This is a genomic window from Archangium minus, from assembly GCF_044360475.1.
In the GTDB taxonomy this organism is placed as follows: Bacteria; Myxococcota; Myxococcia; order Myxococcales; family Myxococcaceae; genus Archangium; species Archangium minus.
Genome location: NZ_CP043494.1, coordinates 5,051,732 through 5,513,104, shown reverse-complemented (window position 1 = coordinate 5,513,104; position 461,373 = coordinate 5,051,732). Strand labels below are relative to the sequence as shown.

Genomic DNA, 461,373 nt, shown 5'->3' with positions numbered 1-461,373 from the left:
CGCGATGAGTTGGAGGAGTCCGTCGCGAAGCTGTGGGAGTCCATGCTGGGCATCACCCAGGTTGGCATCCACGACAACTTCTTCGAGCTGGGTGGCAACTCGCTCGTCGGCATCAAGCTGATCGCCCGGGTACGCGAGCAGTTCGGCGTTCCGGTCCCCGCCGTCACCCTGTACGAGGGCCCGACGGTGGAGGCGCTGGCGAAGCTGCTCAAGGCCGCCACGGCTGGAGCCGAAGAGACGCAGTCCGAGGACTCCGAGTCCGAGAGCCGCAGCCGAGGCGAACGCCGCCGAGCCCGCAGGCAGCGCCGCGGCGACAGCGCCACCGAAGACTAGAACCGAGACCCCTCGTTCAGAGGACACAAGCCCATGTCGACCGAGACCATCATCGACGAGCAGGACATCGCCATCATTGGCATGACCGGACGCTTCCCCGGCGCGCGGGATCTCGACGCGTTCTGGAAGAACCTGTGCAACGGCACGGAGTCCATCCGCCCGCTGAGTGACGCAGACCTGGAGAAGCTCGGCGTGGATCCGGCCCTGCGCAAGGATCCGCACTATGTGAAGGCGAGCGCCGCGCTGGAGGGCATGGAGTTGTTTGACGCCGGGTTCTTCGGCTTCACGCCTCGCGAGGCCGAGCTGATGGACCCGCAGCACCGCGTCTTCCTTGAGTGCGCCTGGGAGTCCCTCGAGCACGCGGGCTACGCGCCGGACCGGTACGAGGGAGCCATCGGAGTGTTCGCGGGCGCGTCCACGAACACGTACCTCATCTACAACCTGGTCCCCAACGCCGATCAGCTCGGTGCGCTGGATCAGGTGCAGATCGACGTGGGCAACGGCGGGGACTTCCTCAGCACCCGCGTCGCCTACAAGCTCGACCTGCGCGGCCCCAGCTACTCCATCCTCAGCGCCTGCTCGACGTCGCTGGTCGCCACTCACGTGGCCTGCCAGAGCCTCCTGAACCAGGAGTGCGACATGGCGCTGGCCGGCGGCGTCTCCATCCACGTCAAGCACCCCGAGGGCTACCCCTACGTGCCGGGCGGCATCGTGTCCCCCGATGGCCACTGCCGCGCCTTCGACGCCAAGGCGGAAGGCACCGTATTCGGCAGCGGCGTGGGCGTGGTGGTGCTCAAGCGCCTCAAGGACGCCCTCGCGGATGGTGACTTCATCCACGCCATCATCAAGGGCTCGGCCATCAACAACGACGGCGCCCACAAGGTCGGCTACACCGCGCCCAGCGTCGAGGGCCAGGCCGCCGTCATCGACGAGGCGCTCGGCGCCGCGGGCGTGGAGCCGGAGACGATCAGCTACATCGAGGCCCATGGCACCGGCACCCAGATGGGTGACCCGATCGAGCTGCGCGCCCTCACCAAGGCGTTCCGCTACAAGCCCGGCACCGCGCGCGCGGCGAAGATGCGGGTCGCGGTGGGCTCGCTCAAGAGCAACATCGGTCACCTGGCCAACGCCGCGGGCGTCTCCAGCCTCATCAAGGCCGTGCTCGCGCTCGAGCACCGGAAGCTGCCGCCCAGCCTGCACTTCGAGAAGCCGAGCCCGGAGATCGACTTCGCCAACAGTCCCTTCTACGTGAACACCACGTTGGCCGACTGGAAGGTGCCCGCGGATGCGCCTCGCCGCGCGGGGGTGAGCTCGTTTGGTGTCGGCGGGACGAACGCCCATGTCGTCCTCCAGGAGGCACCTGCCCCGGCGCCCACCACCGCGTCTCGGCCCGTGCAGCTGCTCGTGCTCTCCGCCAAGACCGAGACGGCGCTCGAGGCGGCCACGGACAACCTCGCTCGGCACCTGCATGCGAACCCTGGGATCAACCTGGCCGATGTGGCCCACACGCTCCAGGTGGGACGGCAGGACATGGCCTTCCGCCGAGTGGTCGTGTGCCGCGATCGCGAGGAGGCCGTGCGCGCCCTCGAGACGCGTGACCCCCAGCGCGTCTGGACCGGTTCTCCCACCGCTCAGGACCGGCCGGTGGCGTTCCTGTTCCCCGGCCAGGGCTCGCAGTACGTGGACATGGCGCGCGAGCTGTACGCCTCCGAGCCCGTGTTCCGTGCGCACCTGGACTCCTGCGCCACGCTGCTCAAGCCGCACCTCGGGGTGGACCTGCGCCAGCTGCTCTACCCGGAGCCGTCCTACGCCGAGAAGGCCGCCCTCGCGCTCACTCGGACCAGCGTCGCCCAGCCCGCGATCTTCTCCATCGAGTACGCCCTGGCGCAGCTGTGGATCTCCTGGGGTGTGAAGCCCAAGGCGATGCTCGGACACAGCATCGGTGAGTACGTGGCCGCATGCATCGCCGATGTCTTCGAGCTGCGTGATGCGCTGGTGCTGGTCGCCACCCGCGGACAGATGATGCAGGAGCTGCCCACCGGCTCCATGCTGAGCGTGATGCTCCCCGAGGAGGAGCTGCGTCCACACCTGAGCACGGAGCTCTCCGTGGCCGCCGTCAACGCGCCGAACTTCACCGTCGTCGCCGGGCCCACGCCCGCCATCGAGGCGCTCCAGGAGAAGCTCAAGGAGCGCGGCGTGAACGTGCAGCCGCTGCACACGTCCCATGCGTTCCACTCGGCGATGATGGACCCGCTCGTGGCGCCATTCACCGAGCGCGTGCGCCTGGTGAAGCTGAACCCGCCGAAGATTCCCTTCATCTCCAACGTCACCGGTACGTGGATCGAGCCCTCCCAGGCCACCAATCCCGCCTACTGGGCCTCGCACCTGCGCCAGGCCGTGCGCTTCGCCGATGGGATGAAGACGCTCGCGCAGAAGCCGCAACAGGTGCTGCTCGAGGTCGGTCCCGGCAACACGCTCGCCACTCTCACCCGGCAGCAGCCCGGCCAGGCCGAGCGCATCGTCCTGTCCTCCACCCGCCACCCGCGGGAGCAGGCCTCGGACGAGATCGTCCTGCTCGGCACGTTGGGCCGGCTGTGGCTGAACGGTGTCTCTCCCGACTGGTCCGGGTTCTATGCCCGCGAGCGGCGGCGCCGGATTCCGCTGCCCACCTACCCGTTCGAGCGCCAGCGCTACTGGGTCGACGCCCGTCCTGGTGGCGCGGCTCAGCGTTCGGCGGCCTCCGCCGAGAAGAAGCGCGATGTGGCCGACTGGTTCTACGTGCCCTCGTGGAAGCGCACGTCGGCGCCACGCGCGGCGCAGGGGTCGAAGGCTTCCGGCCGGGGCTGGCTGCTCTTCGCGGACTCGAGCGGAGTGGCGGACGCGCTCACGCCGAAGCTGGCCCAGGCGGGTCAGCCCGTCATCCGCGTCGTCCCCGGTGACGCGTTCGGCCGCGATGCCAACGGCACCTATACGCTCAATCCCCAGAAGCGTGAGGACTATGCCGCCCTGCTCCAGGCGCTCCAGAAACAGGGCCAGTCCTTCGATGGCGTGGTGCACCTGTGGGGCGTGACGCCCGGGCCCGTGTCGCTCGAGCAGGCGCTGGAGACCGGCTTCTACAGCCAGCTCTTCCTCGCGCAAGCTCTGGGCGCGCAGGGGCGCTCGGAGCCGCTCGCGTGGTGGGTCGCATCGAACGGCACCTGCAAGGTGGAGAGCGCGGACGAGCCCTCGCCCGAGAAGGCAACGCTCCTCGGTCCGTGCCGGGTCGTTCCCCAGGAGTACCCGCACATCACCTGCCACTTCGTGGACGTGGCGCTCGGTGGGAATGGCGGCGCGGACACCGTGGCGGGTCAGCTCCTCGCGGAGCTCCAGGCCGGTTCGTCCGAGGCCGTCATCGCGTGGCGTGGTCGCCAGCGCTGGGTGCAGACCTTCGAGCCCGTGCGTCTGGAGGGCGATGCCGCTCCCGTGCGGACGCTGAAGGAGCGCGGCGTGTACCTCCTCACGGAGGGACTGACGGGCATCGGCCAGGCCATTGCCGGTGAGCTGGCCCGCTCCTCGCGTGCCCGGCTGGCGCTGGTGGAGGGCAAGGAGTTCCCGTCCAGGGACCAGTGGGAGCAGTGGCTGTCGTCCCGAGGCGCGCAAGATGTCATCAGCCGGAAGATCCAGGCCGCGAAGGCGCTGGAGTCGGCCGGAGCCTCGGTGCTGGTGCTCGGTGCGGACCTGACCGACGAGGCGCAGATGCGCCAGGCGATCTCCCAGGCTGTGGAGCAGTTCGGCCAGCTCGATGGCGTCATCCACGCCGCGGGCGGTCTGCGTCAGGGCTCCACGCTGGGCATCATCCAGGAGACGAGCCCCAGCGAGTGCGCCGCGCACTTCGCTCCGCAGGTGCACGGCCTGCGCGTCCTGGAGAAGGTGCTCCCCACCGAGGGCCCCGGGTTCTGCCTCCTGGTGTCCTCGCTGGCGTCCATCCTCGGAGGCCTCGGGCAGGTGGTCCACTCAGCGGCCAGCCAGTTCATGGACACCTTCGCGGAGCGCCGGAGCGAAGCAGGCGCGTTCCCGTGGATCAGCGTGGACTGGGATGCCGTGCGGTTCGATGAGGATGCCTCCCTGTCGAAGCTGAGCCCGGCGCTGGCGCAGTTCGCCATCCAGCCGCAGGAGGGGCTCGACGTCATCCGCCGCATCTTGACCCAGGCTTCCGGGGGACAGCTCGTCGTGTCCACGGGCGACCTGGAGGCCCGCAGGCGGCAGGGGCCTCGCGCCGCTCCGGCTACGGGCAAGAAGGCGAAGACGGGAAGCCACGCACGACCCTCGCTGGCCACCCCCTACGTGGCGCCCCGCTCGGACTTGGAACGCACCGTGGCCTCGGTGTGGCAGCAGGTCCTGGGCATCGAGCAGATCGGCGTCAACGACAACTTCTTCGAGCTAGGCGGGCACTCGCTCCTCGCCACGCAGCTGCGCAACCAGCTCCACGCCGAGCTCAAGGTGGACCTGCCGCTGCGAGGCCTGTTCGAGACGCCCACGGTGGCGGCCACCGCCGCGAAGATCGAGGAGGAGCTGCGCAAGAACGCCGCGGCCTCGGAGAAGCCCATTGGCGAGCGCCTGCGCTCCGCCTTCCCCACGGAGCGCCAGGGCCTCCTGGAGGACTACCTGCGGAAGAAGATCGCCCACGGGCTTCGCATCCCGGTGGAGCAGCTCCCAGCCGATGGCAACCTGAAGAGCTACGACCTGCGGCTGCTGGGCGCCGAGGTGGAATACAACCTGCGGCAGGACTTCAAGTTCCAGCTCTACCCGCACGAAATCCAGGAGCACGCATCCATCCCTGAGCTGGCCCGCTACCTGCTGGCGGAGATGGAGCGCCTCGCGAACCCGGCGAAGTTCGTCTCCGACAAGCCGCTGTCGGCCTACGCGCTCAAGCCGTATCGCAAGCACTCGGCGGACAGCACGTCTCTGACGCAAGGCAGGCGCAAGAACCCGCCCATGGTCTTCGTGCACTCCAGCCCGCGCGCAGGCTCCACCCTGTTCCGCGTCATGCTCGCCGGACACCCGAAGCTCTTCTGCCCGCCCGAGGTCAACCTCCTGTTCTTCGAGAACATGCGGGAGTGGCGCGAGAACATCGGCTTCGGCCACGAGATGGAGTGGACGACCGGTGGCCTCCAGTGGGCCTTCATGGAGCTGATGGGCATCGACTCCGCCGCGGGTCAGGCGCTCGTCGACAAGTTCGTGGCGGAGAACACCCCGGCCCAGGACATCTTCGCCAAGCTCCAGGAGCTGTCCGCTCCCCGGCTGCTGGTGGACAAGACGCCCTCGTACGCGCTGGACCCCGAGACGCTCTGGCGCTCGGAGGTGATGTTCGATCAGCCGAAGTACATCTTCCTCTACCGCCATCCGTACCCGGTGATGGAGTCGCTGCTGCGCGTGCGCTTCGACCGGCTCTTCGGCCCCAGCCTCTTCGGTGACGCCGAGGTGGATCCGCACGTGGTCGCGGAGACGGTCTGGGCGCTCTGCAACCGCAACCTGCTCGACTTCTTCTCCCGCGTGGACAAGGAGCGCGTCCTCTGGGTCCAGTACGAGCAGCTCGTGCGCGAGCCCGCCCCCGTGATGACCCGCGTGTGCGAGTTCCTCGGGATTCCTTTCGATGAGCGCGTGCTCCAGCCGTACGACGGCAAGCGCGAGCGCATGATGGGCGGCCTGGGAGACCCCAACATCCTCCAGCACAAGGGCATCGAGAAGGGGCTCGGCGAGAGCTGGAAGAAGATCAAGTGGCCGCGTCCGCTGGATCCGACCACGCTCGAGCTCGTCGCCCGGCTCGGCTACGAGGTGGAGCAGACCGCCGCGCCGCCAAAGCCCGCCGCGCCCAAGAAGGCCCCCACGAAGGAAGAGGCGGAGAAGCTGCTCGCGAACCTGGATCAGCTCTCGGATGAGCAGGTCGCGGAGCTGCTCGCGATCCTCGCCGCCGAGAAGGAGAAGGCCTGAGCCATGGCATCCACGCCCGATGACAAGCGCGCCCTGCTGGCGCAGCTCCTGCGCGAGAAGACCCAGAAGGCGAAGCAGGCCCCCCTGTCCTTCGCGCAGGAGCGCATGTGGTTCCTCTACCAGTGGAACCCCGCCAGCGCGGCCTTCAACATGCCGGGAGCGGTTCGCCTCTCAGGTGACGTCGACACGGAGGCGCTGCGGCGGAGTCTTCAGGAGCTCGCGCGCCGCCATGAGACGCTGCGCACCACCTTCGCGGACCAGGACGGGCGCCTGCTCCAGTCCGTCGCGCCGTCGCTGGAGATTCCCCTGTCCCTGGTGGACCTGCGAGACATTCCGGAGGCGCAGCGCGAGCACCAGGCCCGCGAGCGCATCACCGCCGAGGCCCGGCAGCCCTTCGACCTGACCCGTGGGCCCCTGCTGCGCGCCGTGCTGCTGCGACTCGCCGAGCGCGAGCACGTGCTGCTGTTGTGCATGCACCACATCGTCTCGGATGGCTGGTCGCTGGGAGTGCTCGTCCGTGAGCTGGCGGCGCTCTATGCGGCGTTCGTCCAGGGACAGCCCTCCCCGCTCCAGGCGCTGCCGCTCCAGTACGCGGAGTTCGCCTCCTGGCAGCGCGAGTGGCTCCAGGGTGAGGTGCTCGAGACGCAGCTCTCCTGGTGGCGCGAGCGGTTGGATCCCAACGCCATCCTGGAGCTGCCCACCGACCGGCCCCGTCCCACGGCACTCAGTCCCCACGGCGCTCGCCAGACGGTGATGTTGCCTCCGGCGCTCACCCAGGCCCTCAAGGCGCTCGGCCAGCGCGAGGGCAAGACGCTCTTCGTCACCCTCCTCGCCGCCTTCGACGTCCTGCTCCACCGCTATACCGGGCAGGAGGACCTCGTGGTGGGCACGCCGATCGCGGGCCGCAACCGGTCCGAGCTCGAGGGGATGATCGGCCTGTTCATCAACACCCTGGCCCTGCGCACCTCGCTGTCGGGCCAGCCCACGTTCCGCGAGCTGATGGGCCGGGTCCACCAAACGACGGTGGACGCCTTCGCCCATCAGGATCTGCCGTTCGAGCGGTTGGTGGACGCGCTCAAGCCCGAGCGCCGGCTGAGCCACAGCCCCCTGTTCCAGGTGATGTTCATCCTGCAGAACGCCCCCATGCCTCCGCTCCAGGCGCCGGGGCTGGTGATGGAGTTCCAGCAGCCTGAGACTGGGACGACCAAGTTCGACCTGACGCTGATCGCCACGGAGCTGCCCGAGGGCCTGCGGATCGTCGCCGAGTACAGCACGGACCTCTTCGAGGCCGGGACGCTCACCCGCCTGCTGGCGCACTACCAGACGCTGCTCACGGGCATCGCGGCCCACCCGGATCAGCCGATCAGCACACTGCCGATCCTCCCCGAGCCGGAGCGGCGGACCGTGTTGGCCGATTGGAACGGGCCCGCTACCCGCTACTCGCGGGACGTCTGCCTCCACCAGCTCATCGAGGCCCAGGTGGAGCGCACGCCCGACGCCGTGGCCCTCACCTTCGAGGGCCAGTCCCTCACCTATCGGGAGCTCGACTCCCGCGCCAATCAGCTCGCCTGGCACCTGCGCTCGCTCGGCGTCGGCCCCGAGTCCCGCGTCGGTCTGTGCCTGGAACGTTCGCTGGAGATGGTTGTCGCGCTGCTGGCCACCCTCAAGGCGGGCGGTGCCTACGTGCCCCTGGACCCCGCCTACCCCCAGGAGCGCCTGGGCTGGATGCTCGAGGACGCTCGTCCCACCGTGCTCCTGGCCCAGAACCATCTGCTGCCGCGACTTCCTGCGCAGAGCACCCACGTCGTGTGCCTGGACTCGGGCTGGGCCGACATCTCCCTCCAGCCGCGCAACGCACCCGCTCCTCGGGCCACGGCGCAGAACCTCGCCTACATCATCTTCACCTCCGGCAGCACCGGCCGCCCCAAGGGCGCCATGAACGAGCACCACGCCGTGGTGAATCGCCTGCTGTGGATGCAGGACGAGTACAAGCTCGGGGCCCAGGACGTCGTCCTGCAGAAGACGCCCTTCAGCTTCGACGTCTCCGTCTGGGAGTTCTTCTGGCCTCTCATGCAGGGCGCCCGCCTGGTCCTGGCCAGGCCCGGTGGTCACCAGGACCCCGACTACCTGGCGAGCCTCATCGCACAGGAGCGCGTCACCACCCTGCACTTCGTCCCCTCCATGTTGAAGGTGTTCCTGGAGGAGCCCAACCTGGAGACGCGTTGTGCCTCACTGCGACGCGTGGTGTGCAGCGGCGAGGCCCTCCCTGTGGAGATTCAGGAGCAGTGCCTCCAGCGGCTGCCCCAGGCCGGACTGCACAACCTCTACGGCCCCACCGAGGCCGCCGTCGACGTCACGTATTACGCCTGCAAGTCGGGAGAGGCCCTGCGCTCCGTGTCCATCGGCCGCCCGGTGGCCAACACGCAGATCCGCATCCTGGATGCCCGCCTTCAGCCCGTACCGGTGGGAATCTCCGGTGAGCTGTACATCGGTGGCGTGCAGGTGGGCCGTGGCTATCGCGCCCGTCCGAACCTCACCGCCGAGCGCTTCATCCCCGATCCGTTCAGCGCCGAGCCGGGCGCGCGGATGTACCGCACTGGCGATGTGGCCCGGTGGCTGCCGGACGGCAACATCGAGTACCTGGGCCGCGCCGACTTCCAGGTGAAGGTGCGAGGCTTCCGCATCGAGCTTGGGGAGATCGAGACGCTGCTGGCCCAGCACCCGGCGGTGCGCCAGGCCGTCGTCATCGCCCGCGAGGATCGCCCCGGCGACAAGCGCCTGGTGGCCTACGTGGTGGCCTCGTCCGAGCAGGCCTCCACGGCTGAGCTGCGCTCCTTCCTCCAGACGCGCCTGCCCGAGCACATGGTGCCCTCCGCTTTCGTGGCGCTCGAGAAGCTCCCGCTCAGCCCCAATGGCAAGCTCGATCGCCGCGCGCTCCCCGCGCCGGAGCTCGGCAAGTCCAGCGCGGACCAGCCCTTCGAGGCGCCTCGTACCGAGCTGGAGCAGCTCATCGCTGGCATCTGGAAGGAAGTCCTCCAGGTGGAGCAGGTGGGTGTGGACGATGCCTTCTTCGCGCTGGGTGGCAACTCGCTGCTCGCGCTCCAGGTGCACCGCCGCCTCAAGACGGCCCTGGGCACCGAGCTGGCGCTGACCCAGCTCTTCCAATACCCCACTGTTCGCGCCCTGGCGGCCCGGCTCTCGAAGCAGGACAGCACGCAGGACTCGGCCCAGACGGGACGGGCTCGCGCCGAGGCCCGCCGGGCCTTCACCCGCCGCATGGGCGGCGCGCGCGCACGCACGGATTCGCAAGACGGAGATGACTCGGATGTCTGAGCAGCACGAAGAGGTGGAGCGCATCGCCATCGTCGGCCTGTCGGGGCGTTTCCCGGGAGCGCGAGACCTCGACACCTTCTGGGACAACCTCCGGCGCGGCGCCGACGCCCGACGCACGCTGACCGACGCGGAGCTGGAGGAGGCCGGAGTCCCCCGCGCCCTGCGTGAGCGCCCGGACTGGGTGCGCGCGGCCTACGTGCTCGACGAGGCGACGCACTTCGATGCCGGCCTGTTCGGCTTCAGCCCTCGCGAGGCGGAGCTGATGGATCCGCAGCAGCGCCTCTTCCTCGAGTGCGCGCAGGAGGCCCTGGAGCACGCCGGCTATGATCCGGAGCGATTCAAGGGTGCAGTCTCCGTCTTCGGCAGCGTGAGCCTCAGCTCGTACCTGATCCGCGCGCTGATGCGGCAGCCGGACATGCTGGACACCGTGGGCTCGTACGGGCTGATGGTGGCCAACGACAAGGACTACGTGGCCACACGCGTGTCGCACCGGCTCAACCTGCGCGGCCCGAGCTTCACCGTCCAGACGGCCTGCTCCAGCTCGCTGGTGGCCATCCACCTGGCCTGCCAGAGCCTGCTGTCGGGCGAGAGCGATCTGGCGCTCGCTGGTGCAGCCTCGGTGTCCTTCCCCCAGACGAGCGGCTACCTGTACCAGCAGGGGATGATCCTCTCGCCGGACGGCTACTGCCGCGCCTTCGACGAGCAGGCCCAGGGAACGGTACGTGGTGCTGGCGCGGGCATCGTGGTGCTCAAGCGCCTGTCGGACGCACTGCGCGACCGAGACACGGTGCACGCCGTCATCCTCGGCTCGGCGGTGAACAACGATGGCTCCTCCAAGGTGGGTTACACCGCGCCCAGTGTGGAGGGCCAGACGGCCGTCATCTCCGAGGCCATGGCCATCGCCGGCGTGGAGCCGGAGGACATCCAGTACGTCGAGGCCCACGGGACGGGCACCTCCATTGGAGACCCCATCGAGGTGGCCGCGCTCAACCAGGCCTTCGGCGGTAAGCGCGTGGGGGCGAAGCGCTGCGCGCTCGGCTCGCTCAAGGCGAACATCGGCCACCTGGACGCGGCGGCGGGCGTGGCCGGCGTGGTGAAGACGGTGCTCGCCCTGAAGCACCGCCTCATTCCTCCGATGGCGCACTTCAAGCGGCCCAACCCGCGCATCGACTTCGACGGTGGGCCCTTCTACGTCTCCGCGGAGGCGCGTCCCTGGGACGGCGGTGGCCAGACGCGGCGCGCGGGCATCAGCTCCTTCGGCATCGGCGGGACCAACGCGCACCTGGTGCTGGAGGAGGCCCCCGCTCCGCAGCAGGCCACGGCATCCAAGAAGCCCTGGCACGTGTTGACCCTATCGGCACGCAGCGCGGCCGCCCTGGACGAGGCCACCGCGCGGCTGGCCTCGCACCTGGAGCACCACCCCGAGGCCGCTCTCGCCGACGTGGCGTACACGCTGCAGGCGGGCCGCCGCACGTACGAGCACCGGCGCGCCGTGCTCTGCCGCGATGTCGCCGAGGCCCGGGCCGCACTGGGAGATGCTCGCCGCGCGCTCGCTGGCTCGGGGACGAACCTCCAGCGGCCTGTGGTGTTCCTCTTCTCGGGACAGGGCACCCAACACGTCGGAATGGGGCGGGCCCTGTACGAGTCCGAGCCCGTCTTCCGCAAGCACCTCGACGCGTGCGCGGACGCGCTGAAGCCGCACCTCGGGAAGGACCTGCGTGAGGTGCTCTACCCCGCCCAGGGCGGCGAGGAGACCGAGGCGCTGCTGCGTCGGACCGAGCTCGCGCAACCCGCGCTGTTCGCGGTGGAGTACGCGCTCGCGAAGCTCTGGATGTACCTGGGCATCGAGCCCGAGGCGATGATCGGCCACAGCCTGGGCGAGTACGTGGCCGCGTGCCTCGCCGGAGTCTTCTCACTGGAGGACGCGCTGAAGCTGGTGGCGGTGCGCGGGCGGTTGATGCAGTCGCTCCCGTCAGGCGCGATGCTGTCCGTCCACCTGCCGGAGGCAGAGCTCACGCCGCTGCTGCCACCCGGGGCCTCGCTCGGCGCGATGAACGGCCCGGCCCTCCAGGTGGTGTCCGGAACGGAGGAGGCGGTATCCGCGCTGGAGAAGGCACTCGCCGGACGCGGCGTGGAGGCCCGCCGGCTGCACACGTCGCATGCCTTCCACTCGGCCATGATGGACCCGGTGCTGGAGGCGTTCACCCGAGAGGTGTCGAGCCTGCGCCTCTCGCCGCCGAAGCTGCCCTACGTGTCCAACCTGACCGGCACGTGGATCACCGCCGAGCAGGCCACGGACCCGAACACCTGGGCGAAGCACCTGCGCCAGCCCGTGCGCTTCGGCGAAGGGGCCGCGCTGCTGCTCGGCAACCCGGAGCGCGTCTTCCTGGAGGTCGGCCCGGGTCACGCCCTGGGGACGCTGGTGCGCCGGAGCGCGCCGGCCGGCACGCACCCCACGGTGCTCACGTCGCTGCCTCAGCCGCGAGATGCACAAGACGCCGCGCAGCACGCGACGGAGACAGCCGCGCGGCTGTGGCTGGCGGGGGCGAAGATTGAGCTGGCGAAGCTGTACGGCAAGGAACCGCGCCGCCGCGTGCAGCTCCCGGCCTACCCCTTCCAGCGCGAGCGCTATGACCTGCTGAAGGGAGGCGTGGCGCCCATCTCCCTTTCGAAGCCCCCGGTGGCCGAGGACGGCTCGCGGGTGGAGCTCTCCGTTCCCGCCTGGAAGCGCACGGCGGCTGCTCCGGTGGCCCCCTCGCTCCAGGGACAGCGCTGGTTGGTGCTGGAGGGAGCGGGAGCCCTCTGCTCGCGCCTCACCGAGCGGCTGCGCGCCGGCGGTGCGGATGTCGTCTCGGTGGAGGCCTCGCGGCAGGAGTCCCTCCGCGAGCAGGTAGAGCGGCTGCGCACCGAGAGCTGGACGCCCGATCGGATCGCCAACCTGTGGCCCCTGTCGCCCGAGGCGGGAGAGGAGCTCGTCCTCCACGGACTGCTCGACCTCGCGCGAGCGATCGGCCCGGATGTCGTCAATCACTCCATGGCGCTCTCGGTCGTCACCTGCGGAGCGCAGGATGTGACGGGTGAAGAGCCGCTCACTCCCGTGCGAGCCACCGCGCAGGGCGCGTGCCGCGTGCTGCCGCTGGAGTATCCGGGCCTGCGCTGCCGCTCCATCGACGTCACCCTGCCCCAGGAGGGCGCGGGAACGGACCTCTGGGTGGAGCGACTCGTGGCGGAGCTGGCCTCCGACGGCGAGCCCGTGGTCGCGCTCCGCGGCCCGTACCGCTACACCGAGTCCTTCGAGACCGTCCCCGCTCCGGCGACGGCGGCCTCGCTGAAGGAAGGCGGCGTCTACCTCATCGCGGGTGGACTGGGACGCGTTGGCCTGTCGCTGGCGGAGCAGCTCGCCTCCGCGGTGCGTCCGAAGCTGGTGCTGCTCTCGCGCCGGGCCCTCCCGGCCCCCGAGGAGCGGGACGCCTGGCTCGCCGGCCATGGCGCGGAGGACCTGGTGTCGCGCGCCATCGAGCGCGTGCATGCGCTGGAGCGCGCCGGAGCCCAGGTGCTGGTGCTGCGGGCGGAGCTCGGTGACGCCGGCCAGGTCGAGCGCGCCCTACAGGCGGCGGAGTCTCGCTTCGGCCCGGTGGACGGCGTGTTCTTCGCCTCGGGCGATGGCGGGAAGGCCGCGATGACGCCGGTCTCCGAGGCCACGCGCGAGGTGAGCGCCCCGGTGCTCCGGGGACGCCTGACGGGGTTGATGAACCTCGCCGAGGCCCTGAAGGGGCGCCGCCCGGCCTTCGTGGCGGTGCACTCGTCCCTCACGGCGGTGCTCGGTGGCTTTGGCTGCGCCGTGCTCGCGGCGGCCCATGCCGGCATGGACGCCTTCGTCGCGCACCAGGCCCGCGTCTCCGGCACCCGCTGGTACAGCGTGGACTGGGACGTCTGGGGCGTGGGCACGGGGTTCCGCCCCGAGGCGGTGATCGCTCCGGACGAGGGCTTCCGGCTCCTGTTGGGCCTGCTCGCGTCGCCCACGGGCGGACGCTGGCTCGCCGTGAGGGGCGCGCTGGAGGCCCGGCGGCGGACTCCGGAGGCGGGCAGCACCTCGGCCGACGGCGCCCCCGCGAAGACCGGCCAACGGCATCCGCGCCCGCCGCTCGCGAACGCCTACGTGGCGCCTCGCGAGGAGACCGAGCAGAAGCTGGCCGACATCTGGCAGGAGCTGCTCGGCATCGAGCAGGTCGGCATCACGGACAACTTCTTTGAGCTGGGTGGACACTCCCTCCTGGGCGTGCAGGTCCTCGCTCGCGTGCGCGAGGCGTTCCGGGTGGAGCTGCCCCTGCGCGCCCTCTTCGACTCCCCCACCGTGGAGGTCATGGCGCTGGCCATCGTGCAGACACGAGCCAGCGAGACCGATGCCTCCACACTGGAAGCGCTGCTGGCCGAGCTGGAACAGCAAGGCTGAAACAACCGCGGCGCCCGACATCTTCGACGGAGCATTGCCAGTCTTATGAACGATCTGTCCAAGCGCATTGCCAACCTTCCGCCCGAGAAGCGAGCGGAGCTGCTGCGCCGATTGGAGCAGGCGGGTAACAAGGTCTCACGTCCTACCGCGCGGGTCCGCGATCAGGCCCGCCCGCTCCCGCTGTCGTTCTCGCAGCAACGCCTGTGGCTCCTGTACCAGTTCGAGCCGAGCAGCGTGGCGTACAACCTGCCCAACATGCTGCGCATCCAGGGCCGGCTCGACACGGACCTGCTGGAGCGCGCGCTGCGCACGGTGATCGAGCGACACGAGAGCCTGCGCACCACGTTCCGGTCCGGCGACCAGGGTCCGGAGCAGGTGGTGGCTCCGTCCGCCCACTTCACGCTGGAGCGCTCCGATCTGACGTCCCTGCCCGCGGAGCGTCGCGAGGAGGCGGTCCAGGAGCATGCGCGCGCCGAGGCCCAGCGCCCCTTCGAGCTGACCACCGGGCCGCTCCTGCGCGCGGGAGTGATCCGGCTGGGCGAGCAGGATCACGTCCTGCTGGTGGTGCTCCACCACATCGTCACGGATGGATGGTCCTTCGGCGTGCTCGCGCGCGAGTTGCTCGCCTGCTACGACGCCTTCTCGTCGGGCAAGCCACTCGCGCTCCCGCCGCTGCCGGTGCAGTACCCCGACTTCGCGCTCTGGCAGCGCGAGCGGCTCCAGGGGGCGTTCCTCCAGGATCAGGTCGCGTACTGGCGCAAGCAGTTCGAGGGCGCTCCCACGGCCCTGGAACTCCCCACGGATCACCCGCGTCCCGCGCTGCCCACCGGCCGGGGCCAGGAGCATGTCTTCGCCCTGCCTCGCGAGCTCTCGGAGGCGGTGCGCGCGTTCGCCACCCGCGAGGGCGCGAGCAGCTTCATGGTGTTGATGGCGGCGTTCAACGTTCTGATGTCGCGCTACAGCGGGCAGGAGGACGTCTGCGTCGGGACTCCCGTGGCGGGACGCAGCCACGCGGAGCTCGAGGGGCTCATCGGCTTCTTCATCAACACGGTCGTCATCCGCTCACGCCCGGTGGGCGGGCTGTCGTTCCGGCAGTTCCTGAAGGAGGTGCGCGAGAGCTCGCTGGGCGCCTTCTCCCACCAGGAGGTGCCGGTCGAGAAGCTCATCGAGGAGCTGCGTCCGGCACGAGAGCAGGGCCGTAATCCCCTCTTCCAGGTGGTGTTCGCACTGCTGCCGCAGCAGGGCGCCTCCATGAACGTCGCGGGCCTGGACGTGCGCATGGCCCCGCTCACCTCGGGGGCCGCCACCTTCGAGCTCACCGTGCTGATGTCGGATCGCCCAGAGGGCTTCACCGGGCGCATCGAGTACAGCACGGACCTCTTCGAGCCGGAGACCATCGCCCGGATGGCCGAGCACCTGAGGGTGCTGATCTCGGCCGCCATCACCACTCCGGAGCGGAAGCTCTCCGAGCTGCCCCTGCTCTCCGAGGACGAGCAGCGCAAGGTGCTCGTGGAATGGAACGACACGCGCGTGGACTACCCGCGTGAGTCCTCCATTCATGCGCTCTTCGAGGCCCAGGCCGCTCGCACTCCCGACGCCATCGCCGTCGAGTTCCAGGGCTCGCACCTCACCTACCGCCAGCTCGACTCGCGCTCCAACCAGCTCGCCCACCACTTGCTCGCGCTGGGCCTGCGGCCCGGTCAGTCCGTGGCGATGTGCGTCGAGCGCTCTCTGGAGATGGTCATCTCCACCCTCGCCATCCTCAAGGCGGGCGCAGCCTACGTTCCTCTCGACCCCTCCTACCCTCGCGAGCGCCTGGAGTTCATGCTCCAGGACGTCCGCGCGCCCCTGCTGCTCGTCCAGCGCCACCTCGCCGAGCACCTGCCCTCGGGCCACGCCCGCCTGGTGGTGCTCGACTCCGACGCCCACCTCATCTCCCAGCAGAGCGAGGCGTCCCCGGGCATCGCCGTGGCTCCCGAGGCGCTCGCCTACGTCATGTACACCTCGGGCTCCACCGGTTTGCCCAAGGGCGTGTGCATTCCTCACCGGGGCGTTGTCCGCCTCGTCATGGGCGCGCGTTACACCGACTTCGGCCCGCGCGAAGTCATGTTGCAGCTGGCGCCCATCTCCTTCGATGCCGCCACCTTCGAGCTGTGGGGCAGCCTGCTTCACGGCGGCAAGCTCGTCGTCCTCCCTCCGCACGTCCCCTCCATCGAGGAGCTGAGCCAGGCCCTGAAGAAGCATGGCATCACCCTCCTGTTCATTACCTCCGCGCTCTTCGACCAGGTGGTGGCCACGCAGCCCGAGGCGCTCGCGCACGTGCGTCAGGTGTTCACCGGCGGTGACGTGCTCGTCCCGGAGCGGGCGAAGACCCGACTGGCGCACTGTGGCCAGCTCGTCAACGCCTACGGTCCCACCGAGAGCACAACCTTCGCCACCTGCCACCTGCTCACGCGCCAGGAGCAGGTGGGCCACAACGTGCCCATCGGCAGCCCCATCTCCAACACCCAGGTGTACGTGTTGGACGCGCGGCTGCAACCCGTTCCCGCCGGCGTGCACGGCGAGCTGTACATCGGTGGCGACGGTCTGGCCTGGGGCTACCTCAACCGCCCGGAGCTCTCCGCCGAAAAGTTCGTCCCCCACCCCTTCGCCCTCACTCCGGGTGAGCGCCTCTACCGCACCGGTGACAAGGTGCGCTGGCTCGCGGATGGCACCCTCGAGTTCGCGGGCCGCCTCGACTCGCAGGTGAAGCTGCGCGGCTTCCGCATCGAGTTGGGGGAGATCGAGTCCGTCCTCGACAAGCACCCCTCCGTGCGCCAGTGCACCGTCATCGCCCGCGAGGACAGGTCCGGTGACAAGCGCCTGGTGGCCTATGTCGTGTCCTCGGGCCAGCAGGCGCCCTCCGCCTCCGAGCTGCGCGCCTACCTCAAGGAGCACCTGCCCGAGTACATGGTGCCCTCCGCCTTCGTGGCACTCGAGCAGCTGCCCGTCACGCCCAGCGGCAAGGTGGACCGCAAGGCCCTGCCCATGCCGGAGGCCTCGGTCTCCGACGCCGAGTACATCGCTCCGCGCACGCCCACCGAGCAGCAGCTCGCCACCATCTGGGCCGAGGTGCTCGGGGTGCCCCGCGTTGGCGCCGAGGACCACTTCCTCGAGCTGGGCGGCCACTCGCTGCTGGCCACCCAGGTGATGGCGCGTCTGCGCCCCACCTTCGAGGTGGAGTTGCCCATTCGCGCCCTGTTCGAGGCGCCCACCCTCTCCGGACTCGCCCGGAAGATCGACGAAGCGCGCGCCCGGCGGCACCCCGGTGAGACGCTGGTTCCCGCCCTGAAACCCCTGGGTCCCACGGACGAGCGCCCCCTGTCGTTCGCCCAGCAGCGGCTGTGGTTCCTCGATCAGCTCGAGCCCAACAGCCCCTTCTACAACATCCCCTCGGCCACCCGGCTCTCGGGCCCGCTGGACATCGAGGCGCTGCGCCGCGCCTTCGAGGAGCTCGTGCGCCGTCACGAGTCCCTGCGTACCACCTTCTTCATCTCCGAAGGCGGTCTGCCCGCACAGGCCATCGCCGCGTCCCTCACCGTCCCGCTCGACGTGCTGGACCTTCAGGATGTGCCCGCCTCCGAGCGCGAACCCCGCGCCCGCGAGCTGGCTCGTCAGGAGGCGCTGCGCCCCTTCAATCTGGCCCAGGGCCCGCTCGTGCGCACGAGCCTGCTGCGCCTGGCTCCAGATGACCATGTGCTGCTCGTCACCCAGCACCACATCGTCTCCGATGGTTGGTCCATGGGCGTGCTCGTGCGCGAGGTGGCCGCGCTCTATGCCGCCTTTGCCTCCGGCCGGCAGCCGGTCCTACCGCCCCTGCCCATGCAGTACGCCGACTTCGCCCTCTGGCAGCGCTCCTGGTTGCAAGGCGAGGTCCTCGACACCCAGCTGCGCTACTGGAAGCAGCAGCTCTCCGGCGCTCCGGCCCACCTGGAGCTGCCCACCGACAAGCCTCGGCCGTCCAACCAGACCTACCGGGGCGCCCAGCACTCCTTCCTGCTGCCGCCCTCGCTCTCTCAGGCACTCGCCACCACCAGCGCCCGGTACGGCGTCAGTCCCTTCATGACGCTGCTGGCGGCCTTCCAGGTGCTGCTGCATCGCTACACCGGACAGGACGACCTCTCCGTCGGCTCGCCCATCGCCGGCCGCCGCAACACCGAGCTCGAGGGCCTCATCGGCTTCTTCGTCAACACGCTCGTCCTGCGCTCGCGCATTTCCGCTGAGGCGTCTTTCCGCGAGCTGCTGCTCCAGGTGCGCGACACCACCCTGGCCGCCTACGAGCACCAGGACCTGCCCTTCGAGAAGCTCGTCGAGCAGCTCCATGTCCAGCGCGATCCCAGCCGTCCGCCCGTCTTCCAGGTGATGTTCGCCCTGCAGAACATGCCGGTTCCCGAGCTGACCCTCGGCGGGCTCAAGCTCTCACCCCTGGAGCTGGACAGCGGCGTCTCCAAGTTCGACCTGTCCCTGTTCATGCAGGAGACCCCTCGAGGGCTCCGCGGATTCTTCGAGTACAACACCGACCTCTTTGAGCCGGCGACCATCACCCAGATGGCCGAGCACCTGAGGGTGCTGCTGTCGGCAGTGGTGGCCCACCCGGAGACGCGACTCTCCGAGCTGCCCCTGCTCTCCGCGGACGAGCAGCGCAAGGTGCTCGTGGAATGGAACGACACGCGCGTGGACTACCCGCGTGAGTCCTCCATTCATGCGCTCTTCGAGGCTCAAGCCGCTCGCACTCCCGACGCTATCGCTATCGAGTTCCAGGGCTCGCACCTCACCTACAGCCAGCTCGACTCGCGCGCCAACCAGCTCGCCCACCACTTGCTCGCGCTGGGTCTGCGGCCCGGCCAGTCCGTGGCCCTGTGCGTCGAGCGCTCCCTGGAGATGGTCGTCTCCACCCTCGCCATCCTCAAGGCGGGTGGTGCCTACGTTCCTCTCGACCCCTCCTACCCTCGCGAGCGCCTGGAGTTCATGCTCCAGGACGTCCGCGCGCCCCTGTTGCTCGCCCAGCGCCACCTCGCCGAGCGCCTGCCCTTGGGCCACGCCCGCCTGGTGGTGCTCGACTCCGACGCCCACCTCATCTCCCAGCGGAGCGAGGCCTCTCTGGGCGTCGCCATGGGCCCCGAGGCGCTCGCCTACGTCATGTACACCTCGGGCTCCACGGGCCTGCCCAAGGGCGTGTGCATTCCTCACCGAGGCGTGGTGCGCCTCGTCATGGGCTCGCGCTTCGCTGACTTCGGCCCAAGCGAAGTCATGCTGCAGCTGGCGCCTATCTCCTTCGATGCCGCCACGCTCGAGCTGTGGGGCAGCCTGCTCCACGGCGGCAAGCTCGTCGTCCTTCCTCCTCACGCGCCCTCCATCGAGGAGCTGAGCCGAGCCCTGAAGAAGCACGGCATCACCACCCTGTGGCTCACCGCTGCGCTCTTCGACCAGGTGATGGCCACGCAGCCCGAGGCGCTCGCGCACGTGCGCCAGGTGCTCACCGGTGGTGATGTGCTCATCCCGGAGCGGGCGAGGACCCGGCTGGCGCGGGGTGGACAGCTCGTCAACGCCTACGGCCCCACCGAGAGCACCACCTTCGCCACCTGCCACCTGCTCACGCGCCAGGAGCAGGTGGGCCACAACGTGCCCATCGGCAGCCCCATCTCCAACACCCAGGTGTACGTGTTGGACGCGCGGCTGCAACCCGTTCCCGCCGGCGTGCACGGCGAGCTGTACATCGGTGGCGACGGTCTGGCCTGGGGCTACCTCAACCGCCCGGAGCTCTCCGCCGAAAAGTTCGTCCCCCACCCCTTCGCCCTCACTCCGGGCGAGCGCCTCTACCGCACCGGTGACAGGGTGCGCTGGCTGGCCGATGGCACCCTCGAGTTCTCAGGCCGCCTCGACTCGCAGGTAAAGCTGCGCGGCTTCCGCATTGAGCTGGGGGAAATCGAGTCCGTCCTCGACAAGCACCCCTCCGTGCGCCAGTGCGTCGTCATCGCCCGCGAGGACAGGCCCGGTGATAAGCGCCTGGTGGCCTACGTCACCTCGTCCACCCAGGCGCCCTCTGCGGCCGTGCTGCGCGCGTATCTCAAGGAGCACCTGCCCGAGTACATGGTGCCCTCCGCCTTCGTGGCACTCGAGCAGCTGCCTCTCACGCCCAGCGGCAAGGTGGACAGGAAGGCCCTGCCCGTCCCGGAGGCCACGGTCTCCAACGCCGAGTACATCGCCCCGCGCACGCCTACCGAGGAACAGCTCGCCACCATCTGGGCCGAGGTCCTGTCGGTCCCCCGCGTCGGCGCCGAGGACAACTTCTTCGAGCTGGGTGGCCACTCGCTGATGGCCACCCAGGTCATCTCGCGCCTGCGCTCTGCCTTCGCGGTGGAGCTGCCCGTCCGAGCCCTCTTCGAGGCCTCCACCCTCTCCGCGCTCGCCCGGAAGATCGACGAGGCGAGTGCCAAGCGGGCTGGCCGTGTGACGCGAGCTCCTGCCCTGAAGCCCATGCCGCGCACGGATGACAGCCCTCTGTCGTTCGCGCAGCAGCGGCTGTGGTTCCTCGACCAGTTCGAGCCGGGCAGCCCCTTCTACAACATCCCCGCGGCGCTCCGACTCTCAGGCCCGCTGGACATCGAGGCGCTGCGCCGCTCCTTTGAGGAGCTCGTGCGTCGTCACGAGTCCCTGCGCACGACCTTCATCTCCCGCGATGGTCAGCCCGCCCAGGTCATCGCGCCGACCCTCTCCGTTCCGATGGAGGTGCTGGACCTCCAGGACGTGCCCACCTCGGAGCGCGAGCCCCGCGCCCGTGAGCTGATCCGCCAGGAGGCCCTGCGCCCCTTCGAGCTGGCCAACGGTCCGCTCGTGCGCACGAGCCTGCTGCGCCTGGCCTCGGATGAGCACGTGCTGCTCGTTACCCAGCACCACATCATCTCCGATGGCTGGTCCATGGGCGTGCTCGTGCGCGAGGTCGCCTCGCTCTACGCCGCCTTCGCCTCCGGCCAGCGGCCGGCGCTGCCGCCGCTGCCCATCCAGTACGCCGACTACGCCCTCTGGCAGCGCTCGTGGCTCCAGGGCGAGGTCCTCGACGCGCAGTTGGGCTTCTGGAAGCAGCAGCTCTCCGGCGCTCCGGCACACTTGGAGCTGGCTACCGACAAGCCGCGTCCGCCCATCCAGACCTACCGGGGCGCTCAGCACTCCTTCCTGCTGCCGCCCTCGCTTTCTCAGGCGCTCGCCACCACCAGCACCCAGCACGGCGTCAGCCTCTTCATGACGCTGCTCGCCGGCTTCCAGGTGCTGCTGCATCGCTACACCGGACAGGACGACCTCTCCGTCGGCTCGCCCATCGCCGGCCGCCGCAGCACCGAGCTCGAGGGCCTCATCGGCTTCTTCATCAACACGCTCGTCCTGCGCTCGAAGATCTCGCCCGACCTGTCCTTCCGCGAGTTGCTCCAGCAGGTGCGTGACACCACCCTGGCCGCCTACGAGCACCAGGACGTCCCCTTCGAGAAGCTCGTCGAGGAGCTCCAGCCTCAACGCGACCCCAGCCGCCCGCCCCTGTTCCAGGTGATGTTCGCCCTGCAGAACATGCCGATTCCCGAGCTGGCGTTGGGCGGCCTCACGCTCTCGCCCCTGGAGTTCGAGGGCGGCATCTCCAAGTTCGACCTGTCCCTGTTCATGCAGGAGACCTCGCAGGGGCTGCGCGGAGTCCTCGAGTACAACACCGACCTCTTCGAGCCGACGACCATCACCCGGATGGCCGAGCACCTGCAGGTGCTGCTGTCGGCAGTAGTGGCCTCGCCCGGCATGCCCGTGTCCCGGCTGCCCCTGCTTCCCGAGGCCGAGAAGCACAAGCTCCTCGTGCAGTGGAATGACCTTCCGCTCGACTACCCGCGCGAGGCCACCCTCCACGAGCTCTTCGAGGCCCAGGTAGAGCGCACGCCTGATGCCGAAGCCCTCGTCGACGGTACCCGCTCGCTCACCTATGCCGAGCTCAATGCTCGCGCCAACCAGCTTGCGCACTCGCTGCGCTCCCTGGGCGTGGGTCCCGAGACTCCTGTTGGTATTTGCGCCAGGCGCTCGGCTGAGCTCGTCGTGGGCCTGCTCGGCATCCTCAAGGCCGGCGGCCTCTACGTCCCGCTCGACCCGGCCTACCCTCGCGAGCGTCTGGGCTTCATCGTGGAAGACGCCCAGCTGCGCTTCCTCGTCGCCCAGTCCGACGTCACCGACAGCCTGCCTCCCCACTCCGCTCACGTGCTGCTGCTCGACAAGGACGCGGAGACGTTGTCGCGCGCTCCCGTCAGCAACCCCTCGCGTGCGGCCTTCAGCAGCAACCTCGCCTACCTCATCTACACCTCGGGCTCCACGGGCCGTCCCAAGGGCGTCTCCATTGAGCACCGCAATGCTGTCTCCTTCCTCTTCTGGGCTCGCTCTGTCTTCCAGCCGGAGCTCCTCTCCGGCTTGCTGGCTTCCACCTCCATCGCCTTCGACCTGTCCGTCTTCGAGCTCTTCCTCCCCCTGAGCCTCGGCGGCACTGTCATCCTCGCAGGCAATGCCCTGGAGCTGCCCAACCTCCCTGCCTCTCAGCGCGTCTCGCTCGTCAACACCGTCCCTTCCGCCATCTCCGAGCTGCTTCGCTCCGGCGGCCTCCCCTCCTCCGTCCGCGTCGTCAACCTCGCTGGCGAGCCTCTTGCCACCTCTCTCGTCCAGCAGCTCTACCAGCAGCCCGGCCTCTCCCTCGTCTACGACCTCTACGGCCCCTCCGAAACCACCACCTACTCCACCTTCACCCTCCGCCACTCCGACAAGCCCGCCACCATCGGCCGGCCCATCTCCGGCACTCAGGTCTACTTGCTCGACGCGCACCTGCAGCCGGTGCCCACGGGCGTACCCGGTGAAGTCTTCATCGCCGGTGCCGGTGTCTCCCGTGGCTACCTCGGCCGCCCCGAGCTCACCGCTGACCGCTTCGTCCCTGACCCGTTCAGCGCCACGCCGGGCGCGCGCATGTACCGCACGGGCGACCTCGCTCGGTACCGCGCCGATGGCAACCTTGAGTACCTCGGCCGCACCGACTTCCAGGTGAAGGTGCGCGGCTTCCGCATTGAGCTGGGTGAAATCGAGACCGTTCTCGACAAGCACCCCGGTGTGCGCCAGGTGGTGGTGGTCGCTCGCGAGGACAGGCCCGGTGACAAGCGCCTGGTGGCTTACCTCACGCCCTCGGGCCAGCAGGCGCCCACCACCGCGGAGCTGCGTGCCCACCTCAAGCAGCACCTGCCCGAGTACATGGTGCCCTCTGCCTTCGTGGTGCTTGAGCAACTGCCGCTCACGCCCAACGGCAAGGTGAACCGCAAGGCCCTGCCCGCTCCGGAGGCTTCCACCGACTCCGCGACCGAGTACATCGCCCCGCGTACCCCCACCGAGGAGCAACTCGCCGCCATCTGGGCCGAAGTGCTCTCGGTGCCCCGCATCGGTGCCGAGGACAACTTCTTCGAGCTGGGCGGCCACTCGCTGTTGGCCACTCGTGTCCTCTCTCGCGTGCGATCCGCCTTCCAGGTGGAGCTGCCCGTCCGCGCTCTCTTCGAAGCACCCACCCTCTCCGCACTCGCGCTCAAGCTCGACGAGGCCCAGCGCACCCAGTCCTCTGTCCAGGCACTGCCCCGGATATCCGCCGCTCGCATCGGTGACATCCCGCTGGCCTTCTCCCAGCAGCGGCTGTGGTTCCTCGACCAGCTCGAACCCGGCAGCCCTGTCTACAACCTGCCCTCGGCCCTCCGGCTCTCTGGCGCACTGAACACCGAGGCGCTGCGCCACGCTTTCGAGGAGCTCGTGCGCCGTCACGAGTCCCTGCGCACCACCTTCTCCGCCCGCGACGGTCAGCCCATTCAGGTCATCGTGCCCTCCCTCTCTCTCCCGCTCGAGATGGTGGATCTACGGAACATGCCCGCCTCCTCGCGCGAGGACTGGGCCCGCGAGCTGATCCATCGAGAGGCCCTGCGGCCCTTCAACCTGGCGACGGGTCCGCTCCTGCGAGCCACCCTGCTGAGCCTGGACATCGACGAGCACGTGCTGGTGTTCGTGATGCACCACATCGTTTCCGACGGTTGGTCCATGGGCGTGCTCGTGCGCGAGGTCGCCTCGCTCTACGCCGCCTTCGCCGCGGGCCAGCAGCCCGCCCTGGCCCCCCTGTCCACCCAGTACCCGGACTTCGCTCTCTGGCAGCGCTCGTGGCTCCAGGGCGAGGTGCTCGATTCACAGCTGCGTTACTGGAAGCAGCAGCTCTCCGGCGTGCCCGCGCACCTGGAGTTGCCCGCCGACAAGCCGCGTCCTCCCGTGCAGACCTTCCGGGGTGACAACCTGCCCGTGGCCCTGCCAAAGGGGCTCTCCGAGTCCATCAAGGCGCTCTCCATGCGCCTGGGCGTCACCCCCTTCATGACGCTGCTGGCTGGCTTCCAGGTGCTGCTGCACCGCTACTCGCGCCAGGACGACATCTCCGTTGGCTCGCCCATCGCAGGCCGCCGCCGCACCGAGCTCGAGGGCCTCATCGGCTTCTTCGTCAACACGCTCGTCTTCCGCTCGCGCATCGCCTCGGAGGCCACTTTCCGCGAGCTGTTGCTCCAGGTGCGCGACACCACCCTGGCCGCCTACGAGCACCAGGATCTGCCCTTCGAGAAGCTCGTTGAGGAGCTTCAGCCCCAGCGCGATCTCAGCCGCTCGCCGTTCTTCCAGGTGATGTTCGTCCTGCAGAACACGCCGGCCGAGACCCTGACGCTGCCGGGCCTCACCCTGCGTCCGGTGGAGCAGCCGAGCGGCACGTCCAAGTTCGACTGGACACTCTCGCTCATCGACACGCCCAGCGGCTTTTCGGGAGGCCTCGAGTACAACACCGATCTCTTCGAGCGAGACACCGTGGCCCGGGCCATGGAGCACCTGCGCACCCTGCTCGAGGCCGCGGTGGCGCACCCGGAGGCCCGGCTCTCTGAGCTGCCCCTGCTCTCCGACGCCGAGCAGCACAAGCTCCTCGTCGAGTTCAACGGTCCCTCCGCCGACTACCCGCGAGAGGCCACCCTCCACCAGCTCATCGAGGCCCAGGTGGAGCGCACGCCCGACGCCGTGGCCCTCACCTTCGAGGGCCAGTCCCTCACCTACCGGGAGCTCGATGCGCGCGCCAACCAGCTTGCCTGGTACCTGCGCTCGCTCGGCGTCGGCCCCGAGTCTCGCGTGGGCCTGTGCCTGGAGCGCTCGCTGGAGATGGTCATCGCCCTGCTGGCCACCCACAAGGCCGGTGGTGCCTACGTGCCCCTGGATCCCGCCTATCCCCAGGAGCGCTTGGGCTGGATGCTCGAGGACGCCCGTCCCACGGTGCTCCTGGTGCAGGAGCGGCTGCTGCCGGTGCTGCCCGCCCAGAGCGCTCGCGTCGTGTGCCTGGACTCGGGTTGGGCTGAGATCTCCGCGCAGCCGCGTCACGCGCCCGCGCCCCTCGCCACGGCCAACAACCTGGCCTACATCATCTTCACCTCTGGCAGCACCGGCCGCCCCAAGGGCGCCATGAACGAGCACCACGCCGTGGTGAATCGCCTGCTGTGGATGCAGGACGAGTACAAGCTTGGGGCCCAGGACGTCGTCTTGCAGAAGACGCCCTTCAGCTTCGACGTCTCCGTCTGGGAGTTCTTCTGGCCTCTCATGCAGGGCGCCCGCCTGGTCCTGGCCAGGCCCGGTGGTCACCAGGACCCCGACTACCTGGCGAGCCTCATCGCACAGGAGCGCGTCACCACCCTGCACTTCGTCCCCTCCATGTTGAAGGTGTTCCTGGAGGAGCCCAACCTGGAAGCGCGCTGCGTCTCACTGCGGCGCGTGGTGTGCAGTGGCGAAGCCCTGCCCGTGGAGTTCCAGGACCAGTGCCTCCAGCGGCTGCCCCAGGCCGAGCTGCACAACCTCTACGGCCCCACCGAGGCTGCCGTCGACGTCACCTATTACGCGTGCAAGCCGAGCAAGGCCCTGCGCTCCGTGCCCATCGGCCGCCCGGTGGCCAACACGCAGCTCCGCATCCTGGACGCGAGCCTGCGAGCTGTGCCGGTCGGAGTCTCCGGTGAGCTGTACATCGGTGGCGTGCAGGTGGGCCGCGGCTACCAGTCTCGCCCGGACCTCACCGCCGAGCGCTTCATCCCGGATCCGTTCAACGGGCGCCCCGGTGCTCGCATGTACCGCACCGGAGACGTGGCTCGCTGGCTGCCGGATGGCAACATCGAGTACCTGGGCCGTGCCGACTTCCAGGTGAAGATCCGCGGCCTGCGCATCGAGCTGGGTGAAATCGAGGCGCACCTGGCCCAGCACCCGGCGGTGCGCCAGGCCGTCGTCATCGCCCGCGAGGATCGGCCCGGCGACAAGCGCCTGGTGGCCTACGTGGTGGCCTCGCCCGAGCAGGCCTCCGCGGCCGAGCTGCGTGCCTTCCTCCAGCCGCGTCTACCCGAGCACATGGTGCCCTCGGCCTTCGTGTGCCTGGAGCAGTTCCCGCTCAGCCCCAACGGCAAGCTCGAGCGCCGTGCGCTGCCCGCTCCAGAGACCACGGCCTCCAAGGCCGAGTACATCGCCCCGCGCACGCCCACCGAGGAACAACTCGCCTCCATTTGGGCCGAGGTCCTGTCGGTGCCTCGCGTCGGCGCTGAGGACCACTTCTTCGAGCTGGGCGGCCACTCGCTGATGGCCACCCAGGTCATCTCCCGCGTGCGCTCCGCCTTCACTGTGGAGCTGCCTGTCCGAGCGCTCTTCGAGGCCCCCACCCTCTCCGCGCTCGCGCGCAAGCTCGACGAAGAGCGCGGCAAGCAGGGCCAGGACGTGCGGAGAGCGCCCGCCGCGGTGCGCTCCGCCCTGCCTGGCGCCGAGCAGCCCCTGTCGTTCGCCCAGCAGCGGCTGTGGTTCCTCGACCAGTTCGAGCCCGGAAGCGCCTTCTACAACCTCCCCGCGGCCCTCCGGCTCTCCGGCAAGGTGGATACCGAGGCCCTGCGCCGCGCCTTCGCGGAGCTCGTGCGCCGTCACGAGTCCCTGCGCACCACCTTCAACACGCGTGACGGCCAGCCCGTCCAGGTGATTGCTCCGACCCTCTCCCTCCCACTCGAGGTGGTGGACCTCCAGGACGTGCCCGCTTCCGAGCGTGAGACCCGGGCCCAGCAGTGGGTCCTGCAGGAGACCCAGCGTCCCTTTGACCTGGCCAACGGTCCGCTCCTGCGTACGAGCCTGCTGCGTCTGAACTCCGAGGACCACGTGCTGGTGCTGGTGATGCACCACATCGTCTCCGACGGTTGGTCCATGGGCGTGCTCGTGCGCGAGGTGGCCGCGCTCTACGCCGCCTTCGCCGCGGGCCGGCAGCCCTCCCTGCCAGCCCTGCCCGTCCAGTACGCCGACTTTGCCCTCTGGCAGCGCTCCTGGTTGCAGGGCGAGGCCCTCGACACGCAGCTGCGCTACTGGAGGCAGCAGCTCTCCGGCGCTCCGGCCCTCCTCGAGCTGCCCACCGACAAGCCTCGTCCCGCTGTCCGCGGCCACCGCGGCGCGCTGCACACCTTCCGGCTACCGCCCTCTCTCGCCGCGGCCCTCAACGCCACCAGCACTCAGCACGGCGTCAGCCTCTTCATGACGCTGCTGGCCGGCTTCCAGGCCCTCCTGCATCGTTACTCCGGGCAGGACGACCTCTCCGTCGGCTCGCCCATCGCCGGCCGCCGCAGCACCGAGCTCGAAGGCCTCATCGGCTTCTTCGTCAACACCCTCGTCCTGCGCTCCCGCTTCTCCCCCCATACGACTTTCCGCGAGTTGCTGCGCCAGGTGCGAGACACCACGCTCAGCGCCTACGAGCACCAGGATGTCCCCTTCGAGAAGCTCGTCGAGGAGCTCTCCCCTCAGCGCTCCCTGGGCCACTCTCCGCTCTTCCAGGTGATGTTCTCCCTGCAGAACACTCCCTCCGAGGAGTTGCGTCTGCCGGGCCTCACCCTGCGCCCGGTCGACTTCGACGTCTCCACTGCCAAGTTCGACCTCTCGCTCGCGCTCTCCGAGGGTCCTCAGGGGCTCACCGGCTTCCTCACCTACAACACTGACCTCTTCGAGGCCGACACCGTGGCGCGCATGATGCGCCACTACCTGGTGCTCCTGGAGGCGCTCACTTCCCGTCCTGACACCGCTCTGCGCGACCTGCCGCTGCTCTCCTCCGAGGAGCGTCAGCAGGTGCTCGTCGCCTGGAATGACACGCGTGCGGACTTCCCCCGCGAGGCCACGCTCCATTCCCTCGTCCAGGCGCAGGCTTCTCGTACGCCCGACTCCGTCGCCATCGAGTTCGAGGACGCTCACCTCACCTACCGCCAGCTCGACTCTCGCGCGAATCAACTCGCCCACCACTTGCGTACCCTGGGCGTTGGCCCCGGCACCCGCGTTGCCCTCTGCTTCGAGCGCTCCCCCGAGCTCCTCGTCTCCCTCCTGGCCACCCTTCACGCTGGCGCCGCTTGGGTCCCTCTCGACCCTGAATACCCCCGCGAGCGTCTGGAGTTCATGCTCCAGGACTGCGGCGCGACGCTGCTGCTCACTCGCTCCTCTCTGCTCGAAACGCTGCCCTCCACCCATGTCCACGTCCTGCGGGTGGACTCTCTAGAAGCGTTGGATGCATTGCCCCAGGGCACCACTCCGCTGCCCACGCCTGTTGCCGACAGCCCGGCCTACGTCATCTACACCTCGGGCAGCACTGGCCGGCCCAAGGGTGTCCAGGTGGCCCACCGCGCCGCCGTCAACCACCTGCACTGGCGTCAGCAGCACTTCCCCATGGGGCCCCAGGACGCCTTCCTCCAGAAGGCCTCCTTCAGCTTCGACATCTCCGTTTGGGAGATGTTCGCCCCGTTGGTGGCTGGTGCCCGCCTCGTGCTCGCTCGCCCCGGTGGCCAGCGTGACTCCGAGTACCTGGTGCAGGCCGTGGTGCGTCACTCCATCACCCACCTGCACTTCGGGCCCTCTCCTCTCTCCGCCTTCCTCCAGACTCCGGGCGTTGAGCTCTGCCGCTCCCTGCGCTTCGTCTTCTGCGGCGGTGAGCCCCTCACCTCCGAGCTCCACTCGCGCTTCATCTCCACCCTGAGCGCTCGGCTCGTCCACCAGTACGGGCCCACCGAAACCTGCATCGACAGCACCGCCTGGGTGAGCCCCTCTCACCCGGTGTCCTCTCTCCCCATCGGCCGCCCCATCTCCAACACCCAGGTGTACGTGTTGGACGAGCGGCTTCAGCCCGTCCCCACCGGCGTGCCCGGTGAGCTTCTCATTGGCGGCACGGGCCTCGCCTGGGGCTACCTCAACCGTCCGGAGCTCACTGCCGAGCGCTTCATCCCCAACCCCTTTGCCCCTGTGCCGGGTGAGCGGCTCTACCGCACCGGCGACAAGGTGCGCTGGCTGGCCGACGGCACCCTCGAGTTCCTCGGCCGCCTCGACTTCCAGGTGAAGGTGCGCGGCTTCCGCATCGAGCTGGGTGAAATCGAGTCCGTCCTGGCCCGCCACCCCTCCGTGCGCCAGTCCCTCGTCATCGCTCGCGAGGACAGGCCCGGCGACAAGCGTCTCGTGGCCTACGTCGTGCCCTCGCAGCCGCAACAGGCCTCCGCCGTCACCGAGCTGCGCGCCTACCTCAAGGAGCACCTGCCCGAGTACATGGTCCCCTCCGCCTTTGTGGCGCTCGAGCAGCTCCCGCTCACGCCCAACGGCAAGGTGAACCGCAAGGCACTCCCTGCCCCGGAGGCATCTGTCTCCGACGCCGAGTACATCGCTCCGCGCACGCCCACCGAGGAGTTGCTCGCGGACATCTGGGCGAAGGTGCTTGGGGTGCCCCGCGTCGGCGCCGAGGACCACTTCTTCGAGCTGGGCGGCCACTCGCTGCTGGCGACCCAGGTCATCTCCCGGTTGCGCTCTGTCTTTCGCGTGGAGCTGCCCGTTCGCGCGCTCTTCGAGGCGCCCACCCTCTCCTCGCTCGCGCGCAGGATCGACGAGGCTCGCAGCCAGCAGAGCCGGAACGTGATGCGGGCGCCCCCACTACGGGCCACGCCTCGCACCGGTGACATTCCACTGGCCTTCACGCAACAGCGACTGTGGTTCCTGGATCAGCTCGAGCCCGGCAGTCCCGTCTACAACATCCCCGCGGCCCTCCGGCTCTCTGGCAAGGTGGACACCGAGGCCCTGCATCGCGCCTTCGAGGAGCTCGTGCGCCGTCACGAGTCCCTGCGCACCCTCTTCGTCACGCGCGACGGTCAGCCTGTTCAACTCATCGCCCCCTTCATTTCGGTCCCACTCGAGGTGGTGGACCTCGAGGACGTACCCGCTTCGGAGCGTGAAGCCCGGGCCCAGAAGCTGGCCCATCAGGAGGCCCTGCGTCCCTTTGACCTGGCTCGTGGCCCGCTCCTGCGCACGAGCCTGCTGCGCCTGGGGACGAACGATCACGTGCTGCTCGTCACCCTGCACCACATCATCTCCGATGGGTGGTCCACGGGCGTGCTCGTGCGTGAGGTCGCCTCGCTCTACGCCGCCTTCGCCGCTGGCCAACAGCCGCTCCTGCCGCCCCTGCCCGTCCAGTACGCCGACTTCGCCCTCTGGCAGCGGTCCTGGTTGCAGGGCGAGGCCCTCGACGCGCAGCTGCGCTACTGGAGGCAGCAGCTCTCCGGCGCTCCGGCCCTCCTGGAGCTGCCCACTGACAAGCCTCGTCCCGCCATCCGCAGCCACCGCGGCGCGCTGCACACCTTCCGGCTACCGCCTTCGCTTTCCCAGGCGCTCGCTACCACCAGCTCTCAGCACGGCGTCAGCCTCTTCATGACGCTGCTGGCTGGCTTCCAGGTGCTGCTGCATCGCTACTCCGGACAGGACGACCTCTCCGTCGGCTCGCCCATTGCTGGCCGTCGTAGCACCGAGCTCGAAGGCCTCATCGGCTTCTTCGTCAACACCCTCGTCCTGCGCGCTCGCTTCTCTTCTGGCATGTCCTTCCGCGACCTGCTCCGGCAGGTGCGTGACACCACGCTCAGCGCCTACGAGCACCAGGACGTCCCCTTCGAGAAGCTCGTCGAGGAGCTCTCCCCTCAGCGCTCCCTGGGCCACTCTCCGCTCTTCCAGGTGTCGTTCTCCCTGCAGAACACTCCCTCTGAGGAGCTGCGCCTGCCGGGACTCACCCTGCGCCCGGTCGACTTCAACGTCTCCACTGCCAAGTTCGACCTCTCGCTCGCGCTCTCCGAGGGTCCTCAGGGGCTCACCGGCTTCCTCACCTACAACACCGATCTCTTCGAGGCCGACACCGTGGCGCGCATGATGCGCCACTACCTGGTGCTCCTGGAGGCGCTCACTTCCCGCCCTGACACCGCTCTGCGCGACCTGCCACTGCTCTCTTCCGAGGAGCGTCAGCAGGTGCTCGGCGCCTGGAATGACACGCGTGCGGACTTCCCCCGCGAGGCCACACTCCATTCTCTTGTTCAGGCGCAGGCTTCTCGCACGCCCGACGCCGTCGCCGTTGAGTTCGAGGACGCTCACCTCACCTATCGTCAGCTCAGCGAGGCCTCTACCCGTCTCGCCCACCACTTGCGTACCCTGGGTGTTGGCCCCGGCACCCGCGTTGCCCTCTGCTTCGAGCGCTCTCCCGAGCTCCTCGTCTCCCTCCTGGCCACCCTTCACGCTGGCGCCGCTTGGGTTCCTCTCGACCCCGAATACCCCCGCGAGCGTCTGGAGTTCATGCTCCAGGACTGCGGCGCGACGCTGCTGCTCACTCGCTCCTCTCTGCTCGAGGCGCTGCCCTCCACCCATGTCCACGTCCTGCGGGTGGACTCTCTAGAAGCGTTGGATGCGCTGCCCCAGGGCACCACTCCGCTGCCCACGCCTGTTGCCGACAGCCCGGCCTACGTCATCTACACCTCGGGCAGCACTGGCCGGCCCAAAGGTGTCCAGGTGGCCCACCGCGCTGCCGTCAACCACTTGCACTGGCGTCAGCAGCACTTCCCCATGGGGCCCCAGGACGCCTTCCTCCAGAAGGCCTCCTTCAGCTTCGACATCTCCGTCTGGGAGATGTTCGCCCCATTGGTGGCCGGTGCCCGCCTCGTGCTCGCTCGCCCCGGTGGCCAGCGTGACTCCGAGTACCTGGTGCAGGCCGTGGTGCGTCACTCCATCACCCACCTGCACTTCGGGCCCTCTCCTCTCTCTGCCTTCCTCCAGACTCCGGGCGTTGAGCTCTGCCGCTCCCTGCGCTTCGTCTTCTGCGGCGGTGAGCCCCTCACCTCTGAGCTCCACTCGCGCTTCATCTCCACCCTGAGCGCTCAGCTCGTCCACCAGTACGGGCCCACCGAAACCTGCATCGACAGCACCGCTTGGGTGAGCCCCTCTCACCCGGTATCCTCTCTCCCCATCGGCCGCCCCATCTCCAACACCCAGGTGTACGTGTTGGACGAGCGGCTTCAGCCCGTCCCCACCGGCATACCCGGTGAGCTTCTCATCGGCGGCACTGGCCTCGCCTGGGGCTACCTCAACCGTCCGGAGCTCACTGCCGAGAAGTTCATCCCCCATCCGATCAGCGACGCCCCCGGTGCACGCCTCTACCGCACAGGCGACAAGGTGCGCTGGTTGGCCGATGGCACCCTCGAGTTCCTCGGCCGCCTCGACTTCCAGGTGAAGGTGCGCGGCTTCCGCATCGAGCTGGGTGAAATCGAGTCCGTCCTGGCCCGCCACCCCTCCGTGCGCCAGTCCCTCGTCATCGCTCGCGAGGACAGGCCCGGCGACAAGCGTCTCGTGGCCTACGTCGTGCCCTCGCAGCCGCAGCAGACCTCCGCCGTCACCGAGCTGCGCGCCTACCTCAAGGAGCACCTGCCCGAATACATGGTGCCCTCCGCCTTCGTGGCGCTCGAGCAGCTCCCGCTCACGCCCAACGGCAAGGTGAACCGCAAGGCACTCCCTGCCCCGGAGGCCACTGTCTCCGACGCCGCGTACATCGCCCCGCGTACCCCCACCGAGCAGCAGCTCGCCACCATCTGGGCCGAGGTGCTCGGAGTGCCCCGCGTCGGTGCCGAGGACCACTTCTTCGAGCTGGGCGGCCACTCCCTGCTGGCCACCCGCGTCTTCTCGCGCCTGCGCTCCATCTTCGAAGTGGAGCTACCCGTTCGCGCGCTCTTCGAGGCACCCACCCTCTCCTCGCTCGCGCGCAGGATCGACGAAGCACGCGCCCAGCAGAGCCGGAGCGTGATGCAGGCGCCTCCGCTGCGGCCTGCGCCGCGCACGGGAGACATCCCGCTGGCGTTCGCGCAGCAGCGGCTGTGGTTCCTCGATCAGCTCGAGCCCGGCAGTCCCGTCTACAACATCCCCGCGGCCCTCCGGCTCTCTGGCAAGGTGGACACCAAGGCCCTGCATCGCGCCTTCGAGGAGCTCGTGCGCCGTCACGAGTCCCTGCGCACCACCTTCGCCTCCCGCGATGGCGAGCCCATCCAGCTCATCGCGCCCGCCCTCTCCATTGCGCTCGACATCCAGGATCTGCGAGACCTGCCCGCCGCCGAGCGAGAGAGCCGAGCCCAGCAACTGGCCCATCAGGAGGCCCAGCGCCCCTTCGACCTGGCCAACGGCCCGCTCCTGCGTACGAGCCTGCTGCGCCTGGGCACGAACGATCACGTGCTGCTCGTCACCCTGCACCACATCATCTCCGATGGGTGGTCCACGGGCGTGCTCGTGCGTGAGGTCGCCTCGCTCTACGCCGCCTTCGCCGCAGGCCAACAGCCGCTCCTGCCGCCTCTGCCCATCCAGTACGCCGACTTCGCCCTCTGGCAGCGCGCCTGGCTCCAGGGCGAGGTGCTCGAGACCCAGCTGCGTTACTGGAAGCAGCAATTGGGGGATGCGCCGTCCCACCTGGAGCTGGCCACCGACAAGCCCCGTCCCCCCGTGCAGACCTTCCGGGGTGACAACCTGCCCGTGACGCTCCCCCGGGCCCTCTCCGACGCCATCAAGGCGCTCTCCTCGCGGCTAGGCGTCACGCCCTTCATGACGTTGCTGGCCGGCTTCCAGGTGCTGCTGCACCGCTACTCTGGACAGGGGGACATCTCCGTCGGCTCGCCCATCGCCGGCCGCCGCAGCACCGAGGTCGAGGGCCTCATCGGCTTCTTCGTCAACACGCTCGTCCTGCGCTCGCGCTTCTCCGCCGACACGTCCTTCCGCGAGCTGCTGCTCCAGGTGCGTGACACCACCCTGGCCGCGTACGAGCACCAGGACGTCCCCTTCGAAAAGCTCGTCGAGCAGCTCCAGCCTCAGCGAGACCTCAGCCGCACACCCCTGTTCCAGGTGATGTTCGTCCTGCAGAACGCGCCGGCCGAGGCCCTGACGCTGCCGGAGCTCACCCTGCGTCCAGTGGAGCAATCGAGCGGCACGTCCAAGTTCGACTGGCTGCTCACGCTCGTCGATTCGCCCAGCGGCTTCTCGGGAGGCCTCCAGTACAACACCGACCTCTTCGAGCGTGACACCGTGGCTCGAGCCGTGGAGCACTTGCGAGTGCTGCTGACGGCCGCTGTTGCCCAGCCGGAGACGCGACTCTCCGAGCTGCCCCTGCTCTCCGAGGACGAGCAGCGCAAGGTGCTCGTCGAGTGGAACGCCACGCGCGTGGACTACCCGCGTGAGTCCTCCATTCATGCGCTCTTCGAGGCCCAGGCCGCTCGTACGCCCGACGCCATCGCCGTCGAGTTCCAGGGCGCACACCTCACCTACCGCCAGCTCGACTCGCGCTCCAACCAACTCGCCCACCACTTGCTCGCGCTGGGCCTGCGGCCCGGCCAGTCCGTGGCCCTGTGCGTCGAGCGCTCCCTGGAGATGGTCGTCTCCACCCTCGCCATCCTCAAGGCGGGCGGTGCCTACGTTCCTCTCGACCCCTCCTACCCCCGCGAGCGCCTGGAGTTCATGCTCCAGGACGTCCGCGCGCCCTTGCTGCTCGCCCAGCGCCACCTCGCCGAGCGCCTGCCCTCGGGCCATGCCCGCCTGGTGGTGCTCGACTCCGACGCCCACCTCATCTCCCAGCAGAGCGAGGCGTCCCCGGGCATCGCCATGGGCCCCGAGGCGCTCGCCTACGTCATGTACACCTCGGGCTCCACGGGCCTGCCCAAGGGCGTGTGCATTCCTCACCGAGGCGTGGTGCGCCTCGTCATGGGCTCGCGCTTCGCTGACTTCGGCCCAAGCGAAGTCATGCTGCAGCTGGCGCCTATCTCCTTCGATGCCGCCACGCTCGAGCTGTGGGGCAGCCTGCTTCACGGCGGCAAGCTCGTCGTCCTCCCCCCGCACGCGCCCTCCATCGAGGAGCTGGGCCGAGCCCTGAAGAAGCACGGCATCACCACCCTGTGGCTCACCGCTGCGCTCTTCGATCAGGTGGTGGCCACGCAACCCGAGGCGCTCTCCCACGTGCGCCAGGTGCTCGCTGGCGGTGACGTGCTCGCCCCGGAACGCGTGAAGACGCGGCTGGCGCAGGGTGGACAGCTCGTCAACGGCTACGGCCCTACCGAGAGCACCACCTTCACCACCTGCAACGTCCTCACGCGTCAGGAGCAGGTGGGCCACACCGTGTCCATCGGCCGCCCCATCTCTAACACCCAGGTGTACGTGCTGGACGCGCGGCTGCGGCCCGTGCCCCCGGGTGTTCATGGCGAGCTGTACATCGGTGGCGACGGCCTGGCCTGGGGCTACCTCAACCGCCCGGAGCTCTCCGCCGAGAAGTTCGTCCCCCACCCCTTCGCCCTCACTCCGGGCGCGCGCCTCTACCGCACCGGTGACAGGGTGCGCTGGCTGGCCGATGGCACCCTCGAGTTCTCAGGCCGCCTCGACTCGCAGGTGAAGCTGCGCGGCTTCCGCATCGAGCTGGGTGAAATCGAGTCCATCCTCGACAAGCACCCCTCCGTGCGCCAGTGCGTCGTCATCGCCCGCGAGGACAGGCCCGGTGACAAGCGCCTGGTGGCCTACGTCGTGACTGCGGGCCAGCAGGCTCCCGCTGCCTCCGAGCTGCGCGCCTACCTCAAGGAGCACCTGCCCGAGTACATGGTGCCCTCCGCCTTCGTGGTGCTTGAGCAACTGCCGCTCACGCCCAACGGCAAGGTGAACCGCAAGGCCCTGCCCGCTCCAGAGGTCACGGCCTCCGACGCCGAGTACATCGCTCCGCGCACGCCCACCGAGGAGCAGCTCGCCGCCATCTGGGCCGAAGTGCTCGGGGTGCCTCGAGTTGGTGCCGAGGACGACTTCTTCCAGCTCGGCGGTCACTCCCTGCTGGCGACCCGTGTCCTCTCGCGCCTGCGCTCCGCCTTCGCGGTGGAGCTGCCCGTCCGGGCCCTCTTCGAGGCCTCGACTCTCTCCGCACTCGCGGGAAGGATCGACGACGCGAGCGCCCGACAGGCTCGCGGTGCGCAGCAAGCGCCTCCGCTGAAGTCCGTTCCGCGCACCGGTGACATCCCGCTGGCCTTCTCCCAGCAGCGGCTGTGGTTCCTCGACCAGCTCGAGCCCGGCAGCCCCGTCTACAACATCCCCTACGCGCTCAGGCTCTCGGGCAAGGTGGACATCGAGGCCCTGCGTCGCGCCTTCGAGGAGCTCGTGTGCCGTCACGAGTCCCTGCGCACCACCTTCTCCTCTCACGACGGTCAGCCCATCCAGCTCATTGCTCCGGCACTCTCCGTCCCCCTCGACATTCTGGATCTGCGAGACGTGCCCGTCGCCGAGCGTGAGGCCCGGGCCCAGGTGCTAGCGCGCCAGGAGGCCCAATACTCCTTCGACCTGGCCAGCGGCCCGCTCCTGCGTACGAGCCTGCTGCGCCTGGATTCCGAGGACCACGTGCTGGTGCTGGTGATGCACCACATCATCTCTGATGGCTGGTCCATGAGCGTGCTCGTGCGCGAAGTCGCCACGCTCTACGCCGCCTTCGCCGCGGGCCGGCAGCCCACCCTGCCGCCCCTGCCCATCCAGTACCCGGATTTCGCTCTCTGGCAGCGCTCCTGGTTGCAGGGAGAAGTCCTCGACGCGCAGCTGCGCTTCTGGAAGCAGCAGCTCTCCGGTGCTCCCGCGCACCTGGAGCTGGCCACCGACAAGCCGCGTCCTCCGGTTCAGACCTTCCGGGGTGACAGCGTGCGCGTGGCTCTGCCCAAGGCGCTCTCCGAGTCCATCAAGGCGCTCTCCATGCGCCTGGGCGTCACCCCCTTCATGACGCTGCTGGCCGGCTTCCAGGTGCTGCTGCACCGCTACTCGCGCCAGGATGACATCTCCGTCGGCTCTCCCATCGCCGGCCGCCGCAGCACTGAGCTCGAAGGCCTCATCGGCTTCTTCATCAACACGCTCGTCCTGCGCTCCCGCTTCTCCTCTGGCATGTCCTTCCGCGAGCTGCTGCTCCAGGTGCGCGACACCACCCTGGCCGCCTACGAGCACCAGGACCTGCCTTTCGAGAAGCTCGTTGAGGAGCTCCAGCCCCAGCGCGATCTCAGCCGCTCGCCGCTCTTCCAGGTGATGTTCATCCTGCAGAATGCGCCGGCGGAAGCCCTCCAACTGCCGGGCCTCACTCTGCGCCAGCTGCCGCAGTCGAGCGGCACGTCCAAGTTCGACTGGACGCTCGCGTTCACTGACACGCCCAACGGTTTCGCCGGTGGCCTCGAGTACAACGTCGACCTCTTCGAGCGTGACACTATCGTGCGTGCCACCGAGCACCTGCGCATCCTGCTTGAGGCCGCGGTGGCGCACCCGGAGACTCGGCTCTCCGAGCTGCCCCTGCTCTCCAGCGCCGAGAAGCACAAGCTCCTCGTTCAGTGGAATGACCTCCCGCTCGACTACCCACGCGAGGCCACGATTCACGAGCTCTTCGAGGCGCAGGTGGAGCGCACGCCTGATGCAGAGGCCCTCGTCGACGGCACGCGCTCGCTCACCTATGCCGAGCTCAATGCTCGCGCCAACCAGCTCGCCCACAGCCTGCGTGCGCTCGGCGTTACGCCCGAGACGCCCGTCGGCATCTGCGCCAGGCGCTCGGCTGAGCTCGTCGTGGGCCTGCTCGGCATCCTCAAGGCCGGCGGCCTCTACGTCCCGCTCGACCCGGCCTACCCTCGCGAGCGTCTGGGCTTCATCGTGGAAGACGCCCAGCTGCGCTTCCTCGTCGCCCAGTCCGACGTCACCGACAGCCTGCCTCCCCACTCCGCTCACATGCTGCTGCTCGACAAGGACGCGGAGACGTTGTCGCGCGCTCCCGTCAGCAACCCCTCGCGTGCGGCCTTCAGCAGCAACCTCGCCTACCTCATCTACACCTCGGGCTCCACGGGCCGCCCCAAGGGCGTCTCCATTGAGCACCGCAACGCCGTCTCCTTCCTCTTCTGGGCTCGCTCTGTCTTCTCTCCCGAGCTTCTCTCCGGCTTGCTGGCTTCCACCTCCATCGCCTTCGACCTGTCCGTCTTCGAGCTCTTCCTCCCCCTGAGCCTCGGCGGCACTGTCATCCTCGCAGGCAATGCCCTGGAGCTGCCCAACCTCCCTGCCTCTCAGCGCGTCTCGCTCGTCAACACCGTCCCCTCCGCCATCTCCGAGCTGCTTCGCTCCGGCGGCCTCCCCTCCTCCGTCCGCGTCGTCAACCTCGCTGGCGAGCCTCTTGCCACCTCTCTCGTCCAGCAGCTCTACCAGCAGCCCGGCCTCTCCCTCGTCTACGACCTCTACGGCCCCTCCGAGACCACCACCTACTCCACCTTCACCCTCCGCCACTCCGACAAGCCCGCCACCATCGGCAGGCCCATCTCCGGCACTCAGGTCTACTTGCTCGACGAGCGCCTGCGGCCGGTGCCCACGGGCGTACCCGGTGAAGTCTTCATCTCCGGTGCCGGTGTCTCCCGCGGCTACCTCGGCCGCCCCGAGCTCACCGCCGAGAAGTTCATGCCCGACCCGTTTGGCTCTACGCCGGGCGCGCGCATGTACCGCACGGGCGACCTCGCTCGGTACCGCGCCGATGGCAACCTTGAGTACCTCGGCCGCACTGACTTCCAGGTGAAGGTGCGCGGCTTCCGCATTGAGCTGGGTGAAATCGAGACCGTTCTCGACAAGCACCCCGGTGTGCGCCAGGTGGTGGTGGTCGCTCGCGAGGACAGGCCCGGTGACAAGCGCCTGGTGGCTTACCTCACGCCCTCAGGCCAGCAGGCGCCCACCACCGCAGAGCTGCGTGCCCACCTCAAGCAGCACCTGCCCGAGTACATGGTGCCCTCTGCCTTCGTGGTGCTTGAGCAACTGCCGCTCACGCCCAACGGCAAGGTGAACCGCAAGGCCCTGCCCACTCCGGAGGCTCCTACCGACTCCGCGACTGAATACATCGCCCCGCGCACCCCCACCGAGGAGCAGCTCGCCGCCATCTGGGCCGAGGTGCTCGGGGTGCCCCGCGTTGGTGCCGAGGACAACTTCTTCGAGTTGGGCGGCCACTCGCTGCTGGCGACCCGTGTCCTCTCTCGCCTGCGCACCACCTTCCAGGTGGAGCTGCCTGTCCGCGCCCTCTTCGAGGCCTCGACCCTCTCCGCGCTCGCGGGAAGGATCGACGACGCGAACACCCGACAGGCTCGCGGTGCGCAGCAGGCGCCTCCGCTGAAGTCCGTTCCACGCACCGGTGACATCCCGCTGGCCTTCTCCCAGCAGCGGCTGTGGTTCCTCGATCAGCTCGAGCCCGGTAGCCCCGTCTACAACATCCCCTACGCGCTCAGGCTCTCAGGCTGGTTGGACATCGAGGCCCTGCGTCGCGCCTTCGAGGAGCTCGTGCGCCGTCACGAGTCCCTGCGCACCACCTTCTCCTCTCACGACGGTCAGCCCGTCCAGCTCATTGCTCCGGCACTCTCCGTCCCCCTCGACCTCCTGGATCTACGAGACGTGCCCGTCGCCGAGCGTGAGGCGCGAGCTCAGGTGCTAGCGCGTCAGGAGGCCCAGCACTCCTTCGACCTGGCCAACGGCCCGCTCCTGCGTACGAGCCTGCTGCGCCTGGATTCCGAGGACCATGTGCTGGTGCTGGTCATGCACCACATCATCTCTGATGGCTGGTCCATGAGCGTGCTCGTGCGCGAGGTCGCCTCGCTCTACGCCGCCTTCGCCGCGGGCCGGCAGCCCACCCTGCCGCCCCTGCCCATCCAGTACCCGGATTTCGCTCTCTGGCAGCGCTCCTGGCTGCAGGGGGAAGTCCTCGACGCGCAGCTGCGCTTCTGGAAGCAGCAGCTCTCCGGTGCTCCCGCGCACCTGGAGCTGGCCACCGACAAGCCGCGTCCTCCGGTTCAGACCTTCCGGGGTGACAGCGTGCGCGTGGCTCTGCCCAAGGCGCTCTCCGAGTCCATCAAGGCGCTCTCCATGCGCCTGGGCGTCACCCCCTTCATGACGCTGCTGGCTGGCTTCCAGGCGCTGCTGCACCGCTACTCGCGCCAGGACGACATCTCCGTCGGCTCTCCCATCGCCGGCCGCCGCAGCACCGAGCTCGAAGGCCTCATCGGCTTCTTCATCAACACGCTCGTCCTGCGCTCCCGCTTCTCCTCTGGCATGTCCTTCCGCGAGCTGCTGCTCCAGGTGCGCGACACCACCCTGGCCGCCTACGAGCACCAGGACCTGCCTTTCGAGAAGCTCGTTGAGGAGCTCCAGCCCCAGCGCGATCTCAGCCGCTCGCCGCTCTTCCAGGTGATGTTCATCCTGCAGAATGCGCCGGCGGAAGCTATCCAGTTGCCGGGCCTGGCCCTGCGTCAGCTGCCCCAGTCCAGTGGCACATCCAAGTTCGACTGGACGCTCGCGTTCACCGACACGCCCAACGGCTTCACCGGCGGCCTCGAGTACAACGTCGACCTCTTCGAGCGCGACACCATCGTGCGTGCCACCGAGCACCTGCGCATCCTGCTCGAGGCCGCGGTGGCGCGCCCGGAGACCCGGCTCTCCGAGCTGCCCCTGCTCTCCAGCGCCGAGAAGCACAAGCTCCTCGTTCAGTGGAATGACCTCCCGCTCGACTACCCGCGCGAGGCCACCCTCCACGAGCTCTTCGAGGCTCAGGTAGAGCGCACGCCTGATGCCGAAGCCCTCGTCGACGGTACCCGCTCGCTCACCTATGCCGAGCTCAATGCTCGCGCCAACCAGCTTGCGCACTCGCTACGCTCCCTGGGCGTGGGTCCCGAGACTCCTGTTGGTATTTGCGCCAGGCGCTCGGCTGACCTCGTCGTGGGCCTGCTTGGCATCCTCAAGGCCGGTGGCCTCTACGTCCCACTCGACCCGGCCTACCCTCGTGAGCGTCTGGGCTTCATCGTGGAAGACGCCCAGCTGCGCTTCCTCGTTGCTCAGTCCGACGTCACCAACAACCTGCCTCCCCACTCCGCTCACGTGCTGCTGCTCGACAAGGACTCCGAGTCCCTCTCTCGCGCCAGCACCCGCAACCCTGCACATGCTGCCTTCAGCAGCAACCTCGCCTACCTCATCTACACCTCGGGCTCCACGGGCCGCCCCAAGGGCGTCTCTATTGAGCACCGCAATGCTGTCTCTTTCCTCTTCTGGGCTCGCTCTGTCTTCTCTCCGCAGCTCCTCTCCGGTCTGCTCGCCTCCACCTCCATCGCCTTCGACCTGTCCGTCTTCGAGCTCTTCCTCCCTCTGAGCCTCGGCGGCACTGTCATTCTCGCGGGCAACGCCCTGGAGCTGCCCAACCTCCCTGCCTCTCAGCGCGTCTCGCTCGTCAACACCGTCCCTTCCGCCATCTCCGAGCTGCTTCGCTCCGGCGGCCTCCCCTCCTCCGTCCGCGTCGTCAACCTCGCTGGCGAGCCTCTTGCCACCTCTCTCGTCCAGCAGCTCTACCAGCAGCCCGGCCTCTCCCTCGTCTACGACCTCTACGGCCCCTCCGAGACCACCACCTACTCCACCTTCACCCTCCGCCACTCCGACAAGCCCGCCACCATCGGCAGGCCCATCTCCGGCACTCAGGTCTACTTGCTCGACGAGCGCCTGCGGCCGGTGCCCACGGGCGTACCCGGTGAAGTCTTCATCTCCGGTGCCGGTGTCTCCCGCGGCTACCTCGGCCGCCCCGAGCTCACCGCCGAGAAGTTCATGCCCGATCCGTTCGGCTCTACGCCGGGCGCGCGCATGTACCGCACGGGCGACCTCGCTCGGTACCGCGCCGATGGCAACCTTGAGTACCTCGGCCGCACCGACTTCCAGGTGAAGGTGCGTGGCTTCCGCATTGAGCTGGGTGAAATCGAAACTGTCCTCGACCGTCACCCGGGCGTGCGCCAGGTGGTGGTGGTCGCTCGCGAGGACAGGCCCGGTGACAAGCGCCTGGTGGCCTACCTCACGCCCTCGGGCCAGCAGGCGCCCACTACCGCGGAGCTGCGCGCCCACCTCAAGCAGCACCTGCCTGAGTACATGGTGCCCTCTGCTTTCGTGGTGCTTGAGCAACTGCCGCTCACGCCCAATGGCAAGGTGAACCGCAAGGCCCTGCCCGCCCCGGAGGCCCCCTCCGACTCTGGTACCGAGTACATCGCTCCGCGTACCCCCACCGAGGAGCAGCTCGCCGCCATCTGGGCCGAGGTGCTCGGGGTGCCTCGCGTCGGCGCCGAAGACCACTTCTTCGAGCTCGGCGGCCACTCGCTGTTGGCCACTCGTGTCCTCTCTCGCGTGCGATCCGCCTTCCAGGTAGAGCTGCCCGTCCGCGCCCTCTTCGAAGCGCCCACGCTCTCTGCACTCGCGCTCAAGCTCGACGAAGCCCAGCGCTCACGCCGAGCGCCGCGAACCTCGCGCCTGCGCTCCATCGTTCGCGAAGGCGACATCCCGCTGGCCTTCGCGCAGCAGCGGCTGTGGTTCCTCGATCAGCTCGAACCCGGCAGCCCTGCCTACAACCTCCCCATCGCCAACAGGCTCTCGGGCCCCTTGAACACCGAGGCACTGCAACGCGCCTTCGAGGAGCTCGTGCGCCGTCACGAGTCCCTGCGCACCACCTTCTCCGCCCGCGACGGTCAGCCCATTCAGGTCATCGCGCCCTCCCTCTCCGTCCCGCTCGAGGTGGTGGATCTCCAGGAGGTGCCTGCCGCCGAGCGTGAGACTCGGGCTCGCGACCTGGCCCGACAGGAGGCCCTGCGCCCCTTCGACCTGGTCAACGGTCCGCTCCTGCGTGCCACCCTGCTGCGCCTGGGTGCCGACGACCACCTGCTGGTGTTCGTGATGCACCACATCGTCTCCGACGGCTGGTCCATGGGCGTGCTCGTGCGTGAGGTGGCCACCCTCTATGTGGCCTATGCTTCCGGCCAGCAGCCGTCCCTACCGGCTCTGCCCGTCCAGTACGCCGACTTCGCCCTCTGGCAGCGCTCCTGGTTGCAGGGAGAAGTCCTCGACGCGCAGCTGCACTTCTGGAAGCAGCAGCTCTCCGGCGCGCCCTCGCACCTGGAGCTGCCCACTGACAAGCCGCGTCCCCCGGTTCAGACCTTCCGGGGTGACAGCGTGCGCGTGGCTCTGCCCAAGGCGCTCTCCGAGTCCATCAAGGCGCTCTCCATGCGCCTGGGTGCCACCCCGTTCATGACGCTGCTGGCTGGCTTCCAGGTGCTGCTGCACCGCTACTCACGCCAGGACGACATCTCCGTCGGCTCGCCCATCGCCGGCCGCCGCGACGCTGAGCTCGAGGGCCTCATCGGCTTCTTCGTCAACACGCTCGTCCTGCGCTCCCGCGTCTCCCCCCAGGCCACCTTCCGTGAGCTGTTGCTCCAGGTGCGTGACACCACCCTGGCCGCCTACGAGCACCAGGATCTGCCCTTCGAGAAGCTCGTCGAGCAGCTCCAGCCCCAGCGCGATCTCAGCCGCTCGCCGTTCTTCCAGGTGATGTTCGTCCTGCAGAACGCGCCGACGGAGGCGTTGAGGCTGCGGCAGGACCTCACGCTAAAGCCGGTGGCACTGGCGGGCGGCACGTCCAAGTTCGACTGGACGCTCGCGCTCACCGACACGCCGGAGGGCTTCGCGGGAGGCCTCGAGTACAACATTGACCTCTTCGAGCGAGACACCGTGGTGCGAGCCATGGAGCACCTGCGCATCCTGCTCGAGGCCGCCGTGGCGCACCCGGAGGCCCGGCTCTCCGAGCTGTCTCTCCTCTCGGAGGCCGAGCAGCGCAAGCTGCTGGTCGAGTGGAACGACACCCACCACGCTGACGCCCCGCGCGACGCCACGATCCACGAGCTCTTCGAGGCCCAGGCCGCGAGGACGCCTGACGCGCTCGCCGTGCTCTTCGGGCAGCAGTCGCTCACCTTCCGGGAGCTCGACACGCGCGCCAACCAGCTCGCTCACGCACTGAGGGGCCTCGGCGTCGGGCCCGACATCCCCGTCGCCCTCTGCGTCGAGCCCTCGCTGGAGATGGTCATCGGCCTGATGGGCATCCTCAAGGCGGGTGGAACCTACGTGCCACTCGATCCGGCGCACCCGGCCGACCGGCTGTCCTTCATGATGGAGGACTGCCGCGCGCCGCTCCTCCTCACCCAGGCGCACCTGGTGGGCACCCTGCCCGCGTTCTCCGGACAGGTGCTCCGGCTGGACACCGACTGGCAGTCCCTGTCCGTCCACGGGGATGCGCCGCTGCGGCACCAGACCACGCCGGACAACCTCGCGTACATCATCTACACCTCGGGTAGCACCGGCCGGCCCAAGGGCGTCATGGTGCCGCACCGCGGGGTGCCCAACCTCGTCCAGGCCCAGGCGCGAGCGTTCGGCATCCGCCCAGGCAGCCGCGTGCTCCAGTTCGCCTCGTTCAGCTTCGACGCCTCGGTCTCCGAGGTCGCCGTCACGCTGCTGTCGGGCGCCACGCTCTGCCTGGCTCGCCGGGACGCGCTGATGCCGGGGCCCGGGTTGGTGGCCCTGCTGCGCGAGCAGGCCATCAACGTGGTCACCTTCCCCCCGTCCCTGCTGGCGCTGCTCCCCAGCGAGGGGCTGGACTCTCTGCACACCGTCGTCTCCGCGGGAGAGGCCTGCTCGCCCGAGCTCGTCTCGCGCTGGGCCTCGCCTGGGCGCCGCTTCCTCAACGGCTACGGCCCCACGGAGACCACGGTCTGCGCCACGATGGCCACCTGCGTCCCCAATGGTCAGCGTCCGCCCATCGGCAGGCCGCTGCCCAACGTTCAGCTCTACGTCCTCGATGAGCACCAGCGGCCCGTGCCCATCGGCGTGCCGGGCGAGCTCTACATCGGTGGCCTGGGAGTCTCGCGCGGCTACCTCAACCGCCCCGAGCTCACCGCCGAGAAGTTCATCCCGGATCCGTTCAGTGGAGAGGCCGGCGCTCGCCTGTACCGCACGGGCGATCTGGTGCGTTACCGCGCGGATGGCAACCTCGAGTACCTCGGCCGCACGGACTTCCAGGTGAAGGTGCGTGGCTTCCGCATCGAGCTGGGAGAGATCGAGTCCGTGCTCGACAAGCACCCCGGCATACGCCAGAGCATCGTCATCGCTCGCGAGGACAGGCCCGGTGACAAGCGGCTGGTGGCGTACCTCGCGCCCTCGAGCCAGCAAGCGCCCACCACGGCGGAGCTGCGTGCCCACCTCAAGCAGCACCTGCCCGAGTACATGGTGCCCTCCGCCTTCGTGGTGCTCGAGCAGTTGCCGCTCTCGCCCAACGGCAAGGTGGACAGGAGGGCGCTGCCAACTCCGGAGGCCACGGTCTCCGGCTCCGAGTACATCGCCCCGCGCACGCCCATCGAGGAGCTGCTCGCGGGCATCTGGGCCGAGGTGCTCTCGGTGCCTCGCGTCGGCATTCGGGACAACTTCTTCGAGCTGGGCGGCCACTCGTTGCTCGCCACGCGTGTGACGTCCCGCGTGTTCCAGGTCCTGGAGCGGCGCGTGAGCGTGCTCACCCTCTTCCAGAACCCGACGATCGAGCTCCTCGCCGAGGCGCTGCGTCAGCAGCAAGACGCCTCGGACGCTCCACGCGCGCTGGTGAAGCTACAGGCCGGAGAGCCCCACCTGCGGCCGCTGTTCCTCGTCCACGCGGCCGGCGGTGGCGTCATGAGCTACACGGATCTGGTCGGCCATCTCGGGGCGGATCGCCCGGTCTACGGGCTGCACGATCCCGCGCTGGACGGCGCCGAGCCAATGCCGGCCTCGGTGGAGGCAATGGCGCGCCACTACGTCGCACAGGTTCGCGAGGTCCAGCCCCACGGCCCTTACTACCTGGGCGGCTGGTCGTTCGGCGGTGTGTTGGCCTTCGAGATGGCGCAGCAGCTCCAGGCCGCCGGCGAGAAGGTGGACCTGCTCACCCTGTTCGACACGCACGCGCCCGGGAAGAAGGGCGAGGTGGACGAGGTCAACCTGCTGAGCGCCTTCTGCCACAACCTCGGGCTGTCCTGGCGGGACCTCCCGCTGGACTCCGAGCGCCTGCTGCAACTCAATGGCCGGGAGCGGCTGGCGTACGTGCTGGAGCAGGCCAGGGGTGTCGTGGGAGGCGGGGCCGTGGTCGACCTCGACCAGGCGTGGCGCCTCTACGAGACCTTCATGCGCCACATCCGAGCGCAGCAGAGCTACGAGCCCCGCCCCTACGCGGGTTCCGCCGTGCTATTCAAGGCCAGTACGCAACCAGAGGGAGTCGCGCCGGACGGCCGACTGGGTTGGAGTGCGTGGATCACCGGCGCGCTCGAGGTCCAGGAAGTGCCCGGAGCGCATCACACGATGCTGAATGAACCCCACGCCGCCCCCCTGGCGGAACGGCTCACCCATCACTTGAAGACGTTGGATCAGCGGGAGGCGGCATGAGTACCCCCACCCCCATCGCCCCTCAGGGCTCGATGCGGACCTTTGGCATTACCTGGGCGGGGCAGTTGCTCTCCCTGATCGGCTCGGGGCTGACCAGCTTCGCGCTCGGCATCGAGGTGTACAAGCGCACCGGCTCCATCACCAAGCTGTCGCTGGTTACCTTCTTTGCCACCGTGCCGTACGTCCTGCTGTCGCCCATTGCCGGTGCGCTGGTGGATCGGTGGAACCGCCGCACGGCGCTGTTGCTCAGTGATTTAGGCGCGGGCATCTGCTCGCTCTTCATCTGGGGGCTGATCGCCGCGGGCGAGGCTGGCTACTGGAAGCTCGAGACCTGGCACTTCTACCTGCCGTTCGCGCTGAGCTCGCTCTTCGCGGCGATCCGCGGTCCGGCGCTCGCCGCGGCCACGTCGCAGCTGGTGCCCAAGCAGCACCTGGGCCGAGCCAACGGCATGCTCGAGCTGGCCAACGGAGCCAGCCAGATCATCGCGCCGGTGCTCGCGGGTGCGTTGGTGGTCCGCATCGGGTTGCAGGGCGTGGTGCTGATCGACCTGGCGAGCTACGTCATCGCCGTGGGGAGCCTGCTGCTCGTCCGCTTCCCGTCCTTGCCTCCCTCGACCCAGCAGACCGCGGACAAGCCCTCGCTCTTGAAGGAGGTGGCCTACGGCTGGAACTTCATCCGGACGCGGCCCGGGCTGCTCGGGCTGCTGATGGCCTCCATCCTTCCCAACCTGCTCTACGGGCTGGTGACGGTGCTCATCACGCCGCTGGTGCTGAGCTTCTCGAACGCGGAGACGCTGGGGCTGATCCTCTCGCTGGCGGGCCTGGGCATGCTGGCGGGAGCCATCACCATGAGCATCTGGGGAGGCCCCAAGCGGCTGGTCCGGGGCGTGCTCGGCTTCCAGTTGATGTCTGGCCTCGTGCTGCTCGGAGGCGGTCTGCCCGCGAGCACGCTCGTCGTCACGCTGTGCGCGGGGCTGTTCCTCTTCACGATGCCGCTGATGATGGGGACCAGCCAGAGCATCTGGCAGCGCAAGGTGGCCCAGGGCGTACAGGGACGCGTCTTCGCCGTGCGCCGGATGATCGCCATGGCGGTGTCGCCCGTGGCCACGCTGCTGTCAGGCCCCTTGGCGGACCGGGTCTTCGAGCCCTTGCTGGCTCCAGGTGGCGCGCTCGCGGGGAGTGTCGGGCGCGTGGTGGGCACGGGCCCCGGACGCGGCATCGGCTTCCTGTTCGTCGTCATGGGCGTGTTGATGGCGGTGAACGTGCTCGTCGTCTGGATGTCCCCGCGCGTGCGCAACCTGGAGAGCGAGCTGCCGGATGCCGTCCCGGACAAGACCGTCACCCACCTGCCTGAAAACCCCGGTGCCGAGGGCGAGCCCGCTCTCTCCGCCGCCTCTGGAGGCTCGAAGTCATGAAGAAGCTGTGGCAGATGCTCAAGATGCTCCCGCCGGTGGTGGCGGCGGCGACGCCCGGCGTGGGTCCCTTCCTGGCCCGTGGCCGCTGGCCGCGCACGCAGGGGGCGCTGACGGCTCCGGGACTCAACGGGCCCGTGGAGATCATCCGGGACAAATGGGGCGTGCCGCACATCTTCGCGAAGGACGAGCATGACTTGTTCTTCGCCCAGGGCTACGTGCAGGCGCAGGATCGGCTCTGGCAGATGGAGATGGGCCGCCGGATCTCCGATGGCACGCTGGCCGGGATGATGGGTCCGGGCGCGCTGCCCGTGGATCGCATCATGCGAACCATGGGCCTGCGGCGGGCCGCCGAGCGTGCCTGGGCCCATGTCCAGGGTGAGGCGCGCACCATCGCGGAGGCCTTCGCCGAGGGCGTGAACGCGCGCCTGAAGGCCGAGCCGCTGCCGCTCGAGTGCTCCATCTTCGGCGTCACCCCGGCGCCCTGGACGCCGGTGGACATCCTGACGCGAGGCAACATGCTGGCGCTCGCGCTGGGTGGCAACCACCGGCTGGAACTGTTCCGGGCGCGCCTGCTGGCGGAGGTGGGCGAGGAGCTCACCGCGATGATCCTCCCCTCGCACGCGCCGGAGACGCCGCTCATCGTGCCGCCCGAGGCCATGAACCTCCGAGGCCTGGCCGGCGTGACGAAGCTGGAGGGACTGGACAAGGTGGACGCGCTGCTGGGAGACCCGAACATCGTCTCGGGCAGCAACAACTGGGTGGTGCACGGCAACCGCACGGCGAGCGGCAAGCCCCTGCTGGCCAATGACGTGCACATCGGCCTGGGGCTCCCCTCCACCTGGTACGAGAGCGGCCTGCACGGTGGGCGCTTCAACGTGGTGGGCTTCACGCTGCCGGGCGTCCCCATGGTGGTGGTCGGCCACAACGGGCGCATCGCCTGGGGCATGTCCAACCTGGGCCCCGACACCCAGGACTTCTACATCGAGAAGCTGGACGACCCGAAGGCCCCCAAGCGCTACGAGTTCAAGGGCGAGTGGCACGACCTGGAGGTCCTCCGCGAGCAGATTCCGGTGAAGGGGGGCGCACCGGTGCCGCTGGAGATCCGCCTCACCCGGCACGGCCCCCTCATGAACAGCGTGCTCGGCCCCCAGGTGAAGCCGGACTCCGAGCCCCTGGCGCTGCGCTGGGCGTTGCACGACAGCGGGCCGCTGCTCCAGGCGCTCCTGCAGATGAACACCGCGGGGAGTTGGAAGGACTTCCGCGCGGCGCTCGAGCTCTGGGAGAGCCCGGGCCAGAACTTCGTGTACGCGGACGTCGAGGGCAACATCGGCTACCAGGCCACGGGGAAGATCCCCATCCGCGCCGCGGGGCACCAGGGGCTCGTGCCGGTGCCGGGCTGGACGGGCGAGTACGAGTGGCAGGGGTGGATTCCCTTCCAGGATCTCCCAGCCTCGCTCAACCCGCCCGCGGGCTTCGCGGCTACGGCGAACAACAAGATCACCTCGGACGACTACCCCTACCTGATCGCCCACAACTGGTTCCCAGGGTACCGCGCCAAGCGCATCACGGATCTGCTGGCGGCGAGCACGAAGCACACCGTCGAGGACATGCGCCGCATCCAGGCGGAGACGTACTCGCTGCCAGCCGAGGCGCTACGGCCCTACCTGCTGGCAGCGGCGCAGCCGGCGGACGCCCTGCAGACGAAGGCGCTCGAAGAGGTGAAGTCGTGGGATCTGCGCTTCGAGACGGACCGCATCGGCGCGACGGTGTTCCAGAGCTGGTACATCACCCTGCTGCGCAACCTGCTGAGCAACAAGCTCGGCAAGGAGCTGGTGAATCGCTACCTGGCGAGCGAGTACGAGCGCCACGGCAGCATGCACATGCCCTGGGTCATCGGGCTGATGGAGAAGCCCGACAGCGAGTGGTTCCAGGACTCGAAGACGCCCGGGAAGAAGAAGGAGACGCGGGACGAGCTGGTGCGCCGCAGCTTCGCCGAGGCCGTGCAGTGGATGAGCCAGAAGTACGGGCCGGACATGGCCGGCTGGCAATGGGGCCGAGTGCACACGGTCACGTTCATCAACGCGCCGCTGGGGCGAATCGGCCCGGCGTTCGTGCGGCGCGCGTTCAACAGCAAGACGCTGCCCGCGCGGGGTGACAACTACTCGGTGGACGGCTCGTCCTTCCTGTGGAGCAGGCCGTATGAGGTCGTCCACGGCACGGCGCTCCGGATGATCATCGACCTGAATGACTTCTCGAAGTCGGTGGGCATCCACACCCCGGGACAGAGCGAACACCTGTACCACCCGCACCGCGACGACATGATGGAGATGAGCCAGAACGTGGAGTTCCACCCGCTGCTCTTCACGCGGCAGCAGGTGGAGACCCACGCGGAGGGCACGCTGACGCTCCAGCCCGCCACCGCGCTCGCGAAGCAGGGGTGACGGAGACCGTCAGGACCGCCGAGCCCTACACTTTCATGTCGTCTCCCCTGTGGTCGGGCCTTGTCAGGACTGACCCATAAACCACTTCCACGCCTGGGGGTAACCGGCGATCCTGCTCGGGAAAGGACCGTTCATCTCATGACGAGGATTGACGAAACGCTGGTGTCGGCCGTGCGCAAGATGTCCCAGGAGGCCGGACGTGCCACGCTCGGTTTCTACGGTGGCGCCGTCGCCGTCGAGCGCAAGAGTGACGACTCCCCGCTGACGGCGGCGGACAAGGCCTCGCACACCCTCATCCTCGAGGCCCTGCGGCGGTTGACGCCCGGCGTCCCGGTGCTCTCCGAGGAGTCCAGCGAGACGGAGATCTCCGAGCGGCGCAAGTGGGACACCTTCTGGCTGGTGGATCCGCTCGACGGCACCAAGGAGTTCATCAAGGGCACCGGCGAGTTCACCGTCAACATCGCTCTCATCTCCGGCACCGAGCCCGTGCTGGGCGTGGTGCACGTCCCCGTCTCGGGCGTCACGTACTGGGGCAGCAAGGGAGGCGGTGCCTTCATGACCCAGGCGGACCAGGCTCCGGTGGCCATCCACACCCGGCCCGCGGATATGAACCGGCTCGTCATCGTGGCGAGCAAGGACCACGCAGGCCCGCGCGTGGAGGCCATGCTGAAGCGGCTCACCACGGCGAGCACGGCCAACATGGGCAGCTCGCTCAAGTTCTGTCTGATCGCCGAGGGCCGGGCGGACTTCTACCCGCGGCTCCAGCCCACCTGCGAGTGGGACACCGGCGCGGCCCAGTGCGTCCTGGAGGCCGCCGGAGGCGCGGTGACGGACCTGGAGGGTCGGCGGTTCGTCTACAACAAGGAACAGCTCACCAACCCGTCCTTCCTCGCCTTCGGAGATGCACGCCAGGACTGGCGCGCACTGCTGGAGGGGTAGGCGCTTCCGTGGCCAGCCGCCGCACCTACTGCTCCTGCACCAATTGCTCGCAGAGGGTGGCCACCTCCTCGAGCGTGCTGAACAGCTCGCCCATCATGGGGCGGACTCCCAAATCCTCCTCGATACGGTTGGCGAGCAGGGTGGCGAGCAGGGAGTTGCCACCGAGCGAGATGAAATGATCTTCCCGCCCAATCTCCGGGAGGCCCAGCAATTCACTCCAGTAACCGGCGAGCTTCTGCTCCATCTCCGTGCTGGGGGGATTTTTGATGCTCATGGAGTCTGTCCTTTGGCTCAGGGTTTCTCGGCGTAGACAACGAGGTATTCGTCACAATTGAACCAGGCGGGCTGTTGGAGCTGCTCGGGCTCCACCTCGCGAACCTTAGACACGGGCTCGCTCCAGGCACGCCCTGAGCCTCGCTGCCAGGCCTTCCACGTGCGGCGAGAACATCATGCTCGTGTGGCTTCCAGAGACGACCTCGACCCGCACCGCCGAGCAGCGGTCGAGCCAGGGCAGCTCCAGGTGGTCCGGCATTCGCGGCTGAAGCTCGGCGGCACGGAAGAACTGCAGCTCGCCCGTCTCCCAACGCGGGGCTGTGTACCGGTACAAGGCCTCGACATGGGTCTTCCACATTCGGAGCAGCTGGCGCTCCTGCTCAGGAGACCCGGGCTGCATGACCGCCCGCGCGAACTCGAGCAGCTCCGCATCGTCCCTAGGAGGCGAAGGGAGACGCCCCGGACCGGGCGAGTCGAGCAACGCGCACAACGGCACCGCATGCCCCTCCGCGGACAGGCGGCGGCCCAGCTCGTACGCGAGTACTCCTCCGAACGACGCGCCCACCAACAGATACGGGCCCGTGGGCTGCACCGCACGCACAGCTTCGAGGTAGTGCGTCGCCATCTCCTCGATGGTGGTGGGTGCCAGTCCCCCCTCCTCCAACCCCGGCGACTCGACTCCGTAGGCGGGCCGCGAGGGCGAGATGAGCCGCACCAGCTGCCGGTAGAAGAACGTCTGTCCCGTCATCGCGTGGAGGCAGAAGAGCGCCGGCCCGTTCAACCCCTCCTGGAGCCGCACAAGGCAGCTCGCACGGGCTGGCGCAACCGTTTCGCGGGTGGCGCCAAGCGTCTCCGCCAGCGCGGCGATCGTCGGCGCCTCCACCAGCGTCTTCAGCGGCAGCCGGACACCGAGACGCTGGCCAATCAGCCCCGTCAGGCGCAGCCCCATGAGCGAGTCGCCCCCGAGCGCGAAGAAGTCGTCGTGGATGCCAATTCCCTCGATGCGGAACAGCTCCGAGAAGCACTCGACCAGCGCCTGCTCGGTGGCGTTGCGCGCCAGTGCCGGAGCGCCTCCCTTGCGCACGTTCCTCTGGGTCACGGATACGGATCGCGAGACACTGGCCACCGAAGTGGAAACCTCCGGCTCGAGCCAGTACCGCTCGCGCTCGAAGCTGTAGGTGGGCAGGGGCACTCGACGGCGGCGCTCCCCCGCTCGGAAGCGCTCCCAGTCGACGGAGACCCCCGCGAGCCACGCCTCTCCGAGCGGCGCCAGCGGGCTGCTCTGCGCAGTGGCTCCACTGGGGAGCGTGGCAAGCACTGGCTGTGACGTACGCGCCGGGTGCTGCCGCGCCAGCGAGCCCAACGTCGAGCCCGGCCCCACCTCTATCAGTGCCCTCTCCCCGGAGGTGAGCAGCGTCTCCAGCGCCTCGGAGAACCTTACCGTGTCTCTCAGGTGGCGCACCCAATACGCCGGGTCCGTCGCCTCCCGCTCGCTCAACCACCGTCCCGTGGCGCTCGACACCACCGGTAGCTTCGGTGGCCGCAGCTTCACCCGCTCCACCACCTTCGCGAAGCCCGCCAGGTACGGCTCGAGCATCGCCGAGTGCGCTGCCCTCCCGTAGCGCACCCTCTTGAATTGCACCCCTCTCTCTTCGAGCGCCCTCTCGAAGTACTCCACCGCCTCCGTCGGCCCCGAGAGGACACACGTCGCGGGCCCGTTGAGCGCGGCGACGGACAAGGCCGTGCCCAACAACGGCTGCACCTCCTCCAGCGGCGCGAGCACCGACACCATCGCCCCCGGAGGCATCTGCTCCGCCATCCGGGCTCGCACCACCATCAACGAGCAGGCCTCTTCCAGCGTGAAGACTCCCGCCAGGCACGCCGCCGCGTACTCTCCCAGCGAGTGGCCAAGCACCACCTCCGGCTGCACTCCCCAGGACAGCCACAGCTGCGCCATCGCCCAGTTGCACGCGAAGAGCGTGCTCTGCACCCACAGCGGCCTTTCCAGCTCCCGACTCGCGGCGTCGAAGCGCTCGGGCCCTGCGAACATCACCTCCCGAATGTCTCCCCCGAGCGGTCCGCGCATCAGCTCGGCACACCGGCCGAGGGCCTCTCGGAAGGCCGGCTCGCGAAGGAAGCCCGTGCCCATATTCACGCGCTGCGAGCCTCCTCCGGGAAAGAGGAAGGCCACTCCCCGTTGAGCCACCTCGTCGAGCGCGGTGCGCACCCGCTCCGGCTCGCGCTCTCCGAGCAGGGCCGCCGCCTCCTCGGGGCGTCCCGCAACGACAAAGCGTCTCCAGGGGAAACGGGCACGCCCTGTTTGCAGCGTGTGGGCTACATCTGCCAGCCGCGCTCCACCCTGGCCCAGGTGCTCGGCCAACTCAGCGCTCATCCGCTCCAGCGCGGCCTCCGACTTCGCCGACAGGAGCAGCAATTCCTCGTCGCGCCGGGGTGGGTCGCTCGGTACGGCCGGGGCCTCCTGCAGCACGGCATGGGCGTTGGTTCCCCCAATGCCGAACGAGCTCACCCCCGCGCATCTCGGCACTGGCCCTGTCCATGGCGTCGGCTTGGCCACCACATAAAACGGGCTGCCCTCCAGCCCGAGCCGGGGGTTCGGCGCGGTGAAGTGCAGGGTCGGAGGCAACAGCCGGTTCTCGAGCGCCAGCACCGCCTTGATGAGCCCGGTGACTCCGGCCGCGGCATCCAGGTGCCCGAGGTTGCTCTTCACGGAACCGAGTCCACATGAGCCCGGTGTGCCCCCGCTGAACACCTGCTTGAGCGCGGCGACCTCGAGCGGATCTCCGAGCGGCGTGCCAGTGCCATGCGCCTCGATGTACGAGATGGAGTGCGGCTCGATCCCCGCCACCGACTGCGCCTCGGAGATGACAGCGGCCTGACCCACCACCGAGGGAGCAGAGAACCCGGTCTTGGAGCTTCCATCGTTGTTGATGGCGGTGCCGAGAATCACCGCGCGGATGGGATCGCGATCGGCGATCGCATCGGAGAGCCGCTTGAGAACAACCACCCCGACGCCGTTGCCCCCTACGGTGCCAGCAGCCCGGACATCGAAGGGGCGGCAGTGCCCGTCGGGCGAGAGGATGCCGCCCTCCTGGTAGGGGTATGCACGCACCTGGGGAACCCGGACCGACACGCCCCCCGCGAGCGCGAGATCGCACTCCCGGGAGAGGAGCGCCTGGCACGCGAGGTGGACCGCGACCAGCGAGGTCGAGCAGGCGGTCTGCACGGTCAGGCTGGGACCCGTGAGATCCAGCTCGTAGGCGACCCGCGTCGCGAGGAAGTTCCCGCTGCACCCGAAGAGGCTATCGGCCAGGCTCCTCCCGCTCCGTTGCGCGTCCGGCAGCACGCTCGAGAGTAGGTAGGTGCTGAAGGAGGCTCCCGCGTAGACGCCCGCACGCATCGGCTTGCCCCGAGGCGCATACCCAGCCGACTCGAGCGCGGACCACGAGCACTCGAGGAAGAGCCGGTGCTGGGGATCCATCTGCTCGGCCTCGCTCGGCGCGTAGCCGAAGAAGGCGGCATCAAAGCACTCGGCGTCGTCAAGCACGCCCGCCGCGGCCACCTGCCCTTCGGACGCGGGCAGGAAGGTGATCGACTCCACGCCCGTGGCGAGGTTGCTCCAGAACTGCCGGGCATCTCGCGCGCCGGGAACACGCACGGAGAGGCCCACGATGGCGAGTGCCATCTCCATGGACGGGTCTTGCGACGAGGGGTCGTGCTGGTCAGCCATGCTCGTTGCTCCTCAGTTCGAGCCCGGACGTCCGCGCCGATGCTGTGCGAGCCGGCGCATTCCCTCGCGCCGGTTGCCTCCCGCGGCAGAGGAGTCCTCGACGCTCACCGACCCGGAGGCCCCCGACAGGTACGCGGCCAGCGCACGAACGGTGGAGAATTGGAACAGCTCAACCATGGGAACCTCGCGGCCCACCAGTGCCTCGACCTTCACGTGCACCGCTTGCAGCAGCAGCGAGTTGCCTCCCAGGTCGAAGAAGTTGTCTCCCGCGCCCACGCGATCCAGCCGGAGCACCTCGGCCCAGATGGCCGCGAGCGACTGCTCGAGGCCGGACTCCGGAGAGACGTAGTCCCGCCCCGTCCGCAGCATGTCCGGTGCGGGCAGGGCCTTGCGGTCCACCTTGCCGTTGGGCGTGAGCGGCAGAGCCTTCAGCGTCACGAAGGCCGAGGGCACCAGGTGCTCAGGCAACGAATCCTTGAGGAAGGAGCGCAGCGCCGCTGTCTCCACCTCCTGTCCCTCTCGTGGCACCACGTAGGCCACCAGCCACCCGCCGCTGGGTCCGTCGTCTCTTACCGCGACCACCGCCTCACGCACGCTCGGGTGCTTTGCCAGCGCAACCTCGATTTCACCCAGCTCGATGCGGAAGCCGCGCACCTTCACCTGGGTGTCCCGCCGTCCCAGGAACTCGAGGTTCCCGTCCGGCAGGTACTTCACCAGGTCTCCCGTCCGGTACAGCCGAGCCGCGGGCTCCGTGCTGAACGGGTGGGCGACGAACTTCTCCGCCGTGAGCTCCGGCCGGTTCAGGTACCCGAGCGCCAGGCCGTCTCCCCCCACGTACAGCTCCCCGGTCAGGCCCACGGGCACCAGTTGCATCCGCTCGTCCAGCACGTACACCTCCGTGTTGGACACCGGCCTGCCGATGGGCACCGACGTCGCCCCCTCGGGCACCTCATTCACCTCGTACCAGGTCGTGTTCGTCGTGTTCTCGGTGGGCCCGTACAGGTTCAACAGCCTCACGCCATGGCTCCGCCGCAGCACCTCCCTCAGCCACCTCGGGTCCGCCGCCTCGCCTCCGAACATCACGGAAGGAACTGTCTGGAAGGCGTCCGGGCACTCCGCCGCCACCTGGTTGAAGAGCGCCGTCGTGAGGACCACCACGCTCACCTGCTTCTCGCGCAGGAAGCTGGCCAGGGCCTTCGGTGACAGGGCCACCTCCTTCGGTACGACCACCACGGTCGCGCCGTTCAGCAACGCGCCCCACAGCTCGAGGTTCGACGCGTCGAACGAGGTGTTGGACATCTGCGTGAAGCGGTCCTCCGCCGTCACCTGGAGGACGCAGGTGTCGCGCACCAGCCGGACGACGCCCCGGTGGGGGATGCACACGCCCTTGGGCTTGCCCGTCGAGCCTGACGTGTACATCACGTACGCCAGGGACTCCGCTCCTACCGGCTCCTCGAGGTTCTCTCCCCGCTCGTGCGCGAAGGCCTCCTCCGACAGCTCCACCACCTTCGCCTTTGTCGGAGGCAGCTTCGACGCCAGCTCCGGCCGCACCAGCACCACCGGCACCGCTGTGTCCTCCAACATGAAGGCCAGCCGCTCCTGGGGATACGACGGATCCAACGGCACGTAGGCCCCGCCCGCCTTCAGGATGCCGAGCATCGCCACCACCAGCTCCAGCGAGCGTCCCGAGCACAGGCCCACCAGCGTCCCCTTCCCCACGCCCAGCCGACGCAGGGACCTGGCCACCTGGTTGGCGCGTCGGTTCAGCTCGGCATACGTGAGCCGCCGGGCCTCGTACTCCGCGGCCACCGCCTCGGGTCGGAGCGCCACCTGCTCCTCGAAGAGGGAGTGGATGCTGGCCCGCGGGTACTCCGTCCAGGTCTGGTTCCACTCCACCAGCACCTGCCGTCGCTCCTCCTCCGTCAGCAGGGGCAGCACCGCCACGGGCTGCTCCGGACGAGCGACGGCGCCCTCCAGCAGCCGCGTGTAGTGCGCCATCATCCGGGCCACCGTCTCCGCGTCGAAGAGGTCGGTGTTGTACTCGATACCGCCCTCGAGCCCCGCGTCGGTCTCCTGCAGCGACAGCGTCAGCTCGTACCTGGCCGTCTGGCCCTCCACGCTCAGCGGCTGGAGCATCAACCCCGGCAGCGTGAGCTCCTCCAGCGGGGCGTTCTGCAGGACGAACAGCACCTGGAACAGCGGCGTGCGGCGGGTGTCTCGCTCGGGCTTCAGCTCCTCCACCAGCTTCTCGAAGGGCACCTCCTGGTGCGCGTAAGCGCCCAGCGCCGTCTCCTTCACCTGGCGCAGCAGCTCCCGGAAGGGTGCCTCTCCCTTCACCCGCGCCCGCAGCACCAGCATGTTGACGAAGAAGCCGATCAGCCCCTCCACCTCTGCGTGATCACGGCCTGCGATGGGCGAGCCCACGCAGATGTCGTCCTGTCCCGAGTAGCGGTGCAACAGCGCCTGGAAGCCCGCCAACAACGTCATGAAGAGCGTGACGCCCTCCTGGTGGCTCAACTTCCTCAACCCCTCCGTCAGCGCCAGGGGCAGGTGCACGCGCTGCACGGCGCCCCGGTAAGTCTTCACCGCGGGCCTGGGTCTGTCCGTCGGCAGCTCCAGTGCGGTCGGTGCGCCCTCCAACTGTGCGCGCCACCAGGCGAGCTGCGTGCTCAACACCTCTCCGTCGAGCCACTCCCGCTGCCACGTCGCGTAGTCCGCGTACTGGATGGGCAGCGCCTCCAGCGGGGACTGCTTGCCTGCCAGGAAGGCCTCGTAGAGCGCCTTCAGCTCCCGGACGAGCACGCCCATGGACCAGCCATCCGAGACGATGTGGTGCAGCACCAGCACCAGCACGTGCTCTGCCTCGCCCAGGCGCAGCAGCGTCACTCGCAGCAGGGGCCCCAGGGTCAAGTTGAAGGGGCGAAGGGACTCCTCGGTCGTCAACCTCCGGAGCTCTTCCTCGCGCGTCCCTTCGGGCACCGCGCGCAGGTCCACGGTCGTCAGTGACAACGGCGTTGGAGGAGCGATGACCTGGACCGCCCCGCCCTGTCCCTGCTGAAACGTCGTCCTCAGGGGCTCGTGCCGGCGCACCAGCTCGGTGAAGCAGCGCTCCAACACTGTCACGTCGAGTGCGCCGTCCAGCCGGAGCGCCATGTAGATGTTGTAGAGCGGGCTGTCCGGGGACAACCGGTCCATGAACCACAGCCGCTGCTGCGCGAAAGACAGCGGGAGTGGCCCCTCTCTCGGTACGGGAACCAGCGGCGGAGTCTGGAACACCGGCCGCTCTCCCAGCAGGGCCTCGAGCCGGACCGCCAGCTCGGCGACGGTCGGCGCCTCGAAGAGGACACGCACCGGCAGGTCCACCCGCAGCATCTCCCGCAGGCGCAACACGGCCTGCATCGCCAGCAGCGAGTGACCTCCGAGCTCGAAGAAGTGCTCCCGAGCCCCCACACGTGGCTGCTTCAGCAGGGACGCCCAGAGGCCCGCGACCACCTGTTCCAGCTCCGTCCGGGGCGCGACGTACGCCTCCCGTGCTTCACCGATCGCCTCCGGTGCCGGCAGTGCCTCGCGATCCACCTTCCCGTTGGGCGTAAGCGGCAGCGACTCCAGCAACACGAAGGCCGAGGGCACCATCTGCTCGGGCAACGACTGCTTGAGGAAGGCCCTCAGCGCTCCCGCCACCACCTCCTGGCGTGGCACCACGTAGGCCACCAACCGCTTACCGCCGAGCTCCTCGTCCCGGACCGTGACCACCACCTCGCCCACGCCTGGGTGCTTTGCCAGCGCCGCCTCGATCTCACCCAGCTCGATGCGGAAGCCACGCACCTTCACCTGCGCATCCCGCCGACCCAGGTACTCGAGGTTCCCGTCCGGCAGGTACTTCGCCACGTCTCCCGTCTTGTAGAGCTTCGCCCCCGGCTTCTGGCTGAACGGGTGCGCCACGAACTTCTCCGCCGTGAGCTCGGGTCGGTTCAGGTACTCGAGCGCCAGACCATCCCCCCCGACGTACAACTCTCCGGCCACGCCCACCGGCACCGGCTGCATCCACGCATCCAGCACGTACGCTTCCGAGTTCGAGATGGGCCTACCGATGGGCACCGACGTCGCGCCCTCGGGCACCGCCTTCACCTCGTAGGTCGTCGAGAACGTCGTGTTCTCCGTCGGCCCATAGCCGTTCACCAGGTGCTCTGGCGCCCCCTTCTCCAACACCTCCCGCACCCACCTCGGGTCCGCCGCCTCGCCGCCGAACACCACGTACTTCATCGTCTGGAAGGCATCCGGGCACTCGGCGGCCACCCGGTTGAAGAGCGCCGTCGTCACGAACATGTGGCTCGCCTGCTGCTCGCGCAGGAACGCGGCCAGGGTCCTCGGCGACAGCACCACCTCCCTCGGCACTCGGACGAGCGTCGCTCCGTTCAACAACGCGCCCCACAGCTCCAACGTCGCCGCGTCAAACGACGTGTTCGACATCAACGTGAAGCGATCCTCCGCCGTCACCTGGAGGAACTGGGTGTCTCGCACCAACCTCACGATTGCCCGGTGAGGGATGCACACGCCCTTGGGCCTGCCCGTCGAGCCCGACGTGTACATTACGTACGCCAGGGACTCCGCTCCCACTGGCTCCGCGAGGTTCTCTCCCCGCTCGTGCGCGAAGACCTCCTCCGACAGCTCCACCACCTTTGCCTTCGTCGGAGGCAGCTTCGACGCCAGCTCCGGCTGTACCAGCACCACGGGCACCGCCGTGTCCTCCAGCATGAACGCCAGGCGCTCCACGGGGTAGGACGCATCCAGCGGTACATACGCACCGCCCGCCTTCAGGATGCCGAGCGTCGCCACCACCATCTCCAGCGAACGCCCCGCGCACAGCCCTACCGGCGTCCCCACCGCGACACCCAGCCGTCGCAGGGACCAGGCCACCTGATTGGCTCGCCGGTTCAGCTCGGCGTACGTGAGCCGAGCTCCCTCGGACTCCATGGCCACCGCTCCGGGCCGGCGCTCTACCTGCTCCTCGAACAGCGCGTGGACACTGGCGTCGCGCGGGTACTCCGTTCGCGTCTGGTTCCACTCCACCAGCACCCGCCGCCGCTCCTCCTCACTCAACAGCGGCAGCTCACCGATGCGGCATCCGGGATTCGCCACCACGCCTTCCAGCAACATCCGCAGGTGCCCGAACATCCGGTCAATGGTGGAGGCCTCGAACAGGTCCGTGTTGTACTCGACCACGCCCTCCAGTCCTGCCGCGGTCTCCCTCAGCGACAACGTCAAGTCGAACCTTGACGTCTGGCCGGCAAGGCTCAGCGACCGAGACACAATTCCCGGCAGCGCCAGCTCTGGCGACGGAGTGTTCTGCAGGGCGAACGCAACCTGGAACAGCGGCGTGCGGCGGGTGTCACGAGCAGGCTTCAGCTCTTCCACCAGCTTTTCAAAGGGCAACTCCTGGTGCGCGTACGCCCCCAGCGCGGTCTCCTTTACCTGGCGCAGCAGCTCCCGGAAGGGCGCATCTCCCCTCACCCTCGCCCGCATCACCAACATGTTGACGAAGAAGCCGATCAGCCCCTCCACCTCTGCGTGATTGCGGCCTGCGATGGGCGAGCCCACGCAGATGTCGTCCTGTCCCGAGTAGCGGTGCAGCAGCGCCTGGAAGCCCGCCAGCAGCGTCATGAACAGCGTGACGCCCTCCTGGTGGCTCAGCTTCCGCAGTCCCTCCGCCAGCGCCAGGGGCAGGGTCAGGTAATGGAGCGCTCCTCGGTAGCGCAGCACCGGAGGTCTCGGCCTGTCCGTCGGCAGCTCCAGGACTGGCGTCGCTCCCTCGAGCTGCTGACGCCACCAGGAGAGCCGGGAGCGCAACACCTCTCCATCGAGCCACTCCCGCTGCCACGTCGCGTAGTCCGCGTACTGGATGGGCAGCGCCTCCAGCGGGGACTCCTTGCCCGCCAGGAAGGCCTCGTAGAGCGCCTTCAACTCCCGAGCGAGGACCCCCATCGACCAACCATCCGAGACGATGTGGTGCATCGCCAGCACCAGCACGTGCTCCGCCTCACCCAGGCGCAGCAACGTCACCCGCAGGAGCGGTCCCACCTTCAAGTCGAACGGCCGTAGGACCTCCTCGTTGAACAACCGCCGCGCCTCTTCCTCGCGATTCGCCTCGGGCAGCTCGCGCAGGTCCACCACCGTCAAAGGCAGCTCCACCGTGGGGGAGATGACCTGGAACACGCCCTGCTCACCCTGCTGGAACGTTGTCCGCAGGGCCTCGTGCCGCTGCACCAGCACACGGAAGCTTCGCTCCAGCGCGCACACGTCGAGTACGCCCTCCAGGTGCAGCACCAGGGCGAGGTTGTAGAGCGAGCTCCGCGAATCGAACCGATCCAGGAACCACAGGCGCTGCTGCGCGAAGGACAGTGGCAGCGCACCGTCCCTCGGCATCGGAACCAGCGGAGGAGGCCGGAGCTCCTGCTTCCCACCTGGCATCGATTCGAGCCGTTGCGCGAGCTCCGCCACTGTCGGGGACTCGAAGAGCACACGCACCGGCAGCTCCACTCGGAGCTCCTCACGCAGGCGCGACGTCACCTGCATTGCCAGCAACGAGTGCCCGCCCAGCTCGAAGAAGTTGTCGTGTGCCCCCACTCGCCCCTGGCCCAGCAGCGACGCCCAGAGGTCCGCCACCCGCTGCTCCAGCTCCGTCCGGGGGGCTACGAACTCTTCCCGCGCTATTTCCACGTCCGGAGTGGGCAGGGACTTCCTGTCCACCTTCCCACTGGGCGTCAGGGGGAAGGACTCCAGGCTCACGAAGAACTGCGGCACCATGTACTCGGGCAGCCGCTCCTTCAGGAAACGCTTCAGCTCTCCGGCTGCTGGCGCCTGTCCGTCCTGACCCACCACGTACGCCACGAGCCGCTTTCCGTCGGCGCTCACCTCTCTGGCAACGACAGCCACGTCCTTCACTGTGGGGTGCCTGGCCAGCGCGGCCTCCACCTCCGCCAGCTCAATGCGGAAGCCACGCACCTTCACCTGCGCATCCCTGCGCCCCAGGAACTCGAGGTTCCCGTCCGCCTGGTACCTTGCGTAGTCCCCCGTCCGGTACAGCCTGCGCCCTGGCGCCACTCCCAACACATCCGGGACGAACTTCTCCTGCGTCAACTCCGGCCGGTGCAGGTAGCCCCTCGCTACTGCTGCCCCTCCTATGTGCAGCTCTCCCGGCACCCCCACCGGCACCGGCTCTCCATTCCCGTCCAGCAGGTGCACGCTCGTGTTGGCTATCGGCTTGCCGATGCTTGGCAGCTCCGGCCAGTTCTCCGGGCTTCCCTCCAGCCGGTACGCCGTCGCCACGTGCGTCTCTGTCGGCCCGTACTGGTTCTCCAGGACACCGCCCAGCTTCTTCATCAGGCGCCGAAGCGCTGGCGTCACTCGAAGTTGCTCGCCCGCCGTGATGATTTCCTTGAGCCTGCTCGGCGCCAGCCCCTCTCTGTCCGCCACCTCCGCCAGGTTTTGCAGCGCCACGAAGGGCAGAAACAGTCTCTCCACCCCGCTGCTCTCCATCCTCTCCAGCAGCGCCCTCGCCTCCAGCCTCAGCTCCTCGGGGATAAGCACCAGCTCTCCACCCGCCCCCCACGTGGAGAACAACTCCTGGAAGCTCACGTCGAAGCTCAGCGCCGAGAACTGCAGCGTCTTCTTCGCCTTCGAGCGCTCCACCTGCCACCGCATGAGATTGAGCAGCGGCCGGTGGTGCATCGCCACTCCCTTTGGTACTCCCGTCGAACCCGATGTGTAGATGACGTACGCCAGCACTTCTGGCCCTGACACGCTCTCCGGATTCGCCTCGCTGCTCCCGGCCCACGCTCCCTCGTCCGCATCCAGGTACAGCCGCCTGGCCTCACTGGCCGGTAGCGTGTCCTTCAGCGCCTGCTGGGTGAGCAGCACCGGCGCTCGCGACGCGTTGAGCATCAGCGCCAGCCGCTCCGCTGGGTACGCCGGGTCCAGCGGCACGTATGCGCCCCCGGCCTTCAGGACTCCCAGCACGCCCACTGCCAGCTCCAGCGAGCGCTTCACGCACAAGCCTACCGGCACGTCTGGCCCCACTCCCAATGTCCTCAGGTGGTGCGCCAGCCGGTTCGCCTTCCGGTTCAGCTCTCCGTAGGTGAGCCGCTCCTCCCCAAAGCTCACCGCCACCGCTTCAGGCGTCCTGTCCGCCCACGCTTCGAACAGCTCGTGCACACCACGGGCTGGCGCATGCAGCACCGCCGTGTCGTTGAACTCCACCACCACCCTGCGCCGCTCCTCCTCTCCCATCAGCGGCAGCGCGGAGACACGCTGCTCTGGGTTCGACACAGCCCCTTCCAGCAGTCGCACGTAGTGCGCCGCCATCCGCTCCACCGTCGCCTCGTCGTACAGGTCGGTGTTGTACTCCCAGAGGCTCACCAGCCCGTTCGGCGTCTCTCTCACGAACAGCGTCAGGTCGAACTTCGCCATCCCGGGCTGGAAGGCGAACTCGTCCACGGACACGCCCGGGAGCGCCATAGCCGTTAGCGCGGTCTGGTAGACGAACATGACCTGGAAGAGCGGAGACCGGCTCAGGTCGCGAACCGGCTGGAGCGCATCCACCAGCTGCTCGAACGGCAGATCCTGATGGGCATAGGCCCCCAAGCACGACTCACGCACGCGACGCAGCAACACCCGGAAGCTCACGTCGTCCGACACATCCACGCGCAGCGCCAGCGTGTTGAGGAAGAAGCCGATGAGCCCCTCTACCTCGCGTCGGTTGCGCCCGGAGATGGGCGAGCCCACCACGATGTCCGCCTGTCCGCTGTAGCGCGCCAACAACGCCTGGTACGCCGCCAGGAACGCCATGAACTGCGTGACGCCCTCCTCGTGGCTCAGCTTCTTCACTGCCGCGGACAACGCCGGAGGCAGGGGCATCGCCAGATACGTCCCACGGAAGGTCTGCACAGCGGGCCTCGGCCGGTCCGTCGGCAGCTCCAACACGGGAGGTGCTCCGGCGAGCTGCTGCTTCCACCAGGAAAGTTGCTCCTCCAGCACTTCGCCCTTCAGCCACTCGCGCTGCCATGTCGCGTAGTCCGCGTATTGCACCGGCAAAGGCAGCAATGCGGGCTCCGTTCCCGAGGAGAACGCCCGGTACAACGTCTCCAGCTCGCGCAACAGCAGGTCCAAGGACCAGACGTCGCAGGCGATGTGGTGCATCACGAGCACCAGCACATGCTCGTCCGCCGCTGCGCGCAGCAGCACCGCTCTCACCAACGGACCTGTTTCCAGCTCGAAGGGACGGCGTGCCTCCTGCTCTACTCGGAGCCGAACCGCATCGGAGGACTGCCCCTCCAGGCGCTCTACACGCAGCGTCAGTCTCTGCTCGGAGGCAATCCGCTGCACCGGCCGGCCATCCACTTGCACGAACGTCGTCCGCAGGGACTCGTGTCGACGGACGATCTCTCGCAGGCTCCGATCCAGCGCGGATACGTCGAGCTGGCCCTTCAGCCGCACGGCATAGGGAACGTTGTACGTGAACCCACCGGGCTCGAGCTGCTCGATGAACCACAGCCTCTGCTGCGCGAAGGACAGGGGCAACCCGCCCTCTCGCGGAACCGGGACCAGGGGCGCAAGCTGCCGCCCTTGTTGTCCTCCCGGCATCGACTCGAGTCGGGCGGCCAGCTCCGCCACCGTCGGGGCCTCGAAGAGCACCCGTACGGGCAACTCCCGCTGGAGCGCCTCACGCAAACGCGTGGCCACTTGCGTCGCCAGCAGCGAGTGCCCACCCAGCTCGAAGAAGTTGTCGTGTGCCCCCACTCGCTGCTGCTTCAGCAGGGGCGCCCAGATGTCAGCTATCCGCTGCTCCAGCTCCGTCCGTGGCGCCACGTATCCCTCGCGCGTCGGCGCCTCCGCCTCCGGGGCCGGTAGGGCCTTGCGGTCCACCTTCCCGTTGGGCGTGAGCGGCAGGGCCTCCAGCCACACGAAGGCCGAGGGCACCATGTGCTCGGGCAGTGTCTGCTTGAGCAGGGCTCTCAGTGCTCCCGCGTCCACCTCCTGGCCTTCGCGCGGCACCACGTAGGCCACCAGCCTCTTGCCACCGGGTCCCTCGTCCCGGGCCGTCACCACCACCTCGCCCACGCCGGGGTGCTTCGACAGCGCCGCCTCGACTTCCCCCAGCTCGATGCGGAAGCCGCGCACCTTCACCTGCTCATCCCTCCGCCCCATGTACTCGAGGTTCCCATCCGGCCGGTACCGCACCAGGTCTCCCGTCCGGTACAGCCGGGCCTCCGGCTCCGTGCTGAACGGGTGCGCCACGAACTTCTCCGCCGTGAGCTCTGGCCGGTTCAGGTACCCGAGCGCCAGCCCATCTCCGCCTGCGTACAGCTCGCCCACCACCCCCACGGGCACGGGCTGCATCCGCTCGTCCAGCACGTACACTTCCGTGTTGGACACAGGCCTTCCAATCGGCACCGAGTGCCCCACCTGCCCGGGCTCTTGCATCCCGTAGCAGCAGGTGAAGGTGGTTACCTCCGTCGGCCCGTAGCCATTCACCAGGTGCTCCGGTGCTCCCTTCTCCAACACCTCCTTCACCCACCTCGGGTCCGCTGCCTCTCCGCCGAACAGCACGTACTTCGCCGTCCGGAACGCGTCTGGGCACTCCGCCGCCACCTGGTTGAAGAGCGCTGTCGTCACGAACATCACGCTCACCTGCTGCTCGCGCACGAACGCGGCCAGGGCCCTTGGTGACAGCGCCACTTCCTTCGGCACGCCCAGCAGGGTCGCCCCGTTCAACAACGCGCCCCACAGCTCGAAGGTCGACGCATCAAACGCCGTGTTGGACATCTGGGCGACGCGGTCCTGCTCCGTGAACCGAACGTGGTTCGTGTTCCGAACCGTCCTCACGATGCCGCGATGAGGGATGCACACGCCCTTGGGCTTGCCCGTCGAGCCCGACGTGTACATCACGTACGCCATCGCCTCGGGAGCAACCCTCTGCGAGAGGTTTTCGCCGCTCTCGCTCGCGCAGGACGCCTCCGTCAGCTCCACCACCTGCGCACTCACCGGCGGCAGCTTCGACATCAGCTCCGGCTGCACCAGCACCACCGGCACCGCCGTGTCCTCCACCATGAACGCCAGGCGCTCCGCTGGGTACGTCGGGTCCAGCGGCACGTATGCCCCTCCCGCTTTCAGGATGCCCAGCGTCGCCACCACCAGCTCCACTGAGCGGCCGGCGCACAGCCCCACCCGTGTCCCCACCGTGACGCCCAGCCGCTTCAGGTGTCTGGCCACCTGGTTGGCCCGCCAATTCAGCTCCGCGTACGTGAGCCTCCGCCCCTCGTACTCCACCGCCACTGCTCCGGGCCGGCATGCCACCTGCTCCTCGAACAACTCATGGACACTGGCCTCACGCGGGTACTCCGTTCGCGTCTGGTTCCACTCCACCAGCACCCGCCGCCGCTCCTCCTCGCTCAGCAGCGGCAGCTCCGACAGGCGCTGCTCTGGCCGCGCGAGCGCTCCCTCCAGCAGCCGCACGTAGTGCGCCGCCATCCGCTCCACCGTCGCCCCATCGAACAGATCGGTGTTGTACTCCCACTGGCTCACCCACCCTTCCGCTCCCTCCCTCACGAACAGGGTCAGCTCGAACTTCGCCAGCCCGGGCTCGAAGGCGACCTCTTCAGAGGAAACACCGGACAGAGACAACGCGGGAGACGACTCCTGGAGAGCGAACATCACCTGGAACAGCGCCGGGCGGCTCAAGTCGCGCACCGGGTGCAGGGCATTCACCAACTGCTCGAAAGGCATGTCCTGGTGCGCATATGCGCCCAAGCAGGCTTCACGAGTCCGGACCAGCAGCTCGCGGAAGCTCGTGTTCGCGGGAGCATCCACGCGCAACGCGAGCGTGTTGACGAAGAAGCCGATGAGCCCTTCCAGCTCGCGCTGGGTGCGCCCCGCGATGGGCGAGCCCACCACGATGTCCGTCTGTCCGCTGTAGCGCGCCAGCAGAGCCTGGTACGCCGCCAGGAACGTCATGAAAGGCGTGACGCCCTCCCGGCGATTCAGCTCCCGAATGGCGCCAGAGAGCGCCGCGGGCAGACGCACCGCCAGCGTGGCCCCACGGAACGTCTGCACGGGAGGCCTCGGCCTGTCCGTGGGAAGCTCCAACGCGGGTGGCGCTCCGGCCAGCCGCTGCTTCCACCAGGACAGCTGCGTCTCCAACACTTCGCCCTTCAGCCACTCCCGCTGCCACCGGGCATAGTCGCCGTACTGCACTGGCAATGCGGCCAGCGCGGGCTCGACGCCTGTGGAGAACGCCTCGTACAACGCGGACAGCTCCCGCACGAGCACGCCCAGGGACCAGCCATCCCCAACAATGTGGTGCATTACCAGCACCAGCACGTGCTCTTCCGCGGTGACTCGCAACAGCAGCACCCGGACCAGCGGGCCCTTCTCCAGGTTGAACCCGCGCCGGAACTCCTCCTCCACGCGCCGCTGGACCGCACCGGAGCGCGCCTCTTGCGGCAACTCCTCCAGACGCTCCACGGGCAGCGTGAGTGTTAGCTCCGCAGCCACCCGCTGTACTGGCTGCCCATCCACCTGGGTGAACGTCGTGCGCAGGGCCTCGTGCCGACGCATCAGCTCCGCCAGGCTCCGCTCCAGCGCCGCCACGTCGAGCTGGCCTTTCAGCCGCGTTACAAACGGAAGGTTGTAGGCAAAACCTCCCGGCGCGAACTGCTCGATGAACCACAGCCTCTGCTGCGCGAAGGACAGTGGCAGCTCACCGTCTTTCGGCATTGGCACCAGCGGTGGAGGCTGAACCCCTTGAGATCCACCCGCCGCGGACTCCAACCGTTGCGCCAGCTCCGCCACCGTCGGGGCCTCGAAGAGCACCCGTACGGGCAACTCCCGCTGGAGCGCCTCACGCAAACGCGTGGCCACCTGCGTCGCCAGCAGCGAGTGCCCACCCAGCTCGAAGAAGTTGTCGTGTGCCCCCACTCGCTGCTGCTTCAGCAGGGTCGCCCAGATGTCAGCTATCCGCTGCTCCAGCTCCGTCCGTGGCGCCACGTATCCCTCGCGCGTCGGCGCCTCCGCCTCCGGGGCCGGTAGGGCCTTGCGGTCCACCTTCCCGTTGGGCGTGAGCGGCAGGGCCTCCAGCCACACGAAGGCCGAGGGCACCATGTGCTCGGGCAGTGTCTGCTTGAGCAGGGCTCTCAGTGCTCCCGCGTCCACCTCCTGGCCTTCGCGCGGCACCACGTAGGCCACCAGCCTCTTGCCACCGGGTCCCTCGTCCCGGGCCGTCACCACCACCTCGCCCACGCCGGGGTGCTTCGACAGCGCCGCCTCGACTTCCCCCAGCTCGATGCGGAAGCCGCGCACCTTCACCTGCTCATCCCTCCGCCCCATGTACTCGAGGTTCCCATCCGGCCGGTACCGCACCAGGTCTCCCGTCCGATACAGCCGGGCCTCCGGCTCCGTGCTGAACGGGTGCGCCACGAACTTCTCCGCCGTGAGCTCTGGCCGGTTCAGGTACCCGAGCGCCAGCCCATCTCCTCCCACGTACAGCTCGCCCACCACCCCCACGGGCACGGGCTGCATCCGCTCGTCCAGCACGTACACTTCCGTGTTGGACACAGGCCTTCCAATCGGCACCGAGTGCCCCACCTGCCCGGGCTCTTGCATCCCGTAGCAGCAGGTGAAGGTGGTTACCTCCGTCGGCCCGTAGCCATTCACCAGGTGCTCCGGTGCTCCCTTCTCCAACACCTCCTTCACCCACCTCGGGTCCGCTGCCTCTCCGCCGAACAGCACGTACTTCGCCGTCCGGAACGCGTCTGGGCACTCCGCCGCCACCTGGTTGAAGAGCGCTGTCGTCACGAACATCACGCTCACCTGCTGCTCGCGCACGAACGCGGCCAGGGCCCTTGGTGACAGCGCCACTTCCTTCGGCACGCCCACCAACCGCCCGCCGTTCAGCAGCGCGCCCCACAGCTCGAAGGTCGACGCATCAAATGCGGTGTTGGACATCTGGGCGACGCGGTCCTCCGCGGTCACCTGGATGTACTCAGTGTTTCGAACCAGGCGGACGATGCCGCGGTGAGGGATGCACACGCCCTTGGGCTTGCCCGTCGAGCCCGACGTGTACATCACGTACGCCATCGCCTCGGGAGCAACCCTCTGCGAGAGGTTTTCGCCGCTCTCGCTCGCGAAGGACGCCTCCGTCAGCTCCACCACCTGCGCACTCACCGGCGGCAGCTTCGACACCAGCTCCGGCTGCACCAGCACCACCGGCACCGCCGTGTCCTCCACCATGAACGCCAGGCGCTCCGCTGGGTACGTCGGGTCCAGCGGCACGTATGCCCCTCCCGCTTTCAGGATGCCCAGCGTCGCCACCACCAGTTCCACTGAGCGGCCGGCGCACAGCCCCACCCGTGTCCCCACCGTGACACCCAGCTTCTTCAGGTGTCTGGCCACCTGGTTGGCTCGCCAGTTCAGCTCCGCGTACGTGAGCCTCCGCCCCTCGTACTCCACCGCCACCGCTCCGGGCCGGCATGCCACCTGCTCCTCGAACAACTCATGGACACTGGCCTCACGCGGGTACTCCGTTCGCGTCTGGTTCCACTCCACCAGCACCCGCCACCGCTCCTCCTCGCTCAGCAGCGGCAGCGCGGAGACACGCTGCTCTGGCCGCGCGATGGCACCTTCCAGCAGTCGCACATAGTGCGCCGCCATCCGCTCCACCGTCGCCTCGTCGTACAGGTCGGTGCTGTACTCCCAGATACACAGCCACCCCTCTGGGGTCTCTCTCACGAACAGCGTCAGGTCGAACCTCGACACCCCGGACTCGACGACGAGCTCGCTCGCGGAGACCCCCGGCAACTCCAGCGCCGCGCATGGCACCGAGCCCTGTTGAACGAAGAAGACCTGGAAGAGCGGAGACCGGCTCAGGTCGCGCACGGGCTGGAGCGCATCCACCAACTGCTCGAACGGCAGATCCTGGTGCGCATAGGCTCCCAGGCAGGTCTTGCGCACTCGTCCCAGCAGCTCGCGGAAGCACACATCCCCGGAGCCATCCACGCGCAGCGCCAGCGTATTGGCAAAGAAGCCGATGAGCCCCTCCACCTCGCGTCGGTTGCGCCCGGAGATGGGCGAGCCCACCACGATGTCCGTCTGCCCGCTGTAGCGCGCCAGCAGTGCATGAAAGCCCGCCAGTAGCGTCATGAACGGCGTGACCGCCTCTTTGCGGCTCAGCTCCTTCACGGCTCCGGAGAGCACCGGGGAGAGCATCACCCTCCGAGCCGCACCGCGAGCGGACTGCACGAGAGGCCTGGGCCGATCCGTCGGCAGCTCCAGCACGGGAGGTGCTCCGGCGAGCTGCTGCTTCCACCAGGCCAGCTGTGTCTCCAGCACCTCGCCCTTCAGCCACTCCCGTTGCCACGTCGCGTAGTCCGCGTACTGCACCGAGAGCGCGGGCAGAGAGGGCTCCTCGCCCCTGACGTACGACTGGTACAGCGCGGAGAGCTCCCGCTCCAGCTGCGACAGGGACCACATATCGCTGACGATGTGGTGCTTGGAGAGCAGGAGCACGTGATCGTCCTCCGCCACGCGCAGCAGCCGAGCGCGGAGCATCGGCCCCTTCTCCAGATCGAACGGGCGCCGCGCCTCCTCCTCCGCGAGCCGTCGGAGCACCTCCTCACGCTCGCCCTCCGCGACTCCTTCCAGGCGCTCCACGGGCAGCACGAACTCGTGTTCCGGAGCAATCCGCTGCACTGGCTGCCCGTTCACCAACGTGAACGTCGTCCTGAGCGACTCGTGCCGCCGGACGAGCTCCGCCAGGCTCCGCTCCAGCACGGACACGTCGAGAGGCCCCTTCAACCGAGCGAAGAATGGGACGTTGTACGTGTGGCTCCCGGGTGCGAGCTGATCGATGAACCACAGCCGCTGCTGTGCGAAGGACAGCGGCAGGGCCTGGCTCCTAGGCACGGAGGCCAGGGGAGGAGGCTTGCGTCCTGGCTTTCCGGCCGGCTTCGGCTCGGTTGTCTCGGAGGGGGGCAGTGGAGTGCCTTCGGACGGAAGTTGCACGTCGCGCACGTTCATATCGACTCGCGTGTCCTGAACCGGGTGAAAGCCCTCCGTGGCGCGGAGAGCCCTCGGTGTGGGAGTGGGGGAATCCGCGCCTGGGGGCAAAGGCGCGCACGGCGAGACTGCGCCCGCTGCCCGGAGACAGCGGGAAGACCACGGAAGCAGCAGGGGAAGACAAACTCAGGGGGTACTGCCGGACGTCTCCTTCAAACGCTCGCGCAGGAGGAACTTGCGGATCTTCCCTGAGGGGGTCTTCGGCATTTCAGAGATGATCTCCAGGCGGTCCGGCCAGTAGGAGACGGACATGCCGGCCTTGCGAAGGTGCTCTCTCAACTCCTTGAGGGAGGGAGCCTCCTCGCGAGGCACCACGACAGCACACACCCGCTCGCCGCCGATGCGGTCATCCGCATGGGCCACGACGGCGACCTCCCGCACCTTGGGATGCGCATACAGCGCTGACTCGACCTCCACGACGGGAATCTTCAGGCCGTGCCGGAAGATGATGTCCTTGAGTCGGCCGGCGATGCGGATGCCGCCGCGTCCGTCGTCTCGAGCCAGGTCACCCGTGTCGAACCACCCTTCCGCGTCCAAACACGCGTTGTAGGTGTCCTCGCACTTGAAGTACCCGAGGCATTGGCTCGCGCCGCGGACCAGGAGTCGTCCCGCGCCATCCGGAAAAGGACTTCCATCCTCGGCGGTGGCGGGGGCGATCTTCACCTCCATCCAGGGCACAGGAGCGCCGTCGCTGTTGGCCGGCCAGTCGGGGGGATCCTCGTGCCGGGTGATGGTGACGGCGCCGTTCTCTGTCATTCCCCAGAGCGTGTGCAGCCGGACGCCAAAGCCATCACGCACCTCGGCGATGAGATGAGGCGGCACGGGCGTAGACCCGGTGGCCAGACACTTCAGCGTCGTCATTTTCCGAGGCCGGCGCTTCTGCGCCGCGAGCATGTTCAGGTAGTACGTGGGAATCCCATACATGAACGAGATTCCATGCTCCTCGATGAGCGCTAGATGGAACTCGGGATCCGCCACGTCCAGATAGACAGCCGTCGCCCCGAGGAGCACGGGCATCTGGAAGAGATAGGTAAAACCGCTCGAGGCGGTGAGGAGGCTCGGCAGCGAGATGACGTCATCCGCGCCCAACTCCATGGTCTCGTTGAGGGCCCGGGTGATGGCGTAGTTCGTGTTGTACGAGTGGACCACGCCCTTGGGCTCGCCGGTGGTGCCCGACGTGTAGAGCACATTGAACACGTCATCCGCACGTGCCGTCAGCTCGTCCAGCGCATGGGCCGGATACCGCTCCTCCCACCGGTTGGAGACCAGCCAGGCATCAAAATCCAGCTCCCCTTCTGCCAGACCGCCCCCTGCACCCAGGAAGATGCGATGGCGCAGCGAGGGAAGCGCCGGAGCCATCTCCCGGAGCATGGCGCGGTGCGAGAACCCGGTCCAGCTCGCGGGGCCGATGTAGACCGGGGCCTCGGTCCTGCTGAGAATGAACTCCACCTCGCGCCGCCGGTAGTCGGGAGGAATGGGCGCGAGGACCGCGCCAATGCGCGCGCAGGCCAGGGCGATCGCAGTGAACTGCCACCAGTTGGGGAGTTGCACGGCGACGATCTGCTCGCGCCCGACGCCCAGCTCGCGAAGGGCCCCAGCGAACCGGTCCATGTACATCCCCAGTTCCGCGTAGCTGATTCGCGTCACATCGCGAGCGAAGTACCGGGCCGCGACGATCGCCGCTTTGTCCGGGTGGTTTTTGATCGCGCGAAAGAGGTCATCGACAACAGTCTCGTCTCGCCACCACCCCTTCTGGCGATAGGCCGAGCCATTCACTCGCGCGGCAGCGTTGCCGAACTTCTCCGCCATCTCGCTCACCTCACGTGTTGGGGCGTTTTCATGTGATTCGGAGATGCAAGCCCTAACACTTTCTCGATCGCTGGCCAATGTAGGGATTTTTTTTTACATCGGGACCCAACTTCACACATTGACGAGCCATCTCCCGATTTCTTATAGCGTGTACCCGCTAAGCATCGAAGTCACGAATTGCCTCCCCCACAAGTCATGACTCGCTCGATGATTGCCGCAACGACAGACGCAGGCCTCGAGAGCCCTTCCGATGACGGGATTGGCGCGCTCGAAGATCACGCGAAACGAATCCGGCGGCTCATCGTCCGGCTGGCTGCAACCCCCACGGGGTGTCATCTCGGTGGCTCCCTCTCCCTGGTCGAGCTCCTCGTGGCGCTCCTCGGCCGCGTCATGAAGACCCGGCCAGACGCCCCTCACTGGGAAGAACGAGATCACCTCATCCTCTCGAAGGGACACGCCGCGGCAGGGCTGTATGCCGCCCTGTCTGAGTTTGGCTTTTTCGATCCCGAGGCGCTGGTCCGGCGTTACAACGCGGAAGGAAGCATCTTCACGGGCCATGTGAATGCAAAGGTGCCCGGCGTGGACTTCTCGACCGGGAGCCTGGGCCACGGGTTGGGCCTGGGGACCGGACTCGCGCTCGGCTACCGGCTGAAGGGCTTGGGCAACCGTGTCTATGTCATCTGTGGTGATGGCGAGATGGGTGAAGGCTCGAACTGGGAAGCCATTCAGATCGCCTCACATCAACGTTTGTCCAATCTGACAATAATTATCGACCGTAATTGTGGTCAGAACGATGGACCGACGGAGTCCATCCTGTCGCAGGCGGCACTCACGGACCGACTGAGGATGTTTGGGTTCGAGGCGCTCGAGGTGGACGGCCACGATCTCCGTGCGCTCTGCCAGGCGATGGAGGCCCCCGCGAAGGGAGCAGCCCCGCGCGCCATTATCGCGAAGACGCAGAAGGGCGCAGGCGTCCCCATGTTCAAGGGCAAGGGCCCGCACTACGCGGTCTTCACCCCTGAGCAGCTCCGGCGCGCGCTCGTGTCCATGGGAGAGGTCCCATGAGCGAGCTTCAGACGGTAGGCGCGGATCTCGCGAGTGACCCAGAGACGTGGCTGAGAGAGAACCCCAAGCTCCCCAACCGGCAGATCTTCCGGCATGCGCTGGCGCGCTTCGCGGAGCAGGATCCCCGCCTTGTGCTGCTCGAGGCAGACCTCGGCGGCGCGGGAGATCCCTTCGAGGCCCGCCACAAGAGCCGCTACTTCAACCTGGGCATCTGCGAAGCCACCATGCTCGACGTGGCGTGCGGCATGGCGCACGTGGGGCACGTCGTCTTCGCGCACACCTTCGCGCCCTTTGGGGCGATGCGGGCCTGCGAGCAGGTGCGGCTCGGGATGGCCTACCCCCAGGCGAACGTGAAGCTCGTCTGTGACTACGGGGGCGTTTCGGGTGCCTTCTTCGGGCCCACCCATCACGCCATCGAGGATCTCGCCATCCTCCGGGCCATGCCGGGGATGACGGTGTTCTCCCCGGCGGACGGGCTGGAGACGATCCTCGCCACGCGCGCGATGATCGAGCACAACGGCCCGGTGTACATGCGGCTCGGCCGCAACCGAGTAAGCCGGCTGGAGGCGCAACGGGAGGGCTTCACACTCGGCCGAGCGCACTGCTTCCGTGAGGGCTCGGACGTAGGGCTGATCGCTCACGGCGAAATCGGGGTCTCCGTCGCGCTGGAGGCCGCCTCGCGGCTCGAGGCCCAGGGGGTCTCCGCGCGCGTGGTGAACATGCACACGCTCAAGCCACTCGACGAGGCAGCCATCCTCGAGACGGCGGAGCGGACGCAACTCCTCGTCACGGTGGAGGAGCACAACATCCTCGGCGGGCTCGGAGGCGCGGTGTGCGAGACCGTGTGCGCGCACGGGCTCGGCCGGCGGGTGCTCCGGATGGGTATTCAGGATCGCTACGATCCGCTCGCGGGCACCCACGAGTCGCTGCTCCTCGGGCACGGGCTCGACGGCGCGAGCGTGGCCGAGCGCATCCTCGCCTCTTTGTCGCGCCTCCACACGGTGGCGCCGGAACCTGTCGCAGCGAGGAGGAACTGATGCAGGTGCAAAAACAGCTGGAGAAGCAGGTGGATGCCGCGGGAATCAACGGTTGCCCCACGTGTGCCTTCGAGATCTTCGGAGACAGCTTCATGGAGGGCGAGGTTGTCACGTGCGAGGGCTGCTCCGTGGAGCTTGAGGTGGTCGGACTGAAGCCCCTCCGCTTCGCCGAGGCGCCCGAGGTCGAGGAAGACTGGGGCGAATAGCCACTGGACGGAGCCGCTCGTACTCCCATGAAGAGGATCGATCTGATCTACACACGGCTGCGCACGGAAGAGCGGATGATCCTCGACGCGCTCCGGAAGCGGGAGTGCGAGGTCCAGCTCCACCAGGACTCCGACCTCGTGCTCTCGCTGGACGCGGAGCGCTGGTCCGGAGGCAACGTCGTCCTGATGCGGAGCATGTCGCTCACCCGCTCGCGGTATCTGGCGGCGATCCTCGAGGTCAAGGGAGCACGCGTGGTGAACAGCTCCCAGGCCATCACCACGTGTGGGGACAAGATCCTCACGAACCTGGCGCTCGCGGCCCACGGTGTTCCGATGCCGTGGTCGTTCGCGGGCTTTGAGGAGGAGGCCTGCGTCGCGGAGATCGAGCGCCGGGGCTACCCCGTGGTGACGAAGCCGGCAGTGGGCTCATGGGGGCGCATGGTCGCGCGCATCGAGGGACGCAGCGCGGCCGAGGGCCTCATGCAGATGCGCTTCGAGACAGGAGGCGCGCAGGACCACGTCGGGCTCGTGCAGCAGTACATCGACAAGCCGGGCTATGACCTGCGCGTCTATGTGATGGGCAGAGCGGTGGGAGGCATCCGGAGGCGTTCGGAGCACTGGGTGACGAACACGGCGCGCGGCGCGGTGCCCGAGCGGTACGAAGTGCCGGAGTCGCACGCCAAGCTCGCGGAGCGCGCGGCAGCAGCCGTCGGGGCAGACATCGCGGCCGTGGACCTGCTCGAGACCCGAGAGGGGGAGATCCTCGTGAACGAGGTCAACCACTGTGTCGAGTTCGCCCGGAGCATCGAATTCGCCCGAATCCCGCTGCCGGAGCTGATCGCGGAGTACACCGCCGGGGTGCATCCATGACGCGCGTGGCCGTGCTGGGAGCCTCGGGCTACACGGGTGGAGAGGTACTGCGGCTGCTCCTCGCGCACCCCGCCGTGGAGGTCGTCCAGGCCACCTCGGGTCAGTTCGCGGGCAAGCGCCTGGACTACCCGCATCCGAGTCTCCGGGGCATGAGCGCGCTGCGGTTCGTCCCCCATGAGGCGCTGGAGCCGTGCGATGTCCTCATGAGCTGTCTGCCCCAGGGTGGACTCATCGAGCGCTGGGCCCGAGTGCGCGAGCTCGCGAGTCGAGTGATCGACCTCAGCGCGGACTTCCGGTTGGATCCCACGGATCACGAGCGTTGGTACAAGAAGCACCCACGGCCCACGGATGTGCCGGAGTTCACCTATGCGCTCCCGGAGTGGACGGCCAGCCAGCTCCCCGGGGCCCGCTACGTGGCAGTGCCCGGCTGCATGGCACACGCCTCGCTCTTGGGAATCCTCCCGCTGGTGTGCGCGGGCCTGGTGAAGCCGGAGCTCGTCGTCGATGCGAAGACAGGCTCCTCTGGGGGTGGTGCCACACCGGCTCTCTCGTCCCATCACCCCGAGCGCGCCTCCGCCCTCCGTTGCTACCGGCCCGTGGGGCATCGGCACACGGGGGAGCTTGAGAACATCGTCGAGCGCCTCACAGGGACGCGTCCGAGCGTGCACTTCAGCGCCACGGCCGTACCGAGCGTGCGCGGCATCCTGTCGACAGTGCACTGCTTCGCGGCGAGACCGATCGTCGATGAAAACGAGCCCCTCCGTGCGATCGCGACCGCCTACCGGGAGAAGCCCTTTGTGCGGCTCATCCGGCCGAACACGAGCGCCTCACCCTTTCCCGAGCCAGGTCCGCTCCAGGGGACGAACTACTGTGACCTCGCCGTGGACGTGGATCCCGACAGGAACCGGATCGTCGTCAACGTAGCGATCGACAACCTGGTGAAGGGCGCGGCGGGAACAGCCGTCCATGCCCTGAACCTGATGCTCGGGCGCCCTGAGACGGAAGGGCTCGGGTTCCGCGGCCTGCATCCCATCTGAAGCATCCGCAGTCTGGAATTTCCAAACAGGGAGTAGACATGAGCACGAATGCTACCGCGGGGACGGATATGTCCCCCGGGCGGGCTTTTGCCGCCGCCGTTGTCTCCCAGGGCACGAAGGCATCCGTGGAGTTCTCCACGACGATCACGGACTCCTTCCCGGGCTTCAAGCGCCGCCCCCGCATCGCGGTCCGCGGCCTCTTCAAGGTCGTGAAGACAGAGCAGCAGCAGGTCAACTACTGGTACGAGACCCGTCCCCAGACCGAAATCACCGAGCACGTCATCGACGCGCAGCTGCGGCAGGAGGCCACGTTCGAGTTCCACTCGGACAAGACGCAGCTGAAGCCGACCACGGCATGGGTGCAGATCAACCCTGCCCTGCTGGATGAGCCGGAGGCGCTCGCGACGTTCATTGACTACCGGCTCCTCGTGCGGCTGTGCACGGCGGAGAACCAGGCGCTCGCGCGGGGCCCCGGTGGCGAGCGCGTGCGCGGCCTGCTGGAGACCCCGGGCATCACCCGCCTGGCGGCGCAAGAGACGCCGGTGGCCTCGCTCCTGGCGGCGTGCGATCGCGTGGAGCAGGTGGGCGGCTCGGCCGACGGCATCCTGATGAATCCGGCGGACTACTACCGCTACTTCGTCGGGCAGGGCAGCCTGCTCAAGGACCTCGCGGACATGGGCGTGCGCATCGCCCGCGCGCGCATGGTCAACCCGGGCACCATCATCGTCGGTGACTACACCGCCGCCGCGACCATCTTCGACAGCGGACGCTCCGTCATCCACTTCGCCGAGCCGCCCAAGGGCATCTTCCCCCGCGAGGGTCTCGCCGTGTGCGGGGAGATCTACGAGGCGCTCGTGGTCCACCTGCCCACGCACTTCTACGTGGCTGCACTCACCTGACAGCAAATCCGAGCGGGGCGCGCGTGTCTCAATCCAACCTGAAGGTCCTCTACATCACCGGGTGGTGCCGCAACGGCAGCACGATCATCGGAAACGTGCTCAACGAGGTGAAGGGATTCTTTCACACCGGCGAGCTCAGCTTCCTCTGGAAGAATGCCTACGGCAACGGCTCCAACACCTTCTGTGGCTGCGGTGAGGCACTGACCCGCTGCGGCATCTGGTCGAAGGTGCTCGAGGAGGAGACCCCTCCCGGCCAGACTCCCGCGTCCCATGCTCGGCAGGTCGTGAAGCGCCAGACGCGGGCCGTTCGGACCCGGCACACCTGGAGCATCCTCCGGGATGGGACTCGCGCGGAGGATGTTCGCGAGTACGCCGCCACGCTGACCCGGACCTATCACGCGATCGCGAAGGCGACCGGCAGCCACACCCTCGTGGATAGCGGAAAGCTTCCATCCGAGGCAGCGCTCCTGCCGCACGTGGATGGGATTACGCCCTACTTCCTCTACCTCGTGAGGGACCCGCGCGCCGCCGCGCACTCCTGGACGAAGACGAAGCAGTACGTCGTCCCGATGTCCGCGTTCCGCAGCACCGCCTACTGGGTTGGATTCAACCTGGCCTCCGAGGCCATCATCCGGCGCTACCCCGACCGCTCGTTCTTCCTCCGGTACGAGGACTTCATCGCCACTCCAGCCAACGTGGTGCAGGCCCTGCTCGAGCTCGTCGGAGCGGGAGACTCGACCAATCCGGTGAAGGGACGGACCGTCAACCTGGGGAAGAATCACACTGTCACTGGCAATCCGGATCGCTTCCGCAGTGGGCCGACGCTCCTACGCCCGGAGGATGACGGGTGGAAGAAGGAGCTCTCCACACGCGCGAGGAACATCACCCAAGCCCTGTCGTGGCCGCTGATGGCCCGCTACGGCTACTTCCAGCCTCCGAGCACCCAGACGCATCAGGGCACGGGCTCCAAGACTTCGACGAACGACACCCGGGAGGACGTCCGTGGAACTGGGACTGGCAGGTAAGGTCGCGCTCGTCGCGGGAGGCTCGAGCGGGCTGGGATTGGCCGTCGCCGAGGAGCTGGCGAAGGAAGGTGCCCATGTCGCCATTGGCTCGCGCGATCCGGAGAAGCTCTCCCGAGCTGAGCGTCGGCTGAAGGAGCTCGCCCGCGGCCAGGTGCATGCAACCGCCGTGGACTTGAAGAACCCCGATGCCGTCCACCGCTGGGTGGAAGACATTGCCGGCCGCATGGGGGCCCTCCATATTGCTGTGACAAACAGCGGCGGGCCGCCTCCGGGCCCGGCGACGAAGTTTGGCATTGCCGCCTACAGGGACGCCGTCGACTCGGTGCTCCTGCCGCCCATCAGTCTGGCCCTGGCCGCCCTCCCCTACATGAAATCAGCCCGGTGGGGGCGTCTGCTCTTCATCACGTCCGAGACGGTCGTCCGGCCCGTGGCCCGGTTCGCGCTTTCGGGCTTCTCCCGGCTCGGCATCGTCGGGTTCTCATCCGCGCTCGTTCAGGAACTCGGGGACTGCGGTGTCACCGTCAACGTGCTCGCCCCCGGCTACACCCGCACTCCCCCGGTCGAGCGCACCGCCGGAGCAGAGGGAGACGTAGACGCCGGGCTGCGCGCCATGGCGGCCCACATCCCGCTGCGCCGAGTGGGATTGCCGGAAGAGTTCGCCGCCGCCGCCGCCTTCCTCGCCAGTGAGCGGGCCTCGTTCATCACGGGGACGGTGCAGCTCGTTGATGGCGGAGCGAGTGTCATCGGATGAGCGCGTCCTCCATCGTGGTCAAGATTGGCGGCGCCGCGGGGGTCGATCTCGAGAACGTCTGCAATGACGTCGCGGAACTCGTCCGTCAAGGCGAGCGCGTCGTCGTGGTGAATGGCGGCTCGGACGCCGGAAAGCGCCTGCTGAAGCTCCATTCCATCGAGCGCCCCGAAGTGACGACCCCCTCGGGCAACGTGGTGCGACTCACGAACACGGTCACCCTGCGCATCCTGATGATGGCGTGGGTGGGCGAGGTGAACAAACGCATCGTCCTGGCGCTCGGAGAGCGAGGCCTCTCCGCGGTGGGGCTCTGCGGCGCGGACGGGCGGGTGCTCGTCGCGAAGCGGCGGCCTCCGCTGAAGCTCAATGACGGAGGGCGCATCCGGATCGACCGGGAGCACCTCGCCGGTGAAATCCAATCAGTGAACACGCGGCTCCTGGGGACGCTCTTGGACCAGGGCCACGTACCCGTCCTCTGCCCTCCCGCGGTCACGGAGGACAGCGTCCTGGTGAACGTCGACGCGGACCAGGTCGCCGCATCCATCGCCACCTCGCTCGGTGCCCGCTCGTTCGTGATGCTGTCGAATGTGCCGGGGCTGCTCGAGAACCCGAATGATCCGTTGACGCTCGTGCGGCACAGCGACGACGTGGAGGGATGCATGCAGCTCGCCGCCGGACGCATGCGGTACAAACTGGATGCCGCGCGCAAGGCGCTCCAGGGCGGAGTCCCCGCCGTCTACGTGAGCTCCTCCCGAGTGCCCCGACCGGTGTTCGTCGCCCTCACCGAGGAGTCCGGCACGAAGTTCACCCTCCCCCCGAAGCAGAAGGACACGACGCATGCGGGCACGTGAGAAGACGATCGACTTCCTCAAGTGGATGGTGGAGCAGTACAGCCCCAGCCACCACGAGCACGCGTTCTCCCGCTCGCTGGCCGAGCACCTGGAGCGCCGCGGCTGGCGCGCGCACACCGACGAGGTGGGCAACACGGTCGCGAGCATGGGCGAGGGCGACACGTGCATCGCGCTGCTCGGCCACATCGACACCGTGCCTGGCGAGGTGCCGGTGCGCATCGAGGACGGCCGTCTCTTCGGCCGCGGAACCGTGGACGCCAAGGGGGCGATCGGTGCCTTCATCGAGGCCGTCGAGCTGCTCGAGGAGCGCGAGCGAACCGGGAAGAAGTTCCTGCTGCTCGGGTGCGTGGAGGAGGAGGTCGCCATCACTCGCGGCGCGTTCCACGTGCGCGAGCGCTACCGTCCAGACTTCGTCATCAACGGAGAGCCGAGCGGGGCCCATGCCATCACCATCGGCTACAAGGGACTGGTCCGGGCCGAGCTCGAGTACCGCGCGAGCCAACGCCACACAGCGAGCCGCGACTACCGCGCCGCCGCCGAGCACGTCGTTGAAGCCTGGAACGCGCTCCGAGGCCACTGTGACGCGTGGAACCGCGAGCGTCCGCTCTTCGAGCAGGACCTCCCCTCGCTGACCTCATTCCAGACGGGCTCGACGGATACCGAGGAGTGGGCCCGGGCCAGCGTGAACGTTCGCACCGGGCCGCACAGTGATGGAGACCAACTGCTGGCGCTCCTGGGCAGCGTTCCCGGTGTGAGCGTGAAGGCCATTTCGAACAAGAAGGCGGTCAGCACGGATGGGAACGACGAACTCTCGCGCACGTTCAAGAAGGCCATCCGAGAGCGAGGCGCTCGGCCGACACTGCGGCTGAAGACGGGGACGTCCGATTGGAACACCGTGGCGGCGGCGTGGCAGGTGCCCACCCTCGCCTACGGCCCGGGCGATTCCTCCCTGGACCACACGCCCCACGAGCACATCGACCTTACCGAGTACGAGGAGGGTGTCTCAATACTCGCGCGGGTGCTCGCCCTGCTGCCCTCGAAATCTGGATAGGAACCCCCTCGAGAAGTGAAGGGGCCGTCCGAGAGGTGCGCGTCGAGCTCGGTCATCACGTGCGTCCAATCCATGGTGACTTTGTCCTGCACGTCGCCTCATCAATTCATCTGGAAGACCTGAATGCGATCGCTCGGGCGAGAGCTTCGATTCTCATGGATTCATGATTCATCAAGGGCTTCGTCCCATCCAATGAACCCCTCGGTCCAATGGTCCTTGTTGAGCTCGTACCAAGAGATGTGAAACCCCTCCGGGTGATCTCGGAAGCCTGGCTGTTGGCTCAGACGGGAAACAGCCGCCTGTGCATCTGCCTCGGTTACGTACACGCCAATGAGCTTGACATCCTCCTCTCCGTTTGGAGCTGCATGCACATGCTGAAGGACATACACGTGTGTCATGGGACGCCCTCATGGGTTCTCGAATGCGCGGTCTCCCCATTTCTGTACCTGGCCCGTCATGGCCACCGCCGTGGGAGCCAGGGTAATGGTGATGGCGCCCCCAGCGGAAACTGCCACTGCACTCACCTGTCCTATCTCCGAAAGTGTGAGGTGCAGTTATGAGGCCCCCAGTGCCGCCGCCTCCGAGACGCTGGGCAGCATCGCCAGCCTTGAGGCCAGCCATGCCGAGCCCCCGATCATTCCGTGGCTCACCACCACCGTCACCGCGAGGACGAAAACGCGGGCCACCTCCGGCCCAACCCGGTTCGCGAAGCGCCTGCTGGCGCGCTCCAACTCCTCCCAGGTCGTGGCCCGGTCGGTGGCCCACTTTAACTCCCGGCTTGCGTCCCCCAACTCCAGGAACGTCTCTACTCCCAGGTAGATGTCCGGGTCGTTGCTGGGGTAGGAGGCGCGCACCAACCAGCCTTGCTGGGGTGGACGAAGAGTGAGGGGAACCTCCAGCACCAGTTGCGTCAGCGCTTCCTCATCCACATTCACGGGCTTGTTCGAGGGAGGCCGGTGCTCCAGAGACTCCCCCTGGCCCGTGTCGAGGCGCACTACACGCTGGGAGGCACACGCATTGAGCAGCACCAACAGCACGACCGCAGCGGTCAGACGAGATGCCATGAGACGCCCTCCAGAGCGAGGAGGGTATCGCTGAGCTTGTTGATTGAGATACCGCTTCAACAGCGCAGGTAGGCACGCGTCAACTCCACCTCCGCCGCCAGTGGGGCCCCCCTCCAGATGTTCGTCCAGTCCGAGCGGAGTGACGCGGCGGATGCGTGTCTCGTAGGTGTACGAGTCACTCCGTGCCTCCACCTCGAACAGCCGCCGGGCGGCTTCCTGGGGCCGAGTGGAGGGCCCGAGAAGCGGTAGCACACCCGGCGAGGACCACCAGCAGCGCCGCGGTCCAGCCCCGCATCATGGGAATTCCCCCTGTGGAGAACGTTCTCTCGGTGCTGTTCGAAAAGCCTGGCTTATGGGCACCCGGCGGAATGTCCTGGGAAGCGAAGCGGCGTGGGTCGGTGTTCCAACCCCAGGGGTGTGGGAGGCCAGCCTTAGATCCGGCTCTAGGACGCGGCTGCCCGCCCGCCAGGTGTCCGAGTTCACATCGGCTCACCTATCTTCTTGCAGTGGGGCGAAGGTCCCGCTATGAGAGGGCCCACTTTTTGGCCAGGTAGCTCACCTGGTTAGAGCGGCGGTCTCATAATCCGCAGGTAGTCGGTTCAAGTCCGACCCTGGCCAAGGCCCCGGAGTCACTTTCACGAGTGATTCCGGGGTTTTCTTTTGCCCTGAGCCTTCGGGCGGGTTCAGGGCAGTTCCCGGGCTACCCCAGAGGCAACCGCTCCAGGCTTGAACCGGCGCCGGGTTACACCACTGGACGCCGCCGGGCACGGGACAGGTGCTCCTCGCCGCTTTCCGCGAAGCGCCGCGCCAGCTCGTCCTGTCCCTCCGCACCATGCTCCAGCAGGTACGCCAGCTCCGAGGGCAGCAGCGCCTCGACGGTGACGAGCCTCACTTCCCCATACGGTGTGGAGAAGTGACTCGGCAGCGTGCGTGACTCCACGCCCAACAGAACGGCCACCCTGCCCTCTGCGGTGACAAGAGACTTGGGCAGGCCAACACCCTGTCTCCGGGTTCACTCGGTGACGGGGCTTCTTCCCGCCCTCTGTCGGGCGTGTGACTTCCCTGGACGATTTCTCCCCCGACAGGTCTGGAACCGGTGGACTCTGGCTCGGGGTGTGGGGTCACCCCGCCTATGGCATCCATTGCCGACCTCATCGAGCAACACCGCGCGTTCCTGCTCCAGCGCTACCTCGAAGAGGCCAGCAGGCTCCCGTCCGCTCGCGACGTCCGGCCTCAGGACGTCCTCGACAACCTCCCCGAGTATCTCGACACGTTGATCGCCCTCTCCCGGGGGCAGCACAAGGACCCCGACCCTATCCGGCGGCGAATGGAGGAGACCCATCTCGGCCTACGCCTCCGGCTGGGCTACACCCGGGAAGACGTGACGGCCGAGTTCATCCTCCTCGGCCAGCTCCTCTCGCAGCTCTGGGAGTCTCTCCCTCCCGACCAGCAGCCGACCCCCGAGGACACCCAGCGCCTCTTCGACGAGCTCCAGGCCGCCATGGAGCACACCGCCTACCTCTTCGGCGTCAAATCCAAACCCCGCCACCCCACCCTCCCCAGCCTCGAGGTCCGGCACCTCAATGAGGAGCGCCTGCGCCTCGCCGTCGAGGCCACCCACCTGGGGACGTGGGAGCTGGATCCCCTCACGGGCGAACTGCACTGGGACGAGCGCTGCAAGGCCCTCTTCGATCTGCCCCCGGATGCCCCCATCGATTACGACACCTTCCTCACCCGGGTGCACCCCGAGGACCGTGAGCGCGTGCAGCGCCTGGTGCAGCAGTCCCTGGAGCCGGCCAGCGGCGGCACCTTCCGGGACGATTTCCGCGCCGTGAACCCGCAAGACGGGAGCGAGCGCTGGTTGGCCTCCACCGGCCGCGTCTTCTTCGATGCGAACGGCCGGGCGGTGCGCTTCCTCGGCACGGTGCTCGACATCACCGACCGGGTGCGTGAGCGCGAGGCCATCAGGCGCGAGAAGAACCGGGCCGCCACCATCCTGGAGAGCATCTCCGAGGCCTTCGAGGCTTTCGACCGGGAGTGGCGCTTCATCTACGTCAACAGCGAGGCCGAGCGCATCCTGGGACAGCCACGCGAGGCGCTGCTGGGCCGCAATCATTGGGAGCTCTACCCCGCCAGTCTAGGCACGCCCGTCGAGCACAACTTCCGTCGTGTGGCCGCCGAGCGCGTCCCCCTCTCCTTCGAGAACCACTACATCCCGTGGGATCGCTGGTTCGAGCTCCACGTCTACCCCACCGAGGAAGGGATCGCCGTCTACTTCCACGACATCACCGAGCGCAAACGCCACGATGAGGAGCGCGATCGGCTCCTGCGCGAGCAGACCCACCTGCGCGAGCTGACCCAGAAGGTGCTACGCGAGCAACAGCGCACCCTCGAGGCCCTGGAGCACGGCGAGGCGTTCTTCATGCTCGACAAGGACTTCCGCTTCATCCTGGTGAACGAGAACCAGGAGCGCCTCTCCCAGACGCGCCGCGAGGACACGCTCGGCCGCGTCTTCTGGGACGTCTTCCCTACGACCGCCACGCCCACGTCCCGGTATTGGACCGAGTATCACCGCGTGGTGGAGCAGAAGGTGCCGGTGCAGTTCGAGGAGTACTACGCCCCGCTGGATCTCTGGACGAGCGTGAGCGCCTTCCCCACCACCGAAGGTGGGTTGGCCGTCTTCTTCCGGGACAGCACCGAGCACAGGCGCGCCGAGCAGTTCCGCGATCGACTGGTGGGGATCGTCAGCCATGATCTGCGCAACCCGCTCCACAGCATCTCCCTGGCCGCCGAGCTGCTCCTGCGCCGGGAGGACGTCCCTGAGCCCGTGCTCGCTGGCGTGCGGCGCATCGCCCGAAGCGCGGATCGCATGTCGCGGATGATCACCGACCTGCTCGACTTCACCCGCGCACGCATGGGCAGTGGCCTCCCCCTGCAACGCCGACCCGGCGAGCTGGTGGAGTTGGTGCGTGCCACGCTTGAAGAGTTCGAGGTGACGCATCCCGGTCGTATTGTCCTCTCCCCAGGGCGAGGCCCGTACACCGGGGAGTGGGATCCGGACCGGCTCGCCCAGGTTGTCTCCAACCTGGTGGGCAATGCGCTCCAGCACGGGGCAGAGAACCTCCCGGTGGAGATCTCCCTGCGCGAAGAGAACGAGACGTTCGTGCTCTCAGTGAGGAACCAGGGTCCTCCCATCCCCGAGGAGTTGCTGCCCCATATCTTCGACCCTTTCCGCCGCGCCGCGAGCAGCTCGCGCCAGGGGCTGGGACTGGGGCTCTACATCGTCCAGCAGATCGTCCTGGCCCACGGCGGCTCCATCACCGTGGACTCCAACGCGGCCTCGGGAACCACCTTCACCGTGCGACTGCCCCGCGGTCCCACCTCGCGGTGAACCGGAGACACTCCCTCGGCGGCAACGGTGGTTTTTTTGACGGCTCGCTCGCCTGCCCCCCTAATGCCCCCACAGGCCAGTAGTGGCCTGTAGCAGCCCCGAGGAGGATGTTCCGATGCAGGATGCCAGCGCCAGCCCGATGAGCTCCGAGGCCACTCCGGCCTCAGCCGACTCGAACGGTTCCGACGCCTCCGAGTCCGTGGTCTCCACCCACGTTCTCGTACCGATCGAGCAAGTCCACAAGCTGCGCGAGCTCGCCCGCCGCACCCGCATCCACCAGAGCGAGTACCTCCGCGAAGCCGTGGAAGATCTGCTCGCCAAGTACGGCCGTCCGACCACCGGAGGTACTCCGTGAGAACCGCCATGCCCGTGCAGGGACGCAATCAGGCGCTGTCCCGCGAGAAGGCTCCACCTCCCGCGGATCCCCGTGGGTTCGGCACCCGCGGCACCACCGAGCGTCCCGCGTCCATCCGCGACGCCATCATCCGCTGGCTCAACGAGGAGCTGTGAGGGGCCTGGGCCCGCGCTCAAGCGCGAAGCCCGTCACCCCTCCACCGCGTCCCTCTCCCGCTTGCGAGGGGGACCTCAGGCCGATGGCAGCGAGGCCTGCTGCTCCTTGTCCAGCTTGCCGGCGATGTCCTTGAAGGACAGGTGCCCCAGCGACATCAGCACCACGCCGAAGCCGATCTGCTGCACCGTCTGGCACAGCCACAACACGTTCGCGTACGCCAGACCGCTCCCGTTCACCACCGAGGCCGGGACGAACAGCGACAGGCCCACCTTCACCGCCGCCTGGAACGTGCCCACCATGCCGGGAGCCGCGGGAATCATCACGCCCACCACCAGCACGGACATCACCACGTAGGCCTGGAAGAGCGACAGGTTCAGGTTGAACGCCCGCGACAGCAGCGCCATCCCCGCGCCATTCAGCCCCCAGTACACGGCCGTGTAGACGAAGAAGCCCACCATCTGGCGCCGATCCGGCAGCTGCCGCATCGCTCCCACGAAGGTGTCCACGACGTCCGCCATCTTCTCCGCGATGCCCGGCGCCACCCGGCCCACCGTGGAGCGAACCAAATGCACCGCGCGCGCCTGGTGCCACAGTGCAAACAGCAGGAAGATGAGCCCGCCGCCGAACACCGCGAACATCAGGTTCGCGCCCAGCTTCACGTAGCGGACCTCGGGAACCTCCGCCGGCACGAAGAAGAGCAGCAGCCGCATCAGCACCGCGATCGACATGCCGTCCGTGATGCGCTCGAGTACCACCGACGTCATCGCCGCGCTCCGGCGGATGGAGCTGCGCTGGGCAATCAGCAGAGGCCGCGCGAACTCGCCCAACCGGAACGGCAGCACCAGCAGCATCATGAAGCCGATGCCCGAGGCCTCGTTCAGCTTGCGGAAGGGCACCCGCTCCATTCCTGACAGCAGGCAGCCCCACCGCAGCGTCCTCGCGATGTGGATGAGCGTCAGGATGACGAAGTACGGCACCACCCAGAGGTAGTTGGCGGACTTCAAGCTCGACACCTGGGACTGCCAGTCCGTGTCCCGGAAGGCCCACCAGGTAAAGACGAGGGTGACGAGCAGGCTGGCGATCAGCTTGACGGCGCGGTTCACCGCGCCCGTATATCGTCACCTTCCCCCGGACTCCAAGGGTTCTCCCGCCAGCAAACGGGCCGGCGACGTGGCCATCAGGCGGGTGAAGGCCTGCTCGCCCACCCTGCTCCGCAGCTCCGTCAGCGCCTTCCCCACCCACTCCCGTGCCCCCACCGGCCCGTGCAGGTCCGTGGCCCCGAGGGCGTACAACCCGTCCTCCAGGAAGGCCCTCGCCAGCTTCTTCGCCGTCCCCCCATACCGCCCCGTCAGCGCGCCCACATCCAACTGCAGCAGCGCCCCGGCGCGCACCGCCTCCGCCGCTCGGCCCGGACGCTCGAACTCCATGCAGCGCTCCGGGTGCGCCAGCACCGGCGTCACCCCCTTGAGGCGGATGCGGAAGAGGATGTCCGTCAGCGCGGGCATCGGAGATTTGTAGGGCAGCTCCACCAGTACGTACTTCCCCGCGCCCAGCAGCCGCGCCTCCGGCGTGCCCAGGCCTCGGAGGAAGGCCTCGTCCAGGAAGTTCTCCGCGTTCGTCCCCAGCGCCAGCTTCACCCCCGCGCGGGCCAGCGCCTCGCGGAGCTCCGCCAGCTTCGCCTCCACCGTCTCCCGCGAGTACGAGGGGTACTCGGGCCGCGCATGCGGACTGGGCGCCACCGTGGTGAAGCCCACATCCACCAGCGCCCGCGCCATCTCCAGCGCGTCCTCCAACGTGCGCGCCCCGTCATCCACCCCGGGCACCAGGTGGCAGTGCAGATCGCACAGCCCGCTCATGCGTCTCCGCCGCGCTCGGGGTGTTGATCGGCGGGGAGCTCGTCCTCCTGCTCATCCGCCTGCCGATCCGGCACCCGGTACTCCTCTCCCAGCCAACGCCCCAGGTCCACCATGCGGCAGCGCTTGGAGCAGAACGGAAACGCCGGGTTCTCGGCACGCGGGGCGACCGGCTTCCGGCAGATGGAACACTCTCGGACAGTCGTGGACACGCCGTACTCATAAGCCTTGATCCCCGCTCGGGCCAGCGCGTTTACAGTCCCCGCGTGCTCGGCACCCCTGGTGCTTGCCATCTCTGACAACATCACCCTCTTCAGCTACTTCTCCCTCGTCACGCACCTCGTCGTCCGAGGTCCCTTGTGACGCAACCCCAGAGGTGCCCTTCATGCAGGTCCTCCGCATCACCCGCCCCGGCGGTCCCGAGGTGCTCGACTTCGAGGAGCGTCCCGCTCCCACTCCCGGTCCCTCGGAGCTCCTCGTGCGCGTCCGCGCCACCGCCCTCAACCGCGCCGATCTCCTTCAAATCCGCGGTGCCTACCCCGCGCCTCCGGGCGTCCCCGCTGATGTCCCCGGCCTCGAGTATGCCGGTGAGGTGATCGCCACGGGCTCGCTCGTGCGCCGGTTCAAGGTGGGCGACCGGGTGATGGGACTGGTGGGCGGCGGAGCCTTCTCCGAGCAGCTCATCACCCACGAGCGCGAGGCCCTCCCCGCCCCGGAGAACCTGGACCCCACCCAGGCCGCGGCGCTCCCCGAGGCGTACCTCACCGCCTTCGACGCGCTCGTGCTCCAGGGCGGGCTGCGCATGGGCGAGTCCGTGCTCATCCACGCCGTCGCCAGTGGCGTGGGCTCCGCGGGCGCGCAGCTGTGCCGTGCCATGGGGGCCCGGGTCATCGGGACAGGGCGGAACGCGGAGAAGCTCTCCCGTGCCCCCGCCTGGGGCGTGGAGAAGACAGTGCTGTGTGACAGCTCGCCCCCGCGCTTCGCGGACGCCGTGCGCGAGGCTACCGGAGGACGCGGAGTGGATCTCGCGTTGGATCTCGTGGGCGGGGACTACCTGCCGGAGACGCTCCTGGCCATGGCGCCCCAGGGACGGGTGTTGCTCGTGGGCCTCGTGGCCGGCCGGCAGGCCACCTCGGACCTGAACGTCATCCTCACCCGCCGGCTACGCATCACCGGCACCGTGCTGCGCAGCCGGCCTCCCGAGGAGAAGATGGCCCTCACCCAGGCCGCGGAGAAGAGTCTCCTCCCCCTCTTCCAGGCCGGGACACTCACGCCCGTCGTCGATGCCGTGTACCCCATGCGCGAGGCCCGCGAAGCGCTCGAGCGAATGGCTCGGAACGAGACCGTGGGCAAGCTCGTCCTGCGCTGGGAGTGAGGGCCGGAGGTACTGGGGGACCCCCCTGGAGCCCCGCCGAGACGCCGGTGGTATCGTCCCGGCTACTTCATGGCTTCTCCTCCTCCCGCGGCCGTGGCCTTCGCCGGCCGGATGCTGCGCATCCTCCTGGTCATCGGTTTCATCCTCGAAGTCGGAGCGGCGCTGGAGACCTACGCCCAGGCCAACACCGTCGAGCGGTTCAGCAATGAGATGCAAGCCCAGGGCGTGATCATGGGCTCCGCGAATGGCATCCACCACCTGCCAGCCGGTACGCGGGTCTTCATCTGGACGTGCATCGCCGTTGCCCTCCTCGTCTGGCGAATGCTGCGAGGAGGACTGTCGGAGCTCCCCGGGGCTCAGCAGGAGGAGGAAGTCTGGCTCCGGTTGCTCCACCGCACCTGGTTTGGGACGACGCTGATCGTCATCCCCACCGAGGCGCTCTTCATCGGCTTCAACCTGTTGGTCCAGCCCGGATTGACGGTGCTCGGCTTGAAGCTGGAGTTCTGGTTGTGCGTGGGACTGGCGGCGACCTTCTTCCTCTCCGTCGTCCTGTTGGAGCAGGAGAAGCCCGCTCCCGCCCCCGCTGCGCTGCCGGAGCCGTCACCCCAGCGAGAACCCGCGGCCGCTCCGCTCCAGGCCCAGGCACCTGCTCCCGAGGCCGTCCCCTCCGCGTCGCCCGGCTCCAACGCCTATCGCGGCACCTGCGCGGTGTGCACCCAGTCTGTACAAGGCCCGCGCTGCTCCTCCTGCGGAGCGGCCGTCATCGCCGGTGGCTTCCGTGTGGTCGGCCTCCTGGCCCAGAGCGCCCATGCGCGCACCTATCTGGCGCACGCGCCGAATGGAACGAAGGCGGTCCTCAAGGAGATGAGCTTCGCCCTCGCACCGGATGAATCCTCGGTGCAGGCCTTCGAGCGGGAAGGCGCGCTCCTCCAGCAGCTCCAACACTCACGGCTGCCTCGCTTCATCGCCAGCTTCACCGAGGGCAGCGGCGCCGGTGCTCGCTTCTACCTGGCCTATGTCTACGTGGAGGGGCTGTCCCTCGCGCAGGAGCTTCAGCGGCACCGCTACTCGGAGGCCGAGGCCATCGAGCTGACGCGCTCGGTGCTCCGTATCCTCGTCTACCTGCACGCGCTGTCTCCGCCGATCATCCACCGCGACATCAAACCGGCCAACCTGCTGCGGCAGTCCAACGGCGCCATCGTGCTGGTGGACTTCGGTGCGGCGAGGGATCTCTCCCGCACCACGCAGCAGGCGACGATGGTGGGAACGTTCGGCTACATGCCGCGCGAGCAGCTCGGGGGACAGGTGGACGCGACGAGCGATCTGTACGCGCTCGGGACCACGGTGCTCCACCTGCTCACCCGCAAGGCGCCCTGGGAGATGCTGGACGAGACGGGACAGCTCGTCTTCCCCCGCCAGCTCAACGTCTCACCGGACTTCCGCCGCCTCCTCCAGCGGCTCACCGCCGCGCGTCGCAAGGATCGATTCCCCTCGGCACGCGAGGCCCTGCGGGCCCTGGATGCACCGCCACGTGGCACCCAGCTTCGTCGTTGGGCCGTGGCCGCGGCCGGAGTGCTCTTGCTCTCCGCCGGAGGGGCCGTGGTGTATGTGCGCTCCCGTGGAGAGTCCCTCCCGGCCAGGGCCAGCGAGCCTCGCGCGGCAACCGCCTCTCCCCCCCCACGCGCACCGCCCGCTCCGAGAGCTCCGACCCCGAAGCCTCCGCCCCCCACGTCAGCGGCGGTCTCCATCGTGCTCGCCCGCTTCGACGGAGGAGAGGTCACCGAGGAGGAGTTGCGCGAGCGCACGGCCCGCCTGCCTCCCCGTCTGCGCGGGCGCGACAGCTCCACGCTTCGTCAATGGCGCGTCCGCACGCTCGTCACGGAGAAGCTCCTGGAGCAGGAGGCGGCACGCGTCGTGACGGACCCGTCCGCGTGGAGCCTGCTTCCAGACGCCGTCCAGCGCCGCCTGCGCGTCCGGGCGCTGTTGGATGCCCAGGTGCCTGCGGACACGGAGCCGGACCTCCTCCCCCAGGTGCGGATGAGCGCGATCTCCGAGCTCGGAAACAAGCTGTACCGCTCGGCCCACGTGGAGCTCGACCTGGAGCGGCTCAAGGAGGTGGAGCTCTCCTCCGTGGCGATCCATTGGCAAGCCTGGGAGCTGCAAGCGGCCCGAGAGGCGCTGCGCGAGCCCGAAAGACGGCTGCGCTTCCAACACGGCGATCCCACCGCCGAGCCCTGTTCCGGACGCGTCACTCCCTCCGCCGCCGCGTACGACGCCCGCTGCGGCTGCGAGGCCCTCCCCGATCAGCTCCTCGAGGAGGACGTGCTCTACTTCGACCTGTACCTGAGTGAGGAAGGCCCCAACGTGCTCTTCACCCACAACTTCACGGGGACGGCCTGTCGGGAACTCTTCCTGACCAATGGCTCACCCGCGAATGTGGAGCAGAAGCTGGCGCAGCAGACGGGGTTCCGCGTGGAGCTGAACCCGCGTGTGCTCCACGCACCAACGGGGTCTCGTCCGGAGGACCTCCAGCGCATCCTCAGAGCCATGAGCCCGCGGCTCGGAGAGTGCGTCCACGCACGCTCGGTCGAGTCCCACTTCGAGGGGAACCTCGGCCTGGAATGGGTCCTGGAGGATGGACTGGTCCGTGACCTCAAGCTCACAGACGAGGGCTCCGGTCACGAAGGAAGCCTGAAGGGCACCCCGGTGGAAGACTGCCTGCGCCAGCTTCTGGACTCGTGGCGCATGGTTGGATTCGCGGATGAAGGGGTCTCCGTCGACTTCGAGGTGACAGCCACGCGCGAAGCCGTGGACGTGCAAATCGCAGAGTGAGGAAAGGGAGACGGCGGCTACGCGCGGCGCTGCGAGAGCCCCTCCAGCGCTTCCTGTGCAACCGCAGAGGGCTGCGCGGGTAAGCCGTCGGCAGCAAGAGCCCCCACCGCCGGCTCGTCCAGGACGCGCTCTGGAACCTGCGCGAGCGCATCTCGGAGCACCTCCATCCCCGCTCCGGGTCGGCAAGCCCGCTCGCTCAGCACCCGCCGCCAACCGCGAGCGCCCGGCTGTCCAGCGAAGAGCCCCAGGATGTGCCGGGTGAGCCGCGACAGGTGCACGCCGCGCGACAGCAGGTCCTCGGCGTACGGCAGCAGGGCCTCCACCACCTGGCGCCGCGTGGGCGCGGGGTGCTCCTCGCCGAACACCTGGGCGTCCGCCAGGGCGAGCATGTACGGGTTCTGGTACGCCTCGCGGCCAATCATGACGCCGTCCGCCCACTCCAGGTGCGCGCGCGTCTCCGCCAGCGACTTCACGCCGCCGTTCAGCACGATCGTCAGGTGCGGGAAGTCCGTCTTCAGCTGCCGTACGACCTCGTAGCGCAGCGGAGGAATCTCGCGGTTCTCCTTGGGGCTGAGCCCCTGCAGCCACGCCTTGCGCGCATGCACGATGAAGGTGTCACAGCCCGCACCGTGGATCGTCCGCACGAAGTTCGTCAGCAACTCATACGAGTCGAGATCGTCGATGCCGAGCCGGTGCTTGACCGTGACGGGCAGGCGTGTGGCACCGCGCATCGCCTCGACACAGCGGGCCACGAGATCCGGCTTCGCCATCAGGCACGCGCCGAACATACCGTTCTGCACGCGGTCCGACGGGCAACCCACGTTCAGGTTCACCTCGTCGTAGCCCCACTGCTCCGCGATGCGAGCGCACTCGGCGAGCTGCTCCGGCTCACTCCCCCCGAGCTGCAACGCGACGGGGTGCTCCTCCTTGGAGAAGTCCAGGTGCCGAGCCTTGTCCCCGTGCAAGATGGCGCCAATGGTGACCATCTCCGTATAGAGCCGCGTGCGCTTGGAGATGAGGCGCAGGAAGTAGCGGTCGTGCCGGTCCGTCCAGTCCATCATGGGCGCGACGGACAGACGGTGGCTCGGCACGGTGGACGCGGTGGCGGTAGGCAGGCGGGCAATCATCTGAGGCATCCATGCCGGGGATTGGTCATCCGTGCAAGCAGGCGTGAGCCGTTCCAGGCACCACTCCCAGGGCATCCGTTCAGGAACGCGGCTTCCCACCCACCCCCATCCTGCCGTCCTCGACCGCTCGCTGGGTCGTCAGGCCCATGAGCGTCCGAGTCCCCTGTCTCCGCTCTATTCTCTCAGGCGGGAACGAGCTCCACAGGCAGCACCGCGGGCCCGTGGATGGTGTACCCGGGGAGCCACTGAACCTCTGGCGAGCGGAGCCGGATGCTGCTGACGCGCGAGACGAGCGCCTCCAGGGCCATCCGCGCCTCCATCCGCGCCAGCTGCGCGCCCAGGCAGAAGTGGATGCCATACCCGAAGGTCAGGTGCTGGTTCCCCTTCTCTCGGCCCGGAAGGAAGCGGTCCGGCTGCTCGAACACCCGCTCATCCCGATTCGCGGACCCCACGAGGCCCAGCACGAAGCTCCCCGCCGGGATCTTCGTCCCCGATAGCTCCACGTCCTGCGTGGCGATGCGGAAGTTGAGCTGGATGGGTGACTCGTACCGCAGCACCTCTTCGATGAAGCGGGGAATGTGTGCCTTGTCCTCCCTCGCCTGCGCCAGGTGCTCGGGGTACCGGGCCAGGTAGATGATCGCGTTGCCGATCAATTGCGACGTCGTCTCCATCCCCGCGGGCAGCAACAGGAAGAGGAAGGACAGAATCTCCTCATCCGTCAGGTTCCGCCCGTCCACCTCCGCCCGAAGCAGATCACTCACCATGTCCTCTCCTGGCTGGCGTCGGCGTGCCTCGATGACCGCTGTCAGGTAAGCCTTCATCTCCTTCACCACGAACCGGATCTCCTCGTGCTGCTCGGGCGTCGTGGCGGAGGTGATCAGGCCCATGGCCAGCGACCACCGCTTGAAGTTCGAGAAGGTGCTCGGATCCAACCCGAGCAGGTACCCGATAACGTTGCGCGGCAGGATGAACGTGAAGGCATCCACCAGCTCCACTTCACGCCTCCGTACAGCCGCCTCGGCGAGTTCCTCGCTCACCTTCCGGACCTGCGCCTCCAGCCGGGCCATCCCCGTGGGGCCAAAGGCTCGGTTGACCAGCGCTCGCAGCCGGGCGTGGTTCGGTGGATCCTTCGAGATCAACGCCTGGGCCACCGGGTTCGGTCCGAGCCAGGACGGCTCCGCGGTGATCGCGAGTGCCTCGGATGAGAAGCGCTGGGGATCCTTCAGGATGGCAGCGGCATCCTCATAGCGGGCCGCAGCGTAGGCCCCAAAGGGTTCCACCCGGCAGAGCCCGGGCTCGCTCCTCATCTTCGCGAACACGGTATGGGGGTCCGCCAGCACCGCCGGGTCGAACAGGTTGTACGTCCTCAAGGTTTCCTCCATTGTTGGAGGCTCGACGGTAGAGCACCGCTCCGACAGGACCCAAACCGTGGAGGTTAGCGGGCGTCCGAGCAGAGGCTCGGCTCCTTTTGTGACATGGGTGGGAGTAGGGGGGCGCTTACCCTCACCCCGTCCCTCTCCCAGAGGGAGAGGGGGTGGGTGGATTGTCCGGACGAAGAGGATCGTTGCTTAGCGCGCACGTCCCCTTATCCTCCGCCGCCACCATGTCTGCCGCCTTCGACCCCAGCGCCGCCGCGGCCCCCGGCTCCGGCATCTTCGGCCTCCCCCACTCCCCCGACGAGGCCCACGTCGTCCTCATCCCCGTCCCCTTCGAGGCCACCACCAGCTACGGCGGTGGCACCTCCGAAGGCCCCTCCGCCGTCCTCGAGGCCAGCCGCCAGGTCGACCTCTTCGACGTCGAGACCGGTCGCCCCTATGAGCGCGGCATCGCCATGCTCCCCGAGCCCGAGCAGTGGCGCGCCTGGAACACCCGCGCCAAGGAGCGCGCGACTCCCATCATCGAGGCCGGCGGGATTGATCCCTCCAACCCCGAGCTCCGCGCCGCCTCCGCCGAGGTCAACCAGCTCTGCGAGCAGCTCCACGACGCCGTCTACCGCACCGCCAAGGAGTGGCTCGACAAGGGCAAGCGCGTCGGAGCCATCGGCGGTGACCACTCCATCTCCTTCGGCATCATCCGCGCCCATGCCGAGAAGTATCCCGGCCTCGGCGTCCTTCACCTCGATGCCCACGCGGACCTGCGCAACGCCTACGAGGGCTTCACCTGGTCCCACGCCTCCATCATGTACAACGTCGCCGAGCGCATCCCGGGCGTGAAGTCGCTCGTCCAGGTCGCCATCCGCGACATGAGCGAGGACGAGCACCGCTACATCGAGTCCTCCAACGGCCGCGTCCGCGCCTTCTTCGACTCGGACATCAATCACAAGCGCTTCGACGGCATCCCCTGGAACCGGCAGGTGGATGAGATCGTCAAGGGCCTGCCCCAGCACGTCTATCTGTCCTTTGACATCGATGGGTTGGATCCCGTGCTCTGCCCTCACACCGGCACGCCTGTGCCCGGTGGGTTGTCCTTCCCCGAGGCCATCGCGCTTATCTCCGGCGTCGTTCGCTCCGGCCGCACCATCGTCGGGTTTGATCTCACCGAGGTCGCCCCGGATCCGGATGGCGGCGAGTGGGATGGGAACGTGGGCGCTCGGATGCTCTACAAGATGATCGGCTGGATGCTGAAGTCCGAGCAGCGCAAGTAGCAACCCGGGGCTGGGAGACCCTCACCCCAGCCCTCTCCCAGAGGGAGAGGGGGTTCAGCTTCGAGGGAGGACGACGCTGAACGTCGTGCCCTGCCCCCTCTTCGACTCCACCGAGAGCCCGCCGCCATGCAGCCGCGCCAGCTCCGATGCGATGTAGAGCCCCAGCCCTCCTCCTGCCCCTCCCGCTCGGAAGGGCTCGAAGATGTGCTGCAGCTCCTCGTCCGAGATGCCCGGTCCCTCATCCTTGACCCTCAACGTCACCATCGAGGGTGTGGACTTCAGCTCCACCCGGACCTCGCCTCCGTGCCGCCCCGCCTGGCTCAACAGCGCGTCCACCACCCGGTGCATCCGCTCCGGATCGAACCGCAGCTCCAACGGCCCCGTCGGCAGCTCCTCCTTCCACCCCACCTCGGGCAGCCGCTGCTTCCACGCGTCCAGCGACTGGCGCAGGTGCGCCCCCAGGTCCGCCACCACGGGCCGCAGCGTCATCGTCCGCGCCGTCAGGTGGGCCGCTTCTTGGAGCTCCCTCGTCAGGCTCTCCAGCGTCTTCAGCTGGGCCCCGAGCGTCTCCAGCGCTCCTCTGTCCACCTTCCCCTCCGTGCGCAGCCGCTCCACCTCGCCGCGCGCCGTCGACAGGGGCCCTTCGAAGCCCTTCGCCACCCAGTCCCCCAGCGCCTCCACCGCCGACGCCCCCTCCAGCGACTTCGGCCGCGGCGCCGCTGCCAGCGCATCGCGGATCAACGCCTCGAAGTCTGTGATTTCGAAGGGCTTGTGCAGGAAGGCGTGGGCTTCTGGCGCACCATGTGGGAGCACCGCGCTCAACAGGATGATGGGTATGCCGCCGAGGAGCTCGTCCTTGCGCAGCTTGCGGCACAGCTCCAGCCCGCTCAGGCGCGGCATCATGTGGTCCGTGACCACCAGGTTCGGCCGGCGCGCCCGCGCGAGATTCCACGCTTCTTCGCCGTCTCGCGCTTGGATGACATCGTGGCCCAGGTCCTCGACGACCTGGCTCAACACTTCGAGCACCGCGGGCTCATCGTCCGCGACGAGGACGAGACTCATGGGCCTATTCCATTCAACCAGGGCGTGTACGTCCAGTGTAGTTGTTGGGAATGCCTTGCAGGCTGCGGGGTTCCCGACACTCAGTGCGTCACGCATCCGACATTGCACTCATGCAGAGGGAGGATTTGACGTGAAGACTCAGGCAACCCGGTGGGGACTGCTGCTCGCAGTCGTACTGGCGTTCACCGGAAGCACCAGCGCCCGAGCCGACCTGGCCCGGCGACGCAACGAAATCGTGGAAGTGGTGCAGAAGGTCTCCCCCGCCGTCGTCTTCATCGGCACCGAGCAGGAGGAGGAGTCACCCTTCCGTGGCCGCCGCTCCATCATGGAGGAGTTCTTCGGCGCGCCCCCGCAGGTGCAGCGCAAGCAAGGTCTGGGCAGCGGCGTCATCGTCGACCCCAACGGCATCATCATCACCAATGACCACGTCATCCGTGGCGCCTCCGCCATCCACATCATCCTGGCCGACGGACGAGAGCTGGAGGCCGAGGTCATCGGTAGCGACGCCAACAACGATCTGGCAGTGCTCAAGGTGAACTCCAAGCAGCCGCTGCCCGCGGCGAAGCTGGGCACCACCTCGGACCTGATGATCGGCGAGACGGTGATCGCCATCGGCAGCCCGCTGGGGCTGAGCAAGACGGTGACGGCGGGCGTCGTGAGCGCCACCGGCCGCACCCTCAAGACGGATGGGAAGACCTACAACGACTTCATCCAGACGGACGCGGCCATCAACCCGGGCAACTCGGGCGGACCGCTGCTCAACGTGGACGGCGACGTCATCGGCATCAACACCGCCATCATCGCCAGCGCCCAGGGCATCGGCTTCGCCATCCCCGCGGACAAGGTGCGCCGCATCATGGATGAGCTCACCCGCTTCGGAAAGGTGCGCCCGGTCTGGGTGGGCCTCGAGGTGCAGGAGCTGTCTCCGCGGCTCGCCCGACAGTTGGGGTGGGATCGCACCTACGGTGTCGTCGTCAGCGACGTGGAGCCGGGCAGCCCCGCCGAGCAGGCAGGTGTGCGCCGGGGCGACGTGCTGGCCGAGATGGGCGGCTCGCGCATCTCCGACGCCGAGGACTACCTCACCCGTGCTGGCGGCTATCCCGCCCGCGCCGCCTTCCCGCTCGTCATCTTCCGCGACGGCGGACAGCGCACCATCCAGGTGACGCCCGTCGAGTTCCCGCCCCAGCTCGTGGAGGCGCTCGTGTGGAACCGGTTGGGACTGAGGGTGAAGCCAGCGCGCGGCGCCATGGCCGTCCAGTCGGTGCGCCCTGGCTCGGCGGCGGACGAGGTGGGACTGCAGCCCGGAGACCTGGTCGTCCGAGTCAACAACCGGCCCGTGGCCGAGCCGGCGTCCTTCCAGGAGGTGGTGCTCTCCGCTCGCGGCTCCCGGAGCGTCCTGCTGCTCGTGCGGCGTGGGCGCTACGGGTACCACGTCACCCTGCCTTTCTGAGTCGGGGGGGCCCCTAGCGGTCCTCGGGCCGGGGCCTCTAGCATGGGGCTCCAATGAGTCAGGTTCGTTACCATCCGCTCGGGCCTCTCCTGGCAGGCGAGGGCTCTCGGGCCTTCCTCGGGCTGGCGCTCGAGGCCAGTGCCCCGCCTCGTCCCGTCGTCCTGGTGTGGGCGCTTCCCGAGGTCGCACGGGACACGGAGCTGTGCGCTCAGCTCGAGCGCGAGACGCGGCGAGCCTCCGCGCTCGAGCACCCCAACATCCTCCGCGTCCACGGCATGGTGAACCTGGAGGCTGGCCTGGCCCGCGTCACCGAGTTCGCCGATGGCGAGTCGCTGCGCCGGGTGCTGGAGGTGCGCCCGCGCATTCCCTCCGCCTTCGCCGCGCTGATCGTCTCGGACGTGGCCATGGGCGTGCACTACGCGCACCTGGCTGGCAATGACGACGGCACCCCGCTCGTCCACGGAGACCTGCGCCCCGAGACGGTGATGGTCTCCTTCAGCGGCGTCTGCAAGGTGACGGGTTACGGGGCCCTGAACGTCGCCCCGCGCGAGCGCCACGGCCGCCGCGTGCGCAACCGCCGCAACTACACCGCCCCGGAGCAGCTCATGGGCGGGCGCGAGGCCATCACCTCTCGCACCGACGTGTTCCTCTTGGGCCTCCTGCTGCATGAGTGCCTCTCGGGGCGCATGCCCTTCCAGGACTCGCCGGACGCCGATCAGGCCGTCATCCACCGGCAGCTCCCGCCCCTGCCCGCCGACACCCCGCGCCCCCTCGCTGAGGTGGTGCGCCGCGCCACCTCCAAACTCGCCAACGAGCGCTACGCCACCGCCCTCGAGTTCCGTGAGGCCGTGGTGGCCGCCGTCGAGGGGCTCCCCTCCGCCGAGACCTTCTCCGAGTTCCTCTCCCAGCTCTTCCCTGCGGATCGCGATGCGCGCGCCACCCGGCGCCAGATGTTGGAGATCGGCCTGGTGGACGTGGCTCGCCGCGCCTCGCTCACGGGAATGCCAGCTGTGCAGCCCCCCCCCGTGGCCACGCCCCCGCCGCCCCCCACGTCCCAGCGGCCCTCCGGCAGCAGCCGCCCCCTCACTCCGCTCGCGGCCATCGACACCGTCGAGCTAGATGAGGCCTTCCATGATGTGCCCTTCGAGGAGGATGACGCGGACGCCGTCGACTCCGTCTTGGAGATCACCGGCCGCCATGCCCGTCCCGGTGTGGCCCGTCCCCTGCCGCCTCGTGAGGAGCCCCGCGCGCAGCCGCTGAGCGAAGAGCCTCGAACGCCCCCTCTGGCCCAGGAGCAACTCCCGTCGTCCACTCGCGGGCCTGCCCCCAAGGAGCGCGAGGAGGAGGATGACACGCCTCGGAAACCGAAGCGGCGCTCGCGTGTCCCGCTCCTCGTCGGAGCGCTGGCCACCGCAGCTGCCGCCGGTGGCTTCTTCCTGTGGTCCGAGCGCCAGCAAGCCCAGGAAAAGCCTGCGGCCCCGAAGGTGGCCTCCGTCAGGCCCGCCTCGCCCAAGACGCCTTCTGCAGAAGTCCCCAGCCCGGCGAAGGCAGAAGAGCTCGCTCCCGCCGCGCCTGAAGTGGCTGGAGACGCTGGCACTCCCGCCGTGGTCGTCGCGGGTGGACCGTCTCCCTCTACGCCGGAAGGCACTGCGGTGCCCGCCTCGGGTACGGCCCCCGCCACCCCTGCCGATTCCTCGAGTCCGGAGACGCCTGAAGCGCCCAGCGCGCCTCAAGCCCCGGTGACCACCCGGCTCCAGCTCTTCGTGCTGCCACCCGTGGAGGTATCGCTCGATGGCAAGCGGCTCGGCCGTACGCCGCTGGCGGTGCCGCTCGCGCCCGGCCCGTACACGTTGGAGCTGACAAACCCGACCAAGGGTGTGCGAACCACTCGGGCCATCACCGTCCTCGACAAGGGCACCACGAAGCAGCGCATCCTCCTGCGCAAGGGCACCGTGCAGGTGCGCGCTCCGGCGGGCTCCCGCATCTTCCTCAACGGACGCAAGGCGGGGCCGAAGCTCTCGCTCTACGAGGGAGAGCACCAGCTCGTCGTCACCTCCGGGAAGGAGCGCTGGGAGAAGTCCTTCACGCTGGAGCCTCGTCAGCGGGTCACGTTCGACGTGGCGTACGAGGAGCCGTGAAGAAGCTGTGCAACAGAGGGGGGAAGAGGATGCGAACAAGAATCACCATGCTGTTCCTGGGGGTGCTGCTGGCGACGACGTCTGCACGGGCCCAGGAGGCCCAGGCGCTCGCGACGGAGCCCCAGATGGAGCCCGCCGCGCCCCGGATGAACCGTCTCCAGGACGTGGGCGACATCGACGCGCGCGTCATGCTCAACGCGGACATCGTGCTGGCCTTCGTCGACCTGGGCGTGGGCCTCGACGTGGGCGTGCTGCGGCTGGGCCCCGGCGTGCTCGCGCTCGGCGGTGAGTTCGAGGCCGGTGCCTGTGTCTCCCCCTGCATCGCGCTCAACCTGGCCACCGGCTGGAGCTTCAGCCACCTGTTCTACTCGCCCCATGCCCGCGCCACCTACCACCTCCTCCCGAGCCAATCGTCCGGCATGGAGAAGGTGGACCTGTACGGGCTGGTGCTCGCGGGCCTCACTATCACCACCACCCGCGTGACCGGCGCCGGCTCCGGCTCCAGCACGGACTTCGATTACGCGGGCAGCGACGTGGGCCCCTCGCTGGGCCTGGGTGTCGGCGGCAAGTACTTCTTCCAGGACAACTTCTTCCTCGGCGCCGAGGGCCGCCTGCGCTATTCGGCCGGCGAGTACACCTACACCCTCCGGTCAGGTGACGTGACCCTCTCCGACTCCCAGTCCACCTGGAGCCTGAGCGGCTTCAACGTGCAGTTCTTCGTCGGCCTGCGTCTCTAAGGGCCACCGCGAAGGGCCGCCGCGGACTCCCGCCGGCTCATACGCTCTTGCGGCGCCGGATCATCGCCTCGTACGAGCGGCCCACGCTCTGCGAGAGGATGAGCAGCTCGCCCACGTCGGGCGGAGTGAGCTGGCCGGGGCCGTTGTCCACGTACAGCAGGTGCACCAGCTTCCCGCGCACCAGCAGCGGGAGGATGACGGCCGTCGTCGGATAATCCCCGCCCAGCAGCTTGTAGAAGAAGCCCGACGCCGCGTCCTTGCGCACAGGCCCCACGTAGTGTGAGCGCGTGTCTCGCACCAACCGGAAGGTGCTCGGCGCCGCCAGGCCGATGCCGATGCGCTTCACCGCGGCCTCGCGCACCCCCTGCCCCATGCCGCGCCAGCCCGTCACGATGTTTCCCTGCACGCTCAACAGCAGGCTGCGCTTCCACTTGCCCAGCGCGTAGCGCAGCACCGTGGTGGCCACCTGCTCGCGATCCGAGCTGCGCGACAGCTCGGCCTGGGCCTCGGAGAACGTGAGCGGAGTGGGCCGCGGCTCCGCTGCCACCGGCACTTGAGGGCGCGGCTGCGGACGGGCCTGAGGGCGGGGTCGCGCAGGCGCCACGGGCACCACGGGGGGTGGAGCAACGGGCGCGATACGCGGAGCCACCACCGGAGGCACAACGGGCTCCGGCGGAGGAGCGACGACCGGCTCTTCCTCCTCTTCCACGAGCTGAGCCTCGGGCAGGTTCTGCTCCTCGGCGACCTCAGGGGGCGGAGCCACCGGCTCCATCGGCTCCACTGGAACTTCGGGCGTATATCCCTCGACGATGGGAGCGGGCAGCTCCTCCTCCGCCACCATCTCCACGAGATCCAGCACGGGCTCTTCACCCAGGGCCGTGCCCCCGCCCTTGAGCGCCTGCGCGTAGAGCGACTGGAACTCCTCCTCGCTGATCAGATCCTCCGTCTGCGAGGCCGCCTTCAACCGCTCCTGCTCGGCGCGCGTGGGCCGCACGGCGTTCATGTCGATGGCGCGCATCGCCCGGAACGCCTTGCAGTAACGCCGCTGGAGCTGGTTCATCCGGAACTCGGGGATGACCACCGGCACGACGCGCTTGCCCGTCTTGAAGGCCAACGCGTCCAACGTCTCAATGTCGCGGGGATTGATGACCGCCACGCTGATGCGCGTGGCGTCCACGCGCATGGGCATGTAGTCCTTCTCGTCCGCATGGCCGAGGTCCACCAGCTCCAGCGCGCGCGGGTCCGGCGTCATCTCGCCGGAGGCGGACGCCACGTTGTGCTGCTTGCCCAGCACCCGCGCCAGGTCCTGCTCGGAGATCAGCCCCAGCTCGACGAGGTTCGTCCCGAGCCGGCCGCCATGGACGACCTGCGATTCGAGCGCCTCCTCTAGCGCCTCGGGAGTAATGAGCTTTTCCTGAAGGAGCAGTTCGCCCAGGCGCATGACGGCTTCGGCTTGTAGCCGCCCCGCGCCGCCTTTCGCAAGGCGCGCCTGCGGCCTCGGGTTACTCAGTCCTCTGGGTGGTGGCTAAGCGCTACCCGGTTCCCCTCTGGGTCACGGACATACACCGTCCACTTCGTCTCGTGCTCCAGCGCAACCCCCGCCCGCGCGAAGGCCTCGACCACCCGAGCTCGCTCGGCCTTGGCAATGCGGAAGGCCAGCAGGAAGAGGCCTGGCCGCTCGTTCCGAAAGGGACCTGGCTCGGGCTCGCCTGCTACCTCTTCGAGCGCGAGGAAGCCCCCGCCCGGAACCTCTACCCATACGCTGCGGAGCGAGCCGTCCGCCCGATAGTGTCTTTTGAGCTCGGATAAGCCCAGCACCTCTCTGTAGAAAGCGGTGACCTTCTCTACGTCCCGAACCTGGATGGCTAAATGGTGGAAGCCCTGAACGTCCATGAGCGGAATGGTATGGTGCCCGGCCCCCATGGCGCGACTGCTCATCGTCGAGGACCACCCTGAACTGGCCTCCCTCATGGTCGCCGCAGCCGAAAGCCGCGGCCATGAGGCGACGGCCGTCCACACCGGCGAAGCCGCGCTGGCACTCCTGCGTCCAGCGGCCTTTCACGCCGCGGTAGTGGACCTGTTGCTGCCCGACATGCGGGGCAGTGCCGTGCTCTCCGCGCTCCGGGACCATGCCATCCCCGCAGTGGCCGTCAGTGGTGTCTTCAAAGGAGACCGCTTCGCCCGCGAGGCCACCGAGGTCCACGGTGCACGCGCCTTCTTCGAGAAGCCTTTCGAGCTGCTCCAGCTCCTGGAGTCCGTCGAGCAGCTGTGTGGCCTGACCCGCCCGCTGGCCTCGGATGTCGACGAAGAGGAGGTGGTGGTCTTCGAGGACGCCTCGCTCCTGGACATGGAAGACGAGCCCGTCTTCACCTCCACCGAGGACGAGCCCGGCTTCACCGCCCAAGGGGATGAGCCCGTCTTTGTCTCCCAGGAGGACGAGCCAGGCTTCACCTCGCACAACGACGAGCCCGTCTTCCGTCAGCCTCCAGAGGAGCCTGCCCCCGTGGTGCAGGGGCTCGTGGTCGTCGAGGAGGTCCAGGATCCCCTGAGCGAAGAGGCTCCAGCGGCGGCCACGGACGCGGAGGCATACGCCGAGGCCGTTGGCACGGATGAACCTGCGCCCTACTTGCCGGACGTCGTTCCGTCCGAGCAGGACTTCTCCGACCTCAGCAAGACGCCCATCACCCTCCGGCCAGAGGAGCTCGAAGAGCTCGAAGTGGCCGAGGAGCAGCTGGCACCAGCAGCCTCCTACGAGGAGCACGCGGTAGAGGAGTCACTCGGCTCTGTCGAGGAGCTGCCGGCACCGGTGGCCTACTCCGAGGAGCACGCGGCACTGGAGTCACTCGGCTCTGTCGAGGAGCTGCCAGCACCAGCGGCCTCCTACGAGGAGCATGCGGCACTGGAGTCGCTCGGCCCCGCCGAGGAGCAGCCGGCTCCAGCGACCTACTCCGAAGAGCATGCGGTGCTGGCGGCTCTCGGCCCCGCCGAGGAGCAGCCGGCCCCAGCGACCTCTTACGAGGAGCAGGCGGCGCTGGCGGCACTCGGCCCCGCTGAGGAGCAGCCGGCTCCAGCGACCTCCTACGAGGAACACGCGTACGAGGAACACGCGTACGAGGAACATGCGGCACTGGCGGCACTCGGTCCCGCCGAGGAAACATCAGCGCCGAGCACCTCCGCCGCGGACACGTCCGACTCGCAGGAACCCGAGCCCGGGCTCGCCCTGCCCTTCGGCGAGCGCGAGAAGGTGTGGAACAAGACGGACCCCTCCGCCCCTGGCCGCCGTCCTCCGCCCGAGTGGTCACTCTCCGGAGACCTGAAGAACACCAGCATCCCTCGGCTGCTCAACGCCTACTACGAGGCGCGCCACAGCGGGGAGCTCAAGCTCCGGCAGGGCTCCGTCCTGAAGGTCGTCTACTTCGAGGCGGGCCGCCCGGTGTATGCCGTCTCCAACCTCGCCCACGAGCGCTTCGCTCGCTTCTGCGTGCGTCGCGGCGTGCTGCCGGAAGCGAAGCTGCAAGAGGTGGCCACCCTCGCCCGCGAGCAGAACATCCGCACCAGCGAGGCGATGATGCGCCTGGGCCTGCTGGATGCGCGGCGCCACCCCCAGCTCATCGAGGAGCAGGTGAAGGAGATCCTCTGGTCCACCTTCTCGTGGACCGAGGGCGCCTATGGCTTCAGCCCCACGCGGCCACCCCGCGCGGGACTGGTGAAGCTGTCGGTGTTTCCCGGGGATCTCATCCTCGAGGGCATCCTCCGCTCCGAGCCCCTGGAGTCGCTGCGCCAGCGAATGCCGCGCTCGCGTCGGCTCTTCCCCACCGCGGCCCCACCCTATGCCCTGCACGAGCTGAAGCTGAAGGGGCCGCAGGCCCTGCTGCTGGCCTACACGGACGGCAGCAAGACGGTGGAGGATCTGCTCACCCTCACGGAACTCCCCGAGCGTGGCGTACTCGCCACGCTGCGGGGCCTGGAGCTGATTGGCGTGTTGGAGGAGCGGCGCGACGAGCCGAGCAGTCGCAACCGCATCAGCTTCGGCCTGTAGGGCGCGGACGCCCCACCCTCACCGGCGTCGGCGGCGCACGGCCGCCACCAGCGCCCCGAGCGCGAACAGCACCGGGCCTGGACCCGAGCTCGTGCAGCCACAACCCGAGTCCGGCACCTGAGGCCCGGGAACCGAGGAGATCGAAATGGGCACGCCGCGCAGCCGGGCCTCGCCCTCCATGCGCCGCTCGCCCACCAGGTGGGGACGCGCCACGTAGGTCAACGTTCCAGGGCCGTCGCTCCCCAGGGACAGCCCCGTCACGGTGAGTGCCTCCTCATCCCAAGTGGCCGTCACGGGCTGGCCGTTGAACTTCGCGCTGCCCTCCACATACGTCAGGCCCTCCATGCGCTCCACGTAGCTCACGTCCGTCACACCACACGCGGTGGTGTTGAGCAGCTCCACGGAGACGCCGACGAGCCCCGTCTCCGAGGCGGCTGGCACCTCGGTGCGACGGCGCAGCTTCACGAAAGGTTCCACGGTGATGGGCAACGTGTGCGTGATCGAGGTCCAGTTCTCCGTACCCGCGTCCGCCGTCACATTCATCACCACGGGTCTGCCCACCAGTTCATCCAGCCCGGTGTCCCGCGTGGCCAACGACACCGTGCGACCAGACAGGGAGACCTGCTCGAGCTCCGGGCCATCCACCTGCGTCCAGGTGACGGTCGGCGTCTGACAGGCTTCCGGGGGGAAGGCCTGGGTCAGCTCGGCGCGCGCGCCCTCGTTGCAGCGAGCCACCAGCACTGTCTCTACTGACAGCGGCTCCAGCCCCGCATCAAACCGGGGTACAGCCACGTCCTTCGTCATCACGAGGGAACGCAGACCCGTCGCCTCCGTCATCGAGGCCTTCAACTGGAAGTTCCCGCCCTGGCAGCCCAAGCCCAGTGGGAACCGCCACTCGCCCGGGACATCCACCTGCGCCACCTGCGTCGGCCCCCCTCCGCCCAAGGGCTCGAGTTGGAGGTCGGCACGCAGGCCACGCTCCTTCTCACAGTTGAGGTTCGACGTCACGCTCACGTGCAGCTCGTCCGAGGGCATCGAGTCCTCTTTGACGACGAGCACGCCCGCGTCGAACGGAGCCTTGTCAGTCTGGATCATCACCTGACGCGCCGAGGACGGGCCGGCGAGGCCATCGACGGAGCCCACGTGGTGCTCGCTGGTGACCAGCAGTTGAGTCGTATCGAGGCAGTGCGGCGCCTCCACCACGAGCGTCGAGGCTGGCGCCGGGAAGCTCTGGATCGGCAGCCCGCCGACACCCTCGCGGAACGTGACGCCGCCGGGCACGCCCCCGTCGGACAACGTCACACGCCACAGGGACACCACTCCTGGGAAGGAGGGGCTGCCCACACAGTCATGGAGGCGCGGGTTGTCGGGCGTGAGCGCCAGAGCCTCCCCAGCGGTCAGCTGCACCACGCCTGAGTCCGCGCTGAACACCGCGTTCGGAGGGCCCCAGGGCGTCACGTGCACCTTGAAATCCTTGAAGTTGGAGAGCCCTCCCTCGTCCTCCACATGGAGCCGGAAGTCGAAGTCCCCGCCCTCCGCCTGACAGAAAACCCGCGGAGGCGTGATGACGGCGGTTCCCCCATCCTGCTCCAGCGACGGCACCCCCGTGCCCGAGAACCGAGGCTCCCAGGTCTTCTGGATTCTGCAACCCGCGGATGACGTGTCCCCGAGCGCTCGCAGCGTCAAGGGCGCTCCGCCCGCGGCCAGCTCGCTCACGACCGGACCGCTCGGGACCTCGCCGCCATGAGAGAACACCACCGTGGGAACCTCCGGTGCCCGCGTGTGCTTCACGAACACCCGGAAGTTCTTGTGGGCGTCATGCTTCGCCAGGCCATCCGAGGCATGAATCTGGAAAGAGCCCACCTGCTGCTCTCGCTGGCAGGTGACACCGGGGGTGACCTGCACCACGACAGGATCTCCCGGCGCACCGCTGACCGGCGTCACCGTCCACGAACTCGAGCCCACGCTCTGGTGCGAGGCCGTCACCAGCACAGGGTCTCCATCTGGATCACTCGCCGCGAAGGTGAGCTGGCCAGGCAGGCCCTCGTTCAACGTCACCGAGGCGTCCATCGCGTCATTCACCACGCTCGCAGCCAGGGCGCTCGCGGAGATGCTCGGGCCTGCGTCGTTGGTGTAGACGAAGACGTTGCTCCCGCCGGACTGGTCCGCGGTGAAGACGCAGTAGCTCGCACCCGTGCAGGCAACCTGCCTCAACGGAGCCGAGGCGACAGTCTCCGGAAGCGACCGGAAGCGCCAGATGCTCCCCGCCTCCGTCTTCGCGAGCATGGGCACAGGGCTCATCACCCCCGCGTCGCCGTCAGGCCGCTTCACGACGGCCATGCCGAACCCCGTCCCGGCATCCCCCCCGGCCTCCACGTTCATGGACACGCTGTTCACGCTCCAGCCGTCGAGCACCTGGACCGGTCGGAGCTGGGTCCCCGCATCCCGGAGCGTCCCTTGAAGAAAGCCCTGCTGAGTGCCCACCACAGCATAGGGGACCTCTGGGCTGCCGGCGGGGAACAGCTCAATCGCCGTCACGGCGCCCATGGGCGACTCGCTCTGGGCCCGCCGCTCCTTCAAACCGCTGCTGGTGACCCAGTAGACGCGAGAGTCGGGGAGCGATGTCCCCACGAGCGCATAGACCCCGCCGTCCGCCCGAACCACCCCAATCGTTTCGTTGAAAGCATCCGTCGTGCCGTAGGCCGGACTAAAGGGCAGGGAGTCGTAGATGCTGGTCTCCGACAGATAGATATCGTAGGCGCCCGCCCATTTGAGCACCAACGCGGCGGTGCCGCCTTGGGCCGCGTTCTTCACCCGAAGGACATTCACCTCGGGAATGGAGATGGGCCTGTTGTCCAGGTTGGATTTTCCACACGCTCCCCCATCTGCGCCCTTGAAGTTGCGCGTTCCGGCCCCATCTTTCCTGACCGACACGAGGCAGTCATCGAGCGGGTGGTAGTAGGTGCCGGCCGACTCGGCCGTGCCCGCATCGATCGCCCGTGAGATGCCCCCATCCAGAAGCAGATAAGCCCCGGACCTGCCCGACCCCACGAACCCCAACGAGGCCTTTTCAGGGGCCCACACATCCAGGACGTTGTTGGGCCGCTCTGGCACGGACGGGCCCGTGCGCCAGTCGGCATGCGCGCTGGCGGCGGCCAACATCGCCAGGGCCCCCACCGCACACAGGGCGAAGAGCCGCACACGCGTGCTCCACCTAGTACGCCAGCTCTGCTCGTAGATAGAGCCTGTCGGACCCATTCTGTGCCTCCTCCGGCAAGCCCGTTCCCGTGAACCCCAGCAGAGTGTAGCCCATCGCCACACGCAGCTTCTCGTCCATGCGGTACGCCACCTCGCCACGTAGCGAACCCAACGATTCCTGTTCGGGCACCACCGACCGCGCCGCGCCCTCCACCGCCACCTCCAGCCCCCCCACCACCCGGACCGAGGGCCGCAACGAGCCGGTGAAGACCCATATGGCCACATCATCCCGGTTGCTCCGGCTCGCGTGCAGCCCCGCCGCCAGCGCAAACCGGTCCCCCAGGCGCACCGCCGGCAGCAGGGAGAAGACCTGCTGGGCTCGCTCACCGAAGACGGAGCGCGCACCAGGCTGAAGCTCGCGGGTGATGCCGTAGCGTGCCACCAGAAGGAAGGGCCCTGGTCTCCACGCGAGTGCCGTATACCCCTCGAGCAGCCGGGCCTCTGCCTCCCTGCTCTCTCGCTGGTAGGTGCGCCCGTAGTTCATCCGCCCCGAGATCGACAGATCGTGGCGCAGCATCGCCTCCGCCGCGAGCACCAGGATCGCCTGGATGCGATCCACCGGCTCCGACACACCTCGCTCCGGCGTGCCGCGATCGAAGCGCATCTCCAGGCGGCCATCGGCTCGGAAGCGCTCCAGGATGAGCTCTCCGGAGACGCTCGCCACGTCGCGCCGCAGTGAGCCCGGCACGTCGAGCACGCTCCTCACACCCCGCTCGTAGCGCACGCCCACGTCGAGCGCGCCGAAGAGGGTCTGCTGGAAGCCCACCGCCCTCGCCAAGCGCACGGCGTTTGTGTCGTGAGAGGCCACGTCCTCCACGAAGAGGCTCGTCCCGTCCGCCAACTCCGTGCTCGCCCCGCTCACCGCGCGGCCGGCACCGAAGTCCGGCCCGTCCACATCCACCGAGTAGCTGCCGTAGTAGACGTCCTGACCCCGGTGCCACGTGCCCCGCACCCACGCCAGCGGCCCCAGCTGAGGACCCCAGCCGCCCCGCACACCCACGACGGCCTCGTTGACCGTCACGTCCACGCCCACCGAGGAGAAGGTGTCGTCCACTCGGCCTGGGCCCTCGCCACGCAGCACCAGCGCCTGCCGGTGGCTGGCGGACACACGAAGCCAGTCGTTCACCACGAAGTGGCCCTGGAGCCCCGCGGAGGTACGTCCACCCTCGAGCAGCGGTCCCTCCCCGGGCACTTCGCTGGCGCGCAGACTGGCGTCGCGCAGCTCCGCGCTCACGCCCCACCGCTCCCACGTGTAGCCGAGCCCCAGTCCCAGCGTGCGAGCCCCCAACAACCCCTCTGCGAAGGGCCGCCGAGGATCCGCCGAGAGCCGATCATCTCCGAGCAGCGTGAGGCGCCAGGGCCCCAGCGGCTGCACGGCACGCAAGGACCACTGGCGGAAGGAGGAGGTGTCCGCGTGCGTCCCATCGGAGAAGCCCACCGTGCGCCGACGGAAGGCCGCGTCCACCGAGCCCTTGCCGAAGAGGCCTGGCCCGCGCACACGCAACCCCAGGGCATCTCCGCCCCTCGCATCCTGCTCCTCGTCCGGCCGGAGGAAGGAGAGGCCCCCATCGTCAGAGACGCCGAACAGCTCCGCCAGCACCGCCGAGCCCCGGCTCCGAGCCACCTCCGCCATGAGCGTGTAGCCGCCCAAGGTGGTGCGCGCGTGCCCGGAGAGGAGCTGGTAAGGAGGAGCCCCGGCTCGCTGCTCGTGCACGGCGGACACAGATACCCGTCCCCCCTTCCACTCCGTCCAGGCCTCGGCTCCGGCGGAGTCGATGGGAGACGCCGACTGCAGCACGGCGTACTGCACGGTGAGGACGGGCTCGGGCGAGGCCGTCAGTGGCTCCGTGCGCAGCAGCGACTCGCCGGCGATGAAGGACAGGGGGCGCGCGAGGAAGACACGACCCGCCGTGTAGTCGATCTCGTAGTCCCGACCTCGGACGAGGTGGCGCTCGGCGAGCGGCAGCCCGGTGACTCCGTCGCGCAGCTCCACACGCAGCAGCTCCGAGCCCTCCGCCACCGGCACGGAGCCCAGGTAGTAGAGACTCCCGCCCGTGCCGCGCAGCTCCTCGTACGCCGGCATGGCAGAGAGCGAGCGCGTGGGATCCGCCAGCCCTCCAGCGAAGACATTCACGCCCGCGCGCAGCCGACCCACCTCCGCCGCCAGCTCCGCGAAGGGGCCGAACAGCGGCCGGTGGTAGCGACCCACCTCCCCTTCCACCTGCAACGCTCGATACGTCCCCAGGCCCACCCGACCGAAATCATCGTGGCGCACCTCGAGACGCAGACGACCCTCGGCGGGGTTGGGCGTGAGGCCCACGGACGCATCGCCCCACTCGGGGATGGCGAGGTCTGGATCCGGCGCCCGACCCAACCGCGGAATGCGGGGGCGCAGCCAGTCCGCCACCGAATCCCCGCGCAGGTTGTCCACGTCGATGTCTCGGAGATCCAGCTCACCAGTCAGCAAGAAGGAGCCCAGGCGCGCCTCACCATGGGCCGCTCCCCGTCCCCTCAACCGGAAGTCCTTCGTGGAGGGAGAGAACGTGGCCTCCACGTCCAACAACCCCACCGCGAAGGACTGGGGCACCGCCTCCAGTTGCACCGTCACCGTCCGGGCCGGCATGCCCGGTGGCTCGACCTCCAACGCCACCAGGTTGCGGCCCGCGGAGAGCACCAACGGCACCAGCACGGACCCCTCGGAGCCCACCGTCACCTCGCCCCGAGGCGAGCGCACGCGCGTGCCCGCGGGGAACTCAGCGAGCAGCGAGGAGGGGCCACTGGCCGACGGCGCGCCCTCACGGCCCGGCAGCCGCAACACGCCCTCGGGCTCGGGCTCACGCGGGATGACGAGCAGGCTCCCCTCACGCGACACCACGTCGATGCGCTGGCGGAAGAGGCGCAGCGTGCCCTCGGAGCTGAGGGCGGTGATGGGCAGCACGTTCTCCCCGGGCTCGAGCCGGACACGCGCGCGCCAACCGCCGCGCTCGTCCACCTCCGCAGGAAGGACCCCCACCGTCACCTCATCGCCCGGTGAGGTCTGCCCGGCGACGAGGAACTCCACCCCGCCCGGCACCACCGCCGCCGTGGGCGGTGACGTGTCGTACGAGAGCGACAAGGGAGACAGGGCCTCAGCGCGGGTGCGCACTGCGAAGTCCTGAAGCACCAGGGCGGCCCAAGGCACTTCCACCGTGACGGCCTCGGGGCTGGCCTCGCTGTCGGGCGGCAACGTCCGTGGATCCAACCGCAGCCGTTGCCGGCCAGGCCGCAGGTGCACCCCGCCTGTTACGTCCGGGCTGCGCGCGTCCACCTCGGCGAAGTGGTAGCGACCCAAGGCGTCCGTGCGCACCTCGCGGCCCGTGGCCAGCACCAGGCGGACCTCGGCCAGGCCCGGCTCCTCGGGAGCACACCGTCCGTCTCCGTTCAGATCTCTGCACACGCGCCCAGCGATGGCCGCCGCGAGCTCCGGGGGCTCCACCCGCGCGAGCTGCGCCCAGGCGGCACCCGGCAGCAGGGCGAAGCACAATGCCCAGCTCGCACACCTCAAGGCCGCACCTCGGCGAGCGCGGTGACGCCGGTGGCCACATCCCCCACCGACACGCTCACAGGCCCCTCATGCTGCACGAGGAAGCTGCTGCGTCCGTCTTTCACCTCCACGGGGCTCTGCTGACCCGCGGACAGCCACACGTGGGCCGCGCGGCCCTCCAGCACCCGGCCCGAAGCGTCCTCCATCCAGAACGTGACGCGCGGGCCCTCCACCCTCAACCGCACATTCACTGGCACGGCGGGCGCCAGCTTCACGCGCTGCTCCGCGGTGGCCGGAGCGAGTGGCTGCATCAGCGGGAACACGGGCCCTCCCTCGGCCACCACCTCCACCGTCTGACGGAGCCCAGGCCACTGACTGTGCACCACCTCCAGCCGGCCCGGTCGCACGGGGCCCAACACCACCGTGCCCTCCTCCCCCGTCACCCGCTCCTCACTCCCGGCACGCAGGGGTTGCCCCGGAACCGGCAGTCCAGCCAGGTCCGTCACGCCCGCATACAGCACGCCTCCCTCCACCCAGACGTGCAGGCGCGCCGGCTCCGTACCGGCCGGGCCATACGCGAGCACCTTCACCACCGCCTCGCCCACCTGGCCCCGCGGTGGCAACGTCCAGTCACGGGTGATCACCCCCCGGGCCTCCTCGCGTGGCGGGCTGAAGGAGCCCACGTCCGCCTGCGCTACCACCAGCGCTCCCGGCCTCGGCCGCCCGAAGGCATCCCACGCAGTGGCGGTGACGGGCACCGTCGAGCCGAGGTGCACCATTGGCTCGGTCAGGGACAGGGCGACGCGCGCCACCGGCCCCTGCACGAGTTGCAGCGACAACTCCTCGCGTGAGCTGCTCCCCCGCTCCGGCCAGGTGGCGACCAGACGCTCCGGCTCTGCGGGCAGCGTGCGAGGGGCGGTGTAGATCCACTCGAGCAGCCCTCCCTCGGCGCGCGTGGGGCCGCGCAGGGAGCCATGACGTGCCGAGGCCTTCACCCGAGCGTCCAGCACCGGCCGGCCCAGAGGATCACTGGAGGCGCACAACAGGCGCGCCTGGGACACCCCATCCGCCGGGAGCCGCTGGGGGTTGAGGACGCACGCCAGCCCGTCAGTGGGAGGCAAGGCCAGGTTTATCCGCGAGCGCCGCACGTTGCCCGACGCGTCCACCGCACGTCCCAGCCCGACGTTGTGGCCCGGCGGAACGATGACAGGCAGCCGGAAGCGCCCGTCAGGCGCCGCCTGAGTGGGCCCGAAGGTCACCCCGGCGATGGTGACGGCAATCTCCACGTTCGGCTCGGTGCGGCCCGGCAGCTCCACCGACGTGGCGAGCGGCACCAGCACTTTGCCATAGGCCCCGTGAATGGACTGCGGGTGAGGCCACGCCGAGAGGGCCACCAGGATGGCCACCTCTGGGTAGCGCGTGTCCGGCAGCACGTAGCGGGCCTGCCAGGTGCCCGGCCCGGTGCGCGTGAGCTCCTCCAATCGGCCCACATTGGCCCGCAGCACGGGGGGCGCCCCGGTGTCATCCGGTGTTCCATCCGGCTGGAGCATGCGCACCGTGAGTCGCGCCTCCTTGTCCCGGCCCTTCACGGGCGCGGGCGGATCCAACGTGAGTGAGACCTGTGTGGCCGGCGGGCCCAACACGTACCGGGCCTCGGCTCGCAACCCAAAGCCCTCGGCAGCCACCTTCACCTCCCGCGCGCCCGGCTCCGGGATGACGAGAAACGTCCTCAACGGGGGCTGCTCGGGCCCCGGAGACAACCGCGCCCCGCTCGCCGACACGGAGAGCGCCGCTGCCGATACGGGCACACCCGTGGCGTCCCGCCGCACCAGGGCGATGGAGAAGCCCTCGGGTGGGACAGCCGCGGACGGCCCTAGGATGTCAAGAGTGTCCGCCGAGGCCGCCGAAGCGACGAGCAGCAGGACTGGCAGGAGGCGGTTCAGAGCGTTGGTAATTTATCAGCGTCCATACTGCGTCCGAAATCCTATATCCCCGATTCGACACGGCTTCGCGCCCGAGCGGTCCTGCCACGGAGCAGCACCGCGGCGAGCATCCACACCCCCAAGAAAGACGCCGAGCCGCCTCCCGCGCTGCAGCCCGGAAGGTGCTGCTGTGACACCTCCTCGTCCTCGGCCAGACCAGGGCCCGAGGCGAGCTTCCCCTCGTACCCGCTCGGCACGAAGTAGTGCTGGAAGCTCCCCTTGTCGGAACCCGTGCCCAGGGACTCGGCGGGCACGAACTCGCCGTAGTGGATTTCCGCACCCTCGAACGAATCATCCCGCGGGCTGTCAGCGCACGACAGCGGCCCATAGAGGCGCACCCGGAAGGCGCTGCCGGGCGCGTCATCCAACCGAGCAGACAGCTGCCGCCGGCCCTGGAGCGGCACCGCGCGTGCCATGCTCGCCACGTCCTGTCCGAGCTCGGCGGGCGCCACCTGCAGGCCCTTGCCGAGCCACACCCACCCCTGACTGGCACGCATCCCCTCGAAGCCGTTGTCCACGCACAGCACGCCCGTGCCCGTCGCCTCGACTTCGGTGGAGACCACCGCCGACTCGCCGCTGGCGTTGTTCACCAGCAGGGTTCCCAGCAGCGGCCGCACACCGGGCGAGGCGCACACGGCGGCGGGATCCTTCGAGGAGGGCGACACGTCGCAACCGCTCGGCAGGCGGAACATGTAGGCGTACACGTTGAGATGGCCATCCTGCCGCTCCGTCCACACCACCCGCGCCATGCCGTCCGAATCCACGCTGATGTCGCTGAGCGACTCGCTGCCCGGCGTCTCGGTAAGCCGGTAGTACGTCTGCGTGCGCAGGTCGTACAGCATGAGATCGAAGTTGGGTGTCCCTTCGGACACCGCCCACCGCTCGAAGGCGATGAGGGGGCCACTGATATTGGGGTTGGTGTCCGTGCCTGGGAGCGAGAGCCGATGGACCTCGCCGCCCGCCACCGGCTGCCAGGCGATGTCCGTCTCCAACGCACCATTGACGGTGCTGCGCGTCACGTACACCACGACCTCACCGTTGGTATCCGGCAGGGACTCCTCGCCCTCTGCCCCGGTGAGCTGGGAGACCTGGTAGCCCCCGTCCACCGCGTGGGCCGCCCAGATGTCGCACCCATCAATGGTGGTGGCGCACTTCATCCACACCACCGCCTGACCATCCGCGCTGACAGCGGGAGCCAGATCCTCGCTCGTGTCCTCGGACAGCCGGGTGAGCGCGTGCGTGTCCATGCGGTAGGCGAAGATCTCCGGCGGCTCGGCCTCGGCGGTGTAGCCCAGCTCCTGCCACACCACCGTCTGGCCGCCCACTGCGGCGGCACGCCGATCCGCGCCGGTGCGAGGAGCGAGCTCCTCCGCAACGCCGCCCTTGCTCACATTGAACCGGAAGACACGGCTGGAGGTCGTGGCGCGGGTGAAGACCACCACGTCGCCGCTGATGTCGGAGATGGCGTCATATCCCCCTTGGGTGGGGATGGCCTGATCCACGCCCGAGGCCAGGTTGTGGTAGCGAATTTCGCTGCTGCTGAGGTTCAGCTGGTTGGTGTAGGCCACCAGCGCCCCGCTCACGTGGGGATCCGTCTGGTCTCCCGGCCCTTCGTTGACAACCAGGGACGAGCCCCGCAGGGGCGCCCCCGCGCTCTGGCCCAAGGCCAGCGCCGGCACCAGACATGCGAGGGTGGTGAGCGTCCGCAGCATCGTGGCTGACCTCCGGTTGCACTTCGGGCGACGGACCTAAACCCCTGTGACCAAGGGCAATCCCGGGCTCAGCCCCCCAAGCGCCAACCCGCGCCAGTTCCCACGGCAGCCACGGCCGGCCGTCCTTCAGGCCCCACGGCTTTGCGCACCCGGGCTTTCGCTCGGGATTGCCCTTGAACAAGGGTGATTCTCAGGTCAAAAGCGGCGTGCAAGTACCAGGCCCCGCAAACAAGCGTCAAGGCGCTCGTCTGTCAGCCTGCCTTCACGGGCTCTTCGGAGGTGGGTCATCCCATATCCCTGGGTCAACCGTGACCTGCTTGGGCGGCGTGGTGTCCACGGTCAGGTCGCGCTTCTCCTCCTGACGGAGCCCCCCGACGGACGAGGCCTGGACCTGGACGGCATTCGTGCCTTCTTTGAGAGAAACGACTTGGGAGAAGTGACCTTTTTCGTCAGTGGGGACGATTCGACCATCCACCACCACCCGGGCACCGGGGTCGCTCTGTCCGGAGACGACGACCTGACGCCGGGGACGTGCGGGCCAGTTCACCTTCAGGAGGAGGCTGGTGGGGATGGGGGTGGGATCCGAGGGCCCGCGACCCGGGCGGACAATGGACTGCTGACCGGCTCGGACGATGACGACCTTGCGCGCGCCGCTGAAGGAGGCCTCGCCCGCGAGGGTGGCCAGGGCGACGGTGCCCGCGCCGTTGTTGCTCAAGGTGAAGGTACCGCCCTCGGTGCGGGCCACGGCGTCGCTGCCCGCGGCCATCACCTCGATGGCCTGTCCGGCCTCGGGGTTGACGCGGACCGTCGTCATACCGTTGCCGAGCAAGAGGCGGGAGAGCGAGTCGGTGAGGTCCTCCACGGACACCTCGGTGCCGGCGTCCATGCGCACCTCCACGGCCTCGCCCCCAATGAGCACTGCGTAGGCGCCATCCAGGGTGCGCACCGCGTCTGAAGGGCGCAGCGCCTCGCCGACGCTGGCGTCACGCCACTCCCCGCCGCGGCGCACCTGCACCGTGCCGCTGATCTTCTCGAGCGTCAGGCCCACCGGACGTTTGACCGGAGGAAGCGTGGGGGCCGGGGCCTCCACCACCTGGGGCTGCTGCGGAGGCGGAGGGGCGGGAGGCTGATGCAGGAAGAGGAAATAGCCCAACGGCAACGCCGCCAGGATGGCGACGAGGCCGATCAGGAAGGGCGCACTGCGCCGACGGGAGCGAGGAGCGTCCATGGCGCCCTGAAGCTACCTCAAGCCGGGCCTTCGCCCTTACGCCTTTGGTAACCACACGGTGAAACAGGTGCCCTGCCCCACTTCCGTGCGCAGCTCGATGCTGCCGCCCGCCTCACTGACCACCCGCCAGGCGACCGACAGGCCCAGGCCCACGTTGGACCAGACATCCTTGGTGGTGAAAAAAGGCTCGAAGATGCGCGAGCGGTGTTCGGGAGCGATGCCCTTGCCCGTGTCCTCCACCTCGAGGAAGCCGCGCCCGTCCCGCTCGCCGGTGCGCAGGGTGAGTCGCTTCGTCGGCGTCTTCAGCATCGCGGTGCGTGCGTTGGACAGCAGGGCCAGCACCACCTGGGACAGGTGCCCCGGGTCCGCCTTCACCCGCACGGGCGGGCACACCAGCTCGGTGGAGAGGACGATCCCCTCCCCCGTCATCTGATTCTCCGTGAGCGTGAGCGCGTCTCGGATGACGGCGTTGAGGTCCACCGAGCGCAGCTCGGGTTTCGCGCGCTGCTGGGAGAAGCGCAGCAGGTTCTGGGTGATCTCCTTGCAGCGCTTGGCGCTCAGCTCGATCTTCCGCAACGTGTCGAAGTCGGGATCCTTCTCGTCACGATCGAGCATCAGGAGCTGGGTGTTGCCCAGGATGCCGGCCAGGGGGTTGTTGATCTCATGGGCCACGCCGGCGCCGAGCTGACCCACGGCCGCGAGCTTATGAGCCTCGAGCAGCTGGGCCTGGGCGGCCTTGAGCTCGGCGGTGGCCTCGTCCACCCGGGCCTTGAGCTCGTCGTTCCAGCGCAGCATCCGGGCACGGGCGGACTCCAGCTCGGAGCCCATGCGGTTGAAGGTGGCGGCCAGGTCGCTGAGCTCGTCATCGCCCTGCACCGTGACACGCCGCTCCAGCTCGCCACGGCTGAAGGCCTCGGCCCCCGCCACCACCTCGGACAGGCGGCGGTTGAGCCGGCGGGTATAGAGCGCCCCCAGACCGAGCAGCACGGCGAAGGCGCCCCCAATGGACACCAGCACCGTGCGGCGCATGGCGCGTACCGGGGCCAGCGCGACGCCCTCGTCCACGGCCACCACCACCTCGAAGCCGGGCACCTTGGGCACTCGCGCGGCGCTCACCCGCATGGCGGGAGCGTCCAACCGGAAGCTGCGCACCTGCGCGTCGTCCGAGACGAGCCGGGCGGCCAATGGAGCCTCTAACGACTGCAAGCGGCGCTCGGGCAGGGAGCTGGCCAGGATGCGCCCAGCCGAGGAGTCCACCAGCTCGAGCTGTCCCGGCTTGCCCCCAGCGCGCCGTGCCAACAGTGCCTCCAGGTCAGAGAAGACGACCTCGGCGAGCGCAAAGGGCGAGTCCTCGCCATCTGCCAGCTTGACCGCCACCGCCACCGCCGCACGTCCACTGGGGGCATGCGCGTAGACACGACCGAGGGCGGCCTGCCCCTTGTTCCCTCGGCGCAGCGACTGCACCGGCACGGCCTGGGCGAGCGCCAGCGTGGCGGAGGGATCAAACCCTGGGTGCTCGCCCTCACCGAACTGCTGGAAGACGGGCGTGCCGCGCGGGTTGCCCTGCGCGTCGAGGTGCAGCACCGCGCTGACGGCGGGAGACTGACCGTAGAGCAGCTGCAGACCACCCTGGAACTCCTCGGGGGTGATGCTCTCCCAGTTGAAGAGCTCCGCCGAGCGCGCGAGCGCGTCCACTGTCTTCATGAGCTCCACGGACACGCTCTCGGCGGTGGCCTCCGCGAGGACCCGCTGCTCGGAGACGATGCGCTCGGTCAGCTCCGCCTCGGCGCGTGACAGCAGCATGAAGCCCACCGCCGCCAGGGGCAGGACTGTCGCGGCGAGCATGAAGAGGATGAGCTGCTGGTAGAGCCTCATCCAGTGGCCGTCCGAATAACCGCGAGCTCCTTGTCACTGCGCAGGTAGACGGAGCCCTGAATGGCCTTGGCGCGCTTCTTCATGTCCGCGGCCCGCCGAGCCAGCTCGGCATGGTCGTTGGACACCCCATCGCTCAGCACGGCCACCACGGACACGCTCATGATGGGGAACTTGCGCTTCTCCCCGTAGCGATCGTCCGTCTCGATGTGGCCGCGCTCCCGGTCCTGCTTGTCGTAGTAGAGCGGGATGATGCGATCGAAGGCCTCGATGGCGCGCTGACAGATGCGATCCACGCTCTCGGGGGCGGTGACGAAGACGAAGTCATCTCCCGCCACGTGTCCGAGGAAGTCCCCGGGCAGGCCCTCCTGGCCGAACACCTCGCGCAGCAGATCTCCCGTCTGGCGGATGACGCCATCGGCCTTCGCGAAGCCGTAGTAGTCGTTGTAGGCCTTGAGGTTGTCCAGGTCGAGGTAGCAGAAGGCGAAGGGCTTGCGATCGGCGAGCCGGCGATGCACCTCGCGCTCGATGGCGCCCGAGCCGGGCAGTTGCGTGGTGGGCGAGGCGCCCAGCTCCTGCTCCTTGCGGCGCAGCACCGTCTCCACGCGAGCCCCCATCTCCAAGGCGTCGAAGGGCTTGGTGAGGTAGTCGTCGGCGCCGAGCTTGAGGGCGCGCACCTTGGCGCTCGTCTCCGCGAGGGCGGAGATGAAGATGACGGAGATGTAGCCGCTGGCGCGCTCGGCCTTGAGCTCCTCGAGGAAGTGGTAGCCATCCCCATCGGGCAGCTGCACGTCCAGCAGCAGCACATCCGGGCGGCGCTCGCGCAGGGCCCGGTGCGCCTCCTCCAGGGAGGAGGCCACCTCGACCTCGTAGCCGAGGCTCACCAGCACCTCGCGGCAGATAGCGGCCACCTTCTCGTCGTCGTCCACCACCAGCACGCGCCCATGGTGCTGACCGGCGTGCCCGCGCACCAGTGAGTCCACGGTGGCGAGCAACCTGTCGGACTGCAGCGGCATGGACAGGAAGGCATCCGCCCCAGCCCGGAAGGCACGCTGGCGCTCGTCAAAGGCGGAGAAGACCAGCAGCGGTAGCTGACGCGTCTCCGGATCATGCCGGAGGATCTCCGCCAGGCGCAGGCCGTCGATCACAGGCAGCCGGGCGTCCACCAGCAGCGCGTTCGGGTTGTGGGCGCGCGCCTGGGTGAGACCCTCCTCGGCGCTGGTGGCCAGACGCACCTCGTAGCCGCGCGCACGCAGCAGGGCCTTGGTGATGTAGCCGATGTCCGGCTCGGCCTCGACGAGCACCAGCGAGCCGCGTCGCTCGGGGCTGCGCTTCTGCGTGAAGTCGAGACCGTCCGGCTTCAGGTACTCGGCGGGAGGCTCCACGGGGAGCACCACCACGAAGCGCACGCCATCGTGACAGGGCTCGCACCAGATGTGGCCGGCGTGGGCCTCCACGATGTTGCGGCAGATGGCCAGCCCCAGCCCGGTGCCGCGCACGGTGCGATTGGCCTTGGTACGGGCCTGCTCGAAGCGGTCGAAGATGCGCTCCAGGTTCTCCTCGGCGATGGGCTCGCCGCTGTTCCAGCACGTGAGCGCCACGAAACCGGGCACCGCCGAGGTGGCCTTGAGCTCCAGCCGGACCTCGCCGCCCTCGGGAGTGAACTTGGCGGCATTGGTGAGCAGGTTGTTGAGCACCTGGGTGAGGCGGTTGGGGTCCGCCAGCGCCCGCAGGCCGTGCTGGGGCAGCCCGGCGGACACCTTGACGCGCCGATCCATGAAGGCGGGGCCGTACTTCTCCACCGCGCGGCGCACCTGCTCGTCCACGTAAGCCCACTCGAAGTTCATCCGCAGCCGGCCCTTGGCGAACTTGGCCAGGTCCAGCAGGTCATCCACGATGGCGTTGAGCTTCTCCGTCGAGTCGCGCGCCAGCATCAGGTACCGGCGCTGCTTCTCGTTCATGTCGCTGGAGAGGAAGTTGAGCACCAGGTCCAGCGAGCCGGAGATGGAGGTGAGCGGCGTGCGCAGCTCGTGGCTCACCATGTGGACGAACTCGTCCTTGCGCTCCTCGAGCTGCTTCTGCTCGGTGACGTCGCGCAGCACCACGCACACGCCGCGCAGCACCCCGCGCGCGTCATTCACCGGAGTGACGGTGGTGTGGATGGTGCGCTCGTCGAGCTTGAGCTCCTCGCGCAGCACCTGGGCGCCGCCGTACTCCCAGCCACGCACCAGCTCGAAGGGATCAAACCCGAGCTTCTCCCGCAGCCGCTTGCTGGCATCCGGGGAGGTGGGGCCGTCGCCCAACATCAGCATGCGGCGCGCGGCGGGGTTGAGCACGACGATCTCATTCTTCTCGTCGGTGAGGATGACCCCATCGGCCATGGACTCGACCATGCGGTCGATGCGCTGGCGCGAGGCCTCCTCGGAAGCGCGCAGGGACTGGATGGCGTCCGCCGTCTGGTTGGCGAGCGTGTCGAGCAGCGCGCCATCCTCCTCGGAGTAGACGTTGGGACGCTGCGAGAAGAGCGACAGCAGCCCCACCGGACGGCCTCCGGCGGTGAGGGCCACGGTGAGCTGGCTGGCCCAGGTGGCCGGAGCGGCATCGTCCTGGGAGGTCGTGCCAGCAACGTGGGTGATGACGCGATCCTCGGGCAGCACCAGCCCCGAGCGCAGTCCCCAGGCGGCCAGCATGGACTCCTTCACACCCAGCAACGACTGCTCCCCGACAACAGTTCCCTGGCAGCGCAGGCGCAGGGTGGCGGTGCGGTCCCAGCCGAGCGCGATCAGGGCCGCGCCGCAGTCATAGGGCAACACGCGCGACACCGCGGTCAGCACTCGGTCGATGATGGCGTCGTAGCCGAGCGGCTCACCCGCGCTGGCGCGGCTCACCTCATAGAGGACACCGAGCGCCTCCACCCGCTGGTGGAGTTTGCGCAGCAGTTGCTCCTTGTCCCGCCGCAGCTGGGTGTACTCCACCGCGTTCTTCACGGTGATGAGGAGGTCGTTCAAGTCCCAGGGCTTGGTGATGTAGCGGTACACCTGGCCCCGGTTGATGGCCGCGATGATGTCCTCGGGATCCGTGTAGCCGGTGAGGAGCAGCGCGGTGACGTCGATGCCCTCGGCACGCGCGGCCGCCACCAACTCGATGCCCGTCATCTCCGGCATGCGCTGGTCGGTGATCAGCACGTCCACTCGGTGCTGCCTCAGAAGCCCCAGTGCCTCTCGGCCGGAGTTGGCCGACAGCACGTGGTAGCGCTTCTGGAACATGCGTACGAGCAGATCGATGACGTCGGGCTCGTCATCGACCAATAGGAGGGTGTTTCGAAGCTCGGACAAGGTGTTTGGAATTCTACGCCTAGACGAGGGGGGGACCCCAGACCCTGTTGGGCACCAGAGAACACACACGGATTGTACGTGCTCAGCCTTGAACGAATTGACTCTATACGTATGTTCAGGGAGCATGACGGTACTGAAAGCCTGTTGCGCCGGTGGCCTACCCACCGAGCGAGGGAGCGAGGCATGGAAGAGCTGACCGAACGCCAGCGTGAGATCCTGGCCTTCATCGTCAAGGAGACGGAGTCGCGAGGCTTCCCGCCGACCATCCGGGAGATTGGCGAGGAGATGGATATCCGCTCGACCAACGGGGTGAACGATCACCTCAAGGCACTCGAGCGCAAGGGGTACCTCAACCGGGGCGAGCAGCAGAGCCGCTCGCTGGTACCCACCAAGCGGGCTCGGCTGCTGCTGGGTCTGGGGGTGAAGAAGGAATCCGGGATGGTAGAGGTTCCCCTGCTGGGCAAGGTGGCAGCAGGCGCTCCCCTGCTCGCTCAGGAGAACGTGGAGGACTCCGTCCGGATCGACAGCTTCCTGCTGGGCGGCCAGGGGCGCGAGGTCTTCGCACTTCGGGTGAAGGGCAACTCGATGATCGAGGACGGCATCTTCGACGGGGACTACCTCTTCGTGCGCAAGACGCCGCAGGCGCAGGCCGGGGACATCGTGGTGGCGCTCATCGAGGACGAGGCCACGGTGAAGCGCTACTACCCCGAGGGGGAGCGCATCCGCTTCCAGCCTGCGAACGCTACCATGCAGCCCATCTACGTGAGCAAGGCGGAGTTCCGCTCGACGATGATTCTGGGCCAGGTGGTGGGCGTGTACCGCAAGCTGCCGGGCGGAAAGATCTAAGCCCCTTCAGGGAAAATACTCCCTCTCCCTCTGGGCTGAGGATTGCACACGCTAGGCAGGCGGGGGGCGGCGGAAAGGAACTGGGCAAGGGAGAAGCCCGCGACGTAGTCGCGCAGCCGTTCGTAGCCGCGCCAGAGGACGAGCCAGCCCGGAGGGCGCTTCTGCGGGTTGGCCATGTAACCGCCCAGGGCGGCGATGAGCAGCAGGGCCTGACGAAGCGTCAGCGCCCCTTGCAAGGGCATGCGTGGAGAGAGTTGGGGTGCCATGGCTTGGAGCACTTGCACCTCGGCCGGAGCCAGCACTGCGTCGGCGGGCTCATCCGGGAGGGTACGGCTCAGGGTGCGCAGGCGCAGCAACTTGACGGAGGTCAGCAGGGTGAGGGCGAGCAGGTTCTCCAGGTGCTCGCGTGCCTCGTGCTGACGCCCCTCCAGTCGGCAGCCCGTCTTCAGGGCCTTGTGCAATTCCTCAATGCCCACCTCTTCTGGTAGGCCGTCACTGCGCCCCAGGCCGCCTCCTCACTTTCAATGGGCGCGTTGCTCAGCAGCAGCCACTCCACGGCTTTCTGTCCCTGTGGCGGCGCCTCTTCGCGCACCAGTACGCCCCACACCCGCACCGGCTGCCCACCCTGGCGCCCGGGGGCAGCAGCGTGAGGGGGCATAGCGCAGCGACAGCGTGGCGTCGCGTGCCGTGCGCGCCACCCTGTCGGCCCGGGCTGGCTGGGCCGACACGTGCAACGGCCGGCTGCCCACCACGGGTAACCCTTCCAGGGTGGCCCACAGCTTCCCCCCTTCCCCCTCCACTCGCCTGTCCTGGCCGGCGCGCACCAGCAGCTGAAAGCCCTCGCCGGTCGCGCGGGAGAGCAACTCGAAAATGTCTCCTTCGGCGTCGATGATGTGCAGCAGCCGCCCTGGCTCTCCCACGCGCTCTTCGGCCTCCACCAGGGCCCGCCACCACAAGACGCTCTCCTTCTGCTCGAAGGGCCGCTGCTTTCTGCTCTTGGCCTTGCCCCTTTGCGCGGCCGGGCGCTCCCAGGTGCACGCTCCCAGCACTCCAAAGGCGGCGCCGTCCGTCTGCACCACCAACGCCGTCTGCACGAAGAAGCCCTGACAGACGGGGTTGCCCACCTGTCCTACCCCGCTCATGGACAGGTGACTGAGTTCCACCTCGGTCCGGTCGTGCACGCACAGCGCCACTTCTCCCGCCAGCCCTTGTGCCACCGCCTTGCCCACTGTCTGGGCCGCCGGCTCCAGCAGCCTCTGGAAGCTGACGTCTTCATTCTCCACCATCCGGTAGGCCCCCATTCGCTCCGCCCGGCTGGTGCCCAATCGATTGAGGGTGACCCCAGGCTGCCCCTCCATCAGGTGAAGGGTGTGCAGCAGCCTGTCCCTCAGCCACACCTCGTCCTGGGGACCGAAACTCCCGGCCGGATAGAGAACCTCGTACGTCAGATACAATGCGGCAGCGTCCATGGGCTGCCTCCCTATCGGACCCTACCGCTCAAGTCATGCGCCTTCCTGCTTGCCCACCCCTTGCTCCCTCTCTCCCTCTGCGTGTGCATTCTTCAGCCCTCTGGGAGAGGGTGGGGGTGAGGGTATTCGAACCCGCTCTTCAACCCGTGGCCCTCGGTGTGGACAGGGGGTTCAACCCGGGTTTACCCGATACCCTCACCCTGTCCCTCTCCCAAAGGGAGAGGGGATATGGCTCAAGGGCACTTCTTGAGCTTCACCCCGCTGCTGGCAATCCGGTTGCACACGGTGGTCACGGTGGCCTCGTCCTTGAGTTCCCGGGCGAGGGTCGCGGTGCGCAGCTGCAGGTCCAGGTCCTTCGCGTGGTCCGGCTCGGCGCTGAGGTTGGTGAGGATGCGCAAGGCGTCCGGCTTGCGCCCGAGCGTGGAGAGCAGCTCGGCCAGCGCGGTGAGCTCGTGCACGTCAGAGCCGGAGACGGTCTCGAGCGCCAGCCCCAGTTGCTCCTCGGCGGCCTGACGCTCGTTGCGCGCCAGGTGGAGGCGCGCCATGGCCACGTGGACAACGGCCCGGTCCTTCACGCGGAGGGACTCACGGTACGCCGCGAGGGCATCCGCGGGTTTGTCCAGCTTCGTATAAATCTCCCCGACGAGCTCCCACAGCGTGGGATCCTTGGGGGAGTTGCTGGCGGCTTCACGGTAGGACGCGGCGGCTTGAAGGAGCTGGCCGTCACGCACCTGCTCGTCGCCGAGCGCGGTGAGCAGCTCAGGGGTCCGCACGCCCTTCCCCACCCAATCACTGAGGAGCAGGAGGGCCTCGGCGCGGCGCCCCTCTCCCGTGAGCACCTCGACGGCGCGCAGCACGAGGGGGCTCTTGCTGGCATCGGGACTGGCCTCGGCGGCGAGGACGAAGTGCTTCACCGCGGCGTCCAGCTCGCCGCGCTTCACGTGAATCTCCGCGAGCTGCTCGAGGGCGTTGAAGTCCTTGGGGTGGATGGAGAGCGCCTTGCTGAGAGAGCTTCGGGCCTCCTCGAGCTTGCCGAGCTGGGCCTGGATGAAGCCGAGCCGGCTCCAGTTGGTGGAGCGCTTGGAATCGCGCTTGAGGGCGAGCTCGAACTGAGCAGCGGCCTCATTGAGGCGACCCATGGACAGGTAGACCTCTCCGATGGCCGCGGGCAGGCGGGGGTCATCCGGAGAGAGCTCCTTCATGGTGTTGAAGGAGCTCAGAGCCTCCTCGAACTTGCCCTGGAGGTAATCGGAGGTGCCCTTGATGTAGTAGCCCTCGGCCTGCTCCTTGGGGCTGGGCGGAGAGGGGCGCTCCTCGCAACCAGCGGCGAGGAGGGCAAGCAGGGGCAGGACACGCCAGCGCGAGTGCATGTGCGGGAAGCTCCGGGCTCAGAAGTGCCAGGCGATGCCGGCGTTGAGGTCGAGGTTGAGACCACTGCCGAGGCCCCCATCGGTGAGACCGAGCATGGCCTGGGCGATGTTGGTGGAGGCCTCGAGCTGAAGTCCGAGGTGGCCGATGATGAGGTACTCGAAGCCGACGAAGCCGATGACGGTGGGAAGCGGGCCTGTCTGGCGGAAGATGCCGAACTCACCGAAGGACAGCTGCACCCCGAGCCCCAGCCCCCAGTACGGGCGGAAGGGACGCTCGACGTTGTGGTAGTGGCGCAGGCCGAACACGCTGGGCAGGACGCTGAGACCGCCCTTGCGGCCCTCCTCCGTGGAGGTGACGTAGGAGAAACCCACCTGTCCGAAGACGACCCACTCGGGATGGAACTGGAAGCCCAGCTCCACGTCGCCGCCGGGGTTGAACGTGGAAAGGCTGGTGATGGCGCTGTTGCTGAACCGCAGACCGACGAGGAACGAGCCCGAGCTGGGAGCCTTCGTCGCGGTGGCCGGGGCTTCCTCCGTCACACGCCCCTCGGCATCCGGAACGAGCGCAGCAAGGAGCTGATCCGCGACCGACACGGCGGCACGAGGCAGAGCCTCCTTGGCGGACACCTCGATGCGAGGCCGACGCAGGGCACGTCCGCTCTCCGCGTCCACGACGCTGGTCGTGAGCACGTAGCGTGAGCCGAAGCCATCGAGCCGACCGGTGATGACGTAGCGCGCCCTTGCGGCGCCTGGGGTGCCCGGAGTGGCTTCATCACAGGGGTCCTCCGTGCAGTCTCCGGCAACGCGCACGGCCGTCTGATCCGACGTGGTGGACACGGCGAGTCGAGGAGACTCAGCGAGCCGGCTCACGATGAGCGCCGTCACGCCCGGCGCCTGATCCCGGGCATCCGCGTTGGACTCCAGGGGAAGCAAGGCGACGACGAGCACCTCAGAGGGAGCCACCTCCGAGGAAGCCGCGGTCTCCGGTCTCGCAGCGGACGACTGCGCCCGGGCAGCCGGGGCTAGCAGAAGGGCGAGGAGTAGCGGCGAGAGGCGGCTCACGGGGCCCACACTCTAGTACCAGACAGCCAACCGTGGAGCGGGGAGCGAGGCCACAAACAGCACACCTGCTCGCTCGGCCTGCCACCGGGCCCCAAGGCTCGCCAGGGGCTCACGAGGAGGGCAGCGGACCCAGATAGTCGAGGGGATCCACCGGCTTACCGTCGACACGCACCTCGAAGTGGAGCTGCGGGCCACTCGTCTTGCCGGACTCGCCCACAGTGGCGACGACCTGCCCGCGCCGCACCTTCTGGCCGGTGCGCACACGCAAGTCGCGGTTGTGCGCGTAGAGCGTGATGAGCCGATCCGAGTGCCGGACGATGACGATGAGGCCGTAGCCGCGCTGCTCGCCCGCGTACAGCACCTCCCCTTCCTGGGCGGTCTTCACCGGAGTGCCCACCGGCACGGCGAGGTCGATGCCGTCGTGAGGCTCGCGCCCCTTCTTTCCGAACCGGGCGTACAGCACCCCCCGCAGAGGCCAATCCAACATCCCCTTCGTCTCCGGCTCGGGCCGTGAAGGCGCTCGCTGGGAAGCGGGCCGGGGCGTCTGGCGCGAAGGTGCCGAGACGATGACCGGAGCCCTGGCCGGGGCCGAAGTCCTGGACGGGGGAGATTTCACGTCCGGCGTCGGTCGCGGCTTCTCTGCCACCGGCGTGGGAGAAGATTCGGTGGCCACCGGCACCCGCCTCTCGAAGCCGGGGATGATCAGCTCCTGGCCGACAACCAGGGTGCGCGGGTCATCAATGCCGTTGGCCTCGGACAGCTCCTGCACGGTGATGCCGTAGTTCCGGGAGATGCGGTACACCGTCTCGCCGGGCGCCACCGTGTGCCGGACAGAGACGAGCTCAAACTCTGGGTGGGGCTCGCGCAACTCCCCGAGGATGACGGGGGGCGGCGGCTCGGAGACGACGGAAGCCGAAGAGGGACGGGTAGCCGCGGACGTCGGCCCCACCGCGCAGCCGGTGGCACCGAGAAGCGCGAGCAGCATGAACAACGCTGGCCGCGCCTGGATGGCTCCCGCCACCGCCAACCTCAGTCGCCTCCCCTGCCCACGTCGACGCGTGGGAAGCCCTCGAGCTTCCAATCCTTCAGCGCCGTCATGGCCTGGGTATCGGTGAGCTCGAAGTTGAGCGGCGTCACGGAGATGCGACGCTCCAGGTGCACGACGTTGCAGTCGCTGCCGGGGATGTCCTCGTGCTCGTATTCGTTGCCGCCGATCCAGTAGTACTTGCGACCGCGCGGATCCTCCTTCTCCACCACGTTGTAGCCGTACGAGTGCCGGCCCAGCCGGGTGATGGCATAGCCCGTGGGCTCACCACGCGGGACGTTGACGCTGAGCAACATCCGCGAAGGGAGCTTGGGCTGGGCGAGCGCCGCCGCCACCAGCGAACGGGCGAAGCGCGCCGCGTACTGGAAGTCGAACGGTGCACGGGACACCAGGCTGAAGGCGATCGACGGAATGCCCAGCAACGCCGACTCGCGGGCGGCGGCCACCGTGCCCGAGTAGTTGACGTCATCGGCCAGATTGGCCCCGTGATTGATGCCGGACACCATGAGCTGCGGGCGATCATCCTTCAAGAGATGGTTGAGCGCCAGATAAGCGCTGTCCGCGGGTGTTCCGTCCACGGCGAACCAGCGCTCACGCACCTCGGTGATGCGCAGGGGGCGGTGCAGGGAAATGGCGTGTGAGGCCGCGCTCTGCTCGCGGTCCGGCGCCACCACCCACACCTCCCCCAGCGGGCTCACCGCGTCCACCAGGGCGCGCAGGCCCTCGGAGAAATAGCCGTCGTCGTTGGAGACCAGGATGCGGGGTTTCTTGTCGGCCACGGCTCTTTCTCCCTCTCTTTCGTTGTCCTACTTCGCCTTCAGACCCTTGAGGGCCTTCATACCGCCGTAGCGAGCGCCAGCGCCCAGCTCCTGCTCGATGCGCAGCAGCTGGTTGTACTTGGCGATGCGGTCCGAGCGCGACGCCGAGCCCGTCTTGATCTGCCCACAGTCGAGCGCCACGGCCAGGTCCGCGATGGTGGTGTCCTCGGTCTCGCCCGAGCGGTGGCTCATCACCGAGGTGTAGCCGGCCTTGTGGGCCATGCGCACCGCCTCGAAGGTCTCCGTGAGGCTGCCGATCTGGTTCACCTTCACCAGGATGGAGTTGGCCACGCCGCCCTGGATGCCGCGGCCCAGGCGCTCCACGTTGGTGACGAAGAGGTCGTCACCCACGAGCTGGATCTTGTTCCCGAGCGCGTCGGTGAGGCCCTTCCAGCCCTCCCAGTCATCCTCCGCCATGCCGTCCTCGATGGAGACGATGGGGTAGCGCGACACGAGCTGCTGGTAGTAGTCCAGCATGCCGGCCCCGTCGAACTCCTTGCCCTCGCCCTTGAGGCGGTACTTCTTCGAGCCCTTGTCGAAGAACTCGCTGGCGGCCACGTCCAGCGCGAGGAAGATCTGCTCGCCCGCCTTGAAGCCCGCCGCGGAGATGGCCTCCATGATGAGCTTGAGGGCCTCCTCGTTGGCCGGCAGGTCCGGGGCATAGCCGCCCTCGTCGCCCACGCCGGTGGCCAGCTTGCGGCCCTTGAGGATCTTCTTCAGCGCGTGGAAGATCTCCGCGCCCCAGCGCAGCCCCTCGGAGAACGAGGACGCGCCCGCGGGCACCACCATGAACTCCTGCACGTCCACGCGGGTGTCCGCGTGGGCGCCACCGTTGAGGATGTTCATCAGCGGCACCGGCAGGGTGCGCGCCTGAGCACCGCCCACGTAGCGGTAGAAGGGAATGCCGAAGGCATCCGCCGCCGCGCGCGCCGTGGCCATGGACACCGCGAGGATGGAGTTGGCGCCCAGCTTGCTCTTGGTGGGCGTGCCGTCCATCTCGATCATCTGCATGTCCACGGCGTACTGATCCGCCGCGTCCATCCCCACGAGCTCGGGGGCGATCGTCTCCATGATGTTGGTGACGGCCTTGCGCACGCCCTTGCCCAGGTACCGGCTCTTGTCATTGTCACGAAGCTCGAGCGCCTCGTGCTCGCCGGTGGAGGCTCCGGACGGAACCGCCGCACGGCCCTTGGCCCCACCCGCCAGGAAAACCTCGGCCTCCACAGTGGGGTTACCGCGAGAGTCGAGCACTTCACGCGCCACGATTTGAGCGATCTCAGTCATGGCGCGCGGTTCTAGAGGACGCTCCTGTCACTCGCAAGCTTGCTTATGGGGGGGACTGCTACACTGTCGACCCACCGAAGCCACAACCGCTCACCTTATGCCGCCACGTCGCCCTTCCCCACCCGAGCCTGACCTGTCCCCCCACCTGCGTGGCCGGGGCGCACTCCTAGGGCTCGCTGTAGGAAATGCGCTCGGTGTCCCCTTGAAGACAAGGTCCCTTGTCGCGCCTGCCTTCCCCCAGCTCATCGAGGGGCCCCATCGCAAGCTCAAGGGTGGAGGTCCCTTCGAGCTTCGGCCAGGCCAGGTGGGCGAAAGCGGGCAGATGGCGAGCTGCCTGGGCACGGGCCTGCGCGAGTTGGGGAGCTACGACGCAGCCCACATGATGGGCCGCTACCTCGCCTGGCAGGGCCATGCCGTGGGCAAGAGCGAGCACACCCAGGAGGTGATGACCGAGGCGCTCGAGTCCGGCCTGCCCAAAGCGACGGCCGGGCGGCGCGTGTGGCTGCGAGGTTTCAGGCGCGTGGCAAGCAACGGCAGCCTCGCACGCACCGCGCCTATTGGCGTCTTCTTCTGCGAGGACACCCAGGCCCGGGTGCAGGCCTCGCTGGCAGACTCCGCGCTCACCCACTTTGACCCGCGCTGCCAGTTGGCGTGCGCCGCCCTCAATGGCTCTATCGCACACGCCCTCACCGCGGGCGAACAGCTCCGCAAGGAGGACCTCATCACGGCCGCGCTGAGCGGACTCATGGTGGCCAGTGCGACCCTGGGCCGCTCGGCGGGTGACTTCGTCCAGGAAGTCTCGACCGCCACCACCTTCCTCAAGGAGGACCTGGCCGCGGCGCAACGGGAGGATCCGATGCTCTACTGGCCGGACCTCCACATGCTCCGGAAACAGGACCATGTGCGAGTGGCCTTCCGGCTGGCGTATTGGGAGTTGCTCCACGCGCCCAGCTTCGAGGCCGGGCTCGTGGACGTCGTCAACCGGGGCGGGGACGCGGACGTGAACGGGGCCGTCGCCGGAGCGCTCCTGGGCGCATTCCATGGCGAGGACGCCATCCCGTCGGACTGGCGGCACGGGGTGCTGGAGTCTCCGGGCCCGAGCGCAGGGGCCCTCTGGAGCCTCTACCACCCTCGACACCTGCTGCTGCTGGCTCCCGAGTGACGGGCTTATACCTGTCTCAGAAAGCACAAAGCCCGCGTGGAGCCGTCCCCAGGAGGGGACGTCCACTGCGGGCCTCGCGAGAGGGAGCGGAGTGGCCGCTCAGCCGAGCATGTCGATAACGATGACGCCGCGCTGGGGCTTCTCGTCGTCGTCAGCCTCCGATCGGCGCCGCGGGCGCTCCTCGGGCATCGGAAGCGGAATCTCGAGCGCGGGACGCTCCCGCTCCTCCCGGTTCCTCTCCCGGCGCTTGATTTCCTCGATGATGAAGGCGTCGAGCATGGGTTCGGTTTCTCCCTCAGCCTACGTACCCTGATGTACGCCCGCCATCCCGCTCCTGGATTCCTGCCACCTATCGGCTTCTGAGTTCTTCAGATGCAAAGTAAGGGCCCTGGTTCCTTTCTGAGTACGTGCTTGCAACCTCGTATGCTTGCCCGTCTACCACCCTACGACCAGACCTGGCGGAAATGTCTAGAAGTCGAAGTGGCCTTGAACCACTGGATGCCGAGAACGTTGACTGGATTGTAATCGAGTCAGCGATCCCCGCAAGCGGTCCAACTCGTAGGAGTCCTGAGCACATCCGATGTCACGGGACTGTCAGGGCTTGGCACGGCCTCCCGCCTGCCCCCCGGTCGTACCGGGGGGTACTTGTCAGCCGGAGGATTAGGTGCCCTCGACCCGGCGCTTGAAGGCTTCCAGCATCTTCGGCAGCGACTGCTCCACCAGCCCGTTGATGATGGCCTTGGGCACCAGCGGCCCCAGGGCCATGTCCACCGTGTAGGTGGCCTTGGTGCGGCCCTCGCCCTCGGGCTCGAGCACCCAGCTGCCCTGGTTGTCCTTCATCACCTCGCCCTCGACGAAGGTCCAGGACATCCGCTTGGGCCGCTCCTCCCTGGCGAGGAGGGTGTAGTGGATCGTCTTCACGATATCGACTTCGTAGTGAATCTTGACCTCGTTGCCCTTGCGGTCCGAGGTCCGGATCTTCTTCACCTCGGGGATGAACTCCGCGTAGCGGTCGTAGTCGACAATGACGTCGAAGACCTTCTCCGGGGGAGCGTTGATGACGATGGAGCGAGTGGCGCCAGCCATGGTTCGTACCTCCGTACTCGGGTTTGCCTAGAGGTTGTAACCCGGTTTCTGGTCGAACCGGTGCCGGGATTGAACGAAGCGCACCGTGCCCGTCTTGCTACGCATCACCACTGAGTGGGTCTCACAACCACTGCCGAAGAAGCGCACACCGCGCAAGAAGTCGCCCGTGGTGACGCCGGTGGCGGCGAACATCACCTCGCCGCCGGCCAACTCCTCGGCCGAGTAGATCTTCGAGATGTCGGAGATGCCCATGCGCTTGGCGCGAGCGATCTCATCGTTGTTGCGGGGCACCAGCCGGCCCTGCATGTCACCGCCCACCGAGCGGATGGCCGCGGCGGTGATGACGCCCTCAGGGGCGCCGCCAATGCCCATCAGCACGTCCACACCCGTGTCCTCGAAGCAGGTGGAGATGCCGCCGGCCACGTCCCCGTCCTCGATGAGGCGGATGCGCGCGCCCGCGGCCCGCACCTCCTTGATGAGGTCCGCGTGCCGCTCACGGTCGAGGATGACCACCGTGAGGTCCGACACGTAGACCCGCATCTTCTCCGCGATGGCGTGGAGGTTCTCGGTGGGGGTGCGGCGCAGGTCGATGGCGCCCTTGGCGCGCGGGCCCACGGCGATCTTCTCCATATAGGTGTCCGGCGCGTTGAGCAGATTGCCCTTGCTGGCCATGGCCACCACGGAGATGCCACCCGGTCGGCCGTAGGCGCACAGGTTGGTGCCCTCGAGCGGATCCAACGCGATGTCCACTTCCGGATCCTCCGGATTGCGCCGACCCACCTTCTCGCCGATGTAGAGCATGGGGGCCTCGTCGCGCTCACCCTCTCCGATGACCACCGTGCCGTTGATCTGCAGGGCATCGAACGCCTTGCGCATGGCGTCCACAGCGACCTGATCCGACTCGTTCTTGTTGCCGCGGCCCATCAAACGGGCGGAGGCGATGGCCGCCATCTCGGTGACGCGCACGGCCTCCATTGCCAGGTTGCGATCCATTGTGGGTGTCTCCTTGAAACGCTGGAAAGAAGTGGGAACTCAGGGCGCTTCCTGCAACATGCGCACGATCGCCTCTGGCAGACGGGTGGGCTTGCCTTCACGGCTCACACAGGCATGGACGGTGCGCCCCGTGACCAACGGGATGTCCGAGCCCCCTTCACGGAAGATCTCGTAGGTGAAGGTCAGTGACACCCTCTTCACCTCACTGACAAGGGTGCGCACGAGCAGCACGTCCTCGTAGCGAGCGGGCGACCTGTAGGAAGCGGTGGCCTCTACCACGGGCAGCATCAGCCCGTCGCGCTCCAACTCGCGGTAGCTACCGCCACGCGCACGGAAGTACTCGCCGCGTGCAAACTCGAAGTAGCGGAAATAATTGGCGTGATACACGACCCCCATCTGGTCCGTGTCGCCGTAGATCACTCGAACGCGTGCTTCGACCATGAGTCGCGGTGACCGTAACAGGGCAGTGTTCGACCGGAAAGCGTGACGCTCGGGAGTTGGTTGCTTCTGAGCACGAGGCATGGAGGATGGAGGCCATGTTCCGCTTCCGCGCCCTTCCCCTCCTGCTGCTGCTCCTCGCCCTGCCCGCGCTGGCGAAGCCGCCCCGGCTGACGCTCTTCATCACCGTGGATGCGCTGGGCTCGGATCTCCTGCTGCGCACCCGGCCCCGCCTCAAGGGTGGGCTGCGGCAACTCACCGACTCGGGGGCCTTCTACCCGTACGCTCGTTATGACTACGCCAAGCCGCGCACCGCGCCGGGCCACGCCACGCTGGCCACTGGGGCCAATCCCTGGCGCCACGGCATCGTGGACAACCGGATCATCGACCGGGCCACGGGCAAGCCCGAGCGCGTCTTCCCGGATCCAACGCACCCCGTGTTGGAGGCGCCGCTCTCCCAGGAGGACGTGAGCCCGGCCACCCTCATGGCGGAGACGGTGGCGGACAAGCTCCGGCTCGCCACGCACGAGCAGGGCAAGGTCATCGCCTTGTCGGGCAAGGCGCGCTCGGCCATTCCTCTGGCCGGCAGACTCGGCCAGGCCTACTGGTACGACGAGACGGTGGGGAAGTTCGTCACGGGCACCTGGTACACGAAGGAGCTGCCCGGCTGGTTGAAGACCTTCAACGCGGCCAACCCGCCCGAGGCCTGGTTCAGCAAGACGTGGGAGCCGCTGCTGCCTCGGACCGAGTACGTGGGAGAGGATGATCGGACCTACGAGGGTGAGTTCTACGGCCTGGGCCGCACCTTCCCTCATCCGCTCACGGGCGGCCTCACCTCCCCCGGCCCCCAGGCGTACTCCGCCTTCGCCATCTCTCCCCTGTCGCTGGATTTCGTGGTGAAGGCCGCACGGGCTGCCGTCGAGGGCGAGGGCCTGGGCAAGGACGAGGTGCCGGACATGCTCGCGGTGAGCTTCAGCGCCACCGACCGTGTCTTCCACCAGTACGGCCCCACCTCGTGGGAGATGCAGGACACGTTGTACCGGTTGGACAAGGCGGTGGGTGACCTGGTGGCCCTGGCCGAGCGCGCCGCGGGAGGACGGGCCAACCTCCTCGTGGTGCTCACGGCCGACCACGGGGGCGCGGCGGTACCCGAGCAGTGGGCCGCCTCGGGGGTGGCCGCCGAGCGCGTAAACCCCGCTGCGCTCTCCAAGGGCCTGACCGAGGCACTGCGCAAGCAGTTCGGCGGGGACATCACTGCCACCATTGAGGAGCTGGACGTGTACCTGGGGGGCAAGACGCTGGAGGGCGGCAAGGTGGACGGAGTGGCGGTGCGGCGGGCCGCGGCGACCTGGCTGACGAAGCAGCCCTCCGTCACCCTGGCAGTGGCGCGCGACGACCTCTACACGGTTCCGGATGTGGCGGGGCTGGTGATGCCGCTGCGACGCGGCTACTTCCCGGAACGCAGCGGCGACGTGCTCTTCGTGGTGAAGCCCTTCCACGTCATCAGCACCGAGTCCGTCGGCACCAACCACGGCACCCCGTATGCGTATGATCAGCTGGTGCCCCTCATCCTGGCGGGCAGAGGGGTGAAGCCGGGCACGTACACGCGGGAGATCAGCACCACAGACGTGGCGCCCACCGTGGCGGCGGCGCTGGAGATAGGCCTTCCTGCCTCCGCCGAGGGAGAGCCCCGCTACGAGGCCCTCGGCAACGGCCGCTGAGCGGCCAGGCTAGTGCGCCTGGACGATCTCCAGGGACAGGTCCATGGCGCGTGCCGAGTGGGTGAGCGCGCCCATGGACACGAAGTCCACACCGAGCTTGGCCAGGCGTGGCAGGCGCTCCAGCGTGATGCCGCCGGAGACCTCGAGGGGAATGCGGCCGCCGGTCAGCTCCACCGCGCGGCGAATCTGCTCGTCGTCCATGTTGTCGAGCATCACCACGTCCGCGCCCTCCTCGAGCGCGGCGGCGAGCTGATCCAGGTTGGTGACCTCGATCTCGATCTTCACCAACTGGGGCGCATTGGTGCGGGCCCGACGGAGCGCCTCGCGGACGGAGCCGCCCACGGCCGCGATGTGGTTGTCCTTGATGAGGACGCCATCGAAGAGCCCGAAGCGGTGGTTGAAGGCGCCACCGGCCTTCACGGCCAGCTTGGACAGCGAGCGCATGCCGGGAGAGGTCTTCCGCGTGTCGAGGATCCTCAGCTTCGTGCCGCGCACCGCGGCCATGACCTGTTGGGCCATGGTGGCCATGCCCGAGGTGCGCTGGACGATGTTGAGGGCGGTGCGCTCGGCCGTGAGGAGACCGCGCATGCTGCCGCGCACCCGGGCCACCAACCCCTTGGGCTGCACCTCCTGCCCGTCTCGCGTGAGGAGCTCGACCTTGGAGGAGGGATCCACGCGCTCGAAGACGCGGGCGAAGGCGTCCAGACCGGCGATCACGAGCCGCTCCTTGGCGATCAGCTCGGCAGTGCCCTGGGCATCCACGGGGATGAGGGCGTCAGTAGTGATGTCACCCGCCGCCCCGAGGTCTTCCTCGAGGGCGAGCGAGATGAGGCGATCCAGGAAGGCGTCCATGCGAGTCGCGTCTCCGATTGAGGTCAGCGCCGGGTCTTGGCTACACGGGAAGCCGCCGACTTCTTCCGAGCGGGGGCCTTGCGAACCGCCGGCTTCACCTTCGTCTTGGCCGAGCTCCGGGCAGGCACCTTGGCCTTGGTCGCGGCCTTCTTGGCCGTGACCTTCTTCACCGGCGTCTTCTTCGCCGCGGCCTTCTTCACGGGTGCCTTCTTGGCCGCGGCCTTCTTGGCGGGAGTGGCCTTCTTCGCCGCGGCGGCCTTCTTCGTCGGAGCCTTCTTGGCCGCCGACTTCTTCACGGGTGCCTTCTTCGCCGGAGCCTTGCTGGCGGAAGCCACCTTCTTCGCAGGCGCGGCCTTCTTCGCGGGCGCGGCCTTCTTCGCGGGAGCCTTCTTCTCCGCCGGGGCCTTGATGGGCGTGACCTTGGCCTCAGGCGCGGCCTTCGTCTTCACCGCGCCGCGGGCGATGCCGCCCTTGCGCTCGGGCTTCGCCGCAGGAGCCTGCTCCTCCTCCTCGCTCTCGACGGCCTCCGTCTCGGGCTCCTCCTCCTCCTCGCTCTCGACGGCCTCCGTCTCGGGATCCTCCTCCTCCTCCTCGTCCTCGACGGCCTCCACCTCGGGCTCCTCCTCCTCGACGGCCTCCGCCTCGACGGCGCCCGCTTCGGCCTTGACGACTTCGGCGACGACCTCGCCTTCGACGGCACCCGCTTCGGCCTTGATGACCTCGCCCTCGATGTCCGCCTTCTCGGCACTGGGCTCAGGGGCGGGCGCGGGCGCCTCGTCCACACGGGCCGACGTCTCCGGCTCGCTAGCGGGCGTGGCCGCCTCTGGCTCGAGCCGGGTCAGGCTGTCCTTCAGCTTGGAGATGCGCGCGTCCAACTCCTCGACGCGGGCGCGGTCCTTCTCCACCACGTCCGGGGGAGCCTTGGCGACGAAGTTGGGGTTGTCCAGCTTGCGCTTGATGCCGCCCAGCTCCTGCTCGGAGCGGGTGATCTCCTTGCTCAGGCGCTCGCGCTCGGCGTCCACGTCGATGAGGCCCGCGAGCGGCACGAAGACCTCCATCTGCGGGCCCACGAAGGCCGCGGACTGTGCCGGCTTGGGACCCGGCGCCCCGATGCGCAGCTCGCCCAGTCCGGCCAGCGGCATCAGGTAGCTGCGCCACCGCTCGAGCAGCTCGCGGGTGCGCTCGTCCGGGCTCTGCACATACGCGGTGATGCGAGCCGAGGGCGGCAGGTTGCTCTCGCCGCGGATGTTGCGCAGCCCCTCGATGGCCGCGATGACCGGGCCCATCTCCGCCTCAGCCGCAGCGTCCTCGAGTGACGCGTCCGGCTTGGGGAACGGGGAGATCATGATGGAGTCGGCCGCCCGCGACATGGGCAGCTTCTGCCAGATCTCCTCGGTGATGAACGGCATGAACGGGTGGAGCAACCGCAGGATGCGGTCCAGGCAGAACACGAGCACCGCGCGGGTGTTGTCCTTGGCCCGGGCGTCCTCGCCGTAGAGCGAGCTCTTGGAGAGCTCGATGTACCAGTCGCAGAACTCGGCCCAGAGGAACTGGTAGAGCGTGGAGGCGGCCTCGCCGAAGTTGTACGCCTCCAGCGCCTGATGGGTCTCCACGGTGGCGCGCTGCAGCCGAGAGAGAATCCACCGGTCCGCCAGGGTGAGCTCACGCTCCTTGATGGGGCGCTCGTCCAGCTTGAAGTCGCCCATGTTCATCAGGGCGAAGCGGCTGGCGTTCCACAGCTTGTTGGCAAAGGCCTTGTAGCCGGCCACTCGGTCCAACGAGAGCTTGATGTCGCGGCCCTGCTGGGTGAGCGACGCGAGGGTGAAGCGCAGCGCGTCCGCACCGTGGGCGGGCATGCCCTGGGGGAACTTGTTGCGCAGGTTCTTGGCGAGCTGCTCCGGCGGGGCGCCCTGGATGATGTCGAGGGGATCGATCACATTCCCCTTCGTCTTGGACATCTTCTCGCCCTTCTCGTCGCGCACCATCGCGTGCAGGTACACGGTGCGGAAGGGCACGTCCTTCATGAAGTGCAGGCCGAACATCATCATCCGGGCGACCCAGAAAAAGAGGATGTCGTGGCCCGTCTCCATGACGGAGTTCGGGTAGAAGGTCCGCAGCTCGGGCGTCTGCTCGGGCCAGCCCAGGGTGCTGAAGGGCCACAGGCCCGAGGAGAACCACGTGTCGAGCACGTCCGGGTCCTGCTCGAGGCGCGAGCCCTCGCACTTGGGGCACTTCTCCGGGGCCGTGCGCGAGACGAGGGGCTCAGCGCGCGAGAAGTCGATGCCTCCGGTCGCCTCCAGGCGCGGGCTGCAGTCGACGCAGTACCAGGCGGGAATCTGGTGGCCCCACCACAGCTGGCGGCTGATGGTCCAGTCGTGGATGTTGCGCATCCAGTGGAAGTACGTGTGGGTCCACGACTCCGGGATGATCTTCGTGCGGCCCTGCTCCACCGCCTCGATGGCGGGCTTCGCGAGGGGCTCAATCTTCACGAACCACTGCGGAGACAGGCGCGGCTCCACCACCGTGCCGCAGCGCTGGCAGCCGCCGACGGACAGCTTGTGCGGCTCCTCCTTCTCCAGCAGGCCCTGGGCCGTGAGGTCCTCGAGGACCTTCTTGCGCGCGGCGAACCGGTCCAGGCCCGCGTACGCCCCACCCTCCTGGTTGATGCGCGCGGACTCGTCCAGGACGTTGATCATCGGCAGCTGGTGCCGCAGACCCGTCTGGTAGTCGTTGAAGTCATGGGCCGGCGTCACCTTCACCACGCCGGTTCCGAAGGCCGGATCCACCAGCTGGGCGTCGGCGATGATCGGAATCTCCCGGCCGGAGAGCGGCAGCACCACGCTCTGACCAGCAAGCCCCAGGTAGCGCTCGTCCTCCGGGTGGATGGCCACGGCGGTATCGCCGAGCATCGTCTCCGGACGCGTGGTGGCGACCGTGAGCTTCCGGTCGCTGCCCTTCACCGGGTACTGGAGGTGCCAGAGCGAGCCCTGCTTCTCCTCGTGCTCGACCTCCAGATCGCTAAGCGCGGTGTGGCACGAGGGGCACCAGTTGATGAGCTTCTGGGCCCGGTAGATGAGGCCCTCCTCGTGCAGCCGCACGAAGACCTCGCGCACGGCGGCCGAGACGCCCGGATCCATGGTGAAGCGCTCACGGCTCCAGTCCAGGCTGGCACCGAGCACCTTCTGCTGCTCGTTGATGCGCTGGCCGTACTTGTGCTTCCACTCCCAGACGCGCTCGAGGAACTTCTCGCGGCCCAGGTCGTGGCGGCTCTTCTTCTCCTTCTCCTTGAGCTCGCGCTCCACCACCATCTGCGTGGCGATGCCGGCGTGATCCGTCCCGGGCACCCACAGGGCGTTGAAGCCGCTCATGCGCTTCCACCGGATGAGGATGTCCTGGATGGTCGCCGTGAGCGCGTGTCCCAGGTGCAGGCTGCCCGTCACGTTGGGCGGCGGCAGCACAATGCAGAAGGAAGGCTTGTCGGAGGTGGGCTCAGCGCGGAAGTAGTTCCGCTCCATCCAGCAGGCATACCAACGGGCCTCGACCTCAGTGGGATCATAGGCCTTCGGAAGTTCGGTCGTATCGCTCATGGAAAACGAGAACCGGCCCACGCGGGCCGGTGGAAGGACCGGCCCGACGGGGGCCGGTCGGGGTGTAGAAGCCAGGTACGACGATTCGAGCTCAGTGCTTCGTCTCGCGATCCTTGATCAACCGCTCCAACTCCTCGCGAATGATCGTCTCGGCCAGCTGGGGAACGACCTCCCAGGCGATCTTCTCGATGACCTCTCGAGAAGCCCTCGAGAGAGCCTCGCGCAGCTGCGCCTCGCCCCCATCGGCGGCAGGAGCTTGCCGCGCCTCCACGGAAGGAGCCGGAGCCGCGGGCTCATCCAGTGACAGATCCTCCAGCCCTCCCACCTCGGAGATCGGCTCCTCGACAGGAGCGGGCTGATGGGCAGCAGGTGCCGCACCGAGTCCGAACGGATCCTTGCCGCGAGCGGCAGGCATCGCCCCGGGAAGAGGCGTGGCACCCGGCGGACGAGGCAGCCCCCCTCCCACGGGAGCACCGCCCGGCGCCGGCGGCATGCCTGGACGCGCCATACCCGGCGGAACACCCCCCGGGCCCGGCGGAGGAACACCCCCGGCCCCGGCGGCATACCCGGACGCGCCATGCCCGGCGGAGGAACACCCCCCGGCCCCGGCGGCATACCCGGACGCGCCATGCCCGGCGGAGGAACACCCCCCGGCCCCGGCGGCATACCCGGACGCGTCATGCCCGGCGGAGGAACACCCCCGGCCCCGGTGGCATGCCCGGACGCGCCATGCCCGGCGGAGGAACACCCCGGCCCCGGCGGCATGCCCGGACGCGCCATGCCCGGCGGAGGAACACCCCCCGGCCCCGGCGGCATGCCCGGACGCGGACCCGCGCCCGGAGGCATCCCCGGCCCAGGAGGAACACCCGGACGCGCCATGCCCGGAGCGCCTGGCCCTGGCGGAATACCCGGCCCCGGAGGCCGCGGCATGCCCCCCGGACCCGTGGGGCCCGCCGCGGGAGGACGCGGCTGGGTGGGAGCGGCGGCCGCAGGGGCAGCGGCAATCACCTGCGTGGCGGCGGAAGCGGGCATCGTGTTGGACTTCTGCCCCACCAGCGTCTTCACCTTGTCCAACAGGACCTGGCTCTCGAAGGGCTTGGTGATGTGGTCGTCCGCCCTGGCCGCGCGCGCACGGGCCTCGTCGAAGGCCTCGAAGGTGCCGGCCAGCAACAGGACGGGGATGTTCTGCGTAGCCGGATCGTTCTTGAGCGCCTCGCAGACCTCGTAGCCGTTCTTGCCCGGCATCATCACGTCCGCGAGCACCACGTCCGGACGCAGCTCACGCGACCGGGTAATGGCGTCCAGCCCGTTGTCGACCGCGGTGACCTGAAAGTCCTCGGTCGCGAAGATCATCCCGATCACCTTGCGGATGGTGAGCGAGTCATCGGCGACCAGCAGATTCTTGGGCATCGGTTCGGGCCTCGGGGGATCCAACCCCCTAGAATTCGGTGAGAAAAGGGGACACGAAGTCCCACTGTTAGGCCGGGCAGCTTACGGTTCGCCACCCGGGCCTTCAAGAAAACAAGCGGAAGCTCAAGAAAACATGCGCCGAAGGTCCAGAAAGAGCACGGGAGCCGGCACTCCGGGTGCGGTGAACTCCCCCGGCTCCCCGGCGGGCACGAAGCGCGGATGGACCCCCAGGACCCGGGAGGCGCACAGCCCCAGGCCTCGCCCCTCCACCTCCGCGAGGACGAGGAAGGACTCGGCGACGGCGGGAGCGGTGCCCAGCAGGGCTGGGGCTGAGTAGAGGGGCCAGAGCGTCTGTCCATGGGGCATGACGCCCGCCACCGCCCCACTCCGCCCCGGCAGCGCGCTGAAGGCGGGCCCCCGCATCACCACCTGGGAGACAAGGGGAAGCGGGAGGCCGAACAACCGCCCCTGCGACTCGAAGACGAGCGAGCGTTCAGGAGTCGACGTGCTCCGATGCACGGGATGCTCCGGCGGAGGGCTCACGGGGCCCGGCTCGTGCGGCAGCGCGTCGGCGTTGAGCTCCAGATAGAGCCGTTCCTTATGAAGAACCGCACTGCGGCTGAGCGCGGCCAATGTGTCCCCCAGCCCCGAGGGCAGCAGGAAGTGAGGGACCGAGGCCACGTCGACAACCTCGACGATCGAGCGGACACGCACCGCCAGGGAGGGGCTCACGTCAAACACCACGACCATGCCGGGCCCCTGCTCGGGCTCACCCCCGAGCAGCACGGACAGGTCCACCACCTCCTGCACTCCACGCAGGCTGGTCTCGTCGGGTCCCGGCGCGGCGACCTCCGTGACGGAGGTGGCCTCGACGGAGAAGCGCGTGTCGCCCGCTTCCATCAGGAGACAGAGCCGGCGTCCGCTTTCGTAGGGAGGCACGGAGGTAGGCTAGCAGCCCCGGAGCCTTGGTGCTAAGCCCTTCGCGATGGCGCGCATCCTCCTCGTCGATGACGAAAAGATGGCTAGGACCCTGTACGGGGACTACCTGCGCGGCGTGGGTCACGAGGTCACCGCTGTGGCCGCCATCTCGGAGGTCAAGGAGGCGCTGGCCTTTGGCCGCTACGACGTTGTGGTGACGGACCTCATCCTTGCCCAGGGGGACGGGATGGAGGTGCTGCAGCACACGAAGGCCCACTATCCCGGCATCGAAGTGATCGTCATCACCGGCCTGGACAAGGTGGATCCCGCGGTGCGCGCCATCAAGAGCGGAGCCGCCGAGTACCTCGTCAAGCCGGTGGCCCCGGAGGTGCTCCAGCACGCCGTGAACCGGGCGCTCGCCACGCGTGCGTTGTTGCAGGAGAACGCCGCGCTGCGCCGATACGTCTCCTTGTTGGAAACGGGACAGCGGATCTCCACCACGTTGGATCGCATCCGGCTGGCGGAGACCGCATGCGCCGCCTTCCTCGCCATGGGCTCTGCGAGCGCGGTCATGTTGTTCCAGGCCGATGGCAGCGGCCGGTCGCGGTTGCTGGGCACGCAGCAGTTGACCAACCCGGAGCAAGAGGCCGCCCTCATCGCGTTCGTCGCACCGCGCCTGGGAGAGTCTCGAGAGCTACGGGTGCTGGAGGGACTGCCGGGCATGTGTCCACTTGCCCTCCTCGTCCCCGCGGTGGAGGGGGAGGATCTGCTCGGGTATGCCCTGCTCCTCTACCCCGGCTCGCCGCCGGAGGGGATCACCGAGGCCACAAGCTTCCTCGCCCGCTGCCTGGCACTCGCCCTGCGCAACCTGGGCCGCATCGCCGAGGTGGAGGACCTGGCCTACCTGGACGACCTCACCCACCTCTTCAATACCCGCTACCTGCACCTCGTGTTGGACAGGGAGGTGAAGAACGCGCAGCAGGCCCACGGCGTCTTCAGCCTCCTCTTCCTGGACCTGGACTACTTCAAGTCCATCAACGACACCCACGGCCACCTGGTGGGCTCCCAGTTGCTGGTGGAGATGGCGCGCGTCCTCAAAGGCTGCGTGCGTGATCGCGACGTGGCGGTGCGTTACGGAGGGGACGAGTACGTGGTGCTGCTGCGCGGCACGGACTCGGGGGGCGCGCTGAAGGTGGCCGAGCGCATCCGACGCACCGTGGAAAACCATCGCTTCCTGGCGCGCGAGGGGCACTCCCTGGCGCTCTCCACCTGCATCGGCGTGGCCAGCTTTCCCGAGCACGCACTGGACAAGGCCACGCTGCTGGACCTGGCCGACCGAGCCATGTACCGGGGCAAGAAGGGCACCCGCAACGTCGTCTACGTGGCGGCCAAGGATCTGGAGGCCACGCCCCCGGCGCGCCACAGCCAGCCCACCGGGAGCTGAGCCGAGCTCAGCGCCGCAGCGAGCCCACGGTCAACCGCTTCTCCAGGCCGGGCTCGCTCGACGCGGCACTGCCCTCCCCACCCTCGCCCACCGCCTCCACGGCCTCGTGCGAGGCGCCGGAGACGATGAGCTGGAACTTCCGCGACATGACCTTGATGTGCTCGGCCTGGGCGGGATCCAGGCGGGCGATGAGCTGCCAGAAGAGCGCGGCGTGCTCACGCTCCTCGTCCATGATGTGGCGGAGGATGGCCTTGGCCTCCTCGTTGTCCGTGGCATCGATGTGGGCAGCGTAGAGATTGATGGCGTCCAGCTCCGACTCCATGTCCAGCCTGATGGCGCGGGCCAGCTCCGAGTCCGTCAACTTCCTGGGCACCATCGAGTGGAACGGGTTGGTTTGCGGCATGGAGGCTCTCCGGGGACACACGGCCAGTATGAGCAGACCGTCAGGAAGCCGGGAGCATCCGTGTGCTGGGGGGCGATGGTCAACGGAATCCGGTGCCTCGCGTTGCGGCCGGGCCTGTGGGTCGGCCATGCTGATGAACCATGGACATCCCGGCCCCGCTCGCGCACCTGCTGCAGGCCCTGGAGGCGGGTGATCTGCCCGCGGCGAAGGCCGCCGCCGCGGAGCTGCAGCGCACCAGCTCAGGCTCCACCCAGCTCGCCGCCGAAGTGCTCCACGAGTTGCGCCAGCCGCTGTTGGGCGTGAAGGCCTATACCCAGCTCCTCTCCGAGGAGATCGGCATGCGCGGCCCCCTGCGGCAGATGCTGGCCCAGGTGGAGCGCATGGAGCAGATCATCTCTGACTTCACCCGGCTGGCAAGTGAGCGCCCCGCGCCGCAGCAATCCGTATCGCTGATGACCCACGTGCAGGCGGCGGCGCGCTCCTTCGGACTCAACCCGGACTCCTCCCGCGTCACGCTCCAGGTGGAGGCGACCGAGGACTTCCCCATCCAGGGCAATGGCCGGCTGCTGGAGCAGCTCACCCTCAACCTCCTCAACAACGCGCGCGACGCGGTGTCGGGGCCAGCCCGGGTGAAGGTGGTGCTGACGCGCGAGGGCACGTCGCCGGTGATGTACGTGGCGGACTGGGGATCAGGAGTCCCCGAGGCTGTGCGCAGCCACCTCTTCGAGCCGTACGTGACGGGCAGCAAGCGTGGCACCGGCCTGGGGCTCGCGGTGTGCAAGCGCATCGCGCAGGAGCACCATGCGCGGCTGGAGCTCGTCTCTCCCTCGGTGCTGCCGGATCAACCGCCGCCCACCACCGTCTTCCGCGTCCTCTTCCCTGCCCCAGGTACCGTCCCCGCGGCGCACCCGGCCCGCGCCTCGTCCCCCGCTCCCACCGCCCCCGCCCCGAGCACTTCGCGTCGCCGCATGTTGGTGGTGGATGACGAGGACATCATCCGCAGCGTCTTCAAGGATTTGATGGGGCGGGAGTGCGAAGTGCTCGAGGCCGCCAACGCCGAGGAGGCGCTCGCGCACCTGAAGCAGAGGCCGGTGGACCTGATCGTCACGGACAAGAACCTGCCGGGCCTCTCGGGTTTGGAGCTGGCGCAGCAGGCCCGCCAGCTCGATCCAGACTCGCGCGTCATCCTGATGACGGGCTACCCGTCGCTGGTGACGGCGCAGCAGGCGCTGGAGCTGGGGCTGCTCGACTACCTGCTCAAACCCTTCGACGACATCCGCGAGGTGCGCGCGAAGCTGCGCGAGGCACTCGCCGGCGCCATCCCCACTCGGCGAGGTCTGCGCCCCGGCAGCCGCCGCGTGGACGTGCTCGATGACAGCCCCACCTCGGCGCGTCAGCTCACCGAAGCCCTCTCCCGACTGGGGCTGGAAGCACGGGTGCACACCACCGCGCCCGGAGAACCCGCGGCGGAGCCACCGGCGGCCGTGGTGGTGAGCTGGGACTTCAGCCCTGCCTATGGACGCCAGGCGTTGGAGCTAGCGCGGAAGCTGGGCCAGGGAGCGCCCATCGTGGTGCTCGCCGAATACCTCTCCCAGGAGATGATGCTGGAAGCCCTGCGCGCTGGCGCATCCGGCTGCTTGCCGCGAGAACTCGAAGCTCGCGAGCTCAGCCACGAACTCTCCCGCATCCTGGAGCAAGCCCCCTCTCCCTCTGGGAGAGGGCTGGGGTGAGGGTATATGGCCCCTCCCCGTGCACCCCCGTAAAACACCACGGCCCCGAGCGTCTCCACAGAGGGAGACACCGGGGCCGCTGTGCGACATCAGCCCGCTAGGGGGGGGCTAGCTCTCAGTACTCCAGGTCGTCACCGCCGTAGTCCGGGGCGCCGCCGGCCGCACCGGCCTTGGCCTTCTTCTTCGGGCGCTCGGCGACCATGGCCTCGGTGGTCAGCAGCAGTGAGGCGACGGAGGCCGCGTTCTGCAGCGCGGTGCGCTCCACCTTGGTCGGGTCGATGACGCCGGCCTTCTCCAGGTCCTCGAACACGTCGGTGCGAGCGTTGTAGCCGAACGCGCCCTGGCCCTCGCGGACCTTGTTGATGATGACGGCGCCCTCGAGGCCCGCGTTGGAGGCGATCTTCCGCAGCGGCTCCTGCAGGGCCTTGCGGATGATCTCCACGCCGAAGTCCTGCTCACCGCCCAGCTTGAGCTTCTCCAGCGCCGCCAGGCAGCGCAGGTAGGCCACGCCGCCGCCAGGGACGATGCCCTCCTCGACGGCCGCGCGGGTGGCGTGCAGCGCGTCCTCGACGCGAGCCTTCTTCTCCTTCATCTCGGTCTCGGTCGCGGCGCCCACGTGGATGACGGCCACGCCGCCCGCCAGCTTCGCCAGCCGCTCCTGGAGCTTCTCGCGGTCGTAGTCGCTGGTGGTCGTCTCGATCTGCGTGCGGATGAGCTTGATGCGGCCCTCGATGTCCGGCCGCTTGCCCGCGCCGTCAACGATGGTGGTGTTGTCCTTGTCGATGGTGATGCGCTTGGCGCGGCCCAGGTCGTTGAGGGTGAGGGACTCGTACTTGTGACCCAGCTCCTCGCTCACCACCATGCCGCCCGTCAGCGTGGCGATGTCCTTGAGCATCTCCTTGCGACGGTCACCGAAGCCCGGCGCCTTCACCGCCGCCACGTTCAGCACGCCGCGGATCTTGTTCACCACCAGGGTGGCCAGGGCCTCACCCTCAATGTCCTCGGCGATGATCAGCAGCGGCTTGCTGGCGCGCGCCACCTGCTCGAGGATGGGGATCATGTCCTGCATCGACGAGACCTTCTTCTCGCTGATGAGGATGTAGGCGTCGTCGAGCACGACCTCCATGCGCTCGCGGTTGGTGACGAAGTACGGCGACACGTAGCCGCGGTCGAACTGCATACCCTCGACCACGTCCAGCGTCGTCTCGAGGCCCTTGGCCTCCTCCACCGTGATGACGCCCTCCTTGCCCACCTTCTCCATGGCGTCGGCGATGATGTTGCCGATCGTCTCGTCGCCGTTGGCGGAGATGGTGCCCACCTGGGCAATGGCCTTCTTGTCGGCGGTGGGCTTGGACAGCTTCTTGAGCTCCTCGACCACCACCTCCACGGCCTTGTCGATGCCACGCTTGAGGTCCATCGGGCTGTGGCCGGCGGCCACCAGCTTCAGGCCCTCCTCATAGATGGCGCGGGCCAGCACGGTGGCGGTGGTGGTGCCGTCACCCGCCTTGTCCGAGGTCTTGGACGCCACTTCCTTCACCATCTGGGCGCCCATGTTCTCGAACTTGTTCTCGAGATCGATCTCCTTGGCGACCGTCACACCGTCCTTGGTCACCGTGGGCGAGCCAAACGACTTCTCGATGACCACGTTGCGGCCCTTGGGGCCGAGCGTCACCGCCACCGCGTCCGCGAGGATCCGCACGCCGCGCAGAATCGCGTCACGGGCCGACTGGTGGAAGAAGATCTCCTTCGCTGCCATCGTAACCTCCTGAAAAGATTGAAGAATGTACTACGGGGGGCCGGAGTACTGGGGTTGGCACTCGACCCAGGCGAGCGCCAAAATAAGAGCCAGCCCCGGGTTGTCAACACGGAACACAGCGCGTGTGGGGGAAAGGACGGCCCGGCTGCCAGGCGGGCTACTCGGCGAAGCGCACGAGGTTGAGAAGCTGATTGAAGTCCAGGGGCTTCTCGAGCGTCATGGCCACGCCCTTGCGCAGGCCCTTGTCGTGGACGTTGCCGTCGGCGTTGCCCGTCATGAGGATGACGGAGGTGCCCTGGTGACGCGGATCGGCCTTGAGCATCTCGGTGAACTGGATGCCGTCCATGTGGGGCATCCGGTAGTCGCTGATGACCAGGCCCACATCATGGCGCTCGAGGATATCCAGGGCCTGCAAAGCATCGGCCGCGGAATAGACGGTGTACCCGTGCTTCTCGAGGAACCGAGAGAGCAGCGTGCACAGCTCGACATCATCATCCACGACCAGAATGTTCACGGACCCTTATGAGCGGTGAGGAGGCCGCGGAACGTAACAGCCGTGCCGCACGTTGACAACGCGCGGAAGGGGTTCGTATGTCGCCGCACATGGGGAAGCGGACGTCGAAGTGGGCGGCGCCGTCGGACGCGGAGGTTCGACTCGACGAGGTGGCGGCGGCCTTCGAGGAGGGCTCCTTCGAGGAGGCCCTGGCCGGGGTGGAGGCGCTGCTGGCCGAGGCCCCCGGGCTCGCGGAGGCCCTGCACTGGCGGGCGGCAATCCTGGCGGAATTGGGGCGCATCGAGGAGTCCCTGGAGGCCTACGCGAGGGCCCTGAAGGAGGCCCCGGAGGATCTGGAGCTGCTGTTCGGAGCGGCCGAGTGCCTGGTGGGCCGGGCGGGAGACGATCGCGAGGCGGTGGAAGAAGGCCTCACCCTCTGTTCGCGGGGAAAGAAGCTGGCCCAGCGGGCAGGCGACGTGGAGCTCCTCTTCGAGTTCCTCCTGCTGGAGGGCACCGGACTGAACCAGGTGGGCGAGTGTGCGCGGGCCATGGCGAGCCTGGAGGCGGCGCTGGGGCATGTGCCGAAGTCCGTGGAGGCGCGGCTGGAGCGGGCCATCTCCCTGTTCGAGCTGTGCCGGTTCCCGGAGGCGCAAGCGGCGTTCGAGGAGGTGCTCAAGGACGCCGCGGACGAGCCGTGGGCGCACCACTACCTGGGACTGCTGGCGGAGCGGCGCGGCGACGGGAAGGAGGCGCGCAAGCGGTTCGGGAAGGCCCAGGCGCTGGCGCCGGAGGAGTTCCCCCCACCGGTGGAGCTGGGCGAGGAGGCCTTCGACAAGGCGGTGGAGGACGCGGTGAAGGCGCTGCCCGGGCACGTGAAGGAGTACCTGGACAACGTCACCATCGCGGTGGAGGAGATTCCCAAGGATGAGGATCTGCTGGGGGAGTCGCCGCCCCTGTCTCCGTGCATCCTGGGCGTGTTCCGGGGTTCACCGGTGGGCGAGCGCAACAGCATCCTCGGGGGGTTCGACCCCTACCCTGCCTCCATCGTGCTGTACCAGAAGAACCTGGAGCGCTTCGCGAAGACGCGGGAGGAGCTCATCGAGCAGATCGGCATCACGGTGATGCACGAGGTCGGGCATCTGATGGGGCTCGACGAGGATGACTTGTGGCAGCGTGGGTTGGATTGAAGCGCGGCGTTGACGAGGAACGCGCGGCCCGGCAGTAATCGCGAGTGGTAGGACCTCCGGACCTGGTGGCCGGCCCGGTCTTCAAAACCGGTGGGGGGCATGGAGACATGTCCCTGGGAGGTTCGATTCCTCTGTCCTACCGAGCCGTTTCTCCTCTGGGAACGGGCACTTGGGCCTGCCGGGCCGCTGGGTCCAAGTGTTCGGACGAGTACGCAGGCGTTCAGTCAGTTACGTACGGATTACGTACAAGATTTGGCGGGCATTCGCCCCCCACCGCGCCTCAAACCAGGCACCGATCAAGCAACCGTCATCTCGGCCCCGTTGCTCCCCCTGGGCTAGAGCGGCTGTGGACATGGACATCAACGTGAGCGCCTTCCACGCCGATGAGCGACGAGACATACATAGCGACCCCGGAACAGACGGGCGGCTCTGACTTCACCTTCGAGGACCGCGTTGTCGATTTCCTCGGGATGGTGCTGTCGGCGCTGCCCGTCGATAAGCTCCTCGCGGACGCTGACTATCGTGACACCGTCCTCGCTTTCTGCAACGAGTTGCTGAGTTGGACGCTCCAGCATAGGCGCTCGACCGAGCTGCTAGAATGGCGCAGCACCCTCGCTCACTTCCTGACCATGGTTGGATTGCATTTGCCGGCGGACGAGGTGAAAGACCGCTTTCTCGCGCCGCTCTTCGCTCTCGACGATGACATGGCATTCTCCTTCATCTCACTGTTCTCAGGCTCACCAGCACTGCCGGATTGCTCGAGCCGCGAGAGGTCGCGCAATCGGTACTGCCATCGTTGAACGCATGCTTAGAGCGCGTCGTGCTTGCGCAGGCTTGGATAAACGCGCGCTTCAGCGACGACAATCTGCACGGCTACGAGCTGACTAATATCGTGCGAGATCTGACATGAGTGGCGTACGTCGACTGTAACCTGTCGTCGCGGTTTGCGAATGGCGATTGACTTGTCACCCTGGGCTGAGTGACCTTCCCGTGAGCCCCGCTCCAGGGGTTGTCGTACCCATTGGGTATTCTTCCGGACTGGCTACCCATAGAGGGGTGGCCAGGAGGAATCCCCATGAAGCTGTGCTGCACGGCCGTAATGCTGGTTCTCCTCGTCGGGTGTGGAACTGCCTCCCGGGTCGTGCGCCTGGACACGGGCCAGACCGACACCCTCGTCTTCACCCCTCGTTCCGGCGCCAGGCCGGTGACTCTGGGCAACGGCGAGTTCGAGGAGGCCGTGTCGGAACTGGCTCGGGATGTTCGGCCCCCCACCCGGCCCCAGGAAGCCGCCCGGCGGCTGTTCGAGATGGCAGCGCGGAGCGGTTCGTACTCGTACGAGACCCCCAGCCACCGAATCACTCCGCTCAAGCCGGGAGAGCACCTGGAGGGGCAGTCCACAACACCGGAGGAGGAGTTGACGCGCGACTACCTGCGCTGGTGCGAGCGCACCGGCAGGCCCGGGGACTGTCTCCGCCTGCTGACGGAAGGCCCCACCGTCAACGGGGATGGCCGTTTCGCCTTGGCCCTGGCTCTCGCCAAGGGCGCCGTGCTGGACGAGATGCTGGAGGCGTTCAAGGACATGGCCGACCCCCACGCCATGGTGGCGGCGGTCCTCTGGACCTGGACCACGTACATGGTGCTCGTCTCCATCCCCGATGTGACGATCTCCAAGGGTCTCGCGGCGGTGATGACCGCCACGATTATTTCCTACGTGGGCGTCGATACCTTCTGGGGCCTCGTCGTGGGCTTCAAGCGGCTGATGGACGAGGCGGACCGGGCCACCTCATTCAACGAGCTGCGCGCAACGGGCGAGCGGTACGGCAAGCTCATGGGCAGGAACGCGGCGCGAGCATTCGCCATGCTGGCCATGGCGGCCATCGGCAACACGGCGCCGGGGTTGGCCGCGAAGGTGCCGAAGCTGCCCGGCTCGATGCAGGCGGCCGTACAAGCCGAGACGCAGGTGGGCATCCGGCTCGCGGCGGTGGGGGAAGTGAAGACGGTCGCCGTGAGTGCCGAGACCGTCACCATCGCCCTCGCTCCAGGTGCGGTGGCCATGACATCAAACGGAACGAGCGGTGGCGGCACTCCGAAGGGGGATGACCTTGAGCAGGTCAATACGCGGTGGCATGAAGGGAGTTACGACTCTCCATCGAAGTCACTCCAGGCCCACTTCAACAAACATGGAGCAGAGGTTGATGCCAAAGACGTCGCACAGTATCTACGGAAGGCCCTTGAATTCGCACAGAGACTCAAGGGCGCACAAAAATTCCCAGTTGAAGGCGCCACGGATGGTGTGATTCGCTATGTCAAGAACGGCCGGTATATTGATCTCGCGCCAGATGGGCGAATCTTATCTTTCGGGGCTCGGTAGAACAAACCAGAAGGGAGAAATCAGATGGATTGGAGGGCAATCGATCTGCATGGTGCCGCGAGCATATCGCGGGTGGTCAACGTCTTCGAGATTCGCGACATGCGCGGGATTCCATGGACCAAATACAAGATCAAGGTTCTCGAAGAAGCCTCCGGGGGCTTCCTCGCGGTTGCCAATGTGTGTGTAAAAAATGCCAATGGCACTCCCGATGGGGAGGCAGGACTCGGACAGACGGAAGTAGAGGCCATCCAGGATCTCATCACGAGACTGGGTGAAAAACTGAACTCTCGCAAGGACTGGCGAGATGAAGATTTTGAATGGACCGACCCACAGGACTTTTGAAGGACGGAGCAACAACCAACCCATGTCTGTATGGCCGCTGCGCACCGAGGGCCTCGTTCAAGGCCGGCTGGGTGCCAAGAGATGAACAACCCAACACTGTACAAGATGTTCAATGTGTGCCGACGGCTCAGCGACAAAGAGGCCGTGATCTATCGGAGCTTCGAACTGATTCCAGAGCAAGGCTTTGTCGTCCAAAGCGCCGACAGGATCTCGTTGCTGGCGAGCCAGGAACACATGCAGCAGCATGAGCGACAGATCTGGGAACTGTTCTGCGAGGTGGCGCCTGAAGAACGATCACGACCGTACGCTTCCATTGAGGAAGCAATCGCGGCATTCGATGCCGAGTTCGGAAACTGATGTCGAGGCATCACATGGACGACAAGCTCACGAGCAAGGAAGCATACGCGGAGCAGATCTTGTGGCTCCGTGCAAAGGACGGAGATGAAGTTCAGCGACTCGTCGCCGTAGCCGCCCTCGGCATGTGTCGCGCGCTGGTCGCGGGCGCGCTCAGCCCTGCCTACGCTTGTCACCGGCTTTTCGGACCGGCCGTGCTGGCGCGACTCGACCAACTCGACGCTCACCCCGCACTTCGTCATGCCATCCACATGGCCACCGAACTTGAAGATGTGGCCGACCTCATCCCGGACAAATTGGCCAGCGCGATCGCGGATGTCGAAGCCGAACTCCTGAAGGTCCTGGCGGATCTCGCTCCGTCCGACCTTGCTGGCGAGAAGTGGCTGGTGAGGGCCCCGTGAGGATCCAGCTTTCCGACCTACGACAGGCGGCAGATGCCTTGTTCGATCACCTGGAGCGGACAGGCCGCACGGAGATCGACCTCACCGAAGGACTTCTACTGGAACATCCCGGAGAAGCGGCTGTATTCGGTGTACTCCCCTCCTCCCGAGTCCGAGCTGACGGTGGGGCAGTTGTCCGATGACTGGAACGAGGTAGCGAAGATCGCGTCCGGCCAACGCCCTCCCATCGCCTACGCCCTGGTCTGGCTCTCGTCGCTCCTGCGCTTCATCGGCTCGAAGCTGGTCTCCAGAAGAAACCACGGGGACATGCAGCCGCTGCGTACCCAAATCGTACCCAAGATGAACGGACGCGGGTGGACCTCCACGGACGCGCCGCCCACCGTGCTCCAGAGGGGAGCCGACCCCCACGAGGACCCCGCCGATCCGGGCGGAGGGGCTTCAAAACCGGTGGGGGGGCATGGAGACATGTCCCTGGGAGGTTCGATTCCTCTGTCCTACCGATGCGTTCGGGGGACGTCCGTTTGATTACGCCCCTGTCGTTGCATCCCCTCCCCTTACATCCCGCAGAGGGGCGGGCCAAGTTGGCTTGGCCTGCGGTTCTGGGCGTGCACGGCTTGGCGCTACTACCCGCGACGCACGGATGCAGGCAGTCGAGGTGAGACCCCCTTGCCTGCCCATCCCCCGCTGCGACGTCCTCCCGCTCTTCGTTCGAAAGGACGCCGCGCGCCGGGGTCCGGCCCCGACGCACCCATCAGGCCGCACACGTGTCCCGTGTGACAACAGCCCCGCCGTCTGGGCGTTCACCTTGGCGCTGGAGGGTAACTGCCCACCCATGAGTCGTCCGGCTTCGTCGCCGTACGTCGCGAGCGAGCTGCTGGAAGGCCTGCTGGAACTCGGCCCTCGGTATTGGCACCGGCCGTGAGCGAGTCGTGGCGGTAGCCCGCAGGGAGGCGGCCGTGTGGGGTGCCCGTGGCACGCGAGTACTGACGGAGCACCCACCGTATAGGGTGGACCAGAGGGGAGACGCCCCAGGTGGTCCTTCAGAGGGAAGGCGAGTTCTGGTTGAAGGTTGAGGGTGAACACCACTTCGAGAAAGAAGCCGGAGTAGGTCGCCCTATTGGAAGTAGCCGCCAGTGAGAGGCCCTGCGGTATGCGGCTTCGCTCCGTCTCACGCTCAACAACAGACATCCCTTACCTGCCAGCACATGGGCGAGGGCTTTCCCATGGGGGATAGAAGCGAGGAGGAAGTACTGGACATGACGGGCGAGGTTATGCCATGGAGTCCCACGGGAGAAGTAGGCCCCGGGAATGCCCGTATCGAGAGATGAATGGGAGACGCATCCGCGCGAGCGAGAGGAGTCATCGCGTTGAGGCGAGCTGTCTGGCTCGGCCACGAGCGTTGGTGCGTGAGCTGAAGCAGCGGCTCTGATTCTGTTTTGTATGGAGCGCCGGTCGGAAACGAGCGGCGTTAATTTGATGTTCACTTGGCTGAGACGCCTGTTCATTGGACGTTCAGGAGTGCCCGGACTCCCCGGGACCACACGACCTGCCGAGTCGCCTCCCACCTGGGGCACCCTGCTTCTGGATGCCGTCCAGAAGTCCTCCCGGGCCCAGGCCCGTCTGGCCCTCCATGTCGAGGATCTGGAGCGCAAGCTGGAAGGGGGGCTCGCGGAGCTAAGGGGCTCGCTCTCTTCTCTCCGCGGCGCGACGTCAGGCAACTCTTCGAGGAGCGAGCCCCCCTGGGACGAGCTCCTGGATGCCCTGGATCTGCTCGAAGAGGCCTCTCGTGTCGCGGCGGATGCGGCGCTCGCATCGGGACTCATGGGAGTAGCGGCCCGAATCGAGCGCTTTCTGACCTCCTCAGGGATCACGCGCCTGGCGTCCATCGGTCACATTCCTGACGGGCGCCTGTTCCGGATTGTAGGTACGCAGCCCCACCCCAGCTTCGCCGAGGGCGCCATTGCTCGCGTGGTTCGCGCCGCCGCCCTGCGGGGCGAGCGCCTCATTCGCGAGGGCGAAGCCATCATCGTGAGGAATACCCCTTGAGCCATGTCTTTGGAATCGATCTGGGTACGACCAACTCTGTCATCGCCCACCTGGTGGAGGGCCGCCCGGTGGCCGTGCCAGTGGAAGGCAGTCGCATCGTCCCCTCGGTGGTCCTCTATGAGGACAATCGTGTCGTCGTGGGGCGCGAGGCGCGCAACCTCGAGATGCTGAGGCCCGAGCGGTGCATCCGCTCGGCCAAGCGCAAGATGGGGACGCTCCACCGCTACTCCATCGCCGGGCGCGAGGTGTCTCCCGAGGAGGTCTCCGCCGAAATCCTGTCCGCGCTCAAGCAAGGTGCTGAGAAGGCCACCGGCGTCCCCGTGCATGACGTGGTCATAACCGTGCCCGCCTACTTCGATGACGCCCAGCGCCGCGCAACCCTCGAGGCTGGCCAGCGCGCGGGGCTGCACGTGTTGCGGCTGCTCAATGAGCCCACCAGCGCCTCGCTCCTGTATGAGCGCGTGCTGCATCCCGAGGCCCTCCGTGTGGCCGAGCCCGAGATCCTTCTCGTCTACGACCTGGGGGGCGGCACGTTCGACGTGTCGGTGCTCGAGGTGTTCCAGGGAGTACGCGAGGTGCGCTCCACCGCGGGCAACACCCACCTGGGCGGGGACGACTTCGACGACAAGCTCGTTCAGCTCTTCCTCGAGGAGCTCAAGAAGCAGGGCGTGGAGCCTCGCGAGGACGTGCGCGCCATGGCGCGCCTGCGCCAGCTGGCCGAGGAGACGAAGATCCGTCTGTCCGCGGACATCTCCGTGCACGTGAAGGAGGAGTTCCTCACCCTGGCGCAAGGCAGGCCCATCCACCTCGAGCTGGAGGTGCGGCGGCGCGTCTTCGAGGAGCTCATCGAGCCGCTGCTCGAGTCCACCGTGGCCCTGACCCGCCAGGCCCTGGCGGAGGCCCGGCTCGAGGGGCAGTCGCTGTCCAAGATTTGCCTGGTGGGAGGCTCGACGCGGATTCCCCGGGTCCGCCAGATGCTGGAGGAGGCATTCGGAGTAGACATCCATGAGGAAGTGGATCCAGACCTGGCCGTGGGGCTGGGCGCGGCCATCCAGGCCGGCATGTTGTCCGGCGAGCCTGTAGGACGCATCCTCGTGGATGTGGCGTCGCATAGCCTGGGCGTGCGCGTCGTCGGAGAGGACGACTTCGGGAGCGCCACACCGGATACCTTTGCCCCGGTCCTCCGCCGCAACACGGTGTTGCCGACAACGAAGGTGGAAGAGTTCTACACCTTGGTGCCCGAGCAGGAGCGCATCCAGGTAGAGGTGTTTCAGGGCGAGTCGCGTCGAACCTCGGAGAACACGCGGGTGGGGGCCTTCGAGTTCCCTCTTGAGCCCCGGCCCGCGAACTCACCGGTGCGGGTGGAGTTCGCCTACGATCTCAACGGGGTGGTGAAGGTCTCCGTCAGCCAGCCCGGCACGACGAACGCCAAGACGGTGGCCCTCTCGGTGGCGGACGTGGGCAAGGCCGTCCCGGCCCTGGCGCCGGGGCAGAGCGCGGTGGAGCGCAAGGGGCACGCCCTGCTCGAGCGACTCCCTCCCGAGCCCCGCGCCGAGCTGAAGCGGCTTCTCGACCAGTACGCGCAGACCCAGGGCGAAGCGCGCGAGCGCGCGGAGGAGGCGCTCCTGGATTTCTTCCTCAATCTCGAACACGGGTCGGGACCCCCGGAGCCCTGAGCCATGGTGAAGCACGACCGCACCGGGCGCCAGCACCGCCAGTGGCTGGAGGAGGCCCGGAAGTACCAGAAGCGGGGGGACCTGGAGGGGATGCTGTCCGCGCTACTCCGGCTGCCGCCACCGCTGAGGGAGGAGCTGCTCCCCAGCGCCGCCGACCTCTTCCGGCAGGCCGTCCGCGAGCAGCACCGCCGCGGCTCCTGGAGGACGCTCAGCAACCTGGCCGTGCGCGTGGACACCGAGCCCGGCCTGGTGGAGCGAGGCACGACTCCGGAGGAGGCCTGGGCCACGTACTGGCCACTGGTATGGGCGACGGGCCGCGCCCGCGATTGGGAGCGCGCACGGAGGCTGTGGCAACCCCTCAGCGCCCCGGCGCGAGCGCATGCGCCCCTTCTGGCCGGGGCGATGGATGGCTGGCTCTCCTCCGAGGGAAGCCCCGCTCCCGAGCTCATCGCCCCGGCGCTCGATCGCCTGCCCCTGGTGGATTCGCTCCTGGGAATCGAGCCGCAGAGCCAGCGGGTCTCCCTGCCGCCGCCCCGCTCGCTGGAGGAGGTGGAAGGGGCGCTCCTCGCGCTTTGCGCGCTCGAGCCCTTCCCCGTCTTCGCCAGCCGCGCCGAGGCGTGGGCCCGAGCGGCACCCGCCGAGATAGCACGGGCGGTATGGGAGCTGGCGGGACAGCTGGCGGCGCGAGAGCTGTGGCTCCGGGCGGCGGAGGGCAAGGGTCACGCGGCTCTCTCGGAGCCAGCCTCGCTGTTGGCCCGGGCGGTGCGTGAGGGAGGAGCCCCCGAGGCCCTGTCCGCTCCCACGTTGCAGGCGCTGCGGGTGGTGGCCACGGGGCTCGCGCGGACGGTCGTCTCGCGCATCGAGGACGCCGAGCCCCTCTGCGCCCTGGCTCAGGCCGCGACGCTCCAACCGTCGGCCCAGGCCTGGGTGGTGCAGGCAGTGTCCGGGCTCCGCTTCGAGGGGGCGGCCCTGCCGCGGGCGCTGGGCCTCTACCAGGAATTGCTGACCCGGACCGCGAACGCGCCCCTCTGGGCGCGGGCATTCTTGGCCTGGTGCGAGCAGAACCCCGAGGCTCCAAACGCACCCGGGTGGCTCCAGGAGGGCTTGGGCCGGCTGGTCGCCACGGAGTCCTCTTCCCTGCTGTCCTGGCTGGGTGGGGCCGCCCCCTCTGAGCGTATGGAGTTGATCGAGTGCGTGGCCTCTACCTGCGCACCGGACCTGGTCGAGTCATGGGTGGATGTCTGCTGGGAGGGCGCGAGCGAGGAGCTCCGGAGGGAACTCAGCGAAGCCGTTCGTATCCTGCTGGACCGCAGCCGGATGAAGCAGGGCGGACGACAGTTGGAGCGGCTGCTGCGCGGCGCGCGGAACATAGAGGATGCGGAGCGGATGCTGATGGAGCTGGAGGGGGCGATGGAGCAGGCCTACTCCTTGATGAAGCTGACCGGGGACGGCCTGCGCATCTGGCGCCGGTTCGCGCCCAGGGTACTGACCTACCAGGTGGAGTTCCTCGAGGAGGCGGTGCGCCAGGCTTCCTCGGATGCCGAGGCCTGGGATGCCGCCGTGCGGTACCTGGAGGCCCATCCTGGGAACACGGGGCATATCGAGGCGATCCGGACAATGGAGCTCTCTGGCCGGGAGGCGCTCGCCAGGCGCATTCTGGAACGCTGGCTGGAGCGCCGCGCCGCCCATGTGCAGGCGCTCGCCGAGGCGGTGGTGGCCGCCGAGAGGATGAACACCCCTTGCAAGTACCTCCACCCGGTGATGGAGGCCTTCATGCGGGCCCTGGCGGAGCAATTACCCGCGCTCCATTCCCCGGTGGTGGAGCAGGCGCGGGCGTTGGCGCACAAGCATGGGTTCCGGCTGCGCAAGCGCGGGGCTTCGCGGAAGAAGAAGGCCGCGAGCACCCCGGCGCGCCGTGCGTCACGCTCGAAGAAGAAGCCCGCGGCGAAGGGCACGGCGCCACGGAAGGAGTCCGAGAGAAGCCCCCCAAAGGCTGTCTCTCCGGAGGAAGGGGAGGAGAGCAGCTGATATGACGCCCGAAGAGCCGTTCGCAGTATTGGGGTTGGCGCCTACGATGGACCCGGTCGCCGTCAAGAGCGCATACTTCGCCGCGCTGGCGCGGCACCCACCTCACCAGGATCAGGAGGGGTTCCAGCGGTTGCGCCGTGCCTACGAGGCGCTCACACGACCGGGAGGCCTGGCGGTGGCGTACCTGACCAGCCCCGTGGACGTGCAGACGCTGGCCAGGGACGCGCGCGAGCGTTTCGATGCACCACTTGAGAAGGCCGCCGTGGTGGCGTTGGCCGCGCGAGCGGGAGCGGAGACCGTGGCGCGGTGGGTGGAGCGGTGCTCCCGGATGAGCTGGGATGAGGCACTCCGGGCTTTTAGAACCTAGAGGCAACCCGAGCGCGGCCCACTCCAGCCCTCTCAACGACGGTGATTCTACTTCACCTCGGCGCGCCCTCGAAGCGCTGCGCCGCGCCCAAGCTGGAAGAGCCTCTGGGCAATCAATACCAGCCATATCCACATGGGAACCAAGGAGATGAGCGAGAAGATGATACCAGGCTTCCCCGCGGAGGCTGGAACCAGACTGAGCACGCCGAACACCAGTCCGACGTAGGCCGTCACCCGGCCGAACTCCTGGCTCCGCAGCATGGCCGCCGAGGTGAGCAACGTGGCGATGGCACCCAGCACGTAGCTCACATTGAACGCGCTCCCCTGCTTCCAGCTCGTGACCATCGCATGGCCCGCGGCCAGGATCGCCCCCCTCTGCACCTCTGTCGCCGCGGCTGCGTATTGCTTGCTGAGGGAGAGCATCTCGAACGCCGTATTCGAGCCAAAGTATGTCGCTATCGCCACGAACTCCAGGGCCACTGCGAGGGTCATGAGGGATGGACTCGCACCTCGGAGCGCGGCGTAGAGGGCGAGATAGATGAGGGCCATGAGAACATTGCCGACAATCAGCAGGACGTCCATGCCCATGAGCCCGATGAGGCCATGGGCCTGGAAAAGCGTGAACCAATCGAGCACCGTGCTCGGCGGCGGCCAGAGCACGTAGAGGACGATCTGGATCGGAACGAGCACGAGCACGGCGACGTTCGCCATCGCCCCCACCCTGAAGAGAGGCTTCCACGAGGCGTCCATGCTCATGTCGTTCCACCGCTCCCCGCCGCTTCACCGCTTGCTCAGCGGTGGAAGTAGCACCCAGGCTTTCCGGAAGGTCATCGGAGCACCTCACGGGGGAAGCCCGATGAGTGACAATGCTCGCCGCATCCAGCCATGGACCCGGGGACGCAGGCCATTGTCCAACAGTTCCGTTGGCAGGTGCCCTCTTCCGGCTCTGCCCCTGCCGTCCCTCCCCCAGGGAGTAGATGGCCACCCGATTCCGTCCAGAACTGGTGCGTGCCTTCTCCCTGACAGTTTTTACGGCGGGACAGTGGCGGGGAGAGGGACCTCACGAGAGGCCCTCCGCGGCCTCTTCAGTCGTTGGCTCCCTGACGGCGCCGAGCTACGCGCGGGCGACCGAGGGGCTCGAGCCCGTCGGCCCAGCGCTCAGCATTCGTTGGAGCTCCGCCGTCACGTCATCGGCGCGGGACGCACGGAAGAACGCGGCCACGTACCGGTCCGGCCGAACGATCACCATGTCCCCGTCTCCGGCCGCGAACCACTTCGTCAGAGCGCCACTCGCATCCGCCGCCACGAGGCTTGCTCCCTTCGCGCCGTGGTGCTCCCGGGAAGCATCCGTTCCCGGCACCACCCGAACGAAGCGTGCGCCCAACTCCTTCCAGAATCGCCTCGAGGACTCGCTCATGAGCTCGACCGGTTCTCGGTTCATCCCGACCACTGCGAAGCCGGTGCCCAACACTTCGTCGAGCAGCACCTCTCCGCCCTTCTGCGTCCGTACCCGGGGCTGGATCATCATGTCGCCCGCGGCGCCGCCACGAAGAAAGAGCCCATCGCGGAATCGGGTGGGGAACCGCCCGTCTACCTCGTGGAGATTCTTGCGGACGGAGGGAATGGCTCCCAGGAGCCCGAAGAAACCGTCTCGCAAAGGCGCCGACAAGCGGTTCGCTGAGACGACCAGGCTCATCATCCTCACACCGAGCATCGTCTCACGCATCTGCGCACGACGCTCCACCTCGTAGCTGTCCAGCACGTCGGAGCGAAGCGTCCCCTTCACGACCAGGGCGATCTTCCAGGCGAGGTTCATCGCATCGCGGATTCCGGAGGACAGGCCCTGGGCGCCGAACGGAGGAACCAGGTGCGCTGCGTCTCCCAGCAAGAAGACGCGCCGATCACGGAAGCGCTCCGCGAGCCGGTAATGGTGAACGTACACGCGGTGCCGGACAAGCTCGTACGGCTCGGCTCCCATCCAGGGGGACAGGAGCTCACGCACGCGCTGCTCCGTTGAGAAGTGCTCCGGGGTCTCTCCGCGCAGCAGCCGCACCTCCCAGCGCTCGTATCGATCCGGAAGGGGGATGTAGACCATCGGCCGGACAGCATCGGCGACAATCCGGGCCTTCGGGGTCGCTTGCGTCGACCTCCGCGTATCGATGACGAGCCAGGGCTGCTCGACAGTGGAGCCCGCCAGCTCGATGCCGCAGGCCTCGCGAAGTGAGCTCTTGCCCCCATCACATCCCAGGACATAGCGAGCTCGAACGGTGTAGCTCTCCCCCGAGTTTCCGCTGACGCGCAGCCGGACCCCCTCGGAATCCTGCTCAACACCGTCCACGCGATGACCCTGGCGGAGCTCGACCTGCTCGAAACGGCTCAATCCCTGGCGGAGGTTGTCCTCCAGCAAGGGCTGGAGCATCGCCCCGCCCGACGGGTGGCCGAGGGGCATGGTCGCCACGGCGGGGTTGACTCCGAGGAGGAGCTGCCCCGAGCCGGACACGATCTCCATCCCGACGCCGAACAGCATCTGTGAGCACTGTTTCTCGGCGAGCCCCACGGCCTGAAATGTGCGCAGCGCATCGTCATACAGTGCGACCGCGCGAGGATAGGTGTGCGGGGATAACTCGCGCTCGAGCACCAGCACCCGGGTGCCATATGAGCCCAGGAGATTGGCGGCCATGAGGCCCACCGGGCCACCACCGACGATGGCTACGTCCACATTCTGCTCTTTCATCTCAATGCCCTCTCGCCAGCGGACCGGCGCCTTTCCCAGGAGCTGGTGCCTCTTTCGTCAACATGCGACGGAGCCCGTGACTCCGAGCCACGGACTCCGCCCTTCCAGGCTGAACTAGGCGGACTTGATCCCAAATCCCATGTAACCCATCGACATATCATCCGAGACCACCGCGGGCGCGATACGGCCCACCTCGCCGAGCGAGGTCTGGCCGCGCCTGTGGCGGAGGATCGCCTTGATGAAGCCGATGGGGTTGTCGACCGTCATTCCGCGCGTCTCGACGTTCTGGATCTTCGCCGCACGCATCGCGCCGTGGAGCTCCTCGGGCCGGATGAACATCTTCCAGTCGTGGACATCGTCCGGGATGACGCGCGTCCAGGACCACTCCTGAAGCAGCTTGATGGCGATCAGGTTGCTCATGAGGGTCCGATTGATGGTCTCGTAGAGATAGACGCCGCCCTTCTTCAGCACGCGCGAGGACTCCGCGACGACGGTGGGGTAGTCCGGGATGTGCTCGAGCACATCACAGCAGTAGACGACGTCGAAGGTCTCGTCCTCGAACGGGAGCTTCTGGCCCCGGGAGACCTGGTAGTCGATGGAGAGACCCACCTTCGCGGCGTGGGCCTTGGCGAGCTCGATCGACGGCGCGGACTGGTCCACGCCCGTCACCTTCCAGCCCTTCTTGGAGAACTCCTCGGCCAGCAGGCCACCGCCACACCCGACGTCCAGCACACGGACCTTCGAGGGCTGGAGTCCAATCCGGCTGGAGAGCACGTCGTGGAAATAGCTGATGCGGCAGGGGTTGATCGACGTCGACAGAAGGCTGACAGACGAATCGTCGTTCCACCAATTCATCTGATCGTACATCGCATTATTGACAGGCATTTCTCGCTCCTCGTGTGAACTCAAGTCGCCAGGGCGACGTGCTATCGGACTTCTGTTGCTTCAGGTTCAGCCGCGCTCCCAGGTGGCGTACGTGAGGACGGATCTGCCCCCGAAGAGTGCCGAGGGCGCGGTGGGTTTCAGCGCAATCATCCGGCCGCGCTCCTCGAACTCCAGTGTGAAGGGATGATCTCGGCCCACCTCGTCCGGATAGAGGTGCGCCTCCACATGGTGGATGATCCGGTCGCCCTCGACGGTGAACCTGCCGGACGACGAGATATAGGTCATGAGCGCGTTCCTCTGCGCGAGGGGGCTCGACGTCGCGAGGTCCTCCGAGCCGAAACCCCGACGCCCCGGGCTCCCCATGTTCAGCGCGTAATACCCCTCCGCGGTGTAGATGAGGTGACCCACAGGGCGAGGGCCAAAGGGGTGGAAGACAGGCGCGTTCGGCTGGAAGTTCATCGGCATCGCGGACGGACGAATGACCCCGAGCGCCGAGAGCGCAAGCTTCAGCGCGGGATTCGTGACGAAGTCGATGAACTTGCGCCCGTCCGGAGTCTTGGACTCGAACGAGACCAGCTTCCAGCTTCCGATGCATCGATGGCTGATCACTTGGTATCTCCTGGGAGCATTTGACCGAGGCGAGCGGAAAGAACCGCGATGCTCGGCCCTTCGAGCAGTTCGACCAGCGGCAGCTCGATGCCGAGGATGCGCTTGATCCGGTCCCGCATATCGACCGCCATGAGCGAGTCGAGCCCGAGGTTGATGAGGGGATCCTGGAGATCGAACTCCGACTCCTCGAGCTTGAAGACGCGGCTCACGAGCCGACGAAGCCGGGCAGAGATCTGTTCAATCCGTGCCTCCGGGCTCGCCAGACGGAGTGCCTGGAGCTCGATCTCTGGCTCCGCCTCCACGACGATCCGCTCCGGTCCAGCCGGGAGCGGCGCCTCAGGCGTGACCGCCACCGTGGGCCGCCGGGCTTCAACGTGACCCGAGGTGACGCCCTCCTGGGTTTCAACCCAGTAGCGCTCACGCTGGAAGGGATACGTCGGAAGTGGCATGCGCTTCCTGGGGTAATCCCGGTCGAACCCCGCCCAGTCGATATCCACGCCACTCTCGTAAAGGGCAGTCACGCTCCCGAGCAGGGACTCCCAGTCATCGTGTCCCTTGCGCAGTGACGGCAGCCACGGCTGGGTCGCGTCGGGCAGGCAGCGTTTACCAAGACCCAGGAGCGTGGCCTGCGGGCCCAGCTCCAGGAATGCGTCGCACCCATGCTCGTGGAGCGCTCGCATCCCGTCCGCGAAACGCACGGGCGCCTGAACGTGCTCGACCCAATACGATGCCTGGCTGAGCTCCGTGCCCTTGGCAGCTCGGCCGGTGAGGTTCGAGATCAGCCGCACGCGGGGCGCCGCATAGCTCACGCGCGAGGCGGCCTCCTCGAACGCGGACCGCATGGGCTTCATCAACGGCGAGTGGAAGGCGTGCGAGACGGTCAGACGCCGGGTCTTGACGCCCTCGGCGATGAGCTGCTCAACCACCTTGTGCACGGCGTCGCGCGCACCGGAGATGACGATCTCCTCCGGGCCATTGACGGCGGCAATGGAGACGACGTGCGCGACGGGAGCCAGCAGCTCCGTCACACGCGCCTCGCTGGCGAAAACGGCGACCATCTCTCCATCGCGTGGCAGGGCCGACATGAGGCGACCACGCTCGGCGATGAGCCGCAGACCATCCTCGAGGCTGAAGACGCCAGCCACGCATGCGGCGACGTACTCGCCCACGCTGTGCCCCATGACCACCGTGGGCTCGATGCCCCACGAGCGCCACAGCATGGCCAGGGCATACTCGACCGCGAACAGGGCCGGCTGCGTGTACTCGGTCTCGTCGATGGGAGACTCCTGGCCCGCCTCCGGGTAGAGCACCGAGACCAGCGACTTCGGCAGGAGGGGACGGAGCAACTCGTCGCACTCGAGGATGGCCCGGCGGAAGGTGGGCTTGGTCTCATACAGGCTCCGCCCCATGCCCACGTACTGCGCGCCCTGCCCAGTGAACAGGAACGCAATTCTCGGGCGCCCTGCCCTGCGGATCACCGCCGGACGTGCGCGATCCATTGTGCCCGCCGCGAGGCTTTCCAGTTGTGTGCGCAGCTGCTCGACGGACGTCGCCTGGAGCGCCACACGGTGCTTGAAATGCGCTCGCCCTGCCCCAGCCGTGAAGCAGAGGTCGGCGAGGGACACCGACGGGTGCTCCGCGAGGTAGCGTGCATGGCGCCCCGCGAGCGCCGAGAGCGCCGACTCGCGCGTCGCGGACAGGGGGAACAGGTGGCGCGGACGCTCTATGCTCACGGTGGTGGGCTGGGGCACCGGAGCCTCCTCCACCACGACGTGGACATTGAGGCCGTTGCCACCAAGCGAGTTCACCCCGGCGATGCGCCGGCCATTGCCTCGCGGCCAGGGCGTCGGCTCCAGCGGAAGCGCGACCTTCAGCTCGTCCCAGGCGATGGCCGGGTTGCGCTGCTTCAGGTGCGACGGATAGGGCGGAATCTCTTCGTGGTGCAGCGAGAGCACAACCTTGATGAGCCCCGTCACCCCTGCCGCGAGTTCCGAGTGGCCGAGGTTGGCTTTCACGGAGTTAACCAACAGCGGTTTCTCCGCGGGCCGCCCCTCGGCAACAACGGACGCGATCGCCTGAACCTCGATGGGATCTCCCAGCGTCGTTCCCGTACCGTGGGCCTCCACGTACCCTACCTGTGATGGCTCCACACCACTGTTCGCCAGGGCCTCGCGAATGAGCGCCTGCTGCGCGGGGACGCTCGTGACCGTGATGCCGCTCGTCGTGCTGCCGTTCTGCTGCATGGACGAGCCGCGGAGGATCGCCAGGATGTGATCGCCATTGCGCTGCGCGTCGGACAGGCGCTTGAGGACCACGACCCCACAACCTTCGGAACGGCCATAACCATCCGCGGAGGCGTCGAACGTCTTGCAACGCCCATCGCGTGAGAGCATCCGGATTTTACAGAGCGCGACGAAGGGAGAGACGCGCAGGATGAGATTGACGCCCCCTGCGAGGGCCATGTCGCACTCCTTCGCGCGGAGGCTCTGCATGGCCGTGTGCACCGCCGCGAGCGAGGACGAGCAGGTGGTGTTGAGCGTGACGCTCGGTCCAGCCAACCCGAGGATGTAGGAGATGCGCCCCGAAACGAACCCCGGGATGTTGCCCGTCGCCGTGTGCGTATCGCAGTAGCCCGCCGCCTCGATGATGTGCGCGTACTCCTCGGTCCCGGCGCCTACGAAGACACCGGTGCGCGTTCCGCCGAGCTTGTCTGGCGCCTGCCCCGCGTGCTCCAGGGCCTCCCAGCACACCTCGAGGAAGATCCGCTGCGCCGGATCCATGCTCACCGCCTCGCGCGGGGAGATGCCAAAGAACTGTGGCTCGAATCGGTCGACCTGATCGAGGAAGGCGCCACGCCGGGTGTACATCTTGAGCGGGGCGTCGGGATCGGGATCGTAATAGGCGTCCACATCCCATCGCTCCGTCGGCATGTCACTCGTGGCATCCCGCCCCTCTCGCAACATGCGGAAGAAGGAATCGGGATCATGGGCACCGCCCGGATAGCGGCACCCAATCCCTACCACGGCGATGGGCTCCGTCTTCGCACGCTCCAGAGCGTCGAGCTTCGCCTGGAGCTTTTCGACGGTGACGAGCGCACGCTTCAACAGGTCTTGGTTGTCTTTGGTCTTCGTCGACATGTCATTTCCCCTGCTCGATCGCGTCCAGCCGGTCCGCGAGGAGCGCGGCCACCTGGTCTTCCGATAGCTCGTCGAGCTCTTCCAGTCGTGCGTCGTCGGCATCCGGCGCTGGCTCCGGAGTCGTCGCGCGCGGGCCCTCGTCGAACAAATGAGCGAATACTTCCTGACTCAGGTAACGCGCAAGCGCGTCGATCGTTGGATGCTCGAAGGCCAGCGTGGACGGGAACGCACGCCTCAGGCCTGTCTCCAGGTGGTTCTTGAGATCCATCGCCATGATGGAGTCCATCCCGAGATCAAAGAAGCCAGTCGTGGGCTCAATGTCCTCCGGCTTTTCGTAACCAAGCACCGAGGCCACCTCTCGCTGGAGGTAGGCCAGGAGCACGTCGTGCCGTTCGTTCGGGAGCGCCTCATCGAGCGCATCTCGCAACTTCTGAGCACTCGCCACGGCAGCGTCCAACTCGCCCTCGCGCCGAGCATCACGCGCGTCGATGTTCGCGAGCATCGGCCGCGCCCGCCCCATTTCGAGGATCGGCTTGAAGACACTCCAGCGGACGTTCGCGACCGTCTGCTGCGTTCCCCCGGCCTCAAGCAAGCGCTCCAGGAGCGCGAGCGCGGCAGCAGGCGGCAAGGCCTCCACTCCGCTACGCGCAGACATCCGGTAGGCCTCTTCTGGGAGCACACCGACCTCGGCCCACTGGCCGAAGTTCACGACGAGGGCGGGCAACCCCAGCGCGCGCCGATGGTGCGCGAGCGCGTCGAGCACATGGTGCGCCGCCGCATGGTGCGACAGCCCACCGGAGCCCCACACCGAGGCGACAGACGAGAACAAGACGAAGAACTCCAGGTCCTCGCCCGCGAGCAGCTCGTGGAGCAGCCAAGGCAGCGCCACCTCCGAGCGGAGGGAGGATTGGAGCTCCCACGTCTCGAGCTCGCGGCTCGCCCGGACTGTCCATGGACCGCCCACATGCAGAACACCTCGAACAGGGCGGTTCGCATCCCGCAGAGACGAGAGCAAGCCGGTGAGCGAAGCCGATTTAAGAGCCTCGTCTCGCGAGAGGAGTCGGATGTCGGCGCCGCGCGCCTCGAGCGCCAGAATCGTCTCGGATCGCGCCACCGCTTCGGGCCGCTCCAGCCCGACCAGTACCAGGTGACGTGCGCCGCGCTCCACCAGCCAACGCGAGACCTCGAGCATGGAGCCAGGAAGAGAACCCGAAACGAGGTACGTGGCCTCGGCCTTCAGGCGAGGCGTTCCCCCGTTCCGTGTGGGGAGTTCTCGGGGGCGCAAGCGGGGCACGAACCGTTCGCCGCTGCGCCACGCGACCTGCTCTTCCCCGTCCCGCGCTTCAAGCTCGTGCAGCAACGCGGCGACATCGCCAGCGAAGGCATCAGCGCCTCGGTGAGCGCCCTCGACCACGGCCGGGTCCAGGTCCACGAGCCCGGCCCACAGCGCCGATTGCTCGATGGCCAGGACTCGCCCGAGCCCCCAGATTGGAGCCTGGGCCAGCGCGGGCTTCCCCGACCCGACGAGCGCCGCGCCGCGTGTGACCGCCCACAGACGCGGGGTCCCTCTTCCGGCGGCGCTCAGCGCCTGGACGAGGAGCAGCACGCTGTTCTGTCCAAGGCGTTGCGCCTCCTCCAGCGCGGCATGACTCCGCCCCTCCACGGACCCGGCATCGAGTCCCCACAGGTGAACGACACCCGCGAGCGCGGAGCCATCGGCGAAGGCTTCTTGAATCACTCGCCGGTAGTCCGCGGGGTTCTCAGGGTCGAGAGACATCCCCTTCCCTGCCGAGCCCACCTGGCTGGGCGACACGAGGACACAGTGCGCCCCACGCTGCTCGAGGCGCTCGGCCAACGCAGCGCCCAGACCGAGTCGATCCGCGAAGATCAGCCATTGGCGCGGAGCCACCGGTGTGGCGGCAGGGTCCGGCGTGGGCTCCGCGAGGGCTTGTGTCTTCCATTCCAGCTCGTAGAGCCAATCGCTCGGAAGCTCCGCCGCCTTGGCCTCCGGCGGGGGAACCATGGCCGTTGCCATACCCGTTGCAATGGGCTGCACCGGCAACGAGGAGCTCAGCTTGAACCAGTGCCGTTCCCGCTGGAAGGGATAGGTCGGAAGCGTGACGCGGCGGCGTGTATAGCCTTGGTCGAAGGCCCGCCAATCCACCGCACACCCAGACGCATACAGCTCACCCAGGGATTGGAGGAGCTGCGCCCAGTCACCCCGGGCCTTCTGGAGCGAGGACAACCAGAGTGTCGCACCGTCTTGAGGAAGACCCCGCCGCCCCATGCTCGCCAGCGTCGCACCCGGGCCGATCTCCAGGAACAGCCGGGCCCCTCGCTCATACAGTGATTGGAGGCTATCCCAGAAGCGCACCGGCGCGAGCACATGGCGGCACCAGTACTCCGCACTGCCCAGGAGCTGCTCGTCCGCGGGAAGTCCGGTGACGTTGGAGATGAGCTCAATTTCGGGCGCGTGGAACGTGACGCTGGCCACGACGCTCGCGAACTTCTCCAACAGAGGTTTCATCAAGGGCGAGTGAAACGCGTGCGAGACATTCAACCGACGCGCCTGAATGCCTTGTGCCGCGAGCCGCTCGAGCACTGCCGCCAGGGCGCCCCGCTCTCCAGAGATGACCGTCTCGGTCGGTCCGTTCACAGCGGCGATGGAGAGCTGGGACGGGAACGGGGCAATGGCCTCGGCGACTCGCGCCTCGTCGGCGAAGACCGCGGCCATGTCTCCCTCGGGAGGAAGGGCCTGCATCAGCTTCGCCCGCTCGGCAATGAGCCGCAAACCATCCTCGAGGGAGAAGACCCCGGCCACACATGCGGCGACGTACTCGCCCACGCTGTGCCCCATCACGGCCGTTGGTTGAACTCCCCAGGACCGCCAGAGCACGGCCAGGGCGTACTCGATCGCGAACAACGCCGGCTGCGTGTAGGCCGTCTCATCGAGGGGGGAGCTCGTTCCGGGCTCCGGGTAGATCACCGAGAGGATCGACCGCCCCAGATGAGGCCGCAGCAGGGCATCGCAATGCTCCAGGGTCTGACGGAAGAGCGGCTGGGTTTCATACAGTTGCCGCCCCATCCCGATGTACTGGGAGCCCTGCCCCGTGAACAGGAACACGATCTCCGGCACGCGACCGGACGGCACCGCTCGGACAATCACACCCGGTGCGCGCTGCCCGTTGATAAAGGCCGCGAGCTGCTCGCGGAGCTGCGCATGGGAATCGGCCACGATGGCCAGCCGATGACCAAAGTGAGCCCGGCCCGTATTGGCGCCATGGCAGAGGTCCGGCAGAGACAGCTCGGGCTGCTCCGCCAGGAGGCGCTCGTAACGGACCGCGAGTGCCCTGAGCGCATCGTCCCCCTTCGCCGACAGGCCGAGGAGGTGACAGGGGCGCTCCACCTCGTTCGAAGCCTCCACTGGCACCTGGGGCGGAGCTTCTTCGAGGATGACATGCGCGTTCGTACCGCTCATGCCGAAGGAGCTCACGCCTGCGATGCGCCGCTGCCCGCGACTCTCCGACCACGGGAGGGGTTGGGTCGGGAGCGTGACCGGCAGCGTGTCCCAGGGAATGAGCGGATTGGGCTTCTTCAGATGCAGGTGCGGTGGGATCTCCTGGTGATGGAGCGAGAGGACCACCTTGATGAGGCCCGCGATCCCCGCGGCCGCTTCCAGGTGTCCGAAGTTCGTCTTGGCCGAACCCACGACAAGCTTCTGTTCCTGGCTCCTGCCCTCGCACAGCACGGCGGACACCGCTCGCATCTCAATCGGATCGCCCAACGCGGTTCCGGTACCGTGGGCCTCGAGGTAACTCATCTGCGAGGCCTCGATGCCAGCGTTCGCCAGCGCCCGGCGGAGCAACGCTTGCTGCGCCATGCCATTGGGCACCGTGACGCCGCTGCTCGTGCCGTCCTGGTTGACCGCTGAACCTCGAATGGTCGCGAGGATCCGATCGCCGTCCGCGAGCGCATCGGAGAGGCGTTTCAGGACAACGACGCCGCACCCCTCGCCTCGCCCCATCCCGTCGGCGGATGCGTCGAAGGCCTTGCAACGACCATCTGGGGAGAGAACCCTCGTTCGTGACAAGGCGATCGTCCCGTTGGGGGACATGATGAGGTTCACCCCGCCAGCCAGAGCGATATCGCACTCGCCGAGGCGCAGGCTCTGGCAGGCCAGGTGCACCGAGACGAGTGACGAGGAGCAGGCCGTATCCACCGCCAGACTCGGCCCGTGCAGGCCGAGTATGTAGGACACACTCCCCGCTACGGCGCTGTTGGTATTGCCGGAGCCTGAGTAGGCGTCGAGCCCTGCCGGATCTCCTGCCCGAAGCAGCGCGTAGTCATTGCCGTTGATGCCAACGAAGACACCACCCAGTCGGCCCGCGAGTCGATCTGGAGGAATTCCGGCGTGTTCGAGCGCCTCCCAGCAGACCTCGAGGAACAAGCGCTGCTGAGGGTCGGTGCTCGCGGCCTGGCGAGGGCTGAGCCCGAAGAAGCGCGCATCGAACCGATCCACCTGCTCAAGGAAGCCGCCGAAGCGCGCGTACATCTTCCCGGGCCGCTCGGGGTTCGAGTCGAAATACGCATCGATGGGCCAGCGGTCAGGAGGCACCTCGGAGATGGCGTCCATGCCCTCCCGCAGGGCCTTCCAACAGGCATCCGGGCCGTCGATGCCACCGGGCAGACGGCAGCCCACGCCAATGACAGCGATACTCTCCGCCCTGGCCCGCCGGCTCGCTTCGAGCTCGGCCTGAAGCTCCCGAGCCACCCGGAGCGCGCGCCGCAGGCGTGCAGGATAGTCAATGGGTCGAGCCGACTCAGTCATGACTTCCCTCCCGCGGTCCGCTCGAGGGCGGCCATTTCGCGATCAAACAGCGCGATGAGCTCATCTTCCGGAAGCCCTTCCAGCTCGTCCGGGGTGTCGTTGGGAATAGCCGCCGCGGCGTGGATGACGAGCTCTCGTCCGAGGAAATCGGTGAGGGACTCGATGTTGGGGTATTCGAAGACCAGGGTCGGCGGCAACGACCTTCCGAGGCCCGCCTCGAGGCGCTTCCTGAGCTTCATCGCCGTCAGCGAATCCATTCCCATCTTGAAGAATCCGAGACGCGTCTCCAGGGGAGCCGATGGATCAAAGCCGAGTACGCCAGCAACCTCAGCGCAGACGTCCGCGAGCAACACGCTGCGGCGCCGTGCCGGGGGCGCTTCCGCGACACGACGGGCAATCCGTGCAAGCCCGGGCGCATCCTGAACCGAGGTCCGAGAAGACGAGGACTGAGCCTCGAGCGCATCCCGGTGGACGCGCATGAAGCGGATGCCCGTCATCAGCACCAGCGTCCCGCCAGTCTCATCGAGCAAGCGGACACTGCCCGCCGGGGCCTCGCCGTTCGTCCCCTCGACGTCGAGCCGAGCGTGGGCCCAGCACCGACCCTGGGGGCGCCGCAGGACCTGCACTCCGCCGATATGGACAGGCAGATGGACGGAGTCCTCGTCCTCCGACGAGCTCGGTGTCGGAGAGATCGCGCCGAAGAGCTGGAAGCAGGCATCGCCGAGGCTTGGGTGAAGCGCGTAGGTGGACAACTCCGACGCAAGCTCGTCTGACACGCGCAGGCGTGCCAGCGCTTCACCCTCACGCTGACGGAGGTGCTCGATGCGCTGGTGCGACGGGCCGAGCTGAACCCCCATCGCGGCGATCCGCTCGTAGAAGTGCTCGACCGGCACCTCGACGTCGCATCGTGCCTCGAGTGCGCTCAGTGACACTTCCTCCCGCGTGAGCAGCTCGGGCGCTCCGGCCCTTTCGCGCAGCGAGCCGGTCACGTGCAGGCTCCACGGCTCTGCGGGGTTCGTGCGACCGTAGATCTGGAAGGCCGCACGCCCATCACGGACAGGTTCGAGCAGGAGCTGGACGGAGCACGCACCCTGCTTCGGAAGGACAAGCGCGCGATGGAGCTCCATCTCCGAGAGCACCAGGGGTCGCCCCCCCAACGCCTCAGCGGACGCGGCGAGCGCCATCTCCAGGAACACCGAGGCCGGGAGCAACGCCGCCCCCTGGATCCGATGTTCATAGAGGAAGGGATGCCTCTCTGGGTCGAGCACGCACTCCCAGACGTGACTGCCCTCGGGCCGTGCGAGAGGCAGGTGCTCGCCGAGCAAGGGATGGCCACCCACCGGGACCTGGCGTGACCCACGCTGCACGCGTGCACTCGACTCCACCACGGGATGCCAGAAGCGCTGTTTCTGCCAGGGGTACGAGGGCAGCCGAACGAACCGCCCCTCGGCGGCCTGCTTCGTCCAATCCACGGACGCCCCGAGTGAGTACAGCGAGCCCAGGGAGCCGAGCAGCGTCGCATGCTCGGGTGTGTCGCGCCGGACGGAGGGAAGCGCCGCGCCCTTCTTGCCCGCTGCGTGAAGAATCTCCTCGATGGGCGTGAGCAGGATGGGATGCGGGCTGAGCTCCAGGAAGACCTCGTGTCCCTCGGAGAGCAGCCGCTGCACGGCATTGCCGAAGAGCACCGGCTCGCGCAGGTTGTCGGCCCAGTAGGCTCCGTCGAGCTCCGGCCCTTCCAGGAGTCGATCCTTGACGGTTGAGTAGAAGGGCACGGACGCAGTGCGAGGGGAGGTGCCCGCCAGAAGCTGGAGCAATTCACCTCGCAGCGGATCCATCTGCGGGCTGTGCGACGCGACGTCGACCTTGACCTCGCGGCAGAAGATGTCGCGCTCCTTGAAGCGACCCAGGAGCTCGCGAAGTGCCGCCGGCTCTCCCGAGATGACGGTGGAAGCCGGACTGTTGCTGACGGCGACAGCCAGCCGGTCCTCATACCCGGCGAGTTCCCGGCGCACGGCTTCCATCGACAGCGCCACGACGGCCATGGCTCCCTGTCCGCTCACCCGACGCAGGAGCTTGCTGCGCTGGCAGATGATCCGCGCCGCGTCCGGCAGGCTCAGGATGCCCGCCACGTGCGCAGCTGCCACTTCGCCCATGCTGTGTCCGATGACGGCGTCCGGCTCGATGCCCCAGGAGCGCCAGAGCGCGGCGAGGGCGACTTCGAACGCGAAAAGCGCCGGCTGGAGGATGTCGATCCGTTCGAGCGGCGTGCGAGCCGACTCGTCCGTCAAAGCCTCCAGGAGCGAACCGTCGAGGTACGTCCTCATCGCCTCGTCACATCGCTCAACGGCGGCGCGGAACACCGGCTCCTGCTCGAGGAGCCTTCGTCCCATGCCAATCCACTGCGACCCCTGTCCGGGGAAGACGAAGACGACCTTGCGCCGCTCGCCGGGCACCGTGTACCCGCTCGAGAGCCCAGCCGTAGACTCTCCTCGGAGGAAGGCCTGGAGTTGCTCGGAGAGCTCCGCCTGCGAGCGACCCACGGCGGCCAGCCGATACTCGTGATGGCTGCGCCGGACTCCAGCGGAACGGCAGACGTCACGAAGCGGCGGGGCAACCCCCGGAGCGGCTGGAGAGAGCAGCTCGAGATAAGCCTTGGCGAGTGACGTGAGCGCCTCATTCGTCCGCGCGGACAGAGGCAGCAGATGGACGGTCGAGCCAGGCTCGGGGCGAGGCTCGGCCTGGGCCGAGGCGGCTGCCGCACGGGGAGGAGCCGCTTCGAGCACGACGTGGACATTGGTCCCACTGAGCCCAAATGAGCTCACACCAGCGATTCGCCGGCCATCAATGGGCGACCAGGGCATCCGCTTCGTCGGGATGGCCAGAGGAAGCGAGTCCCACGCGATGTAAGGATTTGGCCGCGAGAGGTGCAGGTGAGGTGGGATCTCACCGTGCTTCAGCATCAACACCACCTTGAGCAGGCCCGCGATGCCCGCCGCGCCCTCCAGGTGGCCCACGTTGGTCTTGATTGAGCCGAGGTACAGCGGTTGCTCCTTGGTGCGCCCTGCACCGAGCACCGCGCCCAGCGCGCGTACCTCGATGGGATCGCCGAGCGACGTCCCCGTACCGTGGGCCTCGACATAGCCCACCTGCTTGGGCTCGACGCCGGCCCGCGCCAGCGCCTTGCGGATCACATCCTCCTGAGCCGGACCATTGGGCGCCGTGAGCCCTCCGCTCCGTCCGTCCTGATTGACGGCGGAACCCCGGATGATGGCCAGGATGTCATCCTCGTCCGCCAGGGCGTCGGAGAGGCGCTTGAGCACCACGACACCGCAGCCCTCGCTCCGCACGTAGCCGTTCGCCGCCGCATCAAACGTCTTGCATCGTCCGTCAGGTGCGAGCGCCCGGAGCTGGCAACCGCTGATCGTCCCCTCCGGGAGAAGGATGGCGTTGACGCCACCGGCCAGGGCGAGGTTGCACTCGCGCTGACGCAGGCTCTGGCACGCCAGGTGGACAGTCAGCAGCGAGGCAGAGCAGGCCGTGTCCACGGTCATGCAGGGGCCCTGCAGACCGAGCAGGTACGAAATGCGTCCCGAGGCGATGCTGAGGGCACTGCCAGTGGCCGAGTACGTATCAGGCGAGCCACCGGAGCCTGAGCGCATGTGGAGGAAGGAGTAGTCGTTGTTGCAGAGCCCCACGAACACGCCCGTCGGCGAGCCCGAGAGCCGATCGACGGCGATTCCCGCGTGCTCCAACGCCTCCCACGTCACCTCCAGGAGGAGACGCTGCTGCGGGTCCATCCAGGAGGCTTCCCGGGGAGCAATCCCGAAGAACTGCGCGTCGAAGCGATCGATGGCGTCGAGGAAACCTCCGTGACGCGTGTACATCTTGCCGGGAGCGTCGGGATCCGGATCGTAGTAGGCGTCGATGTCCCAGCGTTCAGCCGGAACCTCGGCGATCGCATCCACGCCATCGCGGAGCAGTGCCCAGAGCAGCTCCGGGTTGTTCGCTCCGCCGGGGATGCGGCAGCCCATCCCGACGACGGCGATGGGCTCGGTGCGAGCGCGCTCCGCGGCATCGAGCTTCGCGCGCATCTCGCGGAGCGCGAGCAGGGCCTGCTGCAGTGGAGTCAGCTGCTCGATGGGGGGGGTCGGTTTGCTCATGGTCAGCTCCCCTGCCGAATGGCCGCGAGCTCTTCGGAAATTGAGGCGGCCACCTCATCGTCCGACAGCTGCTGAATCTCAGAGAGACGTCGGGCCTGCTCCTCGTCCTCGGCGCTCGTGCTCGCCTCCGGAGCGGAGTCCGGTGCGTTCCAACCCAGGACTTCCTTGCCCAGATACCGGGTCAAGGCGTCGATGGTCGGGTAGTCGAAGAGCAGCGTTGCGTGGAGTGAGCACCCGAGCGTCCGGCCAAGGGCGTTCTTGAGCTCCACCGCGGTGAGAGAATCCAAGCCGAGCTCGCTGAGCGGCTGCTGCGGGTTCAAGGGGTGGGACGGATTGAGACCCAACACCTTGATCGCTTGCTCGCGGATATGGGCGGTGAGGAGCTGCTCGCGACGTCCCGCTGATGCCTCCCGGAGGCGCGGGAGGATGTCGGACGACACCGAGGCCGAGGAGGCCTTCTTCGCGACCGTCCCACCGCCCTCCAGCGCGGAGAAGAACGGAGAGGCCTTGCTGGCCGGGTTGCGCTGGAAGAACGTGCTCCAGTCGATCGGCACCACGCCGACCTGGGCCGTCTCCTGCCCAAGCAGCAGCTCGAGGACTTGCGTTCCCTGGTCGGGAGGGATGGTCCCGATGCCCTGGCCTGACAGCCGGTTCATGTCCCGGCTCGCGAGCCTCGCGGCCATACCCGCCTCGGACCAGGCGCCCCAGTTGATGCTCAGGCCCGCCAGGCCCAGGGCCCTTCGGTGGTGCGCCAGTGCATCCAGGAAGGCATTGGCAGCCGCGTAGTTTGCCTGGCTTGCCGAGCCGAACAACGACGCGACCGACGAGTAGAGGACGAAGAAGTCGAGCGGGAGGTCACGCGTCAGCACGTGCAGGTTCCACGCGCCTCCGGCCTTGGGCGCGAGCACCCGGTTGAAGCGCTCCGCCGTTTGCTGGCGCAGCACGCCGTCGTCGAGCACACCCGCCGAGTGGACGATCCCCCTGAGCGGCGGCATCGAGCTCCCTACCCGATCCAGGATTCCGCGGACCTCGTTGGCACGCGCGACATCTCCGCGCGCGATCACCACCTGCACTCCAGCCGACTCGAGCTCGCGAATCACTCCGCGCGCATCCGGTCCGGGCTCGCTCCTGCCAACCAGGACGAGGTACCGAGCCCCCCGCCGCGCCATCCACTGCGCCGTCTTCAGGCCGAGCGCGCCGAGTCCTCCGGTGATCAGGTAGGTGCTGTCGCTCCGGATTGGAACCGCAGCCTGCTCGGGCGCAACGTCCGCCACCGAGATGACCACCTTGCCCACGTGCTTGGCCAACGCCATGTGCCTGAAGGCCTCGACAGCCTCCTGGAGGGCGTAGACCCGGAGCGGCGGAGGCACGAGCGTCCCCGCCTCGAACTCCGCCATCAGCGCTCGGAACATGGAGCGGATGAGCGCCGGCTCCCGCATCCCGACCTCGCCGAGGTCGTAGATGGAATACGACACGCCAGGGTAGCGCTCCGCGACCTGCGAGGCGCTCCAGACGCCGCGCTTGCCGATTTCGAGGAAATGCCCTCCCGTCCGCAGAACCGAGAGGCTCTTCGGGATGAAGTCGTCCGCGAGTGAGTTCAGGACGATGTCGACCCCCTTCCCTCCCGTCCTGGCCATCACCTCATCGGCAAAGTCGAGCGTTCGTGAGTTCATCCGATGCTCGACGCCCAGGGCTTCGAGCACCTCCCACTTGCCCGGACTCGAGGTGGCGAACACCTCTGCACCGGCGCGCTTGGCCAGCTGCACCGCGGCCATTCCGACGCCACCCGCGGCGGCATGAATGAGGACGCGGCTGCCGGCGGTCATTCCACCGAGCTGCTGCAACCCGTACTGGGCCGTCAGGAAGGCGATGGGGATCGCGGCAGCCTGCGCGAAGGTGAGTGCCGCAGGCTTGCGCGCCACGAAGTCCGCACGAACCGTGACGTATGAGCTGAAGCTGCCCAGGGCGATGACCGCGACGACGGGGTCACCGATCCGGAAATCCTCCACGCCCGGCCCGATTGCGGAGATGACGCCCGCGCACTCACCACCGAGCAGACCGGGGTCTCCGGGATACATGCCCAGTGCGTTCAAGACATCGCGGAAGTTCAGGCCCGAGGCCCGTACACGAATCTCCACTTCGCCCGGGCCCGGTGGGCGACGCTCGACCGGACAAATCGTGAGGTCCTCGAGCGTCCCCCGCTGGTGGATTTCGAGCCGAACCGCAGGGGCCTTGGGGAGCTGAAGCACTCGATTCTGAGACGCCCGCTTCGCCTGACGTATCAGCCGAGGCACCAGGCGGAGCGAGCCGCGGAATGCGATGGCATCCTCCGCCGAAGCAGCATCGGAACGGGTCAGCTCCGCGAACAGCGCGTCCGCCTCTCTCCATCCGCCACCCTTCCGAGCAGGCTCCAGGTCGATCCGGACCGGGTGAAGATCGGGGTGCTCGAACGCGAGCGTGCGCGAGAAGCCCCAGAGGGAAGCCTGGAGCGCGTCAACGGGCGCATGCTCGCGCATCGTTGCCTGAGCCCCACGTGTCACGAGGAAGAGACGGTGATTGCCCTGCTTCTCGGCGAGCGCCTGAACGAGGTGAAGCAACGTGCTCGAACCAATCGCCCGCGTGTCCACGGGCGATGCGTCCGCCTGCAACACCGGCCCTGACGAATCGAGGCTCCACAGATAGACAAACCGGATGGACGCCGAGCCGGAAGCCGTCTCACTCTCCACGACGCTCCGCACGTGATCGCTCCGCTCGGGATCGATGCGGATGCGATCCCCCTCCCTCTCGTGGTGGTCATCGGCGAGCACCTGCACGACAGGCTCCCCTCGCGCCGCCAGGCGTTCAACCAGGGCCGTGGCCACACCGCTTCGATCCGCGAAGATGACCCAGCGGCAGCTCCCGGGCCGCACCGTGTCGACCGCAGTGCTCCGAGGCTCTTCCCTCCATTCGACTTCATGGAGCCAATTCCGGAGCTGCGCCTGACCAAACCGCGCGAGCGTCTCACGTGGCGCGCGCTTGATGCACAACCCCTCGACTTCGGCGACGACCCCGCCAGCCTCGTCGTACAGCCGGATGTCCGCCTTCAGGGTCTCCCGCGATGTTCCCACGCTCGGGCGGATGCGCGCATGGCTCCACAACCTGGCACCCGGACAGCCCCGGAGCCGGTATCGATCCATGCTGACCGGCAGGTACACCTCGGAGTCATCCTCCGCGCCCTCGCGATACTCGATGACCCCGAAGAGCTGGACGCACGCATCCAGGAGGCCGGGGTGGACCTTGTAGGCCCCAGCCTCCTCCGCGGCGCTGACCGGCAGCTCGACGAGCCCCAGCGCCTCCCCCTCCCCTCGCCAGACCTGCTGGACACCGCGGAAGCGTGGGCCGTACTCGAGCCCCTGCGCCTCGAGCCACTCGTAGAACGCTCGGGGCTCGAGCCCCCGAGAGCATCGGGCCCGAATCGCGTCCAGTGCCTCGTCTGGTGCTCGCGGAGCGCCCGACAGGGGCTCCGCGTCCGAGGCGAGCCGGATCCGGCCGCTCGCGTGCGTCGTCCAGACCTCTTCACTCCCAGAACCGCTGCTCGCCAGACTGAAAACCTGGAAGCGCGCGGTGCCGCCTTCCTCTCTGGAACCAAGCAGGTATTGGATGGTGCGAGGCGTGTCGTTCAGAACAAGCGCCTCCTGGATGTCGATGGATTCGAACGTGTGCTCACCGGGTCCAAAGACCTCTCCGGCTGCGGCCAGCGCCGCCTCCAAGTAGGCGGTCGCCGGGACAGTGCTCATCCCGTAGACGCGGTGCTCACTGAAGAATGACGGTTCATCCGCGCGGAAGCTCGCTTCGAACAACGCTCCGTCCATCGTCGCAACGCGCAGGCGTGCTCCCAACAGCGGATGACCGGCGGCCCGACCACGCGGCTCCGCACCCCGCTCATCCATGCGCTTGAGCGCGAACCGCTCATGCTGGAACGGATAGTTCGGCAGTGGGACTCGACTCCGCGGATAGTCGCTGTCGAACCCAGTCCAGTTGACGGGAGCGCCTCGCGTGTAGAGCGTCCCCAGGGTCGCGAGGAGTACCTCCCAGTCGTCCTTCCCCTTACGGAGAGAAGGCAGCCAGACCGCGGCCCCTTCCGGCAGACACCGGCTCCCAATGCCAAGCAACGTGGCGTTCGGGCCGATCTCCACCACAAGGGAGACACCCCTCGCCTTGATCGCGGCCATTCCGTCCGCGAACTGGACCGGCTCGCGTGCATGCCGACGCCACGCACGGGCGGAGACCTCCTCCACTGGTCCGCCGGTGAGGTTCGAGATCAGCGTGATCTTCGGAGGCTTGAAGCGCGTCTTCGCCGCCGCCCGCTCGAATGCGTCCAGAATGGGCTCCATGAGCGGAGAGTGGAAGGCGTGCGAGACCCCGAGGCGCCGAACCTTGACGCCCTCCGCGGTCAACGTCTCGAGGATCGCCGCCACGGCCTTGCCATCGCCGGAAATCACCGTCTCGGAGGGGCCATTGAAGGCGGCGATAGAGACTCGCGACGCGTACGGAGCAATCGCCCGTGCGGTACGCGCCCCATCCGCGAAGACCGCCGCCATATCGCCGTCCGGCGGCAGTGACTGCATCAAACGGCCGCGCTCCACGATGAGCGCAAGCCCCTCCTCGAGGGAGAAGACCCCCGCGACGCAGGCTGCCACGTACTCGCCCACGCTGTGACCCATCACGACGGTCGGCTCGATCCCCCACGAGCGCCAGAGTTCCGAAAGGGCCCACTCGAACGCGAACAACGCGGGCTGGGTGAACGCCGTCTCGTCGATCGGAGAAGCCTGCCCCGCTTCGGGATAGAGCACCGACAGGATGGAGCGTCCAAGCAACGGACGGAGCAGCTCGTCACAGCGATCCAGTGCGCGGCGGAAGGTGGGTTGCGTCAGATAGAGCTGTCGCCCCATGCCCACGTACTGAGAGCCCTGCCCTGTGAACAGGAACGCGATCCCCGGCGTGCGGCGGCCCGCGACCAGCCCGTACGACACGCCGGAGTCCTGCTGCCCATCCAAGAACGCGGAGAGTCGCTCGCCGAGCTGAGCCGGCGTCCCCGCGGTGATGGCCAGGTGGTGCTCCAGGTGAGAACGGCCGGTGTTCGCCGAGTAGCAGAGGTCGGCCAGGGGCAGGTCCGCGCGTCCCGAGACGTACGTCCTCATGCGCTCCGCGAACTGGCGCAACGCAGCCTCGGTCCGAGCTGACAGCGTGAGGAGGTGCATCGGGCGCTCGACCGCCGCGCGCGCGACAGGAGCAGCAGGCGCCTCTTCCACGACCAGGTGCGCGTTGGTCCCCGACCAACCGAACGCACTGACTCCCGCGATACGGGGACCCTTTCCCGCGGGCCAGGGACGCAGCTCCGTCGAGACCTCCAGGGACGTGTTCTCCAGGGAGATGTTGGGGTTGAGCTCCCGGAAATGGAGCTGAGGCGGAAGCGCCTCGTGCTGCATGGAGAGCACGACCTTGATCAGTCCCGCGATCCCCGCAGCCGCTCCGGTATGCCCCAGGTTGGCCTTCACCGAGCCGATGACGCAGGGAGGCCCGGACGGGCGCGGCTGACCCACGACCTCCGCGAGGGCCTCCACCTCTATCGGATCCCCGAGCGGCGTCCCGGTCCCGTGGGCTTCCACATACGTCACCTGCGACGGCGAGACACCGGCGCGCGACAACGCCTGGCGAAGCAGCACCTGCTGAGAGGCGCCACTGGGCGCGGTCAGCCCATTCGTGCGGCCGTCCTGGTTGATCGCGGAGCCTTTGATCACCGCCAGGATGCGATCGCCGTCGGCTCGCGCATCTGACAACCGCTTGAGGACCACCACACCACAGCCCTCACCCATCGCGATGCCATCGGCGCGCCCATCGAACGTCTTGCAGCGGCCGTCCGCGGCCATGAGCTGCATCTTCGACGCCATGACGAGGGTCAACGGCGTGAGCAGCAACGTCACGCCGCCCACGACAGCCATCCTGCACTCCCGGTTGAGCAGGCTCTGACAGGCGAGGTGCGTGGCGACGAGCGATGAGGAGCAGGCGGTATCCACCACCAGGCAGGGCCCCTGCAGGTCCAACAGGTAGGACAGCCGTCCCGCGGCCACGTTGTTCGCCGTGCCAGTGCCCGTATAGACATCAATCGCGCGGAGATCCGACAGCGCGACGGGGGAGTAGTCGCTCGTGTAGAGACCGACAAAGACTCCCGTCTTGCTCCCGGCCAGTCGCTCGGGTTGCTGACCCGCGTTCTCGAGTGCCTCCCAGGCGACCTCCAAGAAGAGGCGCTGGTGAGGATCCATGCTCGCCGCTTCCCTGGGCGAAATGCCGAACAGGTGGGGATCGAAGCCCTCGACGTTATCGAGGAAGCCGCCCCAGCGGGTCGTCATCTTGCCAGGGGTGCCCTGGTTCGGATCGTAGAAGGCATTGATGTCCCAACGGGCCGCGGGAATCTCCGTGATGGCATCTCCGCCGCGCTTCAGCAGATCCCAGTAGGTGTCGAGATCGTTCACCCCACCGGGGTAGCGGCAGGCCATGCCAACGATCGCGATGGGCTCGGGGGCGGGACGCAGCAGCTCAGCCAGCGCCGCACGCTTTTCCGGGGGGAGCTCGGCAACACGTTCGAGAAAGCTACTCATTGATGTCCTCCCGCCAGCTCCGCTTCGGAGCACCGTCCAGCAATCGGCCACTCTCGTCGTTCGACAGTCCCTCCAGCTCGTCGAGGAGACCTTCCGCCAGCTCCTGGAGCTCTCCTGCGGCGAGTGAGTCCTGTCGTTGCTCAGCCTTGGAGGGGGCCTCCGCCACGCTCAGGGCGAGCCCCATCTTGTCGGCAAGGTGTGTCGCCAACGCCTCGATGGTCGGGTGATTCCAGACCAGTGTCGCGGAGAGCGTGAGTCCCAGACTGGCCTCGATGCGGTTGCGGAACTCGACCGCGACGAGCGAGTCGAACCCCAGGTTGCGCAGTGGGGTGCTCCGGTCGAGCTGGTCCGGTGACATCCTCAGCACCTGGGCCGCCAACGACTGGAGGTGTTCCTCGAGCATCGCCCGGCGACGCGGTCCGGGCTCAAGGGCCTGGAGCGACGCACGTATGGACGAGTCCGACGCCGCCTTGGAGGGCTTCGTGGCGCTCGGCGTGCGCATGAGCTCGGCGAACAGCGGCGAGCTGGCGTTCCTCGGGTAGAACTGCCGCCATTGCCGCAAGTCGAGCCGCATCACGCCGATTTGAGGCGGCGTATGCGCGAGCAGCCTCTCAAGGACACGCACGCCCTGCGCGGGGTTGATGCTCTGGAGCCCGCCCTGCGCGAGCCGCTCGCCGCGATTGGCGTGAACGACTGCCTGGCCGACATCACTCCACGGCGACCAGTTGATGGTCATCGCGGGCAGCCCAAGAGACCGCCGGTAGAACACGAACGCGTCCTGGAACGCGCCGGCTGCCGTGTAGTTGCCCTGGCCCGGCGCTCCCAACATCGAGGCCAGCGACGAGAAGAGCAGGAAGAAGTCGAGCGGGCAGTCGAGCGTGAGGCGGTGCAGGTTCCAGGTGCCATCGACCTTCGGCGCCATCACGGACTCGAAGCGCTGGCGGTTCTGCTGGAGCAGGACACCGTCATCGAGCACCACGGCACTGTGGATGACTCCGCGCAAGGGCGGCAGGGTCTTGCGTGCCTCCTCGAGTACGCGGGCGACCTGCTCCGGATCCGCGACGTCCATCTTCGCGGCCACAACCTCGGCACCGGCCTTCCGCAGCTCCGCGAGCGCCTCATTCGCGGACTCGGGAGCTCCGTTCCGGCCTGCCAGGATGAGGTGGCGCGCGCCGCGATCAACCAGCCAGCGAGCGAACGTCAACCCGAGCCCACCGAAGCCACCGGTGATCAGATAGGTACCATCCGAGCGGATCGTCACCTCCCCGTTCGCGGACCGAGCACGCGTGCCAGACCAGCGCGAGAGCCGTGCCACGAAGCGTTCCGAGCCTCGCAGCGCGAGCTGATCCTCGGGGCCATCTGCCCACAGGGTCTCGATGAACGCATCGACCTCCTCCGGCCGTCGCGCGGCGCTCAGATCGACACGCGAGCAGCGCAGCTCCGGATGCTCCTGCGTGATGGTTCCGCCAAGGCCCCAGAGGGGAGCAGCCTCGATTGCCACGGAACTCGTCTCGGTGCCGGGCACCTGCGTTCCCGCGGTCACGAGCCACAAACGCGGAGCGTCGCGGAGACCCGCCCAGGCAAGCGATTGAACAACGGAGAGCGCGCTCTGGACTCCGAGCTGCTGGGCAGAGTGGAGCGTGTCGAGGGTGGGCTCCTGGGAGGGAGCACCATCGAGCGACCAGAGGTGCACAACCCCACGGAGGGGCCGCGAATCCGAGCGAACCACCTCCTGGATGAGCCGCTGGAAGTCCTCCACGCGCTGGAAGTTGCTCCCAGCGTGAACGAGGGTGCAGCGCTCGCCTCGCTCCTCCAGACGACGCGCTACGGCCTCGCCGACCCCCTTCCGGTCTCCCAGGATGAGCCAGTTCCCAGGCCCCGTAGAGGAGCTCGACCGATGGGCAGGAGTCGTGTCCCGGCGCCATTGAATCTCGTACAGCCACTCCTTGGTTTCATCGTCCGCCGGGTTCATCCCCGACGTATCCCGTCGTGCGGCGAATTCGGAGTAGGGCGTCAGCTGCTCGAACTGCTTCGCATTGTGGTGGAAGAGCTCCTCGGGACGGCAGAACCGGTCCTTCTGCACATGGAACAGGACGTAGCTGATGAGCCCCGCCCGGAGCGCCTTGTAGACGTTTTCGTACGAGGCGAAGCTCCGCTGCGTCAGCTCGTCGAGGTTCAACTCCTTGCAGAGCGCCTCGAACTGCGCCGCGTAGTCCGGGTTGTGCAGGCCGTTGGCGACCTCGTGGCTCACGTCCACGGCATCGACGAGCCGAAGGTGATTGGAAGAGAGCAGCTTGTTCCACTGCTCCTTCGTGCTGGAGAACGTCGACGTCTCCTGGACCTCGATGGGTGACAGCGTGTTCGCGACGAAGTCCGCCATGATGAGCAGACCGCCGTTGGTGAGGTGCCTGTCAACGTTCGAGAACAGCGCGTCCTTGTCGGGGATGAGCCCGGCGACCTCGAAGCCGATGATGAGGTCGTACATGCCCGGGAAGTCATCCTTCGCGCTGTCCCGCTGGAAGATCCGGATGCGGTTCTGGAGCCCCCGCGCATGCACCCGCTGCTTGCAGACTTCAACCTGCTTGCCCGAGATCGTGTAGCCGTCGAGCTTCAGGTGCTCGTGCTGCTCGCCCAGGATGATCAAGTCCGAGCCGTGACCGCAGCCGAAGTCCATCACGTTCCTGAGAGCGGAGAAGTCGACCGCCCGGAACAGGACCCGCCGGAGCTCGCGCTGGGCTTCGGCCAGGCGCTCACGATCCTCGGGGCGCTCGTTCGGCCGAAAGACGGTCCGGAGCCACGAGAAGCCCGGGATGATCTCCGGGAAGACGCCCCAGGTGAGGAAGTGCTCGTTGTCGTCCGAACCCCGGACGTCTTCGCCAGCAGCTTGGGTGACGAGGGAATCGTAGAAGCTGGCGATGATGCCGTTTGAACCCCCCTCCGACGCGCTGGCGCCCTCCTCCGCCGTGGGCCTCTCCAGGCGAGCCCCCTCGCCATCCAGGAGGGCTCCCGGAGGCAGGCCCGCGGGACTGGTGACATTCCAGTACCGCGCACGCTGGAAGGGATAGGTCGGCAGCTTGACGCTACGGCTCTCGCCCGGGAACACGCGGCTCCAATCGATCGGATGACCCCGGGTGTAGAGGGCACCGAGCGACTCCATCAGCACCGCCTGCTCCGGCTCCTCGCGCCGCATCGACGGGAACACGCCGCCCTTGCGCCCCGACGCGCGAAGCAGCTCGTCGACGGGTGGCAGGAGAATGGGATGCGGGCTCATCTCGATGAACAGCGTGTGGCCGTCCTCGATGAGCCGGCGAACAGCCGTCGAGAACAGGACCGGCTTGCGCAGGTTGTCGACCCAATAGGCGGCATTCATCCCGGCGCCGTCGGAGCGCTCCCCTGTCACGGTCGAGAAGATCGGCACGGAGGCCGTCGCGGGCCGGAGCCCCTGGAGCGCGTCCAAAAGCGCGGGGCGCAACGGCTCCATCTGCGGGCTGTGCGACGCGACGTCGACCTTCACCTGGCGGCAGAACACTCCCTGCGCCTGCAGCGTGGCGAGCACGGTCGCGAGCGCCTCGGGATCGCCCGAGAGCACCGTCGAGCGGGGGCCATTACAAACAGCAATCGACAGGCGATCCTCGACGCCCGCGATCGCCCGCTCCGCGTCCTGCTGGGAGAGTTCAACGACGGCCATCGCCCCTTGCCCGCTGAGCCCCGCGAGGAGCTGGCTCCGGCGGCAGATGATGCGGGCGGCATCGTCGAGGCTCAGGGTGCCCGCGACGTGCGCGGCGGCCACCTCGCCCATGCTGTGTCCAACCACCGCGTCCGGATCGATGCCACGCGCGCGCCACGTGGCCGCCAGTGCGACCTCGATCGCGAACAGGATCGGCTGAATGACGTCGATCCGCTCGAGGCGAGGTGCTCCCTCGATGCCAGCCAGCACCTCAAGCGCGGACCAGCCCACGTAAGGCCGCATGGCCCGATCACAGACCTCGAGCGCCGTCCGGAAGGCGGGCTCGCGCTCGAGGAGCTGCCGGCCCATGCCCACCCATTGGGAGCCCTGACCCGGGAAGACGAACACAATCCCACGGCGCTCGCCGGCAACTGCGGAGACGAGCCCCGAGCGCGCCTCGCCCTGGAGGAAGGCGTTGAGCCGCTCGATCATCGCACCCGAGTCCTCGCCGACGACCGCGAGCCGCTGATCGAACTGTTCCCTCTTCACCGCCGCGGCACGGCAGACGTCGAGCAACGAGGCTCCGTTCATGCCGCCCGACAGGAGCTCACGGTAGCGTTGAGCGAGCGCACGAAGCGCCTCGGGATTGCGGGCGGAGAGAGGCAGCAGCAGCGAGCGAGGGGCGTGGGAGGACTCCTGCCGCGACTCCTTCGCCGGGGCCTCCTCGAGCACCACATGGGCATTGGTTCCGGACCAGCCGAACGCGCTCACTCCCGCGGCACGCGGCGCTCCATTCGAGGGCCACGGCTGCCTCCCGGTTGGCACGTAGAACGGCGTGCCCTCCAGGTTCACGTTCGGATTCGGCGTCTGGAAATGCAGGTTCGGCGGAATGACGCCGTGCTTCACCGCGAGGGCCGCCTTGATGAGGCCAGCGATGCCAGCAGCGGCCTCGAGGTGGCCGAAGTTGCTCTTCACCGAGCCGATGGCGCAGCTCGGACCGTCTGCCCGCCGCTGTCCGAAAACGGCCTTCAGGGCCTCCAGCTCCGCGGGGTCTCCCAGGTTGGTCCCAGTGCCATGGGACTCGACGTAGGCAATCCGCTCCGGCTCGACCCCGGAGTCCTCCAGGGCCTTCCGGATGACAGCCTGCTGCGACAGCACGTTCGGCGCCGTGAGCCCGTTGGTGCGGCCATCCTGGTTGATGCTCGTCCCGCGGATGACCGCGAGGATCTCATCGCCACTCGCCAGCGCATCCGACAGGCGCTTCAAGACGACCACGCCGCACCCCTCGCCCCGGCTGAAGCCATCAGCCTGGGCGTCGAACGCCTTGCACCGGCCGTCGGGAGCGAGCATGTGCATCTTGCTCGGGAAGATGAGGGTCAGCGGCGAGAGGATGAGGTTGACCCCTCCCGCGAGCGCCATGTCGCTCTCGCCCGTGCGCAGGCTCTGGCAGGCCAGGTGGACCGCCACGAGCGACGAGGAACACGCCGTGTCGATCGCGACATTCGGTCCTCGCAAATCCCAGATGTACGAGAGCCGCCCGGCCAGGATGTTGTGGGAGGAGCCGATACCAAAATACGGCGCGTCGATGCGCTCAGGCTCGGCGAGCTGGAGCCAGGTGTAATCATTGCTGCATACGCCGACGAAGACTCCCGTCCGGCTCCCCGCGAGTCGGCTCGCAGGCACCCCGGCATCCTCGAGCGCCTCCCAGGCCACTTCCAAGAGCAGGCGCTGCTGAGGGTCCATGCTCGCGGCTTCTCTGGGAGAGACGCCAAAGAACTGGGCATCAAAACGGTCGACGTCCTTGAGGAAGGCGGCGCGGCGCGTGGTCATCTTCCAGCGCGCTTCGGGATTGGGATCGTGGAGGGCGTCGATGTCCCAACGTTCCGAGGGGATCTCCGTGATGCCGTCCACGCCATCGCGCAGGAAGGCCCAGTACGAGGCCGGATCGTCACCGCCACCCGGGAAGCGGCAGCCGACGCCAACGATGGCGATGGGCTCTGATTTCGCTCGCTCGAGCGATTCGAGCCTGGCCTGGAGCCGCTCGATCTCCAGGAACGATTGCTTGAGGAGACTCCGATGATCCTGGGTTCCAGAGCTCATTTACTTTCTTCCCTTGTTGAGGGCTGCCAGCTTTTGGGCCAGACGGGCGGCCATTTCATCTTCGGAGAGCGCGTCGAGTTCCGCGGCGGTGGCTGCGACGTCATCCGGCACAGCGGTCTCGCGCGGGGCCTCGAGCGGCAATCCCATGGTGTCGGACAGGAAGACGACGAGCGCGGCGACTGTCGGATAGGTGAAGACCAACGTCGCCGGCAACACGAGCTCGAGACTCTTCTCGAGGCGGTTGCGGATCTCGATGGCCATCAGCGAGTCCATCCCCAGGTCATGCAGCGGTGTTTCCAATTCGAGCTGCGCCGGCGGCATCTTCAACACGTGGGCGAGTTGCTCGCGCACGTGCTGCTCGAGCATCGAGCGCCGGCGGAAGCCGGGAGCGAGCGCGGCGAGGGCCTCGCGAACGCTGGGGACCTCTGGCCCGGCCGTGGTTGCCTTCGCACTCGCACGTCGCAGCCGTGAGAAGATCGGGAACTGGCCGGCAGCGGGATAGGCAGAGATCCACCGCTCGACATCCAGCCGCATCACCCCGACCTGGGGGAGTTGCTGTCCGAGCAGCCGCTCCAGGACGGCCAGACCCTCGTCGGGGGTGAAGCTCTCCATGCCCTGCGACAGGCCACGAGCCTCCCGGGCAGCCATTCCCACCTCGGCCCAGAAGCCCCAGTTGATGCTCAGCGCTGGCAGGCCCTGCGCACGCCGGGAGTGTGCGAGCGCGTCCATGAAGGCGTTCCCCGCCGCATAGCCCCCCAACATGGGCGAGCTCATGAGCGCGGAGCCGGAGGAGAAGAGCACGAAGAAGTCGAGCGGTGCGCCCTCGAGCACCCGATGCAGGGCCCAGCTCCCCTCGACCTTGGAACGGAAGACAGCATCCAGACCGGCGGCATCCAGCTCGACGAGCGACTTGGGATTCGCCACGCCCGCCGCGTGCAAGACGCCACGAATCGCAGGCCACCCGTCCTGGCGCAGGTCCGACAAGAGCGTGCGCAACCGGGGCTCGTCAGCCACGTCGGTAGCGGCAATCCGTACGTGTGCGCCCTTCTGCTCGAGCCCTCGCACGGCGGCGATCTGCTGCCCCTGCCTGCTCTGAGGATCCACGCTCGGCCACTCGGAGCGAGCTGGCAACCCGGTACGGCCCAGGAGGACAAGCCGCCGAGCGCCACGCTCGACCATCCAGGCCGCACACTTCAACCCCAGGTCGCCGAGCCCACCCGTGATGAGGTAGCTCGCGTCGTCACGCAACGTGACAGGGAGCGGCTCGAAGGGGGCCGGGTGCACCAGACGCGCGACGAAGCGTGCTCCCCCACGAAGCGCGAGCTGATCCTCTCCGTCCGGGTGAAGCACCTCCTCTGCGAGCTGCTTGGCGATATCAGACGCCGAGGCAGAGGGATCCACATCCACCAACCCACCCCACAGCGACGGCACTTCCAGGGCCAGGGTACGGCCAAGGCCCCAGAGTGGCGCCTGCGCGGGGGACATCGTCGCAGGACCGGCCCCACTGCTCGCGATGGGCTGAGCGCCACGCGTGACGAGCCACAACCGGGGCGGCTTCCGCGAGCTCGCGCGGGAAAGCGCCTGGATGAGATGGAGCGTGCTCCCACACCCCAGTTGCTCAGCCTCGCGCAGCGTCGCCGTGGTGGTCTCCTCATGCGGCGCGGCGAGAAGACTCCAGAGGTGGATGATGCCTCGAATGCCCGGGGCTCCAGAGTCCACCGCATCCTTCACCAGTTGGACCATGTCGCCCGGTTCTCCCGGGCGAACCACGAAGCGGCCTTCCGCGCGCTGATAGGCCGCACCGGGCTCAACCAGGATGCAACGCACGCCCTGCTCCGACAGCCGTGCGGAAAGAGCGCTCGCAACACCCGCCCGGTCCGCGAGGATCAGGAAGGCGCCCGGCGCCATTGTCACGGGCATGGCGGCGCGGGCCTTGCGCTCCCAGGCGACCTCGTACAGCCACTCCGAGGTCTCCGAGTCCCGGCCCGGAATCATCGACTCACGAGCCGAGTACGGCGTCGGCGCCTCGACCCACGTCCGATTGAGGTGCCGCCGGTAGGCGCTTCGAACGTGCGTGTCCTTCTGCGCGATGAAGAGGACGTAGGAGAGGATCTTCCGCTCCAACGCGGCCCCGAAGTTCCTCATCGCCTGGTAGTTGCGCTTCTCGATGGCGCTGATCCCCACCGCCTTCTCGAGGTGGGCCAGGTTGGCATCGAAGTCCGCGTCATGGAGGAAGTTGGCGACCTCCTGGCTGACGTCCACGCATTCGACCAGCCGGAAACCGTGCTCGCTCAGCAGCTCCACCCACTGACTGGGCGTGGAGTTGTACGAGGCGATGTCCTGCACATCGACGCCAGAACCCGAGTTCGCGACGAAGTCCGCCAGGAGCATGAACCCGCCCTCGCGGAGATGACTCGAGAGGTTCCGGAACAGCGCGTGCTTTTCCTTGATGTGCGTCGCCACCTCGAAGCCGAGGATCACGTCGTACGCACTCTCCAGAGGGGCGTCCTTGCTGCTGTCGCGGCGGAGGACACGGACGCGTTCACCGAGCCCGCGCGCGTCGATCTTCCGCTGCCCGAGCTCCACCTGCTCGCGAGAGAGCGTGTGGCCATGCAGCACGAGGTGCGAATGGCGCTCGCCCAGGGCGATGATGTCCGACGCGTATCCACAGCCGATGTCCCACACCGACCTGACGCGAGAGAAGTCGACGCTGTCGAGCAGCACGTTCCGGAGCGCTCGCTGCGAGTGCAGCAGGAGGCGCATGTGCTCCTCCACCGGATCGAGGCCATAGGCCACGCGCAGCCACGAGAAGCCTGGCTTCTTCTCATGCAGCAGGCCGAAGGTCAGATAGGACTCGTCCACAGCGGCGCCACGAGCCTTCGACAGGGCGTCGTAGAAACGCACGGGCGTGCCATCCACCGGCTGCGCATCGCCAGGATCCTCCGCCATTGGCCGCGACGTCGGCACGGCAGACGTGCCCAGGGACCAGAAACGCTGCCTCTGCCAGGGGTAGGAAGGCAGGGGAACGCAACGCCCAGCGCGCGTGTGGAGCTTGCGCCAGTCCACCGCTGCGCCTCGGGCGTAGAGGGCACCCAGTGATGCGAGCAGCGATCCCCTCTCCTGCTCACCCCTTCGGAGTGAAGCGACCGCAACACCCGGACGACTGCCGCGGCGCAACTCGTCCTCGATGCCCGGCAACAACACCGGGTGCGGGCTCACCTCGATGAACAGCTCGAAGCCCGCCGCCACCAGCCGCTGCATGGACTGGAAGAAGAGGACCGGAGAGCGCAGATTCCGCGCCCAATAGGCCGCATCGAGCCGCCGGCTATCGAGCACCTCGCCCACCACCGTCGAGTAGAAGGGCACGGTGGCGGCGCGCGGCGCGAGCACCGCCAGTCCCCGCTCCAGCTCGGGAGCCAGGGGATCCATCTGCGGACTGTGCGAGGCAACGTCGACATCGACCAGGCGGCAGAAGACCTCCTGGCTCCGCAGGGACGCGAGCACCTGCTCGAGCGCCGCCGGCTCTCCGGAGAGAACGGTTGACCGCGGGCCGTTACTGGCCGCAATGGAGAGCCGCCCCTCGTACGGCCGGAGGTGTTCACGTGCCTGGTCGAGAGAGAGCTCGACGAGCGCCATGCCACCTTGACCCCTCACGCGGCTCAGGAGCTGGCTTCGCAAGCAGATGACTCGCGCAGCCTCTGCCAACGGCAGTGCACCGGCGACATGGGCCGCTGCGACCTCTCCCATGCTATGCCCCACCACGGCGTCGGGCTCGATGCCCCACGAGCGCCAGAGCGCCGCAAGCGCCACCTGGACGGCAAACAGCACGGGCTGTACGACCTCGACCCTGTCGAACCCGGCGCGCTCCTTGTCAGCGGCCAGGACGTCCAGCAGCGACCAGCTCACGTGCTCACGCAGGGCCTGGTCCACCTGGGTGAGCGCCTCGCGGAATACGGGCTCACTGGAGAGCAACTGCCGGCCCATTCCGATCCACTGGGACCCCTGACCGGAGAAGATGAAGGCAACCTTGCGAGCAGCGCTGGTCGCGGGTTCGCCCACCAGCAAGCCCTGGCTCGACTCCCCACGCAGGAAGGCCTCGAGCTGGGTGGCAAGCTCCTCCCTCGACGTAGAGAGCAACGCGACCCGGTGCTCGAAGTGATCGCGCCGGACTCCGGCGGTATAGGCAATGTCCCGGAGCGTCGCGCGCAGCTCTGGGTCTCGAGCCCGCTGCACATACGCTTCTGCCAACGCGCGCAGCGCCTCCGGGCTTCGGGCCGACAGCGGGACAAGGACGGGCTCCGCGTTGCTGGACTGGGCTTCCTCCGCGCCGGCTGCCTCTGCAGGAGGTGCCTCCGGGGCGGCCTCGAGGACCACGTGTGCGTTGATTCCACTCAGCCCGAAGGAGCTGACCCCAACGATGGCCCTCCCCTTCCCCGCCGGGAGCGGAACCGGCTTCGTCGGCACAAGCAGTGGCAGTTGGTTCCAGGGAATGTGCGGGGATGGCTGAGAGAAATGCAGATTGGGTGGCACCTGTCCGTGCTGAAGCGCGAGGACGGCCTTGAACAGGCCCGCCATTCCCGCCGCGGCTTCGAGGTGTCCGACGTTCGTCTTGACGGCGCCAAGCACCAGCGGTCGCGAGCGATCGCGTCCCTTGCACAGGGTCTCGCTCAGCGCACGCACCTCGATCGGGTCGCCGAGAGAGGTCCCCGTACCGTGCGACTCCACGTATACGACCTGCTCAGGCTCGACCTTGGCTGCAGCCAGAGCCGCTCGGATGAGTGACTCCTGCGCGGGACCGCTGGGAACGGTCAACCCACTGCTCGCGCCGTCGTGGTTGATAGCCGAGCCTCGAATGACCGCGAGAATCCTGTCGCCATCCGCCACGGCGTCCGACAGACGCTTGAGCACGACGACTCCGGACCCTTCACTGCGCACGTAGCCATCCGCCTTCGCATCGAAGCTCTTGCAACGACCGTTCGGCGACTGGGAACGGAGGCGGCAGGAGGCAATCGTGTACTCTGGCGAGAGGATCAGATTCGCCCCACCGGCCAGCGCCAGGTTGCACTCCTTGCTCCGCAAGCTCTGACACGCCATGTGCAAGGCCACGAGCGAGGATGAGCAGGCCGTGCTCACCACCAGGCTGGGACCGCGCAGGCCAAGGAGATAGGAGAGACGACCCGCCGCGAAGCTCGTCTCGTTTCCCGTCCCGTAATACGCATCGATGCGTGAGGGATTTCCAGCCTTCACTTGAAGGATGTCGTAATCCCTCGCCATGAGCCCGAAGAAGACACCGGTCGGGCTACCCGCCAGGCTGCCCGGTGCCACACCAGCACGCTCCAACGCCTCCCAGCTCACCTCCAAGAGGAGGCGGTGCTGAGGATCAATGGCCTCGGCCTCACGCGGGGCAATGCCGAAGAAGCGGGCGTCGAATCGATCGACCTCCCAATTCTTCAAGAACCCGCCCCAACGCGTGTACATCTTCCCGGGCGCGTCGGGATTCGGGTCATAGAAGGCATCGATATCCCATCGATCGGAGGGAACCTCCGAGATGGCGTCCGTTCCCTGGATGAGGTTGTGCCAGTACGTCTCCGGATCATTGGCGCCGCCGGGAAAACGGCAACCCATTCCGATAATGGCAATCGGCTCCGTCCGACCTCGCTCGACGGCATCCAGCCGGGCTTGCATCTTCTCCAGCGCAGCCAACGCACGCTTGAGGCGCCCGAGTTCCTCACCCTGTTCCGGCGTATTCGGAGTCGTGCTCATTTCAATCATCCACCATGGAAGCTTCGATGGCCGCCAATCTCTCATCCAGCCTGGCCTCTACTTCGTGCCGAGACAGGACATCGAGCACAACCGAGTTCGCGTCGCTCCGCGCTTCATCCGCGGGGGCTTTCTCTTCCTGCTGCGCCGACGGACTCGACTTGGATACCTGTTTGACCAGGTATTGTGCAAGCTCTTGAATGGTTGGGTAATCAAAAACAAGGGTCGAGGGAAGCTCAAACCCTGGACCCAATCTGAGCTGTAGCTTCCGCCGAACGTCGAGCGCCATCAGCGAATCCATTCCCGCCTCGAAGAAGCGATGCTGTGGCTTCAAAGGACGAGACGGCTCCAGCCCGAGCACCCGGCTGACCTCCTCTCGAACGAGAGCAGTCAGCAAGTCCTTGTGCTCGGACGGAGAGGCCAAGGCGAGCCGCTCCGCCATGTCCGCCCCCTGGGCTCGAGGAGCCTCGGCCGTGGGTCTGGCGGGGGTGGTGCCAGCAAGCTCCTCGAGGAACGCTGGAGCACGACCCGCGAGCGATTGCTCCACGAACGTGGGCCAATGTATGGGAATGACAGCCACCTGAGCCGAGCGCCCACTGAGCAACTCTTCAAAGAGCCGGATGCCCTCTTCGGGTTGGATGGCTTCGATCCCCTGCGTGCTCAGGGTCCTCCGGGCACTGGGATCGCGGCCCGCCCCCATCCCCACTCCCGCCCAGAGCCCCCAGTTGATCGAAAGCGAGGGCAACCCCATCGCGCGACGGGCATGCCCCAGCGCATCGAGGAAGGCATTGCCAGCCGCGTAGTTGCCCTGGCCGCGTGGACCCAACAGCGAGGCCGCCGAGGAGAAGAGCACGAAGAAGTCGAGTGGCTGCCCCAACGTCTGCTCGTGCAGGTTCCAGGCTCCAGCTACCTTGGGAGCCAGTACCTGGGTGAACCGCTTCCAATCCTGGCGAAGGAGCGCCCCATCCTGGACAACACCCGCCGCGTGGACGATGCCCCGGAGGGGCCATCCATCAGCGCTCGCCACCTTCAACGCCGCGGTGACATCCTCCGGCCGCGAGACGTCTCCTTGAACGATGAGCACCTGCGCGCCCGCCCGTTCCAGCTCTTGAATGGAGCTACGCGCGTGCTCCGACGGGCCGCTACGCCCCACCAGTACGAGACGCTGAGCCCCGCGCTCGACCATCCATCGCGCAATCCGAAGCCCGAGGCCTCCCATCCCGCCAGAGATCACATAGGCACCGTCCGCGCGCAGAGCCACCGGGCTCCTCGCACCTCCAGACGCGCTGCGCCGACACAGACGGGCGACATGCCGGACTCCCGCACGATAGGCGACCTGATCTTCTCGAGCTGACCCGCCCAGCTCGCGCTCCAGCTGCTCGGCGCTCAGCTCGTCCGCAGCCGCTGGATCCAGATCGACGAGTCCACCCCAGAGCTCCGGATGCTCCGCGGCCAGGCACCGCGCCATCCCCCACAGCGAGGCGTATGCGCTGGCACGAACGTCGGCTCCGGGCTGAACCGGCTGGGTTCCTGCGGTGACGACCCAAAGCTTCGCAGACGCGGCGTGTACGGAGGGAACGAGCGCCTGAACCAGATGGAGAAGGCTGCCGCACCCAGACGCGAGGCTTGCCTCAATGGACGTGGGCAACCCAACGCCGAATGCATGAACGATCGTGCGCAGTGGAGGTTCGCCAGGAGCACCGAGCGCCTCGAGCAGACGCACGAAATCAGCGGGCTCTCGCGGGTTCACCGTGAACTGCACATCACCCAGGCGTGCGTACGTCTCACCCGGCGACACGAGCACGCAACTGACCCCACGGCTCGCCATCCGGGCGGCCAGCGCGGCTCCGGGACCGTTTCGCTCCGAGAGAACCAGCCACCGGCCCGAGGACTCCGTGATCACCTCCGTCACGGCACTCGAAGGGGCACTCCGCCATTCGACTTCGTACAGCGCGTCATCGAGTCGTTGGCGCACCGATCGCAGCAAAGCCTCCCTGGGCGCATTCCGGAGCGAGACACCGTCCATCTCGAGCGCGGTACGCCCGGTCGCATCGACCACACGCACCTCGCCAACGAGGTGCTCCCGGCTGGCGCTCGAGGCCTCGCGTACTGACACCAGGCAGCGAGGCCGCGCTCCAGGTGTACCGCTCCACCGCAAGCAGTCGACCGCGACGGGGACGAAGACGGTGGCCCGGGCGGCAGGAGGAAGGCTCGAGTCGAAGAGCTGAAAGCAGGCGTCGATAAACCCCGGATGCACGGGGAATACATCGGCGCGCCTGGCCTCCTCCGGCTCCTGCATCTGGGACAACGCCTGGCCGTTCCGCCGCCAGATTCGGGTGAGCCATTGGAAGGAGGGACCCAGCTCAAGGCCCGCCTCGAAGAACGGCCGATAGAACACGTCGAGTGCCGACACCGCCTCCGCGTCATGCGCATTGCGCACATCGAGCGAGGAAGCTGGCTCGGGGGCCACCGGCTGCCCTGCCACGCGCTCGCGCAGCAGCGTCCCCACGGCATGCTCGGTCCAGGTGGGCTCACCCTCCGCCGCGCTGACGATCCGGAACGACACGGGCGTCCCCGGTTCGCAGGGAGTGCTCAGGAGGAGTTGGACCGACCGAGACTGGCCTTCGGGCACAATGAGCGGTTGGGGAAAGACCACATCCTTCAACATGAGGGGTCCTGCCCCGAAGAGCTCGAGCCCCGCAGCCAAGGCCATGGCCAGATGGCAGGCACCGGGAACAACAACCTCTCCGTAGATGCGATGATCCGCCAGGAAGGGCAGTCGCGAGGCGCTGAACTCGGACTCGAAGACGATCTGCTCGAGCGCAGGAGAGCGCATCCGTCGCCCGAGGAGTGATGGCCGTGACGGATGGGTCGCATGGGCGCGAGGACCGCGCTCGATCCAGAACCGCTCTCGCTGGAACGGGTAGGTGGGCAGCGACGTCCGGCGCCGCGAGTAATCCCGATCGAACCCCTCCCAATCGACGTTCGCTCCGCGGACGTAGAGCGCACCCAGGCTCTCGAGCATCGGCGTCCAATCGTCCCGATTCTTCTGGAGCGAGGGCAGGAAGGTCACCGCCCCCTCGGGAAGGATGCGCTGCCCCAGGCCGCTCAGGATGGGACTCGGACCTATCTCCACGAAGAGGGTGGCGCCCCGCTCATGAAGCGTCCGGAGTCCCTCGGAAAAGCGGACGGGCGCGCGGACGTGCTGACGCCAGTAACTCGGATTCGAGAACACCTCCTGCCCGGCGGCGCGCCCGGTCACGTTGGAGACAAGGGTGATTCGTGGAGCCTGATGCGCAAGCTGGGAGGCCACTCGCTCGAACTCATCGAGCATCGGGTCCATGAGCGGCGAGTGGAACGCATGCGAGGTGTTCAGCTTTCGCGTCTTCACCCCGCGCGCTGTGAGCGCACCGAGAATTTCCTGCATGGCCTCGCGCGCACCGGAGATCACGATCTCGGAAGGACCGTTGTAGGCCGCGATGGAGACGGACTCCCGATGCGCTGCGATCGCGGCGAGCACCTCCGACTCGTCGGCGAACACCGCCGCCATGTCTCCCGGCACCGTCCGGGTCTGCATGAGCTGACCCCGCTCAAGCACGAGCCGCAGGCCATCCTCCCACCGGAGCACCCCCGCCACACAGGCGGCCACGTACTCGCCTACGCTGTGGCCCATGACCATGGACGGCGTGATGCCCCAGGAGCGCCAGAGCTCCGCCAGGGCGTACTCGATCGCGAAGAGCGCGGGCTGGGTGAAGGCCGTCTCGTCCAGAGGCGAGGTGGCCCCAGGTTCCGGGTAGAGCACCGACAGAAGCGAACGGCCGAGCCGATCGCGAATCAGCTCATCGCAGCGCTCCAGCACGCTGCGGAACGTGGGCTGCGTCTCGTACAGACGGCGCCCCATTCCGATGTACTGAGAGCCTTGTCCGGAGAACAAGAACACGACGCGGGGCGCGGCGCCCACGGTCTGCCCCTCCTGCACGCCCGGCACCGCCATCCCTGACGCGAGCTTCTCCAGTCGCTCGCGGAGCGTGGCCGTGCTCTCCGCGGTCACGATGGCCCGTTGGCTGAAATGCGACCGCCCCACATTGGCGGTGAAACAGGCGTCGGTCAGTGGGATTGGGTTCTCCCGCTCCGCGGCCGCCAGATAGCTCGAAAGATTGCTCGCCGCGCTCCGAAGTGCACGCTCGCTCTTGGCGGAGAGTGCGAAGACATGGAGTGGCCGCTCGAACGAGGCTGGCTCGGCTGCGACGCTGGCCGACGGCTGCGGCTCTGGCGCCTCCTCCAGCACGACATGGGCGTTGGTGCCGCTCAGACCGAACGAGCTCACCCCGGCGATGCGAGCCCCGCCGATCGCCTCCCACGACGTCCGTCGCGTCGGAATCACCGCGGGAATGCCTTCCAGCGAGGCACGTGGATTCAGCCGCTCGAAATTCAGATGCGGAGGAATCTCCCGGTGCTGAAGCGCCAGCACGACCTTGATCAGACCGGCCACTCCCGCCGCTGATTCGAGGTGCCCCACATTGGTCTTCACTGAGCCGAGGGCGAGTGGAGTCTCTCGGCTCCGCCCCTCTGAGAGTACGGAACCCAGCGCCTCGAGCTCTATCGGATCACCGAGCGGCGTACCCGTTCCGTGCGCTTCGACGTAGCCCACCCGTGCCGGCTCGACCTTCGCATTCGACAGCGCCTGACGAAGGAGAGCCTGCTGAGCCAGTCCATTGGGCACGGTCAGGCCGCTGCTCGGGCCGTCGTGGTTGACCGCCGAGCCACGAATGACGGCGAGAATCCTGTCCTTGTCCTGCTGAGCGTCGGAGAGCCGCTTCAGCACAACCACGCCACAACCCTCGCCGCGTGCATAGCCGTCAGCCGACGCGTCAAACGTCTTGCACCGACCGTCGGGCGCGAGCGCGTGAGCCCTGGAGAGGAAGACCGAGATCTCGGGCGAGAGAATCAGATTCACGCCCCCCGCCAGAGCCATCCGGCACTCGCCATTGCGCAAGCTCTGGATGGCGAGATGGACAGCGACGAGCGAGGACGAGCAGGCCGTATCCACCATGAGGCTCGGACCCTGAAGCCCGAGCAGGTACGAAAGGCGGCCGGCGGAGAAGCAGAGGCTCGTGCCGGTGCCTGAATAGGGATCGATGCGCTGGAGATCGTCGGAGCGCAGCTGGAACTGGGCGTAGTCGTCGATCCCCGCGCCCATGAAAACACCCGTCGTACTGCCCGAGAGTCGAGCGGGCGCATAGCCGGCGTTCTCGAGTGCCTCCCAGCTCACCTCGACCACGAGCCGCTGCTGCGGATCGATAGACCTGGCTTCCCGCGGGGAGATGCCGAAGAACTCGGCGTCGAAGAGATCGACGTGCTCGAGAAACCCTCCCCTCCGCGCGTAGATCTTCCCTGGGGTCTCGGGATCTGGATCGTACAGCGCGTCAGCATCCCACCGGTCGGCAGGAACCTGTCGGGTGGCATCGACGCCATCTCGCAGGAGGCGCCAGAACGACTCGGGAGAATTGGCACCACCGGGGAATCGGCAGCCCATTCCGATGATGGCGATGGGCTCCGTCTTCGAGCGCTGCAGCGCTTCGAGCCGGGTGCTCATCTTCTGCATAGCGACAAGCGCTTGCTTTAGCCGAGACTCATAGTCGATCGTGCTCACGGGCCTGGTCTTCCGCTCAGGTGTTGTCGATCAAGGCGTCAATTGCGGAGAGTTGCTCGTCGAAGAGCTCAGCGAGTGCCGAGCCCGATAGGGCATCCACCTTCGGCGCGAGCGCCGAGGCATCGTCCTTCGTCGTGGTCGGCTGCGAGGCCCCAGGCCTGTCTTCAGGCATCTCCAGGGTGTTGACTGTCCTGGCCAGGTACCCCGTCAGGCTCTCCAGGGTCGGGTAGTTGAACACGCACGAGGAGGAGAGCGTCTGGCCGAGTTCCGTCTGGAGGCGGCTCTTCAATTCGACCGCCATGAGGGAGTCCATGCCCATGGCGAAGAAGCCCTCTCGCGGATTGAGCGTCTGCGAGGAATCGAACCCCATGATCCGCGCGACCTCGCCTGCGATATGCGCAGAGAGGACGGAGCGACGCTCAAGAGGCGGTGCCGCCGCGAGCCGTTCGAGCAACCGGGGCTGGGCGGCTCGAGTGGTCCCCTCGTCTCCACGAACCTTTCGCGCGATCTCCGTCAGCCAACGCGGAGTCCTTTCCGCCGCGAGCTGCTCGAGAAAGACAGGCCAGTTCACGGGAAGCACGCACACTTCCGCGGGAGCCGTAGTCCCGCCCATGCGGATGGCACGATCCAGAAGCCGGAGCCCCTCCTCCGGCTCGATCGGGCCCACGCCCTGCTCCGACCACACGCGCAGACCGCGCGCTTCCTGGCTCGCCGCCATTCCCACCTGCGCCCAGGGTCCCCATTGAATGCTCGCCGCAGGCAGGCCCAACGCGCGCCGCATGCGCGCCAGCGCGTCCAGGAACGCATTCGCCGCCGCGTAGTTCCCCTGGCCGCGGGAGCCAAGCACCGAGGCCATCGACGAGAACAGGATGAAGAAGTCCAGGTCGAGCTCGCGCGTCAGCTCGTGCAGATTCCAAGCACCCTCCAGCTTCGGCGCCAGGACCCGCTCAAAGCGTTGCCAGTCCTGCCGGAGGAGCACGCCATCGTCGAGGACACCCGCCGCGTGAATCACCCCTCGAAGCGGTGGCATGGTCTGGCGGGCGCGCTCGAGGAGTCCAGCAAGGGCCTCCTTCTTCGAGATATCGCCCTGAACAACGAGCACCCTCGCACCGGCGCGCTCCATCTCCTCAATGACAGCCTGTTGCGCCCCCGAGGCACCTCGACGGCCAACGAGCACCAGGTGACGCGCGCCCTGCTCCACCATCCACCTGGCTACACGCAGGCCGATCCCGCCGAGGCCGCCCGTGATGAGATAGGCGCCGTCGGAATGGATGCGGGTCTCACCCGAGGGCGCGGGCAGCTCGCACGGTGCGAGCTGCATCACGCTCCGCGAAGCCCCTCGCAGTGCGATCTGGTCATCGCCACCCGGCGACGAGAACTCACGGAGCAGGGACTCGAGTTCCTCCTCGTCAGACTGGGGCGACAGGTCGACGAGTCCACCCCACAGCTCCGGATGTTCGAGCGCGAGGACCCGACCCAGGCCCCAGAGCGGCGCCTGCGCCGCCTCGACCGGACCGTTCTCCACCCCCGGTGTGTGAACACCGCGCGTCACCCACCAGACGCGAGGAGACCGGCCCTCCCTCGCGAACCGGGCGAGCGCTTGAACCAGATGGAGGGCACTGCCACATCCGAGCATCTGCGATGCCAACAGGGACGAGGCACCACCGTGCCCTATGTCCAGGCTCCAGAGGTGCACGATGCCTCGCAGCGGCCGGACCTCATCGTTCGCCCCTTCTTCGAGCAGTTGCGTGAAGTCGTCGACACGCGACGGGTCGATCTTCCAAACGCCTTCTTCCCGGCGCAGGGGCCCATCCCCAGGGACGACAAGGACACAACGCGCCCCGCGCGCGCGCAGGCGCTCGGCCAGCGCCGTGCCCACTCCGCCGCGATCCGAGAGGAGGAGCCAGGTTCCGCCGTCTCGCTCAACGTCTCCCCTGCTCCCCTCTTTCAGGTGGGCATGCGACTCAAGCTTCCACTCGAGCCGATAGAGCCCACCCAACCCGTCCGGCGAAGCCAGCGGCGCGCTGGAAGAAGCACGCGCGACAGGACGCTCGGGCGAGGAATCCGCGAGCCAGTAGCGCTTGCGCTGGAAGGGGTACGTCGGCGCCGAGACACGACGACACGCATACGCCTTGTCGAAACCGGCCCAGTGGACGGGCAGGCCTCGGACGTAGAGCGCCCCCAGGCTGGAGAGCATCTGCTGCCAGTCGTCCTTGCCCTTTCGGAGCGACGGGAGCCAGGTCAGGCCCTCGTCGGGCAGACACCGGCGGCCCATGCCAATCAGGGTTGGAGTGGGACCGATTTCAATGATCGTCCGGCAGCCAAGTGTGCCGAGCGTACGCAGGCCCTCCAGGAACCGGACCGGCTCGCGCAGATGACGGCCCCAGGACTCAGCCGTCGGCGCCTCGAGCATGAGCTGCCCGGTCAGGTTGGAGATGAGCTTCACCTTCGGCGCCTTGTAGGTGACGCCCGCGGCGACCCGCGTGAAGCCCGAGAGCACCGGCTCCATGAGCGGTGAATGGAAGGCGTGCGAGACATTCAGGCGGCGCGTCTCCACACCCTCCGCGTGAAAGCGCTCGGCGATCTCCTCCACCGCCGCCTTCTCGCCAGAAATCACGACCTCCGTCGGCCCGTTGATTGCCGCAATCGAGACCCGACCCTTCAGGGGCTCCACGGCCGCGGACACCCGCGCTTCATTGGCGAAGATCGCAGTCATCGCGCCGCCCGGCGGCAGTGCCTGCATCAACCGCCCACGTGCAGCGATGAGCCGCAAACCGTCTTCGAGGCTGAACACACCGGCCACGTACGCGGCGGAGTACTCGCCCACGCTGTGGCCCATGACGATTGACGGCTCGATTCCCCACGAGCGCCACAGCTCGACCAGCGCGCACTGGAGGGCGAAGAGCGCGGGCTGGGTGAACGCCGTCTCATCGATCCGAGAGGGTGCGCCAGGCTCCGGGTAGAGCACCGAGAGCAACGACACGGGATTGGCGCCAAGCAGCGCGCTGCACCGATCGATCACCTCACGGAAGACCGGCTGGGTGCGATACAGCGCGCGTCCCATGTCCGCGTACTGGGAGCCTTGTCCCGTGAACAGGAACGCCACCTCCCGTGGCGCGTCCTCCTCAACCGTCCCCAACGCCGAAACGGCGTCTTCCTCGCCCGCCGCGAAGCGGGCCAGGCGCTCACGCAATTCGGCCCCAGAGGCCCCCTCCACCGCCAGCCGGTACTTGAAGTGAGACCGTCCGAGGTGCGCTGTATGGCAGACGTCCGCCACCGCCTCCTCGCTCACCGTCGAGAGATGGTGCGCGTATCGACCCGCCAGCGCACGCAGGGCCTCGCCGGTCTTGGCGGAGAGCGCGAGCAGATGCCGCGGACGCGCGAGCGTTGACGCGGGCTTGGGCTCTGGGGGTGGAGCCTCCTCCAACACCATGTGCGCGTTGGCGCCACCAATACCGAACGAGCTCACCGCCCCCATTCGACGCTGCGGCCCCTCGGACGGCCAGGGGCGCATCTCCGTGGGAATGACGAACCGAGTGCCCTTCAGCGAGATGTTGGGATTGAGCTGTTGGAAATGCAGTTGCTTCGGAATGGCCCCATGCTCAAGCGCGAGCATGACCTTCAGCAGCCCCGCGATGCCGGCAGCCGCCTCCAGATGGCCGACGTTCGTCTTGACCGCCCCGAGAACACATGGCCGGCCGTCGGGCTGCGGCTTGCCATACACCTCACTGAGGGCGCTCACTTCGATCGGATCGCCGAGGCTCGTCCCCGTGCCGTGGGTCTCGATGAAATCGACCTGCTCTGGCTTCACCCCACCGTTCTGCAGGGCCTGGCGCAGCAACGCCTGCTGGGTGAGACCATTCGGCGCGGTGAGTCCCTGACTGTGCCCATCCTGATTGGTCGCCGACCCCCGGATGAGCGCGCGAATGCGATCGCCTGCGGCGAGTGCGTCCGACAGGCGCTTGAGCACAACGGTGCCGCACCCTTCCGCTCGCACGAAGCCATCCGCACGGGCGTCAAAGGTCTTGCACCTTCCATCGGAGGAAAGCGCCTGGAGCTTCGCGATCGCCACACTCCAATGCGGTGAGAGCACCAGATTGGCGCCCCCCGCGATGGCGAGATCGCACTCCTTGTTCCGCAAGCTCTGGCAGGCCAGGTGGACCGCCACGAGCGACGAGGAGCAGGCCGTATCGATGACGAGACTCGGCCCTCGGAGATCGAACAGATAGGACAGCCGGTTGGCGATGATGCTGCGGACGGCTCCGGTGCAGGTGTAGGCATCGATCTGCTCCGGACTGGCGAGCTGGAGCAGGTTGTAATCACCGCCACTGATCCCCACGAAGACGCCGGCCTGCGTTCCGGAGATGCGCTCGAGCGGAATGCCCGCGTCCTCGAGCGATTCGTACGCCACTTCGATGAGAAGCCGCTGCTGCGGATCCATCTGGATGGCTTCGCGCGGCGTGATCCCAAAGAAGCCGGGATCGAACTCATCCACCCTCCGCAGGAACCCACCCCACCGCGTATTGCCCTTCCCCTTCGCCTCGGGATCCGGATCATGGAAGGCCTTCAGATCCCATCGCTCGGGAGGAACCTCCGAGATGGCGTCGACCCCCTGCTCGAGCAGGTTCCAGAAAGCCTCTGGACCATCCGCTTCCGCCGGGAACCGACAGCCGGCTCCCACGATGGCGATCGGCTCCGGCTCGGGACGCAGGAGCTCCGCGAGGAACGCGCGTCGATCTGGAGGAAGCTCGCGGATCATCCGCGCGAGCTGCTTCAGCATGTCGCTCATGAGGAGACCTCCTCGTCCTTGTCCTCTTTCAACATGCCGAGCAGGTCCTCGTTCGAGAGTCCCTTGAGCTGCTCCAACATCTTCAACATCGCGGCTCCGTCTTCCTCCGAGAGGTTCGAGGTGGCTGTCTGCTGGAGCGGGGCCTCGGCGCTGTCGAGTTCAATCCCCATCCGCTCGGCCAAGAACGGAGTCAGCGCATTGAGCGTCGGGTAATTCCAAAGCAGGGTCGCTGGCAACGTCAGCGCGAGCTTCGCCTCCAGACGGTTTCGCAGCTCGAGTGACAGCAGCGAATCCATCCCGAGCGTCTGGAGCGAACGGGAGAGCTCAATCCGAGAAGGTGGCAGCCGAAGCACCTGCGAGGCTTCCTCCCGCAGGAAGGATTCCAGCGTCGCACGCCGTGTCCGCACCGGCTCCTCGTGCAGGCGGGAGCGGAGATTGCCCTGCTCTGGATTCGGGTTCGAGGCCCGCTCCCCTGCCAGCAGCGCCGCGAACAGTGACGAGGAGCGAATGGCCGGGTACGACTCGCACCACCGCCGCGCGTCCAGCCGGAGCACGCCCAGTTGAGCCCGCTCGCGGAGCGGCCCCGCTGGAGAGAGGAGCATCGCGAGCGCCTCCAGGCCCTCGCGGGGGCTCAAGCTTCCCATGCCGCGAAGTGACAGGCGCCCGCCCCGGTTCTCCCGTGCGGCGGCCAACCCGACTTCAGACCAAGGACCCCATTGGATGCTCTGGCAGGTGAGGCCCCGCGCCTTCCGGAACCCCGCCAGCGCATCGAGGAACGCATTCGCCGCCGCGTAGTTGCCCTGCCCAGGCATTCCCACGAGCGACGCCGAGGATGAGAAGAGCACGAAGAAGTCCAACGGAGCATCGAGCGTCGCCTGGTGAAGGTTCCACGCTCCTTCAACCTTGGGCGCCATGACGCTCCGCAGGCGAGCCTGCGTCAGTTGCAGCACCGTGCCATCGTCCAGGAGCCCGGCCGCGTGAACGATGCCTCGCAACGGGGGCATCGTCCGCCGAAGCGTGCCGATCACCTCCTCCACCTCGGAGGCGTTGGCCACGTCCGCTTTCATCACGAGGACCTCGGCGCCAGCGCTCCTCAGCGAAGCCAGGACCGGCTCCGCGGCGGCGGAGGCGCCGCTCCTCCCCACGAGGACGAGGTGACGAGCGCCTTGCTCCACCAACCACTTCGCAATCGTCAAACCGAGGCCGCCGAGACCTCCCGTGATCAGATAGCTGCCATCGGGCCGGATGACCTCGCCCTGAAGAGCGTTGGAGCTGACCTCAGTCGTCGCATCAGCCCGGCACCGCGTCAGCCTCGGGACATGCCGGTTCCCACCTCGCAGTGAGACCTGGTCCTCCCCGTCCGAAGCGAGGAGCTCCTGAAGCAACGCTTGCTCTTCACCCAGCTCAGGGACGGGGGCGAGGTCCACTCTCGTGCACCGCAGCTCCGAGTGCTCGTAGGCAACGACCTGTGCCAGACCCCAGATGGGAGCTTGCGCGACCGCTCCAGCGCCAGGCCCAGCCTCCCCCACCGACTGAACGCCTCGGGTGACGAGCCAGAGCCTCGGCTTCTGGGCAAGCTCCGCCGCATCCAGTCCTTGGATGAGTGAGAGGACACTGCCCGGACCGAGGCGTCTCGCTTGGCCCAACGCCTCCACTCCGCCCTCCTCTGGAGACGGCGCGTCGAGGCTCCAGAGATGCACGATTCCCCGCAGGGGCGACTCCGAAGCGCGCGCGAGCACCTCGAAGAGCCTTCGCACATCGTCCGGCTGCTCCGGGTTGACCACGAAACGGCCGTCTCCCACCTCCGCGAAGGCCTCTCCGGGCGAGACACGGATGCACGCTCCACCCCGAGCCACGAGCCACGTGGCGAGCACATCCCCCAGGCCCGTTCCGTCGGAGAAGAGAACCCACCGACCTCGAGACGACAGCTCGTCTGTCGCCGCGGACCCAGGCGCGGGCTGCCATTCCACCTCGTGGAGCCAGTCCGCTACGCGCTCGCCGTCGCGTCGTCCAGGCTGCGTACCCAAGAGTTGGAATCGCGCCCCCTGGAGCTCGGCGAGCCGCTGACCAGACTCGTCGAGAAACAGGACGTCTCCACTGAACGAGCCCGCTTCCCGGGTTGGGTGCAAACGGGCGTAGCACCACATCTGAACGCCCGGCGCCGCATGGGCCCGAATGCACTCCAAACGGGTAGGCAGGGCGGTGCCCACCTCACCCCGTTCCGCGGCCAGTACGACCAGGGCTTGCAGGCCCAAATCGAGGGCCGCTGGGTGGAAGCGATAGTCCGACAGCTCCTGTTCGAGCGGCTCGGGGATGCGCAGGCGGGCCACCAGCTCCGTATCCCGAATCCAGAGCTGCTCGATTCCTCGGAACAGGGGGCCGTACTCATTGCCCTGCGCGTGAAGCGCCTCATAGGTCGCAGCGGCGGGGAGCTCCTTGCCTTGGAGGCGAACCGACTCCACCTCGGCCCAGAGCAGCGGGTCCGCGCCTTGGGCTCCGCTCTGCTCTTCGACGTGTACCGCGCCCCCGCCATGCAGCGTCCACGGCTCCTCCTGGGAGGAACGACCGTGCAATTGGAACGAGCCGCGTCCGGCTTCTTCCTGAACCAGGGAGAGCTGGACGGTTCGCGCCCCAGGCGCCGAAAGGCTCATCTTCTCTCGAAGCTCGACCTCCCTCAGCGAGAGAGGCCCCTTGCCAAACACCTCCGCAGCGGAGGCGAGCGCCATCTCGATGTACGAGGTGCCGGGCAACACCACAGTGCCGCCAACCCGGTGATCATCCAGGTAGGAGACGAGCGTCCGCTCCAAGCTGTTCTCCCAGACGTGGCACGCCGGAGAATGAGCGAGCGCGGGGAGGCGGTGACCCAGGAGAGGATGGCCCGCCCCTTGGCTCGGAGGCCGCGCGGCACTTCGAGACGAGGACTTCGCCGCGGGCGCATCCATGTCCAGCCAGAACCGCTGCCGCTGCCATGGAGGGGTCGGCAGACGAACACGCCGCCCACCGTGTGGATGGAGCCCGCGGAAGTCGACCTGCCCCCCCATGGTGAAGAGCGTGCCCAGAGACTCCAGCAACACGGCCCTCTCGGGCTCCTCTCGCCGGAGCGACGCGAGGACAAGGCCCTTGTGGCCACCGTGCCGCAACGTCTGATCAATCGAGGGCAGCAGAATGGGATGCGGGCTCAGCTCCACGAAGACCCCGTGTCCGTCACCCGCGAGTCGCTCGATGGCATTGCTGAAGAGCACCGGCTCGCGCAGGTTGCGCATCCAATAGGACGCATCGAGCAGAGCGCCCTCGATGGGCTCGCCCGTCACGGTCGAATACAGGGGGATCGCGGCGGCGCGCGGCACGATGCTGGAGAGCGCGTGGAGGAGCTCCTCCTTGAGCGGATCCATCTGCGGGCTGTGCGAAGCGACGTCGACCTTCACCCGCCGGCAGAAAATCCCCTCGCGCTCGAGCTCCCGCAGAAGCTCTTCCAGCGCGACGGCATCGCCCGAGAGGACGGTTGAGCGCGGGCTGTTGCTGGCGCCGATAGAGACGCGCCCGTCCTTGCGGCTCAACAGCTCGCGAGCCTGCGCCAGGCTGAGCTCCACCACCGCCATGCCGCCCTGCCCCGCCACGCGCCGCAGCAGCTGGCTCCTGTCGCAAATGACCCGCGCCGCGTCCTTCAACCGGAGCACGCCCGCGATGCAAGCGGCCGCGGCCTCACCCATGCTGTGGCCGACCACCGCATCCGGCTCCACGCCCCACGAGCGCCAGAGCGCCGCCAGCGCGACCTCGATAGCGAACAGGGTCGGCTGGATGACCTCGATGGAGCGCATCCGGGAACGCGGCTCATCCGCCAGCAGCTCGTCGATCAGCGACCAGCCGGCACAGGCCCGAATCGCCTCATCGCACTCCTCGAGCGCCTCGCGAAACACAGGCTCGTGACGCAGGAGCTCCCGCCCCATGCCTGGCCACTGTGAGCCCTGCCCCGGGAGGACGAACACGACCTTCTTGCGCTCCCCCGGAGAGCAGATGCCCGCGACACGCCCGGGCCGGGACTCTCCCTTCAGGAAAGCCTCCAGGTGCTCCACCAGCGCCTGCTTGGAGTCGACCACGAAGGCCAGGCGATGCGCTTGAGCACTCCGCCCCACGGAGGTGGAGTAGCTGAGATCCTCGAGCCTTACGTCGGGGCGTTCCGCGATCGACGACTGAAGCGCGCGCGCCGCGCTCTCCAAGGCTTCCTGGGTATGCGCCGACAGCGGCAGCAGTTGGAACGCCCCACGGGCCTCAATGCCGAAGTCGCTGGCATTCCGACCGATCGGCAGCTCGACGCGCTTCACCTCCGCCGGGTAGAGCTTGCGCCAATGAACCGCCGCGCCGAGCGTGAAGAGCCGGCCCAGGCTTTCTCGTAGGCAGGCGCCCTCGCTCTCTCCGCGCCGCATCGAGGCGAGCACGACGCCCTGCTGCCCTTTACTCCGCAGGCACTGCTCAACGGAGCGCGCCAGGATGGGATGGGGCGCAAGCTCCAGGAACAGCCGGTGTTCACCCTCGAGGAGCCTCAGGATGGCCTGAGAAAACCGCACGGGCTCGCGCAGGTTGCGCACCCAGTAACCGGCCGTGCACGCCTCCTCCTTCACGAACGCCGCCGTGACGGTGGAGATCATCGGGATCGCCCCGGCCCGTGGGCTCAAGCCTTCGAGCGCCTCGGCAAGCTCCCCCATGAAGGGGTCCATGTGGGGGCTGTGGCTGGGGGTGTCGATCCGAACGGAGTGCGCCGTAATCCCACGTCGCTCCAACTCCGTGCCCAGCTCCTCGATGACCTCTCGCGCGCCAGAGAGCACCGTCGACGCCGGAGCGTTGTGCGCCGCCACGACGACGTGCCCCGCCCGCTCACCCAAAAGCCGCTCGGCCTCGTCAGCCGGCAGGTCGACGGAAAGCATCGCCCCTCGACCGGACAGCCGCCCCATCTGCCGGCTCAGGTGGTGGATGACACGGGCCGCGTCCTCGAGATCGAGGATTCCCGCGACATGCGCCGCGGCGACCTCGCCGATGCTATGGCCCACGACACACGCGGGCTCGATGCCCCAGGAGCGCCAGAGCTCGGCCAGGCCCACCTGGACGGCGAAGATCGCCGTCTGCAGGCCACTGCACTCCTTCAATCTCGCGCTCGCCTCGCCCGCCGCGAGCTCCTCGAGCAGCGACCAGCCAGACAGTGGCCTCAATGCGCGGTCACATCGCTCGATGGCCGCGCGAAAGACGGGCTCGGTGCGCAGCAGCTCCCGTCCCATCCCAGGCCATTGCGAACCCGTCCCGGAGAAGACGAAAACGGGCCTCGGAGAACCTCCAGGAGCGACCTCCCCCTGGAGAACGCCCAGCCGCGGCTCACCCGAAAGAAAGCCGTCCAACTGCGTCACGAGCTCGGCCTGGGAGCGGGCAATGAGCGCCAGCCGATGGGCGCCACGGTTCTCCCTGGCCGCCACCGAGAAGCAGAGGTCCGATAGCCCCACTCGAGGGGCGGCAGCCGAGGCCGCGTCCCGCAGCTGGCGTGCCAGCCGAGTCAGCTCCGTGGGGTCATCAGCGGCCAACGGGGCGATGTGCGCAGGGCTCGGTCCCGGCGCTTCGAGAACCAGGTGAGCATTCGTTCCGCCAAAACCGAAGGAGCTGATGCCGGCGAGCGCGGGCTCGCCTTCGTACGGCCAGGGCTGCAGTGAGGTCGGAACGAGGAGACGGAGCTCCTCGAAGCGGATGTAGGGATTGGGTTGCTCGAAATGGAGGTTGGGAGGGACCGCCCGGTGCTGAATGGCCAGCACCGACTTCACCAGTCCCGCGATGCCGGAGGCGGCCTCCAGGTGGCCGATGTTCGTCTTGACGGAGCCGATGATCAGCGGCCGTTCCGCGGGGCGCTCCACGCCAAGTACGGCGCTCAGGGCATTTGCCTCGATGGGATCGCCGAGCGAGGTGCCGGTCCCATGCGTTTCGACATAGTGAACCTTGTCCGGGCTCACCCCCGCGCGCGCGTAGGCTTCGCGCAGCATGTCCTCCTGGGCCCGCGGATTGGGCGCGGTCAGCCCATTACTGAAGCCGTCGTTGTTGACCGCGCTACCGCGAATGACACAGAGGATGGAGTCCCCGTCGGCAAGCGCACGCGACAGGGGCTTCAGCACGACAATGCCACCCCCCTCGCCCCGGACATACCCGTTGGCACGGGCATCGAAGGCCTTACAGCGCCCATCCGGCGACAGCGCTCCAAGTTGCGTCATCGCCACCGTGCTGTCCGGTGCGAGGAGAAGATTGACGCCTCCCGCGAGCGCGAGTGACGACTCGCCGTTGCGGAGGCTCTGGCATGCGAGGTGGACGGCGACGAGCGCCGAGGAGCAGGCGGTATTGACCGTGAGGCTGGGGCCTCTCAGCCCCAAAGAATAAGAGACGCGGGCGGTGATAATGCTGCTGTCCTGGCCCGTGGCGGTGTGCGGTCCAATGTATCCCGTGTCACCGCGAGCGAGCTTCGCGTAGTCGCCCCACATCGCCCCCATGAACACGCCCGTGCGACTGTCCATGAGCGAGCCCGGCGCAACGCCAGCGCTCTCCAGGGCTTCCCACGAGAGCTCCAGCGCGAGGCGCTGCTGCGGATCCATCTGGATCGCCTCGCGTGGGGAGATGCCGAAGAAGAGCGGATCGAAGCGATCAACCTGCTCAAGGAAACCGCCCCAGCGCATGCCTTGATTGAGGCTCCAACGTTCCGGCGGCACCTCCGTAATGGCATCCACCCCGTCACGAAGCAGTGACCAGAAGGACTCGACATCTGGTGCCTTCGGGAAACGACACGCCATTCCAATGATGGCAATGGGCTCGTCATGCCTGCCCTCGAGAGCGCGAGTCCGCCCCCCGCTGGAGCTGTCCGCATCACCCGCGAGGTGCTTCGCCAAGGCCTCGATGGTTGGGTAGGTCCAAGCCAACGTCGGCGAAAGCTGTCTCTTCAACAACACTCCCAGCTCGGCGAGCAGGGACTTGATGTCTCGTGAGTCGATTCCGTATCGACTGAGGCGCTCACGCGAATCAATGACTTCAGAACTGACACCTAACTTTGACGCGAGCTGCGTCACGAGCCAGGTCTGGATGGTGTCGGCGCGCAACTCTTCCCCTACACACACGGCAAGGGTGATCAACGCTGGCACACCGGCTCAAACACACCCGAGCCCCGTGCCACGAACTAAAGAAGCAACACCTACGCAAATTTTGCGTTTCTGTCTGGAATGTCGTGAGACGAAATTTTTAGCTCCTTTGGCCGTAGCCAGCAATCAAAATCTGGATGTCTCTTACTTTCCGTCAAAACGAGAGAGCCCCCCAACCCAAGGAAACGACAGTGCTCGTTAGTGAAAACACGGCGGAAACAAGGGGACGAATGAATGCATCGCATTACCTTCGGTTACGCTAAACCGAGCCTCTTTCCGTCTTGGATTGGAGGGCTGAGACTCATCACCGCGCCCTCAATGCCTCCCAAACGCCACTCAAATGCATTAGGCGCTCTTCTGCCCACGCTCGCGGGGCATCCTGGCAAGTACCGTGGACCGCCGGACGTGTCCTCCCCCTATCGGGGGATCCGCCTCTCCTCCGTGTGTTATGGCCCTTTCCGAGGAGGACCCATGGCCGCCCCGCACTCACCCACGTTTCAGGAGATCTCCGAGACCATCCGCCGGCTTGAGGAGATGCTCGACCGGGTCCCGGATCCACTCGCCCGGGACATCCGCCAGAAGATCTCCCACCTGCGCGCCCTGCTGCTCGAACAGCGCTCGCCCCAGCTCGTCCTCGTGGGCCGCCGCGGCGCCGGCAAGTCCTCCCTCATCAATGCCCTCTTCGGCGCCCGCGTCGCCGAGGTCGGCCACGTCAAGGCCCAGACCGGCCAGGGTCACTGGTTCGACGTCCAGGGCGAGCTCGGCACCCTCTCCATCCTCGACACCCGCGGCATCCAGGAGGGCTCCCGCCCCGAGCAGGCTGATGAGGCGGAGACCCCCCTCGACTCCATCCTCACCGAGGTCCGCCGCAAGGCCCCCGACGCCCTCCTCTTCCTCATCAAGGCCACCGAAGTGGATGCCGGCATCGACGCGGACCTGGACGTGCTCGCCCAGATCGTCTTGGCCGTCGAGCAGACCCACGGCATGCGCCCCCCTCTCATCGGCGTCGCCACGCACTGCGACCTGCTCGAGCCCAAGCGCACCGACCTTCACCTCTCCGATGTGCAGGACCCCACCGAGCTCCAGGAGAAGCTCCGTCATGTCGAGGCTGTTGAGCGTCAGCTCCGCGAGAAGCTCCGCTCCCACCCGGAGCTGCGCGGCCAGCTCGTCAACGTGATCGGTGTTTCTACTTACTTGTCCTGGCGTCAGGACGGCAGCATCCGCTCGGACGAGCGATGGAGGCTGGGCGAGCTCGCCCAGATGCTGTTTCGCGAGCTTCCCGAGCAGGGCCGGCTCGTCCTCGCCCGCGTGACGCGCGTACGCGCCCTCCAGGAGGAGCTCGCCTCCACCCTCACCCGCGCCATGGCCTCCCTCTGCATGGGTATTGCCGTCGTCCCCATCCCCATCGCGGACATCATCCCCATCACCTCCGCCCAGGTGAGCCTCATCGCCGGCATCGCGTGGATCTCCGGCCGACAGCTCGACCTCAAGGCCGCTGGCGAGTTCCTCCCCGCCCTGGGCGTCAATGTCGGCGCCGCCTTCGCCCTTCGCGAGGCCGCTCGGGCCCTCGTGAAGTTCGTCTTCCCAGGGGCCGGCCATGTCGTCTCCGGCGCTGTTGCCTTCGCCGGCACGCTTGCGCTCGGCACCGCCGCCCGCGCCTACTTCCTCCGCGGTGTCTCCGCCGAGGAGGCTCAGCGCCTCTACGTGGCAACTCGCGCCTCCGCTGAGGCCCACCCCGACCGCGCCCTCCCCGACGAGCTCTGAGTTCCGACCCCCGGGATTCTTGGGGGCTCGGGTTCCACGGCTCCTGGTACGGGCTCGCTTACCCTCACCCCGACCCTCTCCCAGAGGGAGAGGGAGGGACGGGGGCGGTTGCTCGGTTGCTTTCCCTCTGGGTAATGCTCCTTGGAAATCTGGTAAGTGAGCACTCACTTTCTTTTTGAATCAGGGGGCATTACTCTTTGTATATGCCTGACTCATCCCCGGGAGCCGAGGCTGCGCCTCGCGTCCGACGCACCCAGCAGGAACGGCGGGACTCCACCCGTCTCAAGCTGCTCGACGCCACGGTCGAGTGTCTGGTGGAGCTCGGCTATGCGCGGACGACCACCCTCGCGATCGCTCAGCGCGCCGGCATCTCCCACGGGGCCCTGTTCAAGCACTTCCCCACCAAGGCCGAGCTGCTCGGCACCGCCGTTGAGCACCTCTTCCCCCGTCTCATCTCCGAGTACCGCACCGAGCTCGACGCAGCTCCCGCTCCCACCGGAGACCGCGTCGTCCACGCCATTGAGCGGTTGTGGTCCATCTACCAGTGCCCTGAGCTGCTCGCCGCCATCGAGCTCTATGTCGCCGCACGCACCGACTCCGAGCTGGCCTCGGCCCTGAGCACCGTGGACCCGCCGCACCGCCGCCACCTCCACCGCGTCGCCCGCGAGCTCTTCCCCGACATCGCCTCCACCCACCCCGACTTCGACGCCATCATCGAGCTCATCCTCAACGCCGTGCAGGGCGCTGCCGTCGGCGGTGTGGCGCTGCCCGCCAATCCCGATCACCGGCAGATGCTCGCGCTGCTCGTCCGGTTCGTCCGCAGCGCCTTCTCCACTCCACCCCAGCCCTAAGGGAGCCACACCATGGCGGACCTTGCTTCCTTTGATCCCACCCAGTTCGCCACGCCGGCGTTCATCCTCCTCATGCTCGTGGAGGGCGTCTGGCTCGCCCGGCACCGCCAAGAAGGCCACGTGGGCTACGCCGCCAAGGACACCGCGGCCAGCCTCACCATGGGCACCGTCTACTCGCTCATCTACATGGTCTGGAAGGGCGTGGAGTACGCCTTCTACTCCGTCCTCTACGAGGCCTCACCGCTCAAGCTCGGCTCCGGCGTGCTCGCCTGGGTGGCGCTCTTCTTCGCCGAGGACCTCTGCTACTACTGGTTCCACCGCGTCCATCACGAGTCCCGCTTCTTCTGGGCCTCGCACGTGGTGCACCACTCCAGCCAGCACTACAACCTCTCCACCGCCCTGCGCCAGACGTGGACGCCCATGACGCACATCCTCTTCTGGGCCCCGCTGCCGCTGCTCGGCTTCCATCCGGCCATGGTCCTCACCGCCCATGCCATCAGCCTGCTCTACCAGTTCTGGATCCACACCGAGGCCATTGGCCACATGGGGCCGCTCGAGTGGGTGCTCAACACGCCCTCCCACCACCGCGTCCACCACGGCTCCAACCCGCGCTACCTGGATCGCAACTACGCCGGTGTCCTCATCATCTGGGATCGTCTCTTCGGCACCTTCCAGCCCGAGGACGAGCGCCCCATCTACGGGCTCACCAAGAACCTCCAGACGTACAACCCGGTGCGCATCGCCTTTCATGAGTACGCCGCCATCGTGCGCGACGTGCTCCGCCCGAACCCGCTCCGCGTCCGCCTGGGCTACGTGTTTCGCAATCCCGCCTGGAAGCCGCCAGAGGACTCAGTCCCGGCAGCAAGCGATGGCGCCATCCTGCGAACGGAAGAAGGCGGTCGTCAGCTCCCGTCCCACCCAGGCGCATAGCACCTCGTACGTCCGCCGCCGCGCGCCACCCACGCGCGCGGGCTCGCGGATAAGCGACTCCGGGTGCCGGATGAAGACGTTGTAGCCCAGGATGTGCCCGTCCGAGCGCAGCACCGTGATCCCATCCGTGGCCATCATCCCCCGCAGCAGCTGCGCCGCCGAGCTCACCGCCGACGCCGCCGCCACGTCCGGGCTCTCGTGGTAGCGCATCACCCGCGCCACCATGTCGATCGGCTCCGCCAGCAGCACCCCATCCACGAACATCGGCGAGCCCTCGCGTCCCTTCGGCAGCACCGCCACCAACGTGCCGTGCGAGGCCTGCATCGCCTCGAAGAGCACTCGCCGGTAGAAGTCCCGCGTCAGGCTGCGCGCCGGCTCTTTCACGGACGCGGTCAGCCCCAGCGCCAGTTCGTCCATGGCCACCGTGGGCAACGTGACCTCCGCTCGCGCACCGGACAGGAAGATGTGCCGGTACAGGCCGCCCAAGCCTCGGAGCTCGATGACGTTCTCCGCCAGTTGCAGCACGCCCACCAGACGCAGCGAGCCATCCCCGGCCCGCCGCATCCGCTCCAGCGGTGTCTCCACCAGCGGGAAGGGCTCCGTGCGGAAGATGCCGTAGGCGAAGCCCTCCGGAACCAGCAGCACGTACAGGGACCACCACCGCCCCTGGCCCAACGGCGCGCACTGCTTGAGCGCCCGCTGAATGGTCTCGCGTGTCCTCGGGCCCGTGCCGATCGCCACCGGATCGCTCCCGCCCAGCACCCGCAGCATCCCTTCGAGATCATCGCCCATGAACGCCACGGGGAAGAGCGGCTCGCCCTCTTCGCGGTAGCGCGACAACGTCACGACCAGCTCACTGAGGGGATCGCCCACCTGTGCGGAGCCCAGTCCGGCCTCATTGAGGAAGGAACAGACCGCGTCTGACAGCAGATGACGGAACGACAGGACCGGGGACTCTCCCGGAGCCGAGTTGCTCATGGACACACGCAGTCTCCCCCAATCCCCACGTTCGCGCACCTCCCGTGAGGTTTGACTCAGTACAGGATTCCAAGAAAAAATGGCGCAACAGGGGTGCAATTCGCCGTTCCTCCTGCACGACCCCTTCCTCTCCCCCCAGAGGCCCCCTTGAGCAATCGGAGCGCGATCGCGGTTTCGCCAGCCGCCGCCATCGAAGTGGACGCGGGTGTGGCGCTGCCCGTGGCCTTTGGTGGGCTGCGGAAGATCCTCCGGGCCTGCGAAGACGCGACCCCCGAGACGGTGCGCGCGCTCGCTCGGCAGCGACCCTCTGAGTGGAACCGCCTCTTCCCCGGCTCCATGGAGGGTGCCCCGGATCTCACTGACCTGGCCCTCACACCGTCCGAGCGCCGGCTGCACCGCGAGTCCGAGCAGATGTTCTGGGTGCTCAACCTCGCAGCGCGCGCCATCGTGGAGACGCTGCGGGAGAGCGGGCAGTCACTCGTCATCCACAGCGCAGGCGAGTGCGATCTCGTCAGCCTGCGCGCGGTGATGCGCGCAGCCGAGTGGTGCCGGCTGGAGCAGCTCGAAGGCCGCATCCTGCTTGCTGGGTGGACGACGCGCCGGCCTTACTCCGCCGCCATCTTCGAGGAGCGGCGCCGGGCCTTCCTGAGCTCGCTCTGCGAGCGGATGCGCATCGCGCCCCCTGAAGGCAGTGTGGGCCCCATGTCCGGCCGGGAGCTCGAGCCCGCCGTGGATTTGGAGGGCCGCTATTTGGGGACCGTGGTGGAGGACGCCGCGCCCCTGGAGTACCGCATCGCCGCGGCCGTGCTCGCCATCCGCAGCTGCTTCTTCACCACCAACTACGAGGGCGCCCTGTTCGCCGCCGAGCGCGGACTGGCGCTGCTCGATGCCGCGGGAGACGCCCTGTCCCCCTCGCGGGTGGCGGAGGGCTGGGATGCGCTCGACACCGGCTTCACCACGCCGGCCATCGAGATCGACCGGAGCAGCATCGGGGACGCGGAGGAGCTGCGCCTCCTCTTCGAGCGGGGCATCGGCGTGGTGCACGTCTTCACGGGCCAGCATGACGAGGCCCTCGCGGCGTTTGGCCGGGGACTCGAGCGCCGGGCACCACCGGAGCGGCTCGCCCACCTGCGCATGTTCCGCGCCCTCACCCTTACCAAGCGCCTGGCGCAGCTGCCGGATGCCCGCGCCGAGGTGGAGGCTGGGCTCGCACTGCTACAAGGCCGCGAGACGCCGCTGCGATTCCTCCACGAGGCCTGGCTGCGCAATGTCTATGCGCTCACGTACTTCCTGGAGAAGAACCTCCCCCAGGCGCTGGTGCAGGAGAAGCATGCCATGCGCTGCGTGGGCGACCTCCACGACGCAAGCGCCACGCACCTGAAGATCAACCTCATCTCCAACGCCAGCTACCTCCAGGAGACAGCGAGGAACTACGCGGACTCCATCGCCATCTGGCGGCGCTTCGAGAAGCTCAGCTCAAGCTGGGGCGCCAACTTCGCCAAGCACCACCGCTACCGACTGGCCGCGCTCCAGATGGCCCATGGCGAGCGCGAGGCCGCCGTGGCCAGCTACACCGAAGCCTTCGAGTGCGCTGGAGCGCTGGGAGATCCTCTTCACCAGCAGGTAATCGCCGCCGATCTGGGACTGCACCTGCTGGACTCGCAGCCAGCCATCGCCGCGCAGTGGTTCTCCCGAGCGGAGGAGCAAGCTCGCACCCTTGGGGATCCGCTTCGGATGGCGCAGAGCCTCGCCGGCCAGAGGCTCGCCGAGGGCAGCCGCGACTGGACGGAGGCCCTGCGCTGCGCCCAGGCGAGCACCACCACCCCAGCGGAGACGGAGCCGCTGGTGCGAGCGCTCTCGAGCGGTGACGCCGAGGCCGTGCGAAAGGCCCTGCCCCGCCCGCGCAGCAAGCTCAACCGCTCCTTCGACGCGGTGAACCTCTACTGAGCGGACGAGGCCCGGCTCACCGCCGCTTGAACCGGACGCGGATGGGCGGCGAGGTAGCCAGGTATGGACGGCCCTCTCGATCGAGGGCCGCATCGAAGCGCGCGCTCCGTGCACAGGCGAGCGCCGCCTCACCGAAACCGTTGCCCGGATCGGACACCAGCTCGGCTGAAGTCACCCGGCCTTCGGGCGTGACGACAACGCGCATCACGACCGTCTGCTCGGAGATCCGCAGCGCGTCCGCTTCCTGGGGCCAGGGGCAGTCCCAGTTGCGAGCCGGGAGCTGAACGGGGCGGGCCTTGCCTGTACCCGAGCCCTTGTCATCACCCTGGCTGCTCGCGACCTCTTCCACCGCCCGTTCTGAGGTCCCGTTGGACGCCGTCACGCCTCCGGCGTAGCTCGAGCCCTGACCGCTCACGATGTCGAAGCCGGTGAAGTCGAGAGGGGCCTCGGCCGCGTCCACGGCGACGACCTGTCCGGCCTGCGCAGGTGCGGGAGCGGGGGCCTTGGTGGACTTCGCGCGGCTCGGAGGCGAGTCGGCTCGAGCCACGCGCTGCTGGGGTCGCGGTGCGGCCGGAGGGGGGGTCGGAGGAGGCGGAGGCTCGACGGGGGCCGGAGGCTTCAGCTCCACCACGTGATCGATCCGGATCGGTGGCTTCGCCACCACCGGAGGCGTGTGCGCCTCCCCGTTCTGCCACGCGCGCCAGGCGAGGACACCCGCGGCACCGTGCAGGGAAGCCGTCACCACCACCGCCCACACGAGTCGCCCCGGTCTCCTCGCCTTCGCGGGACCGAAGACGATCGACGCGATGCTCTCGGCGCTGGTCGCGCTCTGCGAAGGTGGCTCAGGGCGTAGCACGCCGATCCTCCTCTGGAGGCCGGACCGTGCCAAAGGCGACACGGGTGAGGCCCGCTTCCTTCAGTTGATCCAACACGGAGATCACCTGCCGGTGGGGAACGGCTCCGTCGGCCTGGATGACCGCGCGAAGCTCTGGATCCCGAGCAAGTGCCTGACGCACCTTCTCCCGCATGGCCGTCTCATCCGTGGCCTCTCCATCCATCAGCAGCTGACCGCTCGCGGTGATGGAGATGGCGAGGATGGTCTGGAGCTCTTCGCTCTGAGACGCCTGGGGCAGATCGAGCGGCAAGGCGGGATTGTCGACGAGCTTCGCCGTGACCATGAAGATGATGAGCAGCACCAACGTGATGTCGACGAGCGGCGTGACGTTGATGCCCTCGATCATTCCGCCTCGATTTTGTGTTCCGCCCGCCATGGCTACACCACTCCCCGTGCCGACTTGCTCTCGAGGGCACTGTACTGAGCCACGGGCATTTCGGGGAGTGCGCGCTCACCTGAGCCCCCTCCGGGGGTGCTCCGCTCCCGAGCGGAGAGATAGGCCAGCACGAGGTTGGTGAGCGCCTCGGTGTCCGAGAGCATGCGGGTGATCCGCCGCTGGAAGTAGTTGTAAGCCGCGACCGCGGGCAGGGCCACGCCGATACCCACGGCGGTCGCCACCAGGGCTTCCGCGATGGCGCCCATCACCGCATTGGACGCGACCTGACCTGCCCGCCCGCCCGCGCCCGTCGCCCGGCCGAGCTCCTCGAAGGCGAGGAGCACCCCGATGACCGTCCCAAAGAGCCCAATGAAGGGCGCGTTGTTTCCCAACGTGCCCAGGTAGGCCAGACGGTTCTCCAGCGTCGAGCGCTCGATGGCCAGGGCACTCTGCATGCCCTTGTCGGCGGCGGCCACTCCCCGCGGCGCGAGGCGGAGCCCCGCCCGGGCCACCATGGCACCCAAGGACGTGCGCTTCTCGAGCTTCGCCAGCGCTCCGGGAAAGTCCCCGCTCGCCAGCGACGCCTCGAGGGTGTCGGAGAGCTCGCGCAGGACGTCCTGCTTGCCGCGGAAGAAGAACCAACGCTCGACGATGATGCCAACGCTCACCAGCGACAGGGCGAACAGCAACCAGAGGATCCAGTTGGCGCCCCACAGCACGAAGACATTCTTCACCATTTCAACGATGGGCATCACCGTCCTCCTTCTCAGTGGTCGTCGCTCTCACTGCGCGTCATGACTTCCGGGGCGGGCACTGCGCCCACGGGACGCGCCGCGGCTGCGGCTGGTTTCGCCTGCGCCGGGGGCGGCTGTCCATCACCCGGGCCGGTGCGCTTCTGCACGTTTCCAAAATGGAGCTCCGCGATCGTGCCGCCAATGAAGAACAGGCCCAGGCCGACCGCGAGGCTGATGGCCCCAACGCCTATCACGCGGGTGGGCTTCATCTGCCACCACATGAACAAGCCCGACACCGCCCAGAAGACGATCATCAACCCGGTGATGTCCGCGAACAAGGCCCAGACCCAGGTGAAGCCGACATCGAGCGGATAGTGGTGCGTCTTGTGAAGCTTCGTGAGCAGCTCGTTGGCGCTGATCTCCGGAGTGGCCTCGGTGGGGCGGCCATCCAGGCGACCCGAGCCCAGGTTATAGGTGACGTTCCAGGCCCGCTGCTGCGCGTCGGTCATCCGGAACCGCACCTCCGGGGCGCCGCGAGGACTGGCGCGAAGGGGCGTCTTCGCCTGCACGTCCAGTTTCGGCAGGAGCTGGGCCACCTTGGACTCGATCGCGGCCATCGAGTGGTTCGGCAGGGACACCGTCGCTCCCGCGAAGGGAGCCGTCTCCTGCGGCTTCGAGGCGCCGGTGTTGCGCGTCGACAGGGTCGCAGTGCCGTCCTTCAGATCCACGATGAAGATGTGATTCTCACCCTCACCGGGAGCGAGCAGCACCGTGAAGCCCGAGAAGCTGCTCTCGAAGCCAGGGTCGAGCTGATAGGCCCCACCCTGGCCGTTGTTCTGTGCGTTCAACCGCGCAACGACCTCCCGGGCGATCTCACCGGCCTGCACCGGCTCCAGACCGGTGAGCGAGCGGAGCTGCTCGCTGGAGAGCTCCCGCACCTTCACGTCCTCGCCGAGATTGGGATGGTTGAACAGCATCCCGCTGATCCCGAAGACCAGCAACCAGGGGAAGAGCAACAGCCCCAGGTACATGTGCGTCCGGCGGACGAGCTTCATCACGAGCGCATAGCGCTTCGGAGAACGCGCCGGGCGCTCGGGCGGAGTGGAGGTGTCGGGGAGGTCGCTGGACATGGGGGGTTCTTAGCGCAGCTGCAAGAAGGAGAAGCTGACGCCGTCGTAGGTGGTCGTCACCTTTCCGCTCTGATCCGTCAGCTCACGGAGGCTCGTTCCCTTCGAGCCGCTCGCGAACTCGGTGAAGAGGGTCCGGTTATCGGCCTCGAAGAGGAAGGTGCTACCGGTGCTCGCCGGCAGAGTCGCGACCGGAGCGGCCGTCGGGGTGTTGCCGAGCTGGATCTGCCACCACTTCCACGCCGGAGCGCTCGCCAGGGTGCGGGGGTGGGTATCGGGCTTCACCGCAAAGCTGTTCTCATCGAAGACGCGCAGGTAGGCCGTCCCGTTCGGGCCGGGGAGCAGAGAGCCAGCCGTGCCACCGTTGACGAGCGTGTCGAGGCTCACGAAGAAGGAAGAATCGAACTCCAACGTCTGGGGGTTGAACCGGAGCAGGCACGCCGGCGGCGCTACCTCACCCTTGACCCGGCGCACTGCCGAACCATACACCTCCGTCGCGAGGTACAGCATCCCGTCGGAGCCCATGACGCCATCGCGCACGTAGCCGCAGCGCTCGTCCTTCACGATGACCTTCGCCGTGTCGTTGGTCGTATCGACGACGATGAGGCCCGCCTTCTTGACGATGTCGCCCGTCGCGGTCGTACGCCAGCCGATCGGCATGATCACCTGGTTCTCACGGCGGACCGGCAACGTCGCGAAGGTCTGGAGCGCACCCTCCACGGCGAGCCCGGTGACGTTGATGCTCCCCGTGACCGACATGTCGCTGGGGTTCCAGACGATGACCTTCGAGGTCCGTCCGTCGAAGTAGTACGCCTTGGTCTCCGAGACGAACTGGAACTGGTGCTGGTACTCGCCGATCGACGACACGCCCTGGCCCGCGAAGCTCACGGTGGCGCCCTTCTCCAGGCGCCCGTCACTCGTCAGGTTGTAGCGGGTGACCGTGGGACCCTCGCTTCCGGCCACGAAGAGGGAACCCGACTTCGGGATGCCCACCCCCAGCGCACGCCCGGGAATCTCAACGGCGTTGGCCAACGACAGCTTCTCGGTGTGGTCCACCGAGTCCGTCACGATGATGTAGCTCTGGGCTTCATCCGTCGAGATGACCTGCGTCGTGATGGCAAACGCCGCCCGAGTGGAGGTGCCACCGTCCGGGGTGGGATCCGGCTCGTCACCCGGGCAGCCAGCGAGGACCGGAAGGGCGAGCGCCGTGACGGCGAGACGAAGAGAACGGAGAGGAATCGCGAATCTCATCTGGAGCCTTTCTGATGTCTGGTGTTGCTTTGCTTTACAGGTGTTCGCGCGGCTCAGAGCTCCACCGTGAGCTTGGTGAAGATGCTCCGACCGGGACGTTGGATGCCGAAGAAGTCGAACGCGGGCGTATCGGTCAGGTTCTGCGCGTCGACCGACCAGCTCAACGTCGTGCTCGCGCTGCGGATGACGTAGGTGAAGGACAGCGAGTGCAGCAACTGGGATGGAATCACCTGCTTGGAGTCCTTCTGTCCCAATCCCTCCCAGCCTCGGAAGAAGGACTGAACATACTGGGAGTGCCACGTCAGCGAGAGCTCATCCTGAGCGCTCAACAGGCCCGCGAGCAGGAAGCGCGCACTGCCATTGGCCTGCAGGTAGGGCCGGTTCGGGATGCGCTGTCCCGCGAAGGAACCGAAGGCACCCTCGGTCGAGATGTTGCGGAAGTCCTGCCAGGTGACGTTGCCGTTGAGTGAGAGGTATTGCCCCGGAGAGGTCCACCCGGCCCCTCCGGCGGCGCCCAGGGAGCGGGCCGCGAAGACGTTCTGGTAGGTGTAGAAGCTCTCCCGGCCGATGAGCACGATGAGCTGATCCGCGAGCCGTCCGAAGCCCGTCACGTTCGCCCGGAACACTCCCGCCGGCGTCTGCTGGCTGTCGAAGACGAGCCCGAGGTTGACGTTGTGACTGGTCTCGGGCTTCAGGCCGAGGTTGTCGCTGATGAGGATTCCATCGCCGAAGAGCTCGTCCGCACGCGGCAGGCGCATGGCCCATTCGTAGGAAGCCTTCACATAGAGCTGCTGGGACAAGCGCAACCGGGCGCTGTCCCCCACCCCGACTCCATGCGTATTCCGGTCGAGCCTCCCGAACTCACCGGTGGGCAGGAGATTCTCCGTGCGCGCCAGCTGAACGTAGTCCTTGATGAAGGCGATGTTCTCGAGGTTGCCGTCGAGCGCGTCGAGCTCGTACTCGAGGCCGCTGACCAGCGAGAACACGTCGCGCTCACCGGCGAGCGGATCGATCTCCTGACGGGCGCGGAGGAGCACGTCCTCGCCCGTCCGACTCACGAACGTGGGCGCGAGCGAGAAACGGATCGTGTGGGGGGCGGAGATGTTCCACCCCAGGTTGAACCGCGCGAAGCCGGTGTTCTGACCCACGTACCGCTCGACGGCACGAGACTCGAGCTCGCCGGGCTGCGGGAGCTTGAAGACGCAGCGGCCGAACCAGTCGTAGGCACATTCGCCCACGTCCAGGAAGCTCGTCTTGCGATAGGTGTAACCGGCGACCGCGTCGATCGAGAGCCCCTGGGAGAGGAGCTGCTCGAAGCGAAGGGTGGCGCCACCCGAGAGCTCCCCGGAGTCCACCTCGCCATATGGCACGTCCGTGGTGACGCTGTGCTGGAGCTCCTTGGCGGACGAGCCCACGAAGGCCCGAAGGAGCAAACGCCTGGCCCAGGGACGGTCCACGAAACCCGCCTCGACACCGGCACCACCGCCCCGGTAGGCGTCATGGAAACGGTAGACACGCGCGAGACTGAGCCGCCCCTGGGGGTCGGCCGCCTCGACGTCGATGGGGTAGTCGTTCCTGGCGTAATCCAGGAAGCCGTTGGCCCGGACGAGGAACCCAGAAGGCTCATGCAGGTGCCGGACGCCGGCCGTGAGGCGATGCGTGTCGAAGGACCCGAGCTCGTAGGACGCGGAGGCTCCCGTGCCGCGAACATCCTGGTCGGTCACGAGATGGATCGCCCCTCCCAATGCATCGCTCCCGAAGCGAACGGGGACGACCCCCTGGTAGATGTCCACACGCTGGACGAGGTTGACGGGAACGTTGGCGAGGCCGCTTCCGAAGCCCGCCAGCTCGAGCGGCACGCCGTCGACGAAGAAGCGGATCTGCTCATCCGTGAGCCCGGCGAGCGAGAAGCGCGCACGGCTGCCGAGTCCTCCCGAGCGACGCACCCCGATCCCTTCGGTACGGGACAGGGCCTCGCCCATGTCGGCGCTCTGGCGCTGCATCTCCTCCATCTCGATGACCTGCACCGCTTCGGCGGACTGGCGCTGGCGCTCCGCTTCCGACTCGCCCTCGACAGTCACCTCGATGGGCTCGTCGGAGCCTGCCGCCGGACCGGGCGCGACAGTCGGAGGCTGCTCGGACCCGGAGGGCCCGCCCTGCGAAGGAGGCTCCTGGGGTGGAGGCGTCACCTGGGGAGGTGGGGGCAGACGGAATTCATAGGTGTAGGCGATGCGCGAGGGCATCGGCTTTCCGTTGCGCGTCGCCGGCTCGAAGCGGAAACGCAGTGCCGCCTCGCGCGCCGCCTCGTCGAAGCCATGTCCCGCGGGCTCGACCACCTCCGCCTGTGTGACGTTGCCCTGTGCGTCCAGCGTGAGGCGCAAGACCACCTTCGCATCACGCCGCTCGCGCTCCGCCTCGGCCGGGTATGGCGCCTCGACGAACTCCACGAGCTTCGGTGGCTTGAGTGACAGGATAGGAGGGGCCGCTTCGGGCTCCCCCGCTCCTGATGCGCCTGGAGCTCCCTCCTGGAGCGCTCCCGCCTGAGCCAGGCCGGCGACGAGGAACAACGCGATCGGGATTATGAAAATGGTTCTCATTTTCAATTTCGCGTTGCGTCTAGCCGGGAGCAGGCAGGCATGTCAAGGAGGAACTCGGATCAGGCGGCCCTGGCCTCGGGAGCGCGCAGCGACTGGAGCTTCTCGGCCACCATGAAGGCGAGCTGCAGCGCCTGCTCGGCGTTGAGCCGTGGATCGCAGTGGGTGTGGTACCGGCTGGACAGGTCGTCCTCGGTCACCGCCCGAGCGCCGCCCAGGCACTCGGTGACGTTCTGCCCCGTCATCTCCAGGTGCAGGCCTCCCGGGTGGACGCCCTCGGCGGCGGCGACCTGGAGGAAGGTCTTCACCTCCGACAGGATGCGATCGAAGGGCCGGGTCTTGTAGCCGTTGCTCGCCTTGAGCGTGTTGCCGTGCATCGGGTCGATGGACCAGACCACGGGGCGGCCGTCGCGACGGGTAGCGGCCATCAGCTTGGGCAGGCACTCGGCGGCCTTGTCCGAGCCGAAACGGCCAATGAGCGTCAGCCGTCCGGGGATGGCCTTGGGGTTCAGGACGTCGATCAGCCGCAACAGCTCGTCCGGCTCCATCGTCGGACCACACTTGAGGCCAATGGGATTCTGGATGCCCCGCATGAACTCCACATGGCCGCCGTCGAGCTGGCGCGTCCGCTCACCAATCCAGAGCATGTGAGCGGAGGTGTCGTACCACTCGCCCGACGCGGAATCGACGCGGGTCATGGCCTCCTCGAAGTTCAGCAGCAGGGCCTCATGGCTGGTGAACAGGTCAACCGGGCTCTGCGCCTGCAGCTGCTCGTGGTGGTGGTGCCCACCGAGCGCGCTCATGAAGCACAAGGACTCGAAGATCCGGTCCGCCAGCTCGCGGTAGCGATCGCCCTGGGGGCTGCCCGCCACGAAGTCGAGCGTCCACCGGTGCAGGTTGCAGAGGTCCGCGTAGCCAGCCTGGGAGAAGGCGCGCAGCAGGTTCAGCGTGGCCGAGGACTGGTGATAGGCCTTGAGCAGCCGCTTCGGATCCGGCATGCGCGAGGCGGCGTCGAACTCCATGCCGTTGATGATGTCGCCGCGATAGGCCGGCAGCGTGACGCCGTCGATCGTCTCGACAGGGCTGGTGCGCGGCTTGGCGAACTGGCCCGCGATGCGGCCCACCTTCACCACCGGACGGCCACCCGCGAAGGTCAGCACCACCGCCATCTGTAGGATGAGCCGGAAGGTGTCGCGGATGTTGTTGGTCGTGAACTCCTTGAAGCTCTCCGCGCAGTCACCGCCCTGCAGCAGGAAGGACTTGCCCTGCGAGACCTGGCCCAGCGCGGCGGTCAGGCGACGGGTCTCCGAGGCGAACACCAGGGGCGGCAGGTGCGACAGCTCGCCCTCGACGCGGGCCAGCTCCCGCGGATCCGGATAGTCGGTCGGGACGTATTTGACGGGTTTCTCCCGCCAGGAATGAGGGGTCCAGTTTCGGGTCATCATGAAAGTGCCCTTTCAAGGGGGGGAGGGCTTGAAGTCGTCAAGGAGCGGGAAGCAGGCCCTGCTCCACGCAGTAGTCCAGGTAGCGGTACAGCAGGTGGCGGTCGGCGGGCGGGCAGGAGATGCCGCTTCCCGCCAGGGCCTGCGTCACCCGATCGCAACGAATGGGCCCCAGGCCGAAGGTGGGCTCCGACGAGCCCGAGCGCAGATCGAAGAAGGCCAGCGTGGTGCTGTGGTCCGCGTTGCGATCGCCCGCCGCCAGGCGCTCACACCACTCGGGGACCGGGTACAGCTTGACCGGGTAGCCGTAGTCGCGAACCCAGCTGAACAGCTCGCTCAGCCGCACCTCCGGCGTGGGCGAGAGGTTGAACACCTCACCCGACGGCGTCGCCAGCGAGAGCCGCACGAGCGCCCGCGCCACGTAGTCCACCGGCGTCCAGGTCTCACCCACCTCAAGCTGGGGCAGCGCCTTCGCGGGGATGCCGGCCAACAGGATGCGCCAGACCAGATCCTGCGGATTGACGATGCCGCTGTCGGGTGCACCCACGACGCGCCCCAACCGGTAGACCGCCACCGGCAGGCCACGCTCGCCCGCCTGTTGGACCAGTCTCTCCGCGATCCACTTGCTCTGCTGGTAGCCGTCGCGCAGCCCCGCGTGCGGCGGCACGAAGGCCTCGGGAACCTCGGGGCTGAGGTTCGACTGTGGGGCCACCGCCAGCGTCGAGACGTAGTGCAGAGGCTTGGGGCGCACCGCGGCGGCCAACCGCAGCAGCTCGCGAGTCCCCCTCACATTGACCGCCTGCAAGCTGCCGTACTCGCGCACGACACTGACCACCGCGGCGTTGTGGTAGATGGCGTCGCACTCGGCGGCCAGCCCGTGGAACCGGGTGGAGCCAAGCCCCAGCAACGGCTGCGTCAGGTCCGCGGGCAGTGCCACCACCCGCTCGGCGAGGCCCACGGTCGAGAGCCGCTGGGAGACCAGGGCCGCGCGAATCCGCTCCATCGCATGGGCCTCGTCACGGGCCCGCACCGGGCAGATCACCCGTGCGTCGGTCTGGCTCAGCAACTGATTGAGCAGGTGTGCACCGACGAAGCCGGTGGCACCCGTCAGCAGGACCTGCCGCAGCGGGGCTTGCGACGCGGAGTTGGAGGCCTGGGCATTGGCGGTCAGCCGCGGAACGATCTCCTCGGGAAGCTCGGCATCCGCGAGCATGGCGGCGGTGAGGCCACCACTGTCTGCCCCGGACTCCGTGCCACGCTCCAGCGCCTGCGCCAGCGCGGCGGCCGTCGGGTAACGGAACACCGTGGCCACGGGCACCTCGCGACCCAGCTCGATGCCCAGCCGGTTCGCCACCTGGATGCTCTGGAGCGACTGTCCGCCCAGCTCGAAGAAGTCGTCCTGCGCCGACATGCCGCTCATGCCCAGGACCTGCTCCCACACGCGCAACACCACGCGCTCGAGCTCGGTGGCCGCCGCCGCAACCGGAGCGGACCCCTCGGTGGGCAGCGAGCGGCGCAGCTCGGCCCGATCGACCTTGCCCGTGCTGGTGCGGGGCAGCCGCTCGGAGAACATGAAGACGCCGGGCACCATGGGCGCGGGCAGCTTCTCGAGCAGATACCGGCGCAGCTCCGCCGCCGCCGGAGCAGGAGAAGCCGCCACGATGTGCGCACACAGCCGCCGCGTGCCCCCTGGCAACACCTGCCCGACCACGGCAGCGTCACGCACACCGGGGTGACCGAGCAGCACGGTCTCGACCTCGGCCGGGTCGATCCGGTGGCCGCTGATCTTGAACTCGTCGTCCACGCGACCGACGAACACCAGCTGTCCATCTTCGCGCAGCCGGACCCTGTCTCCCGTGCGGTAGGCGCGAGGGCTCTCAGGCAGCGCGTTGAGCGAGGTGAAGCGCGCCGCATCCAGCTCCGGACGACCCAGATAGCCTCGCGCCAGACCGCCCCCCATCAGGAACAACTCGCCCTCGGCTCCCGGAGCGGCGAGCCGTCCGTGCGAGTCGATGAGGGCCGCGCGCACACCGGGAAGCGGACGGCCGATCGGCACTTCCTCTCCGGAGGACACGGGCTCGGAGCCGCCGCTGAGCGTCGCGACAGTGGCGACCACGGTGGCCTCGGTGGGACCGTAGGTATTGAACAGCTGGACCTCTGGCCCAACCGCGGCGCGCCACCGTGCGACCCGCTCGGGCAGCGCGGCCTCTCCACCGATGATCACCGTGCGAAGGGAGGACGGCAGGCGAGCCACGCCCGTCGAAACGCTGTAGGCCAGCTCGTGCCAGAACGCCGTGGGGAGATCCAACACGGTGATGCCACACTCGGCGCAGGCGTCGAGCAGCCTCGGCACCGACTGGAGCATCTCATCGGTGCGCAGCACCAGCTTCGCGCCCGCGCACAGGGTCAGGAAGATCTCCTCGACGCTGGCGTCGAAGTGCAGCGGCGCGAATTGCAGGACCCGGTCCTCGCGCCGCAGCCCGTAGCGGTGCGTCGCACCCGCCACGAAGTGGGCCAGCGCGCCTCGGGAGATCTGCACGCCGTTGGGCTTGCCGGTCGAGCCAGACGTGTAGATGACATAGGCCAGCTGCTCGTCCGCCGCTCGTGCGCTCTCAGGAGAGGAACGAGGGATCGCCCGCTCATTCTTTCGGACGACGAGGTGACCCGGAGCCATCGGACCCGTACCAGGCTCCGGGCTCTCAACGGTGGTGACGATCAACGCGGGCGCGGCGTCGTCGAGGATCGCCGTGGTCCTGGACGAAGGCCCGAAGGGATCGATCGGCAGGTATCCGGCCCCGGAGAACAACACGCCCAGGCTCGCGACGATGGCATCAATGCCTCGCGGCACCATCACCGCCACGGGAGTGTCGGACTGAGCACCCGCCACGACGAGCTTGTCCGCCAGCGCGTGGGCAGCCTGGAGCAACTCGCGGTAGCTCAGCCAGTGAGAACCGTGCTCCACAGCGATGGCGTCGGGCTGCTCATCAGCCCGCGCGGAGATCAGCTCCAGCACCGGGCGAGCCGGCGTGGGGAGCGGTCCTCCATCGAGCACGGATGACGGACCCGTGGACCGGCCAATCGCCTGCTCGGGCGCGGCGACCAGCGACTCCAACAGTTGGAGGAAGTCGCGCTGATGGGCGTCCAGCACCTCGGCGGTGTAGCAGGCCGGGTTGGCGTCGAAGTCGACCCGCAGCCCTCCCCCATCGGACCTGGCGTACAGACCGATCGACAGATCCTCGACCGGCCCTGCGGAGATGTTGTGCGCGGTGGCCGGCATCCCCGCGAAACGCAGGGCGTAGTCGAACGGCATGATGTTGACCACGGGGCCGAACAGCCGGCGCTGCCCCCCCACCAGCCGCAGGTCGCGGCGGAGCTGCTCGTAGCGGTAGCGCAGATGGGGCCGCATGGCGCGGAGCTCCTCACCCACCTGACGGGCCAACGTGAACAACCCAGCGTCCGGGCGCACCGGCACGCGCAGCGGGACGATGTTCATCGCCATGCACGGCACACGCAGCGCGGCGGAACCCAACCGCGACATCACCGGCAGCCCGAGCACCACCTCCGGTGCCTCGGTCCGCTGGTGCAGCCAGGCCGCCGTGGCCGCGAGCACGAGGTCCGGCCAGCTCAAGCCCGCCTTGCGTGCGGACTCCTGCAGCCGCTCCACGGTGCCGGGCGGCAGGTAGCGCGTCTGCCGCACGAAGCTGGACGACATGGGCGCGGGTTTCGCCAGGCTCACCGGAGTGGGCCGATCCTCGAGGCGCTGCGTCCAGAAGGCCCGGTCGAGCTCAAACTGCGGCCCAGCCCGGTAGGCGGCGTCCTCGTCCAGCACGGCGCGCAGTGAGCCGAAGCCGCCCGTGGTGGGCCGGCCAGCGACTCGTGCGGTGTAGAGCTCGGCAACGCGCCGCGCCAGCAGCGAGAAGCCAAAGCCATCCATCGCGATGTGGTGGACCCGCTGGTACCAGAAGAACCGATCGGGCGCGGCCTTGAACAGCGCCTCCGCGAAGAGCGGTCCCCGGCGGAGATCCACGGGCCGGGACAGATCTTCCCGCATCCACGCCTGGGCCGCCGCCCAGGGGTCGGGAGTGCCGCTGAGATCGACCACGTGCAGGGTCCAGTCCGACCGTGGCTCGATGAACTGCGTGGGCACCTCCCCTTCGGACACGAAACGCGAGTGCAGCGCCTCCGCCTCTCCCACCGCCTGCCGCACCGCCGCCTCGAAGTGCACTGGGTCAACGGGCCCACGTATCTCGATGCACTCGCCAGCGTTGTACACCGGGCTGTTGAGGTCGAACTGCTGGCCCAGCCAGATTCCGTGCTGGGCGGCCGACAAGGGCCAGCGGGCATCCTGTGAATCGCGCATCGCCAGGTACTCCGTAGGGGGGAAGACGTCCGGTGTGGGGAGATCCCCACACGTTCCGCGGACTACGAGGGGTGGGAGTTGTTCCGGGGCGCCTGTGCGCTCGAGGACAGCAGCGCGTACCAGTCCGTCAGGGTCGGACGCTCGGCCAGCTCCACGAAGGTAATCTCGGCACCGGTACGCCGCCAACGCTCGACCAGGCTCATGATCCGGATCGAGTCGAGTCCCCTCTCGAGCAGGTTCTCGTCATCGCTGATCGCCGACGACGACTGGAGCAGGATCTCGGCGACGTCCTCGCGCACCTGCTGACGGCTCAGGGCCTGCTCACCCACCGTGGACGCGGGCCGCAGCACGTCGATGACCTGCTGCGCGGTGGTGGTCACGGCGCACAGCTTCGCCGCGTAGTTCAGCGCCATCTGGTGGTGCTCCAACGAGAAGTCACCCACCGCGTCCGCGACCAGGAACGCCTGCACGTCGTTCATGAACGCGTGAGAGGCCGTCTGGAGACAGCCGATGTGCGCGTAGATGCCAGTGATGATCAGCTGATCCCGCCCGCGCGCACGCAGGAGCTCCAGCAGCTCGGTCTTGACGAACGCGCTGTAGCGCCACTTGGTGAGGAAGATGTCGCCCTCGGCCGGAGCCAGCGCATCGACGATCTGCTTCTGGTGCGGTCCGTCGGGAATGCCCGGTCCCCACAGATCCAGTTGCAGGCCTCGCTGCTCGGGCGTCTGACCGCCAGGCTGCGCCGAGTACACCACCGGAATGCCCAGCGCCGTGCAGTGCTGCCGCAGCTTCTGGATGTTCGCCAGCAGCTCCGTCACCGGAGACTGGTCCGGCGTGAAGGCATTCAGGAAGTAGCGCTGCATGTCGTGGATCAGCAGCACCGCGCGCTTGGGATCCGGCGTCCACGAGACCTTGTTCTTCGGCAGGTCAGCCGCGCCGGGCATGGCATAGGGGGAGATGGAGGGGAGTGCCATGGGAATGACTCCTTTCAGCTCGAGGGAGTGAGAACAGCGTTTCGTCGGGAGAGCGCCTCGCGCAGCGCCTTCTTGCTGACCTTCCCGACGCCGGTCTGCGGGAACGAGTCGACGAACTCGATCCGATCCGGGATCTTGAAGGCCGCCAGTCCCCGCTCGCGCAGGAACGCGGTGAGTGCGGCGGCGGGCGGCGGAGCCTCACGCGGGATGATGAACGCGCAGGTCCGCTCGCCGAGGAACGGGTCGGGCATGGAGACCACCGCCGCGTCGTGCACGGCGGGATGGGCCAACAGGTGATTCTCGACCTCTTCGGCCGCGACCTTGTCGCCACCCCGGTTGATCTGATCCTTCGCGCGCCCCTCCACCACCAGGTACCCCTCTGGCGTCACCCGCACCAGGTCACCCGTGCAGTAGAAGCCATCGGCCGTGAACGCCCGCGCGTTGTGGGCCTCGGCCTTGTAGTAGCCGCGGATGGTGTAGGGACCGCGCGTCAGGAGCTGGCCCGTCTCCCCTGGAGCGACGTCGTGACCGTCCTCGTCCACCACCCGGATCTCATCATCCGGGGAGATCGGCCTGCCCTGGGTCGTGACGATGATCTCCTCGGGATCATCCAGCCGCGTGTAGTTGACCAGACCTTCGGCCATTCCGAAGACCTGCTGCAGCGTGCACCCGAGCGTGGGACGCACCCGCCGCGCAACCTCGGCACTGAACTTGGCCCCACCGACCTGCAGCACGCGCAGGCTCGACAGGTCGTGCCTCCGGGCCTTGGCGGACTCCAGCCAGATCATCGCCAGCGGAGGCACCACCGCGGTGATCGTGACGCGCTCACGCGCGATCAGCGGGAACACCTCGTCGGGGCTTGGGTTCAGCGCCATCACGGCCGTGCCACCCGCGTAGAAGGTACCGAGCACACCCGGCGAGCTGAGCGGGAAGTTGTGCGCGGCTGGCAGCGCGCACAGGTACACGCTCGACCCATCGAGCTGGCAGATCTCCACGCTGCCCCGCAGGCTGTAGATGTAGTCGTCGTGGGTGCGCGGAATGAGCTTGGGCACACCCGTGCTGCCGCCCGACAGCTGGAAGAACGCCACATCGCTGGGACGCGGTCCCTCCGGCAGCTCGGTGGGCGAGGCGTACAGGTCGCTCAACGCGGTGAACGAGCCCGCCTCACCCGCGACAATCACGTGCTGCAGGGTCGGCACCGCCTCGCGGACCTGCGCGGCCAACGTGCGGTAGTCGAAGCCCGCGTGCTTGTCGGGAATGATGTAGGCGACCGCCTCGGTGAACGAGCAGAAGTAGTTGATCTCCGAGCTGCGGTGCGCAGGCAGCGCGAACACCGGCAGCGCGCCCAACCGGAACAGCGCGAAGATCACCTCGTAGAACGCGGCGATGTTGGTCAGCTGGACCACCACCCGATCCCTCGGCTTGATGCCCAGGGCGTAGAACCCGGCGGACAGCTGGTCCACGCGCGAGTCGAACTCGCGGTAGCTCAAGCGCTGGTTCCCGGCGACGATCGCGGTGCGCTCACCGTGACGCTGTGCCCGCTCGCGCAACATCTGCCCGAAGGTCTCGCCACGCCAGTAGCCGGCCTGCCGGTAACGCGTGGCAAACTCCTCGGGCCACGTGGGGCAGCCCGGGAGCGGAACGACTTCCTGCCCAGGGCCCGTCATGGCTGCACCTCGACGCCCTGCCCCAGCCCCATCGCCTGGAGCATGGTGCGGAACTTCGCCTCGGTCTCGGCCAGCTCGGACTCCGGCTTCGAGCCGACCACGATTCCCGCCCCCGCGAACAGCCGCAGCGAGTGCTCGTTGGCCTCGGCGCAGCGGATCGTCACCGCCCACTGGCCGTCACCGTTCGCGTCGCACCAGCCGACCGTGCCCGTGTAGTAGCCGCGTTCGAACGGCTCGATCGTCCCGATGGCCGCGTGGGCCAGCTCGGTCGGGTAGCCGCACACCGCCGGCGTGGGATGCATCGCCACGGCCAGCGTCAGCGACGAGATGGACGGGTCCTTCAGCTCGCCGCTGATCCGGCTCGACAGGTGCCACAGGGTCGGCGTGCTGACGAGCGACGGCCCCGCCGGCACGTCCAGCTTCTTGCAGAACGGACGCAGGGCCTCCGCGACCGACTCGATCACCACCGCGTGCTCGTGGAGATCCTTGGGCGAGACTAGCAGCGCGGCGGCCCGCTCCTGATCTTCGATGGGGTCGGCACTGCGCGGCACCGTGCCCGCCAACGGATTGGCGAGCACCTGCAACCCCGAGCGCGAGACCAACAGCTCAGGGCTGGCGCCGATCAGCGTGCGCTGACCCTCTCCAGGCGTGGCAGCCAGCTGCGGGGGCAGATCCACCGCGAAGGTGTAGCCAGCAGGGTTGCGCCGAGCCAGGTTGCGCAGCAGCTGCCGCAAGTCGATGGGCGTGGCGGCGTTGACTTGCAGCGAGCGCGACAACACCACCTTGCGCAGCGGCCCGGTCTGCATCAGCTTCAGCGCCTGCGCCACGCCGTTGAGATAGGCGGCGGGCTCGGGCACGGGCCGGACCGTGTAACGCGCCGCCAGCGGGCGCTGCACGGGCGCATCCGTATCGAACACCAACGGCCCCGCGCGCTGGATGGTCATGGGCACCACCAGCTGGGCGGGAATCGCCCCGTCGAAGGGCACCGCGCCCACCACTACCGGGATGTCGTGGGAGGCCTCTCGAGCCTCGGCGAGCACCGCCGCCACGCGCTCGGGCAAGAGCTCCAGCGAGTTCTCACCGCCAGGGTGCGGCACGGTGGCGAACGTGCCTCGCGCCAACATCGTCCGTTTGGGCGAGGCGAAGAAGAAGGACGAGCCTGCCTCGTAGCTCTCGAGCAACTGCGTCGCCAGCATCTGTGGCACCAGGGGACGTTCGTTCATCACAGTCACCTTTTGCTTTTGAAAATGAAAACCATTCTCAAATTTTGGGTCAAAAAAGTGTGTCGGGGGAGAAGGAGCCTCCCCCCGCGCGGAGTCGGGGATTACGCGCCCAGCGTCGCGCCGCCGTCGACACAGAGGTCGTGCAGGGTGATGTGGCGGGCGCGGTCGGAGACCAGGAACGCCACCGCATCGGCGATATCGGCGGGAGTGGCAATCCGGCGCAGCGGAATGCCCAGGCGGAAGGTCTCGAGCGAGCCGGCGATCACCGCCTGCGCGCCGTTCTCGTCGGCCCACATCCCACGCTGCATGGCCGTGTCGGTGGAGCCAGGGGACACCACGTTGCAGCGGATGTTGTGCTGCGCCAGCTCCAGCCCCAGGCACTTGGTGAACATGGTCGAGGCAGCCTTCGAGGCGGCATAGGCGGCCATCTGCATGCGGGGCACTCCAGAGGCGTTCGAGCCGACGGTGACGATCACCCCAGACTTCCGCGGCACCATGCGCCGAGCGACCGCGCGGGAGACATGGAAGACACCGTGGGTGTTGACCGCGAAGGTGGTCGCCCAGTCCTCATCGCTGAGTGACACGACCGAGCCCATCCGCAGCACACCGGCCACGTTGGCGAGGATCTCGATCGGCCCCAGCTCGCGCTCGACTCGCTCAACCACCGCCTCGACCGCGGCGCTGTCGCTCACATCGACCTTGAAGGCCGCGGCGCGGCACCCACGCTGGCGCAGCTCCTCCACGAGAACGGACAGACCCTCCTCCCGGGTGTCGAGCGCAGCGATCGACGCGCCCTCAGACAGCGCCCGAGCCACCGCCGCCCCGATGCCCTGTGCGGCCCCTGTCACCAGCGCCACTTTGTGGGTCGTTCCCATCCGTTCCCTCTTCCCTAGGGCCGGAAACCGCCGGCCCGAATGACCAAGGGATAATGAGAATGGTTCTCATTATCATTTTCCTGTGGGCGCACTCTTGCCATGTCCCGGCACGCCAAGTCAAGAGCCTCTTTCACGGGTTGTGCCAAGTCACAGGATGTTGAAGGTTGCGAGGTCCGGCCCGAGACATCCATGCGCCCCTGGCTCCAAGCACATCTCCTGGTGGCCCTCCTCCTGCTCACGGCGTGCGCGACGGATGCCGGAAGGGTGGTCCCCCACAGCAGCATCCAGGTCCACCTCGATACGGGAGCGGGCACGCCGCGAATCCTCACTCCGCCCCGCAGGGCCCCTGTGGAGGTGACCCAGGCGCAGTTCGAAGCCACCCTGGCGCGACTGGTGCCTGAGTTGGAGCTCCCCTCCCCTCCCCGGCAGAGGCTGGCGCTCATCTCCTGGAGCAAGCCGGGACAGGAGGACGAGCGGGCGGCGATGTCACGCGGCTACCACAGCTGGTGCGAGCGCCGAGGCACTCCGGGCGACTGCCTGTCTTTGCTGGGAACGGGACTCGACCTGGGACCCGAGGCGCGGCGCACGCTGGCGCTGACCATCTCCCTGGGGTCGGTGTGGGACGGAGCAGTGGGGGTCTGGGCGGAAATGGTGGACCCGGTGGCGCTGCAATCCATGTTGATGTCCGCCATGGCGGGCTACCTGGCGATGCTGGTGCTCCCCAATCCCGTAACCCAGGCGGCAGCCGTTTCTTTCGGCTGCTTGATGGTGGCCTACCTGGGGCTGGACACAGTGTGGAGCCTGTTGGAGGGATGGAGACGGCTGGAGCAGGAGACACAGCAAGCACGTACCTTCAACGAGGTACGTGAGGCTGGCGAGCGTTTTGGCAGAGTGATGGGAGCGCAGGTGGGACGCCTGCTGGTGATGCTGGCGACGGTAGCCATCGGGTCGACGACGAGCCTGATGCTGAAAGGGCCACCGCCGGGACTGCCGGGTTTTACGCAAGCGACCCGCACTGCCAAGACGCAGTTGGGCCTGCGGCTGGCGGCGGTAGGCCAGGTGCGGCAGGTGCTGGTGGGCCCGGGTAGCTTCACCCTGACCCTGGCACCAGGCGCCCTGGCCATGGCTTCCCAGGGCTCTAATGATGAGGACAACACGTCCGCCCCCAACCAGACCGCCCAGATCCATGCTCCGAAGGGATACCGACTGCAGGAGATCGAGTCCTGGCGGAAACCCAGCTTCACCGAGGATGGGAAGCTCCTGCCCTACAAGGGGACGCGGAACCCGCCCAACCCCATCACGAATCTGGGTCACAACCGGGCTGGCCAGACGGTCTCGAACGGCAAAGCCACAGTCAAGTTCGACAAGGATGGCTTTCCCGAGTTCGACACAAAGTTCGAGACCATCCTGGATGACATCCATATTGGCAGCAAACGTCCTGAACTCCATTTCAAAGCAGCCAACAAGAATCTCTACAACGCAATCCAGAAGGACCTCGATCTGGCAAGAGCTCTCGGCTTCGCTCCGGCAGACATCGAACGACTCCTAACATTGCGCAAAGCACCACCCGGCTATACATGGCATCACCACCAGGATGTCGGAAGGATGCAACTCATCACGGCTGAAGAGAACCGACTCTCCCTGCCTCACACTGGTGGCATGGCCATCTGGGGTGGAGGTCAATGACTATGACCATTCGATGGCTGAACTACCTCTGGCAGGAGCCACATCCGGCGACTCTCGATGAGATCGAATTGCTGGAGCGTCAATGGGACGTGCAGTTCCCCGAGGAATACAAAAAAGTCGTATCCCTTCACCAGGGTATGACTCCTGAACCGTGCGTCTTCGATGTAGGCAGGGGCACAGATGTCTTCAACACCCTCTTGACGATCTGTGAGGATGAAAGATGGCGCGTGTATTCCGTGAGGGGCACGTACCAGGCGCTGAAGCATCATGTCCCCCCAGGCATATACCCATTCGGTGACACCCCTGGCGGCCAGTACGTATGCTTCGACTACCGGACCACTCCTAAGCAGCCCAAGATCGTTCTCGTCACGGTGGAGACGGACATCCACCCCATCGCGGACAGCTTCTCGGATTTTCTTGCAATGCTGCACGACTAAGCGGTCCACCCTAGGTATGACGATGGCAATACGCTGGGAAACCTATATAAGGTGCTGGCGAGCCGACCGTGGACGCCACCGCAGAAGAAGTGGCTGGAGCAAATCGGCAACCAGCTCACGGCGAACGTGGTGCTGGACCGGCAGTCCTTCGACTCGGGGGCCTTCAAGGACCACGGTGGATGGGCCGCGATGGACAAGGCGCTGGAGGGCAGGCTGGAGCAGGTGCTCGGGGAACTGGTGGACCACGTCTGGAGCCCCGCGGCCAGATGCATCCCAGAGGGTTCCATGTCATTTCCACTGAAAGGCCAGTGGCGGCAGGGGGTGCTCGCCATGAGCGCCCTGCTCCAGACCCGCGGCTCGACGGGTTTCGCCTTCGACTCGGCGACGAGCGCCTGCCGGCAGAATCCTGGTTACTGCGCCAGCGTTGCAGGCGAGCAAACCGTAGTGCCCACCACCCTCCGAGGCGCCGCCGAGGTCGCCTGCCCAGCGTCAATTACTTTTTCCCCTTGGCGACAATTACACTTCCCCATCGGGTTGATGTTCTGACTGCGTTCACTTCATCGTCGCCGTAGTCGTCGCTACGTCCGTCGGAGCCTCTGGGTCGGTCACCTCCTGTGCCGTGGTGTTACTCGTCCCCAGGCGCCTTACGCGGGGCCTTGTCGACCGTCTCCCGGCTCTTGGCCTTCTCGCTGCGGTAGCTGTCGCCGGTGAGTTCCAGAATCAGCGCGTGGTGCACCACCCGGTCAATGGCCGCCGCCGTCGTCATCGCGTCCTTGAAGATTCGGTCCCACTGCGAAAACACCAGGTTGCTGGTGATGAGGACACTCCTCCTCTCGTAGCGCTGGGCCAGGAAGGTAAACAGCACCTCCATCTCCTCCCGGTCCTGCTGGATGTAGCCGATGTCGTCCAGGATTACCGCGTCGTACCCGTCCAGCCGCCGCAGCTCCTTCTCCAGCAAGAGGTTCTTCTTGGCCGCCAGTAGTCGCTGCACCAGCAGCACCGCCGGCACGAAGAGCACCTCGTAGCCGCGATGCACCAGCTCGTGTCCTATGGCGCTCACCACGTGCGTCTTGCCGCGGCCCGGCAGTCCGAAGGCCAGCACGTTCTCCGCGCGCTCCACGAAGCCGCCCTCGCACAGGGCCGGTAGCTGACGGCGCACCTTGGCCGGCAGCTTCTCCTGCTCGAGCGTGGCCAGCGTCTTGTCCGTGGACAGCCCCGAGGCCTTGAGCAGCCGCTCAATGCGTCGGCCCCGGCGCTCGCTCAGCTCCAGCTCCACCAGCTGGCGCAGGTAGTGCGGGCACGTCCAGCCCTCCTGTCCGGCGCGCCTGGCCAGCTCCTCGTGGTGGGCGGCGAATGCCGGCAGCTTCAGCGCTCGCAGCAGCATGGCCAGCGTTTGCTGCTGCTCGTCGGCGGCTCCTGCCGCTGCCCGCAGGGACGTGGAGGTGGAGCTCATGACGCCACCTCCCGCTGCTCCACCAGCAGCGCGTCATAGCTGCTCAGGTCCACCTCGGGCTGCGCCAGTTCGGGCACCTCGGGCCGGGCTGGCGCCACCAGCGCCTTCACCTGCTCGGCACCGCGCAGTCCGCCCTCGGCCAGCAGCCTCGCCAGCACCTCTTCCACCTGTGCCTCCAGCGTGGAAGCCGAAAGGTGAAGAATCCGCAGGTACTCCACGTCCGCGGCTCTCCCCTCGTGTACCCGCTGCAGCTCGTCGTACGCCTGGCGGAATACCAGCGAGGGGAAGAGGTCCTCTCGGTAGCGGTACTGCGCGAAGGCCCCGGGCTTCTGCACCAGCGACCAGATGATGTGCCGGTAGTTGATGCGGTGCCCGTTGCGGCCCACCAGCCTGTCCACCACCAGCTGCGGCTTTCCCGCGTGCAGCACCTCCAGCCTGTCGTCGTACACTCGCACCCGCACGCGCTGGCCCACCAGCCGCGAGGGCACCGAGTACGTGTTGTGCTGCACCCGGATGGTGCTCCACGCCGTGACGACTACCTCCAGCTCGCTGTACTCCACCAGCCGCTGCACCGACAGCGGCCTCATCGCCAAGAGCTCCTCCTCCACCTTCGCTCCGCGCAGCCGGTTGGCCTTCTCCAGCACGCCCTGCACCCACTTCTCGTACGCCGCGGCGCTCTCGAAGTCCCGGCTGCCGCGCATCAGCAGGTGCTGCAATAGCCGGCGTTTGAGCGCGCCGTTGAGCGCCTCCACGTCCCCGTTCTGCTCCTTCTTCCCCACTTCAATGGTGCGCGGCTCCATGCCCAGGTGCTTCATGAGCGCGAGGTACTCGGCGTTGAAGCCCCGCTTGCCGTTGCGCAGGTCGTGCGTGGCGCTGGTGGAGTTGTCCGTCTGGTGGTAGCGCGGCACCTTCCCCAGCCGGAAGACGGCCGCCTGCACTCCGCGCTTGATGGCCGCCATGGACTCCGAGTGGCACACCGTGGCCCATTCCCAGTTGGAGTAGGGCAGCACCGGGTGACACAGCAGGTGCGCGAAGGGCTGGCCTCCCACCGTCACCTCCAGCTCGTTGGCCCACGTGAAGTCCGTCTGCATCGCCTCCCCGGGTCGATGCTCCTGGGCGAAGAACACCTGCTTCTCCGGCCCCTGCTGCGCTCTCCACTGGCGCACTCGCCGCTGCAACGTGCGCAGCTGCCCCGGCTTGTAGCGTCCCGGCTCGCGAGCACACAGCTCCTCGAAGAGCGTCTTGGCCTCCAGTTCCGGCGCCTCCTTCAGCCTCTCGGCCAGGCTGTCCCACTGCTCCTCGAAAGGGTCCTCCCGCGTCCTCCAGGTGCGCTCCTGCTTGAGCTCCGAGGGGAACTTCCCCTCCTTCACGTACTTGCGTGCCGTCTTGCGGTCCATCCCGCCCGGGCCGACGCCAGCCCGAGGCGACCGTGCTTCGCCATCTCTTCCATCAGCTTCCTCACCTGGGCATCCGTCGTCCTCACCCGTCCATCCGAACCTCCGGAGTCACCGGGTTTCTACCGACGGCTGCCGTCACTCTGGATGGGGAGGTGTAGTTGTCGTTGATGGGGAGGTGTAGTTGTCGCTGAGCAGTCGCCTCCGTGGCGGCCCCCCTCAAGGTGCTGACTCCCAATATGAAGTCCACTATCGAGCGCGAGTTGGTGGAGTGCGCCGAATGGGCGAACGAGACCGTCAATCGCCAGCACTTCGGCGGCAACAGTCCCTCACGAAGCCAATGCCAAGAGGAGTTGGGGAAGGACCCGTTCGGTTCCGAAGAGGAACAAGCCCTCCGTCAGCAGGGGTGCGCAGACGAACTCGTGGGGACACTCGTGCCCGATGTAGTCATTCACTCGGGCAACCCTCTCGATGTCCTGGCAGTCTACGACTTCAAGTTCCCCTGTCCCACCAGCGATGAACCCAGGTGGAACGACTATCCCAAAGGACACCCCTATCACGAATCCAATCAAGGGGCGATGTACCACAGGGCTTTGGGAGTGAAGCCCTTTCGTGTGGCTCCCATCTGGAGGATCTACTGATGAGTGAGCACTATCCGAAAATACGGCTCACCTCGTGGCATGGCGGGCTGTTGATGCGCGAGAGCTTGAGTTTCTGCTTCTACATGCGGCGCTCTCACGAAGAGGTAGCTCCCGCAGTGGCGCGCTCGTTGGAGGTGTACCTGCGCGCCGTGGGGCCTCGGGCGCTTGCCTGGTATCCCGATGACCACGGCGAATGGTGGGAGTTGGATGCCTCGGGGTGGGACGTCGTCCAGCGCCAGTTGTTCGATGAAAGCTGGCCCGGCAGCCACATCTTCGACTTGTGCGAGAGTCCGGATAGCGCCCGTGGTTACGAGGTCGAGTACTGTGGGAAAGGGCTTGAAGCATTCCACCCGGGCGCAGTCTGCGCCGTGTCCTTCTGGTTGCCTACGGAGTACCTGGAGGAACATGGCCCGGACCATGTGCGTGCGTTGGCTGCGTGCACCGGACCATGTGGAACACCGATTCCGGGGGAAGTGGAACACTGATTCCGGAGCAAGTGGAACGCCCATTCCGGCCATGTGGAACACCGATTCCGGGCAAGTGGAACGCACCCTGGAAGTAGGTGGCGGGATGGGAAACCCAGTGGAGCGTTGACGGTGCTGGACGAGCCGCCGCCTCTGACCACCCCCCCCAAGGAGGTGTTGATGGCGGCAGAGAGGCTGTCCATGCGCAAGCTGAGAGAGTTGTTGAGGCAGAGGTTGGAGCTGAAGCTGTCGGTGCGGGAGATTGCCCGGAGCCTGGGAATCGGAGTGGGCACGGTCAACCGCTACCTGTACCGGGCGCAGGCGGCGAAGCTGACGAGCTGGCCGCTGCCGCCGGAGTTGGACGACGACGCGGCGCTCACGGCGCTGCTGTTCGCGGACGAGGGCAAAGCGGTGGCGAGCCGGCCCGAGCCGGACTGGGCGCACGTGCACGCGGAGCTCAGGAAGAAGGGCGTCACCAAGTTGCTGCTGTGTGTTACCGCGCACGCTTGTTGATGGAGATTTGGACCGGCTGGTTGATGGGCATCAATGAAGATGAGCGGGCCTGGAGCAGACTGGCTGATGGGCATCGATGAAGATGAGCGGGACTGGAGCAGGCCCGGTGATGGAGCCCTCATCTTCCATGCGCGCGGGGAGGGCACGGCCGATGAGGGGCCATGGCGGGGCTCCAACTGGTGCGCTGCTTCTGGCGTTGGACTCACACCGGATTGGGACTGACGGCGTCGACCTGCCGTTTGAGGCCGAGGGCCCTGACCGGTGCCGTCAGGCACTCCCGCCAGCCAGGGGGCGAGCAGCGGCCATGGCCCGCGGAGCACGAGTCGGACTCCATGCCGTGAGGGTCGACCGCATGTGCTGCCTCCGGGGAGGCCCTGTCGGCCCCAGGGCCGACAGGGCCTGGGCGCAGGGCATACCTGTAGCGTGCCCGGCCGGGAGCGGACCAGGAAGGGGACTTGTCGGGTGGGTGAAGCTGTCGGGCCCTGGGCTTGAGGACTGTCCCTCACTGAGCGCGCGCGGCGCCCAGGAATGCCTGCGTGCTCAGGGGCGGGGAGGGAGCGGCGGGCGGGGCGTAGCCGGCCACGACGCTGGCGACGTGGGCAGCGGCCTTGCGCGGGTGCCAGTGCGGCGGCCAGGGACGCATGGCGTGCACCTGTGCGAGCAGCTGCCCCTGGTGCACGGCGCGCAGCCAGCGCAGCGGCGTGCGCCAGCGCCCGGCTTCACTGGCGCCTGTGTGCTTCCAGGGGTTGACCAGGCGGCGCACGGCTTCCAACCCCAACCCCACCAACCCCCACAGCGCCAGGGCCCACACCATGGCCGCCACCGAGTACAGCCTCCGCCACGTCACTTCCCAGGGCACCACCGTGCACGTGCCACCACACGCCCGGCAGCGGTAGCGCCGCACCTGCACCACCCGCACCTGTGCCTGCTGCCCGGGTTGGGCAGGACCTCGCACCTGACGGCTGCGTGTGCCATGCCCTTGCAACACCAGGCCGGCTCCCACTGGCCGGCTGGCCGCTCCACACCTCGGGCATTGCCCCGGCCGTGCCGCTTCCACACTCGGCGGAGCCTCTTCCCACCTGTCCACTCCCACCCGACTGCGCACCAGCTGCTGACGGCCTGCTGTCTGCTTCTCCATCACCTCTGGCGGAGCCCGGGGCCCTGGCCTGTACCTGCCCCTGTTTCTCTTCCCCCGCCCTTGCCCGGACGTCGGGGTCGGCTTCACGCCGTTTCAGCTCCGCCCTCCTGCGCCCCAACTACTTCGGCCGTCAGGCTCTGACCCGAACCTCCTGGGTGATGGGCCACCCTACGACCCGAACCCCCTTCCCATCATCCAGTCGGTCCGTTCCCGGGCCGATCTCCCCCATCTAAGCTGCGCGGTAACACTGTGGCAGGAGTACCGGGAGGGCAACCCGGAGGGCTACCAGTACAGCCAGTTCTGCGAGCGCTACGCGCGGTGGGCCAAGAGCGTGAGCGTCACCATGCGCCAGGAGCACCGGGCCGGGGAGAAGTGCTTCATGGACTTCAGCGGCGATGGGCTGCAAGTCCACGACGCGGTGAGCGGTGAGGTGCGGGTGGCGAAGCTGTACGTGGCGGTGCTGGGGGCCAGCAACTACACGTACGTGGAGCCCGTCTTCAGCGAGGACGTGGGCACGTGGGTGGGGTGCAACCAGAGGGCGCTGGAGTACTTCGGAGGGGTGCCGGAGATGGCGGTGCCCGACAACCTGAAGGCGGCAGTGACGCGCACCAACCGGTACGAGCCGGACATCAATCCCAGCTACGCGGACATGGCCAGGCACTACGGCTTCGCGGTGGTGCCGGCGAGGCCGCGCAAGCCGAGGGACAAGGCGAAGGCGGAGAATGGGGTGCTGCTGGCCGAGAGGTGGATTCTGGCGGCGCTGCGCAACCGGCGCTTCACGTCGCTGGGTGAGGTGCGCGAGGCGGTGGCGGAGCTGCTGGAGAAGTTGAACACGAGGCCCATGCGCAAGCTGGGCAAGAGCCGCCGGCAACTCCTCGAGGAGGTGGAGAGGGCGGCCCTCAAACCGCTGCCGGACAAGCCCTACGAGCTGGCGCACTGGAAGAAGGCGCGCGTCAACGTGGACTACCACGTGGAGCTGGAGGGGCACTGCTACAGCGTGCCGTACGGGCTGGTGGGGCAGCAGGTGGAGGTGCGCTACACGCAGTCATGCGTGGAGGTGCTACTGGGCAGCCGGCGCGTGGCCAGCCACGTGCGCGGCGAGCAGCGCGGCGGCTTCACCACGTTGGCCGAGCACATGCCCAAGAGTCACCGCGCATATGCGGAGTGGACGCCGAGCCGGATTCTCTCGTGGGCCGCCACGGTGGGACCCAGCACGGCGGCGCTGGTGGAGGAGTTGATGAAGCGCCGGCCCCACCCCGAGCAGGGCTTCCGCTCCGCCCTGGGCGTCATCCGCCTGGCTGAGCGCCACGGACAGCAGCGCGTGGAGAAGGCGTGCGCGCGGGCGCTGCGCCACCGCGCCTACAGCTACAAGTCCGTGGCCGCCATCCTCCAGCACCACCTCGAGGAGGTGGAGGCTGCGCACGAGGACAAGGGAGCGCTGCCCGCGCACGAGAACGTGCGCGGCGCCGACTACTACCACTGACGCTTCGCGCGCCCGGCCACGGTGCGCGGACAACGCTCCGCGGTGTCGGCCTTCGCGGCCCGGTACCTCGGAGGACGCCTGCGCGCGCCCTTCGGGCGCGCTCCGGCGCGGCAACACCCAACAACCCCAACGAAGAGACGAGACGATGCTGACGGAGCAGACGCTTACGAAGCTCAACGCGATGAAGCTGTACGGCATGGCCAACTACCTGCGCACCTGGATGGAGCGGCCAGCGGACACGCAGGTGGGCCCGACGGAGCTGGTGGGCCTGCTGGCGGATGCGGAGTGGGTGCACCGGGAGAACAAGAAGCTCACCTCGCGCCTGCGCAACGCGCGGCTGCGCCAGACGGCGTGCCTGGAGGACATAGACTACGGCCTGGCGCGCGGGCTGACGAAGGCCCAGGTAATGGAGCTGTCCACCTCGCGCTGGGTGGCGCAGGCGCAGAACGTGCTGGTGACGGGCCCCACGGGCGTGGGCAAGAGCTTCCTGGCGTGCGCGCTCGGACAGAAGGCGTGCCGCGACGGCTACAGCGTGGTGTACCGCCGCGCCTCGCGTCTCTTCGACGAGCTGGCGCAGGCTCGCGCCGACGGCACCTACCCGCACCTGCTGCGCAGGCTCGCCAAGGCCCAGGTGCTGATTCTCGATGACTTCGGCCTGGAGCCGTTGGGCGCCAGCGAGCGCAAGGAACTACTGGAGGTGTTGGAGGACAGGTATGGCTCCGGCGCCACCGTGGTGACCTCCCAACTCGACTCCAAGGACTGGCACGCGGTGATTGGCGAGCCCACCCTGGCCGACGCCATCCTCGACCGGTTGGTGCACAACGCCCATCGCCTCAAGCTCACCGGCGACTCGGTGCGCGACCCGGAAAGGAATTTGACCCGGTCCAAGAAGGGGGCGAAGTGAACCCCGGCCAGCGTCGCTGACGCTCCGACTGTTCCACATGGCCGGAACGGGTGTTCCACTTCGCCCGGAACGAGTGTTCCACTTCGCCGGAATACGCAGTTGGCACTGGAGCTCGCCGCTCCGCTGCCCTTCTGCTCCGGCCATGCGGGCCTTGCCTTCAATCGTCTCGGCACCCCTCCGGAACTTCAGCATCTCCGATTCCGTTACCCAGGGATGGATGTTCCCAATTTGATGAGGTTGTCCTGGAACATCGGCACCCGGGTGAAGGGTCCCTCCTGGCTGACATTCCTCGGCCAACCCGTGCTCGGCGAACTGGGGGGGACGGCGGGCCTGCGCTCCCGTCTCTCTTCTCCGGACATCACCGTCCAGGAGATGGAAGGCGAGCGGGCCGTCGTCACCCTGGGAGAATGGCCCGAAGCGGGCGACACTGAGCAGGGCCGCTACCTTCCGCTTTATCGCGAACTGGCGCGCGTGCTGGAGCCCTGGCTCTACCAGGAGCCTCCCAGCCGGGACAGCATCGCGGCAGAGGAGATGCACCGCTGGGAGCGCCGATTCCTCGACTGAGTGATCAAGGCACGGACCAGCAGCCCGGGCCTGTCCACCCCTCGCGGCCGCTCGCCAGCACCACCTTGCGCCATCCGCCCTCCTCCGCCACGACCTCCAGCCGGCTCCCTGCCGACAGCCGCTCCAGCACCGGAGCCACCGTGGTCGCCCTCTCCCGCGCCATGCAGTCTTGGGGCAGTACCTCGGCTGGGATTTCGTGCTCCACCTGCGCCTGTGCCACCGGAGGCCTCGCCACGTTCATCGGCTCCGTGCGCTCCGAGGTCCTCGTCATCAGGCCCACCAGTCCGCCCAGCAGCACCGCTGCGACCAGTCCCAGCACGCAGCGCGGGTCCTCCCATACCCGAGGCTTCAGCGCGACCTCCATCGCCGGTTGTGCCGCGGGCATCCCCAGCGTGGCCCTCATCTTCTGCTGCTGTGCTCCCTCCACCTTCGCCGCCAGCTCTCCCGAGCGCTTCACCATCTCCTGCGACCACGTCCGCAGCGGCGCTACCTCCGCCTCCAGCCTCGAGCGCAGCGAGGCCTTGCGATGCAGGAAGTGCGACACCAGCGCCCGCCGCTCCGCCTCGCTCACCGCCAGGCTTGGATCGAACCGGAAGCCCTTCTCCACCTCCTTCGCCCACGCCACCAGCCTCGCCGAGCGCACCGCGCCGAACCCCGGCACCTGCCTCACGTCTTCCTTCAGCACGTCGTACGCGGACTCGATGCCCCAGCGCACCAGGTTTGACTTCAGCCCCTGCTTGATGCCCTCGATCTCCTGATCCTCAATGAGCGCATTGCGCAGGAATTGCTCGCGCTGCAGCGCCTCACGGTGCTGGAGCTGCCGGCGCTGCTCGGCCTCGTACTCCGGCTGCAGCCTGCCGTACTCCGCTCGCAGCCCGTGCAGCAGCTGGCGCGCCCGCTCCGCCAGCCGGTTCAGCTCCTCCTTGAAGCGCTCGTACTCGGCCTGCGCCGCCGCCAGTCCCGACTCCGCCTGGCGGAGCAAGCCCTGCTGCTCGGCCATCAGCGCCGGGAGTCGGAGGTCCCTCCGCCCCTTCCACCACAGCACCGAGGCACTCGCCAGCAGCGTACAGGAGGGCACCAGGATCAGCTGCCCCACCCTCGAGGACGCCAGCACCAGCACCCACCAGCCCACCGTAGCCAGCACGCCACCCACCAGCATGGCCAGACTCGCCTGCCGGACCCGGTTCACTTCCGCCTGGAGATCCTCCGGCAGCCACTCTGGCACCGCGGGCATCGGCGCAACCGGGGCCGGAGCGGTCAGGTTCGGAGACAACAGCCTTTGCGCTTCGAGCCACAGCGGCTCGATGTCCGGGAAGCCACACGTGAAGCCCTGTGTCGGCGCCTGGCTCCCTGGCGCGGTGAAGAAGGCCACCCCGCGCGTGGCCATCATCTCGCACCACGGGCAGGCCGCCAGGTGCTGCGGATACTTGTGGGTGGGCTCCTGAGGGCACGTGCGCAGCGCTCGCGCCAGCGTCTGGAGCGCCCGGTACCACGCCGTGGTTCCTGGCCTCCCCGTCCGCGAGGCCTCCGGCGCGAAGGCCTGCTCGAAGAGCCCGGCCAGTTCCCCCGGCAGCGTGGCCAGCGGCAGGTGGATCGCCGGCGGTGTCATCTGGAGCGCCCGCGCGTTGCGCCCGTAGGCGAAGCGGAACTCGCGGATCGCCCGCTCCGGCGTCATCTCCCCCTGTCCGGAGAAGACGCCCGTGAAGGGATGGCGCCCCAGGAAGAGCAGGTGGAAGAGCAGCACCGCCAGGCTGAAGCCCTCGTGCGACGCGGTCCGCTCCAGCCCCGCGAAGCTCTGGCCCTGCAGCTCGGGTGGCGTGAAGAGCGGGACGCCCACCTCGCAGCGGTACACCCGGCTCCCCGCCCGAATCTGGAACGAGTCACAGTCGATGAGCCGCACCGTGGCGTCCTTCGGCGACACCAGCAGGTTGCTCTCGTTCACGTCCCCCACCAGGTGACCCAGGGCGTGCAGCTCCTCGAAGACGCTGGCGCAGTTGAGCGCCGTCTGCACCAGGAAGGCCCAGTCCGCGGTGGGGAACTCCTTGCGGCGGCTCGCCGTGGAGTACAGCAGGTGGATGGGCTTGAAGCCGTTCACCCGGGGCATCGTGAAGCCACGCACCGGACCTCCAGCACGGCCCTCGTACAGCACCTCGTGCGGCCAGGCCGCCAGCTTCTCCACTCCCTTTGGCGCATTCGCAGCCATCCACAGCAGCTTCTGCCCCTGCTCCGCCGGTGGCGCCGACAGGTACACCTTCGCCACGTGCTGGGCATCCCGGGGCAGCGCATACACCGCGCCCTCTCCCCCTCGTCCCAGCTCCGGGCCCAGGGCGATCCGCTCACCTCGCGAGTTGAAGAGGAGCGTCTGCGACACGGCCTACCCGCACGGAGAGGACGAGCGCCCCGTCCCAGACAACGGCATGAACCCGCAGCTCATGGCGTCCCCTCGGCGGGTGCACGAGCTTCCCGGACGGCGAGCACGAGCGTCTTGTCATCGTCCGTGCGCTCATTCACCGCGGGCGAGTCCAGGAACGAGCGCAGGGGCACCACCAGGTCCTCCGGGTGCGCGGCACCGCGCAGCGCGGTGAACAGGGGCTCGAAGAAGGGGCGGTGCACGGAGCGCGACGCGAAGTGCAGTGCCAGCATCTGCAGCCCGTCGGTGAACAGGGCCACCTCATCCACCGGCTCCCCGCACACCACCTGCAGCACCTGCTCCAGGTCCGGCGAGGTGACAAACCAGGTGGTGTTGGCGTACTCGCCCACCTGGGGCCAGAAGATGGGTACGTAGCCCTCGCCCTGGCGCACGACGATGGCCCCGTCTCCCACCTGAGCGAACACGGCCGCGTGCTTCCCCACCACCGCCGTCAGCAGCGTGCAGGCCAGCTCGCGCACCGGCACCTCGCGCCTCGTGGCCTCCTCCTCCAGCGTCCGCCGCACCTCCCGGTACCAGCCGCGAATCCGCTCCGGATCTCTCACCACCTCCGGGCCCTCGCGCTCGAGCGCCTCGCAGGCCACCTCCACGAAGCGCCGGCACGCCAACGCCGAGCCCTCCTGGCTCAGCCCGGCACTGCCTGCACCATCCGCGCACGCCACCACCAGGAAGGACTCTTGCCCCGGACACGTGGCCGTGCCCGCGCAGCTGTCCTGACACGGCGTGGCCGAGCGCCGGTGCGAGGTCCCCTCCAGGGACTGCTGGAGCAGCCTCCACATACGGTATGCCCTGTCCCTAGACGGAGGCCCAACCGCCGGGCGCCGCCGGGTTGGCCAGCCGTACCTCGTCCGTCGTCTGCGAGCGGGACACGGCCTTCTGCGAGTTGGACAGCCACTGGAACAAGTCCCGGAAGCGCAGGCCGTCCAGCTTGAGCGGCTCGCGCACGGAGATCTGCTTCAGCACGTCGAGGTTGGCCCCCTCCACGCCCACGGCGAAGAAGGAGAAGGCCTTGGAGGCCTCGCCCTGGCGCACGCGCTCGGCGGCGGACTGCCACGCATCCGTGGGGCCCCCATCCGTGATGAGGAAGATCCACGGCCGGTAGAAGAGGATGCCGTTCTGCCGGTAGAGGCTCTTGCGCTCCGACAGCATGTCCGTGGCGCGGACGATGGCCTCTCCCATGGGGGTGTTGCCCTCGGCCATCAGCGTGCTGGGGAAGAAGGCGTCCGCGGTGGAGAAGTCATGCAGCGTCTGCACCTGGCCCCCGAAGGTGACCACGGCCACCTCCACCCGCTTGGAGGCCAGACTGTCCGCGGCCAGCTCGTCGCGGTACTGGAGCAGCCCCGCGTTGAGCGCCTCGATGGGGCGCCCGTTCATGGAGCCGGAGGTGTCCAGCAGCAGCACGCACGGACAGCGCGGCTCCGGGTTCTCTGCGAACGACAACGCTCCAAACGGTACTTGCTCGGCCACGTGGCTCCCTCTCGGGTGCGCGGGGCGGGTCTCCCCCCCAGGCGGGTACCGAGGATCTACCAGGGCGGCCCAGGGTTGAACAGGCACACCAGGAAGGATGCCCGACACGGCAGGCACCGGACGCCAACTGCGTGACGCCAGGCCGCTCACTCCCCGGGCAGGGAGAGGCTGGCCCGGAGGCGCTCGGACCCGCGCTCCAGGACTCCCGTCGGCACGGGCTTGCGGCGCAGTTTAAGCTTCAGGTTCGTGGCGGGCAGACGTATCTCGCCCCGGGTCTCGAAGAAGCTCTCATCCGGCGAGAGCTCGTACTCGTAGCGGCCGGGAGCGAGCCCGTCCACCTCGAAGCTCCCATCCTCGGCCGTCGTGGCGCTGCCTCCCCGCGGGACCTCGCCACGCGCTTCCCCGGATGAGGGGGGGCTCCGCACCTCGCGCGAGGAGAGGCGGATACGAACGCCTCGAATCCCCCGTCCTCCCGGATCCAGAATGCGCCCGCGCGCCGGAGCTGCCGGCTGGAGGACGAAGTCCGCCGAAAGGGCGCTCCCAGCGGCCAGGTCCCGTTTCATGGGCTCGCTCGGGAGAACGTGGCCAGCAACCTTGACGGAGAGCCCCACCTGGCCCGGATCCACGCACTCGAAACGGAACCGTCCGTCCGCGGAGGTGGTGGCGACGAGCCTCCGCCAAACCTCATCGCGGGTGAGGATCAGCTCCAGCTCCGCCCCTTGAATGGGTGCCCCCTTGGGACGCGCGACACGTCCGATCACCTCGCCGCAAGGCTCCAGGGAGAGTCGAGCGTCCGTGAAGTCCCCCTCCTCGGGGATGCGCACCGCCGCCGTCGCGATCTCCCTCCCCTCGCGCACCTGCAGCGTATAGCGGCCGGGTGGCAGGCCCTCCATCCGGAAGCTCCCGTCCGCCCGGGTCTCCTCGAGCCGCCGCCATCCCTCGCCCTCGAGTTGGACGCGGAGGCCCGCCACCCCCTCCCCCTGCCGGAGCACGCGGCCCGAGAGCGTCCGAGGCACGTGCAGGCGGAGGGACAGCGCGTCCCCACCTACCGGGCCCGCATCCGCGAGGCGCCCGGGAAAGGAGGCGACCGCGTGGAACTCGCCCGTGGGGACTCGAGGGAAGACGACCTTTCCTCCGGCGTCCGAGGTCGCCAGGAAGGCGTAGCCTCCGGCCCGGGGAAGCAGCGCGACCTGCGCACCGGGAAGAGGCCGCCCAGAGTTTCCATCCGCGACATCCACCGTGACAAGCCTGCCTGCTTCCAGCGGAACCCGGGCCACGTTGGCTCCAGCGGGAATGGCGGCCACGAAGGCGGTCCCCTTGGGTCCGCTGGCCCAGAGATCGTAGGTGGCAGCCCGAAGGTTGGAGAACTCGAACCAGCCATCGGCATCCGTCACGGTCTCGCGGAGTGGCGACCTACGACCGAGCCAGTCCGCCGTCTGGGCCAGCTCGCCCTTCATGGCTCCGCACCCGGCGTCGAGGATCGTCGTCCCGGGCTCACCCTGGACACAAGCGCGCGCGGAGAGGGGCACGTCGGCATGGAGAACGGCGCTTACCGTTACACCCGCCACGGGCTTTCCCTCCCAGGTCACGACTCCCCGGAGGACAAGGGGACCCGAGGGAAGCGGCTCCCGGACAGGCGTCCGCTGGGGAGTGGAAGCCTCGGAGCTCGAAGGCGCCACAGGCTCGTGCGCACAGCCCCAGATAACGAGCACGAAGACTCCCACCACGGCTCCCAGCAGGCGCGACACCCAGAGCTCCCTTACAGTCATGAAACGCAGCGGACTCTACCCTGCTCCACCCCTGACAGGGACCTGAGGGAGGGGGGCTCGCGGCCTTCGCCGGGTCGTGCTACCGATTCTCCCTGAAACCTCTCCCGGAGGAGAAGACGTGCCGCTGTCCGTGGTCCACGAGGCCCCCTCACCCTTCGGGACCGTGTACGTGGTGGACGAGGGCGATTATCGCACGCTCCGCTTCGACAGCCCCGACGGCACCCTTCAGAGCGCCATCCTTAAGAGCGATCCTCTGGCGGTTCCCACGAACTACGTGCGCGTGGCCACTGCCGGGCTCGCGCTCACGAAGGGCCGCTCCCGGGTGCTGGTGGTGGGGCTTGGTGGAGGCGCGTTCCCCATGTTGATGCACCGGCTCCTGCCCCGCCGCGCGCAGGTGGACGTGGTGGAGCTCAACCCGGTCGTGGTGGACGTGGCCCGGCGCTTCTTCGGCGTCCGCGAGGACTCCCGGCTCCACATCCACGTGGGGGACGGGGCCCGCTTCATGGCACGGCAGGGGGCTCGCTACGATCTCATCCTGCTCGATGCGTTCTCGGACAGCGGGACGCCGGATCACCTGAAGGAGTCCCTCTTCCTCAAGGACGTGCGGAGCAGGCTCGTACCCGGCGGGGTTGCGGTGCTCAATATCGCGCTGGAGGAGTCGAGGAACGTGGCCCAGCGAATCGAGACCTTCGCCAGCGCGTTCGAGGACTGCGCGAAGCTGCGCGGAGCCTCGGCGTACAACAACCTCATCCTGGTCGGCACCCTGGAGCCGCTGCCCCCCGAGCCCCTGTTCCGGCAGCAACTCTGGAGGCTCGCGCGCGAACTGGACTTCCCGGCGCTGACGGAGAGCGTCGTGTCCTTCGAGCGGATCGCTGGCTATTGATACCATCCAATCATATCCGTCCGGCAAACGATGTGCTGCAGGGGGATTGAGGGCGGACAGAAGCCCTGCTCGGCGGAGACCGTGAGCTGAGCAGATGGAGACCAAAGGAGCCGGTACGAACGAATGACAGTGTCGAGCCAAGTCCCACTTTGCCGCGTTGGAGCAGAACCGGCCTGTTGACCTTGGTCCTGAGCGCTCTTTAGGCGGGCGAGTACCACTCCTTCATGGAGTCCTCGAGGATGCGCTCGCGCATCTCGCGCAGAGAGCGCCTAACAAAAATCTATATTGAGAGGTGCGACCTCTGTGGCGGGAGGGCCCAACTCCTATTTTTGTTAGACGCTCTGAATCACTCCACGGTGAGCGCTGCTTAATATAGACAGGTTGCGCCACTTTCCATGTTGTTCTTGTGGAGCTGGATAGTCTTGCCCGCCTCCCAGTAATAGTAATTGCTCGGGGAGATATCCTCGACACCGTCACGATGGAGCAGGTTGTTCAGCCCGCCATTCGCGGTGAAGAAGATGATCGCCCGCGTACCACTCGGGTTCACCACACCATGGGTGCGGAAACGGCAGTACTGCGAATTCATCGGAGTGGCAGGGGCCAGCAGGTTCAGGACATCCTGGGTGGCATTGTAGGGTTCGTCCACGGCCTGGAGGATAGGAATCGTGTACCGTGTATTCAGGACCGACGCCATGTCTTTATACAACGTGTTCATCTCGTTGAGTTCCTGCTGCGGCCCGACCCCGTAACGATGCGAGTACCAGTAGGGCAGGATGATGTCCCAAGTGTCGCCCGGGGTGAAGAAGTTCGGAGGTACATTTTTGGGATCGAACCATCGGTATTTGTGCCCATTCGTGTTCTGGGATGGGTCGAAGAGGAAGGTGACCATGACCTTCTTGCCTGGGGCGAGATCGTTTGCAGAGGCGCCACCATTGCAGTCGTTGGCTTGACCCGCTGTACCCCTGATCATCTGGTTGAGCCAGCGCACTACCCAAAGGCTGATTCTCGGGCAAGTCACGTCCCCATCTTGAGCGGAGGCACATCCCCCTACGTTGTCCTTGATGTTGACGTCGTCACGAAGCATGAACCCGTAGACCTTCGGATGTGAGCCGTACTTCTTTACGAATTGGCACATCCCCTCTGGCGAAAACCAGTTCTGTGTATAGAACGGATAGATGTCGAGCGGCAGCACCGCCATCGAGCCTGTATCCAAAGCAGCTAGCATGTCATCGATATGGGCATTGCGGTCACGAGCCCATCCCCCGGCGGGCGGGGTCGGCTGGGAGAAGTCTCCCCTGTCGAGTAGGAGCAGATTGAAGCCCTGGGCCTCAAGCCGGTCGATCTGGCTGGCGTTGCCAACGTACCAAGCCCCCGCGAGGTAACCCTGGGCTGCTACGGTACCGCAGCTCAAAAGGATGGCGATGAGCGAGAATCGCTTGATGGATTCAAGTACAAACCGTCTCACGAGATGTCCGCGTACTCGTTCATGGGCCTTGCAATCGAAGCTGGGCTGGATTCTGCAATACATGGCGTTTCGTCCTTTCGGTTGTGACTAAGTGCAGCTCAAGGCGGCCCTATAGAACCGCAGCGTAAAGCTAGTTCACTTCGCAACGGAGCCATTCATCCTGATGCCGTCCGCCTGAGTCCTGACTGCGACATTCGTCCTTCGAGCGGATGCGCTTACGTCTGTCCCGGGGCCGTCGCGAGCACGTGCTCCGGCGCGAAGGCAGCGGCAATATCGCTGCGCCCGAACTCGATGAGCTCGGCCACGGCACGGCCCGTCAGTGCGCTCGTGAGGATGCCCTGCCCCGCGTGCCCGCTGGCAATTAGCACTGCCTTCGTCCCCGGATAGCGGCCGATGAGCGGTTTGCCCCCGGGTGTCACCGAGCGCAGTCCCGCCCAGGCCTTTCCGAAGCGGGCTTCGCGCAGTCTCGGCGCCAGCTTCGCCACCGTGGCTCCCAGGTGCATCAGGCCCGTCGGCGTCACGTGGCACGCAAAGCCGACGTCCTCCTCCGTCGCGCCCACCACGATCTCCCCCATGCGCCAGGGCGCCAGGTACGTGGGCCCCGATACCACCCGCGTGAGCCGTACCTCCGGGTGGAAGATCGTCAGCATCTGCCCTCGCATGGGCTTCACTGGCAACGGCGGCAGCCCAGCGATTCCTCCGGACCACGCTCCCGCGCACACCACCAGCTTCCCGGCTCGGAGCGTTTCGTGCTCCGTCCGCACCTCTACTCCGCCCTCAACCTCGGACACCGCTCGCGCGCCCTCGCCCAGGCGCACCCGCACGCCCCTCCGGTGCAGGTCGTGCAACAGCGCGTTCAGGTAGGCCTCCGTGTCCACCATGAAGCCCTGCTCGGTCAGGAAGGCCCCGAGGATGGGAGTGCCCTCCAGCGCCGGCTCCAGCTCCACCACGCGCGGCGCGTCCGTCCAGGTTCCCAGCCACTCGGGATGGATCGCCGCCTTCTGTCCGAGCGCGTCCCGGCCCTTCGCGTCCATCGCCACCCGGAGCACGCCCTGGCCCCGGCGCAGGTGCAGGCCGTCACCCAATGAGGCCAGCTCTTCTGCCAACGCCCCATGCGCCGCCCTCGTGAAGGCGAGCATGTCCGGGTCGTCCAGCAGCCGCACCGAGGGAATCGCCACCCCCGCCGCAGCTCTTGAGCCCTGCCCTCCTGGATCCATCGGATCCAACACCGTCACCCGCGCCCCCAGCATCGCCAGCCGGCGTGCCACCGACAGGCCCATTACTCCGGCTCCGAGAACCAGGACGTCCCAGGTCGCGCTCATCGGTCAGCCTCGCTCCTCGCTCCAGCGCACCGCCTGCATCCGCATCTCGCAGGTGTAGCGGCCCCGCTCGTCCTTCAGCCACAGCTGCTCCGGTGCAGGGTACATCTCCTCCACCGAGAGCTGCTCCGCCGCGCGCGACAGGTACAGCAGCAGCTCCAGCGCGAACGGGGAGGCCGTATCGATCAGGTACGGCTTGCGCTCCGTAGTGCTGCGCACGAAGACGAAGCGAGGCCAGCCACTCGCTCGGCGCTCGCGCTCCACCGCGAGCAGCAAGTCCATCCCGCTCACCTGTGAAAACGAGGTGGTCGGCAATTCCCACCGCTCCCGCTGGTACACCGCGCCGCCGATGCTCAGCCTCGGCAGGTGTCGGCCCTGGGTTCGCAGCTTCGCGTGCAGCACCTGCGGGTGCGCCAGCGCTGCGAACGGCGGGTACGTGTTGAAGTCGTCCAGCGGCATGTACAGCGACAGCCGCTGCCCCTCCCCGTCCGTCAGCACCGGGCCCTCGGGCGTGGGCAGAACCTTCACATCGTGTGGCTTCAGGGCGCCCTGCTCCACGTCCAGGACGTCCGATACCGAGTACACCAGCCGCCGCCCCGGGAAGACGTAGAAGCCTTTGTTGCGGCGGCGGATGGCCAGCCCCACCAATCCCTTCGCCGCCGGCTCGCCCTGAAGCCACTGCCCCGCCACCGACTCGTAGCGCGCACGGTCCGGGTAGAAGGCGCTCAGCCAGCTCCACAGCAACAGGTGATGGTGCACGCGGGCGAGCAGCACCTCGTAGCCGCCTCCGGTCGCCGCGAGGCACACGTCCGGCAACGCATAGCGGCCTCCCGGCTTGGAGTTGCCCAGGAAGTCCTCCGGCAGCGTCCGGGCTCGCGACAGGTCCTCGTCGAGCTGGATGGGCGGCACTGGCGCGAAGCGACTCCCCGACACCTGGTCCGGACGCAGCCGCACCGCATACTCCAAGAAGTCCAGCGGGCGCTCCTCTGGGCCCAGCGCGTCCCGCACCTGCTCGCGGTAGCTGCGCTGCACGCTGTCCCCATACGCCGCCGAGAGCTCCAGTCCCCCGGACAGCTTCGCCGCCATCTCCTCGCTGAAGCGCCGGCTCAATTTCAGCCGGAAGGGCGAGGACGCCTCCTCGTAAAGGATGAGCCGGTCCGAGTACACCTGCCCTTCGCCTCTCCGCGCGGGTTTGCCTGTGTACTCGGTGAAGCGCGTCTCCAACGTCTGGAGTAACTCCCGGCGGTGGGCCAGTCCAGCTTCCTCGAATGCTGCACGCAGGCGCTCCAGCTCGTCCAGCCGCGACAACCAGCGCTCCCGGGCCTCCGAACCAGGCAGCGCAGCCACGGCCTCACGCAGGCTCGCGAAGGCACCAAAGTCATTGGGAACGAAGGGCAGCCCCAGCAGCACCACCGCGGACTTCACCAGCGGCACCACGAGCCGCTCCACCGACTCCACCGGAAGACCCAGTGCTCGCGAGGCTGCGTCCAGCGTCGGAGCCGTGGGCAGTACCTCGAGCAGCCGCTCCGCCTCCGGAGACAGCGCCACCTCCAACTTCAACGGCGAGCAGCTCGCCCGGCCCGCCTCGACCTTGAAGATCGGGTTGGGACGCAGCGGCAAGTACGGGCGCACTCCGCGCTCCCGCGCCACCGCTCGCGCGAGCTCGGTAATGGCCCAGAAGGTGAGGAAGGTGCGCCGCCGTGTGTTCCCACTCGGAACCACGCGCACGTCCGAGCCGCCGTCTCCATCGCACTCGCCGTAGGCGATGGGGCCGAAAAAGCTCGTCGTCTCGTTCTTCGCGCAGAAGCGCTGGAGGTATGTGTAGACCTGTCGCTCCACCCGGCGCGCATCCGAGTTGTCTGGCTTCGACTCCCCCTCCAGGTAGCGCGACCAGACGTTCTCGTACATGGCCGGGTTGGAGAAGAAGACTGCCTCCTGGATGGAGGGATCCGCCGCCCGCTCGCGCAGACGTCTTCGCAACGCCTGTCGCTCCTCCGTGTATCGGGCCGACAATGAAACCCGGCGCGCACGGTAGCGCTCCAGCGCCTGTGCACACCCGGGCCCGTACTTCGGCTTGAGCGAGGGCTCCTTGCCCCGCTCCAGTGCTTCACGCGCCGTCCTCGCCGCCTCGTCGCCCGCGGTGATGCGCACGGCCTCCACCAGCGCTCGCTCGTCCTCGAGCAACGCCGCTACCTCGGAGCGCAGCCCCTCCGTGAAGCCCAGGCCCTCCAGCCAATCGAAAGGGAAACCCGCGTGACGAAGTACGAAGACCTCGCCCAGCGTCCAGCGCTCGCTCATGCGTGTACCCTCTCAAGGACCGCCCGCCCCACCAGTGCCGCTTCCACCTTGCCGCGCTGTGCCTCCGGCAGTGTCGCGAAGAGCTCGCCCACCGGCACCGGATGCTCCGCCCCCGCCACCATCGGCGCGAGCCGCGCGTCCATGGCCAGCACCCCACCCGTGCGCAGGTTCGCCGCGTACCAGGAAGGTTTCACCACGCCGTCGAGCGTTGCTGGCAATTGCACCAGCGCGCAGTCTCCATCCAGCCGTACTCGGTCGCCGCCAGGCACTCCTGGGCTCGGCGGATGAATGGAGGCCCAGGCGACTCGGCCCGGGCTGAGCGGGGCGCGTTGCAGCAGCCTCCCCGCCAATGAGGTGAGCAACTCCGGCAGGCGGGCGTGAGGCACTGTCCCCGAGGCCTCGAAGGGCACCGTGCGCACCAGATCTCGACCCTCGGGCAGTGAGAGGAAGTGCACCGGCACGCCTGCGAAGTCCTCGCCAGGGCGCCCGCGCGTCCAGTGGAACGGCCTCACTCCCGACACCCAATCGAACACGGGTCGCTGGCCGAGCAGCGCGAAGGTCCGCTCGTGCGCAGCCTCGTCCACACCCGGAGCGCCCACCCACCACTCCGCTACCACTCGAGCCCCTGCCGAGCGCAGACGTTCCACCGAGGCAGCCAATGACTCCAGCGGCACGCGCACGCCGTCACTGCCCAAGACCCCACCCTCGTCCATCGTGCAGAAGCCCACCACCGCCGTGCGACAACCGCTCGTCACGAGAGCCTCGGGCTCAAGCAGCGCCCCCAGCGGCACATGGCCCGCCCAGGGCCCTCCGTCCGCTGGTGGACGCACGTTCTCAGGGACCCAGGTGAGCGGCCCCGGCTCCGCCGCGTCCAGCGCCGCTACTCGCCAACGCAGGGGCGCTGCGTCCTCAGGGAACAAGGCCCGTTGGAAGACAGGGAGCGTCGCCAATACCGCGCGATAGGTCGTCACAAAGGGGCCCGCGACCTCCAGCGGAACTGACGCCGGGCACGCCGTTGCCAGCGCTACCGCCGCCGGGAGTTGCACATCCTTCTCCAACCACAGCCGCACCCGCTCTGCACTCGGCAAGTGATCCACCGCACGGGCCAGGTCCTCATCGTAGAGCGCGGGCCGCTGAACACTCCGCAGCACATCGGCCGAGCGCTCGGTGGTGCCGCCCTCCAGCTCGATGTCATCCAACCGCAGGCGCACGCCTGACGGTGGACCGGAGAGCGCCGTCAGCACCGCGCCCAGCGTCCGCAGGGGCCGCAGCGCGTCCGCCCTCTCCCGCTTCCTCAACACGAGCGCGGCGCGCAGCAGCAACAACTCCCGCATCGTCTCGGGCGTGGCGGGCGCTCGCTCCCGAGCCTCCACCACTCGGGCCAGGGTCTCCGGCGCCATCACGCGCTGGCAGAAGGCGCGCGCCACGTCGAGCACCTGCCAGCCCTCGGGAGCATCCGGCACACACGTCACGTCACGGTGCGGAGGCAGCACAAGCAGCTTCATTCTCGCGACTCCGTTCCCCACAGGAAGCAGCAGCGCAGCTCCGCCGTGTGCCGCCCGCCCTTCGCGCCTAGCCACAGTTGCTCGGGCGAGGGACGCATCTCCGACAGCATCACCTCGCCCTTCTGCTCGAGCAGGTTGACGAAGACACGCAGCAGCGCCGGACTTCGCACGTCCATGAGCACCGGCTTGCGCTCGCCAGGGAACTTCGCGAACACATGGTCCGGCAGCCCCCTGCGCGCCCAGATGGCCACCGCCGTCCGGAGCCGAGCCCGGTCATCCTTGCACGCAAGGAGCGCCTCCCCATCCGAGGTCTCCAGCTTCCACTGCTCGCGCTGAATCACCGCGCCGCCGAGCACCAACCGGGGCGTGTGCGCACCCAGCGAGACTCGCAAGGGCCGGACACGTGGCAGGGCGAAGGCCGTCTGCACCAGGCTCTCCATCTCGCCGTTGTAGAGGCACACCTCCGAGCCCAACCGCGTGGACACCAGGCGCGCCGTGCGCCCGTCGCTCTCCACCTGGAGGTCATCGAAGGGCAACCGCCACGCCGAGGCCCGGGCACTCACGCCTCCCAGTTCGACGACGGGCCCGGGGAACTCGGAGGGCAGCAGGCCGGTGCGCCGCGAGGCCAGCACGGTGACGAAGGGCATCGGCCGACGCAGCGCCCCGAGGGCCCGCACCATCTCGCTCTCCACCCTCCTGCGCTCCTCGTGAAATTGCAGCGCCCAACCCCACACCAAGGCCGTGTCATGCACGTCCCCCACCACCAGCTCGTAGTCGCCTCGGCTCCAGGCCTCCACGTCCGAGGCCCCTACGAGCAGATCAATCGAGGTGACGATCGGCAGCGCCACGTCCGCACGAGGCGTGGGAAGCACTGCTGGATCCAGCTCCACGCAAGGTGCCGCCGGGTCCGTGATGGCCGCCGCGAGCGCCGAGGCCACGGTGGTGTCATAGGGCAACGGCCGCTCCCCGTACGCAGCCACCACCTTCCAGAATGGCACCGTCCGCGCGCCCATCAGGGCTGCCACGGCCGAGCGAGCCGCCTCGCGCGTGCGCAGTGCCGCCTCGCCCATCAACCCGAGCGCTGGCTCCAGCCGCCGCGTCAGCTCCCGAGCGCGCTCGCCGCCCAACGTGAGACGCAGGTCTCCGCCGCACTCCTCCCGCATCGGGAGTCGGTCCTGGTAGAAGTTATGGCCCTCGGCAGACGTCGTAGCGGGGGCCTGTGGCGCCACGCTCCAGCGTTCTCGAGCGCGCTTCGCCATCTCCTCGTTGAGCGCCATCTTGGCCGCCGCATCCGCCGCGCCGTAGCGAGCCATCAGCCGCAGCAATCCCTCCAGCTCGTGCAGGTGCCCACGTGCCGCGGGGCCAGGAAGGCCGGCGAGCCGCTCGGCCAGCTCCTCCAGCGGGTGGTGCGACGCCGCGGGCACCTCGAGCTGATGGGTGAACAGGTTACGTCGCAGGCCGAAGCCCACGGTCTCGAGCAGCAGCGGCCACTCCACCCCGAGCGCCTCGCGAAGGGCCGACAGGGGCCGCGTCCCATCCACGGCCTCCACCAGCCTCGGAAGCAGCTCCTCCATGCTCGCGGGGCGGGGCGCCGCTCCTTTGCTCGGAGGCAGCGAGGCGAAGGACTTGAGGCGCAGAACGAGCCAGGGCGCTACCTCCGGATCGGCGGCAATCGCGCGCACCAGCCCCAGCACCAACCACGAGGCGGCAAAGGTGTTGCGCCCCACGAGCAACTCCGGGCCGGACCAGCGCACCGTGACTCCCGAGGGAGCGTCGGACTCCACCCGGCCGTAGTTGATGGGGCCGAAGAAGCTCATCGTCTCGTTCTTCGCGCACAGGCGCTGCAGGTAGCTGGCCACCTGCCGCTTCAGCCGCGCCCCCTCCCTGCCGGCGATCAAATCCCTCGCCACCGGGGGGCTGGAGCTGGCCACCGCCTCGAGGAAACGGGGCTCCGTGCGTAGCGCCGCAAGCGCCTCCTCGACTCGGGCGGACTCGCGGGTGAATGCCGCCTCGAAGGTCGCCGCAGCCTCCTGCGCGGCCTGGGCATGGACGTTGTAGGCGGAGAAGAACTCGGGGGACTCGAGGCCCTCCACAGCCACCGGACGCCCGGCCTTCAACGCCGCCAACACAGCGGGCGGAGGCCGGCGCAGGCGCGGACCGCTCGCCTTCAGCGCCTCCAGCTCACGCTGCTCGGCCCACAGCTTCCGAGCACTCGCTGCAGCCTCGGGACAGCGAAGGCCCTCCAACCGCTCGAAGGGAAACCCCGTGGTGCGGACCACGAGGTGAGGAAAGAGAGTCCAGCCCTTCATGGGTGACGCACCCCAGCCCTTCGGGCCTTTGGAGAGCGAGGGCTCTCCCTAGTTCTTCGGCAGCGGGACGACCTGCACCTCCTGCCCCGGCACCGCCATCACCCACCGCGACCACACCGGCTGGTTGGGGCACGTGATGATCACTTCGATCTCCTTGCCAGCCTCGATGGGCATCGACACCGGCGTCGCACCGGGTGCCATCTCCTCGCCCACCTTGACGAAGCAACCCGGCTGCCCGCCGACGTTCAACGTGCCCTTGCTGCCCGGCTCCGGCCTGGCCTCGGGCAGCGTGCGCACGTCGATGACGTCCTTGCGCACCGCGATTCCGAAGCGGCGCAGCTGACCGTTCTTCGCAGTCGAGACGACGTTCTGATTCACACCCGTCAAGTCGAGGCTGCCCGGGTCATCCACCCGGAGGCCCGCGGCGTAGAGCTGCTCGCCCGGCTCACGGTTGATCACCTCGACGCCGCCGCCCGAGAGCATCTTGGGGACCACCACACCTGCCCCCCCAATGACCACGAGCCCGACGACGCCCATCACAATCCACTTGAGCGGCGAGGACTTGGAAGCAGCGGGTTTCGCCGCAGTCGCGACCGGAGTCACAACGGGCTGCACCGCGGGAGCCGGCGCCCTGGGAGGCGCACTCACCGGAGGGGCACTGGGCGCCACCTGGGTCGTCGTGCGGCTGGACACCGGGACGGCAGGCTGCAACGCGGGCCCAGACGGACGAGGAGGTGCCGCGGGCGCGGCGGACAGGGACGGCCTGGGCGGCACCGCGGGCACGGACTGAGACGGACGCGCCGGCATGGACGCGGGCACGGAGGGCATGCCCGACGAGGACAGCGCCGCCGGACGCGACGCCACCGTCGGAGGCGGGGGCGGCACGGGAGGCGCAACCGCCGGCACGGAACGCGAGGGCGCGGCCGGCGCCACGGGCTCCGAAGCCGAGACGTTCAACGTGGGAGGCTCGGGAGGCAGCGCAGTGGGGGCGATGAGGCCCTGCTGAGCCGACCGGTAGACCTCGGTGCGCTCGTCCGCACCCGCCGCGGCAGGAGGCGCGGGAGGAGCCGCAGGAGGAGGCGGCGGCGGACGCGGTGCCACCGCCTGGGGCTGCTGCGGCATGGCGCTCACCTGTCCGGCACCGGAAGGCCGGAAGCTCGCGCCCGCCACGGGCTCGCCCGTCCCGCCCGGGGCGACGGGAGCGCGAGGCGGACTGCCAGAGCCCGTGCCCTGCGGTCCTCCCACGCTCGGGAACGAGCCCGTGAACGGACCATTCTGGGTGGGACCGAACTCCGCGAGCCGATCGGCCAGTGTGGCCTTGAAGAACTGGGCCACCGCCGCTGGCGACGAGTTGAGCCGGTGGTGGGCCATCACCGCCTCGATCTCCTCGCGCATGGCCGCCGCGGACGGCGTGCGGCGCGCCGGGTCCTTCACCAGGGCGCGCAGGATGAGATCCGACACATCCTGGGGGATGTTCGGCTTGAGCTGCGACGGCACGGGCGCGGGCTCACGCACGATGGCGCTGAGCGTGGCTGCGTCGTGATCGCGCTTGAAGGGCAGCTGGCCCGTGAGCAGCTCGAAGAGCACCACGCCCAGGGCGAACACGTCGTTGCGCGCGTCCAGGGGGCGGCCCGCGGCGGCCTCGGGGGAAATATAGGAGATCTTCCCCTTCAGCACGCCGGCTTGGGTGTTCTCCTCGCCCTGCACCTTGGCGATGCCGAAGTCACTCAGCTTGATGGCGCCGTCGAGCGAGATGAGGACGTTGTGGGGACTCACGTCGCGGTGCACCACCGGGTGGGGCACGCCGGCCGGGTCCACGTAGCTGTGCGCGTAGTGCAGGCCCGCGGCCGTCTCGGCGACGATGCGCAGCGCGTGCTCGATGGGCAGGGCGAGCCCCTTGCGCCGCAGCTCGTTCATCAGCTTCTTCAGATCCGGGCCGCGCACGTACTCCATGAGGATGTACGCCACGCCGTCGTTCATGCCCACGTCGAACGTCTGCACGACGTTGGGGTGCGTGAGGCGCGCGTTGGCCCGCGCCTCGGCGAAGAGCATGTCGACGAACTCCGCGTTCTCCGCGAACTGCGGAAGGATCTTCTTCATCACCACGAACTTCTCGAACCCCTTCACGCCGACCTGCTTGGCGAGGAACACCTCGGCCATGCCGCCCTGCCCCAGCCGGCGGATGATCTGCAGTCGGGTGGCGCTGATGGAGTTGCTGATGTCCGTGCTGCCGCCCTTGACGTTCGGATCCAAGTTGGTGGAGCCAAACAGGTACTGGCTGAGCGCGCGCGGCTCGATCGCCTCGATGTCATCCAACGGCGGCTCTGCCAGCGACGAGCGACTGAGCAGCGGCACCAGCTGAGGGATGGCGGGCAGGCGCGCGGTCCCGCCACAGATGGGGCACTCGCGCTCCGGGCTGGCGTTGGCGCGCAGCTTGGCCAGGTACTCGGAGGCCAGGGCGCGCTGGTGGTGCTCGTGGCCGCAGTTGCGGCACTCGCACGGCAACCACAGCGTGCCAATCTGCGCGGTGAGCTGCTTGGTGAAGCGCGCCAGCGCGTTGAGCGCCGGCGGGGGCACCCGGCACAGCACCACCTTGGCGCCCTGCGCCGCCATGCTCAGCACTTGCTCCAGCTTGAGGACCGCCTCGGGCTCCACCTTGGTGACGTGCGAGAAGTCGAAGGCGACGCGCCCCTCCAGACCCGAGGCCAACCGGCGCACGTTCAGGTCCCCCTTCAGCTCGCTGGCGAGGGTGACGTACGTGATGTCGTCCTGGATGATCTTCAGGTGCGTGGTGAGCGAGCTGGGTGCGCTGGGCGTGGTGGCGCGCAGGTAGCGCATCACCACCGGGTCCACCGTGCCGAACTGCTGGCGTTTGGCGTAGTCGAAGAACTCGCTCGGCAGATCCGCGAACTCCAGCTTGCCAGCGCACACCGGGCAGGAGTGCTCGGGGGCGCGACCCTCGGCGATGAGGGGCGCCTCTGTCTGCAGGTTCACCAGGCGCAGCCGGTCCTCGCCGCAGGCACGGCACGTGTAGGGCGCCAGCACCGACAGCACCCGCGACACGCCGGCGAAGCCCTCCACCATGTTGAGCTGGTCCACCATCACCGGTGGCGCGTTGACCACGTAGAGCGCGATGCCCCCAGGGGGCAGCTTGCTGGCGAACTCGATCCACCGCCGCACACCGAAGGAGCTGATGCGCTCCACCTGGCCGAGATCGACGATGATGAGCCCACTGAGGTCCGGAGAGGACGACGTCAGCGGGAACGTCTCATCGATGACGCCAGCGATGCGGACGTGGTTGATGGTACCCACGCGCACGCGGCTGATAGTGGCACTGGAACCCTGCTGCGTCTCCACCGTCCCGCTCCTCATTCCGACTGGAAGTACAGCAACGACTTGGGGAGCACGGCGCGGCGACGCGCCTCCCCGAACCCGACAACGCCCAGCATCCGCGTCTCCATCCCTGGCACGACGCGCACCGCGATGAGATCGCACGCTTCCAGGATGCGCCGCATGCCCAGTCCCGCTCCACCTCCCGAGGCGTTCACTTGCATACGCCCACCCAGAGAGGCCACGGCACGCGCGATGGGCTCGGACGTCAGCCGTCCGAAGAGATCCATCGCCTCCAGGTAGATGCCACCCTCGCCCACCGCGAACGACACCTGGCAGACGTGCTCCGGCGCCACGGCCCGCACCGAGTCACGCCGGTGGGCATAGAGCGGCGTGCCGCTCGCATCCACCGGAGCGTCCAGCAGCGCGTTGGCCGCCAGCTCGTGCATCACCTCGGCCGCGAGGTGAGCCGCGCTCCGGCTGCCCTGGGAGGACTCCACCAGCGAGGCCGCCTCGGACGAGGCCCCCTGGATGTCCACCACCTGCTCCAACCACTGCTTCGCCACCGCCGCCCCGGGAGGCATCAGCGACTCGCCCTTCACGAGCGCGGCCAGCACCCGCACCTCCCACGCGGACGGAAGTCCTTCCGGCTCGCGCGTGGCCAGCAGCAGCGCCGCCGGGTCTCTCTCCAGCAGCGCCGCGTGGGACGGCCCCAGACGACCATCGAAGAGCACCAGCTCGCGCGCCTTCGCCCGCACGCCCACCCGCTCCGTCACCAACGGAAGTCCCCCGCGAACGAGCGTGGGCGCGGCCTGCTCCAGCATGGCGGGAGCCAGCGAGGAATCCGCGATGAGGTGGAGGCCGGTGGCGGCCCCCGGGCGATGGGCGACTCTCACGTGATGACTCAGTACTGGAACTTGACCTCGCTGAAGACACTCAGCGGGGGCGCGGGGAAGCCGTGGGACTCCTCGTACTTCGCGTTGAAGAGGTTGGAGCCTAGCACTGACACCGTCAGCCCCTTGGTGACATTGGCCCCCACGCGCGCGGTGGCGGTGAAGTAGCCGGGCAACTTGACCTGCTCGAGCTCACCCGTGTCGGAGTTCTCCAGGAACCCTGGATCGAAGCGGTCGCCGACGTAGATGGCGTACAGCTCGGCGAAGGCGAACTTGCCGAAGTTGGTCCGGCCGCGCGCGTACACGCGGTGCTGGGGCGCGTAGTCCAACGGCCGCTCCGGCCGGCCCGCGAAGGCGAGCGCGCGCGCATCCAGGAACTGGTACGCCACATCGAACGAGGAGTTGATGGCCGCCACCTGCGCCGCGGCCTCCAGCTCGAAGCCCGTCACGCGCGCGTCTCCGACGTTCTTGAACTGTGACGTGGAGCCAAAGAGGAGCTCCTGGTTGATGAAGTTCTTCGCCAGGTTGTAGAAGCCCGTGCCCGTCAGCCGCACGGTGCGGTCGAACGGCCAGAAGTCGACCGAGGCCTCGAGGGTGTCGAGCGTCTCGGCGTTCAGGTTGCCGTTGCCCAGCAGCGTGGCCGCGTACATCTGCTGGTTGATGGCCAGCTCCGCCAGCGTGGGCGCGCGGAAGGCTCGGCCGTAGTTGGCGCGGAAGGACAGGTCCGGCCGGGCGTGGAACACCACGCTGGCGCGCGGGGAGATCTGATCCGTGCGCGCCTGCCAGACCGTCTCCGGAATCATGTACTTGTCGTAGCGGGCACCCGCGCTCAGCACGAGCTGGCTGATCGGCCGGTACTCGGCGTCGACGAAGCCACCGAGGATCTGCTGCTGGGTTTCGTCCAGCGACAGGCCGGGCAGCACGTTGGGGTTGTTGACCAGGTCGTTCTTGTAGTCACCGCCGAAGGTGACGGTCAGGTCACCCAGGGAGAGGAGCGCACGGGCCTCACCGCCCAGCCGACGGCGCTTGCCGAGCGGCGCCTGGGGGTTCTCCTCATTGAAGGCGTTCTCCATCTCCACCTGACGGCGCTTGAAGAGGGTGTACGCCTGGGCGAACACACGCACGTTGTCGGACACCTGCTGGTCGAACTGCGCGCTCGCGTTGAAGTTCTGCACGCGCTCGACGTCGTCGGGCGTGTAGTGGCAGCGACCGCAGTTGCCCACCGTGGAGATCTGGTGGCCACCGGGGCGGCCAATCTCAGCGGTGGTGAAGTCGGCGTCCAGCCGCAGCCCCTTCACCTGCACCTTGCCGCTCACCTGGTGCACCAGCGAGTCCTCGTTGGTGTCCACGAGGTTCTGCTGCGGATCATTGAAGAGCTGCGGGCCGTCCGAGCCGAAGCCGTAGTAGTTGACGAGCGCCTCCACCGGTCCGCCCCGGCCCGCCGCGGTGGCCTGGGCGCGCCAGGTGCGATCCTGGCCGACGAGCAGCCGCGCGTCCGTGCCCCAGTTCCGCCCGTCCTGCATCAGGTCCGAGGGCTGGCGCTCGATGATGTTGATGACGCCGCTGAAGGCGTTGGAGCCGTACAGCGAGGAGCCGGGGCCCCGGATGACTTCAATCTGCTTGAGGTTGCTCAGCGGCGTGGTCTCGTCCGCGTAGAACTGGCCCGTCCAGGGGTCCGTCAGCGGCCGGCCGTCCTTGAGGAGCAGGAGCCGGTTGGAGAGGTAGTTGGAGCCCAGGCCGCGCGCGCTCACCGCCGCCTTGCGCATGGAGCCGCGCCGGCACTCCATACCGGGGAAGTACTGGATGGCCTCGCACAGGGTGAACTGGCCGGTGCCCTCCAGCTCCTCGGCGGGAATCCAGGAGATGGTCATCGGCACGTCCGCGATGCGCTGGCTGCGCTTGGAGGCCGTGGACACCACCGCCTCACTGAGCAGCTGCTGCACGGACTCCTCCAGCGAGGAGTCGCTGGAAGCGGCGAGCGGATCCGGGATGTCCACCCCCGCCAGGCCCGAGGGCGGAGGCAACGGCCGCGAGGTGGCCGGGCCCGTGAAGGGCGCGCGCTGGGGGACATTCGACGTGGCGGGAGGCGGCAGCGGCAAGGACTTGCGCGCCTTCGGGGCATCCGCCGCCGAGGAGGTCTGTGCTGCCCCACTTCCAGAGGCGAGGCCACACATCAGCCCGACGAGGGCCGGAAGCCAGGCGATTCGAGTCGAGTGCATCGTTCTCTACGTCCCGCGAGGTGAAAGAGAAGCGTTCAGGAGACACCAGGACTGGCCGAGTGGCGCGTTTTCCTGGCCGTCATTGCGTCGGCTTTCGCCGAGCGCCCAGAGTGTTGAAGGGTGATTATTCTAACTTTTTAAGAAGGGAAAAGTCGCCCCCCCTCCCTGGTCAGTCATCCGGCTGTTCCGCCGAGACCTCCAGGGCATCGGCGAAGGAAGGAAGCACGGGTTGGAGGGCCGAGGGCTCCATGAGGGCCTTCGTCTCCACGCGCAGTGTAGGCGCCTCCACCAGCACGGGCTGGCGGCGGGGAGGGCCGCTCTGGAGCAGCCTGCGGAAGTCCTCCAGCTCCTTGGCCTGTACGGCGACGAAGGCACCGAAGGGAGCCACCGGCTCAAGCTTCTGCAGGTTCTGCGTCAGGTCGTCCTCGTCGCCCCGCATGCCCACGAGGACGGCGCCCGGCACCTTGCTGCTGCGGAAGAGCACCCGGACACCTTCGGGCACGTGCGCCAGCGGCACCAGCGCGGCCTCGGCGCCCTTGGCCTCCAGCATCTTGAGGGCGGACTCCACGTTGGGCACGGGGGTCAGCTTGAAGTGCTTCTTGGCATCCAGGTCTCCGGCCAGCACCACGTTGGTGACGAACTTGGGATCCGTCGCGCCCGCGCCCTTGACGATGGCGAGCCGCTTGCCGGCCAGATCCTTCACCGAGCCCTTCGCGGTCGAGATGATGGCCCAGCGCTGGGACGTCTCACCGGAGAGCGGGGCGAGCGCCACCGGGGTGGCCTTGCCGAGCTGCACTGCCGCCCAGGAGTCCACGACGGCGAAGTCGATGAGGCCCTCGGAGACGGCCTTCGAGAAGTCCTCGTAGCGGGCGAAGCTCTTGGCCGCGGTGGCACGACCGGTGGCCGCCGACAGCTTCGCGGCGAGCGCCTCGGCGTACGCGAAGCGCTGCTGTCCGTCAGTGAGGGTGGTGGGCAGGAAGACGCCCAGGGTGGCCTTCTTGGCAGCCGCGCCAGCGGCGGGCGCCCACGCGCACACCAGCGCGAGGCCCAGGAGGAACGAGCGGGGGGAAATCATGGCGTGTTATCCGAAGCGGTGGCGCTGGAGGGCTCGGGGTTGGAGGTCGGGGCGGGGTTCGCCGGGTCGGACAGGCCGTAGAGCATCTGCAGGCGCTCCTTCCACTCGCGGACGGCGGCGGCGCGCGGCCCGCCCGCGGCGAGGTAGCGGCGATAGGCGTCCACGGCCTCGCCCATCTCGCGGCGACGCTCCTGGGCGTCGATGCCGAGGTTGAGCGTGGCCTGGGGCACGGTGCCTTCGAGCTTGCGCCAGATGGACACGGCGTCCGCGGCCTTCTTGCCGCGGTAGGCCACGCAGGCGAGGTTGTGCTGCAGGGCGGCGCTGTCCGGCGAGAGGGCCAGTGCGGCCTTGAAGGCCTTCTCCGCGGCCTTCATGTTGCCGGAGGCATAGGCGCGCTCGGCCTCGCGACGGTGAAGCGCGCTGTTGAAGGACGCCGTCCACTGTGCCTGCTCGGGGATGGGGCGCTTCGTGGCGGCCGTGAGCGCCTTGCGAGCCTGCGGCAGCTGGTCGCGGCGGTAGAGGACAAAGGCGTCGGCGAGCTGGCGGGTGTTGGGCCGGGCCCACTCGGGCGTGGGAGAGAGTGCACGCTTGAGGCCCGCGCTCGCGTCTCCGAAGCGGCCCTCTTCCGCCTGGGCGAGCGCCTTGGCGAAGACGGCCAGGCGGCCCAGGCTGGACGAGTTACCGCCGACACCCGCGCGCTCCGCGGACTCCACGTCCTGACGGGCGCCCGCGCCATCACCCGCCTCCAGGCGAGCGAAGGCACGACGCAGGTGGGCGCGCGAGAGGTTGGCGCGCGTCACCTCGATGGCGCGTTTGGAGGTACCGGGCTCGGACAGCCGCTTGAGGGCGGCGTCCACTTGCCCAAGCTCCATCTCCGCGAGCGCCGAGCCGGCGGACACATCGGCCAGCGAGGCCACGTCCGGCGCCATCTGCCCGGCCTTCTCGAAGGACTCGAGCGCCTCCTTGGGGGCACCCGCGCCCAGCCGCGCGTAGCCGAGCAGCAGGTGCTCGCGCCAGGTGGTCTCGGGCATCTGCACGCCCTGCTCCATCACCTTACGGGCCTCGGCGTGGGAGCCCTGCTGCAAGAGGACGGCGCCCAACCGGCGCGCCATGGCGGACGAGCGCTCCAGATCGAAGGCACGGCGCAGGTCGCGCACCGCGTCGTCCACGCGCCCGTTACCGGCCCGATCCCGAGCGCGGTGGGCCAGCGCACGAGCCAGCCACTTCTTCGCGTCGGCGTGCTCCGGCTCCAGCTTGAGGGCGTTGGTGTAGTCGTCGATGGTCAGGTCCCACTGGCCGGTGGCGAAGTGGTCCGCGCCCAGCAGCACGTAGCCGAGCGCCTGCTTGGGGGCCATCTCCAGTACGCGGCGGTGGACCTCCACGGCGCGCGCGTAGCGGCCAGCGCGGCGGTTGACGCTGCCGAGCGTGGACCACAGCTCCAGGCTGTCGGCGCCCGACTGCACGGCGCCCTCGAGGAAGGCGATGGCCTCCTCGTTGCGGCCCTGCTTCTGCAGCGCCATGCCCACGGCAATCTGCGCGGCCACGTCGCCCGGAGCCTGCTCCAGCACCTTGCGGTACTCGGTCTCCGCCTCAGCGGGTCGGCCCTGGGCCATCCGCACGTCACCGAGCAGCATGTGCGCCGGCGGCGTGCCACCCAGCTTCACCAGCGCCAGCGCCTGCACCTCGGCGCGCGGCAGATCCTTGGACTCCAGCAACAGCCGCCCCAGACGCTCGCGGACCTCAGGCACCTGCGGGAAGCGCCGGGTGAGGCCCTCGAGCAGCGCCATGGCCTCGGCCAGCTTCCCTTCCAGCTCCAGCACCGCGCCCAGGCCCATCTGGATGGAGACGGACTCGGCCCGGCCCACCTGAGCCCGTTGGAAGGACAGGCGCGCCGCGGCCGGGTCGTTCCTCAGCAGGTGGCCGCGGCCGAGCAGCTCATGAATCTGGTAGTCGTTGTTGGCAATCCGCTCCGGGCGCTGGGCCAGGTAGGCCTGCAGCTCCGCCACGGTCGCGTCGCCATCCATCGCGATGAGGGCGTAGTAGTTGCCCAGGTAGTAGTGGACGAGCAGGTGCTCGGGCTGGTTGGCCACGGTCACCTGCTGCAGCACCGGCACCGCCTCCTCGTAGCGCTTGAGCTTGAAGAGCGCGATGCCCAGCGGATAGGCCAGGTCGAGCGAGTCGCGGTTGGCCGCGTACACCGGGGCCACGCGCTCGACGACGCGGGCGTAGTCCTGAAGGGCGAGGCCCACGGCGCCCAGGCCCGCGGCGGCCGGCACGGAGGTGGGCTCCGCGGCGAGCGCCTTCTCGAAGAGCTCCAGGGCCTTGCGGTACTTGGTCTCCGCGCGCTTCTTGTCGCCCGAGGTAGCGGCGGCGCTGGCGTCCACCTGAGCCGACTCACCCTCCCGGACGAGCCGCTGCGACTCGGTCATGGGGGGTGGACGGTACTGGGCGAACGTGGCCGTTCCGGCGAGCGAATGCGCGACGACGAGGGCCGCGACGAGGCGGCGGACGGGGGGTCGGGAGAGGCGTCTCATGCGACTCATGGGGAGGCGGGGCTGAACTCGGCGACGACCACGGTGATGTCATCCTGCGCCTTGAGGCCGGCGCTGAAGGCGCGTGCATCCGCCAGGATGGCATCGCGCAGGGCCTCGGCGGACAGATGGGCGTTGGCCTGGAGGGCGTTCGCCAGGCGCTGGGTACCGTATTGCTTCTGGCTGGCGTCACGGGACTCGGTGAGGCCGTCCGTGTACCAGACGATGATGTCACCGGGCCGCAGCTGGGCCTGGCGCGAGGCGAACTGAGAGCTGGCGGAAGCGCCCAGCAGCACACCGCGCGCCGGCAGCGAAGCCACCTGGCGGGAGAGGCGGTTGTAGACGATGGGGCTGGGATGGCCGCCGCTCGCGTAGTCGATGACGCCCGTCTGCACGTCGATGATGGCCAGCGCGCTCGACATCTGGTGCTCGCCCCGGCCCACGTGGGCCATGGTGACGTTGAGCGAGGAGATGAGGAGCTGAGCGGAGAGCTCCGCGGGCGGGCGCATGGTCATGGCCGCGGCGAAGCCGCTGGTGGCGCTCGTCGCCACCAGGGCGGTGGCGAGGCCGTGGCCGGTGACATCGCCGATGCCGATCACCACGCGCCGCTCATCCAGGGCCGCGCGCGTCCACCAGTCGCCGCCGCACGCATCCGCGGTGACAACGAGGCCGGCGATGCGCAGCGGGCCCGCCTGGAAGCCCTCGCGGCCGGGCAGCAGCGTCTCCTGTACGGTGCGCGCGAGCGACACGTCGCGCTCGAGCTGAGCCTTGGCGCGCACGTCCTCGAGCAGCACGTTGATGCGCTCGGCCATGTGGTTGAACACCACCCCGAGCGTGGTCACCTCGCGCCCAGCACCCCGCACCTCCTCGGTGCGCGCGCTCAGATTTCCAGCGGCCAGCTGCATCACCTTGCTGGTGAGCACGCCCAGGGGCCGGGTGATGCGGCGGCTCTGAATGGCCACGAGCACACCGGCCACCAGCAGGAAGCCCAGACCCAGCCCCGCCATGGTGATGGTGTTGCGGCGCAGCGACTCCTGCTTGGACGTCTCCAGCTCGTGGAGCTGCTTCTGCAGGGACTCCAGCGAGTAGCTGATGACAACCACGCCCTGGCCACTCTGGGAGCCGTAGTTGATGGGCTCCTGGTACTCAATGATGGGCTTCCCCTGGTACAGCGCGCTGGCCCAGCGCCGCTCCGGCTTGCGCTCGGTGGTGGTGCCCAGCTTCGCGTCCGGCGACGAGTCCGCTGCGAGCTGGCTGTCCGCGTCGTAGATCTGCACGCGGAGGATGTTGGGGTTGTCCTCGATGATGGAGCGCGCCACCTCGGAGAGGAAGGCGTAGTTGTTGTCGCGCAGCGAGGTGGCCGAGGTGAGCGACAGGGTATGGCTGAGCGTCTGACCCAGCTCGGTTGCCTGGTTCTGGACCTGCTCCGTGAAGCGCCCCGACGTCTCCTCGAACTGGGCATTGGTGGACACCCAAGCCACGGAGGCGAGCAGGCCCACGATGATGCCCACCAGCACGCCGGTGGTGACGAAGAGGAGTTGATCCAACCGGAGCCCGCGGATGGCGGCCACATCGGGGAGCTCGCCGGCCTCCAGCGGGGCCACGATGGTGCCCGTCATCTCCGGGTACAGAGGGGAGAGTGCCGTCGAGGTATTGCCCGCCACACGGGTGGCGGTACCGGTAAGGGTAGACTCCGGATGCTCGACCGGCCCACCAGGGGGGGGTTGGGAGGGCAGAGGGGCGTTGGACAAGGCAGGACTCTGTTCGGCGCTGGGGGGGAGCGCGACGGCTATCTGACTCTGAGAGGCCGCGACTCTAGCGCACTTTTCCTGTTAGGCGAGTCCCCCCCTGTTGGGAAGGAGGGGAGAGACCCGCGACGGGTCCGTGTGGAACTTCGCTGGTAGTGTGGACCCTGGGATTGACCCGTCCCCCCTGGAAACTCTACAGGGCGGACAGTGTCCCTGAACAAGCGCGCGCGTTCCTTTGGGCAGTGGCTCGCTCTCGGCTCCGTGGTGGGCGCCGTGTGCGGCGTGGCCTCGGCGGTGTTCCTGTACTTGTTGGATCAGGCCACGCACGTGAGGACCTCGCACGAGGCCATCGTCTATACCCTGCCGCTGGCGGGCCTCGGTATTGGCGCGCTCTATGCTCGATGGGGAACCCCCATCCGAGGCGGCAACAACCTTGTCATCGACACGGTGCACGAGGGTGACAAGCAGCTTCCGGTGCGCATGGCGCCCATGGTGCTGCTGGGGACGGTGCTCACCCATCTCTTCGGAGGCAGCGCCGGGCGCGAGGGCACCGCCGTGCAGATGGGGGCGAGCCTCGCCGACGCCGTCGCGCACCGCTTCCGCGTGTCGCCCGCCACGCGCCGCGAGCTGCTCGCCGCTGGCATCGCCGGGGGCTTCGGCTCCGTCTTCGGCACGCCCATCGCGGGCACCGTCTTCGGGCTCGAGGTCGTCTGCGTAGGGCGCATGAGCTACGAGGCTCTCGTCCCCGCGCTGGTGTCCGCGGTGGTGGGCGACCTCGTCACCCGCTCGCTTGGCATCCACCACACGGTGTACCCCACTCCCGCAGCGCTGCCCCTCACGCCGGGGGTGCTCGGCAAGTGGCTCCTCTTCGGGGTCGCGGTGGCTGGGGTGGCCGTGGCGTTCGTGGAGCTGGTCCACTTCCTGAAGAAGCGGCTGGAGAAGAGCGTCCCTTCCCTCCCCCTGCGCATGGCCCTGGGTGGGGTCCTGCTCGTGGTGCTCTGGAAGGTCGTGGGCACGAGCGACTACCTCGGCCTGGGCGTACCCACCATTGAGCGATCCTTCGTGGACCCGACCCTTCCACCCGAGGCCTTCGCCCTCAAGCTGCTCTTCACCGCCATCACACTGAGCGCGGGCTTCCTCGGGGGCGAGGTGACGCCCCTCTTCTTCGTGGGAGCGGCGCTCGGGAATGTGCTGGCTCGGCTGCTCGGCCTGCCGCTGGACCTGGCGGCGGGCGTGGGCCTTGCCGCGCTTTTCGGAGCCGCGGCCAATACACCTCTGGCCCTGTCCCTCATGGCCGTGGAACTGCTCGGCGCCGGAGTCCTGCCCCACGTCGTCATCGTGACGGTCACCGCCTACCTCCTCACGGGGCAGCGGGGCATCTACCCGGCGCAGCGCATCGCGCAGCTCAAGCACGGAGGGCCGCTGCTCTCGCGGCTGGTGCCCCTGCGAGACGTGGAGTCCCAGCCCGGTGCCACTCCCGGGGAGCAACCCCCACCGGAGCCACCAGCGACACACGAGGGCTCTCGTTAGGTAGAGACGCGCGGGCCGGCGATCACCCGCCCCCATCAGCCGGTCTGTTGGCTTCAAACAGCCCTCCCGGCACGTCCGTGTAATGACTCGTGCCAGGCGTGAACGCTTCGTGACGAGGCCTCCGCCTACGCCGCAGCGCGGCATGTCCGATGGACGGGTCATCCTCGGGGGCGCTGGAGATTCCGGGGCACCTTTGCGCTATAGGGGGGCCGCCGATTCCCACCCATGACTAGAGAGACGCGCGTGCCAAAACCCCGCCTCCTCAATCGCGATGAAGACTCGCTTCCGCTCGAGCGGGAGCTCCTGGTCCGGATGCACGACCTGATGGTGAAGGCGCGCGTCCTCGAAGAGCGCCTCATCCAGATGTACAAGCAGGGCCACGGTTACTTCTGGATTGGAGGCCCTGGTGAGGAGGCCTTCAACGTGCCCCTCGGCCTGCTGATGAAGAAGGGCCAGGGCCCCGCCTACGACTACCTGCACGCGCACTACCGCCAGTCGGCCACGATGATGGCGCTGGGCGAGGAGCCCATCGGCGCGATGCGGCAGATGAAGAACGTGGCGTCGGACCCCTACTCCGGCGGCCGCAACTTCGCGGGCCACTTCTCCAAGCGCGAGTGGAACATCGCCCCGGTCTCCTCCCCCATCGAGGTGCAGTACGTGATGGCTCCGGGCACGGCGATGGTGCAGAAGCGCCACGGCGGCGACGGCATCACCATCGTCACCGGCGGTGACGCGGGCACAGCCGAGGGGGATTTCGCCTCGTGCCTGGTGTGGAGCTCGCGCCCCGGCAACGAGCTGCCCATCCTCATCATCGTCACCAACAACAAGTGGGGCATCTCCACGTCGGCCGCCGGCCAGCACGGCGAGACGAACGTGTCCGATCGCGGCAAGGCCTTCAACATGCGCACCAAGACGATTGATGGGAACGATCCCATCAACTCGTACCTGGAGCTGCAGGAGGCCATGGCCTACGTGCGCAAGGAGCGCAAGCCCTTCCTCCTGGAGGCCGTCGTGTCGCGCCTGTACGGCCACTCCTCGGCGACGGGCGCCAACGTCGAGGGCGGCGAGCAGGACTGCCTGGTCCAGTTCGAGGCCCGCCTGGAGAAGCACGGCATCCTCTCCCGCCAGGAGATGGACGAGCTGCGCAACCGCTACAAGGAGGAGATGGCCGCCATGGCCCGTCAGGTCATCGAGGAGCCGCGACCGGCCCCCGAGACCATCTGGAACCACATCTACGCGGAGAGGAAGTAACCCATGGCCAACATGGCACAGGCCGTTCGCATGGCCCTGCACTACGCCGAGGAGAACCTGGGCGTCACCGACATCTTCGGCGAGGACGTGGGGCCTCCCCTGGGCGGCGTCTTCACCGCCACGCAGGGCCTCAAGACGGCGTGGAACTCGCCCCTGGACGAGCGCGGCATCATCGGCATGGCCATTGGGCTGGCCATGGCCGGCGCCCGGCCCGTCGCGGAGATCCAGTTCGCCGACTACATCTACAACACCATCGATCTGCTGAAGATCGCCGGCAACACGTGCTGGTCCACCAACGGGGACTGGAACCTGCCCATGGTGGTGAAGACGCCGGTGGGCAGCGGCATTCGTGGCTCGCTCTACCACTCGCACTCCTTCGACGCGACGGCCACGCACATCCCGGGCTGGAAGATCGTCATCCCCTCCAACCCGCTGGACGCGTACGGCCTGATGATCTCCGCCTGCCAGGAGATCAACCCCGTCATGTACCTGGAGCCCAAGGCGCTCCTGCGCATCAAAGGCGAGGAGCGGATCCCCGGCGAGCCGGACAACGACAAGCTGCTGTCGAAGATGATCGACGCGCCGCTGGGAGATCGCTCGCAGTGGAAGCCGCAGTGGCCGCAGCTCGAGCTGTACGCGGTGCCCATCGGCAAGGGCAAGGTGGTGCGCGCGGGCTCGCAGGTGACGGTGGTGAGCTACGGCCGCACGCTGCCCCTGTGCAAGAAGGCCGCGGACGACCTGGCCGCCGAGGGCGTGGACGCCGAGGTCATCGACATGCGCACACTGTGGCCGTACGACTGGGAGCTCATCAAGGGCTCCGTGGAGAAGACGGGCCGCGTGCTGTACGTGAACGAGGACACCGAGGTCACCAACTTCGGTGAGCACCTGGTGCGCCGCACGGTGGAGGAGCTCTTCTACAAGCTGATGGCGCCGCCCCGGCTGCTGGCGGGCAAGTTCGTGCCGGGCATCGGCCTGGCAGACGAGCTGGAGATGGCCTCGGTGCCCCAGCAGGGAGACATCACCGCCGCCATCCGGATGCTGGCGGCCGAGCAGCCCTAGCCACACACCACGAGTGAGGATGTCAACGAGGGCGGCCCGGATAAACCACCGGAGCCGCCCTCCGCCTTTGCGAGGTTGCCCGCGCCTTGGGTACACTGCGAGGGCCGTGCAATCGACGCCCTCAAGAAACCCTGCCCCGGACGCTCCTCCCTTCCGCATCCGCCGCGCGCGCCGCGGTGACGCCGAGAGCCTGGCCTCCCTCCTGCGTGAAATGGGCTACGCCCATGGCTCGGATGCCCAAACGGTCCACTGGGTGATCAGCCACCCGGAGATTGAGATCTTCGTGGCGGCGGACCCGCAGGATCGGCCCGTGGGCATGGTGTCGCTGTCACACCGGCCCCAGCTCAGGCTGCGCGGGCGCATCGCCACCGTGGACGAGCTGGTGGTGACGGAGACCTGGCGGCGGCGCGGCGTGGGCCGAGCGCTCATGCAGCAGGTGCTCGAGCGCTGTGGTGCCCGGGCGCTGAGTGTGAAGCGGCTGGAGGTGAGCGCCTACGCCCTGGTGGAGCTGCGGGACTTCTACGCGGCCTGCGGTTTCGTGCAGGTGGACAACATGGTGATGCGCCACGCCGATCTGGAGCGTCAGCACGGGCAGTAGCGCACCACCCGGCGGGGCCAAAGCCCCGCCTCTTCAGCGCTTGAAGCTCGTCACCACGCGCTGCAGACGGGCCTGGTCCGCCTCGGAGACGTCGACGAAGCGCACGCCAATGGCCTCGGCATCATCCCGCACCCACGAGACAATGCCCTCGATGTCGAAGTCCTCTCCGCTGACCGTCATCTGAAGGCGCACACGCGAGCCCACATCGTAGGAGCGGCGCGTACGCAGGCACAGCCCTCCCGCCGACAGGTTGAGCGAGTACGCGCGAAGTGCTCGCGCGGCGTCCTGTGCCTCCTGAAAGCGCACGTCGAACGTCGCCGTCACCCTCTCGTGAGTCCTCCGGTTGGCTTGCATCACCGCCGGCGACTCCGCAGCTTCGGCCGTCTTCATGCTCATGCGCACTTGCTTCCCTCGGGAGTGTTTCTCAAGGACTACGTGACAGCCTCAAGTGTCTGCTGTCACCCACGTCCTGTTCAAGGGGGGCCCGTTTCTCCCCGAACGTCTTATTAGTCCCGTTCGTGATTGCAGTGGGGGACAGGAATGCGGGCGAATGTTCTTCTAGTGAGCAGTGTCCTCGTCGTGGGGCTGATGGTTGGAGCGTGCCGTAACAGCAACAACAACACCGGGGATGCAGGGGGCGACTCGGGGCTCTCCAACGGCGGGCGTGATGGAGGCGGAGGGACACCGGATGAAGATGGGGGCGATCCGCCGCAGGTCTGCGACGTGGCGCGTCAACAGGGCTGTAGCGCGGGAGCGCTCTGCTTGCGAGGCCTCCTCGAGGGCGGTGGGCAGGGAAACCGCTGCTTCCCTGGAGAGTGCGATCTGGTGGCGCAGAACTGCCCCGCGGGCAACAAGTGCACCTACGTGCGCCAGGGGAGTGAGACGACGCGCCGCTGCGTGCCGGACGGGACGGTGACGGAGGGCGGAGCGTGCGAGAGCACCACGACACCAGGGGGCGACTTCTTCTACGACACGTGCAAGGCGGGGCTGTACTGCACGGATCAAACGGGACCGGACGGGGGCACCACGTTCGCGTGTCAGAAGTTCTGCTACGGGAGCGAGCAGTGCACGGCGCCCCGAGACTGCGTCGAGGTGCTGCGCTTCACGGGCTCGGATGAGTTGCCGAGGGTCTGTGGGCAGGCCGGGCCTGGGTGCGATCTGCTGGCGCAGGGCTGCGCGAGCCCGCTGGGGTGCTACCCCTCGCCTGGGAGCGGCGCGGTGTGCGTGACGGCGGGCGCGGTGGAGGAGGGGTCGCCCTGTGCGTACTCGAACGACTGCAGGCCCGGGAGCGCGTGCGTGAAGGACGGGGCAGGCCTGGTGTGCCGCAAGCTGTGCCGCGCTCCATCGGGAGAGCCAGGCTGCGCGAGTGGACGCTGCGAGCCGCTGCAGAACTTCGCGGGAGTGGGGGCCTGCGTGCAGTAGTCGCGAGGCTCGACGGCGGCCGTGCCCCGCACACTCCGGGCTTGTTGCGAGTGAGTCCGGAATGTAAGGGGCCCCCGTGGACTCTCATCGCTTGCGTCCGGGGCTCGTGTGGCTGATGGCGGCCGCCGCGGGCCTCTCTGTCGCGAACCTGTATTACCACCAACCGCTGCTCGGAGAGATTGGACGGACCTTCCAGGCCTCCGACCGAGCCCTGGGGCTCATCCCCGCCTTCTCCCAGGTGGGCTATGCCCTGGGTCTGCTGTTCATCGTCCCGCTGGGGGACAGCCTCGAGCGTCGGCGCACCATCGTCGTCATGACCGCGCTGGTGAGCCTCGCGCTCATGGGCGTGGCGATAGCGCCCAACATGCCGTGGATGGTGATCGCCAGCGGCGTGGTGGGTGTGACGACGGTGGTGCCCCAGTTGCTGGTGCCGCTCGCTGCACACCTCGCACCTGAGACGCAGCGCGGACGCGTGGTGGGTACGGTGATGAGCGGGCTGCTCATCGGCATCCTCTTGTCGCGCACCGCCGCGGGCCTGCTCGGGGTGCGGTTCGGCTGGCGCGCCATGTTCTGGATCGCCGCGGCGCTGATGCTGGTCCTGGTGGTGGTGCTGCGACTCACGCTGCCGAGCCAACCCGCGAGCTCCACCCTGCCCTACCCGGCCCTGCTGCGCTCACTGGGGGGCCTCGTGCGCGAGGAGCCCCTGCTGCGGCTGCACTCGCTGCTGGGCGCGCTCACGTTCGGGAGCTTCAGCGCCTTCTGGGCCACGCTGGCGCTCTATCTCCAGTCGATGCCGGAGCACTACGGCCCTCAGGTGGCGGGGTTGTTCGGCGTGGTGGGCGTGGCCGGTGCCGTCGCCGCACCGCTGGTGGGCCGCTACGCCGACGTGCGCGGAGACCGGCGCATCAACATGTTCGCCGTCGGTGTGCTGTTCCTCTCCTTCGTCGTGCTCGCGCTGCTCGGCCACTCGCTGTGGGGCATCGCGCTCGGCGTCATCCTCCTGGACCTGGGAGCGCAGGCCAATCAGATCGCCAACCAGGCACGCGTCTACGCGCTGCGCCCCGAGGCCCGCAACCGGCTCAACACCGTCTACATGGTGACGTACTTCGCGGGAGGCGCCTCGGGGGCGTGGCTGGGCAGCATGGCCTGGAGCCGCTGGGGCTGGCTCGGCGTCTGTGCCGTGGGCGGAGGCATGGCACTCACGGGGCTGGTGGTGCTGGGATTCGCCGGGCTGCGGCGTCCGGCAGCCTGAGTCCGCTCCAGGACAGTCCCTTCGGAGCAAGGATGAAACCGAGAGGAGGGCCCTGCTAGCCCTCGCGCCGCCATGACGGCTCGCGTACTCCCCTCTCGATATTCCCTGCTCGTGGACGTCGGGTGCCTCGGTGTCCTGCTCCTGGCTTCCTGGAAGCTGGTCCACGGCATCGAGCAGGTCCTCGACCTTGGCATGTGGGACGAGGCGGACTACCTGCGCCGGGGACTCATGCTGTCCTGGAGCGCCCTCCCCAACGCGGAGTGGGGGCCGCTGTACTCAATCTGGTACTGGGCCCTGTCCCGCATCTGGGCGGACCCGGTGGCGATCTACTACGCCAACCACAAGCTCCTGCTTCTCCTCACGGTGGCGGGCTCCTACGCCTTCATGCGGAGGATGGGGGCACGGCCGACTCTCGCGCTCCTCGGCTCGGCCATCTACCTGCTGTCGGCGGCCCCTCACACCCTTCCGAGGCCGACACTCCTCTCCCTGCTGGTGCTGCTGGCTGCGGGGCTCATCGCCTCCTTCCTCAAGTCGATGGAGGGCTTCTGGGCCGTGGTGGCAGGAGGGCTGCTGCTGGCGTCCTTCTCCCGCCCGGAGTTCTTCGTGGCCTTCCTGCTCGCCACCGGCGTCTTCGTGTTCCTCGTGGGCAGGAAGGTGCTCAACGAGGGCCGCGCAGCACTCCCACGAGCCACGGTCCTCGTCGCGGGTTTCGGGCTCACCACACTGGTGCTGCTCCTGGTGTTGGGCAACCCGTTTGGCAACACGAGCAACCGACGCTTCTATGCCTTCTGCCAGCACTTCGCCGTCAACTACGTGGCGCGCACCCAGCTCCCCGTGGATCCCTGGGGCGAGTGTGAGCAGGTCATCCATTCCGCCTTCGGGAACGTGGACAGCGTCGGTGCCGCACTCAGGAGCAACCCGGAGGAGTTCCTCTGGCACCTGGGCGTCAACCTGAAGCGCTACGTCGTCGTCTCCGTGGGCCTCTTCTTCGAGGGGTATGGAGGAACTTCGGCGGTAGCCGGAGCGTGGACGGTAGAGCGTGTGGGGCGCCTGCTGCTGCTCGTGGCCGTAGGCTGGCAGCTCGTCATGCTGGCCATGCGGTGGAGACGTTTCAGAGCGGCGTTGGCGGAGCCAAGGCTTCAACGACTCATCGGGGTGCTGTTGCTCGTGGAGCTCCCCATCGTGCTGTCCGCCATCTTGATCCAACCCCGGGTCCACTACCTCATCATCCAGGGCGTGATGATCGCGGCCGTCCTGGCCACGCTCGGCTCCCTCCTGGGAACGTGGGACGAGCGTGAGCCTGCGGGGCGCGTGCTCGGCGTGCTGTTTGGGCTCGGGCTTGTGGTGATCACCCCGGACCTCTCGCTCCGCGCATCACCTGGAAATACAGACGAGCACCTGCGGATGGTGCGAGCCATCGGAGCGCTCGGCCTGACGGAGCGGCTGGAGCCTGGAAAGCGGCTCGGCATGATTGAGGCGCAGGGCGGCTACGACGCCTACCTGGGCCGCCGCTATCGCCGGGTGTACTTGAATGCCGGCAAGGAGACCTTCGGAGAGTTTCTCCGGAAGCACGACATCGGGCTGATCCTCTTGGATGATGCGCTCCGGAAGCACCCGCGATTCGCCCGCGACGCGGAGTTCCTCGCCTTCCAGTCAGACCCGGAGGCCTTCGGCTTCTCGATGCACCCCCTGCCAGGGAAGGGAAAGGCCCTGGCCATTCCCAGCACCTGGACCACCGTATCTCGCGCGAACAGCTACTCGGACTGAGCGGGGGAGCTGGAGTTCTCCAACCCCTCCTCCTTCACGCAGATCAGCGAGCTCGCGTCCTGTGGCGGGCTCCAGGCTCTAAAGAGCGCATGCCCGCCAACATAGGGGAGTCGAGCGCCTCCACCCAGCGGCTCACCCGGTGTTGCGCATGCCCGCGGCAATACCGGCCAGCGTGAGCAGTAGCGGGCGATCGCAGTTCGCCTCCCCTGCCCTCTTACGCCGCATCAGCTCCACCTGGAGGAAGGACATGGGGTCCACGTAGGGATTGCGCAGCGCGATGCTCTGCCGCAGTTGCGCATTGCCCTCCAGGAGGCGCGACTCGCCCGTCACACGCTTCACCCAGCGCCGGGTGCGTGAGTACTCAGCGCGGATGCGCTCCCACAGCGGTCGCGTGGACTCCGGTGCCAGCGCCGCGTAGCGGGAGGCGATAGCCATGTCCGACTTAGCCAGCACCATGGCCACGTTGTCGATGACGGTGTGGAAGAAGGGCCACTGGCGGTACATGCGCTTGAGCAGCGCGAGCCCCTCGGGCCGCGAGCCGTACTCCTCCAGCGCCGAGCCCACGCCGTACCAGCCCGGCAGGATGGCGCGGTTCTGCGTCCAGGCGAAGACCCAGGGGATGGCGCGCAGGGACTCCAGTCCTCCGGCGGCGCGCTTGCTGGGCCGCGAGCCGATAGGGAGCGCGGAGATCTCCTCGATGGGCGTGGCGGTCTGGAAGAACGGCACGAAGTTCGGGTCCTCCCAGACGAGCGAGCGGTAGGCGCGGCGGCCGATCTCCGCCAGCTCGTCGAAGGCGGCGCGGAACGGCCCCTCTTCCGTGGAGGCCAGGCGCGGCTGCGCATCGAGCGAGTGCAGCAGCACCCCGCCGAGCACCAGCTCCAACGTGCGCCGGGCCAGCTCGGGCCGGGCGTACTTGTGATCCAGGGCCTCGCCCTGCTCGGTGGCCTTGTACGTGCCCGCGACACTGCCGGGCGGGAGCGCGAGGATGGCCTCATGCGCGGGGCCTCCGCCCCGGGCCACCGTCTCGCCGCGGCCGTGGAAGAGGCGCAGACGAATCCCCGCCTCGTGGGCCACCTGGGTGAGCGCGGACTGGGCCCGGTAGAGCGCCGCACTGGCTGCGAGCAGCCCCACCTCCTTGCCCGAGTCGCTGTACCCCACCATCACCTCCTGCACGCCTCGGGCTTGCAGGTGCTGGCGGTACTCGGGATGGGCGAACAGCTCGCGCAGGATGCGGGGGCCATCATCGAGTGCTCCGAGCTGCTCGAAGAGCGGCACCACGTCCACGGTGGCGCACCCGCGCCCCTCGTCCCACAAGCCAGACTTGCGCGCGCACGTGAAGGCCGCGAGCACGTCCTCGGCGCTGGAGGCCATGGAGAGGATGAGCGTGCGGCAACACCCCTCGCCCGACTCGGCCTGGGCCTCGCGCATCCGCTGCAGCACGGCCAGCAACCGGGCACCGCCCTCGGTCGGCGAGGGCCCACCCTCTAGCGACGCGGCGGCGCTGCGTGCGTCGTCCGCGGGCGCGCGCACCTCCAACTCGGCCAGGTGGAAGCCCATCGCCTGGACCAGGGAGACGAGGCGGCGCACCTTGCGCAACCCGCCCTGCCGCGCCTTGGCCTCGATGAGGGAGCGCTCGATGATCTCCAGGTCGCGCAGGAGGTCCGCGGGCGAGCGATAGGCGACGGCGGGAAGAGGATCGGTGCGGCCGGCGCGGCGACCCTCGACATACGCCAGGGCGGCCTGGAGGCGGGCCTCGATGAAGCGCAGCTTGCGGCGCCAGGGCTCGCCCACCGTGCGGGGTCCGTAGCGGGCCATCACCTCCGGCAGGTCCGCGGCGTCCTTCTCGAGCGAGGCCCGCAGCTCCTTCGAGACGAAGGTATGCCGCTCGGACTGGGTGAGCACCCAGCCCAGCTGGGCCACCAGGTTCATCATGTTGCGCAGCCCGCGAGCCCGGTGCGCGCGCAGCGTGTCCGCGAGCACATCCGGCGTCACCAGCGGATTGCCATCCATGTCACCGCCCACCCACGAGTGCAGGCGCACGGGCGTGGCGAGCACACCCAGGGGCTCGCCGTAGGCGCGCTCGAAGGCCCAGTCGAGCGTCTCCGGCATGAGCGCGAGCTGCTCACCGAGCACCTCCTCCACGTACCAGAGGACGTTCTTCACCTCGTCACCCACGGTGGGGCGCTCGCGGCGCAGCTCGTCCGTCTGCCAGAGGGCGGTGATCTCCTCGCGCATGGACAGCTGGGTGTCGGCCTTCTCGCGCGGCGTCTGGTGGCCGCGGTCGCGGTTCTCCAGGAGCCGGGCGAGGCGGTAGGTCTTCTCCAACACCGTGCGACGCGACGCCTGGGTGGGGTGCGCCGTCAGGGTGAGCGTCACCCGCATGGACAGGAGCAGCTCGCGCACCCGCGAGGCGGGGATGCCAGCCTGCTTCAACGACTGCATCACCGCCTCGAGCGAGGAGCGCTGGGGGCCCTGCTGGCTGAGGGCATGCTCCCGGCTGCGACGCATGCGGTGGTGCTGCTCGGCGAGGTTGACGAGTCGGAAGTACGTGGAGAAGGCGCGCAGCACGGGCTCGGCCTGCCCCAGGGGCATCTCCCGCAGCAGCGCGGCCAGCTGCGTGGCGGCGGCGCGGCGCTCGGACTTCGGCCCACGCCGTCGCTGGATGGACAAGCGCCGGACGCGCTCCTCCAGGTCGAAGAGGGACTGCCCCTCCTGCTCGATGAGGACTTCCCCGAGCAGCTGGCCCAGGAGCCGAACGTCCCGGCGCAGCTGCAGATCCACGTGACGGATGGGAGACATGCGAGGTGTCAAGCTAGTGTCGCTCCAGCGATTCGATCCACTGCCGCGTCGAAGTCATCCGACGCTCCACGTTGTCATGTACCGATACGGCGCAGGGTGAGCAGCGGACCGTCGTCCACCTTACGCCCGGTGAGATCGATGTAGCAGTCGAGCATCCAGTCGCCATGGCCCTCGGGGTCCATGATGCGCTGTTGGACCTCCCACTGCCGCTCACCAGCCTCCTTGAAGAAGGTGTTGGCGGGTCGGCGCGCCTGAGGCGTGAGCACCACGCTCCCGTTCGCCTCGAAGTAGGGCGCCATCGCCGCCTCCAGCTTCGCCGCCGTCCACTCCTCCCCTCCCGCGTCCAGCCGCAGCAGCGCCAGCGCATCCGCGTAGCGCTTCTGCCCGAGCGCCCGCAGCAGCCGGTGCACCTCGTTGCGCACGTGCGCCGCGAAGGCGCGCGGGTCGTCGGTGAGATCCGTCGGACGGCGATCCGGAGCCTCCGCCCGCCGGAGGACGACCTCGCCCGGGTTCTTCATCCGCTCCCACTCGTCCAGCAGGCTCTGGTCGACGTGGCGGATCATCGCCCGCATCCAGTCGATGATCTCGTTGACCTCCTGGTTGCGGTAGCGCTCGGGCACCGTCTGGGTGAGCGCCTTGTAGGCGTCACCGAGGTAGCGCATCAGCACGCCCTCGCTGCGCTGCAGGCCGTACTCGCGCACGTAGTCGTGGAAGGACATGTACCGCTCGTACATGTCGCGCATGATGGACTTGGGCCGGATGTTCTCCGCGCCTACCCACGGGTGCTTCTCCGCGAAGACGTTGAACGTGGAGTAGATGAAGTCCCGGTTGGGCTTGGGCCACTCGAGCTTCTCCAGCTCCTCCATCCGCTCGTCGTACTCCATGCCCCGCGCCTTCATCTCGGCGATCTTCTCGCCCTTGAGCTGGTGCAGCTGGGCGTAGAGCACCACCTCGGGGTTCTCCAGGATGGACTCCACGAGCGTCAGCACGTCCAGCGCGTACGTCTCCGCCTCGTGGTCCAGCTTGTTCAGCGTGTCCAGCAGGTACAGCGACAGGGTCTGGTTGAGCGAGAAGTCGCGCTGCAGCCCCGGCGCCACCGTGATGCTCGCGCCCGAGCCGCCCTCTCCCTTGTGCACCAGCACCAGGCCCGCGTTGCGCAAGGTGCGGAAGCAGGCCGCGGCCTCCTTCAGGTTCTTGCGCTTGATGTAGTCCGAGCCGTGCGAGCGGAAGATGAGCCGCACCAGCCGCTGGTAGCCCTCGGCGCCGCCCACCATCTCGCTCTGCAGCAGGTTGAGGAGGAAGCCGTGGGTCACCTCGAAGCGCGACTCCAGGGGCTCGGGGAGCCCGGTCTGCAGGCGCTCGAAGGTGTTCTTGTCGTAGTTGACGAAGCCCTTCTGCGGCGGAGGCTTGCGGGGCAGACGCTTGCCGCCCTTGGCCTCCTTCTGGGCGATCTTGACGTTCTCGATGACGTGCTCGGGCGCCTGCGCCACCACGCTGCCCTGCGTGTCAAAGCCCTTGCGGCCCGCGCGACCGGCGATCTGCTGGAAGTCGCGCACGCTCAGCGTGGCCAGCTTCTCGCCGTTGAACTTGAAGAGCTGCGTGAAGAGCACCGTGCGGATGGGGATGTTCACCCCCACGCCCAGCGTGTCCGTACCGCTGATGACCTTGAGCAGGCCCGTCTGCGCCAGCCGCTCCACCAGCAGCCGGTACTTGGGCAGGAGGCCCGCGTGGTGCATTCCAATCCCGTGGCGCAGGAAGCGCTGGAAGTCCTTGCCGTAGGGCGTGTCGAAGGGGGCCTCCAGCAGCGCCTGGCGGATGGCCTCCTTGTCCTCCTTGGTGGAGAAGTCCACGCTCATCAGGTTCTGCGCCTGCTCGGCCGCGGCGCGCTGCGAGAAGTTCACCAGGTAGATGGGCGCCTTGTTCTGCCGGATGAGATCCTGGATGGTCTCGTGCAGCGGCGTCTCGCGGTACTCGAAGTCCAGCGGCACCGGGCGCTGCGCGCTGCGCACGCTGGCCACCTCGCGGCCGGAGAACTCCTGCAACCGCTCCTCAATGAGGTGCGTGTCGCCCAGCGTCGCCGACATCATCAGGAACGTGGTGGACGGCAGGGTAATGAGAGGGATCTGCCAGGCGATGCCGCGCTCGCGGTCCGCGTAGTAGTGGAACTCGTCCATCACCACGTAGTCCGCGCGCAGCATGGCGTCGCGCAGCGCCAGGTTGGCGAGGATCTCCGCCGTGCAGCAGAGGATGGGCGCCTCGCGGTTGATGGCCGCGTCGCCGGTGAGCAGGCCCACGTTCTCCGGGCCGAAGGCCTCGCACAGCGCGAAGAACTTCTCGTTGACGAGCGCCTTGATGGGACAGGTGTAGAAGGACACCTTGCCCTCGGCCATGGCCTTGAAGTGCAGCGCCATGGCGACGAGCGACTTGCCCGAGCCTGTGGGCGTCTTGAGGAACAGGTGCTTGCCCCCCAGCAGCTCAAGGATGGCCTCCTCCTGCGCCGGGTAGAGGGCCAAACCGGTGGACTCCACCCAGCCAACGAAGCGGCTGAGGATCTCATCGGAGTCCAGGGGACCCTGCGAGCGGTCGGGAAGCAGCGCCGCGAGCGGCGCACGGGGGGATTCGATCGTGACCATGACGAGCGGACTCTAGGCGGGAGGCCGGGCAGGCTGAGGGGAAAAGTGCACGACTCTGCCCGGAACCATTCAGGAGCAACAGAGGGCTCGCCGCTCCCCATTCCGGAGTCCGCTCAGCGCTCCGTCCCCGGCCACTCACATCGTTCACAGGCCATGCGTGAGAACGAAAGCGTTTCTTCCGCGGCTCCGGGAGGCTTCGCATCAACCTCCTCCAGGAACCAGACGCCCACGACAGCGTCCGAGTCACAGAGGAAGCCGAACGCGCGCTCCTCCCGCCCTGTCTCCCAGACACACGCCACCCACTGCTCCCCGCACCGCTGCACGCTCGAGGAGAAGTGAGGGCGTGGCGCCGTGTCCTGTCCCATGCGGGTGAAGACGCACCCACCCGCGAGCTTCTGAATCACCGCCTCAGGAGTCTGGTGCGCCCTCGCCCCGATGGCTTCGACGGAGAACCCTTCCAGATCGGTGGGGCGGGCCTCGGTCAGACAGGTGTTGGTCCACTTCATCACGCGCTCGCGGCACCGTTGCGAAGGCCGTCCGACCAGGACGGCGCTCGGAGGAGGATTCCACGCCGCTTCAATTGACGCCCCCCTTCGGGAGTCCGCTCAGCGCTCAACGCGCTTCCGAATCCATCCGTGGTCGAGGTCTCGACACCCTCCTCTCCACAGACGAGCAACAGACCCCATCCGGCATTGGGAAGCTGCCATGCCCTTTCAGGCGGCGCTGTGATCGGTGGAGCGCGACGGGTTATCGCACAGAACTCACAGAGGCCTACCTGCGCCACCTGTCAATCAAGATCATACGGGCTGTTCCAGGCTCCCCTTGAACCCCTGGAATTTGTTCACTGCACGTACACAAGTGCACGCTCCCTGAACGGACATGTAGCGGCGAGGGCTGCCGACCGGATATACCGGTAAGCCTATGACAGCCGAAAAGCTCGTCTACGCAGGAACCGTTGAAGCGCTCTTCCTCAGGGCCCTCGAGAACCGTCTTACGCCTGCGTGCCGGATGCGCCTGCGTGAGGCCGGCCTCGACCTCGATCAGAAGCTGTCTCCCACCTACACGCTTGAGCAGTGGAAGCAGTTCCTCCGCATCGCGGCGGATCACGTCTACGCGGGAATGCCTGCCGAGGCGGCCTACTACTCGCTCGGTGAGCGGTTCATTGATGGTTACTTCTCCACGCTCTTCGGACGCGCGCTGCTCGGCGTGGCCCGGCTGCTCGGCCCCCGGAGGGCGCTGACCCAGGCCCGGCTCTGCTTCCGGACCAGCACCAATTGCAGTGAGGTGCGAATCGTGGAGCGTGGGTCAACTGAGGTGGAGTTCTGGCTCACGGACATCGGAGCGGACCTGCCGACCTTCGTGGCGGGCGTCCTGGCCCGTGCGACGGAGCTGTCGGGTGGCCAGCGAGTGGTGGCCATCCCCGAGGGCTTTGATGGCCAGTCGGCCACCTACCACGTCCGTTGGTCCGAGCAGGCCGAGGCCGCCGTTGCGCCCGAGCTCGCCGCGCGCGGTACCGCGGCTGGCAGCGCCTCGACGACCCAGCCTCCGGCGTAGAAGTCCCTCAGCATCGCTCAGGGGCACGGGGCTGGGATCAGCCCCCGCACCACTGGGGATGGGCGAGCACCCGCGCCTCGAGCTCCGGCGTGAGCGGCTCCCCATGGGGCGCACGAGACGAGGAGCGGCGCCAGCGCTCCAGCCAGCGCTCCCCAAGGGGTAGAGCCAGGGCTTCGCGGCGCGTGGCCGCCACCGTGGTCTCCCCCTTCGTCCCCGTGGACACGCCCGCTCCCACGTAGAAGCCAGCCAGCAACAGCGTGACGCGCGTGGGGGTGGCCGCGCTGTACGTCAGCAGCAGCGCCCCCTCCCCGTCCTCCCGGCAGCAGGCCCGCACCCGCGACAGCACCGCGGTGGTCCACATCTCCGGGTTGGACGCTGGGGAGAACGGATCGAAGAACACCAGGTCCGCCCGGGGCAGCCCTGCGGTGATCAGGCCCTGCGCATCCCCCAGGTGCAGCCGCCAGCGCAGGCCCTCCGCTTCCCAGACACCGTCGCGCATGAGCGCCTCGGCCGCCTCGCGGAAGGGCTGCAGGAAGGGGAAGCCCGCCGCGTCCGCCAGTGCGAGCCGCAGCGGCGCCAGGTCCACCTCGAAGCTCACCAGCTCCAGAGCTCGCCGGCGCTCGGAGCCCAGCTCGCGCGCGCAGGTGAGCGCCGCCACTGCGTTGGTGGCGGCCCCCAGGCCCACGTCGTGGATGACGAGCGGCTCGCCCGGGGTGCGCAGGCGCTCGGCCAGGCGCGGCTGATCCACGTAGAGGCGCAGGGCCTCCTGCCACGGGCCCACCGAGGGGTGCATCACCTCCCCGTGCCCGAGGTGCCGCACCGCCCGCGAGCCGTTGCGCAACGTCACCAGCTCGAAGTCGCCATCGCGAGGGTTCTCGGAGTCCACGCGCTCAGCCCACTTCCTTGAGGGTCACGGCGCCGGGGCCGACCTCGAGCTTCGCGTCCTTGAGATCCTTGGGCGTGGCGACGAGCTGCTTCAGCTCGCGGTAGGCCTGCGCATAGGAGCCCTTGAGGATGGCATCGCGCATCCGCCAGGTGAGCTGCTGGTAGTGGTGCACGTTGTGCACGGACAGCATGCGAGAGCCCGTGTGGTGCTTGCCGCTCATAAGGTGCTGCAGGTAGCCGCGGCTGTAGCGCTTGCAGACGTAGCAGTCGCACGTCGGGTCCAACGGCTCGTCGGAGAGGCGGAACACCTGGCGAGTAATCCGGACAAGACCCTGGAAGGTGTAGGCGTAGCCCTGCTGCGCCATCTTCGTGGGGATGATGCAGTCGAACATGTCCACGCCGCGCAGCACGGCCTCGAGCAGATCCGTGGGGGTTCCCACGCCCATGAGATAGCGAGGCTTGTCCTGAGGCAGCGACGCAGCGGCGCGGGCCGTCATGGCCTTGCGCTCCTCGTTCGTCTCGCCCACCGCCAGGCCGCCGATGGCGAAGCCGTCGAAGGGGTGCTGGGTGAGGAAGGCGGCGCTCTCATCGCGCAGGTGCGGGTGCACACCACCCTGGACGATGGCGAAAAGGGCCTGACCGGTGTCCACCTTGTTCTTGGCCGCGAGGCTGCGCAGGGCCCAGCGGTGGGTGCGCTCCATGGCCTCGCGGGTGCCAGCCTCGTCCGTGCGCGAGTCGATGCACACGTCCAGCACCATCATGATCTCCGAGTTGATCGCCTGCTGCATGGCGATGCTGGACTCGGGGCTGAGGAGCTGGCGGCTGTTGTCGTGGAAGCTGCGGAAGTGGGCGCCCTTCTCGGTGATGAGCCGGTCCTCGGGGAGGGAGAAGATCTGGAACCCGCCCGAGTCGGTGAGCACCGCCCCATCCCACTGCATGAAGGGGTGGATGCCGCCGAAGCGCTGGAACACGTCGATGCCCGGCTTGAGCATCAGGTGGTACGTGTTGGACAGGAGGATCTTCGCCCCGGTGGCCTTCACCTCTTCCATGCTGAGGTGGCGGAAGGAGGCGTGGGTGCCCACCGGCATGAAGACGGGCGTAGGGATGGAGCCACGCCGGGTGTGCAGTACGCCGGCACGGGCTCCCGTAGGGTCAGTAGTAACGAGCTCGAAACGAACGGCCATTAGGGGAGCCTTATACTCGCGACGGGCGCGAGACATGCCCGCTATCTGCCAGGCAGCCCAAGGATCAGGGGTTCAACCGTGTATGCCCCCTCTCCCCCTGGGAGAGGGCTGGGGTGAGGGTATCCCCCGCTCTGTGAGCCTCAGAGTCGAGTACCACAGAACTTGCAGTGAACCGCGTCCACATCATGGCCCTCGGCGCCACAGCCGGGGCAGGCCTCGGGGTTGATGCCGTGCCGAGAGGCCGCCGCGAGTTCCACGGACACGATGCCCGTGGGGACCGCGAGGACGCCATAGCCCATGATCATCAGCACCGACGCGATGAACTGTCCGGCCACGGTCTTGGGGGTGATGTCGCCAAAACCCACGGTCGTCATGGTGACGATGGCCCAGTACATCCCACGAGGGATGCTGTCGAAGCCGTTCGCCTCGCCCTCCACCAGGTACATCACCGAGCCCATGATGACGACGGTGCTCAGCACCGCGCCGAGGAAGACGGTGATCTTCGGCCGGCTCGCGCGCAGGGCGGTGAGGAGCACCTCGGCCTGCCCGAGGAAGCTCACCAACTTGAGCACGCGGAAGACGCGCAACAGGCGCAGCACCCGGACCACCAGCAGCGACTGCGCCCCGGGGAAAATCAAGCTGACAAAGGAGGGCAGGACGGCCAGGAGGTCCACCAGCCCGAAGAAGCTCCGCGCATAGAGCAAAGGGCGGCTCACGGCGCAGAGCCGCAGCACATACTCCAGGGTGAAGAGGACGGTGAAGACCCATTCCGCGATGCGGATGATCGCCCCGTATTGAGCACGGATAGGGGCCACGCTCTCCAACATCACGGCGAGGACGCTCAGGAGGATGGCCCACAGCAGCGCCACATCGAACGCCTTCCCCGCTGGGGTATCCGACTCGAAGATGATCTCGTGGAGCCAGGCGCGAAAGCCTGAGGGAGGACTCTGCTCGGAGGGACGCAACACAGGCCCAGTGTAGGACGAGTTGCCCCGCAGGGGGCCCTTCATGTCAAAGCGCCAGCAGCGTCTGCTCGATGGGTCGCGCCAGGCCCTCGGCGAAGTAGCGCACGCGCAGGTTCAGGTCGGGATCCCACCCGCCCTTCCCTGCCGCGCCCAGGTCCAGCACAGCGAAGTTCCTGCGGAAGAGCACGCGCCCATCCGGGTTGCCCGGCAGTTCCAGCAGCCGGCCCGTGAAGAGGTCCTGGTACATGTCCACCGCTTCCGAGCCGATGCCCAGCTCCACCACCTTGCGGATGAAGCCACTCGGAGGCTCGGAGCCGATGCCGCTGGAGACCACCTGGGTGATCTCCGGCTGATCCAAGTCCGAGCGCTTGTGGAACGGCACCCGCGAGCGCAGCCTGGCCGTGGTCCCCACGTGGACGTCTCCGCTCAACAACGTCACCTCGGTGCAGGGAGAGCACTTGCGGAACTCGAAGAGCCGGTTGAGCAGCTTGCGCAGCTCCTCGGCGTTGTTGGGCGCCATCCACGAGTCTCGCACATCCCCCAGGTACGCCGTCATCCCCAGCTTCTCCAGCAGCCTGCTGGCCGCCGCCACCTTCGCGTGCAGCGGAGGCACGCCGGTGACGACGTAGAGCCGCTTGAGCCCAGCGCAGGCCTGCGCCTCCAGCCACGCATCCATCTCCGCCCACTGGCGTCGGCCGATGACCGTCTGGTCCTTCCAGCTCCGATGCGTGCGCGCATCAAGCACCAGGAGGCCGATGCCGTTGCTCACCCACCCGAAGCCGTACGAGTCACTGAACGCCGGCGGGTTCAGGCGTGCCTGGAACTCCTCGAAGGTCGTCCGCGCGGCCTCGAAGAAGGCGCGATCCGCTGGTGTCACCTCGTCGTGCGAGCCCCACCCGTCGAAGATGTCGTGGTCGTCCCACATCATCATCGAGGGCACCGAGCCGAGCACCGAAGCCAACTCGGGCCGCTGCCACGTGTCGCAATAGAGGGTGCGGAAGGCCTCGCGCAACCGCTGCATCGCCTCCTCGTTCTCCGGCGTCAGGTGATCATCCAAGTCCGCGAGCTGCCACGCCTCTCGGATGTGGTCCGCGTAAACCTGATCGCCCACGTGGAGCAGCAGATCGACCTCTCCGGCTGAGACCACCTCTCCCAGCCGCTTCCACATGGCGTGACGCCGGTCGTGGTCGTTCACCGTGTGGCCACCATTGCAGCTCACCAGCCCGATGCGCAGCGGCTGGCCAGGCGGAGGCAGCAGCCGGAAGCGGCCGAGCCCCTTCGAATCAGAAAGCTGGGCGAGTGATGGCAACCCGTCCTCGGAGGCCGACACGGCCACCGCGTACTCGACCGTGGAGGACGCAGCGAGCCCCTCCAGCTCGAACGAGCCCTGGAGGAAGGAGGAGCCCACGGGCTGGGTCAGCCGCAGAGTCCGCTCCTGGAAAACACCCTCCCCCGAGCGGAACACGAGCCGGGCATGAGAGAGGCCATGCTTCGCGGTGACAGCGATGCGGGCCGTGGTGCTCGTGCAGCAGCCCACGGTAGTGATCAGCGGCCTCGACATGCCTCCATCATTCCACGACCCGAACCTTGCGCGCACGGGGCCCCCACTCATCCAACTGCGGGCGTGGGTGAAGGGGCATCACCCGTCGGGGCACCTAAGCCAGGACAACAAAGTCCTGTCAGGGACCCGAACGAGTGAAGAGCGAGGACCCCTCCGGGGGAGGTATTGCGCAACTTGTCCGACTGTTGGACAGGTCCGCGAAAAGTGTGGCCGGGAGGCCAGCGGTGATGGGGTCGTGGATGCACGTGGTGCGAATACGCTGGCTCCAGGGGAGCCCCTGAGTGGACAGCCGTCGCAACAACCACAAGAGAGGCTCCGCATGTCCTCATTAGGAGCAAAGAGCGTGCGTTGCACCATCTACAGTCCGGTTGTTGATCATCAGGCCATCCAGTCCGTGCGGGATGTCCTTCCCGGATGGTTGTTGCACTGGGAGGGCGAACTCGAGCGGTGGAGTTCCGCGAGTTTCACGAGCGCCCAGGGAACCCTCACCTTCAATTCCCTGGAGTACACCGGACCGATGGATCCATTCAGTAAGATCATCCTCGGTACCAGCAGCCACTTCTGGAAACGTAAGGATCTTCCCGAATCTGTCATGGATGACTTACTGGACTTCGTGGCTAACACCAAGTGGTTGGTCGGCGTCGTGGGAACCTCAGAGGTTCTCTCCGAGGATCTCTTCCTGAAGGCCGCGATGGAACTAGCGCGCCAGTTGAACGGCAGGGTCTTCGTCAACGGCACGGACCTCATCTCTCCAGAACCACGCGCCTAGCCTCGCTCCATCTCCCTCCAGGCGAGGAGCCGGGGGCTCGGCTTGTGTCCCACATTGCCGCCTACCCGTGGCCCGTCCCCCACCCCCTCGCCGGCATACAAAGCCACCCTTCCGGGGTTACAAGGAGTCCTCACCGCCGGTCCCGGCGAAATCCACCTGTCGCGCGCCTTCCGGCCGCCTACCCCTTCCGCTAGAAAGCGCCCCCCATGTTCACCATCACCAACGTCTCCAAGGCCTACGGGCCCAAGAAGCTCTTCGAGGAGGTCAACGTCGCCTTCTCGCCCGGCCGCCGCTACGGTCTCACCGGCCCCAACGGGGCGGGTAAGTCCACGTTCATGAAGATCCTCGCCGGAGACGAGGAGGCGGACATGGGCACCATCTCCCGCCCCAACAAGCTCGGCATCCTCCGCCAGGACCACTTCCGCTACGAGAACGATCGCGTCCTCGACGTCGTCCTCATGGGCAACAAGGCCCTCTGGGACGCCATGAAGGAGAAGGACACCATCCTCGCGAAGTCCGACATCACCGAGGAGGATGGCAACCGGCTGGGCGAGCTCGAGATGGTCATCGCCGAGGAGGACGGCTACAGCGCTGAGTCCGAGGCGGCCTCGTTGCTCGAGGGTCTGGGCATCCCCGCGTCCACCCACGAGGGGCCCATGAAGCAGCTCACCGGCGGCCTCAAGCTGCGCGTGCTGCTCGCCCAGGCGCTCTTCGGCAAGCCCCAGGGGCTGCTGCTCGACGAGCCCACGAACAACCTGGACATCGCTTCCATCCGCTGGCTCGAGTCGTTCCTCATGGAGTTCGAGGGCGTGCTCATCACCATCAGCCACGACCGGCACTTCCTCAACTCCATCTGCACGCACATCGCGGACATCGATTACGAGACCATCATCCAGTACACCGGTGGCTACGATGACATGGTGAGGCAGAAGGCCCAGGTGCGCAGCCGGGTCGAGTCCGAGGTCTCCGAGAAGAAGAAGAAGATCGCCCAGCTGCAGGACTTCGTCGCCCGCTTCCACGCCGGTACGCGCGCCTCTCAGGTGCAGAGCCGCATCAAGCAGATTGAGAAGCTGAAGACGGATGACCTCAAGCGCTCGAACATCGCGCGGCCCTTCATCCGCTTCGACGTGAAGCAGGTCAGCGGCAAGCAGACGCTGCAGTTCGAGGGCATCACCAAGAGCTACGACGGCCAGACGGTCGTCCAGCCCTTTAGCGGCCTGGTCTGCAAGGGCGAGAAGATCTGCGTCATCGGCCGCAACGGCGTGGGTAAGTCCACCCTGGTGAAGATGCTCGCCGGGCAGGTGGAGGCGGACGCGGGGAAGATCACCTGGGGCCACCAGGCCTCCATGGGCTACCTGCCGCAGGACCACCACGGCACCATCCGCAAGGGCACCACGGCCTTCGAGTGGCTGCGCGACATCAACACCAAGCTCACCAACGAGGAGATCTCCGGGGTGCTGGGCCGGATGCTCTTCTCGGGCGAGGAGCGGATGAAGCCCACGGACACCCTGTCCGGTGGTGAGACGGTGCGTCTGCTGCTCTGCAAGCTGATGCTCAACCAGGACAACGTGCTGGTGTTCGACGAGCCCACCAACCACTTGGATCTGGAGTCCATCAGCGCCCTGGCCGAGGGCCTTCAGAAGTACGAGGGCACCGCCATCATCGTGACCCACGACCAGGAGCTCATCTCCGAGGTGGCCACTCGCATCTGGAGCCTGGAGCTCGGCAAGCCCGTCAACGACTTCAACGGGACCTTCGCCGAGTTCCTCGAGAAGAACCCCTACCACGCCGCCCAGCGTCGCTAGCCAGGCGGCGGGCCATGCGCGCGCGGTGGCCTAACGGCTGCCGCGGCGCAACAGGAACCACCCCAACCCGAAGCCCGTGGCCCAGGTGGTCGCCGCTCCCAGCGGCGTCATCCGGGCCGGCTCGGGCCTCCTCGGAGGCGGGGGACGCAGGCGCTCCTCGATCTCCTTCTGCTCCCGCTCCCGCTTCTGGCCCTTGGTCATCGTGGGGCCACCCTGGCGCGGATGCTTCTCCCCCGGGGCCTTGCCCTCTGGCGAGCGGTGCTCGAGCACGGCGTTGATCTCCGCGCCCAGCAGAATCACCTGCGAGGAGATCCACATCCACAGCAGCAGCACGATGACGCCGCCGAGCGCGCCGTAGTTCGCGTCGTAGCTGCCGAAGTTGCGCACGTACACCGAGAAGCCCCAGGACGCGACCAACCAGATGAGGACGCCCACCACCGAGCCGGGCGAGATGAACTTGAACGTCTGCTTCACGTCCGGCAGCACGTAGTAGAGCAGCGCCAACGCCAGCATCATCAGAAGGCCCGCGAACGGCAGGCGCAGCCACGTGACCACGGTGCCAAGCGGCTCGCCCAGGAAGTTGGCAACGGCCGGCGTGGCCACCATCGCCAGCGAGGAGAGGATGGCGAGCACCGCGCCCCCCAGGGTCATCATGATGGCGATACCGCGCACCTTCCAGAAGGGTCGGGACTCCTCCACGTCGTAGACGGTGTTGAGCGCGTCCATCATCGCCACCACCCCGCCCGAGGCGGCCCACACCGCGCCGAGTGCACCTACCGTCAGCAGCCCCACGTTGTTGCCCGCCGCGAGATCATGCAGGCGCTGGCCGACAATCTGTGTCACCGCTTCCGGCGCCACCCGGCCCAGCTCCTGGATCAGCACCTCGGCCTGCGCGGGATCGATGATGATGCTCGCGAGCGCCACGAGGAACAGGAGGAACGGGAACAGCGCCAGGACTCCGAAGAACGTCATCGCGCCAGCCACATTGCTGATCTTGTCGTTCTGGTACTCGTTCTTCAGCTCCGTGAAGAACTCCTTCCAGCTCATCCCCTTGCCTGGGAGAACCATCGCGCCTCCTTCCAAGTGACAAGGCAAGGATGCGCACTCCGCCCGCCTACCCCAGCCTGTTCCTCGGGACACACGTGCCCGCCCGCTCGTCCCCTCTCGGAGCGTCCGGAGCAGCGGCTCCCGGGTCGTCACTGAGTGACACGGCCTGCTGCGGCACGCTCCAGGAACTCGAGCAGGGGCGTCCACACCTCGAGGGGTGCTCGGTCGCCAAGGAGCAGATCCACGTGGCTGTAGTCCTCGGAGAGGCCCGTCTGGGTGCCGAGCAGCCGCCACGCCTTGGGTCCCCCCAGCGCCAGGTAGCCATCGTGCACCGCGCGCACGGAGGCGAGCTCGTCCCCCTCCCCCGCCATCACCAACACCGGCACCCGCACCCGGGCGAGGCCCTCGCGATAGTCCTGGGTCCCCTCTCGATTGGTGAAGCGACCCGTGCGGCTCATCCGGGCGAAATCCTCCACCACGCCCCCGGACAGCTCGCCGAAGACACTCGAGGCGAAGCGCCGCCACCGCTCGCGCGGCGTGTTACGCGTGTTGAAGACGAAGCGCTCCACCGGGTTTCCCCGCAGCCAGGCCTGCACCGGTGCCGTCAGAGAGGACAAGAGGCCTAGGTCGAGCGTGTTCTCTCGCGACACCAGGCGCGCCCCCAGCTCCGTGAGCCCCAGCAGCCAGAGCGAGCTCTGGTCCAGGCGCGTGGGCCCCGCCATGACCACCGCCGCGCCCACGCCTTCACCGTCCTCGGCCAGGTACGCGTAGAGCAACAGCGCCCCCAGGCTGTAGGCCACGACATCCACCTGCTCGGAGCGCGTGCGCTGGCGCACGGTACGCAAGGCCGCTCGGAAGTCCTCCCGCCAGAGCGTGTCGAGGCCGTAGCCCGGCATGCGCCCCGCCGCCGCGTCCGTGCGATCCGATTCACCGGTGCCTCGCACCGAGACCGTCCACACCTCGCGCCCATGTGCCGCGAGCCACCCGGCGAGGCTGTGATCCGGCTCCAGCAGCAGGCTCACATCGCTCGACGCCAGCCCTGGTACGAGCAGCACGGGTCGTCCCCGCGCCGGCCCTTCTGGAGGAATGCGCCGCATCGCCAGGCTCCAGCCGTCCGCCGTCTGGATGCGCAGGGACTCGGCGTGGGGCGCGGCTCGGAGTCCCGGGCTCGTGACACAGCCCGTGACGAGCAGGGTCAACAGGAGGAGCAGGGGGAACACGGGGAGTTGGGCAACACAGAGCGGAAATACCCTCACCCTGACCCTCTCCCAGAGGGAGAGGGCTTCGCGGACACTCCTTTAGCCCGCGTACACGGGCAGTAGCGGCGCGTCCTTGAGGCGCGGCGCCGCCGCGTCCTTGGGCGACAGCAGCGGCGACGTCACCGGCCAGGGAATCCCCAGGTCCGGATCGTTCCAGGCAATGCCGCGCTCGGCCGCGGGCGTGTAGACGTCCGTGCACTTGTAGTGGAAGTCCGCGCTCTCGGAGATGACGCAGAAGCCGTGCGCGAAGCCCTCCGGCACCCACAGCTGGCGCCGGTTGTCCGCGGACAGCTCCACCCCCACCCACTTGCCGAACGTCGGCGAGCCACGGCGCACGTCCACTGCCACGTCGTAGACGGCGCCCGCGAGGACCTGCACCAGCTTGCCCTGCGCGTTCGGTTCCTGGAAATGCAGCCCACGCAAGGTTCCCTTCACCGAGCGCGAGAAGTTGTCCTGCACGAAGGGGCCCGGGATTCCGGCCTCCGCGTAGCGCTTCGCATGGAACATCTCCATGAAGAAGCCACGGTCATCACCGAAGCGCTTGGGCTCGAGGATGAGGACGCCGGGCAGCTCCGTCTTGATGACGTTCACAGCCGCGCTCCCTTGTTCTCGATGAGCCGCAACAAGTACTGCCCGTACTCGTTCTTGCGCATCGGCTCGGCCAGCTTCTTCACCTGCTCCGCGTCGATGTAGCCCATCCTCCAGGCAATCTCCTCCGGACAGGCCACCTTGAGCCCCTGCCGCTCCTCGATGATCTGGATGAAGCTGGAGGCCTGCATCAACGACTCGTGCGTGCCCGTGTCGAGCCACGCATAGCCGCGCCCCATCAGCTCCACGTTGATCTGCCCGCGCCGCAGGTACTCCGCGTTGACGTCGGTGATCTCCAGCTCGCCGCGCTTGGAGGGCTTCAGCCCCGCGGCGATGTCCAGGACCGAGTTGTCATAGAAGTACAGGCCCGTCACCGCGTAGTTGGACTTGGGCTGGGCCGGCTTCTCCTCGATGCTCACCGCCCGGTTGTGCTCATCCAGCTCGACCACGCCGTAGCGCTCCGGATCCTTCACGTAGTAGCCGAAGACGGTGGCGCCCGAGTCCCTCGACGCCGCTCGGCGCACCAGGTCCACCAGGCCGTGGCCGTAGAAGATGTTGTCTCCCAGAATGAGCGCCACCGGCTCCTTCCCCACGAACTCGCGGCCAATGATGAAGGCCTGCGCGAGCCCCTCCGGACGCGGCTGCTCGGCGTACTGAAAGCGCACGCCCCACTGCTCTCCGCTGCCCAGCAAGTCCTGGAAGCGCGGCAGATCCGTCGGAGTGGAGATGAGGAGGATGTCCCGGATGCCCGCCAGCATCAGGGTGGTGATGGGGTAGTACACCATCGGCTTGTCATAGATGGGCAGCAGCTGCTTGCTGACGACTCGCGTCAGGGGGTACAGCCGCGTGCCCGAGCCTCCCGCCAGAACGATGCCTTTCACGGTGTCCGTGCCCTCCAGGCTGCGTGGAACCGGGCCAGCGACTCGTGCAGCCCGAGTGGTGCGGTGCGCAGGTGCGCCCGTACCTTGTCGACCCGAAGCCCGCTGCGCAACGGCCTCGGGCTGGCCAGCTTCAGCTCGGCCATCTTCACCGGGGTGATCAGCTTCGCGTCAAACCCGAACACCTCGCACAGGGCCCGACCGAAGGTGACGCGATCCACCACCTCCGCGCCGCAGGTGTTCCACACCCCACCCAGCTTGCGCTCGCCCAGCTCCACCAGGATCTCCGCCACGTTGTCGGCGAAGCTCGGTGAGATGAACTGATCCTCGAAGAGCTTCACCTGCTGCCCCTGGGACAGCGTGTTCAGCAACCAGACGCCGAAGTTGGCCCGGCCCGCCGCCGGCCAGCCGTACACCACCGCCGTCCGAGCAATGGCCGCTCCAGGGACAAACACTCGCACGGCCTGCTCACCCATGTGCTTGGTGAGGGCATAGACGCCCCGCGGGTTGGGCAGCGCCTGCTCATCGTAAGGGCCCGCATCCCCGTCGAACACGTAGTCCGTGGAGACGTGCACCACGTGCGCCCCCACGGCCTTCGCCCCGCGCGCCACGGCCGCCGCCGCGGTGACGTTGCTCGCGTAGGCCTGCTCCGGCTCGCGCTCGCAGAGGTCCACCTCCGTCATCGAGGCGCAGTGGATGATGACCTCCGGCACCGCGCCCGTGATGGCAGTGACCACGTCCTGCTCGCGCGTGAGATCGCAGGGCACGTAGCGGTACGTGTCGCCGGTGCGCCGAGGCCCCCTTCCGAGCCCCACCACCTCATGGCCCCGCTGCTCCAGCTGCGTGCACACGCGGCTGCCCACCAACCCGTTGGAACCCGTGACGAGGAATCGCATGGGAAGTCCTTCAGCCGTTGAGGCGCGTGCGGTACTGCGTCTCGAAGTACTGGCGATACGCGCCGCTCATCACCCGCTCCCACCAGGCCGAGTTGTCCACGTACCAGCGCACCGTCTCCTGGATGCCCTGCTCGAAGGTGTGCGACGGCGTCCAGCCCAGCTCCGTGCGGATCTTCGTCGGATCAATGGCGTAGCGCCGATCATGCCCCGGACGATCCTTCACGTACTTGATGAGGGACTCGGGCTTGTTCAGCAGGCCGAGGATCGCCTTGACGATCTCAATGTTCTTGCGCTCGGAGTTGCCGCCGATGTTGTAGACCTGACCGGCGCGCCCCTTCTCCAGCGCGGTGAGCAGCGCCGAGCAGTGGTCCTCCACGTGGAGCCAGTCGCGCACGTTGCCACCATCCCCGTAGACGGGCAGCGGCTTGTCATGCAGCGCGTTGACCACCATGAGGGGAATCAGCTTCTCGGGGAACTGGTAGCGGCCGTAGTTGTTGGAGCAGCGCGTCACCACCACGTCCAGGCCGAAGGTGTGGTGCCACGCCAGGGCCAGCAGATCCGAGCTCGTCTTGGACGCCGAGTAGGGGCTGGAGGGCTGCAGCGGCGAGGTCTCGGTGAAGAACCCCGTGGGCCCGAGCGAGCCGTACACCTCGTCCGTGGAGACCATGAGGAAGCGCTTGATGCCGCGCACGCGGCTGGCCTCCAGCAACTGCTGGGTGCCCAGCACGTTGGCCTGGATGAAGGCCTCGGGGCCCAGGATGGAGCGATCCACATGGCTCTCCGCCGCCAGATGCATGACGGCGTCGATGCGGTGCACGCTCAGGAGGTGCTCGACGAGCTCGCGATTGGCCACGTCCCCGCGCACGAAGATGTGCTGGGGATCTCCCTCGAGCTCCTTGAGGTTCTCGAGGTTGCCCGCGTACGTGAGCTTGTCGAGGTTGACGAGCGTCCAGTCCGGGCGCACCCGGCGCAGGTACTTGACGAGATTGCTTCCGATGAAGCCGCAACCACCGGTGATAAGAACGTTCACAGGGGCGTCTTAATGGAAGGACGTAACCCCTGGCCAGCACCCAGTGCAGGAGGGGAAGCCCGGCCGGTCACCACCCGGGGAGGGACTCGCCCAACTCTTGCGCTGGATGGCCGTGGATTGTAGGACCCCACCCCGTGGAAGCTCAGAGAGGGAGCCGGAGGATGGGGCGCGCGGTCCACCAGTTCGTGCCTCGGCTGGCCTGGGGCGATGCCGTTGGCAACCAGGTGCGCTACCTGCGGGCACTTCTCAGAAGCTGGGGCTTCGATTCTGAGATCTTCGCAGACCAGACGGACGAGGCCTCCGCGACCGAGGCTCGGCCCGCCGAGCAGTACCCCCGTCAGGCGGGCAAGGACGCGCTGCTCCTCATCCACCACAGCTTCCAGTCGCGCCTGGTGCCGCTCCTGCGCCGGGCCCCGGGCCGTAAGGCGCTCATCTACCACAACGTCACCCCCGCCTCCCTGTTCGAGGGCTTCGAGCGCAAGACGGCCGCCGCCTGCGTGGCCGCGCGCGAGGAGCTGCTGGAGCTGCGGCCCCTGGTGCAGGCCGCGTTCGCCTACTCGCGCTTCTCCGCCGAGGAGCTGGCCGCGGCGGGCTACCCGCCTCCTCGCGTGCTGCCCTTCGCCGTGGACTGGAGCGCCTTCGACGTGGCGCCGGATCCCGTGCTCCGCGCCCAGTTGGATGACGGGTGCCGCAATGTCCTCTTCGTAGGACGTGGTGTGCCCAGCAAACGGCTCGATGACGTGCTGCGCGTCTTCACCGCCTACCAGCAGCTCCATGCCCCGCGCAGCCGCCTGCTCATCGCGGGCGAGCTCAACCGGGACTCGGCCTATGGGCTCTATGTCCACGGGCAACGGGAGCTGTTGGGTGCCGAACAGGTGCAGTTCCTCGGGCGAGTGAGCGCAGCGCAGCTGTCCGCGCTCTACTCGGCCGCGCACGTGTACCTCTCCATGAGCCGTCACGAGGGCTTCGGCGTCCCCCTGTTGGAGGCCATGTACCGCGGTGTCCCCGTAGTGGCCTATGGTGCGGCGGCCGTCCCGGAGACGATGGCGGGCTCGGGGCTGGTGAGCCTCACGAGGGATCCCCTGGCGGTGGCTCGACTGCTCGCCGTCTTGGACCATGCGCCGGATCTGCGCGAGCGCGTGGTGTCCGGCCAGAAGGCTCGGCTGGCCGCGCTGGGGCAGGACGCTGTCGCCGCCCAGGTGCGCGAGGCGCTGGAGGATGTGCTGGAGTCCCGCGACGCGCCAACCCCCTCTCCCGAAAGCTGGGACGTGGACGTGGTGCACCCGACGCTGGAGCTCGCTCCTGAGGCGCCTTCGGCCCGTACAGCCCGAGCGCTCGCCTCCGCGCTGCGCGGGCAGGCGAGGGTACGGCTGCTCACCCTCAAGGCCTCCGGCTGGCCCGAGCGCCCCGCTCCTGAGCGTGCCGCAGTGGAGGGGGACGTTCCCCTGTTCCGCTTCTCCCCCGAGCAGCCCCTGGAGCGAGAAGGAGGTGCTCCGCCGCGCTCCTCCTCGCTGGAGGCGGCGCTGCGTGTCTCTCCCGCCCGCGTGACGCTCCTGTTCGACTGTGAGCCGGAGGCCGCGAGCTGGGGCCCCGTCTTCGAGCGGCCCGGGTGTGTGCGCGTGGGCGCGGACACCCCGGCGCCCTTCTCCCTTGTTCCCACGGAAGACATCGAGGCCCGTGCCCGTTCGATGGCCCGTGGGGTCCTCTCCCGTCTCCCGAAAGCCGGTCCCTCCCGTGCGTCCTGAGCAGATCCTCACCCGAGAGCCCTCCCCCGAAGAGGTCGTCGAGCGCATCCAAACCCTCCCCACGCCTCCCGCGGAGCACGTCGCCGAGCTGCGGCGCAAGCTGGCCGAGGAGCGGCGTCCAGAGAGCGCCACGGCCTGGCCGCCCCTGCTCCAGAATCCCCGCGGCAAGATGGACACGCGCTACGCGTCCATCCCCACCTCGCACAGGCCCCTCCTCGGCCCGCCCCTGGTGCTGGCCAAGCGCGCCTTCCGCCTCGCCTTCCAGCCGTTCATCAACGAGATCATGCGCCGCCAGGTGGAGTTCAACGAGGCCATCCTGGAGTCGCTCGCGCAGGTGTATGAGCAGACGCGGGAGAACGCCCGCACGCAGGCCGCGTGGCGCAAGCAGATGGAGGCCCGTCTGGCGCGCCTGGAAGGAAAGGACGCTCCATGAGGATCGGCTTCCTCGTCGAGGACATCCTCAACATCTCCGGTGGAGCCAACGTCATCATCGAGTACGCCGCGGGCCTCCGGGCGCTGGGGCACGAGGTGTACGTGCTCTCCACGAAGGCCACGGAGCTCACCGGCAAGCCGTGGCACCCGAGGCTCGAGGGGCTGCATCTCCTGCCGCTGCAGCGGGCGGCGGAGGCGGGCCGCTTCGACTTCGTCTTCGCCACGTGGTGGTTCACCTGGTTCCATCTGTGGCAGGTGGACGCGGACGTCTACGGCTACCTCAACCAGAGCCTCGAGTCGCGCTTCCACGCGGAGATCTTCCTCAAGCGGCTCAACCGCATCACGTACTCGCTGCCGATGCTCTTCGTCACCGAGGCGAAGTGGATCGCCGAGTTCATCACCGGGGTGCGGCCCGAGGCGGAAGTCGTCTATGTGCGCAACGGGCTGAGCCGCTCCTTCTTCCCCCTGGTGGAGTCCGTACCGGAGCGCAAGGAGGGGCCGCTGCGCGTCCTGGTGGAGGGGCCCTGGGGCGTGGGCTTCAAGGGCGTGCCGGAGACCTTCGAGATGCTGGACGAGGCGCGCCGGGCCTTCCCCTTCGAGGTGGGCTGGCTGACGTCCACCTCCGGCGGCGCGAGGCCCATGCCTGGAGGCCAGCCGGTGGAGTTGCACGAGAAGGTCCCCATTGACCGGGTCCGGGACGTGCTGCGGCGCTATGACGTGCTCCTCAAGTTGTCCCGGGTGGAGGGCATGTTCGGCCCGCCCCTGGAGATGTTCAGCCAGGGAGGCACCGCCATCACCTACGCCGTGACTGGCTCCGACGAGTACATGGTGCACGGCCACAACTCGCTGCTGGTGGAGCCCTACAACCGCGGGGAGATCGTCCGCTACCTGCGGCTGCTGGACGCGCGGCGCGACTACCTCACGCACCTGCGCACGAATGCCCTGGAGACGGCGCGCGCCTTCCCGGATTGGGAGGCCACCGCGCGCTCGCTGGAGAAGGAGCTGGAGCGACTCAAGCGTCAGGGCTACCGCAACGCGCACCTGCGTGGCTCTCTGGCGGCGCTCGCCTCCCTGCACAAACAGGTCCACGACGAGGTGGAGGCCACCCGACGCACCATCGGCCCCGGCGAGTACGCCCTGCTCGAGCACTACCGGCGAATCAAGGGCCACCCGCTCGTCCGGAACGTCACCGGAGTCATCCCCCGCTCGCTCAAGCAGCGCATCCGCTCCGTGCTCGGAGGGAACCGCTCGTGAACATCGCGCTCGACGGAGCCGCACCACGGCTCGCCTTCCTCGGCCCCTCCGCCCTCGTGCCCCACATGCTGGGCACCTGTGACTGGGCCTCCACGCGCCTCTTCCTCGTGGAGCGGGGAAACGCGGCCCCGGTGCTCGCCGAGGTACGGAGCTGGGCTCCCGACGTGTGCCTCGTGCTGTCCCCCGAGACCTGGCGCGCCGAGGACGTCCAGGCCCTGCCCGGCCTGAAGGTGGGGGTGGTGGCCGCGCCCCTGTACGAGCCCGCGCTGCTCGCCCACCTGTCCGGGTTGGTGCATCCGACGCCCGGCGGCTTTCATTGGCTCACCTGGCCGGAGAACCCGTGGCCCGAGGCACTCAAGGGCCTGCCCGTGCTCCAGACGCTCCCCCTCCCCGTGGACGTGAGCGCGCTACCGGCGCGGCCCCGCTTCGAGTCCCTGGAGGTGGTGGTGCCCGAGTGGACGATGACGCCGCCGAAGGTGCTGGAGGAGCTGCGGCGCCTCGGGCCCATCCGCATGCTGCCGGCTCGGCTCGAGGGCGTGGCGCTGCGGGATGCCGTCGCCGAGGCAGGGGTGCTCGTCTATTGCAGCCGTGACGTGCTGGGGCGGCTGGATCCCCTGCCCCTCTACGCGCTCGCGGCCGGGGTGCTGCTCGTCACGGATGCGCCCTTCCCCCAGGACTGGGGAATCGAGTGGGAGGACGAGTACCTCCACAAGCCCCATGAGACGCTGGCGGGCACCGTGGAGGAGGCACGCAAGCTGCCCCAGAACTACCAGCCGGTGCGGATGCGGGCCTGGCAGAAGGTGCGAGAGCTCTTCGAGGCCTCCTCCGCGTACCGGCGGCTGGTGCACGATGCCCGGCTGTTCAGCTCGCACCTGACGGGAGGCACGTGATGGAGGAGCGCTCGAAGTCACAACTGCCGCGCCTCCCTGGAGAGCCTGGCACCCTTCCCGCCCTTCACCCCGTGCTGCCGCAGGTGATGCGCTGGACGGTGGAGGGCCTGCGCGGTGCCATCGTGGCCGTACGAAGCACGTCCCACCGTACCCTGCTGCCACGGCCTCGGTTGTCAGAGTGGCTGGAGCTCCTGTCCTCCCAGCACCTGCCCGTCAAAACGCACGAGCGCTTGCACCAGGCACTGGAGCGGCTGCGCGACAAGCGCCGGGGAGGACGTCATGGGTGAGGGTTCCGCCTTCGCCCAAATGGAGGCCGCCCTGGAGGCGCTCCGCCCTGGCGAGGCCCCCGTCGTGGGCTTCGTGCTGATGGACACCCTCCTGCTGCCCCGGGTGGACCTGGAGGCCGTGAAGGACACCGTCGCCCGGGCCCTGTGCGAGCACCTGCGCACCCGGCTGACTCCGCCACCTGCCCTGGAGGAGATCCGCGCCCGGCGCTACGAGGTGGAGGCCGAGCTGTCCGGCGACGGCGACACGACGGCCGTGCCCCATCGCTGGGCGATGGAGGTGTGGCTCGGCACGTGGCTCACCGGGCCGGAGCAGCAGGCGGAGGCCGCGCGGCTGCATGCCCTGGAGTTGCGCCTCTTGGGCCGCGCCCTCTGTCCCCACCCGGACGCCGCAAAGGTCCTCTCCAGGCTGCGCACCCAGGGTCGACGGGTGATCTTCATCTGCAACACCTCGTGCGCCGCGAGCGACATGCAGGCCGTGCTCGCCGAGGGCCCCCTGGGAGGGCTCGCCGACGCGCTCTACACCTGCGGAGATGCCGGCCGCGGCATGCACGAGGGACTGCTCCGGCAAGTCCTGGACGCCGAGCAACTGCGTCCCGAGCAGCTCCTCCTCGTGAGCCCGGAGGGAGCGCTCCCCCCCCTGCGGGGCGTCCGCACGCTGCGCTTCGAGGAGCCCTTCGAGCGCCGGCGTCGCCTGCGGCTGAGGAGCATCTACCGCCTGGCGCGCGCCAATCCCTACTGGAGCCTGGAGTGCGTGGAGGAGGTCCTGCGCTCGGCACCGAGCCACCTGCGGCCCGTGGAAGACGACACCTACCGCGTCGGCCGGATCCTGGCCCCCAGCCTCGTTGCCTTCGTCCTGGACGTACTGGAGCGCGCCGAGCGACTGGGCCTGGAGCGGCTCTTCTTCCTCTCGCGCGAGGGGCTCACCTTCCTGCGCATCCTCGGCATCCTTCACCGCGCGGGCGCCGTGCCCCGCCTGCCCGAGGTGCGCTACCTCTTCGCCAGCCGCGCCTCCACCCTCCTCGCGTCGATGCGCGAGTGGAGCTGGGAAGAGCTGTACCGCTTCTGGCGCCAGTACGACCGGCAGTCGCTGCGCAGCCTGTTGCGCAACCTCTCCCTGCCGGAGGATGAGTTCCTGCCCCTGGCCGCCGCGTGCGGGCTGGTGGATGCGGAGCGCCCCCTACGGCCTCCCAGCGAGGACGTGGAGTTCGCGCGCTTCCTCTCCTACCGCCCCGCGTGCGTCGCCTTCTTGCGGCACCGCGACGCGGCACGAGAGCGGCTGCGCCAATACCTCGCCGGCTGCGGGATGCTGAACCGGACCCGCGTGGGCCTGGTGGACATCGGGTGGAAGGGCAGCATGCAGGACAACCTCGTGCGCGCCATGGAAGGCCTGGAGGGCTGGCCCGAGGTTCACGGCTTCTACGTCGCCTGCACGGACACCGCGCCGGAATCACCGCGCTCGCGCAAGTACGGCTTCCTCGCGGATCTGCGCCGCAAAGACCTCGAGGAGGATGATCTCTTCCGCAACACCGCCATCTTCGAGATGGCCACCCAGGCCCACCACGGCAGCACGGTGGCCTACGCGCCCCACCCGCTCGCGCCCAGCAGGATGCTGCCGGTGCTCGTCTCCCACGCCCTTGAGCGAGAGAACAGCGAGCGCCACTTCCGGCTCATGCAGCGGGCCATCTTCGACTACGCACGGGACTTCGCGGAGCTCCGCGAGCTGCTGCCCTTCACCGCCGAGGAGCTGCGCCCTGGCGCGCTGGCAGCGGTGCTGCGCTACACGCGCTACCCGACTCGGGAGGAGGCCGAAGCCTTCCTGCGCTACTCCCACGTGGAGAGCTTCGGAGTCCACGAGGTGACGACCTTCGGGCTGCGTGTGGACGCACGCAAGCTGCTCGCGCTGCGCCACCCCAGACGGATGCTCGGGGAGATCCGCCGCGCCTTCTGGCGCAACCCATGGCGGGATGGAGTGGTGCGCCGCAGCGGAGTGCCCCTCGGCAACTGGCTCCACGACGCCTACTGCGCCTGGCTCCAGGTGCGCTGAGCCCCCAGGCCCGAAGGCCCACGCGTCGCTACTTCTCACGCAGGCGACGCGCGAGCCGGAGCACCTTCTTCCCGGCCTGTCCGCCCTTGCGCGCCACATTCTTCATACGGCCCGACACCCGGGACACCTTGTCCTGGAGCCAGGCCGCATCGCGCTTCACCGCCAGCTGGGGCGGCACATGCTTACCCATGAAGACGAGCAGCCGCTCGTTGATGGAGGGCGCCACGGTCGAGACGTTCAACCCACGCACGCCCTCCCAGCGCTGATACAGCCGGTGCGTCAGGTGCAGCGACAGAAGCGTGGGCAGCGACTCTTGTCCCGCCGGCCGCCAACGGCTTCTCCCACCCTGGGTCTCCGGCGCCTGGGAGAGCACGGCCTTCAAGTTGCGCACCTCCAGGGTACGATCCATCAACTGCTGCTCCATCTCCCACTGCCGGCTCTCGACCGCCGCGACCCGTGAGGCCATCGTGGTGAGCTCCTGAGATTTCGCCTCGAGCAACGCCCGCGTCTCCGCGAGGAGCCGGTCCCGCTCGGCGAGCGCCTCCGTCCGGGAGGCCAGCTCGCGCCGAGTCTCCGTGATGGTCCGATCCCGCTCGGCGATCATGACGGACTGAGACTCCAGCCCACGCATCCGCTCCTCGAGCAGCGTTCGCATGGATTGAACTTCCGCATCCCGGTCCTCGCGCAGGCGCGTCTCCGCGTCGACCTTGAGCCTCAACCGGCGCAGCTCCTCGGCTTGGAGCACCAGCGACTGATTCACATCCCCGGCCAGAGTGCTCTGCGCATTCCACTCCCGCGGGGGCACGGGGCTGGCGCGGCGGCGCAGCACGAATCCTACAAACGAGCGCTCATGGTCGTAGTCCAGGCGCACCAGCTCGAAGCCGGAGCTCTCCGCCAGCCCGAGGATGGTGCCCTCGGTGAGGAAGAAGTAGTGCTCCGGGAAGACGTAGTCCGCGCGCACCAGCGGACACTGGACAATGACATGGTCTCCCGGGGCACAGAGCCCGGCGACACGCCGCAGCACCGCCCAGGGATCGCGCAGGTGCTCCAGCACGTGCCAGAAGATGAAGGTGCGTACGGGCGTGCGCTCGCGCTCGAGCAGCTCCAACAGGCCGTGCACCGGCTGGTGCCGCAGCTCCTCCGGAGTCACCCCGGCGTAGCGCAGGCCCAGCTCCCTCAGCGCGGGGGACGGCTCGCACCCGAGAACAGGGTAGCCTCGTGCCTTCAGCGCCCCCAGCAGGCCGCCGCGGCCCGCGCCGAGCTCGCACACCCACCGGTCCGCACCAGGCGCTCCGAGGACCTCCGAGAAGGCATCCACGATGGACGTGCAGTCCGAGACGAGCCGCCGCATGTCCGCCTCGGACTGCGCATGCCACTCGTGCTCATGGTGGCGTACCTGAGAGGCCGTGGCCTCCTCACTCGAGTCAGGGCGAGCGTAGGCGGGCACCAGCACGGCGCATTGAAGGCACTGGTGGATGGACACCGGGTGCGCGTACCGGTCCAGCATCTCGAAGGAGGGCACCAGCCGCGTTGCACCGCACAGGGGGCACCCCGGGACGAAGCCAACAACGTTCGCCTCCGGCTCGCGGCCCAACACCGCGCTCATGTCTCTCATGGTCTGCTCCCCGCTCCCGTGGACGAGTCTCACCATTTATGGGTCCGGTGCCAGGTGTCGTAGACGTCGTAGAAGGGCTGCAGGAGCTCCAGGTTCATGCGCTGGAGCATGCCCGCTGGCCAGACAGTGAAACGCGTGGCGCGGTACAGCTCATCGACACTGGGAAGCATGCGCCCGCCGCTGCGCTTGTCCGCCAGGCTCGGGCGCTCCTCGCGGAAGCGGCGCACGGAGACGGACCCGAAGCTCTCCACGTGCGCGGTCTGCATGAAGGCATTCACCTCGCGGGCCGAGGGGTAGCTGATGAGCTTGCGAATCCGATCCTGCAGGTACGGGCGCCACTCGTCCACGGAGGACACATAGGCGGTGGCCAGCAACGGGCGCACATGCAGGTACCGGGTGAAGGCATCCCGAATGGCGCGCTGGCCCTCGCGCATGCAGCGCCGCCAGTTGTCCAGCTCGTCCGGGTAGTAGCGCGTCACCGGACGGATGCGGCCCCGGCGCTGGGTATAGCCCACGGTGGAGCCATGGTTGGCGGTGGTGTAGCCCTCGAAGAGGGCCACGTTCGTCATGCCCGCGTAGGCCACCGGATCCTTCTCGGGGCCGTGGAAGAAGTAGCCGCGCTTGGGGCACACGTCCGAGCGGATGTCCTCTTGCGCACCGAAGAGCAGCCCCTCTACCCGAGGAGCACCCGGCTCGCTCTGGGCGGTGCGAACCATGTTGTCGATGATGCTGCCCTTCCAGCCAATGTCCACCACCAGGGCACGCTCATGGGCGAAGAAGCCTTCCTGTCGCAGGTAGCCTAGCAGCAGCATCCGAGCGCGTGCGTGGTGCGAAGCGAAGCGGGACTGCATCTCCGGGTCCGCCAGCAGCCGGGCCATCGGCTCGGACTCCAGCAGGTTGTCGATGGGCTGCTTCAGGTCCGAGAAGCCCGCGCGCGTGAGGATCGGCGCGAACTCGTCCTCGGGGAGGCAGAGGCAGTCCAGGAGCTGAGCACCCGACATCTTCGAGTACTGGCGGAGGAAGCGCTCCAGCTCCTCGCGGGTGAAGCCCCGCATGCTGGAGAGGAAGGTGGCCTTGCGGCTCACCCCCAGGTAGCGCATGTGCGGCACGGGGCGTCCGGAGGCGCGGGCCAGCTTGCGCACCATCCGGTAGAACACCGCTCCCTCTCGGGCGCAGAAGAAGATGGCCGGCCAGCGCTCGCGGGTGGCCTTCTCCAGGATGGACTCAGCGAAGAGGATGAAGGCCGGCGCGAGCTGCGTGCCCAGCTCATAGCTGTCCGAGCCGCGTGGCGGCGCCTCGCGCACCGAGTTGGAGAGGATCTCCTGCGCCAGGGCGCCGCGCCAGTACGGGCTGCGCTCCGACAGGGAACGCAGCAGATCCAGCTGCATGCGCCGCTTCTTCTCCAGCGGATCCACCAGGTGCACGGCGTCGATGCCCTGCTCCCCGGAGCGCAGCACGTCCGAGTGCAGGTTGTCGCCGACGAAGAGCAGGTCCTCCGGGGCGAGGTTCTGCTCGTCCAGCACGTGCCGGAAGAGCCGCCCAGAGGCCTTGCGCAGCATCTGGGTGGACGAGGCGTAGCCCGCGTCAAAGAGGCCGCCCAGGCCAGCATGCAGGAGGAAGCGGTGGACGATCTCCACCGGCAGGTAGAAGTCGGAGATGAAGAAGAGCCGCTTGCCAGCGCGCTTGAGCTGCACCAGGAGCGGCAGCATGGCCGGGTGCGCTTCCTGCGCAGCCAGCTCCACCTCCACCTCCTTGTTCTGAAGGAAGGAGAGGAACGCAGGCCGCGCGGACGCTGAGACACCCACCTCGTTCAACCAGCGCTCCAGCATCTGCGCGTAGGAGAACTCGTCATCCAACCCGCGCTGCTGGTTGTCCAGGCACAGCTCGAGCTCCAGCGTACGGCGCAGATCCATCAGGTCGCGCCATGAGCGGTGGATGCCGTACTCGGCGAGCTTCTCCTCGAAAGCCCGGGCCACCAGCTCCTTGATGACGTCCGGCTCGACGCGCCGCACGAGCAGCGTGTCGAAGACGTCGAAGCCTACCGCGCGCTTGTCCTCGGCGAGCCGAGTCACGGTCTCGGCGATCGTCTCGTAGGAGGCCGTGGTGATGGAGGCCTGGCGACGAAACTGCTCCACGCGCTCGCGCGTGCCGTCCACCAGGTTGCGCAGGTTGTTCAGCCCCTGACGTCCGCGCGACAGCACCCGTCGATAGAGGGGCCGCGGCGCCTCTACCCGGGGAAGCTCCTTCGGCGAGGGAGGCGCGACCGAGGGATCCCTCACCGTGCCGGTCTCGTGGAGGCGGAGGATGAGCTCCTCCACCTGATCAAAGGCGCGCTGGTGCGAGCGCTCCCGCATCATCCGCAGGCCCGCCTCCACCTGGCGCTGACGCAGCTGTGGGTCGCGCAGCAGCTCAATGATGCGCGCGGCCATGGCCGCGGGCGTGGGCTCCACCAGGGAGATGGCCCCCGGCTCGTAGTCGTGGAAGTTATTGGGGCGCGCCACGTCCACCACCGCGCAGCCCGCGGCCATCATCTCGAAGGGGATGCGCGAGGGGTTGGTGGCGCTGATGCACAGCCCCACGTGTGACTTCTGGTACAGCTCCGCGCACTGGCTGGGCGTCACCAGCCCCTGCCGCTCCACCTCGAACCAGATCTCCGGCGTGGGGACATCCGAGCCGTACAGGAAGATGCGCGCCTCGGGCATGTGGTGCTTGACGATGCCCAGCGTCTCACGGCCCAACCACGGGCAGCGCCGCGGCTTCTCCGGCTGGTAGAGGAAGGCCACGGACGGCTCCACCGTCTTCGCCGTCAGCCGAGGACGGTACACGGTGTCATCCGTGGTGAAGTCGAAATAGCCGGCGTTGCCCTTGTACTCGGTGGAGATGAGGTGGGTGAGGAAGCGCCCGATGGTGACGTGCTCCAGCCCCAGCCGGTAGGTGTTCTCCGCGTTGAGGTAGCCGTCTCCCATGGGGGAGAACCAGGCCTCGAAGTCCTGAACGAAGTACGCCTTGCGCCGGCCCACGGAGGCCCTGCTGACGGTATAGGCGCTCTCCCACAAGGTGGCGAAGAGGATGTCGCAGGGCTCCAGCTTGTTCCACGAGCCGACGATACGTGCCCCGGTATCGAAGAAATACGTCTCCACCAGACGCGCGAGCTCCGCATCGGTGTGCACAGGACAGTTCGGATCGTGCGGATCCCGCTCCTGGATGTGCATCACGCATTCGTAGCCGCGCGCGATGAGATCCCGAACGTGGGTGAAGATGGTGCGATGGCCCCCGGAGCCGCGGATGGGGAACGGAACCAACCAATCAATCTTGATCTTCGCCGGGCTCATCAGACGACCTCATGCAGGGACCACACCCGGCCCGGTGCAGTCAAATGGCCCGATTCGCCGCCAGCCCCCCGTCGAGACACGAGTGACGACTCTCGAGGCAGAGATTCGAGCCCCGCCAAGGCGGGACCGGCTTTGTAGACGAGTGTCCGGGGCGTTGGCAATGCATCGGCGCTCGCCTTCCTGGTCGTTAACCAATCGAGCGATGAGGGCCCTCCAGCATGTCCCGGGAGCGCCCGAGCAGAGCGGAAACCAGCGCGTCCGCTTGTGCATTCCAGGAGCCCTGACGCGCTCGCACCGCCGCCGCCGGGCCGAGCCGTGCGCGAACTCCCGCATCCGAAACCGCCCGGTGCAACTGCTCGAGCAGGGCCGCGGACGAGAGAGGCGCAAGAAGCGCATTGCCCTCATGCGCGAGCAGCCAGGAGCGAGCGGGCGACTCACTCGTCACAACCGTGAGGCCACACGCCATCAGCTCCAGCAGCGTGTACGGCACCACGCGGCCGAGCGGCAAGCACAGGGCCACGTCGCACTCGCGGTAAATGGCCGCGCGCCGCTCCGCGGGGAGCTTGCCGAGGTGCGTCACCACCCCGCGGAGCCCTAACTGTTCAGTGCTCCACCACGACCCCGCGGTGAGGATGTCCACGCCAGCGCCCAGGTCCGCATTGAGGCGGCGCAGGACGGAGATGCCGAGCTCGAAGCCAGCGCCTCCCTGAGAGGGATCGCCCTCGAAGAAGACCTTCACCGGGCGGCGCGGAGGGCGAGAGGCGCCCGCGTGGAAGAGCGCCGTGTCCACCGCAGGCTCCAGCACGACGCCCCGCATGCCGTACTCCGCGCTGAGGACAGCCTGGAGGTCCGGAGCGCCGAAGAGGCCGAGGAGGCCAAGGCGGTAGCTCTCCTCCGCGAGCGCCTGCGCTGTACCGGCCGGGAGACAGCGCGACGCGAGCTCCTGCACCAGATACGCACGCACCGAGGCCTCGGGATGACGGGCCAGCAGGAGCGCGCTCTTCCAGTCCGTGGCCACGGCCACATCACCCGCGGAGAGCTCCGCCCATCGCGCCCCCTCGCCGAGGACGTGGAAGCGGCCCACGGATGAGCCCAGCGCGCCCACCACTCGAGCCTCCAGGTCCTCCACACGGACCTCAGGGGCATCAACGATGACGAACTCGCTGGCGAGCCCATGTTGGCGCTGAAGCGCCTGCGCGAGCCGGAAGGTGGCGTGCAGCTCCGGCGTCACCTCGCCGAAGGCCGGCAACCACCACGTCATCCGCTCCAGCCGCCCCTTGCGGCCCAGCGCCGCGAGCCCCTCCTCGAGCTGCGTGCGCAGGCGTGCACGAAGCGCGGGTGCCACGTCCAGCTCTCGCACGTGGAGGCTCGCGTGCCGCCAAGCCGGAGCCTCTCCCGGAGGCCGCGCCGAGCGAGCACTCGGCAACTCGAAGGCGAGCGCCTGGACAGCGAGCGCTTCACCATCCTCGGCGTGCGTGCGCACCGACCCGTCCGTGCCGGTGAGGGTGAGGTAGGGGTTGTAGAACGGATCGCCCTCGCGCAGGTAGCGACGATAGGCGAGGAAGGACTCCCAGAAGTCATTCTCTGGGATGGCATCCAGGCGGCGGCTGGCGGACTCGTGGTGCACCAGCTTCGCCTCCGGCGTGTAGACGACACGCAGGCCTCGCGCCCAGAGGCGGAACCCGATCTCGATATCGCTGCCACACAGCACGAAGCGCTCGTCGAAGCCCCCCACGGCCTCCCACACCTCGCGGCGCAACAGGACACACGCGCTGGTGACGGAGAGGTAGTTGCGCGTCCAGTCCGCGTGGCCAAAGGGCGTCCACGCCCGCGCGTCCGGCAGGCGCCAGAAGGGATGCGCCGCCGAGCCACTGATGCCCACCACCACCCCGGCGTGCTGAACGGTGCCGTCCGGGAAGAGCAGCTTGGGACCCACCGCGCCCACCTCTGGGCGCTGCGCGTGACCGATGAGCACCTCCAGCCAGTCCGGCTGCGTCGCCTCGATGTCGTTGTTGAGGAAGAGCAGCAGCTCGCCGCGGGCGTGCTTCGCCGCGAAGTTGTTGATGGCTGGGTAGTTGAACGGGAAGTCCCAGGTGAGCTTGCGGATGCGCGGATCCGTCAGCCCGTCCAGCACCGCAAACGTCTCCGGGTGGGTGCTGTTGTTGGAGACGAGCAGTAGCTCCCAGTTTCGGTACGTCGTGCCCTCCAGCAGGCTGCGCGTCACCATCCTCAGCAGGTCCGGCCGGTCCTTGAAGGGGACGATGATGGAGACCAGCGGCTCGCCCCGTACGGGGTAGCGCACGTGGTAGCCGCCCCAGGCGCCCTCCACGGGCTTCACCTCAGCGGACTCTCCGCCACGCGCCAGGTGCTCGCGCAGCGCTCGGGCCCCCGCGTCGTCCGCGATGGGCGCACCGGCCGGGAGGGCCTCTCGCCTCACGTGGTACAGCACCCCTGGCACGTGACCGATGCGGAGGGTGCGCTCGCTGAGGCGCAGCACCAGGTCGTGACGTTCCGCGCCCGCGAAGCCCTCGCGCAGCCCGCGTAGCTCGACCAGCAACGAGCGGCGCACCGCGAGCAGGGAGCGCACGTAATCCACCGAGCGCAGGAGGTCCGGGGACCAATCCGGCTTGAAGAAGGGCCGCGTGCGGCGCCCGCTGACATCGAGCTGGTCCTCGTCCGAGTACAGGACGTCCACCTCTGGCTCGCGCTCCAGTCGCAGCACCAGCTCGGCCAGGGCGTGGGGGGCGAGCCGATCCTCCGGCTCCAGGAAGAGGATGAAGTCGCCCCGGGCCTCGCCCAGGGTCGTGTTCACCGAGGAGACGACGCCACCGGAGCGCGTGGACACGGGGCGAACACGCGCGTCCTTATGGCCCCACGCCTCCACGGCCCGGCTCATGGCGCGGGGCATCCCCTCCGGAACCGGAACGAGCAGCTCCCAGTTCGCGTGGGACTGGGCCCGGAGCGACTCGATGGCCTCCGCCAACCAGCCTTCGCGGGCAGGAGGGCGCGAGAGGAGCACGCTGAGCAGCGGTGGCCGAACGAGCTCGCGCAGCCGCGCCTCCACCTCACGGGCGCGGGCTGCCTCCCGCCCGAAGAAGCCGTCCGGGTAGTCCTCGGAAGGCACGGACGCCGGCAGGGGACGCGCCTCCAGGAGGTTGGCCAGGACCACCACCACCTGCTGGTTGAACCCCATCTGACGGCGGAAGACCTCACGCCACAACGGCGCGGACGCCCGCACGGGCAGAGGCAGCTCCCCTCCCCCGAGCGGATCCATCAACGTCTCCAGCTCACGCATCCGCCGCGAGGAGACCTCCGCCGAAGGGCGTGCCGGCGAGCCCGCGAGCACGAAGGCCTCGGTGGCCGCGGCGTTGAAGGACTCCTGCCGGCGCAGCACGCCGCGAAGCACCGGAGCCAGCGCCTCCGGGAGGCCGCCGCCGGACGGGCCCCGAGCGCCCGAAGACGGAGTCAGGCGCTCGCGAACCCAGGCGGAGAGATCCGTGCGGGACGAGGCGGCCCGGTGCACGAGCAGGTGATCCATCACCTCGCACACCCGGGCGTTGAAGTCGTTCTGGGCGCGGAGCAACTCCACGTGAAGCGGCTGCAGCCCGTCGAGGAAGAGCTGCTTGGCCACCGTCACCACGCGGCCGAGCCGCTTGCGGTGCGAGGCCGGCGGCGGATCGAAGCGCAGCACATCCGCCAGGGCCCGCGCCGATTCGACCGGCTCCTGCACCCGGGGGCGCCCGGCAGGAGCGATGTGGCGGAGTTGCTCGGTCAGCAGCGCCAGCGTGCGCTCATGAGCGGTCAGCTCCGCACATTCACCCGTACGGCAGGCGCGCAGGCTCTCCACCACGCGGCGCTGCGCGGCAATCATCTCCGCCAGGTCTCCCGCCGAGGGTGCACGCGCTCCGGTGTCCGCCGGATCCTTCCAGGCACGAAGGGTTGGCAGCAGAGGGGGCATGGCCCCCTCATCACGTTCAGCGGACATGGAACCTCGGAGCGTCAGGAGACGCGGGCGTGGGCAACCGGCTCAGTCGAGAGGGACTCCGTGGGCGACACAGGATCCACGGACCACTGGTGCGGCGGACGCACCAGGCCCCAATCCGCCACCGCCGACTGGACGGTGAAGGCTCGTGAGATCCCCGCACCGGAGATCCCCTCCCCTTCACGGCGGCGAGCCATCACGAGCACCGAGTAGGCGCCCGCGGTGAAGCCGAGCCGCGCCAACCGGAAGCGCAGGCTCCCCGTGAGGGGCAGCGGTGAGGGCAACTGCACACCTTCAACGAAGGTGCTGGTGCCATACACCTGGGTGCCGTCCTTGCTCGTGAAGGACACCTCGAAGCCCGCGTCCGACACCCCACCCTGCGTGCGGAAGTCGATCTCCACCTCGAGCGGATCCTCGGTATCCAGCACCTCGGACTCCGCCCCGCGTCCATCGCGCAACCGCACCGCGGAGATCTCCACCGGAGGCGCCTGGGGCGTGAGGTTCACTTCAGGCAGCGCACCACCGTCCGGGCTCATCGCTGGCGGCACGAAGGACTGGGAGCGCTCCTCCGCCAGGGCGACAGCGCGGCGGTACTCGTCCACCACCTCGGCCGGAGTGCCCACCTTGCGGATGCGGCCTCCGTCGATCCACGCGGCCATGTCGCACCAACGCTCGACCGTGTGCATGTCGTGCGTCACCAGGAGGATCGTCTTCCCGGACTGCTTGAACTCGTTCATCTTCGCGAAGCTCTTCTTGGTGAAGTGAACGTCACCCACCGCGAGGATCTCGTCGATGATGAGGATCTCCGGGTCCACGAACGTGGCCACGGAGAACGCGAGCCGCATGTACATGCCGCTCGAGTAGTTGCGCACGGGCTCGTCGATGAAGTCGCCCAGCTCGCTGAAGGCGATGATCTCATCCATGCGCGCGCGGACCTCGGCGCGCGACATGCCCAGGATGATGCCGTTGATGAGGATGTTCTCCCGGCCGGAGAAGTCCGGGTGGAAGCCCGCGCCCAGGTCCAGCAGCGCGGAGATCCGCCCGTTGACCTCGATGGTGCCGGAGGTGGGCGAGTAGATGCCCGTGATGAGCTTGAGCAGCGTGCTCTTCCCCGAGCCATTACGGCCGAGGATGCCCATGGTCTTGCCTCGCGGGACGACCAGATCGATGCCCCGCAGGGACTCGATGAGCGCGGAGCGATCCTGCTGCTTGGAGCGCTGGCGCGTCAGGAAACGGACCAGCTCCGATTTGAGCGTCGTGTACTCGCGGCCAATGGTGCGCCGCTTGAAGCTCTTCACGACGTTGCGGATGACGATGGCGTTGTCGTTCGCGTCCATGGTTTCAAGCGGCTAGATGGATTCCGCGAACTCCTCGCGGCGACTCTCGAAGATCTGCGCCGCACCCCAGAGGAGCACGAACGACAAGCCCATCAGACTCAGCAGCGGGCCCATGTCGGGCAGCTGCTGCTTGTAGAAGATGGCCTGGTAGGACGTCACCAGGATGGCCATGGGGTTGGCCAGCACCACCACCCGCCTCAGGTTCTCCGGGATGCTGTCCACCGAGAAGATGATGGGCGTGAGGAAGAACAGCATCATGATGAGGTTGGCGATGATGTGCTGCAGATCCCTGAACGTCACGTTGAGCGCCGACACCACGTAGACGAGCGCCAGCGTGAAGCACAGCTGCGTGAGCAGCACCAACGGGAACACCACCACGTGCCAGCTGGGAAAAATCCCAAAGAAGGCGCCCAACCCCACCATCAGCGGCAACGAGAAGACGTAGTTGCACAGGTTGGTGGCCACCACGGTGGCGGGCAGGACCTGGGCGGGAAAGCGCACCTTGGTCATCAGATCCCGCCGATCACTGATGGCACTCGCCCCGCCGGTCATGGAGCTGGAGAACCAGATCCACGGGAGCAGACCTACGAACATGTAGAAGGTGTAGTTCTCAATCCTCTGCCGCATGAAGACGGAGAAGATGAGCGAGTACACCACCATGTGCAGGGCGGGGTTGAGGAAGGTCCAGAAGAACCCGAGTACCGAGCCGCGGTAACGCGCCTTCAACTCGCGCTGCACCAGGCTGATCAGAAGCCCCCGGTACTGGTACAGCTCTCGGAAGTTACGAAGCATGGGGCAAATCCATACAGCAAGCCTGGAGAACCAAGCGAGTTGCTCAGCCTCTGACCAGGCAGTCCGGCTGCTCCGTTCTCAGGTTGGCGAGCGCGCCTTCGCGTGGCGTATCCCGTCCCCGGGCAACGGCGCGCGGACCCTAGGCAAGTCAGGTGCAGCCGTCAAGCAGACGACAGCCAACGAAATCGAGCTGTAAAACAAAAAGGCCCCCTGGTCTCCCAGGGGGCCTTCTTTCTGGAGCGGGAAAAGGGATTTGAACCCTCGACCCTCGCCTTGGCAAGGCGATGCTCTACCGCTGAGCTATTCCCGCATCAGGAAGGAGTGTGTGGAGCGGGAAAAGGGATTTGAACCCTCGACCCTCGCCTTGGCAAGGCGATGCTCTACCGCTGAGCTATTCCCGCGTCTCGACTCCTGATGACTTCCGGCGTTGCCTTGCGGCGCCGTCGAAAGTGAGGGGGGATATACAGTTCGGTTCCAGGTGCGTCAAGCCTTCTGTGCGTCCGTTCCACTCCCCCGCCTGGCCAGCATGGCGAGGAAGGCGCGGAAGTACACGACGGCACTCCACACCGAGAAAGCCCCCGACAAGTACACCAACAACTGGCCCACCTTATTGAAGTCCACGGGGGCCGAGTAGAAGCCCACGTCGATGACGTGCTCGTAGTGCACGCACAGGGAGATGATCCCCACGAGCTGGAGGGACGTCTTCCACTTGCCCTCCTGCCCGGCGGCGATGACCATGCCCTCGCTCGCCGCGATGGTGCGCAGGCCGCTGACGATGAACTCGCGCGCCAGCAGCACGATGATGACCCAGGCGGCAATGCGCCCCAGCCGCACCATCATCACCAGGGCCGCCATGGCGATGAGCTTGTCGGCCAGCGGATCCATGAACTTGCCCACCACGGTGATGAGATTCCAACGACGCGCCAGGTAGCCGTCGATGACGTCCGTGATGGAGGCCACGGCGAACACCGCCGCGGCCAGCAGCGAGGAGAGTGGATCCGCGTCGTAGGTGAGCCACACGAAGACGGGGATGAGGAAGATGCGTCCCAGCGTCAGGATGTTGGGCAGGTTCCAGAACTCCTGGACGAGCACGCTGGGTTGGCGTGCCGCCCGACGCCGCGCCCGCTCCTCCTTCTTCTGCCGCTTCCGCAACGCTCGCTCAGCTCGATCCATGTCGGAGCCTTCTACCGGACTGGCAGGGCGATGAGGGCAAATCCTTCACCGCTCAGTTCCATGGCGCCCCGGGGAGACCCGTTGTCTCCCGGCAGCACGACCACCCGGGGGGTCACCTTGCCCTGCCAGCCCACCAGGTGGGACAGGGGCACCGTCACCGGACCATCCCCCGAAACAGCCACCGAGCGCAGAGCCCCGGACAGGCGCAGCACCACCCGGCCCTGCCCGCGCAGGTACACCAGGTCCAGGTCCGGCACCACGTCCGAGGGCACCTTGCCGTTCTCGAAGGCCACCCCCTCCTCGAAGGCGAAGACGCACCCCTCGAGCAGGTAGGCCCCCTCCTCGCCCAGGTCCACCACCAGGAAGCCGCGCGACTCCGCCGACTCGAGGAAGAGCACCCCCCTCCCGCTGACGCGCACGAGCTGCTCCGACCCCTCGCCGAAGAGCTCGTCCGTGGCGCGGCCCCGGAAGCGCTTCATCTCCGGTTGGAACTGGAGCTGTCCGGTGTAGGCCACCAGCCCATCCAACCGCGTGAGCAGCTCCCCCTGCACGTACGCGGAGAAGCCGTGGGGGCCCACTCGGAAGGGCTCGACCTGGCTCGCTCCCGCCAGCGCCAACGCCGGGGCCAGCTCGGCCAGCACCGGCACGTCCACTCCCGGCCGGAAGGTCAGCAGCTTCGACGGCAGCTCAGGGGCGGCGCCCTCCAGGGACTCCGGCAGCGGCTCACCCGCCGCGCCCCCCGCAGACGTCTCCGCCAAGGTCTCCTGGGGATCGGCCCCGACATCTCCAGCCGTCTCGCCGTCGGCCCCAAGGCCCTCCGCTGGAGAGCTCTGGTTCAGGGCTGGCGGCCCCTCGTCCTCGGCGAACCGCGGCTCCTCTTCCGCGGGCTCAGCCATGGCTGGAGCGTCGGTGGAGGGGGTCAGGGTCTCGTCCAGACCGAACTGCGCGCCCCACTGCCCCTCGGAGGGAGCAGCCGGACGCGCGTCGGTCGCCGGAGCCCGGTAGGCGGGCATGCTTCGAGAGGGCCGGGCGAAGTGCTCCCCCGCGATGGCCTTGGCCATCTTGTCCGCCATCACGTCGCTGCCCGCCCGAAGGAAGTGCTCGCGCGCGCGGCCGTACTCACCCGCCTGCGCCAGCGCCAGCCCCAGGTAGTTGTGCGCCTTCTTGTGGTCCGGCTGCAGCTCCGTCGCAGCCTCGAACTCGCGCATCGCGCGCTGCAGGGCGTTCGTCTTGAGGTAGACCAGCCCCAGGTTGACGCGCAGCGTGGCGTCCACCGGGTTGTCGCGCACCAATGCCTCGTAGAGCTCCGCCGCCCGATCGAAGAGGCCCAGCTTGAAGTAGGCCAGCCCGAGCAGGTTGCGACCCTTCTCGTTCCTCGGTTGAAGCTGGTGGGCCCGCTCGAGCAACTGCCGGGCCTCGGGCACCCGACCCTGCGTCAGCAATTCCCCACCCTGGTAGAGCTGCTTCAGGAACTCCTCGTCAACGGGGCTCTTCTGCCCCCGCCCCATCACGCGCGTCGTCGCCATCGGAATCTGTCTCGCGGGGCTCGTCCTTTGAGAGCCGCTCGCGCTCTTTGTAATGGAAGTAGAGCTGGAGCACCTTGCGAACGTAGGCCTGCGTCTCCGCGTACGGTGGCACCTGCCCCCCGTACTTGCGCACGGCTTCGGGGCCTGCGTTGTACGCGGCCACCATCTTCACCATGTCGCCCCCGAATTGGTTGGCCAGCACCCGCAGGTAGCGCACCCCACCCTCAATGTTGTCCCGAGTGTCGAAGATGTCCTTCACGTACATCTCCGAGGCCGTCCCCGGCATGAGCTGCATCAACCCGCTGGCGCCCTTGGGGGACACCGCGTTGGAGTTGAAGTTGCTCTCCGTGTGCATGATGGCCCGCACCAGCGCGGTGGGGATGCGGTAGCGCTCGGCGGCCTTCACGATGTGCGGCTCGAGTTCCTCCGGGGTGCGCGCCCGGCCTCGGACCGGAGCGGTGGGAGCGGGCGCCTCGGAGAAGGTGCCCTTGAGCTTGCGCGCCTTCTTCGTGCCCGGTGGCGGGACGTTCGTATAGATGATGGTGCCGTCCTTCTCGACGTACCTGTAGATGCCCTCGGACGCACGGGCTCCCAGGGGGGCAAGCAACAGCGCGGGCAGCAGCAGGAAGGAGATGGGTCGCATATCGGCGCCCCAACCTTAGATCCCCGCCCAAAAGTCCTCAAGAAATCGCCTTGTTTCCGGCACTTACAGCCATTAAGGGTCTGACACATGCCCCATCGGTTCGACTTCCTGGTTTTGGGTGGTGGTGTCGCTGGCCTCTCGTTCGCCCTCCAAGCGGCCAAGTATGGGACGGTCGCGGTCCTCACCAAGCGCGAGCGGTATGAAAGCAACACCGCCTACGCCCAGGGGGGCATCGCCAGCGTGCTGTCGCCCACGGACACGTTCGAGGCGCACATCCAGGACACCCTGGAGGCCGGTGCGGGCCTCAACCACCTGGATGCCGTGGAGGTGACAGTGCGCGAGGGCCCGGATCGCATCCGCGAGCTGGTCACCCTGGGCGCCGAGTTCAACCGGGGCGTCTCCGGTGAGTTCGACCTGACGCGCGAGGGCGGCCACTCCCAGCGCCGCATCATCCACTCCGGAGACATCACCGGGCGCGAGGTGCAGCGCGCTCTGGTGGAGGCGTGCGACGCACAGCCCAACATCACCTTCTTCCCCAATACCTCGGCCATCGATCTGATCATCGACCGGAGGCCGGGCCAGGGTGTCCCCGGCCGGTGCCTGGGGGTGTACGCGCTCACGTCCGAGGGTCGCATCGAGCGCTTCCTGGGCAAGGTGACGGTGCTGGCCACCGGTGGTGCGGGCAAGGTGTACCTCTACACGTCCAATCCGGACGTGGCCACCGGGGACGGCGTGGCCATGGCGTACCGGGCGGGTGCGGAGGTGGCCAACATGGAGTTCTACCAGTTCCACCCCACCTGCCTGTACCACCCGGAGGCCAAGAGCTTCCTCATCAGCGAGGCGCTGCGCGGCGAGGGCGGCAAGTTGCGGCTGCGCAACGGTCAGCAGTTCATGGACCGCTACCACCGCCTGGCCGAGTTGGCACCGCGCGACGTGGTGGCACGCGCCATCGACGCCGAGCTCAAGCGCACCGGTGATGACTGCGTCCACCTGGACATGACGCACCTGGGACGCGCCTTCCTCATGGAGCGCTTCCCCAACATCTACGCCACCTGCAAGGCCTTCAACATCGACATGGCCGTGCAGCCCATCCCCGTGGTGCCCGCGGCCCACTACATGTGCGGTGGCGTGGTGACGGACCTCAAGGGCCGCACCACCCTGCCCGGCCTCTACGCCATCGGTGAGGTGTCCCACACCGGGCTGCACGGCGCCAACCGGCTCGCCTCCAACTCGCTGCTCGAGGGGCTCGTCTTCGGCCACCGCGCCGCGGCCACCTGTGCCGAGGAGATGCGCTCCCTGTCTGCGCGCAAGGAGGATCCGCCCGAGTGGGACGAGGGCAGCGCGGTGACCTCGGACGAAAGCGTCGTCGTCACCCACAACTGGGATGAGATCCGCCGCCTCATGTGGAACTACGTGGGCATCGTCCGCACGGACAAGCGCCTGATGCGGGCACGCCGCCGGCTGGAGCTGCTGCGCGAGGAGATTCGCGACTACTACTGGCGCTTCAAGGTGACACGCGACGTCATTGAGCTGCGCAACATCTGCGAGGTGGCCAGCCTCATCGTGGATTGCGCCAGCCGGCGCAAGGAGAGCCGAGGCCTGCACTACACGCTGGACTACCCCAACACGGACGACCACGGCTGGAAGCGTGACACCGTCGTCCGGCGCGAGCTCTGAGCTCCGGATGACCTCTGACGAAACGCCCCTCGAGCCCTCCTCCGACCCGGCCGAGCTCCGCCGCTGGCCTCCCGTGTGCGCGGCCATCATCGCGGGCTCGGTGGGCCTGTTCGTCCTGGATGCCTTCCTGAGTCAGGGCGCGACCCTCCGGATGGAGCTGGGCCCCGTCTTCCAGAGGATCGCCCTCTACGGCCCCCTCGTCCAAGAGGGTGAGTACTGGCGCGTGCTCACCTGCATCTTCGCGCACGGTGGCCCCATCCACCTGTTCTTCAACATGGTGGTGGCGTACTCGCTGGGTGCCCCCCTGGAGCGAAGCATCGGCAGCGGGCGCTTCCTGCTCGTCTCCCTCGCCACCGCGATGGGCGCGTCCACCTTCTCGCTGCTCTTCAACTTCACCGCGCCCACGGTGGGGGCATCGGGGATGATCCTCGGCTGGGGCGGAGCCATGTTCGTCACTTCCGGGCAGGAGTTCCGCCGCAGCCTCCTCCTCTGGTTCGCGCAGGTGGCGGTCATCAGCCTCCTGCCAGGAGTGAGCTGGGCCGGACACCTCGGAGGGCTCCTCTTCGGCCTGCCCATGGGCTTCGCCCTGCGCTTCGGACCGCGTGTCTTCTCCCTCGCCGCGCCGTTGTTGCTCGCCATCACCGTGGCCGTGGTCTACATCGCGGCCCACCCTGAACGTTTTCGAGGGACTCCTTAATGATGGAAATCAAGTCAGTGTGCGTCTTCTGTGGCTCGCGGATGGGAGCCCGACCGGACTACCTTGAGGGAGCCAAGACGCTAGGCACGGAGCTCGCCCGGCGCGGACTCTCCCTTGTCTACGGTGGCACGAGCGTGGGGCTGATGGGCGCCATGGCGGACGCGGTGCTCGCTGGAGGCGGCAAGGTGGTGGGCGTCCTGCCCAAAATGCTGAGCGATCGGGAGATCGCCCACAAGGGACTCACCGAGCTGCACCTGGTGGACTCCATGCACACGCGCAAGGCGATGATGGCCCAGCGCGCGGATGCCTTCATCGCCATGCCCGGCGGCGTGGGCACCTTCGAGGAGCTCTTCGAGATCACCACCTGGGCCCAGCTCGGCATCCACCACAAGCCCATTGGCCTGCTGAACGTGGCGGACTTCTACGCTCCGCTGCTGGCGCTGATGCGGCGCGCGGTAGACGAGGGCTTCATCCCCGAGACGCGCGCCCAACCCTTTGCCTGCGAGACCTCGCCGGCCGCGCTGTTGGATCAGCTCCTCAAGGTTGGGCAGCCACTCGCCCCACCCAAGCCGGTGTTGCGGCCCGAGCAGACCTGAGCACCGGGTGCGCGCGTCTCAGCGCGCGTGCACCCGCATCTCCACCTTGCCGAGCGTGGACGCCATGCGCAGCACCACGCGCTCCGTCTCGGGGGGGATGACGGGCCTGCCGTCCGCGAACGTGGTGGGGAAGCGCACGCGGTAGCCCACCCAGAACACGCCCATGTACGGGTAGAAGGCGCGCATCTCCATGTCCGCCCGGCCCAGCCGCTCCACGCTCAGGGGCCGCACCTCGCCCGCGGGCGTTACCATCACCATGTTCCAGATGGACGAGGGCCGGTCGAAGTCCTCGTAGCGGTAGTTGAAGATGTGGACGCCGAGGAAGAACTCGTGCGCCTGCACCACCTCCGCCATCTCCTGCGTGAGGAGCTCCCGAACGCGCTCCTGGCTCAGCGCCTTGAAGACGGCCGCCCTCTGGAGCCGGGCCTCGCGGAAGGCCTGCGTCTGCAGGGTGGCCGCGGCGAACATCATGGTGTCAAAGCCGCTGTAGAGCTCGTCGCGAGCCGAGAACCGCTCCAACACCTGCTGGTAGTGCAGCTCCTGGCGCTCGTCCTTCAGCACCGGAGCAGGATCTCCCAGCGTCGGCGGCGTGGAGACACAGCCCGCGAGCGCCATCACCAGCGCCGCGAGCCGCAACTGCGTCTTCATGGAATGAAGTCCTTACGGGTGAACAGGGTGAAGAGCCGGTGCCCAGAGGCTTCAACAGCCTCGCGCCCACCCTCCAGCCGATCCACCAGCGCGAATGCCCCGAGCACCTTCAGCCCCTCGAGCTGCGCCCGCTCGATGGCCTTGAGCGTGGAAGCGCCCGTGGTGACCACGTCCTCGAGGATGGCCACCGGCGCGCCGGGAGAGAGCGCCTTCATGCCCTCAATCCACTGGCCCGTCCCATGACCCTTGGGCTCCTTGCGGACGATGAAGGCATGCAGGGGCGTGGCCGCCAGGTAGCTGATGAGGCTGACGGCAGAGGCGAGCGGATCCGCCCCCAGCGTCAGACCGCCCACGGCCACCGCCTCAGGGGCCTCACGACGCACCGCCTGCAGCAGCAACCGGCCGATGAGGTAGTGCCCCTCGGCCAGCAGCGCCGTGCGCTTGCAGTCGATGTAGAAGTCCGACTCCTTGCCGGACGACAGCACCACCTTGCGCCGCTCAAAGGAGCGCTCGGTGAGCAGCTGCAGCAGGCGAGCCCTGTCAGGTGCGAGCACGTCTTCCTTCACAAGCGCTCCAGCCAGGCCACGAGATCCGAGGAGTAGCGCAGCTGCGTGAGCAGCTCCTGCTTCCGCGTCTCATCGAGGTCCGCGAACACGTCCGCCAGCAAGGCGAGATCCTGGTTGATGTCCACCAACCGCTGGGTGGCCTCCGCGGCCAGCTCGTCCGCGTCGACCTCCTCGTCCACGGTCTCGGGCGCCAGCGAGTCATCGACGGCCAGCGCCTTCTCCAGCATGTCCCGGGCGATGGGCGTCAACTTGCCCTCGGCCTCGAGCTGCGCCCGCTTGGCCTCCAGCTCCTCCCGATCCACCGGGGCCCCGTGGATGGCCGAGGCCAGCGCCATCAGCAGCGCATCCTCATCCGACAGGTCCGTATGGAGGCGGGCCAGCACCCGGTCCCTCTTGAGGAACCGCAGCGCCGCCACCCGGCGGAAGCCCGAGATGATCTGGAAACGGTCCGGCGGCTTGAAGCGCACGTCCACCGGGAAGAGCTGGCCCAGTCGCGCCAGATCCGTGGCAAGTGCGGACAAGTCCCCTACCGGGCGCATCTGGAAGGTCGGATCCTCGTCGATCCGCTCCAGCGGAATGTGAGCAGGCGCCACGTTCCCGCGGCGGCGCGGCGCAACCTCCTCCACGAGCCCGGCTGGAGGCGTGGACTGCTCGCCCACTGGCGGCTCACCCGTGGCCGCTTCAGCGGACCCGGACGCGGAAGCCTCCACGGACCCCTCCTGCTGCTCGGAGGAGGCGGCGGATGACTCGGGAGCGGGCTCCCCGGGCGACTCCTCCGCCGGGGTGCTCGGCTTCGCGTCCACCTCGTCGATTCTGTTCTCGGCGTTCATGGCGTTCATCGGCACCCCTGGATCGGCCCGTCGTCCTGCGGACGGCGGTGTGGCGGCGCGATGGCGCCACCACAACGCTTTAACGACCCTTCTTCTTCACGACGACCTTCTTCCTGGCACCCTCGGCCACCGTCGGCGGAACTGGCGCAGAGGCCGGCGGCCGGGGAGGCTCGGGACGGGTGGGCTCGGCGGCCCTGGCGGCAGGCGGCGCAGGGGGCGCCGGACGGGCTGCCATGGTAGCACCCGGAGCCGGAGGAGGCGCCGGACGAGCAGGCGCAGCCGCCGGACGGGTCGCGGCCGGAGCCGCGGGCGGGGTGGGACGCGCGCTCGGCAGCGCCGGACGGGCCGGCACATTGGTGCCCGGACGCACCGCGGGACGCACGGTCGCCGGACGCGGCAGCGCCGGACGCTCGGCGGGCACGCGGCCCGGCTCCACCTCACCCATGTCCACGCGGCCGCGGAAGCTCGCACCATCCACGATGATGACGCGCGGGGCGTGGATGTCGCCCACCATGCGGCCCTCGCGGGTGAGCTCCACGCTCTCGGTGGCGTTGATGTTGCCCACCACCACCCCGCTCACGATGGCGTTCTTCACCGCCACGTTCGCCTTCACCACGCCCGTGGGCTCCACGATGAGGGTGCGGCTCAGCGTGAGCTCCCCCTCCACCCGGCCGCGCACGGTCAGATCCTCATCACCCGTCAGCTTGCCGCTGATGAGGATGGACTGACCCACCACGGTGTTGTTGACGGCCCCTGGGGCCAGTTCCTTCGCGGTGGCCAAGGATCAGCGCTCCTTCGGAATGTCCATGTCGACGTTGCCCTTGAAGGAGGCTCCGTCAGCAATGAGGATGCGCGGGGCCTTGATGTCGCCCACCACGCGGCAGTCCGTCTTCAGCTCCACCTTGTCGGAAGCCGCGATGTTGCCCGTGACGCGACCCGCGATCTCCACGTTCTGCGTCTCGATGTCCGCCTCGACGACGCCGCTGCCCTCGACGAAGAGGCTCTCCTTGAGGGAGATCTTCCCCTTCACCGTTCCCTGGATGACCAGATCCTCGTCGCCAGAGATCTCACCGTCGATGACAATGCTCGAACCAATGACCGTATTCGCCATGAGTGTTGTCCACCCCTCCCGAAGGGTTCTGCTGGCCCCAAGGCCCGCTTAGATGTCGTCCGGCAGCTTCACGTCCATCTCAATGGAGCCGTTGAAGACGGCGCCATCCTCGATGACCACGCGCGGGGCCTTGATATCCCCCGCCACCTTCGCCGAGGCGTTGATGGCCACCCGACCCGAGGCGTCGATGTTGCCACTCGCCTCGCCGTTGATGGTCAGCTCCTCCGCGCGGATGTCCGCCTGGACCTTTCCAGTGCCCTCGATGGTCAGGTGGTTCTTCAGGGAGATCTGCCCCTCCACCCGCCCCTCGATGATGAGATCGCCGCCACCGGTCAGATTGCCCCGGATGACGATGCCCTTGCCGATGATGCCCGTCTGCTCGCCCTGTGCCATGCGGTGACCCTCGGAAGCGTCCTCGCCAACGAAGTGTGCTCTGTAAGGAATTGGAACCTACGTCAGAGATGCGCGGAGATCCAGTTGGAGATGTCCCGGTGGACCTCCTCCTTGCCGAGCTCGTTGAGCGGCTCGTGACGCATCCCTGGGTATACCTTGTACAGCTTGTCCTTGGCGCCCACGGCCTCGAAGAAGGCCCGGCCCGTCTCCACGCTCGCCACGCCGTCCTCCGCTCCGCTGAGCAGGAAGAGCGGCACCGTCACGTCCGAGGCCAACGTCATCACCCGGGCCTGGGCCTGGGTGGACTCGATGAACCAGCGCGGGGTCACAATGTGATTGTAGAGGGGATCCTGACGCACCGCCTGCTGCACCGCCTCGTCCCGGCTCAAGTCCTTGGGCGAGAGCTCGGTCTTGATGGGCAACCACGGGAGGACCTTGCCCACCGCCCGGGCGGCCATCAGCTTCAGCACGGGCGGAGTGATGGCGAGCTTGAAATAGGGTGCCGACAGCACCATGCCGCTCACGCCTTGCAGCCCGCCGCGCTTGAGCAGGTGCACCGCCATCAGCCCGCCATGGCTGTGCGCGAGCACGAAGACCTTGCGCCCGTTGGCCGCGCTGCGCACCCGCTCCCAGAAGCCCGCCAGGTCGTCCAGGTAGTCGGGCCAGGAGGCGCAGAAGCCTCGGCGCCCGTCGGCACGGCCATGGCCACGGTAGTCGAAGCCATGGACGGCGAACCCCTGGGCCGTGAGCGCGTCGAACGTCGTGCGGTAGCGACCAATGTGGTCACCATATCCGTGCACCACCGCCACGTGAGCGCGGGGTTGCTCCGGATGCTCGGACATCCAGTACAGCCGGAGCCCGTCCTTCCCAGTGAAGAAACCCTCGTCAAAGCGCGCCATGGTGTTCGAGGAAGACATTAGCGACCTGAAGCACCGGTGGATAGCAACTTCAGCTTCCGCTCGATGAGCGCCCGCTGATCAGCCGGGTCGGCGGCCTCTGGATTCAGGGCCAGCAGCTCGAGCGCGCGCCGCCAGGCCCCGGCGGCGTCACCCGGGCGCGACAGGCGCTGGTAGGCATCCCCAAGGTGCTCGAGGATGACGGGCTCCTCGGGCTCCAGCTCCGCCGCCCGCTCCAATGCCTCCACCGCGCGTGGATAGTCGCCGCGCTGGTAGTGGATCCACCCCAGCGAGTCGAGGAAGGACCCCGTATCCGGGCGCAGCTCCAACGCGCGCCGCACCAGCCGCTCCGCCTCGGCGTAGTCCCGACCTCGCTGGGCCAGCAGGTAGCCGATGAAGTTCATGGCCGCGGCGTGGTTTGGATCCACCTCGAGCACGCTGCGCATCCAGGTCATGGCCCCGTCCTCGTCCCCCTGCCCCAGCAGCACGGAGGCAAGCACGTAGCGCAAGGACGGCTCGCGAGGCTCCCGATCAATCGCTGCGCGCAGCAGGCTCATCGCCTCGGTGGCACGCCCCTGCCGCTGCAGTGTGAAAGCGAGCGCCTCATGCAGCTCTGGCCCGGGCTTCCGCTCGAGGCCCTCCTTCAGCGAGGCCACGGCGCGCTCGGCCTCGCCACTCCGCTCCAGCGCTCGGGCGTACTGCACCCGCAGCTCCGAGTCGTCGGGACGCTCAGCAAGGGCGTCGCGCAACAGGGCGAGCGCCATCTCGTGCCTGCCTGCCTGCGAAAGACAGATGGCGTGGCGGGTGCGCGCCTCAGAGAAGAACTCGGAGGAGTCCGGCACCTCGGCGTAGGCGGCGGAGGCCTCGTCGAAGTGGCGCAGCCGCTCGTGAACCAGACCCGCGTAGAAGGAGGTGCGCGGCGAGGCTCCCCTGCCCTTCCGCGCGGAATCCAGGACCTCCACAGCGGCGGCAGTGTCCCTCGCCGCGAGGAAGGACAGCGCCACCCGGACGGTGAGCTCCGGATCCCCAGTGATCGACAGCAGCCGGTCGAAGTACGCCCGCGCCCGCACCGGGGAACCGAGCCGCAGGGCCAACCGACCGGCGCTCATCAACACCGTCTGGTTGTCCGGATCCCGCTCCAAGGCCCGGGCCAAGGCGTCCTCGGCCTCGGCGAGGCGCCCGGCCTTCTCGTGGAGCTGCGCGAGTGTCGTCAGCGACTCCACGTCCCCCGGGTCACGCTCGACGGCCCGCGCCAGCATCTGCCCGGCCCGAGACGCATCACCCCGCTCGGCCAGGGCCTGCCCGAGGCGCCGGAAACCGGAGGCCTCGCCGGGCAGCGCCGCCGCCAGCGACTCCACCACCTTCACGGCCTGCTCGTTCGCGCGCCCCTCCAGGTGGAGCTGCGCGAGGACGAGGTAGGCCTCTGGCTCACGAGGCTTGAGCTGGATGGCACGCCGCAGGTGCACCCGAGCGCGCGCGGGCTTGCCGATCTCCATCAGCACGCGCCCCAGCATCAACCGCCCGGCGTAGTACCGGGGGTGGCGCTCCACCACGCGCCGCAGCTCGCGCTCGGCGCGCGTCAGATCTCCCAGCCGCGCGTACTCCTCCCCAAGCTGCGTGAGGAGGTGGGGGTTGTTGTCATCGGTGGCCAGCGCCAGACGCAGCTCGTCCGCTGCGTCCCGGTGTCTGCCCTGGAAGCCCAGGAGCTTCGCTCGCAGGTAATGCGCGTAGCTGGCAGACGAGGCGATGCCTTGGTCGCTGGCCGCCGCGGAGATGGCCTCCCGCATGGCCGACCGATCCACCGAGGGCCGGCGCGAGGCGGGCGCCGCGACCGCACCTAGCCCCACGAGGGCCAGGAGGGACACGGCTCGGGTGAGGGTTCGAGGCAGGCGCACGCCCCGAGTCTAACTCGGCCCTACAGCTTCGGCACGGGGGCGGGTGCGCCCAGCCGCTCCAGGATGCGCTCCGCCGGCTCGCTGTCGTGGCTCACATCCGCCACCGCCGATTGGTACTCCATCCCTGTGTGCTTCTCGACATCCGGCAACAAGCGGCCGATGACGTTGCGCCCCGCTTCAACATTGCACTCGGGCAGGACGACAGCAAGCACCCCCTCGCTCAGGTGGCCGAGGATGTCTTGTGTGCGCAGGCGTGCGCGCATCACCTCCGGAATGCCGCGCAACAGCTCATCGGGCACGGGGCGATCCGGGCGAAGGACGGCGAGGCTCACCGGACGGTTGTAGCGCCGCCCACGGCTCACCTCGTGATCCAACCGCAGCATGAGGCCACGCCGGTCATAGAGCCCGGTCAGGGGATCGTTCCCGTTGCGCCGCATGAGCGAGGAGGTGCGCTCCAGCTCGGTCTCGGCCTTGCGCAGCTTGAGGGCGCGCTCGGTGCGGCCCAGCAGCTCCATGGCGTTGAAGGGCTTACTCATGTAGTCCACCGCGCCCAGGTTGAGCGCGCGGACCTTGTCGGCCACACCCTGGTGGGCGGACAGCAGGATGACGGGGATGCCGGCGGTGTCCGAGGAGGACTTGAGCGCCACCGCGGCGTCCAGGCCATCCAGCTTGGGCAGGAACACGTCCATCACCACCAGGTCCGGCTTGGACGTACGCGCCCTGGCCAGACCCTCGGCGCCATCGCGCGCCACGTCCACGCGGTAGCGCGAGCGCAGCACCTCCACCAGCACCGCGGCAATCTCCGGCTCGTCCTCCACCACCAGGACGCGCGGCTGCTCCGCCGTGTCCTTGTGGGGGAGGTTCTGCACGGCGCGAGAGACTTCCTGCGCCAGCGGCAGGGTGAAGATGAACGCGGCGCCTCCCTCGGGTGGGGCCTCGGCCCAGATCTCCCCTCCGTGCAGCTCCACGAACTCCTTGCAGATGGCGAGCCCCAGTCCCGTGCCACCACCGCCCTTGGCGCCGCTGCGGTAGCGGTCGAACACGAGCGGCAGCTCCTCGGGGGGAATGCCCTTGCCGTCGTCCTGCACCACGATGCGCGCCACGTCCCCGTCTGGCCGCGCCAGCCGCGAGGCCTTCACCACCACCTCGCCCGCGTTCTGCGCGTGGTGGATGGCGTTGGTGATGAGGTTCTGCAGCACCTCGTGCAGCTTCAGCTCGTCACCGATGAGCATCATGCTCTCGGGGGCCTCGGCCCGCAGGGCGACCCCGCGCTCGGCGGCGAGGATCTCCAGCTCGGTGGCGATCTCCTTGCAGAGCACCGACATGTCCAGCACGCGCGGCTCGATGGACAGCCGCGCCACGTCGCCCTTGCCTCGCTCCAGCAGCGACTCCACCAGGCCGAGGATCTTCCGGCCCTGGCGGATCATCGCCTCGGCGGACTGCTTCTGCTGAGGATCCAGCCCACCCTCCAGCAGCAGCCGGCCGTGGCCCAGCAGCACCTGCAGCGGCGCGCGCAGATCATGGCTGCACACGGCGATGATCTCGTCCTTGAGGCGGTTGAGATCCTTGAGGCGACGGTTGGCCTCGGTCAGCTCGCGGTAGCGCTCGACGTAGGCCAGCTCGAGCTCGTCCCGCTTGCGCTTGAGCGCAGTGTGCAGGCGAGCGTTGCGGATGCAATTGGCGAGCGCCGCCGCCACCGCCTGGGCGAACTCCTGCTCGTCGCGGCCGAAGCCCTCGGAGCCGCGAGAGATGCGCAGGAAGAGCGCACCGAGCAGCTCGTCCTGGCACACCAGCGGCTGCACGAGGATGGAGCGCACACCGAGCGGAGCAATGGTGGGGCGGACCTCTTCCATCAGCGGATCCCGCTGGGCCTCCTCCACCAGCACGGCCTGACGCGTCTCCAGCGCCCGGCGCAGCTCGGGGTAGCGCGCCAGATCCACGTCCAACGACAGGCCTGGATCCTCCAGCGTGGCCACCACGCTCGCCGTACGCGCGCTGGTGTCATCCACCAACACCACGGAGCAGCGGTCGGCGTTGACGACGGCGCCCACCTTCTCCACCGCAAGGCGGAGGATCTGCTCCAGCTCCAGCGAGCTGGTCGCGGCCTGGGTGATCTCCAGCAGCCGCTCCATGCGGTTGCGGGTGCGCTCCGTGAGCCGCCGCTCGCGCAGCGCCGAGTCCAACCGGGAGGAGAGCTCCTCGAGGCTGCGCACCCAGTCGTCCACGGGCAGCTTGCGCAGCACCTCCGAGCGGGAGCGCGTGAGATCCGCCAGCACTCGGACCTCGCGCAGCCGCGCATCCTGGCGCACGGCACTGAGCGCCTCGGTGGCGCGCTTGCCGGTGGCCGACACGAGGATGGCGTCCGGCCGCAGCGAGTCCACCAGCCCCGGCAGCTCCTGCACGTCCTCGGTAATGGCCCACTGGTAGCCGCTATCGGACAGGTGCGCGAGCATGGCCTCGCTGGCCGCACGCGCGCCGATCACCAGGACACGACCACGTGACCCCACAAGTTCGGCTCTCACGAACACCCTCGGGGAATCAGGCCTTGCGTGGCCGTCTGGAGAGACCGGAAATTTTGGAAGAAAGCGTCAACCATCATGCGCGGGTCCGAATCATGCCGCTGAAGCTGGCCGGGGGCCAGCGTGTCGGACTCGACGGTTCCGAGCAAGAATTGTGAGCCAGGGCCCCCCGCGTATACTCGGTGGCCGTGCGACTTCCGCGAGCTGCGCAGATCCCTCTTCCCCTGCGTTCCCTGCTGCTGACGGCCCTGCTGGGCGCTGGCGCGGCTCGGGCAGAGGGGACTCCTACTTCCACCTCCCTCCCAGCCGCTCCGCCCTCGGAAGAACGAGCGTCCGCTGCCTCGCCCGCCCTGGAACCGACCCCAATGGTTGGGTTTCGGACAGATGAGCAGCCTTACGAGGCCCACAGCCCCGCCACGCTCGGCAACGGCTGGAGGGATGTAGGGAACCTGCGCCATGCCTCCACCGCCACAGGCGGCGTGGGCCTGCTGCGCGTGAGCGGCGCGGAGCTCGGGCGCAAGGGCGTGCTGCGCTTCTCGGTGACGGGCGAGTTCTTCTCCTCCCCGGACTTCCCCGTCCTGGGCGCGAGCAACACGCGCACCGCCGGTACCTTCGCCATCGGGTACGTGCCGCTCGACTTCCTCGACGTGTCGCTGTCCTACACGGCCTCGACGAATACCAACTCCCGCTCGTCCCCTACCCTCATCCAGGCGCTCGGCGACTTGACGCTGGGAGCCCGCGCCACAAAGCAGTGGCTGCCCGGACTGTGGGCGGGTGGGGACGTGCGCGTGATGACCTTCTCCGGCGTGGGCGAAGGCAAGGTCGCCTTCGGCTTCTCGCCCCGCGCGGTGGCCACCTACGACGCGCGCACGCTGGACCCGCGGCTGCCTCTGCGCGCCCACGCCAACTTGGGCCTGCAGGTGGATGGCACGGGCTCGATGGTGGATACCGGGCGGCTCAATGCCTCCGAGCAGTACGCGCTGGGCATCAACCGCTACTCCCGCCTCACCGTGGGACTCGGGCTGGAGGCGCCGTTGCCCGTGGCCACGCCCTTCGTCGAGTACAACCTGGCGTCCCCGCTGGGCGTGCCGGGCGGTCGGCTCGTCGCGCCGGATGGGACCACCGTGTCCGTGGGCCGCGTGGCGCCTCAGACGCTCGGGCTGGGCGCTCGGGTGACGGCCCTGCAGAACCTCACCTTCACCGCCGCGGCCGAGTTCGGCCTCACGCGCCAGGTGGGCTACGGGGTGCAGCCCGTGCCCCCCTTCAACCTGGTGCTCGGCGCCTCCTTCAACGTGGACCCCTCGCTCCAGGCCACCGGTGGCACGCGCGTGGTGGAGCGTGTGGTTCGCGAGCCGGCGGTGAGCCAGACCGTCGCCGCCGCGCCTCAGACGTCCCAGGTCTCTGGCGTGGTGCTGGATGCGAAGACGCGCCAGCCGATCCCCGGCGTCTTCGTGGCCCTGGTGGACTCGACGCTGCCCCCGGTGGCCTCGGCGCCGGGTGATGGCCGCTTCCTCACGTATGCGCTGCCGAGCGGCCCCGTCAAACTCTCCGTGCGCAAGGAGGGTTACCTCCCGCTGGAGAGGGAGCTCGTGCTGAAGGCGGGAGAGACAGCCAGCGTGGAGCTGGAGCTCGTCGCGGAGGTGAAGCCCGCCACGCTCGCCCTCGCCGTCACCTCGAAGCGCAAGCCCGTGTCGGCCACGCTGGCCTTCCTGGGCGGCCCCGAGTCGCGGCGGGTGGCCTTCTCCGCGGCTGACGCGGCGTCCCACTCGCTGCAGCTGCCGGCCGGCCGCTACGTGGTGGAGGTCACCGCCCCTGGCTTCCTGGCGCAGACGCGCTCCGTGCAGTTCACCGACGGCTCCTCGCAGGAGCTCGCCTTCGAGCTCGAGCCCGAGCCGAAGCAGTGGCAGGTGAAGCGGGCGAACGACAAGCTGGAGCTGCTCCAGGCGCTGCGCTTCGCGGAGGGCAAGGCCGTGCTGCTCCCGGATAGCTACCCGCTGCTCTCGCAGGTGGTGGACCTTGTGGTGCGCACCGACATCAAGCGCCTGCGCATCGAGGGGCACACCGACAACCAGGGGGACAAGACGGCCAACCTGAACCTGTCGAAGGAGCGTGCGCGCGCGGTGGCCGACTACCTCATCAAGGCCGGGTTGGATCCTTCGCGCGTCGAGTCCGAGGGCTTCGGCGACAGCCGTCCCGTCGCTCCCAACCTCACGCCCAAGGGCCGCGCGCTGAACCGGCGCGTGGACTTCTTCATCCTGGAGCGTTGATGCCCGGCGGATGGCGCCCAGGCTAAACTGGGCGCCACCATGGCCACCTTCATCCCGACCCGGGCCTTCGTGCGCCCGGCACTGCTGCTGTCTTTCCTCGCGCTCGCCTGCGAAAACCCCCCGCCGCCCACCACGCCGGATCTGCCCCAGGTCAGCATCCTCGTGATCGAACCGAACACCGTGGGCAAGAGCGTCAAGCTCTCCCTCTCTGTGTCCGGCTGCGCTCAGGTGCAGAGCCTGGAGGTGCTCGACAACAACGAGGTGGTGAAGCGGGTGAGCTACGGCAGCACCCCCACCCTCGTGGAGCTGGGGGTCAACGAGCTCCGCTTCACGCGAGGCATCTCCGCGAGCCTGTCACTCACCGCGCGCGTCACCTGTGACGATGGGCGCGCCAACGTCTCCCAGGCCCAGTCGGCCACGTTCTTCCCAGTGGAAGAGGTGGTGGAGCCCCAGGAGGCCAACTCCCAGGTGGTGACGGACTACTTCGTCGTCGAAGGCAGCGGTGCCAATGCGGCCTTCATCGGGTGCGGGAGGGAGGGTAACAAGTCCATCCTCTACCGGGTGAAGAAGAGTGATCCGCTGCACCCAGACGCCCTGGAGATGCCCTTCCCCTGCGACGTGACCACGACCATCACCGACCGCAAGCCGGCCGGTACCGGTTGGCGCTGGGTGTGGACTCGCGACAAGGGCGCCTTCGCGATCGCGCCGGACTTCAAGGGCTACACCGGCCAGATCGACAAGCGGGTGGAGTTCGTCACGGTGGGACCGGACGGCGACGCCCTCCTCTACGAGCCCGGAAGCATCGTGCGCTGGACTCCCGCCGGAAAGCAGAAGTGGATCAGCCAGGCCTTCTCGGTGGACGGGGGCGAGCTCCTCGCCGAGCCGCTCGTACGGCCCGGTAGCCTCGAGACCACCACCTTCGTGGTGCCACTGCTGGGCGACTTCAGGACGGGCAACAACATCATCCGGGTAGGCGTCCTGAAGTACCTCGACGGAGTATTGCAGAACGTGCAGGACATCGAGTCCGTCCCCGCCAACGACCTGGTGCCGCCCGTGGCGTTCGATCCCGCCGGCACCGTGTTCTACCTGGCCACGCAGGGCGAGAAGGCCGCGAACGTGCGGGCCTGCAAGATCGGCGGGACGGATCTGTGCAGGGCGGGCTCGGGGACCCGGCTGTGGATGACCGATGATCTGCCGGGGATCATGGCCGGGCTGGTTTCGTACGACAACGGCACGCGGCTGGCGGCGATCTCCACGAACCGGACCTGGCTCCTGGATGTGAAGAGCGGCTCGGCTTCCGAGGGCAAGCCCGTGAACAAGGACCAGCAGCCGCTCACCACGAACGGCGCGCTGATCACGCGCTACGCCCAACAGGGCTCGGGCTCCTACAGCAGCAGCTTCTACCTGCTCAACAGCGCGGTCCCCACGACGAACAACCCGATGCCCTATCCGGTGGAGATCGTCGCCACGGACGCGGCGGAGAAGGGCGAGCTGTACCGCTACCAGGTGCCGGGCGGCAGCCTCTTCGGCGCGGTGGACGACGCGGGCGAGCTCTGGCTGCGCATCGGCCCCCGGCTGGTGAAGCCCTTCTCCCCGACGTGGTACCGAGAGCGGCGCTGAGCAGCAGAGAGACCCGGGCGCGAGGGGAGGCAAGCTCGTGATTACGCATGTCGTGTTCGATTTCGACGGGACGCTGGCGGACTCGAAGGAAGCGGCGATCAAGCTCTACAACGAGCTCGCCGAGAAGAACGGTTACGGCCTGCTGACCGCCGACAACCTCGCGAAGATGAGGGAGCTGTCCATCTTCGACAGGTGCAAACAGCTCGGAGTCGCGCCCTACAAGCTGCCCTGGCTGGTGGTTCAGCTCACCCGAAACTTCCGGCAGGCGATGCAGTCAATCGAGTTCAACGAGGGCATCCCCGAGCTGCTCAAGGAGCTGAGGGCTCGGGGCCTCAAGCTCATGATCCTGTCCTCCAACGACGAGGGGAACATCCGGGCCTTCCTCCGACGGCATTCAGCCGAGGAGTGGGTGGATGAGATCTATTGCAGCAGCAGCATCTTCGGCAAAGCCAGGCTGCTGCGCGCGCTGATGAAGCGGGCCGGGCTCACCCCCGACCAGCTCGTCTACGTGGGCGACGAGCACCGGGACGTGCAGGCGTGCAAGGAAGTCGGCGTGCGGATCATCGCCGTCCGTTGGGGCGTCGATGCCGACGTCCGACTCCGGGAGGCCGGGCCGAACCACATCGCCGATCGTCCAGCGGAGATCGCCGAGTGCGTGAGCCGCTGGTCGACGGCGGCCTGAGCACTCACCCCGTCACGGCTTGTCCGCGACGAGCAGGGCCTCGACGTTGCCCGCGGGCCCAGGCACCGTCGAGTCCATCACTCCGCGCACCGAGAGGCCCTGCTCCCGGACAAAGGCGGAGACAGAGTCGATGGCGCCCTGGCGCGCAGCGGCATCCTTCACCACGCCGCCCTTCCCCACCTTGTCGGGCCCCACCTCGAACTGGGGCTTCACCAGCGCCACCAGCAGGCCCCCGGGCTTCAGGAAGGGAAACACCGCCGGCAACACCTGCGTCAGCGAGATGAAGCTCACGTCGATGACCACCACGTCCACGGGCTCGGGCAGATCCTCCGCGGTGAGGTAGCGGGCATTGACGCGCTCGCGCGAGCGGACGCGCGCATCCGTGCGCAGCTTCTCGTGAAGCTGGCCGTAGCCCACGTCGATGGCATGGACGCGGAGGGCACCCTCTTGCAGCAAGCAGTCGGTGAAGCCACCGGTGCTGGCGCCAATGTCCGCGGCGACCCGGCCTCGCACATCCAAGCCGAAGCGCTCGATGGCGGCCTTCAGCTTCAGCCCGCCCCGAGACACGTAGGGCAACACCTCGCCCTTGAGCCGCAGCTCGGCCTCCACCGGCACCAGCGCGCCGGGCTTGTCCACCCGCTGGTCGTCCACCACCACCTGGCCAGCGAGGATGAGCGCCTGGGCCTTGGTGCGCGACTCGGCCAGCCCCCGCTCCACCACCAGCACGTCGATGCGCTCCTTGCGCGGCTTCACCGTGCACCTCCCTCGGAGAGCAGGGCCTGGGCGGCACTCCGCAGGCCCGCGTCATCCAACCCCAGCTCGGTCCGCTGCACGCGCGCGTCCCCATGAGGCACGAACGTGTCCGGCATGCCCAGCAGCTTCACCCGCGCGCTCACGCCCCTCGCGGCAAGCAACTCCAACACCGCGCTGCCCAACCCGCCGTGCGTCGTCCCCTCCTCCACCACCACCACGCGCCCGCACGCGGCGGCCTCCAGCACCGCGGCCTCGTCGAGCGGCGAGACGAAGCGCGCGTCCAGCACGCTCCAGCCTGGCTCCCCGCTCGCGGCCTCCAGCGCGGACATCCCCAACGGCCCGAGCGTGATGAAGGACACCCGCGCCTCCGTCGCCCGCTTCAACCAGCGCGCCCCACGCACCGGCCCCACTCCCGGGTGCAACGCCTCGGGCAGCACCGGCAGGGTGCCGCGAGGAAAACGCATGAGCGAGGGCCCAGGCAGCGAAAGCGCCGTGGCAAGCATCGCCGTCACATCCTCGCCCGTCACCGGCGCCATCAGCGTGAGGCCCGGAATGGGCCTCAGCGAGGCCACGTCATAAGTACCCTGGTGCGTGGCACCATCCGCCCCCACCAGCCCGGCGCGATCCACGGCGAACAGCACGGGCACGCCCGGCAGGCACACGTCGTGGATGACCTGGTCGTACGCGCGCTGCAGGAAGGTGGAGTAGATGGCGCACACGGGCCGCAGCCCGGTGGCCGCGAGCCCCGCGCAGAAGGTGACAGCGTGCTGCTCGGCGATGCCCACATCGAAGACTCGCTCGGGGTAGCGCTGCTTGAGGCCCACCAGCGCCGAGCCCTCCAGCATGGCCGGTGTCACCACCACCACGCGCGCGTCGCGGGCCATGACCTCCTCCAGCGCGGAGGCGAAGGCCTCGCTGAAGGTGCGCTGACCGCCGCGCGAGCGCACCAGCTTCCCATCACGCCACTCATAGGGCCCCATGGCGTGGCCACGCGTCTGCGCATCCGCCTCGGCCGGAGGAAAACCCCGCCCCTTCTGCGTCAGCGCATGCACCACCACCGGGCGCGTGGAGGCACGAGCCTCGCGCAGCGCGTGCGTGAGCGCCCCCAGGTCATGCCCGTCCACCGGCCCCAGGTACGTGAAGCCCAGCCCCTCGAAGAAGGCCCGCGCCTCACGCGTGCGCAGCAGCGCGGGAATGGCGCCCACGTTGGCGGAGATGGACATCTGGTTGTCGTTGAGCACCACCACCAGCGGCAGGTGCGTGCCCCCGGTGTTGTTGAGGCCCTCGAAGGTGAGCCCACCGGTGAGCGCCCCGTCCCCCACCACCGCCACCACGTGCCCGGGTCGCCCTTGCAGGCGCCGGCCCTCGAGCATGCCCAGCGCCGCGGAGACGGCAGTGCTCGCGTGACCCGCGGCCAGCGCGTCATGGGGGCTCTCGCGGGGATCCAGGAAGGGAGCGATCCCCCCAGCCTGGCGCAGGGTACCCATGCGCTCGCGCCGGCCCGTCAGCAGCTTGTGCGCGTAGGCCTGGTGCCCCACGTCGAAGATGAGCGCGTCCTGGGGCGAGTGGAAGACGCGATGCAAAGCGACAATCAGCTCCACCGCGCCGAGCGAGGCTCCCAGGTGGCCACCCACGCGGCCACACAGGGAGATGATGTCCTCACGCAGCTCCTCGCACAGACGAGGCAGCTCGGATTCGGGGAGCGCTCTTACCTCCCCTGGGGATTGGATGCGCGGCAGGAGCCGCTCCATCACGAGCTTCGCTCCACCGAGTAGCGCGCGAGCGCCGCCAGCGGGCCCGCCTGGGGCTCCAGCGTCTTCACGGCGGCGATGGCCTCGGCCACCTTGCTCGCCGCGAGCTGCTTGGACTCCTCCAGCCCCAGCACCGCCGGGAAGGTGAAGCGCCCAGCAGCGGCATCCGCCCCCACCGGCTTGCCCATGGAGGACGCATCCCCCGTGACGTCCAGGATGTCATCGGCGATCTGGAAGGCGAGCCCCACCGCGTCCCCGTACGTGTCCGCGCGAGCCAGCGCATCCGCGTCCCCACCGGCGGCGAGCACGCCCATGCGGCACGCCGCGCGGATGAGGGCGCCCGTCTTCAGGCGGTGCATGCGGGTGAGGTAGTCAATGTGGGCCGGGCGATCCTCGGCGATGTCCAGCACCTGGCCCCCCACCATGCCCGCCGAGCCCGAGCCCACGGCCAACTCCCGGCAGAGCAGGCCACGCACCGGCTCGGGTCCCCCCGCCACAAGGGCGAAGGCGTCCGTGAGCAGCGAGTCTCCCGCGAGGATCGCCATGGCCTCGCCGTAGACCTTGTGGTTGGTGGGCCGCCCGCGGCGCATGTCGTCGTTGTCCATGGACGGCAGGTCATCGTGCACCAGCGAGTAGGTGTGGATGTACTCGAGCGCGCACGCGCAGTCCTCGACCATGCGCGTGACGGCGCTCTGCTTCAGCACCGCCTCTGCGAAGGCCAGGCACAGCACCGGCCGCAGTCGCTTGCCACCCGCCAGCAGCGAGTAGCGCATGGCCTCGAGCAGGCGCGGAGGCACCTGCGCGCCCATCTCCGCCGAGCGCGAGTCCAACAGCTTCTCCACCCGCTGCTGCTGGGCGTTCAGGTACGAGTCCAGATCGAAAGACGACATGTCAGGGCACCTCGGGAGCAGGCGACTGAATGAGCTCGCGCAGCCGCGCAATGAGCGCGTTGAGATCCAGGGGTTTTACGAAATAGTCCGCGGCACCGGCCTCACGTCCGCGCCGCTTGTCCTCCGGCTCCCCGCGCCCACTGATGAAGACGACGGGGATGTCCCGGAACTGCTCGTTCTTCTTCACCGCCTTGCACAGCTCGAATCCGTCGATCCAGGACATGTTCACGTCCATGAGGATGACGTCCGGCCTCTTGAGCTGCAGGGAGGCGATCAGCCGCAGCCCATTGGCTGCGGCGTTGACCTCGAAGCCCTCCGAATCCAGGGCGAACGAGAGCAACTCCCGCGTATCGCGGTCGTCGTCGACGATGGTGACCTTGGGCTTCGGCATGCGTGTACCGATAGGTCTACTCGCGCGGGCCTAGAACGGCACGTCGTCCTCGGGGGGCGGAGCGGACCGGGAAGCGCCCGAGCTCCCCCGCGACGGGGCGGGAGCGGGCGCGGACGGCACCGCAGGCGCCTTCACGCCCGTCTGCAGCGGCACCACCGCGTCTCGGCCGTCCTCGTTCAACAGCTCCTCGATGCGCTTCTCCGCCGCGTTGAGGAGCTGCTCGCCGCGACGAACCAGCTTGATGCCCTCCTCGAACGACTTGAGCGAGTCCTCGAGTGACAGGGTGCCGCCCTCCAACCGCGCCACCACGTCCTCGAGACGCTGCACCACGTCCCCATACTGCTCGGGGACCTCCTCCGCCGCCTTGCCCTTGCTGTCCTTCGCCACTTCTCGTCCACCTCGACTTAAAAAAGCCGGGGGACTCTAGAGGAGGCGCGTACCCGGGTGCCAGGAAGACTTGCACCTGGACGTCAGCAATCCACCGGTCCCTTCACGGTGGTGACGGTGGCCTCAATCTCCTCGCAGGACTGGAGTGTCTTGGCCCCGTTATTGGCGAATTTGATACCCAGGACCTCCCCCGGCTGCACATCCGCGATGGAGCGCACGACGCCTCCATCTCGCTTGCGGAAGGTGACCGCGTAGCCGCGGGACATGACCTTCAGGGGACTCATGGCGTCGAGCCGCCCTTCTAGACGCTGGAAGTGCCGCTGAGCCGACGCCAGGGTGTCCTTCTCCAAAGCGACCAGCCGGGCCTTCTGATGAGCCACCCGGGCCCGCAGCGCCGCCACTTGGGTGATGGGAGACACCCGCTCCAGCTCCAACCGGGCCTGGGCCGCGCTCGCCCGCCGCGCCGCCACATCCGCCCGGACCGCGTCCTTCAGCCGAGCGGAGAGCTGCACCAGCCTCGCCCGCTGCTCGGCCAGCCGAGCCTGGGGTCGCTGGCGCTGCAGGTGCTCGGAGTGCGCCCGGAGATTCTCGCGGTGGTCGCGCAGCATCTGGCGCAGCACCCGCGTCATCGCGTCCTCGGCGTCTGACAGCCTCAACCGCTCCGTGGAGAGCCGCCGCCGAGGATCCACCACGCCCCCGCGCAGAGAGCCCAACCGCTCGCGCAACTCCAGCACCCGGCGCTCGGCCGCCTTGCGCAGGCGCACGGACCAGGTGGCCAGCGCGTACTCCAGGTCCTGCAGCACCGGGGCGAGCCGCTCGGCCGCCGCACTGGGCGTAGGGGCGCGCCAGTCCGCCACGAAGTCCGAGATGGTGAAGTCAATCTCATGGCCGATGGCGGACACCACCGGCACGGGCGAGGCGAAGATGGCGCGCGCCACCCGCTCCTCGTTGAACGTCCAGAGGTCCTCCTTCGAGCCACCTCCGCGCGTAACGACGATGACGTCCACGTCCGTGCGCGACAGACGCTCGATGCCGCGAGCCACCTCCTCGGCAGAGCCCTCGCCTTGCACGCGCGCATCACACAACAGCACGGACAGGCGCGGATTGCGCGAGTGCAGCACGCGCAGGAAGTCCTGCAGCGCGGCGCCAGTGCGGCTCGTCACCACGCCAATGCGCCGAGGCAGGAAGGGCAGCGGACGCGGCGGACGGATGCGGTTGTCGCCGATGAGGCCCTCGGCCGCGAGCCGCGCCTTGAGCTGCTCGAAGGCGAGCGCCAGCGCGCCCTCCCCTTCCGGCTCCAGCTTGGAGGCGATGAGGCTGTAGCGGCCAGCGGGCGCGTAGAGGTCCACGCTGCCCTCGGCCACCACGGCAAGGCCATCACGCAGGGCGAAGCGCAGCCGCGCCGCCTGCGAGGCCCACATCTTCACATCGAGCGAGGCCTCCGCGTCCTTCAGGGTGAAGTACAGGTGGCCGCGAGCGTTGGGGCCGCGGAAGCCGGACACCTCTCCGCGCACCAGCACGCGCGGGAAGCGCGATTCAATCGTCGCCTTGAGTTGCTGGGTGAGCTCGCCCACGGTGAGCACCGTGCGCGTCGGCGCCGAGCGCGAGGGCGCACCCGGCAGCGACGGCAGCGCCGCGGACACGTCCTCCAGCTCCGAAGGAGCCGGAGGCGCGGCGGGCTTGGGCGGCGCTTCGGGGGGCGGCTTCGGGGCCGCCACCACTGCCGCCTTCTTCGGTGTCCCCAACGCGCCGCCGAAGAGGTCTCCCTGCCCGGTGGCGGAGTCCTCCGGCGGGGCCTCTCCCGTCCCTCGCCGTTTCTTCATCGCTGGAGCTTCTCGACCCAGGACTTCGCCTTCTGGTGCGTCTCGTCTTCCGGCGGGCTCATGGCCATGGCCTCTTTGAACTTGACCACGGCATCCTCCGGCTCGGTGTCCTTGAGGGCATAGGCCTGCATGTAGACGTCCTTGGCCTTCGCGCGCATCTCGCCGACGATGTTGCTGGCACCGACATGGCCGGGGTCCGCCTGGAGGGCGCGCTGGGCGTTATCCATGGCGCGGCCGTACTGTCCAGCCGCCTTCGCCGCCGAGGCACTCTTGAAGAAGATGTTGGCGGCGCGCGTGCCCGCCGTGCGCGACAGCTTGCTCCCGCGACCGTTGGTGATCTTCTTGTCCAGATCCAACAGGCGCGCCAGCCCCTTGGCGTCCAGGTCCTCCAGCTTCTTGTAGAGGATGCCAAAGTCCGTCAGCTGCCCCATCAGGGTCTTGCACTGCGCGTGCTTGGCCGCGCAGGCGTTGGCGATGGCCATCGCGCCCTGCAGGTCTCCATCGCGGAAGCGGTCCACGGCCTGATCCCACGGCTTGGGCGCCTCCTTCGGCGTGGGGGGCGGCGGAGGCGCGTCGCGGATGGCGATGGCCTGAGCCGCCTGCTCGTTGATGACCTTCGCGTCGCGGTGATCCGGATGGGCCGCGAGCACGTCGTCGGTGATGGCCTTGGCCTGATCGATCTGCTTCTGCTCCAGCAGCGCCTGCGCCTCACGCACGCGCTTGTCGGCCTTGTCGTTCAGCGACACCCGGAGGGTGCGCACCAGCTCGAAGAGCTGGGTGTCCTTGCTCACCTTGGCCAGGGCGGCGGCCGCCGGGCCGAGCTGATTCTTCTCCAGCGCCGCCTTGGCGTCGTCGAGCGCCTCCTGGTTGGGGATCTCCTTCTGCACGCGCGCCAGGTAGTCCGGCAGCTGCACGTGGTTGGGCTCCACCTCCTGGAGCTCCAGCAGCTTCACCTTGGCATCCGACCACTTGCCATCGCGGATGAGGTTCTTGGCTTCCTGGAAGAGCGCATCAATCTGCTCGCGCCGCTCCTGGGCGATCCGCGCCTTGTTGCGAAGGAGCTCCTCCTCCCGCTGCTGCTGCACCTTCATGATGGCCAGCAGACCCACCAGCATCACGAAGACACCCACGGCGAGGATCAACAGGCGCTTCTTACGCTGCTGCGCCTTCGGATCCGGCGCCGCCATCGCTGCGCGCCCACGCGAGGAGCGCACACGGCCCTCCGGACGAGGCGGCGGGCGGCGCGGAACGGACACCTCTCCACCGCCCTCGGCCTCATCCCCGGCATCAGCGACGGGAGCGGCGGCGGGCCTGGCCGCGGGGCGAGAGCGAGCCGGACGCGACGGGGGCGCGGACGGCATCGGCATCATCATCGTGGCGTTGGAGGTGTCGTTGAACGTCAGCTCCGTATCGCCGAGCGTGAGGGTGTCGCCATGCGACAGCGGCATCTCGTCGGTGAGGGGCTCGCCGTTGAGGAGGGTACCGTTGCCGGAGCCCAGATCGCTCGCCGCCCAGCCTCCGCCCACGCGGCGAATCAGCACATGCCTGCGGGACACCGAGGTGTCCGGAATGCAGATGGGGTTGTCGTTGGCTCGACCAACAACGTACTCACCATCTTCCAGCCCGAACTCCTGACCGGCGCAAGGGCCCGCGGCGCACACGAGCTTCGTGCCCAACACTGGCTCAGGCGTGGGCTCGGGGCGGACGGCGGTGCTGGTGGAGGTTCTGCGTACCGGGGGACGCGAACCCGCGGCTCCACCCGAGGGGGAGCCCGACGTGGGACGACGGCGTGCGGGGGGGGAACCGTTCGACATGGCAAATCACCACTTCGTTTCGTGCACAGATACGGGCCTCACAGCCCGTATTCGCTGGCCTTCTCAGCCGCCAGATTGTGGCAGCGATGCGCCGGTGTAGGGAAGCGCCTGTTGATCTCATCGAGCACCCGGGCCGCCCGCTTCCTGTCCTTGAACTGGATGTTCCGTTGGAAATCCAGCATCAGCTGGCCGCACTTATGGTCCAGGTCCACCGCCACCTGGCCCAGCATGTGGCGCACGTCCTGATAGAGGTCGGGCTTCTCGTCCAACGCCTCCAGGGTGATCCACGCCGAGCGGTAGTTCTCCCAGGCGAGGGTCAGGTTCTCCGCGCCGATGTCCTTACGCTCGTAGAAGTTGCGCGCCTTGGCCACATAGCCGCGAGCCGTCTCCAGAAGCTCCTCGGGCGGCATGTCCGGCACGGGGATGATCTCCAGCCGCAGGTTCCACACCCGCCAGCTGTCCTCGCCCGGAGGATTGCGGACGTTGTCGAAGACGAGCTGGTTGCGCTCGTTTCGCTTGAGCACGGACGGGGGGAGGATCTGCTGGAGTTCCCGCTCGGTGGAGCTGGTCGTATCCGGTGGCACCCACCCCACGGCCGTCGCATTGACGGAGAGGGAGACCTCCTCCTTGGAGATGCCACTGGCCTGGTAGCTGAGGACAGCCACCGCACGCGTGGGCGAGACGAACTCGAAGTCGAACGCCTTCATGTCCGGCTGCTCCCACGTCACGCCCTCACCCAGGCCGAACGAGTCCGACAGCGCCTGGAGGCCGAGCGCTCGAGGCTCCGGGCCAGAGGGGCCCGAATCCACCTGAGGACGGAAGACAGCAACGAGCGCGCCCACCATGCCCACCAGGAAGCAGGTGGCCACGGTGAGCAGCGCGGCCTTTCCACCCCGCGGCATCTCGAGCCACCACAGCTTGAGCTGCCCCCCCAAGGTGTGGCTCAACTCGCGCCGACGCCGGGCCAGGTCGGCGGCAGACGAGCCCGACGCGCCAGACGAAGCCCGAGCAGCCGCGGCTGCCGGAGCAGGAGCCGCCTTGACGGGAGCCGGAGCACGGGGCTCGGGACGAGGCGGGGCCATCGGCGCACGAGGCTCGGGCCGCGCCAAGGGCGCCTTCGGCGGAGGGGGTTCCACGGCCGCCATCTCCCCCACCGTGTCCGCGCGGAAGAACGCCTCCTGGGACGCGGCGCCCGGCGCGGGACGTAGCACGGGCGGCGCCGGGGAGCGGGTCTCGGGACGCAAGGGGACCGTGGGCTCGTGCTCGGCGCCGACCGGAGACAAGTCCGACATCGGCGCCTCCATCCCGTCATCCGTCTCCGCTCGCGAGAGCGGGTAGAGGTTGCGACGGATGGGCCGGGTGGCGTCGTCCTCCTCCACCGGCATGAAGGGCCGGGTGGCGTCGTCCGCGCTCACAAACTCCTTGAAGAGGAACTCCACGGGGCCCAAGGCAATCCGGTCCCCGTTCTGCAACTCCTGCTCGCCGGAGAGGGGCTTGTCATTGACCAAGGTGCCGTTGGAGCTGCCCAGGTCCTGAACGTAGTAGCGCCCGAGCCGATCCGAGATGCGCACGTGCTTGCGCGACACACCGGCATCCTGCAGCACCACGTCGTTGTCCGTGGTGCGTCCGATGTGGATCTCGGTCTGCTGCTCGAAGAAAAGCTCCTTCCCCTGCTGCAGACCCTTGGAGATGGTGAGTTGGAAACCCAGGGCCTTATCCCCCGATGTCTCCGAACATGAACTGGAACACGATGGGCCCGAAGAGCACCATGAACACCGTGGGGAAGATGCACGCGATGAGCGGGAAGAGCATCTTCACCGGAGCCTCACCCGCCAGCTTCTCCGCACGCTGGGTGCGATCAATGCGCAGCTGGGTGGACTGGATGCGCAGCACCTTGCCGAGGCTCGTGCCCATCTTGTCCGCCTGAATGAGCGCGGTCACAAAGGTGGTGAGCGCCGGCAGGTCCACGCGGACGATCATCGACTTGAGGGCCTCCTCGCGCGTCTTGCCCATCTTCAGCTGCTTGAGGACGATCTGCAGCTCCTCGCGCAGCGGGCCCGTCTTGCCCTTCTCCACCACCTTGGCCAGCGCGCCGGTGAAGTCCAGACCCGCTTCCACCGACAGCGTCAGCAGGTCCAGGCTGTAGGGCAGCGCCCGGGAAATGAGCAGGTGACGCTTCTTCACCTGATCGTTCACCCAGATGAGCGGGTAGTAGAGCCCGAAGAGCGCGAAGACGAGCGACCAGGCCAGGTTCTCGCCCACCGCGTTCATCAGGATGAGTCCCGCCAAAAGACCAATCACGGTGCCGATCTCCTGCAGCGCCATGATGTCCTCGGGCTTGAACGCCTGGGGCTCGCCGGCCTTGATGAGGTTGCGGCGCATCTTGGTCTCGTAGCCCGGCCACATCAGCCGCCGGTTGAGCGCTCCGAGCCTGCGGATGGCGACAGAGCCCAGGCCCTGGACACCTCCCGCGTCATCCCGCATCTCGGACACGAGCTGCGAGAAGTAGTTCTGGTAGACACCAAAGCCGAGGAACCCCGCGGACGCCGCGAACATCAGCGCCGAGCCCCCCATCAACGTATAGGTGAGGACGTCGCTCACGGCCGCTCCTTAAATGTCGATGTTGACGATGCGCCGGATGATGATCACGCCGAGGACTTCCATGATGGCGATGACCGTCACCAGCACATACCCGAACCAGTGGTCCATCATGGGCTCCATCAGGTCCGGACGCATGTAGTTGAGCACCAGGCCGAGGATGGCCGGCATGGCCGCCACCACCCAACCCTGCAGCTTGCCCTGGGCGGTGAGCGCGTCGATCTTTCCCTCGAGACGGAAGCGCTCGCGAATAACGCTCGAGATGGTCTCGAACATCTCCGCCATGTTGCCGCCGAGCTGGCGCGCGATGTTGGTGGCCACCACGACCAGCTCCAGGTCGTCACTGCCCACCCGGCGGCCCATGTTGATAAGGGCCTCCTCCAGCGGCACGCCCAGCTTCACTTCCTTCACGAAGAGACCGAACTCCTGCGCCAGCGGCGGCTGCGCCTCGCGAGCCACGTGCTCAATGGCCTGCGGGAACGTGAGACCCGCCTTGAACGCGTTGGCCATGGCCTGCAGCGCGTCCACCAGCTGCACGTTGAACTTCTTGATGCGCCGCTTGCGGTAGTGCTTCACCAGGATGATCGGCAGGAAGAAGCCGAAGATCGTAGACCCCACACACATGATGGGGTTGAAGATGATGTACGACAGGATGCCCAACAGACACATGCTGGCGATGTTGAGCACCAGCAGCTGACGGGCATCGATGAAGAGGAACATGTCGCTCAAGTCGTTCATCGACTTGACGACGTACCGCTCCTGGTACTGCTCGTAGGCCTTCGCCAGGACGGTGAAGATCACCAGGCTGAAGAAGAAGACCGACCCAGTGACGAGGAGGAGGACGATTCCGGCCAGCATGCGCGGGGACTTCCTTCAGCTGCGGGGGGGAGGAAGCACGAGAGGGGAAGGACTACGGCGCGCCCGTGGAACCCACCGCGCTCTTCTCGGTGGTGTTGCCCTTGATGATCTGGATGATCTCGCGGCGCTTCTGCTCGAGCACGCGGGTGCGCTCACCCGACAGCAGCGTGCTGATGGTGGCGCGGCCACGCTCCTCGATCATGTCCACGTCTTCCTCGTTGCGCAGCGACATCGTGAGGTTGCCCAGCTCGCTGGCCAGCGTGAGGATTTCCGCCTCCTCGGGGATGACCATCAGCGTGATGTTGTTGTACTCGCGCTGGTGCTCGGGGATGAGGTTGACGTTGGTGGTGCCGGTCACCTTGCCCGTGGCGAGTACGATGACGTTCTGCAGCAGCGTCACCGCCACGCTCTCCTCCGTCTGAGGATCACGGAAGGTGCCAATCACGTCCACGTGATCATTGGGGCGGATCCACCCGCCCACGGACGTGGTGGGCTTGGCCTCCACGGTGATGGCGCGCACCTTCTTCTGCACCTTGGTGGAGAGGCGCTCGGCGGCCTTGGTGGTCTCGAACTGGCTCCACAGCAGCGGATCACCTGCCTGTAGCGCCACGAGCACCTTCTGGCCCACCACGTAGGTGGCCGAGTCCGGCTTCACCACGGACGAGGTGACGAACTGCTCCGGCACCGCGCGCTGGCTGATCATGTCGAAGGTGATGACGGTGCCCTCGGGGACATCCTGGGACGCCACAACCACCGGCACCAGGTTCCATCCGCGACGCACGTCGGCTTCCTTCTTCTTGATGGCCGACCACGCGATGATGCCGGCCAGCAGGCCGAGCGCCAGTGCGATGATGAGCGGAGTCTTACCCTTCAACATGTCTCGAAGACCTCCAAAAGCGGGGGGCGCCCGGCGGGGCGGAACTCGTAGGTGGAGGAGCTGCTTTGCAAGGTGGGGGCCCGGGGCACCAGCGGGCGAGATGTTATCCAGCAGTCACGCAAAGTGTCAAAGTCACGATGCCACGACTGGCAGGCTGGTCCGGTTTGGCGGGACCCCGTCCCGAGCCTGGGAGGGGCTGTCTTCCCTCTGAGACACCCCTGAGACCCCCCACCCTGACGCCCCCGGAGTGAAGCGGGCAGTGGCATGGATGTCGCTTCATGGCCCCGTCCATGAGTGAACATCTCCATCCATGCCGGGAATCAGGTCAGGCCGCGGTCGAGGCGGCCCTGGTACTGCCGCTCATGGTCTTCCTGGGCCTGGGCATCCTCCAACTGACCCAGATGCAGCACGCGAAGCTGATGACCGAGTACGCGGCGTACTGCGCAGCCCGGGCAGGCATCGTGTGGAACGGCAACAACGAGCGCATGCACGACGCGGCCCTCGTGGCGCTGCTGCCTACCCTGGGCCGCACGGACGACCCGACGAGCCTGGCGCGGACGTGGACGCGGGCGCGGCTCCACGATGAGGCGTTGCAGGCGCTGGCCTGGCCGACGAAGGACTCGCTGGTGCCGGCCTCGGTGAATGGCGCGCCCCTCTTCGGTCAGGTGCGCGTCGATACGGTGAACCCGTCCTGGTACTCGCCTGTGCGGAGCGTGTGGAAGCTGCGCTCGGCCCAGAACTGGGAGGAGCTGGACTTCGACGGGCCAGATGCCTACCCGCAGGTGCCCGAGCTGGAGCGCAGGCTCGCGAAGTTCTTCGACCTCCCGTTGCCGGATGACGACGAGGAGGTCTACCGCAGGGCCACCGTGCTGAGTGTGCGGGTGCGCTACTGGTACGAGCTGCGAGTGCCCTTCGCCAACTGGATCCTCTTCACCACCTGGTGGGCGGCCAACGCGGGCATGGCGCTGGGGGGAGCCATCGACAGACCCACGTTGAACTCGAAGGCGAGCATCACGCACGGACAGGGTGGAATGCGCGAGGTGGGCCTGGCACCCGTGCGTGGGCTGGAGAACGCGCGTGGCTACGACACGCTCTACCGGCCGGAGATGACCGTGCTGTGGGGACTGGCCACCGGCGCCACCCCGCTCCTCTCGGGACGGCAGGGGAAGCGCTACTTCATCCCGCTAACGGCCACCTACAGCATGCGGATGCAGTCGAACTTCTATTTCAAGTGGCTGATGCACCTGAACCCGGATTGGGAGGTGTGAGGCCATGATGACCCGCACACTCCGCCGGAGTCTCGAGCGACAGGAAGGCCAGGCCCTCGTGCTCGCCTGTGTGCTGATGCTCCTTCTGAGCATCGCGCTCATCACAACGGTCAACATCGGGCACGGGGTGCACGAGCGGATCCGCCTGCAGAACACGGCGGACGCGGCGGCCTGGTCCACGGCCGCCATGGAGGCACGCGCGTTCAACTTCTACGCGTTCACCAACCGCACGCAGGTGTCCCACTATGTGTCGGCGATGATGTGGCAGTCGCTGGACTCGTTCCTGTTCTCCGTCCAGGCCTTCCTGACGGACGTCTACGGGTTCATGAGGACCATCGGCCCGTGCTTCCCCAGCACCAGCCGGGACGGCGCCTTCTGGATGGCCGTCTGCACCCTGCTCGACCAGCTCCCCGTCATCCAGGTGCTCATGAAGGCGCTGGACCTCGTCTTCACAGTGCTCCGAGGGATGTTGCTCCTCATGAAGCCGGTGATGGAGCCCATCGATCAGGTCATCGGCAGGGTGGTGGTCCCCGGACACCGGGTCCTCAACTCGGTCCTGGCCGGTGCAGCGACCGCGGTGATGCTGTCCACGTCCTCGTATGTGATGGGCACCTCCAGCGCCATCATCGCCGCGAATGATCCTGACGTGGATTCACGCGTCCCGCAGACGATGGCGGGCTTCATCAACCAGTGCCTCTACAACCGCGCGCACTACAGGGAAGCCAACGGAACGCCCTCGCACCCGGTCAACCCCTTCGAGCCGTTGGAGCCCACGAAGCACAAGGAGGACGACAAGATCGCTCGGGCCAAGCGGGTGATGGCGGGTATCACCAACGCCACGCGCTTCTCTTGCGACGCGAAGGGCGGGGCCTGCCCAGAGACGCTGGTCACCCACCGACAGCTGGGCAGCCTCATGCCCATCCCCAACTGGCTGGCACCGTTGAAGACTGTGCTCGACGACTTCCCCAAGTGGGGCCAGACGCGCTTCCTCACCTACCGGCTCGGCCAGGGCGGCGGGGAGGCAACCCAGGGGAAGGCGTCCAGGGGCCGCAACAACCTTCGTGAGTCCAGGGATCTCCCCGATCGCCCCATGGGCATGCTCGCGCAGGGCGATGTCATCGGCGCGGACGACCCCTACTCCATCAGGTTCCCGGGACCGGCCTCCATCGATGTCGGGGGCGCCCAGCTCTTCAACCCCTTCCGTTGCCCCACGCAGCCTGGAGCACAGGACAAGCGGACCTGGCGCGACTGCTGGGGTGATCCGCGCGAGGGGAAGGACGACACGCTCAAGACCAGCATCTGGGCCATGAGCAACACGGACCTGCGCCAGAATGGAATCCACTGGCGAGTGGTGTTCCCTGGGGAGGCCACGAAGCTGGAGGACCGCAACGTGGGCCTCTACGAATCCAGGCCCTGCATCGCCCAGTTCCAGGGCACGTGTCTCTTCAAGATGTCCGTTTACGTCGCCAACGTCCGGATTGATCCGAAGGACGACAACCACCCCTGGTCGGGTCTGGCCCCCTTCCCTCACTTCGAGCCGGGTGACTACCAGAAGGACTGCGCGAGAGGACTCAACGAGACGCCGGACCTCACTGCCATGGCCGAGCGCAAGGACGACTTCAACCAGCCCTCCACTTGGGTGCTCCTCAGCAAGGGCGCGGAGACGAGCCACGGCACTCCGGGCCAGCTCAACGCCCAAGGCAAGCTCACCTTCTCCTTCGACGGGTCACCCGAAACGCTGGACCTGAAGAACGACCGCAAGATGTTCGTCATCTCGCGAGGCCAGACGTACTACCACCGGCCCGGCAACTGGACCGAGCAGCCCAACTTCTTCAACCCGTACTGGCGGCCGCGTCTGGCAGCCGTGTGGCAGGGCAAGGACTCACTGCCGCTCGTCAACACGATGGCGAACGCACTGCCGGATGCCCTCCGAGACTCGCCAACGAAGTTCATCACCCATTGAGACTCGCCATGCTCCGCCTCCACATCCATTCGAAGGCCGTCCGGCGTGGCGCCGCCACCGTCGAGTTCGCGCTCGTGGTGCCGCTGCTGGTCTCGATCCTGATGTTCAGCGTCTTCCTGAGCGATGTCATCCGGGCCCGGCTCAAGCTGCAGGAGGCCAGCCGGTACGTCGCGTGGGCGATGAGCAGCTACACCTTGAGTGACTACGCCACGGCGAACCATGGAAGAGCCTTCGACGTAGCCATGCGCGCCGCGGCAAAGGAGGCGGCTGAACGCTACGAGGATCTCGACTCCATCGAGACTGGAGGCACGTTCGGCACCTTGCTGCGTGCCGCTCCGCCGCAGGTGAGCATCCAGAACCAGACCGTGACGGGCATGGACCTGGGCCGCGTCTTTCCCGACGTCGCGGGAGGTACCAGCCCCGAGGCGGCTGCTGCGGTGGGCAAGAGGCTCGACTTCTTCCTGGAGCACTTCCGCTTCAACACCCGAGGTCAGGTGGAGGTGGAAGTCACCAGCGAGCTCACCAGCCACATGCTCCCCCGACACTTCCTGCAGAAGGAGCCACACGGGTTCTTCGACGTGGACAACTGGGGAGGCAGGGACTTGAGCCACCTGCCAGTGAAGAACCGCTACACCCTCATCGCCAACGGATGGCATCTGCCCGACGGCACGGATGCTCTGGTGAAGTCCAAGAGGGCGGGCGTACACGACAGCGGCTCGAGGCATGGCCTCGCCCTGCAAGTGGACCGGATGAAGTTTCTGGGTGTGGGGAGCTACCTGGACCAGGTGGAGCTGGACCGGCTCGGTGCGGTGGCCCGCTTCCTCGTTCCCGACTTCCTGGGCACCTTCGTGGTGTCCCACAACTACGTGCCAGGGGAGAGCGCACGCGGCTGCAACAAGACCCGGCACGGCGCCCCCATGGGCCTCAACAACCTGAACACCTACCCCGGCCTGGACGACCCCGCCCAGCGCTGCTTCGACACCGCCCCCTTCCGCGACACCCAGGACTACGACCACTCCCTCTACCGGAAGATGTTCATGGCGCGTGGTGGCCACTTCATGGGCTGCAAGAACGCCCAGGCGGACATGCCCAACACCCCCGACCTCGATCCCAGTACGTCCGAGGACAAGAACGAGCAGAGGATCCCGTGCGAGTAGGTGTCTTGTTCCTTTTGCTTCTGCTGTGGGGCGCTCCTTCGTGGGCGGAGCAGGAGCTCGCGATCTACCCCGGAGCCGTGCACACGCGGATTGGCAACGAGCTGCTCATCGGCGGCCAGTACCACCGCATGGCCTACTTCACCACGACGGACTCGCTGATGAAGGTAGCCAGGTATTTCCACGACTCCTGGACGAAGCAGGGCTACCCCGTCGTCGTCAACGGAGACCTGCGGCAGGAGGCGGTGGTGTCGGCCTTCTACACGCGCGAGGGACTCCAGCGAGCTGTGGTGCTGCGCACCCACTTGGGAAAGACGGTGGGCTTCACCGTGCTGAAGGATCTGTGGCTGTACGAAAAGCCACCCGAGGCCAGTGGGCGTCAGTTCATCCAGGTGGAGGGCGCGCTCTTCACCGCAGACGTGGGCTCGCGTGACGAGGCTGGAGGCTCACGGCACCGCACCCAGGTGGTGGAGCGTGGCCTCGAGGTGGTGCGCCAGGAGCTCGTCACCCGGTTCACCACCGCCGGCTACAAGTCCGTCCGGGAGTCCGGGGGCAGACTGGATGGACAACGCACCTTCGTTCTCGAATACGCCCGAGGGGCCGAACAGGTGCTTACCACGCTCGTGGAGCTGGAGCCCTCGCGAGTTGCCGTCTCTCAGACGTGGGTGGGCACGGACCGGCCAGATGGCATGCCCAACGCGGACGCCGTGCGCCAGGCTCGCGAGGACGCCCTCCGCGTGGACCCGATGCGGGAGAAGGAGCCATGAATGCGCTCCTCTGCATCTTGTCGCTGGCACTGCTGGGCGCCGCCCCTACGGGGCTGTCGCGCGAAGGCCGGCTGCTCTTCGATGCCACCCCCGAGCGACTGGATGCGCGCGTGGGCGAGTGGGTGACGTACCAGATGGATGGAGGCCCCCAGCAGGGCTTCCTGCGTCTGGCTGTCGTGGCCGAGCAGAAGGATGCTCAGGGACGAGACGCCGTCTGGGTCGAGCTGGAGTTCGGCCAGCACTCGGAGTTGAAGGCGCCCCTGGCGCAGTTCCTCATGTTGGTAGCCCGCGATACGGGGCTGCGCGCGGAGGGGGTCTCGCGACTGTTCGTCACCCAGGGCTTCGAGAAGCCGCAGGAGGTGGAGACAAACGCCCTGCCCTTCTTCCTCGGCACTCCCGAAAAGGGCACCTCTCGCCCGGTCCTTCCTCCGCCCGCGGCACAAGGGTCCGCCGGGCGGAGCTCGACCGTGAACCGGGGCACACCCACGCGGCTCATGACGCACGCGGGCTCGGTGGTGGCCGAGCTCCTGGAGGTCCGCCACCGGCAGCTCGTCCTCAAGCGGTACTGGGTCAGCCGGGAGATCCCCATCCTCCGCCTGGCAAAGCTCGAGTTCCCGCCCCTCCGGTACACCCTGGAGGTCCGCGACCACGGCGTGGACGCCCGGCCGCGCATGGTTGTTCCCTCTCCAGGAGACAAGAAGATTACACTGGAGCCATCGGGCAACCTGCCGCCCCACTTCCAACTACAGCCACAGTCTGGTACCGCTTCGGGTTACGAGGAGAACCGCCCATGAAGACGCCTCCCCCCCGTTCCCAGCTCCGCCGCCGTCACCGCCGCGGACAAGCGATGGTGGAGTACTCCTTCATCAACTGGATCCTGCTGTTCGGGCTCATCGTGATGATGAGCGTCGACTTCGGCAGAGGCGAAGAGAAGATGAACATCATCGACGCCTTCCTGCGCGCGTATCAGATTTACTACGACTCGTTCTACTTCGTGCTGAACCTGCCGTTCCCGTGAGGTCGTCCCCCTCCCCTGCGCGGACGTCCTCTCCGCTCCCGCTTCGGGTCCTCCACGGAGTCATGTTCGGGGGATTCACCGCACTCTGCCTCGTGGCGAACTGGCCGGAGTTGGAGCACCTGGTCCGTACTCAGCTCCAGCCCTTCCACGCCGGGCCGCCACCCCGTCCAGTGCTGTTGTTGGCGGTGCTCGCGGCGGTGGTAGGCATGACGGTTGTGCTGGTGCAGGCAGTGCGCGGGCGCAGCGCGCGGCTCCAGTGGTCCCTGCTCATCCTCGGTGCCCTGGTGCTCTCCCTCTGGGGCAACCGCGAGGGGCTCGTGGCGGGACGTACCGCGGACTCGGCCAACCTGAAGATCCTGCAGGTGGCGCGAGAGCTTCACGGCCGGACGGTCGACACGCTACAGGCTCGGGGTGCGGCTCCCGAGGATGTGGACTCCTGGCAGGCCACGCTGGAACAGGTCTCTCACGGGTTGCCCACTCCGGTGCGCACGCGCTCGTTCGCGTCGCTGCCCTTCGTCATTCAGAAGGTGGCTTCGCCGGACGCGCTCCCCGCGGAAGCTCCTCCCGGCACGCTGCTGCTCTACGTCATGCAAGGTGGCGTGGCCTACGAGATACATCCCGTGGGCGTGTCGCCTTCCGGCAAGCCCTGGCGTCTGCGAGAGCCGGGCGGAGAGCCTCTCGTCTTCCGCGGCGCCTTCAACCCAGACTGACGCCGAGCTCTCGCGACTCACATTGACCCCTGGTTCGGCTCGGGGCATGGGCTGCGGCACGGGCTCGGATACCCTCACCCCGACCCTCTCCCAGAGGGAGAGGGAGGGAGGGTTGTTTACTTCGTCATGGGCGATGCGGCCTTGGGCTCGCTTTCGACCTCGTCCGCGGGAGACTGGAGCTCACTCTCCAGACGGCGCTGCGCCTGGCGAGCCTCTCTCGAGCCGGGCGCCATCATCATCACCCGCTTGCAGGCCTCGACGGCACTCTGCCGGCGACCCAGCGCGGCCTCCGCGTCACACAGCCGGGAGAGCACGTTCACCAGTTGCGCTCCCTGGGCTCCGGCGGCCATGGCCGCACGCAAGAAGGCCACCTCCTGCTCCCTATCCCCCGAGCGACTTGCTCCATCGGCCTGCCGCAAGAGCTCCGCGGGCGAAGGAGACGCCCTCGACGCGTAGGCGCTGGCGGGGGCGGCAGACGGCTGGTACTGGGCAGGGGGTGGTGGCGGCGCGGCACCGGCCGCCAGGGATTCGCCTGAACTCTGCTCCTCGGACGCGGGGGGCGCCTGTTCCGCCTCTGCCACGACCGCCTCCTGAGCGGGCTCGGCACGCTCCGCCTTCGGCTCCGAGGGCCAGTTCTTGCGGGCCACGACGCCGCGCTTGAGCTTCCATGACTCCTGGGACCCGAACGCATCGGAGTCGCTCGCCTTATCGTCGCTGTCCAACGCGACTTTCTTTTCCGGGAAGCCGCCCGCGCTGCCCGCCCCTGCATTGGACCAGTCCGAAGAGCGCACGGAGCGGCTCACCGGCTTCGGCGCTAATTTCATCGGCAAGGGCTCGGCGCGCATCTCGTCACGCATCTTGTCGTCGAGTTGCGCGTGCAGCCTCCCGACCTCGGCGGGCACCGGGGCGGGAGGCGATACGGCAGAAGGAGCCGGGACTTGCGCCACCTCGGCCTTGTCCTTGCTGCGCGGAGACGTCTCCTGCGTGGCCTCCTGCTTGAGGGCGGGGCTGAGATTCACGTCGCGGTTCACCTGGACGACCACAACCCCAAAGACGCTCATGGCCGCAACGCCCAGCGCGGGCGCAAGCAGGCGGCGCCACCAACGCGGTGGCAGCTCGGAGCCCGCCGCGGACCGGCGCGCGGACTGCTGTGCATAGGCTAATAGCGACTCCAGCCCTGCGTCCGGCGCGGTCTCCAGCGGCAGCCGGGACATCGAGATGCGCACGCCTCGTATACTCTCGAGCGCCTCTGAGCAGCGCGAACAGCCCTGCACGTGCTGCTCCATCAACCGAGCCTCGGAGGGCGGGAGCTCGCCATAGGCGAAGTCCAGCAACCGATCCTCGTGTGCGTGGGCACCCTGGGGCTTCATCCCGCCACCGTCCTTCCATCCTCTGCCAGGTCGCCGTCTACTCCGAGCTCGGCCAGGCGCCGGCGCAGGCCCTCCAGGGCATAGCGCATGCGGCTCTTCACCGTGTTCTCGGACACACCTGTCACCTCGGCGATCTCCTTGAAGGGGATGCCGCTGTACTCGCGCAGGACGAACACCTCGCGCTGTTCCTCTGGGAGGCTGGCCAGCGCACGCTCCAACAGGGGTCTCACGCGGGCATTGTAGGCGCCGCGCTCGGGGCTCGCGCCCTCGTCGGGCAAGGCCTCACCCAAGGAGCGGCCCTCCTCGCCCTCGGCACCGGTCGAGGGCGCCTCCAACGAGGACGCCTGCCGGTAGCTCTCTTTGCGCGCGCTGTCCACGCAGAGGTTCCTCGCAATCGTGTAGACCCAGGTGGTGAACTTCGCCTTCGCCTCATACTCCGGCGCGCTCCGCACCACCTTCAGCCACGTCTCCTGAAGCACGTCTTCCGCCCGCGCCCGGTGGCCCGTGAAGCGAAGGATGAAGTTGAACACCGGCGTCCGGTGCTTGCGCACCAGCACCTCGAACGCACGTGCATCCCCCGCCCGGAAGGCGAGCATCAGCCGTTCGTCTGAGGTTTCCGGTCCCAACAGTCCCCCGTTTCAGGGCCCTCGTGCCTGTCCTCACCCCACCTGCCCGCATCAACGGGCGAAGAGCGATTCGGGTCTACCCGTTTTTTGGCCCTCTGTAAGTGGCGAGAATGACAGGGAAAGCGCCCCCTGTCATCAGGGCACGGCCGTCTGGTCGCGGAGCGGACAGGCGCGCAGCGGCCTTTCGTGGCTAGCCGTTCCGGGGTCCCCTGAAGGTCGCGAGGAAGACCGGAAGCGCGACCACGGCCACCAATGCGGCCTGCCACACCAGCACCGCCGGCAGGGGTTTCTGGACGTGGATGAACAACGAACGCCCGAGCGCCGCCCCCAGCAGGAGCCCGGTGAGGGTACGCACGGCGTTGGAGCCACTGGCGGGACGGAAGCGGCCCACCGCCCAGTCCACGAGCGCCGGCAGGGTGAGGCCGAGCACCACGGGAACGTCCCAGTGCCAGGCCAGGGGCGCACGCAGCTTGAAGAGGCCCACCATCACGGCCAGCAGCACCGGGTAGGTCCCCAGGCAACGCGCGCACACCCGCACGCCCCCGAGCAGGTACGTGCGGTTGTACTCCTCCTCGTGGTGATGGCTGAGCCAGAACACCCTAACCTCCCGAAACCCGTGGCGCGTCCGCTTCGGGCCCGGACGCAGTGGCCCTGCTCGCGTCCTGCTCCACCAAGAAGCACGCGGAGGTGTGTCCGTTGCCCAGCGGATACAGGGGGGGCGTCTCGCGCCGGCACCGTTCCATGGCGTAGGGGCACCGGGGGTGGAAGGTGCACCCGGGCGGCGGCGCGAGCGGAGAAGGCACGTCCCCCTGGAGGAGGATGCGCGTCCGCTTGCGCTCGGGGTCTGGCACCGGCACAGCGGACAGCAGCGCCTGGGTGTATGGGTGGCGCGGCTTGCGGTAGAGGTCCGCCGCGTCCGCCAGCTCCACGATGCGGCCCAGGTACATCACCGCCACGCGGGTGGAGACGTACTCGACGATCTTCAGGTCATGCGCGATGAAGACGTAGGTCAGCCCCAGCTCCCGCTGCAGGTCCACCAGCAGGTTGACGATCTGCGCTTGGATGGAGACATCGAGCGCGCTGATGGGCTCGTCGGCGACGACCAGGTCCGGCCGCAGGGCGATGGCTCGGGCGATGCCGATGCGCTGGCGCTGTCCGCCGGAGAACTCGTGCGGGTAGCGGTCCAGCGCGTCGCGAGGCAGGCCCATCAGGTCCAACAACTCGGCCACCTTCGCCTCGCGCTCGCGACCACGCTCCAGCCCGTGGATGGCGAAGGGCTCGCCCAGGATGTCGCGCACGGACATGCGAGGGTTGAGCGAGGCATAAGGATCCTGGAAGACGAGCTGCATCCTCCGCCGCAGGGGGCGCAGCTCGCGCTGGGAGAGCCCCGTCAGCTCCCGGCCCTCGAAGCGGATGGAGCCGGCCGTAGGCTCCACGAGCCGCAGCAGCGTGCGCCCCAGGGTACTCTTGCCGCAGCCACTCTCGCCCACCAGGCCGAGCGTCTCGCCGCGCCGCACGTCGAAGCCCACTCCGTCCACGGCCTTGACGGTGCCCCGCACGCGTCCCAGCAACCCGCCACGCACCGGGAAGTGCGTCTTCACGTCTCGTACCTGCAGCAGAGGCTCGGTCATGGCGCGGGCACCGGGTTGTGGCACGCGGCATCCTGGCCCTCGCGCTTGAGTTCCAACGTCGGCTCCACCCGCGCGCAGAGCTCCTGGGCGCGCTCACAACGGTCGCGGAAGCGGCACCCTCCAGGCAAACGGCGGAGGCTCGGCACCATGCCGGGAATCGTCTTCAACCGGGGGCGCTCCCCTGCCCCGCCTGTCTCGTGAAGCGCCGGGATGGAGCGCAGCAACCCCGCCGTGTACGGGTGCGCCGGCTGGCGGAAGAGCCTCTTCACCGGGGCCCGCTCCACCACGCGCCCCGCGTACATCACCACCACCGTGTCACAGCTCTCGGCCACCACGCCCAGATCGTGGGTGATGAGCATCACTGCCATGCGCCGCTCCTGTTGCAGCCGCTTCAGCAGCTCGAGGATCTGCGCTTGGATGGTGACGTCCAACGCGGTGGTGGGCTCGTCGGCGATGAGCAACTCCGGGCCACACGCGAGCGCCATGGCAATCATCACCCGCTGGCGCATGCCTCCGGAGAGCTGGTGCGGATAGTTGTCCACTCGCTGCTCGGGAGCGGGGATGCCCACCCGCCGCAACATCTCCACCGCGTGCTCGCGCGCAGCGGTCCGGGACAAGCCCTGGTGGAGCCGCACGCCCTCGGCTAGCTGCTCGCCCACCGTGTAGACAGGGTTGAGCGAGGTCATCGGCTCCTGGAAGACCATGGAGAGATGGCGCCCGCGCATGCGGCGCAGCTTCTCCTCGGGGAGCACGAGCAGGTCCTCACCCTGGAAGCGGATGCTCCCGCCCACCACGCGGCCGGGAGGCTCGGGCACCAGCCCCATCACCGAGAGCGCGGTGAGGCTCTTGCCACAGCCGCTCTCCCCCACCACGCCCAGCGTGCCGCCAGGCGGAATGGAGAAGGACACGTCGTCCACGGCCAGGACCGGACCCTCCTCCAGAGAGAGCTGGGTCTTCAGTCCACGGACGTCGAGAAGGGGCTCGGGCATGGGGCTCACGGCCGGGCCAGAACACCCGGCCCGGGGCGTCACTTCCGGGACAGCTCCTCCAGGAACTCCTCCTCGCGGATGACGCGCTTGCGGATGAGGAGGCGGATGAGGCTGGCCACCATGCGCGCGGGCTTCACCTTCTCCGTGTGCAGCGTCGCCTCGGCGCCGTCCGCCATTCGCTCGATGTCCTCGAGCACCTTCAGGTCCTCATCGGTGATGTCGGGCAGCTGAGGAGGCGGAGGCGGCTGCGGCAGACCCTGGGCGGCTCCCCCGAAGACAACCACCGGCACGGCGCCCTTCTTGTTGGGCTCGGCAGGGGCGGCGGACGGACGCGGAGCTGGGGGCTCGGGCTCGCCGAGCAGCTCATCGAGGACATCCTCGCTCTCCTGCGGCGGAGGAGGCGGAGGAAGCGCGGAGGCCTTCGGCTTCGACGGGACCCGAGGCGTGATGAGGGTGATGTCCTCATCCTCCTCATCGAAGGGCGGCGGAGCCGGGGGCATCGGCGGCTTTGACGTCAAAGCGGACCTCGGGGTGGCTGGCGGCGGTGGAGGCGGCTCCCAATCGAGCAGGGCCGAAAGGGCCGCGGACGGTGAGGGCGGGGTCGTCTCCGCCGCGTCGTGCCAGTTGCCCGGGAGCTCGCCCAAGTTCCCGTGTTGCAGATCGAAGGGTGAGCCGTCGTCGTCCCCCAGCGGGAGAGCATCCACTGCCCGGCCACTCACCAGATCGAGCGCGCGGTCGAGGTCGTCCTCGGCGGCCACATGCACTCGGACGGGCTTGTTGAGCTGGAAGCTCAGCTCGTCCGCCACCGTCAGGTCCGAGGGATCATCCACCGCCACGTGAAGCCGCTCGCTGCGCCCTTCCCGCTCGAGCTTGAACAGGACGATGCGGTGCTCGGCCTGGAAGTCGAGCGACACGAGCGAGCGCACCTGCTCGGGGATCTCCGGCAGCTGGACGAAGGGCAGCTCAAACTGGTGCGCCAGGGCCCGAGCCACCGCCGCAGGCGAGGCGAACCCCAGGGTGATGATGACAGAGCCCAGCCGCTGCCGATTGCCATAGGCCCGCTGCTGGCCGAGCGCATGGCGGATCTGCTCCTGACTGACCGCGCCGGACTCGATGAGGAGCTCGCCGATCTTCTTGCGCATTAGGACCGGGGGGGGCTGGACGGCTTAACGCTTGACCTTCGCCAGGTACTCATCACGGGTGAAGACGCCCTTCTCGATGAGCAGCTCCACCATGGCCTTGAGGGCCGCCACTTCCTTGCGCTGCACCTCCTCCACGCTGCGCAGGAGCTCCACCGGGCTGCTGCCGCCACCGCGCACCGCCGGCATCTCGCGCGAGGGCGCGGGAGGCATCGGGGCAGGAGTGAAAGCCGGCGCCGCGGCGGCCGGGGCGGGCTGGTTCATGTTCTTGACGACCGTGCGACCCTGGGCGTCCACCACCTTGAAGTTGGTGTCCGCATCCGCCAGCTCGCCCTGGTCCTCGTAGAAGCGCGCCATGCCCCGCGCGATGGCCGTACGTCCGGCCACGTTGGGGACGATGCGGCACTTGGTGACAGCGCGCAGCTCGTCCAACTGCCGCACGTTGAGCGGGTCCGCGATGGCCACCACCAGCGTCTTGCCGTCATCGCGCAGTTGCAGCGGCAGCACCGCGAAGTCCCGCGCCGTCTGCAGCGGGACTCGGTTGAGCACGTGCTGGGGGATCTCCTTCACCGCGTCCAGGTTGACGGCGGGAATGGCGAGCTGCTTGGACAGCGCCCTCACCAGGATGTCCTCGGATACGAAGTTCATCCGTACCAGGATCTCTCCCAGCTTGCCGCCCCACTTCGCCTGCTCCGCGAGCGCCGCCTTGAGCTGGCTCTCCTGGAGCACGTTCGCCTTGATCAGCAGTTCACCGAGCTTGATCTGTGCCATGTCGCAGTCTTGGGGAGTCCGAACGGACCCGCCGGTCCCCTCACTCTACCTGAGATTCCAACTGTTGCTGAATTCTTGAGACCCCTCGCTCAAGAACCGGGCGAGGCGGGAGGCAGAGAGACGGGGGGCAAGGCTTCTCCCCCCTCGTCCACCTCGACCACGGGGACGTCCTCGGGCGCGGAGAGATCGAAGAGGGTGAGGTCCGGGGACTCATTGAGGGTGATGTCGGTGTAGCGCAACCCCAGCGAGGTATCGGCCGTGGAGGCCACGAGCCTCACCTCGTGGGGGAAGAGCACGCCCCCCTGTTCCTTGAAGCCGTCGTACTCGAGGCCATAGGCCGGAGCGCCCCGTACCTCGCTGCGCACCACCTGGAGGTATTTGGGGTGGATGTGGAGCACCTGAGCGACCGAGCCCCTGTGGAGCGTGAGGACATACAGCCCCTGCTCGTTATCCAGCGCGAGCGTCATCCGCTCGGCGGGGATGAAGGGCACCTTGCCGAGCATGACGGAGACCAGCTCCTCGCTCGGCAGGGCGATGGGTAGGAAGCGAGACAGGTTCCGAGGGGTCGCCGGCCCCTGGTAGTACTTGTTCTCCTGCGCTTGAAAGAGGCCGAAGCGCTGCCCGTCCGTCACCAGCACGGCGATGGGCCGGTTGAAGAAATCGAACATCTCCACGCGCAGCAGGCCTGGCCGGGAGGCGGCCAGGTACGCGGAGACGGTCCCGGAGCCTTGGGGCGACTGCAGCCGGAGCTTCCCGTCGCCCTGGAGAGTAGCCACCCGGTCCTGGGAGGCGCTCGTGAGCCGGAAGAGCTCCTCGGCCTGGGTGATGGGGCCGGTGGGCCCGAAATCGATGCGCTTAGGACAGCCTGAACAAATGAGGGCCAGGAAGATTGCTGCGGCTGCGCGGTTCATGGCTTAAGTCTCGCGCCAGGCCCACCCTCCTGGCCACCACTGCATGAGCCTTTCCGACATCCTCCACTACCTACGCATCGGCGGCTTCACACTCGCCCTCCTCATTCTCGCATCCGTGGTGGCGCTGGGTGTGGCCATCGAGCGGCTGATCGCCCTTTGGGGGGTGAGTGAGCGCTCCCGGGCGCTCGGGGACACCGTCCACAAGCACCTGCTGCGTGGAGACATCGCCGCCGCCCGGACGGCCACCGAGCGCTCGGACGCCGCCGTGGCGGACATCTTCCTGGCCGGCTTTGACCGCTTCGAGCGCACCCGGGGCTCGTGTGACGGAGTGGACTCGGCCGTGGAGCGCGAGCGCGCCCAGGTGGGTCTGCGGCTGCGCCGCAACCTGTGGATCCTCGCCACCATTGGCTCGCTGACCCCCTTCGTGGGCCTCTTCGGCACGGTGGCCGGCATCATGAGGTCCTTCAAGGACCTGGGCCTGGACGTGTCGGCCGGAGGCACCGGAGGCACTGCCGCCGTGATGACGGGTATCTCCGAGGCCCTGGTGGCCACCGCGGTGGGCATCCTCGTGGCGGTGCAGGCCATGGCCTTCTACAACTACTTCCAGGCACGGCTGTCCCGCGTGCTCGTGGAGCTGCGGCTCCAGGGTGAGGAGTTCGTCGAGCTGCTGCGCGAGCGTCCGGTGAACACTCCTTCCACCACGGCCTCCTCCGCGGCTCCGGCCCCGGTGGAAGCGCGTCCCCAGCCGGAAGCCTGAGGTCCACGCACATGGCAATGGGCAAGGTACCGGGGGATTCCGAGGGCGAGGACGTCGGCTTCGCTGAGATCAACATCACCCCGCTGACCGACATCTTCCTCGTGCTGCTCATCATCTTCATGGTGACGAGCTCGGTCATCGTGCAGCAGGCCCCTGGCGGCGGCGCCCAGGAGGGCCTCAAGGTGAACCTCCCCAAGGGAGGCAGCACGGACGTCACCGCGCGCGCCACGGATCTGTCCGTGGCCATCCTCGCGGACGGGCGCTTCGTGCTCGGCGGCAACGTGCTCAGCGAGGATGAGCTCAAGCGCGCCTTCGCCGACGCCCAGCAGAAGAACCCGGACACCATCGTCATCGTCCAGGCGGATGAAGGGGTGCCTCACGGCACCGTCGTCCAGGTGATGGAGCTGGCCAAGAGCGCCGGGCTCGGGCAGCTCGCCATCGGCGTGCGCGAGGCGCAGTAACTCCTCGCGGTTCCGACAAACGCCACGAATGAATAAGGGGGCCGCCCTTCACCAGGGCGACCCCCTCTGTCATTCAGGGACGAGCCTTCGACTTCAGATGGTGCCGAACGCCAGGTTGGAGATCTCCACCGGCGAGGCGTCCTCGGTCGCCATCATCCGCGCGGCCTGCTCCACGTTGGGCAGCACGTTGCGCGCGTACCACAGGGCGCTCCACTTCTTGCCCTCGTAGAAGGCCTTCTCGTCGCCCGTGGCCTTCTCGCCCACGCGCTCGGCGATGACGGCCGCGTCCAGCAGCAGCCAGCCCACGGCCAGCTCCGACATCATGTTCAGGAAGCGGTTGGCCGACAGCGGGATGAGCGGCATCTTCGCCGGATCCTGCGACCAGCCCAGGATGGCCATGGCGCTCGCCATCACGCCCTCCTGCGCCGCGGCGAGCTGGCGCACCGCCTCGCCGAGCACCTTGTGCTCGCGGTTGGCCTCGATGAAGCCGCCCACGTCCGCCATGAACTGCTGGAAGTTCGCGCCACCCGCCTGGCCCATCTTGCGGCCCACCAGATCCATCGCCTGGATGTGGTTGGTGCCCTCGTAGATGGAGAAGATCTTCGAGTCGCGCGTGTACTGCTCCACCGGGTAGTCCTGGCAGTAGCCCGCGCCGCCGTACACCTGGATGGCCTGCGCGCACAGCCGGAACGACTGATCCGAGCCGTACGACTTCACCAGCGGCGTGAGCAGCTCCACCTGCCCACGGTGGTAGGCGGCCTGGTCATCGTCTTTGCCCGCCAGCATGAGCGCCTTGTCCGTGTGCATGGCCAGCTTGACGAGGAGCGCACGGATGCCCTCCACGTGCGCCTTCATGTCCAGCAGCATGCGACGCACGTCCGCGTGCTCGATGATGGGCACGCGCGGCGCCGTCGGATCCTTCAGCTTGGTCATGTGCGGACCCTGCTTGCGGTCCTTCGCGTACTCGAGCGCGTTGAAGTACGCCGTGCCCGCCAGCGCCAGGCCCTGGATGCCCACCGCGATGCGCGCGCCGTTCATCATCTTGAACATCTGGCTCATGCCGACGTTCTCGATGCCACCCACCAGCTCGCCCACGCAGCCGTCGTTCTCGCCGAAGTTCAGCACGCACGTGGCCGACGCCCGGATGCCCATCTTGTGCTCGATGGAGCCCACAGACACGTCGTTGGTGCCCGCCAGGCTGCCGTCCGCGTTCACCCGGATCTTCGGCACGATGAAGAGCGACAGGCCCTTGGTGCCCGGCGCCGCACCCTCGATGCGAGCCAGCACCAGGTGGATGACGTTCTCCGCGAGATCGTGATCACCACCGGAGATGAAGATCTTCGTGCCGCGGATGCTGTAGGTGCCGTCCGCGTTCTTGCGAGCGCTCGACTTGGCCGCGCCCACGTCCGAGCCCGCGTGCGGCTCGGTGAGGCACATGGTGCCGCCCCAGGTGCCATTCAGCATGCGCTCCACGTAGAGCTTCTTCTGCTCGGAGGTGCCGCACTCGGCGATCAGCTCCGCCGCGCCGAAGGCCAGCCCCGGGTACATGTTGAAGGCCGAGTTGGCGCCCGAGAGCATCTCCTCGATGAGCACCTGCAGCATCATCGGGCCGCCCTGCCCGCCGTGATCCGGGCTCACCGACACCGTCTTGAAGCCCTGCTCGTAGAGCTTCTTCCAGGCGTCCTTGAAGCCCTTGGGGGTGATGACGGCGCCGTTCTCCAGCCGACAGCCCTCGCGATCACCCGAGGAGTTGAGAGGTCCAAGGACCTCCTTCGCGAATCGGTAGGTCTCCTGGATGACCGCCTTCGCTTCGTCCGGCCCCCAGGCGTCGTAGGGAGCGTGACCGGCGACCTGACTGAAGCCGAATTGCTCGAACAGCGTGAAGAAGATCTCTCGAAGGTCGGTCTTGTAGGTGTTGATGCCGGCGGACATAGCCCCTCCGTACGTGTGAGGGCTCACGGCCGCACAATCGACAGTCCGCGGCCCTCAGTGGGACACCGGAAGGTTACGTCGATTGATTCTAGAGTCAATCCCGAATGACGCCTCGCGTTGGGGCGGCGAACAAGAGCTCGCCGCCGAACGGGGAAATCAGGGAGAGAGGGACCTACTTCTTGGCCTTCTTCATGGCCGCCCCGGGGGTAGCGGGGGCCGTGGCCGTCTTGGCGGCCGGCTTGGAGCCGGTCGTCTTCTTGCCCGACATGCTGGCGGCCCTGCTCTCGTCGTCCTCGACACCCTCGGAGGACTGAGGGGCGGACTGAAGGAGGCTCTCGCGCGGCACATCCACGACGATGGGGGACTGGCCGGCGCGCTGCCGGTTCTCGTCCTCGAGCGAGTAGAAGAGCTGGATGGTGGAGTTGCCCTTCATCACCAGCTCACCGCGCTGGTTCTCCGCCCACAGCTCCACGTCGACGAAGTAGCGGCCTCCCTCGCCATGCCGGTCGCTCACGCGGCCCTTGCAGACAACGGTGTCGCCCGGCCACACCATCTTGATGAAGCGCACGTGGTAGCGCCGCAGCTGACCGCCACGGGCCCAGTCACTGATGAGCTGGCCCAACATGCCCATCACGAGCATGCCCGGGGCATACACGGAGGGCATGCCCACGCTCTTGGCGTAGACCTCGTCCACGTGGACGGGGTTGAAGTCACCGGAGGCGCCGGCGTAGCGCGACAGTTGCACCCGGTCGATGGGGGCCTTGGCCAGCGCGGGCAGTTCGTCTCCGACGCGGAGGCCTTCGAAATAGAGCTTGCGCGCGGGCATCACGGATTCTCCTTGGCGGCGCGGACGATGAGCGTGCGGCGGGCGCGGAACACGAGGTTCCCCTCCTCGTCACGACCCTCGTCCTCGATGACGGCAACATCCATCTTTCCGGCCGGGCCGGTGCGCTCGAGCACGTCCGCCACGCGGGTGGCAACGAAGATGCGGTCCCCGGCGAAGATGGGCCGCTCGTACTCGAAGGACTGCTCGGCGTGCAGCAGGCTCTTGATGCCCACGCCCAGCAGCTCGCGCAGATCCGCGGCCGAGCTGAAGGACGCGGGGAAGGTTGGCGGAGCCACCACGGTGGGGTAACCCGAAGCCCGCGCGTACTCCTCGTCGTAATAGATGGGGTTGTAGTCGCCGAGGGACTCGGCGAAGCGCCGGATGGCGCCCTTCTCCACCTCGTTCAAGAATGGCGGTGAGGCCCGTCCGATGGCGTTCTTGTCCAGCATGTCCCTCTCCCTTTATCGACCGGCCGGAAGCTCGAGCACGGTCAAGAGTCCGGCCTCGGCGGCCGTTACGCGTGGGGCGGCGTTCACCAGCGTGTTGGCAGTCGCCCGATCACCGGGAACGCCTCCCCGAATCTCCAGCTCCAGCTTGGAATCCGCCTCAATCTCGATGCGATCTCCCGGATTGTCAGCCCCCACCGCGATGGTGAGCTCCAACCGCACCCGCTCCTGACCCTCCTCCAGCCCCACCGCGGATTGGAAGATGCCCGCCACCCTCCCCTTCTTCACGGGGAAGGCGCCACCGGTGATGTCCTCCTCGGCGAAGACGGGGACGATCTCCTCCTCGAAGTCGTCACAGTCCAGGCCGAGCCCCAGCGCGCACAGGGCCGCGCTCTCCACCAACCCCACGTGGCCCATCTGCTCCTTGTCCACCAGGGCGAAGAACTCATCCTCGGACAGGCCCGCGCCTATCTTGCGCTGCAGCGCTTCCCGGCGCGTGCGCGCGTCCACCACGCGCGTCACCGTGGCGTGGCGCACCGGGCCGCACGCCTGACCCAGCGTGGCCACCAGGCGATCCATCACGAAGCCCGGATTGACGCCCGTGCCGAGCACCGCTACCCCGGCCTTCTGCGCCGCACGGTCCAGCTTCTCAGCCAGCTCGGGATACTTGAGGAAGGGGAAGGCCAGCTCTTCACAGGTGGAGACCACCGGCATGCCGAGATTCACCGCGTCGAGCAGTTGATCCATCACCTGCTCGAGCCGCGAGCCCGTGGCATGCAGCAGCACGACGCCCTTGCGCCGTCCCACTGCCGCCTCCAGCGAGCCGGCCACCTTCACCTTCAACGCGGGCGTCCCAAGCACTTCGCCGAGGGGGCGTCCGACCAATTGAGGGTTGGCGTCCATCGCGCCGATCAGCTCCACCTCGGGTGAGAGCTGGGCCGCTCTGGCGATCTCCTGCCCGATGACTCCCAACCCCATGACCACCACCGGGACCGGCCCTGCGGAGGCTCTAGGCATCGGAGAACTCTCCAAAAATCAAGGAGTTACACCACATGCTGCAATGTGGCGCACCATAGACCACCCCCAGCCGGACAGGCAAGCGGCTCGTGAGACAGGTGCTCCCTTCTTTTTCGGAAAAGGGAGAGGTTACGGGGGGTTGTAAAGCGAGCAAGAGCGCGAGCCCCCCTCCAGTGGGTGTGACCTTTGGGTCGAAACCCGTGTATAACGGCCCGGTTCTTCAACGTCCGTCCCTTAGGGGTTGGGAGGCAGTATTCATGGACCGCATCCTCGTGGTGGATGACGATCCTCTCATTCTTGCCGCGCTGTCGCGGATCCTCCAGTCGGAGGGTTACGAGGTCGTCACCCACACGGATCCCGCCCAGGCCGCCAAGGAAGAGGGCTTCCAGGTGGTGCTGACGGACTTCATGATGCCGTTGCTCAACGGCGTGGAGCTGCTGCGCACGCTGCGTGAGAAGAATCCACGCGCGGTGCGCCTGATGCTCACGGCGGCGGCGGACTTCCGCACGGCATCCGAAGCGGTCAACCGGGGAGAGGTGTTCCGACTGTTGGGCAAGCCGTGGTCGCTCAGCGAGCTGACCAGTGCGGTGCGCCAGGCCTTCGAGCACTTCCGGCTGGTCGAGGCCAATGAGAGGCTCACGCGAGAGGTTGCCGAAAAGAACGCGGAGCTGACGACGATCAACCGCGATCTGGAGCGCATGGTGGTGGAGCGCACCAACGGCCTGCTCGATGGCCTCATCAGCGCGCTCGACTACCGCGATACCGAGACGCAGTGGCACTCGCGCCGGGTGTCGCTCTACTCGCGCCGCATCGGCGAGGAGATCGGCCTGACGCCCACGCAGCTCGAGGTGGTGGAGCAGGGAGCCCTGCTGCACGACATCGGGAAGATCGGCGTGAGCGACACCATCCTGCTCAAGCCCGGGCCGCTCTCGCCCGAGGAATGGGTGGAGATGCGCAAGCATCCCGAGTACGGCTACAAGATCCTCGCGAAGATGCCCTACCTGCACGAGGCCTCGCTCATCGTGCTGCACCACCAGGAGCGGTGGGACGGCAAGGGCTACCCGCAGGGCCTCAAGGGCAAGGACATCGTCATCGGAGCGCGCATCTTCGCCATCGCGGACACGGTGGATGCCATCACCTCGGATCGCCCGTACCGCAAGGGTCGGCCGATGTCCGTGGCGCGCGATGAGATCAAGCGCTGCTCGGGCACGCAGTTCGACCCCGAGCTGGCTGAGGCCTTCCTGCGCATTCCGGACGCGGAGTGGCAGCGCATCCGCAAGAAGGTCGAGGACATGGAGAACGCGGAGAACGCACTCTGGGCCGGCTTCACGCCGGGCAAGGTGCCCAACCGCGTCGCGAGCTGAGCGCCTCGGCGCTCGTCTCTTCCTCCCTCAGGGCGACACCTCCACGTCGAGGAGGGTGTCGCCCTCCAGCAGGCGATCCACCACCTCCATGCCGTGCGTCACCTCGCCGAAGGCCGTGTAGCGGCCATCCAGGTATGGCTGCGGCGAGTGGGTGAAGAAGAACTGGCTGCCCCCCGTGTCCTTGCCCGACAGCGCCATGCCCAGCACGGCGCGGCGGTAGGGCCGACGGGTGATCTCACAACGGATGGAGTAGCCCGGTCCCCCCTCCCCGTCTCCGCGTGGATCGCCTCCCTGCGCGACGAAGTCCGGCACCACGCGGTGGAAGGCAATGCCACGGAAGTAGCCCTTGCGAGCAAGCGTGACGAGGTTGCCCGAGGTCAGCGGCGCCTCCGCGTCTAGCGCGACAGTGAAGTCCCCTTTGCGCGTGCGGAAGGTGAGCGTGCTCCCTGCTGGAGCGGGCTCGGGGCGGCGTGCGTTCTCCGGCAACTCCACGTGAGGGGCTCGCACGGGCTGACCTGTGAGGCCGGAGAGGGACTCGGCCGCGACCCGGCGCACGTTGGCGTGGGGATGGTTCAACCAGGTCCGCAGCACGGGCTCCGCATCCTTCCCTGCGAGCGCCACCAGTCCGTCCGCCACCGCCGCGACCATGTCCGGCTCCTCCGGCACACGCTCGGCGAGCGCGCGCACCGCGGGCAGCGCCTCCGCGTCCTTCAGCTTCCCGGCCGCGCTCGCCGCCGAGGCAGCCACCACCAGGTCCTCCCCTCCGATGAGCGCCCGCACAGGTCCAGCGGCCTCGGGCACGGGCCGGGCCGACACCGCCTCGAGCGCCGCCAGCTTCACCCGTGAATCCGGATGGGAGAGATAGGGCACCGCGCCGCTCGCGCCGTCCCTGACCCGAGACTGCGCCACCTCGCGCAGGCCGAGCGCCAGCCGCCGCACCTCTGGCACCTGCCCTCTCCCACAGCGAAGGGTCTCGTCAACCTCCCCCTTCAGCCGATCAAGCGCTGCCGCCAGCCGACAGTCGAGGGTCATCAGGTCTCCCACGGCCACCTCGGAGGCCGCCCCCGGCACCACCTCCTGGAGCGACTGCCGCAGCGTCTCCAGCTCCCTTCGCCCTGCCTCCGGCAAGCCCTGCTGAGACAGCGCAAGCAACGCATGGCCCGCGGCGGAATCGCCCCGCGCCACCAGCGCGGCCCGAGGCGCCAGTGCCAGGAGTTCGTCCATCGGCGTGCAGTGCCCGCCACATCGCGAGGCCAGCTTCGCGAGCGCCCGCGCCGCCTCGGCCGATACGCGCGGCACCTCGTCCCCCAGCAGCCGGCCCACCACGGCCGCGTCCTCCGGTCCGCCCGCATCCCCCATGCCCTTCACGCACAGGGCTCGCACGTCCGCGGCCTCGTCCCCAAGGCAACGCCGCAGCCATCCCAGGCCCTCGGCTCGCTTCGCGCTCGCCAGGAGGTAGGCCCCCGCGTACCGGGATTCTTCGGACTGGCCGGGCTGGAGCAGCACCGCGGCTCGCTCCAATGGGACTTCCGCCAAGGACGCACCCCGACGCGCCGCCACACCGAGGGCCGTGGCCGCACGGCTCGCAATCTCCGGACGCTCCTCCGAGAGCCGCTCGGTGAGGCGCTTCACCGCCCCCGGCGTGGCCAGCTTGCCCAGGGAGTCGAGCAAGGTGCGCCGCACGCGCTCGTCCTTCTCCGAGGCCTCAGCAGCCAGCAAGGCCTCCGTCATCCGGGCCTTCTCTGCGTCCGAGAGAGGCTCCCACGAGAGCGCCAGCACTCCAGCGGCGAAGGCGGCCTCGTCACGCACGGGCACCTCGGCGGCGCCCAGCCCGGCCAGCACGGGCTCCAACGTGGAGAGGTCCTGGATGCGGGCGAGCGCGCGCAACGCCCTCACACGCACCAACTCGGGCCCTCGTGTCGCCAGCGCCACGAGCCGTCCGTCCGCCAACGAGCGGCGATCCTCCCAAACGACGAGCTCCTCCCCTCCTCCCGCCTCCGACGCGGGCGGCACGGAGCGGACACAACCCGAGAACACGAGCCCCGACAGCAGACAAGCGGCCACGGCGACGCGCAGAGAGTCCATGAGGGCCCGCCTAGGCCAATTCTCCGCGAAAATCCAGGGGTTAGCCTGTAAGCCGTTTGACTTGGGCCATGGGTCACCGGAAGATGCGCGGCGCTTTCCAGACTCAAGGAGCGCGGTCCTGAACTGCCCTGGCTGTGGCACCAAGGTCGCGGATGGCACCTCCATCTGCCCTTCGTGCGATTACATCATCGATGCCTCGTTCATCTCGACGGATGCCCCCCAAGGCTCGGACGAGGATGAGTTGGAGGCCAGCCCGCCCCCGCCGCGCAAGCAAACCGCCCCCTCGTCTCGACCGGTGCGTACCGCCTCGGGTGCGCGCGGAGGCTCCCGTCCCGCCTCGCGTCCCGCAAGCACGGGCTCGCGTCCTCGAGTCCCCACGGCTTCGAGTCCCCGCGCCCCCGCTCCGGCGGCTGCCGACGAGGACGCCACCAACATCAAGTCCATGGACGAGATCGTCCGCAACACGCCCCAGCGCTCCGCGAGTGGACGCGCCACCGCCGGCGCCCGTCCCGCCCCACGCACGGCTGGCACTCCCCGTGCGGCGGCTCCCACGCCCCGACGCGAGCCAGAGACCGAGCTCGATCCGTCCGACATCAACTACGTCCCCACCCGCGATCCCTACTCCAATACCGGCACCGGGCAGATCGTCGCGCCCGAGCAGGTCATCGAGGACTTCCGCGAGTTCGTGGGCGTGCTGGGCCGCTCCGACAAGATTGCCTTCGCGGGTGGCGTCACCCTCATCATCTCGGCCTTCCTGCCCTGGAAGGAGACGGCAGCGGAGGGAGACATCCTCGGCCTGATGAGCCTGGGCCTCATCGCCGTCCTGGCCGCCATCGGCATCCTCGGTGCCATCGCCGTGCGAGTGCGCCGGCTGATGCCCCACCTCAACGTGCTCGTCCCCTGGCTGGCGCAGCTCGGCCTGTCCGCCTTCTGCATCCTCTGGTGCGTCATCTTCATGAAGATCTCCTACGACGCCACCGAGGTGCCCTCGCCGATGGGCAACGCGACCCTCATGAACTCCTCGCCGAGCTTCGGTGTCTTCCTCGCCCTGCTCGGCGCGCTGACGAGCCTCGGAGGCACGCTGCTTGGACTGAAGGAGAAGCCCGTCTCATGACCTCCTCGTCTTCCCCGGTGGCCGCGCGCACCTCGTCCCAGGGAGGCCCGGCCCTGCAGCGGCTCCTCGACGCGCTGAAGAACACCGTGCTCGGCCAGCCGCATGTGGTGGCGGACCTCGTGACCGCGTTCCTCGCGCGTGGACACGTGCTGCTGGAGGGAGTCCCCGGCGTGGCCAAGACGCTCACCGCGCGCAGCATGGCCGCCGCGCTCGGCCTCGAGTTCACCCGCGTCCAGTTCACCCCGGACCTGATGCCGAGCGACATCCTCGGCACCAACGTCTTCCGGCCCCAGGAGAACGCCTTCCACCTGATGAAGGGCCCCATCTTCACCGAGGTGCTGGTAGCGGATGAAATCAACCGCACTCCGCCCAAGACGCAGGCCGCGCTGCTGGAGGCCATGGAGGAGCGGCAAGTCACCATCGACGGCACCACGCACGTGCTGCCGCCGCACTTCTTCGTGGTGGCCACGCAGAACCCGCTGGAGCTGGAGGGCACCTACCCGCTGCCCGAGGCCCAGCTCGACCGCTTCCTCATGAGGGTGCGCGTGGGCTACCCGCCCCCCGAGGCCGAGATGGACATGGTGCGCGCCTTCCACCAGCGCCAAGGCCGGGCCGCTCAGGTGGAACGGGTATTGGACGCCGCAACCCTCACGGAGCTTCAGGCCCAGGCCGCGAGCGTGGCCTGCGACGAGTCTGTCCTCGCCTACACGGTGCGCCTCATCCGCGAGACGCGCGCCAACCCGCGCGTGCGCCTGGGTGCCTCACCGCGCTCGGCCCAGGCCCTGCTGGCAGCGGCCAAGGCGCGCGCGGCCCTCAACGGCAGCGACTTCGTCACCCCGGACGACGTGAAGGCCGTCTGCCCCAGCGTCCTCAACCACCGTCTGCTGCTCAAGGCCGAGGCGGAGGTGGAGGGCCTCACCGCGGACGACGTGCTCCGCCAGACGTTGGAGCGCGTCCAGGTTCCCCGGTGAGCCTCGGCCGACCCGTCCCCACGGGGCTCGCCGTGGCGCTCGTCGCGGCGGCCCTGGTGCCCGCGGCGCTCGCCGTGGCCGGCTCCGTCTTCCTGTGGCTCGCCGTCGCCCTGGACGTGGCGGTGCTGCTGCTGTGCGCCTGGGACTTCCTCGCCGCCCCACGGGCCTCGGACGTGGAGGTGCAACGCACGGTGGAGCCCGTCCTCTCCTCGGGCATCGCCAACCCGGTCCGCCTGGAGTTGAGCCTGTCCGGCCAGCGGCCCGTACGCGGGCAGGTGCGTGACGAGGTTCCTCCGGGCGTGGACGTGCGCGGTCACCAGCAGCCCTTCTCCCTCTCGCCGGAAGCGCCTCGCGCCACTGTCTCCTACACCCTCACCCCGCCTGCACGTGGAGACTTGCGCCTCGGGGACGTGCACCTGCGCCTGACTGGCCCGCTGGGGCTGTGCGCGCGCCAGGTGCGTGTGCCCACCGGCCAGGACGTGAAGGTGTACCCGGACCTCACCGCCCTCACGCGAGAGGCGCTGGCGCTCGCCGTGGCCTCGGACGCGCCCTCCGAGCGCACCCTGCGCCGCTCCGCCGAGGGCCGCGAGTTCGAATCCCTGCGCGAGTACCGCACCGGAGACGACTACCGCACAGTGGACTGGAAGGCCTCGGCGCGCCGGGGCCGCACCATGGTGCGCGTGTACCAGCCCGAGCGGAACCAGCCGGTGCTGCTGCTGCTCGACTGCGGGCGCCACATGGCGGGCCGGGTGGACGGCCGTCGCAAGCTGGACCACGCGGTGGACGCGGCGCTGCGCCTGGCCAAGGTAAGCCTGGAGGCGGGTGACATGGTGGGCGTGCTCGCCTTCGCCAGCGACGTGCGCGCCTACCTCCCGCCCCGGAAGGGCCGAGAGCACCTGCGCCTGCTCACCGAATCCCTCTACCGCGCCGAGGCCGCCCTCGAGGAGAGCGACTACGGCCGCGCCTACGACTTCGCCTTCGCCCGCTCCTCGCGGCGTTCCCTCGTCGTGCTCTTCACGGACCTGGTGGATCCAGACGCCTCGGGCACACTACTGGCCCGCACGCTGGCCCTGCGCCCCCGTCACCTGCCCGTGGTGGCCTCGCTCCTCGACGAGGATCTCCAGGCCGCTGCCACGGGTGTCCCCGCCTCGGTGCAGGATGCCTACGCGCGGCAGGCCGCCGCCCGGCTCGAAGAGGACTACCAGCGCACGGCCCTCACGCTTCGAGACTCAGGTGCACTCGTGGTGCGAGCTCCCGCGAAGGGCTTCGGCGCCGCCGCCGTCAACACGTATCTGCACGTGAAGTCACGCGGGATGCTGTAGCTGCCATCAGGGTGGATCACGTCATTCCGAGAGCGAAGGGCGGAGACGGAGCGCCCTCGAACGGACAAGTACTCTGCAGGGAGTGCAACAACGAGAAGAGCGACAAGCTCTGACCCTGGAGCACCGTTTCATGCCGGATGAATACGTGAAAGTCCTGTTCGAGCTCGAAAAGGAGGACGAGGATTATCCTCCCGTCGAGTACGAGCGGCTCTGGGCCAGACCCCTGGGCGAGGGCTTATTCGAGATCGACAACATCCCCTTCTTCGTCCGGGGTATCAGTGTCGGCGATGTGGTCGCCGCACAGCAGGGCAAAGGAGAGGTGGTGTTCTCGGAGCTGGTTCGGGCCTCAGGCAACAGCACGCTGCGCATCATCGTCTTCGACGAATCCCACGTAGAGGAGGTGCGTCGCCAGATCCAAGCACTCGGCTGCTCGACGGAGCTGAACGTCTCGAAGATGCTGGGCGTGGACGTGCCTCCCCGGATCGATCTCCAAGCTGTGCGCGAATGGCTCATGGAGAAGCAGTCATCGGGTACCTTGGAGTTCGAGGACGCCTGCATCCGTCACGAGGGGCTTGCTTGAGAAGGCCGGACGGTCTCGAGGAGAACCCTCAGCGCACGGCCCTCACGCTTCGAGACTCAGGTGCACTCGTGGTGCGTGCTCCCGCGAAGGGCTTCGGCGCCGCCGCCGTCAACACGTATCTGCACGTGAAGTCACGCGGGATGCTGTAGCTTTTTCCGTCAAGTCCTCCGTGCACATTCTCGCGCACACACGCCTCGCGGCGACGCTCCCGACGAAAAAGCATGCCAAGCGCTCCGGAGCCGATTTTTCGGCCTCGGAGAAGACCCCCTTTACACGTCCTTCACTCTCAACAAAATGGCCCCCCTTTCGTGCTACACGCCTGTGGGAGCACGTTGTCAGCTACGGACGGAGACAGGGTCTTGTCGGAAGTCGCCAGGGAGTTCAGGGACCTGCGGGTGGAGGTGGATGCGGCGGCGGCGGCGGTGGCGTCGGGGACGGAGGTCCACGGAGACGCTGAGCAGCAGGGCCAGCCGCTGACACCGTTCCACGAGCGTCTGCTCGCCGAGGAGCTCACCATCAAGAGTTCCGACTCGCGCGAGCGGCTCGCGGGAGCACTCGCCGAGGCCAAGGTGGATCTCAACCCCCACCAGCTCGAGGCCGCGTGCTTCGCGTTGGACTCGCTGTCGCGCGGCGGCTGCATGCTCGCGGACGAGGTGGGTCTGGGGAAGACCATCGAGGCGGGCATGGTCATCGCCCAGCTCGTGGCCGAGGGGAAGACGCGCATCCTCATCCTCGCCCCGGCCGTATTGCGGGCGCAGTGGAACAGCGAGCTGCGCGAGAAGTTCGACATCGAGTCGGTGATGGTGGATGGCCGCACGGTGCGCGCCACGGGCAACTGCTTCGATCAGCCCTTCCCCGTCATCTGCTCGCACCCGTTCGCGGCCAACAAGGCACAGCTGGTGGCCGAGATTCCGTGGGACGTGGTCATCATCGACGAGGCCCACCGCCTGCGGAACGCCTACAAGGCGGGCCACAAGACGGGCCAGGCGCTCCGCTCCGCTCTCAGCGGTCGCCCCAAGCTGCTGCTCACCGCCACGCCCCTGCAGAACGATCTGATGGAGCTCTTCGGGCTGGTGACGCTCCTGGACGAGCAGATCCTCGGCCCCGAGCACGCCTTCCGCAGCCGCTACCGGCTGGAGGCGGAGACGGGCGGGCTGCAGACGGACGCCGTCACCGAGCTCAAGGAGCGGCTGGCCCCCGTGGTGCAGCGCACGCTGCGCCGGCAGGTGCGCGAGTACGTCCGCTATACCAACCGCCGCTCCATCGTGGAGGACTTCGCGCCCTCGCCCGAGGAGCAGGACCTCTACGAGAAGGTGAGCGAGTACCTGCGGCGCTCCGAGGTCGCGGCCATCGAGCCGGGCAAGAAGACGCTGCTCACGCTCTGCTACCGCAAGCTGCTGGCCTCCTCCACGTACGCCATTGCCCCCACCCTGCGGCGGCTGGCGGACAACCTCACCAAGCGCCTCGAGGCGGCGAAGCTGGGCCAGCGCGCCCTGGCCCTCTTCGAGCCCGAGGAGGCCAAGCAGTACGTCGAGGAGGGCGAGGAGTGGGCCGATGATCCCGCCAAGCCCGTCAGCATCCGCACGCTCGAGAACGAGATGTGGGAGCTGAAGCAGTACGCGGACCTGGCTGACTCCATCAAGGTGAACGCCAAGGGCGAGGCCCTCAAGCGCGCGCTGGAGCGCACCTTCAAGGTGATGAAGGCCCAGGGCTGGCCGGAGAAGGCGCTCATCTTCACCGAGTCCAAGCGCACCCAGCAGTACCTCTTCAACCTGCTGTCAGCCAACGGCTACGCGGGGAAGATCTCCCTGCTCTCCGGCGACGGTGGAGGCGGCCCGGAGGAGCGCCGCGCGCTGGTGACGGAGTTCCGCGAGAAGACGCAGATCCTCATCTGCACCGAGGCGGGCGCCGAGGGGCTCAACCTCCAGTTCTGCAACCTGGTGGTGAACTACGATCTGCCGTGGAACCCGCAGCGCGTGGAGCAGCGCATCGGCCGCTGCCACCGCTACGGCCAGCAGCGGGACGTGCTCGTCATCAACTTCCTCAACCGGCAGAACGCCGCGGATGCGCGGCTGTACGAGCTGCTGGAGAAGAAGCTCAGCCTCTTCGACGGCGTGTTCGGCGCGTCGGATGAAATCCTCGGCGCGCTGGAGAGCGGCGTGGACTTCGAGCGGCGCATCCTGGACATCTACCAGTCCTGCCGCCACCCGGATGACATCAACAAGGCGTTCGACAAGCTGCGCTCGGACATGGAGGGCCGCATCAGCGCGCGCATGACGGAAGCGCGCTCGGTGCTGATGGAGCGCTTCGACGGTGACGTGCGGCGGCGGCTGCGCATCGCCGGGGCGGTGACGAAGGAGGCGCTGGAGAAGCGCCAGCAGGGGGCGCGCGCGCTGACGGGCTCGGTGCTGGGCAACAGCAGCGCCTCGGGCCGGCTCCAGGTAGCCAAGGCGGCCTACGCCGTCCGCGACAGGACGCACGACGCCATCAACTACCTGCAGCTCAACGCGGCGGGACTGCCGGCACGGCTGGCGCGGCTCGCGGGCAGCGAGGGCTGGTGGTTCGTCTACAAGTTCGAGACGACGGGCCTGAAGGCCGAAGAGAAGATGGTGCACCTGGTGCTGGTGCTGGATCGCGACGGCAAGAGCTTCCGGGCGCTGCCCCTCGCGGACGGCGAGCACTTCGTGAAGCTGGTGGCGAAGGAGGAGCGGCGTCGGCAACCGCCTCCGGTGTCCGTGTCGCTGATGCAGGAACAGGCGCTGATGGCGGCCAAGGAGGAGATCCTCCGGGCAGCGGAGCGGCGCAACGCGCTGGAGTTGGATCTGGCGCGCGAGCGGGCGGACCGGTACGCGGAGGACTGCCTGCTGGAGTCGCGCGAGCAGGTGGAGCGGGCACGCGAGGCCTGGCAGGAGGCCCGCAAGGTGGTGTGCGCGCAGGAAGACCCCGCCGAGCGCGTGAAGGCCCGTGGACACGCGGAGCGCCTGGAGCGCGAATACCGCAAGAAGCTGGCCTCGCTGCGCAACGAGGAGGAGAAGCGTTACGCAGCGAAGGACCGGCAGGTGGCGGACCTGGCCAACAAGTCGAAGGTGACAGAGAAGCGCTCGCTGATCGCCTCCGCCTACTTCTGGCTGTCCTGAGGGGACCGTGGAACGCGCGAGCCCCAACTGGATGGGGCTCGTGTCGCTGCTCTGCCTCGGGGCCTCGTGCGGTACGCACCACGGACCTTCCGCGCCACCCGAGCGAGTCCGGCTCATCCTCGACACCGACATGGGCAACGACGTGGATGACGCCCTGGCGCTCGCGCTCACCCATGCGCTGGTGAGCCGGGGCGAGGCGGAGCTGCTCGCCATCACGTTGACGAAGGGCGGCTCCTCGGTGGCGTACGTGGACGCGGTGAACACCTTCTACGGACGGCCGGACATCCCCATCGGCACGGTGGAGGGTGGAGGACCGACGCCCGAGGACTCGCCCTGGCTCCATGCGGTTCTCACGCGTACGCGAGTGGACGGCCAGCCCCTCTATCCGCATGACCTCCAGGCCGAACAGGCACCGGAGGCTGTGGAGGTGCTGCGGCACACGCTCGCGCACGAAGCGGACGGCGCGGTGGTTCTGGTGCAGGTGGGCTTCAGTACCAACCTCGCGAGGCTGCTGGACAGCCCTCCGGACGACGCCAGCCCGCTGGATGGCCGCACGCTCGTGGCACGCAAGGTGCGACGCCTGGTGCTGATGGCAGGGGCCTTCCCCGAGGGTGCTCCCGAGTTCAACGTGATGAGGGACGTGGCATCCGCCCGGCGGCTCTTCTCCGACTGGCCCACGCCCCTTGTGGCGAGTGGCTACGAAGTGGGCAGCACCCTCGTGTTCCCCGCGGAGAGCATCGAGCACGACTTCGGGTACGTCTCCAACCACCCCATCGCCGACGTCTACCGGCACTACAAACCCATGCCGTATGACCAGCCGACGTGGGATCTCACGGCCGTGCTGTACGCGGTGCGACCGGATGGTGGGGACTTCGGCCAGTCCGAGCCCGGACGCATCGAGGTGGACCCCGAGGGGCGCACCACCCACCGCGCGCAGCCAGGGGGAGACCACCGCTTCCTCACCGTGAGCGAGGAGCAGGCCCTTCGTGTGCGGCAGACCTTCGTCGAGCTGGTGAGCCGACCGCCCTCAGACTGATTCCAGGGGCTTCAACCGGACCCAGGTGGCGCCCCATCCCCCATCGCCTTCGGAAGCGGAGCGGAACGACTCCACCTCGGGCAATTTGGGGAGCAGCGACTGCACGGTGCGCCGCAGCGCGCCAGTGCCCTTGCCGTGGATGATGCGGATGTCGAGTACGCCCTTCTGACGGCAGGCCCAGAGGTACTCGGTGACAACGTCCTTCACGTCACGCGGGTGAAACAGGTGCAGGTCGAGGTTCCCATCCAGGGGGAGCTCGACGGGTGCTTCGGGGTCAAACGAGTCGTCGAAATCCTCAGGGCTGCCCACGACGCGCGCGCTCCGACTCCAGCTGTTTGCGCTCCGCGTCAAGGCGGTGGCGCTCCTGGGCGTCGCGAAACTCAGTTTCCAAGGTGGAAATCTCATTTCGCAGGGCGGAGAAATGTTTACGCACGTCTTCCCAGGTGTTGCCCACTTGCTGGCGTCGCGCGTCTTCCTCGACACCAGGGCCCGCCCCTCCGGCTGCTGAAACGCGTACCACGAGCGCTGCAACAAGGACCGATCTCATGATCCCCCCTCCAAGCAAACCGCGTGCTCAGCCAATGGGTGTTCATGCTGCGACATCTCACACCCTAAGCGCACACCTGGAATGATCAAGAGTCCACAGTTCCAATATTTCGGATGCGTAACATGACGCTCCGAGCCAGGAGCACGGCGGAGAGGGGTGCACTTCCTTCCGCTTTGTTGTTGAGCGTCACGAAGACGGGCTTGCTGGCGCGCAGAGCGGCGACAGAGGCGCGGGCCACGGCCTCGCGGGTGCGCACGTCCTCCTCCACCAGCTTGTCGAAAGGGAAGTAGCGCCTGCGGGCCTCCTCGTAGTCGAGGTGCGGAGGGAGCATCCAGCGCACCACGAGCGCCGGGGCCTGCAGCGCGCGCATGCGCACGGCCTGACGCTCCACAGGGGGCATGTTCTTCCAAGCGGCGAGCACGGGGCACACGCCGACCTCCTCGAGCGCCTGGGCCAGAGCCTCCGTCAACAGCGACTCATTGCGGAGCTCGACGGCATAGAGAGGCCCGCGGGGCAGCGCGGAGAAGAAGGCGTGCAGCCGCTCCACGAAGGGCCCCACCCCACCGAGGTCTTGCGGATCCTGCGGCGGCAGTTGGAAGACGAGCGGCCCGGCCTTCTCGCCCAGGCCCTCAACGAAGGGCGCCACCACGAGGTCGCGCGCATACGCGGCATCCAGGAAGCGCTCGTTGAGCTGACCTCGCAGGTCGCCATAGCGTTGGTGGACGGGCCAGCGTGCGAGGGTGCAGGCCTCATGCGCCTTCACCAGGAAACGGAAGCCGGCAGGCACCTGCGCGGCGTACTCGGCGAAGGTGGCGGCGGAAACAGGGGCATAGAAGGTCCGATCCACGCCCACGGTGCGCAGCACGGGGTGCTGGGCATACGCGGCGAGCCCCTCGCGGGACAGACGCGCCGGGGTGGCCTTGCGGTCGTAGACGAGCCCCTTCCCCTCCCAACCGGGGAACGTCCACGACGAGGTGCCCAGGAAGAGGCCCGGGGGAAGCTGCTCCCCGAGTGCCCTCACCTCCTCGGGCTGCTCGGCGGGGCCTATGGGCGCCTCGTGCCCGCGTCGGCGCACGCGGGGCGGAGTGGGGCTGGGAGCCCCGGTAAAGAGATCGAGCTGGGAGGGGTCACGTTCTGGCATGGCGCGCTCCGGCGTACTCTATTTCTAGAGTAAGCCGTAACGGCCAGACTTCCAAGGTCAAGTCGCGGAAAAAGGCCTACCCGTCTCCCAGGCAGCCGAGCTTCACGGCCTGGAAACACGGGACGAGCGCCCACCGAGGCGCGCTACACCTTGAGGCGGATGGCGCCGGGCAGGATGGAGATGCGGCACGGCAACCGGCCGGGCACCTCGCCGTCCATCTCCAGGAACACTTCCTCGTCGCTCTCGGCCTCGAGGGTGCGGCACTGGAGGTAGCGCGTCTTGTTCCAGGTGATGTGGTCACCGTTGTAGACGCCCTTGGACTTGATGATGAAGTCGTGCAGGCCGTAGTCGTGCCAGACGGTCAGGTCGAAGAGCCCGTCGTGGGTGACGGCCTTCGGGGCCACGCACATCCCACTGCCGAAGTAGCGCCCGTTGGACGCGGCGACGACGGTGATGCCCAGCTCCTCGGGCTCACCACCGTCCACGCGCAGGCGCACCTTCCGGTCCCTGTACTTCGCCATCGCCTTCACCGTGCCCCACACGAAGCTCAGGTTTCCACCGAGCGCCTTGCTGCCGGTGTTCACCTCGTGGGCCACCGCCGCGCTCACGCCGAAGGAGGCGATGTTGGCGAAGTAGCGCGACTCCTTCTCCCCCTGGAAGTTGACGTACTCGGCGAGCCCCACATCAAAAGGCTCGGTCTTGTCGGTCCGCAGCCGCGCCAGGGCCGAGTCCAGCTCCAGGTCCCAGCCAAAGGCACGCCGGAAGTCACCGCCCGTGCCTCGGGGAATGAGGCCCAGGGCGGCCTGGGGGTTGATGGCCTTGCCGTCGGCGAAGAAGCCGTTGACCACCTCGTTGACGGTGCCGTCGCCGCCCACTGCGGCGATGCACTCGTAACCGTCCGCGAGTGCATCGCGCGTCAGCCGCACGGCATCCAGGGGGCGCTCGGTGAAGCCGAAGCCGAAGTCGCCGATCGCCCGAGTCACCTGTCCCGAGATCTCCGCCCAGCGCTTGCCCGTCTGGCCACCAGCGCTGCGCGGATTCACCACGAGGAACGTCTTCATCAAACCCTGTCCTGGGGGGAGGGATTACTTCTGCGGGGGCGGCGTGGGGCGCACGTGCACTTCGCGCAGCTGCTTGTCGTCCACGTCGCCCGGCGCGCCCGTCATCAGGTCCGTGCCCGTCTTCGTCTTGGGGAACGGGATGACGTCACGCAGCGACTCGGCGCCCGTGAGCAGCATCACCAGACGGTCCATGCCCAGCGCGATGCCTCCGTGCGGCGGCGCGCCGAACTTCAGCGCGTCCAGCAGGAAGCCGAACTTCACCCGCGCCTCCTCGTCCGAGATGCCCAGCGCCTTGAACACCTCCGCCTGGACCTTCGGATCATGCAGGCGGATGGAGCCGCCGCCGATCTCGAAGCCGTTGAGCACCACGTCGTAGCGGTGGCACTTCACGCGGCCCGGATCCGTCAGCAGGTACTGCACGTCCTCGTCGTGCGGCCGGGTGAAGGCGTGGTGCGCCGCCGCCCACGTCTTGGTCTCCTCGTCGTACTCGAAGAGGGGCGGGTTCACCACCCAGAGGAACTTCCACACGCCGCCGCTGCCGTACTCGGGGATGAGGCCCAGCTTCTTGGCCACGTGCACGCGCAGGTTCGCCATCACCGTGTGCACCAGCGACTCGCGGCCGAACTGGAACACGAGGAGGTCGCCCGTCTTCGCGTTGCACGCCTGGTTGATGGCCTGGCGCAGCGCCGGGGTGATCGTCTTGGACAGCGGGGACTGGGTCCACTCACCGCCCTCGCCCACCTTGGCGCGAGCCAGCCCCTTGGCGCCGTTCTGCTTGGCGAAGTCCTCGAGCTTGTCGCTCTCCGCGCGGCTCATCGGCTTGTCCGCGGGGATGACCATGGCCTTGACGATGCCGCCCTGCTCCACCGCCTCCCACATCATCGGCACGCCGCCCGCGGCGCCGTGCTGGCGGATGACGTCCGTGAGCACCACGTGCTCCAGCCCGAAGCGCAGGTCCGGCTTGTCGTTGCCGTACTTCGCCATGGACTCGTCGAAGTCCATCCGCATGAAGGGCGTGGGGATGTCGATGCCCAGCACCTCGCCCCACAACCGCTTCAGCAGCCCCTCGATGATGGTGAAGATGTCGTCCTGGGTGACGAAGCTCATCTCCACGTCGATCTGCGTGAACTCGGGCTGCCGGTCCAGGCGCAGGTCCTCGTCGCGGAAGCACTTGACGATCTGGAAGTAGCGGTCGAAGCCCGCCACCATGAAGAGCTGCTTGTAGAGCTGGGGGCTCTCGGCCAGCGCGTAGAACTTGCCCGGGTTGAGGCGGCTGGGGACGAGGAAGTTGCGCGCGCCACCCGGGGTGTACTTGCCCATGAAGGGCGTTTCCAGCTCGAGGAAGCGGTTGTCTACCATGTACGAGCGCGTGATCGCGTTCATCTTCGAGCGCGTCATCAGCGTCTGCTGCAGCGGCCGGCGGCGCAGATCCAGGAAGCGGTACGCCAGGCGCTTCTCCTCCGCCGTATCGACAGAGTCCTCGACGAGGAACGGCGTGGGCTCGGAGCGATTGAAGATGGTCAGGTCCGAGGCCTTGATCTCGATCTCACCCGTCTTGAGCTTGGGATTGACCTGGGAGCCGCGCGAGACGACCTTGCCCTTGATGCCGATGCAGAACTCGAGCCGCAGCTGACCCGCCAGCTCGTGGGCCTCCTTCGCAATGTCCGGCTCGAAGACCACCTGCGTGAGACCCTCACGGTCACGCAAGTCGATGAAGACCGCGCCGCCGTGGTCTCGCCTGTTCTGCACCCAGCCGAAGAGAACGACCTCCTCACCGATGTTCGCCTTGGTGAGCTGCCCGCAGGTATGAGTACGCTTGACCTCGGTAATGAACGGGACCGCCATGACACCGCCTGCACAGAGGGTGATTGAAGGGCGGCACCATAGAGAGCGCGGAAACGACGCGTCAAGGAATCCGAGAAGGAGCCGGGCAAGCGGAAGGAAGGCCCCGATCCACCCTCCCCCCGGCTTCTGATGGTCCCCGGACCCGTAGTAAGAAGGCCGACATGGTCCGAAAGCTGACAGCCGCCGCGCTCGCGACGCTCGTCGTCTCGTGCGCGCCGGAACCCCAGAAGCCTGTGAAGGTGCGTGCGCTCGTGCTCTCCGGCAATAGCGAGTACGTGCCCACGGAGGTGGAGCTCCAGACGATCACAGACATCGTGGCCCTGGAAGGCCAGGTGGCGAAGATGCGGGGCGGCGCCCGCGTCGTGTTGGACTCGAACGATCCCGAGGCCAATGCCGCCAAGACCGAGGAAGCGTTCCTGCGCGCCCTGCTCAAGGAGGAGGGCCGTCCCGTCACCGCCCACTACATCACCGATGATCAGGGCGTGCTGTGGCCGGCGGACTTCCACACGTGGAACCTCGTCACCACGTACTACAACCTCGAGCGCGCCTGGGATTACTTCAACAAGGTCGTCGACGTGAAGCAGGCCGAGCTGCCGCAGATGACGGCCTACTACTTCCCCGAGTTCATCATCGCCGACACGAGCGACGAGCCGATGCGCGACAACGCCATCTTCTTCGCTCCGACGCAGTCCTTCATGGTGCTGCCCTTCGAGACCATCACGAAGGCGCCGCTGGCCATCAACGCCTCGGTGCTCACCCACGAGTACGCGCACATGGTCTTCAACCGGCGCGTGTACAACGGCCGCTCCCTGCCGGAGCCCATCAGCGCCTGGTCGTTGAGTGGGGGCACGTACACCCCGGCGCTCAACGTCATCAAGTCACTGGACGAGGGCCTGGCGGACTATCACGCCTACGTGGCCTCGTGCCGCTCGACGTTCGGCTGCAACAAGCGCGTGCTGTACACCTCCATCGACGGGCAGTCGGAGTCGGATCGTGACCTGTCGAAGACCACGTGCATGAGCCGGGAGCTGCGCGAGCTGTTGGAGACCGCCAACTACAACTCCGTGTTCTCCGGCCGCGAGTACCAGGTGGGCACCATCCTGGCGAGCGCACTCGTCAACGCCGAGCAGTCGGCGGCCGACCGCGAGACGCTGGCGCGAGCGGTGACGGCGGCGTACTCGGACACGACCACGACGAAGCCTGGCTTCAACCAACTGGCCCACGCGGCGCTGAACGATCAGAGGGCGTTCACGCTGGCCGTGGCCGCCAAGGCCATCATCCGGCACATCAGTGAATTCAATCTGAAGCAGCGGGTGTGCAGCCAGTTCGCCACCCGCCTGCAGATCCCCATCGAGGACCTCGTCGGCGGTGTGGACGATTGCCCGGATAGCACCACCACCATCGTTGGCGTCTGCGAGTCGATCAACCCATGAGGACCGCTGCCGTGCATTCTTGGATTCTGCCGTGCCTCCTCGGGGGCCTCACGCTCGCCACGCCCACGTTCGCCCAGGACGATGACTCGTCCTACGCCTACCCGGACGACGAGCAGCCTGAGGAGACGAGCTCCTCACGCCGACGCCGCGCCCAGCAGGAGGAGGACACGCCCTACGCCTACCCGGACGAGGAGAAGTCCGAGGAGACAGACACTCCGCGCCGGCGCCGCTCGCGAGCCGAGGAGGACACGGCGTCGGACTTCCGTCGGATCGCCGAGGAGGAGGACGAGGAGAAGAAGTTCGAGCACCTGGCGCGCATGGATGACCCGAACACGGGCGTAGCCTTCGAGGTGCTCGGGGGCGCGATGTTCCTGAGCAGCGCGCGTGGGCAGCAGCTTGGGGACCTCTTGCCGGCCATCGGCGGACGCTTCACGTGGGAGTACGGGCGCCTGCTGAACGTGGAGCCCCTGCGCGAGGCGCTCTGGTTTGACGTGCGCTACACGTACGCCGGGATGCGAGAGGGAACGCAGCTCATCGTGGGAGACACGAGGCTGCACTACGCCACGATCGCGCCGGCGTACGAGCTGACGTTCGGAGAGGGCTCGGACTATGGCGTCTACGCGCAGGTAGGCGGAGGCATCGCGTACGAGCACACGACGCTGGAGATCGGCGGCAAGCTCACGCCGTTGGACGACATCAAGCCGCTCATCCAGTACGGGGTGGGCCTGCGAGGCCGGACGAAGCTGTCGTCGGAGACGAACGTGCGGCTGGCCTGGCGAGTGGAGCTCATGCGCTTCCGGCGCGGCTACATGGACGACACGTTCCTGGGCGCGAGCCTCGGCACAGCGTTCTAAAGAATCCCCCTCTCCCTTCGGGAGAGGGCTGGGGTGAGGGTATCTCGCCCCTCAAGTTCCCCTCCGTGAATGCCCCCTCTCCCTCTGGGAGAGGGCTGGGGTGAGGGTCAGCGCCCCCCAAATGACTACAAGGCGCTCATCGTGGCGAAGCGCGAGCGACCCGCGAGCCCCAGGTAGAGCGCGACGAGCAGCCCCACCCCACAAACGGCCGCCACGTAGAACGCAGGCCCCATGGGGCTCATCTTCGTGAGCAGGGTGACCACCATAGGCGTCAGCCCGCCGAAGATGGCGTAGGCCACGTTGTACGAGAACGAGAGGCCCGAGAAGCGCACAGCGGGAGGGAAGGCGCGCACCATGACAGTGGGGACCACGCCGACCACACCGACACAGAAACCCGCCAGGGCGTACAGCGGGACGAGGTGCCCCGGATTCTGGCCCACGCCGTGGTAGAACAGGTACGTCGTCACGAGCAGCGCGGCGCAGCCAAGGGTCAGCGCCCGGACGACGCCCCAACCATCCGCGAGCAGGCCGAAGCAAATGCACCCAACGGTGAGGCTCAGCGTGGCCACGCTGTTGGCCTCCAGCGCCTGGGCCGGCGTGATGCCGTAGAGCTTCTGCAGCAAGTCCTGCGTCAGGAGAATCACCACCACGATGCCGGCGGTGAGCACCCAGGTGAGCAGCATGGACACCACCACCGCGGGGACATGACCGCGCAGCACGGCCTTGAGCGGCAGCTCTTCCACCAGGGCTCGGCGCTTGCGCATCTCCTCGAACACGGGCGTCTCGGCCAACCAGCGACGCAGGAACACGGCGAAGAAGCCGAACACGCCGCCCACCAGGAACGGCACGCGCCACCCGAACGCCAGCACCTCCTCCGGGGTGTAGATCTTGTTGATCGCCGTCGCCACCAGCGAGCCGAGCAAGATGCCGAACGTCAGCCCCGAGGTGAGCGTGCCGCAGGCGAAGCCGACGCGGCGCTCGGGCACGTGCTCGGAGACGAAGACCCAGGCACCCGGCACCTCACCGCCCACCGCCGCGCCCTGCAGCATGCGCAGCACCAGCAGCGCCAGCGGCGCCACGTACCCCACGGAGGCGAAGGTGGGCAGCATGCCGATGAGGAGCGTTGGCACGGCCATCATGAACACGCTCAGCGCGAACATCTGCTTGCGGCCGCTGCGGTCGCCGAAGTGCGCCATGATGATGCCGCCCAGGGGACGCGCCAGGTAGGCGACCGCGAACAGCCCGTACGTCTGCAACTGGCGCAGCCACTCCGCCGTGTCCGCCGGGAAGAACAACTGGCCGATCGCCCGGGCGAAGAACACGAAGATGATGAAGTCGTAGAACTCGAGCGCCCCGCCCAGCGCCGCCAGAGCGAGCGTCCTGGCGTCCTGTCCTGTAAGCGGGCGATGCGCGAGAGGCTGCTGGGATTCAGGGTTCGAAGGGTTTGGCACGGGGTGATCTCAGCGTGAGCGGCGGGGGCGAGCAAGAAGTGGAATGAGGCATCCCACTCCTCACGAGACTCGTACCAGGGTGCACTCCGGCACCCGCGGGCAAGGAAAAGTTTTCCCTCCCGCTGGCTGCCCCTTGCCTCTCTGTCAGACACCCATCAGCCCAACGCTGCGAATCCACGAGGCCCGCCGTTGGCATGGCCGCTGCTTTGAGTCGCCACGAAGCAAGGCGAGTCAGGTTGGGGGAGGCGGGGAATGAAGGACGTATCGAAGCGACACCTGGATCCGGTCTGCGGCAAGCAATTGGAGGCGCCCGAGAGTCGTCCGTCGACGGAGTACAAGAAGCGCCGGTACTTCTTCTGCTCGGAGCGGTGCCGCACGGCCTTCGAGCGTCAGGCCGAGCGCTTCCGCATGAACGACCTGGCACGCGCGGGAGCGCTGCTGACGCCGGGACGGGTGCGCTGGGGCATCGCCTGAACGAACTCAGGCGGCGACGCGCAGGTCCTTGAGCTTGAGGGACAGCCGCCGCTGACCCCGGAAGGTGTCGAACCCCGCCTGAAAGGCCAGGTCCACCGGCCCCTCGGTGAGGGCCAGCCGATCCGCCATGCCAAAGCCGATGGCGTCCACGGAAGGTGCGTCCACCAGGGCCAGCTTGAGGTGGCCGGCGCCTCCAGACTTGGGCGGCAGCACGCGCGGGCGGGCCACCTGATGGCGGAGCACCAGCACAGGCTCGGGATTGCCCTGCCCAAAAGGCCCGAGCCGCTGCAGCGCCTCCACCGCGCGCTCGTCCAGCTCGTTCACGCCCACCACCGCGTCCACCTTGCAGCGGGGAATCAGATCCTCCGGCGTGAGCCGCTGCCGGGCGATGCGCTCGAAGGACTCGCGCAAGGCGGGCAGGTGCTTGGCCTCCACGGTGAGGCCGGCGGCGTGCTTATGCCCACCGAAGCGCGCGAGCAGATCCGCACAACCGCTGAGCGCGTCGTAGAGGTGGAACCCCTCGATGCTGCGCGCCGAACCCTTCCCTACCCCGTCCTTCACACCGATCATGACGGTGGGACGGTGGAAGCGCTCCACCACGCGGGAGGCCACGATTCCGATGACGCCCGGGTGCCAGCCGTCCGCGTAGAGGACGAAGCCACGCGCGTGCTCGGCCCGCTCCTGCGCCTGGGCGAGCGCCTCGGTGAGGATGCTGCTCTCAATGCCCTGCCGCTCGGCGTTGGCGCGATCCAACACCTGCGCCAGCGAGCGCGCCGAGTCGAGCGACTCGGAGCACAAGAGCTGAAGCCCCAGCGAGGCGTCATGCAGACGACCGGCGGCGTTGATGCGGGGCCCCAGCCGGAAGCCCACCTGCCCTGCGGTGACGGGGCTGTCCGCCTCGAGGCCGGCAACCTCCTTGAGCGCGCGCACACCGTAGCGGCGACCCGCGGAGAGCTCCTGCAGCCCGTGGTGGACGAGGATGCGGTTGGCGCCCGTGAGAGGCACCACGTCCGCCACCGTGGCCATGGCCACCAGGTCGAGCAGCGCCTTGAGGTTGGGCTCCTTACGGGTGGCGAACCAGCCGTCCTCGCGCAGCTTCTTGCGCAGGCCCATGCAGAGGTTGAAGGCCACGCCAGCGGCGCACAGGTGCTTGGTGGGGTACTCACAGCCGGGCTGGTGCGGGTTGAGCACCGCCACGGCCGGGGGCAGCGTAGGCGGCACCGTGTGGTGATCCACCACCACCACGTCCAGGCCCAGCTCCTTCGCCCGGGAGATCTCCGCCACGGAGGTAACGCCGCAGTCGAGCGTCACCAGGACCCGGGTCCCATCCGAGGCGATCTTCTCCACCGCCTGGAGGTTGAGGCCGTAGCCCTCGTCCAACCGGTGGGGGATGTACGTGGCCGGCTTGGCGCCCAGCTCGCGGAGGAACAGGCACACGAGCGAGGTGGAGCACACGCCGTCCACGTCGTAGTCGCCGTAGAGGGTGATGCGCTCCTTCTCGCGGATGGCGCGGAACAGCCGCTCCACGGCGGCGACCATGCCCTTCATCCGGAAGGGATCCGGCAGGTCCGCCAGCCGGTCCGACAGAAAGGCCGAGGCGGCCTCGGGGGTGCGGAGGCCTCGGTGCACGAGCACACGCGCGGAGAGCGGATGCAGCCCCAGCTCAGCGGCCAGCGACGCTGCCTGCTCCTGGGGTACTTCCGGCATCAACCAACGCACGTTCGCCTCCCCTCCTGGGATGCCCGCTCTGGGCACAGGGGCCTACAAGAATACACCCCCAGTCTACCTCGGAAGTCTCTCCGAGGGAACCCGACCTGGGGCTCGCGCCTCCGTCCATACAGCGGACGGGCGGACGAGCGCCTGTGGGATGCCTGCCCGGCCCCCACGTTGCCAGGGATGCGCAGCTTCCACTGCAAACCAATGAACAAGGAGCTTGGCATGACTTCGAGGGGCATCCGGATAACGGCCCTAGCGCTCGGGATGGGGCTCGCCGGTACCGCGATGGCACGAGAGAGGGACCCGAAGCAAGGAGATGTAAACGTCTTCGTGGGGGGCGGCATTGGCGGGTACACGGGAGACCTGGGGGGATTGTCCGCCACGGGTCCCACGTGGGGCGTCACCCTCAACCTCCAACCCTACAAGATGCTGGGCTTCGAGGTGGGCTACGACGGCTCGAAGAACGACGTGACGGACGATCGCTTCCGGGCCGCGGAGGCCCCCTCGCTCATGCGCCATGGGGCGACCAGCCTGGTGAAGCTGTCGCCCCCGTTCATGGAGCGGGTGCGTCCCTTCGTGGGGGCGGGGTTGGGCGTGTCCTACGTGTACGTGCGAGGGGCGGGAAATGGCCCGTACAGCTCGGACCTGATGGAGGAGCTGCCGCTGGCGGCGGGGGTCGAGTTCAACAGCGGAGCACTGACAGCGGGCATCCGAGGCACCTACCGGGTGCTGGTGGACGACAACTTCGCGGACGCGGCGGTACCGGGGGACGCGAGCGGCGGCATCCTGGGAACGAACCTCACGGTAGGAGGCCGCTTTTAAGGGGGATGGGACGCCCACAAACACCGAAGGCCCTCGTCGCCGCGGATCCGCGGGAACAAGGGCCTTCCGTGCATACCCCCTCTCCCTTTGGGAGAGGGCTGGGGTGAGGGTATGTGACCCCCACCGTGAATCAGGCCACCTTGGGCTGCTCGATGCCGCCCTTCTTGGCCTCGCGAGCGGCGGCGCGCTCATCCAGCCAGATGGTGAGAGGGCTGGCGATGTACACGGACGAGTACGTGCCGACGATGATGCCCACGAGCATGGCCCAGGCGAAGTCGCGGATCTCGCCGACGCCGAAGATGAGCAGACCGACGAGCGAGAGGGCCGTGGTACCCGAGGTGAGAATGGTACGCACCAGGGTGTCGTTGACGGCGATGTTGATGACCTCGGCCAGCGGCTTGCCCTTGTACTTGCCCATGTCCTCGCGGATGCGGTCGTAGATGACGATGGTGTCGTTGACCGAGTAGCCGACGATGGTGAGCAGCGCGGCGATGGCGGTGAGGCTGAACTCGGCGCGGCTGAACAGGTAGAAGCCGGCCACCATCACGACGTCGTGGAGCATGGCGAGCAGCGCGCCGGGGCCGAACTTGAAGTCGAACCGGAACGCCACGTAGATGAGGATGGCGACCATGGAGTACACGAGCGCCATGACGCCGCGGTTGCGCAGCTGCTTGCCGACCTGAGGGCCCACGTACTCGGTGCGGCGCATCTCGAAGTCCGGCTTGTCCTGCTGCTGCACGCCCGACATCAGCGCGCTGCGGATACGGTCCGCCATGCCGCTGGCGACGACCTGGTAGTCGAAACCACCGGCCTGCGCCTGGCCCAGCTCGCGCACCTCTTCCACACCCGTACCAGAACCCTCCACCGCCGCGCGGACCTGCTCGGCGTTAAGGGACTGTGCGGAGCGGAAGTTGATGATGCCGTTGGCCAGGTCCGGGCGGACGTTCTTCGGGTCCACCCCACCCAGGGCCTGGAGGGCCGTGCTCGCCTTGGCCGCGCTCTCCTCGGTGAGCTGGGTCACGCCGCCCAGGCGCAGCAGGAACGAGTTCTCATCCGCCGAGCCGATGCTCTGCACGGAGACGTCGTGCAGCCCGCCGGACTCGGCGCGCTTGCGCACGTCCGCCGCGGAGACGGAGTGGTCGAACTTCACCTCCACCACCGTGCCGCCGGCGAAGTCCACGCCGTAGTTGAAGCCCCAGACGGCGATGCCCACCAGGATGATCAGGTTGATCGCCGTGGAGATGAAGAGGGCAATCTTGCGCTTGCCGATGAAGTCGATGTTCGTCTTGTTCTTGAGGATCTGCATGTCTGCTGTACCTCGAGGCCCGACTAGACGGACACCGTCTGGGCGTTACGACCGTGGACGAAGTAGGTCATGATGACGCGCGTCACCAGGATGGACGTGAAGAGCGACGCCAGCAGGCCGATGATCATCGTGGTGGCGAAGCCGCGAATCGGACCGGTACCCGTGAAGAAGAGGATGAAGCCGGCGACGAGCGCGGTGACGTGGGCGTCGAAGATGGTCCAGAAGGCGCGATCGTAGCCCTGGTCCACCGCGGCGCGAGCCGTCTTGCCGTGGCTGAGCTCCTCGCGGATGCGCTCGTTGATGAGCACGTTGGCGTCCACCGCGATACCCAGCGTCAGCACGAAGCCCGCGATGCCCGGCAGGGTGAGCGTGGCGTTGAAGAGCGCCAGGCCGCCGAGGATGAGCAGACCGTTGAGCAGCAGCGCCACGTCCGCGATGAGGCCCGCGGACTTGTAGTAGATGGCCATGAAGGCGATGACGCACAGCACACCCACGGCCGCGGCCAGGCCGCCCTTGCGGATGAGCTCGTCGCCCAGCGAGGCGCCCACCTGGCGGATCTCACCGGTGGTCACCGGAGCCGGCAGCGCGCCCGCCTTGAGGGCCAGCGCCAGCGTCTGCGCGTCGGACAGCCACTCCTGGAGGGGACGGCCACCCGAGCGGCCCATGGTGATGCGCGCCCGGCCGCCACCGATGCGCTCGTTGATGCGCGGCGCCGACTGCACGTAGTCATCCAGGACGATGGCCATGCGGCGGCCCACGCCCTTCTCGGTGAGCAGCTCGAACTCACGCGCGCCGGCCGCGTCGAAGCTGACGTTCACCTCCGGCTCGTTGAGCTGGCTGAGCGAGGCGTCCGCACCCGTCAGGCTCTCGCCCGTGAGCGGCACGTCCTTCTCCACCAGGTAGGTGCGGTAGCTGTCGCACACGCCCTTCTTCGTCGCGCTCGGGATGCACTCCATCAGCACCTCGCGATCCTGGGGCGTCTTGTCCTTCAGGTACGTCAGCAGCGCCTCGCGGTTGGGGCCCTGCAGCTGGGGAAAGCCCTCGGCGGTGGTCAGCGTGATGTTGCTGCCCTCCGGCGGCGGGGTCTGCTGGTAGGTCGTCCCGAAGAAGTCGGTGGTGTCGTCCACCATGCGGAACTCGAGCTGCGCCGTGGTGCCCACCAGCTCCTTGGCCTGCTCGGGATCATTGCGGCCCGGCAGGGAGATCTGGATGGCGTCGGTGCCCAGCTTGCGCACGTCCACCTCGGCCACGCCCCACTTGTCGATGCGGCGGCGGATGACGAGCATCGCCTGGTCCACCGACTCCTCGCGGAAGAGGTTCACCTGGCCCTCGTCCGGCGCCAGCACCAGCTTGTTGCCGTCGCGCGACACCCGGACGAAGTCGGTGAAGGTGGCGAGCACCTCCTTCTCGATCGCGTCCATGGTGGCCGGATCCTGCGCCGTCAGCGTGAGCTGGAGCGCATTGGCATCCGTGTCCACGGTCACCTGGCCGATCTGCTTGTCCTGGTTGATGTAGCGGGCGATCTGATCACCCCGGCGCTCGGTCCGCTTCTCCAGCGCCGTCTTGGTGTCCACCCGCATCACCATGTGGATGCCGCCCTGCAGGTCCAGCCCCAGGTTGATGCGGTACTTCGCCGGGGGCGCCCACGCGGGCAGCTTCTCCTCGAGCAGGGCCAGGTTGTTGCGCTGGCTCCTATCGAGCACGAACAGGGAGTAATAGGAGGGGATGAGGAACCAGATGGTCAGCAGCGTCACGCCGATGACCAGGCCCAACCTCCAGTACCAGCCGCGGTCCATTACTTCTCCTCCTTCTTCTCGTCGGTCTTCGCGACCGGAGCCGGCGTCTCGCCAGGAGCGGCGTACCTGCCAGCCACAGAAGTCTTGAGTACGCGGATGCGCACTCCGGTGGAAACCTCGAGCGTCACCTCGCGCTCGGACACCACGTGGATGCGTCCGATGAGGCCGCCCTGGGTGATGACCTCATCACCCTTCTTCAGGCTGGAGATCAGCTCGCGGTGCGCCTTGAGCTGCTTCTGCTGCGGCCGGATCATGATGAAGTACATGATCGCGAACAGGCCGATGATGAACACGATGTTCGTCCATCCGCCGGGTCCGCCCGCTGCCTGAGCCAGGATCAGAAAGCTGTCTGCCACAAACCGCCTCTTCGCTTAGAAAGGGTTCCGCACGAGCCGCCGTCCACCATCGGACAACGGATTAATCGGAAAGGGGGGCCTCTTAGCAGTAGGCGCACACCCCGGGCAAGTGAACGGCGAGGCAGCCCCAGCCTTTCCGTGAAGCTTTATGCCCGCCCGCCCACCTCTCCCAGAGGCCCCGTCCGCCACTCCGCCGAGGCTGCGGCGGACCCCAGAAACCGGCCGGTTGGATGGCCGCCCGGGCTACTTCGACTTCGTGCGTTCGGCCTCCTGGGCCCGGGCCTTCTCCCGGAAGTCTCGGGCGAAGGCGGCGTACCGGTCCTCGGAGATGGCCTGGCGCACCTGCTTCATGAGACCCAGGAAGTAGTGGAGGTTGTGGAGGGTGTTGAGCCGCATGGCCAGGATTTCTCCCGCCACGAAGAGGTGCCGCAGGTAGGCCCGGCTGAAGTTGCGACAGGTGTAGCAGGAGCAGGCCGGATCCGCGGGCCGGGGATCCTTGGCGTACGTGGCATTGCGGATGGTGACCTTGCCCTCCGAGGTGAAGAGCAGGCCGTTGCGTGCGCACCGGGTGGGCAGCACACAGTCGAACATATCCACCCCGTGCTCCACGCAGGTGACCAGGTCCACGGGTGTTCCCACCCCCATCAGGTAGCGCGGCTTGTCCCGGGGAAGCAGCGGAGCGGAGAAGGCCACGCCCTCGTGCATGGCCTCGGGCGTCTCCCCCACCGAGTAGCCTCCGAGCGCGTACCCCGGCAGGTCCACCGCGCACACCTGCTCGGCGTGGGCCTTGCGCAGATCCTTGTTCAGGCCGCCCTGGACGATTCCGAAGAGCGAGGAGCGCTCACGGCTCCAGGCCTTCACGCACCGGTGCAGCCAGCGCGTGGTGCGCGCCAGGGACTTCTCCATGTAGGCCCGGTCCTCGGTGGAGGGCGGGCACTCGTCGAAGGCCATGATGATGTCCGCGCCGAGCGTCTCTTGAATCTCGATGGAGCGCTCGGGGGACAGGAGGATGTGCCGTCCGTCCAGGTGCGACTGGAAGGCCGCGCCCTCCTCGGTGATCTTCCGCTTCTCGGCGAGGCTGAAGACCTGGAAGCCCCCGCTGTCGGTGAGCATGGGGCGGTCCCAGGAGATGAAGCGGTGCAGGCCCCCCATCTCCCCCACCAGATCGTCCCCGGGGCGGAGCATCAGGTGGTAGGTGTTGCCGAGGATGATTTGAGCATCGAGCGTCAGCAGATCATCCGGCCCCACGCCCTTGACGCTGCCCACGGTGCCCACGGGCATGAAGATGGGCGTCTCCACCAGGCCATGAGGGGTGTGCAGCCGTCCCCGGCGCGCGCGCGTGCCCGAGGCGTCCTCGTGCAGCAGCTCGTAGCGCACCAGGCTCGGTGGAACGCGGGTGTCACCCTTCTCCTTGCGCGGCTCTCCCATTGCGTCGTGTCTCCTACTCCGTCACCAACATCGCGTCGCCGTACGAGAAGAACCGGTAGCCGGCGGCGACCGCCTCCCGGTAGGCAGCCAGGGTGCGCTCCCGGCCGAGCAGCGCGCTCACCAGCACCACCAGCGTCGAGCGCGGGAGGTGGAAGTTGGTGAGCAGCACGTCCACCTGCCGGAAGGTGAAACCGGGGCGGATGAACATCGTCGTCTCCCCCGGCCCGGCGCGCAGCGCGCCCGTGTCCGGGTCCGTGGCCGACTCCAGGGTGCGCACCACGGTGGTGCCCACTGCTACCACCCGGCGGCCCTCGGCCTTCGCGGCGTTCACCGCCCGGGCGGTGGCCTCGGAGACGAAGTAGCGCTCCGGGTGCATGTGGTGCTTCTCAAGGTTCTCCTCCCGGACGGGGAGGAATGTGCCGGGCCCTACGTCGAGCGTCACCTCGACGCGCTGGATGCCCCGGGCCGCGAGCGCCGCGAAGGTGGCCTCGGTGAAGTGCAGCCCCGCCGTGGGCGCCGCCACCGCGCCCGAGGCCCGCGCGTACACCGTCTGATAACGCTCGGCGTCAGAGTCCTCGGGAGGACGGGTGATGTAGGGCGGCAGGGGCAGGCGGCCGGCCTTCTCCAGCACCTCGGCGAGCGACGTGCCTGGCGCGGCATGGAAGCGCACCCGGTACTCGCCGCCCCCGAGCGCCTCCAGCACCTCGGCCTCCAGTCCTCCGGGGAAGGAGATGCGAGCCCCGGGCTTGAGACCCTTGGAGGCCTGACCGAGGCAGATCCACTCGAGGGCCTCTGCGGCGCCTCCAAGTGCCTGGGAGGTGAGCGTGGGGGCTGACGGGCGAACGACGAGCAGTTCCACGCGACCGCCGGTACCGACCTTGGAGCCGAGAAGCCGGGCGGGGATGACACGGGCGTCGTTGACGACCAGCAGGTCGCCCTCGCGCAGCAGCTCGGGCAGCTCGGAGAAGTGGCGGTGGGCCCACGCCCCCGAGGAGCGGCTCACCACCATGAGGCGGGAGGCATCTCGGGCGGAGAGGGGCGCCTGGGCGATCTGCGCCTCGGGCAGCTCGAAGTCGTAATCGGAGAGCAGTGACGACACGGGAGGAGGCGCTTCTAACAGCCTGGGAGCCTCGACGAAATGGGATGTGTCAGTAGAGCTGCTGCAGCTCGGTCCCCGGGTAGTAGTGCAGGAGGATGTCGCGGTAGGAGAGCCCCTCGTCCGCGAGCGCCTTGGCGCCCCACTGGCACAGGCCAGCACCGTGGCCATAGCCGCGGCCGTTGAAGTGCCAGCCGCCCGAGGTGCGCTCCACGTCGAACCCCAAGCTCTTGAGCTTCGTGTAGCCGAGCTTGCGCCGGAGCGTCGCCCCATCGAGTGAGGCGCCGCCGGAGGTGACCACCCGGTTCACCCGGTGGGTGCTGGTGCGGGAGGTGACCCGAAAGCCGTGGGGGGACTGGCCCAAGGCGGAGTGCAGCTCGGAGTCGGAGACGGTGGCGCTCCAGCGGCTGGCAGGCAGACGGCCACACGGGCAGTCCACGGCCTGCAGGTAGGGGAGCGCGCGCCCGAGGGCGTTCTGTCCGGTCTCGGTGCGGCCGCCGCAGGAGGCATGGAAGTAGGCCTCGATAGGGGCGAGCTCATAGGTAAGCACCTCCCCTCGGGTGGCCTCCACGGCGGAGCGGGTGCGCGCGTCCTCGCGGTTAAGGCCACCGTAGACCTGGTGGAGCACGCTGCTGCCCATGTGGAAGGGGCTGCCGTAGGCCTCGAGCTTCTTCTGGAGAGCGTAGGTGCGAGCGGCCACGGCCTGGGCTTTGAGGGCCTCGAGCGGGAAGGACACAGGCATCTCGCTGCCGAGCACGGCCGCGAGGTAGTCCTCGAGCGGGATGACGTTGATGAGCTGGAGCGCATCCTTGTAGAGGCGCACGACGACGTCGCCGCGAACCTCCATGTCACCCGCGCGCAGGGGCGAGGAACTTGGAACGCCGGCGGCCCCCGCGTCCAGGCCGGCACGGAAGCGCACCGCGTTGCCGATGACGGGGGCCCCGTTGAGCTCCAGACGCGAGCCTCGGCGCCGCACGACGACGCTGTCCTGGTCAAGTGGGGAGAAGCGGGCATCCTCGGTATCGGAGCCGAAGGACAGGCCCTTCCCACTCACACGTACCTCATTCTGGACGTCGCCCATGGCGATGCGCATGGTCTCCACGGCGAGCGCGCGGAGGGGCGCGAGCAGGAGCAGCAGCAGTGCGACAGGACGCAACATGCCGATCAGTGTAGGGGGTGGTGCACGAGGCTCAAGAAATCGGCCGGCGGATGACGGAGAATGCCGCCCCCGTGGCCCCAGCCCCCGACGCCTCCCGCCTCTCGACCGCCGAGCTCCGCGCGGCGCTACAAGCGTTGCCGTACCGCACCACTGCCTTCCTCGTGACGCGGCTGGTGCAGAACCGCTCGCTGGAGGACAGCGCGACCTTCTATGGCATCTCGAAGGAGGCGTTCTCAGTCCACCTGCTCAGGGCCGGCCTGGCCCTGACGAAGGAGGCGGCCCTCCCCTGCCGACCGCCGGAGAACGACACAGAAGAGGACGTCTGGGCGAGGGCGCTCGCCGAGGTGCTGGAGCGCGAGACCGCGGCGGTGCCCCCGGTACTGGCAGGAACGGTGGCCCTGTGCCGGCGACTGCGCGAGCTGGGCCCGGAGGTCGCGGCGGCGCTCGAGGCGGCCGAGCATGAGGAGGAGGACTCTCCGAAGCGCCAGCGGGAGGACTGGCTGAGGAAGCTGGCAGTGCTGGCCCTGTTAGGGCTGACGGCATACCTGTACTGCAATCGCCCCGAGGAACGACCTCCGCCTGTCCAACCGCGGTCCATCGAGCGCTGAGGCCCTGGACGGAGCAGGTGACGGACGCATAAGGGAGACGCATGCGCGCTGCGAGCCTTGCCCTGCTGACCCTGGCCCTCGTGGGATGTCCCAAGCAGGTGGATAACCGGGTCGCCGGTTCGGACGATGACCAGCTCACGGCCTACGAGGCGAGGCTCGAGGAGCTGCGAGCCCGAGGCGCCTCAGACGGAGACCCGACCTGTTCAGACCGGTGCACCCTCTCCACCCAAACATGCGGCGTGGCAGAAAACCTCTGCGAGGTGGTGGCGGACCACCCAGAACGAACGGATCTCCCGCAGAGGTGCATTCGAGCAAGGGAGTCCTGCGCGGAAACAACGGACAGCTGCAAGCGCTGCCAGTCCCGCTGACCCCTCTTCCCTCTCCCTCTGGGAGAGGGTCGGGGTGAGGGTATGCAGCTCCTGGGTCATGCCCATGAGATTACCCACCGTTCCCCGACCTCCCGTACGATGGGAGAGCCCACCCAGGAGCGCCCATGTCCCGCCGTCTCTCCATCCTGTTGCTCACAAGCTGGCTCACCGTGCCGGGCCTCGCGCTCGCGGAGGAGCTCACGTCCGAGCAGCTCGCCCGCATCCGGCGTGACGAAAAGGCAGCGGAGGCGAAGGTGAACGCGGCGCACGGAAACAAGAAGCCCTCGGAGCTGAGCAATGCCGAGCGGCGGCAGATCATCCGTGAGCAGCAGGAAGCCATCCAGGAAGTGATGGAGAAGAATGGCGTGTCGCGGAAGGACTACGCGCGGCAGATGGCCCGGATGGGGCCGAAGCAGAACGCGGAGGTCGAGGCCGCGGAGAAGGCGCTGGAGGAGAAGGCCGCGGCCTCCAAGAGCCAGGAGTCCGGAGAGATCCAGGTCCAGCAGGGCTTCAGCGAAGAGAACCCAGTGACGCTGGAAGAGCAGGCAGGCTCACTGCCCGCGGTGGAGCACGGCCTGCCCACCGAAGAGGAAGTCCCGGCAGAGGGCGAGCAGTCCCCAGCCGAGAGCGAGCAGGCGCCATCCGTGGAGGAGTGAGCCCCTCCCCTACCCCCAACGCTTCTGCTGCCACACGGAGTCGTAGGGGCAGGAGCAGTCGGTCTCCTCGGGCTCGGGATAATCGTAGCGCTCGCCCTTGTAGTTGCGGAACACGGTCTTCTGCTCACCGCGCTCGAGCACGTAATCAGGCTGGAGCGTCACCTTGCCGCCGCCGCCGGGCAGGTCCACGGCGAGGTGGGGCACGGCGAGCCCGGTGGTGTGACCGCGCAGCTGCTGGAGGATCTCCATGCCCTTGGAGATGGGGGTGCGCAGGTGCTCGCAACCTTCGGCCACGTCCATCTGGTGGAGGTAGTACGGGCGAACGCGGATGCGCAGGAGGGAGTGGGAGAGCTCCTTGATGATGCGGGCATCCGAGTTGAGCCGCCGCATGAGCACGGCCTGGTTCTCCACGGGGACGCCATGGTCCACGAGCCGCTCGCAGGCCTCGCGGGCCTCGGGGGTCACTTCCTTCGGGTGGTTGAAGTGGGTGACGACGTAGAGGGGGGCGTAGCGGCGCAGGAGACGGGCCAGCGAGTCAGTGACGCGCATGGGCAGGCACACGGGCACGCGCGTGCCGATGCGAACCATCTCCACGTGGGGGATGTCGTACAGGGGCGCGAGCAACTCCTCCAGCCGCTCCTCGGAGAGGAGGAACGGATCCCCACCGGAGATGAGCACGTCGCGCACCTCGGGGTGGCGGCGGATGTACTCGATGCCGCGGCGCATCTGCTCCTTGGAGAGCTCGGCCTCACCGCCCTTGGTGATACGGCGGCGGGTGCAGTGGCGGCAGTAGACGGAGCACGTGTCGAGCGCGAGGAAGAGCACGCGGTCCGGGTACTTGTGGACGATGGCCTCCTCGGGCCGAGTCTTGTCCTCGCCGAGCGGATCCGCGAGCTCACCGGGGCGGATGCGGGCCTCGGCGCGAACGGGAATGGACTGCATCCGGATGGGACAGAGCGGATGATCCCGGTCGATGAGGGACAGGTAGTACGGGCTGATGCCGATGCGGAACAGGGAGGAGGTCTCCTGCACGCCGGCGCGCTCGTCGGGCGTGAGGGGGACGTACTTCTCCAGCTGCGCGAGGTTGCGCACGGCATGGCGCTGGTGCCACCGCCAATCAGACCACTCGGCGTCGGTGGCCGCGGGAAACAGGGCCCGGCGCCCGGCCTCGGAAGCCGGGTGCGCGGGAGCGCCCTTGGAGGGCGGCACTGAGGGGGACATCACGCCGCCTTGGCCTGCTCGCGCCACCACTGCTGGCCCGACTCGGGCAGCGTGTAGATGGGATCGAAGTACTCGTACTTGCGCGAGAGGGCGTCGGGGTCATTGCCCTCGATGCCGGTGCGGTAGTTCTTGGTCCAGTACGAGATGCCGCGCTCGCGGTCGTAATCAGCCACCTGATGAATCCAGCGCTTACCGACGAAGGGCACGTCGCAGACGATGCGCGGGGTGGCGAAGCCGGGCATGTACCCCATGATGTCGTGCTGGAGCTGCTGGGCCTCGGCCACGCTGAGCCGCCAGTGCTCCGAGTTGGGGATCATGTCGCACATGTAGAAGTAGTACGGGAGGATCTTCGCGTGATCGAGCAGCGTGAAGCACAGCTCGAGGAGATCCTTGGGGGTGCTGTTGACGCCGCGCAGGAGCACGCCCTGGTTGCGCACGTCGCGGAAGCCCATGTCGAGCAGCTTGCGCACGGCCTTGCCCACGAGCGGGGTGAGCTGGCGGGCGTTGTTGACGTGGGTGTGGAGCGCGAGGTCCACGCCACGCTCATTGGCCTTCTTGGCGAGGCGCTCCAGCCCCTGCAGGACGGAGTCCTGGAGGAAGTGCTGGGGGATGGCCATGAGGCCCTTGCTGGCCAGGCGGATGTCCCGGATGTTGGGGATGTCGAGTAGCGCGCTGACGAACGGCTCGAGGGCCTGGATGGGCAGGTTGGCGATGTCCCCGCCGCTGACCACCACGTCGCGGACGGTGGGCGTCCGGCGCAGGTAGTCGAGCATCTGCTCGTAGCGCTCTTTCTGGGGGATGTTGAAGCGGTGCTTCTGGACCTGGGGGACGTCATTGCCCACGAGATCCATGCGAGTGCAATGGCCGCAGTACTGGGGGCAGGTCGGAAGCATCTCCGCCAGCACCTTGGTGGGGTAGCGGTGGGTGAGGCCCTCCACGACCCACATGTCCGCCTCATGGAGGCTGTCGCGACTGGCCTTGGGGTGGTTGGGCCACTCGGGGTGCCGGTCGTCGAAGGCGGGCAGCATGTAACGGCGGACCGGGTCATTCCACAGGTCCGTCTCGTCCAGGGTGTTGAGCATCTGGGGCGGGACGAGGATGGACATCGTCGCGCGCTCGCGCTGATCGCGCTCCATGCTGGCCAGGAGATCTTCGGGCAGCAGATGGCCGAGGACGGCCTGGAGTTCCTTGAGGTTCTTGACGGTGTGCTTGCGCTGCCAGACGGAGCTTTCCCACTCGGCTTGGGTCACGTTCTTGTAGCCGGGCAGGCGCCTCCAGTCCGGCTCCACGAACTCACGGCGGAGTGGGTAGGAGAAAGGCTGCTGCGCGGGGCCGGCCGAGGAGGCCTTGCCGCGGATGGGCGTCGTCGTCATGGCAACCAACCTTAATGGAACCAGGCCCCGAGAACAGGAAGCCCAGGGAGAGGTCCCTCTTTACCCAACATTGGAAAGAGGGCAACGAATGCGTGACTACTCGACCGGGATGTTGATGAGCTTGGCAACTTCCCCCTCAGAGATCTCTACCTTCTGAGGCTTGCTCTGCTTGCCGCCGAGCTTGAAGACGACCGTGCGGCTACCCACTGGCAAGATCAGCGGATTGCCGAGCGCCACGGGCGTCTCACGGCCGGTGTTCTTGCCATCGACCCAGATCTGAGCCCCGGCGGGTCGGGAGCTGCACGCGAGCTTGCCCTTGGCCACGGCGCGAGGAGGAGGAGGAGGAGCCTTGGTGCTACCGGAGCTGCTCTTCGGTGAAGGGGGCGGCTTCGTGACGGGGCGCTCCGCGACAGGGGCAGGCGCCTCCTTCTCGAGCTCGAAGGGCACCTTCACTTCCGTGTCGCCATCAGAACGGAACTTGCCGGTGTAGCTCTTGTAGCCCGCGCGCGAAACCGTGAAGGAGTAGGTCTTCCCGATGGTGAGGTTGGCGAGCCTGGCGTCGGGAGTCTTTCCCACGCGCTTGCCACCCACCTCGATCTCCGCGCCGGCACTTCCCACGAACACCGCCTCGAACGTTGTCGGCTTGGGAGGCTCCTCGGCAGCAGGTGAAGTCCCCGTGCCCGTACCGGCGGCCGATGCAGTTTGGGGAGCCGGGACCTCCTTCGGCGCATTCTCCTCGGGCAAGGAGCCCGAAGGCGTACCACTCTGAGCACCAGTCCCCGTACCGGTACCTGTGGCGTTGGCGACCTGGGTGTCATTCGCCACGGGCTTTTCGGGCTGATCGGGCGGAGGTTCGGCCACCAACTTCACGGACACGACCTGCGGACGCTCTCCCTTGGTCACGGTCACCATCTGCTCCGCGGGCAAATGACCCGGGGCGGTGGCAGTCAACTTGTGAGTCCCCTCGGGGAGCTCAATGACCTGGTTCTGCGCGTAGATCTGCCCGTCGATCCGGACCTCGGAGCCCTTCGCAGGCTGGACGGAGATCATCAGACTGGCGGTGCGAGGCCCGGACAACAACACGACGCCCAAAATCACGAGCACGAACACCGCGGCGCCCGCGGCAATCCCGATAATGGCCTTGGAGGGGAGCTTCTTTCCAACTCCGACGACGGCGCGCGGTGCTGGTTTTTGGGGGGCGGGCTTCAACTTCTCGGGCACGGGGGCCTGAGCCGTTGGCGGGAGGGTGATGGGGCCGGTCGTCTCCTCCTCCTGGGGGTCGTGCAACGGACCTTGTGCACGAGAATCGTCGTAATCGTCCGGAGCCTCGGGTAGCTGCTGCCCGTCTTGATGAGAGGAGGAGTCCAGCTCCTCATCCATCTGCAGCCGCATCCGCTCCCCAGTGGGCATTGGGCTCATCATGGTGCCACCCGACTCGATATGACCGACGCGGGTAGCATTTGACTCCTCCAGGGCATCCGGCTCCGGGCGAGCCGTAGGGGCGGGCCCGATAACGGTAGCGCCAGAGTAGCCTTCCCCTTCTTCCCCAATGACCACCTGCTGCTTCCCGCCACGGAACCTGTCACGAGGGGTGGGCGGCAGGGTTTCATCCAACTCGGGAGGGTAGTTCGTCTCTCCGGTGAGGCTGTCGTCGACCAGCACACTGGCCGAGGGCTCCGGGGAGGAATCTGGCCGATGGATGATGGAAGGATCGAAGATCTGCGTCTTGTCCCCTGCCCCATCGAGTTCCGCCAGCTCTTCCTCGGTAGGAGGCGGCACGACGGGTTGGGCCTGGGCCGTGGGCGAACGGCCAGCAACGGGCGTCGCGGGGAGCGCCTGTTGCCGACGTGGCGAGCGGGAGATGTCACCCGTGACGCCAGAGGCTTCAATCTGCTCCGGGCGCTCGACGGAAGCGTAGCGCTCCATCTTCTCGGCCTCGCGGATGATGTCCTCCGCGAAGGCCTCCTTCATGTAGCCCGAGAGGTGCTTGGACGAGTAGATGGCATCGCCGGCCAAGAGGAACCGCATGAGGTCCTCCTGGAGATCCGACGCCCACTGATAACGATCCTCCGCATCACGGGCGAGAGCCTTGAGCATCACCTTCTCAAGGCCCACGGGAACGTTCGGGTTGAACTGACGCGGCGTGGGCACATCCGCGTTGCGCACCTTCTCCAGGGTGGAGAAATCAGATTCGCCGACGAACAACCGCTCGCCCGTGAGCATCTCGTAGAGGATGACGCCCACGGCGAAGACGTCGCTGCGACGATCGATGGGCAGGCCGCGGACCTGCTCCGGGCTCATGTAACCAAACTTGCCCTTGAGGATGCCGGCCTGCGTCTTCTGCGACCGGTTCGCCGCCTTCGCGATACCGAAGTCGATGAGCTTCACCTCTCCCTCGTACGAAATGAGGATGTTCTGCGGAGAGATGTCGCGGTGGATGATGTTCAGATCTTGCCCGCGAGCGTCCTTCTTGCGGTGTGCGTAATCGAGCCCCTCGCAAATCTTGGAGGCGACGAAGACGGCCTGGGCCGTGGGCATGATCTCCTTGCGCCGCCGGTAGCGCTCCAGGAGCGTGCGCAGATCCCGCCCGGACACGTACTCCATGGCGATGAAGTAGGTGTCCTCGTGCTTCCCGAGCTCGTGGATGTGCACGATGTTGGCGTGGTTCAGCTGCACGCTGATCCGCGCCTCATCGATGAACATCGTGATGAACTCGTCGTCCTCCGCCATCGTCGGAAGGATCTTCTTGATGGCGAGGATCCGTTCGAACCCCTCGACGCCGAAGGCCTTGGCCGTAAAGACCTCCGCCATGCCGCCAACGTTGATGCGCTCGAGGAGGAGGTACTTGCCAAATAAGGTCGGCTTCTTCATTGCGTGGATCCGCCCGCACCCGGAAGGCCACAACGCCGCTCAGAGAGAAACGGTGGGTGGAAAAACCGGACGAACCCGGGACTTTAGACGGAGCACTGACGGTGAGTCAAACCACCCCGGAGAGCGGATTCCCCAAGAGTTCCAGCCACTTGGGCCATAAAACCCCGCTCGAAGGACGGCGGAGACTCGCTCCGGCCGAATTTACGAGAGCGAAGAGCCTGCGCGCTGCCCCCTAGAACGGGAGAATCCCCACGACGCGGCAGGCTACGCCCACCAGGGCAGCCCAGAAACTGAGGGCCTGAGGGCCTGGTCACACGAGCGGCGAGAGAAAGAGCCCGCAAAGGCGAAGGCCCCGAGTCCACACGTGGGTGTGAGGACTCGGGGCCTTCAAAAAAAATCCGGCAGCGACCTACTCTCCCGCGCGGTTTCCCGCGGAGTACCATCGGCTCTGGAGGGCTTAACTTCCGTGTTCGGGATGGGAACGGGTGGGACCCCTCCGACATTGCCACCGGAAAACATGTGACGCGTGCATACAAAGGGTAGTTTTCAATTTCCTGCTGACAGAAGCTGGTGCCTTCTTCCGAGCCCGGCGCCACTCGCTTTCGGAGCGCGCTCAGGGGCCTCGACCTTGGCCTCGAATCCCTTACTCCCCCGTTTCGGTGGAGCCTGTGAGAGATTGAGGTAAAGTAAGCCGCACGACCAATTAGTACCGGTTAGCTCAACGCGTTACCGCGCTTACACACCCGGCCTATCAACGTCGTAGTCTTCGACGGGTCTTCAGGGGCTTGCGCCCGGGATACCTGTTCTTGAGGTCGGTTTCCCGCTTAGATGCTTTCAGCGGTTATCCAATCGACACATGGCTACCCAGCGATGCCTCTGGCGAGACAACTGGTACACCAGCGGTGTCTCCAACCCGGTCCTCTCGTACTAAGGTCAGAGCCTCTCAAGTATCCTACGCCCACAGCAGATAGGGACCAAACTGTCTCACGACGTTTTGAACCCAGCTCGCGTACCGCTTTAATTGGCGAACAGCCAAACCCTTGGGACCTGCTCCAGCCCCAGGATGCGATGAGCCGACATCGAGGTGCCAAACCTCCCCGTCGATGTGAACTCTTGGGGGAGATAAGCCTGTTATCCCCGGAGTACCTTTTATCCGTTGAGCGATGGCCCTTCCATTCAGGACCACCGGATCACTATGACCTGCTTTCGCACCTGCTCGACATGTCTGTCTCGCAGTCAAGCTCCCTTATGCCATTGCACTCGACGCCCGGTTTCCAATCGGGCTGAGGGAACCATCGCGCGCCTCCGTTACATTTTGGGAGGCGACCGCCCCAGTCAAACTACCCACCAGACAGTGTCCCAGCTCCCGTTGAGGGGGCATGGTTAGACACCAGAATCCGACAGGGTGGTATTTCACCGTTGCCTCCACCGAACCTAGCGGCCCGGCTTCAAAGGCTCCCACCTATCCTACACAGTCGAACCCTAGTGTCACTGTCAAGTTGTAGTAAAGGTTCACGGGGTCTTTCCGTCTTGCTGCGGGTAAACTGCATCGGCACAGCTATTTCAATTTCGCTGAGTCCCTCTCCGAGACAGTGCGGAAGTCGTTACTCCATTCGTGCAGGTCGGAACTTACCCGACAAGGAATTTCGCTACCTTAGGACCGTTATAGTTACGGCCGCCGTTTACTGGGGCTTCGGATCATCGCTTCGCCTTGCGGCTGACGAATCCCCTTAACCTTCCAGCACCGGGCAGGAGTCAGACCCTATACGTCGGCTTCGTGCCTTCGCAGAGTCCTGTGTTTTTGGTAAACAGTCGCTACCGCCATTTCTCTGCAACCTCTCTCGGCTCCAGCTGTACGCCTTCACCTACCAGAGGCCCACCTTCTTCCGAAGTTACGGTGGAAATTTGCCTAGTTCCTTGGAGGAGAGTTCTCTCAAGCGCCTTAGGATTTTCTCCTCACCCACCTGTGTCGGTTTGCGGTACGGACACCCTGTAGACTCCCCGCGGAACTTTTCTTGGAAGCCGAGCATCAACGACTTACCCCGTGAGGGGTGCCATGGGGTCTCGGGGATAGCTGCCGCGCCTTTTCATCGTACGCGACACCCCTACGCCTTTGGACTGGCACAACCACCGGCCAGCTCGTCTAGCTTTCTCCGTCCTTCCTCGGTTCAACGTCTACAAGATGGCGCAGGAATATTAACCTGCTTGCCATCACCTACGCCTTTCGGCCTCGGCTTAGGTCCCGGCTAACCCTGGGAAGATTAACTTGACCCAGGAAACCTTGGGTTTACGGCGAGGGGGTTTCTCACCCCCTTTATCGCTACTCATTTCGGCATCAGCACTCGCAACCACTCCAGCAGCCCTTGCGGTCTACCTTCGCTGTAGTTGCAACGCTCCCCTACCACTGCATGCGCCTGACGCATGCAATCCGAAGCTTCGGCGCTAGTCTTGAGCCCCGTTACATTTTCGGCGCGGCCTGTCTCGACCAGTGAGCTATTACGCTTTCTTTAAAGGATGGCTGCTTCTAAGCCAACCTCCTGGTTGTCAATGACCTGCCACATCCTTTCTAGTGTTCACTTAGACTAGACTTGGGGGCCTTAGCTGTCGGTCTGGGTTATTCCCCTCTTGCCAATGGACGTTATCACCCACTGACTGCTTCCCGAGATAACAATTACCGGCATTCGGAGTTTGGTACGGTTTGGTAATCTGGTGAGACCCCTAGCCGTTCCAGTGCTCTACCTCCGGTATTGAATTCCTCGAGACGATACCTAAATATCTTTCGGGGAGAACCAGCTATCACGGAGTTTGATTGGCCTTTCACCCCTACACACAGCTCATCCCAGAAATTTTCAACTTTCATGAGTTCGGTCCTCCATGAGGTGTTACCCTCACTTCAACCTGGCCATGTGTAGATCACCCCGCTTCGGGTTATAATGCACGCAACTGTAGTCGCCCGTTTCGGACTCGCTTTCGCTCCGGCTCCACCTATCGGCTTAGCCTCGCTACGTACATTAAGTCGCCGAATCATGATGCAAAAGGTACGCCCTCGCACTGTCTTGCGACGTAGTGCTCGGACTGCTTGTAGACATGCGGTTTCAGGTTCTTTTGACTCCCCTCACTGGGGTTCTTTTCACCTTTCCCTCGCGGTACTTGTCCACTATCGGTCGCCAAGGAGTATTTAGCCTTACCGGATGGTCCCGGCAGATTCAGGCAGGATTGCACGTGTCCCGCCCTACTTGGGTACCCCGCTCGGCCTCCACCGGTTTTCGCGTACGCGACTGTCACGCTCTTTGGTGCACCTTTCCAGGTGCTTCCGCTAACCAGCAAAGGTCCTACCGCGGACCCGCAACCCCGGTGCCACTTGCGTGACACCGGTTTAGGCTGTTCCCGTTTCGCTCGCCACTACTTCGGGAATCACTCATTGTTTTCTTTTCCTCAGGGTACTGAGATGTTTCACTTCCCCTGGTTCGCTCCTTCGGCCCTATGTATTCAGGCCGAGGTAACGCGGCTTTCACCACGTTGGGTTTCCCCATTCGGACATCTCCGGCTCAACGTTCGGTTGGCAACTCCCCGGAGCTTTTCGCAGCCACCCACGTCCTTCTTCGCCTCTTGGCACCTAGGCATCCACCGCACGCCCTTAGTAGCTTACTTACCTTAATCCCTCGCAAGCCCGCCTCCCGGCGGGATTTTCAAAACTCGAGACCAAGGTCCAGGCCCCAGCTCTTCGCTGCGGAACCCGGAAGAATGCATTGCTTGAGCTCACCGCTTCCAGCACCTGGCCGCTATCGCAGCACCAGGTACCTTCTGCTGGTGAGTCGAACTTCTCTCAGCAGAAATTGAATTCTACCCTTCGTATGCACTTGTCAAAGAACGCTTCCAATCCATTGATTGGAATACTTGTGGAGCTGATCGGGATCGAACCGACGACATCTAGCTTGCAAAGCTAGCGCTCTCCCAGCTGAGCTACAGCCCCATAACTTCTCTTTACCCAAAGTCGTCGTGGAGCGCTACCGGCTGGCTTCCGCGGCACCGAGCCTTCCCTCAGCAGGGAAGCTGGTGGGCCTAGGTGGACTTGAACCACCGACCTCACGCTTATCAGGCGTGCGCTCTAGCCAGCTGAGCTATAGGCCCAGTTGGTGAGTTACCCGTACAGCTACCTTCATTCTCAAAGAACCGAGCCACGGCTGGCTCAGCCCCTCAAAACCAAACAGCAAGCCCAGACGATTGGGAAACGTTGACCTGGTCGACCTCGGCAGCTTTCGCTGCTGGTACACCCTGTGGCGCCGAAGCGCTCACCGTGTACCCGGTCTCCTTAGAAAGGAGGTGATCCAGCCGCAGGTTCCCCTACGGCTACCTTGTTACGACTTCACCCCAGTTACCGACCACTCCTTGGGCACCTCTTGGTGAGATGACTTCTGGAGCAATCGACTCCCATGGTGTGACGGGCGGTGTGTACAAGGCCCGGGAACGTATTCACCGCGGCGTGCTGATCCGCGATTACTAGCGATTCCGCCTTCATGGAGTCGAGTTGCAGACTCCAATCTGAACTGAGACCGGTTTTATGCGATTAGCTCCCCCTCGCGGGTTGGCGACGCGTTGTACCGGCCATTGTAGCACGTGTGTAGCCCTGGTCATAAAGGCCATGAGGACTTGACGTCATCCCCACCTTCCTCCGGTTTAACACCGGCAGTCCCTCTAGAGATCCACTTGCGTGGCAACTAAAGGCGAGGGTTGCGCTCGTTGCGGGACTTAACCCAACATCTCACGACACGAGCTGACGACAGCCATGCAGCACCTGTCTCTCGGTTCCCTTGCGGGCACTCCCTCATCTCTGAAGGATTCCGAGGATGTCAAGACCAGGTAAGGTTCTGCGCGTTGCGTCGAATTAAACCACATGCTCCACCGCTTGTGCGGGCCCCCGTCAATTCCTTTGAGTTTTAGTCTTGCGACCGTACTTCCCAGGCGGAGAACTTAATGCGTTAGCTACGGCACCGCGGGGGTCAACACCCACGACACCTAGTTCTCATCGTTTACGGCGTGGACTACCAGGGTATCTAATCCTGTTTGCTCCCCACGCTTTCGCGTCTCAGCGTCAGTTACCGTCCAGGTGGCCGCCTTCGCCACCGGTGTTCCTCCCCATATCTACGAATTTCACCTCTACTTGGGGAATTCCGCCACCCTCTCCGGCACTCAAGCTCTGCAGTTTCGGGCGCACTTCCTCAGTTGAGCTGAGGGCTTTCACACCCGACTTGCAAAGCCGCCTACACGCGCTTTACGCCCAATAATTCCGAACAACGCTTGCACCCTCTGTATTACCGCGGCTGCTGGCACAGAGTTAGCCGGTGCTTCTTCTCCCGGTACCGTCAAGCCCCAGCGTGTTAGGCTGAGGGTTTTCGTCCCGGTCGAAAGTGCTTTACAATCCGAAGACCTTCATCACACACGCGGCGTTGCTGCGTCAGGCTTTCGCCCATTGCGCAAAATTCCCCACTGCTGCCTCCCGTAGGAGTCTGGACCGTGTCTCAGTTCCAGTGTGGCTGATCGTCCTCTCAGACCAGCTACCCGTCGTCGCCTTGGTGGGCCATTACCCCGCCAACTAGCTGATGGGCCGCGGACTCATCTAGGTGTGATAGCTTGTATACAGAGGCCACCTTTTCCCTCAGGAGCCGAAGCTCCCGGGGCTTATCCGGTATTAGCCAATCTTTCGACTGGTTATCCCAGACACCCAGGCAGATTATCCACGTGTTACGCACCCGTGCGCCGCTCTACTAGGATTGCTCCATTCGCGCTCGACTTGCATGTGTTAGGCACGCCGCCAGCGTTCGTTCTGAGCCAGGATCAAACTCTCCAATTGAAATTGAAGGTTTTGAACCGGCATCCGTCAGGGCCCGGCTAAGGGACACCTGACTTCGCTGTTCAGGGCACCTCGGAATCGACTCACGCCGACTCGCTGGAGGTGCCGTTTAGAATTGACTGCGGTTTCCGCAATCGTCTTCTTCTTGGGCTTGCTATTTGGTTTTCAAAGACCGAGCCGCTTGTTGCTGCCGCGGCTTTCTGCTACGCTGCCTCTACTTCTCAGCGGCACCCCATTCAACCTCGGGGGCTGCCTTCTTTATTTCAAAGCGACTTTTCTGTCAAGCGGCCGTTGCCGCTCCGTTTCATCGCTTCGCCTCGTAGAGAGTCAACATCGCGCCGGGGCGCTTTGTTTCTTCTTTCGAGGAGGGGCGCGGAATCTACTTCGCTTCCGCGTCTCGTGTCAACTCGCTTCGTCGACTCTTTCTTCCGCCTCGCTTCGACTGTGTCACCTGCGCGACACCCGCCGTTTCGAGGGGAGGCAGCTTCTACCACCGCCGCGTGGGGAGTCAACTTCGCTCGCCGACTTTGTATTTCGTCTTTCACTGCTTCGGTCGGAGACCTCCGTCGCCGTTGCGACTTCACCTTCCCGTCCGAGGGGGCGCGGCTTTTACCTCCGCGTCCGAGTGGATTCAACCGCAACTTCATTTCGGTCGATTCCGCTCACCGTCGGCTTTTTCAGCCGGACTGGCGAGGTTCTCAGTATCTAGGACCACTATCGGGACTTGTCAACTTCATCAACCTGCCCCGCTCGGCGGGCAACAACCACCGCAGCGACAGCTAGCGCGGTAATGCCCATGCCTTCGGTCCTTATTGATGCTCAAAAGAACAACTCACTTCGCTGAAGTGTCACGCGTGTGACACCGCGCCGTGAGGTGAGGCGGCTTATCCACCAGGTGATCAGGCAGCGCAAGCTATTTCTGACCATCCCCCACCCACTCCAACTCGTTCAGCTCCGGCTCATGGGTGGTGTAGAGAAACCGCCTCTCGAACTCTCTTCATTCCCCCAGCTCAGGTTCCCGACTTCTCCAGCCGGAGTTTCGAAAGATCTACCCGTCCCCGGCGGCAGCGCTCGGAGACGACGATTGCATGTAGATCCCGATAGGCGCGCTCGAAGTCGTCGTTCACGATGATGTAGTCGTACGAGGCAACTCCTCGCTCAATCTCCGAGCGGGCGGCCAGCATCCGACGCCGGATCGTGTCCTCCGCGTCGGTCCCACGCTCGCGCAAGCGCCGCTCGAGCTCCTCCATGGCAGGAGGTACGACAAAGACGAGCACCGTGTCGGGGTGCTTGCGCTTGATCGCCAGTCCCCCCTGCACGTCGATATCGAAGATGGCTACGCCCCGCCGTGCTCGGGCTTCATCCACCACGGCCTGGGAGCTCCCGTAGAAGTGGCCATAGACCTCGGCCCACTCAACGAACTCGCCCCGCTCGATGCGCTCTTGAAAGGAAGCGACGTCCACGAAGTGGTAGTCCACTCCGTCCTGCTCCCGTCCTCTGGGCTTCCGGGTGGTGACGCTGATGGAGAAAAGGGCCTCCGGCAGCTCGCCGAGCAGGCGGCGCGCCAAGGTGGTCTTCCCCGTCCCCGAGGGAGCTGAGAGGACAAGCAAGATGCCGGGCTGGAGAGAAGTAGGCTCGTTCATTCGACGTTCTGGACCTGTTCGCGGATGCGCTCGACTTCGGCCTTCATCGATACCACTCGCGAGGAGATCTCCGCGTGCTGACTCTTGGAGCCCGTGGTGTTCACTTCGCGGTGCATCTCCTGCACAAGAAAGTCCATGCGGCGGCCCGCCGGCTCGCTCCCCGCCATCAATTGGCGGAACTGCTCGAGGTGACTGGCTAGCCGCGTCATCTCCTCGGCAATGTCCGTCCGCTCGGCGAAGACGGCGACCTCCTGGGCGAGCCGCTGCTCGTCCACGGAGATGCCACGGGCCAGCTCCGCTACGCGCTCGGCCAGCCGCTGGCGGTACTCCTCCACTGAACGGGGTGCCAGCGCGGCGACCTCCCGGCTCCAGCGCTCGATAAGCCCGAGCCTCGCCTCCAGGTCCGCATGGATCGCCTCTCCCTCCACCTGCCGCATCCGCTCCAGCGCGCTGAGCGCTTGCTCCAGCGCCTCCTGCACGGCCCGCGTTGCCGACTCCACGTCCATGCCCCGCTCCTCCAGCCGCATCACCCCTGGCTGGTTGGACACATGGGTCCAGGACACCTCGGCCATCATCCCGAGCGCCTCGGCGACCTCACGGAAGGCTCGCGCGTACTCCCGCGCCAACGCCACATCCACCACCGGCACCGTCCCAGCCGCCGTCGCCGTCTGCCTCTTGATGAAGACCTCCACCGAACCGCGGGCAAGTCGGTCCTTCACCTGCTTCGTCACCGCCGACTCCAGCGCCGCCAGCTCCCTCGGTAGCCGGACCTTTACCTCGCAGAATTTGTGGTTGAGAGAGCGCAGCTCCACGGAGAACTCCTCGTCCCCCACACGCGCGCGTCCCGCTCCAAACCCGGTCATGCTCTTCAACATTGGCGGCTTGCTAGGCGCTTCCGGTCAGCAGGTCAAGCCACCTGCACCAATCCTCTCTGCTATGGTCCGCCCCCCGATGGTTTGGCACAAGCGGCTCGAGTTGTGGGCGAAGCTGGCACTCGCTCTCGTGGCTTCCGCCCTCCTCTGGCGCCCCGGTCGCCGGAAGAAGGTGGGAACCCCCCTCCCCTCCCCCCGGCGCGTCCTCCTGGTTCGTATCGACAACCGGGTGGGCGAGGCCCTCCTCACCACCCCTCTCCTCAGCACCCTCAAGGCCTCCCCCAGGCCCCCGGAAGTACACGTCCTCGTCCACTCCAAGGTCGCCCGCGTCATCGCCGGCCACCCCGAGGCGGATCGGATCATACCCTTCGACCGGCGTCTGCTCTGGCTCGGGCCTCTCGCCCCCGGCATCCGCGCCCTACGCCGCGAGCACTATGACGTCGTCGTCGACTGCGCCAACTGGTCCACGCCCTCGGTCACCTCCGCCCTCATCTCCCGGCTCGTCGGGCCTCGCTCCATCGTCATCGGCCCCCGCATGTGGCCCGTCCACTACCTCCACTCGCTGTCCGTCCCGGCTCGCTCCGATACGAACCGCGAGGTGCTCCAGCGCGTCCACCTGCTCTCCCCCCTCCTGGAGCGTCCTCCCCGAGAGCTGATGTCCTTTCGCTCTCCTCAGGTCAGTGAGGCGTTCCGCGCCTGGCTCGAGGCCGAATCCGCTTCCCCACGCGCTGTCATCAACCCAGGTGGACGGCTCGGCTGGCGCCGCATCCCTCCCGAGGCCTTCGCCTCCGCCGCTCGCGCGTTGATCGCCTCCGGCCGCACCCCCATCGTTACCTGGGGTCCCGGTGAGGAGGAGCTCGCTCGCACCGTCGTGGCCGCCGCCCCCGGCGCACAGCTCGCCCCTCCCACCAATATCGACGAGCTCGCCGCCCTCATGCGCTCCGCCGGTCTCACCGTCTGCAACAACACCGGCCCCATGCACCTGTCTGTCTCCGTCGGCGCCCCCACCCTCGGCCTCTTCCTCCGCATGGACATGGACCGATGGGGTCACCCCTACCCTCCCCACCGCATGGTCGACCTCACCCCCGTCGTCGACTCGGGTGGCGACCTCCAGGCCCGCATCTTCGAGGAGGTTCGCTCCTTCGCCGATGGGCTCTCGGTCCGGGCTTCTTCAGCTCCCTGAGCTTGGGAGTGGGTGGGATTCTTCGAGCAACAGCTCCGGGACTCCGCCCCGGATGGGGTACGCGAGACGGCAGTTCTCGCAGTGCAGCTCGTCCCGATGGGGGTTCACGGATGTTGAACCCGGGGGTTTTATACCCTCACCCCGACCCTCTCCCAGAGGGAGAGGGAGTGGGTTCTTGCACTTCGGGCAGGCCAACGTCTCGAACAGCCAGTCGGGAAGCGGCATAGAGGGCTATTTCGCTCCTCGCTCCGCTTGTAGCCTCTGCGCGAGCTCCGTCGTGCTGTGGTTCTTTGGATCCCCTGCCACCGCGACTCGGCCTCCGTAGGCTCGCACCTCGTCCGCCTCCGGAATCGTGTCCGGCGTGTAGTCCGTTCCCTTTACGTGCACGTCCGGTTTCAGCGCTCGGATGATGTGGCGCACGTTCGGCTCATCAAAGATGAGCACTCGGTCCGTACATGCCAGCGCTGCCACCATCTCCGCCCTCTCCCCCTCCGGAATGTGCGGCCGGCCCGGTCCCTTGTACGCCCTCGTTGACGCGTCCGAGTTCACTGCCACCACCAGGTAGTCCGCCAGCTCCTTCGCCCCCTCCAGATAGCGCACGTGCCCTACGTGGATCAGATCGAAGACCCCGTTTGCCAGCGCCACCGTCTTCCCCTCTGCCCTCCAGCGATCGCGCTGCTCCACTACCTCCGACAGCTTCCTCACCTTGTTCGAGGTGCTCACCGCGCGCTCCTCAGCTCGCCCAGCAGCTCATCCCGCGCCACCGTCGCCGTTCCCAGCTTCTGCACCGCCAAGGCGCCTGCCACGTTCGCCAGCCTCGCCGCCTCCCTGAAGCCGCCCCCAGCCGCCAACCCCAACGAAAAGGCCGCGATCACCGTGTCCCCTGCCCCCGTCACGTCCACGGCCTCCTTCGCGCCGTGCACCGGAATCATGTCCACCCCGCCCTTCGCATCGAAGAGCGCCATCCCGTGCCGGCCCCTCGTCACCAACAGCGCCTGGCACTTCATCCGGCGCACCACCTCGTGCCCCGCCTCCACCAGCTCCGCTTCCGTCCGCAACGGCCGGCCTACCAACGACTGCAGCTCCGGCTCGTTCGGCTTGCACACCGTCACCCCCGTGAAGGCCGACAGGCTGTACCGGCTGTCTACGCACACCGGCAGTCCGTCCGCCGCCAGCTTGCTCAGCGCCTCGCGCATCTCCTCCCCCACCACCCCCGCCCCGTAGTCGGAGACCACCACCGCGTCCACGTCCTTCGCGGCCTCCTCCACTCGCTTCACCAGCGCTCGGCGAAGCTTCGGCGGCAACGGGCCCCGCTGCCCTCGGTCCAGCCTCAACATCTGCTGCCGCGTCGTGTTCACCCCGCCCGCCAGAATGCGCGTCTTCGTCTCCGTTTCCACGCCCTTCGCACTCACCGCGCGCAGCTCGATTCCCGCATCGTCGAACAGCTTCCGCAGCGCCTTCCCCATCTCGTCCGCCCCCAATACCCCCACCGCCGTCACCTGCCCCGACAGCGCTCGCACGTTCGCCGCCACGTTCGCCCCGCCCCCTAGCTTCACCTCCGAAGACTCGTGGCGGACGATCAGCACCGGTGCCTCCCGGCTCACCCGGTCCGTCTGGCCGTAGATGTAGTGGTCGGCGACGAGATCCCCCACCAACAGCACCTTCCGGCGCGCGAAGACCAATGGAAGTTGGGCCAGGAGAGGAGTCACTCGGGCGGGCAGCACGGCAGCCATGGCGGCGCGTTGTCCCACAGCAACACCCCATCCACAAGCTGACCTTTTCCTACCCGAGCCCGAGCGCCCGGCGAAGGTGCGACTCACCCTCGAGCACCTCTACCCCCAGGCGCACCGTCCACGTCTCAAAGCCCCCAGGCAGCCGCACCAGGTCCTTCTCCGTCGTCACCACCCTCGCCCCCAAGCTCGCCGCCCGTGCGCTTACCTCGTGGAGTTCCCGCTCGCTGAAGTGATGATGGTCCGGAAAGAAGGCCGTGCCCCGCACGTCCGTTCCCAGCTCGCCCAGCGTCCGCAGGAAGCCCCCCGGCCGAGCAAGCCCCGCCAGCGCTAGCACCGGCTGCCCCGACAGCGACTCGGGAGGATGCTGCGCTCCCGATGGATCCACCCACGCCGTAGGTCGATACCGCGTCCGCACTTGGGGCGCTCCAAGTGGTGGCAGCGTCCGCCCAGGCGTCGCCGCGGCTCGCACCCAGAAGAGCGTCGCCCGGTTCAAGCCGGACAGCGGCTCGCGCAACGGCCCTCTCGGCAACATCCGGCCATTGCCGAAACCCACCGCCTCGTCCACCACCACCACGTCCTCGTCCCTCGCCAGCTTCCGGTGCTGAAAGCCATCGTCGAGCAGCACCACCTCCAGCCCGAACTCGTCCCTCGCCCGACGTGCCAGCATCCGCCGATCCGCTCCCACCAACAGCCGCGCCTCGGGACAACGGCGCGCGAGCAGCAACGGCTCGTCTCCCGCCTCCTCCACGGATGGCAGCGGCCCCACTCCCGTGAAGGTCACGGGCTCCTTCGAGCTGCGCCCGTACCCTCTCGTCAGGATGCCGACCCGCTTGCCCTCTCGCACCAGCAGCTCCGCCAGGTACAGCACCGCCGGCGTCTTTCCCGTCCCTCCCACGTTCAGGTTGCCCACCGAGATGACGCGCAGTCCCTCTACTCGCTCGCCTCGCAGCAGGCCCACGTCGTAGAGCGCTCCCCTCAGCCTCACTCCCGCCCCGTATCCCCAGGCCAAGACGTCCAGCGGCGCCAGCAGTGCCTTCCGGCTCCAGTCCTCCTCCCTCCCCGGGTAGAAGACCCGCTCGATCGCCGTCGGCGCCTCCTGCCTCGGGGCCGGCTCGCTCACCGCTCTGCCCTCGCCTGCTCGTACAGCGCGAGTACTTCCGCGGCGATCTTCTCGTTACTCGGGTGCGCCACCAGCGCCTTCGTCCCCGACTCCGAGGCCTTCACCACCGCCTCGGGCGTTGGTTCCTCCACCAACACGTCCGCCAACGACGGCAGGTTGCCCTCCCCCACCGCCACCACGCGCACCCCGCAGGCCCTCGCCTGCGCCGCGGCCCTCGCGCTCCAGTCGTTCCCCAGTCCCAACACCCACACCTCGTCCAGCGCTCGCAGCCAGCGCACGAACGTCTCGCCCCGCTGGTACCCCGCGAAGGTCACCGCCTCCTCCAGCCCCAACGCGCGCACCTGCTGGCGCACCGGCTCCACCAGCTCCCCGTCACCCACCAGCACCAGCCTCGCTCCGGCGTGTCCCTGGCGCAGCCTCGCGAAGGCCTCCACCCCGAGCGCGTGCCGCCTCGAAGGCTGGAAGGTGGACACCATCCCGATCAGCGGCGAGCCCGTCAGCCCCAGCTCCCTCCTCAGCGCCTCACGATCCTCCGCCGGTCGGAACATCGAATCCACCAGCGGCGGCAACACCCTCACCCTCCGGCCCACCAGCCGCGTGATGACCGAGGACGACGGCACCGTGTACGCGTCTGCCCCCGGCAGCGAGCTCCTGAGCGACCTCGGCGCATGCACCGAGCGAATCAACACCGCGCCCCTCGGTCTCCCCCACCTCGCCACCAGGTGATCATGCGTGAAGTGCGCGTGCACCACATCCACGCTTCGCGCCTTCAGCCGCCGCAGGTCCCTCCACACCCTCCACGGCGATGACTTCACCGACAGCTCCAGCCCTCCCTCGTCCAGCAGCCCCAGCGCCTCGAAACGCGGCACCGCCGGCTCCTCCGCCGACACCTCCCTCCGCAGGCGATCCACCGCCACCGTCACTTCGTGCCCCGCCTCGCGCTGCGCCAACGCCAGCAACGCCACGTTCTCCGCGGGGCCACTCCAGAATGGGCTCGCAAGCAGGTGCAGGATTCTCATCGGGACTCAGGCACTTCCCTGGCGAGCACTCGCGCCATGTGCTCCACGTTGCGCTGGCTCGCTCCTGAAATCTGCCGCACCGTCCCCCTCGCCAGCTCCCCCAACGACGTCACCGTCTCTGGCTTCGCCAGCAACTCCGACATCACCCGGTACAGATGCTCCACGTCCTTCACCTGGATGCCTCCCCTCCCCACCAGCACCTGCACGCTGTCCCGGAAGTTCTCCATGTGCGGCCCGAACAGCACCGGCTTCCCCTGCCCCGCTGGCTCCAGGATGTTCTGCCCCCCTCGCTTCGTGAACGACCCGCCCACGAACACCAGCGTCGCCAGCCCGTACGCCCTCGTCAGCTCTCCAATCGTGTCCAGCACCACCACTCGCCCGCCCTCCTCGTTCCCCTTCGAGCGCAACCCCACGCTCAGCCCCGCCTCCCTCGCCAGCGCGACGATCCGCCCCGCCCGCTCGATGTACCTCGGCGCGATCACCAACCGCAGATCTGGGTGCGCATCCAGCAACCGGCGATAGACCGCCAGCAGGTGCTCCTCCTCACCCTCGTGCGTGCTGCCGGCAATCCACACCCGCTCCCCGACCTTCAGCCCCAACGCGCTCCGCAGCGCCTCGTCCTCCCGCCCCACATCCGCCGCCGCCAGCGCGTCGAACTTCGTGTTCCCCGTCATGAACACCCGCTCGCCCGGCGCCCCCAGCCCCAACACCCGCTCCGCCTCGTCCTCCCCCCTCATCAGGAACAGGTCCATGTCCCGCAGCGGATTGCCAATGAGCGAGAACAGCAGCCGGTACTTCCCCTGGTGCGCCGGCGAGAAGCGCCCATTCGTCAGCGCTACCCGCACACCCGCTCGGCTCGCCGCCCGGATGAGGTTGGGCCAGATCTCCGTGTACTCGAGCACCAACAGGTCCGGACGTATCGCCTTCACCGCCCGCCGCGTAGCGCCCCACAGGTCGTACGGCGCATACACCACCCCGTCCACCTGCTTCGCCAGGCGCTCGCGCCCCATCATGTAGCCCGAGTTCGTCATCGTGGAGAGCACGATGCGACACCCCGGGAAGCGCGCCCGCAGCGGGCCGAACATCGGAGAGAGCGCTAGCAGATCCCCCGCGCTCGCCCCGTGCAGCCAAAACGTCGGGCCAGGCCCTCGCTCTGGGAGCTCGCCCTTCGCGTAAAAGCCGAGCCGCTGCCGCAGCCCGTGCCGCGTCTTGCGGTGCAGCGACAACACCGGGAAGAGCACGGCGAAGAGCAGGTAGCTGGCGAGGACGTAGAGGAAGCGCATGGCGACTGGGGCCGCGTCCCTCTACCAGATGCCGCACCTCCCGGCAGCACGTGGCTCCTACCCCGCCGGCGCCACCCCATCCCACAGCACGCCGATACCCTGTTTGTCAGGATGGCTTTTAATTCATTATTTTCTTGGATTCATCGAAATTGACGAATCCTTGGGCACGCAGATGTGCACCCTGGGGGAGTCAATACCCTCACCCTTTCCCTCTCCCAGAGGGAGAGGGGGTGGGACTCAGTGGGATTCGGTTTTCCGTAGGATCCGTATCGGGCTTGGGACGAGCCACGGACGCCACTGTGTGCCGAAGAAGCTTCCGGGTGCTCGCACCCACGCCTCTACCTGCACCGCTCCTTCCTCCACCAGTTCCACTGTCCTGCCATCCGGTCTTAGTCGCCCCGCCCCTCGGACCTCGACTCGAACCTGCTCTCCTGCCTGTGGCGGCAGGCGCACAGTGAGCACATCGCCTACGTGAGCCTCCCGGCTCCCCGTCGACAGGCCTTCCAGTGCGAAGCCCTCGGGTTCTCCCAACGCCCGGAAGGCACATACTGCTCCGCCGCTCGCGAGCCCCTTCACCACCCGCTCCGCCGCGGCCCGTGCGTCCCCCGGGAGTTCCGGCACGTCCGGCAGGTACACCGCCAAGGCCCGGAAGACGTCCTCGTAGCGCGGCAGCCCGTGCGCGTCGTGTGAGCACAGCGCCACCCGCGGCTTCTCCCGCTCGAGTTCCAACAACCGCGCCATGGGTTCCGGCCCCGGCTCGACGAGCAGCATCACCCCGTGCACCGGATTGCTGAAAGACGCTCCCACCGCGGGCAGCAGCCGGCTGAGCGGGTGGCGTAGCGCGTCCCGGAAGAACGTGTCCGCGGAGTAGAGCTCGAAGCCATCCGCCCGCCGCGCGGCCTCCTCGTGGCGCCAGGGGTTGCGCGCCTGCACCGGGTGCGCGAGCACGCTCACCCCACCCGCCTGCCCCACCGCCGCCTCGGCCTCCCCTCCATCCATCCACGGCCGCACCCCCTCCAGCGGGCGCTGCATTCCGAACGCCACGAGATGGCCATGCGCCGTCGAAATCTCCACGCCTGGCACCAGCAGCACCCCGTCCAGGAAGGTGGGCTCCCGCAGTGCGAAATCGTTGTGGTCCGTGAGCACCACGAAGTGCAACCCCGCCGCATTCGCCGCCGCGGCCACCTCTTCCACTGTCCCCCGCCCGTCCGAGCGCGTGGTGTGCACATGGAACGCTCCGCGCACCCACCCGGGCCCCTCTGTCGGAGAGGGCACCACCGGGTAATCGGCGTAGGAGGCCGCGAGGGTGAAGAAGCCCGCTATCCCCAGCACCAGCAGCACCAGCCCCAGCAGCGCCCGGAGCAGCTTGCCCGCCAGCTCCGACGGCATCACGCGGCACCCCGCTCCGTACCCGACGTCTGCAGCGCCCACAGCGCCGCGTAACGGCCTCCCGCCTTCAGCAGCTCCGTGTGGCTGCCTTGCTCCACCACGCGTCCTGCCTCCACCACGCAGATGACGTCCGCGTCCACCACCGTCGACAACCGGTGGGCGATCACCAACGCCGTCCTTCCTGGCAACACCGCCGCGAGCGCCGCTTGCACCTCGCGCTCGCTCTCCGGATCCAGGCTGCTCGTCGCCTCGTCCAGCACCAGCACCGGCGCACGCGACAGCACCGCCCGCGCAATGCACAGCCGCTGCCGCTGGCCTCCGCTCAGCTTCACGCCGCGCTCGCCCACCCGGGTGTCATACCCCTCGGGCAGCGCCCGGATGAAGCCGTCCGCGTTCGCCACCCGCGCCGCCGCCTCCACCTCCTCGCGCGTCGCGTCCGGCCGCCCATAGCGCAGGTTCTCCAGCACACTGCCCGAGAAGAGCAACGGCTCCTGCGTCACCAGCGCGAACTTCGCCCGCACGCTCGCCGCCGTGTACCGGTCCACGTCCACCCCGTCGAAGCGCAGGTGGCCCTCCTGGGGGCGCTCGAAGCGCAGCAGCAGGTATGTGAGCGTGCTCTTGCCTCCACCGCTCGGCCCCACCAGCGCCACCACCTTCCCCAGCGGCAGCTCCAGCGTCAGCTCCTCCAGCGCCCGCCGCTCCCCGTAGGAAAAGCGAACCCCCTCCACCTGAATGCCTCGCTCCAGCGCCGGCGCCTCCGTGGCTCCCGGCGCGTCCTCCACCGGGTGGCGCAGGTCCAACAGCGCGAAGAGCCGCTCTCCCGCCGCGCCCGCCTGCATCGCGAACTGCGTCACCCGCCCCAGGTCCTTGATGGGCTGGTACACAAGAATCACCGCGGTGAGGAACGACAGCAGGGACTCAGGCTCCATCGCATGCGTGGACGCCGCGTAGGCCAGCGAGCCCGCGAGAGCCGCCGCCGCCAGCACTTCCATCAACCCGGGCACTCCGCCTCGCGCCCACGCCGCCCGCACCAGGGCCTCCTCATGGGCCCGCGCGTGCGCCGAGAAGCGCGCCAGCTCCGCCGCCTGCCCGTTGAAGGCCTGGATGGTGCGCATCCCGCCCAGTCCTTCCTGAATCTGCCCCGCGAGGTGGCCCAACTGCACCTGGCCCTCGCGCGTGCCCCGCAGCGCCTTGCGTGTCAGCCGCGAGGCCGGCAGCGCCGCCAGCGGCAGCACGCACAGCATCAACCCACCCATCAACGGGCTGATGGACAACGCCACCCCCGCCAGCACCACCACCTGCAGCGAGTCCCGCAGGTACGAGCCCACGGTGTACATGGCCGCCATCTCCACCGCCTGCACGTCCGCGGAGAAGCGGCTGAGCAGATCTCCCATCCGCTCGCGCGCGAGCTGCGCCGGTGACAGCGAGGAGAGACGGACGAAGAGCGCCCGCCGCAGGTCCGCCACCACCTTCTGGGCGAAGAGGCCCATGAAGTAGAACTGACCCAGGTACCCCACGCCCTTCACCAGCCCCACCGTCACCACCACCACGGGGAAACCCCAGAGCGCGGCCTCGCGAGGGAGGCTCGACAACCACGGCACCGGCTGCGCACCACCAAAGCCCTGCTCGCCGCCCGACAGGAGGAAGCGCAGCGCTGGACCCATCAGGTACGCATAGGCGCCCGTGGCGAGCCCCAGCACCGCCATGCACACGAAGGCCACCACCAGGATGCCCACGTGCGGCCGGGCGTAACCCAGCAACCGCCACAACGACTTGTGCATCACCGACCTACTTTGCGCAGCGCGGCCTTGGCGAGCTGGGCATTGGGATTGAGCTCGAGCACCTTCAGCAGCTTCTTGCGCGCGACGGACGCGTCATCCATTTCGCTGTCGATGATGGCCGAGATGATGAGCGCTCGCTCCAAGTACGGGTTGAGCGAGAGCGCCTTGCGAAGCACCTTCTGCGCCGCCTTCGCCCGGTCTTCCTTTGGCCCCGTCCCGGCCAGGAACGTGGCCCAGGCCAGGTATGAGTAGTACTCGGGCTCCAGCGGGTTGAGCGTCACCGCCTCCTCGAAGTGGATGAGGGCCGATCGGTACTGCTTGCGCTTGAGCGCCGCCTCTCCGCGCCGGAGGATGATCTCCGCGTCCACGTTCACCGCGGTGGCGCGCCCTACGTCCATGCGCGACATCAGGTACTGGAGGTACGCCTTGCGCTTCTCCTCCACCGACAGCACTCGGTACGCCGCCGACAGCTTCTCCTGCACCGAGTCCAGCAGATCCTTCATCTCCGAGGTGTCGAACTCGGCGTAGCTGTCCGGGTGAAAGCGAGTGGCGAGCTCGTGGTAGGCGCGCTCCACGGCCTCGGTGTCCGCGGCGATGTCCAGCCCCAGGCACCGGAAGTAGCTGCCGGTGATGATCTTCACCGCACCGTCGCGCAGGCTGGCCGCCGTCTCCGCGTCCAGTGGCTTGCGCTTGCGCGGGGCAATGACGTCCGGCACCGCCACCACCTCGCCCGGCCCGGTCGCCACGGGCGTCGGAGAGAAGCTCATGCAGCCGGCCAGCTTGAGGAACCACAGCAGCGAGTACCCACGCCGCAAGTCCCCACGCCCGTGCGCCAGCAGGTCCCGCAGCGCGATGCGCCCGTTCACCTGCATGACGATCTTCAAGTCCTCCGTGTTCAGACCCAGCGCACCCAGGTCCCTGCCAAACTCAGGCGTGCGCACCGGGAACTCCGCCTGGTGCGCGCGTAACGGAGCGGCCAGCACCTTGAGCGGAATGGCCCGCCGCGCTCCATCGAGGATCGGCGCCAGCGCGGGCGTCTCCACCGTGGCCACCTCGGCCTGGAACTCCTCGCCGGGGTAGAAGGCATAACGGCCCTCGCGCATGCCGATGACCTGCGCCAGCCGATCCTGCGTGTAGTCGCGCAACAGTTGCAGCAGCTCCTCGCCCGCCGCCTCCACCCCAGACTCCGCCAGCGCGGCGCCAATGCGCAGCCCCGAGCTCAGCGCCTGCACCAGCCGCTCCGCCTGAGCCTCGGTCACCACCTGGCGCTGCAGCAGGTAGTGGGGCAGCGCGTCCTGCCGCGCGCTCGAGTCGTAGTTCACCGCGCCGCCGCGGGCGAAGAAGACCCGCCGCGTGAGATCCTTGTAGGCCACCACCAGCACGCCATCGCGGCGCACCCGGTACAGCGACACCAGCAACGCCGGCAGCGGGAAGCCCTTGAGATCGCCGCTGACCACCGCCGGTCGGGCCAGCATCGCCCGCACACCCTTGAGCGGGGTCTCGTTCTGCGCGGCGCCGGCGACCAGCGATTGCAGCTTGCCCACCAGCTCGCCCGGCTTGAGCGGGTCCGCCACGTAGGCATTCACCTTGAGATCCAACACCGACGCCACCCCGCGCGCCCGGCCCAGGTGGCCCTTGTCGATGGCCACGATGGGCACTCGCGCGCCCATGCTGTGGTTGCGGATGAGGTGCCCCACGTGGGCTCCCTGCAGGCGCGGCAGATCCACGGACACCACCACCAGGTCCGGGTTGTCGGCGACGAAGTGCTCCATTGCCGAACCGGGGTCGCTCACCGCTCGCACGGTGTACCCGGCTTGAGACAACAACCCGGTGAGGTGCTCCAGAGTGGGCGGATGGCTCTCGGCCAGAAGAAGCGTCTTCAAGGGCCGGCGAGTGTACACATTCGGCCCGCTCGCTTCAGTGGGTATCCACGTCTCCCCGCTCGCGGTCCCCGGCTTCCGCCCAAAGAGGCCCACCTCCCTGGCTGCCCAGAGAGAAGCGGAGCGCTCTCCCAGTGAAAGAGTTCAGGGAAACCACCGCGGGCCCTCCGCCGTCCAGGCGTCCGGCCGCCTTGAAACCGGCACCCGGGCGTCCCCACCTTGGCGAAGGAGGTGCCCCATGGGCCAGGAGAGATCGGACGTCTTCGACAGAGAGGGAAAACCACCCGCTCGAGATGATTCACAACAGGACTTCGAGGAGGCCAAGCAGGAGCTCCAGCGACGTGCTGGAGAGAGCGAGCAGCCGAAGCACCCCGAGGAGCGCACCTCCCCCGAGTATGAGGGCAAGGAGCCAAGCGACTGATGTACAAGCGCGAGGATGTACAAGCGTGAGCTGGAGGGAGAAACCACCTGGCGCGGCTACACCCTGCGGCGGGCTCGGCCCGAGGAGCTCGCGGCGATGCCGGAGCTCGAGCACCTCGCCGCCCAGCAATTCCGCCAGTCGGTACACTCCTTCATCACCGACGCGGAGACCCAGACGCTTGAACAGCTGCGCGAGTACCAGCGGCACGGTGGCGCATGGGTGGCTGTTTCAGCGGAGGGAGGGCTCGCGGCCTTCGCGCTCTGCAAGGAGGTGGATGGCACGGCGTACCTCGCGGAGATCGACGTGCACCCGGCCCACGCGCGACAGGGACTGGGCCGGGCCCTCTTCGAGGTGCTGAAGCGTCAGGCGCGCGAGCAGGGCTACCGAGCGATGACGCTCATCACCTTCCGGGACATCGCATGGAACGCCCCCAACTACGAGCGCTGGGGCTTTCGCGTGATGCGCAACGACGAGGTGGGTCCCGGTCTACGTGCCCTTCGCGAGCACGAGACCCGAGCGGGATTTCCGCCCGAGAGCCGCGTCTGCATGGTGCTCTCGCTGGACGAGCTGCCTGCTTCGTGACGGCATCACTCCCAGGAGATGTCGTACTCGCTGTCGAGCACATCCGTCTGGCGGCCGAGCACCGTCACCCGCTGGACGGGCATCTTCTCGAGCAGCTCCAGCAGCGTCCCCTCGTGGAACGGGAAGGGCATGAAGGTGTTCTTCAGGGAGAAGCGGGCGCGCCCTGGCCCCACCCATGACAAATCGAACTCGCCGAAGCTCAACGAGACCCGGTACACGATGGGCAGAGAGTCCAGCAGCCTCCGGGCATCTCCCCCGTGCATCACGCCCATGGCCTTGCCGGCCTTGGATTCACGGAAGTCCCTCGCCGCCCTGCGCCCAAGCTGCCGCAGCGCCTCGTCGAAGCTGCCGTGCTCCACCGCCAGCAGCCGGATCGCGGTAGCGACCATCCGGAGGTAGGAGGCCATGGGGTAGTTGAAGAACTCCACGAACTCCTTCTCGCCACTGGCCGCCAGGCAACGGCTCGCCATCACCCCGTCCCCGAGCTCGCCCACGGCTCGCAACAAGCCGATGCAGAACACGCCCCGTGCGGTGTCACTCGGGCGCATCAAGGCGATCCGCCGCGCGAAGTCACGCTCCCAGTACTCCGCAGCCTGATTCTTCTGCTCAGCCATTTGGCTGTCCTGGCGCACGCGTCGTCCCCCTCGATACCCGGCCCTCAAGGAGGTTATCGGGATTGCTAGGGCGGAAGTTTCCACTTCCGGGCCAGGATGTCGACAGGGGGGCCTGAATTGCTTCGTCACCAGGACGGAAGGCATGCGCCTCTTCACCTCACGAGGAATTCTTCAATCATGAGGCAGTGAGAAATCAGGATCTCGCGTGGATCTCGCGAGCAGCGCTTCAGGTAGGATGCGCGCCGCTTCTCATGTCCCCATCTCCCCAGATTCTCGTTGTGGCGGGCGAGGCGTCCGGAGACGCCCACGCCGCCGAGCTCGTCGCCGCCCTCAAGGCCCGCCGCCCGGACCTCACCTTCTTCGGAATGGGGGGCTCGCGCCTCGCCGCCCAGGGCGTGGAGCTGCTCTACGGCGCCCACGAGGTCAACGTCATGGGCATCACCGAGGTGCTGCCCAAGATTCCACGCATCCTGCAGGTGATGGGAGGGCTGGCCCGCGCCGCCGCCGAGCGCCGCCCGGCCTGCGCCATCCTCGTGGACATTCCCGACTTCAACCTGCGGCTCGCCGCCCGGCTCAAGAAGCTCGGCATCCCCGTGGCCTACTACGTCTCGCCGATGATCTGGGCCTGGCGCCGGGGCCGAGTGAAGACGATCGCCAAGCTGGTGGACCGGATGCTTTGCATCCTCCCCTTCGAGGAGGACTTCTACCGAGAGGCCGGTGTCGCCGCCCGCTACGTGGGCAGCCCCGTGGTGGAGCAGATGCCCTCCCCCGCCAGCACCACCGCCTTCCGCCAGAAGCTCGGGCTGCCCGCGGAGACGCCCACGCTCGCCCTGCTTCCAGGCAGCCGGATGAGTGAAATCCGCCGCATCCTCCCGGCCATGGTGGGCGCGGCGAAGCAGCTGGTGGCCGAGCGCCCCGGGCTTCAGGTGGTGGTACCGGTCGCCCCCACCATCCCGCGCGAGGAGATTGTCTCCCGTTTCGAGGGCAGCGGCGTCCAACCCGTGCTGGTGGAGGGCCGAGCCCCCGAGGTGGTGGGTGCCAGCGACGCGGCCATCGTGGCTTCGGGGACGGCGGCCCTGGAGGCGGGGCTGATGCAGCGCCCCTTTGTGGTGGTGTACCGCGTCTCGCTCGTCACGTACCTCGTGGGGCGGATGATGTTGAAGGTGGCCCACGTGGCGCTCGTCAATCTGCTGGCCGGTCGCCGCGTCGTCCCCGAGCTGCTCCAGGGCGACATGACGCCCGAGCGTATCGCCGGGGAGATCCGCCGCCTGTGGGTGCCGGGCACACCCCGCGAGGAGATGCTGCAGGGGTTGGAGGAGGTACGCACGCGGCTCGGGGAGGCTGGGGCCGCCAGCCGAGCAGCCGAGTCGGTTCTGGAGCTGGTGCCTCCCGCCGCGAAAGTCTAGGAGCGGACTCCCCGCCGCTCTGCTATGTCCGGCCGCGCAATGAATCCAGCGCTGGTCTGCATCCCCACCTACAACGAGCGGGACAACCTCGAGCCCATCACCCGAGCGGTGCTCGCAGCTGATCCCCGTGTGGACATCCTCGTCGTCGACGACAACTCCCCGGATGGGACGGGGAAGCTGGCGGATGAGCTGGCGGCGAAGGAGCCGCGCATCCGCGTCCTGCACCGCGAGAAGAAGCAGGGCCTGGGACGTGCCTACCTGCATGCGTTCCGCGTGGCGCTCGATGCGGGCTACACGTACGTCATCGAGATGGACGCGGACTTCAGCCATGATCCGCGCTACCTGCCCACGCTGCTGGACACGGCGCAGGGCGGCGCAGATCTGGTGCTGGGCTCGCGCTACGTGAGCGGTGGTGGCACCGTGAACTGGGGCGTGGGCCGGAAGATCCTCAGCCGGGGTGGCTCGCTCTACGCGCGCAGCATCCTCGGCGTGGGCACCCGAGATCTCACCGGAGGCTTCAAGTGCTTCCACCGCCGAGTGCTCGAGTCCATTGACCTGGAGGCCGTCAAGAGCACGGGCTACGCCTTCCAGATTGAGCTCACCTACCGCACCCTCAAGAAGGGCTTCACGGTGAGGGAGGTTCCCATCATCTTCGAGGACCGCCGCGTCGGGCAGTCCAAGATGAGCCGGAAGATCTTCCTCGAGGCGCTGACGATGGTGTGGAAGCTGCGCCTCTCGGTGTAGGGGGGCATATGGCTGAGCAGCTGTCTCTGTTCCTCGTCTCGCTCCCGGCGGTCCTCTTCGTGGTGGATCCGGTGGGCCTGGTGCCCATCTTCCTGGCGCTGACGTCAGGGGACTCGGAGGAGAAGATCCGCAGCACGGCCCGGCGCGCGTGCATGGTGGCCTGCGCGCTGATGCTCTTCTTCGCCATCTTCGGCGGAGTCATCTTCAAGGTGTTTGGCATCTCGCTGGGCGCCTTCCGAGTGGCGGGAGGCATCCTGCTGCTCATCACCGCGCTGGACATGCTGCGCGCGCGACCCTCGGAGACGCGCACCACTCCGTCCGAGACGCAGGAGAGCGTGGGCAAAGAGGACGTGGCCCTGGTGCCCCTGGCGATGCCGCTCCTGGCGGGCCCCGGAGCCATCGCTACCGCCATGGTGCTGATGGCCCGCGGCGGAGAGGATCTGCTCTCCGCCGTGCCCGTGCTGGTGGCCATCGTCATCACCTTCTTGACGAGCTACTTCGTGCTGCGCGCCGCCGGCTTCGTGCAGCGCGTGCTCAAGCAGTCCGGCGTGGCCATCCTCGAGCGCGTCATGGGGCTCATCCTCGCGGCCATCGCGGTGCAGTTCATCGCGGACGGAGGCAAGGATCTGCTCCGCGAGAAGGAAGAGCCCGCCGCGGTGTCTCAGATGCTGGAGGCCACCCAGACGCCGTTGCTCTTCGTCACCGCGCCCTTGGCCTCGCCCCCCAGCGACAGCTCGTCCGGGGCGGCGCGCTGCGCGTCGTAGATGTAGCCATCACCCCGCGGCTGGAGGAAGAACACCACCGCGTCCTGGGTGATGCCCTGCACCACCTTGTAGTTGGGCCCACCGCACTCGGGCTCCCCGCCGACGAAGAGGCGCTCCAGCATGGCCTCCTCGGGCCGGCGCACGAAGACGAGCACCTGCGAGGGCCCGTCGCGCCCGTCCGCCATCAGATCGGTCAGGAGTTGCTGCGCCACCCGCTCGCGCATGAGCGTCTGGACCAACTCGCACTTGCCAGCTTCTTCCGCCGGTTCGATGCGGGCCGCGGCCGAGTGCATACAGCCGGTGGCAGCGAGGGCGAACAGGGCAGGCAGCACAAGTCGCTTCATCCGTCGGTTCTCCTTGAGGGGGTGCATCACAGCTTCCGCCACTGCGGCGGGAAGGGGGTTGAGGACAGGGCCGGCGGCTCCACGGCCAGGATGTATTCGGCGCGCCGGTTGGCGGCCGCGTCCGTCTCGTCCGGGGTGGCCTCGAGCGGGGACTGCTCGCCGAAGCCCTCGTAGAAGATGGGCAGCTTCAGGCCCTTCTTGCGCAGGTACGCCGCGATGCTGCGGGCGCGCTTGAGGGACAGCTCGCGGTTGGAGGCCGTGTCCCCCACCGTGTCGGTGTGCCCGAGGATGTAGAGGCGCAGCTCCGCGAAGCGGCCGTAGCGCTTCACCGCGTCGGCGATGAGCGCCTGGCTGGCGTCCAGCTTCCGCCGCTCGGCGACCGGCACCTCCGCGCTGCCCGAGGGGAAGTTGACCTCCTCATGCGGGATGTCCACCCGCCACGGGAAGAGGTCCACGGCCGTGTAGAAGTTGGAGGTGTCAAAGGCCTTGAGCGAGATGCGCAGCACCCGGCCCTCTGCCTCCGGCCACGTCACCTCCAGCGGCTTGCCCGCGGGCGCGCCCTCGAAGGGCACCTCCCCCTCGAAGGCCTTCTTGCCGGTGTCCATGAGCACCGTCACCTCCGCGCGCGACGCGGGCCGCGACAGCGTGAAGCGCAGCTTGCGCCCCTGCACGTCCACGTCCTCGGGGACCACCGTCAGCTTCAGCGGGCCCACCAGCTCCGCGTCGAAGGACAGCGGCATCGACGCCTCCTCCGCGTCCGGGAAGCGCACCACCAGCTCGCCCTCGTAGTGGAAGCGGCCCTCGGGCTGCTCCAGTTGGACGGTGCGCGTCACGCCCGGCTCGCCGCCGCCCTTCACCCGGACCTCCTTGCCATCACCCCGCTTCAGCTTCACCTCGAAGCCAGCGATGGGCTCCTCGATATGCACCTGGAGGGAGGGCAGCCCCTTGCCCACCGCGGCCTGGGGCTGGAGCGACACGCGCACCGCATCCGCGAGCGCGCAGAGAGGAGACAGGGTGAGGCACAGCAGCAGCAGACGTCCGTTCATGCGGGGTGAAGTCCTCCAGATCGACACGCAACCTGTCCGAGGCGCGCGGCTCGTGCAATGCGAAGCCAGGTTGGATCCCGAACCAGTGTCCGGAACAGGCCTCTAGGGGGCGAGCATTCCACACAAACGCGCTCCGTGCCGAACCGCCGCCTCGCATTCCCCAGGAGGGCGAGGAAGCAGGCAGGAGGGCCACTGAGAGGAAGCACCAACTTGGAGGAGGTTGAACTGGACCAGCGAGTCCTTAGACAGACGCCTCTCCCGGTCAAGCCCGCCCACTTCAACAGCCTCTTAGGAATTGCCAAACAGAGCGACACTCGCTTTCTTGTTTCTCATTCATCTCGCATGCGCTCTTCAACGCCCCTGGCATCGAGCCGCACCAACGCTACTCTCTGATAATGATTTACATGGAACATGAGAATTCCTGGCATGCACAGCATTGATTCCAGAATTTTCCAACACAACAAGTACTGCTTGAAAGACAACATCAGGCATGAGATTCCGCGCAACGAGCCAAACAAGCTCGTTGCTCGTTGCTCGTTGCTCGTTGCCTAGGGGGAACAATGATTCGCAGTGGTCGAATGAGTTACACGTTCATGGGATTCGCGGTCGGGGTGCTTCTCGCCACGGGCTGCGGGCCCACGCAGAACGAGGGCAAGACTGAACAGCAGCCCTCCAATACCGTGACGGCTCAGAACACGGATGATGCAGCGCTGGCGCAGGCCACTCTGGTGCGCTTCACCAACGCGCTCGTGAAGCAAGACCGAGAGACGGTGCTCTCGCTGCTGTCGTCCGAGTGGTTGGAGAAGTTCGAGCGCGCGGAAGCTACGGGTGAGATGACCGACGCGCTCGGCACGTTCATCAAGCGTGAGCGGTCCAAGCTCATCAAGAGCGTGGGCGAGCACGACTCCTTCGCGAACGGCCTACGCGCCACCCGGGTGGAGAGCACCGGCAATGCGGACGTGTTGGCCGTCAGCTTCCAGTACGAGGGCAAGGAAATCCCCCGCCCCATCTACTTCGTACGAGAGAAAGGGGAGCTGCGCGTGAACCTCGTGCAGCCGACCTCCGGTGGCGTGCAGGCCCAGGCCACTGCGGGCAACTCCAACTACAAGGTGCAGAACCACAGCAACGAGAACGACACGGCGAGTTGCAGGGCCTACCAGGGCACGAATACCGTGATCATCAACGGCTATCTCGCGCCGAACGAGACAATCTACATGTCGTGCAGGAACACGACCTGTGACGTGTTCTGGGACGCGGGCGTCTTCTATTACACGGAATCCATCGGCAATAACCTTTATCGCCGAACGAAGTACACCTGCGACTACAACACCTGGGGTACGGACTTCCACGTCTACGGAAACAGCGCCCACTGCGAGGAGAACTGCGCGGATCCTGAGGTTCAGTGACAGGAATCGTGGGCTGACGACGCATTGACAGCAACACGGGCTCCACTCCCCTCTCCCCGTCCATGGATCGGGAGAGCGGGAATGGAGCCCTCGTCTTGAGTGGGCAACTCAGGGAATGCCAACGAGGGTGATGCCCGCCTTCTCGGCCCCCCGGAAGAGCTCCGGAGCGTCCAGCAGCACCGTCTTTCCCGCTTCCAGCGCCAGCACCTTCGCCCCCACCTCCTGCATCACCACCAAGGTGCGAGGGCCCACTGCGGGCAGATCGAACCGCAGGTCCTGGCCTGGCTTGCAGCGCTTCACTACCACGGCCCCCTCCCCGCCGTACTTCCCGCCCCGGCGGATGGCCTCGTCCGTGCCCTCCACCGCCTCCAGCGCCAGCACGTGGCCGTTGCGTACCACGACGGTCTGCCCCACGTCCGCCTGGCCCAGCAGCGTGGCCACCTCCCGCCCCAGTGCCACGTCCTTCTCCTGCGTGGGATGGAGCCGAGGGCCCGCCAGGTGCCCCTCGGGGCACAGCGCCTGCGCCAGCCAGTCCGTGGGCGCCACGATGGTGATGCCGTGCGACTCGAAGTAGTCCGCCACCGCGCGCAGCAGGGTGTCATCCCGGAAGCTGCGCAGGCGCGAGATGATACGCAGCGCGCCCAGGTCCGGCCGGGCGTCCGTCAGCGCTCGCACCCGGCCGATGCCTCCGGCCATCGCCGCCCGCTTCACTCCCGCCTTCTTGAAGGCACGGACGATGCGGTCCACCTGCCCCAACCGCACCCACGTCAGCTCGGCGACCTCGGTCTCCAGGGCCGGATCCGCCTCGTTGCGGTGCGCCACCGCCACCACCCGCAGCCCCTGCTCCCGGGCCGCGCTCGCGAACAAGAAGGGCAACAGTCCGTTGCCCGCGATGAGGCCAATGGGCTCCACGGTCGCGTCAGCGCGTCAGCCCGCGCTTGCTCTGGCTGACGAAGTTCAACAGGTACTCGATCTCCGAGTGGCCACCCATCTCCGTCTTCAGCTGGGAGATGGCCTCCGCCAGCTGCAGCTTCGAGCGGAAGAGGATCTTGTAGGCCTCCTTGATGCGACCAATCTGCTCCTCGGAAAAGCCGTGCCGCTGCAGGCCCACCACGTTGAGGCCGGCCAGTTCCGCCCGGTCTCCCTGCGCCGTGCAGTACGGGGCCACGTCCATCGTCACCATGGACCCGCCCGCGATGAACGCGTGCTTGCCCAGACGGGTGAACTGGTGCACCGCGGACAGGCCTCCGAGGATGACGAAGTCCTCCAGGTACACGTGCCCGGCCAGCGCCACGCTGTTGGCGACGATGCAGCCATTGCCCACCACGCAGTCGTGGGCCACGTGGCTATAAGCCATGAAGAGGTTGTTGTTGCCCACCCGCGTCACGCCACCGCCGCCGGCCGTGCCGATGTTGAGCGTGCACGACTCGCGGATGGTGTTGCCGTCACCGATGATGAGCTCGGTGTCCTCGCCCGCGTACTTCAGGTCCTGCGGGGCACCGCCCACCGACGCGAAGGGGAAGATGCGGTTGCGCGCACCCAGCGTGGTGCGCCCGTCGATGACGACGTGGGGACCCACTCGAGTCCCCTCGCCCAGCGTCACCTTCTCGCCGATGATGGCGTAGGGGCCTACCTCCACCGTCTCGTGGAGACGAGCACCGGGGTGGACCACCGCAGTGGGGTGAACCTGCGCCATGGAGTCTACCTCCCTACCTTCTCAGGACGCCTCGGCCGTAGAGCCGCTCTCGTCCTTGTCCTTGTCCTTGTCCACCACGGTGGCGAGGAACTCACCCTCGGCCACCTTCACACCGTCCACCGTGGCCGTGCCCTTGGTCTTCCAAATGGCGCCCTTGTGGCGGACGACCTCGACGTTCAGCTGCAGCCGATCTCCCGGCACCACCGGCTTGCGGAAGCGCGCACCGTCCACGCCCATCAGGTACGAGACCTTCTGGGTGGGGTCCATGTTCTCGGTCTTGTAGGCGAGAATGGCCGTGGCCTGCGCCAGCGCCTCCAGGATGAGCACTCCCGGCATCACCGGATGCCCCGGGAAGTGGCCATTGAAGAAGGGCTCGTTCATGGTGACGTTCTTGAACGCCACCAGCTTCTGGCCAGGGACGATCTCCACCACCCGGTCCACCAGGAGGAATGGATAGCGGTGCGGCAGCAGTCCCTGGATGTCCATGATGTCCATCATCCGCCCTTCTCCTTCTTCTCGAGCATGTCCACCCTGCGCCGCAGGGTACGCACTTCCTTGAGCAGATCACTGATCTGCCCCAGTGCCGCCGACATGCGCAACCACTCACGGTGCGGCATGGCCGGGGTGCCGCTCACCACCTGTCCGTCCTCCACGTCATGCGCCACCCCCGACTGGGCCCCGACCTTGGCCAGGTCTCCCACGCGGATGTGACCCACCACGCCCACCTGCCCCGCCAGAACCACGCCCGTGCCCAGCTCCGCGGAGCCGGACACGCCCGCCTGCGCGCAGATGAGCGTCAGCGGACCCACCTTCACGTTGTGGGCGATCTGCACCAGATTGTCGAGCTTGGACCCACGGCCAATGACCGTTTCTCCAATCGTCGCCCGGTCAATGGTGGTGCAGGCCCCCACCTCCACGTCATCCTCGATGCGGACGATACCGGCCTGGGGCACCTTGTAGTGCTCCGGGCCATTCTCGCCCTCGGGGTTGAACGCGAAGCCGAAGCCGTCCGCGCCCACCACGCACGAGGCGTGCAAGATGACCCGCGCGCCCACCTGGCAGTGCTCGCGCACGGTGACGTTGGGGTACAGCACGCTGTCCTCGCCGATGCCCGCCTCCTCGCCCACGTAGACACCGGGGAAGAGCACCGCGCGAGCCCCAACGGTGGCGTTCTTCTCCACCGTGGCACCCGCCATCACCGTGGCCTCCGGGTGCACGCGCGCCTCGGGGTGCACGTGCGCCCCGGGCCGCACGCCCGCCTCGTAGGAGGGCCGTGGGTGGAAGAGACTGGAGATCTTCGCGAAGGCCAGGTGCGGATTGGCCACACGCACCAGGGACACGCCCTCGCGGGGCGCGACATCCAGCCCCACCAGCACGGCCGAGGCCTTGGTGGCCTCGAACTGCCGGCGGTAGCGCGGATTGCCGTAGAAGGAGAGCTCGCCCGGGGTCGCCTCAGCGAGCCCATTGAGCCCTGAAATCAGGAGGCCGGCGTCTCCGACGAGCTCACCCCCCACATGGGTGGCGAGCTCCCCGAGCCGGCGAGGGGTGGGTGCGTGCACGGAAAGGCCTACTTCTTGGGAGCGTCCTTGGCGACCGGGGCGTCCTTGGCCTTGCCCTTGGAGCTGTTGTAGGTGCGGATGACCTCGTTGGTCAGGTCATACTGGTTGAGCGCGTACACCAGACCGGAGTCACGCTTCTCGAAGACCATGGCCAGGCCCTCGCGCTCGGCGATGTTGCGGATGACATCGTCGATCTTCGCGATGATGGGCTCCATCTCCTTGCGCTCGCGCTCGGCGGCCTCACCGCGGCTCTTCTCCCACTTCTGAGCCAGGTCGTAGACCTTCTTCTGCAGGTCCGTGGCCTTCTGGATGCGCGTCTCCTCACTCATGGCGCTGGCCTGCTTATCCAGCGTCTCCTTCTCCTTGCGCAGGGACTCCTGCTCGGCGTCGATCTCCTTCTGACGCCCCTCCAGCCACTTCTGGAGGCGGGCCTTGGCGGACTTGCCTTCGTCCACCTCGAGCATGACGCGCTGGTAGTCGACGTAACCCATCTTCAGGTCGGCGGCGGCGGCCAGGGTCGGCACGGCGAGCGAGAGGGCAAGGGCCAGAACCGACAGTTTGCTTCGAAGCGACATGTGCGACAGCTCCTCGGGGAAGGTTTGAAACTCCGACGTCCCGTCCCACTCCCCTGTTCAAAGGCCGGGAAGATGGCCACTGGGAGAGCGGGCGAACGACGTATCAGAAGAAATTGCCGATCGTAAACTCGAACAAGGAGGGCGGGTCTTCCGCACGCCGGGTCAGCGGGAATCCCCACTCGAAGCGCAAGGGGCCGACCGGCGAGAACCAGCGGAAGCCCACGCCCACCGAGTGGAAGAGCCCCAGGGGCACGTCGTCCTGGAGATCCTGGAAGAAGCGCTCGTTGGAGGCAAAAGAATTGCCCGCATCATAGAAGACCACTCCGCGGATGCCGGCCTTCTCGAGGATGGGGAATTCCAGCTCCAGGTTGACGATGAGCTGCTTGTTGCCGCCCACGTTGAGCCGCTCGATGGAAGCGTCCGGCGCGCTCGAGCGGGGCGCCAGCAGCGAGGGGCTGATGGTGCGCAGCTGGTAGCCGCGCACCGAGTTGATACCACCCACGTAGTAGAGCTCGGAGATGGGCAGTGGGCGGTTGGGGTCCAACGGCTGGATGTAGCCCACGGTGGCGTTCGTCTTGAAGACGGCGCCCAGCGGCAGCGGGAAGTACAGGCGCGAGTAGGCGGTGTACCGGGTGAAGAGAATCGAGCCGCCGAGGAACTTGGGCGCGTACTCGACCGAGCCGTAGTGGATGAAGCCCTTGGAGGGGAAGAGACGGTTGTTGCGCTTGTCGTAGGTCAGGGACAGGCGCACCGAGCTCGTCACACCACTGAGGAAGCGGTTGGCCAGCAGCACGCCGCCATAGGTCTGCGCGGCCTCCACATCCACGTGCTCCTGCGAGTAGCCCACGTTGACGAGCAGGTCCTCGAGCACCTGGTAGCCCAACGACAGGTTTCCGCCCGTCGACCGACGGATGAAGTCGTCGTAGTCCGCCTCCACGCGGAAGAAGTCCGCGGACAGGAGGTAGTTGGTGTCCAGGAAGTAGGGATCGAAGAACGACAGCTGGACGAGCGAGCGCAGGCTGGAGATCTGCGCCGAGGCCGACACGCTCTGGCCCCACCCCAGGAAGTTGTTCTGCGACACCTGGGCCGTGAAGATGAAGTTCTCCACGTTGGAGAAGCCGAGGCCCACCTGGAAGGTACCGGTGGCCTTCTCCTTCACCTCCACCTGGACGACGATGGTGTCCTCGCGGCTACCCGGCCGCTGCGTCACTTCCACCGTCTCGAAGAAGCCGAGCGCCGTCACGCGCTCCTTGCTGCGGCGCACGCCGGTGCCACTGTAGAGCTCGCCCTCGTACACGCGCAGCTCGCGGCGGATGACCTTGTCGCGCGTCTTGGTGTTGCCGATGACTTCAATGCGCTCGATGGTGACCTGAGGACCCTGCTGCACGTCGAAGGTCAGGTCCACCGTCCTCGCATCCGCGTTGATCGACGTGACGGGGTTGATGTTGGCGTAGGCGTAGCCCCGGTCGTAGTAGACGTCGGTGATGGACTGGATGTCCTGGCCGAGCTGCGTGCGGCTGAAGTGCGTGCCCGTCGAGGACGTCATCAGCTTCGCCAGCTCCTCCTTGGGCACCACCAGGTCTCCCGAGAAGTCGATCTTCCCGATGTCGTAGCGCTCCCCTTCCGTCACGCGGATGGTGACGAAGATGTAGCGCTTGTCGGCGGAGAGCGAGACGGTGGGCTTGTCCACCCGGACGTTGATGAAGCCCTCGTCGTAGTAGGTGGCCTGGATGACCGCCAGGTCGCGCTGGAACACCTCCTCGCGGTAGGTGCCCTCGCCGGTGATGAAGGAGAGGTAGCCGCCCTCCTTGGTGAGCATCACGTCCTTGAGCTTGGAGGCAGGAACCTTCTCCGCGCCCAGGAAGGCGATGTCCTTCACCATCACCTTGGAGTTCTCGTCGATGTCGAAGACCACATCGACCTGGCCCCCCTCCACGGGGACGACCCTGTGGTTGACCTCGGCGAGGAAGTAGCCCTTGTCGACGTACTTCTCCTGGATCTTCTTCTGGGTGCGGCGCACCGCGTCCATGTCCAGGATGGTGAGCGCCCGGACCTCAATGGACTCCTTGAGGTCATCCTGGCTGAGCTCCTCGTTGCCGGAGAGCTTCACGGTCCGGATGGAGGGGCGCTCCTGCACCCGCACCACGTAGATGATGCCGCCGGTGGGCAGGCGCTGCACCAGCAGTTGGACGTCGCTGAAATAGCCGAGGGCCCACACGGCCCGGAGATCCTCGGCGGTGCGCGTCTCGTCGAAGACCTGGCCCACCTGGGTCCGGAGGGCGCGGCGCACGGCCTCGGACTCGACGCGGCGGTTGCCCTCAATGCGGATTTCGACGACCTCGCCCTCACGCACCTCACGGTCGGGGGTGACCGGTGCTTCGGAGCCAGGCGTGGCGGGAGCCGGAGGGAGCGCCGCGGGAGGCACGGAGGCCGGCGGAGTGCCCCTGTCGTCCGCCTGCGCGAGCGCGCGACCAGGCATCACCGTCCAAACGGCGACGAGGAGCGGGAGAAGGAACTTGAGCGAGAGAACGGGGAGCCTCAAGGCAATCGGGCCGGTAAAGGGCGGAGCAATCTACGGGAGGAATTCAACGGGGCTCAATGAGAAAGCGCGATAAGGGGCCGGGGACGTCATGCCTCGGTCACCTGGCCGCTCACCAACCTGAGCCGTCGGGGCATGGAACGGGCCAAGGTCTCGTTGTGGGTGACCACCACGGCGGTGATGCCCAGGTCCCGGTTCACCTCGCGCAGGAGCTGGTGGATGCCCTCACCCGTGGCCGGGTCCAGGTTGCCGGTGGGCTCGTCGGCGAGCAGCACCGCCGGCTTGAGCACCAAGGACCGGGCCAGGGCCACGCGCTGGGCCTCGCCGCCGGACAGCTCCCCGGGCCGGTGCTCCACCCGACTCCCCAGCCCCACCCGCTCGAGCAGCTCGCGGGCGTAGGCGTAGGACTCGGTCCGGTCCCGCCGCTGGATGAGCGCCGGCATGGCCACGTTCTCCAGCGCGGTGAACTCGGGCAGCAGGTAGTGGCTCTGGAACACGAAGCCGATGGTCCGGTTGCGGAAGTCGGCGATCTCCGCGTCGTTCATCGCGAAGACGCTCCGGCCCTCGAAGAGCAGCTCGCCGGCGGCCGGGGTGTCCAGCGTGCCCAGCACGTGCAGGAAGGTGCTCTTCCCCGCACCGGACGCACCGATGAGGCTCACCAGCTCGCCCTTCTCGATGTCCAGGGACACGCCGCGCAGCACGTCGATGCGCTTGCCGTGCAGGAAGTAGCTCTTGAAGACGTTGCGGATGGAGAGCAGTGCCATCGTCCTCACTCCGCCTTCAGGCCTTCCACCGGCTCCACGCTGCTCGCCTTGAGCGCGGGATAGATGGACGCCAGGTAGGTGACGAGAACCGCGATGACCACCGAGAGCGCGGTCTGCAGCGGCTCGATCTTCACCGGCAGGTTCGGGATGTAATAGACGGACGGGTCCAGTTTGATGCCCACCTTCAGGATGAAGTAGCACCAGGTCAGACCGGACAAGAGCCCGAGCAGACCCCCCGCCACGCCAATCTGCAGACCCTCGGCGAGGAAGATCTTCACGATGCCGCCGTCGGAGACTCCCAGTGCCTTGAGCACGGCGATCTCCTTGCGCTTCTCCAGCACGAGCATGATGACGGTGGCCACGATGAGGCCGGCGGCCACCACGATGATGATGGACAGGATGATGCCCATCACCAGCTTCTCCAGCCGGAGGGCAGAGAAGATGTTGCGGTGGATCTCTCCCCAGTCGCGAGCGCGGTAGGGGTAGCCCCCCACCTCGCGCGAGGCCGCCGAGGCGATGCGCCGGGCATCATCCACGTCCGCCACCTTCAGCTCGATGCCGCTGGGACCATCGGCGCCAAAGAGCTTCTGCGCCTCGGAGAGCAGGATGTAGGCGAACTTGGCGTCGTACTCGTACATGCCCGAGTAGAAGATGCCCGCGACGCGGAAGGCGCGGCTCTTGGGGATGAGGCCGGCGGGGCCCAGCTCGGCGCCCTGCGGAGAGATGACATTCACCCGGTCTCCCACCACCACCCGCAGGATGGCAGCCAGCTCGCGGCCGAGCACGATGCCGGGCAGTACCTTCTCCTCGGCGCTCTTGGTGCTCTTCCCGATGATGGGGTCTTCCTCTTCCTCCTCCTGCTCGTTGGAGGGCTGCTGGCCGAATCCCCCGAACGCACGCCGGGGGACGATCTTCTGGGGCGTCTCGAGGTTATCCAGCTCGCCGCCCGGCAGCATGTTCTTGCGCAGATCCAGCACCGAGCCCACCGTCTCCGGGTCGATGCCCTTGAGCACGATGCCCTGCACCTCGTCCTCGGCGAGCACCATCACCGGGTTGTCGATGGAGGGCGTCTGGCCCACCACCCCGGGCACCTTGGCGATCTGCTCCATCAGCCGCTTGTACTCGGGCAGGTGGCCTGCGTACTTCGACACCACCACGTGCGAGTGGGCTCCGAGGATCTTCTTCTGGAGATCCTCCTCGAAGCCGCTCATCACCGACAGGACGATGATGAGCGCCATCACGCCCACGCCCACGCCGCCCACCGAGAGCGCCGTCATCATCATGGTGGGCGATTGCTCGCGCAGCTTGAGGCGGTTGAGCGCGGACGCGGCTGCGAGTGGATCCTGTAGGCCCAGAGCACGGATACGGCTGCGCTCCACGGCCGCCTCCACCGCGCGGATGATGCCGTAGACAATGAGGGGCGGGATGATGCCGAACATCAGCACCGCCAGCGTGCCCAGCAGCAGCGAGGGGCGGAACACGCCCACGTGGCGCCGAGCGACGAAGAGCTCGAAGCCGAGCTTCAGGTCCACGCGCCCGCTGCCCGCGGCGATGAAGCCGGTGTTGATGCCCAGCACCAGCATGAGCACCAGCAGCGAGAACACGAGCCAGTACCCCACCACCGGGCGGCCGAGCATGTCCGCCAGGTACGTCACCTCGCGGAGCCGGTAGCCCAGCGACACCTGGAGGTCGGGGATCTGCTCGATGAGCGTCAGCATGATGGGCACGGGCAGGCCCAGGTAGATGACGCCAATGGTGGCCTCGGGCATGGCCACTCGCCGCGCGCGCGAGGCGCCGACGAAGCCACACACGAAGGCCACCAGCGACGAGACGATCAGCGAGATGCCGAAGGCGATCGTCGGCGCGAGGCCGCGCTCCCCGCTCCCTCCACTGGCCAGGAACGTCTGCAGGAGGATGAGCACCAGCTCCGACAGCAGGATGCCGCCGCCGTAGGCACCCAGGGTGCTCCAGTAGAAGTCCCGGTACTGCGCCAGCCGCGGGTACAACGTCGCCCCTGCGGCCGGGCTCGGCCCTTCGGTCGAGGCCGGGGCCCGCCGGATGCCGGAGGCGATGACCGCCCAGCCCACCAGCCAGGCTGCCGCACCGGCCAGGAGATACTCGGTGCCGACAATGGCCACCGAGGAGGGCACGGCGGACTGCACCGGCACCAGCGCCAGCGCGTTGAGCGTCTGCACGAGCCCGCCCCAGCCCAGCACGGACAGGCCGAGCACGCCCGCCACCCGCTCCCAGGCATCCGAACGGGTGATGGCCACGCCCAGCAGCACGGCGCCAACGAGCGCCACGAAGGCGCCGCTCCAGATGAAGCTCCAGCGGTAGACGGTCTGCCGTTCGGCGTTCACGAGGTTTCCTGCCTACTTCGCAAGCGGCTTGAGGAGAGGGAAGAGAATGACGTCGCGAATCGACGGTGAATCCGTGAACAGCATCGCGACGCGATCAATCCCGATGCCTTCGCCGGCCGTGGGCGGCATGCCGTGCTCGAGCGCGCGGATGTAGTCCTCGTCGTAATCCATCGTCTCCTGCTGGCCTCGCTGCTTGGCCTCCAGCTGGGAGAGGAAGCGTCCCTTCTGGTCGATGGGATCGTTGAGCTCGGAGAAGGCGTTGCCGATCTCCCGGCCGGCGATGAAGAGCTCGAAGCGGTCGGTGATGTCCGGGTTCTGGTCGTTGCGGCGCGCCAGCGGGCTCACGGCCGTGGGGTAGTGCGTGATGAACGTGGGGTGCACCAGCTTCTGCTCCACGTGGTGCTCGAAGAGCGCACCCACCAGCTCCCCGTGGTGCATCGTCTCGATGGCGCGACGCTCGGCCTCCCCGTGCGTCGTCTTGAGCAGCTCGTGGCGCAGCCGGTCCGCGTCCGCCATGTCCTTGTCGCTGAGCGAGGGGACAACCTCACGGATGGCCTCGGTCATGGGGATACGCTTCCAGCCCTTGCCGAAGTCCAGCACGTGACCCTGGTAGGTCACCTTCGTGTCCCCCGTCACCGCCTTCGCCGCGCCCGAGAGCATCTCCTCGGTGAGGTCCATCAGGTCCTCGAACGTCGCGTAGGCCTGGTAGAACTCGAGCATCGTGAACTCGGGGTTATGCCGAGTGCTGATGCCCTCGTTGCGGAAGTTGCGGTTGATCTCGTAGACGCGCTCAATGCCGCCCACCACCAGGCGCTTGAGGTACAGCTCCGGGGCGATCCGCATGTACAGATCGATGTCCAGCGCGTTGTGGTGCGTGATGAAGGGACGGGCCGCCGCGCCGGAGACCAGCGGGTGCATCATCGGGGTCTCCACCTCAACGAAGTCGCGCGCGTCGAGGAAGTCCCGGATGTAGCGGATGAGCTTGTTGCGCTTGAGGAAGGTCTGCTTGACCTCCGGGTTGGAGACCATGTCCAGGTAGCGCTGGCGGTAGCGCACCTCCACGTCCGTGAGGCCGTGCCACTTCTCCGGCAGGGGCCGCAGGGACTTGGTGAGCGGCACGAACTTCGTGGCCGCCAGGGTCAGCTCGCCCGTCTTCGAGCGGAACACCGTGCCCTGCACGGCGACGAAGTCACCCATGTCCGTAAGCTTGAAGAGCTCATAGGCGTCCCCGAGCGCGTCCTTCTTCAGGTGCGCCTGGATTTCCCCGGAACGGTCGCGCAGCTTGACGAAGGCGGCCTTGCCGAAGCTGCGCACGGCCACGATGCGGCCAGCCACGTCATAGGCAGTGGGCTCGGCCTTCTCGAGCTCCTCCATGGACTGGTTGCCGTGGCGGGCGAGGATGTCCGCAGCCAGGTGCTGGGGACGGTAGCCGTTGCCGTACGGGTTGAAACCGGAGTCTCGCCATTTGCGCGCCTTGTCGAGGCGCTGGTCGTAGATCTCCTGTTCCTTGGACCCGAGGTCCGCTTCCGCGTTGGTCTTGTTCTCTGGAGTGTCAGCCATGGGCATCCCGTAAGGGCGCGGCACCGTAGCCAAGCGCACCCCGGGACGCAACGAATGGACGCGGGATATGTTCCCTTCAGGGCGCGGACATGACGAGGAAGGCCCCCACCGCCGCCGCAATCAGCAGCGGAATGAGGATCTCCACCGGCAGCCGGTATTGCGCGTGCATCAGGTGCAGCCGCTTCAGCCCGAAGCGGCGCTGCCGCTTCACCCGCGTCATCACCCTGGAGGCCAGCGCGGGCGGAGCCTTGTGCTTCTCCACCTGGCGCAGCCGCAGCACGGTGCTCGAGTAGTGCTGCCAGCCCTGCTGGCACTCGCCGCACCCGTCCAGGTGCGAGCGGACCTCCTTCGCCTTGTCGGCGGGGAGCTCCTCGTCGGCGAGGGCGATGAAGAGGGCCCTGGTCTCGCGGTGGCTGAGCTGCGCTGGCATGTCCCGGAGTCTCCGCTGAAAGCCGTTCATTCCTCAAGCCGTCCCAGGAGATCCGCCAGCTTTTCCCGCGCCCGGTGGAGCCGACTCTTCACGGTTCCCAACGGTAGCTCGGTGATGTCGACGATCTCCTCGTACGAAAGCCCTTCAATGTCCCTCAGTGCCACCAGCATGCGTGGCTCGGGGTCCAGCTGGGAGATGGCCCACTGCACCCGGGCCTGCTCCCGCGCCGACTCCAACGCCGCATCCGGCCCCGGCGACGAGCCCAACAGCTCCGCCAGCGCCCCCTCGTTCTGCTCGCCGTACTCCTCCGACCGTCCCCTCCCCCGCCGCTTCAGGTACTTCAGCCGGTTGATGCAGTGGTTCTTCCCAATGCGGAACAACCACGTGGACAGCCGGGAGTCCTCCCGGAACTTCGCGAGGTGCTGGTGGGCGCTCACGAAGATGTCCTGCACCAGATCGTTCGCCTCCTCGCGATCCCCCAGCATCCGCACACAGAAGTCGTAGAGCCGGTCCTGGTGCGCCCGCACCAGCGCCTCGAAGGCCTCCGGGTCGCCGCGCCGCAAGCGCGCCAGCAACAGGCGCTCCTCGCGTGAGGCGTCATCGGACTCGCCCGTCACCGGCGTCCCCTCCACATCCACGCCGAGCACCCCGCTCGATGGCACCGGTGACCTCCCACGCGGCCTACACCGCGCGCATCCATCCTACCCCACCCCGCGCTCCCCTGTTCCGCGACCTTGGACAACGAGGTCGCGGAAAGGTTCCCGCCTGCTTCCTGGGCTACTCGGGGACGTTGCGGTTGGGGTTCTTCACGCCCATCAACTGGGCGGTGACGAACTCCTCCAGCTCACCGTCCAGCACCGCGTCCACGTTGCCCGTCTCCACGCCGGTGCGCAGGTCCTTCACCATGCGGTAGGGCGCGAGCACGTAGGAGCGGATCTGCGAGCCGAAGGAGATGTCCTTCTTCTGCGCCTCGGCGGCGGCCTGCTCGGCCTCGCGCTTCTTCAGCTCGATTTCGTAGAGGCGGGCGCGGAGGATCTTGAAGGCCATGTCCTTGTTGGCCGACTGCGAGCGCTCCGTCTGGCAGGTGATGAGGATGCCCGTGGGCAGGTGGCGCAGCTGTGCCGTCGAGGAGGTCTTGTTGACCTTCTGGCCGCCCGCGCCACCGCCGCGGATGAACTTCAGCTCGTAGTCCTTCTCCGGGATGTCGATCTGGATGGAGTCGTCGACTTCCGGGTAGACGTCCACCGAGGCAAAGGCCGTCTGCCGGCGTGCGTTGGCATCGAAGGGGCTGATGCGCACCAGCCGGTGCACGCCCACCTCGGCCTTGAGGTAGCCGTAGGCGAACTCGCCCTCGATGCGCAGCGAGACGTTCTTGAAGCCCGCCTCTTCACCCGGCACCGAGTCGTTGATCTCCACCTTCCAGCCCTTGCTCTCGCAGTAGCGCGTGTACATGCGCATGAGCATGGCGGCCCAGTCCATGGAGTCCGTGCCGCCCGCGCCCGCGTTGATGTCCATGAAGCAGTTGGACCGGTCCTGCTCGCCGGAGAGCATCCGCGCCAGCTCCAGCTTGGCGACCTCCGTCTCGAGCGAGGAGAGGGAGTCCTCGGCCTCCTTCGCGCTGGCCTCGTCGTTGGCCTCGGCCGCCAGCTCGAAGAGCACCTGCGCGTCGTCCAGGCCGCGCAGCGTCTTCTCGAAGGAGTTCACGCTCGACTCCAGCGTGGACTTCTCCTTGAGCATCGCCTGCGCCTTGGTGTTGTCGTCCCAGAAGTTGGGGAGCGTGGACTCCCGTTCGATCAGCGCGATACGTGACCGCTTGCGGTCGAGGTCAAAGATGCCCCCTGAGCGCCATCAGACGCTCGCGAAGCCCGCCGATTTTCTCCATCGAGTCGTTCGCCATGTGTTTCCTCAGTGTGCGTGCGAGGAGTACCCGCGCGCGATTGCCGAATCTTTAGCTGCCAGAAGCCTTCAGGGAAGGAGCGAGTGGCTCCGCGGTGCGATCCGCCACCGGAACCCGGACCCGCGCCAGCGTCAGCGCCCCCGCCATCCCCAGAGAGATGGGCAGGATGAGCGCGATGAGGCGCCAGTTGTCCTGATCGAACGGGGGCAGCACCTTGAGCACGAGCCCCAGCACTCCCAACCCGGCCAGCACCCGCCATAGGAGCCGCATCCGCTCCCGGGCCTTCTCCGAGCCGAACATCAACTGGAAGCCCAGCGGCAGCGCCAGCACGGTGAGGGGGTTGGCCAGGAAGAGGTTCTCGTTGCGGTACGTCACCGTGTGGTCCGTGAACAGCCACATGATGAACAGAGCGAAGCCCGGAATTCCAAACACCAGCCCCACCAGCACGTTCTGCAGGCCGAGCAGGATGCGAGGAGCGCGCCCTCCGCTCCGCCGGCCCCAGAGCGCCAGCCCCACCGCACCACCTCCGAACGCGACGCCCAGCAGCAGCAGCACGGGCCCATACTTCGGGGGCTGCTCGGGGAGCGCGGGACGGCCCTGCGCCGTGTAGAGGTTCAAGGTCTTCGCCACCAGCGGGCGCTTCTGCCCGTCATCCCCCACCACCTGCATCTCCGCGACCCGCCGCTCCAGCTCATCCGGGAGGAACGCCTCCTGCCAACGGGTGACGGGCTTGTCGATCTCGTCGTTCATCAGGAAATCGAGCAGCAGGCTCATCGGCGGGCCGACGTCCGTGTAGCGGCGCGTGTGGTCGCGCAGCGTCATCCGTCCCGGAACGTCCATCGACTGGTGCAGCTGCCCACCCAGCACCTTGTCGATGCCATCACGCAACCGCGTCACGCAGTTGTCGTTGTAGTGGTGGTACACGTAGTTGCGGTTCTCCGGCAGCACGTTCTCCGCCAGCAACCGCCCCAGTTCCACCCGCTGCGCGGGCGTCAGCGCGAGCTCCTGCAGCCGCACGTCTCGGTTCTGTGAGCGGTAGAAGCGGAACGTCCCCGAGGCGCTCGTGTCGTCCACCCAGAACTCGAGCCGCCCCATCGCGTAGCGCGCCAGCATGCGCTCGTCGAAGGAGAACATCCCATAGTTGTAGAGGCGCGACTGCCGCAGCCGCTGGTCCTCCACCACCAGCGAGCCATGTCCCCACCACGACGCCACATCGTCCCCAGGTCCGAAGGTGACCAGGTAGATGATCAGGTCCTCGCCCCGGCTCTCGCCCGTCCCCCAGGGGGGCATGTTCTGGGCGCGCGCCGGGGTGGCGGCCAACAACAGCAGGCCGAGCAGGCAGGTCATCACTGGAGCAAGACGAGGCATTGTCCGTCCCAACAAATGAGGGCGGACCTACCTATCATGCGTGCCGCCCGACTCAACCCCGAGTGTACCTGGCAGGGGAGCGGGCGGGGGTACGACGAACACGGCGCCGAGGGTGCCGGTGGGGGCCTCAGCGACTTACCGCTGCGGCGGAGGCTGCTGGGTCGAGGTCGTGCCCAGCTCTCTCCAGTCATAGCTGCCGACGAACTGCGACACCTGTTGGACCACGGTGCGCACCTGGGTCACGGCACTGTCAGACGCCCTCAGCCGCTCCACGCTCTGGTTCATCATGGCCGACATGTCCACCACGGCCTTGAAGATCTCGCCGATGCCGACGTTCTGCTGCGCCACCGCGGCGGAGATCTGCCGCACGGCGTTGCCGTTCTCGTTCACGATGCTGGAGAGCTGACGGATGCTGTCTCCGAACTCGCGGACCTGGTGCAGACCCTCGTCCACCCGGGCCGACCCACGCTCGGTGATGACCACCGCCGTGTTGATGGCGTCGGAGATGTCCTCGAGGATCTGCCGCACGTTGTTGGTGGCGCGGATGGACTGGTCGGCCAGGGCACGGATTTCACGAGCCACCACGCCAAAGCCCTTTCCATGCTCACCCGAACGCACCGCTTCGATGGCGGCGTTGAGCGCGAGCATGTTGGACTGGTCCGCCAGGTTCTTCACCGTGGCGGTGATGTTGGCGATCTGCCGGGTCTTTCCACCCAGCTGATTGATGTGGTTGGCCATCTCCATCACCTGCTCGCGGATGGCCTCCAGGCTGCCCACGGTCTTCCCGATGGACTGCTCCGCCCCGCGGCTGATGCTCTCCGCCCGATCCGTCTGGGCCAGCACGCCCTCTGCCTTCTGAGAGGCCAGCTCGGACGTCTGCTTGATTTCCTGGGTGGTCACCTGCGTTTCCTGCAGCGCGGTGGCCTGGCGGCTGAGCATCTCATTCTGCTCGATGGTCGACACGCCCAGCGACTGGGCCGACTCCATCAGGGAGTTGGCGGAGCCACCCAGCGAGAGCGCGAAGCGCTGCAGGTGGACGAACACCTTGGCGGTGGCCAGGGACAGGTCGCCGATCTCATCCGTGCTCACCCACTCCGGCAGCTTGGGAGAACCGGACGCCAGCGCCTCGATGGCCTTCTGCACGGCGAGCGCGCCGTTGCTCTGGTAGCTGGCCAGCCGCCACGCGCAGACGGCGGCGGTGATGAGCAGGTAGAGGCCGAGCAGCGACATGGGGACCACCAGGTCGTTGACGAGCGTCGACAGCGTGCTGCGCAGGGCCGTCTCGAACTCGGTGAGCGACTGGGCATGAAGCTGGGCGAAGAAGGCCTCGAAGGTGCTGTACGACAGCTTGCCCGCCACGCTCGCCATCAGCGTGAGCGTGCAGATGACGTAGAGCCCGAAGGCATAGGGCAGGTACCACTTCTGCCGGGTCCAGTACATGCCGCTGCCCTGCAGGCTGTACGAGCTCAGCTGCCGGAACTGCGCCACTGCATAGGGCGCGATGATCTGCTCCAGCGACAGCCGGATGTTGATCCACAGCAGCATGAACTGCAGCACCGAGAGCCCCGAGGCCCACGGAACGATCCAGAGGCTCTTGCCGAAGTAGAAGGCAGGGAAGGCCGCGTAGATGAGCGTGCCGAACACGGAGAGCCCCACCATGCGGAGCTCAATGCGCCTGGGAATCTTGAGGATGCGCTCCAGCTTCCGCTCCGGCGTGTCTCCCGCGCGGTCCGTGAAGGCATCGCGCAGCGACCAGTAGATGAAGAGGAAGGGCACCACCGCGGCCATCGTGGGAATGGTCACGGGCAGCACGTAGGCCGCGGTGATCAGCGTCTGCTCAGTCTCGAGACCCGTCACCAGGCCCATCATGTAGACGAGCGGCGCCAGCGCGGGCAGCGAGTTGACCTGATAGGTCATGAACAGCTTGATGGCGAGTTTGCGGAGGTCGTTTTGCGACATGGAAGACATGCTGAATTCACCGAAAGAAGGTTGAGACGGAGCGGGCGCATGCGCGCCGGGGCTCAGACCGCGTACTCACCGCGTTGCTCGCTGAAGCTGTGCGCATACAGCTTCTCATGGAAGACCACGAATTGCTGAATGACGTGGCTGATGGCGGGGTGCGACAGGCGCGCTCGCAAGCCGAGCAAGTTGGCTTCCCAACGCTTGCGGTGCGAGGTGTAGAGCCGGGCCGCGTCGGACAGCCGAGATTCGAAGATTTCCAATGATTGGACGGCGGGGCTGTCCATCAGCCCATGGAGGCAGACGTTGAACTCGCCATGCTGGACGTCCTTGTAGACCCGGCTCAGCGACTGGTTCGTCTGGCAGGTCCCGAGCAGCACACGGCTCAAGGACTGGGAGGCGTCCCGCATGGCCTCCTTCCGCAGGGGCTTCAACAGCTCCTTGCGCTCCTGATCCGTCTGCGTGACGACGGCAGTGCCCAGATCGTTGAGCAGCCGCAACAGCAGAGCGGAGTCGTCGAGCACCGCCGCCAAGGTGCCGTCATCGACCAACGCCTGGAAGCCCTTCTCCTGGTGCAGCTGCGCCAGGATGCCGACGTACCAGGCCGTCATGGGAACCACCAAGATGGTGTCCACGCCGATGCGCATCCGCCGGTCGAACGACATGTCCGGCTCTCTCAACAGCGCATTGACGCCCGCGTAGCGGCTGATCAATCCCCGCCGCACCATGGGCCCAATGGGGGTTCCCGCGCTCAGGCGCTCCAGCGCCACACACGCGTCGATGTTGGCGATCAGGCACGGCCAGAGCGCGTGTTCCAAGGCGTGTGACGAGACCTCGGGATGCCGCTCGAGGTAACGCTGGGCGAACTCCCGATGCTTCTTGGGGCTGAGGCTCTGCTCGAAGCTGGAGATGCGCTCCGCGTGCGCTTGAACGGGCTCCAGCAGTTGGCTGGTCGGAGTCGCCCGGCCCTCGAGGCGCTGCACCATGACGTCATTGAATGCCAGCAGCACCTGCCGACGCGCGTCGTAGCTTGAGTCCGTCTCTGAAGGTTGGGCCAGGCCGATGGCCAGGTTGTCCGAGATCACCTCGTACATCTGGTAGATGTTCACGGGGACGGAGCACTCGATGAGCCGGGGCCAATCTTGCTCCCGCGCCACGTCCTTCGTGAGGTACAGGAAGAGGCGGATCATCTGCGGGATGCCCATCAACTCCAACCACCGGTCGCGGAGGGGAGCCTCCGCCGAGAGCATTCCGGAACAGAAGTCCCGATAGGCGCAGGGCGGCATCAGCTGCGTCAGGCTCTTCTCAAGACCTTCGCGAGTCAGGGTCAGCGTGGATGTGAAGAGGTCCGGGTTCATTCGCGCTTTCCAGCCTGGGAGAGGAGGAACCGGTGCTCCCGCGCCTGGGACACAGGCCGCCCCCCTGATGACTGTACAGGTGGTAATCCTATGTTGCTTGCCCGCTAAGAATCTAGAGAGCGACCACCCGCGTCCCTCTCTTCTCAGGTCTCGGGCACCCCGTGACAGCCCTTCGTACACTCTCGTCGTATATTGCCGCCCACCCAATCAGGAGACCCCCACCCCATGAGCAGCCGCGTCAACATCCTCGCGCCCGATTTCCGCGCGGACCCCTACCCCGTCTACGCCCGGCTTCGCCGAGAAGCCCCCGTGAGCCTGGTGGATCCCGTAGGGATGTGGGCCATCAGCCGCTACGAGGACGCACTCTACGTGATGAAGAATCCGCAGCTGTTCTCGTCGCGTGGAATCATGGCGGCCACGGAGCCACCCTGGCTGGGGCGGACCAACCCGGTGTCCGACTCGCTCATCGCCATTGACCCGCCCCGACACACCCGCCTGCGAGCCCTCGTCAATCGCGCCTTCACGCCCGCGGCCGTGGCGCGCCTGGAGCCGTTCGTTCGCACCGTTGTCGAGGAGCTCGCGTCGAAGGTGGTGAGCGGCAACACCCTCGACTTCGTGGAGACCTTCGCCCTGCCCCTTCCCGCGAACGTCATTGGGGAGCTGCTGGGACTGGATGTCTCGCTGCGAGCGCGCTTCAAGCAGTGGGCGGACATCATCATCACCGCCGCTACGCTTCCTCCGGACGCCGTGGAGCTCCACGACCGGATGCGAAACACCCTGGCGGAGATGGATCGCTACTTCCACGAGGTGGTGGAGAGTCGCCGCCGTCAGCCCGGCGACGACATGGTGAGCGAGCTCCTGCGGGCGCAGGTGGATGGGCAGTCGCTCTCCGAATCGGAGTTGATGGGCTTCTTCTACCTGCTGCTCCTGGCGGGCCTGGAGACGACCGTCCACATGCTCAGCCACTGCGCGATCATGCTCGCCCGGAAGCCGGACGTGCAGGCGCGGCTGCGTGCGGAGCCGGCCCTCATTCCCCGCTTCATCGAGGAGGTGCTGCGCTGCGAGCCGCCCGTGCACTCGACGCTGCGGGTGACCACGAGCGAGGTGGAGTTGTCGGGCGTCAAGCTGCCTCCGGGGACGCCCGTGCTCGTCCTGCTCGCCTCGGCGCAGCGTGATGAGAGCTTCTGCCCCAATGGGGACGAGTTCTCGCTCGAGCGCACCAACCAGGGAAACATGGCCTTCGGCCACGGCATCCACTTCTGCCTGGGCGCGCCCCTGGCGCGGCTGGAGGCCCGGGTGGCGCTGGAGGTCCTGCTGTCACGCAGCTCCGGCATCTTCCTGCGCCAGGAGCAGATCCAGTGGAACCTCGCGCCCACCGCGCGTGGGCCGGTGGTGCTCCCCATGGAGTGGAAGCCGCGCTGATCAGGTCATGAGCTTGCGGGCTCTGGGGGCCACGGCATCGCCCACCATCCCGCTCTCGCCCAGGAGTCGCTCCTCGGCACGCGCCATCTTCTGCGCGTCCTTGGGGCGCTCGTGGTCGTACCCGAGCAGGTGCAGCAGCCCGTGCGCCAGGTAGCGCGCCACCTCTGACTCCAGCGTGCGCTCGTACTCCTTGGCCTGGAGCTTCGCCGTGTCCAGGGAGATGACCACGTCCCCGAGCTGCCTCGGCCCGGGCGTGCCCTTGGGCAGGTCCCCCGCCGGAAAGCTCAGCACGTCCGTGGCCTTGTCCTTCTTCCGCCACGTGCGGTTGAGCCGGCGGATGGCATGGTCTCCCACCAGGGAGATGGACAGCTCGCACCCGGTGAGCTCCAGCTTGCGCAGGAATGTCTCCGCCAGCTCCGTCACCTGCTTGGAAAAGCGCTTGCCCTGCGGATGCGCCACCTGCACCGTCACCCGGTTGTCCGCGGGCGCCTTCGTCTCCTCCTCGATGTGCGCCAGCTCCACCCGGAAGGCCGGCGCGCAGACCGAGTAGTAGTCACACGCGCCCTGCCCGTCGTTGCGGTACACCACCCGGCGGCTCCTCGGCACCAGCCCCAGCTCCCCTTCGCTGATCAGCTGGCGCCGCCCCTCCACCACCAGCGTCAGCTCGCCCTTGAGGACGATGACCACCTCATCGAACTGGGCCGTCCGCGCCGGCGCGGACCAGCCCGGTGGCGCCAACATCCGCGCCACCGACAAGGAGTCGGTGCCCGTTGTCGCCGCGCCCACGAACTCCTCAATGCGCTTCCCATCCTCGCGGGGGATGATCTTCCCCTTGCGCAGCTTCACCACGTTCGGCCTCCTCCGGCCGCGCGCCTCAGGTGCCTGTCCCCGCCGGCCGCGCCTTGCCGTCCTGCTTCGTCCCCGCCGCCACCGTCAACGCCGGCCCCTTCGGGCCCGCCTGCAGCGCTCCCGCCGGGTACTCGGGACGCGCATGGTAGATGCCCTCCAGCGTGTGCAGGAAGGACTGCGCGATGAGATTCAGGTCCCTGAGCGTCAGGTCACACTCGTCCAGCTGCCCCTCGGAGAAGATGAGGTTGATCATCTTCTGCACCTGGGCCTGCAGCCGGGGCGTCGTGGGCTCGGGCAGGGCCCGCGTCGAGGCCTCCACCGCGTCGGCGATCATCACCAGCGCCGCCTCGCGGAACTGCGGCTTGGGACCCGGGTAGCGGTAGATGCTCTCGTCGATGGGCTGGGCGCCCTCCTTGCCCTCCTGATCCTTGACGGCCTTGTGGAAGAAGTAGCCCACCAGGCGCGTGCCATGGTGCTGAGGAATGGCATCCGCCACCAGCTTGGGCAGCCGGTACTGGCGCGCCATCTCCAGCCCCTCGGTGACGTGGCGCTTGATGATGACAGCGCTCATCGCCGGGGCGAGACCGTCGTGCTTGTTCTCGCCCTTCTGGTTCTCGCCGAAGTAGAGCGGATTCCGGCCCTTGCCGATGTCGTGGTAGTACGCACACGAGCGCGCCAGCAGCGGATTGGCGCCAATGGCCTCCGCCGCGTTCTCCACCAGCGTCCCGATGATGATGGAGTGGTGGTAGGTGCCCGGGGCCTGGACGATGAGCTCCTTGAGCGCCGGGTGGTTGAGGTTGGCCAGCTCCAGCAGCTTCAGGTCCGACGCGTAGCCGAAGACGGACTCGATGAGCGGCGTGAGCGCCATCACCATCACCGGCACCGCCAGCGAGGTACCCGCGAAGGCGAACAGGGCCGTGACAAGCGTGTCGCTGGTGAGCCCCTTGCCCTCCGCGAGGAAGAGACAGAGCACTGCCAACAGGTTGACCGCACCGGTGGCCAGGCCCGCCCGGAAGATGCCCACGCGATCCTTGGCTCGGGTGATGCGGTCGGCCGCCACCAGCGCCCCCACCAGGGCGTAAATGCCGAAGGACAGCGAGTTGCCCAACATCACCCCGCAGAGGCACGCCAGCACCACCGCGAAGAAGAGCGCGAGATCCTCCGACAGGACGAAGCGCACCAGCATCGCGCCGGCCGCCACCGGGAACGCGTAGTAGAAGGCCTCCAGCGGCAACACCGTGTACCGGTCCTGCACCGCGTCCGCGATGGACACCCACAGCTGCAGCAGCCCCAGCATCATCACGAGCAGCAGGCCCAGCAGCAGCCCGTCCTTCCGCGTGGGACGGAAGCGCCGGAAGGCCGCCCGGCAGAAGACGTACGTGGCCGAGATGAGCAGCACCACCAGCCCCGTGCCACCCACCTGCAGCTGCACCAGATCCAACCGGTCCGTCTGGGCGCGCATGCCTCGGATGGTCACCAGGTGCGACTCGTTGACCAGCTCGCCATCCCCGATGACCCGCTGACCCTTCTTGATGGAGATGACGGCGTCCTTCACCGCCATCGCCGCCTGGCGCCGCCGCGCGTCCGTCTCCGCCAGGTTGATGGTGAGGTTGGGCCGCACCAGTCGCTTGGACAGCCGCAGCACCGCCCGCCGCTGCACACCCGGCGCGTCCGGCAGCAGGTTGCCCGGAATGGAGGCGAAGCGATCCAGCTCCGTGTGCGCCTCGCGCACGTCCACCACCGTGGGCGCCGTGCCGGGCAGCGTCTGCTCACCGCTGTGTCGCAAGTCCCGCACGGTGATGCCCTGTGGACCCTCCCGAGACAGCTCCTCGCGCGAGTTCGCGATGTAGACCGGCGCGGGCTCGGAGAAGCCGTACGCTCGCTCCACCAGCGCCAGCGTGGCCGCCTCCACCGCCTCGGAGAAGCGCGCCGTGTACAACGCCTGGAAGTCCTCGGAATCGAGCGCCGCGTCCCTGCGCCCGAACAGGAGCACCTGGAAGTCCTCCCGCAGCGCTTCCAGCTCGCGGCGCTGGCGCTCGCGCTCCTCCTGCGGCGTCGGCTTGCGCGCCTTGGCCCCATCCACCGCCGCGGGCGCCTCGTCCGAGGCCTTCGCCGTCAGACGCTGACGCATCTCCGCGAACGCCCCGCTCACCCCGGCGCGGATCTCCGACACCACGCCCGGGCTCAGGTCGTACACCGGCCGCACCGCGCCGCGCGCCTCCAGGCGCCGCTGCTCGGTCATCGACTGGTGGACGATGTCGTAGTCCCGCCCAGCCTTGAAGCCTGCCGGAGAGCTCGCCCGGAAGGGCTTGCCCAGGTTTTCCTCAGAGAGGGCGGGGATCTGCTGGCTGTAGAGACCCGGGGAAATGACGAAGCCAGACGCCACCGAAACGGCTAGCAGCAACACCAAGCTCGTCAGGCGCCGGCCCCAACGGGGGCCGAGCCGGAAGCGGTGAGCTAGCGCGTCCAGCGGACTGGGTCCGGGGGGCGACGATTCCGGTTCGGCCATGGGATCGAGCAACCTATGAGAGACGCGGCGGATTCTTCAAGCAAAGTGGGCGGCGGGAAAGGAATCCGCCGCCCACGCCTGCTTGCCCATCCACCGGGCCTGCAGAAATCAAGGGGTTGAGGTGTCGGATTCCGGCGCTACCGCCGACTCCGGGGCCACGGCTGCCTCGGCTTCCTTGCCGAGCGCCTTGGCCGCCTCCTTGGCCGCCTGCTGGGCCGCATCGTAGCGATCGTAGGCGCGGATCACCTCCTGCACCAGCGGGTGACGGACCACGTCCACCTCCGTGAACTCGGAGATGCAGATGCCCTCCACGTTCTTGAGGATGGAGCGCGCGTGGTGCAGACCGCTCGTCTTCCCCGTCGGCAGGTCCACCTGCGTGACGTCACCGGTGATGACCGCCTTGCTGTTGTAGCCCAGACGGGTGAGGAACATCTTCATCTGCTCGACGGTGGTGTTCTGCGCCTCGTCGAGGATGACGAAGGAGTCATTGAGCGTACGACCACGCATGAAGGCCAGCGGGGCCACCTCCACCACACCCTGCTCGATGAGGTGCAGGGCTCGCTCGACGGCCATCATGTCGTGAAGCGCGTCGTAGAGCGGGCGCAGGTAGGGGTTGACCTTCTCGGCCAGGTCGCCCGGGAGGAAGCCCAGCTTCTCGCCGGCCTCCACCGCGGGACGCGCCAGGACGATGCGCTTGACCTTGCGCTCCTGCAGGGCCGCCACCGCCATGGCCATGGCCAGGTACGTCTTGCCCGTACCGGCGGGGCCAATGCCGAAGACGATGTCGTGGGCGCGGATGGCGTCCACGTAGCGCTTCTGCGCGATGCTCTTGGGGGAGATCTGCTTGTTGCCCGAGCTCTTGAGCACGGGCCCCAGCATGACGTCCTGGAGGGACTCGGCACCGCCGCGGCCGAGCACCTTGATGGCCTGCTCGACGTCCTCGCGGTAGACGGGACGCCCCGCCCGGATGATGCCCTCGAGGTTCTCCACCAGACGCACCGTGAAGGCCACGGCATCGGCGGGTCCCGACAGATGAAGCTCGGTCCCTCGCTGTCCCACCCGGACACCCAGGCGGCGCTCCATGAGCTTCAGGTTTTCATTCTGGTTGCCACACAGGGCCAGGGTGGTCGCGTTATCGCGAACATCCACCTTGGCGGAGGTGGGGCTGACTGCTGCTTGGGCCTCTACAGTGGCGGGGTTTCGCAATGCGTCCAATCCCTCGGGGCTGGTTTCCGACAATTCGTCCTCACTTCAAGCTAACGCCCTCCCACTTACGGCGAAAGGCGGAAGCGACCAACCTGCCTAGCGCAGGGGAGATAGGAGGATGAACTGCCGATCTGACGTCCGGCGATAGTAGTAATCGTCTCGCCAGGGGTAGCGCAGGTCCTCCCTCTGTAGGAGACCCACCTCCACCAGCGCCTCCAGCCGCTCGGGTAGAGCCCCCTTTTCCAGTCGAAACACTTCCAGTGCGGCTTCGATTCGGGCTTGTTGAGCGCGCGCGAGAAGACGCTGGGCCGCTGGGTCCGCGAACGAGGAAGCCGAGTCGTCGCCCAAGTCCCAGGTATCCGGCCGCAGGCGCGAGCCCACGAAGCCGAGTGCGGCCAGCACCATGACGGTGACGACGGCGCGGGCCACCATGCCGCCCACTCGGACGATCAGGCCCGCTCCACCCGCGGAAGCAGCCCGGCCCGAGACCTGATGGGCACGGATGTAGTCGAGGTTGAGGAGGTTGACGAGCGCCTTGCAGGTCTCGAACTCGCCCAGGCAGCTGAGGTCCACCAGCTTACGCACGTCACGGCCGGGGCCGATGAGCTCATAGACGCGGCGCTCGGCGCTGCCGATGGACTTGAACTCGCCCTTGTTCTCGTCCTTCTTCTCCTCGGAGAAGGCGTCGTCGAAGGCGGCGTCGAAGTCGTCCTCCTTCGGCTGGGATTTGGAGGCGGGCAGCTCCTTGATCCGCTCGAAGGTCATCGCCTCGTGAGGGAGCTTCTTGCGGACGTGGGGCCACTCGTCCACCATCCGGAAGCCTTCCATCAG

At 67.8% G+C, this 461,373-nt stretch carries 297 protein-coding genes, 7 tRNA genes, 3 rRNA genes, 5 pseudogenes and 1 riboswitch (2 of these 313 only partly in view); of the genes and pseudogenes, 114 read left to right on the top strand and 198 right to left on the bottom strand.

Annotation, left to right across the window (positions count from 1 at the left end; all coding sequences use genetic code 11):
• The 8 genes from F0U60_RS22510 to cysQ form a co-directional block, all read left to right on the top strand.
• Nucleotides 1–333, top strand: partial view of an SDR family oxidoreductase gene (locus tag F0U60_RS22510; RefSeq protein WP_395823142.1) — the final stretch only. Its footprint begins 4,326 nt before the window's first position; 333 of the gene's 4,659 nt are visible here — the last part of the coding sequence; its start codon lies beyond the left edge, outside the window; it ends in the stop codon at nt 331–333.
• A 33-nt stretch (nt 334–366) separates the two neighbouring features.
• Nucleotides 367–6,303, top strand: coding sequence for an SDR family oxidoreductase (locus F0U60_RS22505; RefSeq protein ID WP_395823140.1), 5,937 nt, complete (start codon nt 367–369; stop codon nt 6,301–6,303).
• Between the two features lie 3 nt (nt 6,304–6,306).
• Complete coding sequence (locus tag F0U60_RS22500; RefSeq protein WP_395823138.1) at nt 6,307–9,636, top strand: amino acid adenylation domain-containing protein; 3,330 nt, start codon at nt 6,307–6,309, stop codon at nt 9,634–9,636.
• On the top strand, nt 9,629–14,089 hold the full coding sequence (locus F0U60_RS22495) for a beta-ketoacyl synthase N-terminal-like domain-containing protein (RefSeq protein ID WP_395823136.1): 4,461 nt from the start codon (nt 9,629–9,631) through the stop codon (nt 14,087–14,089). The genes F0U60_RS22500 and F0U60_RS22495 overlap by 8 nt, the downstream gene beginning before the upstream one ends.
• A gap of 45 nt (nt 14,090–14,134) precedes the next feature.
• The gene (locus F0U60_RS22490; protein WP_395823134.1) at nt 14,135–46,810 is read left to right on the top strand and encodes a non-ribosomal peptide synthase/polyketide synthase; all 32,676 of its coding nucleotides are present in this window, start codon (nt 14,135–14,137) and stop codon (nt 46,808–46,810) included.
• Nucleotides 46,807–48,225 carry an MFS transporter gene (locus tag F0U60_RS22485; protein ID WP_395823132.1) on the top strand — a complete coding sequence of 473 codons (1,419 nt, stop codon included), beginning with the start codon at nt 46,807–46,809 and terminating at the stop codon, nt 48,223–48,225. Before F0U60_RS22490 ends, F0U60_RS22485 begins: the two co-directional genes overlap by 4 nt.
• Nucleotides 48,222–50,666 (top strand): penicillin acylase family protein, encoded by a 2,445-nt coding sequence (locus F0U60_RS22480; RefSeq protein ID WP_395823130.1) that lies wholly within the window; start codon nt 48,222–48,224, stop codon nt 50,664–50,666. Before F0U60_RS22485 ends, F0U60_RS22480 begins: the two co-directional genes overlap by 4 nt.
• Nucleotides 50,667–50,804: 138 nt before the next feature.
• Nucleotides 50,805–51,605, top strand: coding sequence for a 3'(2'),5'-bisphosphate nucleotidase CysQ (gene cysQ, locus F0U60_RS22475; protein ID WP_395823128.1), 801 nt, complete (start codon nt 50,805–50,807; stop codon nt 51,603–51,605).
• Nucleotides 51,606–51,630: 25 nt separating this feature from the next.
• On the opposite strand, the gene F0U60_RS22470 is transcribed toward cysQ, so the two are convergent.
• The 4 genes from F0U60_RS22470 to F0U60_RS22455 all read right to left on the bottom strand — a co-directional run bounded on the left by F0U60_RS22470 (nt 51,631) and on the right by F0U60_RS22455 (nt 73,542).
• Nucleotides 51,631–51,879: a phosphopantetheine-binding protein gene (locus F0U60_RS22470; RefSeq protein WP_395823126.1), complete on the bottom strand. Its 249-nt coding sequence runs from the start codon at nt 51,877–51,879 to the stop codon at nt 51,631–51,633.
• Between the two features lie 105 nt (nt 51,880–51,984).
• The gene (locus tag F0U60_RS22465; RefSeq protein ID WP_395823124.1) at nt 51,985–55,626 is read right to left on the bottom strand and encodes a type I polyketide synthase; all 3,642 of its coding nucleotides are present in this window, start codon (nt 55,624–55,626) and stop codon (nt 51,985–51,987) included.
• 12 nt (nt 55,627–55,638) lie between these two features.
• Nucleotides 55,639–71,694, bottom strand: a complete 16,056-nt coding sequence (locus F0U60_RS22460; RefSeq protein ID WP_395823122.1) for a non-ribosomal peptide synthase/polyketide synthase — start codon at nt 71,692–71,694, stop codon at nt 55,639–55,641.
• 165 nt (nt 71,695–71,859) lie between these two features.
• Nucleotides 71,860–73,542, bottom strand: coding sequence for an AMP-binding protein (locus F0U60_RS22455; protein ID WP_395823120.1), 1,683 nt, complete (start codon nt 73,540–73,542; stop codon nt 71,860–71,862).
• A 195-nt stretch (nt 73,543–73,737) separates the two neighbouring features.
• Between F0U60_RS22455 and F0U60_RS22450 the strand changes: the two genes are divergently transcribed.
• Genes F0U60_RS22450 through F0U60_RS22405 form a run of 10 tightly spaced genes read left to right on the top strand, consistent with a single transcriptional unit; the run spans nt 73,738 to nt 82,331 of the window.
• Nucleotides 73,738–74,607 carry a transketolase gene (locus tag F0U60_RS22450; protein ID WP_395823118.1) on the top strand — a complete coding sequence of 290 codons (870 nt, stop codon included), beginning with the start codon at nt 73,738–73,740 and terminating at the stop codon, nt 74,605–74,607.
• Nucleotides 74,604–75,644 carry a transketolase family protein gene (locus F0U60_RS22445; protein WP_395823116.1) on the top strand — a complete coding sequence of 347 codons (1,041 nt, stop codon included), beginning with the start codon at nt 74,604–74,606 and terminating at the stop codon, nt 75,642–75,644. Before F0U60_RS22450 ends, F0U60_RS22445 begins: the two co-directional genes overlap by 4 nt.
• Nucleotides 75,644–75,850, top strand: a complete 207-nt coding sequence (gene lysW / locus F0U60_RS22440; protein ID WP_395823114.1) for a lysine biosynthesis protein LysW — start codon at nt 75,644–75,646, stop codon at nt 75,848–75,850. Before F0U60_RS22445 ends, lysW begins: the two co-directional genes overlap by 1 nt.
• Nucleotides 75,851–75,877: 27 nt before the next feature.
• On the top strand, nt 75,878–76,720 hold the full coding sequence (locus F0U60_RS22435; RefSeq protein WP_395823112.1) for a RimK family alpha-L-glutamate ligase: 843 nt from the start codon (nt 75,878–75,880) through the stop codon (nt 76,718–76,720).
• A complete protein-coding gene (gene argC / locus F0U60_RS22430; RefSeq protein WP_395823110.1) occupies nt 76,717–77,757 on the top strand; it encodes an N-acetyl-gamma-glutamyl-phosphate reductase in 1,041 nt (346 codons plus the stop codon). Before F0U60_RS22435 ends, argC begins: the two co-directional genes overlap by 4 nt.
• Before the next feature lie 38 nt (nt 77,758–77,795).
• On the top strand, nt 77,796–78,656 hold the full coding sequence (locus F0U60_RS22425) for a family 3 encapsulin nanocompartment shell protein (RefSeq protein ID WP_395823108.1): 861 nt from the start codon (nt 77,796–77,798) through the stop codon (nt 78,654–78,656).
• A gap of 23 nt (nt 78,657–78,679) precedes the next feature.
• Nucleotides 78,680–79,681 (top strand): sulfotransferase, encoded by a 1,002-nt coding sequence (locus F0U60_RS22420; protein ID WP_395823106.1) that lies wholly within the window; start codon nt 78,680–78,682, stop codon nt 79,679–79,681.
• The gene (locus F0U60_RS22415) at nt 79,659–80,432 is read left to right on the top strand and encodes an SDR family oxidoreductase (RefSeq protein ID WP_395823104.1); all 774 of its coding nucleotides are present in this window, start codon (nt 79,659–79,661) and stop codon (nt 80,430–80,432) included. The genes F0U60_RS22420 and F0U60_RS22415 overlap by 23 nt, the downstream gene beginning before the upstream one ends.
• A complete protein-coding gene (locus F0U60_RS22410) occupies nt 80,429–81,280 on the top strand; it encodes a [LysW]-aminoadipate kinase (RefSeq protein WP_395823102.1) in 852 nt (283 codons plus the stop codon). Before F0U60_RS22415 ends, F0U60_RS22410 begins: the two co-directional genes overlap by 4 nt.
• A complete protein-coding gene (locus F0U60_RS22405) occupies nt 81,267–82,331 on the top strand; it encodes a M20/M25/M40 family metallo-hydrolase (protein ID WP_395823100.1) in 1,065 nt (354 codons plus the stop codon). Before F0U60_RS22410 ends, F0U60_RS22405 begins: the two co-directional genes overlap by 14 nt.
• Nucleotides 82,332–82,492: 161 nt before the next feature.
• Here F0U60_RS22405 and F0U60_RS22400 read toward each other — a convergent pair whose 3' ends face one another.
• Both F0U60_RS22400 and F0U60_RS22395 read right to left on the bottom strand, forming a co-directional pair.
• On the bottom strand, nt 82,493–82,729 hold the full coding sequence (locus tag F0U60_RS22400) for a hypothetical protein (RefSeq protein WP_395823098.1): 237 nt from the start codon (nt 82,727–82,729) through the stop codon (nt 82,493–82,495).
• A 156-nt stretch (nt 82,730–82,885) separates the two neighbouring features.
• Nucleotides 82,886–83,395, bottom strand: a complete 510-nt coding sequence (locus F0U60_RS22395; protein ID WP_395823096.1) for a hypothetical protein — start codon at nt 83,393–83,395, stop codon at nt 82,886–82,888.
• Nucleotides 83,396–83,939: 544 nt separating this feature from the next.
• Between F0U60_RS22395 and F0U60_RS22390 the strand changes: the two genes are divergently transcribed.
• Nucleotides 83,940–84,013 (top strand) — tRNA-Ile (locus F0U60_RS22390).
• Between the two features lie 124 nt (nt 84,014–84,137).
• Here the strand turns inward: F0U60_RS22390 and F0U60_RS22385 are convergent.
• Nucleotides 84,138–84,353 (bottom strand): hypothetical protein, encoded by a 216-nt coding sequence (locus F0U60_RS22385; protein WP_395823094.1) that lies wholly within the window; start codon nt 84,351–84,353, stop codon nt 84,138–84,140.
• Between the two features lie 174 nt (nt 84,354–84,527).
• Here F0U60_RS22385 and F0U60_RS22380 point away from each other — a divergent pair, with 174 nt between their 5' ends.
• From F0U60_RS22380 to F0U60_RS22370, 3 genes are all read left to right on the top strand, one after another.
• Nucleotides 84,528–86,786 (top strand): PAS domain-containing protein, encoded by a 2,259-nt coding sequence (locus F0U60_RS22380; RefSeq protein ID WP_395823092.1) that lies wholly within the window; start codon nt 84,528–84,530, stop codon nt 86,784–86,786.
• A gap of 115 nt (nt 86,787–86,901) precedes the next feature.
• A complete protein-coding gene (locus F0U60_RS22375) occupies nt 86,902–87,141 on the top strand; it encodes a ribbon-helix-helix domain-containing protein (RefSeq protein ID WP_395823090.1) in 240 nt (79 codons plus the stop codon).
• Complete coding sequence (locus F0U60_RS22370) at nt 87,138–87,296, top strand: hypothetical protein (protein WP_395823088.1); 159 nt, start codon at nt 87,138–87,140, stop codon at nt 87,294–87,296. The genes F0U60_RS22375 and F0U60_RS22370 overlap by 4 nt, the downstream gene beginning before the upstream one ends.
• Nucleotides 87,297–87,371: 75 nt before the next feature.
• On the opposite strand, the gene F0U60_RS22365 is transcribed toward F0U60_RS22370, so the two are convergent.
• From F0U60_RS22365 to F0U60_RS22355, 3 genes are read right to left on the bottom strand one after another with little or no spacing between them, the layout of a single operon-like run.
• Entirely contained in the window at nt 87,372–88,400 is a 1,029-nt protein-coding gene (locus F0U60_RS22365) for a lysylphosphatidylglycerol synthase transmembrane domain-containing protein (protein WP_395823086.1), read from the bottom strand.
• 15 nt (nt 88,401–88,415) lie between these two features.
• Nucleotides 88,416–89,153, bottom strand: a complete 738-nt coding sequence (locus F0U60_RS22360; RefSeq protein WP_395823084.1) for a tyrosine-protein phosphatase — start codon at nt 89,151–89,153, stop codon at nt 88,416–88,418.
• Nucleotides 89,150–89,362, bottom strand: a complete 213-nt coding sequence (locus F0U60_RS22355) for a DNA gyrase inhibitor YacG (protein ID WP_257457323.1) — start codon at nt 89,360–89,362, stop codon at nt 89,150–89,152. Before F0U60_RS22355 ends, F0U60_RS22360 begins: the two co-directional genes overlap by 4 nt.
• A 173-nt stretch (nt 89,363–89,535) precedes the next feature.
• On the opposite strand from F0U60_RS22355, the gene F0U60_RS22350 reads away from it, so the two are divergent.
• Both F0U60_RS22350 and F0U60_RS22345 read left to right on the top strand, forming a co-directional pair.
• On the top strand, nt 89,536–90,525 hold the full coding sequence (locus tag F0U60_RS22350) for an NAD(P)H-quinone oxidoreductase (protein WP_395823082.1): 990 nt from the start codon (nt 89,536–89,538) through the stop codon (nt 90,523–90,525).
• A gap of 69 nt (nt 90,526–90,594) precedes the next feature.
• Nucleotides 90,595–93,357, top strand: a complete 2,763-nt coding sequence (locus F0U60_RS22345; RefSeq protein ID WP_395823080.1) for a serine/threonine protein kinase — start codon at nt 90,595–90,597, stop codon at nt 93,355–93,357.
• 17 nt (nt 93,358–93,374) lie between these two features.
• On the opposite strand, the gene dusA is transcribed toward F0U60_RS22345, so the two are convergent.
• Together dusA and F0U60_RS22335 are read right to left on the bottom strand one after the other, a co-directional pair.
• Entirely contained in the window at nt 93,375–94,484 is a 1,110-nt protein-coding gene (dusA, locus tag F0U60_RS22340) for a tRNA dihydrouridine(20/20a) synthase DusA (protein WP_395823078.1), read from the bottom strand.
• Nucleotides 94,485–94,666: 182 nt separating this feature from the next.
• Nucleotides 94,667–95,854: a cytochrome P450 gene (locus F0U60_RS22335; RefSeq protein ID WP_395823076.1), complete on the bottom strand. Its 1,188-nt coding sequence runs from the start codon at nt 95,852–95,854 to the stop codon at nt 94,667–94,669.
• A 233-nt stretch (nt 95,855–96,087) separates the two neighbouring features.
• Between F0U60_RS22335 and F0U60_RS22330 the strand changes: the two genes are divergently transcribed.
• On the top strand, nt 96,088–97,128 hold the full coding sequence (locus tag F0U60_RS22330; protein ID WP_395823074.1) for an agmatinase family protein: 1,041 nt from the start codon (nt 96,088–96,090) through the stop codon (nt 97,126–97,128).
• A 54-nt stretch (nt 97,129–97,182) separates the two neighbouring features.
• On the opposite strand, the gene F0U60_RS22325 is transcribed toward F0U60_RS22330, so the two are convergent.
• Complete coding sequence (locus tag F0U60_RS22325; RefSeq protein WP_395823072.1) at nt 97,183–98,190, bottom strand: ATP-binding protein; 1,008 nt, start codon at nt 98,188–98,190, stop codon at nt 97,183–97,185.
• A 130-nt stretch (nt 98,191–98,320) separates the two neighbouring features.
• Between F0U60_RS22325 and F0U60_RS22320 the strand changes: the two genes are divergently transcribed.
• Genes F0U60_RS22320 through F0U60_RS22310 form a run of 3 tightly spaced genes read left to right on the top strand, consistent with a single transcriptional unit; the run spans nt 98,321 to nt 102,515 of the window.
• The gene (locus F0U60_RS22320; RefSeq protein ID WP_395823070.1) at nt 98,321–99,640 is read left to right on the top strand and encodes a trypsin-like peptidase domain-containing protein; all 1,320 of its coding nucleotides are present in this window, start codon (nt 98,321–98,323) and stop codon (nt 99,638–99,640) included.
• 53 nt (nt 99,641–99,693) lie between these two features.
• A complete protein-coding gene (locus tag F0U60_RS22315; RefSeq protein WP_395823068.1) occupies nt 99,694–101,778 on the top strand; it encodes a protein kinase in 2,085 nt (694 codons plus the stop codon).
• Between the two features lie 29 nt (nt 101,779–101,807).
• The gene (locus F0U60_RS22310; protein ID WP_395823066.1) at nt 101,808–102,515 is read left to right on the top strand and encodes a hypothetical protein; all 708 of its coding nucleotides are present in this window, start codon (nt 101,808–101,810) and stop codon (nt 102,513–102,515) included.
• A 37-nt stretch (nt 102,516–102,552) separates the two neighbouring features.
• Here the strand turns inward: F0U60_RS22310 and F0U60_RS22305 are convergent, their stop codons facing one another.
• Nucleotides 102,553–103,956, bottom strand: coding sequence for a hypothetical protein (locus F0U60_RS22305; protein ID WP_395823064.1), 1,404 nt, complete (start codon nt 103,954–103,956; stop codon nt 102,553–102,555).
• A gap of 65 nt (nt 103,957–104,021) precedes the next feature.
• Nucleotides 104,022–104,408, bottom strand: coding sequence for a VOC family protein (locus F0U60_RS22300; protein ID WP_395823062.1), 387 nt, complete (start codon nt 104,406–104,408; stop codon nt 104,022–104,024).
• A 28-nt stretch (nt 104,409–104,436) separates the two neighbouring features.
• On the opposite strand from F0U60_RS22300, the gene F0U60_RS22295 reads away from it, so the two are divergent.
• A complete protein-coding gene (locus F0U60_RS22295) occupies nt 104,437–106,554 on the top strand; it encodes a DUF4388 domain-containing protein (protein ID WP_395823060.1) in 2,118 nt (705 codons plus the stop codon).
• A gap of 18 nt (nt 106,555–106,572) precedes the next feature.
• Here the strand turns inward: F0U60_RS22295 and F0U60_RS22290 are convergent, their stop codons facing one another.
• The 9 genes and pseudogenes from F0U60_RS22290 to F0U60_RS22250 all read right to left on the bottom strand — a co-directional run.
• Nucleotides 106,573–109,755, bottom strand: a complete 3,183-nt coding sequence (locus F0U60_RS22290; protein ID WP_395823058.1) for an MYXO-CTERM sorting domain-containing protein — start codon at nt 109,753–109,755, stop codon at nt 106,573–106,575.
• Between the two features lie 13 nt (nt 109,756–109,768).
• On the bottom strand, nt 109,769–113,356 hold the full coding sequence (locus tag F0U60_RS22285) for a flagellar motor protein (protein WP_395823056.1): 3,588 nt from the start codon (nt 113,354–113,356) through the stop codon (nt 109,769–109,771).
• Nucleotides 113,353–115,257, bottom strand: coding sequence for a hypothetical protein (locus tag F0U60_RS22280; protein ID WP_395825389.1), 1,905 nt, complete (start codon nt 115,255–115,257; stop codon nt 113,353–113,355). The genes F0U60_RS22285 and F0U60_RS22280 overlap by 4 nt, the downstream gene beginning before the upstream one ends.
• Before the next feature lie 62 nt (nt 115,258–115,319).
• Nucleotides 115,320–117,029, bottom strand: coding sequence for a TolB family protein (locus tag F0U60_RS22275; RefSeq protein WP_395823054.1), 1,710 nt, complete (start codon nt 117,027–117,029; stop codon nt 115,320–115,322).
• A 101-nt stretch (nt 117,030–117,130) separates the two neighbouring features.
• Nucleotides 117,131–117,211, bottom strand: a riboswitch (cyclic di-GMP riboswitch).
• 80 nt (nt 117,212–117,291) lie between these two features.
• Nucleotides 117,292–118,257 carry a hypothetical protein gene (locus F0U60_RS22270; protein WP_395823052.1) on the bottom strand — a complete coding sequence of 322 codons (966 nt, stop codon included), beginning with the start codon at nt 118,255–118,257 and terminating at the stop codon, nt 117,292–117,294.
• 36 nt (nt 118,258–118,293) lie between these two features.
• Nucleotides 118,294–120,132, bottom strand: coding sequence for an ATP-binding protein (locus F0U60_RS22265; protein ID WP_395823050.1), 1,839 nt, complete (start codon nt 120,130–120,132; stop codon nt 118,294–118,296).
• Nucleotides 120,129–120,650 (bottom strand): annotated as a pseudogene (locus F0U60_RS22260) (diguanylate cyclase domain-containing protein); the annotation flags it as partial. The pseudogene F0U60_RS22260 and the gene F0U60_RS22265, both read right to left, overlap by 4 nt.
• 54 nt (nt 120,651–120,704) lie before the next feature.
• Nucleotides 120,705–121,055, bottom strand: a pseudogene (locus F0U60_RS22255) (response regulator transcription factor); the annotation flags it as partial.
• A 66-nt stretch (nt 121,056–121,121) separates the two neighbouring features.
• Nucleotides 121,122–123,395: pseudogene (locus tag F0U60_RS22250) on the bottom strand (response regulator); the annotation flags it as partial.
• Nucleotides 123,396–123,647: 252 nt separating this feature from the next.
• On the opposite strand from F0U60_RS22250, the gene lexA reads away from it, so the two are divergent.
• A complete protein-coding gene (gene lexA, locus F0U60_RS22245) occupies nt 123,648–124,310 on the top strand; it encodes a transcriptional repressor LexA (RefSeq protein ID WP_395823048.1) in 663 nt (220 codons plus the stop codon).
• Here lexA and F0U60_RS22240 read toward each other — a convergent pair.
• The 7 genes from F0U60_RS22240 to eno all read right to left on the bottom strand — a co-directional run bounded on the left by F0U60_RS22240 (nt 124,307) and on the right by eno (nt 131,358).
• Nucleotides 124,307–124,771: a hypothetical protein gene (locus F0U60_RS22240; protein WP_395823046.1), complete on the bottom strand. Its 465-nt coding sequence runs from the start codon at nt 124,769–124,771 to the stop codon at nt 124,307–124,309. The two genes, lexA and F0U60_RS22240, sit on opposite strands and share 4 nt — an antisense overlap.
• Before the next feature lie 60 nt (nt 124,772–124,831).
• Nucleotides 124,832–125,779, bottom strand: coding sequence for a hypothetical protein (locus F0U60_RS22235; protein WP_395807399.1), 948 nt, complete (start codon nt 125,777–125,779; stop codon nt 124,832–124,834).
• 233 nt (nt 125,780–126,012) lie between these two features.
• Nucleotides 126,013–127,149, bottom strand: a complete 1,137-nt coding sequence (locus F0U60_RS22230; RefSeq protein ID WP_395823044.1) for a tetratricopeptide repeat protein — start codon at nt 127,147–127,149, stop codon at nt 126,013–126,015.
• A gap of 18 nt (nt 127,150–127,167) precedes the next feature.
• A complete protein-coding gene (locus F0U60_RS22225; RefSeq protein ID WP_395823042.1) occupies nt 127,168–128,211 on the bottom strand; it encodes a hypothetical protein in 1,044 nt (347 codons plus the stop codon).
• Nucleotides 128,212–128,320: 109 nt separating this feature from the next.
• Nucleotides 128,321–129,238 (bottom strand): peptidoglycan DD-metalloendopeptidase family protein, encoded by a 918-nt coding sequence (locus tag F0U60_RS22220; RefSeq protein WP_395823040.1) that lies wholly within the window; start codon nt 129,236–129,238, stop codon nt 128,321–128,323.
• A 2-nt stretch (nt 129,239–129,240) separates the two neighbouring features.
• Nucleotides 129,241–130,035 (bottom strand): 5'/3'-nucleotidase SurE, encoded by a 795-nt coding sequence (gene surE / locus F0U60_RS22215; RefSeq protein WP_395823038.1) that lies wholly within the window; start codon nt 130,033–130,035, stop codon nt 129,241–129,243.
• Nucleotides 130,036–130,062: 27 nt separating this feature from the next.
• Nucleotides 130,063–131,358, bottom strand: coding sequence for a phosphopyruvate hydratase (gene eno, locus F0U60_RS22210; protein WP_395823036.1), 1,296 nt, complete (start codon nt 131,356–131,358; stop codon nt 130,063–130,065).
• 97 nt (nt 131,359–131,455) lie between these two features.
• On the opposite strand from eno, the gene F0U60_RS22205 reads away from it, so the two are divergent.
• Nucleotides 131,456–132,520, top strand: coding sequence for an ADP-ribosylglycohydrolase family protein (locus F0U60_RS22205; protein ID WP_395823034.1), 1,065 nt, complete (start codon nt 131,456–131,458; stop codon nt 132,518–132,520).
• A gap of 99 nt (nt 132,521–132,619) precedes the next feature.
• Here F0U60_RS22205 and F0U60_RS22200 read toward each other — a convergent pair whose 3' ends face one another.
• From F0U60_RS22200 to F0U60_RS22185, 4 genes are all read right to left on the bottom strand, one after another.
• Nucleotides 132,620–132,799 carry a hypothetical protein gene (locus F0U60_RS22200; protein WP_395823032.1) on the bottom strand — a complete coding sequence of 60 codons (180 nt, stop codon included), beginning with the start codon at nt 132,797–132,799 and terminating at the stop codon, nt 132,620–132,622.
• Nucleotides 132,800–133,180: 381 nt separating this feature from the next.
• On the bottom strand, nt 133,181–133,606 hold the full coding sequence (locus F0U60_RS22195; protein ID WP_395823030.1) for a type II toxin-antitoxin system RatA family toxin: 426 nt from the start codon (nt 133,604–133,606) through the stop codon (nt 133,181–133,183).
• Between the two features lie 27 nt (nt 133,607–133,633).
• Nucleotides 133,634–134,599, bottom strand: coding sequence for a class II fructose-bisphosphatase (gene glpX / locus F0U60_RS22190; RefSeq protein WP_395823028.1), 966 nt, complete (start codon nt 134,597–134,599; stop codon nt 133,634–133,636).
• Nucleotides 134,600–134,638: 39 nt separating this feature from the next.
• Nucleotides 134,639–135,040, bottom strand: coding sequence for an acyl-CoA thioesterase (locus F0U60_RS22185; protein ID WP_395823026.1), 402 nt, complete (start codon nt 135,038–135,040; stop codon nt 134,639–134,641).
• Nucleotides 135,041–135,135: 95 nt separating this feature from the next.
• On the opposite strand from F0U60_RS22185, the gene F0U60_RS22180 reads away from it, so the two are divergent.
• Nucleotides 135,136–136,758, top strand: a complete 1,623-nt coding sequence (locus F0U60_RS22180; RefSeq protein ID WP_395823024.1) for an alkaline phosphatase family protein — start codon at nt 135,136–135,138, stop codon at nt 136,756–136,758.
• Between the two features lie 9 nt (nt 136,759–136,767).
• Here F0U60_RS22180 and nadC read toward each other — a convergent pair whose 3' ends face one another.
• The 4 genes from nadC to F0U60_RS22160 form a co-directional block, all read right to left on the bottom strand.
• Nucleotides 136,768–137,610 (bottom strand): carboxylating nicotinate-nucleotide diphosphorylase, encoded by an 843-nt coding sequence (nadC, locus tag F0U60_RS22175; RefSeq protein WP_395823022.1) that lies wholly within the window; start codon nt 137,608–137,610, stop codon nt 136,768–136,770.
• A 23-nt stretch (nt 137,611–137,633) separates the two neighbouring features.
• Nucleotides 137,634–141,197 carry a valine--tRNA ligase gene (locus tag F0U60_RS22170; protein WP_395823020.1) on the bottom strand — a complete coding sequence of 1,188 codons (3,564 nt, stop codon included), beginning with the start codon at nt 141,195–141,197 and terminating at the stop codon, nt 137,634–137,636.
• A 117-nt stretch (nt 141,198–141,314) separates the two neighbouring features.
• Nucleotides 141,315–142,607 carry a PleD family two-component system response regulator gene (locus F0U60_RS22165; RefSeq protein ID WP_395823018.1) on the bottom strand — a complete coding sequence of 431 codons (1,293 nt, stop codon included), beginning with the start codon at nt 142,605–142,607 and terminating at the stop codon, nt 141,315–141,317.
• A gap of 123 nt (nt 142,608–142,730) precedes the next feature.
• Nucleotides 142,731–143,546: a chemotaxis protein CheW gene (locus F0U60_RS22160; RefSeq protein ID WP_395823016.1), complete on the bottom strand. Its 816-nt coding sequence runs from the start codon at nt 143,544–143,546 to the stop codon at nt 142,731–142,733.
• Between the two features lie 46 nt (nt 143,547–143,592).
• On the opposite strand from F0U60_RS22160, the gene F0U60_RS22155 reads away from it, so the two are divergent.
• Entirely contained in the window at nt 143,593–144,969 is a 1,377-nt protein-coding gene (locus tag F0U60_RS22155; protein ID WP_395823014.1) for a diguanylate cyclase, read from the top strand.
• A 7-nt stretch (nt 144,970–144,976) separates the two neighbouring features.
• On the opposite strand, the gene F0U60_RS22150 is transcribed toward F0U60_RS22155, so the two are convergent.
• A complete protein-coding gene (locus F0U60_RS22150; RefSeq protein ID WP_395823012.1) occupies nt 144,977–145,372 on the bottom strand; it encodes a demethoxyubiquinone hydroxylase family protein in 396 nt (131 codons plus the stop codon).
• Nucleotides 145,373–145,512: 140 nt separating this feature from the next.
• Here F0U60_RS22150 and sinK point away from each other — a divergent pair, with 140 nt between their 5' ends.
• The gene (gene sinK, locus F0U60_RS22145) at nt 145,513–147,102 is read left to right on the top strand and encodes a hybrid histidine protein kinase/response regulator SinK (protein WP_395823010.1); all 1,590 of its coding nucleotides are present in this window, start codon (nt 145,513–145,515) and stop codon (nt 147,100–147,102) included.
• A gap of 115 nt (nt 147,103–147,217) precedes the next feature.
• Here sinK and groL read toward each other — a convergent pair whose 3' ends face one another.
• Together groL and F0U60_RS22135 are read right to left on the bottom strand one after the other, a co-directional pair.
• Nucleotides 147,218–148,858, bottom strand: a complete 1,641-nt coding sequence (groL, locus tag F0U60_RS22140; protein ID WP_395823008.1) for a chaperonin GroEL — start codon at nt 148,856–148,858, stop codon at nt 147,218–147,220.
• Between the two features lie 157 nt (nt 148,859–149,015).
• Complete coding sequence (locus tag F0U60_RS22135) at nt 149,016–149,372, bottom strand: response regulator (protein ID WP_043408217.1); 357 nt, start codon at nt 149,370–149,372, stop codon at nt 149,016–149,018.
• A gap of 89 nt (nt 149,373–149,461) precedes the next feature.
• Here F0U60_RS22135 and F0U60_RS22130 point away from each other — a divergent pair, with 89 nt between their 5' ends.
• The 12 genes from F0U60_RS22130 to F0U60_RS22075 all read left to right on the top strand — a co-directional run bounded on the left by F0U60_RS22130 (nt 149,462) and on the right by F0U60_RS22075 (nt 160,123).
• A complete protein-coding gene (locus F0U60_RS22130) occupies nt 149,462–150,538 on the top strand; it encodes a metallopeptidase family protein (RefSeq protein ID WP_395825386.1) in 1,077 nt (358 codons plus the stop codon).
• Between the two features lie 46 nt (nt 150,539–150,584).
• Nucleotides 150,585–150,681, top strand: a tRNA-Sec gene (locus F0U60_RS22125).
• Between the two features lie 240 nt (nt 150,682–150,921).
• Complete coding sequence (locus F0U60_RS22120; protein ID WP_395823006.1) at nt 150,922–151,338, top strand: hypothetical protein; 417 nt, start codon at nt 150,922–150,924, stop codon at nt 151,336–151,338.
• Between the two features lie 275 nt (nt 151,339–151,613).
• Nucleotides 151,614–152,909, top strand: coding sequence for a hypothetical protein (locus F0U60_RS22115; protein WP_395823004.1), 1,296 nt, complete (start codon nt 151,614–151,616; stop codon nt 152,907–152,909).
• A 24-nt stretch (nt 152,910–152,933) separates the two neighbouring features.
• The gene (locus F0U60_RS22110) at nt 152,934–153,251 is read left to right on the top strand and encodes a hypothetical protein (protein WP_395823002.1); all 318 of its coding nucleotides are present in this window, start codon (nt 152,934–152,936) and stop codon (nt 153,249–153,251) included.
• An 81-nt stretch (nt 153,252–153,332) separates the two neighbouring features.
• Nucleotides 153,333–153,608, top strand: a complete 276-nt coding sequence (locus tag F0U60_RS22105) for a hypothetical protein (protein ID WP_395823000.1) — start codon at nt 153,333–153,335, stop codon at nt 153,606–153,608.
• A gap of 14 nt (nt 153,609–153,622) precedes the next feature.
• The gene (locus F0U60_RS22100) at nt 153,623–154,006 is read left to right on the top strand and encodes a DUF3969 family protein (protein ID WP_395822998.1); all 384 of its coding nucleotides are present in this window, start codon (nt 153,623–153,625) and stop codon (nt 154,004–154,006) included.
• Between the two features lie 409 nt (nt 154,007–154,415).
• Nucleotides 154,416–154,503: transfer RNA gene (locus tag F0U60_RS22095), tRNA-Sec, on the top strand.
• Nucleotides 154,504–155,524: 1,021 nt separating this feature from the next.
• The gene (gene grpE / locus F0U60_RS22090; protein ID WP_395822996.1) at nt 155,525–156,052 is read left to right on the top strand and encodes a nucleotide exchange factor GrpE; all 528 of its coding nucleotides are present in this window, start codon (nt 155,525–155,527) and stop codon (nt 156,050–156,052) included.
• Entirely contained in the window at nt 156,049–157,728 is a 1,680-nt protein-coding gene (locus F0U60_RS22085; RefSeq protein WP_395822994.1) for an Hsp70 family protein, read from the top strand. The genes grpE and F0U60_RS22085 overlap by 4 nt, the downstream gene beginning before the upstream one ends.
• Before the next feature lie 3 nt (nt 157,729–157,731).
• Entirely contained in the window at nt 157,732–159,756 is a 2,025-nt protein-coding gene (locus F0U60_RS22080; protein WP_395822992.1) for a DUF6109 family natural product biosynthesis protein, read from the top strand.
• Nucleotide 159,757: 1 nt separating this feature from the next.
• Nucleotides 159,758–160,123: a J domain-containing protein gene (locus F0U60_RS22075; RefSeq protein WP_395822990.1), complete on the top strand. Its 366-nt coding sequence runs from the start codon at nt 159,758–159,760 to the stop codon at nt 160,121–160,123.
• Between the two features lie 47 nt (nt 160,124–160,170).
• Here the strand turns inward: F0U60_RS22075 and F0U60_RS22070 are convergent, their stop codons facing one another.
• The 13 genes from F0U60_RS22070 to F0U60_RS22010 all read right to left on the bottom strand — a co-directional run bounded on the left by F0U60_RS22070 (nt 160,171) and on the right by F0U60_RS22010 (nt 212,197).
• Nucleotides 160,171–160,878, bottom strand: a complete 708-nt coding sequence (locus F0U60_RS22070; protein WP_395822988.1) for a hypothetical protein — start codon at nt 160,876–160,878, stop codon at nt 160,171–160,173.
• A gap of 358 nt (nt 160,879–161,236) precedes the next feature.
• The gene (locus F0U60_RS22065) at nt 161,237–162,856 is read right to left on the bottom strand and encodes a bifunctional 3-(3-hydroxy-phenyl)propionate/3-hydroxycinnamic acid hydroxylase (RefSeq protein ID WP_395822986.1); all 1,620 of its coding nucleotides are present in this window, start codon (nt 162,854–162,856) and stop codon (nt 161,237–161,239) included.
• 114 nt (nt 162,857–162,970) lie between these two features.
• Nucleotides 162,971–163,741, bottom strand: coding sequence for a bifunctional 2-polyprenyl-6-hydroxyphenol methylase/3-demethylubiquinol 3-O-methyltransferase UbiG (gene ubiG / locus F0U60_RS22060; protein WP_395822984.1), 771 nt, complete (start codon nt 163,739–163,741; stop codon nt 162,971–162,973).
• A gap of 66 nt (nt 163,742–163,807) precedes the next feature.
• A complete protein-coding gene (locus F0U60_RS22055) occupies nt 163,808–164,350 on the bottom strand; it encodes a lipocalin-like domain-containing protein (RefSeq protein WP_395822982.1) in 543 nt (180 codons plus the stop codon).
• Nucleotides 164,347–167,487: a type I polyketide synthase gene (locus F0U60_RS22050; protein WP_395822980.1), complete on the bottom strand. Its 3,141-nt coding sequence runs from the start codon at nt 167,485–167,487 to the stop codon at nt 164,347–164,349. Before F0U60_RS22050 ends, F0U60_RS22055 begins: the two co-directional genes overlap by 4 nt.
• Before the next feature lies 1 nt (nt 167,488).
• Nucleotides 167,489–172,315, bottom strand: a complete 4,827-nt coding sequence (locus tag F0U60_RS22045) for a beta-ketoacyl synthase N-terminal-like domain-containing protein (protein WP_395822978.1) — start codon at nt 172,313–172,315, stop codon at nt 167,489–167,491.
• The gene (locus F0U60_RS22040; RefSeq protein WP_395822976.1) at nt 172,312–176,475 is read right to left on the bottom strand and encodes a type I polyketide synthase; all 4,164 of its coding nucleotides are present in this window, start codon (nt 176,473–176,475) and stop codon (nt 172,312–172,314) included. Before F0U60_RS22040 ends, F0U60_RS22045 begins: the two co-directional genes overlap by 4 nt.
• Before the next feature lie 2 nt (nt 176,476–176,477).
• Nucleotides 176,478–183,113 carry an SDR family NAD(P)-dependent oxidoreductase gene (locus F0U60_RS22035; protein ID WP_395822974.1) on the bottom strand — a complete coding sequence of 2,212 codons (6,636 nt, stop codon included), beginning with the start codon at nt 183,111–183,113 and terminating at the stop codon, nt 176,478–176,480.
• Nucleotides 183,106–188,880: a type I polyketide synthase gene (locus tag F0U60_RS22030; protein WP_395822972.1), complete on the bottom strand. Its 5,775-nt coding sequence runs from the start codon at nt 188,878–188,880 to the stop codon at nt 183,106–183,108. The genes F0U60_RS22035 and F0U60_RS22030 overlap by 8 nt, the downstream gene beginning before the upstream one ends.
• Nucleotides 188,881–194,643 (bottom strand): type I polyketide synthase, encoded by a 5,763-nt coding sequence (locus tag F0U60_RS22025; RefSeq protein WP_395822970.1) that lies wholly within the window; start codon nt 194,641–194,643, stop codon nt 188,881–188,883.
• A 1-nt stretch (nt 194,644) separates the two neighbouring features.
• Nucleotides 194,645–200,293 (bottom strand): type I polyketide synthase, encoded by a 5,649-nt coding sequence (locus F0U60_RS22020; protein WP_395822968.1) that lies wholly within the window; start codon nt 200,291–200,293, stop codon nt 194,645–194,647.
• A gap of 16 nt (nt 200,294–200,309) precedes the next feature.
• Nucleotides 200,310–205,082, bottom strand: coding sequence for a type I polyketide synthase (locus F0U60_RS22015; protein WP_395822966.1), 4,773 nt, complete (start codon nt 205,080–205,082; stop codon nt 200,310–200,312).
• Nucleotides 205,079–212,197 (bottom strand): SDR family NAD(P)-dependent oxidoreductase, encoded by a 7,119-nt coding sequence (locus F0U60_RS22010; protein ID WP_395822964.1) that lies wholly within the window; start codon nt 212,195–212,197, stop codon nt 205,079–205,081. The genes F0U60_RS22015 and F0U60_RS22010 overlap by 4 nt, the downstream gene beginning before the upstream one ends.
• Nucleotides 212,198–212,707: 510 nt before the next feature.
• Between F0U60_RS22010 and F0U60_RS22005 the strand changes: the two genes are divergently transcribed.
• The 3 genes from F0U60_RS22005 (at nt 212,708) to F0U60_RS21995 (ending at nt 215,781) form a co-directional block, all read left to right on the top strand.
• Nucleotides 212,708–214,000 carry a GTPase family protein gene (locus F0U60_RS22005; protein ID WP_395822962.1) on the top strand — a complete coding sequence of 431 codons (1,293 nt, stop codon included), beginning with the start codon at nt 212,708–212,710 and terminating at the stop codon, nt 213,998–214,000.
• A gap of 203 nt (nt 214,001–214,203) precedes the next feature.
• Complete coding sequence (locus F0U60_RS22000; protein ID WP_395822960.1) at nt 214,204–214,851, top strand: TetR/AcrR family transcriptional regulator; 648 nt, start codon at nt 214,204–214,206, stop codon at nt 214,849–214,851.
• A 12-nt stretch (nt 214,852–214,863) separates the two neighbouring features.
• On the top strand, nt 214,864–215,781 hold the full coding sequence (locus F0U60_RS21995) for a sterol desaturase family protein (RefSeq protein WP_395822958.1): 918 nt from the start codon (nt 214,864–214,866) through the stop codon (nt 215,779–215,781).
• Here the strand turns inward: F0U60_RS21995 and F0U60_RS21990 are convergent.
• On the bottom strand, nt 215,701–216,759 hold the full coding sequence (locus F0U60_RS21990; RefSeq protein ID WP_395822956.1) for a hypothetical protein: 1,059 nt from the start codon (nt 216,757–216,759) through the stop codon (nt 215,701–215,703). The genes F0U60_RS21995 and F0U60_RS21990 overlap by 81 nt on opposite strands.
• A gap of 147 nt (nt 216,760–216,906) precedes the next feature.
• On the opposite strand from F0U60_RS21990, the gene F0U60_RS21985 reads away from it, so the two are divergent.
• The gene (locus tag F0U60_RS21985; protein WP_395822954.1) at nt 216,907–218,706 is read left to right on the top strand and encodes a hypothetical protein; all 1,800 of its coding nucleotides are present in this window, start codon (nt 216,907–216,909) and stop codon (nt 218,704–218,706) included.
• Nucleotides 218,707–218,722: 16 nt separating this feature from the next.
• Here the strand turns inward: F0U60_RS21985 and F0U60_RS21980 are convergent, their stop codons facing one another.
• The 12 genes from F0U60_RS21980 to F0U60_RS21925 all read right to left on the bottom strand — a co-directional run bounded on the left by F0U60_RS21980 (nt 218,723) and on the right by F0U60_RS21925 (nt 236,224).
• On the bottom strand, nt 218,723–219,562 hold the full coding sequence (locus tag F0U60_RS21980; RefSeq protein WP_395822952.1) for a TonB family protein: 840 nt from the start codon (nt 219,560–219,562) through the stop codon (nt 218,723–218,725).
• Nucleotides 219,549–219,947 carry an ExbD/TolR family protein gene (locus F0U60_RS21975; protein ID WP_395822950.1) on the bottom strand — a complete coding sequence of 133 codons (399 nt, stop codon included), beginning with the start codon at nt 219,945–219,947 and terminating at the stop codon, nt 219,549–219,551. The genes F0U60_RS21980 and F0U60_RS21975 overlap by 14 nt, the downstream gene beginning before the upstream one ends.
• 32 nt (nt 219,948–219,979) lie before the next feature.
• A complete protein-coding gene (locus F0U60_RS21970; protein WP_395822948.1) occupies nt 219,980–220,729 on the bottom strand; it encodes a MotA/TolQ/ExbB proton channel family protein in 750 nt (249 codons plus the stop codon).
• A 14-nt stretch (nt 220,730–220,743) separates the two neighbouring features.
• Nucleotides 220,744–221,841 (bottom strand): hypothetical protein, encoded by a 1,098-nt coding sequence (locus F0U60_RS21965; RefSeq protein WP_395822946.1) that lies wholly within the window; start codon nt 221,839–221,841, stop codon nt 220,744–220,746.
• A 9-nt stretch (nt 221,842–221,850) separates the two neighbouring features.
• On the bottom strand, nt 221,851–223,089 hold the full coding sequence (locus tag F0U60_RS21960) for a hypothetical protein (protein WP_395822944.1): 1,239 nt from the start codon (nt 223,087–223,089) through the stop codon (nt 221,851–221,853).
• A gap of 53 nt (nt 223,090–223,142) precedes the next feature.
• Nucleotides 223,143–225,686, bottom strand: coding sequence for a TonB-dependent siderophore myxochelin receptor MxcH (gene mxcH / locus F0U60_RS21955; RefSeq protein WP_395822942.1), 2,544 nt, complete (start codon nt 225,684–225,686; stop codon nt 223,143–223,145).
• A gap of 59 nt (nt 225,687–225,745) precedes the next feature.
• Nucleotides 225,746–227,125, bottom strand: coding sequence for a class II 3-deoxy-7-phosphoheptulonate synthase (locus F0U60_RS21950; protein WP_395825383.1), 1,380 nt, complete (start codon nt 227,123–227,125; stop codon nt 225,746–225,748).
• Nucleotides 227,126–227,165: 40 nt separating this feature from the next.
• A complete protein-coding gene (mxcG, locus tag F0U60_RS21945; protein WP_395822940.1) occupies nt 227,166–231,485 on the bottom strand; it encodes a myxochelin non-ribosomal peptide synthetase MxcG in 4,320 nt (1,439 codons plus the stop codon).
• 62 nt (nt 231,486–231,547) lie between these two features.
• Nucleotides 231,548–232,459: an isochorismatase family protein gene (locus F0U60_RS21940; RefSeq protein WP_395822938.1), complete on the bottom strand. Its 912-nt coding sequence runs from the start codon at nt 232,457–232,459 to the stop codon at nt 231,548–231,550.
• Nucleotides 232,460–232,473: 14 nt separating this feature from the next.
• Nucleotides 232,474–234,126 carry a (2,3-dihydroxybenzoyl)adenylate synthase gene (locus F0U60_RS21935; RefSeq protein ID WP_395822936.1) on the bottom strand — a complete coding sequence of 551 codons (1,653 nt, stop codon included), beginning with the start codon at nt 234,124–234,126 and terminating at the stop codon, nt 232,474–232,476.
• Complete coding sequence (gene dhbC / locus F0U60_RS21930) at nt 234,123–235,349, bottom strand: isochorismate synthase DhbC (RefSeq protein WP_395822934.1); 1,227 nt, start codon at nt 235,347–235,349, stop codon at nt 234,123–234,125. Before dhbC ends, F0U60_RS21935 begins: the two co-directional genes overlap by 4 nt.
• Nucleotides 235,350–235,450: 101 nt before the next feature.
• Nucleotides 235,451–236,224: a 2,3-dihydro-2,3-dihydroxybenzoate dehydrogenase gene (locus tag F0U60_RS21925; RefSeq protein ID WP_395822932.1), complete on the bottom strand. Its 774-nt coding sequence runs from the start codon at nt 236,222–236,224 to the stop codon at nt 235,451–235,453.
• A gap of 189 nt (nt 236,225–236,413) precedes the next feature.
• Here F0U60_RS21925 and F0U60_RS21920 point away from each other — a divergent pair, with 189 nt between their 5' ends.
• The 3 genes from F0U60_RS21920 to F0U60_RS21910 are packed head-to-tail and all read left to right on the top strand — an operon-like array spanning nt 236,414 to nt 238,893.
• Nucleotides 236,414–237,910, top strand: coding sequence for an HNH endonuclease (locus tag F0U60_RS21920; RefSeq protein ID WP_395822930.1), 1,497 nt, complete (start codon nt 236,414–236,416; stop codon nt 237,908–237,910).
• A complete protein-coding gene (locus F0U60_RS21915; RefSeq protein ID WP_395822928.1) occupies nt 237,907–238,347 on the top strand; it encodes an SMI1/KNR4 family protein in 441 nt (146 codons plus the stop codon). Before F0U60_RS21920 ends, F0U60_RS21915 begins: the two co-directional genes overlap by 4 nt.
• Nucleotides 238,348–238,398: 51 nt before the next feature.
• Nucleotides 238,399–238,893, top strand: a complete 495-nt coding sequence (locus F0U60_RS21910; RefSeq protein WP_395822926.1) for a type I restriction-modification enzyme R subunit C-terminal domain-containing protein — start codon at nt 238,399–238,401, stop codon at nt 238,891–238,893.
• Nucleotides 238,894–238,972: 79 nt separating this feature from the next.
• Here F0U60_RS21910 and istB (F0U60_RS21905) read toward each other — a convergent pair whose 3' ends face one another.
• Both istB (F0U60_RS21905) and istA (F0U60_RS21900) read right to left on the bottom strand, forming a co-directional pair.
• Nucleotides 238,973–239,800, bottom strand: a complete 828-nt coding sequence (gene istB / locus F0U60_RS21905) for an IS21-like element helper ATPase IstB (RefSeq protein ID WP_395822924.1) — start codon at nt 239,798–239,800, stop codon at nt 238,973–238,975.
• Nucleotides 239,797–241,197, bottom strand: a complete 1,401-nt coding sequence (istA, locus tag F0U60_RS21900; RefSeq protein WP_395822922.1) for an IS21 family transposase — start codon at nt 241,195–241,197, stop codon at nt 239,797–239,799. The genes istB (F0U60_RS21905) and istA (F0U60_RS21900) overlap by 4 nt, the downstream gene beginning before the upstream one ends.
• Before the next feature lie 203 nt (nt 241,198–241,400).
• Between istA (F0U60_RS21900) and F0U60_RS21895 the strand changes: the two genes are divergently transcribed.
• The 3 genes from F0U60_RS21895 (at nt 241,401) to F0U60_RS21885 (ending at nt 242,812) form a co-directional block, all read left to right on the top strand.
• Nucleotides 241,401–241,835: a hypothetical protein gene (locus tag F0U60_RS21895; RefSeq protein ID WP_395822920.1), complete on the top strand. Its 435-nt coding sequence runs from the start codon at nt 241,401–241,403 to the stop codon at nt 241,833–241,835.
• Nucleotides 241,835–242,320: a type VI immunity family protein gene (locus F0U60_RS21890; RefSeq protein WP_395822919.1), complete on the top strand. Its 486-nt coding sequence runs from the start codon at nt 241,835–241,837 to the stop codon at nt 242,318–242,320. The genes F0U60_RS21895 and F0U60_RS21890 overlap by 1 nt, the downstream gene beginning before the upstream one ends.
• 159 nt (nt 242,321–242,479) lie before the next feature.
• A complete protein-coding gene (locus tag F0U60_RS21885; RefSeq protein ID WP_395822917.1) occupies nt 242,480–242,812 on the top strand; it encodes a sigma factor-like helix-turn-helix DNA-binding protein in 333 nt (110 codons plus the stop codon).
• 502 nt (nt 242,813–243,314) lie between these two features.
• Here F0U60_RS21885 and F0U60_RS21880 read toward each other — a convergent pair.
• A complete protein-coding gene (locus F0U60_RS21880) occupies nt 243,315–243,950 on the bottom strand; it encodes a transposase family protein (RefSeq protein WP_395822915.1) in 636 nt (211 codons plus the stop codon).
• On the opposite strand from F0U60_RS21880, the gene istA (F0U60_RS21875) reads away from it, so the two are divergent.
• The 3 genes from istA (F0U60_RS21875) (at nt 243,949) to F0U60_RS21865 (ending at nt 246,901) form a co-directional block, all read left to right on the top strand.
• Nucleotides 243,949–245,433, top strand: coding sequence for an IS21 family transposase (gene istA, locus F0U60_RS21875; protein ID WP_395825379.1), 1,485 nt, complete (start codon nt 243,949–243,951; stop codon nt 245,431–245,433). The two genes, F0U60_RS21880 and istA (F0U60_RS21875), sit on opposite strands and share 2 nt — an antisense overlap.
• A 145-nt stretch (nt 245,434–245,578) precedes the next feature.
• The gene (gene istB, locus F0U60_RS21870; RefSeq protein ID WP_395822913.1) at nt 245,579–246,337 is read left to right on the top strand and encodes an IS21-like element helper ATPase IstB; all 759 of its coding nucleotides are present in this window, start codon (nt 245,579–245,581) and stop codon (nt 246,335–246,337) included.
• A gap of 99 nt (nt 246,338–246,436) precedes the next feature.
• Entirely contained in the window at nt 246,437–246,901 is a 465-nt protein-coding gene (locus F0U60_RS21865) for a type VI immunity family protein (protein WP_395822911.1), read from the top strand.
• Nucleotides 246,902–246,905: 4 nt separating this feature from the next.
• Here the strand turns inward: F0U60_RS21865 and F0U60_RS21860 are convergent, their stop codons facing one another.
• From F0U60_RS21860 to F0U60_RS21845, 4 genes are all read right to left on the bottom strand, one after another.
• Nucleotides 246,906–249,272: an SH3 domain-containing protein gene (locus F0U60_RS21860; protein ID WP_395822909.1), complete on the bottom strand. Its 2,367-nt coding sequence runs from the start codon at nt 249,270–249,272 to the stop codon at nt 246,906–246,908.
• 59 nt (nt 249,273–249,331) lie between these two features.
• Nucleotides 249,332–250,108 (bottom strand): PP2C family serine/threonine-protein phosphatase, encoded by a 777-nt coding sequence (locus F0U60_RS21855; RefSeq protein WP_395822907.1) that lies wholly within the window; start codon nt 250,106–250,108, stop codon nt 249,332–249,334.
• A gap of 16 nt (nt 250,109–250,124) precedes the next feature.
• Entirely contained in the window at nt 250,125–250,796 is a 672-nt protein-coding gene (locus F0U60_RS21850; protein WP_395822905.1) for a VWA domain-containing protein, read from the bottom strand.
• A gap of 146 nt (nt 250,797–250,942) precedes the next feature.
• Nucleotides 250,943–252,544, bottom strand: coding sequence for a collagen binding domain-containing protein (locus F0U60_RS21845; protein ID WP_395822903.1), 1,602 nt, complete (start codon nt 252,542–252,544; stop codon nt 250,943–250,945).
• Nucleotides 252,545–252,683: 139 nt separating this feature from the next.
• Between F0U60_RS21845 and F0U60_RS21840 the strand changes: the two genes are divergently transcribed.
• The gene (locus tag F0U60_RS21840; RefSeq protein WP_395822901.1) at nt 252,684–253,448 is read left to right on the top strand and encodes a spermidine synthase; all 765 of its coding nucleotides are present in this window, start codon (nt 252,684–252,686) and stop codon (nt 253,446–253,448) included.
• Between the two features lie 367 nt (nt 253,449–253,815).
• Here F0U60_RS21840 and F0U60_RS21835 read toward each other — a convergent pair whose 3' ends face one another.
• The 11 genes from F0U60_RS21835 to F0U60_RS21785 form a co-directional block, all read right to left on the bottom strand.
• Complete coding sequence (locus tag F0U60_RS21835; RefSeq protein ID WP_395822899.1) at nt 253,816–254,976, bottom strand: hypothetical protein; 1,161 nt, start codon at nt 254,974–254,976, stop codon at nt 253,816–253,818.
• Between the two features lie 152 nt (nt 254,977–255,128).
• Nucleotides 255,129–256,235, bottom strand: a complete 1,107-nt coding sequence (locus tag F0U60_RS21830; RefSeq protein WP_395822897.1) for an NAD(P)/FAD-dependent oxidoreductase — start codon at nt 256,233–256,235, stop codon at nt 255,129–255,131.
• Nucleotides 256,236–256,238: 3 nt separating this feature from the next.
• Nucleotides 256,239–258,530 (bottom strand): lantibiotic dehydratase, encoded by a 2,292-nt coding sequence (locus F0U60_RS21825; RefSeq protein ID WP_395822895.1) that lies wholly within the window; start codon nt 258,528–258,530, stop codon nt 256,239–256,241.
• Nucleotides 258,527–260,035 (bottom strand): hypothetical protein, encoded by a 1,509-nt coding sequence (locus F0U60_RS21820; RefSeq protein ID WP_395822893.1) that lies wholly within the window; start codon nt 260,033–260,035, stop codon nt 258,527–258,529. Before F0U60_RS21820 ends, F0U60_RS21825 begins: the two co-directional genes overlap by 4 nt.
• Nucleotides 260,032–262,344 (bottom strand): lantibiotic dehydratase, encoded by a 2,313-nt coding sequence (locus tag F0U60_RS21815; RefSeq protein WP_395822891.1) that lies wholly within the window; start codon nt 262,342–262,344, stop codon nt 260,032–260,034. Before F0U60_RS21815 ends, F0U60_RS21820 begins: the two co-directional genes overlap by 4 nt.
• A 48-nt stretch (nt 262,345–262,392) precedes the next feature.
• The gene (locus tag F0U60_RS21810) at nt 262,393–265,716 is read right to left on the bottom strand and encodes a serine/threonine protein kinase (RefSeq protein ID WP_395822889.1); all 3,324 of its coding nucleotides are present in this window, start codon (nt 265,714–265,716) and stop codon (nt 262,393–262,395) included.
• On the bottom strand, nt 265,713–266,570 hold the full coding sequence (locus F0U60_RS21805) for a hypothetical protein (RefSeq protein ID WP_395822887.1): 858 nt from the start codon (nt 266,568–266,570) through the stop codon (nt 265,713–265,715). The genes F0U60_RS21810 and F0U60_RS21805 overlap by 4 nt, the downstream gene beginning before the upstream one ends.
• 8 nt (nt 266,571–266,578) lie before the next feature.
• Nucleotides 266,579–268,786 (bottom strand): TonB-dependent receptor plug domain-containing protein, encoded by a 2,208-nt coding sequence (locus F0U60_RS21800; protein WP_395822885.1) that lies wholly within the window; start codon nt 268,784–268,786, stop codon nt 266,579–266,581.
• A gap of 169 nt (nt 268,787–268,955) precedes the next feature.
• Entirely contained in the window at nt 268,956–269,861 is a 906-nt protein-coding gene (locus F0U60_RS21795; RefSeq protein ID WP_395822883.1) for a PhnD/SsuA/transferrin family substrate-binding protein, read from the bottom strand.
• Entirely contained in the window at nt 269,858–272,395 is a 2,538-nt protein-coding gene (locus tag F0U60_RS21790; protein WP_395822881.1) for a tetratricopeptide repeat protein, read from the bottom strand. Before F0U60_RS21790 ends, F0U60_RS21795 begins: the two co-directional genes overlap by 4 nt.
• 5 nt (nt 272,396–272,400) lie before the next feature.
• Nucleotides 272,401–274,011 (bottom strand): SpoIIE family protein phosphatase, encoded by a 1,611-nt coding sequence (locus F0U60_RS21785; protein ID WP_395825376.1) that lies wholly within the window; start codon nt 274,009–274,011, stop codon nt 272,401–272,403.
• Nucleotides 274,012–274,347: 336 nt separating this feature from the next.
• Here F0U60_RS21785 and F0U60_RS21780 point away from each other — a divergent pair, with 336 nt between their 5' ends.
• The 4 genes from F0U60_RS21780 (at nt 274,348) to F0U60_RS21765 (ending at nt 278,578) form a co-directional block, all read left to right on the top strand.
• Nucleotides 274,348–275,670 (top strand): chloride channel protein, encoded by a 1,323-nt coding sequence (locus F0U60_RS21780; protein ID WP_395822879.1) that lies wholly within the window; start codon nt 274,348–274,350, stop codon nt 275,668–275,670.
• Between the two features lie 243 nt (nt 275,671–275,913).
• Nucleotides 275,914–276,921, top strand: a complete 1,008-nt coding sequence (locus F0U60_RS21775; RefSeq protein WP_395822877.1) for a thiamine pyrophosphate-dependent dehydrogenase E1 component subunit alpha — start codon at nt 275,914–275,916, stop codon at nt 276,919–276,921.
• A gap of 3 nt (nt 276,922–276,924) precedes the next feature.
• Entirely contained in the window at nt 276,925–277,980 is a 1,056-nt protein-coding gene (locus tag F0U60_RS21770; RefSeq protein ID WP_395822875.1) for an alpha-ketoacid dehydrogenase subunit beta, read from the top strand.
• 106 nt (nt 277,981–278,086) lie between these two features.
• Nucleotides 278,087–278,578, top strand: a complete 492-nt coding sequence (locus F0U60_RS21765; RefSeq protein ID WP_395822873.1) for a GNAT family N-acetyltransferase — start codon at nt 278,087–278,089, stop codon at nt 278,576–278,578.
• Between the two features lie 33 nt (nt 278,579–278,611).
• On the opposite strand, the gene F0U60_RS21760 is transcribed toward F0U60_RS21765, so the two are convergent.
• On the bottom strand, nt 278,612–278,974 hold the full coding sequence (locus F0U60_RS21760; RefSeq protein WP_395822871.1) for a TIGR02266 family protein: 363 nt from the start codon (nt 278,972–278,974) through the stop codon (nt 278,612–278,614).
• Between the two features lie 165 nt (nt 278,975–279,139).
• On the opposite strand from F0U60_RS21760, the gene F0U60_RS21755 reads away from it, so the two are divergent.
• The 3 genes from F0U60_RS21755 (at nt 279,140) to F0U60_RS21745 (ending at nt 283,019) form a co-directional block, all read left to right on the top strand.
• Complete coding sequence (locus F0U60_RS21755) at nt 279,140–280,000, top strand: hypothetical protein (protein ID WP_395822869.1); 861 nt, start codon at nt 279,140–279,142, stop codon at nt 279,998–280,000.
• Between the two features lie 115 nt (nt 280,001–280,115).
• Nucleotides 280,116–281,252 carry an MFS transporter gene (locus F0U60_RS21750; protein ID WP_395825373.1) on the top strand — a complete coding sequence of 379 codons (1,137 nt, stop codon included), beginning with the start codon at nt 280,116–280,118 and terminating at the stop codon, nt 281,250–281,252.
• Nucleotides 281,253–281,324: 72 nt separating this feature from the next.
• Nucleotides 281,325–283,019 carry a hypothetical protein gene (locus F0U60_RS21745; protein WP_395822867.1) on the top strand — a complete coding sequence of 565 codons (1,695 nt, stop codon included), beginning with the start codon at nt 281,325–281,327 and terminating at the stop codon, nt 283,017–283,019.
• A 132-nt stretch (nt 283,020–283,151) separates the two neighbouring features.
• On the opposite strand, the gene F0U60_RS21740 is transcribed toward F0U60_RS21745, so the two are convergent.
• The 3 genes from F0U60_RS21740 to F0U60_RS21730 form a co-directional block, all read right to left on the bottom strand.
• Nucleotides 283,152–285,818, bottom strand: coding sequence for a phosphoenolpyruvate carboxylase (locus tag F0U60_RS21740; protein WP_395822865.1), 2,667 nt, complete (start codon nt 285,816–285,818; stop codon nt 283,152–283,154).
• A gap of 74 nt (nt 285,819–285,892) precedes the next feature.
• Entirely contained in the window at nt 285,893–288,451 is a 2,559-nt protein-coding gene (locus tag F0U60_RS21735; RefSeq protein ID WP_395822863.1) for a DEAD/DEAH box helicase, read from the bottom strand.
• Nucleotides 288,452–288,564: 113 nt separating this feature from the next.
• A complete protein-coding gene (locus F0U60_RS21730; protein WP_395822861.1) occupies nt 288,565–288,957 on the bottom strand; it encodes a hypothetical protein in 393 nt (130 codons plus the stop codon).
• A 415-nt stretch (nt 288,958–289,372) separates the two neighbouring features.
• Here F0U60_RS21730 and F0U60_RS21725 point away from each other — a divergent pair, with 415 nt between their 5' ends.
• Nucleotides 289,373–290,005 carry a TIGR02265 family protein gene (locus tag F0U60_RS21725; protein ID WP_395822859.1) on the top strand — a complete coding sequence of 211 codons (633 nt, stop codon included), beginning with the start codon at nt 289,373–289,375 and terminating at the stop codon, nt 290,003–290,005.
• Between the two features lie 37 nt (nt 290,006–290,042).
• Here F0U60_RS21725 and F0U60_RS21720 read toward each other — a convergent pair whose 3' ends face one another.
• The 4 genes from F0U60_RS21720 to F0U60_RS21705 all read right to left on the bottom strand — a co-directional run bounded on the left by F0U60_RS21720 (nt 290,043) and on the right by F0U60_RS21705 (nt 294,600).
• Nucleotides 290,043–290,891, bottom strand: a complete 849-nt coding sequence (locus tag F0U60_RS21720) for an MnmC family methyltransferase (RefSeq protein WP_395822857.1) — start codon at nt 290,889–290,891, stop codon at nt 290,043–290,045.
• 4 nt (nt 290,892–290,895) lie between these two features.
• Nucleotides 290,896–292,074, bottom strand: a complete 1,179-nt coding sequence (gene tgt, locus F0U60_RS21715) for a tRNA guanosine(34) transglycosylase Tgt (RefSeq protein WP_395822855.1) — start codon at nt 292,072–292,074, stop codon at nt 290,896–290,898.
• A gap of 140 nt (nt 292,075–292,214) precedes the next feature.
• Nucleotides 292,215–293,042 (bottom strand): ion transporter, encoded by an 828-nt coding sequence (locus tag F0U60_RS21710; RefSeq protein WP_395825371.1) that lies wholly within the window; start codon nt 293,040–293,042, stop codon nt 292,215–292,217.
• A 43-nt stretch (nt 293,043–293,085) separates the two neighbouring features.
• Nucleotides 293,086–294,600, bottom strand: coding sequence for an alkaline phosphatase D family protein (locus F0U60_RS21705; RefSeq protein ID WP_395822853.1), 1,515 nt, complete (start codon nt 294,598–294,600; stop codon nt 293,086–293,088).
• A gap of 343 nt (nt 294,601–294,943) precedes the next feature.
• Here F0U60_RS21705 and F0U60_RS21700 point away from each other — a divergent pair, with 343 nt between their 5' ends.
• Nucleotides 294,944–295,369, top strand: a complete 426-nt coding sequence (locus F0U60_RS21700) for a hypothetical protein (protein ID WP_395822851.1) — start codon at nt 294,944–294,946, stop codon at nt 295,367–295,369.
• 206 nt (nt 295,370–295,575) lie between these two features.
• Nucleotides 295,576–297,174 (top strand): ABC-F family ATP-binding cassette domain-containing protein, encoded by a 1,599-nt coding sequence (locus F0U60_RS21695; RefSeq protein ID WP_395822849.1) that lies wholly within the window; start codon nt 295,576–295,578, stop codon nt 297,172–297,174.
• Nucleotides 297,175–297,204: 30 nt separating this feature from the next.
• Here F0U60_RS21695 and F0U60_RS21690 read toward each other — a convergent pair whose 3' ends face one another.
• The 6 genes from F0U60_RS21690 to rfbB form a co-directional block, all read right to left on the bottom strand.
• Nucleotides 297,205–298,242, bottom strand: a complete 1,038-nt coding sequence (locus tag F0U60_RS21690; RefSeq protein ID WP_395822847.1) for a YihY/virulence factor BrkB family protein — start codon at nt 298,240–298,242, stop codon at nt 297,205–297,207.
• Between the two features lie 128 nt (nt 298,243–298,370).
• Nucleotides 298,371–299,477 carry an alpha/beta fold hydrolase gene (locus F0U60_RS21685; protein ID WP_395822845.1) on the bottom strand — a complete coding sequence of 369 codons (1,107 nt, stop codon included), beginning with the start codon at nt 299,475–299,477 and terminating at the stop codon, nt 298,371–298,373.
• Nucleotides 299,478–299,519: 42 nt separating this feature from the next.
• Complete coding sequence (rfbC, locus tag F0U60_RS21680; protein WP_395822843.1) at nt 299,520–300,071, bottom strand: dTDP-4-dehydrorhamnose 3,5-epimerase; 552 nt, start codon at nt 300,069–300,071, stop codon at nt 299,520–299,522.
• Nucleotides 300,068–300,949: a glucose-1-phosphate thymidylyltransferase RfbA gene (gene rfbA, locus F0U60_RS21675; protein ID WP_395822841.1), complete on the bottom strand. Its 882-nt coding sequence runs from the start codon at nt 300,947–300,949 to the stop codon at nt 300,068–300,070. The genes rfbC and rfbA overlap by 4 nt, the downstream gene beginning before the upstream one ends.
• Nucleotides 300,946–301,842: an SDR family oxidoreductase gene (locus F0U60_RS21670; RefSeq protein ID WP_395822839.1), complete on the bottom strand. Its 897-nt coding sequence runs from the start codon at nt 301,840–301,842 to the stop codon at nt 300,946–300,948. The genes rfbA and F0U60_RS21670 overlap by 4 nt, the downstream gene beginning before the upstream one ends.
• Before the next feature lie 10 nt (nt 301,843–301,852).
• On the bottom strand, nt 301,853–302,872 hold the full coding sequence (rfbB, locus tag F0U60_RS21665; RefSeq protein WP_395822837.1) for a dTDP-glucose 4,6-dehydratase: 1,020 nt from the start codon (nt 302,870–302,872) through the stop codon (nt 301,853–301,855).
• Between the two features lie 161 nt (nt 302,873–303,033).
• Between rfbB and F0U60_RS21660 the strand changes: the two genes are divergently transcribed.
• Genes F0U60_RS21660 through F0U60_RS21635 form a run of 6 tightly spaced genes read left to right on the top strand, consistent with a single transcriptional unit; the run spans nt 303,034 to nt 309,524 of the window.
• Nucleotides 303,034–304,617, top strand: coding sequence for a glycosyltransferase family 4 protein (locus tag F0U60_RS21660; RefSeq protein WP_395822835.1), 1,584 nt, complete (start codon nt 303,034–303,036; stop codon nt 304,615–304,617).
• Nucleotides 304,607–305,050 carry a hypothetical protein gene (locus F0U60_RS21655; protein ID WP_395822833.1) on the top strand — a complete coding sequence of 148 codons (444 nt, stop codon included), beginning with the start codon at nt 304,607–304,609 and terminating at the stop codon, nt 305,048–305,050. The genes F0U60_RS21660 and F0U60_RS21655 overlap by 11 nt, the downstream gene beginning before the upstream one ends.
• Entirely contained in the window at nt 305,047–306,303 is a 1,257-nt protein-coding gene (locus tag F0U60_RS21650) for a hypothetical protein (RefSeq protein ID WP_395822831.1), read from the top strand. The genes F0U60_RS21655 and F0U60_RS21650 overlap by 4 nt, the downstream gene beginning before the upstream one ends.
• Nucleotides 306,300–307,193, top strand: a complete 894-nt coding sequence (locus F0U60_RS21645) for a hypothetical protein (protein ID WP_395822830.1) — start codon at nt 306,300–306,302, stop codon at nt 307,191–307,193. Before F0U60_RS21650 ends, F0U60_RS21645 begins: the two co-directional genes overlap by 4 nt.
• Nucleotides 307,193–307,480, top strand: a complete 288-nt coding sequence (locus F0U60_RS21640) for a hypothetical protein (protein ID WP_395822828.1) — start codon at nt 307,193–307,195, stop codon at nt 307,478–307,480. Before F0U60_RS21645 ends, F0U60_RS21640 begins: the two co-directional genes overlap by 1 nt.
• Nucleotides 307,473–309,524 carry a hypothetical protein gene (locus F0U60_RS21635; RefSeq protein ID WP_395822826.1) on the top strand — a complete coding sequence of 684 codons (2,052 nt, stop codon included), beginning with the start codon at nt 307,473–307,475 and terminating at the stop codon, nt 309,522–309,524. Before F0U60_RS21640 ends, F0U60_RS21635 begins: the two co-directional genes overlap by 8 nt.
• 28 nt (nt 309,525–309,552) lie before the next feature.
• Here the strand turns inward: F0U60_RS21635 and F0U60_RS21630 are convergent, their stop codons facing one another.
• The 10 genes from F0U60_RS21630 to F0U60_RS21585 form a co-directional block, all read right to left on the bottom strand.
• Complete coding sequence (locus F0U60_RS21630) at nt 309,553–311,139, bottom strand: methyltransferase domain-containing protein (RefSeq protein WP_395822824.1); 1,587 nt, start codon at nt 311,137–311,139, stop codon at nt 309,553–309,555.
• Nucleotides 311,140–311,168: 29 nt separating this feature from the next.
• Nucleotides 311,169–314,471 (bottom strand): HAD family hydrolase, encoded by a 3,303-nt coding sequence (locus F0U60_RS21625; protein ID WP_395822822.1) that lies wholly within the window; start codon nt 314,469–314,471, stop codon nt 311,169–311,171.
• A 187-nt stretch (nt 314,472–314,658) separates the two neighbouring features.
• On the bottom strand, nt 314,659–318,429 hold the full coding sequence (locus F0U60_RS21620; protein WP_395822820.1) for a glycosyltransferase: 3,771 nt from the start codon (nt 318,427–318,429) through the stop codon (nt 314,659–314,661).
• Nucleotides 318,430–318,470: 41 nt separating this feature from the next.
• Nucleotides 318,471–319,790 carry an ABC transporter ATP-binding protein gene (locus F0U60_RS21615; protein ID WP_395822818.1) on the bottom strand — a complete coding sequence of 440 codons (1,320 nt, stop codon included), beginning with the start codon at nt 319,788–319,790 and terminating at the stop codon, nt 318,471–318,473.
• 12 nt (nt 319,791–319,802) lie between these two features.
• Entirely contained in the window at nt 319,803–320,582 is a 780-nt protein-coding gene (locus tag F0U60_RS21610; RefSeq protein WP_395822816.1) for an ABC transporter permease, read from the bottom strand.
• A gap of 235 nt (nt 320,583–320,817) precedes the next feature.
• A tRNA-Gly gene (locus F0U60_RS21605) sits at nt 320,818–320,892 on the bottom strand.
• 16 nt (nt 320,893–320,908) lie between these two features.
• A tRNA-Gly gene (locus F0U60_RS21600) sits at nt 320,909–320,983 on the bottom strand.
• Between the two features lie 82 nt (nt 320,984–321,065).
• Nucleotides 321,066–321,755 carry a CDP-diacylglycerol--glycerol-3-phosphate 3-phosphatidyltransferase gene (pgsA, locus tag F0U60_RS21595; RefSeq protein WP_395822814.1) on the bottom strand — a complete coding sequence of 230 codons (690 nt, stop codon included), beginning with the start codon at nt 321,753–321,755 and terminating at the stop codon, nt 321,066–321,068.
• An 11-nt stretch (nt 321,756–321,766) separates the two neighbouring features.
• Entirely contained in the window at nt 321,767–323,281 is a 1,515-nt protein-coding gene (locus F0U60_RS21590; RefSeq protein WP_395822812.1) for a tetratricopeptide repeat protein, read from the bottom strand.
• Nucleotides 323,235–323,924: a transglycosylase SLT domain-containing protein gene (locus F0U60_RS21585; protein ID WP_395822810.1), complete on the bottom strand. Its 690-nt coding sequence runs from the start codon at nt 323,922–323,924 to the stop codon at nt 323,235–323,237. Before F0U60_RS21585 ends, F0U60_RS21590 begins: the two co-directional genes overlap by 47 nt.
• A gap of 87 nt (nt 323,925–324,011) precedes the next feature.
• Between F0U60_RS21585 and nadB the strand changes: the two genes are divergently transcribed.
• The 3 genes from nadB to F0U60_RS21570 are packed head-to-tail and all read left to right on the top strand — an operon-like array spanning nt 324,012 to nt 326,894.
• On the top strand, nt 324,012–325,601 hold the full coding sequence (gene nadB, locus F0U60_RS21580) for an L-aspartate oxidase (RefSeq protein ID WP_395822808.1): 1,590 nt from the start codon (nt 324,012–324,014) through the stop codon (nt 325,599–325,601).
• A gap of 7 nt (nt 325,602–325,608) precedes the next feature.
• Nucleotides 325,609–326,298, top strand: a complete 690-nt coding sequence (locus tag F0U60_RS21575) for a rhomboid family intramembrane serine protease (RefSeq protein WP_395822806.1) — start codon at nt 325,609–325,611, stop codon at nt 326,296–326,298.
• A gap of 2 nt (nt 326,299–326,300) precedes the next feature.
• Complete coding sequence (locus tag F0U60_RS21570) at nt 326,301–326,894, top strand: TIGR00730 family Rossman fold protein (protein WP_395825368.1); 594 nt, start codon at nt 326,301–326,303, stop codon at nt 326,892–326,894.
• An 18-nt stretch (nt 326,895–326,912) separates the two neighbouring features.
• On the opposite strand, the gene F0U60_RS21565 is transcribed toward F0U60_RS21570, so the two are convergent.
• The 9 genes from F0U60_RS21565 to F0U60_RS21525 form a co-directional block, all read right to left on the bottom strand.
• Nucleotides 326,913–327,542, bottom strand: coding sequence for a hypothetical protein (locus F0U60_RS21565; RefSeq protein WP_395822804.1), 630 nt, complete (start codon nt 327,540–327,542; stop codon nt 326,913–326,915).
• Nucleotides 327,539–328,096, bottom strand: coding sequence for an orotate phosphoribosyltransferase (gene pyrE / locus F0U60_RS21560; RefSeq protein ID WP_395822802.1), 558 nt, complete (start codon nt 328,094–328,096; stop codon nt 327,539–327,541). Before pyrE ends, F0U60_RS21565 begins: the two co-directional genes overlap by 4 nt.
• 8 nt (nt 328,097–328,104) lie before the next feature.
• Nucleotides 328,105–328,938 (bottom strand): ParB/RepB/Spo0J family partition protein, encoded by an 834-nt coding sequence (locus F0U60_RS21555; protein ID WP_395822800.1) that lies wholly within the window; start codon nt 328,936–328,938, stop codon nt 328,105–328,107.
• A gap of 79 nt (nt 328,939–329,017) precedes the next feature.
• A complete protein-coding gene (locus tag F0U60_RS21550; protein WP_395822798.1) occupies nt 329,018–329,719 on the bottom strand; it encodes a polymer-forming cytoskeletal protein in 702 nt (233 codons plus the stop codon).
• A gap of 3 nt (nt 329,720–329,722) precedes the next feature.
• Nucleotides 329,723–330,049 (bottom strand): polymer-forming cytoskeletal protein, encoded by a 327-nt coding sequence (locus tag F0U60_RS21545; protein ID WP_043389034.1) that lies wholly within the window; start codon nt 330,047–330,049, stop codon nt 329,723–329,725.
• A 48-nt stretch (nt 330,050–330,097) separates the two neighbouring features.
• Nucleotides 330,098–330,442, bottom strand: a complete 345-nt coding sequence (gene bacN / locus F0U60_RS21540; protein ID WP_108076791.1) for a bactofilin BacN — start codon at nt 330,440–330,442, stop codon at nt 330,098–330,100.
• 62 nt (nt 330,443–330,504) lie between these two features.
• Nucleotides 330,505–331,341 carry a lysophospholipase gene (locus F0U60_RS21535; protein WP_395825365.1) on the bottom strand — a complete coding sequence of 279 codons (837 nt, stop codon included), beginning with the start codon at nt 331,339–331,341 and terminating at the stop codon, nt 330,505–330,507.
• A gap of 17 nt (nt 331,342–331,358) precedes the next feature.
• A complete protein-coding gene (locus tag F0U60_RS21530; RefSeq protein WP_395822796.1) occupies nt 331,359–333,233 on the bottom strand; it encodes a tetratricopeptide repeat protein in 1,875 nt (624 codons plus the stop codon).
• Between the two features lie 20 nt (nt 333,234–333,253).
• Complete coding sequence (locus F0U60_RS21525) at nt 333,254–335,686, bottom strand: ATP-binding protein (RefSeq protein WP_395825362.1); 2,433 nt, start codon at nt 335,684–335,686, stop codon at nt 333,254–333,256.
• A 431-nt stretch (nt 335,687–336,117) separates the two neighbouring features.
• Here F0U60_RS21525 and F0U60_RS21520 point away from each other — a divergent pair, with 431 nt between their 5' ends.
• Genes F0U60_RS21520 through F0U60_RS21510 form a run of 3 tightly spaced genes read left to right on the top strand, consistent with a single transcriptional unit; the run spans nt 336,118 to nt 340,321 of the window.
• A complete protein-coding gene (locus F0U60_RS21520) occupies nt 336,118–338,019 on the top strand; it encodes an OmpA family protein (RefSeq protein ID WP_395822794.1) in 1,902 nt (633 codons plus the stop codon).
• A 39-nt stretch (nt 338,020–338,058) separates the two neighbouring features.
• Nucleotides 338,059–339,639, top strand: coding sequence for a hypothetical protein (locus F0U60_RS21515; protein ID WP_395822792.1), 1,581 nt, complete (start codon nt 338,059–338,061; stop codon nt 339,637–339,639).
• 37 nt (nt 339,640–339,676) lie between these two features.
• Nucleotides 339,677–340,321 (top strand): HAD-IA family hydrolase, encoded by a 645-nt coding sequence (locus tag F0U60_RS21510; protein WP_395822790.1) that lies wholly within the window; start codon nt 339,677–339,679, stop codon nt 340,319–340,321.
• 12 nt (nt 340,322–340,333) lie between these two features.
• Here the strand turns inward: F0U60_RS21510 and F0U60_RS21505 are convergent, their stop codons facing one another.
• The 11 genes from F0U60_RS21505 to cpaB form a co-directional block, all read right to left on the bottom strand.
• On the bottom strand, nt 340,334–341,074 hold the full coding sequence (locus F0U60_RS21505) for a TlyA family RNA methyltransferase (RefSeq protein WP_395822788.1): 741 nt from the start codon (nt 341,072–341,074) through the stop codon (nt 340,334–340,336).
• On the bottom strand, nt 341,071–342,825 hold the full coding sequence (locus tag F0U60_RS21500) for a 1-deoxy-D-xylulose-5-phosphate synthase (RefSeq protein ID WP_395825359.1): 1,755 nt from the start codon (nt 342,823–342,825) through the stop codon (nt 341,071–341,073). The genes F0U60_RS21505 and F0U60_RS21500 overlap by 4 nt, the downstream gene beginning before the upstream one ends.
• The gene (locus tag F0U60_RS21495) at nt 342,825–343,715 is read right to left on the bottom strand and encodes a polyprenyl synthetase family protein (RefSeq protein ID WP_395822787.1); all 891 of its coding nucleotides are present in this window, start codon (nt 343,713–343,715) and stop codon (nt 342,825–342,827) included. The genes F0U60_RS21500 and F0U60_RS21495 overlap by 1 nt, the downstream gene beginning before the upstream one ends.
• Before the next feature lies 1 nt (nt 343,716).
• Nucleotides 343,717–344,106 (bottom strand): PleD family two-component system response regulator, encoded by a 390-nt coding sequence (locus F0U60_RS21490; protein WP_395822785.1) that lies wholly within the window; start codon nt 344,104–344,106, stop codon nt 343,717–343,719.
• A 30-nt stretch (nt 344,107–344,136) separates the two neighbouring features.
• On the bottom strand, nt 344,137–344,493 hold the full coding sequence (gene xseB / locus F0U60_RS21485; protein WP_203403859.1) for an exodeoxyribonuclease VII small subunit: 357 nt from the start codon (nt 344,491–344,493) through the stop codon (nt 344,137–344,139).
• 83 nt (nt 344,494–344,576) lie between these two features.
• Entirely contained in the window at nt 344,577–346,316 is a 1,740-nt protein-coding gene (gene xseA, locus F0U60_RS21480; RefSeq protein ID WP_395822783.1) for an exodeoxyribonuclease VII large subunit, read from the bottom strand.
• On the bottom strand, nt 346,313–348,130 hold the full coding sequence (locus F0U60_RS21475; protein WP_395822781.1) for an FHA domain-containing protein: 1,818 nt from the start codon (nt 348,128–348,130) through the stop codon (nt 346,313–346,315). The genes xseA and F0U60_RS21475 overlap by 4 nt, the downstream gene beginning before the upstream one ends.
• A gap of 38 nt (nt 348,131–348,168) precedes the next feature.
• Nucleotides 348,169–349,809, bottom strand: coding sequence for an FHA domain-containing protein (locus tag F0U60_RS21470; protein ID WP_395825356.1), 1,641 nt, complete (start codon nt 349,807–349,809; stop codon nt 348,169–348,171).
• Between the two features lie 34 nt (nt 349,810–349,843).
• Nucleotides 349,844–350,731, bottom strand: a complete 888-nt coding sequence (locus F0U60_RS21465; RefSeq protein ID WP_395822779.1) for a type II secretion system F family protein — start codon at nt 350,729–350,731, stop codon at nt 349,844–349,846.
• Nucleotides 350,732–350,740: 9 nt separating this feature from the next.
• Nucleotides 350,741–351,586: a type II secretion system F family protein gene (locus F0U60_RS21460; RefSeq protein ID WP_395822777.1), complete on the bottom strand. Its 846-nt coding sequence runs from the start codon at nt 351,584–351,586 to the stop codon at nt 350,741–350,743.
• Between the two features lie 52 nt (nt 351,587–351,638).
• Entirely contained in the window at nt 351,639–352,463 is an 825-nt protein-coding gene (gene cpaB, locus F0U60_RS21455) for a Flp pilus assembly protein CpaB (RefSeq protein WP_395822775.1), read from the bottom strand.
• Nucleotides 352,464–352,741: 278 nt separating this feature from the next.
• Here cpaB and F0U60_RS21450 point away from each other — a divergent pair, with 278 nt between their 5' ends.
• The 7 genes from F0U60_RS21450 to F0U60_RS21420 all read left to right on the top strand — a co-directional run bounded on the left by F0U60_RS21450 (nt 352,742) and on the right by F0U60_RS21420 (nt 359,343).
• A complete protein-coding gene (locus tag F0U60_RS21450; RefSeq protein WP_395822773.1) occupies nt 352,742–353,731 on the top strand; it encodes a TadE/TadG family type IV pilus assembly protein in 990 nt (329 codons plus the stop codon).
• A 4-nt stretch (nt 353,732–353,735) separates the two neighbouring features.
• Nucleotides 353,736–355,694: a pilus assembly protein TadG-related protein gene (locus tag F0U60_RS21445; RefSeq protein ID WP_395822771.1), complete on the top strand. Its 1,959-nt coding sequence runs from the start codon at nt 353,736–353,738 to the stop codon at nt 355,692–355,694.
• 8 nt (nt 355,695–355,702) lie between these two features.
• Nucleotides 355,703–356,851 (top strand): TadE/TadG family type IV pilus assembly protein, encoded by a 1,149-nt coding sequence (locus F0U60_RS21440; protein ID WP_395822769.1) that lies wholly within the window; start codon nt 355,703–355,705, stop codon nt 356,849–356,851.
• 5 nt (nt 356,852–356,856) lie between these two features.
• Nucleotides 356,857–357,615 carry a hypothetical protein gene (locus F0U60_RS21435; RefSeq protein ID WP_395822767.1) on the top strand — a complete coding sequence of 253 codons (759 nt, stop codon included), beginning with the start codon at nt 356,857–356,859 and terminating at the stop codon, nt 357,613–357,615.
• Complete coding sequence (locus tag F0U60_RS21430) at nt 357,612–358,409, top strand: hypothetical protein (RefSeq protein WP_395822765.1); 798 nt, start codon at nt 357,612–357,614, stop codon at nt 358,407–358,409. The genes F0U60_RS21435 and F0U60_RS21430 overlap by 4 nt, the downstream gene beginning before the upstream one ends.
• Nucleotides 358,406–358,633, top strand: a complete 228-nt coding sequence (locus F0U60_RS21425; protein WP_395822763.1) for a hypothetical protein — start codon at nt 358,406–358,408, stop codon at nt 358,631–358,633. The genes F0U60_RS21430 and F0U60_RS21425 overlap by 4 nt, the downstream gene beginning before the upstream one ends.
• A gap of 62 nt (nt 358,634–358,695) precedes the next feature.
• Complete coding sequence (locus tag F0U60_RS21420; RefSeq protein ID WP_395822761.1) at nt 358,696–359,343, top strand: hypothetical protein; 648 nt, start codon at nt 358,696–358,698, stop codon at nt 359,341–359,343.
• A 116-nt stretch (nt 359,344–359,459) separates the two neighbouring features.
• On the opposite strand, the gene F0U60_RS21415 is transcribed toward F0U60_RS21420, so the two are convergent.
• The 9 genes and pseudogenes from F0U60_RS21415 to F0U60_RS21375 all read right to left on the bottom strand — a co-directional run bounded on the left by F0U60_RS21415 (nt 359,460) and on the right by F0U60_RS21375 (nt 366,780).
• Nucleotides 359,460–360,404 carry a hypothetical protein gene (locus tag F0U60_RS21415; RefSeq protein ID WP_395826054.1) on the bottom strand — a complete coding sequence of 315 codons (945 nt, stop codon included), beginning with the start codon at nt 360,402–360,404 and terminating at the stop codon, nt 359,460–359,462.
• Nucleotides 360,405–360,608: 204 nt separating this feature from the next.
• A pseudogene (locus tag F0U60_RS21410) lies at nt 360,609–360,713 on the bottom strand (hypothetical protein); the annotation flags it as partial.
• Entirely contained in the window at nt 360,710–361,342 is a 633-nt protein-coding gene (locus F0U60_RS21405) for an RNA polymerase sigma factor (protein WP_395825353.1), read from the bottom strand. The pseudogene F0U60_RS21410 and the gene F0U60_RS21405, both read right to left, overlap by 4 nt.
• A 187-nt stretch (nt 361,343–361,529) precedes the next feature.
• Nucleotides 361,530–361,937, bottom strand: a complete 408-nt coding sequence (locus tag F0U60_RS21400; RefSeq protein ID WP_395822759.1) for a DUF2085 domain-containing protein — start codon at nt 361,935–361,937, stop codon at nt 361,530–361,532.
• A 1-nt stretch (nt 361,938) separates the two neighbouring features.
• Nucleotides 361,939–362,970, bottom strand: coding sequence for an ABC transporter ATP-binding protein (locus F0U60_RS21395; RefSeq protein WP_395822757.1), 1,032 nt, complete (start codon nt 362,968–362,970; stop codon nt 361,939–361,941).
• Entirely contained in the window at nt 362,967–363,959 is a 993-nt protein-coding gene (locus tag F0U60_RS21390; RefSeq protein ID WP_395822755.1) for an ABC transporter ATP-binding protein, read from the bottom strand. The genes F0U60_RS21395 and F0U60_RS21390 overlap by 4 nt, the downstream gene beginning before the upstream one ends.
• A 38-nt stretch (nt 363,960–363,997) precedes the next feature.
• Nucleotides 363,998–365,101: a hypothetical protein gene (locus F0U60_RS21385; RefSeq protein WP_395822753.1), complete on the bottom strand. Its 1,104-nt coding sequence runs from the start codon at nt 365,099–365,101 to the stop codon at nt 363,998–364,000.
• 24 nt (nt 365,102–365,125) lie between these two features.
• On the bottom strand, nt 365,126–365,869 hold the full coding sequence (locus F0U60_RS21380) for a hypothetical protein (RefSeq protein ID WP_395822751.1): 744 nt from the start codon (nt 365,867–365,869) through the stop codon (nt 365,126–365,128).
• Nucleotides 365,870–365,958: 89 nt separating this feature from the next.
• Nucleotides 365,959–366,780: a DUF4292 domain-containing protein gene (locus F0U60_RS21375; RefSeq protein WP_395822749.1), complete on the bottom strand. Its 822-nt coding sequence runs from the start codon at nt 366,778–366,780 to the stop codon at nt 365,959–365,961.
• 43 nt (nt 366,781–366,823) lie between these two features.
• On the opposite strand from F0U60_RS21375, the gene F0U60_RS21370 reads away from it, so the two are divergent.
• Both F0U60_RS21370 and F0U60_RS21365 read left to right on the top strand, forming a co-directional pair.
• On the top strand, nt 366,824–367,537 hold the full coding sequence (locus F0U60_RS21370) for a MotA/TolQ/ExbB proton channel family protein (protein WP_395822747.1): 714 nt from the start codon (nt 366,824–366,826) through the stop codon (nt 367,535–367,537).
• An 11-nt stretch (nt 367,538–367,548) separates the two neighbouring features.
• Nucleotides 367,549–367,998, top strand: coding sequence for an ExbD/TolR family protein (locus tag F0U60_RS21365; RefSeq protein WP_395822745.1), 450 nt, complete (start codon nt 367,549–367,551; stop codon nt 367,996–367,998).
• A 93-nt stretch (nt 367,999–368,091) separates the two neighbouring features.
• Here the strand turns inward: F0U60_RS21365 and F0U60_RS21360 are convergent, their stop codons facing one another.
• From F0U60_RS21360 to F0U60_RS21345, 4 genes are all read right to left on the bottom strand, one after another.
• A complete protein-coding gene (locus F0U60_RS21360) occupies nt 368,092–369,930 on the bottom strand; it encodes an acyl-CoA dehydrogenase (RefSeq protein WP_395822743.1) in 1,839 nt (612 codons plus the stop codon).
• A 172-nt stretch (nt 369,931–370,102) separates the two neighbouring features.
• Nucleotides 370,103–370,756: a MaoC family dehydratase gene (locus tag F0U60_RS21355; RefSeq protein WP_395822741.1), complete on the bottom strand. Its 654-nt coding sequence runs from the start codon at nt 370,754–370,756 to the stop codon at nt 370,103–370,105.
• Nucleotides 370,756–371,205 (bottom strand): MaoC family dehydratase N-terminal domain-containing protein, encoded by a 450-nt coding sequence (locus tag F0U60_RS21350; protein WP_203403837.1) that lies wholly within the window; start codon nt 371,203–371,205, stop codon nt 370,756–370,758. Before F0U60_RS21350 ends, F0U60_RS21355 begins: the two co-directional genes overlap by 1 nt.
• Nucleotides 371,206–371,217: 12 nt before the next feature.
• Nucleotides 371,218–372,219: a dihydrodipicolinate reductase gene (locus F0U60_RS21345; RefSeq protein ID WP_395822739.1), complete on the bottom strand. Its 1,002-nt coding sequence runs from the start codon at nt 372,217–372,219 to the stop codon at nt 371,218–371,220.
• A 257-nt stretch (nt 372,220–372,476) separates the two neighbouring features.
• Here F0U60_RS21345 and F0U60_RS21340 point away from each other — a divergent pair, with 257 nt between their 5' ends.
• On the top strand, nt 372,477–373,583 hold the full coding sequence (locus F0U60_RS21340) for an HD domain-containing phosphohydrolase (protein ID WP_203403835.1): 1,107 nt from the start codon (nt 372,477–372,479) through the stop codon (nt 373,581–373,583).
• 27 nt (nt 373,584–373,610) lie between these two features.
• Here the strand turns inward: F0U60_RS21340 and F0U60_RS21335 are convergent, their stop codons facing one another.
• The gene (locus F0U60_RS21335; RefSeq protein ID WP_395822737.1) at nt 373,611–375,668 is read right to left on the bottom strand and encodes a peptidylprolyl isomerase; all 2,058 of its coding nucleotides are present in this window, start codon (nt 375,666–375,668) and stop codon (nt 373,611–373,613) included.
• 61 nt (nt 375,669–375,729) lie between these two features.
• Between F0U60_RS21335 and F0U60_RS21330 the strand changes: the two genes are divergently transcribed.
• The 8 genes from F0U60_RS21330 to F0U60_RS21295 all read left to right on the top strand — a co-directional run bounded on the left by F0U60_RS21330 (nt 375,730) and on the right by F0U60_RS21295 (nt 383,828).
• Entirely contained in the window at nt 375,730–376,782 is a 1,053-nt protein-coding gene (locus F0U60_RS21330; protein ID WP_395822735.1) for a hypothetical protein, read from the top strand.
• A complete protein-coding gene (locus tag F0U60_RS21325; RefSeq protein WP_395822733.1) occupies nt 376,779–377,753 on the top strand; it encodes an AAA family ATPase in 975 nt (324 codons plus the stop codon). Before F0U60_RS21330 ends, F0U60_RS21325 begins: the two co-directional genes overlap by 4 nt.
• Entirely contained in the window at nt 377,750–379,075 is a 1,326-nt protein-coding gene (locus F0U60_RS21320; RefSeq protein ID WP_395822731.1) for a DUF58 domain-containing protein, read from the top strand. The genes F0U60_RS21325 and F0U60_RS21320 overlap by 4 nt, the downstream gene beginning before the upstream one ends.
• Before the next feature lie 11 nt (nt 379,076–379,086).
• Nucleotides 379,087–379,188 (top strand): HNH endonuclease, encoded by a 102-nt coding sequence (locus F0U60_RS21315; RefSeq protein ID WP_395822729.1) that lies wholly within the window; start codon nt 379,087–379,089, stop codon nt 379,186–379,188.
• A gap of 17 nt (nt 379,189–379,205) precedes the next feature.
• Nucleotides 379,206–379,655 carry a DUF4265 domain-containing protein gene (locus F0U60_RS21310; RefSeq protein WP_395822727.1) on the top strand — a complete coding sequence of 150 codons (450 nt, stop codon included), beginning with the start codon at nt 379,206–379,208 and terminating at the stop codon, nt 379,653–379,655.
• The gene (locus F0U60_RS21305) at nt 379,652–379,804 is read left to right on the top strand and encodes a hypothetical protein (protein ID WP_395822725.1); all 153 of its coding nucleotides are present in this window, start codon (nt 379,652–379,654) and stop codon (nt 379,802–379,804) included. The genes F0U60_RS21310 and F0U60_RS21305 overlap by 4 nt, the downstream gene beginning before the upstream one ends.
• Before the next feature lie 210 nt (nt 379,805–380,014).
• Complete coding sequence (locus F0U60_RS21300) at nt 380,015–382,792, top strand: SNF2-related protein (protein ID WP_395822723.1); 2,778 nt, start codon at nt 380,015–380,017, stop codon at nt 382,790–382,792.
• 7 nt (nt 382,793–382,799) lie between these two features.
• Nucleotides 382,800–383,828 (top strand): nucleoside hydrolase, encoded by a 1,029-nt coding sequence (locus tag F0U60_RS21295; RefSeq protein ID WP_395822721.1) that lies wholly within the window; start codon nt 382,800–382,802, stop codon nt 383,826–383,828.
• Here the strand turns inward: F0U60_RS21295 and F0U60_RS21290 are convergent.
• The 5 genes from F0U60_RS21290 to aspS all read right to left on the bottom strand — a co-directional run bounded on the left by F0U60_RS21290 (nt 383,820) and on the right by aspS (nt 388,422).
• Complete coding sequence (locus tag F0U60_RS21290; protein ID WP_395822719.1) at nt 383,820–384,137, bottom strand: Smr/MutS family protein; 318 nt, start codon at nt 384,135–384,137, stop codon at nt 383,820–383,822. The two genes, F0U60_RS21295 and F0U60_RS21290, sit on opposite strands and share 9 nt — an antisense overlap.
• Nucleotides 384,124–384,375 carry a hypothetical protein gene (locus F0U60_RS21285; RefSeq protein WP_395822717.1) on the bottom strand — a complete coding sequence of 84 codons (252 nt, stop codon included), beginning with the start codon at nt 384,373–384,375 and terminating at the stop codon, nt 384,124–384,126. Before F0U60_RS21285 ends, F0U60_RS21290 begins: the two co-directional genes overlap by 14 nt.
• Nucleotides 384,376–384,460: 85 nt before the next feature.
• Complete coding sequence (locus F0U60_RS21280) at nt 384,461–385,516, bottom strand: DUF72 domain-containing protein (protein WP_395822715.1); 1,056 nt, start codon at nt 385,514–385,516, stop codon at nt 384,461–384,463.
• Nucleotides 385,517–385,659: 143 nt separating this feature from the next.
• Nucleotides 385,660–386,577, bottom strand: a complete 918-nt coding sequence (locus F0U60_RS21275; RefSeq protein ID WP_395822713.1) for a diacylglycerol/lipid kinase family protein — start codon at nt 386,575–386,577, stop codon at nt 385,660–385,662.
• A 24-nt stretch (nt 386,578–386,601) separates the two neighbouring features.
• The gene (gene aspS, locus F0U60_RS21270; protein ID WP_395822711.1) at nt 386,602–388,422 is read right to left on the bottom strand and encodes an aspartate--tRNA ligase; all 1,821 of its coding nucleotides are present in this window, start codon (nt 388,420–388,422) and stop codon (nt 386,602–386,604) included.
• 161 nt (nt 388,423–388,583) lie between these two features.
• Here aspS and F0U60_RS21265 point away from each other — a divergent pair, with 161 nt between their 5' ends.
• Entirely contained in the window at nt 388,584–389,855 is a 1,272-nt protein-coding gene (locus tag F0U60_RS21265) for a hypothetical protein (protein ID WP_395822709.1), read from the top strand.
• Nucleotides 389,856–389,866: 11 nt separating this feature from the next.
• Entirely contained in the window at nt 389,867–390,709 is an 843-nt protein-coding gene (locus F0U60_RS21260) for a hypothetical protein (RefSeq protein WP_395822707.1), read from the top strand.
• Nucleotides 390,710–390,834: 125 nt separating this feature from the next.
• On the opposite strand, the gene F0U60_RS21255 is transcribed toward F0U60_RS21260, so the two are convergent.
• Nucleotides 390,835–392,160 carry an MFS transporter gene (locus F0U60_RS21255; protein WP_395822705.1) on the bottom strand — a complete coding sequence of 442 codons (1,326 nt, stop codon included), beginning with the start codon at nt 392,158–392,160 and terminating at the stop codon, nt 390,835–390,837.
• A 252-nt stretch (nt 392,161–392,412) separates the two neighbouring features.
• Here F0U60_RS21255 and F0U60_RS21250 point away from each other — a divergent pair, with 252 nt between their 5' ends.
• A complete protein-coding gene (locus tag F0U60_RS21250) occupies nt 392,413–392,634 on the top strand; it encodes a YHS domain-containing protein (protein WP_203403821.1) in 222 nt (73 codons plus the stop codon).
• 6 nt (nt 392,635–392,640) lie between these two features.
• On the opposite strand, the gene recJ is transcribed toward F0U60_RS21250, so the two are convergent.
• Entirely contained in the window at nt 392,641–394,353 is a 1,713-nt protein-coding gene (gene recJ / locus F0U60_RS21245) for a single-stranded-DNA-specific exonuclease RecJ (protein WP_395822703.1), read from the bottom strand.
• Between the two features lie 219 nt (nt 394,354–394,572).
• Here recJ and F0U60_RS21240 point away from each other — a divergent pair, with 219 nt between their 5' ends.
• Nucleotides 394,573–395,172 (top strand): hypothetical protein, encoded by a 600-nt coding sequence (locus tag F0U60_RS21240; RefSeq protein ID WP_395822701.1) that lies wholly within the window; start codon nt 394,573–394,575, stop codon nt 395,170–395,172.
• A gap of 130 nt (nt 395,173–395,302) precedes the next feature.
• Here F0U60_RS21240 and secF read toward each other — a convergent pair whose 3' ends face one another.
• The 6 genes from secF to F0U60_RS21210 form a co-directional block, all read right to left on the bottom strand.
• Entirely contained in the window at nt 395,303–396,478 is a 1,176-nt protein-coding gene (gene secF, locus F0U60_RS21235) for a protein translocase subunit SecF (protein ID WP_395822699.1), read from the bottom strand.
• Between the two features lie 23 nt (nt 396,479–396,501).
• Complete coding sequence (gene secD / locus F0U60_RS21230; RefSeq protein WP_395822697.1) at nt 396,502–398,274, bottom strand: protein translocase subunit SecD; 1,773 nt, start codon at nt 398,272–398,274, stop codon at nt 396,502–396,504.
• A complete protein-coding gene (gene yajC / locus F0U60_RS21225; protein ID WP_395822695.1) occupies nt 398,274–398,630 on the bottom strand; it encodes a preprotein translocase subunit YajC in 357 nt (118 codons plus the stop codon). Before yajC ends, secD begins: the two co-directional genes overlap by 1 nt.
• A gap of 243 nt (nt 398,631–398,873) precedes the next feature.
• Nucleotides 398,874–400,058 carry a tRNA guanosine(34) transglycosylase Tgt gene (gene tgt, locus F0U60_RS21220; RefSeq protein ID WP_395822693.1) on the bottom strand — a complete coding sequence of 395 codons (1,185 nt, stop codon included), beginning with the start codon at nt 400,056–400,058 and terminating at the stop codon, nt 398,874–398,876.
• A gap of 13 nt (nt 400,059–400,071) precedes the next feature.
• Nucleotides 400,072–401,157, bottom strand: coding sequence for a tRNA preQ1(34) S-adenosylmethionine ribosyltransferase-isomerase QueA (gene queA / locus F0U60_RS21215; RefSeq protein WP_395822691.1), 1,086 nt, complete (start codon nt 401,155–401,157; stop codon nt 400,072–400,074).
• Between the two features lie 49 nt (nt 401,158–401,206).
• Complete coding sequence (locus F0U60_RS21210; protein ID WP_395822689.1) at nt 401,207–402,313, bottom strand: SpoIID/LytB domain-containing protein; 1,107 nt, start codon at nt 402,311–402,313, stop codon at nt 401,207–401,209.
• Nucleotides 402,314–402,363: 50 nt separating this feature from the next.
• Between F0U60_RS21210 and F0U60_RS21205 the strand changes: the two genes are divergently transcribed.
• On the top strand, nt 402,364–402,921 hold the full coding sequence (locus F0U60_RS21205; protein ID WP_395822687.1) for a hypothetical protein: 558 nt from the start codon (nt 402,364–402,366) through the stop codon (nt 402,919–402,921).
• Between the two features lie 493 nt (nt 402,922–403,414).
• Nucleotides 403,415–403,945, top strand: coding sequence for a hypothetical protein (locus tag F0U60_RS21200; protein WP_395822685.1), 531 nt, complete (start codon nt 403,415–403,417; stop codon nt 403,943–403,945).
• Between the two features lie 9 nt (nt 403,946–403,954).
• On the opposite strand, the gene F0U60_RS21195 is transcribed toward F0U60_RS21200, so the two are convergent.
• The 10 genes from F0U60_RS21195 to F0U60_RS21150 form a co-directional block, all read right to left on the bottom strand.
• On the bottom strand, nt 403,955–405,166 hold the full coding sequence (locus F0U60_RS21195; protein WP_395822683.1) for a KamA family radical SAM protein: 1,212 nt from the start codon (nt 405,164–405,166) through the stop codon (nt 403,955–403,957).
• Nucleotides 405,166–406,539: a KamA family radical SAM protein gene (locus F0U60_RS21190; protein ID WP_395822681.1), complete on the bottom strand. Its 1,374-nt coding sequence runs from the start codon at nt 406,537–406,539 to the stop codon at nt 405,166–405,168. Before F0U60_RS21190 ends, F0U60_RS21195 begins: the two co-directional genes overlap by 1 nt.
• A 96-nt stretch (nt 406,540–406,635) precedes the next feature.
• Nucleotides 406,636–409,410, bottom strand: coding sequence for a protein kinase (locus tag F0U60_RS21185; RefSeq protein ID WP_395822679.1), 2,775 nt, complete (start codon nt 409,408–409,410; stop codon nt 406,636–406,638).
• Between the two features lie 396 nt (nt 409,411–409,806).
• Nucleotides 409,807–409,923, bottom strand: a 5S ribosomal RNA gene (gene rrf / locus F0U60_RS21180).
• A gap of 169 nt (nt 409,924–410,092) precedes the next feature.
• Nucleotides 410,093–413,061 (bottom strand): 23S ribosomal RNA (locus tag F0U60_RS21175).
• A 249-nt stretch (nt 413,062–413,310) separates the two neighbouring features.
• Nucleotides 413,311–413,383 (bottom strand) — tRNA-Ala (locus F0U60_RS21170).
• A gap of 81 nt (nt 413,384–413,464) precedes the next feature.
• Nucleotides 413,465–413,541: transfer RNA gene (locus tag F0U60_RS21165), tRNA-Ile, on the bottom strand.
• 185 nt (nt 413,542–413,726) lie between these two features.
• Nucleotides 413,727–415,261, bottom strand: a 16S ribosomal RNA gene (locus tag F0U60_RS21160).
• The 16S, 23S and 5S rRNA genes sit together here with 2 tRNA genes alongside, the layout of an rRNA operon.
• Before the next feature lie 1,010 nt (nt 415,262–416,271).
• Nucleotides 416,272–416,904, bottom strand: a complete 633-nt coding sequence (gene gmk / locus F0U60_RS21155) for a guanylate kinase (RefSeq protein ID WP_395822677.1) — start codon at nt 416,902–416,904, stop codon at nt 416,272–416,274.
• On the bottom strand, nt 416,901–417,779 hold the full coding sequence (locus F0U60_RS21150) for a YicC/YloC family endoribonuclease (protein ID WP_395822675.1): 879 nt from the start codon (nt 417,777–417,779) through the stop codon (nt 416,901–416,903). The genes gmk and F0U60_RS21150 overlap by 4 nt, the downstream gene beginning before the upstream one ends.
• A gap of 76 nt (nt 417,780–417,855) precedes the next feature.
• On the opposite strand from F0U60_RS21150, the gene F0U60_RS21145 reads away from it, so the two are divergent.
• A complete protein-coding gene (locus F0U60_RS21145; RefSeq protein WP_395822673.1) occupies nt 417,856–418,959 on the top strand; it encodes a glycosyltransferase family 9 protein in 1,104 nt (367 codons plus the stop codon).
• Here the strand turns inward: F0U60_RS21145 and F0U60_RS21140 are convergent.
• The 9 genes from F0U60_RS21140 to F0U60_RS21100 all read right to left on the bottom strand — a co-directional run bounded on the left by F0U60_RS21140 (nt 418,948) and on the right by F0U60_RS21100 (nt 429,167).
• A complete protein-coding gene (locus tag F0U60_RS21140; protein WP_395822671.1) occupies nt 418,948–419,184 on the bottom strand; it encodes a Trm112 family protein in 237 nt (78 codons plus the stop codon). The genes F0U60_RS21145 and F0U60_RS21140 overlap by 12 nt on opposite strands.
• A gap of 6 nt (nt 419,185–419,190) precedes the next feature.
• Nucleotides 419,191–419,682: an adenylyltransferase/cytidyltransferase family protein gene (locus F0U60_RS21135; protein WP_395822669.1), complete on the bottom strand. Its 492-nt coding sequence runs from the start codon at nt 419,680–419,682 to the stop codon at nt 419,191–419,193.
• Entirely contained in the window at nt 419,679–420,692 is a 1,014-nt protein-coding gene (locus F0U60_RS21130) for a bifunctional heptose 7-phosphate kinase/heptose 1-phosphate adenyltransferase (RefSeq protein ID WP_395822667.1), read from the bottom strand. Before F0U60_RS21130 ends, F0U60_RS21135 begins: the two co-directional genes overlap by 4 nt.
• A 49-nt stretch (nt 420,693–420,741) precedes the next feature.
• Nucleotides 420,742–421,812, bottom strand: a complete 1,071-nt coding sequence (gene lpxK / locus F0U60_RS21125) for a tetraacyldisaccharide 4'-kinase (RefSeq protein WP_395822665.1) — start codon at nt 421,810–421,812, stop codon at nt 420,742–420,744.
• Nucleotides 421,809–422,831 (bottom strand): glycosyltransferase, encoded by a 1,023-nt coding sequence (locus tag F0U60_RS21120; RefSeq protein WP_395822663.1) that lies wholly within the window; start codon nt 422,829–422,831, stop codon nt 421,809–421,811. The genes lpxK and F0U60_RS21120 overlap by 4 nt, the downstream gene beginning before the upstream one ends.
• A complete protein-coding gene (locus tag F0U60_RS21115) occupies nt 422,828–424,114 on the bottom strand; it encodes a 3-deoxy-D-manno-octulosonic acid transferase (protein WP_395822661.1) in 1,287 nt (428 codons plus the stop codon). Before F0U60_RS21115 ends, F0U60_RS21120 begins: the two co-directional genes overlap by 4 nt.
• A gap of 237 nt (nt 424,115–424,351) precedes the next feature.
• On the bottom strand, nt 424,352–425,503 hold the full coding sequence (locus F0U60_RS21110) for a PHP domain-containing protein (RefSeq protein ID WP_395825350.1): 1,152 nt from the start codon (nt 425,501–425,503) through the stop codon (nt 424,352–424,354).
• Nucleotides 425,503–427,284, bottom strand: a complete 1,782-nt coding sequence (locus tag F0U60_RS21105) for an ABC transporter ATP-binding protein (protein WP_395822659.1) — start codon at nt 427,282–427,284, stop codon at nt 425,503–425,505. Before F0U60_RS21105 ends, F0U60_RS21110 begins: the two co-directional genes overlap by 1 nt.
• Nucleotides 427,284–429,167 (bottom strand): DUF4388 domain-containing protein, encoded by a 1,884-nt coding sequence (locus F0U60_RS21100; RefSeq protein ID WP_395822657.1) that lies wholly within the window; start codon nt 429,165–429,167, stop codon nt 427,284–427,286. Before F0U60_RS21100 ends, F0U60_RS21105 begins: the two co-directional genes overlap by 1 nt.
• Nucleotides 429,168–429,402: 235 nt before the next feature.
• On the opposite strand from F0U60_RS21100, the gene F0U60_RS21095 reads away from it, so the two are divergent.
• Both F0U60_RS21095 and F0U60_RS21090 read left to right on the top strand, forming a co-directional pair.
• Nucleotides 429,403–429,585 (top strand): hypothetical protein, encoded by a 183-nt coding sequence (locus F0U60_RS21095; RefSeq protein WP_395822655.1) that lies wholly within the window; start codon nt 429,403–429,405, stop codon nt 429,583–429,585.
• A 15-nt stretch (nt 429,586–429,600) separates the two neighbouring features.
• Entirely contained in the window at nt 429,601–430,167 is a 567-nt protein-coding gene (locus F0U60_RS21090) for a GNAT family N-acetyltransferase (RefSeq protein WP_395822653.1), read from the top strand.
• A gap of 5 nt (nt 430,168–430,172) precedes the next feature.
• On the opposite strand, the gene F0U60_RS21085 is transcribed toward F0U60_RS21090, so the two are convergent.
• The gene (locus tag F0U60_RS21085) at nt 430,173–430,781 is read right to left on the bottom strand and encodes a TIGR02265 family protein (RefSeq protein WP_395822651.1); all 609 of its coding nucleotides are present in this window, start codon (nt 430,779–430,781) and stop codon (nt 430,173–430,175) included.
• A 251-nt stretch (nt 430,782–431,032) separates the two neighbouring features.
• Here F0U60_RS21085 and lpxB point away from each other — a divergent pair, with 251 nt between their 5' ends.
• From lpxB to F0U60_RS21070, 3 genes and pseudogenes are all read left to right on the top strand, one after another.
• Nucleotides 431,033–432,187: a lipid-A-disaccharide synthase gene (gene lpxB / locus F0U60_RS21080; RefSeq protein ID WP_395822649.1), complete on the top strand. Its 1,155-nt coding sequence runs from the start codon at nt 431,033–431,035 to the stop codon at nt 432,185–432,187.
• A 39-nt stretch (nt 432,188–432,226) separates the two neighbouring features.
• A complete protein-coding gene (locus F0U60_RS21075) occupies nt 432,227–432,931 on the top strand; it encodes a polyprenol monophosphomannose synthase (protein ID WP_395822647.1) in 705 nt (234 codons plus the stop codon).
• Between the two features lie 8 nt (nt 432,932–432,939).
• Nucleotides 432,940–433,566, top strand: a pseudogene (locus tag F0U60_RS21070) (MarC family protein); the annotation flags it as partial.
• A gap of 26 nt (nt 433,567–433,592) precedes the next feature.
• Here the strand turns inward: F0U60_RS21070 and F0U60_RS21065 are convergent.
• Both F0U60_RS21065 and F0U60_RS21060 read right to left on the bottom strand, forming a co-directional pair.
• On the bottom strand, nt 433,593–434,039 hold the full coding sequence (locus F0U60_RS21065) for a hypothetical protein (RefSeq protein ID WP_395822645.1): 447 nt from the start codon (nt 434,037–434,039) through the stop codon (nt 433,593–433,595).
• Nucleotides 434,040–434,065: 26 nt separating this feature from the next.
• Nucleotides 434,066–435,085, bottom strand: a complete 1,020-nt coding sequence (locus F0U60_RS21060; RefSeq protein WP_395822643.1) for an OmpA family protein — start codon at nt 435,083–435,085, stop codon at nt 434,066–434,068.
• A 593-nt stretch (nt 435,086–435,678) separates the two neighbouring features.
• On the opposite strand from F0U60_RS21060, the gene F0U60_RS21055 reads away from it, so the two are divergent.
• On the top strand, nt 435,679–436,491 hold the full coding sequence (locus F0U60_RS21055; RefSeq protein WP_395822641.1) for a hypothetical protein: 813 nt from the start codon (nt 435,679–435,681) through the stop codon (nt 436,489–436,491).
• Nucleotides 436,492–436,599: 108 nt separating this feature from the next.
• Here the strand turns inward: F0U60_RS21055 and F0U60_RS21050 are convergent, their stop codons facing one another.
• The 15 genes from F0U60_RS21050 to F0U60_RS20980 all read right to left on the bottom strand — a co-directional run bounded on the left by F0U60_RS21050 (nt 436,600) and on the right by F0U60_RS20980 (nt 454,556).
• A complete protein-coding gene (locus F0U60_RS21050; RefSeq protein WP_395822639.1) occupies nt 436,600–437,403 on the bottom strand; it encodes an LpxI family protein in 804 nt (267 codons plus the stop codon).
• A 7-nt stretch (nt 437,404–437,410) separates the two neighbouring features.
• Nucleotides 437,411–438,187 carry an acyl-ACP--UDP-N-acetylglucosamine O-acyltransferase gene (lpxA, locus tag F0U60_RS21045; RefSeq protein WP_395822637.1) on the bottom strand — a complete coding sequence of 259 codons (777 nt, stop codon included), beginning with the start codon at nt 438,185–438,187 and terminating at the stop codon, nt 437,411–437,413.
• Between the two features lie 21 nt (nt 438,188–438,208).
• Nucleotides 438,209–438,685 carry a 3-hydroxyacyl-ACP dehydratase FabZ gene (fabZ, locus tag F0U60_RS21040; protein ID WP_395822635.1) on the bottom strand — a complete coding sequence of 159 codons (477 nt, stop codon included), beginning with the start codon at nt 438,683–438,685 and terminating at the stop codon, nt 438,209–438,211.
• Entirely contained in the window at nt 438,682–439,746 is a 1,065-nt protein-coding gene (gene lpxD / locus F0U60_RS21035) for a UDP-3-O-(3-hydroxymyristoyl)glucosamine N-acyltransferase (RefSeq protein ID WP_395822633.1), read from the bottom strand. Before lpxD ends, fabZ begins: the two co-directional genes overlap by 4 nt.
• Nucleotides 439,747–439,754: 8 nt before the next feature.
• A complete protein-coding gene (locus tag F0U60_RS21030) occupies nt 439,755–440,321 on the bottom strand; it encodes an OmpH family outer membrane protein (protein WP_395822631.1) in 567 nt (188 codons plus the stop codon).
• A 103-nt stretch (nt 440,322–440,424) separates the two neighbouring features.
• On the bottom strand, nt 440,425–442,800 hold the full coding sequence (bamA, locus tag F0U60_RS21025) for an outer membrane protein assembly factor BamA (protein ID WP_395825347.1): 2,376 nt from the start codon (nt 442,798–442,800) through the stop codon (nt 440,425–440,427).
• A gap of 149 nt (nt 442,801–442,949) precedes the next feature.
• Nucleotides 442,950–443,624, bottom strand: a complete 675-nt coding sequence (locus F0U60_RS21020; RefSeq protein WP_395822629.1) for an ABC transporter ATP-binding protein — start codon at nt 443,622–443,624, stop codon at nt 442,950–442,952.
• Between the two features lie 5 nt (nt 443,625–443,629).
• A complete protein-coding gene (locus F0U60_RS21015) occupies nt 443,630–445,984 on the bottom strand; it encodes an FtsX-like permease family protein (protein ID WP_395822627.1) in 2,355 nt (784 codons plus the stop codon).
• Between the two features lie 12 nt (nt 445,985–445,996).
• Nucleotides 445,997–447,544, bottom strand: a complete 1,548-nt coding sequence (gene lysS, locus F0U60_RS21010) for a lysine--tRNA ligase (protein WP_395822625.1) — start codon at nt 447,542–447,544, stop codon at nt 445,997–445,999.
• Between the two features lie 76 nt (nt 447,545–447,620).
• Nucleotides 447,621–447,974 (bottom strand): anti-sigma factor family protein, encoded by a 354-nt coding sequence (locus F0U60_RS21005; protein WP_395822623.1) that lies wholly within the window; start codon nt 447,972–447,974, stop codon nt 447,621–447,623.
• Between the two features lie 26 nt (nt 447,975–448,000).
• A complete protein-coding gene (locus F0U60_RS21000; protein ID WP_395822621.1) occupies nt 448,001–448,636 on the bottom strand; it encodes an RNA polymerase sigma factor in 636 nt (211 codons plus the stop codon).
• 115 nt (nt 448,637–448,751) lie between these two features.
• Nucleotides 448,752–449,871, bottom strand: a protein-coding gene (gene prfB, locus F0U60_RS20995) for a peptide chain release factor 2 (RefSeq protein ID WP_395822619.1) whose coding sequence is annotated in 2 segments (ribosomal slippage) — nt 448,752–449,801 and nt 449,803–449,871 — 1,119 coding nt in all. Because the reading frame shifts where the segments join, the coding sequence is not laid out codon by codon here.
• A gap of 51 nt (nt 449,872–449,922) precedes the next feature.
• A complete protein-coding gene (locus tag F0U60_RS20990) occupies nt 449,923–451,239 on the bottom strand; it encodes a DUF4105 domain-containing protein (protein WP_395822617.1) in 1,317 nt (438 codons plus the stop codon).
• Between the two features lie 135 nt (nt 451,240–451,374).
• Nucleotides 451,375–453,198 (bottom strand): methyl-accepting chemotaxis protein, encoded by a 1,824-nt coding sequence (locus F0U60_RS20985; protein WP_395822615.1) that lies wholly within the window; start codon nt 453,196–453,198, stop codon nt 451,375–451,377.
• Between the two features lie 62 nt (nt 453,199–453,260).
• On the bottom strand, nt 453,261–454,556 hold the full coding sequence (locus tag F0U60_RS20980; RefSeq protein WP_395822613.1) for a hypothetical protein: 1,296 nt from the start codon (nt 454,554–454,556) through the stop codon (nt 453,261–453,263).
• Nucleotides 454,557–454,781: 225 nt separating this feature from the next.
• On the opposite strand from F0U60_RS20980, the gene F0U60_RS20975 reads away from it, so the two are divergent.
• On the top strand, nt 454,782–455,978 hold the full coding sequence (locus tag F0U60_RS20975; RefSeq protein ID WP_395822611.1) for a cytochrome P450: 1,197 nt from the start codon (nt 454,782–454,784) through the stop codon (nt 455,976–455,978).
• Here F0U60_RS20975 and ybeY read toward each other — a convergent pair whose 3' ends face one another.
• From ybeY to F0U60_RS20955, 4 genes are all read right to left on the bottom strand, one after another.
• A complete protein-coding gene (gene ybeY / locus F0U60_RS20970) occupies nt 455,979–456,824 on the bottom strand; it encodes an rRNA maturation RNase YbeY (RefSeq protein ID WP_395825344.1) in 846 nt (281 codons plus the stop codon). It lies immediately after the preceding gene.
• A gap of 28 nt (nt 456,825–456,852) precedes the next feature.
• Nucleotides 456,853–459,336, bottom strand: a complete 2,484-nt coding sequence (locus tag F0U60_RS20965; RefSeq protein ID WP_395822609.1) for an HD family phosphohydrolase — start codon at nt 459,334–459,336, stop codon at nt 456,853–456,855.
• Nucleotides 459,337–459,444: 108 nt separating this feature from the next.
• The gene (locus F0U60_RS20960; protein ID WP_395825341.1) at nt 459,445–460,542 is read right to left on the bottom strand and encodes a PhoH family protein; all 1,098 of its coding nucleotides are present in this window, start codon (nt 460,540–460,542) and stop codon (nt 459,445–459,447) included.
• A 96-nt stretch (nt 460,543–460,638) separates the two neighbouring features.
• On the bottom strand, nt 460,639–461,373 hold the 3' portion of the coding sequence (locus F0U60_RS20955) for a DUF4388 domain-containing protein (protein ID WP_395822607.1). Its footprint extends 447 nt past the window's final position; 735 of the gene's 1,182 nt are visible here — the last part of the coding sequence; its start codon lies beyond the right edge, outside the window — the gene reads right to left on this strand; its stop codon occupies nt 460,639–460,641.

Excerpts from the sequence above, each read along its gene's own strand:
- F0U60_RS22505 (WP_395823140.1), top strand. The coding sequence starts at position 367 with ATGTCGACCGAGACCATCATCGACGAGCAGGACATCGCCATCATTGGC.
- F0U60_RS22500 (WP_395823138.1), top strand. The coding sequence starts at position 6,307 with ATGGCATCCACGCCCGATGACAAGCGCGCCCTGCTGGCGCAGCTCCTG.
- F0U60_RS22495 (WP_395823136.1), top strand. The coding sequence starts at position 9,629 with ATGTCTGAGCAGCACGAAGAGGTGGAGCGCATCGCCATCGTCGGCCTG.
- F0U60_RS22490 (WP_395823134.1), top strand. The coding sequence starts at position 14,135 with ATGAACGATCTGTCCAAGCGCATTGCCAACCTTCCGCCCGAGAAGCGA.
- F0U60_RS22485 (WP_395823132.1), top strand. The coding sequence starts at position 46,807 with ATGAGTACCCCCACCCCCATCGCCCCTCAGGGCTCGATGCGGACCTTT.
- F0U60_RS22480 (WP_395823130.1), top strand. The coding sequence starts at position 48,222 with ATGAAGAAGCTGTGGCAGATGCTCAAGATGCTCCCGCCGGTGGTGGCG.
- cysQ (WP_395823128.1), top strand. The coding sequence starts at position 50,805 with ATGACGAGGATTGACGAAACGCTGGTGTCGGCCGTGCGCAAGATGTCC.
- F0U60_RS22470 (WP_395823126.1), bottom strand. The coding sequence starts at position 51,879 with ATGAGCATCAAAAATCCCCCCAGCACGGAGATGGAGCAGAAGCTCGCC.
- F0U60_RS22465 (WP_395823124.1), bottom strand. The coding sequence starts at position 55,626 with ATGGCTGACCAGCACGACCCCTCGTCGCAAGACCCGTCCATGGAGATG.
- F0U60_RS22460 (WP_395823122.1), bottom strand. The coding sequence starts at position 71,694 with ATGAACGTGCGCGACGTGCAACTTCCGTCCGAAGGCACTCCACTGCCC.
- F0U60_RS22455 (WP_395823120.1), bottom strand. The coding sequence starts at position 73,542 with ATGGCGGAGAAGTTCGGCAACGCTGCCGCGCGAGTGAATGGCTCGGCC.
- F0U60_RS22450 (WP_395823118.1), top strand. The coding sequence starts at position 73,738 with ATGACTCGCTCGATGATTGCCGCAACGACAGACGCAGGCCTCGAGAGC.
- F0U60_RS22445 (WP_395823116.1), top strand. The coding sequence starts at position 74,604 with ATGAGCGAGCTTCAGACGGTAGGCGCGGATCTCGCGAGTGACCCAGAG.
- lysW (WP_395823114.1), top strand. The coding sequence starts at position 75,644 with ATGCAGGTGCAAAAACAGCTGGAGAAGCAGGTGGATGCCGCGGGAATC.
- F0U60_RS22435 (WP_395823112.1), top strand. The coding sequence starts at position 75,878 with ATGAAGAGGATCGATCTGATCTACACACGGCTGCGCACGGAAGAGCGG.
- argC (WP_395823110.1), top strand. The coding sequence starts at position 76,717 with ATGACGCGCGTGGCCGTGCTGGGAGCCTCGGGCTACACGGGTGGAGAG.
- F0U60_RS22425 (WP_395823108.1), top strand. The coding sequence starts at position 77,796 with ATGAGCACGAATGCTACCGCGGGGACGGATATGTCCCCCGGGCGGGCT.
- F0U60_RS22410 (WP_395823102.1), top strand. The coding sequence starts at position 80,429 with ATGAGCGCGTCCTCCATCGTGGTCAAGATTGGCGGCGCCGCGGGGGTC.
- F0U60_RS22405 (WP_395823100.1), top strand. The coding sequence starts at position 81,267 with ATGCGGGCACGTGAGAAGACGATCGACTTCCTCAAGTGGATGGTGGAG.
- F0U60_RS22400 (WP_395823098.1), bottom strand. The coding sequence starts at position 82,729 with ATGACACACGTGTATGTCCTTCAGCATGTGCATGCAGCTCCAAACGGA.
- F0U60_RS22395 (WP_395823096.1), bottom strand. The coding sequence starts at position 83,395 with ATGGCATCTCGTCTGACCGCTGCGGTCGTGCTGTTGGTGCTGCTCAAT.
- F0U60_RS22380 (WP_395823092.1), top strand. The coding sequence starts at position 84,528 with ATGGCATCCATTGCCGACCTCATCGAGCAACACCGCGCGTTCCTGCTC.
- F0U60_RS22375 (WP_395823090.1), top strand. The coding sequence starts at position 86,902 with ATGCAGGATGCCAGCGCCAGCCCGATGAGCTCCGAGGCCACTCCGGCC.
- F0U60_RS22360 (WP_395823084.1), bottom strand. The coding sequence starts at position 89,153 with ATGAGCGGGCTGTGCGATCTGCACTGCCACCTGGTGCCCGGGGTGGAT.
- F0U60_RS22350 (WP_395823082.1), top strand. The coding sequence starts at position 89,536 with ATGCAGGTCCTCCGCATCACCCGCCCCGGCGGTCCCGAGGTGCTCGAC.
- F0U60_RS22345 (WP_395823080.1), top strand. The coding sequence starts at position 90,595 with ATGGCTTCTCCTCCTCCCGCGGCCGTGGCCTTCGCCGGCCGGATGCTG.
- dusA (WP_395823078.1), bottom strand. The coding sequence starts at position 94,484 with ATGATTGCCCGCCTGCCTACCGCCACCGCGTCCACCGTGCCGAGCCAC.
- F0U60_RS22330 (WP_395823074.1), top strand. The coding sequence starts at position 96,088 with ATGTCTGCCGCCTTCGACCCCAGCGCCGCCGCGGCCCCCGGCTCCGGC.
- F0U60_RS22325 (WP_395823072.1), bottom strand. The coding sequence starts at position 98,190 with ATGAGTCTCGTCCTCGTCGCGGACGATGAGCCCGCGGTGCTCGAAGTG.
- F0U60_RS22315 (WP_395823068.1), top strand. The coding sequence starts at position 99,694 with ATGAGTCAGGTTCGTTACCATCCGCTCGGGCCTCTCCTGGCAGGCGAG.
- F0U60_RS22310 (WP_395823066.1), top strand. The coding sequence starts at position 101,808 with ATGCGAACAAGAATCACCATGCTGTTCCTGGGGGTGCTGCTGGCGACG.
- F0U60_RS22305 (WP_395823064.1), bottom strand. The coding sequence starts at position 103,956 with ATGCGCCTGGGCGAACTGCTCCTTCAGGAAAAGCTCATTACTCCCGAG.
- F0U60_RS22300 (WP_395823062.1), bottom strand. The coding sequence starts at position 104,408 with ATGGACGTTCAGGGCTTCCACCATTTAGCCATCCAGGTTCGGGACGTA.
- F0U60_RS22295 (WP_395823060.1), top strand. The coding sequence starts at position 104,437 with ATGGCGCGACTGCTCATCGTCGAGGACCACCCTGAACTGGCCTCCCTC.
- F0U60_RS22275 (WP_395823054.1), bottom strand. The coding sequence starts at position 117,029 with ATGCTGCGGACGCTCACCACCCTCGCATGTCTGGTGCCGGCGCTGGCC.
- F0U60_RS22270 (WP_395823052.1), bottom strand. The coding sequence starts at position 118,257 with ATGGACGCTCCTCGCTCCCGTCGGCGCAGTGCGCCCTTCCTGATCGGC.
- F0U60_RS22265 (WP_395823050.1), bottom strand. The coding sequence starts at position 120,132 with ATGAGGCTCTACCAGCAGCTCATCCTCTTCATGCTCGCCGCGACAGTC.
- lexA (WP_395823048.1), top strand. The coding sequence starts at position 123,648 with ATGGAAGAGCTGACCGAACGCCAGCGTGAGATCCTGGCCTTCATCGTC.
- F0U60_RS22235 (WP_395807399.1), bottom strand. The coding sequence starts at position 125,779 with ATGGACGCTGCCGCATTGTATCTGACGTACGAGGTTCTCTATCCGGCC.
- F0U60_RS22230 (WP_395823044.1), bottom strand. The coding sequence starts at position 127,149 with ATGCACTCGCGCTGGCGTGTCCTGCCCCTGCTTGCCCTCCTCGCCGCT.
- eno (WP_395823036.1), bottom strand. The coding sequence starts at position 131,358 with ATGACTGAGATCGCTCAAATCGTGGCGCGTGAAGTGCTCGACTCTCGC.
- F0U60_RS22205 (WP_395823034.1), top strand. The coding sequence starts at position 131,456 with ATGCCGCCACGTCGCCCTTCCCCACCCGAGCCTGACCTGTCCCCCCAC.
- F0U60_RS22200 (WP_395823032.1), bottom strand. The coding sequence starts at position 132,799 with ATGCTCGACGCCTTCATCATCGAGGAAATCAAGCGCCGGGAGAGGAAC.
- F0U60_RS22195 (WP_395823030.1), bottom strand. The coding sequence starts at position 133,606 with ATGGCTGGCGCCACTCGCTCCATCGTCATCAACGCTCCCCCGGAGAAG.
- glpX (WP_395823028.1), bottom strand. The coding sequence starts at position 134,599 with ATGGATCGCAACCTGGCAATGGAGGCCGTGCGCGTCACCGAGATGGCG.
- F0U60_RS22185 (WP_395823026.1), bottom strand. The coding sequence starts at position 135,040 with ATGGTCGAAGCACGCGTTCGAGTGATCTACGGCGACACGGACCAGATG.
- F0U60_RS22180 (WP_395823024.1), top strand. The coding sequence starts at position 135,136 with ATGTTCCGCTTCCGCGCCCTTCCCCTCCTGCTGCTGCTCCTCGCCCTG.
- nadC (WP_395823022.1), bottom strand. The coding sequence starts at position 137,610 with ATGGACGCCTTCCTGGATCGCCTCATCTCGCTCGCCCTCGAGGAAGAC.
- F0U60_RS22170 (WP_395823020.1), bottom strand. The coding sequence starts at position 141,197 with ATGAGCGATACGACCGAACTTCCGAAGGCCTATGATCCCACTGAGGTC.
- F0U60_RS22165 (WP_395823018.1), bottom strand. The coding sequence starts at position 142,607 with ATGCCCAAGAATCTGCTGGTCGCCGATGACTCGCTCACCATCCGCAAG.
- F0U60_RS22155 (WP_395823014.1), top strand. The coding sequence starts at position 143,593 with ATGGCGCGCATCCTCCTCGTCGATGACGAAAAGATGGCTAGGACCCTG.
- F0U60_RS22150 (WP_395823012.1), bottom strand. The coding sequence starts at position 145,372 with ATGCCGCAAACCAACCCGTTCCACTCGATGGTGCCCAGGAAGTTGACG.
- sinK (WP_395823010.1), top strand. The coding sequence starts at position 145,513 with ATGGACATCCCGGCCCCGCTCGCGCACCTGCTGCAGGCCCTGGAGGCG.
- groL (WP_395823008.1), bottom strand. The coding sequence starts at position 148,858 with ATGGCAGCGAAGGAGATCTTCTTCCACCAGTCGGCCCGTGACGCGATT.
- F0U60_RS22130 (WP_395825386.1), top strand. The coding sequence starts at position 149,462 with ATGGGGAAGCGGACGTCGAAGTGGGCGGCGCCGTCGGACGCGGAGGTT.
- F0U60_RS22120 (WP_395823006.1), top strand. The coding sequence starts at position 150,922 with ATGAGCGACGAGACATACATAGCGACCCCGGAACAGACGGGCGGCTCT.
- F0U60_RS22115 (WP_395823004.1), top strand. The coding sequence starts at position 151,614 with ATGAAGCTGTGCTGCACGGCCGTAATGCTGGTTCTCCTCGTCGGGTGT.
- F0U60_RS22110 (WP_395823002.1), top strand. The coding sequence starts at position 152,934 with ATGGATTGGAGGGCAATCGATCTGCATGGTGCCGCGAGCATATCGCGG.
- F0U60_RS22105 (WP_395823000.1), top strand. The coding sequence starts at position 153,333 with ATGAACAACCCAACACTGTACAAGATGTTCAATGTGTGCCGACGGCTC.
- F0U60_RS22100 (WP_395822998.1), top strand. The coding sequence starts at position 153,623 with ATGGACGACAAGCTCACGAGCAAGGAAGCATACGCGGAGCAGATCTTG.
- F0U60_RS22080 (WP_395822992.1), top strand. The coding sequence starts at position 157,732 with ATGGTGAAGCACGACCGCACCGGGCGCCAGCACCGCCAGTGGCTGGAG.
- F0U60_RS22075 (WP_395822990.1), top strand. The coding sequence starts at position 159,758 with ATGACGCCCGAAGAGCCGTTCGCAGTATTGGGGTTGGCGCCTACGATG.
- F0U60_RS22070 (WP_395822988.1), bottom strand. The coding sequence starts at position 160,878 with ATGAGCATGGACGCCTCGTGGAAGCCTCTCTTCAGGGTGGGGGCGATG.
- F0U60_RS22065 (WP_395822986.1), bottom strand. The coding sequence starts at position 162,856 with ATGAAAGAGCAGAATGTGGACGTAGCCATCGTCGGTGGTGGCCCGGTG.
- ubiG (WP_395822984.1), bottom strand. The coding sequence starts at position 163,741 with ATGCCTGTCAATAATGCGATGTACGATCAGATGAATTGGTGGAACGAC.
- F0U60_RS22050 (WP_395822980.1), bottom strand. The coding sequence starts at position 167,487 with ATGTCGACGAAGACCAAAGACAACCAAGACCTGTTGAAGCGTGCGCTC.
- F0U60_RS22045 (WP_395822978.1), bottom strand. The coding sequence starts at position 172,315 with ATGACTGAGTCGGCTCGACCCATTGACTATCCTGCACGCCTGCGGCGC.
- F0U60_RS22040 (WP_395822976.1), bottom strand. The coding sequence starts at position 176,475 with ATGAGCAAACCGACCCCCCCCATCGAGCAGCTGACTCCACTGCAGCAG.
- F0U60_RS22035 (WP_395822974.1), bottom strand. The coding sequence starts at position 183,113 with ATGAGTAGCTTTCTCGAACGTGTTGCCGAGCTCCCCCCGGAAAAGCGT.
- F0U60_RS22030 (WP_395822972.1), bottom strand. The coding sequence starts at position 188,880 with ATGAGCTCTGGAACCCAGGATCATCGGAGTCTCCTCAAGCAATCGTTC.
- F0U60_RS22025 (WP_395822970.1), bottom strand. The coding sequence starts at position 194,643 with ATGAGCACGACTCCGAATACGCCGGAACAGGGTGAGGAACTCGGGCGC.
- F0U60_RS22015 (WP_395822966.1), bottom strand. The coding sequence starts at position 205,082 with ATGAGCGACATGCTGAAGCAGCTCGCGCGGATGATCCGCGAGCTTCCT.
- F0U60_RS22005 (WP_395822962.1), top strand. The coding sequence starts at position 212,708 with ATGGCCGCCCCGCACTCACCCACGTTTCAGGAGATCTCCGAGACCATC.
- F0U60_RS22000 (WP_395822960.1), top strand. The coding sequence starts at position 214,204 with ATGCCTGACTCATCCCCGGGAGCCGAGGCTGCGCCTCGCGTCCGACGC.
- F0U60_RS21995 (WP_395822958.1), top strand. The coding sequence starts at position 214,864 with ATGGCGGACCTTGCTTCCTTTGATCCCACCCAGTTCGCCACGCCGGCG.
- F0U60_RS21990 (WP_395822956.1), bottom strand. The coding sequence starts at position 216,759 with ATGAGCAACTCGGCTCCGGGAGAGTCCCCGGTCCTGTCGTTCCGTCAT.
- F0U60_RS21975 (WP_395822950.1), bottom strand. The coding sequence starts at position 219,947 with ATGATCGAGGGCATCAACGTCACGCCGCTCGTCGACATCACGTTGGTG.
- F0U60_RS21970 (WP_395822948.1), bottom strand. The coding sequence starts at position 220,729 with ATGCCCATCGTTGAAATGGTGAAGAATGTCTTCGTGCTGTGGGGCGCC.
- F0U60_RS21965 (WP_395822946.1), bottom strand. The coding sequence starts at position 221,841 with ATGTCCAGCGACCTCCCCGACACCTCCACTCCGCCCGAGCGCCCGGCG.
- F0U60_RS21960 (WP_395822944.1), bottom strand. The coding sequence starts at position 223,089 with ATGAGATTCGCGATTCCTCTCCGTTCTCTTCGTCTCGCCGTCACGGCG.
- mxcH (WP_395822942.1), bottom strand. The coding sequence starts at position 225,686 with ATGAGAACCATTTTCATAATCCCGATCGCGTTGTTCCTCGTCGCCGGC.
- F0U60_RS21950 (WP_395825383.1), bottom strand. The coding sequence starts at position 227,125 with ATGACCCGAAACTGGACCCCTCATTCCTGGCGGGAGAAACCCGTCAAA.
- mxcG (WP_395822940.1), bottom strand. The coding sequence starts at position 231,485 with ATGCGCGATTCACAGGATGCCCGCTGGCCCTTGTCGGCCGCCCAGCAC.
- F0U60_RS21940 (WP_395822938.1), bottom strand. The coding sequence starts at position 232,459 with ATGGCACTCCCCTCCATCTCCCCCTATGCCATGCCCGGCGCGGCTGAC.
- F0U60_RS21935 (WP_395822936.1), bottom strand. The coding sequence starts at position 234,126 with ATGACGGGCCCTGGGCAGGAAGTCGTTCCGCTCCCGGGCTGCCCCACG.
- dhbC (WP_395822934.1), bottom strand. The coding sequence starts at position 235,349 with ATGAACGAACGTCCCCTGGTGCCACAGATGCTGGCGACGCAGTTGCTC.
- F0U60_RS21925 (WP_395822932.1), bottom strand. The coding sequence starts at position 236,224 with ATGGGAACGACCCACAAAGTGGCGCTGGTGACAGGGGCCGCACAGGGC.
- F0U60_RS21920 (WP_395822930.1), top strand. The coding sequence starts at position 236,414 with ATGCGCCCCTGGCTCCAAGCACATCTCCTGGTGGCCCTCCTCCTGCTC.
- F0U60_RS21915 (WP_395822928.1), top strand. The coding sequence starts at position 237,907 with ATGACTATGACCATTCGATGGCTGAACTACCTCTGGCAGGAGCCACAT.
- istB (WP_395822924.1), bottom strand. The coding sequence starts at position 239,800 with ATGAGCTCCACCTCCACGTCCCTGCGGGCAGCGGCAGGAGCCGCCGAC.
- istA (WP_395822922.1), bottom strand. The coding sequence starts at position 241,197 with ATGGACCGCAAGACGGCACGCAAGTACGTGAAGGAGGGGAAGTTCCCC.
- F0U60_RS21890 (WP_395822919.1), top strand. The coding sequence starts at position 241,835 with ATGAGTGAGCACTATCCGAAAATACGGCTCACCTCGTGGCATGGCGGG.
- F0U60_RS21885 (WP_395822917.1), top strand. The coding sequence starts at position 242,480 with ATGGCGGCAGAGAGGCTGTCCATGCGCAAGCTGAGAGAGTTGTTGAGG.
- F0U60_RS21880 (WP_395822915.1), bottom strand. The coding sequence starts at position 243,950 with ATGGAGAAGCAGACAGCAGGCCGTCAGCAGCTGGTGCGCAGTCGGGTG.
- istB (WP_395822913.1), top strand. The coding sequence starts at position 245,579 with ATGCTGACGGAGCAGACGCTTACGAAGCTCAACGCGATGAAGCTGTAC.
- F0U60_RS21855 (WP_395822907.1), bottom strand. The coding sequence starts at position 250,108 with ATGTGGAGGCTGCTCCAGCAGTCCCTGGAGGGGACCTCGCACCGGCGC.
- F0U60_RS21835 (WP_395822899.1), bottom strand. The coding sequence starts at position 254,976 with ATGTATTGCAGAATCCAGCCCAGCTTCGATTGCAAGGCCCATGAACGA.
- F0U60_RS21830 (WP_395822897.1), bottom strand. The coding sequence starts at position 256,235 with ATGAGCGCGACCTGGGACGTCCTGGTTCTCGGAGCCGGAGTAATGGGC.
- F0U60_RS21825 (WP_395822895.1), bottom strand. The coding sequence starts at position 258,530 with ATGAGCGAGCGCTGGACGCTGGGCGAGGTCTTCGTACTTCGTCACGCG.
- F0U60_RS21820 (WP_395822893.1), bottom strand. The coding sequence starts at position 260,035 with ATGAAGCTGCTTGTGCTGCCTCCGCACCGTGACGTGACGTGTGTGCCG.
- F0U60_RS21815 (WP_395822891.1), bottom strand. The coding sequence starts at position 262,344 with ATGAAGGGCTGGACTCTCTTTCCTCACCTCGTGGTCCGCACCACGGGG.
- F0U60_RS21810 (WP_395822889.1), bottom strand. The coding sequence starts at position 265,716 with ATGAGGAGCGGGACGGTGGAGACGCAGCAGGGTTCCAGTGCCACTATC.
- F0U60_RS21800 (WP_395822885.1), bottom strand. The coding sequence starts at position 268,786 with ATGCACTCGACTCGAATCGCCTGGCTTCCGGCCCTCGTCGGGCTGATG.
- F0U60_RS21795 (WP_395822883.1), bottom strand. The coding sequence starts at position 269,861 with ATGATTTCCCCCCGCTCGTTCCTCCTGGGCCTCGCGCTGGTGTGCGCG.
- F0U60_RS21790 (WP_395822881.1), bottom strand. The coding sequence starts at position 272,395 with ATGAGACGCCTCTCCCGACCCCCCGTCCGCCGCCTCGTCGCGGCCCTC.
- F0U60_RS21785 (WP_395825376.1), bottom strand. The coding sequence starts at position 274,011 with ATGACGGGCACCATCGTGGCCCCGCTGGAGGCCGGCGAGCTCCCCGAT.
- F0U60_RS21770 (WP_395822875.1), top strand. The coding sequence starts at position 276,925 with ATGGCCAACATGGCACAGGCCGTTCGCATGGCCCTGCACTACGCCGAG.
- F0U60_RS21760 (WP_395822871.1), bottom strand. The coding sequence starts at position 278,974 with ATGAGCATGAAGACGGCCGAAGCTGCGGAGTCGCCGGCGGTGATGCAA.
- F0U60_RS21750 (WP_395825373.1), top strand. The coding sequence starts at position 280,116 with ATGGCGGCCGCCGCGGGCCTCTCTGTCGCGAACCTGTATTACCACCAA.
- F0U60_RS21745 (WP_395822867.1), top strand. The coding sequence starts at position 281,325 with ATGACGGCTCGCGTACTCCCCTCTCGATATTCCCTGCTCGTGGACGTC.
- F0U60_RS21740 (WP_395822865.1), bottom strand. The coding sequence starts at position 285,818 with ATGTCTCCCATCCGTCACGTGGATCTGCAGCTGCGCCGGGACGTTCGG.
- F0U60_RS21735 (WP_395822863.1), bottom strand. The coding sequence starts at position 288,451 with ATGGTCACGATCGAATCCCCCCGTGCGCCGCTCGCGGCGCTGCTTCCC.
- F0U60_RS21730 (WP_395822861.1), bottom strand. The coding sequence starts at position 288,957 with ATGAAGTGGACCAACACCTGTCTGACCGAGGCCCGCCCCACCGATCTG.
- F0U60_RS21725 (WP_395822859.1), top strand. The coding sequence starts at position 289,373 with ATGACAGCCGAAAAGCTCGTCTACGCAGGAACCGTTGAAGCGCTCTTC.
- tgt (WP_395822855.1), bottom strand. The coding sequence starts at position 292,074 with ATGGCCGTTCGTTTCGAGCTCGTTACTACTGACCCTACGGGAGCCCGT.
- F0U60_RS21705 (WP_395822853.1), bottom strand. The coding sequence starts at position 294,600 with ATGTCGAGGCCGCTGATCACTACCGTGGGCTGCTGCACGAGCACCACG.
- F0U60_RS21695 (WP_395822849.1), top strand. The coding sequence starts at position 295,576 with ATGTTCACCATCACCAACGTCTCCAAGGCCTACGGGCCCAAGAAGCTC.
- F0U60_RS21690 (WP_395822847.1), bottom strand. The coding sequence starts at position 298,242 with ATGGTTCTCCCAGGCAAGGGGATGAGCTGGAAGGAGTTCTTCACGGAG.
- F0U60_RS21670 (WP_395822839.1), bottom strand. The coding sequence starts at position 301,842 with ATGCGATTCCTCGTCACGGGTTCCAACGGGTTGGTGGGCAGCCGCGTG.
- F0U60_RS21660 (WP_395822835.1), top strand. The coding sequence starts at position 303,034 with ATGGGGCGCGCGGTCCACCAGTTCGTGCCTCGGCTGGCCTGGGGCGAT.
- F0U60_RS21650 (WP_395822831.1), top strand. The coding sequence starts at position 305,047 with ATGAGGATCGGCTTCCTCGTCGAGGACATCCTCAACATCTCCGGTGGA.
- F0U60_RS21640 (WP_395822828.1), top strand. The coding sequence starts at position 307,193 with ATGGAGGAGCGCTCGAAGTCACAACTGCCGCGCCTCCCTGGAGAGCCT.
- F0U60_RS21635 (WP_395822826.1), top strand. The coding sequence starts at position 307,473 with ATGGGTGAGGGTTCCGCCTTCGCCCAAATGGAGGCCGCCCTGGAGGCG.
- F0U60_RS21630 (WP_395822824.1), bottom strand. The coding sequence starts at position 311,139 with ATGAGAGACATGAGCGCGGTGTTGGGCCGCGAGCCGGAGGCGAACGTT.
- F0U60_RS21625 (WP_395822822.1), bottom strand. The coding sequence starts at position 314,471 with ATGAGCCCGGCGAAGATCAAGATTGATTGGTTGGTTCCGTTCCCCATC.
- F0U60_RS21620 (WP_395822820.1), bottom strand. The coding sequence starts at position 318,429 with ATGCCCCCTCTGCTGCCAACCCTTCGTGCCTGGAAGGATCCGGCGGAC.
- F0U60_RS21615 (WP_395822818.1), bottom strand. The coding sequence starts at position 319,790 with ATGGACGCGAACGACAACGCCATCGTCATCCGCAACGTCGTGAAGAGC.
- F0U60_RS21610 (WP_395822816.1), bottom strand. The coding sequence starts at position 320,582 with ATGCTTCGTAACTTCCGAGAGCTGTACCAGTACCGGGGGCTTCTGATC.
- pgsA (WP_395822814.1), bottom strand. The coding sequence starts at position 321,755 with ATGGATCGAGCTGAGCGAGCGTTGCGGAAGCGGCAGAAGAAGGAGGAG.
- F0U60_RS21590 (WP_395822812.1), bottom strand. The coding sequence starts at position 323,281 with ATGGCGACGACGCGCGTGATGGGGCGGGGGCAGAAGAGCCCCGTTGAC.
- F0U60_RS21585 (WP_395822810.1), bottom strand. The coding sequence starts at position 323,924 with ATGCGACCCATCTCCTTCCTGCTGCTGCCCGCGCTGTTGCTTGCCCCC.
- nadB (WP_395822808.1), top strand. The coding sequence starts at position 324,012 with ATGCCCCATCGGTTCGACTTCCTGGTTTTGGGTGGTGGTGTCGCTGGC.
- F0U60_RS21575 (WP_395822806.1), top strand. The coding sequence starts at position 325,609 with ATGACCTCTGACGAAACGCCCCTCGAGCCCTCCTCCGACCCGGCCGAG.
- F0U60_RS21570 (WP_395825368.1), top strand. The coding sequence starts at position 326,301 with ATGGAAATCAAGTCAGTGTGCGTCTTCTGTGGCTCGCGGATGGGAGCC.
- F0U60_RS21565 (WP_395822804.1), bottom strand. The coding sequence starts at position 327,542 with ATGAAGACGCAGTTGCGGCTCGCGGCGCTGGTGATGGCGCTCGCGGGC.
- F0U60_RS21555 (WP_395822800.1), bottom strand. The coding sequence starts at position 328,938 with ATGAACGCCGAGAACAGAATCGACGAGGTGGACGCGAAGCCGAGCACC.
- F0U60_RS21545 (WP_043389034.1), bottom strand. The coding sequence starts at position 330,049 with ATGGCGAATACGGTCATTGGTTCGAGCATTGTCATCGACGGTGAGATC.
- bacN (WP_108076791.1), bottom strand. The coding sequence starts at position 330,442 with ATGGCACAGGGCGAGCAGACGGGCATCATCGGCAAGGGCATCGTCATC.
- F0U60_RS21535 (WP_395825365.1), bottom strand. The coding sequence starts at position 331,341 with ATGGCGCGCTTTGACGAGGGTTTCTTCACTGGGAAGGACGGGCTCCGG.
- F0U60_RS21525 (WP_395825362.1), bottom strand. The coding sequence starts at position 335,686 with ATGCTCGCGCACCTGTCCGATAGCGGCTACCAGTGGGCCATTACCGAG.
- F0U60_RS21520 (WP_395822794.1), top strand. The coding sequence starts at position 336,118 with ATGGTTGGGTTTCGGACAGATGAGCAGCCTTACGAGGCCCACAGCCCC.
- F0U60_RS21515 (WP_395822792.1), top strand. The coding sequence starts at position 338,059 with ATGGCCACCTTCATCCCGACCCGGGCCTTCGTGCGCCCGGCACTGCTG.
- F0U60_RS21500 (WP_395825359.1), bottom strand. The coding sequence starts at position 342,825 with ATGGAGCGGCTCCTGCCGCGCATCCAATCCCCAGGGGAGGTAAGAGCG.
- F0U60_RS21495 (WP_395822787.1), bottom strand. The coding sequence starts at position 343,715 with ATGTCGTCTTTCGATCTGGACTCGTACCTGAACGCCCAGCAGCAGCGG.
- F0U60_RS21490 (WP_395822785.1), bottom strand. The coding sequence starts at position 344,106 with ATGCCGAAGCCCAAGGTCACCATCGTCGACGACGACCGCGATACGCGG.
- xseA (WP_395822783.1), bottom strand. The coding sequence starts at position 346,316 with ATGAAGAAACGGCGAGGGACGGGAGAGGCCCCGCCGGAGGACTCCGCC.
- F0U60_RS21475 (WP_395822781.1), bottom strand. The coding sequence starts at position 348,130 with ATGTCGAACGGTTCCCCCCCCGCACGCCGTCGTCCCACGTCGGGCTCC.
- F0U60_RS21460 (WP_395822777.1), bottom strand. The coding sequence starts at position 351,586 with ATGCTGGCCGGAATCGTCCTCCTCCTCGTCACTGGGTCGGTCTTCTTC.
- cpaB (WP_395822775.1), bottom strand. The coding sequence starts at position 352,463 with ATGTTGAAGGGTAAGACTCCGCTCATCATCGCACTGGCGCTCGGCCTG.
- F0U60_RS21450 (WP_395822773.1), top strand. The coding sequence starts at position 352,742 with ATGGCCCCGTCCATGAGTGAACATCTCCATCCATGCCGGGAATCAGGT.
- F0U60_RS21445 (WP_395822771.1), top strand. The coding sequence starts at position 353,736 with ATGATGACCCGCACACTCCGCCGGAGTCTCGAGCGACAGGAAGGCCAG.
- F0U60_RS21440 (WP_395822769.1), top strand. The coding sequence starts at position 355,703 with ATGCTCCGCCTCCACATCCATTCGAAGGCCGTCCGGCGTGGCGCCGCC.
- F0U60_RS21430 (WP_395822765.1), top strand. The coding sequence starts at position 357,612 with ATGAATGCGCTCCTCTGCATCTTGTCGCTGGCACTGCTGGGCGCCGCC.
- F0U60_RS21425 (WP_395822763.1), top strand. The coding sequence starts at position 358,406 with ATGAAGACGCCTCCCCCCCGTTCCCAGCTCCGCCGCCGTCACCGCCGC.
- F0U60_RS21420 (WP_395822761.1), top strand. The coding sequence starts at position 358,696 with ATGTTCGGGGGATTCACCGCACTCTGCCTCGTGGCGAACTGGCCGGAG.
- F0U60_RS21415 (WP_395826054.1), bottom strand. The coding sequence starts at position 360,404 with ATGAGCGTCTTTGGGGTTGTGGTCGTCCAGGTGAACCGCGACGTGAAT.
- F0U60_RS21395 (WP_395822757.1), bottom strand. The coding sequence starts at position 362,970 with ATGACCGAGCCTCTGCTGCAGGTACGAGACGTGAAGACGCACTTCCCG.
- F0U60_RS21390 (WP_395822755.1), bottom strand. The coding sequence starts at position 363,959 with ATGCCCGAGCCCCTTCTCGACGTCCGTGGACTGAAGACCCAGCTCTCT.
- F0U60_RS21385 (WP_395822753.1), bottom strand. The coding sequence starts at position 365,101 with ATGCGCAAGAAGATCGGCGAGCTCCTCATCGAGTCCGGCGCGGTCAGT.
- F0U60_RS21380 (WP_395822751.1), bottom strand. The coding sequence starts at position 365,869 with ATGGCACAGATCAAGCTCGGTGAACTGCTGATCAAGGCGAACGTGCTC.
- F0U60_RS21375 (WP_395822749.1), bottom strand. The coding sequence starts at position 366,780 with ATGAACCGCGCAGCCGCAGCAATCTTCCTGGCCCTCATTTGTTCAGGC.
- F0U60_RS21370 (WP_395822747.1), top strand. The coding sequence starts at position 366,824 with ATGAGCCTTTCCGACATCCTCCACTACCTACGCATCGGCGGCTTCACA.
- F0U60_RS21365 (WP_395822745.1), top strand. The coding sequence starts at position 367,549 with ATGGCAATGGGCAAGGTACCGGGGGATTCCGAGGGCGAGGACGTCGGC.
- F0U60_RS21360 (WP_395822743.1), bottom strand. The coding sequence starts at position 369,930 with ATGTCCGCCGGCATCAACACCTACAAGACCGACCTTCGAGAGATCTTC.
- F0U60_RS21355 (WP_395822741.1), bottom strand. The coding sequence starts at position 370,756 with ATGCCCGCGCGCAAGCTCTATTTCGAAGGCCTCCGCGTCGGAGACGAA.
- F0U60_RS21350 (WP_203403837.1), bottom strand. The coding sequence starts at position 371,205 with ATGCTGGACAAGAACGCCATCGGACGGGCCTCACCGCCATTCTTGAAC.
- F0U60_RS21345 (WP_395822739.1), bottom strand. The coding sequence starts at position 372,219 with ATGCCTAGAGCCTCCGCAGGGCCGGTCCCGGTGGTGGTCATGGGGTTG.
- F0U60_RS21340 (WP_203403835.1), top strand. The coding sequence starts at position 372,477 with ATGGACCGCATCCTCGTGGTGGATGACGATCCTCTCATTCTTGCCGCG.
- F0U60_RS21335 (WP_395822737.1), bottom strand. The coding sequence starts at position 375,668 with ATGGACTCTCTGCGCGTCGCCGTGGCCGCTTGTCTGCTGTCGGGGCTC.
- F0U60_RS21325 (WP_395822733.1), top strand. The coding sequence starts at position 376,779 with ATGACCTCCTCGTCTTCCCCGGTGGCCGCGCGCACCTCGTCCCAGGGA.
- F0U60_RS21310 (WP_395822727.1), top strand. The coding sequence starts at position 379,206 with ATGCCGGATGAATACGTGAAAGTCCTGTTCGAGCTCGAAAAGGAGGAC.
- F0U60_RS21285 (WP_395822717.1), bottom strand. The coding sequence starts at position 384,375 with ATGAGATCGGTCCTTGTTGCAGCGCTCGTGGTACGCGTTTCAGCAGCC.
- F0U60_RS21280 (WP_395822715.1), bottom strand. The coding sequence starts at position 385,516 with ATGCCAGAACGTGACCCCTCCCAGCTCGATCTCTTTACCGGGGCTCCC.
- F0U60_RS21275 (WP_395822713.1), bottom strand. The coding sequence starts at position 386,577 with ATGAAGACGTTCCTCGTGGTGAATCCGCGCAGCGCTGGTGGCCAGACG.
- aspS (WP_395822711.1), bottom strand. The coding sequence starts at position 388,422 with ATGGCGGTCCCGTTCATTACCGAGGTCAAGCGTACTCATACCTGCGGG.
- F0U60_RS21265 (WP_395822709.1), top strand. The coding sequence starts at position 388,584 with ATGGTCCGAAAGCTGACAGCCGCCGCGCTCGCGACGCTCGTCGTCTCG.
- F0U60_RS21250 (WP_203403821.1), top strand. The coding sequence starts at position 392,413 with ATGAAGGACGTATCGAAGCGACACCTGGATCCGGTCTGCGGCAAGCAA.
- F0U60_RS21240 (WP_395822701.1), top strand. The coding sequence starts at position 394,573 with ATGACTTCGAGGGGCATCCGGATAACGGCCCTAGCGCTCGGGATGGGG.
- secF (WP_395822699.1), bottom strand. The coding sequence starts at position 396,478 with ATGCAGATCCTCAAGAACAAGACGAACATCGACTTCATCGGCAAGCGC.
- secD (WP_395822697.1), bottom strand. The coding sequence starts at position 398,274 with ATGGACCGCGGCTGGTACTGGAGGTTGGGCCTGGTCATCGGCGTGACG.
- tgt (WP_395822693.1), bottom strand. The coding sequence starts at position 400,058 with ATGGGAGAGCCGCGCAAGGAGAAGGGTGACACCCGCGTTCCACCGAGC.
- F0U60_RS21210 (WP_395822689.1), bottom strand. The coding sequence starts at position 402,313 with ATGTTGCGTCCTGTCGCACTGCTGCTGCTCCTGCTCGCGCCCCTCCGC.
- F0U60_RS21205 (WP_395822687.1), top strand. The coding sequence starts at position 402,364 with ATGACGGAGAATGCCGCCCCCGTGGCCCCAGCCCCCGACGCCTCCCGC.
- F0U60_RS21200 (WP_395822685.1), top strand. The coding sequence starts at position 403,415 with ATGTCCCGCCGTCTCTCCATCCTGTTGCTCACAAGCTGGCTCACCGTG.
- F0U60_RS21195 (WP_395822683.1), bottom strand. The coding sequence starts at position 405,166 with ATGTCCCCCTCAGTGCCGCCCTCCAAGGGCGCTCCCGCGCACCCGGCT.
- F0U60_RS21190 (WP_395822681.1), bottom strand. The coding sequence starts at position 406,539 with ATGACGACGACGCCCATCCGCGGCAAGGCCTCCTCGGCCGGCCCCGCG.
- F0U60_RS21185 (WP_395822679.1), bottom strand. The coding sequence starts at position 409,410 with ATGAAGAAGCCGACCTTATTTGGCAAGTACCTCCTCCTCGAGCGCATC.
- gmk (WP_395822677.1), bottom strand. The coding sequence starts at position 416,904 with ATGAACGAGCCTACTTCTCTCCAGCCCGGCATCTTGCTTGTCCTCTCA.
- F0U60_RS21150 (WP_395822675.1), bottom strand. The coding sequence starts at position 417,779 with ATGTTGAAGAGCATGACCGGGTTTGGAGCGGGACGCGCGCGTGTGGGG.
- F0U60_RS21145 (WP_395822673.1), top strand. The coding sequence starts at position 417,856 with ATGGTTTGGCACAAGCGGCTCGAGTTGTGGGCGAAGCTGGCACTCGCT.
- F0U60_RS21140 (WP_395822671.1), bottom strand. The coding sequence starts at position 419,184 with ATGCCGCTTCCCGACTGGCTGTTCGAGACGTTGGCCTGCCCGAAGTGC.
- F0U60_RS21130 (WP_395822667.1), bottom strand. The coding sequence starts at position 420,692 with ATGGCTGCCGTGCTGCCCGCCCGAGTGACTCCTCTCCTGGCCCAACTT.
- F0U60_RS21120 (WP_395822663.1), bottom strand. The coding sequence starts at position 422,831 with ATGAGAATCCTGCACCTGCTTGCGAGCCCATTCTGGAGTGGCCCCGCG.
- F0U60_RS21115 (WP_395822661.1), bottom strand. The coding sequence starts at position 424,114 with ATGCGCTTCCTCTACGTCCTCGCCAGCTACCTGCTCTTCGCCGTGCTC.
- F0U60_RS21110 (WP_395825350.1), bottom strand. The coding sequence starts at position 425,503 with ATGCCGTCGGAGCTGGCGGGCAAGCTGCTCCGGGCGCTGCTGGGGCTG.
- F0U60_RS21105 (WP_395822659.1), bottom strand. The coding sequence starts at position 427,284 with ATGCACAAGTCGTTGTGGCGGTTGCTGGGTTACGCCCGGCCGCACGTG.
- F0U60_RS21095 (WP_395822655.1), top strand. The coding sequence starts at position 429,403 with ATGGGCCAGGAGAGATCGGACGTCTTCGACAGAGAGGGAAAACCACCC.
- F0U60_RS21090 (WP_395822653.1), top strand. The coding sequence starts at position 429,601 with ATGTACAAGCGTGAGCTGGAGGGAGAAACCACCTGGCGCGGCTACACC.
- F0U60_RS21085 (WP_395822651.1), bottom strand. The coding sequence starts at position 430,781 with ATGGCTGAGCAGAAGAATCAGGCTGCGGAGTACTGGGAGCGTGACTTC.
- lpxB (WP_395822649.1), top strand. The coding sequence starts at position 431,033 with ATGTCCCCATCTCCCCAGATTCTCGTTGTGGCGGGCGAGGCGTCCGGA.
- F0U60_RS21075 (WP_395822647.1), top strand. The coding sequence starts at position 432,227 with ATGAATCCAGCGCTGGTCTGCATCCCCACCTACAACGAGCGGGACAAC.
- F0U60_RS21065 (WP_395822645.1), bottom strand. The coding sequence starts at position 434,039 with ATGAAGCGACTTGTGCTGCCTGCCCTGTTCGCCCTCGCTGCCACCGGC.
- F0U60_RS21060 (WP_395822643.1), bottom strand. The coding sequence starts at position 435,085 with ATGAACGGACGTCTGCTGCTGCTGTGCCTCACCCTGTCTCCTCTCTGC.
- F0U60_RS21055 (WP_395822641.1), top strand. The coding sequence starts at position 435,679 with ATGGGATTCGCGGTCGGGGTGCTTCTCGCCACGGGCTGCGGGCCCACG.
- lpxA (WP_395822637.1), bottom strand. The coding sequence starts at position 438,187 with ATGGCGCAGGTTCACCCCACTGCGGTGGTCCACCCCGGTGCTCGTCTC.
- fabZ (WP_395822635.1), bottom strand. The coding sequence starts at position 438,685 with ATGATGGACATCATGGACATCCAGGGACTGCTGCCGCACCGCTATCCA.
- F0U60_RS21030 (WP_395822631.1), bottom strand. The coding sequence starts at position 440,321 with ATGTCGCTTCGAAGCAAACTGTCGGTTCTGGCCCTTGCCCTCTCGCTC.
- bamA (WP_395825347.1), bottom strand. The coding sequence starts at position 442,800 with ATGCCTGGTCGCGCGCTCGCGCAGGCGGACGACAGGGGCACTCCGCCG.
- F0U60_RS21020 (WP_395822629.1), bottom strand. The coding sequence starts at position 443,624 with ATGGCACTGCTCTCCATCCGCAACGTCTTCAAGAGCTACTTCCTGCAC.
- lysS (WP_395822625.1), bottom strand. The coding sequence starts at position 447,544 with ATGGCTGACACTCCAGAGAACAAGACCAACGCGGAAGCGGACCTCGGG.
- F0U60_RS21005 (WP_395822623.1), bottom strand. The coding sequence starts at position 447,974 with ATGCCAGCGCAGCTCAGCCACCGCGAGACCAGGGCCCTCTTCATCGCC.
- F0U60_RS20990 (WP_395822617.1), bottom strand. The coding sequence starts at position 451,239 with ATGCCTCGTCTTGCTCCAGTGATGACCTGCCTGCTCGGCCTGCTGTTG.
- F0U60_RS20985 (WP_395822615.1), bottom strand. The coding sequence starts at position 453,198 with ATGTCGCAAAACGACCTCCGCAAACTCGCCATCAAGCTGTTCATGACC.
- F0U60_RS20980 (WP_395822613.1), bottom strand. The coding sequence starts at position 454,556 with ATGAACCCGGACCTCTTCACATCCACGCTGACCCTGACTCGCGAAGGT.
- F0U60_RS20975 (WP_395822611.1), top strand. The coding sequence starts at position 454,782 with ATGAGCAGCCGCGTCAACATCCTCGCGCCCGATTTCCGCGCGGACCCC.
- F0U60_RS20965 (WP_395822609.1), bottom strand. The coding sequence starts at position 459,336 with ATGGCCGAACCGGAATCGTCGCCCCCCGGACCCAGTCCGCTGGACGCG.